This window comes from Duganella sp. AC237 (genome assembly GCF_979254035.1).
In genome coordinates, this window is the sequence record NZ_CEEDEW010000003.1 from 2,797,364 (window position 1) to 3,258,736 (window position 461,373).

At 62.9% G+C, this 461,373-nt stretch carries 378 protein-coding genes, 2 tRNA genes and 4 pseudogenes (2 of these 384 only partly in view); 213 read left to right on the plus strand and 171 right to left on the minus strand.

The features are described 5' to 3' along the window. From AC0IYS_RS12795 to AC0IYS_RS12815, 5 genes are all read left to right on the plus strand, one after another. Positions 1-1,060: the end of a hypothetical protein gene (locus tag AC0IYS_RS12795; RefSeq protein WP_471705493.1), read on the plus strand. The gene continues 1,211 nt to the left of window position 1, outside the view; only the last 1,060 of its 2,271 coding nucleotides appear in the window; its start codon lies beyond the left edge, outside the window; the stop codon is at positions 1,058-1,060. Between the two features lie 35 nt (positions 1,061-1,095). Continuing rightward, positions 1,096-3,417 carry an SUMF1/EgtB/PvdO family nonheme iron enzyme gene (locus AC0IYS_RS12800; RefSeq protein ID WP_471705494.1) on the plus strand — a complete coding sequence of 774 codons (2,322 nt, stop codon included), beginning with the start codon at positions 1,096-1,098 and terminating at the stop codon, positions 3,415-3,417. Between the two features lie 67 nt (positions 3,418-3,484). Beyond that, a complete protein-coding gene (locus AC0IYS_RS12805; RefSeq protein ID WP_471705495.1) occupies positions 3,485-3,829 on the plus strand; it encodes a zinc ribbon domain-containing protein YjdM in 345 nt (114 codons plus the stop codon). 81 nt (positions 3,830-3,910) lie between these two features. Further along, complete coding sequence (locus tag AC0IYS_RS12810; RefSeq protein ID WP_471705496.1) at positions 3,911-4,309, plus strand: OsmC family protein; 399 nt, start codon at positions 3,911-3,913, stop codon at positions 4,307-4,309. A 4-nt stretch (positions 4,310-4,313) separates the two neighbouring features. Continuing rightward, on the plus strand, positions 4,314-5,207 hold the full coding sequence (locus AC0IYS_RS12815; RefSeq protein ID WP_471705497.1) for a pirin family protein: 894 nt from the start codon (positions 4,314-4,316) through the stop codon (positions 5,205-5,207). Positions 5,208-5,236: 29 nt separating this feature from the next. Here the strand turns inward: AC0IYS_RS12815 and AC0IYS_RS12820 are convergent, their stop codons facing one another. Then, positions 5,237-6,307, minus strand: a complete 1,071-nt coding sequence (locus AC0IYS_RS12820) for an SDR family oxidoreductase (RefSeq protein WP_471705498.1) — start codon at positions 6,305-6,307, stop codon at positions 5,237-5,239. 107 nt (positions 6,308-6,414) lie between these two features. On the opposite strand from AC0IYS_RS12820, the gene AC0IYS_RS12825 reads away from it, so the two are divergent. Continuing rightward, the gene (locus tag AC0IYS_RS12825; RefSeq protein ID WP_471705499.1) at positions 6,415-7,320 is read left to right on the plus strand and encodes a LysR family transcriptional regulator; all 906 of its coding nucleotides are present in this window, start codon (positions 6,415-6,417) and stop codon (positions 7,318-7,320) included. On the opposite strand, the gene AC0IYS_RS12830 is transcribed toward AC0IYS_RS12825, so the two are convergent. The 8 genes from AC0IYS_RS12830 to AC0IYS_RS12865 form a co-directional block, all read right to left on the minus strand. Then, positions 7,317-8,828 carry an FHA domain-containing protein gene (locus AC0IYS_RS12830; RefSeq protein WP_471705500.1) on the minus strand — a complete coding sequence of 504 codons (1,512 nt, stop codon included), beginning with the start codon at positions 8,826-8,828 and terminating at the stop codon, positions 7,317-7,319. The two genes, AC0IYS_RS12825 and AC0IYS_RS12830, sit on opposite strands and share 4 nt — an antisense overlap. A gap of 137 nt (positions 8,829-8,965) precedes the next feature. Beyond that, positions 8,966-9,976: a protein phosphatase gene (locus tag AC0IYS_RS12835; protein ID WP_471705501.1), complete on the minus strand. Its 1,011-nt coding sequence runs from the start codon at positions 9,974-9,976 to the stop codon at positions 8,966-8,968. A gap of 119 nt (positions 9,977-10,095) precedes the next feature. Beyond that, the gene (locus AC0IYS_RS12840; RefSeq protein WP_471705502.1) at positions 10,096-10,578 is read right to left on the minus strand and encodes an SH3 domain-containing protein; all 483 of its coding nucleotides are present in this window, start codon (positions 10,576-10,578) and stop codon (positions 10,096-10,098) included. 11 nt (positions 10,579-10,589) lie between these two features. Further along, on the minus strand, positions 10,590-12,179 hold the full coding sequence (locus AC0IYS_RS12845) for a hypothetical protein (RefSeq protein ID WP_471705503.1): 1,590 nt from the start codon (positions 12,177-12,179) through the stop codon (positions 10,590-10,592). 3 nt (positions 12,180-12,182) lie between these two features. Continuing rightward, complete coding sequence (locus AC0IYS_RS12850) at positions 12,183-14,672, minus strand: FtsW/RodA/SpoVE family cell cycle protein (protein WP_471705504.1); 2,490 nt, start codon at positions 14,670-14,672, stop codon at positions 12,183-12,185. Further along, positions 14,672-15,709, minus strand: a complete 1,038-nt coding sequence (locus tag AC0IYS_RS12855; RefSeq protein ID WP_471705505.1) for a serine/threonine-protein kinase — start codon at positions 15,707-15,709, stop codon at positions 14,672-14,674. The genes AC0IYS_RS12850 and AC0IYS_RS12855 overlap by 1 nt, the downstream gene beginning before the upstream one ends. 105 nt (positions 15,710-15,814) lie before the next feature. After that, entirely contained in the window at positions 15,815-16,246 is a 432-nt protein-coding gene (locus AC0IYS_RS12860) for a glycine zipper 2TM domain-containing protein (protein ID WP_471705506.1), read from the minus strand. A 160-nt stretch (positions 16,247-16,406) separates the two neighbouring features. Continuing rightward, positions 16,407-16,943, minus strand: coding sequence for a GNAT family N-acetyltransferase (locus AC0IYS_RS12865; protein WP_471705507.1), 537 nt, complete (start codon positions 16,941-16,943; stop codon positions 16,407-16,409). 133 nt (positions 16,944-17,076) lie between these two features. Here AC0IYS_RS12865 and AC0IYS_RS12870 point away from each other — a divergent pair, with 133 nt between their 5' ends. Beyond that, positions 17,077-18,510: a M20/M25/M40 family metallo-hydrolase gene (locus tag AC0IYS_RS12870; RefSeq protein ID WP_471705508.1), complete on the plus strand. Its 1,434-nt coding sequence runs from the start codon at positions 17,077-17,079 to the stop codon at positions 18,508-18,510. Between the two features lie 21 nt (positions 18,511-18,531). Here the strand turns inward: AC0IYS_RS12870 and AC0IYS_RS12875 are convergent, their stop codons facing one another. Beyond that, complete coding sequence (locus tag AC0IYS_RS12875; RefSeq protein ID WP_471705509.1) at positions 18,532-19,383, minus strand: MBL fold metallo-hydrolase; 852 nt, start codon at positions 19,381-19,383, stop codon at positions 18,532-18,534. 125 nt (positions 19,384-19,508) lie between these two features. On the opposite strand from AC0IYS_RS12875, the gene AC0IYS_RS12880 reads away from it, so the two are divergent. From AC0IYS_RS12880 to AC0IYS_RS12900, 5 genes are all read left to right on the plus strand, one after another. After that, positions 19,509-19,748: a hypothetical protein gene (locus AC0IYS_RS12880; RefSeq protein WP_471705510.1), complete on the plus strand. Its 240-nt coding sequence runs from the start codon at positions 19,509-19,511 to the stop codon at positions 19,746-19,748. A 63-nt stretch (positions 19,749-19,811) separates the two neighbouring features. After that, positions 19,812-20,228: a hypothetical protein gene (locus tag AC0IYS_RS12885; protein ID WP_471705511.1), complete on the plus strand. Its 417-nt coding sequence runs from the start codon at positions 19,812-19,814 to the stop codon at positions 20,226-20,228. 68 nt (positions 20,229-20,296) lie between these two features. After that, entirely contained in the window at positions 20,297-21,688 is a 1,392-nt protein-coding gene (locus AC0IYS_RS12890) for a TolC family protein (protein ID WP_471705512.1), read from the plus strand. Continuing rightward, positions 21,685-23,049, plus strand: coding sequence for a multicopper oxidase family protein (locus AC0IYS_RS12895; RefSeq protein ID WP_471705513.1), 1,365 nt, complete (start codon positions 21,685-21,687; stop codon positions 23,047-23,049). Before AC0IYS_RS12890 ends, AC0IYS_RS12895 begins: the two co-directional genes overlap by 4 nt. Positions 23,050-23,149: 100 nt before the next feature. Next, positions 23,150-24,418 (plus strand): voltage-gated chloride channel family protein, encoded by a 1,269-nt coding sequence (locus tag AC0IYS_RS12900; RefSeq protein WP_471705514.1) that lies wholly within the window; start codon positions 23,150-23,152, stop codon positions 24,416-24,418. On the opposite strand, the gene AC0IYS_RS12905 is transcribed toward AC0IYS_RS12900, so the two are convergent. Continuing rightward, a complete protein-coding gene (locus AC0IYS_RS12905) occupies positions 24,407-25,303 on the minus strand; it encodes a DUF72 domain-containing protein (RefSeq protein ID WP_471705515.1) in 897 nt (298 codons plus the stop codon). The two genes, AC0IYS_RS12900 and AC0IYS_RS12905, sit on opposite strands and share 12 nt — an antisense overlap. Before the next feature lie 207 nt (positions 25,304-25,510). Here AC0IYS_RS12905 and AC0IYS_RS12910 point away from each other — a divergent pair, with 207 nt between their 5' ends. From AC0IYS_RS12910 to AC0IYS_RS12920, 3 genes are read left to right on the plus strand one after another with little or no spacing between them, the layout of a single operon-like run. Beyond that, positions 25,511-26,236 (plus strand): MotA/TolQ/ExbB proton channel family protein, encoded by a 726-nt coding sequence (locus AC0IYS_RS12910; RefSeq protein WP_471705516.1) that lies wholly within the window; start codon positions 25,511-25,513, stop codon positions 26,234-26,236. Beyond that, positions 26,226-26,654: an ExbD/TolR family protein gene (locus tag AC0IYS_RS12915; RefSeq protein ID WP_471705517.1), complete on the plus strand. Its 429-nt coding sequence runs from the start codon at positions 26,226-26,228 to the stop codon at positions 26,652-26,654. The genes AC0IYS_RS12910 and AC0IYS_RS12915 overlap by 11 nt, the downstream gene beginning before the upstream one ends. Then, positions 26,651-28,135: a hypothetical protein gene (locus tag AC0IYS_RS12920; protein WP_471705518.1), complete on the plus strand. Its 1,485-nt coding sequence runs from the start codon at positions 26,651-26,653 to the stop codon at positions 28,133-28,135. Before AC0IYS_RS12915 ends, AC0IYS_RS12920 begins: the two co-directional genes overlap by 4 nt. A gap of 12 nt (positions 28,136-28,147) precedes the next feature. On the opposite strand, the gene AC0IYS_RS12925 is transcribed toward AC0IYS_RS12920, so the two are convergent. The 6 genes from AC0IYS_RS12925 to AC0IYS_RS12950 all read right to left on the minus strand — a co-directional run bounded on the left by AC0IYS_RS12925 (position 28,148) and on the right by AC0IYS_RS12950 (position 32,122). Next, entirely contained in the window at positions 28,148-28,477 is a 330-nt protein-coding gene (locus AC0IYS_RS12925) for a CzcE family metal-binding protein (RefSeq protein ID WP_471705519.1), read from the minus strand. A 168-nt stretch (positions 28,478-28,645) separates the two neighbouring features. Beyond that, on the minus strand, positions 28,646-29,005 hold the full coding sequence (locus AC0IYS_RS12930; protein ID WP_471705520.1) for a hypothetical protein: 360 nt from the start codon (positions 29,003-29,005) through the stop codon (positions 28,646-28,648). A 15-nt stretch (positions 29,006-29,020) separates the two neighbouring features. Continuing rightward, on the minus strand, positions 29,021-29,254 hold the full coding sequence (locus AC0IYS_RS12935; RefSeq protein WP_471705521.1) for a hypothetical protein: 234 nt from the start codon (positions 29,252-29,254) through the stop codon (positions 29,021-29,023). A gap of 28 nt (positions 29,255-29,282) precedes the next feature. Then, a complete protein-coding gene (locus AC0IYS_RS12940) occupies positions 29,283-31,022 on the minus strand; it encodes a M6 family metalloprotease domain-containing protein (RefSeq protein ID WP_471705522.1) in 1,740 nt (579 codons plus the stop codon). Between the two features lie 155 nt (positions 31,023-31,177). After that, entirely contained in the window at positions 31,178-31,390 is a 213-nt protein-coding gene (locus tag AC0IYS_RS12945) for a hypothetical protein (protein WP_471705523.1), read from the minus strand. A gap of 33 nt (positions 31,391-31,423) precedes the next feature. Then, positions 31,424-32,122, minus strand: a complete 699-nt coding sequence (locus tag AC0IYS_RS12950) for a hypothetical protein (protein ID WP_471705524.1) — start codon at positions 32,120-32,122, stop codon at positions 31,424-31,426. A gap of 68 nt (positions 32,123-32,190) precedes the next feature. Here AC0IYS_RS12950 and AC0IYS_RS12955 point away from each other — a divergent pair, with 68 nt between their 5' ends. Continuing rightward, a complete protein-coding gene (locus AC0IYS_RS12955) occupies positions 32,191-32,874 on the plus strand; it encodes an SOS response-associated peptidase (RefSeq protein WP_471705525.1) in 684 nt (227 codons plus the stop codon). 29 nt (positions 32,875-32,903) lie between these two features. On the opposite strand, the gene AC0IYS_RS12960 is transcribed toward AC0IYS_RS12955, so the two are convergent. Together AC0IYS_RS12960 and AC0IYS_RS12965 are read right to left on the minus strand one after the other, a co-directional pair. Further along, positions 32,904-34,781: a sensor histidine kinase gene (locus AC0IYS_RS12960; protein WP_471705526.1), complete on the minus strand. Its 1,878-nt coding sequence runs from the start codon at positions 34,779-34,781 to the stop codon at positions 32,904-32,906. After that, a complete protein-coding gene (locus AC0IYS_RS12965; protein ID WP_471705527.1) occupies positions 34,778-35,443 on the minus strand; it encodes a response regulator in 666 nt (221 codons plus the stop codon). The genes AC0IYS_RS12960 and AC0IYS_RS12965 overlap by 4 nt, the downstream gene beginning before the upstream one ends. A gap of 102 nt (positions 35,444-35,545) precedes the next feature. On the opposite strand from AC0IYS_RS12965, the gene AC0IYS_RS12970 reads away from it, so the two are divergent. The 3 genes from AC0IYS_RS12970 (at position 35,546) to AC0IYS_RS12980 (ending at position 38,734) form a co-directional block, all read left to right on the plus strand. Further along, the gene (locus AC0IYS_RS12970) at positions 35,546-36,142 is read left to right on the plus strand and encodes a CHAP domain-containing protein (RefSeq protein ID WP_471705528.1); all 597 of its coding nucleotides are present in this window, start codon (positions 35,546-35,548) and stop codon (positions 36,140-36,142) included. A 364-nt stretch (positions 36,143-36,506) separates the two neighbouring features. Then, positions 36,507-37,340: a cyanobactin maturation protease PatG family protein gene (locus AC0IYS_RS12975; protein ID WP_471705529.1), complete on the plus strand. Its 834-nt coding sequence runs from the start codon at positions 36,507-36,509 to the stop codon at positions 37,338-37,340. A gap of 440 nt (positions 37,341-37,780) precedes the next feature. Beyond that, positions 37,781-38,734 (plus strand): S8 family serine peptidase, encoded by a 954-nt coding sequence (locus AC0IYS_RS12980; protein WP_471705530.1) that lies wholly within the window; start codon positions 37,781-37,783, stop codon positions 38,732-38,734. A gap of 894 nt (positions 38,735-39,628) precedes the next feature. Here the strand turns inward: AC0IYS_RS12980 and AC0IYS_RS12985 are convergent. The 4 genes from AC0IYS_RS12985 to AC0IYS_RS13000 form a co-directional block, all read right to left on the minus strand. After that, positions 39,629-39,713, minus strand: a tRNA-Leu gene (locus tag AC0IYS_RS12985). A 66-nt stretch (positions 39,714-39,779) separates the two neighbouring features. Beyond that, entirely contained in the window at positions 39,780-40,526 is a 747-nt protein-coding gene (locus AC0IYS_RS12990; protein WP_471705531.1) for a DUF4386 domain-containing protein, read from the minus strand. Between the two features lie 205 nt (positions 40,527-40,731). Then, complete coding sequence (locus AC0IYS_RS12995) at positions 40,732-42,441, minus strand: phytase (protein ID WP_471705532.1); 1,710 nt, start codon at positions 42,439-42,441, stop codon at positions 40,732-40,734. 2 nt (positions 42,442-42,443) lie between these two features. Next, a complete protein-coding gene (locus AC0IYS_RS13000; protein WP_471705533.1) occupies positions 42,444-45,026 on the minus strand; it encodes a TonB-dependent receptor in 2,583 nt (860 codons plus the stop codon). Positions 45,027-45,393: 367 nt separating this feature from the next. Between AC0IYS_RS13000 and AC0IYS_RS13005 the strand changes: the two genes are divergently transcribed. Continuing rightward, positions 45,394-46,332, plus strand: a complete 939-nt coding sequence (locus tag AC0IYS_RS13005; RefSeq protein WP_471705534.1) for a GGDEF domain-containing protein — start codon at positions 45,394-45,396, stop codon at positions 46,330-46,332. Continuing rightward, a complete protein-coding gene (locus AC0IYS_RS13010; protein WP_471708854.1) occupies positions 46,329-47,375 on the plus strand; it encodes an AraC family transcriptional regulator in 1,047 nt (348 codons plus the stop codon). The genes AC0IYS_RS13005 and AC0IYS_RS13010 overlap by 4 nt, the downstream gene beginning before the upstream one ends. A 168-nt stretch (positions 47,376-47,543) precedes the next feature. On the opposite strand, the gene AC0IYS_RS13015 is transcribed toward AC0IYS_RS13010, so the two are convergent. Beyond that, a complete protein-coding gene (locus tag AC0IYS_RS13015; RefSeq protein ID WP_471705535.1) occupies positions 47,544-49,391 on the minus strand; it encodes a rhamnogalacturonan lyase in 1,848 nt (615 codons plus the stop codon). 248 nt (positions 49,392-49,639) lie between these two features. Between AC0IYS_RS13015 and AC0IYS_RS13020 the strand changes: the two genes are divergently transcribed. Further along, complete coding sequence (locus tag AC0IYS_RS13020) at positions 49,640-50,164, plus strand: sigma-70 family RNA polymerase sigma factor (RefSeq protein ID WP_471705536.1); 525 nt, start codon at positions 49,640-49,642, stop codon at positions 50,162-50,164. Positions 50,165-50,185: 21 nt separating this feature from the next. On the opposite strand, the gene AC0IYS_RS13025 is transcribed toward AC0IYS_RS13020, so the two are convergent. After that, positions 50,186-52,330, minus strand: a complete 2,145-nt coding sequence (locus tag AC0IYS_RS13025; RefSeq protein ID WP_471705537.1) for a TonB-dependent siderophore receptor — start codon at positions 52,328-52,330, stop codon at positions 50,186-50,188. 248 nt (positions 52,331-52,578) lie between these two features. Here AC0IYS_RS13025 and AC0IYS_RS13030 point away from each other — a divergent pair, with 248 nt between their 5' ends. Then, a complete protein-coding gene (locus AC0IYS_RS13030; protein WP_471705538.1) occupies positions 52,579-53,313 on the plus strand; it encodes a hypothetical protein in 735 nt (244 codons plus the stop codon). Between the two features lie 60 nt (positions 53,314-53,373). After that, entirely contained in the window at positions 53,374-55,884 is a 2,511-nt protein-coding gene (gene galB / locus AC0IYS_RS13035) for a beta-galactosidase GalB (protein ID WP_471705539.1), read from the plus strand. A gap of 15 nt (positions 55,885-55,899) precedes the next feature. Here the strand turns inward: galB and AC0IYS_RS13040 are convergent, their stop codons facing one another. Next, entirely contained in the window at positions 55,900-56,217 is a 318-nt protein-coding gene (locus AC0IYS_RS13040; protein WP_471705540.1) for a hypothetical protein, read from the minus strand. A gap of 276 nt (positions 56,218-56,493) precedes the next feature. Here AC0IYS_RS13040 and AC0IYS_RS13045 point away from each other — a divergent pair, with 276 nt between their 5' ends. The 5 genes from AC0IYS_RS13045 (at position 56,494) to AC0IYS_RS13065 (ending at position 61,439) form a co-directional block, all read left to right on the plus strand. Continuing rightward, positions 56,494-57,081 (plus strand): hypothetical protein, encoded by a 588-nt coding sequence (locus AC0IYS_RS13045; protein ID WP_471705541.1) that lies wholly within the window; start codon positions 56,494-56,496, stop codon positions 57,079-57,081. Between the two features lie 373 nt (positions 57,082-57,454). Further along, complete coding sequence (locus AC0IYS_RS13050; RefSeq protein ID WP_471705542.1) at positions 57,455-59,023, plus strand: AAA family ATPase; 1,569 nt, start codon at positions 57,455-57,457, stop codon at positions 59,021-59,023. After that, positions 59,023-59,883: an HNH endonuclease gene (locus tag AC0IYS_RS13055; RefSeq protein ID WP_471705543.1), complete on the plus strand. Its 861-nt coding sequence runs from the start codon at positions 59,023-59,025 to the stop codon at positions 59,881-59,883. Before AC0IYS_RS13050 ends, AC0IYS_RS13055 begins: the two co-directional genes overlap by 1 nt. A gap of 485 nt (positions 59,884-60,368) precedes the next feature. After that, positions 60,369-60,794: a GNAT family N-acetyltransferase gene (locus AC0IYS_RS13060; RefSeq protein WP_471705544.1), complete on the plus strand. Its 426-nt coding sequence runs from the start codon at positions 60,369-60,371 to the stop codon at positions 60,792-60,794. Positions 60,795-60,905: 111 nt separating this feature from the next. Beyond that, positions 60,906-61,439 (plus strand): DUF488 domain-containing protein, encoded by a 534-nt coding sequence (locus AC0IYS_RS13065; protein ID WP_471705545.1) that lies wholly within the window; start codon positions 60,906-60,908, stop codon positions 61,437-61,439. A gap of 33 nt (positions 61,440-61,472) precedes the next feature. Here the strand turns inward: AC0IYS_RS13065 and AC0IYS_RS13070 are convergent, their stop codons facing one another. Continuing rightward, the gene (locus AC0IYS_RS13070; RefSeq protein WP_471705546.1) at positions 61,473-62,255 is read right to left on the minus strand and encodes a DUF2243 domain-containing protein; all 783 of its coding nucleotides are present in this window, start codon (positions 62,253-62,255) and stop codon (positions 61,473-61,475) included. A gap of 253 nt (positions 62,256-62,508) precedes the next feature. On the opposite strand from AC0IYS_RS13070, the gene AC0IYS_RS13075 reads away from it, so the two are divergent. The 11 genes from AC0IYS_RS13075 (at position 62,509) to AC0IYS_RS13125 (ending at position 77,862) form a co-directional block, all read left to right on the plus strand. Continuing rightward, a complete protein-coding gene (locus tag AC0IYS_RS13075) occupies positions 62,509-63,561 on the plus strand; it encodes a LacI family DNA-binding transcriptional regulator (RefSeq protein WP_471705547.1) in 1,053 nt (350 codons plus the stop codon). A gap of 23 nt (positions 63,562-63,584) precedes the next feature. Further along, complete coding sequence (locus AC0IYS_RS13080; RefSeq protein ID WP_471705548.1) at positions 63,585-64,829, plus strand: extracellular solute-binding protein; 1,245 nt, start codon at positions 63,585-63,587, stop codon at positions 64,827-64,829. Further along, positions 64,826-65,896: a carbohydrate ABC transporter permease gene (locus AC0IYS_RS13085; protein ID WP_471705549.1), complete on the plus strand. Its 1,071-nt coding sequence runs from the start codon at positions 64,826-64,828 to the stop codon at positions 65,894-65,896. Before AC0IYS_RS13080 ends, AC0IYS_RS13085 begins: the two co-directional genes overlap by 4 nt. 8 nt (positions 65,897-65,904) lie before the next feature. Beyond that, on the plus strand, positions 65,905-66,777 hold the full coding sequence (locus AC0IYS_RS13090) for a carbohydrate ABC transporter permease (RefSeq protein ID WP_471705550.1): 873 nt from the start codon (positions 65,905-65,907) through the stop codon (positions 66,775-66,777). A 33-nt stretch (positions 66,778-66,810) separates the two neighbouring features. Continuing rightward, the gene (locus tag AC0IYS_RS13095) at positions 66,811-67,788 is read left to right on the plus strand and encodes a family 43 glycosylhydrolase (protein ID WP_471705551.1); all 978 of its coding nucleotides are present in this window, start codon (positions 66,811-66,813) and stop codon (positions 67,786-67,788) included. A gap of 48 nt (positions 67,789-67,836) precedes the next feature. Continuing rightward, positions 67,837-70,131 carry a GH32 C-terminal domain-containing protein gene (locus AC0IYS_RS13100; RefSeq protein WP_471705552.1) on the plus strand — a complete coding sequence of 765 codons (2,295 nt, stop codon included), beginning with the start codon at positions 67,837-67,839 and terminating at the stop codon, positions 70,129-70,131. Between the two features lies 1 nt (position 70,132). Then, positions 70,133-71,251 carry an ABC transporter ATP-binding protein gene (locus AC0IYS_RS13105; protein ID WP_471705553.1) on the plus strand — a complete coding sequence of 373 codons (1,119 nt, stop codon included), beginning with the start codon at positions 70,133-70,135 and terminating at the stop codon, positions 71,249-71,251. Continuing rightward, complete coding sequence (locus tag AC0IYS_RS13110) at positions 71,248-72,183, plus strand: carbohydrate kinase family protein (protein WP_471705554.1); 936 nt, start codon at positions 71,248-71,250, stop codon at positions 72,181-72,183. Before AC0IYS_RS13105 ends, AC0IYS_RS13110 begins: the two co-directional genes overlap by 4 nt. Positions 72,184-72,272: 89 nt before the next feature. Continuing rightward, a complete protein-coding gene (locus tag AC0IYS_RS13115) occupies positions 72,273-75,134 on the plus strand; it encodes a TonB-dependent receptor (protein WP_471705555.1) in 2,862 nt (953 codons plus the stop codon). A 106-nt stretch (positions 75,135-75,240) separates the two neighbouring features. After that, a complete protein-coding gene (locus AC0IYS_RS13120) occupies positions 75,241-77,535 on the plus strand; it encodes an FdhF/YdeP family oxidoreductase (protein WP_471705556.1) in 2,295 nt (764 codons plus the stop codon). Between the two features lie 72 nt (positions 77,536-77,607). Next, complete coding sequence (locus AC0IYS_RS13125; RefSeq protein ID WP_471705557.1) at positions 77,608-77,862, plus strand: hypothetical protein; 255 nt, start codon at positions 77,608-77,610, stop codon at positions 77,860-77,862. Between the two features lie 33 nt (positions 77,863-77,895). On the opposite strand, the gene AC0IYS_RS13130 is transcribed toward AC0IYS_RS13125, so the two are convergent. Further along, positions 77,896-78,132: a hypothetical protein gene (locus tag AC0IYS_RS13130; protein WP_471705558.1), complete on the minus strand. Its 237-nt coding sequence runs from the start codon at positions 78,130-78,132 to the stop codon at positions 77,896-77,898. Positions 78,133-78,331: 199 nt separating this feature from the next. On the opposite strand from AC0IYS_RS13130, the gene AC0IYS_RS13135 reads away from it, so the two are divergent. Next, a complete protein-coding gene (locus AC0IYS_RS13135; RefSeq protein WP_471705559.1) occupies positions 78,332-78,646 on the plus strand; it encodes a hypothetical protein in 315 nt (104 codons plus the stop codon). A gap of 93 nt (positions 78,647-78,739) precedes the next feature. Beyond that, a complete protein-coding gene (locus AC0IYS_RS13140; protein ID WP_471705560.1) occupies positions 78,740-80,740 on the plus strand; it encodes a TonB-dependent receptor in 2,001 nt (666 codons plus the stop codon). A 24-nt stretch (positions 80,741-80,764) separates the two neighbouring features. On the opposite strand, the gene AC0IYS_RS13145 is transcribed toward AC0IYS_RS13140, so the two are convergent. The 8 genes and pseudogenes from AC0IYS_RS13145 to AC0IYS_RS13180 form a co-directional block, all read right to left on the minus strand. Next, positions 80,765-81,166 (minus strand): hypothetical protein, encoded by a 402-nt coding sequence (locus tag AC0IYS_RS13145; protein WP_471705561.1) that lies wholly within the window; start codon positions 81,164-81,166, stop codon positions 80,765-80,767. A 288-nt stretch (positions 81,167-81,454) separates the two neighbouring features. Then, positions 81,455-82,159 carry a carboxylesterase family protein gene (locus AC0IYS_RS13150; protein WP_471708856.1) on the minus strand — a complete coding sequence of 235 codons (705 nt, stop codon included), beginning with the start codon at positions 82,157-82,159 and terminating at the stop codon, positions 81,455-81,457. After that, positions 82,154-85,636: pseudogene (locus AC0IYS_RS13155) on the minus strand (carboxylesterase family protein); the annotation flags it as partial. The pseudogene AC0IYS_RS13155 and the gene AC0IYS_RS13150, both read right to left, overlap by 6 nt. Before the next feature lie 79 nt (positions 85,637-85,715). Next, positions 85,716-86,804, minus strand: coding sequence for a WD40/YVTN/BNR-like repeat-containing protein (locus AC0IYS_RS13160; protein ID WP_471705562.1), 1,089 nt, complete (start codon positions 86,802-86,804; stop codon positions 85,716-85,718). A 21-nt stretch (positions 86,805-86,825) separates the two neighbouring features. Next, entirely contained in the window at positions 86,826-88,193 is a 1,368-nt protein-coding gene (locus tag AC0IYS_RS13165; protein WP_471705563.1) for a DUF1329 domain-containing protein, read from the minus strand. A gap of 13 nt (positions 88,194-88,206) precedes the next feature. Further along, on the minus strand, positions 88,207-89,910 hold the full coding sequence (locus AC0IYS_RS13170; RefSeq protein WP_471705564.1) for a DUF1302 domain-containing protein: 1,704 nt from the start codon (positions 89,908-89,910) through the stop codon (positions 88,207-88,209). Between the two features lie 65 nt (positions 89,911-89,975). After that, positions 89,976-90,743, minus strand: coding sequence for a coniferyl-alcohol dehydrogenase (locus tag AC0IYS_RS13175; protein WP_471705565.1), 768 nt, complete (start codon positions 90,741-90,743; stop codon positions 89,976-89,978). Positions 90,744-90,779: 36 nt separating this feature from the next. Then, on the minus strand, positions 90,780-92,261 hold the full coding sequence (locus AC0IYS_RS13180; protein ID WP_471705566.1) for a benzaldehyde dehydrogenase: 1,482 nt from the start codon (positions 92,259-92,261) through the stop codon (positions 90,780-90,782). Between the two features lie 296 nt (positions 92,262-92,557). Between AC0IYS_RS13180 and AC0IYS_RS13185 the strand changes: the two genes are divergently transcribed. After that, positions 92,558-94,372, plus strand: a complete 1,815-nt coding sequence (locus AC0IYS_RS13185; RefSeq protein WP_471705567.1) for a sigma 54-interacting transcriptional regulator — start codon at positions 92,558-92,560, stop codon at positions 94,370-94,372. A 21-nt stretch (positions 94,373-94,393) separates the two neighbouring features. On the opposite strand, the gene AC0IYS_RS13190 is transcribed toward AC0IYS_RS13185, so the two are convergent. Beyond that, positions 94,394-95,314, minus strand: a complete 921-nt coding sequence (locus tag AC0IYS_RS13190; RefSeq protein ID WP_471705568.1) for a LysR family transcriptional regulator — start codon at positions 95,312-95,314, stop codon at positions 94,394-94,396. A 149-nt stretch (positions 95,315-95,463) separates the two neighbouring features. On the opposite strand from AC0IYS_RS13190, the gene lysA reads away from it, so the two are divergent. Beyond that, a complete protein-coding gene (lysA, locus tag AC0IYS_RS13195; protein ID WP_471705569.1) occupies positions 95,464-96,798 on the plus strand; it encodes a diaminopimelate decarboxylase in 1,335 nt (444 codons plus the stop codon). Between the two features lie 24 nt (positions 96,799-96,822). Here lysA and AC0IYS_RS13200 read toward each other — a convergent pair whose 3' ends face one another. Genes AC0IYS_RS13200 through AC0IYS_RS13210 form a run of 3 tightly spaced genes read right to left on the minus strand, consistent with a single transcriptional unit; the run spans position 96,823 to position 99,961 of the window. Beyond that, positions 96,823-97,290, minus strand: coding sequence for a response regulator (locus tag AC0IYS_RS13200; RefSeq protein WP_471705570.1), 468 nt, complete (start codon positions 97,288-97,290; stop codon positions 96,823-96,825). After that, positions 97,290-99,188, minus strand: coding sequence for a sensor histidine kinase (locus AC0IYS_RS13205; protein WP_471705571.1), 1,899 nt, complete (start codon positions 99,186-99,188; stop codon positions 97,290-97,292). Before AC0IYS_RS13205 ends, AC0IYS_RS13200 begins: the two co-directional genes overlap by 1 nt. Further along, on the minus strand, positions 99,185-99,961 hold the full coding sequence (locus AC0IYS_RS13210; RefSeq protein WP_471705572.1) for a response regulator transcription factor: 777 nt from the start codon (positions 99,959-99,961) through the stop codon (positions 99,185-99,187). The genes AC0IYS_RS13205 and AC0IYS_RS13210 overlap by 4 nt, the downstream gene beginning before the upstream one ends. A 158-nt stretch (positions 99,962-100,119) precedes the next feature. On the opposite strand from AC0IYS_RS13210, the gene AC0IYS_RS13215 reads away from it, so the two are divergent. Continuing rightward, positions 100,120-100,614 (plus strand): SgcJ/EcaC family oxidoreductase, encoded by a 495-nt coding sequence (locus AC0IYS_RS13215; protein ID WP_471705573.1) that lies wholly within the window; start codon positions 100,120-100,122, stop codon positions 100,612-100,614. 59 nt (positions 100,615-100,673) lie between these two features. Here the strand turns inward: AC0IYS_RS13215 and AC0IYS_RS13220 are convergent, their stop codons facing one another. Continuing rightward, complete coding sequence (locus tag AC0IYS_RS13220; RefSeq protein WP_471705574.1) at positions 100,674-100,988, minus strand: hypothetical protein; 315 nt, start codon at positions 100,986-100,988, stop codon at positions 100,674-100,676. 292 nt (positions 100,989-101,280) lie between these two features. On the opposite strand from AC0IYS_RS13220, the gene AC0IYS_RS13225 reads away from it, so the two are divergent. Beyond that, complete coding sequence (locus AC0IYS_RS13225) at positions 101,281-102,114, plus strand: hypothetical protein (RefSeq protein ID WP_471705575.1); 834 nt, start codon at positions 101,281-101,283, stop codon at positions 102,112-102,114. Between the two features lie 36 nt (positions 102,115-102,150). Then, positions 102,151-104,400 carry an acylase gene (locus AC0IYS_RS13230; RefSeq protein WP_471705576.1) on the plus strand — a complete coding sequence of 750 codons (2,250 nt, stop codon included), beginning with the start codon at positions 102,151-102,153 and terminating at the stop codon, positions 104,398-104,400. A gap of 91 nt (positions 104,401-104,491) precedes the next feature. On the opposite strand, the gene AC0IYS_RS13235 is transcribed toward AC0IYS_RS13230, so the two are convergent. After that, positions 104,492-106,747, minus strand: a complete 2,256-nt coding sequence (locus tag AC0IYS_RS13235) for a PhoX family protein (RefSeq protein WP_471705577.1) — start codon at positions 106,745-106,747, stop codon at positions 104,492-104,494. A 297-nt stretch (positions 106,748-107,044) separates the two neighbouring features. Between AC0IYS_RS13235 and AC0IYS_RS13240 the strand changes: the two genes are divergently transcribed. Next, positions 107,045-108,121, plus strand: coding sequence for a M23 family metallopeptidase (locus AC0IYS_RS13240; RefSeq protein ID WP_471705578.1), 1,077 nt, complete (start codon positions 107,045-107,047; stop codon positions 108,119-108,121). A gap of 12 nt (positions 108,122-108,133) precedes the next feature. Here AC0IYS_RS13240 and AC0IYS_RS13245 read toward each other — a convergent pair whose 3' ends face one another. Genes AC0IYS_RS13245 through AC0IYS_RS13255 form a run of 3 tightly spaced genes read right to left on the minus strand, consistent with a single transcriptional unit; the run spans position 108,134 to position 111,089 of the window. Next, positions 108,134-108,499, minus strand: coding sequence for an HNH endonuclease family protein (locus AC0IYS_RS13245; RefSeq protein WP_471705579.1), 366 nt, complete (start codon positions 108,497-108,499; stop codon positions 108,134-108,136). 50 nt (positions 108,500-108,549) lie between these two features. Further along, positions 108,550-109,725, minus strand: a complete 1,176-nt coding sequence (locus AC0IYS_RS13250; RefSeq protein ID WP_471705580.1) for a trans-sulfuration enzyme family protein — start codon at positions 109,723-109,725, stop codon at positions 108,550-108,552. Continuing rightward, a complete protein-coding gene (locus AC0IYS_RS13255; RefSeq protein WP_471705581.1) occupies positions 109,722-111,089 on the minus strand; it encodes a pyridoxal-phosphate dependent enzyme in 1,368 nt (455 codons plus the stop codon). The genes AC0IYS_RS13250 and AC0IYS_RS13255 overlap by 4 nt, the downstream gene beginning before the upstream one ends. A 144-nt stretch (positions 111,090-111,233) precedes the next feature. Between AC0IYS_RS13255 and AC0IYS_RS13260 the strand changes: the two genes are divergently transcribed. Beyond that, positions 111,234-111,788, plus strand: a complete 555-nt coding sequence (locus tag AC0IYS_RS13260; protein ID WP_471705582.1) for a thymidine kinase — start codon at positions 111,234-111,236, stop codon at positions 111,786-111,788. A gap of 119 nt (positions 111,789-111,907) precedes the next feature. Next, positions 111,908-113,083, plus strand: coding sequence for an acetyltransferase domain-containing protein (locus AC0IYS_RS13265; protein WP_471705583.1), 1,176 nt, complete (start codon positions 111,908-111,910; stop codon positions 113,081-113,083). Positions 113,084-113,208: 125 nt separating this feature from the next. Here the strand turns inward: AC0IYS_RS13265 and AC0IYS_RS13270 are convergent, their stop codons facing one another. Further along, positions 113,209-114,561, minus strand: a complete 1,353-nt coding sequence (locus AC0IYS_RS13270) for an MFS transporter (RefSeq protein WP_471705584.1) — start codon at positions 114,559-114,561, stop codon at positions 113,209-113,211. Between the two features lie 246 nt (positions 114,562-114,807). On the opposite strand from AC0IYS_RS13270, the gene AC0IYS_RS13275 reads away from it, so the two are divergent. Genes AC0IYS_RS13275 through AC0IYS_RS13285 form a run of 3 tightly spaced genes read left to right on the plus strand, consistent with a single transcriptional unit; the run spans position 114,808 to position 117,587 of the window. Continuing rightward, a complete protein-coding gene (locus AC0IYS_RS13275; protein WP_471705585.1) occupies positions 114,808-115,311 on the plus strand; it encodes a MarR family winged helix-turn-helix transcriptional regulator in 504 nt (167 codons plus the stop codon). Further along, complete coding sequence (locus AC0IYS_RS13280; protein WP_471705586.1) at positions 115,308-117,011, plus strand: FAD-dependent monooxygenase; 1,704 nt, start codon at positions 115,308-115,310, stop codon at positions 117,009-117,011. Before AC0IYS_RS13275 ends, AC0IYS_RS13280 begins: the two co-directional genes overlap by 4 nt. Before the next feature lie 57 nt (positions 117,012-117,068). Next, complete coding sequence (locus tag AC0IYS_RS13285; RefSeq protein WP_471705587.1) at positions 117,069-117,587, plus strand: hypothetical protein; 519 nt, start codon at positions 117,069-117,071, stop codon at positions 117,585-117,587. 40 nt (positions 117,588-117,627) lie between these two features. Here AC0IYS_RS13285 and AC0IYS_RS13290 read toward each other — a convergent pair whose 3' ends face one another. The 4 genes from AC0IYS_RS13290 to AC0IYS_RS13305 all read right to left on the minus strand — a co-directional run bounded on the left by AC0IYS_RS13290 (position 117,628) and on the right by AC0IYS_RS13305 (position 121,211). Next, entirely contained in the window at positions 117,628-118,065 is a 438-nt protein-coding gene (locus tag AC0IYS_RS13290; protein WP_471705588.1) for a copper chaperone PCu(A)C, read from the minus strand. After that, entirely contained in the window at positions 118,062-118,676 is a 615-nt protein-coding gene (locus tag AC0IYS_RS13295) for an SCO family protein (RefSeq protein WP_471705589.1), read from the minus strand. The genes AC0IYS_RS13290 and AC0IYS_RS13295 overlap by 4 nt, the downstream gene beginning before the upstream one ends. An 85-nt stretch (positions 118,677-118,761) precedes the next feature. Further along, positions 118,762-119,121: a DUF2946 family protein gene (locus AC0IYS_RS13300; RefSeq protein ID WP_471705590.1), complete on the minus strand. Its 360-nt coding sequence runs from the start codon at positions 119,119-119,121 to the stop codon at positions 118,762-118,764. A gap of 35 nt (positions 119,122-119,156) precedes the next feature. Further along, complete coding sequence (locus AC0IYS_RS13305) at positions 119,157-121,211, minus strand: TonB-dependent receptor (RefSeq protein ID WP_471705591.1); 2,055 nt, start codon at positions 121,209-121,211, stop codon at positions 119,157-119,159. Between the two features lie 491 nt (positions 121,212-121,702). Between AC0IYS_RS13305 and AC0IYS_RS13310 the strand changes: the two genes are divergently transcribed. After that, positions 121,703-122,146 (plus strand): hypothetical protein, encoded by a 444-nt coding sequence (locus tag AC0IYS_RS13310; protein WP_471705592.1) that lies wholly within the window; start codon positions 121,703-121,705, stop codon positions 122,144-122,146. A gap of 91 nt (positions 122,147-122,237) precedes the next feature. Here AC0IYS_RS13310 and AC0IYS_RS13315 read toward each other — a convergent pair whose 3' ends face one another. Next, entirely contained in the window at positions 122,238-124,265 is a 2,028-nt protein-coding gene (locus AC0IYS_RS13315; RefSeq protein WP_471705593.1) for a methyl-accepting chemotaxis protein, read from the minus strand. 503 nt (positions 124,266-124,768) lie between these two features. On the opposite strand from AC0IYS_RS13315, the gene AC0IYS_RS13320 reads away from it, so the two are divergent. Next, on the plus strand, positions 124,769-127,024 hold the full coding sequence (locus AC0IYS_RS13320) for a carboxy terminal-processing peptidase (protein WP_471705594.1): 2,256 nt from the start codon (positions 124,769-124,771) through the stop codon (positions 127,022-127,024). A 193-nt stretch (positions 127,025-127,217) separates the two neighbouring features. Next, a complete protein-coding gene (locus AC0IYS_RS13325; protein ID WP_471705595.1) occupies positions 127,218-129,347 on the plus strand; it encodes a gluconolaconase in 2,130 nt (709 codons plus the stop codon). A 4-nt stretch (positions 129,348-129,351) separates the two neighbouring features. On the opposite strand, the gene AC0IYS_RS13330 is transcribed toward AC0IYS_RS13325, so the two are convergent. Both AC0IYS_RS13330 and AC0IYS_RS13335 read right to left on the minus strand, forming a co-directional pair. Beyond that, positions 129,352-129,522, minus strand: coding sequence for a hypothetical protein (locus tag AC0IYS_RS13330; RefSeq protein ID WP_471705596.1), 171 nt, complete (start codon positions 129,520-129,522; stop codon positions 129,352-129,354). A gap of 5 nt (positions 129,523-129,527) precedes the next feature. Next, a complete protein-coding gene (locus tag AC0IYS_RS13335; protein WP_471705597.1) occupies positions 129,528-129,953 on the minus strand; it encodes a hypothetical protein in 426 nt (141 codons plus the stop codon). Between the two features lie 388 nt (positions 129,954-130,341). Between AC0IYS_RS13335 and AC0IYS_RS13340 the strand changes: the two genes are divergently transcribed. After that, positions 130,342-132,177 carry a glycoside hydrolase family 16 protein gene (locus tag AC0IYS_RS13340; RefSeq protein WP_471705598.1) on the plus strand — a complete coding sequence of 612 codons (1,836 nt, stop codon included), beginning with the start codon at positions 130,342-130,344 and terminating at the stop codon, positions 132,175-132,177. A gap of 55 nt (positions 132,178-132,232) precedes the next feature. On the opposite strand, the gene AC0IYS_RS13345 is transcribed toward AC0IYS_RS13340, so the two are convergent. Then, on the minus strand, positions 132,233-133,447 hold the full coding sequence (locus AC0IYS_RS13345) for an MFS transporter (protein WP_471705599.1): 1,215 nt from the start codon (positions 133,445-133,447) through the stop codon (positions 132,233-132,235). Between the two features lie 123 nt (positions 133,448-133,570). Between AC0IYS_RS13345 and AC0IYS_RS13350 the strand changes: the two genes are divergently transcribed. From AC0IYS_RS13350 to AC0IYS_RS13375, 6 genes are all read left to right on the plus strand, one after another. Continuing rightward, complete coding sequence (locus tag AC0IYS_RS13350) at positions 133,571-134,023, plus strand: winged helix-turn-helix transcriptional regulator (RefSeq protein WP_471705600.1); 453 nt, start codon at positions 133,571-133,573, stop codon at positions 134,021-134,023. Between the two features lie 111 nt (positions 134,024-134,134). Then, entirely contained in the window at positions 134,135-135,325 is a 1,191-nt protein-coding gene (locus tag AC0IYS_RS13355) for an acyl-CoA dehydrogenase family protein (RefSeq protein WP_471705601.1), read from the plus strand. Between the two features lie 9 nt (positions 135,326-135,334). Then, positions 135,335-136,474 carry an acyl-CoA dehydrogenase family protein gene (locus tag AC0IYS_RS13360; protein WP_471705602.1) on the plus strand — a complete coding sequence of 380 codons (1,140 nt, stop codon included), beginning with the start codon at positions 135,335-135,337 and terminating at the stop codon, positions 136,472-136,474. Then, positions 136,471-137,502: an alpha/beta fold hydrolase gene (locus AC0IYS_RS13365; protein WP_471705603.1), complete on the plus strand. Its 1,032-nt coding sequence runs from the start codon at positions 136,471-136,473 to the stop codon at positions 137,500-137,502. The genes AC0IYS_RS13360 and AC0IYS_RS13365 overlap by 4 nt, the downstream gene beginning before the upstream one ends. Positions 137,503-137,545: 43 nt before the next feature. After that, complete coding sequence (locus tag AC0IYS_RS13370; RefSeq protein ID WP_471705604.1) at positions 137,546-138,007, plus strand: cupin domain-containing protein; 462 nt, start codon at positions 137,546-137,548, stop codon at positions 138,005-138,007. 52 nt (positions 138,008-138,059) lie between these two features. After that, positions 138,060-138,434 carry a YajD family HNH nuclease gene (locus AC0IYS_RS13375; protein ID WP_471705605.1) on the plus strand — a complete coding sequence of 125 codons (375 nt, stop codon included), beginning with the start codon at positions 138,060-138,062 and terminating at the stop codon, positions 138,432-138,434. A gap of 92 nt (positions 138,435-138,526) precedes the next feature. Here AC0IYS_RS13375 and AC0IYS_RS13380 read toward each other — a convergent pair whose 3' ends face one another. Continuing rightward, a complete protein-coding gene (locus AC0IYS_RS13380; protein ID WP_471705606.1) occupies positions 138,527-139,663 on the minus strand; it encodes a GGDEF domain-containing protein in 1,137 nt (378 codons plus the stop codon). Between the two features lie 590 nt (positions 139,664-140,253). Between AC0IYS_RS13380 and AC0IYS_RS13385 the strand changes: the two genes are divergently transcribed. From AC0IYS_RS13385 to AC0IYS_RS13400, 4 genes are all read left to right on the plus strand, one after another. Next, on the plus strand, positions 140,254-140,511 hold the full coding sequence (locus AC0IYS_RS13385) for a hypothetical protein (protein WP_471705607.1): 258 nt from the start codon (positions 140,254-140,256) through the stop codon (positions 140,509-140,511). A gap of 82 nt (positions 140,512-140,593) precedes the next feature. After that, entirely contained in the window at positions 140,594-141,172 is a 579-nt protein-coding gene (locus AC0IYS_RS13390; protein ID WP_471705608.1) for a class I SAM-dependent methyltransferase, read from the plus strand. Between the two features lie 632 nt (positions 141,173-141,804). Continuing rightward, the gene (locus AC0IYS_RS13395; RefSeq protein WP_471705609.1) at positions 141,805-142,281 is read left to right on the plus strand and encodes a hypothetical protein; all 477 of its coding nucleotides are present in this window, start codon (positions 141,805-141,807) and stop codon (positions 142,279-142,281) included. 312 nt (positions 142,282-142,593) lie between these two features. Beyond that, positions 142,594-143,100, plus strand: a complete 507-nt coding sequence (locus AC0IYS_RS13400) for a lysozyme inhibitor LprI family protein (protein ID WP_471705610.1) — start codon at positions 142,594-142,596, stop codon at positions 143,098-143,100. A 108-nt stretch (positions 143,101-143,208) separates the two neighbouring features. On the opposite strand, the gene AC0IYS_RS13405 is transcribed toward AC0IYS_RS13400, so the two are convergent. The 17 genes from AC0IYS_RS13405 to AC0IYS_RS13485 all read right to left on the minus strand — a co-directional run bounded on the left by AC0IYS_RS13405 (position 143,209) and on the right by AC0IYS_RS13485 (position 164,501). Beyond that, complete coding sequence (locus AC0IYS_RS13405) at positions 143,209-144,219, minus strand: DUF4892 domain-containing protein (RefSeq protein WP_471705611.1); 1,011 nt, start codon at positions 144,217-144,219, stop codon at positions 143,209-143,211. Positions 144,220-144,313: 94 nt separating this feature from the next. Next, on the minus strand, positions 144,314-145,231 hold the full coding sequence (locus AC0IYS_RS13410) for a diguanylate cyclase domain-containing protein (protein ID WP_471705612.1): 918 nt from the start codon (positions 145,229-145,231) through the stop codon (positions 144,314-144,316). Continuing rightward, entirely contained in the window at positions 145,228-149,796 is a 4,569-nt protein-coding gene (locus AC0IYS_RS13415) for a response regulator (RefSeq protein WP_471705613.1), read from the minus strand. Before AC0IYS_RS13415 ends, AC0IYS_RS13410 begins: the two co-directional genes overlap by 4 nt. A 61-nt stretch (positions 149,797-149,857) precedes the next feature. Beyond that, the gene (locus AC0IYS_RS13420; protein WP_471705614.1) at positions 149,858-150,430 is read right to left on the minus strand and encodes a prepilin-type N-terminal cleavage/methylation domain-containing protein; all 573 of its coding nucleotides are present in this window, start codon (positions 150,428-150,430) and stop codon (positions 149,858-149,860) included. A gap of 53 nt (positions 150,431-150,483) precedes the next feature. Beyond that, positions 150,484-151,242: a hypothetical protein gene (locus AC0IYS_RS13425; RefSeq protein ID WP_471705615.1), complete on the minus strand. Its 759-nt coding sequence runs from the start codon at positions 151,240-151,242 to the stop codon at positions 150,484-150,486. After that, positions 151,239-152,012, minus strand: coding sequence for an ABC transporter permease (locus tag AC0IYS_RS13430; RefSeq protein ID WP_471705616.1), 774 nt, complete (start codon positions 152,010-152,012; stop codon positions 151,239-151,241). The genes AC0IYS_RS13425 and AC0IYS_RS13430 overlap by 4 nt, the downstream gene beginning before the upstream one ends. Then, the gene (locus tag AC0IYS_RS13435; RefSeq protein ID WP_471705617.1) at positions 152,009-152,716 is read right to left on the minus strand and encodes a type II secretion system protein; all 708 of its coding nucleotides are present in this window, start codon (positions 152,714-152,716) and stop codon (positions 152,009-152,011) included. The genes AC0IYS_RS13430 and AC0IYS_RS13435 overlap by 4 nt, the downstream gene beginning before the upstream one ends. A 40-nt stretch (positions 152,717-152,756) precedes the next feature. After that, entirely contained in the window at positions 152,757-153,512 is a 756-nt protein-coding gene (locus tag AC0IYS_RS13440) for a hypothetical protein (protein ID WP_471705618.1), read from the minus strand. Further along, positions 153,502-154,053, minus strand: a complete 552-nt coding sequence (locus tag AC0IYS_RS13445; RefSeq protein ID WP_471705619.1) for a hypothetical protein — start codon at positions 154,051-154,053, stop codon at positions 153,502-153,504. The genes AC0IYS_RS13440 and AC0IYS_RS13445 overlap by 11 nt, the downstream gene beginning before the upstream one ends. Continuing rightward, positions 154,050-154,742, minus strand: a complete 693-nt coding sequence (locus AC0IYS_RS13450) for a hypothetical protein (protein ID WP_471705620.1) — start codon at positions 154,740-154,742, stop codon at positions 154,050-154,052. The genes AC0IYS_RS13445 and AC0IYS_RS13450 overlap by 4 nt, the downstream gene beginning before the upstream one ends. Next, positions 154,739-156,322, minus strand: coding sequence for a hypothetical protein (locus tag AC0IYS_RS13455; RefSeq protein WP_471705621.1), 1,584 nt, complete (start codon positions 156,320-156,322; stop codon positions 154,739-154,741). The genes AC0IYS_RS13450 and AC0IYS_RS13455 overlap by 4 nt, the downstream gene beginning before the upstream one ends. A gap of 7 nt (positions 156,323-156,329) precedes the next feature. Next, positions 156,330-157,532, minus strand: a complete 1,203-nt coding sequence (locus tag AC0IYS_RS13460; protein ID WP_471705622.1) for a type II secretion system F family protein — start codon at positions 157,530-157,532, stop codon at positions 156,330-156,332. After that, positions 157,532-159,238, minus strand: coding sequence for a GspE/PulE family protein (locus AC0IYS_RS13465; RefSeq protein WP_471705623.1), 1,707 nt, complete (start codon positions 159,236-159,238; stop codon positions 157,532-157,534). Before AC0IYS_RS13465 ends, AC0IYS_RS13460 begins: the two co-directional genes overlap by 1 nt. A gap of 22 nt (positions 159,239-159,260) precedes the next feature. Beyond that, positions 159,261-160,910, minus strand: a complete 1,650-nt coding sequence (locus AC0IYS_RS13470; protein WP_471705624.1) for a tetratricopeptide repeat protein — start codon at positions 160,908-160,910, stop codon at positions 159,261-159,263. Continuing rightward, on the minus strand, positions 160,907-162,778 hold the full coding sequence (locus AC0IYS_RS13475; protein ID WP_471705625.1) for a type II and III secretion system protein: 1,872 nt from the start codon (positions 162,776-162,778) through the stop codon (positions 160,907-160,909). The genes AC0IYS_RS13470 and AC0IYS_RS13475 overlap by 4 nt, the downstream gene beginning before the upstream one ends. Before the next feature lie 62 nt (positions 162,779-162,840). Continuing rightward, positions 162,841-163,779: an ExeA family protein gene (locus AC0IYS_RS13480; protein ID WP_471705626.1), complete on the minus strand. Its 939-nt coding sequence runs from the start codon at positions 163,777-163,779 to the stop codon at positions 162,841-162,843. A gap of 5 nt (positions 163,780-163,784) precedes the next feature. After that, positions 163,785-164,501 (minus strand): ABC transporter ATP-binding protein, encoded by a 717-nt coding sequence (locus AC0IYS_RS13485; protein WP_471705627.1) that lies wholly within the window; start codon positions 164,499-164,501, stop codon positions 163,785-163,787. Between the two features lie 260 nt (positions 164,502-164,761). Here AC0IYS_RS13485 and AC0IYS_RS13490 point away from each other — a divergent pair, with 260 nt between their 5' ends. The 16 genes from AC0IYS_RS13490 (at position 164,762) to AC0IYS_RS13565 (ending at position 181,044) form a co-directional block, all read left to right on the plus strand. Continuing rightward, complete coding sequence (locus tag AC0IYS_RS13490; protein WP_471705628.1) at positions 164,762-166,468, plus strand: GspE/PulE family protein; 1,707 nt, start codon at positions 164,762-164,764, stop codon at positions 166,466-166,468. Position 166,469: 1 nt separating this feature from the next. Continuing rightward, positions 166,470-167,699, plus strand: a complete 1,230-nt coding sequence (locus AC0IYS_RS13495; RefSeq protein WP_471705629.1) for a type II secretion system F family protein — start codon at positions 166,470-166,472, stop codon at positions 167,697-167,699. 41 nt (positions 167,700-167,740) lie between these two features. After that, positions 167,741-168,238 (plus strand): type II secretion system protein, encoded by a 498-nt coding sequence (locus tag AC0IYS_RS13500; protein WP_471705630.1) that lies wholly within the window; start codon positions 167,741-167,743, stop codon positions 168,236-168,238. 51 nt (positions 168,239-168,289) lie between these two features. Continuing rightward, positions 168,290-168,817 carry a type II secretion system protein gene (locus AC0IYS_RS13505; protein WP_471705632.1) on the plus strand — a complete coding sequence of 176 codons (528 nt, stop codon included), beginning with the start codon at positions 168,290-168,292 and terminating at the stop codon, positions 168,815-168,817. A gap of 27 nt (positions 168,818-168,844) precedes the next feature. Next, positions 168,845-169,408 (plus strand): pilus assembly FimT family protein, encoded by a 564-nt coding sequence (locus AC0IYS_RS13510; RefSeq protein WP_471705633.1) that lies wholly within the window; start codon positions 168,845-168,847, stop codon positions 169,406-169,408. Next, positions 169,398-170,039 carry a type IV pilus modification PilV family protein gene (locus AC0IYS_RS13515; RefSeq protein WP_471705634.1) on the plus strand — a complete coding sequence of 214 codons (642 nt, stop codon included), beginning with the start codon at positions 169,398-169,400 and terminating at the stop codon, positions 170,037-170,039. Before AC0IYS_RS13510 ends, AC0IYS_RS13515 begins: the two co-directional genes overlap by 11 nt. Next, positions 170,036-170,965 (plus strand): type II secretion system protein, encoded by a 930-nt coding sequence (locus AC0IYS_RS13520; protein ID WP_471705635.1) that lies wholly within the window; start codon positions 170,036-170,038, stop codon positions 170,963-170,965. The genes AC0IYS_RS13515 and AC0IYS_RS13520 overlap by 4 nt, the downstream gene beginning before the upstream one ends. Then, positions 170,962-171,441 (plus strand): pilus assembly PilX family protein, encoded by a 480-nt coding sequence (locus AC0IYS_RS13525; protein WP_471705636.1) that lies wholly within the window; start codon positions 170,962-170,964, stop codon positions 171,439-171,441. Before AC0IYS_RS13520 ends, AC0IYS_RS13525 begins: the two co-directional genes overlap by 4 nt. A gap of 136 nt (positions 171,442-171,577) precedes the next feature. Then, positions 171,578-172,522, plus strand: a complete 945-nt coding sequence (locus AC0IYS_RS13530) for an agglutinin biogenesis protein MshI (protein WP_471705637.1) — start codon at positions 171,578-171,580, stop codon at positions 172,520-172,522. Next, positions 172,519-173,220 (plus strand): MSHA biogenesis protein MshI, encoded by a 702-nt coding sequence (locus AC0IYS_RS13535; RefSeq protein WP_471705638.1) that lies wholly within the window; start codon positions 172,519-172,521, stop codon positions 173,218-173,220. The genes AC0IYS_RS13530 and AC0IYS_RS13535 overlap by 4 nt, the downstream gene beginning before the upstream one ends. Continuing rightward, positions 173,217-173,966, plus strand: coding sequence for a hypothetical protein (locus tag AC0IYS_RS13540; RefSeq protein ID WP_471705640.1), 750 nt, complete (start codon positions 173,217-173,219; stop codon positions 173,964-173,966). Before AC0IYS_RS13535 ends, AC0IYS_RS13540 begins: the two co-directional genes overlap by 4 nt. Further along, entirely contained in the window at positions 173,951-174,340 is a 390-nt protein-coding gene (locus AC0IYS_RS13545) for an MSHA biogenesis protein MshK (RefSeq protein WP_471705641.1), read from the plus strand. Before AC0IYS_RS13540 ends, AC0IYS_RS13545 begins: the two co-directional genes overlap by 16 nt. A gap of 10 nt (positions 174,341-174,350) precedes the next feature. Next, positions 174,351-176,147 (plus strand): pilus (MSHA type) biogenesis protein MshL, encoded by a 1,797-nt coding sequence (gene mshL, locus AC0IYS_RS13550; RefSeq protein ID WP_471705642.1) that lies wholly within the window; start codon positions 174,351-174,353, stop codon positions 176,145-176,147. Between the two features lie 2 nt (positions 176,148-176,149). Further along, positions 176,150-177,052 carry an ExeA family protein gene (locus AC0IYS_RS13555; RefSeq protein WP_471705643.1) on the plus strand — a complete coding sequence of 301 codons (903 nt, stop codon included), beginning with the start codon at positions 176,150-176,152 and terminating at the stop codon, positions 177,050-177,052. Next, entirely contained in the window at positions 177,049-178,188 is a 1,140-nt protein-coding gene (locus AC0IYS_RS13560; RefSeq protein ID WP_471705644.1) for a tetratricopeptide repeat protein, read from the plus strand. The genes AC0IYS_RS13555 and AC0IYS_RS13560 overlap by 4 nt, the downstream gene beginning before the upstream one ends. A 99-nt stretch (positions 178,189-178,287) precedes the next feature. After that, a complete protein-coding gene (locus tag AC0IYS_RS13565) occupies positions 178,288-181,044 on the plus strand; it encodes a hypothetical protein (protein ID WP_471705645.1) in 2,757 nt (918 codons plus the stop codon). A gap of 77 nt (positions 181,045-181,121) precedes the next feature. Here AC0IYS_RS13565 and AC0IYS_RS13570 read toward each other — a convergent pair whose 3' ends face one another. From AC0IYS_RS13570 to AC0IYS_RS13580, 3 genes are all read right to left on the minus strand, one after another. Further along, positions 181,122-182,111: an HD-GYP domain-containing protein gene (locus AC0IYS_RS13570; protein ID WP_471705646.1), complete on the minus strand. Its 990-nt coding sequence runs from the start codon at positions 182,109-182,111 to the stop codon at positions 181,122-181,124. Positions 182,112-182,128: 17 nt separating this feature from the next. Continuing rightward, entirely contained in the window at positions 182,129-183,319 is a 1,191-nt protein-coding gene (locus AC0IYS_RS13575) for a pyridoxal phosphate-dependent aminotransferase (RefSeq protein ID WP_471705647.1), read from the minus strand. Between the two features lie 68 nt (positions 183,320-183,387). Then, on the minus strand, positions 183,388-183,837 hold the full coding sequence (locus AC0IYS_RS13580) for a putative toxin-antitoxin system toxin component, PIN family (RefSeq protein ID WP_471705648.1): 450 nt from the start codon (positions 183,835-183,837) through the stop codon (positions 183,388-183,390). 38 nt (positions 183,838-183,875) lie between these two features. On the opposite strand from AC0IYS_RS13580, the gene yaaA reads away from it, so the two are divergent. Next, the gene (gene yaaA, locus AC0IYS_RS13585) at positions 183,876-184,646 is read left to right on the plus strand and encodes a peroxide stress protein YaaA (protein ID WP_471705649.1); all 771 of its coding nucleotides are present in this window, start codon (positions 183,876-183,878) and stop codon (positions 184,644-184,646) included. Between the two features lie 57 nt (positions 184,647-184,703). On the opposite strand, the gene AC0IYS_RS13590 is transcribed toward yaaA, so the two are convergent. Further along, positions 184,704-185,504 (minus strand): outer membrane protein assembly factor BamD, encoded by an 801-nt coding sequence (locus tag AC0IYS_RS13590; RefSeq protein WP_471705650.1) that lies wholly within the window; start codon positions 185,502-185,504, stop codon positions 184,704-184,706. Positions 185,505-185,593: 89 nt separating this feature from the next. Between AC0IYS_RS13590 and AC0IYS_RS13595 the strand changes: the two genes are divergently transcribed. Next, positions 185,594-186,625 carry an RluA family pseudouridine synthase gene (locus AC0IYS_RS13595; protein ID WP_471705651.1) on the plus strand — a complete coding sequence of 344 codons (1,032 nt, stop codon included), beginning with the start codon at positions 185,594-185,596 and terminating at the stop codon, positions 186,623-186,625. Positions 186,626-186,648: 23 nt separating this feature from the next. Next, positions 186,649-187,413 carry a peptidoglycan editing factor PgeF gene (gene pgeF / locus AC0IYS_RS13600; protein ID WP_471708857.1) on the plus strand — a complete coding sequence of 255 codons (765 nt, stop codon included), beginning with the start codon at positions 186,649-186,651 and terminating at the stop codon, positions 187,411-187,413. A 17-nt stretch (positions 187,414-187,430) separates the two neighbouring features. On the opposite strand, the gene AC0IYS_RS13605 is transcribed toward pgeF, so the two are convergent. After that, positions 187,431-187,658 carry a hypothetical protein gene (locus AC0IYS_RS13605; protein WP_471705652.1) on the minus strand — a complete coding sequence of 76 codons (228 nt, stop codon included), beginning with the start codon at positions 187,656-187,658 and terminating at the stop codon, positions 187,431-187,433. Positions 187,659-187,719: 61 nt separating this feature from the next. Between AC0IYS_RS13605 and phaC the strand changes: the two genes are divergently transcribed. The 8 genes from phaC to AC0IYS_RS13645 all read left to right on the plus strand — a co-directional run bounded on the left by phaC (position 187,720) and on the right by AC0IYS_RS13645 (position 198,669). After that, the gene (phaC, locus tag AC0IYS_RS13610; protein ID WP_471705653.1) at positions 187,720-189,456 is read left to right on the plus strand and encodes a class I poly(R)-hydroxyalkanoic acid synthase; all 1,737 of its coding nucleotides are present in this window, start codon (positions 187,720-187,722) and stop codon (positions 189,454-189,456) included. Between the two features lie 201 nt (positions 189,457-189,657). Continuing rightward, positions 189,658-190,230, plus strand: coding sequence for a polyhydroxyalkanoate synthesis repressor PhaR (gene phaR, locus AC0IYS_RS13615; protein WP_471705654.1), 573 nt, complete (start codon positions 189,658-189,660; stop codon positions 190,228-190,230). A 175-nt stretch (positions 190,231-190,405) separates the two neighbouring features. After that, a complete protein-coding gene (locus AC0IYS_RS13620; RefSeq protein ID WP_471705655.1) occupies positions 190,406-191,788 on the plus strand; it encodes a GH1 family beta-glucosidase in 1,383 nt (460 codons plus the stop codon). 49 nt (positions 191,789-191,837) lie between these two features. Beyond that, positions 191,838-193,103 (plus strand): ABC transporter substrate-binding protein, encoded by a 1,266-nt coding sequence (locus AC0IYS_RS13625; RefSeq protein WP_471705656.1) that lies wholly within the window; start codon positions 191,838-191,840, stop codon positions 193,101-193,103. A 3-nt stretch (positions 193,104-193,106) separates the two neighbouring features. Then, positions 193,107-194,003: a carbohydrate ABC transporter permease gene (locus AC0IYS_RS13630; protein ID WP_471705657.1), complete on the plus strand. Its 897-nt coding sequence runs from the start codon at positions 193,107-193,109 to the stop codon at positions 194,001-194,003. 77 nt (positions 194,004-194,080) lie between these two features. Continuing rightward, positions 194,081-194,971, plus strand: coding sequence for a carbohydrate ABC transporter permease (locus AC0IYS_RS13635; protein ID WP_471708858.1), 891 nt, complete (start codon positions 194,081-194,083; stop codon positions 194,969-194,971). Between the two features lie 15 nt (positions 194,972-194,986). Continuing rightward, on the plus strand, positions 194,987-196,072 hold the full coding sequence (locus AC0IYS_RS13640; protein ID WP_471705658.1) for an ABC transporter ATP-binding protein: 1,086 nt from the start codon (positions 194,987-194,989) through the stop codon (positions 196,070-196,072). A gap of 161 nt (positions 196,073-196,233) precedes the next feature. Continuing rightward, the gene (locus tag AC0IYS_RS13645; protein WP_471705659.1) at positions 196,234-198,669 is read left to right on the plus strand and encodes a TonB-dependent receptor; all 2,436 of its coding nucleotides are present in this window, start codon (positions 196,234-196,236) and stop codon (positions 198,667-198,669) included. A 63-nt stretch (positions 198,670-198,732) separates the two neighbouring features. On the opposite strand, the gene AC0IYS_RS13650 is transcribed toward AC0IYS_RS13645, so the two are convergent. Beyond that, on the minus strand, positions 198,733-199,764 hold the full coding sequence (locus tag AC0IYS_RS13650; RefSeq protein ID WP_471705660.1) for a LacI family DNA-binding transcriptional regulator: 1,032 nt from the start codon (positions 199,762-199,764) through the stop codon (positions 198,733-198,735). 131 nt (positions 199,765-199,895) lie between these two features. Here AC0IYS_RS13650 and rimO point away from each other — a divergent pair, with 131 nt between their 5' ends. The 5 genes from rimO to AC0IYS_RS13675 all read left to right on the plus strand — a co-directional run bounded on the left by rimO (position 199,896) and on the right by AC0IYS_RS13675 (position 206,485). Continuing rightward, the gene (rimO, locus tag AC0IYS_RS13655; protein WP_471705661.1) at positions 199,896-201,305 is read left to right on the plus strand and encodes a 30S ribosomal protein S12 methylthiotransferase RimO; all 1,410 of its coding nucleotides are present in this window, start codon (positions 199,896-199,898) and stop codon (positions 201,303-201,305) included. Positions 201,306-201,369: 64 nt separating this feature from the next. After that, positions 201,370-202,539, plus strand: a complete 1,170-nt coding sequence (locus AC0IYS_RS13660; RefSeq protein WP_471705662.1) for a cystathionine beta-lyase — start codon at positions 201,370-201,372, stop codon at positions 202,537-202,539. Beyond that, positions 202,536-203,594 (plus strand): histidinol-phosphate transaminase, encoded by a 1,059-nt coding sequence (gene hisC, locus AC0IYS_RS13665; RefSeq protein ID WP_471705663.1) that lies wholly within the window; start codon positions 202,536-202,538, stop codon positions 203,592-203,594. Before AC0IYS_RS13660 ends, hisC begins: the two co-directional genes overlap by 4 nt. Positions 203,595-203,825: 231 nt before the next feature. Next, positions 203,826-205,055 carry a putative DNA modification/repair radical SAM protein gene (locus tag AC0IYS_RS13670; protein ID WP_471705664.1) on the plus strand — a complete coding sequence of 410 codons (1,230 nt, stop codon included), beginning with the start codon at positions 203,826-203,828 and terminating at the stop codon, positions 205,053-205,055. Further along, a complete protein-coding gene (locus AC0IYS_RS13675) occupies positions 205,052-206,485 on the plus strand; it encodes a UdgX family uracil-DNA binding protein (RefSeq protein WP_471708859.1) in 1,434 nt (477 codons plus the stop codon). Before AC0IYS_RS13670 ends, AC0IYS_RS13675 begins: the two co-directional genes overlap by 4 nt. Here AC0IYS_RS13675 and AC0IYS_RS13680 read toward each other — a convergent pair. Both AC0IYS_RS13680 and AC0IYS_RS13685 read right to left on the minus strand, forming a co-directional pair. Then, complete coding sequence (locus AC0IYS_RS13680) at positions 206,482-206,844, minus strand: DUF4870 family protein (protein ID WP_471705665.1); 363 nt, start codon at positions 206,842-206,844, stop codon at positions 206,482-206,484. The genes AC0IYS_RS13675 and AC0IYS_RS13680 overlap by 4 nt on opposite strands. A gap of 140 nt (positions 206,845-206,984) precedes the next feature. Beyond that, on the minus strand, positions 206,985-207,956 hold the full coding sequence (locus AC0IYS_RS13685) for an AraC family transcriptional regulator (RefSeq protein ID WP_471705666.1): 972 nt from the start codon (positions 207,954-207,956) through the stop codon (positions 206,985-206,987). 81 nt (positions 207,957-208,037) lie between these two features. Here AC0IYS_RS13685 and AC0IYS_RS13690 point away from each other — a divergent pair, with 81 nt between their 5' ends. The 3 genes and pseudogenes from AC0IYS_RS13690 to AC0IYS_RS13700 form a co-directional block, all read left to right on the plus strand. Then, positions 208,038-208,514, plus strand: a complete 477-nt coding sequence (locus tag AC0IYS_RS13690) for a low molecular weight protein-tyrosine-phosphatase (protein WP_471705667.1) — start codon at positions 208,038-208,040, stop codon at positions 208,512-208,514. A gap of 1 nt (position 208,515) precedes the next feature. Next, positions 208,516-209,049 (plus strand): GNAT family N-acetyltransferase, encoded by a 534-nt coding sequence (locus tag AC0IYS_RS13695; RefSeq protein ID WP_471705668.1) that lies wholly within the window; start codon positions 208,516-208,518, stop codon positions 209,047-209,049. A 74-nt stretch (positions 209,050-209,123) separates the two neighbouring features. Then, positions 209,124-209,990 (plus strand): annotated as a pseudogene (locus tag AC0IYS_RS13700) (NAD(P)/FAD-dependent oxidoreductase); the annotation flags it as partial. Between the two features lie 37 nt (positions 209,991-210,027). Here AC0IYS_RS13700 and serB read toward each other — a convergent pair. From serB to AC0IYS_RS13715, 3 genes are all read right to left on the minus strand, one after another. Next, a complete protein-coding gene (serB, locus tag AC0IYS_RS13705; protein WP_471708861.1) occupies positions 210,028-210,933 on the minus strand; it encodes a phosphoserine phosphatase SerB in 906 nt (301 codons plus the stop codon). Positions 210,934-211,001: 68 nt separating this feature from the next. Then, a complete protein-coding gene (mfd, locus tag AC0IYS_RS13710; RefSeq protein ID WP_471705669.1) occupies positions 211,002-214,445 on the minus strand; it encodes a transcription-repair coupling factor in 3,444 nt (1,147 codons plus the stop codon). Positions 214,446-214,584: 139 nt separating this feature from the next. Beyond that, the gene (locus AC0IYS_RS13715) at positions 214,585-215,529 is read right to left on the minus strand and encodes a 5'-nucleotidase (protein WP_471705670.1); all 945 of its coding nucleotides are present in this window, start codon (positions 215,527-215,529) and stop codon (positions 214,585-214,587) included. Between the two features lie 161 nt (positions 215,530-215,690). Here AC0IYS_RS13715 and AC0IYS_RS13720 point away from each other — a divergent pair, with 161 nt between their 5' ends. Both AC0IYS_RS13720 and AC0IYS_RS13725 read left to right on the plus strand, forming a co-directional pair. Next, the gene (locus tag AC0IYS_RS13720; RefSeq protein ID WP_471705671.1) at positions 215,691-216,824 is read left to right on the plus strand and encodes a GGDEF domain-containing protein; all 1,134 of its coding nucleotides are present in this window, start codon (positions 215,691-215,693) and stop codon (positions 216,822-216,824) included. A 241-nt stretch (positions 216,825-217,065) separates the two neighbouring features. Next, complete coding sequence (locus AC0IYS_RS13725) at positions 217,066-217,557, plus strand: hypothetical protein (RefSeq protein WP_471705672.1); 492 nt, start codon at positions 217,066-217,068, stop codon at positions 217,555-217,557. A 7-nt stretch (positions 217,558-217,564) separates the two neighbouring features. Here the strand turns inward: AC0IYS_RS13725 and AC0IYS_RS13730 are convergent, their stop codons facing one another. Then, a complete protein-coding gene (locus AC0IYS_RS13730) occupies positions 217,565-217,966 on the minus strand; it encodes a hypothetical protein (protein ID WP_471705673.1) in 402 nt (133 codons plus the stop codon). Positions 217,967-218,186: 220 nt separating this feature from the next. Between AC0IYS_RS13730 and AC0IYS_RS13735 the strand changes: the two genes are divergently transcribed. After that, positions 218,187-218,867, plus strand: coding sequence for a TetR/AcrR family transcriptional regulator (locus AC0IYS_RS13735; RefSeq protein WP_471705674.1), 681 nt, complete (start codon positions 218,187-218,189; stop codon positions 218,865-218,867). 17 nt (positions 218,868-218,884) lie between these two features. Here AC0IYS_RS13735 and AC0IYS_RS13740 read toward each other — a convergent pair whose 3' ends face one another. After that, entirely contained in the window at positions 218,885-221,227 is a 2,343-nt protein-coding gene (locus AC0IYS_RS13740) for a penicillin-binding protein 1A (protein ID WP_471705675.1), read from the minus strand. 228 nt (positions 221,228-221,455) lie between these two features. On the opposite strand from AC0IYS_RS13740, the pseudogene glpD reads away from it, so the two are divergent. Beyond that, positions 221,456-222,990 (plus strand): annotated as a pseudogene (gene glpD, locus AC0IYS_RS13745) (glycerol-3-phosphate dehydrogenase). Positions 222,991-223,008: 18 nt separating this feature from the next. Here glpD and AC0IYS_RS13750 read toward each other — a convergent pair. From AC0IYS_RS13750 to AC0IYS_RS13760, 3 genes are all read right to left on the minus strand, one after another. Next, positions 223,009-223,938: a lipase secretion chaperone gene (locus tag AC0IYS_RS13750; protein WP_471705676.1), complete on the minus strand. Its 930-nt coding sequence runs from the start codon at positions 223,936-223,938 to the stop codon at positions 223,009-223,011. Positions 223,939-223,947: 9 nt separating this feature from the next. Then, the gene (locus AC0IYS_RS13755; RefSeq protein WP_471705677.1) at positions 223,948-224,862 is read right to left on the minus strand and encodes a lipase family alpha/beta hydrolase; all 915 of its coding nucleotides are present in this window, start codon (positions 224,860-224,862) and stop codon (positions 223,948-223,950) included. Between the two features lie 214 nt (positions 224,863-225,076). Next, on the minus strand, positions 225,077-226,576 hold the full coding sequence (locus tag AC0IYS_RS13760) for a peptide MFS transporter (RefSeq protein WP_471705678.1): 1,500 nt from the start codon (positions 226,574-226,576) through the stop codon (positions 225,077-225,079). Positions 226,577-226,842: 266 nt separating this feature from the next. On the opposite strand from AC0IYS_RS13760, the gene ppnN reads away from it, so the two are divergent. Beyond that, positions 226,843-228,213: a nucleotide 5'-monophosphate nucleosidase PpnN gene (gene ppnN / locus AC0IYS_RS13765; protein ID WP_090320151.1), complete on the plus strand. Its 1,371-nt coding sequence runs from the start codon at positions 226,843-226,845 to the stop codon at positions 228,211-228,213. A 458-nt stretch (positions 228,214-228,671) separates the two neighbouring features. Here ppnN and AC0IYS_RS13770 read toward each other — a convergent pair whose 3' ends face one another. The 5 genes from AC0IYS_RS13770 to prfB form a co-directional block, all read right to left on the minus strand. Beyond that, complete coding sequence (locus tag AC0IYS_RS13770) at positions 228,672-230,528, minus strand: glycoside hydrolase family 15 protein (protein ID WP_471705679.1); 1,857 nt, start codon at positions 230,526-230,528, stop codon at positions 228,672-228,674. Then, positions 230,528-231,325: an SDR family oxidoreductase gene (locus AC0IYS_RS13775; protein WP_471705680.1), complete on the minus strand. Its 798-nt coding sequence runs from the start codon at positions 231,323-231,325 to the stop codon at positions 230,528-230,530. Before AC0IYS_RS13775 ends, AC0IYS_RS13770 begins: the two co-directional genes overlap by 1 nt. A 150-nt stretch (positions 231,326-231,475) precedes the next feature. Further along, complete coding sequence (gene lysS / locus AC0IYS_RS13780; protein WP_471705681.1) at positions 231,476-233,008, minus strand: lysine--tRNA ligase; 1,533 nt, start codon at positions 233,006-233,008, stop codon at positions 231,476-231,478. A 26-nt stretch (positions 233,009-233,034) separates the two neighbouring features. Further along, entirely contained in the window at positions 233,035-233,736 is a 702-nt protein-coding gene (locus AC0IYS_RS13785) for an HAD family hydrolase (RefSeq protein WP_471705682.1), read from the minus strand. 17 nt (positions 233,737-233,753) lie between these two features. Continuing rightward, positions 233,754-234,858, minus strand: a protein-coding gene (gene prfB / locus AC0IYS_RS13790; RefSeq protein WP_143067986.1) for a peptide chain release factor 2 whose coding sequence is annotated in 2 segments (ribosomal slippage) — positions 233,754-234,776 and positions 234,778-234,858 — 1,104 coding nt in all. Because the reading frame shifts where the segments join, the coding sequence is not laid out codon by codon here. Positions 234,859-235,138: 280 nt separating this feature from the next. On the opposite strand from prfB, the gene AC0IYS_RS13795 reads away from it, so the two are divergent. The 22 genes from AC0IYS_RS13795 to AC0IYS_RS13900 all read left to right on the plus strand — a co-directional run bounded on the left by AC0IYS_RS13795 (position 235,139) and on the right by AC0IYS_RS13900 (position 271,993). Continuing rightward, positions 235,139-237,154: a bifunctional 2',3'-cyclic-nucleotide 2'-phosphodiesterase/3'-nucleotidase gene (locus tag AC0IYS_RS13795; RefSeq protein ID WP_471705683.1), complete on the plus strand. Its 2,016-nt coding sequence runs from the start codon at positions 235,139-235,141 to the stop codon at positions 237,152-237,154. A gap of 8 nt (positions 237,155-237,162) precedes the next feature. Beyond that, a complete protein-coding gene (locus AC0IYS_RS13800; RefSeq protein WP_471705684.1) occupies positions 237,163-237,690 on the plus strand; it encodes a tetratricopeptide repeat protein in 528 nt (175 codons plus the stop codon). Positions 237,691-237,913: 223 nt separating this feature from the next. Beyond that, positions 237,914-239,071, plus strand: a complete 1,158-nt coding sequence (locus tag AC0IYS_RS13805; protein WP_471705685.1) for an ABC transporter substrate-binding protein — start codon at positions 237,914-237,916, stop codon at positions 239,069-239,071. Between the two features lie 85 nt (positions 239,072-239,156). Then, on the plus strand, positions 239,157-240,047 hold the full coding sequence (locus tag AC0IYS_RS13810; protein ID WP_471705686.1) for a branched-chain amino acid ABC transporter permease: 891 nt from the start codon (positions 239,157-239,159) through the stop codon (positions 240,045-240,047). Positions 240,048-240,050: 3 nt separating this feature from the next. Then, positions 240,051-242,000 carry a branched-chain amino acid ABC transporter ATP-binding protein/permease gene (locus tag AC0IYS_RS13815; RefSeq protein WP_471705687.1) on the plus strand — a complete coding sequence of 650 codons (1,950 nt, stop codon included), beginning with the start codon at positions 240,051-240,053 and terminating at the stop codon, positions 241,998-242,000. A gap of 12 nt (positions 242,001-242,012) precedes the next feature. Continuing rightward, the gene (locus AC0IYS_RS13820) at positions 242,013-242,735 is read left to right on the plus strand and encodes an ABC transporter ATP-binding protein (protein WP_471705688.1); all 723 of its coding nucleotides are present in this window, start codon (positions 242,013-242,015) and stop codon (positions 242,733-242,735) included. 205 nt (positions 242,736-242,940) lie between these two features. Continuing rightward, positions 242,941-244,641 carry a ShlB/FhaC/HecB family hemolysin secretion/activation protein gene (locus AC0IYS_RS13825; RefSeq protein WP_471705689.1) on the plus strand — a complete coding sequence of 567 codons (1,701 nt, stop codon included), beginning with the start codon at positions 242,941-242,943 and terminating at the stop codon, positions 244,639-244,641. A gap of 42 nt (positions 244,642-244,683) precedes the next feature. Beyond that, positions 244,684-258,210 (plus strand): hemagglutinin repeat-containing protein, encoded by a 13,527-nt coding sequence (locus AC0IYS_RS13830; protein WP_471705690.1) that lies wholly within the window; start codon positions 244,684-244,686, stop codon positions 258,208-258,210. A 188-nt stretch (positions 258,211-258,398) separates the two neighbouring features. Then, on the plus strand, positions 258,399-259,136 hold the full coding sequence (locus AC0IYS_RS13835; protein ID WP_471705691.1) for a hypothetical protein: 738 nt from the start codon (positions 258,399-258,401) through the stop codon (positions 259,134-259,136). Further along, a complete protein-coding gene (locus AC0IYS_RS13840) occupies positions 259,115-259,453 on the plus strand; it encodes a deaminase domain-containing protein (RefSeq protein ID WP_471705692.1) in 339 nt (112 codons plus the stop codon). Before AC0IYS_RS13835 ends, AC0IYS_RS13840 begins: the two co-directional genes overlap by 22 nt. Position 259,454: 1 nt before the next feature. Further along, a complete protein-coding gene (locus tag AC0IYS_RS13845; protein WP_471705693.1) occupies positions 259,455-259,808 on the plus strand; it encodes a hypothetical protein in 354 nt (117 codons plus the stop codon). Between the two features lie 143 nt (positions 259,809-259,951). After that, positions 259,952-260,737: a hypothetical protein gene (locus AC0IYS_RS13850; RefSeq protein WP_471705694.1), complete on the plus strand. Its 786-nt coding sequence runs from the start codon at positions 259,952-259,954 to the stop codon at positions 260,735-260,737. A 57-nt stretch (positions 260,738-260,794) separates the two neighbouring features. Beyond that, entirely contained in the window at positions 260,795-264,664 is a 3,870-nt protein-coding gene (locus tag AC0IYS_RS13855; protein ID WP_471705695.1) for a hemagglutinin repeat-containing protein, read from the plus strand. After that, positions 264,661-264,957 (plus strand): hypothetical protein, encoded by a 297-nt coding sequence (locus AC0IYS_RS13860; RefSeq protein WP_471705696.1) that lies wholly within the window; start codon positions 264,661-264,663, stop codon positions 264,955-264,957. Before AC0IYS_RS13855 ends, AC0IYS_RS13860 begins: the two co-directional genes overlap by 4 nt. 200 nt (positions 264,958-265,157) lie before the next feature. Beyond that, the gene (locus AC0IYS_RS13865; protein WP_471705697.1) at positions 265,158-265,313 is read left to right on the plus strand and encodes a DUF7919 family protein; all 156 of its coding nucleotides are present in this window, start codon (positions 265,158-265,160) and stop codon (positions 265,311-265,313) included. A gap of 17 nt (positions 265,314-265,330) precedes the next feature. Then, positions 265,331-265,630: a DUF7919 family protein gene (locus AC0IYS_RS13870; RefSeq protein ID WP_471708863.1), complete on the plus strand. Its 300-nt coding sequence runs from the start codon at positions 265,331-265,333 to the stop codon at positions 265,628-265,630. A 354-nt stretch (positions 265,631-265,984) separates the two neighbouring features. Then, positions 265,985-266,761, plus strand: a complete 777-nt coding sequence (locus AC0IYS_RS13875; protein ID WP_471705698.1) for a hypothetical protein — start codon at positions 265,985-265,987, stop codon at positions 266,759-266,761. A 376-nt stretch (positions 266,762-267,137) separates the two neighbouring features. Then, positions 267,138-267,506 carry a hypothetical protein gene (locus AC0IYS_RS13880; RefSeq protein ID WP_471705699.1) on the plus strand — a complete coding sequence of 123 codons (369 nt, stop codon included), beginning with the start codon at positions 267,138-267,140 and terminating at the stop codon, positions 267,504-267,506. 20 nt (positions 267,507-267,526) lie between these two features. Beyond that, positions 267,527-267,925, plus strand: coding sequence for a hypothetical protein (locus AC0IYS_RS13885; protein ID WP_471705700.1), 399 nt, complete (start codon positions 267,527-267,529; stop codon positions 267,923-267,925). Between the two features lie 50 nt (positions 267,926-267,975). Beyond that, positions 267,976-268,815 carry an aldo/keto reductase gene (locus AC0IYS_RS13890; protein WP_471705701.1) on the plus strand — a complete coding sequence of 280 codons (840 nt, stop codon included), beginning with the start codon at positions 267,976-267,978 and terminating at the stop codon, positions 268,813-268,815. 14 nt (positions 268,816-268,829) lie between these two features. After that, the gene (locus tag AC0IYS_RS13895) at positions 268,830-269,903 is read left to right on the plus strand and encodes a DUF4272 domain-containing protein (protein WP_471705702.1); all 1,074 of its coding nucleotides are present in this window, start codon (positions 268,830-268,832) and stop codon (positions 269,901-269,903) included. Between the two features lie 65 nt (positions 269,904-269,968). Beyond that, entirely contained in the window at positions 269,969-271,993 is a 2,025-nt protein-coding gene (locus tag AC0IYS_RS13900) for an alpha/beta hydrolase domain-containing protein (RefSeq protein ID WP_471705703.1), read from the plus strand. A 65-nt stretch (positions 271,994-272,058) separates the two neighbouring features. On the opposite strand, the gene AC0IYS_RS13905 is transcribed toward AC0IYS_RS13900, so the two are convergent. Both AC0IYS_RS13905 and AC0IYS_RS13910 read right to left on the minus strand, forming a co-directional pair. Beyond that, positions 272,059-272,760 carry a lipase secretion chaperone gene (locus AC0IYS_RS13905; RefSeq protein ID WP_471705704.1) on the minus strand — a complete coding sequence of 234 codons (702 nt, stop codon included), beginning with the start codon at positions 272,758-272,760 and terminating at the stop codon, positions 272,059-272,061. After that, a complete protein-coding gene (locus AC0IYS_RS13910; RefSeq protein ID WP_471705705.1) occupies positions 272,760-273,692 on the minus strand; it encodes a family 43 glycosylhydrolase in 933 nt (310 codons plus the stop codon). The genes AC0IYS_RS13905 and AC0IYS_RS13910 overlap by 1 nt, the downstream gene beginning before the upstream one ends. A 251-nt stretch (positions 273,693-273,943) precedes the next feature. Between AC0IYS_RS13910 and AC0IYS_RS13915 the strand changes: the two genes are divergently transcribed. Beyond that, positions 273,944-275,827, plus strand: coding sequence for a carbohydrate-binding module family 20 domain-containing protein (locus tag AC0IYS_RS13915; protein WP_471705706.1), 1,884 nt, complete (start codon positions 273,944-273,946; stop codon positions 275,825-275,827). A 5-nt stretch (positions 275,828-275,832) separates the two neighbouring features. Here AC0IYS_RS13915 and AC0IYS_RS13920 read toward each other — a convergent pair whose 3' ends face one another. The 5 genes from AC0IYS_RS13920 to AC0IYS_RS13940 form a co-directional block, all read right to left on the minus strand. Next, complete coding sequence (locus AC0IYS_RS13920) at positions 275,833-276,162, minus strand: DUF2288 domain-containing protein (protein ID WP_471705707.1); 330 nt, start codon at positions 276,160-276,162, stop codon at positions 275,833-275,835. A 12-nt stretch (positions 276,163-276,174) separates the two neighbouring features. Further along, complete coding sequence (locus AC0IYS_RS13925; protein ID WP_471705708.1) at positions 276,175-276,864, minus strand: RES family NAD+ phosphorylase; 690 nt, start codon at positions 276,862-276,864, stop codon at positions 276,175-276,177. Further along, positions 276,865-277,302, minus strand: coding sequence for an antitoxin Xre/MbcA/ParS toxin-binding domain-containing protein (locus AC0IYS_RS13930; RefSeq protein WP_090319512.1), 438 nt, complete (start codon positions 277,300-277,302; stop codon positions 276,865-276,867). 81 nt (positions 277,303-277,383) lie between these two features. Further along, on the minus strand, positions 277,384-279,078 hold the full coding sequence (gene recJ / locus AC0IYS_RS13935; protein ID WP_471705709.1) for a single-stranded-DNA-specific exonuclease RecJ: 1,695 nt from the start codon (positions 279,076-279,078) through the stop codon (positions 277,384-277,386). Next, positions 279,075-280,154 (minus strand): hypothetical protein, encoded by a 1,080-nt coding sequence (locus tag AC0IYS_RS13940; RefSeq protein WP_471705710.1) that lies wholly within the window; start codon positions 280,152-280,154, stop codon positions 279,075-279,077. The genes recJ and AC0IYS_RS13940 overlap by 4 nt, the downstream gene beginning before the upstream one ends. A 298-nt stretch (positions 280,155-280,452) precedes the next feature. Between AC0IYS_RS13940 and AC0IYS_RS13945 the strand changes: the two genes are divergently transcribed. From AC0IYS_RS13945 to AC0IYS_RS13995, 11 genes are all read left to right on the plus strand, one after another. Further along, positions 280,453-285,246 carry an SdrD B-like domain-containing protein gene (locus AC0IYS_RS13945; protein WP_471705711.1) on the plus strand — a complete coding sequence of 1,598 codons (4,794 nt, stop codon included), beginning with the start codon at positions 280,453-280,455 and terminating at the stop codon, positions 285,244-285,246. Between the two features lie 62 nt (positions 285,247-285,308). Further along, complete coding sequence (locus AC0IYS_RS13950) at positions 285,309-286,001, plus strand: PEP-CTERM sorting domain-containing protein (RefSeq protein ID WP_471705712.1); 693 nt, start codon at positions 285,309-285,311, stop codon at positions 285,999-286,001. A 130-nt stretch (positions 286,002-286,131) separates the two neighbouring features. Further along, positions 286,132-287,397: a lipoprotein-releasing ABC transporter permease subunit gene (locus tag AC0IYS_RS13955; protein WP_471705713.1), complete on the plus strand. Its 1,266-nt coding sequence runs from the start codon at positions 286,132-286,134 to the stop codon at positions 287,395-287,397. A gap of 94 nt (positions 287,398-287,491) precedes the next feature. Then, positions 287,492-288,757, plus strand: coding sequence for a lipoprotein-releasing ABC transporter permease subunit (locus AC0IYS_RS13960; RefSeq protein ID WP_471705714.1), 1,266 nt, complete (start codon positions 287,492-287,494; stop codon positions 288,755-288,757). Next, positions 288,750-289,457, plus strand: coding sequence for a lipoprotein-releasing ABC transporter ATP-binding protein LolD (lolD, locus tag AC0IYS_RS13965; RefSeq protein WP_471705715.1), 708 nt, complete (start codon positions 288,750-288,752; stop codon positions 289,455-289,457). The genes AC0IYS_RS13960 and lolD overlap by 8 nt, the downstream gene beginning before the upstream one ends. A 4-nt stretch (positions 289,458-289,461) precedes the next feature. Further along, on the plus strand, positions 289,462-290,256 hold the full coding sequence (locus AC0IYS_RS13970) for a TatD family hydrolase (protein ID WP_471705716.1): 795 nt from the start codon (positions 289,462-289,464) through the stop codon (positions 290,254-290,256). A 95-nt stretch (positions 290,257-290,351) separates the two neighbouring features. After that, on the plus strand, positions 290,352-291,152 hold the full coding sequence (locus AC0IYS_RS13975) for a CsgG/HfaB family protein (protein ID WP_471705717.1): 801 nt from the start codon (positions 290,352-290,354) through the stop codon (positions 291,150-291,152). A gap of 207 nt (positions 291,153-291,359) precedes the next feature. Further along, positions 291,360-293,864 (plus strand): DNA internalization-related competence protein ComEC/Rec2, encoded by a 2,505-nt coding sequence (locus AC0IYS_RS13980; protein WP_471708865.1) that lies wholly within the window; start codon positions 291,360-291,362, stop codon positions 293,862-293,864. Positions 293,865-293,939: 75 nt separating this feature from the next. Then, on the plus strand, positions 293,940-294,788 hold the full coding sequence (locus tag AC0IYS_RS13985; protein WP_471705718.1) for an alpha/beta hydrolase: 849 nt from the start codon (positions 293,940-293,942) through the stop codon (positions 294,786-294,788). Between the two features lie 54 nt (positions 294,789-294,842). Next, the gene (gene dcd, locus AC0IYS_RS13990) at positions 294,843-295,409 is read left to right on the plus strand and encodes a dCTP deaminase (protein ID WP_090319479.1); all 567 of its coding nucleotides are present in this window, start codon (positions 294,843-294,845) and stop codon (positions 295,407-295,409) included. A 134-nt stretch (positions 295,410-295,543) separates the two neighbouring features. After that, positions 295,544-296,167 carry a hypothetical protein gene (locus tag AC0IYS_RS13995; protein ID WP_471705719.1) on the plus strand — a complete coding sequence of 208 codons (624 nt, stop codon included), beginning with the start codon at positions 295,544-295,546 and terminating at the stop codon, positions 296,165-296,167. A 7-nt stretch (positions 296,168-296,174) separates the two neighbouring features. On the opposite strand, the gene AC0IYS_RS14000 is transcribed toward AC0IYS_RS13995, so the two are convergent. Continuing rightward, positions 296,175-297,698, minus strand: a complete 1,524-nt coding sequence (locus tag AC0IYS_RS14000) for a sensor histidine kinase (RefSeq protein ID WP_471705720.1) — start codon at positions 297,696-297,698, stop codon at positions 296,175-296,177. 4 nt (positions 297,699-297,702) lie between these two features. Then, positions 297,703-298,395, minus strand: a complete 693-nt coding sequence (locus AC0IYS_RS14005) for a response regulator transcription factor (RefSeq protein WP_471705721.1) — start codon at positions 298,393-298,395, stop codon at positions 297,703-297,705. A 206-nt stretch (positions 298,396-298,601) separates the two neighbouring features. Between AC0IYS_RS14005 and AC0IYS_RS14010 the strand changes: the two genes are divergently transcribed. Together AC0IYS_RS14010 and AC0IYS_RS14015 are read left to right on the plus strand one after the other, a co-directional pair. Next, positions 298,602-299,144: a periplasmic heavy metal sensor gene (locus AC0IYS_RS14010; protein WP_471705723.1), complete on the plus strand. Its 543-nt coding sequence runs from the start codon at positions 298,602-298,604 to the stop codon at positions 299,142-299,144. Between the two features lie 73 nt (positions 299,145-299,217). After that, positions 299,218-300,102, plus strand: a complete 885-nt coding sequence (locus AC0IYS_RS14015) for a dioxygenase family protein (protein ID WP_471705724.1) — start codon at positions 299,218-299,220, stop codon at positions 300,100-300,102. A 9-nt stretch (positions 300,103-300,111) separates the two neighbouring features. On the opposite strand, the gene AC0IYS_RS14020 is transcribed toward AC0IYS_RS14015, so the two are convergent. From AC0IYS_RS14020 to AC0IYS_RS14035, 4 genes are all read right to left on the minus strand, one after another. Continuing rightward, positions 300,112-300,303, minus strand: coding sequence for a YqaE/Pmp3 family membrane protein (locus AC0IYS_RS14020; RefSeq protein WP_090319459.1), 192 nt, complete (start codon positions 300,301-300,303; stop codon positions 300,112-300,114). 74 nt (positions 300,304-300,377) lie between these two features. Then, on the minus strand, positions 300,378-302,636 hold the full coding sequence (locus AC0IYS_RS14025) for an Orn/Lys/Arg family decarboxylase (protein ID WP_471705725.1): 2,259 nt from the start codon (positions 302,634-302,636) through the stop codon (positions 300,378-300,380). 211 nt (positions 302,637-302,847) lie between these two features. Further along, positions 302,848-303,414, minus strand: a complete 567-nt coding sequence (locus AC0IYS_RS14030) for a DUF4337 domain-containing protein (protein ID WP_471705726.1) — start codon at positions 303,412-303,414, stop codon at positions 302,848-302,850. A 40-nt stretch (positions 303,415-303,454) separates the two neighbouring features. Then, positions 303,455-303,940 (minus strand): dihydrofolate reductase, encoded by a 486-nt coding sequence (locus AC0IYS_RS14035; protein WP_471705727.1) that lies wholly within the window; start codon positions 303,938-303,940, stop codon positions 303,455-303,457. Between the two features lie 162 nt (positions 303,941-304,102). Between AC0IYS_RS14035 and AC0IYS_RS14040 the strand changes: the two genes are divergently transcribed. Continuing rightward, a complete protein-coding gene (locus AC0IYS_RS14040; RefSeq protein WP_471705728.1) occupies positions 304,103-306,988 on the plus strand; it encodes an insulinase family protein in 2,886 nt (961 codons plus the stop codon). A gap of 152 nt (positions 306,989-307,140) precedes the next feature. On the opposite strand, the gene AC0IYS_RS14045 is transcribed toward AC0IYS_RS14040, so the two are convergent. The 12 genes from AC0IYS_RS14045 to wrbA form a co-directional block, all read right to left on the minus strand. Continuing rightward, positions 307,141-307,851 (minus strand): alpha/beta fold hydrolase, encoded by a 711-nt coding sequence (locus tag AC0IYS_RS14045; RefSeq protein WP_471705729.1) that lies wholly within the window; start codon positions 307,849-307,851, stop codon positions 307,141-307,143. Further along, the gene (locus AC0IYS_RS14050; RefSeq protein ID WP_471705730.1) at positions 307,848-308,822 is read right to left on the minus strand and encodes a thymidylate synthase; all 975 of its coding nucleotides are present in this window, start codon (positions 308,820-308,822) and stop codon (positions 307,848-307,850) included. The genes AC0IYS_RS14045 and AC0IYS_RS14050 overlap by 4 nt, the downstream gene beginning before the upstream one ends. 85 nt (positions 308,823-308,907) lie before the next feature. Next, entirely contained in the window at positions 308,908-310,077 is a 1,170-nt protein-coding gene (locus tag AC0IYS_RS14055) for a sulfatase-like hydrolase/transferase (protein ID WP_471705731.1), read from the minus strand. A 15-nt stretch (positions 310,078-310,092) separates the two neighbouring features. Further along, complete coding sequence (locus AC0IYS_RS14060; protein ID WP_471705732.1) at positions 310,093-311,640, minus strand: DEAD/DEAH box helicase; 1,548 nt, start codon at positions 311,638-311,640, stop codon at positions 310,093-310,095. Between the two features lie 61 nt (positions 311,641-311,701). Beyond that, positions 311,702-312,787, minus strand: a complete 1,086-nt coding sequence (locus AC0IYS_RS14065; protein ID WP_471705733.1) for a threonine aldolase family protein — start codon at positions 312,785-312,787, stop codon at positions 311,702-311,704. Positions 312,788-312,820: 33 nt separating this feature from the next. Further along, on the minus strand, positions 312,821-314,656 hold the full coding sequence (locus tag AC0IYS_RS14070) for an ABC transporter transmembrane domain-containing protein (RefSeq protein ID WP_471705734.1): 1,836 nt from the start codon (positions 314,654-314,656) through the stop codon (positions 312,821-312,823). 50 nt (positions 314,657-314,706) lie between these two features. After that, the gene (locus tag AC0IYS_RS14075) at positions 314,707-315,798 is read right to left on the minus strand and encodes a lipocalin-like domain-containing protein (RefSeq protein WP_471705735.1); all 1,092 of its coding nucleotides are present in this window, start codon (positions 315,796-315,798) and stop codon (positions 314,707-314,709) included. After that, positions 315,798-318,350: an FtsX-like permease family protein gene (locus AC0IYS_RS14080; protein WP_471708866.1), complete on the minus strand. Its 2,553-nt coding sequence runs from the start codon at positions 318,348-318,350 to the stop codon at positions 315,798-315,800. The genes AC0IYS_RS14075 and AC0IYS_RS14080 overlap by 1 nt, the downstream gene beginning before the upstream one ends. A gap of 65 nt (positions 318,351-318,415) precedes the next feature. Continuing rightward, positions 318,416-318,868 (minus strand): DUF4124 domain-containing protein, encoded by a 453-nt coding sequence (locus AC0IYS_RS14085; protein WP_471705736.1) that lies wholly within the window; start codon positions 318,866-318,868, stop codon positions 318,416-318,418. A gap of 11 nt (positions 318,869-318,879) precedes the next feature. After that, complete coding sequence (locus AC0IYS_RS14090) at positions 318,880-320,286, minus strand: FAD-binding oxidoreductase (protein WP_471705737.1); 1,407 nt, start codon at positions 320,284-320,286, stop codon at positions 318,880-318,882. Continuing rightward, positions 320,283-320,690 (minus strand): DUF2069 domain-containing protein, encoded by a 408-nt coding sequence (locus tag AC0IYS_RS14095; RefSeq protein WP_471705738.1) that lies wholly within the window; start codon positions 320,688-320,690, stop codon positions 320,283-320,285. The genes AC0IYS_RS14090 and AC0IYS_RS14095 overlap by 4 nt, the downstream gene beginning before the upstream one ends. A gap of 27 nt (positions 320,691-320,717) precedes the next feature. Continuing rightward, positions 320,718-321,329, minus strand: a complete 612-nt coding sequence (gene wrbA / locus AC0IYS_RS14100) for an NAD(P)H:quinone oxidoreductase (protein WP_471705739.1) — start codon at positions 321,327-321,329, stop codon at positions 320,718-320,720. A gap of 126 nt (positions 321,330-321,455) precedes the next feature. On the opposite strand from wrbA, the gene AC0IYS_RS14105 reads away from it, so the two are divergent. Then, positions 321,456-322,763 (plus strand): YihY family inner membrane protein, encoded by a 1,308-nt coding sequence (locus AC0IYS_RS14105; protein WP_471705740.1) that lies wholly within the window; start codon positions 321,456-321,458, stop codon positions 322,761-322,763. 192 nt (positions 322,764-322,955) lie between these two features. Then, entirely contained in the window at positions 322,956-323,414 is a 459-nt protein-coding gene (locus AC0IYS_RS14110) for a CBS domain-containing protein (RefSeq protein WP_090319407.1), read from the plus strand. Positions 323,415-323,592: 178 nt separating this feature from the next. Here AC0IYS_RS14110 and AC0IYS_RS14115 read toward each other — a convergent pair whose 3' ends face one another. Then, entirely contained in the window at positions 323,593-325,860 is a 2,268-nt protein-coding gene (locus tag AC0IYS_RS14115) for an EAL domain-containing response regulator (protein WP_471705741.1), read from the minus strand. A 288-nt stretch (positions 325,861-326,148) separates the two neighbouring features. Between AC0IYS_RS14115 and aroC the strand changes: the two genes are divergently transcribed. Further along, the gene (gene aroC, locus AC0IYS_RS14120) at positions 326,149-327,246 is read left to right on the plus strand and encodes a chorismate synthase (RefSeq protein WP_363508860.1); all 1,098 of its coding nucleotides are present in this window, start codon (positions 326,149-326,151) and stop codon (positions 327,244-327,246) included. Positions 327,247-327,276: 30 nt separating this feature from the next. On the opposite strand, the gene AC0IYS_RS14125 is transcribed toward aroC, so the two are convergent. Continuing rightward, entirely contained in the window at positions 327,277-328,773 is a 1,497-nt protein-coding gene (locus tag AC0IYS_RS14125; protein ID WP_471705742.1) for an HDOD domain-containing protein, read from the minus strand. Continuing rightward, entirely contained in the window at positions 328,770-330,446 is a 1,677-nt protein-coding gene (locus AC0IYS_RS14130; protein ID WP_471708868.1) for a putative bifunctional diguanylate cyclase/phosphodiesterase, read from the minus strand. Before AC0IYS_RS14130 ends, AC0IYS_RS14125 begins: the two co-directional genes overlap by 4 nt. A 395-nt stretch (positions 330,447-330,841) precedes the next feature. Between AC0IYS_RS14130 and AC0IYS_RS14135 the strand changes: the two genes are divergently transcribed. The 4 genes from AC0IYS_RS14135 (at position 330,842) to AC0IYS_RS14150 (ending at position 334,122) form a co-directional block, all read left to right on the plus strand. Further along, on the plus strand, positions 330,842-332,569 hold the full coding sequence (locus AC0IYS_RS14135; protein ID WP_471705743.1) for an isovaleryl-CoA dehydrogenase: 1,728 nt from the start codon (positions 330,842-330,844) through the stop codon (positions 332,567-332,569). 37 nt (positions 332,570-332,606) lie between these two features. Then, entirely contained in the window at positions 332,607-333,257 is a 651-nt protein-coding gene (upp, locus tag AC0IYS_RS14140; RefSeq protein WP_090319391.1) for a uracil phosphoribosyltransferase, read from the plus strand. Positions 333,258-333,264: 7 nt separating this feature from the next. Next, positions 333,265-333,627, plus strand: coding sequence for an Hpt domain-containing protein (locus tag AC0IYS_RS14145; protein ID WP_471705744.1), 363 nt, complete (start codon positions 333,265-333,267; stop codon positions 333,625-333,627). A gap of 291 nt (positions 333,628-333,918) precedes the next feature. Continuing rightward, the gene (locus tag AC0IYS_RS14150) at positions 333,919-334,122 is read left to right on the plus strand and encodes a cold-shock protein (protein WP_008448165.1); all 204 of its coding nucleotides are present in this window, start codon (positions 333,919-333,921) and stop codon (positions 334,120-334,122) included. 112 nt (positions 334,123-334,234) lie between these two features. On the opposite strand, the gene AC0IYS_RS14155 is transcribed toward AC0IYS_RS14150, so the two are convergent. Continuing rightward, positions 334,235-335,149 (minus strand): LysR family transcriptional regulator, encoded by a 915-nt coding sequence (locus AC0IYS_RS14155; RefSeq protein ID WP_471705745.1) that lies wholly within the window; start codon positions 335,147-335,149, stop codon positions 334,235-334,237. A gap of 203 nt (positions 335,150-335,352) precedes the next feature. Here AC0IYS_RS14155 and aceB point away from each other — a divergent pair, with 203 nt between their 5' ends. Further along, positions 335,353-336,951 (plus strand): malate synthase A, encoded by a 1,599-nt coding sequence (gene aceB / locus AC0IYS_RS14160; protein WP_471705746.1) that lies wholly within the window; start codon positions 335,353-335,355, stop codon positions 336,949-336,951. A 48-nt stretch (positions 336,952-336,999) separates the two neighbouring features. On the opposite strand, the gene gloB is transcribed toward aceB, so the two are convergent. Beyond that, a complete protein-coding gene (gene gloB / locus AC0IYS_RS14165; protein WP_471705747.1) occupies positions 337,000-337,806 on the minus strand; it encodes a hydroxyacylglutathione hydrolase in 807 nt (268 codons plus the stop codon). Positions 337,807-337,826: 20 nt separating this feature from the next. On the opposite strand from gloB, the gene AC0IYS_RS14170 reads away from it, so the two are divergent. The 4 genes from AC0IYS_RS14170 to AC0IYS_RS14185 all read left to right on the plus strand — a co-directional run bounded on the left by AC0IYS_RS14170 (position 337,827) and on the right by AC0IYS_RS14185 (position 340,004). Continuing rightward, a complete protein-coding gene (locus tag AC0IYS_RS14170) occupies positions 337,827-338,630 on the plus strand; it encodes a class I SAM-dependent methyltransferase (RefSeq protein ID WP_471705748.1) in 804 nt (267 codons plus the stop codon). Between the two features lie 4 nt (positions 338,631-338,634). Continuing rightward, positions 338,635-339,075, plus strand: a complete 441-nt coding sequence (gene rnhA / locus AC0IYS_RS14175; RefSeq protein ID WP_471705749.1) for a ribonuclease HI — start codon at positions 338,635-338,637, stop codon at positions 339,073-339,075. A 56-nt stretch (positions 339,076-339,131) separates the two neighbouring features. Further along, positions 339,132-339,842: a DNA polymerase III subunit epsilon gene (gene dnaQ, locus AC0IYS_RS14180; RefSeq protein WP_471705750.1), complete on the plus strand. Its 711-nt coding sequence runs from the start codon at positions 339,132-339,134 to the stop codon at positions 339,840-339,842. A gap of 87 nt (positions 339,843-339,929) precedes the next feature. Next, positions 339,930-340,004: transfer RNA gene (locus tag AC0IYS_RS14185), tRNA-Val, on the plus strand. 17 nt (positions 340,005-340,021) lie between these two features. On the opposite strand, the gene AC0IYS_RS14190 is transcribed toward AC0IYS_RS14185, so the two are convergent. Both AC0IYS_RS14190 and AC0IYS_RS14195 read right to left on the minus strand, forming a co-directional pair. Then, the gene (locus AC0IYS_RS14190) at positions 340,022-341,428 is read right to left on the minus strand and encodes an Arm DNA-binding domain-containing protein (RefSeq protein ID WP_471705751.1); all 1,407 of its coding nucleotides are present in this window, start codon (positions 341,426-341,428) and stop codon (positions 340,022-340,024) included. A gap of 484 nt (positions 341,429-341,912) precedes the next feature. Next, positions 341,913-342,266, minus strand: coding sequence for a helix-turn-helix domain-containing protein (locus AC0IYS_RS14195; protein WP_471705752.1), 354 nt, complete (start codon positions 342,264-342,266; stop codon positions 341,913-341,915). A 94-nt stretch (positions 342,267-342,360) separates the two neighbouring features. Here AC0IYS_RS14195 and AC0IYS_RS14200 point away from each other — a divergent pair, with 94 nt between their 5' ends. From AC0IYS_RS14200 to AC0IYS_RS14215, 4 genes are all read left to right on the plus strand, one after another. Beyond that, positions 342,361-343,503, plus strand: a complete 1,143-nt coding sequence (locus AC0IYS_RS14200; RefSeq protein ID WP_471705753.1) for a CAP domain-containing protein — start codon at positions 342,361-342,363, stop codon at positions 343,501-343,503. A 37-nt stretch (positions 343,504-343,540) separates the two neighbouring features. Further along, positions 343,541-344,188 (plus strand): hypothetical protein, encoded by a 648-nt coding sequence (locus AC0IYS_RS14205; protein WP_471705754.1) that lies wholly within the window; start codon positions 343,541-343,543, stop codon positions 344,186-344,188. 1,446 nt (positions 344,189-345,634) lie between these two features. Next, complete coding sequence (locus AC0IYS_RS14210; protein ID WP_471705755.1) at positions 345,635-345,922, plus strand: H-NS histone family protein; 288 nt, start codon at positions 345,635-345,637, stop codon at positions 345,920-345,922. A gap of 177 nt (positions 345,923-346,099) precedes the next feature. After that, positions 346,100-346,249, plus strand: a complete 150-nt coding sequence (locus AC0IYS_RS14215; RefSeq protein ID WP_471705756.1) for a hypothetical protein — start codon at positions 346,100-346,102, stop codon at positions 346,247-346,249. 495 nt (positions 346,250-346,744) lie between these two features. Here AC0IYS_RS14215 and AC0IYS_RS14220 read toward each other — a convergent pair whose 3' ends face one another. Genes AC0IYS_RS14220 through AC0IYS_RS14230 form a run of 3 tightly spaced genes read right to left on the minus strand, consistent with a single transcriptional unit; the run spans position 346,745 to position 348,575 of the window. Further along, a complete protein-coding gene (locus AC0IYS_RS14220) occupies positions 346,745-347,260 on the minus strand; it encodes a substrate-binding domain-containing protein (RefSeq protein WP_307139974.1) in 516 nt (171 codons plus the stop codon). Beyond that, positions 347,260-347,517, minus strand: a complete 258-nt coding sequence (locus AC0IYS_RS14225; protein WP_229255202.1) for a substrate-binding domain-containing protein — start codon at positions 347,515-347,517, stop codon at positions 347,260-347,262. Before AC0IYS_RS14225 ends, AC0IYS_RS14220 begins: the two co-directional genes overlap by 1 nt. Before the next feature lie 47 nt (positions 347,518-347,564). Next, the gene (locus AC0IYS_RS14230; protein WP_056139903.1) at positions 347,565-348,575 is read right to left on the minus strand and encodes a YeiH family protein; all 1,011 of its coding nucleotides are present in this window, start codon (positions 348,573-348,575) and stop codon (positions 347,565-347,567) included. 100 nt (positions 348,576-348,675) lie between these two features. Here AC0IYS_RS14230 and AC0IYS_RS14235 point away from each other — a divergent pair, with 100 nt between their 5' ends. The 7 genes from AC0IYS_RS14235 to AC0IYS_RS14265 all read left to right on the plus strand — a co-directional run bounded on the left by AC0IYS_RS14235 (position 348,676) and on the right by AC0IYS_RS14265 (position 353,842). Further along, positions 348,676-349,560, plus strand: a complete 885-nt coding sequence (locus AC0IYS_RS14235) for a LysR family transcriptional regulator (RefSeq protein WP_056139900.1) — start codon at positions 348,676-348,678, stop codon at positions 349,558-349,560. A gap of 88 nt (positions 349,561-349,648) precedes the next feature. Then, complete coding sequence (locus AC0IYS_RS14240; RefSeq protein WP_056139895.1) at positions 349,649-350,080, plus strand: nuclear transport factor 2 family protein; 432 nt, start codon at positions 349,649-349,651, stop codon at positions 350,078-350,080. Positions 350,081-350,091: 11 nt separating this feature from the next. Then, on the plus strand, positions 350,092-350,610 hold the full coding sequence (locus AC0IYS_RS14245; RefSeq protein WP_056139892.1) for an RNA polymerase sigma factor: 519 nt from the start codon (positions 350,092-350,094) through the stop codon (positions 350,608-350,610). Further along, positions 350,607-351,413: an anti-sigma factor family protein gene (locus AC0IYS_RS14250; RefSeq protein WP_056139889.1), complete on the plus strand. Its 807-nt coding sequence runs from the start codon at positions 350,607-350,609 to the stop codon at positions 351,411-351,413. The genes AC0IYS_RS14245 and AC0IYS_RS14250 overlap by 4 nt, the downstream gene beginning before the upstream one ends. Next, positions 351,410-351,850: a DUF305 domain-containing protein gene (locus AC0IYS_RS14255; RefSeq protein WP_082488630.1), complete on the plus strand. Its 441-nt coding sequence runs from the start codon at positions 351,410-351,412 to the stop codon at positions 351,848-351,850. The genes AC0IYS_RS14250 and AC0IYS_RS14255 overlap by 4 nt, the downstream gene beginning before the upstream one ends. Next, positions 351,837-353,237 carry a YncE family protein gene (locus AC0IYS_RS14260; RefSeq protein WP_070245919.1) on the plus strand — a complete coding sequence of 467 codons (1,401 nt, stop codon included), beginning with the start codon at positions 351,837-351,839 and terminating at the stop codon, positions 353,235-353,237. Before AC0IYS_RS14255 ends, AC0IYS_RS14260 begins: the two co-directional genes overlap by 14 nt. A gap of 14 nt (positions 353,238-353,251) precedes the next feature. Further along, the gene (locus AC0IYS_RS14265) at positions 353,252-353,842 is read left to right on the plus strand and encodes a uracil-DNA glycosylase (protein ID WP_065306379.1); all 591 of its coding nucleotides are present in this window, start codon (positions 353,252-353,254) and stop codon (positions 353,840-353,842) included. Between the two features lie 10 nt (positions 353,843-353,852). Here the strand turns inward: AC0IYS_RS14265 and AC0IYS_RS14270 are convergent, their stop codons facing one another. Then, entirely contained in the window at positions 353,853-354,986 is a 1,134-nt protein-coding gene (locus tag AC0IYS_RS14270) for a TDT family transporter (protein WP_370660862.1), read from the minus strand. Between the two features lie 502 nt (positions 354,987-355,488). On the opposite strand from AC0IYS_RS14270, the gene AC0IYS_RS14275 reads away from it, so the two are divergent. From AC0IYS_RS14275 to AC0IYS_RS14285, 3 genes are all read left to right on the plus strand, one after another. After that, positions 355,489-356,445, plus strand: coding sequence for a retron St85 family effector protein (locus tag AC0IYS_RS14275; protein ID WP_471705757.1), 957 nt, complete (start codon positions 355,489-355,491; stop codon positions 356,443-356,445). Then, positions 356,442-357,365, plus strand: a complete 924-nt coding sequence (locus AC0IYS_RS14280; RefSeq protein WP_471705758.1) for a retron St85 family RNA-directed DNA polymerase — start codon at positions 356,442-356,444, stop codon at positions 357,363-357,365. The genes AC0IYS_RS14275 and AC0IYS_RS14280 overlap by 4 nt, the downstream gene beginning before the upstream one ends. 602 nt (positions 357,366-357,967) lie before the next feature. Further along, positions 357,968-359,503 (plus strand): recombinase family protein, encoded by a 1,536-nt coding sequence (locus AC0IYS_RS14285; RefSeq protein ID WP_471705759.1) that lies wholly within the window; start codon positions 357,968-357,970, stop codon positions 359,501-359,503. Between the two features lie 91 nt (positions 359,504-359,594). On the opposite strand, the gene AC0IYS_RS14290 is transcribed toward AC0IYS_RS14285, so the two are convergent. The 9 genes from AC0IYS_RS14290 to AC0IYS_RS14330 all read right to left on the minus strand — a co-directional run bounded on the left by AC0IYS_RS14290 (position 359,595) and on the right by AC0IYS_RS14330 (position 373,521). After that, a complete protein-coding gene (locus AC0IYS_RS14290; RefSeq protein ID WP_471705760.1) occupies positions 359,595-360,242 on the minus strand; it encodes a hypothetical protein in 648 nt (215 codons plus the stop codon). A 132-nt stretch (positions 360,243-360,374) separates the two neighbouring features. Beyond that, positions 360,375-361,157: an SOS response-associated peptidase family protein gene (locus tag AC0IYS_RS14295; RefSeq protein ID WP_471705761.1), complete on the minus strand. Its 783-nt coding sequence runs from the start codon at positions 361,155-361,157 to the stop codon at positions 360,375-360,377. Between the two features lie 62 nt (positions 361,158-361,219). Further along, complete coding sequence (locus AC0IYS_RS14300) at positions 361,220-364,360, minus strand: error-prone DNA polymerase (protein WP_471705762.1); 3,141 nt, start codon at positions 364,358-364,360, stop codon at positions 361,220-361,222. Between the two features lie 12 nt (positions 364,361-364,372). Beyond that, entirely contained in the window at positions 364,373-365,845 is a 1,473-nt protein-coding gene (locus AC0IYS_RS14305) for a Y-family DNA polymerase (RefSeq protein WP_471705763.1), read from the minus strand. Beyond that, entirely contained in the window at positions 365,772-366,518 is a 747-nt protein-coding gene (imuA, locus tag AC0IYS_RS14310) for a translesion DNA synthesis-associated protein ImuA (protein WP_471705764.1), read from the minus strand. The genes AC0IYS_RS14305 and imuA overlap by 74 nt, the downstream gene beginning before the upstream one ends. A gap of 347 nt (positions 366,519-366,865) precedes the next feature. Beyond that, on the minus strand, positions 366,866-369,187 hold the full coding sequence (locus AC0IYS_RS14315; RefSeq protein WP_471705765.1) for a relaxase/mobilization nuclease domain-containing protein: 2,322 nt from the start codon (positions 369,185-369,187) through the stop codon (positions 366,866-366,868). Further along, positions 369,187-369,582 carry a hypothetical protein gene (locus AC0IYS_RS14320; protein WP_471705766.1) on the minus strand — a complete coding sequence of 132 codons (396 nt, stop codon included), beginning with the start codon at positions 369,580-369,582 and terminating at the stop codon, positions 369,187-369,189. Before AC0IYS_RS14320 ends, AC0IYS_RS14315 begins: the two co-directional genes overlap by 1 nt. A gap of 1,203 nt (positions 369,583-370,785) precedes the next feature. Further along, positions 370,786-372,033: an AAA family ATPase gene (locus AC0IYS_RS14325; protein ID WP_471705767.1), complete on the minus strand. Its 1,248-nt coding sequence runs from the start codon at positions 372,031-372,033 to the stop codon at positions 370,786-370,788. Between the two features lie 375 nt (positions 372,034-372,408). Next, positions 372,409-373,521 (minus strand): hypothetical protein, encoded by a 1,113-nt coding sequence (locus AC0IYS_RS14330; RefSeq protein ID WP_471705768.1) that lies wholly within the window; start codon positions 373,519-373,521, stop codon positions 372,409-372,411. A gap of 203 nt (positions 373,522-373,724) precedes the next feature. On the opposite strand from AC0IYS_RS14330, the gene AC0IYS_RS14335 reads away from it, so the two are divergent. From AC0IYS_RS14335 to tnpC, 16 genes are all read left to right on the plus strand, one after another. Continuing rightward, positions 373,725-374,003 (plus strand): IS66 family transposase, encoded by a 279-nt coding sequence (locus AC0IYS_RS14335; protein WP_471705769.1) that lies wholly within the window; start codon positions 373,725-373,727, stop codon positions 374,001-374,003. A gap of 162 nt (positions 374,004-374,165) precedes the next feature. Continuing rightward, positions 374,166-374,765: a site-specific integrase gene (locus tag AC0IYS_RS14340; RefSeq protein ID WP_471705770.1), complete on the plus strand. Its 600-nt coding sequence runs from the start codon at positions 374,166-374,168 to the stop codon at positions 374,763-374,765. Positions 374,766-375,264: 499 nt separating this feature from the next. Beyond that, positions 375,265-376,317 (plus strand): hypothetical protein, encoded by a 1,053-nt coding sequence (locus AC0IYS_RS14345; RefSeq protein WP_471705771.1) that lies wholly within the window; start codon positions 375,265-375,267, stop codon positions 376,315-376,317. Positions 376,318-376,722: 405 nt separating this feature from the next. Then, a complete protein-coding gene (locus tag AC0IYS_RS14350) occupies positions 376,723-377,085 on the plus strand; it encodes a hypothetical protein (protein ID WP_471705772.1) in 363 nt (120 codons plus the stop codon). A 586-nt stretch (positions 377,086-377,671) separates the two neighbouring features. Beyond that, positions 377,672-378,460 (plus strand): hypothetical protein, encoded by a 789-nt coding sequence (locus AC0IYS_RS14355; RefSeq protein WP_471705773.1) that lies wholly within the window; start codon positions 377,672-377,674, stop codon positions 378,458-378,460. 40 nt (positions 378,461-378,500) lie between these two features. After that, positions 378,501-378,851: a hypothetical protein gene (locus AC0IYS_RS14360; protein ID WP_471705774.1), complete on the plus strand. Its 351-nt coding sequence runs from the start codon at positions 378,501-378,503 to the stop codon at positions 378,849-378,851. Positions 378,852-379,069: 218 nt separating this feature from the next. Continuing rightward, the gene (locus AC0IYS_RS14365) at positions 379,070-379,270 is read left to right on the plus strand and encodes a hypothetical protein (RefSeq protein WP_471705775.1); all 201 of its coding nucleotides are present in this window, start codon (positions 379,070-379,072) and stop codon (positions 379,268-379,270) included. Positions 379,271-379,282: 12 nt separating this feature from the next. Further along, positions 379,283-380,410, plus strand: a complete 1,128-nt coding sequence (locus AC0IYS_RS14370; RefSeq protein WP_471705776.1) for an AlbA family DNA-binding domain-containing protein — start codon at positions 379,283-379,285, stop codon at positions 380,408-380,410. Positions 380,411-380,458: 48 nt separating this feature from the next. Beyond that, complete coding sequence (locus AC0IYS_RS14375; protein WP_471705777.1) at positions 380,459-380,650, plus strand: hypothetical protein; 192 nt, start codon at positions 380,459-380,461, stop codon at positions 380,648-380,650. Positions 380,651-380,661: 11 nt separating this feature from the next. Next, positions 380,662-381,147 carry a hypothetical protein gene (locus tag AC0IYS_RS14380; protein ID WP_471705778.1) on the plus strand — a complete coding sequence of 162 codons (486 nt, stop codon included), beginning with the start codon at positions 380,662-380,664 and terminating at the stop codon, positions 381,145-381,147. A 103-nt stretch (positions 381,148-381,250) separates the two neighbouring features. After that, positions 381,251-381,514 (plus strand): hypothetical protein, encoded by a 264-nt coding sequence (locus AC0IYS_RS14385; RefSeq protein WP_471705779.1) that lies wholly within the window; start codon positions 381,251-381,253, stop codon positions 381,512-381,514. A 222-nt stretch (positions 381,515-381,736) separates the two neighbouring features. After that, positions 381,737-382,123 carry a hypothetical protein gene (locus AC0IYS_RS14390; RefSeq protein ID WP_471705780.1) on the plus strand — a complete coding sequence of 129 codons (387 nt, stop codon included), beginning with the start codon at positions 381,737-381,739 and terminating at the stop codon, positions 382,121-382,123. Between the two features lie 476 nt (positions 382,124-382,599). Further along, positions 382,600-382,872 (plus strand): hypothetical protein, encoded by a 273-nt coding sequence (locus tag AC0IYS_RS14395; protein WP_471705781.1) that lies wholly within the window; start codon positions 382,600-382,602, stop codon positions 382,870-382,872. A gap of 710 nt (positions 382,873-383,582) precedes the next feature. After that, positions 383,583-383,957 carry an IS66-like element accessory protein TnpA gene (tnpA, locus tag AC0IYS_RS14400; RefSeq protein WP_471705782.1) on the plus strand — a complete coding sequence of 125 codons (375 nt, stop codon included), beginning with the start codon at positions 383,583-383,585 and terminating at the stop codon, positions 383,955-383,957. Continuing rightward, positions 383,954-384,301: an IS66 family insertion sequence element accessory protein TnpB gene (gene tnpB / locus AC0IYS_RS14405; RefSeq protein ID WP_471705783.1), complete on the plus strand. Its 348-nt coding sequence runs from the start codon at positions 383,954-383,956 to the stop codon at positions 384,299-384,301. Before tnpA ends, tnpB begins: the two co-directional genes overlap by 4 nt. A gap of 29 nt (positions 384,302-384,330) precedes the next feature. Continuing rightward, positions 384,331-385,893: an IS66 family transposase gene (gene tnpC, locus AC0IYS_RS14410; protein WP_471705784.1), complete on the plus strand. Its 1,563-nt coding sequence runs from the start codon at positions 384,331-384,333 to the stop codon at positions 385,891-385,893. An 80-nt stretch (positions 385,894-385,973) separates the two neighbouring features. On the opposite strand, the gene AC0IYS_RS14415 is transcribed toward tnpC, so the two are convergent. The 5 genes from AC0IYS_RS14415 to AC0IYS_RS14435 form a co-directional block, all read right to left on the minus strand. Further along, positions 385,974-386,444: a nuclear transport factor 2 family protein gene (locus tag AC0IYS_RS14415; RefSeq protein WP_471705785.1), complete on the minus strand. Its 471-nt coding sequence runs from the start codon at positions 386,442-386,444 to the stop codon at positions 385,974-385,976. A 92-nt stretch (positions 386,445-386,536) separates the two neighbouring features. Further along, complete coding sequence (locus AC0IYS_RS14420) at positions 386,537-386,863, minus strand: nuclear transport factor 2 family protein (protein WP_471705786.1); 327 nt, start codon at positions 386,861-386,863, stop codon at positions 386,537-386,539. Between the two features lie 9 nt (positions 386,864-386,872). Then, positions 386,873-387,856, minus strand: coding sequence for a saccharopine dehydrogenase family protein (locus tag AC0IYS_RS14425; RefSeq protein ID WP_471705787.1), 984 nt, complete (start codon positions 387,854-387,856; stop codon positions 386,873-386,875). Position 387,857: 1 nt separating this feature from the next. After that, entirely contained in the window at positions 387,858-388,253 is a 396-nt protein-coding gene (locus AC0IYS_RS14430; RefSeq protein WP_471705788.1) for a VOC family protein, read from the minus strand. 16 nt (positions 388,254-388,269) lie between these two features. Then, positions 388,270-389,013: an SDR family NAD(P)-dependent oxidoreductase gene (locus AC0IYS_RS14435; protein ID WP_471705789.1), complete on the minus strand. Its 744-nt coding sequence runs from the start codon at positions 389,011-389,013 to the stop codon at positions 388,270-388,272. 139 nt (positions 389,014-389,152) lie between these two features. Between AC0IYS_RS14435 and AC0IYS_RS14440 the strand changes: the two genes are divergently transcribed. The 3 genes from AC0IYS_RS14440 (at position 389,153) to AC0IYS_RS14450 (ending at position 394,164) form a co-directional block, all read left to right on the plus strand. Then, on the plus strand, positions 389,153-390,040 hold the full coding sequence (locus AC0IYS_RS14440; RefSeq protein WP_471705790.1) for an AraC family transcriptional regulator: 888 nt from the start codon (positions 389,153-389,155) through the stop codon (positions 390,038-390,040). A 1,552-nt stretch (positions 390,041-391,592) separates the two neighbouring features. Then, complete coding sequence (locus AC0IYS_RS14445; RefSeq protein ID WP_471705791.1) at positions 391,593-393,320, plus strand: AAA family ATPase; 1,728 nt, start codon at positions 391,593-391,595, stop codon at positions 393,318-393,320. Next, positions 393,313-394,164, plus strand: coding sequence for a hypothetical protein (locus AC0IYS_RS14450; protein ID WP_471705792.1), 852 nt, complete (start codon positions 393,313-393,315; stop codon positions 394,162-394,164). The genes AC0IYS_RS14445 and AC0IYS_RS14450 overlap by 8 nt, the downstream gene beginning before the upstream one ends. Before the next feature lie 371 nt (positions 394,165-394,535). Here the strand turns inward: AC0IYS_RS14450 and AC0IYS_RS14455 are convergent, their stop codons facing one another. Then, on the minus strand, positions 394,536-395,072 hold the full coding sequence (locus tag AC0IYS_RS14455) for a carboxymuconolactone decarboxylase family protein (protein ID WP_471705793.1): 537 nt from the start codon (positions 395,070-395,072) through the stop codon (positions 394,536-394,538). A gap of 112 nt (positions 395,073-395,184) precedes the next feature. On the opposite strand from AC0IYS_RS14455, the gene AC0IYS_RS14460 reads away from it, so the two are divergent. Then, on the plus strand, positions 395,185-396,129 hold the full coding sequence (locus AC0IYS_RS14460) for a cupin domain-containing protein (protein WP_471705794.1): 945 nt from the start codon (positions 395,185-395,187) through the stop codon (positions 396,127-396,129). A gap of 33 nt (positions 396,130-396,162) precedes the next feature. On the opposite strand, the gene AC0IYS_RS14465 is transcribed toward AC0IYS_RS14460, so the two are convergent. The 4 genes from AC0IYS_RS14465 to AC0IYS_RS14480 form a co-directional block, all read right to left on the minus strand. Then, positions 396,163-397,353, minus strand: a complete 1,191-nt coding sequence (locus AC0IYS_RS14465; protein ID WP_471705795.1) for a sensor histidine kinase — start codon at positions 397,351-397,353, stop codon at positions 396,163-396,165. Positions 397,354-397,451: 98 nt separating this feature from the next. Then, positions 397,452-397,862 (minus strand): hypothetical protein, encoded by a 411-nt coding sequence (locus AC0IYS_RS14470; RefSeq protein WP_471705796.1) that lies wholly within the window; start codon positions 397,860-397,862, stop codon positions 397,452-397,454. A gap of 109 nt (positions 397,863-397,971) precedes the next feature. Continuing rightward, positions 397,972-399,627, minus strand: a complete 1,656-nt coding sequence (locus AC0IYS_RS14475; RefSeq protein ID WP_471705797.1) for a methyl-accepting chemotaxis protein — start codon at positions 399,625-399,627, stop codon at positions 397,972-397,974. Positions 399,628-399,836: 209 nt separating this feature from the next. Then, on the minus strand, positions 399,837-400,865 hold the full coding sequence (locus tag AC0IYS_RS14480; RefSeq protein ID WP_471705798.1) for a glycoside hydrolase family 43 protein: 1,029 nt from the start codon (positions 400,863-400,865) through the stop codon (positions 399,837-399,839). Positions 400,866-401,034: 169 nt separating this feature from the next. Here AC0IYS_RS14480 and AC0IYS_RS14485 point away from each other — a divergent pair, with 169 nt between their 5' ends. The 10 genes from AC0IYS_RS14485 (at position 401,035) to AC0IYS_RS14530 (ending at position 417,993) form a co-directional block, all read left to right on the plus strand. Continuing rightward, a complete protein-coding gene (locus tag AC0IYS_RS14485; protein ID WP_471705799.1) occupies positions 401,035-401,979 on the plus strand; it encodes an alpha/beta hydrolase in 945 nt (314 codons plus the stop codon). Positions 401,980-402,273: 294 nt separating this feature from the next. Then, positions 402,274-405,210, plus strand: a complete 2,937-nt coding sequence (locus AC0IYS_RS14490) for a TonB-dependent receptor plug domain-containing protein (RefSeq protein WP_471705800.1) — start codon at positions 402,274-402,276, stop codon at positions 405,208-405,210. Position 405,211: 1 nt separating this feature from the next. Then, positions 405,212-406,663: a glycoside hydrolase family 43 protein gene (locus tag AC0IYS_RS14495; protein ID WP_471705801.1), complete on the plus strand. Its 1,452-nt coding sequence runs from the start codon at positions 405,212-405,214 to the stop codon at positions 406,661-406,663. A 154-nt stretch (positions 406,664-406,817) separates the two neighbouring features. Beyond that, a complete protein-coding gene (locus AC0IYS_RS14500; protein ID WP_471705802.1) occupies positions 406,818-409,085 on the plus strand; it encodes a TonB-dependent receptor in 2,268 nt (755 codons plus the stop codon). Next, entirely contained in the window at positions 409,085-411,052 is a 1,968-nt protein-coding gene (locus AC0IYS_RS14505) for a serine hydrolase domain-containing protein (RefSeq protein ID WP_471705803.1), read from the plus strand. The genes AC0IYS_RS14500 and AC0IYS_RS14505 overlap by 1 nt, the downstream gene beginning before the upstream one ends. A gap of 20 nt (positions 411,053-411,072) precedes the next feature. After that, positions 411,073-413,058, plus strand: coding sequence for a serine hydrolase domain-containing protein (locus AC0IYS_RS14510; RefSeq protein ID WP_471705804.1), 1,986 nt, complete (start codon positions 411,073-411,075; stop codon positions 413,056-413,058). A 28-nt stretch (positions 413,059-413,086) separates the two neighbouring features. Continuing rightward, the gene (locus AC0IYS_RS14515) at positions 413,087-414,574 is read left to right on the plus strand and encodes a M81 family metallopeptidase (protein WP_471705805.1); all 1,488 of its coding nucleotides are present in this window, start codon (positions 413,087-413,089) and stop codon (positions 414,572-414,574) included. A 76-nt stretch (positions 414,575-414,650) separates the two neighbouring features. Further along, a complete protein-coding gene (locus tag AC0IYS_RS14520) occupies positions 414,651-415,343 on the plus strand; it encodes a helix-turn-helix domain-containing protein (RefSeq protein WP_471705806.1) in 693 nt (230 codons plus the stop codon). A 209-nt stretch (positions 415,344-415,552) separates the two neighbouring features. Beyond that, positions 415,553-416,686, plus strand: a complete 1,134-nt coding sequence (locus AC0IYS_RS14525) for an NAD(P)/FAD-dependent oxidoreductase (protein ID WP_471705807.1) — start codon at positions 415,553-415,555, stop codon at positions 416,684-416,686. After that, positions 416,680-417,993 (plus strand): peptide MFS transporter, encoded by a 1,314-nt coding sequence (locus AC0IYS_RS14530; RefSeq protein ID WP_471705808.1) that lies wholly within the window; start codon positions 416,680-416,682, stop codon positions 417,991-417,993. Before AC0IYS_RS14525 ends, AC0IYS_RS14530 begins: the two co-directional genes overlap by 7 nt. Here AC0IYS_RS14530 and AC0IYS_RS14535 read toward each other — a convergent pair. Next, positions 417,990-418,205, minus strand: a complete 216-nt coding sequence (locus AC0IYS_RS14535) for a hypothetical protein (RefSeq protein ID WP_471705810.1) — start codon at positions 418,203-418,205, stop codon at positions 417,990-417,992. The two genes, AC0IYS_RS14530 and AC0IYS_RS14535, sit on opposite strands and share 4 nt — an antisense overlap. Before the next feature lie 61 nt (positions 418,206-418,266). After that, positions 418,267-418,866, minus strand: a complete 600-nt coding sequence (locus tag AC0IYS_RS14540; protein WP_471705811.1) for an NAD(P)H-dependent oxidoreductase — start codon at positions 418,864-418,866, stop codon at positions 418,267-418,269. A gap of 188 nt (positions 418,867-419,054) precedes the next feature. Between AC0IYS_RS14540 and AC0IYS_RS14545 the strand changes: the two are divergent. Next, positions 419,055-419,918: pseudogene (locus AC0IYS_RS14545) on the plus strand (AraC family transcriptional regulator); the annotation flags it as partial. A gap of 51 nt (positions 419,919-419,969) precedes the next feature. On the opposite strand, the gene AC0IYS_RS14550 reads toward AC0IYS_RS14545, so the two are convergent. Further along, positions 419,970-420,506: a cache domain-containing protein gene (locus AC0IYS_RS14550; protein WP_471708869.1), complete on the minus strand. Its 537-nt coding sequence runs from the start codon at positions 420,504-420,506 to the stop codon at positions 419,970-419,972. Between the two features lie 240 nt (positions 420,507-420,746). Here AC0IYS_RS14550 and AC0IYS_RS14555 point away from each other — a divergent pair, with 240 nt between their 5' ends. The 3 genes from AC0IYS_RS14555 (at position 420,747) to AC0IYS_RS14565 (ending at position 425,300) form a co-directional block, all read left to right on the plus strand. After that, entirely contained in the window at positions 420,747-422,429 is a 1,683-nt protein-coding gene (locus tag AC0IYS_RS14555) for an AMP-binding protein (protein ID WP_471705812.1), read from the plus strand. 152 nt (positions 422,430-422,581) lie between these two features. Then, positions 422,582-423,055, plus strand: coding sequence for a (2Fe-2S)-binding protein (locus tag AC0IYS_RS14560; RefSeq protein WP_471705813.1), 474 nt, complete (start codon positions 422,582-422,584; stop codon positions 423,053-423,055). 10 nt (positions 423,056-423,065) lie between these two features. Then, positions 423,066-425,300 (plus strand): xanthine dehydrogenase family protein molybdopterin-binding subunit, encoded by a 2,235-nt coding sequence (locus tag AC0IYS_RS14565; RefSeq protein WP_471705814.1) that lies wholly within the window; start codon positions 423,066-423,068, stop codon positions 425,298-425,300. 74 nt (positions 425,301-425,374) lie between these two features. Here AC0IYS_RS14565 and AC0IYS_RS14570 read toward each other — a convergent pair whose 3' ends face one another. After that, complete coding sequence (locus tag AC0IYS_RS14570) at positions 425,375-426,463, minus strand: NADH:flavin oxidoreductase/NADH oxidase (protein WP_471705815.1); 1,089 nt, start codon at positions 426,461-426,463, stop codon at positions 425,375-425,377. 98 nt (positions 426,464-426,561) lie between these two features. Between AC0IYS_RS14570 and AC0IYS_RS14575 the strand changes: the two genes are divergently transcribed. Continuing rightward, the gene (locus AC0IYS_RS14575) at positions 426,562-426,870 is read left to right on the plus strand and encodes an ArsR/SmtB family transcription factor (RefSeq protein ID WP_471708871.1); all 309 of its coding nucleotides are present in this window, start codon (positions 426,562-426,564) and stop codon (positions 426,868-426,870) included. Between the two features lie 29 nt (positions 426,871-426,899). On the opposite strand, the gene AC0IYS_RS14580 is transcribed toward AC0IYS_RS14575, so the two are convergent. The 9 genes from AC0IYS_RS14580 to AC0IYS_RS14620 form a co-directional block, all read right to left on the minus strand. Further along, positions 426,900-427,400: a type III PLP-dependent enzyme domain-containing protein gene (locus AC0IYS_RS14580; protein ID WP_471705816.1), complete on the minus strand. Its 501-nt coding sequence runs from the start codon at positions 427,398-427,400 to the stop codon at positions 426,900-426,902. Between the two features lie 125 nt (positions 427,401-427,525). Then, positions 427,526-430,063 (minus strand): TonB-dependent receptor, encoded by a 2,538-nt coding sequence (locus AC0IYS_RS14585; RefSeq protein WP_471705817.1) that lies wholly within the window; start codon positions 430,061-430,063, stop codon positions 427,526-427,528. A gap of 110 nt (positions 430,064-430,173) precedes the next feature. After that, positions 430,174-431,148, minus strand: coding sequence for a FecR domain-containing protein (locus AC0IYS_RS14590; RefSeq protein WP_471708873.1), 975 nt, complete (start codon positions 431,146-431,148; stop codon positions 430,174-430,176). Positions 431,149-431,164: 16 nt separating this feature from the next. Further along, positions 431,165-431,662: a sigma-70 family RNA polymerase sigma factor gene (locus tag AC0IYS_RS14595; protein WP_471705818.1), complete on the minus strand. Its 498-nt coding sequence runs from the start codon at positions 431,660-431,662 to the stop codon at positions 431,165-431,167. Positions 431,663-431,804: 142 nt separating this feature from the next. Next, on the minus strand, positions 431,805-432,134 hold the full coding sequence (locus AC0IYS_RS14600) for a MarR family transcriptional regulator (RefSeq protein ID WP_471705819.1): 330 nt from the start codon (positions 432,132-432,134) through the stop codon (positions 431,805-431,807). Positions 432,135-432,171: 37 nt separating this feature from the next. Beyond that, positions 432,172-432,669: an REP-associated tyrosine transposase gene (locus AC0IYS_RS14605; RefSeq protein WP_471705820.1), complete on the minus strand. Its 498-nt coding sequence runs from the start codon at positions 432,667-432,669 to the stop codon at positions 432,172-432,174. 139 nt (positions 432,670-432,808) lie between these two features. Next, positions 432,809-434,032 (minus strand): Ca2+-dependent phosphoinositide-specific phospholipase C, encoded by a 1,224-nt coding sequence (locus tag AC0IYS_RS14610; RefSeq protein WP_471705821.1) that lies wholly within the window; start codon positions 434,030-434,032, stop codon positions 432,809-432,811. A 9-nt stretch (positions 434,033-434,041) separates the two neighbouring features. Then, entirely contained in the window at positions 434,042-436,306 is a 2,265-nt protein-coding gene (locus tag AC0IYS_RS14615; RefSeq protein WP_471705822.1) for a TonB-dependent receptor, read from the minus strand. A gap of 123 nt (positions 436,307-436,429) precedes the next feature. Continuing rightward, on the minus strand, positions 436,430-437,671 hold the full coding sequence (locus AC0IYS_RS14620; protein WP_471705824.1) for a TetR/AcrR family transcriptional regulator: 1,242 nt from the start codon (positions 437,669-437,671) through the stop codon (positions 436,430-436,432). A gap of 131 nt (positions 437,672-437,802) precedes the next feature. Here AC0IYS_RS14620 and AC0IYS_RS14625 point away from each other — a divergent pair, with 131 nt between their 5' ends. After that, positions 437,803-439,923, plus strand: coding sequence for a LamG-like jellyroll fold domain-containing protein (locus AC0IYS_RS14625; protein WP_471705825.1), 2,121 nt, complete (start codon positions 437,803-437,805; stop codon positions 439,921-439,923). A 130-nt stretch (positions 439,924-440,053) separates the two neighbouring features. Here the strand turns inward: AC0IYS_RS14625 and AC0IYS_RS14630 are convergent, their stop codons facing one another. Both AC0IYS_RS14630 and AC0IYS_RS14635 read right to left on the minus strand, forming a co-directional pair. Beyond that, positions 440,054-441,598 carry a cryptochrome/photolyase family protein gene (locus tag AC0IYS_RS14630; RefSeq protein ID WP_471705826.1) on the minus strand — a complete coding sequence of 515 codons (1,545 nt, stop codon included), beginning with the start codon at positions 441,596-441,598 and terminating at the stop codon, positions 440,054-440,056. Further along, positions 441,595-442,842: a DASH family cryptochrome gene (locus AC0IYS_RS14635; RefSeq protein ID WP_471705827.1), complete on the minus strand. Its 1,248-nt coding sequence runs from the start codon at positions 442,840-442,842 to the stop codon at positions 441,595-441,597. Before AC0IYS_RS14635 ends, AC0IYS_RS14630 begins: the two co-directional genes overlap by 4 nt. Before the next feature lie 164 nt (positions 442,843-443,006). On the opposite strand from AC0IYS_RS14635, the gene AC0IYS_RS14640 reads away from it, so the two are divergent. Beyond that, on the plus strand, positions 443,007-443,198 hold the full coding sequence (locus AC0IYS_RS14640) for a TIGR02450 family Trp-rich protein (RefSeq protein WP_471705828.1): 192 nt from the start codon (positions 443,007-443,009) through the stop codon (positions 443,196-443,198). A 22-nt stretch (positions 443,199-443,220) separates the two neighbouring features. On the opposite strand, the gene AC0IYS_RS14645 is transcribed toward AC0IYS_RS14640, so the two are convergent. From AC0IYS_RS14645 to AC0IYS_RS14655, 3 genes are all read right to left on the minus strand, one after another. Next, a complete protein-coding gene (locus AC0IYS_RS14645) occupies positions 443,221-443,646 on the minus strand; it encodes a BLUF domain-containing protein (protein ID WP_471705829.1) in 426 nt (141 codons plus the stop codon). 18 nt (positions 443,647-443,664) lie between these two features. Next, the gene (folE, locus tag AC0IYS_RS14650; RefSeq protein WP_471705830.1) at positions 443,665-444,372 is read right to left on the minus strand and encodes a GTP cyclohydrolase I; all 708 of its coding nucleotides are present in this window, start codon (positions 444,370-444,372) and stop codon (positions 443,665-443,667) included. A 68-nt stretch (positions 444,373-444,440) separates the two neighbouring features. Continuing rightward, positions 444,441-445,406 carry a MerR family transcriptional regulator gene (locus AC0IYS_RS14655; protein WP_471705831.1) on the minus strand — a complete coding sequence of 322 codons (966 nt, stop codon included), beginning with the start codon at positions 445,404-445,406 and terminating at the stop codon, positions 444,441-444,443. Between the two features lie 154 nt (positions 445,407-445,560). Between AC0IYS_RS14655 and AC0IYS_RS14660 the strand changes: the two genes are divergently transcribed. Next, positions 445,561-446,556, plus strand: a complete 996-nt coding sequence (locus AC0IYS_RS14660; protein WP_471705832.1) for an NAD(P)/FAD-dependent oxidoreductase — start codon at positions 445,561-445,563, stop codon at positions 446,554-446,556. Here the strand turns inward: AC0IYS_RS14660 and AC0IYS_RS14665 are convergent. The 4 genes from AC0IYS_RS14665 to AC0IYS_RS14680 form a co-directional block, all read right to left on the minus strand. Then, on the minus strand, positions 446,534-448,696 hold the full coding sequence (locus tag AC0IYS_RS14665) for a TonB-dependent receptor (RefSeq protein WP_471705833.1): 2,163 nt from the start codon (positions 448,694-448,696) through the stop codon (positions 446,534-446,536). The two genes, AC0IYS_RS14660 and AC0IYS_RS14665, sit on opposite strands and share 23 nt — an antisense overlap. A 65-nt stretch (positions 448,697-448,761) precedes the next feature. Beyond that, a complete protein-coding gene (locus tag AC0IYS_RS14670) occupies positions 448,762-450,066 on the minus strand; it encodes a M20/M25/M40 family metallo-hydrolase (protein WP_471705834.1) in 1,305 nt (434 codons plus the stop codon). 17 nt (positions 450,067-450,083) lie between these two features. Beyond that, positions 450,084-452,288: an ATP-binding protein gene (locus AC0IYS_RS14675; protein ID WP_471705835.1), complete on the minus strand. Its 2,205-nt coding sequence runs from the start codon at positions 452,286-452,288 to the stop codon at positions 450,084-450,086. A gap of 6 nt (positions 452,289-452,294) precedes the next feature. After that, positions 452,295-453,446: a pyridoxal phosphate-dependent aminotransferase gene (locus AC0IYS_RS14680; RefSeq protein ID WP_471705836.1), complete on the minus strand. Its 1,152-nt coding sequence runs from the start codon at positions 453,444-453,446 to the stop codon at positions 452,295-452,297. Positions 453,447-453,570: 124 nt separating this feature from the next. Here AC0IYS_RS14680 and AC0IYS_RS14685 point away from each other — a divergent pair, with 124 nt between their 5' ends. Further along, a complete protein-coding gene (locus AC0IYS_RS14685) occupies positions 453,571-454,749 on the plus strand; it encodes a branched-chain amino acid ABC transporter substrate-binding protein (protein ID WP_471705837.1) in 1,179 nt (392 codons plus the stop codon). Between the two features lie 49 nt (positions 454,750-454,798). Here the strand turns inward: AC0IYS_RS14685 and AC0IYS_RS14690 are convergent, their stop codons facing one another. After that, complete coding sequence (locus AC0IYS_RS14690) at positions 454,799-457,090, minus strand: TonB-dependent receptor domain-containing protein (protein ID WP_471705838.1); 2,292 nt, start codon at positions 457,088-457,090, stop codon at positions 454,799-454,801. A gap of 255 nt (positions 457,091-457,345) precedes the next feature. On the opposite strand from AC0IYS_RS14690, the gene AC0IYS_RS14695 reads away from it, so the two are divergent. From AC0IYS_RS14695 to AC0IYS_RS14710, 4 genes are all read left to right on the plus strand, one after another. Beyond that, the gene (locus AC0IYS_RS14695) at positions 457,346-457,735 is read left to right on the plus strand and encodes an OsmC family protein (protein ID WP_471705839.1); all 390 of its coding nucleotides are present in this window, start codon (positions 457,346-457,348) and stop codon (positions 457,733-457,735) included. 153 nt (positions 457,736-457,888) lie between these two features. After that, positions 457,889-458,317 (plus strand): post-PEP-CTERM-1 domain-containing protein, encoded by a 429-nt coding sequence (locus AC0IYS_RS14700; RefSeq protein ID WP_471705840.1) that lies wholly within the window; start codon positions 457,889-457,891, stop codon positions 458,315-458,317. Next, on the plus strand, positions 458,307-459,719 hold the full coding sequence (locus AC0IYS_RS14705; RefSeq protein WP_471705841.1) for a PA domain-containing protein: 1,413 nt from the start codon (positions 458,307-458,309) through the stop codon (positions 459,717-459,719). Before AC0IYS_RS14700 ends, AC0IYS_RS14705 begins: the two co-directional genes overlap by 11 nt. Before the next feature lie 125 nt (positions 459,720-459,844). After that, on the plus strand, positions 459,845-461,373 hold the 5' portion of the coding sequence (locus AC0IYS_RS14710) for a RecQ family ATP-dependent DNA helicase (RefSeq protein ID WP_471705842.1). It continues 55 nt past the right edge of the window; only the first 1,529 of its 1,584 coding nucleotides appear in the window; it begins with the start codon at positions 459,845-459,847; the stop codon falls past the right edge of the window.

A 461,373-nucleotide genomic window follows, 5' to 3' on the forward strand; every position in this document is an offset into this window, starting at 1 on the left:
GCAGGCGATCGAGAACCAGATCGCCCAGGCGCTGCTGATCGAGGACGAATCGCACCGCCGCAACGAGCTGGCGGCGTTGCGCCAGCGCGAAAAGGACGAGAAGGCGCGCGAACTGCAGGTGGAGTCGGAAGCCCACGAGGCGCGCATCCAGGGCATGACCCTGGCCGGCGCCGCCCGTCGTCGCGAGGCCGAGCGGGTGCAGGAATGGGAAGACCAGCTTGCGCTGGCGCGTCAGCGCGAGCTGCTGCGCGGCGACGCCGTCAAGGACGCCGCCAACGCCGTGCAGGTGGCCGAGATCAACCAGAAGATCGAGGAGTTGAAGCGCGCCGGCGCGCAGGCCGACTCCATCGCGCAGTACGAAAAGCTGCTGCGCACGATCGAGGCGGACGGCATCCACGCGCGGCAGAACCAGGCCAACAGCAAACAGGCCTTGCTGGACCAGTTGGCGGTCGACGAGCAGCGCCAGATCCTCAAGCAAAAGGATCAGGAGGCCGAATGGCAGCGCGAACTGAAAAAGCTGGAGCACGAGCGCGAAGAGAAGTTCGCGCGCTGGAAGGGCGAGTACGACGTGCTGCTGGCGCAGCAATCGCATGAGATCAAGCGCATCGAAACCATCGGCGGTTTGAGCGACACCGGCAAGGTAGCCACCGCCGCCGAGCCCAATGCGCAGGCGCTGTCGCAGATCATGAAAATGCAGATCCAGGGCGGCATGTCGGCCGAGCAGATACAGGCGTTGGCCAACGTGGTGGCCGCCGAACATGGCATGACGCCGGCCGAAGCGCAGCAGCAGGCCCACGAGCGGGTGCTCGAGGAACGCGCGCATCGCGACGCGGAACTGGACAAGGACCGCCGCCATCAGCTCGACCTGCTCAACGTGCAGAACGCCGCGAGCGCCAGCGCGCTGACGACCCAGAGCCAGTTGGGCATCGGCGTCGCGCGCGCAGGCGTGCCTTTGCCGGCGACGCCGAAAAGCGTGGGCTACTGCGTCAACGGCCACCCGACGCGGATAGACCACCCCCACGACAAGTTCTGCGCCCAATGCGGCGTCCCACTGACCTAAAACGCAAAACAGCAGGAACGGTTACACTTCAGTCAATGATGCAAACGGCAAGAGACAAGATCCGCGAACTGCGGGCCTTACATGATGACGGTTTGTTGAGCCTCCAAGAGTTCGACCGTCGCAAGAACGCCATCCTGGATGCGGAGTACGCGCCGCCGGGAGGCAGCGTCACGGCTGCGCCGATGCCGGTGCGCCAGGGCACGGAACTGGGTCTGATGTCTGGCCAGGAAATCGGCCCGCAAAACCGCCGCTACCGGCTCGAGCGCCTGATCGGCATGGGCGGCATGGGGCAGGTGTGGCAGGCCACCGACCTGGCCACGCACGCGGAGCTGGGCCACAGCGAGATGGTCGCGCTGAAGATCCTGCCGCCGCAGCTCACCCAAAGCGCCACCCACGCCAAGCTGCTGATCGAGGAAGCGACCCAGGCGCGCAAGCTGGCGCACGAGAACATCGTCCGCGTCTACGAATGGGCGCAGGACCCGGCCACCTCCAGCTACTTCATCATCATGGAGTACCTGGAAGGCCAGGACCTCGATGCCTACCTTGCCGCGCAAGGGCCGCTGCCGCTGGAAGCGGTCTTCAAGCTGTTGTCGCCGGTCGGCGACGCGCTGCAATACGCGTGGGAGAAGCACAAGCTGGTTCACCGCGACATTAAACCCGGCAACGTCTTCCTGACCCAGCGCAACGAAATCAAGCTGCTCGATTTCGGCATCGCCTCGCGCGCGCGCAGCGCCGGCAGCAGCCTCGGTTTGCAGACGCCGAACGCCGGCACGGTGGGTTATCGCGCGCCGGAAGCGGGCACGCATCAACGCCAGCCCGCGCCCAAGCTCGATGTGTACGCGGTGGCCGTGATGATCTACCAGCTGCTGGAAGGCCGCATGCCGTTCGACGATATGCGGCCGGCCGACTTTCATCCATCGCCGCCGCACGGCTTGAACGAGCGCCAATGGCGGGTGCTGCAAACCGGCTTCGCCTACCAGCAGGAACGGCGCCCGGCGTCGGTCAACGAGTTATTGGCGCAGCTGCTGGGGGCCACCGGCCCGACCGACGAGGAACTGGCCGCGCAGGCCGCGCAGAAGGCCGCGCAACAGGAGAAGGACCAGCAGGAACAGCTGGAGCGTGAGCGGCAGCGCAAAAAGGAGCTGGCGGCGCAGGCCGAACAAGCCCGCCTGACGGAACAGAAGCGTCAGGCGCAGGCGGTGGAAATGGCCGCGCGCCGCGAGGCCGAGGCCAAGGCGGCCGCGCTGGAAAAGGTGCGGCTCGACCAGCAACGCCGGGCGCTGGAGGCCAAGCAGCGCGCGGAAGCGGAAGCCGCCGCGCTGGCGCGCAAGCAAACCTTGCGCAAGCAATTGCAGGCGCGCCGCGACGCCGATGCCAAGAAGGCCCGCGACGAGCGCGAGGAACTGCAACGCAAGGCCGCGCAGCTGAAAGCCGAAGCAGCGTATCGCTCGGAACAGGAGCGTCACCGCAAGCAGCTGGCCGAACGCAATGCCGCCGAACTTGCGGCGTTGATGCCGACAGCGGGCAGTCCCGTCGCAGATCCAAGTGGCGTGCTGCGCGACCGCTTTATCGACGGCACCGGGGTCGGCCCCGACCTGGTGCTGATCCCCACCGGACGTTTTCAGATGGGGTCCCACGAACATGAACACGCGGTCGCGATCAAGGCGGGAGCGCAGAAAAACTGGCTTGACCGCGAGACGCCGCAGCACTGGGTCGGCATTGAGCAGCCGATCGCGATGGGTCGCTTTCCGGTGACGGTGGGGCAGTGGCGCCAGTTCGTCCGCGCCACCGGTTGGGAATCGCAATCCGACACCGATTGGCGCGCGCCGGGTTTCGCGCAGGACGACGACCATCCGGTGATCGGCGTCAGCTGGATGGACGTGCAGCTGTATTTGCGCTGGCTATCCGAAAAGACCGGCCAGACCTATCGCTTGCCCAGCGAATCGGAATGGGAGTACGCATGCCGCGCCGGCACCAAGACCGCCTTCAGCTTCGGCGACAGCATCACCCCCGAGCAGGCCAACTACGACGGCAACTACACCTACAACGGCAGCGCGCGCGGCGCCTTCCGCCAGGGGACCAGCAAGGCCGGCACCTTCCCGCCCAATCCATGGGGCCTGTTCGACATGCACGGCAACGTGTGGGAATGGACGCAGGACGTGGTCCACGACAGCTACGTGGGCGCGCCGGTCGACGGCAGCGCGTGGGAAGAGGGCGGCGATCCGGTGCGGCGGATACTGCGCGGTGGCTCATGGCTGTACAACCCGCGCTATCTGCGCTCCTCGGTGCGCAATGGTTTCTCTGCGGTGCTGGCCAACGATATCGTCGGCTTCCGCGTCGCCCGCAAACTGGTCTAGGGGTGGGGCGGGGGGCGCAGGTAGGTGTATACTGCCGCCTTTTGCAGTACAACCACCAGGACCCACGATGAGCGCTTTGCCCCCATGCCCGAAATGTAATTCCGAATTCACCTACGAAGATGGCGTCCAGCTGGTGTGCCCGGAATGCGCGCACGAGTGGAGCGCAACCGCCGCCGATGCCGCCGACGAAGGCGCGCGCGTCTACCGCGACGCGGTCGGGAACATTCTGCAGGATGGCGATACCGTCACCGTCATCAAGGATCTGAAGCTCAAGGGCGGCGGCGGCACCGTCAAAGTCGGCACCAAGGTCAAGAACATCCGCCTGGTCGACAGCGACCACGATATCGACTGCAAGATCGAAGGCTTCGGCGCCATGAGCCTGAAGACGGAATTCGTCAAGAAAGTAGTGTGACGCTTCCCCATTCAGGGGAGGCAAAACTCTGCTAAACGGTGTAAATTGTGGGTTCTGATTACCGCCCACAAGGAACACGGAATGACTATCAAAGTACTGCGCGATCAATCGCTGCCGATGCGCCACATCATCCATGTGCGCAACCACATCGTATCGACCGACGGTTCGGTGGAAGAGGGCGGCAACGACGCCGGTCCGTCGCCGCACGACCTGTACGACGCGGCGCTGAGCGCCTGCAAGGCGCTCACGGTGGTCTGGTTCGCCAAGCGCAAGAACATCCCGCTCGAACATGTGGAAGTGAGCATGGAGCGCGACGCCAGCGAAGAGCGCCAGGGCGTGTACCGCCTGGCCGCCACCTTGCACCTCACTGGTAATCTGAGCGAGACCCAACGCGCCGAGCTGCTGGCCGCCGCGCAGAAATGTCCGATCCACAAACTGATGACGTCCGTGACCACCGAAGTCACCACCGTTCTGGGATAAGCCGATGACGATCTCGAATTTGTTGAAGGGCCATGAAAAGGATCTGGGCGGCGGCTTCGTCGTGCGCCGCTATCTGCCGTCCGCCATCAAGCAGGCCGTCGGTCCGTTTATTTTCTTCGACCATTTCGGTCCGGTCGATGTGCCGCTCGATGCCGACCACGACGTGCGTCCGCATCCGCATATCGGGCTGGCGACAGTGACCTATCTGTTCGAGGGAGCGATGGATCACCGCGACAGCATCGGCACCTTCCAGCGCATCGAACCGGGTGCGATCAACTGGATGACGGCGGGGCGCGGCATCGTCCATTCCGAGCGCACGCCGAAGGATTTGGTCGGCAAGCCGCACCGCACGCACGGCCTGCAGCTGTGGGCCGCGCTGCCGGTGGCGCACGAGGAGGACGAGCCGGGTTTTTGCCACACGCCTTCCGCCGATATTCCGGAGCTGACGGTCGATGGCGCCCGGGTGCGCGTGTTGATCGGCACCGCCTTCGGCAAAACCTCGCCGGTCAAGACCTTTAGCCGCACCTTGTATCTGGATGTGATGTTGAAGGCGGGGCAGGAGCTGGCCTTGAGCGGACTGCCGGAGGAAGCGGCGATCTATCCGATTGACGGCGATCTGGAGATCGACGGCACGCCGCTGGAGAAGAACAATATGGCGCTGGTCGATACGGGCAGCACGCAGCGGGTGAAAGCGGCGTCGGAAGCGCACTTTGTGGTGATCGGCGGCGAGCCGCTGGATGGGCGGCGCTTCATGTCGTGGAATTTCGTCTCGTCGAGCAAGGAGCGCATTGTGAAGGCGGGCGAAGATTGGGAGGCGCAACGCTTCGACAAGGTGCCCGGCGAGACGGAGTGGATACCGCTGCCGGTCAAGAAGCCGGCGGGCGGGCAGTACCTGTAAGTCGAGAGCCGCGCGGAGCGTAGTCCTGGTCAACCGCCCGGAATGATACGCTCCGCCTTGAGCCGCTCGAACAAATCAAAGAACGCATCCGGCGTGCTCTGATACGCCAGGAAACCCGCCTTGCGGCTCTTGGTCATATCCGCGAGGACTTCCATCGGCCGGCCCAGATCCGCGTCGGTATGCCACCACGACGCCAGCTTGCCGATATCCGCTTCCGCCAGCCCGTGCCTGGCCGCGGTCTCCGCCCACGCGCGCGGCGCATCGTCCATCCTGCCCTCCAGCGGCTGGACAACCCCGTCGAACGGCGCCGCCTCGATACCGAAATACTCCGCCAGCTTGGGCCACAGCCACTTCCACCTGAACACATCCCCGTTGACGACGTTGAAGTCCTCGTTGGCGCCCGCCGCGCTGGTCGCCGCCCATTCCAGATGCGCCGCCAGCAGCCGCGCGTCGGTCATATCCGTCAACCCGTTCCATTGCGCCGCCGATCCGGGGAACACGAATGGAGCCCCCGATTCCTTGCACAGCGTCGCATAGGCGGCCAGCGTTAAACCCATGTTCATCGCATTGCCCACCGCGTAACCGATCACCGTATGCGGCCGATGCACGCTCCAGCTGTATCCGCCGCGCTGCGCCGACGCGAACAAACGGTCCTCCTGCTCATAATAGAAATTGTCGACCGGCTTGCGTCCTTGCTCCTCCCGGAACGGCGTCTCGGGAACCGCGCCGGTCGCATACGCCTCGAAAGGACCGAGGTAATGCTTCAAACCCGTCACCAGCGCCGCGTGCTTCAAGGTCGCCGCGTCATGCAAGGCGTCGAGCACATTGCTCACCATCGCGCCATTGACGCGGATGTTCTCTTTTTCGTTGGCCTGGCGCGCCCACGCGGTGAAGAACACATGCGTGACGGCGCGCCCGGCCAGCGCCCGCGCCACCTCATCGCGCGAGGTCAGATCCGCGCGTATCGGTTCGACGCCGTCGAGCAGCGGCGTGCGGCCGCGTGACAGGCCTAGGACCGACCAGCCATTATCCAGCAGCCGCCCGGCCAGCGCGCCACCCGTGACGCCGCTGGCGCCAACGATCAATGCGGTATTTTTCATGCGAACTCCTTCAATTAAGCGATAAGGAATGATAATCGCGAAGGGAATTCGTATTTACGATAAGATTTCAATCAATTCCTGAAATTTATTCCACCAAGCCGACCCGAATGCACGCTTCAGACCACCTCAAGGATATCGCTTATTTCGTGCAGGCCGCCGACGCCGGCAGCTTCACCTTGGCCGCCGCCCGGCTGCAACTGAGCAGCTCCGCCGTCAGCAAAAGCCTGGCGCGGCTCGAGGCGCGGCTCGGCGTCAAGCTGTTCGAGCGCAGCACCCGCAGCCTGGCCCTGACCGACGCCGGCCGTAAATACCACGAGACCTGCCGGCGCGTGCTGATGGAGCTGGGCGAGACCGAAGCAGCGCTGGCGCAGGACGCCGAGCCGGCCGGCCGTCTGGTACTCGGCTTGCCGGCCACCTTCGGCCGCATGCGCGTCATGCCCGAGCTGCTGCGCTTTTGCCGGCAGTATCCGAATCTGCGGCCGCAGGTCACCTTCACCGACCGCTTTGTCGACGTGCAGGAGGAGGGGCTGGATCTGGCGGTGCGCATCGGCGGACCAGCCCACTGGCCGGCGTCGCTGGGACACGTCCATCTGGGCGACGAACGCCTGATTTTCTGCGCCACCCCGGCCTATCTGGCGCTACGCGGCACGCCGCACGCCATCGCCGACCTCACGCAGCACGACTGCGTCGTTTACGGACGCGCCGACGGCACCGCGAGTCCATGGCTGTTCGCCTCCGCCGGCGGGCAGACCGAGCGCCGCACCATGGAGCACCGCATCATGGCCGGCGACGGCGAGGCGCAGATGACGGCGGTGCTGGCGGATATGGGCGTGGCGCAGCTGGCGACGTGGCTGGTGCGCGAGCATCTGGCGTCGGGCGCGGTGGTGGAGGTGATGGCGGAGCGGGCGATCGACGGGCTGCCGCTGCACATCGTCTGGCCGCTGGCGCGCCCGATGTCGCCCAAGGTCGCGGCGCTGCTCGATCAGATGAAGGCGACGCTGAAAATACGTTAGGCGGTATGCATGTCGCGCGCGGCGACGGTGTTGTACATGTCGGCGGCGCCGGTGCGGATGATCCAGTGCTCCGGATACGGATCGCTGGCGAAACGGCTATGGCGCGGGATGCGGCTCAGCTTATCCAGCGACACGCCCGGCGCCAGCGCGGTTTCCTTGCCGGTCAACTGGTCGAGATGCCAGAAGCCGCCGTCGCGATGCAGCAGCAGAGGCAGCGCGGCCGCGTGCGGCGCGGCGGCAAACGATTTGACCGGATAGCCAGGATGCGTTTCCGGCATCAGCACGTAGAAGCATTCGGCGTTCGCGCCCTGGTCGATGCGGTGCAGGATCACGCCGTGCGGCATGATGGCCGACACCGACAGCACGACGATGCCCTTGATGCTGGCGCTCAGTTCAATGCGCATGCCGAGGCGCAGCGTGGTCGGTTTGTGCTTGCCCGGCCAGACGCCGTCGAGCAGGATGCCGTAGCGGGACACGTCTTCGATCTCGAAGCCCTGGCCACAGCGGCGGATCACCGCGTGGCGGCCGGAGAGGCGTCGCGTCAGGCCGTTGGTGTCCTGGCCGTCGGCGGTGTAATGGGTCAGCATCACGTCGGATTCCGGATCGACCAGTTCAAAGCGTCCCAGCACGCATTCTTCCATCGCGAACAGGCGGATCTGGCGCTGCGCGCCGCTCTCCGGGGCAGCGTTGACAAAGCTGGCCGCGCGGCTGGCATGCGGATGGACGGCATTGGTGACGGGGATGTCGATCTCGATCAGATCCTCGTCCCAGGCGATGGTCGTGAAGCCCAGGTCCACTTTGCCGGCCGGCGCGTTCAGGTCCAGATGCGCGATGCCGGCGTTGCGGGCGGTGACGTCGATATCGAGGCTGTCGCCGCCTTGCGCGCTGACGCGGGCGATCGAGGCGTCGTCCGCCATCACGCGCACGTTCTTGTGGGTGCTCAGGAAGATGCGGTGGATTTCGGTCAGGGTGGCGTCGAGGCGCGGCACCAGGATGACGAAGGTGCACACCCATTTTCGTGCCGCCATGCCGGTGTGCTGGCTAAGCAGCTCGATGCTGATCTGGTATTGGCCGTGCTCCTTGCCGCGCGACGAAAACTCGACGAACACCGGGCGCCATTCGCCATTGGTGGCGCGCACGAACTGCTGGCGCGCGGCGCCGTTGGGGATCAGGTCCGATTGCAGCTGCAGCGTCAGTTGCGGCGCGCAGGCGTCGGGCATGCCGCGCAGTTCCATCTTCAGCGTTTGACGGCCGCCGGCGGCGCGCGGGTCGAAGCCGCTGATATGCAGCTGCGGGCGTTCCGATTGGGCGCGTTGCAGCGGACGGGCATATCCCGCCGGCGCGGCAGCCGGCGTCGGCGCTGGGTCACCGGCGCGGGCGCTGCGCGCAGCACTCAGCAGGTCATAGCTGAACGGCTCGGCTTGGGCGTGACCGCCTTCGCAAGCTTGTTCTCCAGACATGACCCAGTAGGTGCAATGCGGATGCTGGGCATTACTGCATTTTTTCATGGCGTACCGACCGATGGAATACCTGTCAGTTTATGCGGTTTACGCTGTCCTTGGCAATTAAACGCGCATCTGATCGGCATATTTTTGCCCCAAGGCACATGCGGCGATCAAGACGCAACACTTCCCCTCGTCAAGGCTCAAAAATGCGGTGGGATTGATGCTGCCGGTAGTGCCGTTTCGTCAAGATTGCGGGTCTCCCGCGCCGGCGCGGCTTGTGCAAATCGCATCACGATGGCGGTGACGTTGTCGATGTGGAGGTTGGCCGGTGGATGGTCGGCATAATCATTGAACAACGCGTCGAGCGCCGCGCCGGCGGAGTGGCCAGGCCGCACCATCAGCGCCGGCCAGCGCGCTGTCCATGGCAGCGGGCGGCCGCATGACCAGAAGCCGTCGCTGGCCAGTAAATAGGTGGCGTCGGCGCGGACCGTCACCGCGCGGCGGTCGGACAGGTGCCGCAGGAACGGCGGCAGGTTGGCCGCGTCCAGCGGCAGCAGACCGTCCTCCAGGACCTGTGGATTGGCGAAGGCGTTGCCGAGGATGTAGGCCTGGGAGATTTGCGGCCGGTGCTCGCCGTGCACCTGCTGCCACCATTCTTCCTCGCCCAGCAACCCGTGCATCGCGAAGCAGGTGGCCGGCACATGGTCCACCGTCAGCGGCAGGACGGCTTGCGCGGTGATCTCGTATAGCCGCGAATCGCCGACGTGATACAGCATCGGCGCCTGGCCGGGCGCGATTTCCACCAGTGTGAGCGTGGTGCCGGGACGGCGGAAGCTGTCGGTATCGCCGGGTTGGCGGAAGCGTTGCTGGAGTTCGTCGTGCAGGCGGTCCAGGTGGGCGCCCAGTTCTTCCAGCGTGCCGCATGCGGGCACGCGCAGCAGGCCGTCGGCGACCGCCTCGGCGGCCTCGCGTCCGTGACCGTGGCCGCCCATGCCGTCCATGACGGCGAGGCGCACATGGCCTTGCGGCCAATTGGGGAGCGTGGACGACTGGCCGGTTTGGTCGCGCAGGAAGACCGCGCGTCCGGTGGCGTCGACGACCAGCAGATTGTCCTGGTTTTCCGGCACTTGCAGTTTGCTGATGCTGGCGCTGCTGCGGGCCGCGATATCGAGCCCGGGGCCGAAGTCCAGCATGTCCGTGATTCTTGTCATCGTGGCGGGCGGCGCGGCGCGGAGTCCGAAAGGCCACAGCTTAGCTGAAAAACCGGCGCCTGCGGAAGCGGGCGATGAAGTGTGCGTGGACTGCGACGAGCGCTCGCTGCGCGGATGCGTCATTCGCCGCCCCGGCGCAGCCACAAGCTGCTGACCCAGCCCGTTTGTTCATGGCCGTTGGCGCTGGCGGTGACCTGCCACCAGTCGCCTTCGCGCGCGCCGGTGGGCGTGACGGTGGCGCCCACCGGCACGGTGATCAGGCGCGCAGCGTGCACCCCCGCGGCCGTGCGCAGGTTCAGGTCGCGGTGCACCTGGAAGGGGCGGCCGGCGATGAGTTCCGGCGACCGGGGCGCGGGCAACGACTCGATTGCCGATGCGTGGTTCGCGCTGTTGTCCAGCGTGCCCGCCGCAACCGGCCGCGTACCCTGGACCGCGTAGAGGATCAGGCTACCGAAACCCCAGGCGCCGACCACCATGATCAGCAGCGCGCGCGCGTTGGCGCGACGCCACCATTGATTGGGCGTCAGGTAGGCTGCCACGAACAGTGTGATCACCAGTCCCGCCGGGAACGCGCACACCGCGTAGAGTTTTGGCGTTTCCATCGCAGGCCCCCTCAGGCGTCGAAGCGCAGCACGTAGTGGCCTGCCACGAGATGATGGCCGGCCGGCAGCAGGTACGGCGCGTCCGTGCCCGTATCGCCGATGCTGGCGACGAACTCCATCTTCTCGTTCAGATGGTACAGGCCCTGGGTGGCGGTCAGTCTGCCGATCTTGTAGCCCTCCGACGTCGCTTCAAAGCTGAAAGCGTTGCGCGACAGGCCGATGCGATCGGCGCTGGCGGCGTTGATGCCGTCGGCGCGCTTGATGAAGCGGGGCGAGTCGAGCAAACGCAGGGCCGACAGCATCGGCGAGTTGCGTCCGAAGGTAAAGCGCGCGCCGCCGGCCACCGCCGCGCCGACAGGCTGGGCGAGATATAGCAGGGCGCGATAGCGGTCGGCCATTTCCGGCGCCGCCGGCAGCAGCCGGATCGCGCGCCCGTCGACCGGGGAGAATGTGGAAGGCGCGTTGATGCGCTGGCGGCCTTCGGCGGTGCAGGCATACAGTTCGTCGGCCGCATCGACCACGAAACTGATCACCGGCGCCGCGTCGGGGGACAAGGCCAGCGCGCGGTCGAAAGGCAGTTCCAGCGTCTGCGCGCCGGTGTCGCGGTAGCGGCTCAGACGGGGCAGGGCCAGCGCCACGAGGTTGACACGTTGCTGGGAGACCGGCGCGTAGGTGGCGTCGCTCTCTCCCGGCTTGTTGACCGGCTTGTGGCTGACCGGTACGGCGGTCAGCTCCAGCGGCGCGCCGTCGGCGCGGCTTTGCCATACCGCAGGCCTGGCCGGCGTGGCGTGGCCGGCAGGCGCCGGCGCCTGCATGGGCGCAGGATTGATGCCGATGCCCTCGGTGGCGGCGGACTGCATGCCAACCGGCGCGCCCGAGGCGCGGGTGATCTTGAGCATTAGACGCGGACTGCCGCCCGGCGGCTCGCGCAGGGATTTGATGGTGTGGTAGCCGCTGCGCGGATCGAAACGGCATTCGAAGGCATCCTTGGGGCGCATCTGCACCACCGGTGCGGCATCGGGACCGTCGTTGATGATCAGGATCGCGCCTTCGGGGCCGAACGGCCAGCCGCTGGCGGTCACGCTGGCCGCGCCGCCTTCGCCGCCGATCAGCGCCAGGCGCTGGTTCGGATAGATCGGGCAGACCGGATGCCAGATCGCACTGTCGCGCGAGACGCTGACGTTGAAAAGGATTTTTTCGTCGGCCGCAGGCAAATACACGGCATGGCCGAACTTGACCTCGATCTCGCCGGGCGACAGCGCCTCGGTGCCGACGACGTCGTAGCGCACCTGGTCGCCGCCGAGCAGATCGCCGAAGTCCTTTTGATGCAAAGCCGTCAAGGTCTGCGCCAGGTCGCGGGCGCGGGCGCCGCGCGTGAGGTGGTAGTCGTCGTCGACGTCTTCCTGCGGCAGCATCAGCGTCACATGGGAGAAGCAGCGGGTGGCGGCGCGGCCCTTGTGCTCACGCGGGCTGCGTTCCAGCAGATCGCGCAGCAGTGGACGGCGCGAAAACAGCGCCAGACCGGGAGCCTGCCAGATCGCCTCACCATTGAAAACGTCGGGAATACGGCCCAGGACTTCGTGTTGGACATAGATCGGCATGATTCAGTCTCCTTCTAAAGATTGCGCGCTGATGGCACTAAACGCTAGCAGGGGGCAGAGGAAAAACAGCAGATGGCTGCCGCCGGCGGACAGAAAACTCATCGGCTGCCCCATGATCGGGAAGATCGCCAGGTTGGTGCCCCACGACAGCAGGAAGTGACCGAGCACGAAGGCGCCGCCGCCGCACAATGCGAAATAGCGGAAGCGGCCGGACCAGGCCTGGCGGAAGTTGCGCGCCGTGGCGCCGGCGTGGTGGGCGCGCAGCGCGGTGAGCACGATCCCGGTCAGGAAGGCCGCCTGCACGCCCCAAAGCAGCAGCGCGCCGGCCAGGCCGTGGCGGTTGATGAAAAAGGTGGCCGCGAAGTCGTCCTGCACGGCGGGGATCTGCACCACGCCGCCGGCCGATTGACCAAGCGCGCGCATGCCTAGCCAGTGGTCCGCCCCCAGCCACCCGCCCTCGCCGATGGCGCGGGCGCCGAGCAGCAGTTGCTGGCCGGTGTGCGGATGCTCGGCGGGATTGAGCCAGACCAGGAAGCGATCGGCGTAGAAGCCCCAGCGTATCAAATCGTCCGTTCCGGCCAGGCGCAGATAAACTACCGTCCCCACGGCGATCAACGCTAAAACGATCAGCGCTATCGTCAGCACGCGATGGCCGGCCGCGAGCGCGTAGGCGAAGGCCATGGCGGTGCTCCACACCAGCAATAGTATCAACGGCGAGAAGTCGTCGATCTGCACCAGCGACAGGCCGAGTAGCGCGATGAAGAGCAGGGCCGGCGCGATCAGTTGCAGCCAGCGGGCGCGGTGGTCGGCGGGATGACGCGTCTCGCTATGCCAGCCGAAGCGCAGCGCCAGGCAGTGCGCGGTCAGCGCGGTCAGGGCAAGCTTGGCCAGTTCCACCGGTTGCAGGTCGAAGACGCCGGTTTCGTCGCCCCACAACACCTGCGCGGCCAGCGCCGCCAGCGCGACGCTGGCGAACACCGCCAGTATCCATTCGATGGTACGCTGTTGCAGATGCGCGGCACGCGCCGCCTGGTAGTACGCCCACAGGCGCAGCAGGCCGCCAAGGCCGGCGCCGATCGCCAGCATGGCGGCGCTTTTCTGGTAGTAGCGCAGCCACGAGGTTTGCGGCGCGCCCAGGCCGAGTTCCAACTGCGTCAGCAAGCCGGTGGCCAGCAGCACGACGCCGGCGGCGGTCAACAGCGTGAGACGGCCGGGGAAGGCCAGCCAAAGCAGCAGCGCGCAGGCGCCGAGCAGCATCGATAACGTGGCGCTGGGCGAAAGTCCCGCGCGTTGCGAAATCAAGGCGACGATGCCGGCAATCAGCACGATCGTCGCGCCCAGCAGCTTGGCGCCAGCCGCGGCGCGGCGCATCCACAAGCTGGCCGGCGACACCGCGCACACCGCGCACACCGCGCCGATGGCGACGCAGGCCAGGCAGCCGGCGATGGCGAACCACAGGGCGTTGGCATGGCCGCTATTCCACAGCGAACGCTGTTGCCACTGCCAATTGACGTTATCCGGCAGTTTCAGATCCGGCACGCTGAACAGGCTGACATGACGGCTTGGCGTCAATATGAGCTGGTCGCCTGCTGGCGCAAGCTGAAAACGTGTGTGGCCGACGATCATCGCGTTCACTCCGGCCAGCGACAATTCCTGGCGACGCAAATCGGTCTGCACGCCGTTGCTGCGCACCAGTACCGAGGCGCGGTCGCCATCGGGATTGCCGGCCGATACCTCCAGCCGCCCGTTGGTCCTTGCCAGTTGGGCTGCGCCGGGCGCGGTCTGCGCCAGTCCAAGGCGATTGCCGCAATGCAGATTGCCACCGAAGGACAGCGGACGGGCGATGGTGAGCATCACCGGCATGGCGCGGTTCCATAGCGACAGCGCTTGCCCGGACAGGCGCGCGTCGGGGCAGCTGGATTGCGCTTGGCCGTCGCGGTATAACACGGCGCCGTCGTAGCGCCATTCATGGCCGTCGCGGGTAAAGACGATGGTGTCCGCCTCCGAAGCGGAGACGTTGAAGACGGCACCGTCGATCTGGAAGCTTTGGCGCGCACGCAGCGCCAGGCTGCCCATGCGCTGCTCGCCGCTGTCGCGCAGCAGGATCACCTGCTTGGACGGGCTGATATTGCGCAGCATCCAGCCGTCCTGTGGATCGCGGCGTAGCGACAGGTGGCTGCGGTCGGTCTGCGGCGCGGCCAGTTCGCGCTGGCCCAGCGTGATGGTCTCTCCGGGTGTCAATGTGATGCCGATGGCAGCCGGCAGCCAGCTTGCTGGCGCGCGCAGAAGGGCCAGCGCCTGCAAGCCGAAAAGGGCGGCCAGCAGGGCGAGGGTGGCGGCCAGGCCCACGTTTTGCGCGGCGAAGCGTGCCAGCCATGCGGCGGCATCGGCGATGATCCGGCCGGAGGGCCAACCGGGCAGCCGTAACAGCGGCGATCTGGCGCCTGGGGTCCCGCGTGCCGGGGCCTTGTGCAAACGCAGTGGAGTCGCCATCACGCCCCCTGGATATGGCGCCAGCCGTTGCTGGCGCTGGGACGACGCATGGCATGAATCGGATCCGCCGGATTGAAGGCGCCCCGCGCTGGCTTCACGCCCTGGATCGCGTTGAGCATGCGGCTGATCTGGATCGCATGGCGAGGTCGTTTGGCCGGATCGATGTTCAGCAGGGCGCGTAACAGCTCCAGCGCCGGATCGCGTGCCTCAACCGGTATGGCGAGGGCGAAGCGCGCCTCCTCCTCCGGCAGCAGGGCGCCCGGAATCGCGCCGCCGTGCAGCTGGCGCAGCAGGTCGGCGCCGGCGGTGTGGTGTTCGCGGTAGGCCTGGCCGCAGTCGGCGCAAAAGCGCAACGGCAGGCCGCCGGTGACCATGAAGTAAAACATCGCGCCCAGCGAAAAATAATCGCTGCGCGGACCGGTCGCATAGCCGCCGCCATTGGCAGGGAAAAACTGTTCCGGCGCCTGCCAGTTGGCGGTGCCGGTATACGAGTGGGCTTGCAGGCTGCCGAGACGGCGATTGGTGCCGAAATCGGCCAGCTTGACCGTGTGCAGATGCCGGTCCAGCAGGACGTTGGCCGGTTTCAGGTCAAGATAACGCCAGCCATATTGGTGCACCTTGGCCAGCGCCTGATTGATTTGGGCGATCCAGCCGAGCGCCATGGGCAGCGGCACGGTGTCTTCGGCGCTCTTGAGGGCGGCCATGTGCTGGCCCAGATCCGTCGTCATCAACTCCAGCGCGAGCACCGGCAGGCCTTCATGCCAGCCGCTATCGAGCAAGCGCACGATATGACGCTCGTCCCACGGCTCCAGCGACTGCAGGAACGCGATCTCGTTGTTCGCGCAGTCCACCCAGCGGTCGCGCTGGGCGGGCAGGGCGCGCGCCATCTGCTCCCGGTTGATCAACTTGATCGCCACGTCGCCGGTGGGGCCAGGACCACTGGCGCGCCAGATGATGCCGTAGGCGGAACCGCCGATCTGCTCGCGCAAGCGGTAGTGTCCCAGTTCCAAAGCGATGATTGCGTCTGTTGTCGTCATGATTTCCCCTCGGCGCCAGCCGTTACGGTTGGCTAGCGGAGGGAGACGAAAAACAAAGGCAAAAAAAAGCCTGTCGGATGACAGGCTTTCTATATTGGCTACGAATTAACGGTCGTAGCGGTCATGGCGGTGGCCACGGTCGTAGCGGTCGCCATAGTAGTAGTCACGGCGCGATTCGCGGTAGTACGGGCGGGCCGGTTCCACATACACCACCCGTGGCGGCGGCGCGTAGTAGCGCGGTGGCGGCGCGTAGTACACCGGGGCCGGCTCGTAGTAGACCGGCGCTGGCTGCGAATACACGCGGGTTTCGACGTAACGGCCGCCGCGATCATCGCGGTAGCCGCGATGACGGTCGCCCGAGCTGATGCTGTTGCCGACCGCCGCGCCAACCAGGCCGCCGACAATGGCGCCGTCACGGCCGCCCGCGCTGTTGCCGATCGCCGCTCCCACCACAGCACCGGCCACCGTGTTGAACCCACGGTCGCTTGCGTAGACCGACGATGACACTGTCGCTGCGGCCACTAACGCTACAGCCATAAATTTTTTACTCAACATGGTGATTCCCCTTGCTGCGGCTCCGGATCGGAATGATTCGTTAGCCAGTGATCTCACTATAAACGTCCGGGAAAAAACCGCTATTTGTTATACACATCCTTACAAAGGGGGCGTTTTGGTAATGGCTTGTAACATTTAAACGCTAACCGTCAAGGCGCCGCGCTTCCCACTCGGGCCGCAACAGGCTGAATATCTGCACGTCTTGATAGCGGCCGTTGATGAAGAAGCTCTGGCGCATCATGCCTTCGGCGGTGAAGCCGCATTTTTGCGCGACCCGGATCGAGGCCACGTTCTCCGGCGTGGAGAGCAGCTCGAGCCGGTGGTACTGGTGGACGTTGAACAGATAATCGATCAGCAGCCCGCACGCCTCGGTGACATAACCGCGCCCGGACAGCTTGGCGTCGAACAGGCGGTAGCCGATTTCCCGCGTGACCGGCGTGCGGCTTTTGAAGTGCGTGATGACGCCGACGATGTGATGCAGGCTGTCCTCGATGACGAACAATTCGCTGTCGTCGGTGACGAAGCTGTTCTGCATGAACTCCTTGCGCAGCGTCTCGGGCGATTTGAAATGCAGCGAGAAATGGTCGCCGCGCGAGGGCAGGTCGTTGACCAGCGCGATGAAGGTGTTCAGATCGGTGCTGACCAGGTGGCGCACCGTACAAATTCGACCCTTGAGCATAGGCGCTTTCTGGAGGTGTGAGGGTACATGGTAGTGCAGCGTCGATGACAAATCAATATGGATGACAAGCGCGCCACGATCGGTTATCGTCTGATTCGTTCTTGCAATTCACTCACTCTTATACAGGACCCGCATGAAATCCGCCTTTCCGTTCAAACTGTCCCTGACCATCCTTGCCGGCTGCATGTTGAGCGCCGGCGCCATCGCCGCCCCCGCCAACGACCCCGCGACCCTGGCTCAGATCCGCGACAGCGCGATGAAGGAGGATTGGGCCTATGCGCGCCTGGCCGACCTGACCGATCTGGTGGGCCCGCGCCTGTCCGGTTCCGCCGGCGCGGCGGCGGCCGTCGAGCAGGTGGCCGAGGCGATGCGCAAGATCGGCGCCAAGGTGACGCTGCAGCCGGTCAAGGTGCCGCACTGGGTGCGTGGCGCGGAGACGGCGGAGCTGGTCGATTACACCGGGCGTCCGGCCGGCGTCACGCAGAAAGTGGTGCTGACGGCGCTGGGCGGATCGGGCGCCACGCCCGCCGCCGGCCTGACCGCGCCGGTGATCGTGGTGCGCGATTTCGACGAGTTGAAGGCGCGCGCGGCGCAGGTCAAGGGCAGCATCGTGCTGTTCGACGTCGCCTTCGACCAGGAGATGGCCGAGCGTGGACACGCCGGTCAGGCCTACGGGCGCGGCTCCAACTTCCGCGTCAACGGTCCCAAGGTGGCGGCGGAGATGGGCGCGGCGGCCGCGCTGGTGCGTTCTGTCGGCGGCGCCGACTACCGCATTCCGCACACCGGCGTCACAGGCCTGGTCGACGGCGCGCGCATTCCGGCGGCCGCCGTCACGGCCGAAGACGCGATGCTGATAACGCGCTTGTCGGCGCGCGGTCCGGTCAAGATGCACTTGACGTTGACGCCGCAGAATCTGCCGGATGCCGACAGCTACAACGTCATCGCCGACCTGCCGGGCAGCGACAAGGCCGACGAGGTGGTGATCGTCTCTGGCCACCTCGATTCGTGGGACCTGGCCACCGGCGCCCATGACGACGGCACCGGCGTCGCCGCCGCGATGGCGGTGATCGACACGCTGAAAAAGCTGAACCTGAAGCCGCGCCGCACGATCCGCGTGGTCGCCTGGATGAACGAGGAAAACGGCACCCGTGGCGGCAAGGGCTACTTCGAGGCCAACAAGGACAAGGTGGAACGGCACTTCGCCGCGATCGAGTCGGACAGCGGCGGTGGCCGTCCGTTCGGCGTGATCGGCAGCGTGCGGCCCTCGGTGGTGAAGTACTTCGCGCCGCTGCAAAAATCGCTGGAGCCGATCGGCGCTTCGATGTTCGACCGCCGTGATGTGACCGGGGCCGCCGATACGGGGCCGCTGGAACGCGCGGGGGTGCCGGTGTTCATGCCGCTGGTCGATTCCAGCAGCTATTTCAGCTACCACCACACGCCGGCGGACACGCTGGACAAGGTCGATCCGCTTGAGTTGAAGCGCCACGTGGCGGTGATGACGGGATTGACGTGGTATCTGGCCAATATGGATGAGAACATCGGGCGCACGCCGAAGCGCGACGATTAAAGCCGCGCCGGCATCCCGACATCAAAAGGCGTTGAGCGGTATCTTCAGATACCGCACGCCGTTCTCCTCGGCCTCGGGCAGCTGCCCGGCGCTGATATTGACCTGGATCGCCGGTAGGATCAGCATCGGCATGTCCAGGGTCGCATCGCGCCTGGTGCGCATCTCCACGAACTGTTCCTCGGTCACGCCCGCGCGGATGTGGATGTTCTTTTCGCTTTGCTCGGCCACCGTCACCTCCCAGCGCGCCTCGCGGCCGGCCGGCGGATAGTCGTGGCACATGAACAAACGCGTTTGCGGCGGCAGGTCGAGCAGCCTGCGCACGGAGCGGTACAACGTGGCCGCGCAGCCGCCGGGGAAGTCGCAGCGCGCCGTGCCCACGTCCGGCATGAACATGGTGTCGCCGACGAAGACGGCGTCGCCGATCTGGTAGGCCATGTCGGCCGGCGTGTGGCCCGGCACATGCAGCGCGCGCGCCTGCAAGGCGCCGATGGCGAACATCTCGTCGGGCTGGAACAGGTGCTCGAAGCTGCGCTCGATGCCCGGCCGCTGGGGGAAAACCCGCGCGAAGGCTTGCTGCACGACGGCGATTTCGGCGCCGATGCCGGTGCGCCCGCCCAACTGCCGCGCAAGGTAAGGCGCGGCCGACAGGTGGTCGGCGTGGGCGTGCGTCTCCAGCAGCCAGACGGCGTTGAGGCGGTGCGCGCGCACGAAGTCGACCACCAGGTCGGCGGAAGCGGTGGAGGTGCGGCCCGATTTGGGGTCGAAATCGAGCACGGAATCGATGATCGCGCAGTCGCTGCCGTCGTTTTCGTACACGACATAGGTGACGGTGCCCGTGTTTTTGTCGTGGAAGGCTTGTATAAGTGACTTCATGCGTTCATTATAATAAAAAATCATAACGACTACCCTCGCCGAATGTTTTTTCGCTGAAAGATGCGCAGGCGTGCGCGTAAGCGGTATCTCTTCATGATAGTCTGTCCGAAATCAAGGAGTCAGTCATGGATAAAATTCACTACAAAGGCTGGGAAATCATTCCAACGGCCCTGCCAACCAGCGACCAAAAATGGAGCGCCAGCTGCGACATCGAACGTGCCAACGCCAACGGCGTCGAAGTGTTCGAGGGCGCGACGATGCAGTTCGTCCGCGACAGCGAGGACGAAGCCATCGCCGCCGCCTGCGACGAGGCCATCCGGCAAATCGACAATATCATCGCCAACCCGCTGGTGCGACTGGCTTAAGGGTGGCTTAGCGGCCCCCCGGCCGCACTTAGCATCCCGGGTGGCGTGTGATACCATGGTTGCATGACCCTGTTCCGCACTCTGATCGTATGGCTGATGATGCTGGCGCTCCCTTATCAGGGATACGCGTCCGCATCGATGATGCTGTGCGCGCCCGCCGCTCCCGCGGTGTCGGCGGCAGGGCACACGGCGATGCCTTCCGGTCCGCACGACCACGCGGCGATGATGGCAGCCATGCATGATCAGGAGCGGCAAATATCGCCCGACCAGCCGGACCAGTCGAGTCATGCCGGCCACAATCACGGCGGCATCAAATGCGGCGGCGCGGCCTGCTGCGTCGTCGGCGCGCCGTTCATGGCGCAGACGATCGCCGTGCCGGTGCTGCCGGCGGTATCCTCCGCCATTCCGTTCCACTCCGAGTTCCCCCGCGCGGTCGATCTGGCCCACCCCGAACGTCCCCCTCAAGGCAATTTCGTCTGACCCCGCGACAGCTCCGTCCACGAGCTGCGCAACGCATCCCATTTCTACATTAACCTGAGGTGTTGGACATGAATTGTCTGCATAAACTCGCCGGTGGCGCCAGCATGGCGCTGCTGCTCGGCGGCTGCGCATCGCTGTCCGGCGACGGCGGCTTCGGCGCCGCCGCCGGCGTCAGCGAACAACGTACGGGCCTGAGCGCCAGCGTCGCCGGCCGCCTGCCGCGCAACGACGACGACGCCCGCGCGCTGGCCGCCGTCATCGACAAAAAACTGGGGCAGCCACTGGCTGTCGACGAGGCGGTGCATATCGCGCTGTTGAATAATCGGGGACTGCAAGCGAGTTATTGGTCGCTTGGCATCGCCGAAGCGGACCTGGTGCAGGCCGGGCACCTGCAAAATCCCGTGTTCGATTTTAAACGTAGCCACGGCGGCGGTGAGGTCAGTATCGAACGCACGCTGACCTTCAATCTTCTCAGCTTGATCACGGCGCCGCTGGCCGGCCGCATCGAAGGGCGCCGCTACGAGCAGACCAAACTGCTGGTCTCGAACGAGGCGCTGAAGGTCGCCGCCGACACCCGCCGCGCGTGGGTGGAGGCGGTGGCCGCCAACCAGAGCGCCGAATACGCCGTGCAGGTGGAGGAATCGGCGCAGGCCAGCGCCGAACTGGCCGACCGCATGCGCAAGGCCGGCAACTGGAGCGCGATGGACGTGGCGCGCGAACAGGCCTACCACGCGCAAACGGTGGCCGACGTCAGCGCCGCGCGCAAGGCGGCCGTCGCCGCGCGCGAAAAGCTGACCCGCCTGATGGGACTGAGCGGCGCGCAGACCGCGTACAAGCTGCCGGACCATTTGCCCGAGCTGCCCGCCGCCCCGCAGGAATTGGGCGACATCGAGCAGATCGCCGTCAACGAGAGATTGGACATCCAGGCCGCCAAACTCGATACCGCGCACACGGCATCCACCCTTGGCCTGACCAAGACCACGCGCTTCATCAACGTGCTCGATCTGGGTGTTGTGAGTAATAGCGAAGGCCGGACGAACGCGCGCGGCTATGAGCTGTCGCTGGAGATTCCATTGTTCGACTGGGGCTCGACGCGGGTGGCGCGGGCCGAGGCGACCTATATGCAATCGGTCAATCTGCTGGCGCAAGCGGCCATCAACGCCCGCAGCGAGGCGCGCGAAAGCTACGCCGACTATCGCGCGTCCTACGAGCTGGCGCGCCACTACCGCGACCAGGTCGTCCCGCTGCGTAAAAAGCTGGCCGACGAAACCCTGTTGCGCTACAACGGCATGCTGATGAGCGTATTCGAACTGCTGGCCGACGCCCGCGAACAATCGTCCGCCGTCAACGGCTACATCGGCGCGCTCAAGGACTACTGGACCGCGCAAGCCAATCTCGAAGCCGCATTGGGTGGCCGCCTCGGCGACCGCCAGTCAACCAACAAAGGAGTAACCCCATGACCACCCGCAGATCATTCCTCAGCGGCGCAGCCCTCATCGGCGCCGGCATGGTCACCAAGGCCGGCGCGGCCTCGCTGCCGGAGGCGCCGGTGCAATCGTCGGCCGCCACCGCGCCGCCGCTGGTGCCGCCCAACGGCCGCCCGTACAATCCCGTCGTCACGCTTAATGGCTGGACTTTGCCGTGGCGGATGAAGGACGGCGTCAAGGAGTTCCACCTGGTGGCCGAACCGGTGGTGCGCGAACTGGCGCCCGGCATGACGGCCAACCTGTGGGGCTACAACGGACAGAGTCCCGGCCCGACGATCGAGGTGGTGGAGGGCGACCGCGTGCGCATCTTCGTCACCAATAAACTGCCCGAGCACACCAGCGTGCACTGGCACGGCCAGCTTCTGCCGAACGGCATGGACGGCATCACCGGTTTGACGCAGCCCGGCATCCAGCCGGGTAAGACCTTCGTCTACGAATTCGTCGCGCGCCACGCCGGCACCTTCATGTACCACCCGCATGCCGACGAGATGGCGCAGATGGCGATGGGGATGATGGGCTTCTGGATCACGCACCCGAAGGACCCGAAGCAGCACGCGGTGGACCGCGACTTCGTCTTCCTGCTGAGCGCCTACGACATCGAACCTGGCAGCTATACGCCGAAGATCAACACGATGCTCGACTTTAATCTGTGGACGTTCAACAGCCGCGCCTTCCCCGGCATCGATCCGATGGTGGTGCGCAAGAACGACCGGGTGCGCATCCGCGCCGGCAACCTGACGATGACCAACCATCCGATCCACCTGCACGGTCACACTTTCGAAGTGACGGGGACGGACGGCGGCTGGGTGCGGCCGTCGGCGCGTTGGCCGGAGGTGACCACCGACGTCGCCGTCGGCCAGATGCGGGCCATTGAATTCGTCGCGGACGCGCCGGGCGACTGGGCCTTCCATTGCCACAAATCGCACCATACGATGAACGCGATGGGTCACAACGTGCCGACGATGATTGGCGTCGATCACACCGGCGTCGCCGGGAAAATCAACAAGCTGGTGCCGGGCTATATGGTCATGGGCGACAAGGGTGGTTCGATGGGCGACATGCAGATGCCGCTGCCGGAGAACACCCTGCCGATGATGAGCGGGGAGGGACCGTTCGGCGGACTGGAGATGGGCGGCATGTTCACCACGGTCAAAGTGCGCGAGGGGCTGGCGCGCGACGATTACAAGGACCCTGGCTGGTACCGGCATCCGAAAGGCACGGTGGCTTACGAGTGGACCGGCGAAGTGCCGCCGGCGCCACGCGCACCGGGCGTGCCGCCGTCCAAGCCGACGGAGACGATGAACGTCAAGCGCGACGCCAAGCATCACCATTGATACGGGAGGGTACGGGGAGCGAAGGTTCCGCGTACCCTCGGCGGCAGCGATGTGCTCGTGTAGAATTGGTGGACCTGACCCCGGAGTTGCCGCTGGCTGCATGAAATTCTCTCTTTATCCCGAACAAACGGCTTTGCTGGCGTACGTCGCCAAGTGGATCTGTATCGCTGGCGTGGTCGCCGCGCTCAGTGGCACCGCTTCGGCTTTCTTCCTTTTCGCACTGGACTACGCGACCCGATGGCGCGAGGCGCACGCGTGGATCATCTGGCTGCTGCCGCTGGCCGGCTTCGCCGTCGGCTGGCTGTATCTGAAAACGGGTAGCAGCGTGGAAGCCGGTAACAACCTGCTGATCGACGAGATCCACGATCCGCAGAAAGTCGTCCCGCTGCGCATGGCGCCATTGGTCTTGGTCGGCACCGTCGTCTCGCACCTGTTCGGCGCTTCGGTGGGCCGCGAGGGCACGGCCGTGCAGATGGGCGGGGCGCTGGCCGATCAGTTGACCTACGCGCTGCGCCTGCGCCATGCCGATCGCCGCATCGTGCTCATGGCCGGCATCAGCGCCGGTTTCGCCTCCGTCTTCGGCACGCCGCTGGCCGGCGCCATCTTCGGCATGGAGGTGCTGGCCGTCGGCCGCCTGCGTTACGACGCCATCTTCCCGTGCATCGTCGCCGCCGTGGCGGCCGACCAGGTGGGCATGGCCTGGGGCGTCCATCACACGCACTATCCGATGAATACGGTGGTGGCGATCGGCTTTGCCAGCGTTGCCGCCGTGCTGGCGGCGGGCGTCGTGTTCGGCCTGGCCGGCATGGCCTTCGCCAGGTCCACGCACGCGGCGTCGGCTTTTATGAAGCGTCTTATCTCGTATCCGCCGCTGCGGCCGATGATCGGCGGCGCGGTTGTCGCCGTCGCCGTCTGGCTGTTCGGCACGCGCTACATCGGCCTGGGGATTCCGGTGATCGTCGAGGCGTTCCAGCAGCCGCTGGCGCCGTGGGATTTCTTCGGCAAGTTCGCTTTCACGGTCGCTTCGCTGGGCAGCGGATTCAAAGGCGGGGAGGTGACGCCGCTGTTCTTCATCGGCGCCACGCTCGGCAACGCGCTTGCGCCTTTGCTGCATCTGCCTTTCCCTTTGCTGGCGGCGCTGGGCTTTGTCGCGGTGTTCGCGGGGGCGGCAAACACGCCGCTGGCGTCGACCATCATGGCGATCGAGCTGTTTGGCCCGCAGATCGGTCCCTTCGCCGCGATGGCATGCGTGGTGGCTTATCTGTTCTCCGGCCGTTGCGGCATCTACCGCTCGCAAAAATCGGGCATGGCCAAGTACCGCGTGCCGCCGGTGCCGCGCGACCGCCTGCCGCCGCCGTCAGCCAAATGACGCCAGGCCGCCGGCCAATCCCAATTTTTCGATCAGGCTGCGCGCGTCGAACGGCGCCCGCACTTTGATGTCGTTGTCGAAGTAGCAGTAGACGTCGCGCTTGGCGCGTGCCGGCGGCGGCTTGTCTGATATCAGTTTGGCGTCGTCCGGTTGCCCGCCCGTGCTCCAGGCGCGGATGCGCGCGGCCCAGCGCTCCAGCGCCTCGTCGTCGTAGCCGCTGGCGTAAAGTTCCTCGGCGCCGTGCAGGCGCAGATACATGAAGTCCGACGTCACATCCTCGTAGTAGGGGAATTTTCCGGCGGTGTCGGCCACCACCAGGGCCACTTTATATTTGCGCAGCAGCGCGACGAAAGCGGGATCGACGAAGCTGTCGTGGCGGATCTCGATCGCGTGACGCAGCTTGTGATTGGCGTCGATGTCCAACGCGACCTTGCCGTTCATGCGCGGCTCGTGCCGGCGCGCCAGGCGCTGCGCCTGTTCTAGGTCGCGCGGCAGCAGGCTGAAAAAACGCTCCAGCCGCTCGGCGTCGAAGCGGAAGTTGGGCGGCAGCTGCCACAGAAACGGACCCAGTTTTTCGCGCAGCGCGAACACGCCGGAGGCCATGACGTTGGCCAGCGCCTTGTCGATGCCGTCGCCCAGGCGCAGGATGTGCGTCAGGTAGCGGTTGCCCTTGTGGCTGAAGACGAAGCCCGGCGGCGTGGCCTCGTACCATGCGGTGTAGCTGGACGGGCGCTGCAGCGAGTAGAAGGAACCGTTCAATTCGATCGTCGGCAGCGCGCGCGAGGCGAATTCGAGCTCGCGCGCCTGCGCCAGCCCTTCCGGATAAAACACGCCGCGCCAGCCTTGGTAGCGCCAGCCGGAGATGCCGATGTAGATTTTTCCCATGTCTAAAATATAGCCAAATCCGCTTGCAGGCGAAGCACGGTTGCCTGCAGGCAGGACTCGGTCGCCCCGGAAATGCTCGCATTCGTCGCGGTGTTCATTTTCGGACAGTCGGTGTGCGGTAATGGTCAACCGGCCGTCGGACAATCGCCGCAAATGCGCATAAAGGCGGCGATACAGGCATGGCCCGGACCTTGCTATGTTCAGGGCATGAACAAAAATCTCTCCCTCGCACTCGTCGCCATGCTCGTCCTCCACAACGCCGCCCATGCCGCCGAGATCAATATCGTCGAACAGGCGGCCGAGGGCGGCGCGGCCATCGTCGTCACGCTCGGTTTGTCGATCCTGTTCCTGGCCGTCTCGATCGAGCGGCTCATGCACTTCCGCGCCCGCGCCATCGTGCCGGACGGGCTGGTGGAGAGGGTCAAGACGCTGTGGGCGGCGCAGGATTTCACCAGGCTGCAACAGCTGCTCGCCGAAGACGATAGCTCCCTGGCGCGCGTGATCGCCTATATCGTCGCGCACCGCCAGCATGGATACGCCGTCGTCAACAGCGGCGCCGGCGATATCGCGTCGATGGAGTTGCGGCACCATCAGCAAAAGGCGTATGCACTGGCGATCGTCGCCACGGTGGCGCCCATCGTCGGCTTGCTCGGCACCGTGGTCGGCATGATCGACGCCTTCCATGTGATCGCGTTCTCCGAAGGCATGGGCAACCCCGCGCTGCTGGCCGGCGGCATCTCGAAAGCGTTGATCAATACCGCCGCCGGCTTGTGCGTGGCGCTGCCGGCGCTGGGCATGCACCACTTCCTCAAGAACCGGCAGGCCTTCTTCGGCCTGGCACTGGAAAAAAAGATCAACAGCTTGATCGACGAATGGTTCCTGCACGGCGACGCCGCGCCGCAAAACCTGCACGTGGTGTCGCATGCGCATTAACCTGGCCGAGGACGAGCAGCCGGAAATCGGCCTGATCGCGCTGATCGACTGTATCTTTTTTCTGCTGATGTTCTTCATGGTGGCGACGTCGTTCAAGCAGCCGGACGCGCACAAGCCGCAGAAGGAGTTGCCGGTCACCCTGCCGATTTCCCAGGTCAGTCTGGAGCGCGACGAGGCCGGCCCGGCGCCGCATGTGATCGGCGTCGACAAGGACGGCAAGTTCTTCCTCGATGGCGAGCAGGTGTCGACCCAGGCGCTGCACGGACGGTTGAAAACGGAGGGCGCCCGCGATCCAGGTCGCCGCATACGCATCGATGGCGACCAGCTGGCAAAATACCAGGACATCGTGCACGTGATCGATCTGTGCCAGTTCGAGCGGCTCACCAACATCTCCATGCACACCCGTGGCGCGCGATGATGTTCGGCCGACTCGATGAATGGGAGCCGAGGGCCCGCCGCGAGGGCGTGCGGCGGTATGGCTTCGTGCTGGTCTCGCTGGCGGTGCACGCGCTGCTGATCCAGCTGCTCTATTACTTCGGCGTCTATCGGGTGGAGATGGCGCAGCAGCGCGAGCGGGAGAGCGTCAGCGCTGCCGTGGCAAGGCAGTCCAGCATCGAAAAACGCGTGATGGACATGGAGAAGATCAAGGACTTGCTGGATCAAAGCCGTCCCGGCGCGGCGCCGCGCGATGGCGCTGGCGCCGTGGACGAGCCGGACTTCCGTGCGACGTCGCTGCCGAAACCGCCGGAGCAACTGCTTGCGGAAGCCAGGGAGCTGTCGGCCGCCATCGCGGAGGTGGAGAAAGAGCTCAAAGCCACCGAGTTGGCGAGAATCGAGAAGATACCGGTGGAAAAGGCGCGGGAGCGGCTGGCGTCACCGCCGGCCGACAGCGCGGCGCCGCCGCCGGAGGCCACACCACCGTCGCGCGCCACGCCACCGCCGAACAGCGCGCCGCCGCCGGGCGCCACGCCCGGACAATTGGCGGCGGAAATCCAGCAGCTCGAGACAAAGGCACGCGCCGCGCTGGCGCAGCGCCAGCAGGATCTCGCGCGCCATCGTGACGGCGTGGCCGTCAAGAGCGGGCAGGTTGGCGCCGTTCAGGCCAACGACACCGACAGCAAGCCGGGAACGGGCATTGGCGGTGGTGGCGGCGACGATGCACAGGGTGGCGAAGGCCGCGCCGACGCCACGCCCGGAATCGGCGGGAACGGCATCGAGCAGCGCATCGCGGCCTTCATCAAACGCGATGCGGCGCTGCCGACGGGCGCCGCGCGGAACTACACCGGCGCCGGCGAGGCGATTTTCAATCCGGGCGGCGGCAATATTCCGCCGGTCGACGCGCGTTCGATGATCAAGGGCGCCGGCCGCGTGCTGGGCCGGGGCGGTGAATTTTCCAACCGGGTCTACATCAATAGCTGGTATGTGATCGGCCCTTTCGAGGGCAAGCATGGCCGCGGGCTGTTTTCCAACCATCGCTATCCGCCCGAGCAGGGCGTGGTCCTCGATGCCGTCTATGCGGGCAAGGCAAACCGGCAGTTGAAGTGGCGCTATGTGCACGCCGCCAGCTATCCGCTGGTGCCGCCGGACCCCGACGAAGACGCGGTGTATTACGGCTATACCGAAGTGATGATGGACCGCGACCAGGAATTGACGATGTGGATCGGCGCCGACGACGACGCCCAGATCTGGCTCAACGACGTGCAGGTCTGGGCTGGCGGAAACATCAACAAACAGGGGTTCTGGCCCGCGCTGTACGACGTTCCCAACACCCATGGTCGCGATTACAATATGACCGAGGCCAAGCGCACGGTGCGTTTCAGGAAGGGCCGCAACAAGATCTTCTTCAAGATGGCGAACGGCCCGACGCGGCTGTTTTTCTCGCTGGTGCTGACGAAGTAATTCGGCGTCACATCAGCCGCGATAGAGCGGATTGCTGCCGACGTAGACGGTCACCATTCCCACGTCCACGCCTTCGGGCGCGATCTTCTCCAGGCCGAATTGATCTTCCGCGTGCAGTGTCTCGAAATGCCAGGTGAAGGTTTTGCCATTGACGGTGAACGCCACGGTATCGCCATTGTTGACGTTCACCCATTTGGTGCCGGGCGTGATCGTGATCGCGCGGTCGGCGAAACCGTTGCCGGCAGCGCTGCCGTAGTTGGCGGGGGTGCCGGGAGCCGCCTGTGCCAGGCCGGCGCCGACGATGGCGGTGCAAATGATCAGGGTGCGCAGTGTCTTAAACATGATAGGTCCTTTGGGTTGTTGAGTGAAGACAGGACCAGTCTAAGGCGCGCGCACTGACAGGAACATGACGCTTGGATGACAGATTTGTAATCGGGTATGCCAGCAAGAACATGGCGTGGCACGGTGAGCGGGCCGGGCGGCGCTTGTCCGCCCGGGCGTTGATGGCGCCTAGTGTTGTACACCTGCGCCGTCATCGTCTTGCGACGGTTCCGGCGCCGGCAGATCGGCGGACGCCGGGCTTGCCATCTGTGGATCGGGCGCCGGACCGCCGTCGACACCGATGGTGTGGGCAGCGTTGTCCACTGGCGTGGGGACGTCTTCTTGCTGCGAGACGTCATGGGCCCATACCGTGCTGCCGGCGGGGGCGAGGCCGAGGGACGGCGCCGGCGCCGCCGATTGCGCTGGCCCGTGGCTGTGGGCGTCGCTGGAAAACGGCGTCGGAATACCGCCGTCCAGGGACATGCTGTGGTTGCCGGCATTGGCGCCGGCGCCGAAGTCGAGCTTGATCGTGATGGAAGAGGGAGCCATGACAATTCTTCCCGGTCAATTCAGATAGAGCGTGTACAACAGCCCGGTCGTATTGTCGTACGACCCGGACACCGTTCGGCCGCTGGCCCTGGCCGTGCACAGGATCACGAACATGTTGGTGGCGCCGTCGACGCTGATCGGCTGCACCTTTCTGTAAGGCTGCGTCGACAGCAATCCCCATGCGTTCATCGAATGTGGACTGGTGTAGGTTTGCACCACGCTGAGGTTGGAGAAGTTTACGTAAGCCATGATATTGCTCCTTAGGGAAGATCGACGGTTACACACAATAAGCCTGGTAAATCAGCGACGTGTCGGCATACACGTTCACTTTCCTGTTGTACGCCTGGGCTTCGGCCAGCAAGACAAACATGTTGGTCACGCCGTCCGGCGTCAGCGGCTGCACCTTGCGCCAGCCGAGGTCCTGCACATAGGCCCAGGCGTTCATCGAATGCGGACTGGTGTAGGTGGACAGCACCGCCTTGCTGTTTTCCCAGTTGATGGTGGCCGGGACGTTGAACGTCATGACCGCGCCCGAGGCCGAAACGGCGTTGATCCTCAGTCCCGAATTGCCGCCGTCCCACCATTTGCTGTTGGGGCTGGTGGTATCCGAAAACTCGGTCCTGGTCGGCGCGCCGAACAGGTCGTCGGCGTCGCCCGCGTTGGCGTTCTTTTCCAGGTCGAAGCGGTTGTCCGCTTGCACCAGCGAACACTCGTAGTGCTGGGCGGGCGTGCGTTGCTCGTTGCTGTTGTTGCCGTTTTCATCGACATGGAAGATGGCCAGGCCGGCATCGGGCAGGAAGGTGTCGCGGCCGGTTTTTTGCCGGTTCTCCATGATCATGTATTCCGTCGCGCTTTTGGCATAGATGTAGAAGTCGTTGTTGGCGGCCGACAGCGTCGCGGTGATGCCCGGCGTGATCGCCACGGCCTTGGTGGCCCAACCCGACTCGTTCTTCAGGTAGGCGCAGATTTGCACCGGATTTTTGTCGTTGCCGCCGTAGCACATGAGGCAGAAGTGACCCAGGCCGGCGGAGGCGCCGGCGCCGCTGTCGTAGTCGTAGAGGTCGGGGTAGTCGCAGACCATGTGTCCGTTCTCGTGGCAGAAAGTGCGCAAGGTCAATTCGCTGCCGATGTCGGTGATCTGGTAGTCGAACATTTTCTTGCCGCCGCCGGCGTCGAACGGGGCGGCGAGATTCCAGGAATGCGGCCATAGCCCCTGGGACCAGTTGTTGACGGTGGGGCCGGCGTAAAACACGTTCAGCGCATTGACGTAGCCGCTGCCGTCGCTGGTGAGCTGGCCGAAATTGAACCCTTGCGCCTTCAGCCATGTCAGCGCCTCGACGATCAGTTCCTTGGCGCGGGTGCCGTAGGCGATCGCCGGATCCGTGTAGTAGGCGCGATTGTGCGCGGCGGTGTAGTACTGCGTCACCACGTTGGTGTAGGTGAGTTTGCCCTTGGAATTGTCGAAGAAATAGTCGCGCACCGAGCCATTGTTGCCGTAGCCGGTGTAGCCGGCCTGATTGCAGAAGCTGTTGATGGCGGCCACCGGGATGGTGTCGGCCACGTCGGGAAACCGGATCAGGATGCACAGCCCGACGAAGTTGCCGACGGTGATCGTTCCTTGCGCTTGCGGCAGTTCTCCGGCGGCGCTGGGCATCATCGCGCGGCGCCGGGTCTTTTTTTCCGCGCGCCGGATCTGCCAGCGGCTCGGCGCTCCCTGCCGCAGCGGCGAGCGCTGCGCCTGCTGGCGGGCGCGCTCCGGCGGCAATTGGAGATGGGGCCGCAGGTCCAGGCTCTGCGGGTCGACCTCGCCGGCGGTGTGCCCGGTCGGCACCAGCGCGTGCCCGTCGTCGGCCAGCGTCGCGTATTGGTAGAAGCCGGTGTCGGGGTCCTGGACCACGGTGTAGCCGTCGAGGGTTTCGAACCTCGCGTGGTACTGGTTGCCCCAGCCCCTGACCTGGACGGCGCTGCCGTCCGGATTGGTGAAAGTGAATTCTTCATTGACGAACGGTGTGCTCATGATCGTATTCCCCCTTTGACGAAGCTTCGTTTCGATAAGCTGATGGGGGTAGGACACTGGCGCGACGTAGTGAAGAAAAACCCGGATCAGTGAGGACCAATATAGGCTCATCCGGAGGCCGGCGGCACGCGACCCCGGCTGTCGGTTGAGACCGGTCAAGCTTCGTGCAGGTTCGTGCTTGGGTGGTGGGCGCCATCACGCGTCCCGGTTTTTGCCTTGCCACGCAGCACGCGCTCGGCGACATGCGAGGGTATGCCGTTCGCTTCCATGTAAGCGGCCGCATCGTCCGCGCCCAGCATTTCCCTGAACACGATCGCGACGTCCACCCGTCCCGCCGTCAGTTTGTCCACTCTTCTCGATTCGATCATATCCCTCCATTGTTTGTGGGTCGGTCTTGCAATTTATCGCTCGTCACGGCGGTCCCGATAGTTGCGGGCTGGATCGAGCAATGCCAGCAAATCCCAATCCGGCTTGCACAGCCAGCCTTGCTGCAGCGTGACGGCGGGCCGCTGCGCGTGGGCCGGTACTTGTTCAAAGCCGGACAGTTCAAAGCCGTCCGCCGACATCCATTCGAGATTGGCGTCGAGCAGCGCGCCGCGACCGCAAGCCGTGGCGGAGGCCGCCGGTCCGACCTCCGCACGCACCGTCGCCCGGCCTAGCGCTGGTTCCACGATGCTGGTCACCAGCAGAGCGCCGCTCAAGGTCCTGATATGCCGGTCGGTCAGCTCGCGCCGTGCGATCTGCTCGCCGTAGCGGTACAGTGGCACAACCCTGAAGGCGTTGACGACCGCCGGCAGCTCCAGTTGGCACAGCCATGACTGGCCATAGCCTTTCAGCCCGTGCGCATGGCGTCGTTGCTGCGCGCCGCTGAGTACGAACTGCATGCCCTTGAACCAGACCAGCTTCGGCATCACCAGCTCGTCGACAATGCGCGCCGGGCCGTCGGGCGCGAGCAGGCGCGCGACCTTGGTCGGCTTGCGCTGGCCCTGGTCGGTGATCCGCATCACCAGCAACTCCAACGGCTCATGCAGCGGCGCGATCGGCACCGGCCGATCCAGCGCCGCGCCGCCATCCAGTCGGCGCTGAACCCAAACCTTCAATTTGCCACCCCGTAATATACTGTGCTTTTATACAGTATATTGCATTTTGGATCGGTTATGATAGTCCTATGTGCGGACGCCTCGACCAAAACGACATCGATAGGGTGCTCAACGATTTTAGTTGGGCCGGCGAGGTCCTGCGCCGCAGCCGCGCGGAACTGTTGTTTAATGCGGCGCCGGGGACGGTGCGGCCGATCTTGCGGGCGGAGGGCGGGGCGCTGGTCATTGACGACCGCTGGTGGATGTACAAGGCGGCCGGTTCCCCGGCGACGGTCCGGCCAACGCCCAACGCGCGGCTGGACAAGATCGCGGGCAGGTACTGGGGGCGCCTGCTCGGCACGGGCCGCATCATCGTGCCGGCCAATGGTTGGTATGAATGGACCGGCGAGAAGCCGAACAAGCAGCCCTGGCATATTCATCGGGCCGACGGCGAGATGCTCTACATGGCGGCCCTGACCGCGTGGGGTGCGGGTTCGGAGGACCGTAACGCCTCCGGCTTCGCCATCGTGACCGACGATGCGGAAGGCGGCATGATCGACGTGCACGACCGGCGCCCGGTGGTGTTCTCCGCGAGCGACGCGGCCACCTGGATGGATCCGGAGCTATCGGGCGAACAGGCGGCCGAACTGGCGCGCTCGGTGGCGCTGGGCGCCGACAAGTTCGCGTGGTACCAAGTGTCGACGGCCGTCGGCAATTCGCGCAATCAAGGGGCGGCGCTGGCGTTGCCGCTGTCTCCAGGGCTTTTCGATTAAGTGCCCTCAACGCGACGTTATATCCCCGCTCACGCCATGCGCGGGCGACCGACCCGTTCCAACTCCAGCGTCAGCGTGACGACGGTGCCCCGCTCGGGGCCCGGTTCGACGCGCAGCGTGCCGCCGAGCTGCTGGGCGCGCGCGGCCATATTGGGCAAGCCCCGTCCGCCGGACTCGGGCCTGCGCGCAAGGCCGACGCCGTCGTCGGCGACGCTCAGCACGAGCCGGCCATCGCGGGCCACCAGCGACAGCTCGACCCTGCGCGCGTCGGCGTGCTTGGCGACATTGGTGAGCGCTTCCTGCGCCGTGCGCAACACCTGGAGCGTGGCGTGCGGCCCCAGTTGCAATGTATCGTCGGGCAGCTCGACGGTCCATGCGTACCGCACCCCGATCGCTTCCAGCTCGGCAGCCCAACGGAACATGAAGTCGCCGAACGCCACCTGCAGGCCATGGTCGTCGGGCGCCAGCGCTTCGAGCGCGAGGCGCATGTCCGCGATGCAGGCCCGCAACGATGAGGCCATCTCGGTGGCGTCCATGGCGCCGCGCTCGACGCGCGACAGCGACGTAAACAGTTTGGAGCCGAGGCCGTCGTGGATCTCGCGCATGATCAGCTTGCGCTCGACGGCCGCCGCGTTTTGCCTCTCCAACTCGGCCATCCTCTCGAAGTTGACCGTCAGCGCCCGCTCGCGGTCGGCGACGCGCGATTCGAGCGTCTCGTTGAGCTCGCGCAGCGCGCGCACGCTGAGCACGAAGCGCGCGCACAGCAGCACGCCCATCGCCACCAGCACGAGGTCGGCTCCGTAGTGCAGCAGGAAATAGCGTTGTCCCACCCAGCCCGGTGCGAACTGGGCCAGCAAGCGTGGCTTCCACACCATCAGATAATCGTGGATGCCGGTCAGCGTGGCCACGGCTAGCGCGGCGGGCAATAAGAACGACAGCGGCGTGCGTTGGCGCCTGGCGGTGGCGACGGACATGACCACGATCGCGATCGCGATCGGGATCAGGCCGGCGGTCCACAGCCGGTTGACTAACTCGTCGCTGTCGATGCCGCTCGCCAGCCGCCAGGCGGGGCCGATGGCCCAGTAGGCGAGCAGCGCGCGCTCGGTCCAGCGGCTGTTCATGCCGCCGAGGCGGCCGGCGAACAGCGCCAGCACCACGATGAAGCCGCCCGTGCTCGCCAGATAGAGCAGACGCCACCACTGCCAGCGCTCCGGCGGTACCGCCTCGATCACGAAGGTCAGGGTGCGGATGCCCCACATCAAGGCCGCGATGCCGAACCAGCCGTACAGCACCTCTTCCGGCAAGCGCCACCAGATCAGCAGCATAAGCATCGCGACGACCAGGCAGCCGCCGACGGTCAACTCCGGCATCGTGTGCATCCAAAAATAGCGCCGGTCGAATTGGGGGCGCAACTGCGCCAGCGGCCCGACGCGGGGCGGCGCAACGTTCATGGCCGTTTCGCCGGCCACCGGGCTGGCGTGGATTGCCAGTTCGTGGCCTCCGGCGCCCAGGTAGGCGCGCGGCAGGACGATCAGGGCCGGCCGCTCCCAGCGCACATGCAAGGCCGCGCTGCTGACGGGCATGTCGCCGACCAGGCGGCCGTCGAGCCAGACTTGGCCGCCGCCATACAGGTAGGGCAGCAGGACGCCCCAGAAATCCGCAGGCGGGTGGGAGACGTCGAAGCGCATACGCAACCAGGCGCCGCGGGACGGTTGACCGCGCGATAGCGGCAGCGTCGTCTCCCGCCAGGCCGCCGTCTCCGGCGGTGGCGCCGTGGCGGCCGATTCGACCATCATCGCCCGCCTGATCTCGATGACGGCGTCGGTCGGCGCCGGTTCCAGCGTCAGCCACGGCAGCGCGGCGACCGCGCACGCCAGCACGGCGGCGCACAGCCGCCACCACCTCATAGCAGCCCCAGTTGCGTGGCTTCGTAGACGGCTTCGGTGCGCGAGTGCACGGCCAGCTTGCGGTAGATTTTTTTGACGTGGGCGACCACCGTGTGTGGCGAGATCCCCAGCAGTTCGCCGACCTTGTCGAAGCTCAGTCCCTTGGCGGTGAGCTTGAGCAGTTCGATTTCGCGCGGCGTCAGGATCGTCGCCGGCGCCGCCTCTCCGGCTGGCGCCGTCGCGCGCATGCGGGCCAGGACGCGGCGGGCGATGCTCGGCGAGATCGGCGCGCCGCCGCCGCGCAGCTCGTGGATGCTCGCGGCGATGCGCTCGGGGCCGACATCCTTCAACAGGTAGCCCGTCGCGCCGGCCTCGAGCGCGGCGAAGACGTGTTCATCGTCGCCGAACATCGTCACCACCAGCACATCGCAGTCGGGGCAATGGCGCATCACGTGGCGGATGACCACGATGCCATCGACGTCGGGCAAGCCGAGGTCGAGCAGCACGACGTCCGGCGTGGTGCTCGCGAGCACAGCCAGCGCGTCAGCCCCGTTCGATACCGCGGCGATCAGGTGCAGGCGCTCCTCGGCCAGCAGCGCCGCCGAGAAACGGTGCAGCAGTTCGGGTTCGTCCTCGACGATCAGCACGGATGTCGGCACGGGAGGTGGGTGCGGAAGCGCCATAAATTGATTCTAGTATAACTTTGTGGCCGCGTCGATGACGTGTTCACGCGATTGCCAGGGCGACCTCGCGCGTGCACAGTGATCGCTTTTTGGGAGTTTTTCATGACAACCACAGACCAAGTGCTCGCCCGCGCCTCCGCCGCCGCCGGCAAGGCGATCCTTTATTGGATAGGGCAGGGTGGACGCGATCCGGATGCGCCGCTGCCATCGAATCCGGTCCACGTCGCGCGCGAGTGGGACGGCCTGGACCGCGCCCACCAGCAGGCGCTGGCGCCCTTGGCCCAGGCGATGGGGATCGACGTACGCGACCCGGCGCTGGTGCGCGAGGCATGCGACTGCAGCGGCTTTGTTTGCTGGGCGCTGGGCTTCGCGCGCGTCCTTCCCGGACCCGGCGGCGACGCCTGGATCAACACGGACAGCATCTGGACCGACGCCCAAGGACCGCAGCGTCGCTTCCGCCGGATCGACCGGGCCCTGCCGGGCGCGCTGGTGGTCTACCCCAAACTGGGCAGCGGGGAGGACTACGGCCACGTCGCCATCGTCGTCGAGGCAGATGCCGAAGGGCGCGCCACCCGCATTGTCCATTGCTCGGCGGATAACATCAAAGCCGCGCCCCACGACTCCATCAAGATCACCTCGCCTGCGAAGTTCGACGCGCAACGCCGCAGCATTTATGCATGGTGCCACGACGTCGAGTGAAGTTGGCGTGCAAGGATGAGGCTGAGTGCGACAACAAGAATGAGCGCAGCTTTTTCATCTTCAACCTCTTTTTCGGCTCCCATGGTGTGCGTGTTGGCCTCGCCATCGTTTTGGTTGGCGACCACAGCGATACCGCATACGCGGTATGGGACCGGGCGCCATTTTCAGAGATACTTCATTGACTTAATCAACCCGGCTCAAGAGTAGGCGTCGGGTCTGCGCCGTCTTACCACCGTGCGCACAGCAGGATGTTATGGCGTATTCATTTCCTATCATCAATGGAGGATCGCAGTATGACGTTAGCAAACTCGTTGGAGATGCAGTCGGACACCTCACGCACTGCTGAATCGGGAGCGGGGGGACGGTGGCATTGGCTGCGGGATGCGGGTGCAGCGGAAACCCCTCCCCCAGCAGTGACGCGGCGGCGGCACAGCAATTTGTCTATGCCTTGGGGCAGATTGGCTGGCGTTTTCCCTCGCGCTCCGTGGAGAAAGAATTCGCGCAGGCCATAGGACGGACAGACACGGCCGGCCAAACCGACCGCGAGGCATTGCACGCGGCGTTGTCGCAGCGCCGCAACCGCTATCTGGTCAGGCAACTGTGCTGGGTATTTTCCATCGAAGGACTGGAAACCTATCTGCTGCTGCCCAGGGACATTTCCGATTACGAGCTCTTCGTGGACGCGGTGCGCCCGGCGCCCACCCCGCTGGATCTCGATATCGTGATTGGCACGCGTGGAGGGATCGCGCCAGCAGGCCTGTGCAATGGCCTTTCTCTACCGATGGTGACGGTTGATCAGATTTATGTGTTCGATCGGGAGACTCTCTTTGCCTCGCTGCCGCTCACGGACGGCATGGATGAAGAACTGTTTGCACGCACTTCGTCGGAGTTGCTTGACCGTATCCTCCAACTGGCAGACAACGCGGGCACCTCCGATGAACACAGGGCCATTAATTATCTGGCGGTACGCTACCCGCAACTGTACAACCAGACAATTCTGGCCCATCAGAACAATCTTTCGCTGACGGCGGTAGAGTCCAGGCAATCCCGGCTTAATGGTATGCGCCGCATCGTCGATGTCATATTGACCTATACCCACCGCATCACCGATGTGTCTGAGCGTTATTTCGTCCGCGTCGATGTGACTGAACAATTTCCGTTTTTGATTACCAAGCTGTCCCCCTATTTTGACCGTTAAAGGAGCTTGATATGAATTTCCCAGGATTTACGGCGGAGTGCTCGCTGCAGTTACGCAACAGCCTTTCTAATATTTCAGGCGCTAATTTTGCGGCGCGGCAGAGCGATCAAGTGGAGCCGGCGTTTCTAGGATGTATCACCGCATGTTTGATTTCTTGCTACAAAGCAGGCGGAAGCAGCGCAAACTGCGCTGAGACCTGCGCCTATGCTTGCAGAAGGTTTCATGGCTTGGCTGTTCAGCCTCAATTTTCTGAGTAGTCGTGAGACCTGTCTCATATTTTGGATGGTGACCTATGAAAACACATCGTGTATTAGTTTCTTCAATGCCAGGCTTCGGCGCAGAATTGGCTCTTTCGGGAATGAAAACGAGATATTCCAGCCCACTTTTGCGCTCTGAAGCTGTTGCCGAGGTAACGGCGGCATTACGTACGCAAAGCCAGGATGATTTCGATCCGCTGGACTATTGCAGCGGATTGCAAAGGTGTTGCGCAAAACGCTTTCTGGACTGTTGCATCGCTTATCGACGAGATTGCGGTTAATACTATGAATCCATTACAGACAGTCGGAATCAGCAAGCTGGCAGAGGTGACGCGTGGCCGAGGCGAAGTTAGCATAGGCCTGATCGATGGTGCGGTCGATCTCAGCGACAGCAGGCTGAAGGACGCCCACATTCGAAACGTCGGTGGCGCGGATATCGTATGCAGCGATCCTTCTGACGCGGGGTGCAGACATGCGACTTTGCTGGCGGCGACACTGTTTGGACAGCTGGATGGCGCTTGCCCAGCGTGCACTTTGCTGGTTCATCCGATTTTCGCATCGACACAGGCGTCGAGCCTGCCAGTCTCGGACGCCATGACACTGGCATCGGCAATGGTGAGTACAGTAGAGGCGGGCGCTTCCGTCATCAATTTGAGCTTGGCGGTCAACAACGTCAGCAGGCAGGCGGCGCTTGCGTTGAACGATGTGCTGAATTTCGCTTGTTCGCGCGGGGTGATCGTGGTCGCTGCAAGCGGAAATGGCGGGGAACTTGCCACCTCGCCGGTCACCGCTCATCCCTGGGTCATTCCCGTTGTCGCCTACAACGGTGGCAAGTCCCTTTTGTCGTTTTCAAATATCGGACGCTCGGTCGGCAGGAATGGCCTTGGCGCACCGGGCATTGTCACGGATAGTGACGGTGCCCCACAGATTGCCGGTACCAGTGTGGCCGCGGTATTTGTAACCGCAGCGGCAGCGCTGTTACGTTCTGCGCTTCCAGACAGCAGTGCGGACGAAGTAATCCACGCATTGCGACACGCCTCCGGAAACAGGCGAGGTGTGATCCCGCCTTTGCTCGACGCATGGACGTCTTATCTGCGACTGAAATACGCGTGCAATTCTTTGGCTTTGCCCCTATAACATCGAATGGAGAGCAGAATGAAAACACCAGGCTTTACAGCGGAGCGCGCCCTGCGTCCCGCCGATTCCCCATCTCACATGGCCGGTCGCCTTTATCTTCCCGCGCGGGAGTCACAAGTCTCATTGGCCGGAAAACAGTGCAAATCGCTTTGCGCTAGTTATTGCGCGGCAAGAGGCGGCAGTGACGATTGCTTTAATACTTGCATGGAAGTGTGTCACGTCGTCCAAGCTCCGGTGATGATGTAATAAATTTTCCAATGCCGAAGCGGTTTCCGTTTTTCGACTGTTGAAGGAGGTTGATATGAATTTCCCAGGATTCACGGCTGAGCGCTCGCTGAAGGTGAGCGATATGGTTTTCAATGTTTTCGGCGTTAATTCTGCGCCGGGGCGGAGCGATCAGGTGGAAGCGGCGGGAGTGTGCAAGTCCTTATGCATGATCGGCTGTCTGTATACCGGCTCAGGTCGGGAAGTCTGCGACGCGGCATGTAACGATTTTTGCACAAGGCGAAAATTAGTTGTTCAGCCTCAGTTTACCGACATCGCTTAACTGGGGTCTTGGCCGGCATCGGCGGTGCCGCCATGCCACTTTGTGCTGGTCACCAAGTTGTTGAGCTTGGCTCTACATTCTTGGTCGGCAACCGCCTGAATCCTCGAAGTCGAAGATCGCGCCACTGACCAATCACATCGGAAGTGACGTCGGCAAGAAGCATGTCCCCCAGGTGCTTGCCACCTACTACATGACCTGCGATGGCGGCCAGTCAGTGGCACTCCATATGATGCCCACGCTTGTGCATTTCTTAGGGCACAAGTTGGATATGGCGCAAAGCAAAAACGCCATAAACCTTGATTTTCAAGGATTTACGGCGTTTTATGATATATCGCTAAAATGGGGGCTGGTGCTCCGAGCCGGAATCGAACCGGCACGCCTTGCGGCGGGAGATTTTAAGTCTCCAGTGTCTACCAATTTCACCATCGGAGCAGCGCAGCCCGATATTATGCCATGAACATGGCATAACTGCCATATTAGAAACCGGGCGCGGCAAGATCAGACGACCGTCGATCCGCCTGCGACCCGTCGCTGCCATGCTGGCACATCGACGCCCTTGATCAGCAGGTACAGGCAAAACGCGCTCTCGCCGATGAAGCATGGCAGCAAGATTGCGGGGAACAGCACGTCCTGCAGCGGCGGATAGAGGATCATGGCGAAGCTGTTGACCAGGTAGCAGACGCCGGCCAACTGCATCAGCCAGCCAATCGCTTTGGGGAAGTAGCCGGATCGGCGGATCAGGTGGCCGACGATCAGGCATTCGACGCCGAAGAAGATCAGCGCCACGCCGAACGCGTGGGCGTGGGCGATGATCGATTGGTAGGAGATCAGGTGCAGCTGTTGGGGATCGATCGCTTTCAGGTACGCGGCGTCGGACAAGGGCGTGAGCACCGCGTGCAGGTGCAGCGCGCTGACGCTTTCGACCGCGAGCGAGACCAGGCCGAAGAAGGCTACCGCCAGCGCCCAATGCTGGTTGACGGGGCGGAGCAGTATGTACCAGAGCAGGGTGAGGCCGACGGCGCACAGTAGCAGCAGGTCCTGGGCGCCGACGCCGAGCCGCCAGAGCCATTCGGCGGCGAGGATGCTGCGGGCGGTGGCGTCGGGATCGCCGGAGACGACCAGCTTGCCCCGGATGACCGATTCGCCGAGCACGCCGATGACGATGATGATCAGATAGAGCAGGCCGGCGAGGCGGGCCGTGGCTTTGATGTTGATGGGATCGACTGGTTGGCGGTGCTCCGACATCTTTCTCCTGTGGGCGGGAGACTGCCGGTTGCGGCGCAGCCGGTCCCTCCTGAGGTGAGAAGATTATCATGTTGTTATGGTGGCAGCTTGATTCGTTCTCGCCGATTCATGGGCCGTCGGCGGAGCTTGGCGGATTACGCCTCGCTAATCCGCCCTACGTGTTTACTGATGGGAGCCTGGTTTTTTGGCCAGGCTTTGTGTTCCCTTAGTCCAGCTTCAGCGCTTTGGCCACGTCATCCCATGCCACGTACTTGAAGTTTTGCGGGCCGTCCGGCAGGCGCTTGTAGCCGTCCTGGATGACCAGCATGCCCTTGGCGTATGGGCCGCCGAAGTTGGCCGAGCTCACTTCCAGCCCGTCGGTCTCCGAGGTGCCGTCGATGCCGGCGGCCAGGTTGTAGCCGACCCGAAAGCTGCCGCGCACGCGGTAGGGCGCCTTGGCGTCGAGCACCAGATAGCTGTTGTCGCCCTGGCTGGAGACGACCAGATAGTCGCTCTTGTCGCCGTGGTACAGGCCCATGCCTTCGACGTCGGCCACCAGCTGCGGGCCGACCGGCATGATCATGCTGAGCTTGGCCGGGGCATCGCCGCGGGCCGAGGCGGTCCAGACGCCGCGCTTTTCCTCGCCGAGGAACAGGCGCTCGTTGCGGTCGTCGACGACGCAGCCCTCGGGCTGGCTGGCGACCCTGAAGCGGCGCAGCAGCTTGCCTGACATGCCTTTGCCGTCGGCGCCCGCTTCGATGCGGTATTGCAGGAAGCTGCCATCCTTGTCGTTGATGAACGCTTCCAGGCCGCCGTCCGCCGGGCGGTACAGGCACATGCCGTAGATGTCCTCCAGCCCGGTGGCGAACTCGCCGGCCGGCGTGACCTTGCCGGCGGCGTCGATGGCGAACAGCATCACGCTGTTGTCGTCGCGCTGGGTGGCGACGGCGACGTCAAGCTTTTGTCCGCCGACGGTGACGTCCTGGCGCACGTCGACGTTGTTCAGGCGGCCCACTTCCAGCAGTTGCAACTGCTTGCCGCTCAGGTCGTACACCAGCAGGCCTTGTTTCTTGTTGGTGCCGAGGATGCGCGCGGCGGCCGGGTCGGCCGGGTTGCGCCAGATGGCCGGGTCGTCGGCGGCGTCGCCCTGGCGGGCCACCGGCTCGGTCTGCGCGCGCGGCTCGATGATGGCTTTGGCGCCCAGCACCGCCGGCGTTGCGGCCTGCCACGGAATCACCCGCACTTGCCCTTTCTTGAAGCTGTCGCCGCGCTGGACCAGCTTGCGGCTCGGTCCGCCCTCGGCGTCGGCGTCATAGGCCCACACACCCATTTTTTCTTCACTGACCAGTAACTGGTGCGCGGCGTCGTCGGCGCGGCAATGCTTGACGTGCGGGGGCAGGGCCAGCCTGCGCACCAGTAGGCGCTGGTCGCCGTGCATCAGCCATTGTTCGGCCTGGCCATCCTTGCCGATCATGAACAGATGGTCGATTTGTTGGGCGTCGCGGTACAGGCACGACGATTCGATGCCGAACGGCGGCGCCGGGAACGGCGTTTGGGCCGCCAAGGTGCCGGCCTTGATGTCGACCAGGACCGGCAGCACGTGCTCGGCGTTGGCGTCGAGCACCACGGCCAGCACGCCGCCACCTTGCGTTTGTGGGCGCAGGTCGAGCTGCTTGGCGCGCACGCTCAGATGGGCGCGCTCCTTGCCGGCGGCGTCGAGCAGCCGCAGGCCCTGCTTGTCGATCGCCAGCCAGCCGCCGTCGGGCAGGGCGGCAAGTTCGCTGGCCTTGGCCGCGAGGCCGGGCAGGGCGCCCGCGCGCGCCGACTGAGCCGCCGCGGCCGCCGAGCTCGCTGCTGCCGCGTGCGCCGTCTGTGTCAGCACGCCACACGAGACCAGTGCGCCGAAGAGAATTGCGTTGAAGATCGTGGTTTTCATTATCAGAACATGCTCACTTTGAGGCTGACTTTATAGGTGCGGCCGTATTGTTCGTATTGCGCGTTTTGGGCCTTGCTGCCCAGATAAACGTAGTATTTCTCGTTGTTCAGGTTGGCCGCTTCGAAGTTCAGCTGCACCTGCTTGCTGAGCTGGTACGACAGCGAGAAGTCGACCTGCTTCTGGGCGTCGACGATGCGGTCCTGGCCGGCGTCGAGGATGTCGTCGCCCATTTCCAGCAGGTACTTCGACTTGTAGTTCAGCGCCAGGCGCGTGCTCAGCGGACCTTGCTCGTAGCCCAGCATCAGGTTCAGCACGCGGTCCGACTGGCCCGGCATGTCGATGCTGCGCGAGCGCGTGCGGCCGGCGTCGATGTCGTAGCGGGCGACGTTGGCGTCCGAGCGGGTCAGGCTGCCGTTGGCGCCGACGATCAGGCGATTGAACGGCGCCGGCAGCATGCGCAGCGGCTGGGTGTAGGCCAGTTCGATGCCCTTGACGGTGGCCTTGTCGCCGTTGGCGTAGGACACCGCCGAGCTATAGTCGGCCCACTGGCCGCTGCCGGCCAGATTGGTGGTGTAGGTGAAGTTCTTGATGTCCTTGTGGAACACATAGGCCGACATGCTGCCGTCGTCGCCCAGCACGCGCTCGATGCCCAGGTCGAGGTTGGTCGACTTCAGCGGCGCCAGGTCGGGGTTGCCGATGGTGGCTTCGGTGTCGCTGGCCAGGCTCACGCCCGGCGCCAACTGGCTGAAGTTGGCGCGCACCACCGCGTGCGTCCAGGCCGCGCGCACGCTGGTTTTCGCGTCCAGGTCGTAACGGGCCTGCAGCGACGGCAGCCAGTTGGTGTAAGAGCGCCGGCGGTTGACCGGATCGAAGGATTCCTCTTCCTCGTTGACGCGCGAGCCGGCCGCGTCGAACCTGGTGTGCTCGGCGCGCACGCCGGCCAGCAGGTGCCAGGCGTCGATGTCGACGCTGTTTTGCACGTAGGCGGCGTCGATGTCCTCGTGCATGCGGTAGTCGTCGACGGTCGAGTCGACCAGCAGGCGGGCGTCGGCGCGCTTGAGGCCGGCCACCAGGCGGCGGATCGCAGCCGGGTCGATGGCCTTGCCGATGCGGCCCAGCTTGTAATCGAGGTCGTTGCCGGTGACGTAGTCGGCCAACGCGGTGCTGGCGCCGCCGATTTGCTTGCTGCTGTACGACCAGGCTTCGGTGTCGTTGGATTTTTCGCGGCGGGCGGCCTTGGCGCCGAACTTGAGCGTCGAACTGCCTTCGCCCAGCTCGAACTTGTGGCTGAGGTCGAAGCGAATGTGGTGTTCCTTGTCGGTGGCGTCGCCTTGCTTGAGCGCGATCGAGTTCAGCTTGTAGTTGGCAGCGTCGTACAGGCTGGCCGGGCCGGTCAGGCGTGGGATGTCGGTGCCGGTGAAGCCGACGCCGGCGAAGTCCTTGCTGCCTCGGAAGCGGGCGTCGTTGATCGATTCCGGCGCTTCGTCGGTGGCGCGGCTGATGCCGCCAGCCAAATCGAGCTTCCAGCCGTTCCATTTCTGTTCGGTGCCCAGTACGACCGAGCTGATGGTCTGGGTGTACTTGCGCTGGCGCAGGCGACGTTCGCCGCGTGCGCTGGCGGTCTGGCCTTCGGCCAGGCCGTCGCCGGCGATGTTGCTGATGGTCAGGCGGTCGCGCACTTCGTCGTCGCTGAAGTCGCTGATGAAGCTGCGAACGAAATATTTGCTCAGGTTGTCGGCGTGGTAGTCGAGGTTGAGCGCGGCGGCGCGGCGCTTGCGCGTCGGCAGGTAGTCGCGCAGTTCGACGCCGGTCAGCTTGCCGTCTTCCCAGGCGCCGCCGGTTTCGACGTTGTCGGAACCGAATTCACGCTTTTCGTAGCTGATGCCGCCGGCAACGCCCAGCTTGCCGCTCAGGAAACGGTCGGCGAACAGGATGCTGCCGTTGGGGCTGGTCTTGCCGATGTTCTGGTCGCGGCTGGCGCCGACGGTGGCCGACAGCAGCTTGCCCGGCAGGTCGAAGGCCGACAGCGTTTTGACTTCGACGGTGCCGCCGAGGGAATTGGCGTCCTGGTCCGGCGTCAGGGTCTTGCTGACCGACAGCGAACGGATCAGGCCGGCCGGCAGCACGTCCAGCGCCACCGCGCGCCGGCCCGATTCAGGCGAGGGCACCAGCGCGCCGTTAATGGTGACCGAATTCAAGTCCGGGCCGAGGCCGCGCACGCTGACGTAGCGGCCTTCGCCCTGGTCGCGCTGCACCGACAGGCCCGGCAGGCGCGCCAGCGCTTCGGCCGCGTTCTTGTCCGGCAGGCCGCCGATATCGTCGCTGCTGATGACGCTAACGATGTTGTCGGCTTGTTCCTGGGCGGCGATTGCATTGCGCAGGCTGGAGCGCTGGCCCGAGATCACCACGCTGTTGGCGGTGGCGGCCACGCTGGCGGCGGCGCCGTCGGTGGCTTGATTGGTTTGCGCGCTGGCATGCGATTGGGCGGCCAGCATGGCCAGCACGCCAAGGCTGAGTACGGAGAGGCGGCAACCATGACCTTGCTGCGCGGGCTGTTTGGACGTTTTGTACTGTGTGGTTTTCATTATGTGCCGTCATATTAGTTGGAAGACGGGCGGATTCTAAGTAGTCAATGTGTCAATTGCATGACACCTTGCCGCGTTGGACGCCCAAAAGCGCGTTGGAGAGGCCAAATCCGGGCGCAATGAGCTGGATTGACCCGGCAAACAGGCTGCCTGAGCCGCAGCGCGCGCGGGAGGCGAGGAGGGGGAACACTGCGCGGGACGCGTTCCCGCACGGAGTGGCGCGGGGTTGCCCACCACCTGTGAGCCGTTTGCACCTGTTGTGGCGTCGATGAGTCTTGCCCGCCGCGATGGCGCGATGTCATGGCGTTGTCATAAATCTCCTTTATGCTGCCGCCGCACTACCGACGCCGTCATGATGAGCCCGCCCATGTTGCAACTACACCGTTCCACCCTGATCGCGGCCGGCCTGGCCCTGCTGGCCTGCCTGTTCCTGTACGCCAGCCTCGGTGTGACAAAATCTTTCGAACACTGGAAATGGACCGACATTGTCAGCGAAGGCGGCACCGCCGTCATGGCCGGCAGCTGGGTGTTGTTTACCTTGAGCAGCCGCCCCGGCGGCCTGGTCACGCGCCTGCTGGCCGGCGGCCTGGCGCTGATCATGATCGGCTCCTTCGCCGATTGCTTGGACGAATTTTTCGCCATCAGCAAGACGGCAAGGTGGGATCATTGGCTTGAGGGCATGGTGCCGGTCGGCATGCTGGTGGTCACCATCGGCATGTATTACTGGCGTCATGAGCAGTTCCGGCTCAACGACCATCTGCAAAAGCGCGAACGGCTGTTCCGCGATCACCGTGCCTTCGACCGTATCACCCAGCTGGCCAATGCCGACTATCTGCGGCGCCAGATCCGCCACGAGCAGGCGCGACGGCCGGGCCAGCCGTGCGCGTTGGTGCTGCTGGACATTGACGGCTTCCACCTGATCAACCGCGAATTCGGCCAGCCCGAGGGCGACCGCGTGTTGCAGGCCGTTGGCCACATGTTGTTGCTCAACCTGCGCAACGACGACTTGCTATGCCGCTATGCCGGCGACCGTTTCGCGCTGCTGCTGCCGGACACCACCGTGCAAGAGGCCGCGTCGCTGGCTGCGCATCTGGCGGCCATGGTCGGCCAGATGCGCCACCACGCCAAAGGCGGCCGGGTCGGCATCAGCCTGCGCCACGCGTGTTCGAACGCGGACGCGGCGCCGGACGTGCTGCTGGCCGAACTGAGCCGGGCGGTGTCGCAACCGGCGGCGGCTGCACCGGCGGCCTCGACGACCATCGCGGCGGCCGGCCCGTCCACCTTGGCCGCGACGGCGACAGCGTGATCGCCTACCGGCAAATCGGCGACAGTTTCATTCCGGCGCAGCACCAGCCGGCGCTGATACTGGACTACGCCCGCAGCCGCGAGCTCGACGAGCAGGGCGACAAAGCCTTGCGCGGCACCGGCCTGCGCGGCTGGGACATGCCCGACGCCGATGTCGTGCTCAGCCCTGCGCAATACCTGCAATTGCTGGCGAACGTCATGCGCGAACTGGACAGCCCCGACACCAGCTTCATGCTGGGCCAGCAGATGCTGCCGGGCCACTTCGGCGCGTTCAGCCACGCCTTGCTGCAGGCGCAGAATCTGCGGCAGGCGCTGGACATCCTGTGCGCCGGCGCGGTGCGTTTGTGTCCGTTGTTGACGCCGCGCCTGCGCGAGGAGGGCGGCCTTGCCGTGCTGTACTGGACCGACAGCTTCGGCGCGCCCAGCCAGTTGCCGGCGCTGGTGGAAATGCACATGACGGCGGTGACGGCAATGTGCCGCTGGCTGGCCGGCGAGCGCCTGCCGTGGCGCTACTGCCTGAACCGCAGCGCGCCCGCGCACGTCGAACAGCACGAGGTGCACCTGGGCGGCGACCTGCGCTTCAACTGCCATCTGGACGCGATGTTGATCAACCCGGCGTGGCTCGACCGGCCCTGGCCGCGCGGCAACGCGATGGCGGCGTCGGTGGCGCTGAACGGCGCGGCGGCGGAGGCGGGCGCCGACAAGCTGGCGCTGGCGCCGAGCCTGTTGTCGGCGCTGTACGACCACTTGCTGGCCCATATCCGCCTCGGCCCCACGCTGGAGTTGAGCGCGGCCGCGTTCGGCGTCAGCGCGGCCACGATGAAGCGCCATCTGGCGCGCCACGGCAGCCATTTCCAGGCCGAGCTGGACCAGGTGCGCGCGCATGTCGCGATCCACCTGTTCCAGGCGCGCGGCTACGACAACGAAGCGGTGGCGCAATACCTGGGCTTCCACGACGCCACCAACTTCCGCCGCTCGTTCAAGCGCTGGACCGGCCTCACGCCCAGCCTGTTGCGCGACGGCCTGCTCAGCGTGCCGCTGTGATGGGTTGCCGATGGCTCATCGATGGCGGATTACGGCGTTCCGCCTAATCCGCCCTACGTGTAACCGTTGTGACGCCATAGCCGCAGGTCCGTCGCGGAGACACGTAGGGCGGATTAGCGAAGCGTAATCCGCCATGGTCGCGCCGCCAACAACGCGTGCATGAACCGACTAAGGCGTATGCACCGGCTCCTGCACAAACGTCCCCATCCCCGCACCCAGATAAAAACTCGGATGCGGCGGCTGGTTATATCCCGCGTTCTGCGCCGCCACCTGCGCCCGGTACTGCGGGTTGTGCATCAACGTCGGCAAGCGCGTGGCGGTCGGCGCGGTGGTGCTGTAAATCAGCAACGCCGTGTTGGCGCTATTCCGCCACACTACCTCCTCGCGCCAGTCGCCAAGCAAATCGGCGCTCAGCACCGGCGTCGCCTTGGTGCTGTTGTTGGACGCGGCGCCGGCATCGCCCGCGTTCACCAGCACGCTCGAACTGCTGGTCGCCGGATTCCACTTGCTGATCTGCGTGCCATCCAGCGCCTCGCGCAGCAAATCCCCATCCCACCACGCCGCGAAGTTCATCTGGCTCGGCCGGTTGGCGCCGATTTGCACCCCCGTCGCGCTGCGCAGGCCGCCGCGACTGCCCCAGCACTCCTCGCCCGGATAGGCCGGATCGATATCCATGCACACGCCGCGCCCCACGTCCACGCCTTCGCCGCTGGTGCCCCACAGCAGCGCGCCGGTGGCCGCGTTATGCATGCCGGTGCCGCTGGCGCCGTAGCAACTCGGCGTCTCGTGCACCATATACACCTGCAACCCTGCCAGGTTCGGATTGAATTTTCCCACGTGTAAAGCGTCGCCGTGGCACAGGCCCGTCGTGTACAGCAACTGTCCGTAGCTGTCGATGGTGGCCGCGCCGTAGACGATGTCGTCCTTGCCGTCGCTGTTGACGTCGGCCACGCCGAACCAGTGCGCGCCCTGGCCGCGCGCGGCGCCGCCGGCGACGTCGGTGTCGAACACCCAGCGGCTGGTCAGCGCGCCGTCGCGCCAGTCCCAGGCGGCGATCACGGCGCGCGTGTAGTAGCCGCGCGAAAACACCGCGCTCGGGCGCGCGCCGTCCAGGTTGGCCACGCCGCCGAGGAAGCGGTCGACCCGGTTGCCGTAGTTGTCGCCCCAGCTCGAGACGGTGCCGCGCGCCGGCAGGTAGTTGGTGGTCTTCATCGCCTTGCCGGTCTGGCCGTTGAACACGGTCAGGAATTCCGGCCCCGTCAGGATGTAGCCGGCACTGTTGCGGTGGTCGGCCGAAGCCGAGCCGATCACCGCGCCGGTGCCGTCGACGGTGGCGTCGGCCGTCTTCATCATGACCTCGGCCTTGCCGTCGCCGTCGAAGTCGTAGGCCACCATGGTCGTGTAATGGGCGCCGGCGCGGATATTGCGCCCCAGATCGATGCGCCACAGGCGTGTGCCGTCGAGTTTATAGGCGTCCACCAAGGTGTTGCCGGTGTAGCCGGACTGCGAATTGTCCTTGGCGTTGGTCGGCTGCCACTTGACGATGATCTCGTAGGCGCCGTCGCCGTCGAGATCGGCCGGGGTGCCGTCGTTGATGTCGTAGGTGTAGGCCACGCCGTCGCTCGAGGTGCCGCCTGCCGGACGCTGCACCGGCACCGTCTTGTACGGCGCCGACCAGGTGGCGCCGGCGCCGAAGCCGCTTTGCTCGGCGCCGTTGACGACCGCGCGCACCGAATACGCGCTCGCAGCGGTGCCGCCCGCGTCGGTGTAGTTGAGCTGGGTGAGCGGCGTGCTATTGAGCTTGGTGCTGCCGCGATAGACGTTGAACGCCACGCCGGCCGCGTCGGTGGCCAGCAGGCGCCAGCTGACGAACACGCCGCCGGCGGTCTGGATGGCCACCGCGCCACGGTTGAGCAGCTCAATCTGCTTGCCGGGGGACGTGACGACGGCGCCGACCTGCGCGCAACTGGCCAGGGCCAGCGTGAAGAAGAGGGTGGGAACTTTTAAGGGCATCATGATTTCACCTTTCAGCGTGGGAAAGACCAGCTCGGCAGGCTAGGTTAAAGCAAAGACATTCAAAAAAGACATGTCCGGTATGCCATTCCATGATTACTCACGAAGATGAGTAATGCGTTGCATTCGCACCCAAGTTGGCAATCAGGTAAGAAGATACGTGGACACTTTATTAAAAATAAATGATAATGATTCGCATTCAGCAATTATCTTAAAGATAAACATGCTGATCAACTCATGCGGAGGCCGTGATGTCGGTGGAATTGCAGCAAACAGTCCTGGGGGACATCTTTATCGAGCACCGGGCGCAGTTGCGCCGCATCGCGCAAAAGATCGTCGGCACCCCGCACACGGCCGACGAGGTCATCCAGGACGCCTACCTCAAGGTGGTCGAGATGACGGGCGTGCGCGAGATCCTCAAGCCGTTTTGCTATTGCTGCCAGGTGGTGCGCAACATGGCGCTCGACCATTGCCGGCGCCAGGCGGTCGAGTCGTCGTACCGCATCTATCCGGACGACGGCGAATTGCCGCAGGTCTCCGGCGGCAGCATCCCCGACCACCAGCTGCACGGCATGCAGGTGATCGACGCCATCGACCGCATCCTGTGCGGCCTGCCGTCGCGCACGCGCCAGGTGTTCGAACTGTCGCGCCTGGGCGGCTTGACCCAGCGCGACATCGCCCAGGAGATCGGCTGCTCGGCCACCCTGGTCAACTTCATGTTGCGCGACGCCAGCAACGCCATCGCCTGCTGCCGTGAGCTGGTCGACATCGGCTAGGCGCGGCGTGGTTTTAGCGCCTTACCAGCGATAGCTGAGCGATGCCTTCACATTGCGCGATTCACCATAGAAGCAGGCGAACGGGCAGCTGGTGTAGAAGTGCTTGTCGGCCAGGTTGCCGACATTGAGCGCCAGGCGCCACGGGCCGGTGCTGTAGCTGGCCATGGCGTCGATGACGGTGTAGGCCGGCGCCACCACGTCGGTGTAGGTGCTGGTGGTCTCGCCCATGTAGCGGGCACCGGCGCCGATCTTCAGGCCGGGCACGCCGAAACCGCCGAAGCTGTAATCCCCCCACAGCGAGAACTGGTTGTACGGCACGCCGTTGGTGCGGTCGCCGACCTGCTCGGGGAACAACGGGCTGGCCCTGGTCACGCGCGCGTCCGTATAGGTGTAGGCGGCAAGCACCTGGGCGTTGCGCCCGATCCGTCCGCGCGCCTCGAGCTCGACACCACGCGAGCGCACCTCGCCCTGCTGCCGCGCGTAGCGGCGGTCCAGCGGGTCCTGGCTCAGCACGTTGCCCTGGGTGAGCTGGTAGGTAGCCGCCGACAGCATCAGCGCGCCGCCGGCGGGCTGGTAGCGCACGCCCGCTTCGAACTGCTCGCCCTCGGTCGGCTTGAAGCGGCTGCCGTTGCGGTCGGTGCCGCTGGTGGGCGCGAACGACTGGCTGAAGCCGACGAACGGCGCCAGGCCGTTGTCGGCCAGGTAGACCAGCCCGGCGCGGCCGGTGAAGGCGTCGCTCTTTTCATGGTCGGCCGAGCACAGCGACGGATTGCGGAAGTCGCATTCGGTCTGGCGCACCCAGTCCTGGCGCCCGCCCAGCAGCAGCACCCATTTGGCGTCGAACGTCATCTGGTCCTGGAAGTACAGGCCCATCTGCTTGTCGCGGGTGCGGAACCCATACGAGTAGACGGCCGGACCGAGCGTGCCGCCGTACACCGGCGCGTACAGGTCGACCGTGCCGACGGCGCGGTCGAAGCGCTCGCTGGTACGCTTGGTTTCGGTGTAGTCCAGGCCGACCAGGGTTTTGTGCGCGATGCCGGCGGCGCGCCAGTCGTATAGCAGCGAGGTGTCCGAGTTCAGGCGGTTGGTGTGCTCGTCGCGGTCTTCGGCGAAGCGCTTGATGGTGCGCTGGTCGGCTTCGTAGTCGGCGGCCGTGCCGATCGCGGCCCAGTCCTGGTCCATATGGTATTTGCGCAGGCTGTGGCGCAGCTTGAGGTTGTCGGTGAACGCGTGATCGACGATGTAGCCGGCCGAATAGCGCTTGATGCGGAAGTGGTCGTAGTCCGGTTCCCCGGTGAAGCGCTCGCGCGGGATCGTGCCGTGCACGTTCGGGCGCAAGGTGCCCGCGGCGGGCAGGTCGTCGGCGCCGTAGTTGCCGCGGTCGCGCTGGTATTCGGACAGCAAGGTCACGCTGGTGGCGGCGTTGGGGCGCCATGTGAGCGCCGGGGCCAGGTAGGTGCGGTCGTCGCGCATGTAGTCGATGAAAGCGCCGCTGTCGCGCTGCAGGCCTGTGAGGCGGTAGGTCCACACGCCGTCCTCGCTGAGCTTGCCGCCGAAGTCGCCCGAGACCTGCTTGCGGTCGAAGGAGCCGACCTCGACGTTGAGTTCGCGCAGCGTGTCGGCGGTCGGCCGCTTGCTCACGGTGTTGAGCACGCCGCCGGGCGAGGACATGCCGTACAGGATGGAGGAGGCGCCCTTGAGCACCTCGATGCGTTCGAGGCCGTAGACCTCCTGCTGGCCGTCGAAGCGGTTGACCTGGTAATTGGTGCCGTCGCGGAAGGTCGACAGCAGCTGGAAGCCGCGCAGCGTGATCTCGTCGCCGGTGCGTTCCGGGCGCAGGGTGCCGCCGACCGCGTAGCCGAGCGCCTCGGCGATGGTGCGGGCGCCGAGCGTTTCAATCTGCTCGGCGCCGATGATGGTGATCGACTGCGGCGTTTCGATGATCGGGGTGTCGGTCTTGGTGCCGCTGGCGCTGCGCCTGGCCGCGTAGCCGGCCACCACGCCGGTGGCCGTCTCCTGTGCCCCGGTCACGTAGACGGTCGGCAGGGCGCTGTCGGGTTGCGGGGGCGGCGGCGTTTCGGCCGCGCCGGCGGCGCCGGAGAAGAACAGGCCGGCCAGGCCAGCCTGGAGGGCGCGTGCGATCGGGGTCGGTTGGGTGCGAGGCATTTCTGGTTGGTGCATAAAGTGAGTCAGGCGATCGAGAAGGGTTGGATAAACAAGCCGGGTGGCATATTGCTATTTGATTACGGTACAGGCGAAGGTTCGCCTTGTTCGTAGACGTTCTGGCATCGCTTTTGTTCAGTCGCTGCCGACGGCTCGGGTCGGCGCTGAGGCAGTAAAACGATGAATGTTTCTTTGGCTGCTCTATAATTCAAACGTTTCCGTTAAGCCAAACATGGCGCCAGACCAATTCCATGACGTCCATCGCTCCGACCTTACCCTTCCGCGCCACCACCGAACAAGCCTGCGAGTGGCTAGCCCTGCAGGGCGTGGCCGACGCCCCGTGGACCCTGGCGCGCCTGATCGGGAGCGGCGTCACGCCGTACGTCTGGCTCGACTACGATGCCGCCTACCCGGAGCTGTTCGGCGACGCCAACGGCGGCTACGCGGCGCCGATCTTCTTCGAGGGTGACACCGCGCGCCTGGCCGCCGGCAGCGAGGACGTGCTGATCACCATCACCAAAGATGCCTACAAGATCGTCGCCAAGCTGCCGCCGCCCGGTTTCCGGCGCGCGCTGCACGAGCTGCGCTTCCAAAAGAAGGATCTGGAACAGCTGGCCGCGCGGCTCAAGCGCGAGGCGCAGCCGCAGCCACCGGCCAAGACCGAAGGCGTGAAGGAGTCGCAGGACGGCATCGGCCGCGACGAGATCCTGGCCGCCTTCGACGGCCTGGCCAAGCTCGATCTGGCGCAATCGCTCGACGACGGCATCGGCATCTTCGGCGACGATGGCGCCCGCGTCAAAGGCAGCGGCGGCAAAGGCAAGAAGAACAAGCACAACACGCTGTGGAATCCCGTCACCCTGGCGCTGGGCTTGAACGAGGTGTACCGCGTACCGGTTCCGCGCCTGAAGAAGGCGTTCGCCACGCATGACTTTCTGTACGCCTGGCGCGCGGACTGGGAGTTGTCGCTCACGCTGCTGAACAAATAAATCAGTTTTACCCCACCCCGGCACCACGCTTTTATCCATCGACTCTTTCAAACGGACCCTATGAGATATTTACGCTCCCTGTTGATGCTCGCCGTCGTCGCCTTCAGCCTGAACGCTCCCGCCCACGCGGACGAGCGTGCCGTGCGCGAACGGATTTCCTTCAATGCCGACTGGCGCTTTATCAAGGGCGAGCCACCGGGCACCGTGAGCGACGCGGCGTTCGACGACAGCCGCTGGCGCAAACTCGATCTGCCGCACGACTTCGGTATCGAAGGCCCGTTCAAGCAGGAGTACGAGGGCGAGACCGGCAAGCTGCCGTGGTGGGGCGTGGCGTGGTACCGCAAGCACTTCGCTGCCCCCGCCAGTGACGCCGGGCGCCGCGTCTTCATCGATATCGACGGCGCGATGTCGCACGCGACCGTTTTTCTCAACGGGCAGAAGGTCGGCGGCTGGCCTTACGGCTACTCGTCGTTCCGCCTGGAGCTCACGCCCTATCTGAAGCCTGGCGCGCAAAACGTGCTGGCGGTGCGCATCGATAATCCGGAAGATTCGTCGCGCTGGTATCCGGGCGGCGGCATTTACCGCAACGTCTGGCTGGTCAAGACGACGCCGCTGCACGTGGCCAACAACGGCATCTTCGTGCTGACGCCGACCGTGACCGCCGATGCCGCCACCGTCGAGATCCGCGCGACCCTGGACAACCAGGGCGCCGACGCCGAGGCCAAGGTCAGCACCGCCGTCTACGCGCTGGACGCGGCCGGCCGCCGCACCGGCGCCGCGCTGGCGCAGACCGCCGCATCGGCCAGCGCCAAGATCGTGGCCGGCAAGCAGGCGATCCTGACGCAGTCGCTGCAACTGGCGCGTCCGCAGCTGTGGAGCCTGCGCGCGCCCAAGCGCTATGTCGCGGTCACCACGGTGACGGCGAAAGACCAGGTGGTCGACGTGGTCGAGACGCCGTTCGGCGTGCGCACCATCGCCTTCGACGCGGCGCGCGGTTTCCTGCTCAACGGCGAGCGCGTGATGCTGCAAGGCGTCAGCCAGCACCACGACCTGGGCGCGCTCGGCGCGGCGCTGAACGTGCGCGCGCTGGAGCGCCAGTTCGAAATTCTGCAGCAGATGGGCGTCAACGCCATCCGCACCACGCACAATCCGCCGGCGCCCGAGCTGCTGGAGCTGGCCGACCGAATGGGCATGCTGATCATCGTCGAAGCGTTCGACGCCTGGCGCATTCCCAAGACGAAGAACGACTATGCCACCCTGTTCGAGGCTTGGCACGAAAAAGACCTGCGCGCGATGGTCCAGCGCGACCGCAACCATCCGAGCGTGATCGCCTGGAGCATCGGCAACGAGATCATGGAGCAGGGCCAGCCGGAAGGTTGGAAAGTCGCCGTCCACCTGGCCGACATCGTCCGCAGCGAGGACCGTTCGCGTCCGACCACGGCTGGCTTCAACAAGATCAACTCCGGCTACGACGGCTTCCAGACCGCCATCGACGTGTTCGGCTACAACTACAAGCCGGCCGAGTATGGCCGTCTGCATCAGAGCGCGCCGTACCTGCCGCTGTACGGCAGCGAGACCTCGTCCACCGTCAGCTCCCGCGGCGAATACTTCTTCCCCGTTAGCGACGACAAAACAAAGGGCGCGTTCAATTTCCAGGTCAGCAGCTACGACCTGACGGCGCCGCCCTGGGCCTGGTCGCCGGACGTCGAATTTGCCGGGATCGACAACAACCCCTTCGTCGCCGGGGAATTTGTATGGACCGGTTTCGATTATCTGGGCGAGCCGACGCCGTACAACGACGACGCCACCAATGTGTTCAACTTCACCGATCCGGCGCAGCAGCAGGCCGCCGCCAAGGAGCTGGCCGAGCTTCGCAAGATCAAGATGCCGTCTCGTAGCTCGTACTTCGGCATTGTCGACCTGGCCGGCTTCAAGAAGGACCGGTTCTATCTGTACCAGGCGCGCTGGCGGCCCGAGCTGCCGATGGCGCATCTGCTGCCGCACTGGAACTGGCCGGAGCGGGTGGGGCAGGTGACGCCGGTGCATCTGTACACGTCGGGCGACGAGGCGGAGTTGTTCCTCGATGGCCAGTCGCTGGGCCGCAAGAAGCGCGGCCCGCGCGACTATCGTCTGCGCTGGGACGATGTGGTGTACAAGCCGGGCACGTTGCGGGCGGTGGTGTACAAACAGGGCAAGCCGTGGGCCGAGGATACGGTGCGCACCACCGGCGCGGCGGCCAAGCTCAAGTTGGCCGCCGACCGCAGCGCGTTGAGCGCGGACGGCAAGGACTTGTCGTTCGTGACGCTGACGATCGCCGACAAGGACGGGCTGTCGGTGCCGCGCTCGCACAACAAGGTCAAGTTCACCGTCAGCGGTCCGGCAGAGCTGGTCGCCACCGACAATGGCGACGCGACCAGCCACGTGTCGTTCCAGTCGCCGGAGCGGCCGGCGTTTAATGGCATGGCGCTGGCGATCGTGCGTACCAGGCCCGGGCAGGGCGGCAAGATCGTCGTCACCGCCACCAGCGAAGGGCTCGGCAGCGCGAAGGTTGAGCTGAGCAGCAAGCCGTAAGACTTTTTTGGTTACTCAAGGCCAGCCGCCTTCCTTATGGAGTCGGCTGGTTTTTTTGTCGCCTTTCTTCGTGAGGTTGCCGCCCCCACCGCTGCCGCCTGTCATGCCGCTCTGCGCCAGGCCGACGTCGTGCAGGTCGCCGCCATGTTCGCCGCCCATGCCGCCGGAGTGCTGGCCACCGTGGCCGTGCTGGCCTTTGCCGGCATCTTTTGCCGCGCCTTTGTTGACGCCTTGGCCGCTATCGGCCCCCTCGGTGCCCGCGTTTTTGGTACCGCTCAAGCCGTCCGTCGCGCCGCTGCCGCCGACGGATTGCTGGTGATTGTCGTTGCTCATTACTGTCTCCTGAAAGTTGAGTGAATGGGAAATACTAACCTTGGCTGTTGCGCTGGCCTATCGGCATAGCACCGCTTTGTACGTAGGCGAAAATTTACAAAACGATTGAAAACATGCATCAGCTTTTTGCGGTAGTGATGTGCTCAGAAAGTCCTTTTGCTTGCCTTTGTAGTTACGCACGGCTTACACTGGTCCTGATGTAAGTCTTACTATCCCTGAGCGGATTTTTCAAAGTGACTTACCAACAGACACGCCGTCAATCGGTCGATAAAAACTATGGAAAAAATTAATACTTCTGAACCAGGGCCAGACTTCGATGCGGTTGTCCGCCTTCAGTCCGAGCTTCGGACGGAATCTCCTCGAGGCATCGTATTAGTTTCCGCCGCTATGCTTGAGGAAGCTCTTCAGGAACTGATGCTTGCTCGCTTCGTGCCGAACTCATCTTCCTCAGACGCACTTTTTGATGGTCCAATGTCGCCGTTTGGTTCATTCAGTGCAAAAGTGGACGGAGCCTATCGAGTGGGTTTGCTAAGTCACCAGTTCTGCCGGGATTTACACATTATTCGTCGAATCCGCAACGAGGTTGCACATCAACCTAAAGGCTTTACGTTTGACGAGGCCGGAACGAAGGCTCGCGTAAACGCGCTTTCCCAATCACATGGTATATACAGTCGGAGTCCGGAATGGCTAAAACAGCGAGGAACGCCGTCTGTAAAAGAACAGTTCCTCGAGGCCGCTACCTGGATGCTCTTTTACCTAGCCGCAGAAAGAGAACGGGTTCGTACCATTTCCCCTCATGGTCCTGAATTCGGTTATTACGCAACAATGGATAACGAATCTGGTTTGGCTACCAATGCTTCCTAGTGTTGGTTGAGAACGAAGCGCCTATTGAATAAAAAATCCGACCGATGCTGCTAACACAATGACTAAGACATAATATCTTTATGTCTGCTCCGGTCGCGTTGCGGGAGTATCCAATTTAAGGAAGTTTAAGCTACTTGATCCGGAGAGTAGAAGCGGTTAGTACAGGGCTCGGCCGATCTTGGTTCTTTATGATTTTCGTGACGGTAGAATGTCCGTGGCGACTTCCTCGACCATTACATAAGACTTGAAGTGTCGCACCATAACGTTGCAACGACAAGTTGATTTCTTGAAACTGTGCGCGTCGCTAAGATGCTATCTGATGCATAAGTTTTTCCGATGATAGTGACTCTAAACGTAAAAATTAACTATTTATATGAAATTTAAAATAGCTGGGCGATCAAAGGTTAATGAAAAAGATGTGGGTACAGTTTTTTTAGAGATGGATCATTGGAATGACTACTCGTTTGTGACAATGTTTCGGGTGATCTACATTGACCTTCTGGGTCAGAAAAACGATATCGGCGTTACAAAAATTGGATTCAAAGGGCAAACCGTAGAGAAATACACCTATTCGACCTTAGATCCTGAGTTTCTAAGTTTGGGCGATGAGTATTTTTCGCTTGGGCAAGATGTAAAGTTTTACCGCAGGCTGGGAGAGCTCTCTGGTGGCATCGGTGTTTCAATTCTAGCTGCGTTAAGGGATTTGGTGTATACACCCCAGATACTTCATGAAATTGAAGGCGAAGAGGTTCTTAGAATATCACTACTTCGTGATGTTCCTCGCAGTCTTATTTCGGGTCAGTTTTTCCGTGCACTTGTAGGGTCTGCGGAGCGCACTGACTTCAACTTTCGATTTATCAGACCTGAGACAGAGTACCTAGGTCAGATTGCTGTAGATTTTTCTATAATTGTCGATTCAACGCCTAGTACAAATATACATGCAATTATTGGGCGAAATGGAGTTGGCAAGACAACGCTTCTAAATGGAATGATAGAGGCTATCACCAAAAGGTCTAATTATTCTAAATTTATTAATCTTAGCTCGCCGGGGGAGCGCGAGATTGGTCTGGATTATTTTAGTAGTCTCATTTCGGTATCGTTTAGCGCCTTTGATCCCTTTAATCCACCTCTTGAACAACCAGACCCGTCCAAAGGAACGTGCTATTTTTACATAGGATTAAAAGATCCAAAGCAACCAGACCTTCATCGTACTATTCCAGAGTTGAGAGCTGATTGTGTGAGGGCATTGATCGGCTGTTTTAGAAATGATGGAAAACAGAAGCGATGGCTGCATGCTATCGAGAAGCTTGGCTCCGATGAGAACTTTGCTGCAATGAATCTAGCGCAACTGCGAGAGGTCTATCAACAGGTCCAGAATCGTAGGAAAGGCGAGCAATCAGATTCGAACGCAGTTTTCGAAGACTATGCTGCCGAAGTTGATAAATATCTCTCGCGCATGAGTTCTGGCCATGCCATCGTACTTTTGACGATCACACGGTTAGTGGAAACGGTTCAAGAAAAATCGCTCGTTTTATTGGACGAGCCAGAAAGTCATCTACATCCGCCATTACTTTCGGCTTTCGTCCGGGCTCTTTCCGATTTGCTTCTCGATCAAAATGGCGTGGCAATAATAGCGACACACTCGCCCGTTATTCTGCAAGAAATACCACGTTCTTGCGTATGGAAAACATATCGTATTGGGAAGGAAATTTCGTTTAAGCGCCCAAAAATCGAAACATTTGCGGAAAATCTCGGGATGCTGACCAGCGAGGTATTCAGCTTGGAGGTCGTGCGCTCTGGCTTCCACGACATGCTTGCCTCGGCAGTTCTTTCAGGCGACTCTTTCGGGCAGATAATTAAAAATTATGGTGATCAACTTGGGCTGGAAGGAAGAGCAATACTTTTAGCGTTGATAGCGGAGCGCGATGGGAGAATTGCCTAATGATGCGTCTTAGTCATCCAGTCTTGAATTTTGGCGCAACACTGGAAAAATGCATCGAAGGAATTTTAGGAAACGAGGAGTTAAAGGACAAGATAATAGACGGACGACAAGCTCTGCTGCAGGCAGGTAATGACTATGTCATTACTGGCAATAGCGGGGCGCTTTGGTCCATCCAGCCGGTCGATACCTCCGTGGATAAGAATCCGATCGTCGTGGGAAAGTTGACCAAGTCCGAGCTAATAAATCTTTATGAATACTATTTTCGTAATGAGAAGAAAGCTGCGCGTAAAATTTACGAGAAATTACTAAATTCGGCTGAGGATGATTGTCCTTTTTGTGGCGGTATTGGTAGTCCTAGAAATCTTGATCACTTTTTACCCAAGGCACATTTCCCTCAATACTCTATTTTTCCACAGAATCTTGTCCCGTCGTGCCGCGACTGCAATATGGACGGTAAGGCTGAGCGCTATGCCACTCGCGCGGATGATCAGGTCATCCAGCCGTATGTCGACCATGACCGGTTTTTTCAGGAGCAATGGATTTATGCTGACTGTACACTCAATGCAACGGGTACCCCGGTAGCCGTGCGCTACTTCGTTAATGCACCTGCGCCCTGGGATCAAGTGCACAAAAACAGAGTGCAGAGGCACTTTGATGATTTTTCGTTAGGGCGGCGGTATTCGGTTGAAGCAGCAGTACAGCTAAAAATCGTAATGGATCAAATTTCCAAGCTAAAATATGCTGGTGTTGACAATGCGAATATTCGCGACGCGCTATTGCTTCCTGGAGTCCAAAAAGCGCCGTTTATTAATCACTGGCTTCGCGGAATGTACCAAGCGCTCTCAAACCATCTCGTATGACGGAAATGGATACCATTGCGAAATTATCGTCAGTATATAGCTTTGGAGGGTCGGTTATCTATTAATCGTTAACCATCTAGTCCGTGCCGTATTAAGTTTTGGCATAAAATAAGATACTTCTTGGGTAATCTCAAATTCACATAGTGACCGAGCTGTAGGGTCATGGCGGGTGTGCCGAGCGTCGGAGTGGTTACTTGCGTATCCGAGCGCCACGCTGGCCGTTGAGTTCGCCCAAATGAGGGTAGCTATCGCTACCCATCCTTATGACATCCACACTGGTCTCGATCTTCAGCCGTTGCACAGACGCTATCGAAGATTTGATCGGACGGCTACGGCACCCTCAGCATCGTTTTCCTGATGACATCCGGATACTGTCCAGTGCAGTCAGGCCGCAGCTGTTTTTTCCAGTCCCTATCCTATGTAGATGTTCGAAATGTGCGGGTACCTCATTAAACTATATATTTGCAGAGAGAAAAGGGCGTACTTTGAAGCGGAATGTCATTATTGTCAGCGATAGCGTAGATCCTCAGTTCGAAGACGCTATTGGTAGAGGGTTGGATGAATTCAATCAGCAGGTATCGGGATTAAGTGACCGACGTCCGCTGTGCGTGATCGTGAGGGATTCCGATAGCGACGAAGCGCTGGGCGGAATCGTCGGACGGACTTCGCTCGGGCTGGCCTTTCTGGACCTGTTCCACCTGCCGGTTTCTTCACGCGGTTCAGGACTGGGCACGAAAATCCTGGCGGCCTTCGAAGATGAAGCGCGCGAGCGAGGTTGCCGATCAGCCGTGCTATACACAATCAGCTTCCAGGCGCCCGGATTCTATGAAAAAAATGGGTGGGTACGTTTCGGCGAGATTGAATCCGATCTGGAAGGTATTAGCCGAGTTTTCATGAGCAAGAAGCTGTAGCTGGTTTTGCAGGTCTGCGCCCGCGACGCGGCTAAGCGGGCGTCGGAACGGTGCGCTTCGCGGCCTAAGTCCATGCCAGAATGTACGCCCGGCTTACCGCGAAAGAGGCGTATGACACCTGAGCTCGTCTTCACAATCGGCCATTCCAACCGTACCATCGAAGACTTTATCGGACTGTTGTGGCAGAACGGGGTTGGCTGCCTGATCGACATCCGGACCATTCCCAAATCGCGCCACAATCCGCAGTTCGGCCAGGAGCAGTTGGCGGCATCGCTTGCCGACGCCGGCATCGAATACCGCTACCTGGCCGGCCTTGGCGGCCTGCGCCGTCCGCGCGCCGATTCACCGAACGCCGGCTGGCGCAACCTGTCGTTTCGCGGGTACGCCGACTATATGCAGACCGATGAGTTCGCGGCCAACGTCGATACCGTGATTGACATCGCCCGCAGCAAGCCCTGCGCGCTGATGTGCGCGGAGGCCGTGCCGTGGCGCTGCCACCGCTCGCTGGTGGCGGACGCATTGCTGCTGCGCGGCGTGCGCGTCGACGACATCATCGATGCACGCGGCCGGCGTCCGCACAAGCTGACGCCGTTCGCCAGTGTCGAGGGGCTGCAAATTATCTATCCGCCCGAGTCGCCCTCATAGATCGGTTGCACCTGGATCCGGTGCATGATGCGATCAGATTTTTGCTTGAACCCTGGTCCAGTTGACGCAGCCAACGGCGCCAACGGTGCCCCCAACGAGGGCCGCACCATGCCGATAAAACTGGTGTTTATGTTCCGGAGCGACGGCTACCACCACCACAGCCATCTCCCGGTCGGTCCATACCAGCCGGGCGTCGGTTGCCTTTAAGGCGGCGAAGACGTCACGGGGCTCGGCGCCATAGCCAAACACAACAGTGGTAAATTGGCCGTCAGGCGCTGGCTGCAACGCCCAGGTGCCAGCGCCGGCCGCGCCAGCTGTCAGCAGCACCAGCGCTACCGCAGAGTTGCGCAGGCGCGCGGCGTTGGTTCGGTAGACCCACCATGCCGCGATCATCGGTAGCACGCCGAAGGCAGCGAGCCAGATGAGATCCCACATCAAGGGGTCTCTGTCGAGCCGCACCCGGTGGATACCCATGATCCAGTGCGCCAACCCGATATCCACCCAGTTCCAGACCCCAAACCCGAGTAATACAGAACCGATCAGTGCGCTGCCCCATTCTCCATGCGTAGAGTTTCTGGAGCGCCACAGGCCCCACAGTCCAACGACGGCGATGACGTACATCAACACGTGGAAATAGCCGTCCCACAAGATTTGCAGGCGCAGGTCGTCCATACCTTCCACCAGGCTGAGGAAGTGGTGCCACTGAAGCACTTGATGCAGTAGGATGCCGTCGAAAAATCCGCCAAGGGCGAAGCCCAGCACGAATCCCCACTTCGCCCATGGCGACTTTAGAACAGAAGCAATAGTGTTATTCATGTCACCCCCCCGATTGAGATGGGCGGATTTTATCCGAACTCACCCTGCCTATTTAATCCATTACGTTAAAGAAAAAGCAAGCTGGGCGGAGGGCAACCTGCACCCGCCGATTTGCACTGATCGGGAGCTTCTCAATATTTTTGTTGACTGCAATCTCCGGAATCCATATCATTTGCAAAACAAATGACAACGTTGGACATTTTGCGGCAGACGGCAAGACTCCAGCGCTGCGGCAAATAATCAAGGAGACTGTGTGGCAACGATTCACGATGTGGCGGAGAAGGCCGGTGTGTCCATCAAGACCGTCTCGCGGGTGCTCAACGGCGGGACCGAGGTGTCGGAGAAAACCCGTACCCGTATCGAGCAGGCCATGCGCAGCCTCGAATTCACGCCCTCGGCTGCCGCGCGCATGCTGCGTGGGCGTCCGACAGGGCTGGTCGCCGTCATCGCCGAAAAGCTGACGACGACGCCGGATTCGTCCGAGATCATCAAGGGCATACAGCTGGTATGCGAGCAGCTTGGCAAGGTGATGCTGATCGGCGAGACCGGCGGCCATGCCGATGTCGCCCACCGCCTGGTGGCCGACATGCGCGAGCGGCGGGTCGAGGCGATCCTGTTCGCCACGCCGTTTCATCGCGAAGTCACTGTCGAATCGCTGCTGGGCAGCACGCCGGCGGCGCTGGCCAACTGCTTCGAGGCGCCGGGCCGCTACACGCAGGTGGTGCCGGATGACGAGGGCGGCGGCTACGCGGCCGCGCAAATCGTGCTGCAGGCCGGCCACCGCGAGATCGCCTTCCTCCAACTGATACCGGGCATGGTGGCTACCGGATTGCGCCTGCGCGGTTTCGAGCGCGCGATGCGCGAGCATGGCGTCACGCCGGATCCGGATTGGCTGATCCATGGCGCGGAGGCGGGCGACGCGGACGAGTTTTCGCACCTTGCCGATGCCGTCGACCGCCTCTTCGCCAGTGACAACCGGCCCACCGCCATCCTGTGCGGTAACGACAAGATGGCCATGCGCGTCATTTTCATTTTGCAGCGGCGCGGTTTGCGCGTGCCGGCAGACGTGTCGATTGTCGGCTTCGATGATTTTCGATTGATCTCCGAAGCGCTGGACCCGGGCCTGACCACCGTCGCGCTGCCGTACCGCGAAATCGGCGAGCTGTCCGGCCGCCATGTGCTGGAGCAGGCCTCGGCGCCCGCCGCCACCATCCGCGTGCCGTGCGTGCCGGTGATGCGCGGCACCGTCGCCGCGCCATCGGCCAGCGCGGTCAAGGCCATGCAGGCAATGAAGGCCAAGCGATGAGGCGCGGGTTGTTGGCGGCGTTAATGTTCACGACGGCGCTGCCGGTGCTGGCCGGGCCGGTGCAAATCAAGCTGTGGCGTCACGATACCGGCGACGCCGAGATGGCATCGGGCAGGGCGGCCGTGGAGCGCTTTAATCGTTCGCAGCAAAAGTGGAAGGTGGTTGTGGAGTCGATACCCCAAGGTTCGTACACCGAGTCGATCACCGCCGCCTCGCTGGTCGGTCAACTGCCGTGCATCATCGCCATGGACCAGCCGACCGTGCCGAACTTCGCCTGGGCCGGGCATGTGCGCGCGCTCGATGCGCTGCTGCCGGCAGACGCCGTGGCCAAGCTGCTCGAAGGCGGACGCGGAACCTACAAGGGCCAGCTGTATAGCGTGGGCCAGTTCGACGTGGCGCTGGCGCTGTTTTCACGCCGCTCGCAGCTGGACGCGCTGGGTGTGCGCATGGCGACGATGGAGCAGCCCTACACGGCGGCCGAATTCCACGACGTGCTGGCGAAGGTGAAGAAGAGCGGACGCTATCGCTTTCCGCTGGATTTGAACGGCCGCTTCAAAGGCGAGTGGTACAGCTATTCGTTTTCGCCATGGCTGCAAAGCGCCGGCACCGACCTGATAGACCGCGACGGTTATGTGCGCGTCGATGGTGTGTTGAACAGCGATGCGGCGGTCGCCGTCGGCCGCTATTACGGGCGCCTGTTCAAGGACAAGCTGGTCGAGCGGATTCCGGCGGACGACAAGGCTTTTGAACAAGGCCGCTCGCTGTTCCATTACACCGGCTCGTGGAAGGCGCGCGAATACAGCGAACAATTCGGCGACGATCTGGTGGTGATGCCGCCGCCGGATTTCGGCCATGGCCCCAAGATCGGCGCGGCTTCCTGGCAGTGGGGCATCACGCGCAGCTGCCGCCAGCCCGACGGCGCGGCGGCGTTCCTGGCGCACCTGATCTCGCCGGCGGAAATCGCCGCCGCGTCCCGCGACACCGGGCTGGTGCCGGTGAGCGCGGAGGGGGCGGCGCTCACCGAACATTATCGTCCGGGCGGCGACTGGCGCATCTACTTCGAGTTTGCCAAGCGCTATGCGGTGTCGCGGCCTGCCAGTCCGGCCTATCCGGCGATGTCGTCGGCGTTTGAAAAAGCGATGGCCGATATCCGCAGCGGCAAAGACGCCACCGAGGCCTTCGATGAGGCGGTGGAGGCGATGGAACATAACATCTCGCGCAACAACGGCTACGGGTTCGCCGCGCGCAAAACGGAGGGCGGCTTATGAAAACCAGACTTGGCCGCGAAAATCCGTTCGCGGTGGCAGCCTTCGCCTCGCCGGCACTGCTGTTGTTCGTGCTGTTCGTGGTGCTGCCGATGCTGCTCGCCGCCGGCGCGACGATGACCAATCACCGGTTGATGTCGCCCGAGGCGACGAAGTACGTGGGACTCGATAATTACCGGCGCCTGCTGGCGCTGAATGTCGCCGTCGTCGAGCCGGTGCGCGACGCGCAGGGCGCCGCCGTCCGTGACGAGGAGGGCGTACGCTATCCAACGTGGCGGCAGGTCCGCAAGGACAAGCCGGCGCTGGAGGGCTATCGCCCCGCGTTCCAGATCGATATCCGCGAATCACGCATTGTGCTGGCGGCCACCGATCCCTTGTTCTACCGGTCGCTGATCAACACCTTCCTGTTCGCGGCGCTGGTGCTGCCGTTGCAGTGCGGGGTGGCGCTCGGCCTGGCGATCCTGGTCAACCAGAAGATCCGTGGACGGGTATTTTTCCGCACCGTGTACTTCGCACCGGTGGTGACGTCGATGGTGGTGGCGTCCATCGTGTGGGCGTTCATGCTCAATACGGATCGCGGCATGCTCAATGAACTGCTGCGCGGCCTGCTGCATGACCCCAACGCGGGACCGGACTGGCTGGGCGACAGCCGCTATGCCTTGCCCGCCATCGCTTTGATGTCGGCCTGGCAGGGCGCCGGTTTCCAGATGCTGGTGTTCCTGGCCGGCCTGCAGTCGATCTCCCACGAGTTGTACGAGGCGGCCACGCTGATGGGTGCCAACGCGTGGCAGCGGTTTGTGCATGTCACGTTGCCGGGTCTGCGCAACACCATCATCTTCGTGCTGGTGTCGACCACCTTGCTGGCGTTCGGCCTGTTCACGCAAGTCGATGTAATGACCTCCGGTGGCCCGCTCGATTCGACGACCACGGTGGTGTACCACGCGGTGCGCAGCGGCTTCAAGGAGCAGGATGTGGGCTACGGCTCGACGATCACGCTGGTGTTCTTTGTTATCGTGCTGGCGCTGTCGGCGTTGCAGCGGATGCTGGTGTCGAAGGGAGACGCGAAATGAATGTAAAAATGAGCCGAACCTTGCGCGATATCGCGCTGTTCATCGGCATGAGCGCGATCGGCATCGTCTTCATCGCGCCGCTGCTGTTCATGTTCGTATCTTCCTTCAAGAGCGACAGCGCGATCTTCGCCGATTTGAACAAATTGTCCGCCTATCTGCCGTCGGCCGAGTGGTCGATGCGGAACTACACGTCGGTGTTCGAAAAGAGCGACCTGCCGTCCTTCCTGCTGAACTCCACGTTGATCGCTGCGCTGGTGGTTGTCGGCGGCATCATCATCAACAGCATGCTGGCGTTTTCGATCGCGCGCATGCGCTGGCGCGGACGCAATCTGGTGCTGGCGCTGGTGGTCGCGATGGTGATCGTGCCGTTCGAGGTGATCGCCATTCCGCTGCTGTCGCTGGTGGCCAAGCTGCCCTGGCCGGCCATCGAGCATGGCCAACTGGTGATGCACACCGGCTGGTTCAACAGCCTGCACGTGCAGGTGATCCCGTTCCTGGCGAACGCCTTTTGCGTCTTCCTGTTTTACCAGTTCTTCCGCGATATCCCGCCGGAGCTGGATGAGGCGGCGAAGATGGACGGCGCCGGGCCTTGGACCGTGTACGCCAGGATCATCATGCCCAACAGCGGTCCGGTGATCGCAACCGCCGCGATCGTGCTGTTCATCTCCGCCTGGAACCAGTATCTGTGGCCGATCATGGTGATTCAGGGCGAGGCGTTCCGGCCCGTGCAGCCGGGCATACAGCAATTCTTCGGACGCACCAATTCGTGGGGACAGATCATGGCCTACGCATCGGTGATTACTTTACCCGTGCTCGCGGTGTTCCTGGCGTTCCAGCGGCAGTTCGTCGCCTCGGTCGCCGGGACCGGCATTAAAGGATAACTTGGGCTAACGCGGGCTAACTTTGGACTACACATGACACTTAAACTGAACGATAAATTCATCTGGGACTTCTGGCACTTCGAGGAGGCGGGCGAGCAGCACCTGTTCTTCCTGCAGGCCAATCGATCGATCGGCAACCCGGACCTGCGCCACTGGAACGTCTCGATCGGCCACGCGGTGTCGCAGGATCTGCGCAACTGGACTTCGCTGGGTACGGCGTTCGGTCCCTCGGCCTCCCCGGCGTGGGACGATTTCACCACCTGGACCGGTTCCGTGATCAAGGCCGAAGGGTGCTACCACTTGTTCTACACCGGCACCTGCCGCGCCGAAAGCGGTATGCGCCAGCGTATCGGCCACGCCACCTCGGATAGCCTCGACGGTCCTTGGGAGCGCGTCGGCACCGGCCTGGCGCTGGATCTGGACGAGCGCTTTTACGAGGAATACGAGGAAGGGCGCTGGCACGACCGCGCCTTGCGTGACCCTTGGGTGCTGGCCGATAAAATCGACGGCCAGTATCACATGTTTTACACGGCGCGCCGCAACGACGGTCCGCTGTATGCGCGCGGCGTGATCGGCCACGCCGTGTCGCCGGATCTCGTGAACTGGACGGCGACGGAGCCGGTCTACGCCGGCGGCCATTATGGCCAGCTGGAGGTGCCGCAGGTGTTCGAGCGCGATGGCCGCTGGTACTGCGTGTTCTGTAACATCGCCGCGCATTGGACCGAAGAGATGCGCGCGCAGTACAAGGGCGGCGTCTCCGGCACCCATTATCTGGTGGCGGACAATCCGCTGGGACCATGGCAACCCGCACCGGGCTTCCTCGATGGCGATATTCCGTGCCGCCGCTACGCCGGCAAAATCCTGCACGATCCGGTGACAGGCGACGACTGCCTGATGGCGTTCGAAGACAGCGGCGCGGACGGTCAGTTCGTCGGCCAGATTTGCGATCCGATTCCGCTGCGGTTGGAGAACGGCCTGTATGTAATCGACGGTTCTTTGGCACAGAAATGACAACGATAGACAGCCGGTTGTAAAAATGAGAAAGCTGGAGGAGACAATATGAATTATCGCTACGCCGTCGCCAGTCTAGTACTGGCGGCCACGCAGGCCGTGGCGGCCGACGCCGCGCCGCCGCTCGCCCGGTGGGGGCTGGACGAGCAGGGCGGCAGCCAGACCGTCGAGCAGGTGTCCGGACGTCGCGACCAGGTCAACTATGTGTTCAACCGCGCGCGCTTCAAGCCTGACTCGTCGCCGTTGTGGCGCCCTGCCGCCAGCTGCATCCATCAAGGCTGCCTGCTGTTCGACGGCTATTCGACCGACGTAACCGCGCCGCCGCTGACCAGCGCCGCGTTGCAAGGCGGCTTTACGCTGAGCGCCTGGGTGGCGCCCCACGCCTTCGAATGGGGCGATGGCGGCCACTATTCGGCTTTCGTCAGCCAGTTCGACGCCCAGGCCAGGAAAGGTTTTTCGTTTGGCGTCTACCGCTTCGGCACCTGGGGCATCAAGATGGGCCTGGGCGGAACCATCGCCGATGTGCGCGTCACCGATCGCAAGCTGCCGCGCGACACCTGGTCGCACGTGGCGGCGAGCTACGATCCGGCCACGCGGCGGGTTGCCCTGTTCTTGAACGGTGAATTGGTGGCCGAGAAGGCGATGCCTCCGTCGGGACGGTTCGCCATGGCGGAGTTACCGCTGACAATCGGCCGCTACTCGCAGCCGGAGCAGGTCGGCGGCGTTTTCAAGCTCAATACCTTCCTTGGTTTGATGGACGAGGTGCGTATCGACGCCGGTCCTTCCGATGCAGTGGCGGTGGCGCGCATCGTCACCGGCGATCTGGCGCCGCGCGCGGGCAAGGCGCCGGCGCTGTCGCAGGCCGATATGAATGTCCCGGCGAGTACCTTCGACCGCGACCGTCACCGCCCGCAGTACCACGTGATGCCCGATGCCGGCTGGATGAACGAGCCGCACGCGCCGTTTTACTATCAGGGCCAGTACCACCTGTTCTTCCAAAAGAATCCGTTCGGCCCGTTCTGGCATCAGATTCATTGGGGGCACTGGGTCAGCGCGGACATGGTGCATTGGCGCGAGCTGCCCATCGCGCTGGCGCCGGAAGACGACGGCCTGGCGACCGATGGCATCTGGTCCGGCAGCGCCACCCACGCCGCCGACGGCACGCCGGTATTGTTCTTCACCGCCGGTAACGACAAGGCGCGTCCCAACCAGCGCACCGGCATGGCAACGCCTTGCGATGTGCGCGACCCGGACCTGGCCTGCTGGAAGAAATATCCAACACCCGTCACCTTGCAACAGCAGGGCAAGGGGAAATTCGGCGAGTTCCGCGATCCGTTCGTGTTCCGTGACGGCGACCGCCAGCACTGGTTCCAGCTGGTCGGCTCGGCGCTGCCGGGCCGCAGCGGCACGGCGCTGGTGTACGAATCGGCGGACTTGGTCAACTGGAAGCCGCGCGGTCCGCTGTTCTCGATAGACGCCAAGCCTTTCCCCGACTTCGAGAAAACCTGGGAGCTGCCGGTGCTGCTGCCGATCGGTAAAGGCGCCGATGGCCGCGAGCGGCACGTGTTCCTGAACGATGTGCGAGGCCAGGCCTACTACTGGATCGGCGTATTCGACGCCGCCGCCGCGCGTTTCAAGCCCGATAGCGACGCGCCGCGCGTGTTCGATGTCGGCCAGGGACACTTCTCCGGGCCAAGCGGGTTTGTCGACCCCAAGACCGGCCGCTCGATTGTCTTTTCAATCGCGCAGGGCGAACGCACGCTGAAGGACGAGTGGGACGCCGGCTGGGCGCACAACGGAGGCTTGCCAATCGCGCTGTCGCTGGGTGTCGATGGCGATCTGCGGCTGGCTCCCATCGGTGAGTTGGGCAGCCTGCGCGGCCGGCAATTGCTCGATTTGCGCGATGTCGGCGTGGACGACGCGGCCATGGCGCTGACGGCGCTGCGCGGCGATGGAATCGAGATCGAACTTGAGCTCGCGCCATCGTCGCAGGCCGCGAAGCGCGGTCTGAGCGTGCGGGTGGCGCCCGGCCGGGCCGAGGCGACCGATTTGTACGTCGACGGCGCCGCGCGCCGTCTGGAAATCGACCGCACCCTGTCCACCATCGGCAAGTCGTACGGGGTGCAAGGCGGCGCCTTCGACCTGGGCTCGGAGAACCTGCGCATGCGCCTTTTCCTGGACCGCTCGATGGTCGAGGCCTACGTTAATGAACGCAAGAGCCTGACCAGCCGCGCTTATCCAAGCCGCGGGGACGCGGACGGGCTGGCTTTGCTGGCGGCGCCGGGCGACCGGGTCGTCTCGCTCAAGGTGTGGGCGATGGGCGCCGCGTTGAAAGGAAAATGAGATGGCAACGATCGCATTGCAAGGGGTGGGCAAGACTTACCCCGGTAAAGAGTCGCAGTACATTCTGCGCGGCGTCGACTTCACGATCGAAGATGGCGAGTTCGTGGTGCTGGTCGGTCCTTCGGGCTGCGGCAAATCGACGTTGCTGCGCATGATCGCGGGGCTGGAGGAAATCAGTGCGGGAGAGATCCGCATCGACGGCTTGACGGTCAACGATACCCCTCCCGCCAAGCGCGGGTTGTCGATGGTGTTCCAGAGCTATGCGCTATACGCCCACATGAGCGTGTTCGAGAACATCGCCTTCGGCCTGCGGCTGGCGCGCGTGCCCAAGGCGGAGATCAAGGTCGCCGTGCACGCGGTGGCGAAGATGCTGCAAATGGAGCACCTGCTCGAACGGCATCCGCCGCAGCTGTCTGGCGGCCAGCGGCAGCGCGTCGCCATCGGCCGCGCCATCGTGCGCAAGCCGCGCGCGTTTCTGTTCGACGAGCCGCTGTCCAATCTGGACGCCGCGCTGCGCGCCGACATGCGGGTGGAGATCGCCCGCCTGCACAAGCAGTTGGCCGCCACCATAGTGTATGTGACACACGACCAGGTCGAGGCGATGACCCTGGCCGACCGCATCGTCGTCCTGGGGCCGGCTGGCGTGCAGCAGATCGGTGCGCCGATGTACCTGTACGACCATCCGGCCAACGTGTTCGTAGCAGGCTTTATCGGCAGCCCGAAGATGAACCTGGTGGCCGGTTCCCTCGATGCGGACGGCAGCTTGCGAATCGGCAGCGCGGGCCTGGACTGGCCGGCGCCGGCCGATGCGCCGGCGGGCGCCGTGACCGTCGGCATCCGGCCGGAGCATCTGGTGGCCGACCCCCAGGGCGCGATTCAGGGCGAGGTAATCCTGGTCGAAAGACTGGGCGCCGAGTCGTATGTCCATCTGGCCGTGCCCGGCCTGGCCAAGCCGCTGATGGTGGTGGTCAAAGGCGAGCCGCCGGCCGCCAACGCGGCGTGGCGCGTCAGTCCCGTGGGGGGCCGCGTGCACGTTTTCGACGAGGGTGGTTTGCGCATCGAGCCACGCATTTCAAACAACATAACGGCCGGCTTGGCCGGCGTAGTGGAGGCGGCATGATCATCGTATGTGGCGAGGCTTTGTTCGATGTGTTTTCCGACGGCGACACCGACACCGGTTTCGCGCTGTCGGCGCGGGTGGGCGGTTCGCCTTTCAACCTGGCGATCGGCCTGGCGCGGTTGGGACAGCGGCCGATGTTCTTCGGCGGGCTGTCGGCGGACCTGTTCGGCCGCAAGCTGGCCGATACGCTGGCGCGCGAAGGAGTCGACACCTCTTGTGCGCCAAGGCCGGAGGCGGCGACCGCGCTGGTCACCATCGATGTCGACGCCAATGGCGTGCCGGCCTACACCTTGTACGGCAGCCAGACCGCCGACCGGTCCGTGACCGTGGTGGACCTGGAGCGTGTGCCGCTAGAAGCGTCGGTGATTCACGTTGGCTCCTACTGCATGGCCGTCGAACCGGTCGCATCGACGTTGCGCGCCCTGGTCACGCGCCAGCATGCCCGCAGCCTGATCGCCTTCGATCCCAACGTGCGGCTGACGATCCAGCCGGATCGCCAGGTCTGGACCGACGCCATCGCGTGGATGCTGCCGCTGACGGACTTGTTGAAGATCAGCGACGAGGATATCGGCCACCTGTATCCCGGCCTGTCGCCGCGCGCCTTCATCGACATGGCGCTGGATGCCGGCGTGGCGCTGGTGGTGGTCACGCGCGGCGGCGACGGCGTGCTGGCCGCGACGTCGGCGCTGGCGCTGGAACTGCCGGCCGTGAAGATCGACGTGGTCGATACCGTCGGCGCCGGCGACACCTTCCAGGCGGCGCTGCTGTCGCATCTGGGCGAACGAGGCGTGTTGACGCGCACCGCATTGAAGCAACTGGACCTGCCGGCGCTGCAAGCGGCGCTGGGCTTCGCCGGCCGCGCCGCCGCAGTCACCTGTTCCCGGCGCGGCGCCGACATGCCACGGCTGGAGGAGGTGCGCGACCACCGATAAAGTCCCTTTCACTGCAATGACAACGTTGGACAGCTAAAACTTGGACAGGCCGTCGCAGCGCGGCTGATAATCATAAAAGGAGATGCGAAATGACTTACCCAATCAATCGTTATAACCGTTACATCGCTCGTTCGGCGGCACTGGCGATCTGCCTGGCGCCGGCGCTGGTGTTCGCGCAGCAAAACAGCACGGCCGCAGCCACTCCCACCGCCGCCGTCAGCGGGCAGCAGAACGCGGACGCCAATGGCGCCGACCCGTCGGCGGTCGTCATCGTCACCGGCGTGACCAAATCGACCACCAAGAAAAACGCGACGTTCTCGATCAACACATTGACGGCCGAGGAGATCCAGCGCCTGGCGCCGATGAGCACCGCCGACATGCTGGCGAACTTCCCCGGCATCTACTCGGAAGGCGGCAGCGCCGGCGAGGCCAGTAACAACATCACCGTGCGCGGCTTGCCGGTCACCGGCGGCTACCGCTTCGCTCCGCAACTGATCGACGGTTTGCCGGCCTTTGAAGAGCCGGAAGCCCCGTTCATGAACAACGACATCTTCATCCGCGACGACTTGATGACCGAAAGCGTGGAACTGGTCAAGGGCGGCCCTGGCGGCATCCTGTATTCGAATGGCCTGGGCGCGACCGTCAACCACGTCACCCGCACCGGCGGCGACAAACTCGCGGGCGGCTACAAGATCGAGTACGCCGACTACGGCTTCATTCGCCAAGATGCATTCGTTTCCGGTCCATTGAGCCCCAACCTGACCGGCGCCGTCGGCGGTTTCTATCGCCGCAGCGACGGCGTGCGCGACACCGGCTACACCGCCGACCGTGGCGGCCAGGTACGCGGCAATCTGGTTTACACCAGCGACGACGGCAAGACCACTTTGCGCGGCGATGCGCTGGTGATCAACGACCGCACCGCGTTCTATCAGAACCTGCCGATTTCGGTGCCTCGCTTTGCCAACCCCGGCACGCCGGCCAATCCGACCAAGATCAACCAGGACACCATCGAGCCGCTGGGCATCGACTTCGCGCACGGCACCACGGCCTCGCAGTACAACCGCAAGTTCAATATGATCGGCGAGTACGGCACGCGCACAATCGACCAGGCCGACGGCATTCACCCGGACTTCAAGATTTTCACGCTGAGCGGCTCGCACGAGTTGAAGGACGGCTGGAAGCTGTCGGCCGGACTGCGGCACACCACCGGCAGCAATGGCTTCAATGCTGTTTTCACGGGTAACGATACGGCGACGTCGACCAACTTCCTCAACGCCCGCTATCAGAACGACGTGATCTCGCCTGCGCACGGGGCGGCGCTGGCTTGTAACCTGAATAACGCCAAGCTGATTGGCTTCTTCAACGTGCCGAGCAGCCAGGCCTGCGGCGCCTTCGCTAACATCAGTCGCGAGGATTTCATCAGGCGCTACGCCAAGGCCACCGGCGTGGCCGGGCGCTACCTGAACGACGGTACTGCGGTGCCGGCATCGGCGAACCTGAATTTCATGATCCCGTTCGTCGCCGACGTCGACGCCTCCAGCACCTCGCTCGACCTGAAGACACAGAAGTCCTTCGAACTCAAAGGCGCGCATGACCTGACCTTCGGCGTGTACAAGAGCCGTTACAGCTACAAGCCCAACTTCCAGCAGGCGCTGTTGGTCAGCGACGTCTCGAACCAATCGCGTCCGGTCGATCTGATCGCGGTGGACGCGCAGGGCAACCAGGTCGGCCCGAGCCTGACGCAGGGTGGGGCGATCCTGCCGGGATGGGGCGGTTTTGTCAGCGACATCCGGGGTGACGGCAACGCCGCCTATCTGCTCGACCACTGGGAAACCATGGGCAAAAAGCTGAAGATCGATGCCGGCGTGCGCTGGCAAAACCTGAAGGCGGACGGCGTGCGGCGCGACCGCAACGTCATCACCGATCTGACGCCGGCCAATGTGGTTGTCGGTTCGACCCAGGATACGACGGCGGACAATGAAGTGAGCCTGCCGGGCGCGCCGCAGACCTTGAACAAGACGTATCACGGCTTCGGCTGGTCATTGGGCGGTAACTACAGCTTCAGCAAAGCCTTTGCCGTGTATGGGCTGGCGTCCGACTCGTTCCGCCTGCCCAGTCTCGAGGACATCAACAACCTGACCACGGCGACGGCCACCGTCGTCAATGGCAGGACGGTGGAGGTCAGCGCGGTGGAACATATCCGCCAGTACGAAATGGGCTTCAGATACCTGACGCGTGGATTCGGCGCGTCGGTGGCGGCGTTCTACAACAAGTTCTCGCCGCGCAGCGCGGTCAACATCTACAAGGACATCCAGTCGTCGCAGTGCACCAGCGCCGGCGGCGTCACGCAGATCAACTCCTGCCCGGACGTGGCGCAGCTTTATCAGCGCGGTATCCAGAACGTCGGCACTGAAGTCGAATTGTCCTGGCGCCCGGCTGCCATCCAGGGGTTGGAGTTGAAGGGCAATATGGTGATGCAAAATCCGAAGGTCAAAGGCGCCAACTACACGACCACGCAAGAGGACAAGGACGCGCAGGGTGTCATCACCGGCTACCACTACGTGCAGGTCAGCGAGGACGGACGCCGGCCGCGCCGCCTGCCCAAGGTGATGTTCAACTTCATGCCGTCGTTCGACCTCAAGCCGCTGACCGACATTCCGGTCAGCGTGTACGCGCAGTACCAGCACTACGGATCGCGCTTCTCCGAGGCGTCCGACAGCAACGTGACCTTGTTCCCCTCGTATCACATCATCAACGCGGGCGCGCAGTACCAGATCACCGAGCGTTTGAGCGCGCACCTGCATGTGGCCAACCTGACCAACCAACTGTCGTTCACGGAAGGCGATCCGCTCTTCAACGACCTGTTGTCGCCTGACGGCTCGCGCAACCGTGGCGTGGCCAGGCCGTTGTTTGGTCGGACTTTGCGGTTCAGCCTTACCTACATGTTCTAAGTTGACCCGGAACGCCGGCCTCGATGTCGCAGCTTCGTGCGCTGACATACAGAGGCCGGCCGCCCCGGCACCTAGAATGGACTGATACTTTTATCAAGGATCGTCCATGAAATCCACCACGCCCGAACGCTATCCACATCCCGCCGGCGGGTGGGGTTCGGTGAAGAAGGTCGCCACGGCCCTGCTCACCGAGCATGTGCCGTTCGAGGGCAGCAAGCTGCTGATCCACCTGAATAAGACCGACGGCGTGGCCTGCGTCAGCTGCGCCTGGGCTAAGCCGGCCAATCCCCATCCCTTCGAGTTTTGCGAAAGCGGCGCCAAGGCCACCGCGTGGGAAGTGACGGGCAAGCGCTGTGACGCCGGCTTTTTCGAGCAGCACACGGTCGGCGAGCTGCTGGGCTGGAGCGACCATCAGCTGGAGGCGGTGGGGCGGCTGACGACACCTTTGCGTTGGGACGCCGCCAGCGACCGGTATGTGCCGGTCGACTGGGACAGCGCGTTCGCCGAGATCGGGCGCGAACTGAAGGCGCTGGAGCCGAAAAGCACGGTGTTCTATTGTTCCGGCCGCGCCTCGCTGGAGGCGTCGTATATGTACCAGCTTCTGGCGCGTCTCTACGGCTGCAATAATCTGCCCGACAGCTCGAATATGTGCCACGAGAGCACCTCGGTGGCGCTGCCCAAGACCATCGGCGTGCCGATCGGCACCGTGTCGCTGGAGGACTTCGAGCAGACCGACTGCATCCTGTTCTTCGGTCAGAACGTCGGCACCAACAGCCCGAGGATGCTGCACCAGTTGCAGGAGGCGCGCCGCCGGGGCGTTCCCATCATCACGTTCAATCCGCTGCGCGAGACAGGACTGCTGCACTTCGCCAATCCGCAGTCGCCGGCCGAAATGCTGACCGGCGCCGAGACAACCATCAGCACGCGTTATTTGCAGGTGCGGGCCGGCGGCGACAGCGCGGCCATGCTGGGGCTGTGCAAGGCGCTGATCGCGGCCGACGATGCTGCGATAGCGGTGGGTACGCCGCGTGTGCTCGATACCGAATTTATCGCCGAGCATACGGCCGGGCTGGAGTCGCTGGTCGAACGCGCGCGTGAGGAAAGCTGGAGCGAGATCGAGCGCCACTCCGGCCTGGCCCGTCGCGACCTGGAGGAGGTGGCGGCCGTGTATGCCAGCGCGAGCAAGGTGATCGGCGTGTTCGGCATGGGCCTGACGCAGCACCGGCTGGGCGTGCAGAATGTGGAGATGCTGTCGAATTTACTGCTTTTGCGCGGCAATATCGGCAAGCCGGGTGCCGGCATTTGTCCGGTGCGCGGCCATTCCAATGTTCAGGGGCAACGCACGGTGGGCATCACCGAGAAGCCTGACCTGGCGCCGCTCGATCAGCTAGCGAAACAGTACGGCTTTGAGCCGCCGCGCGACAAGGGCCTGAATACGGTCGAGGCCTGCGAGGGCGTGCTCGATGGCTCGGTGCGGGCGTTTATCGGTCTGGGAGGCAATTTCGTGCGGGCCGTGCCAGATACCGCGCGCGTGGAGGCGGCCTGGTCGCGGCTGCGGCTGACCGTGCAGGTGGCAACCAAGCTGAATCGCAGCCATCTGGTGCATGGGGCCGTGTCGTACATTTTGCCCTGCCTTGGACGGCTGGAGGTGGACTGGCAAGCCGGCGGCGAGCAGGCGGTGTCGGTGGAGGACAGCACCGGTTGCATGCACGGCTCGAAGGGCAGGGCGGACCCGGCCGGCGAGCTGTTGCGCTCGGAACCGGCGATCATCGCCGGCCTGGCGAAGGCGACGTTGCCGGCGAATCCGGCGGTCGATTGGGATGCGTGGGTGGCCGACTACGCCACCATGCGCGACGCCATCGCCGTGACGTATCCGGAGATTTTCCACGACTTCAATGCGCGCATGTGGACGCCGGGCGGGTTCCGCCGGCCGGTGCCGGCCGCCGAGCGCAAGTGGAAGACGCCGAACGGGCGTGCCAACTTCATCGCGCCGACGGTGCTGGACGCCGATCCCGACCAGCTGCTGCCGCGGGGCGACGTGCTGCGGTTGTTCACGGTGCGCAGCGACAGCCAGTTCAATACGACGATTTATAACGAGAACGACAGTTTTCGCGGTATCCAGGGCGGCAGGCGGGTACTGCTGATCAACGAGGCGGATATCGCGCGGCTGGGGTTGACGGAGGGCGATCTGGTCGATGCCAGCGCGGTGACCGGCGACGGTATCGCCCGCAGCGTGTCAGGGCTGCGGCTGGTGGCGTATAACGTTCCGGCGGGATGCGTCGCCGGATATTTCCCCGAATGCAACCCTTTGATGGCGCTGGAGCATCATGCGCTGGAGAGCATGGTGCCGGCGGCCAAGTCGATCGCCATACGAATCAGCCTTGCGCAGGTGGCGGGGTGAACTGGCGAACATACGGATGACGTTGACAGGAGTAAACTGAATTCTGTTAAATATTTTTAGTGGAATTGAAAAATGCCCTTATCAGACCGCCGAAAACCCACCGCCACCGCAGCCATCATGGACGAGGCGCTGGAACTCCTTCCGCAGGAAGGTTTGCAGCCCGCAGCAGAGTACGCCATGAGCCATGGCGTGCCGCGGCATATCGTTTATAAGGTGCTGAGTGCGGCGCCGGAGAACCAGCGCAGCAATTTGTCGCGCAGGAAGCAGGATGAGGTGGGTGTTGCGGCCGGTATCGTGGCGGGCTTGAAGCAGGCGGAGGCCGCGTAGTTCGTTGCTACCTCGGTTGCGGCCTCTCCAGGATCAGTGCGATGCCGGGGTGTTCGCTTCCGGCATCGGGATGGGAGCGGGGGCTGGCGCAGCCGGCGGCGGCATTTGGTTGCCCGGTACCGGTGGGGTGATGTTGCCGGCGTCCGGCGTGGCGCCGATCTTCGTTTCGGGCGTCACCGGATCGGCGTCCTGCTTCTTGCAGCCGCTGACGGCGGCTGCGGTGAGGATCATTGCCAAGGCGAATTTGGCCGGCGCGGGGAGCTTTTTCATGGTTTTTTCCTTATAGATGAGTACGACTCATCTTATCTACTGATGAGCTCGGAAGCTGTCGGCGTGCAAGCGGCTTGCATGTAGGACTGACACCCCTTGCTTTGAGCCAAGCCCCTTTTTTTGTGCGTTGCGGTTAGAATAATGCCTTCGTTACCTCACCGGCCAACTCCGACCGATGCATCGCCGTTCGATCATTCATGTGTTTCTCGCGTTTCTGCTGCTCTTCACGCAGCAGATCGGGGCGGCGCACGTCTATTCGCACTGGATCGACGTAACGCAGTCGGACACCGCGTTCACCAGCGAAGAGCAGGCCGAAACCCGTAAACGCATCGCGGTGCACAAGGTCTGCGCCGAATGCGTCACCGTCGCCCATGTGTCGGCGGCGCTGACATCGGCGCCGGTGACGGTCGCCGTCGTCGCCATCGGCAGCGGCGTGATCGCCACGCCGGCCACCCTTACCGCCTGCGAACGCACCGTTTGCGTCTTCCAGTCCCGCGCTCCCCCTCTGGCCTGACACCCGAAATCCGTCCTGAATTTTGCGTCACCGTGGTCCGGCTTCGGCTATCCACGGTGCGACCTGTCATGTTTTTTAGCTAGAGGTTTACCCATGAATATCCCACGCACGCTGCTGGCCAGCGCGATCCTGTCCGCCTTGTCCACCCTGGCGCATGCGCAATCCGCCGCCACCAAATCCACCGACGCCGCCGTCCCGCGCGTGATCGTCACCGCCACGCCCTTCGGCGATTCCGACAGCGACCAGATCCTGACCCCGGCCAAAGTGCTGTCGGGCGACGAATTGCGCGACAAGGTAGGCAGCTCGCTCGGCGAGACGCTGTCGCAGGAACTGGGCGTGTCGGCATCGGCCTTCGGCGCCGGCGCTTCGCGTCCGATCATTCGCGGCCTGGAAGGCGCGCGCGTCAAGATGCTGGAGAACGGCATGGCCGTCTCCGACGTGTCCGGCCTGTCGAACGACCACGCGGTGGCCGGCGAGGGCGCGGTGGCGCAGCAGATCGAGATCCTGCGCGGCCCGGCTGCGCTGCTGTATGGATCGGGCGCCATCGGCGGCCTGGTAAACGTCGTCAACGAACGCATTCCGACCGTGCTGGAACCGAAGCTCACCGGTCAACTGGAGGCGCGCGGCAGCACCGTCGACGACGGCCGCAATGCATCCGGCACGTTGGACGGCTCGGTGGGCAAGATGGCGTGGCACGTGGACGGCAACGCGCGCAACACCGGCGACTATAAAATCCCCGGCAACCGCGTGCTGAACGATCCCGATTCCGCGTCCGGCCGCTTGCCGCATTCCGACACCCGCCAGCGCAACGCCGGTGTCGGCTCGTCGTATGTCGACAGCTGGGGCTTCGTCGGCGCGTCGGTGTCGCACCTGACCAACCTGTATGGCATCCCAAGCGACGAGGGGTCGAAGATCGATCAGAAGCAGACCCGCTACGACTTCGACAGCCTGGTGAAGGCACCGCTGCCGGGATTCGAATCGTTCAAGTTCAAGGCCGGCTACACCGACTATGAACACGCGGAGCTCAATGACGAGAACCAGCCGGAGGTGATCTTCAAAAACCGTTCGCTGGAAACGCGCGCCGAATTGACGCACAAACCGGTCGCCGGCTGGCATGGGACCTTCGGCGTGCAGACCGAAAACACGCACTTCTCGGCGCTGAGCGCCGAAGGCGGCGCCGATACCGTGCCGGTCACGCATTCGACGTCGACCGCCGCCTTCCTCGTCGAGGAGACCGAAGTGGGTGTGGTGCGCGTGAACGCCGGCGCCCGCGTGGAGCGCGTCAAGCGCAAGCCGGTCACCGGCGTCGATCGCTCGTTCGATCTGAAGTCGGCGTCGGTCGGCGGCATGTGGCCGTTCGTGCCGGGCTATGGCCTGGGCGCGACATTGTCGTACGCGCAGCGCGCGCCGGCGACCGAGGAACTGTATTCGGCCGGTCCGCACGACGCCACCGTCACCTTCGATATCGGTAACGCCGATTTCAAGAAGGAGACCTCGCGCAACATCGAGCTGTCGCTGCAGAAGACCACTGGCCTGGTGCGCTGGAAGGCCAATGTGTACCGCAACAAGGTGAGCGATTTCATTTACGGCCAGATCACCGGCCAGCTGGTGGACGAAGAGGGCAATCCGGGCGACGAACTGCGCCAGCGCATCTTCCTGCAGGAAGATGCCACCATCCAGGGCGCCGAGGCGGAACTGGAATACAACCCGCACGGCGCCGGCTGGTCTGGCCGCGTGTTTGCCGATACCACGCGCGGCAAGCTGGATCGGGGCGGCAGCCTGCCGCTGCAACCGGCCAACCGGATCGGCGCGAGCACCGGCTACAAGATGGGACAATGGCGCGCGGGCCTGTCGCTGGTGCACGCGCAGTCGCAGGACCGCCTGGCGAGCTTCGAGAGCACCGATACGCCTGGCTACAACCAGGTCAACGCCAACGTGTCGTACACGCAGAAAGTCGGCGCGTACGATTTGACGTGGTTCCTGCTGGCGAAAAATCTGACCAATGACGAGATCCGCGTCTCGACGTCGGTGTTGAAGGATATCTCGCCGCTGCCGGGCCGTAACGTCGTGTTCGGCGTGCGCGCGAAGTTCTAAGCGCTTGCCTGGGCGGCGTCGGCGTCAATCCCTGATGCCGATGCCGTGGTTGATCGATTCGACGATCATGTTTTCCGCCGCGTGCGTGATGTTCTCGTGGCGGAAAAAGTTGTAGACGAAGACGCCGCTCGGCGTACCCTTCAAATCGCCGTCGCAGTAGACGCGCGCGTTCCAGTCGGCGCCGTGACCGACGCTGTACGTCCCCAGATACGAAAACGTCCGTCCGTCGGTGGCGCGAATGTACGAGCCCTTGATCGGCCATTGATCGAGCCAGTAGGTGGCCAGTTGGGCCGCGTAGCGGTTGGCGTCCGGGGGCGAACCGAATTCCTCCGACGGGAATGTCTGCTCGTGGACCATTTCGCAGGCCGACGTGGTGCCGCGATAAATGCGGAAACGCGGCCTGTACTTCCCATCCTCGGACTTCACCGGCGTACAGACTATGTAGTGACCATCGCGTGCGAATGAACTTGACTCAGCCATGTGGAACCTCACTTCAAAGAAACACTGGTATGCCTGCTTGTCGCGCTGCACAAAACACCGGTGCGTTGCTCCATACCGCCTTGATAGGCACCATTTTCCGGGCCTGGGCCGGTATTTGTGCTGAAAGAGTAGCATAAGGAAGCGTCCTTATTCAATCGGGACATGACATAACTACAAAAATAATATTGCGCCGCAGCATTCCCGCGGTTATTGCTCTTACACGGCGCGGATAGCTCAGGGCCAATACGTCGGCTTCAGCATCTCCGGCTGTCCCGTGTAGCCGTGCCTGCGGGCGAAGGCCGCCAACACCGGCTGCGCCTCCCGCCCGCCGAAAATCGACCACAGGAACATGCGGCCATAGAGTTCGCTGCGCTCGCGCGGATCGTTTTGCATCGACGGGTCCTGGGCCAGCGAGGTTTTCAGCGCGGCCACGCTGCGGTCATGTGCCACCATGCGCGTGCCGCCATCCTTGCTGGTGTCGAACACCATCAGGCGCGGTTGTGCCGCATCGGCGCTCCAGCGGCGCCACTCGGGCAACGCCGCTCCGCCAGGCTCGCCATGGCGGGCGAAATGGGTCCAGTAGCCGGCCATCGCATCGGATACCTCTTTGCGTCCGGCCAGGTTGGCCGCCGTGAAGGAGCGGAACGGATCGAACTCGCCATCCAGATCGCGGAACACGAACGCCACTTCCAGCACGTGCGCCGCGCCCAGCAAGATATGCGGCTGGACCAGCGGGATCGCCGGCTGCTCGTCCCAGTCGAAGCGATAGACCCAGACATCCTGATGGCCGGAGGCGATCATCGCGCTGGCCGGGGCGAGCGCGCCGCTGGCTTGCCACAGGTCGGACATGTAGGCCGCGTGGCGCTGGTAGCGGGCGCGGTTGCGCATCACCGGCAGCTTCCCGAACAACATGCGCACATAGTCCGGATTATTGGACATGAAGGTTTTGTACTCGTCGCGGTTGGTTCCGACGATGAAGGGCACCGCGTGATAGCGGCTGCGGTCCGAGAACACTTCCGCCAGAGGCCCGGCCGGCAGCACGTAGCCGTCCTGCACGACGGTTGGCGAGTCGTAGAAGTTGAGCGCACCCGGTTTGATCGGCGCCAGCATGGCTTGTGGCGGCAGGCCCCGGACATACGCTTCGATGTCGGCCGCCGTCATCGAAGCGATCAGCGTCTTGGCGGCGGCGCGGTCGGCGGCCCGGCCGTCCCGTTGCAGCCATTCGCACAGCAGCTCGCGCGAGCTGACGGCGTGGCCCGGCTGCGCGTCGTCGGTGTAGTTGCGGGCGTGCGCAATCGTGTGGCTGGCCGTGATCGGCGACTGCGCGATCGCCTTGTGGAACAGGCCTGCCGCCAGCGGACTGGCAAGCAGCGTGTAGACATTCAAACCGCCGGCCGACTCGCCGAAGATGGTGACGTTTTGCGGATCGCCGCCGAACGATGCGATGTTTCGCCGCACCCATTCCAGCGCCGCGATCAGATCCAGCGTGCCGAAATTGCCGGAGCGGTCGGCCGGCGTGTCGTCCTCGCGCGCCAGTTCCTCGAGGCTGAACCAGCCGAAGATGCCGAGGCGGTAGTTGGCCGATACCACGATCACCTGGTCTTGCCCCGCCAGGTTGCGCAGCGTGGTGTAGGTGGCGGCGGTACCGGAGGAGTTGGCGCCGCCGTGGATCCAGAACATCACCGGCAAGGCTGCGGTTGCGAGTCGCGGCGCGAAGATGTTAAGCGACAGGCAATCCTCGGAACCGGCCGGCAGGCCCCACTGCTCCGGCGGCAGCTCCAGCGAGACGCCGCCCGGCTGCATCGCCGCCGGTCCGCAGACGGTCGCTTGGCGCACGCCGTCCCACGGCAGCGCGGGCCGGGGCGCTTTCCAGCGCAAAGGTCCGACCGGTGCCTGCGCGTACGGCAGGCCAAGCCAGGCGTGCGTGTCGTGCAGGTCTTCGCGGCCGATCACGTCGCCCGTCTCGGTGTGACGCAGCGAGTCAGGCGCCGGGGCGGGCGGCTGCGTTGGATCGGCTTTGGCGCCGGGTGGCGACGGTTGGCTGGCCGCCTTCCCCGGCATCAGGAAGTGCGCCAGCGCCGGCACCAACACCAGCGCACCGACCATATTCCACAAGAACATGAAGGCCAACAGGATGCCCATATCGGCCTGGAATTTGATCGACGAGAACAGCCAGGTCGCCACCGCCACCGCCAAAGTGACGCCGGTCAGGATGACCACGCGGCCGGTGAACTGCAGCGCGTGCAGATAGGCCGCCGACAGGCTGTCGCCGGCGCGCATGCGGCTCAACATGACGCTGAGCACATACAGCGCGTAGTCGACGCCGATGCCGACGCCCAGTGCGATCACCGGCAAGGTAGCGACCTTCACGCCCATCCCCAGCACCACCATCAGCACTTCGCACAGGATGGACGTGAGCACCAGCGGCAGCACCGCGACCAGCACCGCGCGCCAGGAGCGGAAGGTGGCGTAGCACAGCAGGATCACCGCGCCATATACCCAGAACAGCATGTCGCGCATGGCCTTCTTGACGACGATGTTGGTGGCGGCCTCGATGCCGGCGCTGCCTGCCGCCAGCTGGAACTGCACGTCCGCCGTGTTGTTGGCGGCGGCGAAGGCTTCGACCGCATCGACCACGCGGGTCAGCGTTTCGGCCTTGTGGTCTTTCAGGTAGACGTACAGCGACAGCAGCGAGCAGCTTTGGTTGAACAACTCGCGCGGCGCGCGGGTCTGCACCGCCCCCAGCGCGCCGGCATTCGGAATCAGGTCATACCATTTGAAATTGCCTTCGTTGTAGCCGGTGGTGGCCAGTTTGCTCAGCGCCGCCATCGAGTTGGTCGAGTCGACGCCTGGCAACTGCTCCAGTTTCCAGGCCAGTTCGTCCACCTTGGACAAGGTGCCGTATTGCGTGCACTGGTCGGGCGGCGTCTTGATCATGACGACGAAGATGTCCGAGCTGGCGGCGTAGTTCGAGACCAGGTAGCCGTTGTCGCGGTTATAGCGGGAGTCCGCGCGCAGCTCCGGCGCGCCGGGATCGAGATCGCCGACCTTCAGATTGAGGCTGTAGGCGAATCCCAGGCCGCCCAGCACCACGCTGGCGGCCACGGTGACGGTCGCCCAGCGCCGCTGCGTGAAGCGGTCGAGGAAGGTCCACAGCCATGGTTGTTCCTTGCTGCCGCTGTCGGCCTGCAGGCTGCGTTGGGCCGCCTGGGCGCTGACGCCGGTGTACGACAGCAGTACCGGCAGCAGCACCAGGTTAGTGAAGATCAGCACCGCCACGCCGATGCTGGCGATGACGGCGAGATCCTGGATCACTTTGATCTGAATACTAACCAGCACGAGGAAGCCGACGGCATCGCACAGCAGCGCGGTCAGCCCGGCGGCGAACAGGCGGCGGAATGTGTAGCGGGCCGCTACCACGCGGTGTGTGCCGCGTCCGACGTCCTGCATGATGCCGTTCATTTTCTGGGCGCCGTGGCTCATGCCGATGGCGAACACCAGGAACGGCACCAGGATGGAGTAGGGATCGAGCTCGTAGTGCAGGGTGGCGAGCAGGCCGCACTGCCATAGCACCGCCACCAGCGAGCAGACCACCACCAGTGTGGTGCTGCGCCAGCAGCGGGTGTACCAGAACAGCACACCGCCGCAGATGGCGATCGCCAGCACGAAGAACAGCAGCACTTGCTGCAGGCCTTCGATCAGGTCGCCGACGATCTTGGCGAAGCCGGTGATGTGGATATGGACGCCTTCCTTCTCATACTTGGCGCGGATCTTTTCCAGGCTTTCGGACAGCACCCGGTAGTCCAGCGCTTCGCCGGTCTGCGGCACCTTGTCCATCAGCGGCACGAAGACGATGCTCGATTTGAAGTTGGACGCGACCAGTTGGCCGATTTCGCCGGAACGGGCGATGTTGGCGCGCAGCTGCTCAAGGCTGGCGGCGGAGCCGTCGTAGCCGTCCGGGATGACGGTGCCGCCGTCGAGGCCATCCTCGGTCACGGCGGCCCAGCGCGTGCTCGGGGTCCACAGCGATTTCATGAAGGGCCGGTCGACGCCGGGCAGCAGGAACAATTCGTCGTTGAGGCGCTGCAGGGTGTCGAGGTAGGCGCGGTCGTAGATTGTGCCGTTCTTCGCCTCCACGGCGATGCGCACCGAGTTGCCCAGGCCATTCAGATCGCTCTTGTTGGCCAGGTAGTTCACCACGTAGGGGTGGGCGCTGGGAATCATTTTCTCGAAGCTGGCATTGAGCTTGATGCGCGTGGCCTGGAAGCCCAGCACGATCGTCGCCAGCAGGCAGAGGAAAATCACCAGGGGCCGGTAGTTGAATAGCGCGCGTTCACCCAGGTTGCCGGAGGCGGTGTCGAAGTCCTCGAGTCGCCGTATGACCGGCTGTTGTTCCAAGTCGTTATCTGTGTTCATGATGCTCCAACCATGTTCGTATAAGTAAGGGCGTTATCCCGGATACGTTGCCCGGTCATTGTTTCGCCAGCGGTTGCGGTTATGGGATCCTGCGCACCCCGCGTAACCCGGCTACCACCAAGGCGCCGTCGCCCGCCTGCGTGACGGCGGCCAGCGGCAGCGCGGTACCGCCTTGCGCGGCGAAGGTGCGGCCTTCATCACGGCTCACCAGCACGTCGCCGCCCTGGCTGACCAGCACCACGGCGCCGTCGCTCATCACCGTGCCGGCGGCAAGCGACGCCTGGACCCCGGTCGCGACCTGGCTCCACGTCGCGCCCTCGTCGGTGGAGCGGAAGGCGTTGCCTCGCAGGCCGTACGCCAGCAGCACGCCGCCGCGCGCGGAGAGCAGTCCGAAATAGCTGCCCTTGTACGGCGTCGGCAGGGCTTTGAAACTGTCACCCTTGTCGGTGGAGCGAAGCAGCAGGCCCTGTTCCCCGGCCAGGTAGATGGCGTTGGCGGTGCCGCGCATGCCGTACAGGTGCAGACCCTTGGGATTGGCGACACGGCTTTGCCACGGCTGCCAGGTCGCGCCGCCGTCGACGGTGCGGAACATCATGTTGTAGGCGCCGAGTACATAGCCGCTGGTCGGACTATCGAAGTACAGATCGAGGAAAGGCTTGTCCGGGCCGTCGTCGACCAGGCGCTGGGCGTCCGCCACCGCCTTGTCGCGCTCCGGGCCGAAGGAGGCGGCGGCGTCGCTCAACACCAGCGCGGCGGCCTGGATGCCGTCGAGCTGCTTTTGCCACGTGGCGCCGCCGTCCCTGGTGCGCAGCACCACGCCCTGATGGCCGACCGCCCACCCGTTCTTGTTGTCGACGAACTGCAGCGCCGTGAGGCTGACGCTGACCGGCACCGCCGCCTGGCGCCAGGACTTGCCGGCGTCGTCGGAGTACAGGATGATGCCCCGTTCGCCGGCCGCCACCAGCCGCGTGCCGGCTGCGCCGACCGCCAGCATCGCCCCCTGCAGCGCCTTGGGCGTGACCAGCGCGGGCTGCGCAAGGGCCGCCGGCGCCGCCACCTTGGCGGCGTTGCTGGCGTGGGTGGCGCCGGCGCTTAGCGCCAATACCGTGGCCGCTGCCAGCGGCGCAACGCGGAGGCGCGTGAAGAGTGGATTCGATCTGACCATCATTGACCTTTCAGTGGACTAGGCTTAGCGCGAACCTTGATTTGCCAACTCTTCGGGGCCGAAGTAGCTGGCCGGCAGGCGCGGAATGACTTTGTACTGGGTCGGCATTTCGTTAGATGCCTCGTTCAGCAGATAGGCGCCGGTCTGCACGTTGTACGTGCCCCACATGACATTGCCCAGCACCGCCGGAATGTCCGGTGCGAGCAAGGTCAGGGTGTAGTTGCCGCGCCAGATCTGGCCCTGGGCGTCATAGCCGTCGACCAGGATGATCTGCCAGGTGTCTTCGTCCAGGTAGTAGCGGCGCTTGGTCACCACGTGGCGCTTGCCGGGGATGAGCGTCGCTTCCACTTCCCACACGCGATGCAGTTCCCAGCGCACCAGGTCCGGATTGAGGAACTGCGGGCCGACCAGATCGGCGATCTTGGCGCTGCCGGCGCGGTTATTGTTGTACGGGATGTACATCTCTTTTTTGCCGACCAGTTTCAGCTCGTGGTGGTCGATAGGCCCGAACAGCATGAACGCCTCGTCGAACAAGCCGATGCCGGAGGTGACCGAATCCGGCGTGTCGTACGATACCGACGGCGCGCGGCGCACGCGGCGCTGGCCCACCAGGTACTGCCAGATGGCGCGCGGCTTGGCTTCGTTGATGCCGTCGTGGACCAGGATGCCTTCACCGGCCTTCGAGGCCGGCGCGCGCGTGATCAGGCGGCCAAACTGGTAGATGCCGTCGAATTTATCCAGGCCGCGGTCCTTGAAGTAGTAAGGGCGCATGAAGGTCTGTTCGGCCTCGGTGGCGGTGGCGCGCTTGCCGTCCGGGGTGACGATGACGGTCCGCAGCGGCATGATCGCCGCCTCTCCGGTCCATGCCAGGCGGTGGTTCATGATCGCCTCGTAGCCGGTCTTCGGAATCGGGAACGGGATGCCGCCGTAAGCGCCTTCGGCGCCGTAGCCGCCGTCCACCGACTTGGCGCGGGTGGCGTTCTTGAAGGTGTTTTCATACACCCAGGCCGGCGCGCCGCCGGTGCGGTGGGTTGGATAGATGTCGAGCCGGTAGTTCGGATACTTTTTCAGCATCGCCACGGTGGCGGCGGACAGCTTGGCCGCGTGCTGGTCGACGTTCTTGCCGGTGATGGCGAGCACCGGCTTTTCGGCCGCGAACGGGTCGGCGCGGAAGTCGCCTGGCTTGAAGCCTGCCGGCACCTTGGCGTAGGCGCCTTCCCAGGCCGGAATCGAGCCATCCTTGTTGGCGGCTTTTTCGGCGCCCAGCGGCGTCAGGGTGGTTTGCAGTTTGGCCGCTTCGTCGGCGGTGACGGCGGCGCCGGCGTGCATCGGCAATGCGGCGCCCAGGGTGATGGACAGCGATGCGGCGACCAGTTTCAGGGATGTCTTCATTTTAGTTATGTCCTTAGAAAGAGCGTTTGATGTTGAAGGAGATGTAGTCGCGGTCCTTCAATGACTGGGCGTAGCTCAGGATCGGCGTATTGGTGGCCGGATTGTTCTTCAGGAAGGTGCCGGTCCCGCCGAGGAACTTGACGTAGCTGATGCCGAACTTCCAGTCCTGGTGATAGGTGGCGTTGATGCCGATATTGAAGTCGCCGCCATGTTCGGCGCCGCCGTTGAAGTTGAAGATGGCGCGCGAGCGGCCGTCGATGTTGTAGCCGATGCCGATCGGGATCGTCAGGTCCAGCCCATCGATGACCTGGAAGTAGGCCGGCTCGAAGATGACGCGGGCGGCGGTGGCGTCGCGCGTGGTGTTCGGGTCGAGCGACCCCTGGAAATCCACGCTGGTGGCGCGGTTCCACGCGATTTCGCCCAGCAGCGAGGCGCCCTGGAAGAACGGGTTGGTCGGCATCACATAGATCGCCGACAGGTTGATGTGCGCCGTATTGCCGACCGCGTATGCCGGGTTGCCGCTGTTGTTGGCGATCGTGCCGATGCCGTTACGCGACAGGAAATTGGGCGTCGGGTCGCTGACCAGCGGTGTGTTGCGGCGGATCGACGCCTCGGCGGCGACGTTCACGCCCAACATCACCGTGCTGGCGCTGACGCCGAAGGTGCGGATGTTTTCCGCGTAGACCGCTTGCACGGTGGACGGGGCGCCCGGCGGGAAGGACGGCGCGAAGCCGAGGTAGAAGTAGGGCGATTTGTCGTGGTAGCGGGCGGCGTAGAAACCGTATTCGACGTCCGAGCCGGACGGCGCCCACTTGAGCTGCAGGCCGCCCTGGCCGGAGTTCTTGGCCTTCATGTCCGGTTGCGTGATGAAGGCCGGCGCGCCGCTGTTGGTGGGCGCGACCAGATAGGCGCTGGCGCCGGCGCCGGCGGCGTCGTAGGAGCTGAGGTAGCTGCCGGCGCCAGGGATCTGCGTCGGCCGCCATTCGAACTGGTAGTAGCCGCCGATGGAGACCGTCGGCGCCACCTGTAGCTGTCCCGATATCTGGTTGACGGGACGCAGGATCTCCTTGAACTGCGCGCCCGGTACGCTGAGCAGCTTGACCAGGTCGACCGGTCCCTGCGCGTTGGCGATGCCATTGGCGCCGAAGAACAGGCTCTCGCCGTATTGCAGCGTGTGGCGGCCGACGCGAATGGTGCCGGGCAGCTCGCCCAAGGTGCCCTTGGCGAAGACGAAGGCGTCCAGCAGTTCGGCGTTGCGGCCGTGGAGCACCTTGGTGCCCTTGGCGAAGCGGTTGCCGCCTTCTCCGTTCAACGTGACGGCGTTGCTGGCGGAGGAGCCGTTGTCGTTGGTGCCCATGTAGGCGTCGTCGTACCAGCCGGCGGCGCTGACGCGCATGCCCAGCGTGCGCGTGCCCATGTCGAATTCGGACAGCCAGTCGACGCGGCTCGAAACGATGCCTTTCTTGCGGAAGTTCTGGTTGCCGTCGTCGAGGTTATAGCCGGTGAAGTCGGCGGGACCCGCCGATGGATAGCCGCCTGCCAGCAGGCGCGAATCGGCGTCGTTGAGGCGGTAGGCGCCGCTGTATTTGAAGGTGTTGTTCCAGCTGATCTTCAGTTCCGGATTGGCGGTTTCGAAATCGTAGGCGTGGGCGGCGGGAAGGGCCGCCGTCACCGCCATGGCCAGTATGCTCCGGCTCAGGCTTTTTTTAGTATGCATTGCTGTCTCCTGGTTTTAGTTATATGTGGTTCTGGTTGCAGGTTCTGGGTACGGTGGCTTTGATGTCAGATGAAGGTCGAGGCCAGCCCTCCATCGACAGGGATGTTGACGCCGCTGATCCAGCGCGATTCATCGCCGCACAGGAAGCTGACGACGGAGGCGATTTCGTCGGCGTAGGCCGGACGTTTCATGCGGTGGGCATCGCGCTGCACGCGCTCCTCGCCCAGCATGGAGACGAAGTCGCCGAGGATGGGCGTAAACACCGGCCCCGGCGCGACGCTGTTCATGCGCACCGAATGCTGCATGAACCATTTCTGCGATTGGGCATAGGTCCAGACGATCAGCGCCTCCTTGAAATACTGGTAGCAGGTCTCGTCCGGCACCGGATGCTGGTCCAGCCAGGCCTGGCCGGCCGCAAAACCTTCGGTGGCCGCCAGCTGTTTGTGCAGGTCGAGGCGCGCCGGCCATTCGGCGCCGAGGATGGAGGCGACGTTGACGATGGAGGCGCCGGCCGGCATGCGCGGCAGCAGGCCGGTGGTCAGGTAGCGCAGGCCGAGGTAATTGACTTTTGCGAGCAGCGCCGGATTGGCGGTGCCCGGGACGCCGGCGATATTGCACAACGCGTCCACGCGCTGCGGCAGTTTGGCGATGGCGTCGTCGATGCTGCCGGTGCTGGCCAGGTCCACCGACACGAAACCGTCCAGCGTGAGTCCCGGATCGTTGCGGTCCATGCCGATGACGGTGGCGCCCTCGAAGCGCGCCAGCCGCGCCACTTCGGCGCCGATGCCCGAGGCGGCGCCGGTGACGACGATGGTCTTGTTACGTAACTTCATGCTGTCTCCTTGTGGTTATGAGTTTTATGCGTTGCGTCAGAACGGGTAGCGCGGTGCTTCGGTTTTGATCGTGAGCCATTGCAGTTGCGTGAATTCGTCCCAGTCGACGGTGCCGCCGTGACGGCCGCCGTTGCCCGAGGTGCCGCCGCCGCCGAACGGCGCGTGCGCCTCTGCCACCACGGTCTGGTCGTTGATGTGCACATGGCCGGACGGCACGCTGTCGGCGATGCGCATCGCGCGGGTGAGGTTGGGCGTGATGACGCCGAGCGCCAGGCAGCCGGTGGTGGCCGAGGCCAGCGCGATGCCTTCTTCATCGGTGTCGAACACGGTGATCGACGCCACAGGACCGAACAGCTCTTCCTCGAAACAGCGCATGCCGGCGCGTACGCCGGTCAGCACGGTCGGTTTGTAGAACTGGCGGTCGAAGGTGCCGCCGGCCAGCAGGGCGGCGCCGTCGGCGACGCTGTCCTCGACGATGGAATGCAGGCGCCGGACCTGGCGCTCGCTGATCAGCGGTCCGAGCGCGACGTCGCCGCCCATCGGATCGCCGACCGGCAGGTGGCGCGCCTTGTGGACCAGGCGCTCGATCACGGCGTCGGCGATGCCGCGCTGGAGCAGGATGCGGCCGGCGCACATGCAGATCTGGCCCTGGTGCAGGAAGGTCGCCCAGGCGGCGTTGGAGGCGGCGATGTCCGGATCGGCGTCGTCGAGGATGATCAGCGAGTTTTTGCCGCCCAGTTCCAGCGACATCTTCTTCAAATTGCGGCCGGCCAGCTCGCCGACGCTGTGGCCCGCCGCCGTCGATCCGGTGAAGGCGATCATGCCGATGTCCGGATGGCTGCACATGGCCTGGCCGGCGTCGGCGCCGCCTGGCAGCATGTGCAGCAAGCCTTTGGGCAGGCCGGCCGCCTCGAAGATGCGCGCGATCAGCACGCCGCCGCTGATCGGGGTTTGCAGGTCCGGCTTGTGGACCACGGCGTTGCCCGTGGCGAGGGCCGGCGCGATGGAGCGGATCGACAGGATCAGCGGGAAGTTGAATGGCGAGATCACGCCGACCACGCCGTGCGGCACGCGCCGCGCGATGCTCATCGTGCCGGTGGCGGAGGCCAGCAACTGGCCCTTGGGCTGCGTCAGCATGGCCGCCGCTTCCTGCAGGTGGGCGGTGGCTTCGCGCAGTTCTAGATCGGCCTTGGGCCGGATGGCGCCCGTTTCGCGCACGATCCATGTCGACAGTTCGTCGTGGTGTTGGGCGATCAGCGCGGCGGCACGGCGGAAGATCGCCGCGCGCTCCTTGTAGTCCGACTTGACCCAGGCTTTTTGCGCGGCGCGCGCCTGCACGCCGGCGGCCAGCACGTCGGCGGCGTTGGCCAGACCGATGCGGCCCAGCTGCTCGCCGGTGGCCGGCTCGGTGAATACCTGGGCACCGCCCTGGGAGGCGATCCATTCGCCGTTGAAGATGCGGTCGCGCCAGATGGCTGGGCTGAGGAAGGCGCCGCCGGCGCCGGGGATGTCGCTCATGTCTGTCTCCTTGGTTGATTGGACGGGGCAGGTCGGAAGTCCTGGCACGCTGGTTAGCACGCTAGTTGCATAAGGTCCGCCTGCCGCTCTTTCCTTAGCTATTACAAGTTGCGTGCCAGCGATGTGTGGTTACGGTGTAGTGCAGCGCACCATGCCCGCTTCACGGGCGCAGGAAGGAATTCACGTCGCGCGGTTGCGCGTCGCAGCAAAACCGTGGCGGCCCGGCCGCTTGATCAAATGATCAACCAGGAGAACTACCGATGTATGATTTGATAAAAAATGAAGAAGGCGGAGACATGAACAAGCGTGAGCGCGTTTCGCTGGCGGAGGTATCGCAGGCCACCGGCAAGATGCTGAACCGGGGCGACAGCGCCCATCTGAACGAAGGCGCGGCGCCGACCCTGGACGACATCACCCAAAGCCTGCATTTTTCGCCGGGCGACGGCCGCATTTGGCTGAATGGCCAGCGCATGCAGCTGGTGCACATGACGTCACTCGGCTCGCTGCGGCGCGAACTGCTCGAGAGCATAGGGGCGGAACGCACGCGCGGGCTGCTGACGCGTGTCGGTTATTCCGCCGGCGCGCGCGACGCCCAGCTGCTGCGCGAACGCTGGCCGGACGCCGATCCGGCGGCGCTGTTTTCAGCCGGTCCGCGCATGCATTCGCTCGAGGGCGCGGTCAAGGTCGAGGCGCTGCACTTCGAATTCGATGTGGAACTGGGCACCTATCGCGGCGAATTCCTGTGGCACCATTCAGGCGAGGACGAGGTGCACACCGCCGATTTCGGCATCGGCACCGAACCGGCGTGCTGGATGCAGACCGGCTATGCGATCGGCTACACCAGCGCGATGATCGGCCGCCTGACGATTTATCGCGAGATCGAATGCATGTCGATGGGGCACAAGCACTGCCGCCTGATCGGCAAGCCGGCCGACGAGTGGGACAACGTCGAGGAGGACCTGCGCTACCTGAACGCCGAGGCCTTCGTCAGCACCACCGCCTACAGCGAACCGCATGCGCACCAGAAGGCCGCGATACTGGCCGGCGACGACGAGCGGCCGTACGCGGACAAGGAAATGGTGGGCGTGTCGTCCGCCTTCAATGCGGCCTGTCATATGCTCAAGCGGGTGGCGCCGACGGCGGCCACGGTGCTGTTCACCGGCGAATCGGGCGTCGGCAAGGAACTGTTCGCGTACATGCTGCACCAGATCGGAAAGCGCAAGGAGCAGCCCTTTGTCGCCGTCAACTGCGCGGCGATACCGGAGACACTGATCGAATCCGAGTTGTTCGGCGTCGAGCGGGGCGCCTTTACAGGCGCCACGCAATCGCGGCCCGGGCGCTTCGAGCGTGCCAGCGGCGGCACCTTGTTCCTCGACGAGATCGCGACTTTAAGCCTGGTCGCGCAGGGCAAGCTGCTGCGGGCGTTGCAGGAGGGGGAGGTCGAGCGGGTCGGCGGCGTACGCAGCATCAAAGTCGACGTGCGGGTGGTGGCGGCGACCAATGTCGATCTGCGCGAGGAGATCCGGCAGGGGCGCTTCCGCGAGGATTTGTTCTTCCGCTTGAACGTGTTCCCGATCCACCTGCCGCCGCTGCGCGACCGTCGCGACGACATTCCACTGTTGATGGGCTATTTCATGCGGCACTATGGGCAGAAGCACCAGCGGCGCTTGACGGGTTTCACGGCGCGCGCGGTCGACGCCCTGCTGAATTATCACTTCCCGGGGAATATACGGGAGCTGCAAAACCTGGTCGAGCGCGGGGTGATCTACGCCAACGAGGATGGTCCGATCGATTTGCCGCATCTGTTCACCAGCGGGGAGGAATCGCAGGCGTCGTATTTTTCGTTGGCGCAGACGGGCAGGTTGACCAGCCAGGGCGCGGCGGCGGCGCCTGCGGCGACGGTCAGTTCGGAGCTGTTGGATGTGCTGCCGGGGATGCTGGGGGAGGCGGTCAACGGCAAGGCGCAGGAGTGGTCGCTGGACGCGCTGGAAAGCACGCTGATACTGGCGGCGGTCAAGCGCGCGGACGGCAATCTGTCGGCCGCCGCGCGCATGCTGGGCCTCACGCGCCCGCAGCTATCCTACCGCATGAAGAAGCTCCAGGAAGGATGAAGCCCCGGCGAAATTTGACAATCAACTCGTGGTGATCGCATCCAGCTCCTCGCTGATTTGCCGGCAGCTGTGATGCAGCGCGTCGATGAAGCGGTTGACGCTTTCCGAATCGGGCCGGAACAGCGGTGTCACCAGGTTCACAGAATACGGCACGGGATGCGAAAAACGCCGTATCTGCAGCCCGCTCCTCGCATACTCCAGCGCCGTCAGCGGATTGACGATCGCCACACCGACGCCCAAGCTCACCGTGGCGCACACCGCCGCCGCGCTGTGCGTCTCAACCACCATCCTGCGCTCCACCCCATGCTCGCGGAAGGTGTTGTCGACCATCTTCCGATACGGGTCGCCGGCCGCCAGGTACACGAAGTCGATGCCCGCGAAATCCTGTGGTGTCAGCGTGCGCTTTTCGCACAGCCGATGGCGCGGCGGCAGCACGCACACCACATCCATCGTCAGCAGCGCTTCCATTTTGGTCCCCGGTGGAATACCCGGTTCCTCGGTCAGCCCCAGGTGATAGCGCTGGCTGGTCAGCGATTCCTGCAAGGCCGGGCTCTCGAGCGGCGTCACATTCAAACTCACACCGGGGAACTTGCTGCAAAAGTGCTGGCTCGCGCGCGGCAGCAGCGTGCTTGAAAACGCCGGCAGGCACGCCACGGCGATCTGCCCGTGGCGGAAATGGCGCAGCGCCTCGATCGCGTTGCCGATCCGTTCCAGCCCCAGATAGCTGCGCTGGACCTCGTCGAACAGCATCAGCCCATGCTCGGTCGGCACCAGCTTGCCGCCGCTGCGCCTGAAGAGCGTGAGCTGCGACAGCTTCTCGAAGCGGCTCAGTTCCCGGCTGATGGTCGGTTGCGATGTGTGCAGGATTTCGGCCGCGCCGGTTGTGCTACCCGACGTCATCACCGCCCAAAACACCTCAACGTGGCGAAAAGTAAAACTCATGGCGCCCTCTTTTTTGAATCCAGATCGCCGGACTATATCAGGATTGAATAATGTGCGGACATATTGATATTATGTTTTTCTCGCCAAAACTTACATACTGAGCGCACAAATCTCCTACCGACTGCGCAGCAAAATCTCTAAGGAACCAGATGGATCACTTTAAGTATGTGAACGGCGAACTCCATGTCGAAGCCGTTCCGGCACGCGCGATCGTCGCGGCGCACGGCAGCCCGGTCTATGCCTATAGCGGGCAGACTTTCAAGGATCACTGCGCGGTGTTGCGGGATGCTTTTTCCGGAATCCAGCCGTTAATTTGCTTCTCGGTCAAAAGCTGCAGCAACCTGGGTGTGCTAAAGCTGCTGGTGGAGCAGGGCTGCGGACTCGATGTCGTCAGCGGCGGGGAGTTGTACAGGGCCTTGCAGGCCGGCGCGGCGCCGGAAAAAATCGTCTTTGCCGGCGTGGGCAAGTCGCGCGACGAGCTGACTTACGCGATCGATGCCGGCGTGTTCCTGTTCAACGCCGAATCGGAGGGCGAACTGGCGCGCATTGGCGAGGTGGCGCGGACCGCGGGCAAACGGGTCAAGGTGGCGGTGCGTGTGAATCCGGATGTCGCCGACGTCGACACCCATGAAAAAACCTCCACCGGCGGACGCCAGACCAAGTTCGGCGTGCCGCTGCTGCGCGCCGAGGCGCTGTTCGAGCGTAATCTGTACTCCCATGTCGACGTGGTCGGCATTCATGTCCATCTGGGGTCGCCGATCGCTGCCAGCGCCACCTACCTGGCGGCCATCGATAAGGTCGAACAACTGGCCCACCGCATCGAGGCTGATGGTGGCAGGATCGAGTTCATCAACATTGGCGGCGGGTTCCCCGCGCAGTACCACACCGGCGAGGCGCCGGCTTCGTGCCCGCTGGCACAGATGGGGGAGGCGATCTGCCAGCGCTTGCAGGGACTTCAACGGCGCGGCAAGCACTTCATCATTGAACCTGGCCGCTCGATCAGCGCCAACGCCGGCATCCTGCTGACGTCCGTCGAATACGTCAAGCAGGGTTGGGAGCGCAAGATCGCGATCGTCGACGCGGGCATGAACGTGCTGCTGCGACCGACGTTGTACGGCGCCAGCCACGTGATCTGGCCGGCCAGCTTCGGCGCCTTCAACGGACATTGGAGCGGCTTGCCCGCAGCGGGCGTGGCCAATGGCGATGCCGGTCCATTCGATTCCATCGACATCGTCGGACCTATCTGCGAAACCGGCGATTACTTTGCGCTGGGACGCGCCATGCCGGCGCTCGACGGCGGCGCGCTGCTGGCGATTTTTTCCTGCGGCGCTTATGGCATGAGCATGGCCAGTCAGTACAATTCGCGCGGCCGGCCGGCCGAGGTCCTGGTGGAGGGTGGGTCGCAGCGGCAGATACGTCGCCGCGAATCGTACGCCGATCTGGTGTCGCACGAGTTGTGTGGACTCTTGACGGCGCAACCTTAGCGCGGACGCCGGCTGCTTTTTACTTCAGGATGCGCGGCTGCGGTAGCTTTGCGGGGCGAGGTCCTCTTTCGGCGCCAGCGCCTGAAGGCGCTTGTACAGCACCCGCGTTTCAAGCAGGTTCCAGACGCGCAGCATCGCTTCGAGCGTATCGAACGGCTTGGTGAGAAAGTCCTTGGCGCCCAGGGCCAGCGAACGGCGCTTGGCTTCCGCGGTGGCGTCGGCGGTGATCACCAGCACCGGACGGAAGTCATACGGATCGCCGCGACGCTTCAGGCGCTCGAGCACCGCGTAGCCGTCAAGGTCCGGCATCATCAGATCGAGCACGATCAGGTCCGGGTCGAAGGCGGTGTACAGATCGAGCGCGGTCCTGGCGTCGGTGGTGCCGACGACGTGGGTCAGCCCCTCGCCGATGAACATGTCCTCAAGCAGTCGCAGATTGGCCGGCTGATCGTCGATGATCAGGATGCGCGAGGCCAGGACTTCGTTTTCCATCATTGTTTTTGCTCCGTCGTGTCGAGTAAGGCAAAGAATTCGGGGATCTTGAGCGGCTTGCCGAGATGGCGGGGCGCGCCCGCCGTGAGTTCTCCACCGGCTCCACCCAGCACCACCAGCTCCCCCGGCAGCGCGTGAACCGCGTCGTCGGCCAGGTCGCAGGCGACCAGCAGCAGGTCGGGCGGAGATTGCCGCGCCAGCGCGATGCCGCCGGCCTTGTCGGCGGCCGCCGTGATACGCCAGTTGGGCCGACGCTGCATCAGCGTGGCGATCAGCGCCCGGGTGCCGGCGTCGGCGTCGATGCAGATCATGCTGTGCGTGGTGGCCGGCGGCGCCGGCGTCGGCGCCGCCGGCGCGGCCTGGCCGATGGCGACATCGGCCGGAGCGCTGGCGACGGCGTCCGCCTTGGCCGCCGGCAGCGTCAGTGTGAAGCGGCTGCCACGGCCGGCCTTTTCCTCCAGGCCGATATCGCCTTGCATGGCCTGCATCAGCGCCTTCGATACGGCCAGGCCCAGGCCGGCGCCTTCGGTCTTGCCGCTTTCGGCGCCGAGGCGGTCGAACGGCGCGAACAGGCGTGTGCGCAGCGCCGGGGTGATGCCCGGCCCGGCGTCGTCGATGTGGATGCTGACGGTGCCGGTGACCGGATCGCTGCCGAAGCCGATATCGACATCGCCGCCTTGTTCGCCGTACTTGATGGCGTTCGATAGGAGATTGAGCATCACTTGCAGCAGGCGCTGGCGGTCGGCCATGACGGCGCCGAAGATGGCCGCGCTGTCGTGGCGCAGCCGCACCGCGCGTTTCTGCGCCATCGGCGCCATCAGCATCACCGCTTCGTCGATCAGCGGCGCCAGCGCCACCGGCTCGCATTCCAGGGTCAGTTTGCCGGCCTCGATGCGGCCGATGTCGAGCACCTCATTGATCAGCGCCAGCAGATGCTGGCCGGCCTGGCGAATATGCTCGGCGTGTTCGCGTTCGCGCGGCGCCTTCAGGCCCGCCTCCAGCAGTTGGGCGTAGCCCAGGATGGCGTTCAGCGGCGTACGCAGTTCGTGGCTGGTGCGGGCCAGGAATTGGGTCTTGGCCTGGCTGGCCGCCTGCGCCGCCGACGCCCGTCCCGCCAGCAGCACGCTGGCCTGGTGCAGCCGTTCGGCCAACTGGCCCAGTTCATCGCGCGTGTCCGGCGCCGGTATCAGCGGCAGGTCGCTGTTCAGGCGTTCGGCGTTTTCGGCCGCCAGGCGCACCCGCCGCACCAGGCCGACGGTGAAAGTCAGCGTCGCCATCGCCCCGGCCAGGCCGGCCGCGGCGACGGCGATGGTCATCCACATGTTGCGGTTGGAGGCTTGCTGCAGCGCCAGCGCGCGCTGCTCCACCAGCGCCGATTCGCGCAGGCTCATGACGCCGATTTCGGCGCGCAGCTGGTCGAGGATCCCTTTGCTGCTGCGTAGATGGCGCTGCAGTTCGACGGGGCTGGCGTTGCGCTGGCCGCGCATGATCTCCAGGCTGGCCAGTTTATCGTTCAGCAGCGGCGTGATGCGCCGCAGGCTGGCGACTTGTTCGGTGTCCCGGACCTTGGCCTGCAGGCTGGCCAGGGTGGCGGGCAGCTGCGTGACGGCGACACCGTAAGGCGTGAGGAAGTCGTCGCGGCCCGTCAGCAGATAGCCGCGCACACCGGTGGCCGCCTCGGCGATCTGCGTGTGCAGGCGCTGGATGTCGGCCTGCGCCTGCATGGCGCGCAGCATGTCGGCGGTGGCGGCGGCGGTTTTGCGCTCCAGCGTATAGCTGGTGGCGGCGGAACCGAGCAACAACGCCAGCGAAGCGGCGATGATGACGCCACCCTTGAAGCCGAGCGACCAGTGACGGGGATGGAGCGCGTTGGGGCGTCCGCCCAAGGCGCCTGTCATGTGCCCAGCCCCAGATCGGCGGCGCGCACCGCCGCCTGCGTGCGGTCGTTCAGATCGAGCTTGTGCAGGATGCGCTCGACGTGGACCTTCACGGTGCCGGCGGCGATGCCCAGATGCTCGCCCATGGCGGCGTTGGTCCAGCCGCTGGGCAGCAGCGCGAATACCTGCAGCTCGCGCGGGGTCAGCACCTTGAGCATCTCGGCCGCTTCCGGCGCCGCCACGCGCGGCGCGTGCTGCGGCACCGCCAGCACCGCCGCCAGCATCGTCGCCAGTGCCTGAAGCGTCAGCAGGTCATCCGGCGTGGGCGGCGGCGCGGCCTGGGTGCTGAGCAGGGCGAGCATGCCGCGATTTTTCCCTTCGAGGCACAGCGGCACCAGCACTTCGAGCCCGACCTGCTGTTCGCGGCCGATCCGCAGTCCGCTGGCGATGTCCTGCCGCACCAGCGGCGGGCGCGGACCCGGTTGCAGCACCGCCTGCAGGGCGGCCGCGTAAGCCAGACGGGCGCCGACCGGCGGCACCTGTCCCTGGCTGGCCAGTACTTGCAGTGCGTCGTCCTTGAGCACCATCACGGCACCGTCCTCCAGCGACAGGAAGGCCAGGGCCTTCGACAATGCCGTCGACAGCGCCGATGCGCATTGTCCCTCGCCGGCCAGCGCGCTGGCGGCGTCGGTCAGCAGGCGCCAACGGGCCGCGCTGCTTTCGATCTGGCGATAGCGGTTGCGGGCCGCGCGCGCGCTGTCGCCGGAGGGTGGCAGGTGGGTGATATTGGTCATTTTGGCCGCGGCATAGTCGAATAAATGGCGATTATATGCCACCCGGCATATGCAAATACCCCCGATCAGCAGATTTTTGAATAGCCCGCGACCATGATACTAGATTCATTGGCGGGACACAGCCCACCAAACTTCTTAAACAACGAATGGAGCATACGATGAAAAAGATTCTGATTTCCCTGGCACTGGCAGCTGCGACCACCATGGCTTACGCCGATAGCGCGCCGAAGGTCTACAAGGGTGTGGCGGCGGTGCCAAGCAACGCGCAGGAAGCGGAGATCGCGGGCCTGTTCGTCAAGTGGAACGCGGCGCTGGCGACCGGCGACTCGGCCAAGGTGACCGGCATGTACGCGCCGAACGCGGTGCTGGAACCGACGGTGTCGAACGAGGTGCGCTCCAACCCGGCCGCGATCAAGGACTACTTCGACAAGTTCCTGAAACTGAAGCCGCAAGGGACGATTAACTACCGGTACATCCACATGCTGGGCGCCGATTCGGCGCTGGACACCGGCGTGTACACCTTCCGGGTGACGCAGAACGGCCAGCAGCAGGACATCCAGGCGCGCTACACCTATGTGTACCAGAAAGTCGGCGGCGAATGGAAGATCCTGAACCACCATTCGTCGGCGATGCCGGAAATCGCGGCCAAGTAAAAGTTAGCTTAGTTTGGTTTAGCTTCATCGCCGTTGTAAAAAAAAGCCACCCGGGGTGTTCAGCCCCCGGTGGCTTTTTGCTCTTCGACTGCTTCCACCGGATTGAGGCCGCTCCACGAGACTGTGGTCGCTTCGGTCACCAGCACGGACGAACCGGCGCTGATGGTCTGGGCGAAGCGGTGGATGGCGTCGCGCACTTCGTTGATCGGCTCCACGCCGCTGTAGCAAAATTCGCCGGGCGGAAGGTAGTAGCCCTTGCCGTCGTCGGCCTTGATCGCGCCGGCGATGTTGTACTTGGCCAGTTCGACCGCCAGGTGGTGGTAGGTTTGGCTGTCCGGGTCATCGAAGGCGACGCGAATGATGTAGTTGACCATGTCTAATCCTCAAAATTGGTGGGGAATCATGGCATAAAAAAGCGCCCGTTGACTATTTTTTTGACTGTTCTGACAAAGCAAAGCCCCGAGCAAGCAGCAAACTTGTCGGGGCTTTTGGTCAATTACCGGAGAAAGCATTTGACTGGGGAGAAGCATAATGAAGAAAACTTAAAATTAACTTAGTTTCATCGCGAAACCCGGGGCTTTGGCTCGGTGGCCGGATGGTGTAGCATGTCGGACGGCGATTTGGCAGGGTGCAGTGGCCCCCGCCCGCCGGTATTCAAGGACAGATATGCAAATCAAAATTAATGAAGTGCTGCGCGCCTACATCGAACCGCTCACCGAGAGCGAGTACGCGGCGCTGGAACGCAGCATCCTGGTCGAAGGCTGCCGCGACGCGCTGGTGTTGTGGCAGGACGTGCTGGTCGACGGCCATAATCGTTATCAAATATGCCAGCAGCACGGGATTCCGTTCAAGGTCACCGAGAACACCAGCTTCCAGAACCTGGACGACGTCAAGCTGTGGATGATCGATAACAATCTGGGCCGCCGCAGCATTTCCGACTACCAGCGCGGTGTTCTGGCGCTGCGCAAGAAGGAAATCGTCGCCGCCCGCGTGGCCGAACTGATGGCGGAAGCGGCCGCGGAGGACGCGATGATCGCGCCGCCGGAAGGCGACGCGGCCAAGCCCAAGCCGGCGGCCATGCCGTTGGCGTCGCGCGAGGACATCGCCCGCGCGGCCCGTTTGAGCAGCGCGACCATCAGCCAGATCGAAAAGATCCAGAAGACGGCGACGCCGGAGCTGGTGGAGGCGGTCCGCTCCGGCACGATCTCGATCAACGCCGCCGCCACGGTGGCGTCGCTGCCGGAAGCCGACCAGGTGGCGGCGGTCGCCGGCGGTAAGAAGGAGTTGCAGAAGGCGGCAAAGGAAGTGCGCGAACTGCGCGCCGCCTCGCGTCCCGCCAAGGAGCCGAAGGAGGCCAGGGAAGGCGGCGATTATCGTCCAATGACCGAGGTGGACGAGCTGCGCGCCGAGAACGCGTCGCTCAAGGAGAAGAACGCTGCGCTGCGGGCGGAGATCACCGCGCTGCAATTGCGTATCTCGGAGTTGGTCGACGCCAGCTGATGTTGTAACCACCTTCCACCGCCCGGAGTCCAGTCCATGCCAAGTATGCGTTCCATGCTGCCGTTGATCGGTTTTGTTTCGATGGGGGCGGTGGCGGCGCCATCGCCGCTGGTTTTGTCGGCGACTTTGCCGGCGCGTGAGATGTCGGCGGTGGAGGCCAAGCGCCTGAAGGCGCAGGCGCAGCGGGTCACCATCCTGCGCGACAAATGGGGCATCCCGCACGTCTACGGCAAGACCGACGCCGACGCGGTGTTCGGTTTGATGTACGCGCAGGCGGAGGATGATTTCCGCCGCGTCGAGCGCAATTACATCAACGCCATGGGGCGGCTGGCGGAAGTGGAGGGCGAGGCCGAGCTGTATCGCGACCTGCGCATGAAGCTTTTCATCGACCCAGTCGATCTGCAGGCGCAGTACCAGCAAAGCCCGGCGTGGCTGAAAAAGCTGATGGTGGCCTTTGCCGACGGCTTGAACTACTACCTGGCCACGCATCCCGAGGTGAAGCCGGCGCTGATCACGCGCTTCGAGCCGTGGATGGCGCTCAGCTTCAGCGAGGGCAGCATCGGTGGCGACATCGAAACCATCGATTTGAAACAGCTGGAGGCGTTCTACGCGAACGGCGCCAGGTATCCGCTGGCGCCGCCGGTGCTGCTGTCGTCGGCGCCGATGGAGCGGCGCAGCGATCTCGATAAGGAGCCGGGCGGATCGAACGGTTTCGCCATCGCGCCCGCGCTGACCAAAAACGGCCGCGCGCTGCTGCTGATTAATCCGCACACGTCGTTCTATTTCCGTCCGGAGGTGCAGGTGCAAAGCCGGCAGGGGCTCAACGCCTATGGCGCTGTCACCTGGGGCCAGTTCTTTGTCTACCAGGGCTTCAACGACCGGGTGGGCTGGATGCACACGTCCGGCGGCGGCGACGTGATCGACGAGTACATGGAAACGGTCACCGAAAAAGATGGCCGCTTCTTCTACCAGTACGGCACCGAACAACGCGCACTCAAGTCGGTGGACATCACGCTGCCTTACAAGACCAAGGACGGCATGGCCAGCAAGGTGGTCAAGGTGTATTACAGCCACCATGGCCCCATCGTGCGGGCCAGGGACGGCAAGTGGATTTCCGTGCGGTTGATGAACGAGCCGCTCAAGGCGCTCACGCAATCGTTCATCCGCACCAAGGCGCGCAACTACAAGGACTTCTACAAGTCGATGGAGCTGCGCACCAATTCGTCCAACAACACGGTGTACGCGGACGCGGACGGCAATATCGCCTACTTCCACGGGAACTTTATTCCGAAGCGCGATCCGAAATTCGACTGGAAGCACCCGGTCGACGGCAGCGATCCGGCCACCGAGTGGCACGGACTGCATACGGTCAAGGAGACCATCTCGCTGTTCAATCCGAAGAACGGCTGGATACAGAACACCAACAACTGGCCGTACACGGCGGCCGGGCCGTATAGCCCCAAGGCCAAGGACTATCCCGCGTACATGTCGATGAATCCCGAGAACCCGCGCGGCATCCACGCGGTGCGGGTACTGGAGAACAAAAAGGACTTCACCATCGCCAGCTTGATCGCTGCCGCCTACGACACGCAGCTGCCGGCCTTCGAGCCGCTGTTGCCGCAGTTGTTCGCCGCCTACGACGAACTGCCGGCAGACGATGCGCTCAAGGCGTCGCTGGCACCGCAGATCGCCGCGCTGCGCGGCTGGGACATGCGCTATTCGCTGACATCGACACCGACATCGCTGGCGATCTACTGGGTCCAGGATCTGACGGCCACGTATGGACCCGTCGCCAAGACCGGGGAAGTGCTGGTGCTCGATTACATCCAGGCGGCGCTGACGCCGCGCCAGCGGCTGGAGGCGCTGGAGCGCGCCTCGGCCAAGCTGACCGCCGATTTCGGCACCTGGCAAACGCCGTGGGGCGACATCAATCGCTTCCAGCGTTTGACCGGCGACATCGTTCAGCCGTTCGACGACAGCAAACCGAGTTTGCCGGTGGCGTTCGCGTCCGCCAACTGGGGATCGCTGGCGGCGTACGGCATGACGTCCAAGCAGACGACGAAGAAGATCTACGGCGAGCGTGGCAACAGCTTCGTGGCGGCGGTGGAATTCGGGCCTCGCATCACGGCGCGCAGCGTGCTGGCCGGCGGCCAGAGCGGCGATCCGGCGTCGCCGCACTTCGCCGACCAGGCCGAGATGTATGCGCGCGGGGAATTTAAGGAAGTCTTGTTCTACAGGAGCGATGTCGAAAAAAACCTCGAGCGCCGGTATCATCCCGGGGAGTGACCCAGGAGTTGCGTCCACATCGCGTTCTACTGATAAAAAGGCCCGGCCGCATTGCACGACCGGGCCTTTTTCAATTCACTTCAGCTTAGCATCAGCTGCCGATACGGCCGCCATCGTTTTTGGTGATGACGATGGTGGCCGAGCGTGGACGCTTGCCGGCGCCGTAACCGGCGTTCGACGGCCACTGGCTGGTGTACTTGGTCGGGTCGTTGATGTTGGCCAGCGAAGTGGTCTCGCCCGGATGCTGGATGTTGATGAACATCGTCTTGCCGTCCGGCGTTTCGGTGATGCCGGTGATTTCCGAACCCGCAGGGCCGACCAGGAAACGCTTGAGCGTGTCGGCGGTCGGCTTCTTGCCGATGAAGGTGTCGACGGCCAGGGTGCCGCCGGCGGTGGTGGTGTAGTTCAGCGTGGACTTGGCGCCGTCGCCGACCTTGCCCGGTATCGCCGCCAGCATCATGCAGTTGGTGACATCGGTGTAGGCGCCATCGTCGGTCTGGATCCAGCAGATGCCGGTGTATGGGCTGAACGCCAGGCCGTCAGGGCTGGAGAAGTCCTGGTCGGCGGTGAGGCTCGACAGGTTGATCTTGCTGCTGTCAGCGCCGCTCTCGGCGCCGAACAGGTACACGTCCCACGTGAAGCTGGTGGCCGCGGCCGCGCCGGTGCCTTCCTTGAAGCGGATGATATGGCCGTTCGGATTGCCGTTTTGTGCGGTGGTGCCTTTCATGTCGGTGTAGGCGCGCGGATTGGCGCCGTCCGGGGCCAGTTGCGACGAACCGGTCGGATTGACGGTGCGGTTCGAGTTGTTCGTCAGCGTGTAATAGATCTCGCCGTTGGCCGGATTGACCGAGCACCATTCCGGACGGTCCATCCTGGTGGCGCCGACCGCATCCGCCGCCAGGCGCGTGTTGACCATGATGTCGGCCAGGTCGGCGAACTTGTAGCCGGCGTAAGCCGTGATCAGCGCGTTCGACATCGACAGCTCGATCCACTGGCCGGTGCCGTCGGCGGCCAGCTTGGCCACATACAGTTTGCCGGAGTCGAGGTATTTGTCGCCGGTCGCCATGCGGTCGGTCGGGTTGGCGTCCGCCGCCAGCCAGGTGGCGTTGGAGACGAATTTGTAGATGTATTCGTTGCGCGAGTCGTCGCCCATGTAGACGGCCAGTTGCTGGCCGACGGCCGGCACGCTGAAGGCGGCGCTTTCGTGCGCGTAGCGGCCCAGGGCCGTGCGCTTGCGGATTACCTTGGTCTTGTCGTAGGCGTCCATCTCGACGATGTAGCCCATGCCGTTCAGTTCATTGCGGTAGTCGTCGCTGCCGTCGGCCGACACGCCTTTTTTGCTGATGTCCCAGCGCGCGTACTTGTCGTCGGTGCCGGCGGTTTCCCAGCCGTGGCGCGAGGTGGAGCCCTGGTTGCGGCCATAACGCTTCAGCGCGACGACCGATTTGTCGCCGCGGGCGGCATCGTCGGTGGCGCTACGGGCGAAGTAGCCGGCCCAGTTTTCTTCGCCGCTCAGGTAGGTGCCCCATGGGGATTTGCCGGTGCCGCAGTTGTTCAAGGTGCCGCGCATCTTGGTGCCGGTCGGCGAATACTTCGTCACCACCAGCGCGTTGCCGCGCACCGGGCCGGAGATTTCGATGTCGGTGAGCGGGGTGACGCGGCGGTTGAACGCCGAGTCGTTGACGGTGGCCCAGGTGGTGCCGGTCTTCTTCACTTCGACGACGCTCAGGCCGTGGACAGCCACTTCCTTGTCCACTTCCGCGGCGGGACGCGGCAGCGAAGTGGTGCCGCCGTTCACGTGCAGGAAGTGGGACGCCAGTTTTTCGTCGGTGGTCGCTTCGTGGTTCATCGCCAGTATGCCGCGCTCTGCGCCGGATGCCAGCGGCGCGCCCGTTGCGGACAGGCCGAAGTATTCCATGCCGTCGTGGTGGTCGCCGGCGCGGTTGTCGAAGTCGGTGTCGGTGCCGTCGTTTTTGTAGGCCGGGGTGGCGGCGCGCAGCGGGTCGCCCAGCGCATAGATCGCGGTGGCGGTGTAGCCGGCAGGGACCGAGACTTGGTCGGCCAGGCTTTTCGGCACGGCGGTGAAGGCCAGCAGTTTTTCAGTCGCTACCGGCGGAGGCGCAGGCGTAGGCGGGGCGGTCGGTCCGACATTGTCGCTGCCGCCGCAGGCGCTCAAGCCCATCGATCCCATGATCGCCGTGGCGGCCGTGACGGCGCCGCCGCGCAGCATGTTGCGGCGGCTCATGCGCGCGGCCAGAATCGTGTTGAAGTGTTCGCTCGGCGAGGCGTGGCTCTCGATATCATCCGCATTGAGGGAAGTGCGGACCAGATCGTTTGGCTTGTTCATTGGGTGGGTTGTCCTGTAGTGACATGGTTAAAATGGCAAGCGCATGATAGCCAGCCTTTATGACGTGACTGTGACAAGGTGATGACAAAATAGTGACAGTCGGTTTGTTTGCATTCTGGCAGCGATATTAATAATGCTTGTCTTGAGGTAATGACTTAGAATGTTATTTTTTTGTTCATTAAGGCGAAAATGTTAATGTCAACGCGCGCGATGCATGCGCTTGTTTTGAGCGCCTTGGTGGCCATGTCGGCCCGGGCGCAGACGGCTGCGGATTTTCCCGCGCCACAAGGATGTGACGTGATCGCCAACGGCGCGGGTGGTGCGGCAGCCGAGGCGCGCGCCATGCCATTCCCGCCGACGCAGCTCGAGGTGCGCACGCCGGCGGCGCCGACGCTGTTTCCCGCAGCCGGACGAAACTACCTGCTCTACGAACTTTATCTGAGCAATTTCTCCGACGAAGCCATGACAGTGCGTGGCGTCGAGATTCTGAACGCCGACGACGACAAGATGCGGGTCGTCGCCGTGTTGAAAGAGCCGCAGGTGAAGGAACGCCTGCGGATGGTCGGTGGCGAGGAGCAGGGTGGCGCCACGCGGCTGGGCGCCGGCCAGGGCGCGATCGTTTCGCTGTGCCTTGCGTTCGACAAGACGGCGGCGCCGGCAAAGCTGCGCCACCGCGTGCTGCTCGATGGCGCCTTCGCCGACGGTCCGGTGATCGCAACCCGTTCGGCCAGGCTGCAGGTGGTGGGCCGTCCGCTGGCCGGATCGGATTGGACGGCCGATAATGGTCCGAGCCTTCATTCGCATCACCGCAAGGGTGTGTTTGTCGCGGGCGGGCTGGCGCAGAACGCGCGGCGCTACGCGATCGACTGGAAAATCTACCGGGACGGTGAGATCTACAGCGGCGACGCGCGTGACGTTCGCGCCTACCATGCATATGGTCGCGACGTCATCGCCGTGGCCGGCGGGTGGGTGGTCGGCGCCAGAAACGACATGCCGGATAATATCCCGCGCACCAAGGACGGTTTCACGCCGGCCGTGCCGCTGACGATGGATAACCTGGCCGGCAATTTCATCACCATCGATTTGGGAAATGGACAGTACGCGCAATATATGCATCTGCAGCCGGGCAGCGTGCTGGTCAAGGCGGGTTACAGGGTCCGCAAAGGGCAGTTGATCGCGCGTGTCGGCAATTCGGGCGACGCGCGCGTGCCGCATTTGCACTTCCAGGTCACCACAGGCACGGATATCCTCGATGGCGAAGGCTTACCCTATCTGTTCGACCGCTTCCGCATGCGGGTGGGCGAGGGCAAGTGGGAAGTCCGGACGCGCGAGTATCCGCTGGATGGCGCGGTGATCGATTTCGGGGCCAACTAGCCGGGCAGGCGGCTAGTTGACGAGGGCCTGCTCCTGCTGGACCCATTCCAGGTTGGCGATGGTGTTGTTGCGGACATTGCCGTCCTTGTGGCGCACGCCGGTCAGCCGCCCGGGGTTGGGCAGGTAGGCTTCGGCCACCAGTTCATGGACCCAGAACTCGCCCACGCGGCTGCCGCCGCGCAGCTTGACCTTCAGGCCCTCCGGATAGATCACCGGGCGCAGCACGTTGACCTTGGCGCCGCCGGCGACCATCACGCGGCCATCCCTGGAGACTTTATAAAAGCCGCTCCCCGGGATAGGCCGCGCGCTGGCGACGCCTATCGAATAGACACAGGCGATGACGACGACGCCGATGAGGATGAAGACGAATTCCAACATGGTTGCGATCTGGTTTCAGGCAGGGTTGTTCACGTTGCGGATACTAGCACCTAAATCGCATCGAGCGAACCGCGAATATCGGCCCTTAAATCCTCTATATCTTCGATTCCGACCGACAGCCGTATCAGGCCGTCGCCAATTCCCAACACCGCGCGCTGCGCCGGCGGGATGGTGGCGTGGGTCATCAGGGCAGGATGCTCGATCAGGCTCTCGACGCCGCCCAGGCTTTCGGCCAGCGCGAACACTTCGCAATGCTCGAGGAAGCGGCGGGCGCCGGCCATATCCGTGTTCAGATCGATCGAGATGATGCCGCCGAAGCCTTCCATCTGGCGCTTGGCCAGCGCGTGCTGCGGGTGCGATTCCAGGCCGGGGTAGTAGACGCGGCGGATTTCCGGCTGCTGCTCCAGCCAGCGCGCCAGCTCCAGCGCGCTGCGGCAGTGGCGTTCCATGCGGATCGCCAGCGTTTTCACGCCGCGCAAGGTCAGGAAGCTGTCGAAAGGCCCGGCGATGGCGCCGACCGAGTTTTGCAGGAATCCCAACTGTTCGCGCCACGCTTGCTGGTGCGCCTCGGCGCCGACGATGGCGATGCCGCCGATGACGTCCGAATGGCCGTTCAAATACTTGGTGGCCGAATGCACGACGATGTCGAAACCATGTTCCAGCGGGCGTTGCACCAGCGGGCTGGCGAAGGTGTTGTCGGCCACGGCGATGATGCCGCGCTCGCGGCAGATGGCGGCGATGGCTTTGAGGTCGGCCAGTTTGAGCATCGGATTGGTCGGCGTCTCGACCCAGACCATTCTGGTTTCCGGCTTGATCGCGGCCAGCAGGTTGTCCGGGTTGGTCAGGTCGACGTAGGTGAAATCGTGGCCGGCGCTGCGGCGGCGCACCCGTTCGAACAGGCGGTAGGTGCCGCCGTACATGTCGTCGCCGGCGATGATGTGCGAGCCGGCGTCGGCCAGTTCCAGCACCGTCGATATCGCCGCGAGGCCGGAGGCGAAGGCGAACGCCTGGGCGCCGCTTTCCAGGTCGGCGACGCAGCGCTCGAGCGCCCAGCGCGTGGGATTGTGAGAACGGCCGTAGTCCAGGCCTTTGTGCACGCCGGGGCTCTCCTGCACGTAGGTGGAGGTGGCGTAAATCGGCGGCATGATGGCGCCGGTCGACGGATCGGGCGACTGGCCGGCGTGGATCACGCGCGTCGACAGGGCTTGGGCGGCTTTTTTAGTCAAGATAGTGTCCTTCGGAGATGGTTGAGCAGGTCGAAGCGGGTGATCAGCCCATAGAAGATGTCGCCGTCGGCCACCACCGCCGTCAAGCCGCGATCGAGCACCGCGCGCAATGCATGCAGGTCGGCCGATGGATGCAGCGTCTCGAGGCGGCGCGTCATCGTCGCGCCGACCGGGTTGGCGAAACGTTCGGGTTGCGTGTCGACCGTCAGCAGCAGGTCCGATTCGTCGATGATGCCGACCAGCCGCCCGGCGGAGATCACCGGCAGCTGCGCCAGGTCGGCGGCGCGCATGCGGTTGAAGGCGATCAGCAGCGAGTCTTCCGGCGAGACGCTGACCACCTGGCCGGCGTCGTAGCGGCGTCCGATCAGGTCGCGCAGGTCGCGTTCCTGCGGGCGGCGCAGCAGTCCCTGGTCCTGCATCCAGCCGTCGTTGTAGACCTTGGACAGGTAGCGGGTGCCTGTGTCGCAGACGAAGCTGACCACTCTTTTCGGCGTGGTCTGCTCGCGGCAGTATTTGAGGGCGGCCGCCAGCAGGGTGCCGGTCGACGAGCCGCCCGGTATGCCTTCCTCGCGCAGCAGTGTGCGGGCGCTGTCGAAGCTTTGCTGGTCGGTGATGGTGTAGGCCTTGCGCACGCCGGTCATGTCGGCGATGGCGGGAATGAAGTCCTCGCCGATGCCTTCGACCGCCCACGAGCCGCTGGTGCCGGACACGCGGCCGGTTTCAATGTATTCGGTCAGGATCGAGCCTTGCGGGTCGGCCAGCACAAATTCCAGCTGCGGGGCGACGCGGCGGAAGTAGCGCGTCAACCCCGTCAACGTGCCGGACGAGCCGACGCCGACCACGATGGCGTCGACGTCATGGCCGGTCTGCTCCCATATTTCCGGCCCGGTGGTGGTTTCGTGCGCCAGCGGATTGGCCGGGTTGTTGAACTGGTCGGCAAACCAGGCGCCCGGGGTTTCGGCGGCCAGCCGCGCGGCGAAGTCCTGGTAGTACTCCGGATGGCCCTTGCCGACGTCGGAGCGGGTGGTGCGCACCTCGGCGCCCAGCGCCTTCAGGTGCAGCACTTTTTCCGTCGACATTTTGTCCGGCACGACCAGCAGCACGCGGTAGCCCTTGAGCCGGCCGACCAGCGCCAGACCGAGGCCGGTGTTGCCGGCGGTCGCTTCGATGATGGTGCCGCCGGGTTTGAGGCGGCCGTCGGCCTCCGCCGCCTCGATCATCGACATGCCGATGCGGTCCTTGATCGAGCCGCCGGGGTTTTGCGATTCCAGTTTGAGGAATAGTTGGCAGGGGCCGGTGTCGAGACGGGTAATCTCGATCAGTGGCGTGTTGCCAATCAGGGTAAACAGTGCGGGGGTGCGCATAAGGTCTCCTTGCTGCTTTTCAGGCAAGTATGCGCTTTTTTCCATCGATGGGTGCGTCTCTTAGGCGATGGCGCTGCCCAACCGGGTATTTCCCCGGTTTATAATTCCGCTCTTGAGACGGCACACATTTGAAGGCAGGCGGCAGTGGCAAAACTTTATTTTCGATACTCTGCGATGAACGCGGGCAAGTCCACGGCGATGCTGCAAGTGGCGCATAACTATGAAGAGCAGGGCCAGCAGGTGCGCCTGTTCACGGCCGCCATCGACAACCGCTATGGCGTGGGGCAGGTGACGTCTCGGCTGGGCCCGCAGCGCCAGACCGAGGTGTTCGACCTCGACACCGATTTCCTCCTCCGGATCGACCAGAAGATCGCCTGCCTGCTGATCGACGAGGCGCAGTTCCTGACGACGGCGCAGGTGCAGCAGTTGCATCAATTGGCGCAGGTGCGCGGCATCCCCGTCATCACTTATGGCCTGCGCACGGACTTCCGTGGCGAGCCGTTTCCCGGCTCGGCCTATCTGCTGGCGCTGGCCGACGATATCGAGGAACTCAAGAACATCTGCACTTGCGGCAAGAAGGCGACCATGAACATCCGCGTCGACCAGAACGGCAAGCGCATGAAAGAGGGCGAACAAATCAGCATCGGCGGCAACGAGACTTATCGGCAGGCCTGCGGACGCTGCTTCTATTCGGAATAGGCCGGCGCCAGCACTGCGGCCACCCACGCACCGGAGACCTCGCATAGGCTTTAACGCAAGTCAATTGCGTTGGCGTGTATAATGCAAGTCCATTGTTAAGCTTAGGTTCGGCGAGTGACATGAGTGTGAATGCGACTGTAAATGACAGAAGGGCGCCGGCGCTCGGCGCGCGCGTGGCGTCGATCGACGTGATGCGCGGGCTGGTGATGATGGTGATGATGCTCGATCACGTGCGCGAGCGGTTCTTCCTTCGCTGGCCGGTGCCCGATCCGATGGACATCGCAACGATCGAACCGGCGCAATTTTTCGGCCGGTTCGCGGCGCACTTCTGCGCCCCGATCTTCGTGTTCCTGACTGGTTTGTCGGCGTGGCTGTATGCGCATCCGGCAAGCGGAGCGCGTTCGGCCACCGGCTTCCTGCTCAAGCGCGGGCTGTTTCTGGTGCTACTGGAAATCCTGGTCATCAATGTCTCCTGGAGCGGGCGGTTTCCGCCAGCAACCATTTACCTGCAGGTGATTTGGGCGATCGGCTTGTCGATGATCGCGCTGGCGCTGCTGCATCGGCTGCCGCGCAAGGTGCTGGCGGCGCTGGGGTTAATCATCGTGTTCGGACATAACCTGCTCACGCCGATCTCGTTCGAGCCGGGTAGCTGGGGCTTCGTCCCCTGGACGATTTTGCACGACCGCGGCTTCCTGGTAGCGGAAGGCGCAATGAAAATCAAGGTCAGTTATCCGCTGCTGCCGTGGATCGGCGTGATTTTGCTGGGCTACGCGGCCGGCCCGTGGTACGCCAAGTCAACGCAGCCGGCGCATCGCCGCAAGACGCTGCTGATCGCCGGATGCGTATCGATGGCGTTGCTGCTGGTGCTGCGCGGCTTGAACATCTACGGCGAAACGCTGGACTGGGTGTCCGGCGAGACGGCGCTGCGCACGGTGATGTCGTTCCTGAACGTGACCAAGTATCCGCCGTCGCTGGCGTTCCTGCTGATCACGGTGGGAGGTGGATGCCTGGTGCTGGCGTGGCTGGAAGGGCGCGACAACGGCTTCTTTCGCGTGGCTGCCGTATTTGGCGGTGTGCCGATGTTCTACTATCTACTGCACCTGTTCACGCTGCTGTCCCTGCAGGAGGCGGCGCTGGCGCTGCTCGGCGCCAACTACGGCGGGCGCTACGAGTTCGACAATTATTGGGCGGTGTGGCTGATGTCGGCGGCGTTGATACCGCTGATGTACTGGCCGTGCAAAGTGTTCGGCCAATTCAAGCGCCGCACCACGATGGCCTGGGTCAAGTATCTTTAAAGCAACTCCGGGGTCAGGTCCACCATTTCTACACGAGCTGATCCGTCCGGAACATAGTCCCCGACGGGGTCGGCACCGACGCTTCAGCCCGTGTAGAATTGGTGGACCTGACCCCGGATCTGGGGTTAGGCCGCGGCCGGCAGCTTGGTGAGCACCGGCGTTTTGAACTCGAAACGCTTGATCTCGCCCACCATCAGCACGTAGCAGAGGATGGCGACGGCGGCGTTGGCGCCGACGAACACCAGCGCGCCGGCGAACGAGCCGGTCTCCTGCAAAATGTAACCGATGACGATCGGCGTGGTGATGCCCGCCGTGTTGCCGAAGGTGTTGAACAGGGCGCCGCTCAGGCCGCCCGCTTCCTTCGGCGAGGTGTCCGCCACCACGGCCCAACCCAGCGCGCCGATCCCTTTGCCGAAGAACGCCAGCGACATCACGGTGATGACCAGCCAGTCGGTTTCAACGTAGTTGCAGATGATCATGGACATCGCCAACAGCAGACCGCAGACGATCGGCGTCTTGCGCGCCACCGACAGCGAGAAGCCGCGCTTGATCAGGCGGTCCGAGATCACGCCGCCCAGCACCCCGCCGAGGAAACCGGCCACCGCCGGCAGCGCTGCCACAAAGCCGGCCTTTAAAATCGTCATGTGACGCTCGGTGACCAGGTAGACCGGGAACCAGGTCAGGAAGAAATAGGTCAAGGTGTTGATGCAGTACTGGCCGATGTAGACGCCCAGCAGCATGCGGTTGCCCAGCAGCTGGCGAATCGCCGAGCCGGTGTCGAGCTTGGTCGTGGCGACCGCCTTGTCCTTGCTTTCCAGGTCGATCAGCGCGCCGCCCTCCTTGATGTAAGCCAGCTCGGCCGCGTTGATGCGCGGGTGATCTTTCGGGCCGTACACCATCTTGAGCCAGATGAACGACATCAGGATGCCCAGGCCGCCCATGACGTAGAACACGCTTTCCCAGCCGTGGGTGTGCACCAGCCAGCCCATCAGCGGACCGAACAGCACCGTGGCGAAGTATTGCGCCGAGTTGAAGATGGCGGCGGCCGTGCCGCGCTCGGCGGTCGGGAACCACGACGAGGCCAGCCGGCTGTTGCCGGGGAAGGAGGGCGCCTCGGAGGCGCCGACCGCCAACCGCAGACAGAACAGCGCGGTCAGCGCGGCGGCCCCGGTCAGGAAGCCGACCGTGCCCATCAGCAGGGTGAACAGCGACCACATGAAGATGCTGAAGAAATAGGTGATCTTGGTGCCGAAGCGGTCGAGCAGCCAGCCGCCCGGCAATTGCGCCAGCACGTAGGACCAGGCGAACGCCGAGAACACATAGCCCATCTGCACAGGAGACAGTCCCAGCAGCTTTTTCAGCTCGGGACCGGCGATGGCGATGGTGGCGCGGTCGGCGTAATTGATGGTGGTGACTGCGAACAAAATCGCCAGGATGAGCCAGCGAACTTTCGTCGCTTTTTCGTTTTGTGGGGCCATGCTATCTCCTTACTAGTGTTGTTGCGCCAATCATAGCGTAGATATCAGACATCATACAACAAGATATCCGACTATTTTTGCACGGCGGCGCCGTGATAACCGGAGTGTAATAAAGCCATCAAAATCAACAGGTTAAACGATTTCCTAAAAATTACTCGGCATTCAATGTTGTATGACAACCCCCGGTTTGAGCACAGCACCCTCGCGCACGATTGACAGCATGTTGTCAACATGGTGAGATGCTGCATGACGAAAAATAACGATCCCTTACTGATACGCGAACTGGTCATCACGCTGTTCGCCACGAACGGGCGCCTGGTCGAAGCGGGCAACGCGCTGGTGCGCCCGATCGGCTTGACCACCGCCTGGTGGCAGGTGCTGGGCGCCCTGGGCTATTCGCCGGTGCCGCTGCCGGTGGCCCATATCGCCCGCAACATGGGGCTGACCCGCCAGGCGGTGCAACGCGTGGTGGAGTTGCTGGTGGAGCGGGGCTTTGTCAGCCTGGAAGCCAATCCGCACCATCAGCGTGCCAAGCTGGTGGTGCTGACGCCCGCTGGCAGCGCCGCGCTGCGCGCCGCCGAGGCGGCCGTGGCGCCGCTCGACCGCCTCGTCATCGACCGCATCGGCGCCGCCCGGGTCGAGACCGCGATCGCGGTGTTGCAGGAGCTCAAAGAGGGTCTGGCCGAAGCGCTCGATGCGCCAGCGGCCGCCACATCCATAACGACATCACCACCAAAGGATTTGCCATGACCACCTTTTCTCGCAAGAACGGCTTTGACGCCGACGTCATCATTATCGGCGGCGGCCCGGTCGGCCTGACGACCGCCTGCGCGTTGGCGCACCACGGCGTCGACTTTCGGATCGTTGAACAACGCCGCGAACCGAAGCCGAATTCGCGGGCGAACAACCTGTGGGCACGGCCGCAGGAGCTACTGGCCAGCATCGGCATCCGCGACGCGCTGGCGGAAAAATCGTACCGGATCACGCAGGTGAACACGATGCTCAACGGCAAAACGGTCGATCCGATCCATATCGCCGAGGTCGCAAGCCCTTATCCCCAAGTGTTGTACAGCGGCCAGGACGTGATCGAAAAAACCCTCACCGAGCAAATCGCCGTCCAGGGCTGCACGCTGGAGCGCGGGCGCAAAGTGGTTGGATTCGAGCAGGATGCGGAAGGCGTGACCGTGACCCTGGCCACGGTGGGCGCGGACGGAGAACAGACGGAAGACGGGCCTGTCGAGCAATTGCGCTGCCGCTACCTGATCGGCGCCGATGGCGGTGAAGGCTTTGTGCGCAAGCAGCTTGGTTTGGCGTTCGAGCCGGAAAAACTGCCGGACTGCATGAACCGCCAGGTCGACGCCAAGTTGAGCTGGCGGCGCTCGACCGACTTCGATCATCTGTGGTTTTTCTATTATCCACACGGCTTTTGCGGCGTGCTGCCGGTGTGGGAAGGCTATCACCGCCTGTTCTTTCTGTCGGACGACGCCGGCCTGCCCGAGCGCGATCCGACGCTCGAAGAGATGCAGGCGATCGCGCGCGAGGTGACGCAGGATGAGACGCTGACCCTGACCGATCCGATCTGGCTGACCCACAGCCGCTTCCAGCATGGCGTGGCAAAAGGCTACGCCAGGGATCGCGTGCTGCTGGTGGGCGATGCCGGTCATGTGACGCTGCCGGCGGGCGGACAGGGCATGAACGCAGGCCTGCACGACGCGGTCGGCCTCGCCTGGCGGCTGGCCATGGTCCTGGGCGGCAAGGCGCAGCCGGTGGTGCTGGAATCCTACGACGCCGAGCGCGGCGGCGAGCACCGCCGCCTTGATGCGCAACAGGAGCAGGGCTTCCGCAACAGCGTCTATCGCGGCGCCGTCAAGGACGCCGCGATGGGCGTGGCGGCCAATTTTCTGCCCAATATCGGCGCGCTGATTCAAGGCACAGACGATCTGCAGCAATTGTCGGTGGCTTACCCGGACAGTCCGCTGAACGAGGACCATCTGGGCGGCCTGCGCGAACTGCTCCATCGCCGGGCGCCGCATCCCGGCGAGCGGGCGCCGGACGCCGACGTGATCGCGGCCGATGGCAGTTCGTCGACCTTGTTCGGCCATCTGTACAATCCCGACGGATGCAGCTGGGGCTGGGCGTTGCTGGCGTTCGACGGGCAACAGGCGCAAGCCTTGCCGGCCTTGCGGATCGCGCTGGCAGGCGTGTCCGGCTGGGAGTGGGTACGGCCAAGACTGGTGCTTGGCGCGGCGGTGCCGCAGCCCGGCGAGGCGACCGTTTTGTCCGACCTCGATGGCGTCGCGCATGCGGCGTACGGGGTAGGGGGAACGCCCGCGCTGATACTGGTACGGCCGGACGGCCATATCGCCTTCCGCGGCCCCGGCGACAAGCCCGACCTGCTGTGCGCCTACTGTGAGAAAATATTCGGCGAAGCGTCAGCGAAAACCGCCTAAAAGGCTGGCATCGGGCGCGAAAATTGACGCAAGCCGCGTGCCGTGCGACGATGACGCATGATGATCACTTTCGCCAACCTGGACGCTGCCGCAGCCATTGTGCCCTCTGGATTGCTGGTGTTGAGCTGGTGGTGTGCCTTGCGCAGCGTGCGCCATTCCGGCTGGGGGATCGCGATATTGACCCTGGTCGGCACCATCAGCCACGAAGCGTTGCACGCGCTGGTCGGCTGGGTTTGCCGCGCCAAACCATCGTCTTTCTCGATCGTTCCCAAAAGGCAGAGGGACTGCTGGGTGCTCGGCTCGGTCAGTTTTAGAAACCTCAACATCTGGAATTCGGCGCCCGTGGCGTTTGCGCCATTGTTGCTGGCGTGGGTCGGGTGGCTCGCCTTCCGGCATTGGACCGGCCCGGCGTTCGACGCGGGGCATTATCTTAGCTGGGTGCTATCGGGCTATATCGTCGCGGTGTGCCTCTTCTCCTGCATCCCGTCGCACATCGATTTCCGCATGGGAGCGCTGTCGGGGCTGATGTATGCATGCTTCGCGGGACTGTTGTGGGCAGTCTTCCTGGTGAGCTAGGGATGGCGCGCTGCGTGCATCGCCATCCCTCACGCGGTGCCTAGTGCTTCATCGGCGCGCTGTTCAGCGGCCGCACGGGAGCGTCCACCACGATCTTGCTGCGCACCTTCTGCGCGTTTTCAATCTCCAAGGTCAGCGGCACGGTGGCGCCTTCCTTCAGCGGCTGCTTCAGTTCCAGCAGCATCAGGTGGTAGCCGCCGGGGCTGAGCTTGACCGGTTTGCCGGCCGGCAGGTCCAGCGCCGTGATCTGGCGCATGCTCATGACGTCGTCCACCATTTTCATCTCATGCACTTCGACCACGCCGGCGGCCGGCGAACTGACGCCGACCAGTTTGTCGCCTTGCGTCGAGGTCAGGGTCATGAAGGCGCCGGTGGCTTTTTGCGCGGCGACGGTGGCGCGCACCCACGGTTCGCCGACGGTCACCTGGGCCAGGGCGGGGAGGGCGGCGAGCAGCAGCAGGGAGAGCAGTTTTTTCATTGGAATAGTCCTTTCAGGAAGCTGGTTGGTCGTGCGGGCGCCATCAGTTTGCGCAGGTCGTCTGCGCATTGCTGGGCGGATTGGTCATGTTTGAACGCGAGCCGGATCTTGCCTTCGGCGTCGAACACGTAGGTGATGGCGGTGTGGTCCATCGTGTACGAGCTGCCGCTGGGCACCTTGCGATAGAAGATTTTGAAGTCGGCGGCGGCCTTGGCGGTCTGCGCAAGATTGCCGCGTACACCGACGAAGGTCGGATCGAAGGCGCGCATGTATTCGGCCAGCAGCGGGCCGGTGTCGCGTTCCGGATCGACGGTGGCGAAGACGATTTGCAGCTTGTTGCCGTCGGCGCCCAGCAGGCGCTTGATCTCGACGGCGCGCGACAGCGCCGTCGGGCACACGTCCGGGCATTGGGTGAAGCCGAAGAACAGCATCACGTATTTGCCCTTGAAGTCGCGCAGCGAGGCCGGTTTGCCGTCGGCGTAAAACAGCTGATAGTCCGGCCCGATGGCGGCGCCGGTGACGTCGATGCCGTTGAAGGCCGGCGCGGCCATGGCTGGCGCCGCCGCCACCAGCATGGCCGCGAGCGTGGAGATGAAATACCGTCGTTGCATAGATATCCTGTCGATGATGAAAAGGCGTGCGCACGCGCGGCACCCGACATGGGCGGGGCGGCGTATCGTGCGCGTCAAGCGAGGGTCAGGACAGCGACGGCGGGCCGCGCGGCTTGGCGCCGGACCAGGCGGCCAGCGGGGAAGGCGACAGATAACCGAGGGATGGGTAGGCATCGTGGCCGTCCAGCAGTGCGACCAGCGCCGGAATGGATGGCGGCGGCGCGGCCGGGGTGGGGTGGGTGGCGCAGAACACGCAGTGCTTCATGCCGGCGGCCGGCATGTCCTGCGTGCGCTTGGCCGGGCTGGCACTGCAAATGTCCAGCGTCAGCGGATCGCGCAGCAGCGCCGACATCGCCTGGCCGAGCGCCGGCGTCAACAGATTCAGCAAGATCGCGATGCAGACGATCAGACTGGTGCGGCGCCGGTGTTTGAAGAGGTTACCCATGTGCTAATTATAGGTTAAAACCGGTGTGCGCCCATTCACTCGATCTTTTTCACCAGGCCCACGTAGATTCGCCGCGCGACGAAATGATCGAAGCCGGCCTGGCGGAAGGTGCTCGTGTCGGTCGTGTGGGTGCGCCTGCTGCCATCGAAAATGTCGTTGGCGTTGACGGTCAGGCTGAGCGACTTGGTCATCGCGTGCTTCCAGGTCAGGTTGACACTGCTGGTCGCGCCGAACCGGCCGAGCGGGGAGATGCCCGAAGACTGGCCATGCGCATCGAGGGATAGATCGTCCGGCCCCAAGCTGTATGCCGCCCTCAGGTTGAGATAGCCCGCGATATCGTGCTGACGTACGAGACCGGAGAGGTCCGGCGTCCGCAGCATCACGCGATAGACGCCGCCATCCATGCCCAAGTGCAGCGTCGCGTCGGGCGTCCAGGTGACGGCGCCGGTAACGCCCGCCGAGCTGGCCTGCCCGCCATTCTGCTTCGACGTGAGAATCACATTGTCGGCAACACTGCGCGCATCGGTCACCGTATCGCTGCTGCTGCGATAGAAAGCGGTAAGGCTGCCGGTGAGTTGCGCCGCGCTCGCATCGGTGCCGATTTCCCAGGAGGTCAGCTGTTGCGGCTTCAGGCCGGGATTGCCACGGCTCAGGTTTTGCGCATCGACATAGGTCGTGAAGGGGTTGAGATCGCGCGGATCGGGCATTTGCAGGCTGCGGCGGTAGCTGAGGGTCACGTCGGTTTTGTCGCTCATGGCATAGCGCAGGTGGAGGCTGGGGTTGAACGCCTGCCGATGTTGTGTCGACATGCCGCTGTCCGCCGGGTTCACGCGCAGCGCCATGCGCTCGGCGCGTCCGCCCAGCAGCGCTTCCCATTTTCCATGCGTGATCTGGTCGGTCAGATAGGCTGCGGCCACAGTGGTCCTCACCGCGTAGCCGTTGGTGGTGGCGGGATCGGCAGTCTCGGCGCCTGTCGCGGGCTCGACGGATGCCTGGTAGTTGTCGATGTTGTCGACCTTGTCCTGCATATCCAGGCCCATGCCCAGTTTGCCGTATGCCGACGGGCGGCTCCAGTCGACGGTGGCCTGATTCAGGCGGCGCGTCGACCTGGTGGCGCCGCGACTGTGGTCGGTCGGGCTTAGCGGGAAGACGAACACGTCACGGTAGGATTTGTCGATCAGGCCCTTCGTTTCGCTGTGCTGGAACGCCGCCTTGAGCGCGGTGCCGCCGTCCTGGTGGCTGTAGTTGAGGCTGGCGCTGCCGTCGGACTGCTCGTTGGGGCCGGTGGAGATTCGGTGATAGATACTCTCCCCGGCGCCAGTGCGGTTCTCGTTGAGCACGTCATACACCGGACGCGAGCGGCGCTGGTTATATTTCGTCGACAGGCTGATGCTGTCGGTATCGTTAAGCGTGTAGTCGACGCCCAGGCCCGCGCTTTGGACGATGCGGCGAACGAAGACTTCCGACGTCTGGCGGGTACGCCGGGGTTCGCCGGCCAAGGGATTATTCCAGTCCACCGTCGATGCGCGGATTTTGTCGGCGCCGTCGTGGCGCAGCGCCAGGTTGCCATGCACGCCGACATCCTTGTTGGTCACGTCGCCAGACGCGCCGACGTTCCACAGGCCGTGGTCCGCCGCGCCGCCCTGGATCTGGGCGTGGGCGCCGGGCTTGCGGTTGCGCTTCAAGACGATATTCAGGATGGCGCCGCCATTGGCATTGTAGGCGGCCGAGGGATTGGTGATGACCTCCACGCTGGCGATATCGGCGCCGCTCATTGTCTGCAGCGCCGTCGCCCGCTCGTCCGCCGATCCGGACATCATCGCCGTCGGCTTGCCGTCGACCAGGACCGTGACCTGCGGGTTGCCTTTTACCGCGATTTGCCCGTCGGCCGACATCGATAGTTCGGGTGTCGATTGCAGAACATCTTGGGCGGTGCCGTTCGCCGCCCTCGGCACATTGGCCACATCGTAGACGGTCTTATCGAGTTTTTTGACGACCGGTTCTTTTTTTGCGGTGACCGGGACAGTCGCCGCAAGAGGCGATGGCTCTTCCTCTTGGGCCAGCGCTGCCATTGGAATGGTGATGAGCATGCATAGGACGAATCGGTTTTGGTGCGCAAGAGCCTTCAACATCCTGAACTGTGCAATCAAGGGGATAAGCATATTGAAATTCTGCATTGCGACGAAAATGGCAATGATGCGACAAATGTCGCATACGGTCAAGTAATCAAGCGGCCGCGCTCATAATCGAAAAAAGCCGCCACCATTCTACGGGGTCAAGTCTGACATTCGGACACGAACTGAACTATAGAGGTGAAAAAATGCCCAGAGTGAGATTGTGAGCAATTGTTATATCTGCAATCTAGTATGCTGCGTGTCCATCAATGAATACAGGCCCGGCAGTTTGACGGCTGGGAACGTGTCCGAATGTCAGACTTGACCCCAGGCCCAAGCCGTTTGACGGCTGGGAACGTGTCCGAATGTCAGACTTGACCCCAGGCCCAAGCCGTTTGACGGCTGGGAACGTGTCCGAATGTCAGACTTGACCCCAGGCCTTTGGCGGGCCTTTGGCGAGGATTTTTATGTTGAAAAAAGTAAGGCGGCTTTGTTTTTTTGTGTTTGTGGCGGCGGCAGCCGTGGCGTGCTCGCGCCTTGACCCGATCGCCAAGGCGATATTCGAGGACTTTGACGAGTCCGACCGGCGCACCGTCGATTTGGACCGCGCGCTTCCACAGCCGTGGAAAAGAGTCTGCATACTGGGCCCCTATTCGGACAACGAAATGACCCACGCGACGCTCGGCTTCAAGTGGAACAGCCAGGAGTTTTCCGAAGTCGGGAAGCATGAGGGCGTCACGCTGCTGGTCTTTGTTTCCGCCGATGAAAAGGTGGCGTTCTTCACCGACTACCCACGAGACAAGGGCGACTTTTCCAACCTGACGCGACAGTGTTTTGACCGGGCAAACGCCAGGTTCGAGCACGTCGCCAAACCATCCAAGGGGCGGCCGGGTCTGTTTCCACTCAAGTAGGTAAGGACGCGTTGGCCGACCGCACAAAAAAGCCGCCACCGTTTTCACGATGGCGGCTTTTCGCAAAGACGCTCGGAACTGCTTGAACAGCTTACTTGAGCGCGAGGTATTCCCGCTTGTCGCTGCCAAGTGCCGGCGCGGCTTTGTGGCTGCCCAGGTTGAAGATGCGCACCACCTGCTCGAGCTCGTGCGCCTGGTCCTGCAGCGCGTGCGCGGCGGCGGCCGCTTCTTCCACCAGCGCGGCGTTCTGCTGCGTGACCTGGTCCATCTGGGCGATCGCCTCGTGCACCTGGCCGATGCCGGCGCGCTGCTCTTCGCTGGCGCTGCTGATCTCGGACATGATGTCGGTCACGCGGCGCACGCTGTCGACCACTTCCTGCATCGTCGTGCCGGCCTGTTCGACCTGGCGGCTGCCGATGTCGACCTTGCTGACGGAGTCGTCGATGAGCGCCTTGATTTCCTTGGCGGCGGTGGCCGAGCGCTGCGCCAGGTTGCGCACCTCGGAGGCGACGACCGCGAAGCCGCGGCCCTGTTCGCCGGCGCGGGCCGCTTCCACGGCCGCGTTCAGCGCCAGGATGTTGGTCTGGAAGGCGATGCCGTCGATGACCGAAATAATGTCGACGATCTTGCGCGACGATTGGTTGATCGAACCCATCGTGTCGACCACTTGCGCGACCACTTCGCCACCCTTGGCGGCGATGCCGGAGGCGGCCAGCGCCATCTGGTTGGCCTGGGCGGCGTTGTCGGCGTTCTGCTTGACGGCGCTGCTGAGCTGTTCCATCGACGCGGCGGTCTCTTCCAGGCTCGATGCCTGTTCTTCGGTGCGTGACGACAGGTCCAGGTTGCCGCTGGCAATTTCGGCCGAGGCGGTGGTGATCTGTTCGGCGCCGGTGCGCACCTGGCCCACCACGTTCGACAGGTTGCTGCTGATGCCGTTCAGGGCACGCAGCACCAGGCCGATTTCATCCTTGTTGTCGATGTCCAGATGCACGTCCAGGTCGCCCTGGGCGATGCGGGTGGCCGCTTCCTCGGCGCGGGCCAGCGGACGCGAGACGACAGCGCGCACCAGCAGGAACAGCACGCCGGCGAAGATGACCAGCGCGGTCAGGCCGAGCGCGGCGTAGGTGTTGCGCAGGCTCTCGGCCTCGCGGGTGATTTCCTCGGTGTAGGTGCCGCCGACGATGAGCCAGTTCCAATCCTTGAAGGTCTTGAACTCGACCATCTTTTCGCGCGGCTCCTTGCCGTCGGCGTCGGGCCAGTCGTACGTCATGCTGCCTTGCTTGGCGGTGAGCATTTCCTGGATGAACAGGCGGCCGTCGGCGCTCTTGCGCTCGAACAGGTTTTCGCCTTCGCGCGAGCGGTGGATCAGCATCTTGCCCTGGTCCTTGCCCGGCGCCGCGTTCAGCACGTAGATGTAGCCGGTGTCGCCGATGGTGATGGCCTTGATTTTCTCCTTGAGCATCGTCATGTTCTTGGAGATGTCGAGGCCGATGAACAGCACGCCGATGACCTTGCCGCTGCCGTCCTTGATCGGATCGTACTGGGTGATGTACTGCTTGCCGAACAGGGTGGCCAGGCCGATGTAGCTGTTGCCGGCGCGCAGGGGAGCGTAGCTCAGGTGGGCGTGGTCGAGCTGGGTGCCGACGGCGCGGTCGCCGTTTTCCTTCTTCAGCGAGGTGCTCACGCGGACGAACTCGTCGCCATCGGCGGCGAAGATGGTGGCGATGACGCCGGTTTCGTTGGTGAATTTGTCCGGGATGCTGAAGTCCATGTTGAGCGGCTTGCCGTCATGGGCCAGGGTCGGGGTCGGCTTGCCGGCGATTTCGACCTTGGTGGACGGATCGAGCGAGAACTTGCCGGCACCGAAGCCGGCGGCGAACAGGCGGGCGAAGCTGGACGCCTCGTTGGTCATGGCGTTGTTGAACACCTCGACTGTGTTGCTGATGCCGTTGAGGGAATTGGCGACGTTGGACTTGGCGCGTTCCTTGAGCATGGACGAGGTGCTCATATTAATCAGGGTCAGCAGGACCGCGAGGATCACGCTGATCAGCGCGAAAGTGAAAACGGTAATCTTGGTGCCAACACCCCAGTTACGGGTATTCATAGTAAATGTGCTCATGGATCTCTTTAGAGAAAAAGTCTTGCTATTGGAATGCTCGTAGACGAGCGCGCTCCTGGGAGCGACTGGGTAAGGCGGCTACGAACTAAAGCGCCTCACCAGTGGAGGCGTGCGGGCACTGCCGAATCATTGCCTGGCAGGCCGGGTAATTAACTGTACTAGACAGCATGATAGCATAATTTTGCTGCAAAGCAATATGTTTTGATGGAATCTTTAGCGTTTTTCTTTTTGAAAACAGTAACTTAAATAAAATGTTTTGACGGCGGGACGGGGATTTTCGTGGCGGATTCCCGTCCAATTGCTGGACAGAAAACGATTTTCAGTTACTCTTAAGCTTGTACAGGGAAACTCTGGCGTCACGAGGCGGTGGCGCGGCTGCTATCCTGTAGAATAAAATCGTGTGGCGTGTTACCTCCGCACGCGCATTACCGAACCGCTGTACTGAATTGCATTACCGAATTGCGTTACCGATAAATGAGTTATTACGTTCCGGAGTAAAGCCGATGAAGAAGCAAATGCTGTTGGTGGCCATGATGTCGGCCCTGTCAGTCCAGGCCGGCGCAGCCGCGCCGGAAAAAGCGGCAGATACCCCACTCAAGCCCCAGGCGGGCCAAACCCAGGCGGCCGTTTGGGCGTCGCGGGTGCTGGGCAAGTTGCATTACAAGGCCGTGCCGCTCGACGACGCGATGTCCGAAAAGATCTTCGACCGTTATTTCAAGTCGCTCGACTCCGAAAAACTGTTCTTCACGCAAGCCGACGTCGACCAGTACGCCATCGTGCGCACCCGTCTGGACGACGCCATCAATGGCGAGAACCTCAGCGTGCCGTTCGCCATCTTCAACCTGTACCAGCAGCGCCTGACCGAGCGCATCGCCTATGCACGCGAGCTGGTCAAGACCGGCAAGTTCGAGTTCAACTCCGACGAGAGTTACCAGTACGACCGCGAAAAGGCCGAATGGACCAAGAGCGACGCCGAGGTCAAGGACCTGTGGCGCAAGCGCGTCAAGAACGAGTGGCTGCGCCTGAAGCTGGCCGGCAAGGATGACAAGAGCATCCGCGAGACGCTCGACAAGCGCTACGAGAACTACCTGATCCCGTCGCGCAAGCCGACCAACGAGGACGTGTTCCAGATCTTCATGAACGCCTACGCGATGTCGATCGAGCCGCACACCAATTACCTGGGTCCGCGCGCGGCCGAGAACTTCGACATCGCCATGCGCCTGTCGCTCGAGGGCATCGGTTGCGTGCTGCAAAGCCGCGACGACTACACCGTCGTGCGCGAAGTGGTGCCGGGCAGCCCGGCCGGCCTGTCGGGCAAGATCAAGGTCGGCGACAAGATCGTCGCCGTCTCCAAGGACGAGAAAACCCCGCTGACCGAAGTCATGGGCTGGCGCCTGGACGACGTCGTCGCGCTGATTCGCGGTCCCAAGGATTCGACCGTCAAGCTGGAGATCATCCCGGCCGACGCCGGCCCCGACGGCAAGCATTCGTTCGTCTCGCTGGTGCGCCAGAAGATCAGCATGGAAGAGCAGTCGGCCAAGAAGACCATCTACGAGGTCAAGGACGGCAACGCCAAGCGCCGCGTCGGCGTGATCTCGCTGCCGACGTTCTACCAGGACTTCGAGGCGCGCCGCAAGAACGAGAAGGACTTCAAGAGCGCCACGCGCGACGTCGCCCGCCTGCTGGCCGAGCTGAAGAAGGATAAGGTCGACAACGTGCTGATCGACCTGCGCAACAACGGCGGCGGCTCGCTCAACGAGGCGGTCGAACTGACCGGCCTGTTCATCGATAAGGGACCGGTGGTGCAGCAGCGCACCGCCGACAACAAGGTCGAGGTGGAAAGCGACACCAATGCCGGCATGGCGTGGGACGGCCCGATGGGCGTGCTGATCAACCGCGGCTCGGCCTCGGCGTCGGAGATTTTCGCGGCGGCGATCCAGGATTACGGCCGCGGCATCATCATCGGCGAGCCGAGCTTCGGCAAGGGCACGGTGCAAACCCTGTTCGGCCTGGACCGCTTCTCGCAGAGCGAAAAGGTCAAGTACGGCGAGTTGAAGTTCACCGTGGCGCAGTTCTTCCGCATCAACGGCGGCACCACGCAGCTGCGCGGCGTCACGCCGGACATCAAGCTGCCGACGATGTCGGACGCCGATTCGTTCGGCGAGTCGAGCTACGACAACGCCTTGCCGTGGACCTCGATCAAGCCGGCGGTCTACATTCCGGCCGGCGAGCTGAAGGAAATCGTGCCGATGCTGGACAAAAAGCATGACGCCCGCGTCGCCAAGGACAAGGACTTCCAGTACCTGGCCGAGGACATCGCCTTGGTCAAGAAGCAGCGCAAGGAAAACTCGATTTCGCTGAACGAAACCGTGCGCCGCAAGGAGCGCGAACAGCAGGAGGCGCGCGCCAAGCTGCGCGAAGCCCGTCTGCTGGCCAACACCCCTGGCGCCGACGATCCTATCCTGGTGCCCGATCCGAAGGACGCGCTGAACAAGGCGATCGCGGCCAAGCCGGCCAGCGGCAAGGCGGCGCCGGTGCCGAAAGTGGCCGCCGTCAAAGGCGCGCTGCGCAGCGACGACGGCCTGCAAGGCGCCGAGCGTACCCTGGCGGCCGAGCTGGAAGCGGAAAAGGCGGCCAAGGCGGCCAAGGACGTGCTGCTGAACGAAGCGGTGCACATCCTGTCTGACGAGGTTGGCCTGCTGAAGACCGATACCCGCATGGCGTCGCGCGTGTTGCCTTACGCTGCCGACTTGAAATAATACGGGGCGTATTGCCGCAAAGATATATGTTATGCCTTTGGTGAATATCCACCATTATGAAGATAAATTGGATATATATCGGACCCTCAGGCATCATTCTTCTGTCTCCTCTATTCTCCCTCCAAGGAAATAGATTTAGCCCGCTCTCGTAGCGGGCTTTTTTTTTGGGCTGCGTAACGTGTCTCCAACTCGATTGAAATTAATTTTGGCCGCGCTGGCGCTCGGTGGCGCGGCCATCGGTGGCGTCGTCGCCTACATACTGGTGCAGCCGCCTGCGGACAAGGGCGGGGCGGCTGCGCTGGCCGACAAGGGCACGCAGCGGCAGTGGAGCGCGCGCGTCACCACCATCGCCGGCGATGGCTTGCCGGGCATGAGCAACGGCAGCGGACGCCGCACCCGTTTTGCCGATCCGTTCGGTGTGGTACTCGATGCAGCGGGCAATTTGTACGTGGCCGATGGCGGCGACAACAACAGCATTCGCAAGATCGGCCTGGACGGCGTCAGCACGACATTCGCCGGCGGGGTAGAGGGGTACGCGGAGGGACTCGGCAAGGCGGCCTCGTTCAACACGCCTTCCGGCCTGGCGATCGATGGCGCCGGCAATCTGTATGTCGCCGACACCGGCAACAACGCGATCCGCAAGATCACGCCGGACGGCAAGGTCTCGACCTTGGCCGGCGGCGACGGCTTGGCGGGCGACAAGGATGGCCGTGGCGCAGCCGCCCGGTTCAACGGTCCGGTCGGCGTGGCCGTCGACGCTGATGGCGTCGTGTATGTGACCGATACCTACAACGACCGCATCCGCCGCATCGCGCGCAATGGCGACGTCACCACCATCGCCGGTGGCGGCCGCACCGGCAAGGCCGACGGTCTGGCGGCGCGGGCCTTGTTCGACCTTCCGACGGGGCTGGCGGTCGCCGCCAATGGCGACCTCTACATCGCCGACACCGGCAACCACGCGATCCGCAAGCTCGACAAGAGCGGCGTCGTCACCACCATCGCCGAGGCGAAGGACGACGAGCGCGCGTCGCTGTTGCGCTCGCCGGTCGCGCTCGCGCTGACGCGCGACGGCTATCTTTACCTGGGCAGTAATTCGCATGGCCGCCTGGCGCAGATCACGCCGGCTGGCGAGGTGGTGACGTTGATCGATGTCGATCATATGGCCGAGCCGGGCTACGGCCCCGACGGCAGCGTGCGCCTGTACGCGCCGCGCGGCATCGCGGTGGCCGGGGACGGCTCGTTGTTCGTGACGGACGGCGCCACCTATCGCTTGCATCATGTGGGCGCCGCGGTGGCGGGCCAGCCGGCGCCGCCGGACGAGCCGGCGCCGCCCGCGCCCTCGCATGGCGCCACCATGCTGTGGCCGGTCAAGCCGCAGGACAAGCGGCACGAGGTGGTCGGCTTGATGGGCGAGGTGCGCGGCGATTTCAAAGGCGAGAGCCGCCACCATTTCCACTCGGGGCTGGATGTGCAGGCGGCCATCGGCACGCCGGTGTTGGCGGTCACGGCAGGCAAGGTCACCGATCCGCGCCCGGTGTGGGGCTATGGCGAACTGTCGGAGGGCATCGCGTTCAATGGCCTGCAGTATATCCACATGCGCGTGGGGCGCGACGGGCGCGACAAGGTGATCGATCCGCGTTTCCAGGTGGTGAAGGACGAGAAGGGCGCGCCGGACGCGGTACGCGTCAAGCGCGGCACGCGGTTCCTCGTCGGCGAGACGCTCGGCAGCGTCAACCGCATGGCGCACGTGCATCTCGACTATATCCCGAACGGCGACGCGCTCAATCCGCTGAGCCTGCCGTTTATCGATCTGGAGGACACCATCGCGCCGAAAATCCAGAGCGTCACATTGAGCGATGCGGGCGGCAAGCCACTCAAGGAGATGGCCGGCGGGCGCTTGCTGGTGCGGCGCAGCCTGGGTGAGGTGCAGATTGTCGTGGATGCGTTCGATCAGATGGAAGGCGTGCAGGCGCGTCGGCGGCTGGGGTTATACAAACTTGGTTACCAGTTGCTCAATGCGGACGGGGAGCGTATTCCGGGCATGGAGCAGCCGCTGATCACGCAGTTGTACGACAGGATTCCGCGCAATCGGGAAGCGGTCAAGCTGGCGTACATGGAGGGCAGCGGCATCACCGTGCACGGCAATGCGGAGACGCGTTTTGCGTACGCGATCAACAATTCGCTCATGCACGGCAAGCTGACGCCAGGCGCGTGGAAGGTGGGTGCGCTTGCTGCGGGCAAGTACACGTTGCGCATCACCGCTGAGGACTACGCCGGCAACGCGGCGGTAAAAGGCCGCGACCTGGCCATTACGGTCGAGTAAGGCATCAGGGTTTGCCGCGCAGGCGGCGGCGCAGGCGGTAGTTGTCGGCCGCCAGCGCGATCAGCGCGATCACCGTCAGCGCACCCAGCCCTTGCTCGCCCAGATAGTGCCAGAACGCCCACGCGAAGCCGGCGCACACCAGCGCGGTCAATATCAGTAACAGATCGTCTATCATGTCGCTCACCTCTGAATGGCCGCGTACTTGTGCGTCGCCTTGCCCGCCACCTTGGACCGGTAGATCCCCGGTGAGCGATAAAGTTCCGCCGCCAGCCACGGACGGTGCAGATGGTGCGTGCGCGCATAGAGCAAAACGTCGGCCACACTGGCGCCGCCCGACATCGACCGCCCCGTGGCCACGGCCAGGCTGCCAATGCACGCGCCGGCGTAGAACGCCGCCGACAACGTACCGATCATCCCCAGCTTTTCCAGCCGCGTGCCGGCTCCGATGAGATCGGCGATGGTGGCCGTCTTGCCGAACTTGTCGATGCTCGCCAGCAGCACCGTGAGCGTGGTCAGGCTGCTCTGCAATGTGCCAAACAGGCTGTCCGGCGCGGGCAGCCCGAGGGCCTCCATATTCTCTTTGAAATACTGGTGGAAATTGGACATCGGACTCTCCGCGCTTATCAAATTGATCTCAGTCGCCAGCATAAGTGTGTGTCCGGACCGCGCGTTGACGCGCATCATGCGGCGCACGTTTGCGCTTTGGCGTTGACAAAAAAAGTTTATCGGAATATATTTTCTGCAGGAATTGGAATCGTTTCCAAATTCATTTGGAAAATAGTGTCCGGACAGCGATCCGGACCGGCAAGGGGACTGTAGTGACTAGCAAAACGCCTCGTAGCGAAGGCGCCCGTGCGTCCGCTTTTTTTGAAGATGGCGCCGCGTCCTTTCCCTCTCGCCGCAACGCAAGCGCCGACACCGACCGTGCCGGAATGGAGCGGGCCGGATCATTGTCCGGTTCGAATTTGAGGAAGTATCGATACGAGGAGTCATTGTGAATAAACAGAAATTCGTTCTGTCCGCCGTCGCCACCAGCATCGTGCTGGCGTACGGCGCGCCGGTGTCGGCCAGCGTCACCAGTCCCGTCATCGGCGCGCTGTTGTGGTCCGAGGAATTCAATGGTCCGACGCTGAACACGAGCCTGTGGAACACCTACGACGGCAACGGCTGCCAGATCGGCCTGTGCGGCTACGGCAACCAGGAGCTGGAATACTACAGCCCCAACAACCTCTCCATCGTCAACGTGCCGTTCGAGTCGGCCACGCGCGCGCTGGCGATCAAGGCGCAGAACCAGACCATCGGCAGCAACGTCTTCACCTCCGGCAAGATCGACTCGGCCAACAAGGTGCAGGTGCAGTACGGCATGATCGAGACGCGCATCGCCACGCCGCCGCTTGGCGTTGGCCTGTGGCCGGCCGCGTGGATGCTGGGCACCAGCCCGCAGGCGTGGCCGCGCAAAGGCGAGATCGACATCATGGAAATGGGGCACAAGGCCAGCAGCCGGGCCTCCGCCTCGCCGACGCCGGGCATCGACAACTTCACCGCCTCCAACGTGATCACCTGGCAGCAGGCCGCCTGCGTGCCGGGCAACGAAAGCTGCGCCGCCTCGACCGCGTGGCAGACCAAGAGCTGGTACGTGCCGGGCCAGTCGCTGGCCAACCGCTTCGTCGTCTACCGCTTCTACTGGACCGAATCGCAGATGCGCTTCACGGTGGTCGACAACGGCGTCGAACACGATATGTACAACGGCCCGCTGCCGGTCAACTCGACCGCGCTGCAGGCGCCGTTCTACCTGCTGTTCAACCTGGCCGTCGGCGGCAACTTCACCGACGCCGCCACGCCGGCGCAAGTGACCGCGCCACTGCCGGGCACGATGTACGTCGACTATGTGCGCGTCTACCAGCTGGACGGCAAGGGCTCGGTCAAGCTCGGCAACCAGACCGTGCCGGAAGTGGGCAAGTTCGGCGTGTTCACCGACAACACTGTGGTCAACAACAAGCTGGTGGCCGGCACCACGTCCGATATTTTCGTATGGAACAACGCCTCGGTCTCTGCCGGAAACTTGCCGCCGTATGAAGGCAGCAACTCCATGTCGTGGAGTTACAACACGCCTGGCCAATGGTTCGGCGGCAGCGTGCAATCGCGCGCCGTGCGCGACCTGAGCAACTTCCGCAACGGCACCGTCAAGCTGAAGATCAAGATCCCGGCCAACGTCGCCTTCACGATCGGCATCGGCGACACCTATACCAACCAGCACTCGGTCAAGTTCCCGGCCAACGCCACCACCTACGGCCTGGTGCGCAACGGCGATTGGGGCACCGCCACCATCCCGGTGGCCGACCTGGCCGGTCCGCTGGTCGCGCTGCAATCGGTGGCGGACGTGTTCCAGATCGCCAGCGACAGCACGGCCTTGCCGACCGCCGCCTTCCAGATGGCTATCGACGACATCATCTGGGATACCGGCGTGCCGACGCCGACGCCGACACCAACACCAACACCAACACCAACACCAACACCAACACCAACACCAACTCCAACACCAACTCCAACCCCGACCCCAACTCCAACGCCTACGCCTACGCCGGCCGTCACCCAGACCAGCGCGACGATGTTGAAGTTCGGTTGGAACTCGTCGTCCTGGGCCGACGTGCACTACACCGTCAACGGCGGCGGCCAGATGAATGTCCGCATGACGCAAAGTGGCGGCGCCAACAGCTACACCGCCAGCGGCCTGAAGATCGGCGACGTGGTCCGCTACAGCTTCACGTATTGGGACGCGGCCAATAACTACGCGGTCGACACGGCGCCCCAAACGTACACGATGAAGTAAATAAACCCCTGGGGTCAGTGCCGACTTTCGGACACGAGCACAACAGCAATGTCGTTCAGTTCGTGTCCGAATGTCGGCACTGACCCTGCGGGTTGCATTGCGGTTGGCGCAGAGTCGCGGCCCAGAACAGCAGGGCGGCCGCGCTGACGGCGCCACCCAGCAGGCACACGCCGGTCCAGCCGGCTGCCTCGTACATCGACGTCGCGGCGATCGCGCCGCTGCCGCTGCCCACCGCGTAGAACAGCATGTAGCAGCCCACCAGCCGGCTGTGCGCCGCCGAACTGGCGCGGAAAATCAAACTTTGATTGGTCACCTGCAGCGCCTGCACGCCAAGGTCCAGCGCCAGGATGCCGATGACCAGTGCCGCCACCGCAAGCGAGCCGCTGCTGACACCGAACAGCCAAAGCGGCAACCACGCTAGCAATAACAACAGCAGCCCGCCGCAGCTGGTCTTTTGCGCCCAGCCGCGATCCGCCCACCGTCCCGCGCGCGACGCGGCCAGCGTGCCGGCCAAGCCCACCAGCCCGAACGCGCCGATGGCCGTATGCGAGTAATTGTAGGGCGGCGCGCTGAGCGGCAGCACCAGCGCGCTCCACAGGATGCCGAACGCGGCGAACATCAGCATGGCGATCGTGCCGCGCACCTGTAGCACGCGGTTACGCCGCAACAAGGTGAACATCGAGCCGATCAACTGCGCATAGGGCAGCGGCCGCGCCGTCGCGGGCAGCACGGGCAATGTGCGCCACAGCAGCGCCGCCATCGCGATCATCGCCAGCGCGGAGCTGGCGTAGACGGCGCGCCAGCCGGCGATATCGGCAATCAGTCCGGCCAAGGCACGCGCCAGCAGCAACCCGGCCACCACGCCGCCCTGCGCGGCGCCGACCACGCGGCCGCGCTCTGATTCTGCCGAGGCGCTGGCGGCGTAAGCGATCAGGCCTTGCGTCATGGCCGTGCCCAGTAGGCCGAGCGCCAGCATACCCATCATCAGCGCCGCGGCGTTCGACGCCAGGCTGACGCCGGCGAGGGCGGCACTCAACGCCACCAGTTGCGCCAGCATCAGACGCCGTCGCGGCAGCAGATCGCCCAGCGGCACCAGCAACAACAAGGCGAGCACGCTGCCCACTTGCGTGACGGTGATGACGCCGCCGGTGGCGGCCCGGCCTATGGCGAAATCGGCGGCCAGCGCGTCGAGCAGCGGCTGGGCGTAGTAGACGTTGGCAACGCTGAGCCCGCTGGCGCAGGCGAATAGCGCGACCAACGGACGGGGCATGGAGCCTTGGATGGAACGGGATGGGGAATGCATCGTGGCCTCTAAACTGGTTGCAAAACAAAACCAGTTGAAGTCTAGTCATTCTAGTTTTAAAATGCAACCAAAGAATTCGAGGACACGCCCATGGCAAAACGTAAGTCGATGCAGGATGACGCCTGTCCGGTGGCCCGCTCGCTCGACCTGGTCGGCGACCGCTGGTCGATGCTCATCGTGCGCGACGCCTTCGATGGCATTAGCCGCTTCAGCGACTTCCAGCGCAACCTGGGCGTGGCCAAGAACATCCTGTCGGACCGGCTGAGCGCGCTGGTCGAGCAGGGTGTGCTGACAGTCCAGCCGGCGTCGGACGGCACTTCGTACCAGCAATATGTGCTCACGCCGAAAGGGGAGGGTCTGTTTCCGGTGGTGGTGGCGCTGCGCCAATGGGGCGAACGCCATCTGTTCGCCAGCGGCGAGCCGCATTCGCTGCTGGTCGAAAAAGCCAGCGGCAAGGTGGTCGCGCCGATGCTGCCGCACGATCACGCAGGCCATGTGTTAACGGCTGCCCACACGCTAGTAAAGAAAATCACGGTAAAGTGAACAAAGCCGCCGATTCTGTCGCCCTATGTAAATGGGCACGTGCGCATTGCATATTGCGGTAGAATTATTTGAACGGTCGTGCTTTTCAGCGGCGAACCACATGGAGACAGCATGGATTTGAATTACACGGCGGCGGACTTGGCTTTCCGCGACATGGTGCGGGCTTTCCTCGACGCCAACCTCCCGGCCGACTTGCAAAAGAAGGTGCGCAACCATCTCCGCCTGGGACGCCGCGATTACGTGCGCTGGCACCAGATCGTCGCCAACCAGGGCTGGGCCGCGCCGTCGTGGCCGGTCGAATATGGCGGCCCGGGCTGGACGCAGACGCAGCGCCACATCTGGGAAGAGGAGTGCGGCCGCGCCGGCACGCCGCCGATCCTGCCTTTCGGCGTCAACATGGTGGCGCCGGTCATCATGGCCTTCGGTAACGACGCGCAAAAAGCCTACTACCTGCCGCGCATCCTCAATTGCGAGGACTGGTGGTGCCAGGGCTACTCGGAACCCGGTTCCGGCTCGGACCTGGCGTCGCTCAAGACCACCGCCGAGCGCGTGGGCGACCACTACATCGTCAACGGCCAGAAGACCTGGACCACGCTGGCCCAGCACGCCGACATGATCTTCTGCCTGGTGCGCACCGACAGCACCGTGCGCAAACAGGAGGGCATCTCCTTCCTGCTGATCGACATGGACTCGCCGGGCATCACCGTGCGTCCGATCATTATGCTCGACGAGGACCACGAGGTGAACGAGGTTTTCTTCGACAACGTCAAGGTGCCGGTGCAGAACCTGATCGGCCAGGAAAACAAGGGCTGGACCTACGCCAAATACCTGCTGGGCCACGAGCGCACCGGCATCGCCGCCGTCGGCCGCTCCAAGCGCGAGCTGCTGTTCCTGAAGAAGATCGCGTCCGAGCACTTCAAGCACGGCAAGCCGCTGCTGCAGGACCCGGTGTTCGCCGCCAAGGTGGCCAACCTCGAGATCGAGCTGATGGCGCTGGAGACGACGGTGCTGCGCGCGATCACGCGCGAATCGCACACGCCGGGACCGGAGGCGTCGCTGCTGAAGGTGCGCGGCACCGAGATCCAGCAGATGCTGACCGAATTGATGGTTGAAGCCTTGGGGCCGGACGCCTTCGCCTTCGACACCGACTATCTGGAAGGCCGGTCCGACCACGCCGTCACCGGCGACGACGCCGCCGCGCCGCTGGCGGCCTACTACTTCAATTTCCGCAAAACGTCGATCTACGGCGGCAGCAACGAGATACAGAAGAACATCATCACCCAGATGATCCTGGGACTGTGAGGGAACGGCATGGATTTCAATTTTAAAGAAGAGCAGCTGCAGTTCGCCGATGCCCTGCGCCGCTGGATCGACAAGGATTACGGTTTCGATGTGCGCAAGCGCATCGTGCATTCGGCGACCGGCGTCTCGGACGTCGCCTGGAACACGCTGACCGAATTGGGCATGCTGGCCTTGCCCGTGCCGGAGGCGCAGGGGGGATTCGATGGCAACGCCGTCGACATGCTGGTGGTGATGCAGGAGTTGGGGCGCGGCCTGGTGGTCGAGCCGTACTTTTCCACCGTGTGGGGCGCGCGCTTCCTGGCGTTGGCGGGCAACCAGCACCGCCTGCTGGAGGATGTCGCCAAGGGCGAACTGAAACTGGCCTGCGCGCTGGGTGAAAAACAATCGCGCCACGACCTGGCCGACATCAAGACCATCGCCGGCATCAACGGCGAAGGCTATCGCATCGACGGCACCAAGACGGTGGTGATCCACGGCGGCCAGGCCGACGCGTTGATCGTCTCGGCCCGCAGCGCCGGCGCCCAGCGCGACGCCAACGGTATCAGCCTGTTCGTGGTGCGCGCCGACACGCCCGGCGTGACGGTGCGCGACTACCGCACCATCGACGGCCTGCGCGCGGCCACCGTGCAGTTCAGCCATGTGGCGGTGCCGGCGTCGGCGCTGTTAAGTAAGTTGGGCGGCGGTTGCGAGATGCTCGACGAGGCGGCCGATTACGGCACGACTTTGCTGTGCGCCGAGGCGCTGGGCGTGATGGACGCGCTGTTCACCGCCACCTTGGAATATATGAAGACACGCAAGCAGTTCGGCACGCCGATCGGCAGCTTCCAGGCGGTGCAGCACCGCATGGCCGACATGTACATCCACCTGGAGCAAGCGCGCTCGATGGCGATGCTGGCGGCGGCGCGCATGTCCTGCGGCGACATCGAGGAGCGGCGCCGCGTGGTGTCGGCGGCCAAGGTGCGCATCGGGCACGCGGCCAAATTCATCGGCCAGCAGTCGGTGCAACTGCACGGCGGCATGGGCGTGACCGACGAGCTGCCGGCGGCGCACCACTTCAAGCGCCTGACGACGATCGAGGCGACGCTCGGCGATGTCGATCATCACCTGGAACGGTTTATCGCGCAACGCGGGTTTGGGCAGCATTCATGATGCGCGGTTTTCGCATATTAGCGGCCGCTTGCGCCGCGCTGCTGATGCATGGCGCGGTGCATGCCGCCGAGGACTGCGTGGAGCCGACGCCGGACCCCACCAACACCTACGACGCGCAACACACCTACGAGAAACTGGCGCCCAAGTATCCGGCGATCCGCATCGCCAGCGCCGGCGTGCCGGCCGATGTGCGGGTGGTGGCCGACCAGACGTATATTCAATACGGTACGCATTGTCTGAAGTTGGATATGTATCTGCCGACGAACGCCAAGCAGGATTTGCCGGTGGTGGTATTTGTGCATGGCGGTGGCTGGCGTTCCGGTTTCCGCTCGGAGTTCGTGCCGATGGCGTTGCGGCTCGCACGCAATGGCTACGCGTCGGTCACGGTCTCCTACCGGCTGGCGGGGGAGGCGATGTATCCGGCGGCGGTGCACGACGTGCGCGCGGCGGTGCGCTGGGTGCGCGAGCACGCCGGCGAGTATGGGCTCGATCCCCGGCGCATCGCGCTGGCGGGCGGCTCGGCCGGCGGGCAGATCGCCAGCCTGGCCGGGGTGACCGGACATATGAACCAGTTCGACCCGGGGGCGGCGACCAGCGATGTGTCCAGCGCGGTGCAGGCGGTGGTCAATATCGATGGCTTGTCCGATTTTACGTCCGAGGCGGCGCGGGCTAACGAGGATGATCCGAAGAAGCCGGTGTCGGCGGCCGGGTACTGGTTCGGCGGGCGCTATGCGGAGAAGGCGGCGTTGTGGCGCGAGGCGTCGCCGATCCAGTATGTGAATTCGAGCATGCCGCCGGTGCTGTTCATCGGCAGCGCGCAGCCGCGCTTCGCGGTCGGCCGGGAGGAGATGGTCGAGAAGATGACGCAACTGCGCGTGCCGAGCAAGGTGGTGCTGCTGCCGGATACGCCGCATTCGTTCTGGCTGTTCGATCCGTGGCTGCAGCCGACCGTGGATGTGACGGTGGCGTTCTTGAACGAGCAGATGCCGTCGCGGCAGGCCAAGCGGTTTTCGCGGAAGGCGGAGTAGTGGGCAGTTATTCAAACATACGCACCATCCAGGGAGGTCACTAATGCCTGTCTTCACGACGGATCAACTGATTCGCGAGGTTAGCGCTGTAGAGGGTTCCACGGCGCCGAATCAAACGCTCTGGATTAGCGAAGCCGGCGAGCTTACGCAGTTTGGCGCATTCATCGAGGTCCTGCAGCCTGGCTGCAGGTCTTCCATCAAGCATTGGCATAGTGCGGAGGATGAGATGGTCTACGTCCTTGCAGGTGAGATCACCGTAATCGAGGGCACGTCCGAGACGCTGATGCGTGCCGGCAGCGCCGCCACCTTCCGCGCGGGAGTGCAGCTTGGGCACTATCTGGAAAATCGCAGTGCTGTTGAAACGCGTTGCCTGGTTGTTGGAACACGTGCGCCGATCGATCGAATCACGTATCCAGAGCATGACAGGGTATGCCTTCGCGATCGTTCCCTCCCGGATGACATATGGATCGACGCGGCCGGTCGGCCCGCCTCCAGTCCGTACTAGCAGCATAGCTAAGGGGGCAGTCTATGATCGTCTATTCGGGAAAGGAATAAGCATGACCGTTGGGAAAAAACCGGACGCCGCGCGGCTGGACAAAATTGTCGCTGACGCACGGCGCGCTGCCGACCAGCGCGAGCTGGGTTACCGTGAGCGCTCGCTGAAAATGTATCCATGGGTGTGTGGACGCTGCATGCGCGAATTCACGCATACCAATGTGTCACAACTTACAGTGCACCATCGCGACCACAATCACGACAACAATCCGCCTGATGGCAGCAACTGGGAATTGTTGTGCCTTTACTGCCATGATAACGAACACTCGCGTTATCTTGAGGCCGACCGGGGACCTGGTTTGAAATCGGCCGAGGTCGCGCCGGCAACGCATAATCCGTTTGCCTCATTGGCCGGTTTGATGAAAAAGAAAGAATAAGATTGGGCGGGTGCCGACGGCGCTAAGAGTCACAAGGCGTTAGAGTTTCGGCTTTTGCAATCCGCTTTCCGCCGGGCGCCGAGCCTGCGCGCTCACGCCGCCTCGCTGCGGTTGCGGCCCGCCGCCTTGGCGCGGTAGAGGGCGGCGTCAGCGCGCGCCATCAGCGCTTCCAGGCTCTCGTCTGGCGCTTGCTGGCTGGCGATGCCGATGCTGACCGTATAGTCCGGCAGGTCGCCTCCGCGCGCCGCGAACAGCAATGCCTGGATGCGTTGCGCTATCGCTTTCGCCCGATCGGCCGTGGTGCCCGGTAGCAGGACGATGAATTCCTCGCCGAAGCGCGCCACGTGGTCGATCTCGCGCAGGGCCGAGACGGTGGTGCGCGCCGCATGCACCAGCACCTGGTCGCCGACTGCGTGGCCGTACTGGTCGTTGATCGCCTTGAAGTAATCGAGGTCGATGCTGAGCACAGTCATCGGCTCGCCGTGGCGTTTCATCAGCGCCACCTCATGGCAGTAGGCGGCGAACCCGCGCCGGTTCAGCACCCCGGTCAGTGGGTCCGAGTTGGAGCGGTGCTCCATCACAACCTGCAGGCGCCGCGTGGCGACGGTCATGAAGCCGACCGCCATCATCAGCGTCATAAAATTGGCGGTCAACAGAAAAATGCCCTGTACTGTCCCATTGCTGGCGTTGCTGGTGCCGACCGCGCCGCTGAGCGCCGCGAACAACCGCAACAGCAGCACCAGCGACTGCACCAGCAACAGCGCGCCGAAGAACCGGCTGGAGAAGTGGCGTTCGCCATGGCGTACCAGCAGCACCAGTTGCGCCACGTAGAACGACAGCGTCAACAATGAAAACACCGCCACCCGCAACGCGTAGTCCTGGGTGATCACATACCAGCCGACCAGACAGACCATGCCGGCCACCCACGCCAGCGCCAGCCACCACCAGCTCGGCTTGCGGCCGTAGAATACCTGGGTGCCGATCAGCATCAGCCCGGCGGCGCCCAGCATGGTGCTATTGGCCAGGAACAGTAACAGCGCTTCCGGCATCAGTGGCCCTGCGCAGAATAGCAAGCCGCTCATCGTCAGCGACAACATCCCGAGCGACTGATGGCCCAACCCTCGCACGTCGGCAGGGAAGCTGCGGTAGGCGGAAAACAACACGATGGTCATCGCTGCCGCCATCAGGGTCGACGTCAGAACGATGGTTGTGGGGTCGAGCAATATCACAGTGGCAAGTCGGAAGATGTCGTGATCCGCAAGGATACCAGCAACTTCCACGATGCCGTGAGGCTAATCGGTGTTCCGGTCGTTCCACCACCACATTAGGACGCTCCTACCTGTTGCGGACCGTGACGATCATCCGCCCGGGTTCGCCATAAAAGTAGTCATCGTTGCACGAGGCAACGTAGGTCTTGCGGCCCGGATTGCTGGCGTTGACCTCGAAGCGCCACCACCCTCTGCTGTAGCTGAGACGACGCGTCAATTGGCGTGAAATTCCGCACCTTGCCTCGCCGGATCAGAAAGTCGGTGCCGATCGGTCCGGCAGCCCCGACGTTCTGCTGGGTCGGCTGGCACTGCGGTGCGGCTATGGTTGCTACTTCGGACTGCTGAAGCTCTCTCAATGGATTGTTCATGATAGACCTGCTGGATTGAAGCTGTACTACGGGCTTGACTTGCGGCGCTCGTATCCCAAGGCGATGTGGGAATTGGTGAGCTTTGTCTTTGAGCAACCTGGTATGCTTGCTGACAGCCCGAGCGCGGCAAGGAGCCACGGCTCGCCAATGTAAAACTGAAGAATCTATCTACTAGGGCATCGATTGGACAAAATCATTGTTTTGCGGATTTCCGATAATGACGGCGTAGACTTGAATGGCGTCAGACTACGTTCAACAACTGAGGTCACGGAAGCTCTTGAGAAAATCTCCGCCGAAAGCCCGGACATGATAGTCGCTGTCGACGCCACCGATTCCGAATGGTATGAATCTATAGGGAAGGTCGTTTACGGTAGCCACAGGGCTGGGTTTTCCGGTGAACGGTTTCGCATATTTATCGATGGCAAACCCGTGGAAACCTAACATGGAGCCAGCGTAGTTCACCGCCAGCTAGCGGCCACAAGCTGCCGCTCAGTCAGCGCATACTTGACGAGGAGAGTCATTAATGGAAGGCTCACATAGAAGCTGGGAGGCAATTGCGGAAGAGTTCATTGCCGCCCGTTCCGATATCGGTAGCGATGTGGTCAGGCAGTGGGCTAAAGGTCTGAGGCCTGGCAGTGAAGTGGTCGATATTGGTTGCGGGTCGGGCGCACCGGTTTCTCAAATATTAGTCGAAGCGGGCTTTATGGTCTTCGGAATTGATGCGTCGCCAACGCTGCTAGCGACGTTCCACCGTCGCTTTCCCGAAGCCCCGGCAACCTGCGAGACGGTACAGAGTAGCAATTTTTTTGGCCGAAATTTTGACGGTGCAGTTGCCGTGGGGCTTATGTTTCTACTTTCCGAACAAGACCAACGGAAATTGATTGAAAAGGTCGGACGAGCGCTTCGGCCGAGTGGCCGCTTTCTGTTTAGCGCGCCTCGTGCGCGATGTGATTGGAGCGACCTCCAAACTGGTCAGCCGTCATTATCGCTAGGGGCGGTTGAGTACCAACGACAGTTGGCTTGTGCGGGAATGCATCTCGAACATACGCACGTTGATGATGGGGGCAACCATTATTTTGACGCCGTGCTGCTGGCTATGTAATTCAAAGTGTTGGGAAAATGGTCCTCCTTCGAAAAAAAGCGGTTCGGAATTTTATAAGTTAATTTTTTTTAAAATCATAAAAATTTAAATGTATTCAAAGAAAAAACTATTTTCTGTTCTCCTGACGGTGTCATGAGCGGCTCCCGGTTTTTCTCAAAATCAAGTTCCTGAGCAATTGAAAAAATTTGCAGATGTCAATGATGAGACCTGCGCGCAGGTGTTCCTCAATTCGTTAGCGACCCCACCTACGAGGTCGCATTGAAGGGGCATCCGATCAGTGTCGAGAAAATTTGCCTATGTTCCAGGAAAAGCATTCTTGAGGATGAGACATTGAAGAAGCAATTTTCAGGGAAAGAGGAAGAGGTATTGCAACGGCTAAAGTTCGGCAATCTGCAACCATATCTGTTATTACGCTCCACCCAGTCGGCTTTTCAGTGCGTTGCTGAAGAGATTGATAGGTCGTTAAGGCATGTAAAACTTGAGTTATGACCGATTGAATCCGCAGCCAACAGCGGACGGTTGACTAATTTCAAGCCCTCGTACAGTCGGCGACCGCACCGTCGCTGATCGCTCCAACTTGAGTTACCCCAGCGCTCGAACTACGGCCTTTATAAACTTTCTCGGACATGGCAATGACAAATATCACAATTCGTTTTCCTAGACCAGTTGCCATCTTTTTCCTATTGGCTGGTTTGCCGGTTTTTGTTTTCCTAACATTAGTGGCTGTTTGGATGACACTATCGCTACATACTCTCGCCGGGAAGTTCCCCATTTGGGGCTTAGTCGCTGCCTACGTTATTTTTCCTGCGACGGTGGTGCTTAGTTGTGCATCTGTACTTTTTATTTTCCGCTATGGCAGAGAAACCCTATTCACAACCTTTCGTTTCATTGAGCGGGGCATTAATGTTGAAAATAGCCGCTATCGCTCTCTTATTATCCTGTGGAGCGACATTGATTCCGCCACATACAGTCGATCGCTAAAAATTATAGTTTTGCGGTCAAGGAAACTAGCGACTCCAATAGCAATTAGTCAATGGGCAAATTTTCCAGAGGCTGTTCGGTTAATTAAACAAAAAATTGGGCTGAGATGGGTGGAGAAATGGCTCTAATCGAGTCGCAAAGTGGTTGACCTTTCGGCGACGTCGGAAATCTTCTTGGGGCGTGATCGCTCACATTGAGAATTGGTGGTTTTGCAACTGAGTAAGTTGATATGCTAGGTCCGATGGCCGCGTGGGAGATGTCGCTCATGCTCCGCCACAGGATGTCATGCATAGTCGTCGGGAGTGACTGTGCGTCTGGATATGCTTCTTATATCGATGCTTGGTTTTATAAATCAAATGATGCACTTTCCAATCTACCGGCCTCCCTCCAGTTTCGAGGAAAGAGTTTATTGTGGCAACAAAGCCGGCTAAGGATTTAACATGATGGGTCCTGTGATGACGCGGTACTATTTACTCGTCTTGCTCGTGGGCCTGCCGCTATTTGCGCTGGCAAAGCCGGTCGACTGCACGGACAAGCCCGAATGCTGGCCGGAGGGTAGCGCAATGCAGATGGGGCTGCTGCTGAATCAAAAGCTGGAAAAGGCCGACAAGCAGATGGCGGCGAAGCACGCTGAACTCGTGAGCTTGGTTGTCGCGTCCTCCAGCCATTCCGCGCCCGTCGACGAGCGACTGATTAAGGCGCTGACATCACAACAAGCGGCCTGGGCACTGTATCGTCATGAAGAGTGCGAGCTGATCGGCTCCCTGACCGGTGCGGGCGGCCGTTGGCCTTCGACTTGGGCAGAACAATGTGTTGTCAACCATACCGAACTTCGGCTGCGGCGTATACGGTCGGCCATCGCGTGCATTCAGGAGATCCCCCAAGACCAACGATTTTCTGAACAAAATCGCTGCCTTCAGCAACTCGCGCCGTTGACGAATCGTTAGCTGGAGTCAGCCATGGATGCGCTGCGGGTAATGCATGCATGGCGGATTACGCGCTTTGCGCTAATCCGCCCTACGTGTCTCCACGGTGTTCAGACTGTGCTCGGCGGCTTACTGTTTTACCAGCTCGACGCGGCGGTTCTTTTCGCGGCCGGCGTCGGCGTCATTGGAGGCTACCGGCGAGTACGAGGCGACGCCTTTGGCGCTGAGGCGCTTGGCGTCGATGTTGTAGTCCGCCGCCAAGGCCTTGACCACCGAGTCGGCCCGCTTTTGCGACAGGTCGACGTTGTGCGCCAACCCTCCCTGGTTGTCGGTGTGGCCGACCACGTACACCTTCAGCTTGGGATCCTGCTGCAATAGCTTGGCCATTTCGGCCAGCGCTGCTTTCGATTCGGCTTTCACCTCGGCCTTGTCGGTGTCGAAGTAGACGCCGTACACCGCGACCTTGCCTTCGGCTGCGATGCCTTTGGCCATGTCGGCCGCGTTCAGGTTGGCCGAGACCTTGCCGCCCTCCATGGCCTTGGCTTCGACGATCTCCAGATACACGCCGCCGTTCTTGTCCTGCACCGGCGAGACCACGTACACGCCGACGTGGACCAGGGAGCCGTCCGGCCGCGTGCCCTTGGCCACCAGGTAGCGGCTGTCGTTGCGGCCGTTGAACGGTGACCAGTTCGCTTCGCCGCCTTTGATGAAGTTGTCGCCGACCCGGTTGTCGAGGAAGTATTCGCCGAAGTTGCCGCCGCAGGCTTCCTTGATGCAGGTGAACAGCACCTTCAGGCCGGCCTTGTCGAGCGCTGCCTGGTAGTTGCGCATCACTTCCAGCGACGATCGCTCTTTCGGATAGTTGTAGGCGATGCGGGTGTACTTGCCTTCGAGCTGGAGCGCGCTCTCGAACGCGGCCTTGCCGTCCTTGTTGGCGAGACGCTTGCCCGCCGGGAGCAGCACTTCGTCGAATTCCTTGAGGCCGTAACCGACCAGCTTCGATCCTTCAAAGCGCGACAGCAAAGGGTGGTCCTTGGCGCCCTTGACCGTGTCCTGCGCCGGCATCTGGCCGTGGGCGAAGGGTGCGAGACCGGCGATGCCGGTGATTAGCGTGAAGGCGAGAAGTCGAGGCGTGCGCACGTGGGTCCCTTGTCAAGAATGAATGATCAGTCCGATTCTAGGGGCGAATTGCAATAAGATCAATATATCGATCCTACCGTGCGGCACGTCATGCTCAGTCCGCGAAGTAGCGGTTGCGGCCGGCCTGCTTGGCGACGTACAGGCGGGCGTCGGCGGCGCGCACCACGGCGATGGAGTCCTGGCTGTCGAGCGGCGGCATCGCCGTCGCCAGGCCCATGCTGATCGATACATAGGGTGCCGTCGGCGAGGCCGCGTGCGCCAGGTTGAGCCTGCGCACCTCGTCAAGGATGCGGCTGGCGACCACCTGCGTGCCCTCGGGGCCTTCCTGCGGCAGCAGCAGGATGAACTCCTCGCCGCCGTAGCGGGCCAGCAAATCCTGCGGGCGCGAGGCGCATCCCTTCATCGCCGCGCTGATTTGCTGCAGGCAGGCGTCGCCGGCCTGGTGGCCGTAGTGGTCGTTGTAGAGCTTGAAGTGGTCGATGTCGATCATGATCACCGACAGCGGCAGGCCGGCGCGGGCGCAGCGGCGCCATTCGGCGTCGATGGTGTCGTTGAAGTGGCGGCGGTTGGCCACGCCGGTCAGGCCGTCGGTCAGGCTCAGCTCGCGCATGGCATCGGCCTGGCGCTTGATGGTCAGCTGGCTGCGCACGCGCGCGCGCACCACGGCGATGTTGAACGGTTTGCTGATGAAGTCGACCGCGCCGGCTTCCAACGCGCGGGTCTCGTCTTCTGGCTGGCTGAGGGCGGTGACGAAGATGATCGGGATGTCCTGCAGACGGGGCGAGGCGCGCAGCGCGCCGCAGACGGCGTAGCCGTCCATGCCGGGCATGACGGCGTCGAGCAGGATCAGGTCGGGTTGCTGGGCCAGCGCGATGTCGAGCGCCTTTTCGCCGTCGAGGGCGAACAGCACTTCCTGTTCGTCGCGCAGCGCATGGTGCAGGATCTGGATGTTCTCCATGGCGTCGTCCACCACGAGTATGCGTCCATTCCTGGCCAGATCGGTCCAACTCATGCACTTTCCTTTCGCTGCAACATAATGTCCACCAGTTTAGCCGCAGTGCTGAAATCGAGTGTGTCAACTGCTTCCGCCAGGGCGACCGCTTGCGCCGTCGCTGGCAGGGCGGGCCGCAGCTCCCGGAAGTGCTCCAAAGCTTTCAAGTTGTTATTCTGAAGCAAACCTTGAAGCTCCGCCAGCTTTTGCGGTAAATTGGACGCATCGGTGTTGCCTCTGGGCATATCGGGGTCCGCCGCCGCCATGCCGCGCACGGACGCGGTGACCACGCCGAGCGCCGTTGCCAGCTGCTCGAGCGCGGTGTCGAGTGCGCCATCGCTGGCCTCGTTTCCGTGGTGCAGGGCGTTTTCGGCGACAGAACTCAGTCGGGAGACGTCGCCCGCGCCCAGGTTGGAGGCCACGCCGCGCAGCCGGTGCAGCGCCTGCGCTGCCTGCTGGCGCCGTCCGTCCGCCAGCAGCGCGCGCACCTCGTCCACTGTGCCGCCCTGGGATTGCTCGAAGCGGCGCAGCAGCGCGTCCAGGGCGCTGCGGTCGCCGCCCAGGCGTGCCAGCGCGGCGTCGACGTCGATGCCGGGCAGGGCGGTGGCGGGCGCTCCGGCGGCCGTGGCCGGCGCCGGGAGCGCCTCGGCCGGGGACCGGGGCGCCGTGGCGGCCGGGACCGGCGGCGCCGAGCGCACCACCCCGGTCAGCACGGCGATCAGGTCTTCGACGTCGATCGGCTTGGCGACGTGGGCGTCCATGCCGGCAGCCCGGGCGCGGCGGCGGTCGTCCTCCATGACGTTGGCGGTCATCGCCACAACCGGCAACGTCAGGCCGGCCGCGCGCAACGCCGCCGTGGCGTCATAGCCGTTGAGCACCGGCATCTGCACATCCATCAGCACCACGTCATAGCGCGCCGGTTCGGCCGTCAGCAGGTCCACCGCCAGTTGGCCGTTGGCGCGCACGTCCACGGTGGCGCCGGCGTGCAGCAGGATGTATTGCGCCACTTCCTGGTTGATCTCGTTGTCCTCGACCAGCAGGATGCGCATGCCGGCCAGCCGGCCATGCAGCGGTGAGACCGGCGCCGCCGCGTCGCCGTCCTCGCCGTCGCCGCCGTCGGCAGTGCCGCCGGCCATCAGCGTGGCGACGCGTTCGAGCAGCCGCGCCGGGGTGACCGGCTTGGACAGGATGCCGGCCAGTCCCAGGCTGCCGGCGTGCTGGGCCTCGGCCGCCGCCAGGTGCTCGGTGACCATCATCAGCACCGGCGGCAGCGGCAGCGCCATGCTGGCGTGGATGTTTTGCAGCAGCGCCGGCCCGTCCATGCCGGGCATGTCGCGGTCAAGCAGCAACAGGTCGTAGGGGTGTCCCGATTGATGGCTCTCGTGCAGCATGGCCAGCGCCGCCTGGGCGTCGGCGGCGACCGCGGCGCGCCAGCCCAGGTGGGCGCAGGCCTGTTGCAGCGCGGCGCGCACGCTGGCGCTGTCGTCGACGATCAGCAGCGACAACGCGGCGGCCGCCGGCGGGATGGCCGGCGCCGCCGGCGCGGCCAGGCATTCGAACGGGCAGGCGAACAGGAACTCGGCGCCGTGGCCGGCCTCGCTGCGCACCTCGATCGCGCCGCCCATCATGTCGGCCAGCTGGCGGCAGATCGCCAGCCCCAGCCCAACGCCGCCGAACTTGCGGCTGGTGCTGCTGTCGGCCTGCGAGAAGGCGTCGAAAATGTGGGCCTGCTGCTCGGCGGGAATGCCGACGCCGGTGTCGCGCACGCGGAACTCGATGAGCAGCGCGCGCTCGTCCGGGCGCGCCGTGGCGGCCCGCCGCACCGACAGCACCACCTCGCCCTCGGCGGTGAACTTGACGGCGTTGCTCAGCAGATTGAGCAGCACCTGTTGCAGCCGCATCGGGTCGCCCGCCAGTTCGTTGGGCAGGCTCGGGTCGATGTCGAACACCAGTTCGACGCCCTTGTCGGAGGCGCTGCCGCTGATGAGCACGCTGATGCTGTCGAGGATCTGTTCGAGCTGGAAGTTCGCGTGCTCGAGCGCGAGCTGGCCGGCCTCGACCCGCGAGAAGTCGAGCACGTCGTTCACCAGGCTCAGCAGTGAGTGCGTGGCCAGCTGGATCTTGTCCAGGTAGCCGCGCTCGCGCGGCCCCAGCCCGGCCTCCTGTAACAGCCGCGCCAGGCCGATGATGGCGTTCATCGGCGTGCGGATCTCGTGGCTCATATTGGCCAGGAACTCGCTCTTGGCGCGGCTGGCGGCCTCGGCGCGGTCGCGCGCCTGCACCAGTTCGACGTTCAATTCCTGCAGGTGCAGTTCGGTCTCCTTCAGTTCGGTCACATCCGACACCAGCACGAAGAAACCGCGCACCTCGCCGTACTGGCCGACGTCGGGAATGTAGTTGACCCAGGTGTGGCTCAGCTGGCCGGACGGCCAGGCCAGCTCGCTGGCGAAGCCCTGCGGCTCGCCGTTGAGCGCGGCCTGCACGTACGGCGCGTTGTCGGCGTATTGCCGCTCGCCGAGCACGTCGGCCATGCGCGCGCCCATCATTTGCTCGGGGCTCATCTGGTGCCACTCGAGGAAGTAGCGGTTGGCGAAGCGGCAGCACAGGCCGGCGTCCCAGTAGGCCACCATGCCCGGCAGGTTGTCGGTCACGGTGCGCACGAATTGTTCGCTCTCGCCCAGGCGCTCGACGGTGGCGCGCAGCGCCTCCTTGGCCTGCTTGCGCTCGGTGATGTCGAGCGCGATGCCCAGCACGTGGGTGGCCACGCCGTGTTCGTCGCGCAGCGCCACCTTGCGGGTGGTCAGGTAGCGCGTCTGGCCGGCGCTGTTGGTGATCGGCTCCTCGGCGATCTCGGTGATCTCGCCGGGGTTCGAGGCCAGCACGCCGCGGTCGCCAATGGCGTAGAGCTCGGCCTGCTCGGCCGGCACGAAATCGTAGTCGTTCTTGCCGATCAGCGGCTCGCCACTGGTGTGGCCGAGCAACAGGGCGCCGTAGCGGTTGAACATGTCGTAGCGCAGGTCGGCGGCGCGCTTGAGGAAGATCATCGCCGGCATGTGCTCGACGACCGAGCTGAACAGCTGGCGCGACTGCAGCAGCTCGGCGGCGACGCGCTTCTGGTCGGTCACGTCCAGCAGCAGGCTGGTGATGGCGCTGACCTTGCCGTCCTGGTCGAACTGCGGGTAGTAGCTCAGCACCCAGTGCGACAGCTGTGTGGGGTTGGCCGCCGTGTAGCCGGAGCGCTCGATGCCGGTCAGCGGCCGGCCCGTGTCGAGCACGGTGCGGTAATCGGCCAGCACTCCTTGCCGCACGCCGGTGTCGGTGATCATGTCGCTGAGGTGGCGGCCAAGATGCGCCACCACTTTTTGGCCGTTCAACGCGGCCATGTAGTCGTTGATGCGGATCACCCGCAATTCGCTGTCGACGTAGCTCAGGCCTACCGGCGCGGTGGCGTACAGGGTTTCGAGCTGGGCGCGCGATTTTTCCAGCTGCGCGGTGCGCTCGTCGACCAGCTTTTCCAGCTCGTGGCGGTGGGCCCGCAGGTCGCCCTCGAGCGCGTGGAAGGCGTCGGCGACCGCCTGGGCCTCGCGAAAACTCATCGGTTGCAGCGTGAACGGCGCGCCGCTGGCGAGCGCCTCGGCCGGGCCGACCAGGTCGCGCACCGAGCGCGCGATGCGCCCGCCGACCATCCATGCCAGCGAAAAGCCGGCCAGCAGCACCAGGCCCATCGCCAGCGAGATGGTGGTGACGGCGCGCAGCAATTCCTCCAGCGCCTTGGCCTGCGGCGTGGCGATGGCGACGGTGGCGCCGCTGGCGGGCGAGCGGCTATAGCTGAGATAGACCGGCGTGCCCTCGGTGTCCTCGGTCACCAGCAGCGCGTCGGACGCTTGCAGCAGGCGGGCGCGCAAGGCGGCGTCGGCCGGCTGTCCCAGCACCTGGCGCGGCCCACCGGCCTGGGCCACGATGGTGCCATCGCCGTCGTACAGGATCATCGACTGGTACGGCTTGATCTTCTCGTCGCGCAGGATGGCCGACAGCCGGTCCGGCTTGAGCAGCACGGTCATGGCGTAGGCCACGTGGGTGTCGATGAAGACCGGCACGTCGACCGCCAACAAGGCGCTGCCGGCCACGTAGATGATCGACAACTGCGGGCGGGCGGTGTGGAACAGCGGCATCAGCCGCTTGCTGTTGTTGACCTGGTTGAAGGTTTCCGGCAGCGGCGCGCCGACGTGCATGGCCACGCCGCCGGTTTCGTCGCTCAATAAGATTTGCGACGCGGGAAACTGCGGCCCCAGCAGGCCGCCGGCCTGGACCCGCAGCGCGCCCTTGTCGATTTCGCGGATGCTGGGCGAGGTCGCCAGCGCCATGGCCGCGCCCTCGCTCTGGATCAGGTCGCGGTCGATGGCGGCCGCCACCATGCGCGCCGCCTGGCGCGTGTCCTCCATCAGGGTGGCGCGTTCGCGGCTGTAGAACTGCCGCACCACGGCGCCGAAACCGACCGCCGCCGGCAACGCGCACGCCAACACCAGCAGTGCGATTTGCGCGCGGATCGACGGCAGGGGGGAACTGGGTTTGTCTGGCGCTGGCACGTGGAGGGCTCCCGGTGACCGGTGGATCAGGCTGGCAGGAGCATAGTAACCCGGCTTGACGTTAGAAGAACAACGCCGTGCGCTGGATCACGCTGCCGTCGTTGGTATATGGCCCGGTCGCGCGCACCGAGCCGGTGTTGAACTTGCCGTCATCGAGCTTGCTGTCGACCTGCTCGGCGAACGAATCGGGCAGATTGTCGAGCCGCACGCCGTTGCCGCCGCGCCCGCCGACCACGTCGTTGTAGATATAGACCGCGCCGCCCTGGGCGCTGGTCATGAAGTCGGTGGTGCCGTTGAACGAGCCGGTGATGAAGCCCGACAGCGCCAAATGCTGCGGCGCCAGCTGGTATTCGGCGATCTGGCCGTCGCCGTTGCCGTTGCCGGTGGCGCCGGGCGCATGGCTGGTGCCTTGCACGTCGTCGCCCGGCAGCGCGCGGAACTTGTCCTGGTAGGCGTTGACGGCCGCCGTCAGCGACGTCGATTGCTGGATGATATTCTTGACGCGGGCGCTGTCGATCAAGCCCTGTCCCTTCAGCACGCCGCCCAGCAGCAGACCGATGATGACGAGCACGATGGCGATTTCAACCAGGGTAAAGCCGCGTTGGCGCAACAGGGTCGGGGGGGGCGTACGCATGGGGTGTTTCCTTTCTTGGGTGTTGCTATGTGGATGCTATATTACAGCAAGGTTTATGGCTTGGGACCGCCGTCCCGCCGGTTCGTACCGTTTGATCGATCCAGTGGATGATTCAGTTGATCGAGCCGGTCCGATAAAAACTTCAGCTCGTGCGGATCGGTGATCAAACCGTCCCGCAACAGGCCGCCGATCAGCGCGCGGGCGCTGTCGAGCTCATTCATGTCTTCCAGGATGAACACTTCCATTTCACGCGCCCACGCGGGCACTTGCGGGCCGGTCGCGCGCAGCCGGATCGCCTGTGCGTAGCGGCGCGCCAGCGGCAAGTCGTGCAGCCGGTGCCTGGCGACCAGCGCCGCGTGCGCCATCCATGGCCAACGCCGGTTCGGGTCCTCGGCGAAACGGGCATAAACGAAGTCGAGCATGACGCGCGCGCGCGCCGGATCGGCCACCGCGCCGTACACCTCGCTGGCCGCCAGCAGCGGATATTGGCCGCGCGGATCGAGTTCCAGCACGCGTTGCAGCCACAGCGCCACCTTGCCGTAGTCGAGGTCGCGCCAGGCGATGCTCATGCCGGCCTGCTCGTCGAAACCCTGCACGTATAGCATCGTCAGTTTCGACAGCGCCACCGGCTCGCCGAGCGCCGCCAGCCGCAGCGCCGCCAGCGCCGGCGCCGGCGGCAAATCCCTGGCCCGCGCGCGCGGCGGCGTTGCGCCGGCCTGCCATAGTATTTGCAGCACCAGGGTCAGCGCCAGCAGCGCCAGGACCGCGCGCGGCACCGCGCCCACCGGCTTGACCTGTGCGCGCATGCTCATATCTGCTTGCGGTACAAATCGAACAACCCGGCGGCCGCCATCAGCGCCACGTAAATGACGGTTTGCGCGGCGATGGCCACCAGCTCGGCGGCGCCGCCGTCGTGGTAGACCAGCCAGTCGCTGCGGGTGAAGCGGTCCAGGTGCGGCAGCAGCAGCGCCAGGGCGTCGAGGGCGGCGCCCAGCGCTTGTTGGCCGGCGCTGTGCGCGGCGCCGGCGCCGTGGCCGAGCAATTGCAGCGTGCCGACGGCGCGCGCCAGCACATAAAAAGCGAAGGCGGCGGCCAGCGCCGGCAGCACCTGGTTCAGGGTCAGCATGCACAGCAGGCTGAAGGCGGCGACGATCCAGCATTCGCACAGCAGCGACACGGCCCACAGCGCCGCCTGCGCCGGCGGCGCGAAAAACAGCGCCAGCGCGCCGAACAGCGCGGCCGGCAGCACCGCCAGCGCGGCGAAGCCGGCCAGCTTGCCTAGCAAATACACGGCGCGCGGCAGCGGCAGCGCCATCAGCAGTTCCAGTCCCTTGTCGTTGGCTTCGCGCACCATGCTGGTAACGACAAAAGTGGCGATCAAGAACACCGCCGCCAGCCGCAGCACCGCGCCAAGCAGCGCCGCCTGCAGTTGCCGGCTCTCGGTTAGCGCCAGTTCATTCAGGAAGCCGCTGACGCCGACCGCGCCCAGCGCCATGACGAGCAGCAACCACAGCAGCCGGTTGCGCAGCGCTTCGAGCAGGGTGTAGCGGGCGATGGTGAGGGCGGCCAGGGTGCGCATCATGGCAACTTTTGCGCCGCCACCATGCGGTTGTACAGGATGTTGGGCGAGATCCAGGTGACGATGTCGTCGAACTCGCCGCCGGCGCCGCGCGGGTCGGTGCTGGCCGGACGGCTGATCAGCGCCACGCCGCCGCTTTGCAGGTTGGTTTTTTCGTCGACGTTGTTGTTGCCGGCGTCGAGGATGCGGGTGTTTTGGTCGCTGGTGCCGCCGTAACCGTTGCGGCCGAACGACATGATCGCGGCCGGAATATCGTCGACGTCGGTGGCGGGCACGAGGTCGCCGCCGCCGGCGTTGCGCGTGGCGATGGTGATGTCGCGCCTGGTCAGGAGCGTGAAAAAGGCGATGCTGTCGGCGAACGCCGGCGTGACGCTGTAGGCCAGCACGCGGCCCCAGCCGTCGAGCCGGCCCACGCCCAGGGTTGCCCACGGCAGGTAGCCGAAGCGTTTGTTGCAGACCGCGCCGGCGCGGTCCTCGCGGCCGTCGGTGGCCGAGATGGCCGGGCAGGGCAGGTAGCCGTTGCGCAAGGAAAAGCCCAACAGCGCCTCCTTGGCCTCGTCCATGGCGCGTACCGTCTCGCTCACGCGGCGCTGTTCCAGTTGCGACGACAGCGGCGCCACCAGACCGCCGATCATCAGGCCGACGACCAGCAGGACGATGGCGATTTCGACGATGGTAAAACCGGCTTGTCGGTGGCGTGAATGCATGTAAGGATAAGAAATCATGTTGGTCGATTCGGGGGCGCGCTCAGCGTTTGGGCGTGGTGGAGGCGCGCACGCGCTTGCGTATCAGCGGCAGCGGTATCCAGCTGACCTCGTTGCTGAAGCTGCCGCCGATGCTGCGCGGCTCGCCGGTGGCGGCGCGCGCCATGAACTCGCGCACGGCCACTTCGTTGGCCTGCTCGTCGAGGTTGTCCGTGACGCCGCTCAGTTGCGGGATGCCGTCGACGCTGACGCCCAGATGCTTGCCGCTGGAGTAGATGACCGCCGGCGAGCAGCGGTCGTCGACGCGGCAATTGGCCGTGCCAACGCGGTAAAACACGGCGCCGTCGTCGGTGCGGTCGAACACGGTCTTGTCCGCCTCCACAGGCTCGTCGAGATTGCCGTTGGCGAAGTCGCGTGAGACGCTGTAGCGCAGCAGCTTGTTCCAGCCGTCGCCCGGCACCAGGCCCAGGGTTATCCACGGCAAAAAGCCGGTGCAATCGGCGTCGCTGGTGCAGGGGCGTGGACTTTCGCGGCCGTCGGTGGCCGACAGCGCCGGGCGCGGCAGGCGCCGGTGCACGATGGCATAGCCCAGCAGCGCCTCGCGCGCCTGCGCCAGCGACTCGCGCGTGAGCGCCTGGGGACGCAACTCGCCGGATGGCGGACTGAATAAACTCATCAACAACGACGCCGCGCCCAGCCCCAGCACCACCAGCAACAGCAGCAACGCGGCGCCACGCTGGCGACGCGGCAAGGCCGGACGGCGGCGCCGCCGCAAGGGCTGAAGGCGTTCACGGTTCATTGACATCCTTGACGCGGCCATCGGCCAGGTCGTAGCGCTGGCCGGGCCGCAGCAGGATTTTTCTGCCGGAGGGCAGGGTGACCGTCAGCGCCTTGTTGTGACGGTTGCTGAATTGGTTCTGCGGACCGCTCTGCGGCGTGTTGTTCAGCCAAACCGTGCTGCGCCCGCTGCTGCTGCGGACGACACCGTTCATCTCCAGCTGCGCCGGCGCGGGCGGCGCCGGCGGCGCGGCGCCATCGATGCCGGCCGCCGTGCCGGGCTTGGCCAGTCCCGGCTGCACGCCGTCGGGGCCGGAAGGGGGCGCCGTGTTGGGTTCCCTGGGCGGCGGAGCGTCCGGCCGGGTCGGCGCTTGCGCCTGCGCGCCGACGCCGTCCTTGACCACTTTGCCGCGACTGGCCTCCAGTACCGAGCGCTCGGCGGGCGTATTGAACAAGCGCCCCGGTGTGGCGTAAGCGCCGTGACACGCGGTCGATAAAATCAGTGCGGCGGCCAGCGCATGCCAACGCGCGCCGTAGTGCTCGCCCATATTGGCGCTCGTCATGCCTTGCCCTTCTTGCGCTCAACAGCAGGCGCCACTTTCGGCGCCGGCGCCATCGTAATCCAGTTCAGCGTGCAATCCGCCCCCAAGGTCGGTCCGGCCACCGCCCCGGCCTCCCCGGCCGCCACTGCCAGACGCTTGATCGAACAATCCTGCACCGCAAAGAAACCGCGCTCGCGCAAATCCCCCAGGAAATCGAACAAATCCATTTCGTGCAACAACTCCATGTGCAAGCGCATGCGGCTGCCTTGCAACTGGTACTCGCCCAGATCGAGCGCCGACTCCAGCCTGACCGGCTGTTGCGGATCGATCTCATAGCTCAGCGGCAGCAACCTGCGCTGTTCCTGGGTCTGCCGGATCGCGTCGACCCACTCCAGGCGCTTCTCTTCGCCGATCAGCCCGCGCTCGCGCAACTCGATATAGCGCTGCTGGAAGTTGCGGATGTCGCGCTTCTCGTTGTCCACATGCGCATAGCGCGAATAGGCGGCGTCGCGCACGCGCTGCACCCGTTGCAGCTCGGCTTCGGCGTCCTGCTGGCGCCAGCCGGTGACGAGCACGCAGGTCATGCCGATCGTCACGGCGGCGACGGCGGTCAGCACGGACGTGCGGATCAGATCGAACTCGTTGATCCAGTAGGGCAGCGCGACCTTGGCGCGCGCCGGCTTTTTGCCGGTGACGGGATGAGTGCTCATGGCTGCCACACGAGGTTCAGGGAGAATTTGGCGCGCGTCTCGACCGCCTGCACGCCGGCCTTGCCATTGAGCTTGACGGAGGAGCGCGTGTCGAGCGGCGGCTTGTCGACCTCGACGATCAGGCGCGGATGGCTGGCGAGCTGCTGCGCGAACAGGTTCATCGTATTGACGGCGTTGCGGTAGTCGTCCTGGTCGGTCATGATTTCCGCCTCCAGCAGCAGCGCCTGCGGCGGCCGCCCGGGTATGCCCGCCAGCAGCGACGACATGGGCGCCACCTGGCCGGCGCCGCCCATGTCGGCCGCGCCGGCCTGGCCGCTGACGTGCGTGGCCGGCAGATTGACCTTCCAGTCCAGCTGCAACAGCCGGACCTGCGGCGCCTGTTCGAGCGCGGCGCTGACGATGCCCATCAATTGTTCCGGCCCCGGCCCCTGCGTCACCAGCATGCGTTCGACGTTGACGGCCGCGCGCATGTTGGCGGTGGTGGTCACGCGTGGCGGCATCGCTGCCATGACGGCGCTGTAGCGCTGGTCGTACGAGGACGCCTCGGCGGACAGCCGCGCGGTGTCGCTGCGGGCGTCGCCCGATTGCCACAGGTTGATCCCGGCCAGCACCGCGCAGCCCGCCGCCAGCACGCCGCTGAACAGATACAGGTTGACGCGCGCGCGCCACAGCTTGAAGTAGCGTTGCAACGGCCCCAAGGTGTAGTGGCTGGGCGGACGCGTGCGCGCCAGGAAGGCCAGCATCAGCGGATCGGTCAGCGTGAGGGCCATGTCGGCGACGTCGCCGTCGCCGGTTTTGATGCCGAGCCGGTCGCTTACGCCCTCCAGCGGGACGAAGCGGAAAGCCGTCTCGGCGCCTTCCTCGCATTGCGCTTCCAATGCGGGAATGGCGGCGGCGGGGGCGATCACCGCCGTCTCCAGCACATTGCCGCGCGCCATCAGCCGCACGCTGGTCAGGAATTGCTGGGTCTTGCCGGTCTCGGTGCCGATGTTGACGGCGTCGCCGTCGCGGTCGATGGCAGGCGTCAGCCGCGAGAATTTCAGCTGGCCGTTCTGGAAGTAGCTCTGGCGCCAGCCGGCCGATTGCTGTGTCACCAGCAGCAGGTGCTCGTCGCGCATGGCCAGCTTGCGCACCAGCGCCTCGCTCAGCAAGGTGGTCGAGTACAGCCCGGCCAGCGGTATTTTCAGTTGCTCGAGCGCCTCGGCCCACGGCTGCACCGACGACGGGTTGGTCAGCGCCGACAGCAGCACGATGTCGTCGCGCCGGCCCAATGCCTCGCGGCCCTGCACCTCGTGGTGGCGGAATGGCGTCTCGCGGTATTGCTGCAGCAGGCGCCGCTGCATCAGCTTGGCGCCGGCCCGGCCACCCACGTGCGGCACGTGGATGCGCTGGAAATCCTCCTCGATCAGGTCGGCCAGCAGGTAGACCGGCGCGTGGTTGCCATGGTCGATGTAGTCCATGAAATCGTCGACGCCGGCGCGGTCGTTGTTGAAGCGCACGCCGCCCGTCAGGCGGCCGTTGCGCCACTGGTAGGCGTGCAGCTGTTCGCTGCTGAGATAGAGTAGGTGTTTGCTCGTCACGGCAGCCTCAGGTTCTGATCTTGCTGATCGTGTCGTAAATCGGACCCATCACCGACAGCATGATCCAGCCGACCATCACGCCGAGGATCACGGTCATGGCCGGCTCTATCATCGCCTGCACCTTCTCGATCATCTCCTTGACTTCGCGGTTGTAGAAGTAGCTGACGTTGCGCAGCGCGCCGTCGAGCGCGCCGGTGGTCTCGCCGACCTTGAGCATGCGGATCACCAGCGGCGGGAAAATGCCGGTGTGCTGGAACGCCGCCGTGATGCCCTGGCCCTCGGAGATCAGCTGGCCGGCGCGGCGCAGGCCGGCCGCGACCACGCGGTTGCCGACGATGCCTTCGGACAGGCGGATGCATTCGAGGATGGTGATGCCGGAGCCGTACATCATCGCGAAGAAGGTCGCGAAGCGGGCCAGGATGATCTTGTGCAGCACCGGGCCGATCATCCAGACGCGCAGCTTGAAGCCGTCGGCGGCGTAGCGCGCCTGCTCGCTGCGCGCCAGCCAGGCGCGGCCGACGAAGAAGGCGATCAGCGGCACCGCCACCAGCACGTACCAGTAATCGATGAAGATGTTGGAGACGAAAATCAGCGCCTTGGTGTGCAGCGGCAGGGTGTTGCCCATGTTTTTGACGAAGGACGTCAGCTGCGGCACCAGGTAGATCATCAGGAAGAAGGTGACGGCGGTGACGAACACGCCCACGGCGGCGGGGTACATGACGATTTTCTTGGTCTGCGAGGCCAGCTCGTCCTGCCACTTCAGGCTTTCGGACAGGTTCTTGAAGACCTCGGCCAGCTTGCCGCTTTGCTCGCCTGCGGTGATCAGGCTGGTGAAGGTGAGGTCGAACACCTCCGGATAGGCGGCCAGGGCGGCCGACAATTGCTGGCCGCCCTCGATGTTTTCGATCAGGCCGGTGATCATTTCGCGGAAGCGCGGATGGTCGATGCTCTCGCGCAGATCGTTCAAGCCTTCGAGGATGGGCACGCCGGCGCCGGTCAGCTGCTCCATGTGGAAGCAGAAGTTGATCAGGTCGCGGCGGGTGATGACGCGTTTCAGCGCCACGACCTTGGCGCGCGAGACGCGGCAATCGATCAGGTCCAGCCCCATGCGGTGCAGGCGCAGCTCCAGGTCCGGCTCGTTGGCGGCGTCCATGTTGCCGGGCGAGATCTGGCCGCCGGCGTCCATCGCGCGGTAGAAGTATTGGGGCATCAGTTGGCCAGCCTTTCGGTGAGGTCCACTACGCGTCCAACTTCTTCCAATGTGGTCACGCCTTCGAGCACGCGGCGCACGCCGTCGTCGATCAGGCTGTGGAAGCCGCTGTTGGCGGCCGCCGTCTTCAGCTCGCGCGAGGAGGCGCGGCGCGCCACCATTTCGTCGAGCGCCGGCGTCATCTTCAGCAGTTCGATGATGGCGATGCGGCCCTTGTAGCCCTGGTGCGCGCAATGGTCGCAGCCGACCGCGCGGTACAAGGTTTGCGGACCGGCCGTCTCCGGCAGTCCCAGCAGGCGCCGTTCGACATCGTCGGCGATGTGCGGCTCGCGGCAGGCGGTGCACAGCTTGCGCACCAGGCGCTGGGCGATGATGCCGATGATGTTGCCGGCCATGATGTCGGGCACGACGCCGATGTCGAGCAGGCGCGGGATCGAGCCGATCGCCGAGTTGGTGTGCAGGGTCGAATAGACCTGGTGGCCGGTCATGGCCGCCGAGAAGGCCATCTCGGCGGTTTCCTTGTCGCGGATCTCGCCGACCAGGATGATGTCCGGGTCTTGCCGCATCATCGAGCGGATGCCCTCGGCAAAGCCCATCTTGGCCGATTCGTTGACCGACGTCTGGCGGATCATGTTCATCGGATATTCGACCGGGTCTTCCAGCGTCATGATGTTGACGCTCTCGGTATTGATGTGGTTCAGGATCGAATACAGGGTGGTGGTCTTGCCGGAACCGGTCGGGCCGGTCACCAGGATCACGCCGTCGGGGCGGGCGATCATCAGCTTCAGCAGGCTCAGTTCGGCCTCGCCCAAGCCCAGGCCGTCGAGCGGCACCAGGCCCTTTTGACGGTCGAGCACGCGCAGCACGAAGTTCTCGCCGTGCGTGGTCGGCTGGGCCGAGGCGCGGAAGTCGATCTGCCGGCCCGAGAATTTAATCGAGATGCGGCCGTCCTGCGGCGCGCGCGTCTCGGCGATGTTCATGTTCGACATGACTTTAAGGCGCACGGCCATCGCCGGCCAGTATGATTTGTGCAGGCTGCGGATCTGGCGCAGGATGCCGTCGATGCGGTAGCGGATGCGCAGGAACGATTGCTCCGGCTCGAAGTGGATGTCGGAGGCGCTGTTTTGCACGGCGTCGGCCAGGATGGCGTCCATCAGGCGCACCATCGGCTGGCTGTACTCGTCGGAGGTGGTGCCCAGGCTGGCGTAATTCACCTCGCCCGTTTCGATTTCGTGCAGGATGCCGTCGATCGACAGCTCGAAGCCGTAGTACTGGTCGATGGCGCGCGAGATGTCCGATTCGTTCACCAGCAGCGGGCTGATGGTGATGCCTTTGACCAGCATGGCGCTGATCTGGTCGAGCGCGACGATGTTGCTGGTGTCGGACATGGCCAGGATCAGGTTGTCGGTCTGGCGCTCGTAGACGATCGGGAACACGCGGTAGCGCTTGGCCACTTCCTTGGGGATCAGCTTAAGGGCGATGGCGTCGACCACCAGACTGGTGAGGTCGGCGCTTTGCTGGTTCAGGTTTTCCGACAGCGCCATGCGCACCGTGGCCTCGGTGACGAAGCCCAGCGTGATCAACAGTTTCCCCAGCGGCTCGTTGCTGCGTTTTTGCTCGATCAGCGCGATGCGCAGCTGGTCTTCGCTGATGACGCCTTTTTGGATCAGCAGTTTGCCGAGCGGGAGTTTTGCGTGTTCTGCCATCGATAGTGGTGGGTGATGTTTCTTATGGCTGCGCCGGAGCGCCCAGCTCGTGCATGCGCAGGCGCAGCGCCTTCTGGTCGAAGGCAGCCGCCTTGTCCTGCGACAGCACCAGCGCGCGCTGATAGTAGGTCAGCGCGAGCCGGCCCTGGTTCAGACGGTCCAGGCCGATGGCCAGGTTGTAGGCGTAGTCCGGATTGTCGGGCGAGGCGCTGTAGGCGCGGAAGAAGGTTTGCTGGGCGTCGGACCAGCGGTTCTGCTGCGCGTACAGGTTGCCCAGCGCGAACAGCGCCGGACCGGCCTCCGGGTTGGTGGCCAGGATGGCCTTGAGGCGGCCTTCGCTTTGGGCGGCGTCGCCCGAGCGCATGCTTACCAGGCCGGCGACTGCGGTGGAGTCGTTCGGATCGAGTTCAAGCATGCGCAGGTAATACGACGCCGCTTGCGCGCCCTGGTTCTGGCGGGTATGCACCATCGCCAGGCCCAGCAGCGCATCGCGGCTGGTCGGTTCCTGGCGCAGTGCGGACTCGTACTGCTTTTGCGCGTTGGGCAGGTCGCCGTTGCTGAAGGATTGATAAGCGGTTTCCACGGCCGGCGCGATCCTGGCCGGCTGCACGGCGCGGGCGACGCGGATCTCGGCATTGTTGTCGGGCGCGGCGACGGGCGGCAGTCGTTCCGCGCGCGGCGTCGATGCTGCCAGCTGGGTTTGGATCGCCTGCTGGGCGGCGGCCAGTTCCTGTTCGGTACGTGCCAGGCGCAGCTCCAGGTCGTCGCGGCCGCCGCGGTTGACCGACGGCGCCAGCATGGCGCTGCCGCTCGGATCGACCGCCATCGGGTCGGCGAAGCCGCCGGGGGTGCCGGTGGCTGGCTGGCCGCCTGGATCAGGTTGACCGGCGGCGGCGCCGATCACCTGCACCGGCGTGGCGCCGGTAGCGCCCGGTGGCGGCATCGGCACCGGCGGCAGGCGTGAACCGGCGCCGGGTGCGACCACCGCCTGCCAATAGTAATAGCCGAAGCCGAGGACGATCAGCGCCAGTATCGTAAGCAGACCGATCAGGCGCAGGCGTTCCGGATCCATGCCGACCGGCTCGTCTGTCGTGGCGGCCGCCGCGCGGGCGCGCGCCGCGCCGCGCGGCTTGCCTGCGGCCTTGTCGCTGGACTGCGGTTTGGCCGGGGCGGATGCTCTGGCGCCCGCCGTGGGCCTGGCGGCGTTGGTGCTGTCGGTGCTCTGGGCGTTGGTCCGGGTACTTTGCCCGGCGGCGGCGCTGGCGGTCGGTGCGGAGGCCGTGGCCGACAGCGGCGCTTGCGGCTGCGCGCGCTGCGGCGCCGCCGCGGCCGGTGTTGGCGCCACCGGCGCGGAGGGATCGGGCGTCAGGTCGAACGTCAGGCCGGCGTCCAGATGATCGCTGGGCGGTGGCAACGGGCTTGGCGAGGGACGCGGCGTCAGGCTGGCGGCCGGCGCTTCGGGCGCCAGCGGTTCCAGGCTGAATTCGGCCATCGGCTCCAGGTCCAGACTGAGCTCGCGCCTGGCTGGCGGCACGGCGGCGTGCGGCGCCGGCTCGGGCGTGAGCGCCAGCACCGCATCGAATTCCTCCGACGGCTTGTCCACCTCGTCCTCGACCGCCGAGCTTTGTTTGGCGCGCTCGGCCTTCTTTAGCGCCTGCATCAGTAAGCTCATGATCCGTTCCCGTTGGTGGTGGGGGCAGGGGGGGCTGTCGGCACGGGGTAGGGTTCGTTGTCCGGCTTTTCGCCCGGCAGCAGGTAGCGGTAATCCTTGTAGTCGCCGTTGACGCTGGCGTCCTTGACCACGATCGGGCGCATGAAGATCACCAATTCGGTCTTGGTGCTTTTCTCGTTACGGAACGAGAACAGGTCACCGATCACCGGCATGCTGCCCAGCAACGGCACCGAATCCTTGGCGTTGTCGACCGAGTCCTGCATCAGCCCGCCCATGACGGCGATCTGTCCGCTCGGTACTTTCATCAGCGATTCCAGCTCCCGCGCCTGGATCACCGGCACGAGGCTGTGCACGTTGGCGGCGGCCAGCGCCGGATTCGGATCCTCGACGGTGCCGACTATGCGCGTGATGGTCGGGCGCACGTTGATGGTGACGTCGTCATTGTCGGCGATCTGCGGCGTCACGCTCATGACAAAGCCGACCGGCACCGTCTCCAGCTTCGATTCGTAGGTGGCCGGCGAGGTCGGCGTGCCGTTCAGGCCCAGCACGGCCGGCGTGACCTTGATCGAGAAGAAGACATTGTTGTCGACCACCTTGAGCAGCGCCGTCTGGTTGTTCATCACGCTGATTTTTGGACTCGATAGTACTTTGACCTTGCCGAACGATTCCAGCAGCTCCAGCGTCGCGGCGATGCTGCCCAGGCTGGTGACGGGATTGTTATATTTCAGCAGGAAAATGCCCTGGCTGCTGCCGGGATTGACAGCGCTCGGCAGCGTGGTGGTGCCGACCTGGCCCTGGGTCATGCCCAGGCGACCCGAACGCGACAAGGTCGACCAGTTGATGCCCTGCTGGTAATTGTTGTTGAGGCGGACCTCGATCACAGTCGCCTCGATCAGCACCTGGCGTTTGGCGGCGCCCAGCACGATATCGACGAACTCGCGGATTTTCTCGTGCTGGCGGCTGGTCGCGCGCACCGCGATCAAGCCGCCCTCGGCGTTGACGATGACGGAGTTGGTACGGGTGTTATTGGCGCGCGACTGGCCGAAGGCGCCGCCGTCAAGAACCGCCGGCGTCTGCTGGCCACGGCCGGGTTGTTGCGAGCCGTCCGCCGTGCTTTGCTGGATGTTCGGCTGGATGCCGGCCAGTGGATCGACCGGGTTGTCGGCCAGGTTGGAGTTGCGCAGCATGTCGCGGATGTTCTTTTCCAGCGTGAACCAGAAATTGTTGTCGGAACGGTTGTTCACCACCGTCGTCGAGTTGTTGCTGCCGTTGGCGGTGCCACTGTTGCTGTTCGACGATTGGGTGTTGCCGCCCGTGTTGCCGCCGCCCGACGCGGTCGCGCCGACCGGGTTGGAGGCGCCGCTGCCGCCGCCGGTGGTAGAGATCTGCGTCGCGATATTGACGCTGCTGCTGGTGCTGCGCGCAATGTTGACGTAGTCGATCTTGTAGTTGCGCCACTCCGGCGTATCCGGCAGCACCGATAAAATGCCGTTGTTGATTTCATAACGCATATCGACCTGGCGCTGAATGCGGCTCAGCAGCTGCGGCAGGGTCTGGTCCAGCGCGTTGAGCGTGACCATGCCCTCGATGCTGGGATGGACGTCCACGTTCAGGCCGGCGTCGCGCGCCAGCGCGAACAGCAGCGACTGCACCGGCACCTTGTGCACGGTGACGCTGTAGGTCTCGACCTTGGCGGCCGGCTTGGGCGGCGGCAGCACCGCGCTTTGCCGCACCGGCTCCGGAATCGAGCCGCCCGGGCGCGGTGCTTCGCTAACGTGGGCGGGCGAGGTCGGCAGCGTACGCGTGGCGCAGGCGCCGAGTAACACACTGCAAGCCACGGGGACGATGGTCAAGGCGAATTTATTCATTGTTTCTTCCGGCCCGGGGGGAACGCAGGATGTTGTGCATATGCAATATAGCTAGCATGATCTTACAAATTCGGTGCCACCGCAAGGACGCTCAAGCATATTGCTCCAATTAAAAGCCCCAGCAAACACCCGATTGCAACAGTCCGATTAAAGAAGCGGCCCGCGCGCCGATTTAACAATGTGTCCGCGCAGCCACGGCCAAAAGGCGATTCGCTGATCGCCGCGCGCACATGACGCTTGTCGACCACGCCGGCGTCGTCGGCGAAGGCTGCCAGCAGCGCCTTGTCGGCCAGGATGTTGATGCGGCGGACGATGCCCTCCGAACTGTCGCCGATCATTTTGGCGGCAGCCGCGCTGAAGACGGCCGGACCGTCGTGGCCGGCCGCGCGCAGGCGAAAGTCGAGGAACTCGGCCACCAGCGCCGCTTCCATGGCCGGCACGTGGAAGCTGTGCGTGATGCGCTCGCGCAGCTGGCGCATGCTCGACAGTTCCAGATGCTGGTCAAGCTCCGGCTGGCCGAACAGCACGATCTGCAGCAGCTTGCTGCGCGCCGTTTCCAGATTGGTCAGCAGGCGAATCGCTTCCAGCGTTTCGAGCGGCATCGCCTGCGCCTCCTCGACCAGCAGCACGACCTGCTGGCCCTGGCTGTGGCGCGCGATCAAATGCGCGTGCAGGCCGCGCTGGACCTCGTCAACCCGGAAGCCGCGCGTCGGCAGGCCCAGTTCGGCGGCGATCGCGAACTGGACATCGACCGGGTTCAGATTGGGGTTGACCAGATAGATGACCTCGATATGCGGCGGCAGCCGGCTCTCCAGCATGCGGCACAACATGGTCTTGCCGGCGCCCACCTCGCCGGTCACCTTGATGATGCCTTCGCCGTGGCACACCGCATACAGCAACGCTTCGAGGATTTCGCCGCGCGTGTTGCCGGAATAGAAAAAGGCCGGGTTCGGCGTGATGCCGAACGGCGATTCGCGCAACTGGAAATGGGATTGGTACATGCTGCTCACGCGATGCAGGCCAGGAAGGCTTGCTCCAGGCTCGCGGCGCCGTATTGCTCGCGGCATTCCGCCGGCGTGCCGCTAAAACGGATCCGGCCGTCATGCAGGATGGCCATGCGGTCGCACAGCTCGTCCACATCGGCCAGCGCGTGCGAGGTCAGGAACAGCGTGCTGCCGGCGCGGTGAAGGCTGCGCAGTTGTTCTTTTAATAGCGCGCGGGCCTTTGGATCGAGGCCGCTCATCGGCTCGTCCAATATATAGAGGGGCTTGCGCGCGAGCAGGCAGGCGGCCAGGCCCAGCTTTTGCGTCATGCCTTTGGAATAGCCGCGCACGGTGCGCTTGAGCGCGTCCGGGTCGAGGTCGAGCGCGCGCATCATCGCGGCGATTTCCCCGGCATCGTAGCGCAGGCCTTGCAGGGTCAGCAGATAGCGTATGAAGTCGGCCCCGGTCAGGTAGTACGGCGGCGTGAAGCGTTCCGGCAGAAAGCCGAGTGGCTGGCGGCTGGCGGGGCGGTGGTGCGGCTGGCCGAAGATGTCGATGCTGCCGTCGTCGAGCGCGCAAAAATCAAGCACGCATTTGATCAGGCTGGTCTTGCCGGCGCCGTTGACGCCCACCAGGCCGAAGCATTCTCCCGGTTGCAGTTCCAGATTCACGCCGCGCAGCACGCTGGTGTGGCCATAGCGTTGAACAACTTGTTGCAGGCGCAGCGCGGGTACGGTCATGAAAGGGAATAGTGGCCACAGGAAACGAACCACAACTGTAGCGCATTCGTGCGAAGAAAGCGACATCCTGTGCAGATAGGCGAGCTTGGCATTGGGGAAGTGGGGTAATCTGCACTAGAATGGCCGCAAGTTGTCGTGTGGCATCATGAGTAAGCTCCAACCCCAAGCCAACCCGGGGTCGGACCCCATGGGGTCCGACCCCACGTAAATGGGGTGCGGGTTGAACGGTTCAAATGGGTTTTTGAAGATCAGGAGCGGGTATGGCAAGGCCGGAAAAAGTCAGGCTGGGGGAAATTCTCGTACAGCAAAAGCTGCTGTCGGAAGAACAACTGGGGCTGGCGCTGGCCGACCAAAAGCGCAGCGGCCGCAAGCTCGGCCGCGTGTTCATCGAGAACGGCTACGTCACCGAGGAGCAGATCGCCAATGCGCTGGCGCGCCAGCTCAGCATCCCATACCTGAACCTGAAGTTCTTCAACGTCAATCCCGAGATCGTCCGCATGCTGCCGGAGACGCAGGCGCGCCGCTTCCGCGCGCTGGTGCTCGAGGACCGGCGCGGCGTGCTGCTCGTCGGCATGTCCGACCCGACCGACCTGTTCGCGTATGACGAGATCGCCCGCATCGTCAAACAGAACATCGAACTGGCCGTCGTCAACGAGACCGAGGTGCTTGGCGTCATCGACCGCATCTACCGCCGCACCGAGGATATCTCCGACCTGGCGCGCGAGCTGGAGCAGGATCTGGGCGACGTCTCGGTCGACTTCGGCGCGCTCGCGGCCGCCAATCCGAACCTGGAAGAGGCGCCCATCGTCAAGCTGTTGCAGTCGGTGTTCGACGACGCCGCCCAGGTGCGCGCCTCCGACATCCACATCGAACCGCAGGAAGGGCGGCTGCAAATCCGCTTCCGCATCGACGGCGTGCTGCACCTGCAGACCGAAACCGATATCAAGATCGCACCATCGCTGGCGCTGCGCCTCAAGCTGATGTCCGACCTCGATATTTCCGAGAAGCGCCTGCCGCAGGATGGCCGCTTCGCCGTGCGGGTGCGCAACCAGCGCATCGACGTGCGTATCTCGACCATGCCGACCCAGTACGGCGAATCGGTCGTCATGCGTCTGCTGAGCCAGGGCGGGGCCCAGCTGCGGCTGGACGCCATCGGCATGCCGCGCGCGCTGGTGGAAAAGTTCCGCGCCATCATCCAGCGTCCGAACGGCCTGGTGCTGGTCACCGGCCCGACCGGTAGCGGCAAGACCACCACCTTGTACTGCGCGCTGTCGGAGCTCAATTCCGTCGAGAAGAAACTGATCACCGTCGAGGACCCGGTCGAATACCGGCTGGCCGGCATTAATCAAGTGCAAGTCAACGACAAGATCGACCTGAATTTCGCGCGCGTGCTGCGTTCGGCGCTGCGGCAAGATCCGGACATCGTGCTCGTCGGCGAGATGCGCGACCAGGAAACGGCGCAAATTGGCCTGCGGGCCGCCATGACCGGTCACTTGGTGTTGTCGACCTTGCACACGAATGATGCGATGAGCACGCCGCTGCGCCTGATGGACATGGGCGTGCCGCGCTACATGGTCGGCAGTTCGCTGCAGGCGGTGCTGGCCCAGCGGCTGGTGCGCATGATCTGTGAAAGCTGCACCACGCCGTACGAGTTGACGCCGACCGAGCGCGAGTGGCTGAGCATGGAACTCAACGACAAGGTCGACAAGGCGCGCTATTTCCACGGCAAGGGTTGCTCGCATTGCAACGGCATGGGCTATCGCGGCCGTACCGGCGTCTACGAGCTGCTGGAGATGACGCGGGCGGTGGTCGATGCCGCCAACGATCCCGATCCGGCCCACTTCCTGAAGGTGGCGGCCGCGCAGATGGCCGGCGAAACCTTGCGCCGGCACGCGGTGCAGCTGGTGGTGCAGGGCCGTACGACGGTGTCCGAAGCGATGCGCATCAGTAACCAGACCGAGGATTGACGTGCCGTTCTTCGCCTACAAAGCCCGCAACGCGCGCGGCGTACTGATGCAGGGCGTGCTGGAGGGCCCGGACAGCGGCGCCGTCGCCGATCAACTGTTCAATACCGGCGTGACGCCGATCGAGATCACCGTCACGCAAAAAGCGGTCGCCGCCAGTGGCGAGAGCTGGCTGTCGCGGCTGCTGGAGAAGAAGGTCACGTCGATGGACGTGCAATTGTTCAGCCGCCAGTTGTATACCTTGCTCAAGTCCGGCGTGCCCATCATGCGCGGGTTGGCGGGCTTGCAGGAGTCGGCGGTCAGCAAGTCTTTCGGCAAGGTCATCAAGGATTTGCGCGAGTCGCTCGACTCGGGACGCGAGCTGTCGGCCGCCATGCGACGCCATCCGGACGTGTTTTCGCCGTTTTACCTGTCCATGGTGCGGGTGGGCGAGATGACCGGGCGGCTGGAGGAGGTATTCCTGCGCTTGTTCGATCACCTGGAGTTCGACCGCGACATGCGCGAGCGCGTCAAGACGGCAACCCGTTATCCAAGTTTCGTGCTGATGGCCATGGTCGCGGCGATGGTGGTCGTCAATATGTTTGTGATACCGGCGTTTGTCGGCGTGTTCAAATCGCTGCACGCCGAGTTGCCGTTGATGACCAGGATACTGATTGGCACCTCCAATTTCACCGTGCGTTACTGGCCGATGATGGCGGTTGCTGTCGTGGCCGGCGTGTTCGGCTTCCGCGCCTGGGTTGGCACGGAGCGCGGCTTGTATCAGTGGGACAAGTTCAAGCTGAAGATTCCGGTCGCCGGCAAAATCATCCTCAAGGCCACGATGGCGCGCTTTGCCCGCAGCTTTGCGCTGTCCAACCGCAGCGGCGTGCCGATTGTGCAAGGGTTGACGGTGGTGTCGCAGACGGTGGACAACGCCTACCTGTGCGCCCGCGTCGAGCAGATGCGCGACGGCGTCGAGCGCGGCGACAGCATATTGCGGACGGCGGCGGCGGCCGGCGTGTTCACACCCGTAGTGCTGCAAATGATCGCGGTGGGCGAGGAGAGCGGTTCGATCGACGATTTGATGGACGAGATCGCGCAGATGTACGAACGCGAGGTCGATTACGAGCTCAAGACGCTGTCGGCGCAGATCGAACCGATCCTGATTGTCTTCCTGGGCATGATGGTGTTGGTGTTGGCGCTGGGCATCTTCCTGCCGATTTGGGATCTGGGCAAAGCCGCCTTGCATAAGTGATGCCGAAAACGAGGCGGTTACTGATTTTCTTGCCAACATTTGTGACGCAGAAACAACGGGGCGCAAGTTTGCTGGAGTTTGCCCTGGTCATCGTCATTGTGGGCATATTGACCACGGTTTTGCTGCAACGGATTTGGCATTATCAAGGACAGGCCGAGGTGGCCGCGATGCGAACGACGGTGGCGAACTTGCGAACCGCCTTAGAAATTAAGGTTGCGCAGGGGAAATTGCCCGGTGGAACGGAAGATTTAACGATCTTGGCCGAACAAAATCCGTTTGATTGGCTGAAAGATAAGCCCGTCAATTACGCCGGCGCGTACTTTTCCCCTAGCGACGACGACATCGGCGAGGGGAATTGGGCGTTTGATCGAACTGATAAATCGGTGATTTATTTGTTAAATATCAGCAGTGGCTTTTTAGATGCTCCCACGAAACGTTTGAAATTCAAGGTAAAATTACTTCGCTTGCCCCATCGCCCCGCCAAGCCGCCAGGCGCACCCGCCCCCCTCGGTGTGGCCTTTGAGCAAGTGAAGGACTGACGCAATCCGCGCCGTCTTTCTTCAACTTAATGGACGACTTGGAGAAGTGTAATGAACAAGGCAGCGACGAGCGCATTCCGTAAACCAGCAGCCCAGTCGGGCTTCACGCTGATCGAATTGATCGTCGTGATTGTTATTCTTGGCATCCTGGCGGCGACGGCGCTGCCACGTTTCTCAAATCTTGGCGCCGATGCGCGTGTCGCTTCCCTGAACGCCGCGCGAGGTTCGCTGTCGTCGACCTCCGCGATGATTCGTGGCCAGTTTTTGGCAAGTGGGAATCCGCTGCTGCAGACAACTCCGGTGGAAGGTTTGGTGGTTAATCTGACGTTCGGTTATCCAACCGGTGACGCCACTACGGCAGCGGCCGCAGGCTTGACCGCGCAGGATTATGCCATCACCACAGCTGCTGCTGGCGCCGGTGCCAACAGCCCGGCAGTCGTGGCGGGTGACATACTGATCCAGCCTCGCAGCATCGTCGGAACGCCAGTTGGGTTAACCTGCTTTGTGCGCTACAGGCAATCGGCCGTCGCTGGCGCAGCCCCTACCATTAGCGCGCCGCCGGCGGCGACCGACTGCTGATCGCCTGAATTGTTGTCTGGCACGGGGATGAGGCGTGACTTCGAAAAGCGGCGCCTATCCGGCAATTCTTTTCGCGTGCCTGCGACCGGCTTCACCATGGTGGAGCTGGTCACCGTTATGGTCGTTATCGGGATCTTGGGCGCCATCGGCGCCGCGCGCTTTTTCGATAACAACACTTTCGCCGGCCGTGCTTATTCCGATCAGGTCAAGTCTGTGATCCGCTCTGCTCAAAAGCTTGCCATCGCCCAGAACCGTCCGGTTTTTGTGCAGGCGTCGCCGGCCAGGTTTGCAGTCTGTTTCAACACCGCCAATTGCAACAACGCCGCCGACTTGGCTTTCGCGCCGGGCAGCTCTAATACTGGCAATTCTGCAACCCGCGCTGTCTGCACGCTTGGCAACAACTACGTCGCCAACTGGATGTGCGAGGGTACGCCGGCTAGCGTGGCGGTAGGCGGTGTCGCGCCCGGGTATGCATTTTCCTTCGACCGCATGGGCCGTCCGAGCTTCGCTGCACCGTTGACGCTGACCTTTACCAGCGGCGCCAGCGTTTACCGGTTCACCGTGGAAGCCGAGACCGGTTATGTCCATTAATCGCCAAGACGGCCTTACCATCGTCGAGCTCGTTCTGTTCATGGTGATCATGGGCGTCGCCGCTGCGGGCATTCTTGGCGTGCTCAACCTCAGCGCAAAATCCAGCGCCGATCCGCTGCGCCGCAAGCAGGCCATGCTGATCGCGGAAGCGTATATGGAAGAAGTGCAATTAGCGGGGCTGACCTTTTGCGGTCCGAACGACCCCGCCTATGGCACTGCGGTCAAAGTGGACGAGTGCGGCACCCGCGCCAAAGTGGGGCAGCGCGCGCCTGGCAGTCCGCGCCCGTACGCCAGCGTTGCCGATTATGGGACCAGCCTCAATACACCTGAACGCACCTTTGGTCCGAACGGCGTTGATCAGGATGTGAATGGACGTGCGCTTGGCGTGGATAAGGATTCCAAAACGATGGGAAACAGCTCGCTCGCCGGCATCACGACCACCGTCACCTTGAATTTGCTCGGTCCCGGCGCCGAGCTCGGTCCTGCCGGCGCGAGCCCCTTCGGTAACGACGGCTTCCGTGTTGGTTCCGTGGCAGACAATCTCGAGGCTTTGCAGATCACAGTCATCACCCAGTATGGCCCGAACGAGTTCATTCGGCTGGACGGCTACCGCACGCGTTACGCGCCATGATGACCGTCCACCGCATCACACGCGCTATCGCCCGTCATCAGCGCGGCTTCACGCTGGTGGAGGCGGTCGTCGTCATGGTGATCACCGGTATCGTCGCCGGCACCATGGTGCTGTTCATCCGCCGCCCCGTGCAAAACTATACTGATGCGGCTGCCCGGGCCGACCTGAGTGACGCCGCCGATCTGGCCTTGCGCCGCATGGCCCGCGAATTGCGCACTGCCTTGCCCAACAGCGTACGCCTGACTGCCACGGCAGCAGGGCAATGGTGGCTGGAGTTCATTCCGACCAAGGCGGGCGGCCTATATCTGGCTGTGGAGAATGCACCCGACCCCAATGCGGATCCCCTCGTGGGCAAACCTTTGAGCTTTACCAACCAGACGGTGGCGCCATTCAATGTGATTGGGCCGATGCCGCCGGTCGCCGTGGGCGATTTTTTTGCCATCTACAACTTGGGAACCGGTTTCGATGGTGCGGACGCCTACGCCCGCACGAATCTGGCAGTGATCACTGGTTTTGATAATAATAAAAGGTCAATTTCCTACGACAGCACGCTTGCTGGCCAGTCAGGTAAAAATCCGTTTCGCCCCGCTTCCGGAAATGTACCGAATACCTCGCCACGTCAACGCTTCCAGGTCGTAACTCGGCCCGTGATTTACCGCTGTGAGGGGAACGCGAATGGCAAGGGGACATTGACCCGTTCGGTTGCCGCCGACTTTCTCGTGCAGCCGCCGCTACCGCTGGCATCGGACGGAAGCTTGTTGGCAAATAATGTGGTCGCGTGCGACTTCACCATCGGCACCTCGGCTAGCCAGCAGAGTGGCTTGATCGGCTTGAATCTGTCCCTCGGGCGCGCCAGTCTTGAGGGCGGCAATGCCGTGGAAACCATCACGCTGTCCCATCAGATTCACGTGGACAATACGCCATGACGCCACGAATGATACGTAAATCGTCCGGCGTCGCGCTGGTGACGGCCATCTTCCTATTAGTGGTACTGGCCGGATTGGGCGTGGCGGTGGTTTCTTTGACGACATCGCAGCAGTCGAGTGCGACGCAGGACGAGCAGGGCGCGCGCGCCTATCAAGCCGCCAAGGCGGGCTTGGAGTGGGCTCTATACATCCAACTCGAGCGGGCACGAAACGCAAACATCGCTAACCCGCTCGGTTGCCCGGCGATCCGCAGTTTCGCCCTGTCGGCGCCAACTTTGGCGGCTTATACCGTCACGGTGCAATGCAGCCAGCCGGAAGCTGGCTACCACACTCCGGCACCGCCCGAGCTCGTCGATCCGACGTTCGGCGGCATCAGGATCACAGTCACCGCTTGCAACCAGCCCGCAAACAATACCTGCCCCAACAACGCGCCAGGCCCCGATTATGTACAGCGCGTCATTGAGGCGCAGCTATAAAGAAACAAGCCACATGACAATGTGTGTGTTTTTGTGGCATTACTATTAATTTTTGGCAAACGAGCGGTGTAACTTGAATATAATCAACCAACTAGCGCGTAAACCTCGTGTGCTGGTAATCATCTAGGTTGCTGGTATGGGATTCCTCAAAAGAAGCAAAAAGAAGGATGGCTGGCTGACCGTCTCGTTCCAGCGCGACGGTATTTGCGCTGGCCGCGTGCAGCGCGTGCGCGACGCCAAGGCGGTGGTCGAGCTGTCGTCGTTCTATCCGTCCACTGCCAGCCTGTCGGCCGAATCGCTGGAAAAAGTGAGCAAGGATTTGAAGGCCGCCAATTTCCTCTTCGGCACCATGCTGAGCGGCGGCGAATACCAGATGCTGACCGTCGATGCACCCAACGTTCCGAAAGATGAATTGAAAACGGCGGTGCGCTGGCGCTTGAAGGATATGCTCGATTTCCATGTCGACGACGCCACCATCGACGTGCTCGATATCCCGGTCGATCCGAACGCGCCGTCGCGCGCCCATTCGATGTTCGCCATCGCCGCCCGCAACGCGCTGATCCAGTCGCGCCAAGGCTTGTTCGCCGAGGCCAAGATAGAACTGAACGTCATCGACATTCCGGAAATGGCGCAGCGGAACATCTCGGTGCTGCTGGAAACCGAAGGCCGTGGCCTGGCGATGCTGTCGTTCGACGGCGACGGCGGCCTGCTGACGATCACCTTCAAGGGCGAGCTGTACCTGTCGCGCCGCATCGACGTGACCTTGCCGCAGTTGCTGGAACCGGACACCGACAAGCAGCAAACCTTATTCGACAAGATTACCCTGGAGCTGCAACGCTCGCTGGATCACTTCGACCGCCAGTTCAACTATGTCAACGTGATCAAGCTGCTGCTGGCGCCGACCGGCGCGCAGGGCTTGCACGAATATCTGGCGGCCAATCTCTACATGCCGGTCGAGGCGATGGGCCTGGAGGATGTGTTCGACCTGAGCAAGGCGCCGGCGCTGCTCGACGTCGAGCAGCAACAGCGTTTCTTCCTGACCCTGGGCGCGGCCCTGCGGCACGAGGAGGTGGTGCTGTGAGTCAGCAGATCAACCTGTTCAACCCCATCTTCCTCAAGCAGAAGAAAGTATTCACGGCCTTGCCGATGGCGGAGGCGCTGGGCGTGATCGTCGCCGGCGCGCTGCTGCTGACGTGGTACGCCGGCCAGCGTGTGGCCGACCTGGAAACATCCGCCGCGTCCGGCAAAACCTTGCTGGCCGACCGCGAGCGACGTCTGGCGGAGGCCAGCAAGCAATTCGCGCCACGGCAGAAAAGCGCCACCATCGCAAGCGAGGTCGCCCAGGCCGAGGCGGAGCTGAAGTCGCTGCAACAAGTGGAATCGGTGCTGCGCGACGGCACGCTTGGCAACGCGGCCGGCTATGCCGAATATTTCCGCGCGTTTTCGCGACAGAACGTCAGTGGGCTGTGGTTGACAGGCGTGTCGATCGTCGGCGCGGGCAACGATATCGGCGTGCAGGGACGTGCCATGCAGCCGACCTTGATACCCGCCTATATCGCGCGCTTGAAGTCGGAGCGGGTTATGCACGGCAAGAGCTTCGCCAGCCTGGATATTTCACGGCCGGACGCGCAACTGACGCCGGTCGCCGCGCCGGCGACCATCGAAGGTGTAGCCGTGCCGACCGCCGCTCCGGCAGCCGTGCCCGCACCGGTGGCGACGACGGCGCCGTTCGTGCAATTCAGCCTGCAATCGACCGCTGCGGCGAGGACCGAACAATGAAGCAGCAACTGCAACAGCAATGGCTCAAGCTGAGCACCAAGCTGGACGCGATGACCTTGCGCGAGCGCGCCATGGTGTTCGTGGCGGTGACGGCGGCGCTCCTGTTCCTCATATATACGATCGCGGTTGAACCGATGCTGGCCAGGCAAAAGCTGCTGCTGGCGCAGATCAAGCAGCAGCAAAACCAGATCGCCGGCATCGACATGGAAATCACGGGCAAGGCCCAAGGCTTCAATATCGATCCGGATGCGCAGGAACGGGCCAAATTGCAGGCGGCACGCGCCGAAATCGACCGTATCAGCGCCAGCTTGCTGGCCGTGCAAAAGGGACTGGTGGCACCGGAGAAGATCGCGCCGTTGCTGGAAAACCTGCTGAGTGGCCACGGAAAACTGCGCTTGATGGCGATGAAGACCCTGCCGGTGGCGGGCATGAACGAGCGCTTCGCGGAATCCACGCCGCCTGTGGCCGCAGGCACACCGCCGCTTGCCGCCGCAGCCCAGCCAAATCCGTCAATCCAGCCGGCGGTCGCCGCGCAAAAGCCGCGCGAGCTGCTGTATCGGCACGGCGTGGAGATCGTCTTGCAGGGCAGCTATCTGGACATGGTCAGCTACATGGCCGCGCTGGAGGCATTGCCGGTGCAACTGTTCTGGGGCAAGGCCAGCCTGGATGCGCAGCAGTATCCGAATTCGCGCCTGACCTTGACGCTTTATACGCTGAGCCTGGATCAGAAATGGATGAAACTATGAGCGCCCCGGTGCGATATGCCTGCTTGGCCGGCGTGCTGTCGGCGCTGGTGCTGGCCGCGTCGCCGGTGCAAGCGCAGACCCTGGTCGATCCGACCCAGCCGCCGCCGGAATCGCGCCTGCTGGCGCCGGGCGCCGCCGATACGCCGGTGGTCAGCGCCGGCCCGCGCTTGCAGTCGATCCTGATCGGCACGAGCGGACGCGAGGTGGCGGTCATCGACGGCCAGACGCTGCGCAGGGGCGACAAGATCAATGGCGCCGTGCTGGTCCAGATCGGCAAGAACCAAGTGGTGTTGCAACACGGACGGGCGAAGCAGGTGCTGACCCTGTTCCCCGACACCGGAACGGGCGGGAAGACGCCCGTTCATCAACGTTAAACGAATGCATATGCAAAAAATACTGACCATCGCCATCCTGACGACGCTGCTGCTGAACGGCTGCTCGACGCCGCCCAAGCGCGATACCTATAACAAGATCAACGCCGAGGTCGATGCCGCGCTCAAGGCCAAACCGCCCGCCGCCGCGCAGGCCGACGCCGTTGCCAGCGCCTTGCTGCCGCCGGTGTCGCAATTGGCCGAGCAGTTGCCGAAGGCGCGCGCCGTGCTGGAGGAACGCTTCAATGTGTCGTTCAACAACGTGCCGGTGCAACAGTTCTTCAATTCCATCGTGGCCGGCACGCGCTACAACATGCTGATCAACCCTGAGGTGACGGGCAACATTACCGCCAACCTGAAGGATGTGACCCTGGTCGAGGCGCTCGACGCGGTGCGCGAGTTGTACGGTTACGACTACAAGATCGAAGGCACGCGCATCTACATCCGTCCGCTGACGATGCAGACCAAGATGTTCAAGGTCAATTACCTGACCGCGATCCGCAAGGGCGTGTCGAGCCTGCGCGTGTCGTCGACGTCGGTGGCCAGCGCCGGCACCAGCAACAGCGGTTCGCAAAACAATTCCGGCAACAACAATAACTCGAGCAATAACAGCGACAACTCGGGCAACAACGGTAACAACGGCAACAATGGCAACAACTCCGGCGGCAACCAGAGCCAGCGGGACGCGGCCAACGTGCAAACCACGTCCGCCAGCGATTTCTGGCTGGAACTCAAGACGGCGCTGGAGGCGATCATCGAAACGGGCAAGGACGGCCGCAGCGTGACCATCAGCCCGCAGTCGGGCGTGATCGTGATCCGCGCCATGCCCGACGAGCTGCGCAACGTCGACCAGTATCTGCGGGCGACCCAGTTGTCGGTCGACCGCCAGGTGATTTTGGAGGCCAAGATCCTCGAGGTGGAGTTGAACAGCAACTTCCAGAGCGGCATCAACTGGGCCGCCTTCGGCAAGCTCAGCACCAACAGCCGCATCTCGGCCGGCCTGGTGCAGCCGGGCACGTCGCTGACGCCGCTGGGCCTGAGCGCGTCGGGGTCGCTGTCGAGCAACGGCGCCGCCGGCGCGGTGGGCGTGCCGGGCGCGTCGATCGGCGCCGTGTCCGACGCGGTCGGCTCGCTGTTCGGCCTGGCGTTCCAGACCAGCAATTTCGCGGCGCTGATTTCCTTCCTCGAAGGGCAGGGTACCGTGCATGTTCTGTCGAGCCCGCGCATCGCGACCCTGAACAACCAGAAGGCGCTGCTCAAGATCGGCACCGACGAGTTTTTCGTCACCGGCATCAGCACCACGACGACGACCAGCGGCACCGGCACCGGCGTCACCACGCCGACGCTGACCTTGCAACCGTTCTTCTCCGGCGTGGTGCTGGACGTGACGCCGCAGATCGACGATCACGGCAACATCATCTTGCATGTGCACCCGTCGGTGAGCCAGGTCTCGACCGTCAACAAGGGCGTCAACTTGGGTGCCTTGGGTAACTTCAGCCTGCCGCTGGCGGCGTCGTCGACTTCCGAGATGGACAGCATGGTGCGCGGCCAGGACGGCCAGGTGGTCGCCATCGGCGGCCTGATGCGCCAGGCGACGACGTCGGACCGTTCCGGCGTGCCGGGCGCGAGCGACATTCCCGTGGTCGGCGCATTGTTCCGCGCCTCCGGCGAAGTGATCCAGAAACGCGAATTGGTGGTGCTGATCAAGCCGACCATCGTCGAGTCCAGCTCCGACTGGAACCAGGACTTGCTCGACAGTGGGCGCCGCATCAAGGAGCTCGATCCGCGCCGCGCCAGGGAGCGCAACTGACCATGTACAGCAAACACTTCGGCCTGCGCGAGGCGCCGTTCAGCATCACGCCGGATACCAGCTATTTCTTCACCAGCCCGCATTCCCAGGAAGCGCTGAACACCTTGCTGGTGGCCGCCAAGAGCGGCGAAGGCTTCATCAAGATCACCGGCGAGGTCGGCATCGGCAAAACGCTGCTGTGCCGCAAGTTCATCGCCACGGTCGGGCCGGAGTTCGTCACCGCCTATATTCCCAATCCCTACCTGGAGCCGCGCACGTTGATGCTGGCCCTGGCCGACGAGCTGGAGGTGACCCTGGCGCGCGATGTCGACCAGCACCAGATGCTCAAGTCGATCACCTACCGCCTGATCGAACTGGCGCACGCCGGCAAGCAGGTCATGTTGTTGCTCGACGAGGCGCAGGCGATCCCGGTGGAGAGCCTGGAAGCGTTGCGGCTGCTGAGCAATCTGGAGACCGAAAAGCGCAAATTGCTGCAAATCGTGCTGTTCGGCCAGCCCGAGCTGAACCAGCATTTGCAGGCCAACTCGATCCGCCAGCTGGCGCAGCGCATCACCTTCCATTACCACCTCGGCCCGCTGAGCCGGGACGACATCGAATACTATCTGGCCCACCGTTTGCGCGTGGCCGGCTACGCGGGCGGACGCCTGTTCAGCCGGGGCGCGATCGGCAAGCTGTTCCGCGCCAGCGGCGGCATTCCGCGGTTGGTCAACATCATGGCCAACAAGTCGCTGATGCTGTGCTTTGGCGAGGGCAGGCAGCAGGTCACGCGCCGCCACGTCAAGCTGGCGGCGCACGACACCAACGGCGTCGTCGGCGCGCGCGCCGGCCTGCGCTGGCCGTGGCTGGCCGCCGGTGTCGGCGTGCTGGTCGCGGCGTGCGGTTTGACGTGGGCGCTGACCAAATGAGCCTGATCAATAAAATGCTGCAGGATCTGGACAAGCGTGGCGGCGCCGGCGACGACGCGGTCCACCCCCAGGAATTGAAGGCGGTGCCGGCGCCGGAACGCGATCGCCGGCCGTTGATGCTGGCAGGCGCCGGTGTGGCGGCAGCCGCCGTGCTGGCCGCTGGCGGCTGGTATGGCTGGCAGTATTGGCAGAGCCACCGCGCGCCGCCGGCGCCGGTGCCGAAGGTGGTGCTCAACCAGCTTCCGCCGGGCGCCGTGAGCGTGCCGCCGCCAGCCGAGCCGGTGATCGAAGCCGCCAAGCCGGTGACGCCGGAACGGGCATCCGCGCCGGCCGCCGAAGCGCTTGCCGAGCCGGCGCGGAAACCTGCCCAGCCGGCCCAACTGGACACCCCGCCGGCCAAATCCGCGTCGGCCCGCGCGGCGACAACGCCGACGCTGCCGTCCGGCAGCATGCCCGTATCCGATGAAGCCATCGCGTCCAGGCCACGCCGCTCCGTGCCCGACGGCGAGGCGCACCGTCCCGAGCGCAAGGCCGCTCAAACGGAGGGCGTGAGCCGGCGCGAACTGACGCCCAAGCTCGAATCCGACGGCGCCTACCGCCGCGCGCTGGTGGCCTTGCAGGAAGGCCGCCTGAGCGTGGCGATGGCCGATCTGGACCGGGCGCTGGAGATCGATCCGCGCAACGAGGCGGCGCGCCAGACCTACGTCAGTCTGCTGCTGGAAAATAAGCGAACCGACGAAGCGATCCGCCAGCTGCGCCTGTCCCTCGGCATCGATCCGCGCCAGCCGGGGCTGGCGATGGTGCTGGCGCGGCTGCAACTGGAACGCGGCGGGCCGGCGCTGGAGACGCTGATGGCGACCCTGCCATACGCCGGCAACAGCGCCGATTACCTGGCCTTCCTGGCCGGCGTGCTGCAGCGCGAGCAGCGGCACGCCGAGGCGGCGCGCTACTACCGCGACGCGCTGCAACTGGCGCCGGGCAACGGCGTCTGGTGGATGGGGTTGGCCATTTCGCTGCAGGCCGACCAGCATCTGCCCGAGGCGCGCGACGCCTACGCGCGCGCCCGCGGGGCGGCCGGCATGACGCCGGAATTGCTGGCCTTCATCGACCGCAAGCTGGAGCAGTTGGCGCGCTAATTCAAGTCGCTCACCGGGGTGTTTTTTTAGCATTATAAATATGCTAATCGTGATAATATAATTGAAATTTCCAACAATCAATTATCGGATCCCTCCCCCATGACAACTACGCTGCCGTTGCACCTGAAGAAAAAACTGATCCCGTTGTTGCTGGCGCTTGCCGTCAGCCAAGCCTACGCGGCCGATGTCATCTACACCGGCGTGGACGGCGCGTCCGGCCTGATCGGCGCGGCGCCCGGGCAGCACGGCGGCGCCGGCGGCGCCGGCGGCCCGTTGTCGGCCACCCTCGGACAGGCACAGGCGGCGCTGACGTTGACGCTGTACGGCGGCGCCGGTGGCGCCGGTGGCGCCGGCGGCGCGCGTTCCGAGACTGTCTTCGCCGGCGACGGCGGCGCCGGCGCCTCGGGCGGATCGGCCAGCGGCGCCATCGCCACCAGCACGTCGGCCGCGCTCGACACGGTGGTGGCGACGCTGGTGTACGGCGGCCGGGGCGGCATGGGCGGCGCGCCCGGCGGGCAGGCGGAAATGGTCGACAATGGCGATGTCTTTGGGCCGTTCAACCCGATCTACGGCGCGTCCGGCGTCGGCGGCCACGGTGGCGCCGCCACCAGTTCGGCCTCGGCGATCGTCGGCGGCGCCGCCTCGGTGAGCGTCACGGCACTGGCCATCGGCGGCGCCGGCGGCGGCTTCGGCGGCGCGCGGGGCTGGTCCGGCGCCGGCGGCGGCGCCAGCGCCACCGCCTACGGGCAATCGGACACCGGCAAGGTCGGCGTCACGGCCGAAGCGCGCGGCGGCGACGCCGCCGAAATGCCCAGCGTGCTACAGGGCAGCGCTGGCGTCGCGGCCGACGTCGAGCAGGTCAACGCGGTATCGGGGCGCACGCGAGGCGACCTGACATTGGTCCAGCGCGCCGTCGCCGGCCGTGCCGGCGCCAGCGGCGTGGACGATCCTTATAACCCGGTGCCGCCCGATGGCGTGCGCAGCGCCAGCGCCCGCTCGGCGCTCACCTTGAGCGACGCCACCGCCGCCAGCCTGACCGCGCGCGTGTCGGCGGTCGGCGGCGATGGTGCCCAGGCATTGAACTTCAGCTATGCCGGCGGCGCCGGCTCGGCCTTGCTGGACCTGACATCGAGCGCGGCCGGCGCCGCCGTCGACGGCACGGTCGAGGCGTTCGGCGGCAGCGGCAGCATTTACGTCAGCGGCGGCAGGGGCGGCATGGCCGACGCGGTCGCCGTGCTGACCGGACTGGCCGACGTGCGCGGCAGCGTTGCGGCCTACGGCGGCAGCGCCGGGTCCTCCGTATTCGGCGGCAACGGTGGCGACGCGACTGCCTCCTTGACGATCTCCGCGCAGGGGATGGCGCGCGGCAACGCGTCGGCCACCGGCGGCCAGACCGGCGCCCAGAGCAATTACTATCTGCCGACTATCGGCTCGGCCGAGGCCGTCGTGGTGCTGGTCGGCGCCGGTGCGCAGGGCGCCGCCACGGCCCAAGGCGGCGGCGCGACCAGCCGCCTGACCGCGCGCACCAGCGGTGCGCAGGGCGTCGATGTGGCCGCCGTCGCGCGCGGCTACGCCGACGCCGCTGTGGTGGTTGAATCGGGCGTCGGTCCGGGGGCGGCAGGCACGGCCAGCGTCAAGGCGCGGGTCGACACGTCGAGCGATGATTCGAGCGGTAGCGCGCCGACCAGCGCCACGCTCGACATCACCGCCTCGGGCGACATCGACGGCGTCAGCCAGGCGCGCTCGGGCGACGCGCTGTGGGGCTGGTACGGTTCCCCGCCGTCGGCCGGCGTGGTCGCCAGCAGCGCGCGCGGCGTCACCAGCGGCAACCACGCGGTGGCGATCAGCGCCATCGCGCGCGCCGGCGAGACCGGCTTCATCCTCGGCATCCCGCTCAGCAGCGCCGCCGCCAGCGCCACCGCCTTCGGCCAGTCCGGCAGCGGCGCGGTCAACGTCTCGGCCGAGGCGCGCGCCAGCGGCGGCACCCGGGTCGATCCGTGGAACGCCTACGGCGCGGCGAACGCGTCGGCCACGGCGGTCAACCTCGCGCGCGGCGGCCGCGGCAGCGCCCGCGCCATCGCCTGGGGCGGCGACGCCCAGGCGATGGCGTCGGCCAGCGGCGTCGGCGCGCGGGGCGCGGTGCGGGTCAGCGGCGGCGCCGGTCCGGTGCTCGGCGACTGGCGGGCCAGCGCCCAGTTCAGCGTGACCAGCAACGCGTTTGGCGCCAACTATTATGACGCCGACGGCTTCCGGCTGGCCGGCCACGGTGGCGCCGGGCAGGTGGTGGTATCGAACGTGAGCGCCGGTCCGGACGCGGTCGGCGACATCGCCGGACTCGGGCCGGTGGTGACGGCGGCCATGACCTCGGTGGCCGGGGTCGGCATGCAGGCGTTCAGTTCCGACACGGCAGCGCTGGTTCTGGATCCGTGGATGCCGGCGCCGGCGCTGCTGACAGCCAGCGGCCAGTTCGCATTCGATGGCGTCGCCGGCCAGCACCTGCTGCTCGGTTTCGTGTCGGCCTCGTTTGCAGGCGGCTTCGACACGCTCGAGCTGTCGATCACCAACAACGGCGTCGGCCTGTTCTCGCGGCTGTTCACGTCGGCCGACGACGCCATGCTGTTCTTTAACGACAAAGTGCTCGACCTCGGCCTGTTCGGCGGCGGCGCGCAGGACGTGCGGGTGTCGTCGACCTACTCGTACTTCCAGCCGGGCGCGTTCGCCTTCAACTACGTGGTCGGTTCCGGCGCCGCCGTCTCGGCCGTTCCCGAAGAGTCGAGCTGGATGATGATGATGATCGGTCTGAGCGGACTGGTGATCGTGGCGCGCCGCCGCAAGTCGGCCGCCGCGCGCGCGTGATGTAGCGCATCGCAGGTTTCGTGAAGTGAGCGTTTCAGGCCGGCACCTTTTCGGGCCGGCCTGTTTTACGTTGGCCGTTACAGGCTGGCCTGCGGGCCCCAGATCTGCTTCATGCTGAAGCGGATCGCTGCCTGGTCTTCGCTGAGCGCCTCGGCGATCGCGTGGCGGTCGCCGGCGGCCAGGCGTTGCTCGGCAGGCGGCAGCGGCTGGCCGGTGGCGTCGCGCAGGCAGTGGATGTGCAGCGCGGCGCCGCCGGCCAGCCGGTGGCTGACGACGCCGACTTCGCCGGTGGCCAGCCGCACCAGGCAGCCGGGCGGGAAGTCGCCCAGCTCGCGCTGGAAGTGCAGGGCCAGCGCCGGATCGACCGGCGAGCCCTTGTCGTCCATCAGGTTGCGCAGCGCCTGGTCGGGCAACACCGAACGCCGGTAGTTGCGCGCCGACACTTGCGCGCAATAGCGGTCGGCCAGACTGAGCAGCTTGGCGTTGAACGTCACCTGCGGACTGGCGACGCCGGCCGGATAGCCGCTGCCTTCATCGTTTTCGTGGTGCAGCAGCACGCACGAAATCCATTCCTCGTCCTCGATACCGGCGCACTTGAGCAGGTCGGCGCTGTCCGACGGATGGCGCCGCACGATGGCCATCTCTTCCTTGCTCAGGCTGTGCTTGTTCTGGAAGCTCTCGTGGTCGCGCAGCATGCCGACGTTCATCGTCAATGCGGCGGCCGTGAGGGTTTCGGTGTCGGCGTCGGTCTTGCCGAGGCTGCGCGACATGACGACAATCACCACCGCCGTCTCGATGCAATGGCGCACCGCGTAGCTGCCGGCGATCTGGCACAGGAAAATGCAGGCGAGGGCGATGTCGGGATTCAGATCGACCGCGCGCACCACCTCGCGGGCGATGTCGCGCAGCTCGCTTTCAGCGTCGTGTTCGTTGCGCAGGTTTTGCAGCAGCCGTTCCAGCCGCCGGTTCGACACGTTGAGCTGGTGCAGCACCGACGGCGGCGCCGGGTGGGGCGCCAGCGCCGCCGAGGCGACGCCCGGCAGGTCCAGGTGTTTGGTATCGGCCATGATGAAGGTCCCCGATTTTATACTTTGGCCAGCCGCTCCAGCGCGAGCGCCAAGGTCTCGTCTTTTTTGGCGAAGCAGAAGCGCACGATGCCGGACTCCTTGCCTTGCTGGTAAAACGCCGACACCGGTATCGCCGCGACCTTGATCTCGGTGGTCAGCCACTCGGCGAACTCGGCCTCGGTCTGGGTCGAGATCTTGTCGTAGCGCACGCACTGGAAATAGGTGCCGTCGGCCGGCAGCAGCTCGAAGCGGGTGCCGGCCAGGCCGTCGCGGAACAGGTCGCGCTTGCGCTGGTAGAACGCCGGCAAGGTCAGGTAGGGCGCCGGATCGGCCATGTAGCTGGCCACGCCATGCTGCATCGGCGTGTTGACGCTGAAGACGTTGTACTGGTGGACCTTGCGGAACTCGGCCGTCAGGCCCGGCGGCGCCGCCACGTAGCCCAGCTTCCAGCCGGTGACGTGGTAGGTCTTGCCGAAGCTGGAGACGACGAAGGCGCGCGCGGCCAGCTCGGGGTGGCGGCACACGGATTCGTGGCGCTGGCCGTCGTAGACCATGTGTTCGTAGACTTCGTCCGACAGGATCAGGATATTGGTGCCGCGCACGATGTCGGCCAGCGCGTGCATGTCGGCGCCGCGCAGCACGCTGCCGGTCGGGTTGTGCGGCGTGTTGATGACGATCATCCGTGTCTTGCCGCTGACGGCGGCGGCCACCTTGGCCCACGGCACCGTGTAGCCGGTCGTGGCCATTTCCATTTGCACGCCCACGGCCACGCCGCCGGCAAGATTGATCGCCGGCACGTAGCTGTCGTACACCGGCTCAATGACGATCACCTCGTCGCCCGGATGCACGCTGCACAGGATGGCCGTGGTCAGCGCCTGCGTGGCGCCGGCGGTGACGGTGATGTCGGTGTCGACGTCGTATGCGTGGCCGTACAGGGCCGCTATCTTGGCAGCGATGGCGTTGCGCAACGCCGGCGCGCCGCTCATCATCGGATACTGGTTGAAATCGGCCAGCATCGCGTCGTTGACGGCCTGCAGCAGGCTGCGCTCGCACGAAAAATCGGGGAAGCCCTGGCCCAGGTTGACGGCGCCGGACTGCGCGGCCAGGGTCGACATGCGCGTGAAAACTGTGGTGCCGACGGCCGGCAGGCGGCTGGTCAATGTCGGCGTCAACGGAATGTCGGTATGGAGATCGTTGCGGCTATTCATGGCGGCTGGTGAGTGAACGGATGACCTATTCTAGCTCAGCGAGCGCGCTTTGGTGTTGCGTAAAAAATCTATCGTTCCAGCCGCCACGCCTCCGGCACCACGACCTTGAACATGCCGGCCTTGGCCAGCCGGCGCGCCAGTTTGAGCAGCGCCTTGTCCTTGGTGATGAGCACCTCGGCGCCGGCGTCGCGCGCCACTTCCAGGAACTTTTGATCGTCCTTGTCGGTGCAGACGGGCAGGCGAATGCCGGACTCGGCCGGTGCGACCACCTTGATCAGCGCGTCGAAGCGGGCCGCCGCCAGCGGCCGGCTGGCCTCGTCGAGCGGCAGGTGGGCATAGTGCAGCACGATGTTGTATTCGTCGCGGCAATCGGCGCGGGTGACGGCCTCGACCGCGCCGCTTTCGAGCGCGGCCAGCAGGTCGGCCCAGCGCGGATCTTTGAACACGAACAGGTCGAGGCAGACGTTGGTGTCGATGACGATGCGGGCCGGTGCGGAATTTGGTGGAACAGGTATCATGTCGGAAGTATGTTTATTTGAAATTGAGTTTAAATCTTATGCTGATAGTGCTTTCGCCCGCCAAAAGTCTCGACCTGGAGACGCCCCCGACCACCAAGCTGCACTCCCAACCCGCTTTCCTCGACCACTCGGCGCAACTGATCGAGCGCCTGCGCGAATTTTCGCCGGTGCAGATCGGCGAGCTGATGGATCTGTCCGACAACCTGTCGGCGCTCAACGTTGCCCGCTACGCATCGTGGACGCAAGACACCGCCGAGGGCCGCCAGGCCGTCATGGCCTTCAACGGCGACGTCTACGGCGGGCTGGAGGCGCGCACCCTGACGCCCAAGCAGCTGGACTACGCGCAATCGCATATCCGCATCCTGTCCGGGCTGTACGGCATGTTGCGTCCGCTCGACCTGATCCATCCGCACCGGCTCGAGATGGGCACGCGCCTGAGCAACCCGCGCGGCAAGAACCTGTACGACTTTTGGGGCGACACCATCACCAAGGCGCTCAACCAGACCGCCGGGGAGCAGGGCGCCGAGAGCCTGGTCAACCTGGCGTCCGAGGAATACTTCAAATCGGTCAAGCCAAAACTGCTCGACGTGCCGGTGATCACGCCGCAGTTCGAGGACTGGAAAAACGGCAAGTATAAAATCATTTCCTTCTACGCCAAGCGGGCGCGCGGGCTGATGGCGCGCTACGCCGCCGTCAAAGGCATCACCGATCCGCAGAAGCTGAAGAAGTTCGATGTCGACGGTTATGCGTTCGACAAGAAGGATTCGACCGACGGCACCTGGATTTTCCGCCGCAAGGTCGCCGCGTAAAAAAGTGTAAAGGGGTCGGGCGCCAACAAAAAACCGGGATCGCGTCCCGGTTTTTTGTTAATTCCAGAGTTTCCACCAGTGACGTTCGGCCTTTTTGCCTTCGTCGAGGAAGGTGCTGGTCGGGTAGTTCAGCTTGAACACGCGCATCGTATCGTCGCGCAACTCCGTCATGCCCAGCTTGTCGTAGCTGCGGATCATGATGAACAGCGCCTCTTCGATCGCCGGCGAGTCGCGGTAGTCGCTCATGATGCCCATGGCGCGGTTGGCCGCGGCCAGGTAGGCGCCGCGACGGTAATAGTAGCGCGCCACGTGCACCTCGTACGACGCCATGGCGTTGGTCAGATAGCGCATGCGGTCCAGCGCGTCCGGGGTATACTTGCTGTTCGGGAACTTATCCACCAGCTGCTTGAACGCCGCGTAGGCTTCGCGCGTCGCCTTCGGGTCGCGCTCGGTCGTATCCTGGGCGTAGATGAAGTTCAGGAAGCCGATCTGGTCGTTGAAGTTGATCAGCCCGCGCAGGTAGTACATGTAGTCGACATTGTTGTGGTTCGGGTGCAGCTTGATGAAGCGCTCCACGGCCGCCAGCGCCTGCGCCTGGTCCTGCGCCTTGTAGTAGGCGTAGGCGATCTGCATCTGCGCCTGTTGGGCGTAGGTACCGAACGGATAGCTCGATTCCAGGCGCTCGTACAGCTGAATCGCGCGCTCGTAGTGGGCACCTTCCAGTTCTTCAGTCGCCTCCGAGTATAATTTCGAAGCTGTCCAACCTTTTGTCTCGTCAACTTTATCCGAGAAAATGCCGCAAGCGGACAAACTAAGCAGAACCAACGTTGCTGCGACTACCGATAATTTTTTTTGCATATGTTTTGCAAGAAGCTGTTTAACCAAAGTTTTACAATAGGCTGATTATAGCCGATGGGAATGCCGTGATATTAACTCCAAAGCCGAATTTGGCCGAATCCTCCTCCGATCAAGAATCCGACGCCGACCTGCCCGCAGAGCTCGAAGTCCAGGATGGCGACTACGGCGACGACGATGACGGCCTGGCTCCGATCGAACTGGAACTGACCCCGGAAGCGTGCGGCCAGCGCCTGGACAAAGTCATTTCCAGGCTGGTGCCGCAGTTTTCGCGCGGCCGCCTGCAAATGTGGATCGACGACGGCTTCGTCACGGTCGACGGCAAAGTAGCCAAAAGCAACAAGGACACGGTCTACGGCGACGAGAAGATCGTCATTCTGCCCCAACCGGCGCCGGAAGACGAGGCTTTTAAACCGGAAGCGATGGAACTTAACATCGTTTATGAAGATGAGCACCTGATCGTCATCAACAAACCGGCCGGCCTGGTGGTCCATCCGGGCGCCGGCAACTGGTCCGGCACCTTGCTCAACGGCCTGCTGCACCATTGCCCGCAACTGGCCGGCGTGCCGCGCGCCGGCATCGTCCACCGCCTCGACAAGGACACCAGCGGCCTGATGGTGGTGGGCAAGACGCTGCCGGCGCAGACCGATCTGGTGCGCCAGCTGGCCGCGCGCACCGTCAAGCGCGAGTATTTCGCTTTGGTGTGGGGCACGCCGCGCGTTAGCGGTACTATTGACGCATCGATGGGACGCCACCCGAAGGACCGCATCAAGATGGCGGTCTCGAACAACTTCTCCGCCAAGCCGGCCATTACGCACTACGCGTTGCTGGCCAGCGGCGATCTGGACCGTCGCCCCGTCAGTCTGATGCAGTGCCGCCTGGAGACGGGCCGCACGCACCAGATCCGCGTCCACATGATGTCGATCGGTTTTTCGCTGGTCGGCGATGTGATGTATGGCAAGCAGCATCTGGCCAGTGTCTTCCCGCGTCAGGCCTTGCAGGCCCGGCGCCTGGGCCTGGTGCACCCGGCCACGGGCGAGCAGTGCGAGTGGCTGGTGCCGCTTGCCGAGGATTTCGCCGAGCTGATCGCCAAGGCCGGCATTGAGGAACCGGAACAAATTTGAACGCAATCCATCAGCAATGGTTGATGCCGAAATGGCCGGGCCTGCCCGCCAACGTCGGCACCTTGTCGACCACCCGCCGTGGCGGCGTCAGCCCGCCGCCATATGACGACGGCATGGGGCAGGGCGGCATGAACCTGGGCACCCATGTCGGCGACCAGCCGCACAACGTCGCGCGCAACCGGGAAATCCTGCGCGCGATGCTGCCGTCCGATCCGGCCTGGCTGACGCAGGTGCACGGCACCGCCGTGGTCGATCTGGCCACGCTGGCGCCGCAGCAGGTGCCTGAGGCCGACGCCAGCGTCAGCAACGTGCCCGGCAAGGTGTGCGCCATCATGACGGCCGATTGTCTGCCGGTGCTGCTGTGCGACGCCGAGGGCAAGGTGGTCGGCGCCGCCCATGGCGGCTGGCGCGGCCTGGCCTCCGGCGTGCTGGAAAATACGGTCGAGTCGATGCGCGCGGCCGGCGCCGGCGAAATGATGGCGTGGATGGGGCCGGCAATCGGCGCCTACCAGTTCGAGGTCGGTCCGGACGTGATGCAGGCCTTCCTCAACGGCGCGCTGGACGACTCCGGCGTGCGCCATGTGACGGCGGCGTTTTCTCCCATCGAGGGCAAGCCGGGCAAGTATCTGGGCGACCTCTACGCGCTGGCGCGCTACCTGCTGCACCGGGCCGGCGTCATGCAGGTGCATGGCGGCGAGTACTGCACCGTCTCCAATTCGGGCCGGTTCTATTCCTATCGGCGCGATGGCGTCACGGGCCGTCAGGCCTCTTTGATCTGGCTCAAATGAAGCGACGCGGCGCGGCCTTAGTCTTCGCCCCTGGCGTCCGCCTCGCTGGCGGCGCGCGCGTCCCTGGCAGCCTGTTCTTCGGCGCGGCGGCGCGCCTTGCGCTGGCCGGTGCCGGCGATATACATCAATGTGCCCAGCGGAAGCACGCAGTAGAACAAAAACGTTACAATTCCCGCAACGACGGTGGGCTCGGTGAGCGCCATCAGTCCCACGACGTAAATCCAAGCAATCGCAACGATCAGCATAACGAGTTCAGCATAGAGCAGTCCAGGTAAAGATATTTAAACTATTTTTAGGGAACCAACCATGAATGTGCCCGATCCTCAAGCCATTGCCAACGCCTGGATGTCGCAGATGAGCGACCCATCGCAGTGGGAATCCTGGTTCAGCAAGCTCCCCGCCCCCGACGCCAACCCGCTGGCCGCCATCATGCAGGACGCCGGCGCCACCGTGCAACCCCAGGCGATGGAACAGCTGAAGAACCAATATCTGCATGACTTCGGTGTGTTGTGGCAAGATTTTTTGTCCGGCAAAACCCCGGCGTTGCAAGACCGCCGTTTCAGTTCGCCCGCCTGGCAGGGCAATCCGATGTCGTCGTTTAATGCGGCATCATACCTGCTCAACGCCAAATTCCTGACCGCCATGGTCGATACCGTCGAGACCAACCGCCATCAAAAGCAGAAGATCCGTTTCGCCGTGCAGCAGATCGTCGACGCCATGTCGCCGGCCAATTTCCTTGCCACCAATCCGGAAGCGCAGGAAATGCTGATCGAGACCAAGGGCGAGAGCCTGACCAAGGGCCTTGCCAACATGCTGGCCGACATGAACAAGGGCCATATTTCGCTATCCGACGAATCGGCCTTCGAGGTCGGCCGCAACCTGGCGATGACGCCGGGCACGGTGATCTACGAGAACCCGCTGTTCCAGCTGATCCAGTACACGCCCGCCTCGGCGACCGTGCACCAACGGCCGCTGCTCATGGTGCCGCCGTGCATCAACAAGTTCTACATCCTCGACCTGCAGCCGGAAAACTCGCTGGTGCGTTACGCGGTCGAGCAGGGCAACACCGTGTTCATGATTTCCTGGGTCAACGCCGACAAGTCGCTCGAATCCACCACCTGGGACGATTACATCGAAAAAGGCGTGCTCGAAGCGATCCGCGTGACGCGCGAGGTCAGCGGGCAGGATAAGCTGAATCTCTTCGGTTTCTGCATCGGCGGCACGCTGGTGTCGACGGCGCTGTCGGTGCTGGCCGCGCGCGGCGACAATCCGGCCGCCAGCCTGACCTTGTTGACGTCGCTGCTGGACTTCAGCGACACCGGCGTGCTCGACGTCTTCATCGACGAGACCCAGGTGTCGATGCGCGAGCAGCAGATCAAGGAGGGCGGCCTGATGCTGGGGCGCGACCTGGCCAGCACCTTCTCGAGCCTGCGTCCGAACGACCTGGTGTGGAATTATGTGCAGTCGAACTATTTGAAGGGCAACGAGCCGCCGCCGTTCGACCTGCTGTACTGGAACTCCGACAGCACCAATCTGCCAGGCCCGATGTTCTGCTATTACCTGCGCAATATGTACCTGGAGAACCGCCTGCGCGAGCCCGGCAGGCTGAAGGTGGGTAGCGCCACGGTCGACCTGTCCGTGATCGACGCGCCCGTGTTCGTCTACGGTTCGCGCGAGGACCATATCGTGCCGTGGACGTCGGCGTTCGAGTCGATGAACCTGCTCAACCCGGGCAAGCCCAAGGCCAACCGCTTTGTGCTGGGCGCCTCGGGCCACATCGCCGGCGTGATCAATTCGCCGGCCAAAAACAAGCGCAGCTACTGGATCAACGACAAGCCGGTCGGCCGCGCGGTCGCCAAACCGCACGATCCAGAGGCGTGGATGGCGGGCGCGACCGAGACGAAGGGCAGCTGGTGGCCGGAATGGGCCGCCTTCCTCGCAGAGCACGGCGGCAAGGACGTCAAGCCCAAGGCCAAGCCGGGCAACGCTACTTATCAAGCCATTGAGGCGGCGCCGGGACGCTACGTCAAGGCCAAGGGTTGACGCACCGGAGGGGAAGGGGCTTGCTTTCCAGCTTATAAAATTAGTTGCGTTGCAATAAAAGCCAAAAGTTATATCAGTTCGTGCAGGATATGCTTTTTCCCCTCTATAATAGGTGTGGTAGCTTAGTGGGAAAGCGGACCGACGTTCGCTTTTTTTTCGAATTGTTAGAGGACGCGCTGCGGCGCAATAAACGGACTTGTGATGAGTAGTGCGAAAAAAAATGCTGAACGCTTGATCAAGAAGTACCCGAATCGCCGTCTGTACGATACGCAGACCAGTTCGTACATCACGCTGACGGACGTCAAGCAGCTGGTGCTGGACAACGAGGAATTCACGGTCGTCGATGCCAAGAGCAACGAGGACTTGAGCCGCAGCATCCTGCTGCAGATTATTCTGGAAGAAGAGGCGAGTGGCGCGCCGATGTTCTCCAGCGACGTGCTGGCGCAGATCATCCGCTTCTACGGCCACGCCATGCAGGGCATGATGGGTTCCTATCTGGAGAAGAACGTCCAGGCGTTCACCGACATCCAGCGCAAATTCACCGGCACCACGGTCGGCGGCCTCGAAGGCAAGCCCTTCAGCCCGGAGATGTGGACCCAGTTCATGAACGTCCAGGGCCCGATGATGCAGGGCATGATGAACAACTACATCGACCAGAGCAAGAGCTTGTTTGTGCAGATGCAGGAGCAGATGCAGAATCAGAGTAAGAATATCTTTGGCACGTTCCCCTTCGTGCCAGGCGTTCCGGGCGTTCCGCCGACGGACAAGAAGTAATTGCCTTACGACGTTTCCCGCCGCTCGGTGGGAAACGTGGCGTTGTCAAGATCGCAGCTCTGTAGCAAAGCTACAAAAATCCCAGATTCCCGTTGACACCCGAATTTCATCGGTAGTACTATCGACAACATCTTGTGGAAGCGCTTCCACTCATAACGAAAACAAGGGAGTCGCTGTGGTCCTGGATGCATCCGTCGTACTGGAAGAAAGTTTTTCGCCACCGGCCGACTCGGTCCTCTGGCGTCCCGATTTCCTACTGGGCGCGGCTACCGCCGCCTACCAGATCGAAGGCGCGATCGCCGAAGACGGGCGCATCCCGTCGATCTGGGACACCTTCTCGGCCACACCCGGCAAGACCCTGGCCGGCGACACTGGCGACGTCGCCTGCGACCACTACCACCGCTGGCAATCGGACGTCGAGCTGCTCGCCAACCTGAACGTGGACGCCTACCGCCTGTCGATCTCCTGGCCGCGCGTGATGACACAAGAGGGCCAGCCGAACCGGAAAGGCATCGCCTTCTACCGCGACCTGCTGACGGCGCTGCGCGCCAAAGGCCTGAAAACCTACGTAACGCTGTACCACTGGGACTTGCCGCAGCATCTGGAGGACAAGGGCGGCTGGGTCGACCGCGACACCGCCTACGGCTTCGCCGAATACGCCGACATGATCAGCCGCGAACTGGCCGGCCTGGTGGACGCCTGGGCCACGCTCAACGAGCCATGGTGCTCGGCGATGCACGGCTACGGCACCGGCCACCACGCGCCCGGCAAGACCGACGTGGTGTTCGCCACGCAGGCGATGCACCATCTGCTGCTCGGCCACGGCCTGGCGGTGGCGCACTTGCGGGCCAACGATCCGGCCGCGCAGGTGGGCATCGTCGCCAACGTCGGCCGCGGCACGACCACCGGCGACAGCGCCGCCGACCAGCGCGCGGCCTGGCTGTTCGAACTTCAGCATAACAACTGGATCCTCGATCCGCTGTTGAAGAAATCCTATCCGTCGGCGCTGTGGGAGCTGTGGCCTGGCGCCCAGCCCATGACGTTGGACGGCGACATGGACATCATCGGCGCGCCGCTCGATTTCCTGGGTATTAACTACTACTTCCGCACCAACGTCGTCAGCGACGGCAAAAACGGTTACAAGGAAGTGGACCTGGAAGGCGTGGAGCGTACGCAGATGGGTTGGGAGGTGCACCCGGACGGTCTGCGCCACCTGCTGGTCGGCTTCCACCGCGACTATCCGAACCTGCCGCCGATTTACATCACCGAGAACGGCATGGCCTCGGACGATAAAGTGGTGGACGGCGAAGTCGATGACCGCGCCCGCATCTCGTTCCTGAACCGCCATCTGGCGGCGGTCGACCACGCGGCGAAGGCGGGCGTCGACATCCGTGGTTATTTTATCTGGTCGTTGATGGACAATTTTGAATGGGCCTTCGGTTATGAGCGCCGATTCGGTATCATCCACGTGGATTACGCCACCCAGCAACGCACGCTGAAGCGCAGCGCGAAGCTGGTGGCGCAATTCCTGGCGCAAAGGGCGGCAACCACCGCGTAGCTCTCAGCCATCCAATAAAAATGGGCGCACGACACCCACAGGAGACAGAATGAAGAAGGCGATAAAAATGGCCGGCGCCACCGCGCTTGCCCTGGCAGGATGCGGCGCGTTCGCGCAGGGCGCACCGGCGGCCGCACCGGCAGCCGCGCCGCTCAAGGCGACCGTGATCCATTGGTGGACCTCGGGTGGCGAATCGCAGGCCGTCAAGCAGTTCGCCGACGCCTACAATAAGGCCGGGGGCCAGTGGGTCGACCTGGCGGTCGCCGGCGCCGAGCAGTCGCGCGCCACCACCATCAACCGCATCGTCGGCGGCAACGCGCCGACGGCCGCGCAGTTCAACACCTCCAGGCAGTTCCGCGATTTCGTCGAGCAGGGGCTGCTCAACAACGTCGACGATGTCGCCATCGCCGGCAAGTGGGACCAGGTCATGCCGGCGTCCATCCTCGACGCCATCAAGATCAACGGCCATTTCTATGCCGCGCCGGTGGATATCCATATGCCGGCCTGGTTCTTCTACTCCAAGGCCGCCTATAAAAAGGCCGGCATCACCGCCGAGCCGCAAACCTGGGACGAGTTCCTCGCACAGCTGGCCAAGCTGAAGGCGGCCGGCCTGGTGCCGCTGGCCTTCGGCGGCCAGGTATGGCAGGAGAAAATCACCTTCGACGCCATCTTCGCAATGGTCGGCGGCGCCGACCTGTATCTTAAGGTGTACCGCGACCGCGACCAGAAGGCGGTGATGTCGCCGGCTTTCAGGCAGGTGCTGGTCGACTTCAAAAAGCTGAAGGCCTTCGTCGATGCCGGCTCGCCGGGGCGCAACTGGAACGACGCCACCGCCATGGTCGTCAGCGGCAAGGCCGGCGTGCAGATCATGGGCGACTGGGCCAAGGGCGAGTTCTCGTCGGCCAAACAGGTCGCGGGCAAGGACTTCGGCTGCTTTCCCGGCTTCGGCCCCAAGGCGCCGTACATCGTCGCCGGCGACGCCTTCGTCTTCCCCAAGACCAGCAACGCCGCCGCCATCAAGGCGCAAAAGCTGCTCGCCACGGTCGTGACTTCGCCGGCCGCACAGGTGGCCTTCAACTCGCGCAAGGGCGCGATTCCGATCCGTGGCGACGTCGATGAATCGACGCTCGACATCTGCGCGCGCCAGGGCCTGGCGATCATCCGCGACAAGAGCCGCCAGCTGCCCAATTCCGAAATGCTGGCCACGCCGGACACCACCGGCGCGCTGCAGGATGTGCTGACCAATTACTGGAACAAGAACCAGTCGGCCGACGACGCCCAAAAAGCCTTCGCCCGCGCGCTGAAGGATGAATAGGCCATGACCGCCGCCCTTGTGAAAAAACGTCAAAGCGTCTCGGTCGCCGCCTACATCGCGCTGATCCCGATGGCATTGACCGTGTTGCTGGCCTATCTGGGCACGATGCTGTGGACGGCCCGCGTATCGGTCAGCAGCTCGCGCACCTTCCCCAACAGCGATTTCGTCGGCGCCTCGCAGTACATCCGTCTGTTTAACAACGAGCGCTGGCTGCTGTCGCTGCAAAACGTCGCCGTCTACGGCTTGCTGTTCATCGCCGCCTGCCTGATCATCGGCTTCCTGCTGGCGGTGTTCATCGACCAGAAGGTGATGGCCGAGGGCGCGCTGCGCACCATTTTCCTGTACCCGTACGCGATGTCGTTCGTGGCGACGGGCCTGATCTGGCAGTGGATACTCAACCCCGAACTGGGCATCCAGGAGGTGCTGCGCAAGCTGGGGTTCACCGAGGCGAAGTTCGACTGGATCGTCGACCAGGACATGGCGATCTACACCATCGTCATCGCCACCGTGTGGCAGGCGTCCGGCCTGGTGATGGCGCTGATGCTTTCCGGCCTGCGCGGCATCGACGAGGAATTGTGGAAGGCGGCGCGCATCGACGGCATTCCGCGCTGGCGCGTGTACTTGAGCATCGTGCTGCCGATGCTCGGGCCGTCGGTGTCGACCGCGTTCGTGCTGCTGTTCGTGATGGTGGTGAAGGTGTTCGACTCGGTCGTCGCGATGACGCAGGGCGGTCCCGGCACGGCCAGCGAGGTGCCGGCCAAGTTCATCATGGATTATCTGTTCGGCCGCGCCAATATCGGGCTGGCCTCCGCCGCATCGATCGTGCTGCTCGCCACCGTGCTGGCCATTGTCGCGCCGCTGTATTACGTGCGCACCCGCCGCGCCGACAAGGGGATGTGATGGGATATGTCGTGAAACAGGAGAAAGCCGTCATCGCGGTGGCCGAAGCGTCCCGCGCCGCCGCCAATGACAGCGGTATCGCCACCGCAAAACCGCCGGCAGGCAGGCGCAGGTCGCTGGCCTGGACTCCGGCGCGCGCCGGAGTCTACGCTTTCTTGATCGTGGCGGCGCTGTTCTTCCTGCTGCCGCTATACGTGATGCTGGTGACCTCGGTCAAGCCGATGGAGGAGATACGACTCGGCACGCTGTTCGCGCTGCCGGTCAAGCTCACGCTGGAACCGTGGGTGCAGGCCTGGCAGTCCGCCTGCACCGGTTTGGAGTGCGAGGGCATACGCGGCGGCTTCTGGAATTCGGTCGCCATCGTCGTGCCGAGCACCATCCTGTCGATCGCGATCGGCGCGGTGAACGGCTACGCGCTGTCGTTCTGGCGTCCGCGCGGAGCCGGGGTGCTGTTCGCGATCCTGATGATGGGCGCCTTCATCCCGGTCCAGGTGATGGTGTATCCGCTGGTGCGGGTGCTGGCGGCGGTCGATCTGTTCAGCTCCTTGCCCGGCATCGTCTTGATCCACACAATATTCGGCATGCCGGTCATGACGCTGCTGTTCCGTAACTACTATGCGGCGTTGCCGATGGAGCTGTTCAAGGCGGCGCGCATCGACGGCGGCGGTTTCTGGCGCATCTTCCTGCAACTGATGCTGCCGATGTCGACGCCGGTGATCGTGGTGGCCGTCATCATGCAGGTCACCGGCATCTGGAACGATTTCCTGCTTGGACTGGTGTTTGCCGGTTCCGAGCATTTGCCGATGACGGTCCAGCTGAATAACATCATCAACACCACCACCGGCGAGCGGCTGTACAACGTCAACATGGCGGCGACGATACTGACTTCGGTCGTGCCGCTGGCGCTGTACTTTATTTCGGGCCGCTGGTTTGTGCGCGGCATCGCCTCCGGCGCGGTCAAAGGTTAAAGGTCAGGGATCATCATGTCTAATGTAGCGATACGCAATCTGCAAATTGAACTGGGCGGCACCAAGGTCATTGAGTCGCTCAACCTCGACGTCAAGGCCGGCGAGTTCGTGGTGCTGCTCGGGCCTTCGGGCTGCGGCAAGTCGACGCTGTTGCACAGCATCGCGGGCCTGATCGATACCACCTCGGGCCAGATCGAAATCGGCGGCAAGGATATGACGTGGGCCGATCCAAAGGATCGCGGCATCGCGCTGGTGTTCCAGTCCTACGCGCTGTACCCGACCATGAACGTCGAGAACAATATGTCGTTCGGCCTGCGCATCAGCGGCACGCCCAAGGCGGAAATCGCGCGGCGCGTCTCGCGCGCCTCCGACATGCTGCAGCTCGGGCCTCTGCTCAAACGCAAGCCGGCCAACCTGTCCGGCGGACAGCGGCAGCGCGTGGCCATCGGCCGCGCCATCGTGCGCGAGGCCGATGTGATGCTGTTCGACGAGCCCTTGTCCAATCTGGACGCCAAGCTGCGCACCGAGCTGCGGCGCGAGCTCAAACAGCTGCACAAGCAGCTGGGCGCGACGATGATCTACGTGACCCACGACCAGGTCGAGGCAATGACCCTGGCGCAGCGCATGGCGGTGATGAAGGGCGGGGTGGTGCAGCAGTTCGACACGCCCGCCAATATCTACAACGCGCCGGCCAACCTGTTCGTCGCCACCTTCCTCGGGTCGCCCGGCATGAATCTGTTCCGGGGCCGGTTGGAGCAGCATGGCGGCCGTACCCTGTTCCGCAACGAGCACCTGGCCGTCGACGTGACGGACTATCCGTTCGGCCAGCCGCCGATCGGCACGCGCGAATGCGTGCTGGGCGTGCGGCCGGAGGACATCGATGTCGGCAACAGCGACGGCGCAGACTCCGTGGTCAGCGCCACGGTGTCGCTGGTGGAGGCGATGGGCGCGCACCGCGTGTTGTGGCTGGACTTCCATGGCACCCAGATCGCCGGCATCGTGCAGGACCAGCAGACGATCGACAGCGACAAGGACATCAGCTTCTCGATCCGCACCAAACGACTTTCCCTGTTTGACGGAGCCAGCGAACAGCGGCTCTAAGACGGCAATCGCCGCGTAGCGTAGTGACGTAGTTATCCGGGCCGCCACAGCATGGCCTGCCGCATCCCTGCGTCCTGCGGTGGTACCGGTTCCACTCGTGCGTATTCGCCGCCAGAGCGATGCACGATCACACTAACGATGGAAGAAGTGAGGAAGACAAAATGAAGAAAACGATCCTGGCGCTGAGCATCGCGCAAATAGCGCAACTGGCATTCACGGGCGGCGCGGCGATGGCGCAGCAGGCCGCGTCCACCGCCCAAGCTCCGGCAGCAAACAATGGCGACATGGAGAAAATCATCGTCACCGCCACCCGCCGCGATACGCTGGTGCAGGACACGCCGCTGGCCATCACCGCGTACACGCAAGACACGCTGGCCAACAACCAGGTCAAGGACCTGGCGTCGATGACGGCGATGGTGCCCAGCCTCGTGGTCGAGCCGCACAGCGACTCGGGCGGCGTGCATGTGTACATGCGCGGCGTCGGCTCGGCCAACCACACGGAGTTGGGCGATCCGGCGGTGGCCTTCTACGTCGACGGCATCTACGTGGCGCGTCCACAGGGCGCGACGGCGCTGATGTATGACCTGAGCCACGTCGAAGTGGCGCGCGGTCCGCAAGGCACGCTCAATGGCCGCAATTCGACCGCCGGCGCGGTCAATCTGGTGTCGGGCGCACCCAATCCGGGCAAAATGTTCGGCTCGGCCAGCATCACGGTGGGCGACTACCACCGCATCCAGACCCAGGGCATGATCAACATTCCGCTCAGCGACGATATCGCCCTGCGCATCGCCGCCATCCAGGACCGGCGCGACGGCTACGTCGATTTCCGCAAGGGCTCCAACGTGGCGCCGGGCACGCGCAAATACGGCGCCGGCGATCAGAAGGGCGCGCGCGCCTCGCTGCTGTGGCGCTTCACGCCGGAGCTGAAGGCGACCTTCATCGCCGACTATTACAGCGACACCGGCGCCGGCAACATCTACCTGGCGGCCGAACCGGCGCCGGGGCAGGACCGGCGCTCGGCGCTGATCGACACCCCCGGCGCGCTCGATCAATCCATCCTCACCGGCAAGGCCAAGGTGCAATGGCGGCCGTTCGATGGCATCGAGACGCAGTACCTGGGTTCGTGGAGCCGTTTGAAGCGCACCAACGCCAGCGACGCAGACGCCGGCTTGTATCCCGGCTTCAAGGCCGAGAACCGCACCGAATGGGGCCAGTTCGACAGCCTGTCCAACGAGCTGCAGGTGCGCTCCGATTCGGAATCGGCGCTGCAGTGGGTCGGCGGCCTGTTCTTCTTCAAGGAGAAGAACAAGGTCCGCTTCGACATCGACCGCAGCCAGATTTCGCAGGCGATGCTGGAACAGGATATCGCCAACGGCAACGTGATTTTCGTGCAGCCGACCGTGGGCCAGTACGCGTCGGCCATGTCCTTCATCCAGGGCGACCGCCAGCTGCACTCGAAGGCCGCCTTCGCGCAGGCCAGCTACGACATCGATCCGCTGTGGAAGCTGACCGCCGGCGCGCGCTACACCAAGGACCACAAGTACGATATCGGCGGCCAGAACTGGGCCTGCCCGAACTGGCCGGACAATCCACCGCGCGGCACCGTCAACCTGACGCCGGGCCAGATCGCGCAGCTGGTCACGCCGGGCACGGGCACCATCAACACCCACAACATAGGGCCGGGCGGGGTGGTCAACCAGGCCACTTGCGGCAACACCTACGGCGACAACACGGCCGACCTGGCGTACGGCCAGGCGACGTGGCTGGGCCGCGTGGAATACAAGGTCACCAAGGACATCCTGACCTTCGCGTCTGTGACGACCGGTTTCCACTCGCCGGCCATCGGCGACGGCGGCGCCACGACCAAGCCGGAAAAACTGACCAGCTACGAGATCGGCTTCAAGTCCGACCTGTTCGACCGCAAGCTGACGCTCAATCTCGACGCGTTCTGGATGACCTACAAGGACAAGCTGGAATCGCAGGTGGTCAACAACACGCTGCAGAACTTCAACGCGGCCGGGGCGTCGGTCAAAGGCATCGAGGCGGAGTGGAACTTCCGTCCGACCAGCGTCGATCGTTTCAGCGGCAACGCCACCTGGCTCAAGGCGCGCTACGACGACTTCCTGTCGTGCGACGTCGACGCCGCGCGCGCCAACGGCCAGTCCTGCGGCACCACCGCGCCCACCGTCAACGTCGGCGGCAGTGTGCTGAAACACGCCCCGACCTTCGCCACCACGCTGATGTACGAGCGCGATTTCGACATCGGGAAGGGACGGCTGACGCCGCGCGTGTCGGCCCATTACGAGACCGAGTCGTTCGTCGGTTCCGGCGCCTTCAACAACGATGTTCCGGGCCATCCTGGCGTCAAGCAGCAGCAGGCCTACACCACGCTGGATTTGAGCTTGCGCTTCGAACCGCGCAACAAGGCTTACACGGCCGAGCTGTTCGTCAACAACGCCACCGACAAGGAAGTCAAATACGACGCGGTGGAGGTCTGCACCCAGGTCGGCGCGCCGTGCCAGCCCACCCAGCAAATCTGGGCGGCCTACTACAACAATCCGCGCACGATAGGCGCGCGGGTGTCGATGAAGTTTTAACGCAGCGCACCTGACACAGGGGAGTCTCCGTGGTCTTGGGCCGGCAGCGATGCCGGCCTTTTTTTATGACCGCGAAAGCTGCGCGACCGAGCCGCGCTTCGACACCGTGACCGGAAAATCGCGCGCGATGGCATGCTCGGTGCCATAGCATTGATTGAGCAGCCAGCGCACGGCGTTCTGGGTCAGCTGCTGCATCGGTATGTGCACCGACGTCAGGCCCGGGGACGAGTATTCGGCGGAGTAATCGTCATCGTAGCCGACGACGGACACCTCGTCCGGGACGTTGACGCCGGCGCGGTGGAAGGCCGCCATCGCGCCGACCGCCATTTCATCGTTGGCGCAAAACAGGCCGGTGAACCGATGGCCTTCCTCGCCCGCGTTGCGCGCTTCGATCAGGCGGCGCGTGGCGCTGAAACCGCCTTCACGGGAGAAGTCCGATTCGATCAGCTGCACGGCGAAGCGCCCGATGCCTTGGCGCTCCAGCTCCTCGAAGAAGCCTTCCATGCGCGCCTGGTTGTCCGAGGTCCCGGCCGGGCCGGAGATGACGGCCAGTCGGCGGTGTCCCGCTTCGAGCAGGGTTTGCGCCGCCAGCGCGCCGCCGTGGCGGTGGTCGGGGCAGAACGAGGCTTCCTCCAGCTGCGCGCTGTGGCGATTGAGGAAGGCCAGCTTGGGATGCATTTTGCGCAGCGCCAGCATGTCCTCGTCGTGCAGGTCGTGGCCCAGCACGACGATGCCGTCGCAATCGCGCCCGATCAGGAATTTGACCGCTTCGATCGCCTCGTCGCGCGGCGTGCCGTCGCCGCAGCCGGTGGCCACCACCACGTGGCGGCGCACGGCGCGCAGTTCGATGTCGGTTTGTTTGAGGATGGTACCGTAGTACGCGCCGAAGAACGACGGCACGTAGATGCCGATGATGCCGAGCGACTGGGCCGACAGCGAGCGGCCGATCGAGGAAGGGCGGAAGTTGAGCTGCTCGATGGCCGCCTGGACCTTTTTCATCGACTCGGCGGACACGGGGCCGGCGCCCGAGATGGCGCGCGATGCCGTCGACATGCCCACACCGGCCAGCATTGCGACGTCTTTCAGCGTTGCCACGTGTTCTCCCGAGCTTGGTGAATCTATATTGGTGAAGCGCTATCCTAGCATGATCTCCCTATGAGAATAGGGTATAATCGTCGATTGCTCGTAATTTTCATGGCGTATTTCGCAACCCCAGGCAACCTATCATGCAATCGCAACCACTCTCCCGTATCACCAAGCCCGCCGCCGCCAGCACCTCCGTGACGGGTGCCGCACCGAAGGTCGGCTTCGTCTCGCTCGGCTGCCCCAAGGCGCTGGTCGACTCCGAACAGATCCTCACCCAGCTGCGCGCCGAAGGCTACGAGACGGCCAAGTCGTATGATGGCGCCGATCTGGTGATCGTCAACACCTGCGGCTTCATCGACGCCGCCGTGCAGGAATCGCTCGACGCGATCGGCGAAGCGCTGGCCGAAAACGGCCGGGTGATCGTGACCGGCTGCCTGGGCGCGAAAAAAGACGCCGCCGGCGACGACATCATCATGAAGGTGCACCCGAAGGTGCTGGCCGTGACCGGCCCGCACGCGCTGGCCGAGGTGATGGACTCGGTCCACTTCCACCTGCCGAAACCGCACGAGCCGTTCATCGACCTGGTGCCGGCGCAGGGCATCAAGCTGACGCCGAAGCACTACGCCTACCTGAAAATCTCGGAAGGCTGTAACCACCGCTGCAGCTTTTGCATCATCCCGTCGATGCGCGGCGACCTGGTGTCGCGTCCCATCGCGGACCTGATGCTGGAGGCGGAAAACCTGTTCAAGTCGGGCGTGAAGGAACTGCTGGTGATCTCGCAGGACACGTCCGCCTACGGCGTCGACGTCAAGTTCCGCACCGGCTTCTGGAACGGCCGTCCGATCAAAACGCACATGACGCAACTGACCGAGGCGCTGGGCGAGCTGGCCAAGTCCTACGGCGCCTGGGTGCGTCTGCACTACGTCTATCCGTATCCGCACGTCGACCAAATCATCCCGATGATGGGCGACGGCCATATTCTGCCTTACCTGGACATCCCGATGCAGCACGCGCATCCGGACGTGTTGAAGCGCATGAAGCGCCCGGCCAGCGGCGAAAAAAACCTCGACCGCATCCAGGCATGGCGCAAGATGAATCCGGACCTGACGATCCGCTCGACCTTCATCGCCGGCTTCCCGGGCGAGACCGACGCCGAATTCGAGTACCTGCTGGACTTCCTGAAAGAAGCGCAGATCGACCGCCTGGGTTGCTTCGCCTACTCGCCGGTCGAAGGCGCGACCGCCAATGAGCTGGCCAATCCGGTTCCGGAAGAACTGCGCGAAGAGCGTCGCGGCCGCGTGATGTTGCTGCAGGAAGAGATTTCGAAGAACCGCCTGAAGGCCAAGGTCGGCAAGACCGTGCGCGTGCTGATCGATGAAGTCAACCGCAGCGGCGGCGTCGGCCGCTCCAGCGCCGATGCGCCGGAAATCGACGGCGTTGTGTATGTCAAACCGCCGTACGAGCCGCACAAGAAGCTGGTCGTCGGCCAGTTCATCGACGTCAAGATCACCACCTCCGACGCCCACGACCTGTGGGGCGAGGCGCAGTAATCAGCATGAAGGCGGACCCGCTGTGGTCCGCCTTTTTTTTCACCTGGCTTAATGTGTTTAGGACATGACGATTAAAAAATCCCCGCAAACGGCACTGATCCATTCCGACTACCAGGCGCCGGAAGGTTTCGCCGCCTTCCCCAGCGCGATCCACCACGCGTCGACGGTACTGTTCAAGAACGTCGCGGCCATGCGCTCGGGCGACTGGAAAGAGAAGAACGCCTATACCTACGGCCTGCATGGCACCCCGACCACCTTCACCCTGGAGGGGCGGCTGGCAGAAATCGAAGACGGCAAGCACTGCCTGCTGGCGCCGAGCGGCCTGGCTGCCATCGCGATGGTCGATTTCGCGCTGCTCAAGGCCGGCGACGACGTGCTGCTGCCCGATAACGTCTACAACCCGAATCGGGAACTGGGGCGCTGGCTGTCGGCCGATTTCGGCATCACCGCGCGCTACTACGATCCGTTGATCGGCGCCGGCATCGCCGCGCTGATCCAGCCCAACACAAAGCTGATCTGGACCGAGGCGCCGGGATCGGTGTCGATGGAGGTCCCGGACCTGCCCGCCATTTGCGCGGCGGCGCACGCGCGCGGCGTGCTGGTCGCGCTGGATAACACCTGGTCGGCCGGCCTGGCGCTGCGCGGTTTCGATCTGGGCGTCGACATCATCATGCAGGCGCTGACCAAGTACCAGTCCGGCGGCTCGGATGTGCTGATGGGCGCCGTGATCACGCGCGACGCCGCGCTCAATGAGCGACTGAGCATGGCGCACATGCGGCTCGGCATGGGCGTCGGCGCGGACGACGCCTATCTGGTGCTGCGCGGCCTGCCGACGATGCGACTGCGCTTCGACGCGCACGACGCCGCCGCCCGCAAGCTGGCGTCGTGGCTGCAAGCCCGTCCCGAGATCACCAGGGTGCTGCATCCGGCCTTTGCCGATTGTCCGGGCCACGACATCTGGAAGCGCGATTTCAGCGGCGCGGGCGGCTTGTTCTCGGTGCTGTTCGATTCGCGCTTCACCGAAGAACAGACCGACCGCTTCGTCGATGCGCTGGAACTGTTCAAGATCGGTTACAGCTGGGGAGGCGCCAACAGCCTGGTGATGCCGTACCGGATACAGCACATGCGCAAGGACTGGAACGACCAGGGCATTCTGGTGCGCTTCAACGTCGGCCTGGAAGACGTCAACGATTTGATCGCGGATATCGAACGCGCGATGGGAGCAATGCAGTGAGCCGTTTTTGGAGTGACATCGTTCACGAACTGACGCCGTACACGCCGGGCGAGCAGGTTCGCATGCCCAACCTGATCAAACTGAACACCAACGAGAACCCATACGGGCCGTCGCCAAAGGCGGTGGCGGCGATGCAGGCCGCCGTTGGCGATTCGCTGCGGCTGTACTCCGATCCCGCCAGCACAGCGGTCAAGGAGGCGGTGGCGAGGCGCTTCGGCCTGACGCGGGCGCAGGTCTTCGTCGGCAACAGCTCGGACGAAGTACTGGCCCATACCTTCCACGCGCTGCTCAAGCACGACAAGCCGCTGCTTTGCCCGGACATCAGCTACAGCTTTTATCCGACCTATTGCAGCCTGTATGGCATCGAGGCGCGCCAAGTGCCGCTGAACGCGCAGTTCGAGATCGATGTCGCCGATTACGCGCAGCCGTGTGGCGCCATCATCATCGCCAATCCGAACGCGCCGACCGGCATCGCGCTGCCGCTCGACCGGATCGAAGCGCTGCTGGCCGCGCATCCGGACCAGGTGGTGGTGATCGACGAAGCCTATGTGGACTTCGGCGCCGACAGCGCCATCGCGCTGCTGGACCGTTACGACAATCTGCTGGTCGTGCAGACCTTGTCCAAATCCCGTTCGCTGGCCGGCCTGCGGGTCGGTTTCGCGGTTGGCGATCCGGACCTGATCGCGGGGCTGGAGCGGGTGAAGAACAGCTTTAACTGCTATCCGCTGGGGCAGGTGGCGCAGGCGGGCGCCGTTGCGGCAATCGAGGACACGGCGTATATGGAGCAGACGTCGCAAGCGATCATCGCCACGCGCGCGTGGCTGACGGCGCGGATGCTGGAGCTGGGCTTCGAGGTGCTGCCGTCGCGGGCGAACTTAATTTTCGCCCGTCATCCGGGGCACGACGGCGCGGCCATCGCGGCGGCGCTGCGCGAGCGGGCCATCCTGGTGCGGCATTTTAAACAGCCGCGCATCGACCAGTTCCTGCGGATTTCAATCGGTACGGATGCGGAATGCGCGGCGCTGATTGAGGCGTTAACAGCGATAGTTTTCTAAATCACGTGGGGCGGATTAGCGTAGCGTAATCCGCCATGTATGCGCCGTCGGCGGTTCAAAGATGGCGGATTACGGCGTTCCGCCTAATCCGCCCTACGTGGAACCGTGGCGGAATTGCGGCCGCCGGCAAAATACCGGGTCAAAGGTCGGACAACGCACACTCTCGATTCCCTATTGCGCTGGATCATTGCTATACTGTGTTTTTATACAGTATCAAGCATCGGGGCGAGCATGGAGTTGACGGACAAGCTGGAGATCCTGGCCGATGCGGCCAAGTATGACGCTTCTTGCGCCAGCAGCGGAGCGCCGAAGCGCAACTCGATCGGCAAGGACGGTTTCGGCGCGACTACCGGCATGGGCATTTGCCACAGCTATACGCCGGACGGCCGCTGCGTGTCGCTGCTGAAAATCCTGCTCACCAATTACTGCCTGTACGATTGCCAATACTGCGTCAACCGCCGCACCTCGAACGTGCCGCGCGCCCGCTTTACTGTGGCTGAAGTGGTTAAATTAACCACCGATTTCTATCTCCGCAATTACATCGACGGGCTGTTTCTCAGTTCCGGCATCATCCAGTCGGCCGATTACACGATGGAGCAGCTGGTGCAGGTGGCGCGCGAACTGCGCGAGGTGCACCAGTTTCGCGGCTACATACACCTGAAGACGATTCCGGACGCCGATCCGGCGCTGATCGCTGCCGCCGGCCGCTACGCGGACCGCTTGAGCGTCAATATCGAGCTGCCGACGCAGGACAGCGTGCAAAAGCTGGCGCCGGAAAAAAGCGTCCACACGATCAAACTGGCGATGGGCTCCATCCGCCGCAAGCTCGATGAAAAGGCAGAGGAGCCCAAGTCGCCGCGTTTCGCGCCGGCCGGGCAGAGCACGCAAATGATCGTCGGCGCCGACGCCAGCGATGACCAGCAGATCCTGACGACCGCGGAGACGCTGTACGGCAGCTACAAGCTCAAACGCGTGTACTACTCGGCCTTCAGCCCGATCCCGCAAAGTCCGAAAAGCGTGCCGCTGGCGCCGCCGCCGATGCTGCGCGAGCACCGGTTGTACCAGGCCGATTTCCTGCTGCGCAGCTACGGCTTCCAGGTGAAAGAGCTGCTGCCGGCGACCGGCAATCTGGCGCTCGACATCGATCCCAAGCTGGCGTGGGCACTGGAGCACCGCGAGCATTTTCCGATGGACCTTAATCGCGCCGAGCCGCACATGATCGCGCGCATCCCCGGCATCGGCTTGCGCAACGCCCAGCGCCTGATCGATCTGCGGCGGCTGCGGCAAATCCGTTACGCCGATCTGTCGCGGCTGCGCTGCAGTATGAAGAAGATTTCGCCTTTCATCATCACGGCCGACTACTTCCCGTCCAACGATGCCGGTCCGTCCGAGCATTTGCGCCGCGCCATGGCCGACGCGCCCCAGCAGATGAACCTGTGGCCGGAGCTGCAGGCGGCATGATGCGGCGGGTGGTCCAGTCGTTCGACGAATGGCGCGACGCGGCACGCGAGCTAATCGCGCGCCACGTCGCGCCCGAATTCGTAGAATGGTTATCGCAGCCGGAGGATGGCGATTTGTTCTCCGCCGCGCCGCTGGAAGAAGCCGGCGGCGCGCCCGACGCCAATGCGACAACGACGACCACCCTGCGGCTGCCGCGCCAGTTGATGGAGCTACTCGTCAGCGCCGCCTGCTTCAGCGCCCCCGACCGCTGGTCCTTTCTGTACAAGGTGGTCTGGCGCTGGCACTTGGGCGAGCGTGATGTGATTTCGCCGGCCGATGCCGATGGCGCGCGGCTGCACGGGATGGTCAAGGCTGTTCATCGGGAGGAGCATGACATGCACGCGTATGTACGTTTTCGCGAACGCAAGGAAGAGGATGGCGCGCCGCGCTTCGTCGCCTGGTTCGAACCCACGCACGAAGTGCTGCCGCAGGTGGCGCGGCATTTCGCCCGCCGCATGGGCAATGTCACGTGGATGATCGCCACGCCGGCGGCGGCCGTGCTGTGGGATGGCGAACATCTGCACGAGGCGCCGTCGCTGATGCGCAGCGCGGCCGATATCGAGGACGCCGGCGAGGCGCTGTGGCTGACCTACTACCGCAGCATCTTCAACCCCGCGCGCCTGAACGCCGACCTGCTGCGCAGCCATATCCCGTCGCGTTTCTGGAAGAATTTGCCGGAAGGGGCGATCGTGCCGGCGATGGTCAGCGCGGCGGCCAATGGCGAGCGGCGCACCGGCCAGACCGGCACCGTGGGCCGGCGCGGCGGCGCCACCACCATCCCGATCGCCCCGGAACGCGCGCAGCCGCAGCGCGAGCAGCCTACCACGCTCGACCAATGCCGCCGCTGCGACCTGTGGGAGAACGCAACGCAAGCGGTGCCCGGCGTCGGGCCGAAGCGGGCGCGCATCATGCTCGTCGGCGAGCAGCCGGGCGATCAGGAGGATTTACAGGGACTGCCGTTCGTCGGCCCGGCCGGCGCGGTGCTGGAGAAGGCCATGGCGCAGGCGGGCATGGAGCGCGACAGCATCTACCTGACCAACGCCGTCAAGCACTTCAAGTGGGAGCTGCGCGGCAAACGCCGGCTGCACAAGACGCCGGCGCAGAAGGAGATCTCCGCCTGCCACCTTTGGCTGGAGGAGGAGTTGGCGCGCGTGCGTCCGGACGTGGTGGTGGCGCTCGGCAGCACGGCGCTGAAATCGGTGCTGCAGGACGGCAGCGTGACGATGAAGTCGGTGATGGACGCGCCGGTCCAGCACGACGGACGCTGGGTGGTGACGGTGTACCATCCGTCGTACGTGCTGCGGGCGCCGGACGAGGCCACGCGCCGGCAGGCCTACGAGGTGATCGTCGAAGGCCTGCGAGAGGCGAAGCGCTTGCTCGGCGACGATTAGATTGGCGCGGCCGAGTTTTCGTTGAGGCGGATAAAACCGATGATTAAGCGATAGGCTTTCCAGATCCAGGCGCCGACCCACACCAGCCAGGCGACCGGAATGCCGATGATGGTGGCCGCCAGCAGGCCGCCAACGGCCATCCAGACCACGTACCACCAGAATGAGCGGATCATCCACGTGTGATGGCTGTGCACGAACGTGCCCTCCGTGCCCGGGCGCTGCACGTAATTGACGATCAGCGGTATCACCGAGAACAAGCCCAGCGAAAAAACGAAACTCACGCCGTGGACCACGTAGAGCCACCATGCGGTGGTCTTAGCAGAGCCGACCCGGCTATCCAGAACCAATTCCTGCGACATGGTATTTCCTTTAAAGTTGATGGATCTGATACGCAGTATAGCAACGTGATTTCGGCTTGGGCGTACAAATTGCGCCAAAAAGTCCCGGCGAGGCCGGCAAAGGTGCGATGCCGCACGCCGGCCGGCCTCCGTTCCGGGTGCTACAGCGGCCGCACCGGAATGCAGATGTCGCATACCATCTGGCCGTTTTGCGGATTGGTCACGGTGTCCGGCCCGAACATTTCGAAGCAGGGCCGGTCGTCGCATTGCAAGCCGCTTTCCGGCAGCCAGTTGCGCGTGAGCCAAGTCCAGGCGTCGGCGATGGCGGCGGGCGGGCCCTCGAAGCGGGCAACGGCATAGCGGCCGCCGGGCAGGGTGGCGATGTCGGCCAAACCGCCGGCGTCGAAGCTGGCCGGGACCACGACGCAGGCGTCGTAGCGGCACTTGTCTGGCGGGGTGATGCTGGGATCGTCGAGGCCGACGCCGTAGCACGTCTGCTGGCCGAGGCCGTGCGACTGTATCCAAGGCGCAACCGTCGCGCGCCAAAAGGTGCCGATACTGGGGCCGTACGGCCCGATGTAACGGTGGTACGCCACGCGCGCGGCGGGCAGGTCGATGATGCTCACGTTCATACGGAAATCTCCTTGGTCGTTGTTGGAGACGTCATCGTCGTCGATGCCGCGTTGCGGGGTCTGATCGAACTTGCTCAGTACCTGATCCAGATTGCTGTCGGTGTGACGGCCGCCGGTCGGCAGCGCTTGCGCGGCCAGGCGCTGGCGGGTGTCCAGGCGCCATTCGGTCGGCGTGCAGCCGAACTTGAGCTTGAAGGCGCGCGAGAAGGCCTCGCCCGAGCCGAAGCCGGTCGCGAGCGCCGTCTCCAGCACGGATACCGCCGGCTTGCAGCTGAGCCGAAAGGCCGCCTTCTCCAGCCGCCTGCGGCGCGCGTAGTCGCCCAGCGTTTCGCCCATCCAGGCGGCGAACACGCGGTGAAAATGGTAGGGCGAGAAATTCGCCACCTCGGCCAGCTGCCGCAGGTCGAGCGGCTGGTCCAGATGCTGGTCGATATAGTTGAGCACGCGGTTCATTCGCCGCGTGTATTCGGCGCGCGGCGAGGGGTGGGAAGTGTTGGTCATATGCTAATTATAGCAATGCGATGGCATTCCCTTGGCGGCTGGCGTAAAGTAGCCGCTTCTGTGTTCTTTCCGAGTGTCGTCATGAGCAAAGCTGTTTCGGTGCTGTTCGTTTGCATGGGTAATATCTGCCGTTCGCCCACCGCGGAAGGCGTGTTCCGCCATCGCGTGGAGGCCGCCGGCCTGGGCGGGCGTTTCGTCATCGACTCCGCCGGCACCCACGGTTACCACGTCGGCGAACCGCCGGACACGCGCTCGATGGAGTTCGCCGCCAGGCGCGGTTACGACCTGTCGGCCCAGCGCTCGCGCAAGGTGGCGGCTGCGGACTTCGAAGCCTTCGACCATGTGCTGGCGATGGACCACGACAATTTGCGCCTGCTGGAGGCGGCCTGTCCGCCGCAGCACCGGCATAAACTGGGCCTGTTCATGGCGCACGCCAGCCGTAGCGGGTCGGAGGTGGTGCCCGATCCCTACTACGGCGGCGGGCGCGGTTTCGATCTGGTGCTCGACTATATCGAGGACGCCTCGGACGGTCTGATCGCATTGTTGCTGGCGAAATAGCATGGCGATCCTGACCGGCGACGGCCTGTGTCTGCGTCCGCTGCTGCTGGCGGACGCGCCGGCGTTGACGCGCGCCGCGCTGGAATCGGTATCGACCGTCGGCGTGTGGCTGCCGTGGTGCGATGCTGACTTCACGCTCGACGACGCCGAGCACTGGGTGCACACCTGCGACGCCGATCGCGCCGAGGGCAGCGCCTTCAGCGTGGGCATCTTCGACGCCGACGGCGGGGACTACCTCGGCGGCATCGGCATCAACCACATCAATCGCGAACATGACTTTGCCAATTTGGGTTTCTGGGTGCGGCAATCGCGCCAGGGCGAGAGGATCGCGCCGCGCGCGGCCCGGCTGATGGCCGCCTATGGTTTCGCCAAACTTGGCTTGACGCGGCTGGAGATCGTCGCGGCCGAGCAGAATGAGCGCAGCCGCAAGGTGGCCGAGAAGGCCGGCGCGCGTTTCGAAGGCATTTTGCACAATCGCCTGGTCATACGCGGCGTGGCGGTGCCGGCCGCGATGTATTCGCTGCTGCCGGCGTGATGTCGGTTAAATCCCACGCCGATGTGGGCCGCGCGCTGATTTGACGCCCGGCCGGTCCGTTGGATACTGGCGCCATGAATGCGATCAGCCCCAATGGCACATTTTCCTGCGATGTCCTGATTATCGGCGGCGGCCCTGGCGGGCTGCAGGCCGCGATCTATCTGCGTCGTTTCCAGCGCAACGTCGTGATTATCGACAAGGGCCACAGCCGCCTGTCGCTGATACCGGTGACGCACAACTACGGCGGCTTCCCGGAAGGCATACCGGGACATCAGCTGCAGCAGCGCTTGCGCGATCAGTTGGCGCGCTACGATACCCACGTCACCTCGGGCGAGGTGACCCGCCTCGTCGAAGAGGATGATGGTTTTGGCGCCGATTTTAACGACACGCGGGTACACGCGCGCATGGTGATCCTGGCCAGCGGCGTGGCCGACGCCGGACTGCCGATCGAAAACTGGCGCGAGGCGGTGCGCAGCGGCGCCGTGCGTCTGTGCCCCGTTTGCGACGGCTACGACGTGTTGGACAAGAAGATCGCGGTGATCACGTCGCCCGCCAACCCGGTAGGCCATGCGGTTTTCATGCGGACCTTTTCGGCCGATGTGACGTTGTTCGAGCGAGACGACGCCGCGCCGCTGGACGCCGAACAGCGGATTCGCCTGCAGCAGGCGGGCGTGCGCTATGTCCAATCGCCGGTCAAGGGCGTGGGCATGACGACGGAGATGACCCCCGTGCTCCACACCGGCGACGGTGCCGAGCACCACTTCGATGTTCTGTATCCGATGCTGGGTGAAACGGCGCGTTCGGAGCTGGCGACTGCATTGGGCGCGCAAATGGAGCCCGAGTGCGGCGAACTGCTGGTCGATGAATATCAGCGCACCAGCGTGCCGGGACTGTATGCGGTCGGCGACGTGGTGAAAGGTTTGAATCAAATCAGCGTGGCGATGGGGCAGGGCGCTGTGGCGGCGACCAACATCCACGCTAATTTAACGCCGCAATGGCGCCCCGCCCCGGAGGATGCCGGAGTGGTGGCGCGCCACCGGTCAGGTTCAACAGGGGCAGGATGCCGTCCAGGCCGACAAAGTTCAGCGCGACATTGGCTTGTTCGCGCACCACCGGCTTGGCGCGGAAGGCCACCGACATGCCCGAGATGCCCATCATTTTCAGGTCGTTGGCGCCGTCGCCCATGACGATCGCCTCCGACGGCGCGATGCCCAGTTCCGCGCATACGCGTTCCACCGTGCGCTTCTTTTCCTCGGCGTCGACGATGGTGCCGATCACCCTGCCCGTCAACCTGCCGTCGACCACTTCCAGTTCGTTGGCGTTGGTATAGTCCAGGTCCAGGCGCTTTTTCAGGCGTTCGGTGAAGAAGGTGAAGCCGCCCGACACCAGCAGCGTTTTCAGGCCGGCCTGGCGTACGGCGGTGAGCATGTTCTCGGCGCCCGGCGACAACTGCAGGCGCTCGTCGTAGACGCGCTCCAGCGCCGAGGCGTCCAACCCTTCAAGCAGCGCCACGCGGCGCTTGAGGCTTTCGGCGAAATCGAGTTCGCCGCGCATGGCCGCTTCGGTGATCTCGGACACTTGCGGCTTTAAACCCTGCATGTCGGCGATTTCGTCGATGCACTCGATGGTGATCAGGGTCGAATCCATGTCCATGGCGACGAGCTTGAATTCGCTCATCTTGTGCATGCCGATCGAGTACGTGGCGTCCAGTTGCGCCGCCTGGGCGGCCACCTCGATGGTCTGGCGCAGCGCCGGCGAGAAGGTGATGCCTTCGCAGCGCAGCGCGCGCTCGTTGATCCAGCTGACGGTTTTCGGTGCGGTGAGGGCGGCGATGCGTTCAAGTCGGGCTTTACAATCGTCGAGCCCCTGTAAAACCAGGTTCATGGTGTCTTTGGCGTTTTTCATAAAATTTAGCGTTGTTTGGGCTAATGCATCAAGGTACGACGCCAGCCTCAGGCGGTCAACTGTTTGATGGCGCCTTTGATCTGCGCGACACGCGCGGCGAGATCCGGCATGTTGGCGGTGATCTTGAGTTTGTCTTGGCCATTGAGCTTGATCTGGCGGTTTTTTTGTATCAGTTCGATAATGCGCATCGGATCGATCGGCGGCTTGGCCATGAACTGCAGGGTGGCTGCTTCGCCATGCGCGTCGATCTTGATGATGCCGACCTTCTTGGCGGCGATGCGCAGACGGTGCGTTTCGATCAGCGCCTTGACGGCGTCCGGCAGCTTGCCGAAGCGGTCGATCATCTCTTCCTGCATGTCGTCGATCTTGTCCTGGACCGTGCAGTTGGCCATGCGTTTATAAATCGACAAGCGCTCGTGCACATCGCCGCAGAAGTCGGCTGGCAGCAGCGCCGGCACGTGCAGGTTGATCTCGGTGGTGGTGGCCAGCGGCGCGGCCAGGTCGGGCTCCTTGCCCGCCTTGAGCGAGCGCACCGCTTCGTTGAGCATGTCCGAATACAGCTGGAAGCCGATTTCGGTCATCTCGCCGGACTGGCTGTCGCCGAGCACCTCGCCGGCGCCGCGGATCTCCAGGTCGTGCATCGCCAGATAGAAGCCGCTGCCCAGTTCTTCCATCTGCTGGATGGCGTCGAGGCGGCGCTGCGCCTGTTTGGTCAGCGACTGCACGTCCGTCACCAGCAGGTAGGCGTAGGCCTGGTGATGCGAGCGGCCCACGCGCCCGCGCAGCTGGTGCAGCTGCGCCAGGCCGAACTTGTCGGCGCGGTGCATGATGATGGTGTTCGCGGTCGGCACGTCGATGCCGGTTTCGATAATCGTGGTGCACAGCAGGATGTTGAAGCGCTGCGCCACGAAGTCGCGCATCACCTTTTCCAGGTCGCGCTCGTGCATCTGGCCGTGGGCGACGGCGATGCGCGCCTCCGGCAGCAGCTCGGTGAGCATCGCCATGCGGTTCTGGATGGTCTCGACCTCGTTGTGCAGGAAATACACCTGGCCGCCGCGTTTGAGTTCGCGCAGGCAGGCTTCGCGGATGATCGATTCGCCCTCGCTGCGCACGAAGGTCTTGATCGCCAGCCGCTTTTGCGGCGCCGTGGCGATGACGGAGAAATCGCGCAGGCCTTCGAGCGCCATGCCCAAGGTGCGCGGAATCGGCGTGGCGGTCAGCGTCAGCACGTCCACTTCGGCGCGCAGGGACTTGAGCGCCTCCTTCTGGCGCACGCCGAAGCGGTGTTCCTCGTCGATGATGACCAGGCCCAGTCGGGTGAACTTGACGTCGTCCGACAGCAGCTTGTGGGTGCCGATGACGATGTCCAGCGTGCCGTCGGCCATGCCCTTGATCGCCTGCGTGATCTCCTTGCCGGTGCGGAAACGCGACATTTCGGCGATGCGCACCGGCCAGTCGGCGAAGCGGTCGGCGAAGGTTTGCGCATGTTGTTCCGCCAGCAGCGTGGTCGGCGCCAGGATGGCGACCTGGCGGCCGCCCATGACGGCGATGAAAGCGGCGCGCAGGGCGACCTCGGTCTTGCCGAAGCCGACGTCGCCGCACACCAGCCGGTCCATCGGCTTGCCCGAGGTCATATCCTTGATGACGTTGTTGATCGCTTCCTGCTGGTCCGGCGTTTCGTCGAAGCCGAAGCTGTCGGCGAAGCGCTCGTAGTCGTGCGCCGAATATTCGAACGCGTGGCCTTCGCGCAGCGCGCGGCGGGCGTACAGGTTCAGTAGCTCGGCGGCGGTGTCGCGCACCTGCTCGGCGGCCTTGCGCTTGGCCTTTTCCCACTGGCCCGAGCCGAGCGAGTGCAGCGGCGCGTCCTCCGGCGAGGCGCCTGAGTAGCGCGAGATCACGTGCAACTGCGACACCGGCACATACAGCTTGGTGTCCTTGGCGTATTCCAGGTGCAGGAATTCGGTTTCGCCTTCGCCCAGGTCCATGCTGGTCAGGCCCATGTAGCGCCCGATGCCGTGGTTGATGTGGACCACCGGATCGCCGATTTTCAGCTCCGACAGGTCGCGCACCATCGACTCAACCTGGGTGACGGCTTCCTGCTTCTTCTTGCCGACGCGGCGGCCCGAACCCGCATACAGCTCGGTCTCGGTGATGAAAATCAGGTTTTCGTTCGGCGTCGAGAGCTCGAAGCCGGCGTGCAGCGGCGCCACGCCCAGGGCCAGTTTGGCGCTCGAGGTGGCGAAGCCTTCGAAGCCCTCGACCGGGGTCAGTGCGAGATCGTATTCGGCGAAGTACTGCTGCAGCGTTTCGCGGCGGCCGTTCGATTCGGCGCAGATCATCACGCGGCGGCCCGCTTGCAGCAGGTAGGCGCGCAGGTTGGTCAACGGGTCGTCGTTGTGGCGGTTGACGGCGATGTTGGGCACCGGGGCGGACAGCTCGGAGGCGCCACTGTCGGCATCCTTGGAGATCGCCAGCCGCGCGTAGGGCTTGGCTAATGTGAAGAACTGCTCGTCCGACAGGAACAGCGCTTCCGGCGACAGGATCGGGCGCTCGCGGTCGGCCTTCAGGAAGCGGTAGCGAGAGCCGGTGTCGGTCCAGAAGCGTTTGATGGCGGCATCGATGTCGCCCACCAGTGCCAGCGCGGCGCCTTGCGGCAGGTAGTCGAACAAGGTGGCCGTGTCTTCGAAGAACAGCGGCAGGTAGTATTCGATACCGGCCGATGCGATGCCGCTGGAGATATCCTTGTAGACCACCGAGCGCGAAGGATCGCCTTCGAACTGTTCGCGCCAGCGGCTGCGGAAGGTGGTGCGCGCCGCTTCGTCCATCGGGAATTCGCGGCCCGGCAGCAGGCGCACCTCGTTGACCGGGTACAGCGAGCGCTGGGTGTCGGCGTCGAAGGTGCGGATGGTTTCGATGGTGTCGCCGAACAGGTCGAGGCGGTAGGGCAGCGCTGAGCCCATCGGGAACAGGTCGATCAAGCCGCCGCGCACCGAGTATTCGCCGGGCGACATCACCTGCGTCACGTGCGTGTAGCCGGCCAGGGTCAGTTGCGCTTTCAGGCGCGCCTCGTCGAGCGATTCGCCTTTTTTGAAGAAGAAGGTGTACCCCGCCAGGAACGACGGCGGCGCCATGCGCACCAGCGCCGTGGTGGCCGGCACCAGCATCACGTCGCACTGGCCGCTGGAGATCTCGTGCAGGGTGGCCAGGCGCTCGGACACCAGGTCCTGGTGCGGCGAGAAGGCGTCGTAGGGCAGCGTTTCCCAATCCGGCAGCAAATGGCAGCGCAGCTTGTCGCCGCCGAACCATGGAATCTCGTCGAGCAGGCGTTGGGCGTCGCTGGCGTTGGCGACGATCACGGCCAGCATCTGGCCCTGCGATTTCAGTTCGAGCGCGGTGAGCGCGAGCGCGTAGGCATCCGACGAGCCGTGCAAGGTGGGCAGGGCGAAGCGGTTACCTGGTTTGGGAATCGATTTGGCTAAGACTAAGGGCACAATAAGGGCGACGCAGATTTAACGGTTACGGGTGGTTAGTCAACGGTCAGGCGGCGCCGCAATGGCAGCGCCGATGCCGACATTATAGACGATGCCCGCCAGCGCCGTGGTCCGGCCTGACCCGGTGTCGGACGGCCAATCAGATGGCCAGCTTGGGCGGCCGGTTGGCCACGCCGAACGGCACGTGCACCATCGGGATGTTGCCGCCGACCGACTTCAAATGACTCAGCTGGTCGTCGAAGAAGATGTGCGGCTTGAAGATGGCCAGCACCCGCGATTTCTCCATGCCGCCGAGGAAAAACGTCTCGTTGGCCGATACGCCCCAGCTTTTGAGCGTGGTGACGACGCGCTCGTGCGAGGGCGCGCTGCGCGCCGTGATGATGGCGATGCGCAGGATCTTTTTATAGCCGGGATCGCGCCGCTGCGCCCGTTCCTCCAGCCGCTGCATCAGCGACAGCTTCTGGAACAGGTCGGCCAGCGGTCCCGGCTGGTGCGGGATCGCCACCCGCTCGCGCTCGTGGGCGTGGAATTCGTCGACGTCGTTGTTGCGCTTGAAGACGGTTTCGGATTCGTCGTCGGCGATCACGCCGTCGAAGTCGAAGGCCACGCGCAGCTCGGTATCGTCATCGTCGTCCTGGGTGCGCGAGGGCAGCACCAGCCCGGCCGGATAATTGGCCTCGAGCGCGTTGCGCACGTCTTCCTCGTTGGCGCTGAGAAACAGCGAGGTGTTAAAGGCGGGCAAGTAGGTGTAAGGCGACTTGCCGGTGACGAAGCAGGCGCGCGAGATGTCGAGGTTGTAGTGGGCGATCGAATTCATCACGCGCAGGCCGGTCTCGGGCGAGTTGCGCGACAGCAGGACGACCTCGACAGGCGACGATTGCGCATAGTGTTTGTTGATGCCGAGAAAGCGCCGGATGAACGGAAAAGCCACACCCTTGCCCAGTATTACATCTATATGCTGCTCCTGATACTTTCGGTATTCCTCGGCGCCGCCCTCCAGGTAGATCTTGTGGGATTCGGTGAGGTCGAACAGCGCGCTGGAAGCGATGCCGATGACCAGTTTGTGCTCAATTGGGTAAGCCATGGTTACAGTGCGCAGGTTGCTGTGCCGGGTTGCTAGAAGTGCCACTCTACCCGATTCACACGGACAACGGCGGGCATATCAGAAATTTCATCGCGGCAACTGTCGATTGGTTCTATACTGCGCTGTTTTCGACCAACCCTTGCTCATCGCGGACATCCGGCGTGCTTCATCTCGAAACCCTGTTACTGGTCCATTTGTGCGTAACCCTGCTGACCACGGCGTTGGTTGCCGCGTCCGCCAACTACGCGGACAGCCCGCCCGAGTTGCGCTGGTGGGCGGCGGGCAATGTCTGCGTGTCGGCGGGCGTGGTCGTGACGCTGCTGGAGACGTTGCCGGCGCTGCTCACCAGCGTGGCCGGCTACGGCATCATCGCCTTCGGGCTGGCGTTGGTGCTGCGCGGCCTGCGCGTGTACGGCGCGGCCACCTTGTCGTGGCCGATGATCGCGCTCATCACCGGCCTGGCGCTGCTGTTTCCTGGTTACTACACCTTGGTCGAACCCAGCCGTTGCGCGCGGCTGGTGTTCAGCGGCTTCTATTTCGGCCTGCTCAATTTATGGTGCGCCGCCGCCATCGCGCGCCATGGCGGCTGGCGTGTCGATTGCATCGGCGTGACCGGCTTTGTCGCGCTCGGCTGTGCGCTGCTGCTGCGCGGTACGCACATGCTGCTGGATACCAATTTGTCCGATCCGACCAACGCGCTGATGATGGGGGTGACGGCCCTGGTGATTCCGCTAGCGCAGATCTGCATCTCGTTCGGGCTGATCGTGATGGTGATGCGGCGTTACGCCGAGCGCCTGCGCCGGCTGTCGACGCTCGACACCTTGACCGGCACGCTCAACCGCGCCGGCCTGGAGCTGCAGGGCAAGCGGGTGGCGCTGCGCGCCCAGCGCGGCGGGCGGAGCCTGGCGGTGGTCATGATCGATGCCGATCATTTCAAGGCGATCAACGATAGCCACGGCCACCTGGTCGGCGACGAGGTGTTGCGCCATTTGTCGGCCTTGCTGAGGATGGAGTTGCGGCCACATGATGTGCTGGCGCGCTTCGGCGGCGAGGAGTTCGTGCTGGTGCTCGATGATTTGAACCTGGCCGACGCGTTGCGGCTGGCCGAGCGTTTGCGGGCGGGCATCGAGCTGACCGTGGTGTCGACCGGCGAAGTGACGGTGCGCTTCACCGCCAGCCTTGGCGTGGCTTGCTCGGATCAGCATGGCTACGACCTGATCCGGCTGATCTCGGCCGGCGACGCAGCCTTGTACGAGGCCAAGCGGGCCGGGCGCAATCGCGTGACCGCCGGTTAAATTGTCACGCTGATGCGCAGGTGGCGATTGTCCCCGGCGCGCCACACTGTGTGCGATAACTGTTGACGTGAAATCCGCCGACCCGCATATTGTGTGTGATTCGAACAATAAGCAAGCCACCTCGTGGCGTAGCGGTACAGTGAAGCAGCCCCCTGGCTGCTTTTTTTGTCTGATACGCCTCAATCGAAGCGCGGGTAGCGTGTGTTAACTTGGTCATTCCGCCGTGCCCCGAGGAGCGATCATGCCTGCCAACAACGAAGAAAATCCGATTGAAAACGCGTCTCGTGGCGCATATGATGGACGTGTCGAAGTACGTCTCGCAGTGGTCGAGAAACGCATGTCGGCTGTGGAGGTGGATGTGGCTGTGATACGAACCAGCTTTGCGACCAAGGAAGATGTGCAGTCGCTGCGCAATGAGATTCACGCGTCCACCGAGCGAATTATCGGGCTGCTGCACGAGCATAAGCTGGAGTTCAATAATGCGCTGGCCAAACAGCGCGAGGAATTCAAGGACGCGCTGGCCAAACAGCGCGAGGACTTTTTCGCGGCCCTGTCCGCTCAACGCGAGGAATTCAAGGACGCTCTGGCCAACCAGCGCGACGAGTTCAAGGATGCGCTGGTGGAACAGCGCATCACTTTGTATAACATGCAGATTTCCCACATGTGGAAGCTGTACGGCTTTGCCTCACTGCTCATGACGGGCGTTTACTTCATCGCCCGCTACGTCCATTGAACCGCGGTCACACCGCGCTGACGATGATCGTCACGCGGCGGTTCTGGGCACGCCCGGCTTCGGTGGTATTGTCAAACCCGAATGTCACCCGTCCGCCGACGTCGCCGCCACCGTCGGTGCTCAGGCTCTTTTCCCAGCCGCGCGTGGTCGGCTTGAATCCCAGCGACTGCTGCGCCGCCTGGCGCGCCGTAATGACGGGCGCGGCCGGCTCGACCGGTTTGGTGGCGGCGCAAGCGCCCAGCAGGCCGGCGGTCAGCGAATGTCGATGAACAGCACGGCGGCGCGTTCCTCCAGGCGGCGGCAGCGCGCCCGGCCAACGCGTGTATTGGACGATGCCCAGCACCAGATCGGCCAGTTCGTCGATGCTGGCGGTGGTTTGCGCCAGCGTAGCCCCCGGCACCGCCGACATGACCGCGATCAGTAAGCGCCAGACGGGAAGAGGTCGGAGGAGTTGCAGGGAGCCGATGTTCGGGGTGGAATGAAGGTGGAATGAAGGTGGAATTTTGCTGTTATTGTGTCCGAAAAACAAGTGGAATATAGGTAAAACACTCATTTTTAGAGCGGGGGCGCGGGAGCCCTGTGCTAAGATGAACGGAGACGTTATTAATAAAACCACATCAGAGACCATCTTGCGGGCACAATTCGACTTGGAACAATTCCAGAGCATGACGCCGCTGGACGGCGTCAATATCTGGTCTTATCTGCTGGACCGCAATGCCGAGCGCATCACGGTCAAACGCCGCAAGCCGGCGCTGGAAAACCTCGAACGCATCTTCAACGCCACCTTCAAGCTGGCCAACGAGGTCGGCTTCCGCGCGATGAATTTGCGCGACCTGTGCCACGAGACCGGCCTGTCGATGGGCGGCCTGTACGGTTATATCAGCAACAAGGATCAACTGGCCGAGATGATCGAGGACGTGGTGCGCCACGCGACCCACGAGATGCCGCGCCTGTTCGACGACCTGGCCGAGCCGCTCGACAAGCTGGAGGCGCTGATCCGCGCATCGATCTACGTGTCCGAGATTTTGCAGCCGTGGTTTTATTTCGTTTTCATGGACTCGCGCGTGCTGCAGGCGCAGCACCGGCACACCGCCAAGGCGTCGGAGCTGTACGTGCAGTCGCTGTTCGCCGACGTCATCGCGCAGATTCCGGGCCGCCCGCCGGGCAGCGCGGACCTCGTCGCGGCGCATATCATGGCCACCTTCCAGGACTGGTACGTCAAGCGCTGGAAGTACCGCGCCGCCAATGTCACGCCCGACATGTTCGCCGACAGCGCCGTGCGGATGATGCGCGGCTATCTGTCGGCCTGAGCATTCCGGTAGCGCGGTTACTGGCTGCGCGGGGCCGGCGCCGGCGCTGGCACCGGTACCGGCGCGATGTTCTCCGCGCCGGTCGCCATCGGCACCATGTTCTCGGCGCCCGGCGGCGTCTCCTCGATGTCCAGCGTGGTACGCGCCGCGTCGCCGGTGAATTCGTCGTACAGCCACTCGCCGCCAACCTGCGTCATGCCCGCCGGGACCGGCCGGTCCTGCGGCGGACGGCCCTTCATCGCCACCTTCATGTAATCGATCCAGATTGGCAGCGCCACGGTGGCGCCGAACTCCTTGCCGCCCAACGATTTCGAATCGTCGTAACCCATCCACGATACCGCCACGATGCCGCCGCCGTAGCCGGCGAACCAGCCGTCGACCGCTTCGCTGGAGGTGCCGGTTTTGCCGGCCATGTCGTGACGGCCCAGGCGCGCCACGGCGCCGCCGGTGCCGGTGCGCGTCACTTCGCGCATCATGCTGTCGGTGACAAAGGCGTTGCGCGGATCGATCACGCGGGCCTCGTCGGGCAGGGTGGTGCGGGGCTTGGCCTCGCTAATGATCTTGCCCTCGCCATCGACGATTTTGGCGATCAGATACGGCTCGACCGCGTAGCCGCCATTGGCGAACACCGAGTAGGCGCCGGCCATCTGCGCCGGCGTGACCGAGCCTGTGCCCAGCGCCATGGTCAGGTTCTTCGGATGCTTGGCCAGGTCGAAACCGAACTTGCCCAGGTAGTTGTGCGCGTAAGGCACGGTGATCGAACGCAGGATGCGCACCGACACCACGTTCTTCGATTCGGCCAGCGCGTAGCGCATGGTGATCGGGCCGTCGAACTTGCCGTCGTCGTTGCGCGGGCTCCATGGCTCGTTGCCCGTTTCGGCGCTGGTCAGGTCGAGCGGCGCGTCGTTCAGCAGTGTCGCCGGCGAAAAGCCCTTTTCCAGCGAGGCCGAATAGACGAAAGGCTTGATCGCGGAACCGGGCTGGCGCCAGGCCTGAGTGACGTGGTTGAACTTCTGCAGGTTGTAATCGAAACCGCCGACCAGCGCGTGGTAGCCGCCGCTGACGGCGTCGATGGAGACGAAGGCCGCCGCCACCAGCGGCACCTGCGAGATCGACCAGGCGTCCTTATTACCCTGCATGATGCGGATCACCGCCCCGGGCCGCAGGCGCACGGCGTCCTTTGCCTTGTCGGTGAGGGCGCCGGCGGCCAAGCGCAGGCCGTCGCCGGTGATGGTGATCTCCTCGCCGGCCGGGTTTTGCACCTTGACCGCTTTCGGACCCGCTTCCAGCACCACGGCCGGAATCAGGCGGTCGCTGCTCGGGCGCTTCTGCAGCGCTTCCTCGATGGCGTCGTCGCGCTCCTCCTCGCCGGCCGGCAAGGTGATGAAGGCCTCCGGGCCGCGATAGCCGTGGCGCTGGTCGTAGTTGAGCACATTGCGGCGCACCGATTCATACGCCGCGTCCTGGTCCGCCTTGAGGATGGTGGTGTAGACGCTGATCCCCTTGGTGTACGAGTCCTCCTTGAACTGGGCGTAGACGACCTGGCGCGCCAGTTCGGCCACGTATTCGGCATGGGTCTCGAACTGCTGCCCGCGGGTACTCACGCGCAAGGTCTGGTGCAGCGCCTTCTGGTACTGCTCTTCGGTGATGTAATCGAGGTCGCGCATCGACGCCAGCACCACGCGCTGGCGTTGTTTGGCGCGTTTCGGATTGACCGCCGGGTTGTGGCGGGCCGGGTTTTGCGGCAGGCCGGCCAGCATGGCCATTTCGGCGACATCGAGCTCCTTGATCGATTTGCCGAAATAGGTCTGCGCCGCGCTGCCAAAGCCGTACGAGCGCTGGCCCAGGTAGATCTGGTTCATGTACAGCTCCAGGATCTCGTCCTTGCTCAGCGCCGCCTCGATCTTCAGTGCCAGCATGACCTCATTGAGCTTGCGGCCGTAGAATTTGTCGCGGGTCAGGAAAAAATTGCGCGCCACCTGCATGGTGATGGTGGAACCGCCCTGGCGGCGCGACCCGCCGCCCACATTGGCGCGCGCCGCACCCAGCGCGCGGCGCCAGTCGATGCCATTATGGTCATAAAAACGCTTGTCCTCGATGGCCAGCACCGCTTTTTTCATCAGCTCCGGCATGTCCTTGATCGGGACGAAGTCGCGGTGTTCCTCGCCGAATTCGCCGATCAGGGCGTTATCGGCGGTGTAGACGCGCAGCGGAATCTTGGGTCGGTAGTCGGTCACGGCGTCGAGCGCCGGCAGATTGGGCGCCACGATAAGCAGCAGGTAGGCCAGCAGCAGGCCGCCGGCGATCAGGGCGGCCGCGCCGGCCACGATGAAGCCCCGGATGGCGTTACGGCGGGTCATCCACTTGGGTAGTGCGGTAGGGGAAGCGGTCAAAGCTCGGTCTCACGATGGTCACAGGTGGGCCGATTATAGACCATCAAAATTTCGTTCCGAATTTGATCTTCCTTAACGGAACGTGGCTTTTTGGGCTGGAATAGGTGCCGCACACTATGAGGAATGGCAAATTTCACGTAACGTAGAGTAACTTAGAGGGTTACACGTTAATTTGGCGATACAACCGGGGAAGACATGGCGGAACCGCAGCACACACTCGATTGCGATGTCCTGATAGTGGGAGGCGGCATCAACGGCGCCGGCATCGCGCGCGACGCGGCGGGGCGGGGGCTATCGGTGGTCTTGTGCGAAAAGGACGACCTGGCGTCGCACACGTCGTCGGCGTCGACCAAGCTGATACATGGCGGCCTGCGTTATCTGGAATACTACGAATTCAACCTGGTGCGCAAGGCGCTGATCGAGCGCGAAACGCTGCTGCGCGCGGCCCCGCACATCATGTGGCCAATGCGCTTCGTGATGCCGCACGCGAAAGGACAGCGTCCGGCGCTGCTGATCCGGGCCGGCTTGATGCTCTACGACCTGCTGGCCAAGCGCGAGCTGTTGCCCGCGTCGTCCGGCGTCAACCTGCGCTGCCACGCGGCCGGCAAGCCGCTCAAGCCCGAGTTCCAGCGCGGCTTTATCTATTCGGACGGCTGGGTCGACGATTCGCGGCTGGTGGTGCTGAACGCCATCGACGCTTGCGAAAAGGGCGCCACCATCCTGACGCAGGCGGTCTGCAATGCGCTGGTGCGCAAGGCGGCCGGCTGGGAGGCGACCCTGTACAAGCCCAGTTGCGGCAATATCCGCGTCAACGCCCGTTACGTGGTCAACGCCGCCGGTCCCTGGACCGCCGACCTGCTGCACGCGGCGTTGCCGAAGGAGGGGGCGGCCACCTGCGCCTGATCAAAGGCAGCCATATTGTCGTCAAGCGCATCTTCGAGCATGACAACGCCTATATCTTCCAGCATCCGGACGGGCGCATCGTCTTCGCCATTCCCTACGAGCGCGATTTCACACTGATCGGCACCACCGACCTCGATTACCACGGCGACGCCAACCAGGTCGCCATCGGCGAGGACGAAATCGCCTACCTGTGCCAGTTGGCTAGCCAGTACTTCGTCAAGCCGATCGTGCCGGCGGACGTGGTGTGGACCTATTCCGGCGTGCGTCCGCTGGTCGAGGATGGCGCCGACGCCAAGGCCGTCACCCGCGATTACCGGCTGGAGGTCGACAGCGACGGGCCGCCGATGCTCAGTGTTTTCGGCGGCAAGATCACCACCTTCCGCAAGCTCGCCGAGGAGGCGGTGGATTTGATCGCCAAGTCGCTGGACAACCGCCACGGCGCATGGACGCATAAAGCCTGCCTGCCGGGAGGAGACGTCTACGGCGCCGAGCCGCAGAATAAATCGGTGCTGCAGTTCGACGCGTGGGTGCGCACCATGCAGGCGCGCTATGCGTGGCTGCCGCCGCTGCTGGTGCTGCGCTATGCGCGCGCATATGGCACGCGGATTCATACGCTGCTGTGCGACCGCACCGATGTGGCGGACATGGGCGAGCAGATCGCGCCGGGGTTGTTCGCGACGGAGGTGGAGTATCTGCGCCGCTACGAGTGGGCGCGGACGGCGCAGGATATTTTGTGGCGGCGTTCCAAACTGGGCTTGCATCTGCCGGCCGATACCGCCGACAAGCTGCAGGATTGGTTGAACGCCAATCCGATGCAGCGTACGTGATGGTGGATCGGCGCCTGGTTATTCGTAGGCGCCTAGGCGGCGCTGTTCCTCTGGGGTGAAGCTTGCATCGCGCAGGCGTTGTAGCGCGGCGTCTTTCTGTTGCGCCGGTTGCGCCAGCAATGTCGCACGCTGCGTTTGATAGGCGCCGATGCGGGCTTTCCACGCCGCCTCGTCGCGGTCGACGTCGGCCAGGCGCGCTGCCGCCTCCGGCGAAAACGCCGCCGCGCGCACGCTGTAGACCTCATTGTCGCCCGCACCGCCGGCCCGCAGCCGCGCCACGGATTCCTCCAGACGGATGATTTTTGCGGGCGCCTCGCGCTCCTCGCGCAAGGCCGGCGGCATGCGCCGGTCCAGCTCCGCCACTTTGGCCTGTTTCTGTTCCGCGCTCAAGGTCTTGTCGACGTCCACCTCCAGCCGCGCCACCGCGTCGTCGTCCGCGATATCGGTCGCGCCGAACAGGCCTGCGCTTTGCTCGGGCGTGAAATACGTCGAACGCAGGGCGCGCATCGCCGCCAGCCGCGCGCGCACCGAGCGCGCCACGTCGCCCGACGGCGCCAGCGTCGATTCGACGCCCGCCAGCGCCTGTTTATAGGCCAGGTAACTTGACAGCAGCTGTTTGGCCTGCCGCGCCGGTCCGGGCTTGAGGCGCCGATCGAGCTCCCGCTCGATCTCCGTCCGGATCGCGTCCAGGCCCTTCTCGCCGAGCCCCGCCAGATAATAGTCGAACAGATGCCCGAGTTCCGCGTCGACCACCAGCTGGTCGCCGGCCAGCGTCTTGATGTCGCCGTCCGGGCGCGTGCCTTCCATCGACGGCACGAACGCGAAGGGGGCGGAACCTGGCTCTCGCATCTGCGGCGGGGCGGGCGTCGCCTCGTCGCGGCTGAAATACAGCACGCAGCCGGCCAGCAGCAGGGCGGCGATCCCGGCTCTCTTCACGTTCGTGTGCATGCCGCGCTCCTAGAGGCCCAGGCCCTGCAGGCGGTTGGCCTGCTGGCGGAACACCGTCACCGGACTGGTTTCGAACAGGCTGACCAAGCCGGCCGTCTGGTTGATTTCGTCGAGGTGGTTCATTGCGTAGTCGTCGCGGATCACGCGGCCGAGATGACTTGAGCAGCTGGCGACCAGGCCATCGTTTTTCTCGCCGTTGAAGGCCAGCGCCGTCAGCGCGAGCGGCGCGTCGAGCGGATCGAGCACGTTGGTGAGCTGTTTGCCGCCGCTCCAGGAGAAGTAGTAGACGCCGCGCTCTTGATACGCGCCTTCGCCGCAGGCCGACAACGGCACGCCCTCCGGATGGCGGGCGTTGAACGCCAGCGAGCCGGCGGTGGTGAGCGACGTCATGGCCGCCCTGGCGTCCTGCGGCTTGCCGGTGTTGTTCGACACGATGCTCATCAGATTGGCGACCGCACCGAGCACCACGGTGCTGGCGCCGGGAGCGTTGTCCATCAGGATATCGGCCACCTTCGAGCCCTTGTTCACGCCGCCCACGCTGGTGACCGAGGCCACCAGGTCGGGCCTGACCGAGGCCACGTAGCGGGCCGTCGGACCGCCGTGGCTATGTCCGATCAGGTTGACCTTGGCCGCGCCGGTGACCGCCAGGATTTGCTTGACCTGGGTGAGCATCTGCTCGCCGCGCACCTCGGTGCTGTTGGCGGCGGAGACGGTCGTTACGTAGACCTTGGCGCCCCCGCTGCGCAGGGCGGAGGTGATACCGTAAAAATATTCAAGCGGTCCGACGCTCTCGAAGCCCAAAAAGCCGTGCACCATCACGATCGGATACTTGGTTTGGGTGTAGCCGGCGGCCCAGGACGGCGCGGGCAGGGCGGTGATGGCGATGAGGGCTATTGATACGTATTTCCAGAAGCGATTCTTCATTTTGTCTCCGTTAGTTATTTTTTAGGAAATGAGAAGCTGTCGCCGGCGCCATGATCGAAAACAAAGCAAGCGCTCGGTGATGGAATGTAGCACCCTTATTTGGAGAAAGCATGACGCGGCGCAATAACGTGGTAAAAACAATGAAGCAAAAAAAATGCCGTCCGGTACGAACCGGACGGCATTTGCCTGTGTAAGCGCTTGGCTAAGCGGGCGGTTACTTCACGCCGTGCATCAGCTTTTGAATCAACGGCGCGATGAGGAACAGCAGCACGCCGCCTGCCATCAGCGAGTAGAAGCCGAAGGTGTAGCCGGACAGCGCCGACGTCACCGACATGCCGCTTTCGCCGGACACCGCCGAGGCGAAGATGCCCGACAGGTTGTTGCCGATACCGGTCGACAGGAACCAGCCGCCCATGCCCAGGCCGACCAAGCGCGTCGGCGCCAGCTTGGTCACCATCGACAGGCCGATCGGCGACAGGCACAGCTCACCGATCGATTGCAGGACGTAGACCATGAACAGGGTCCAGAACGGGATTTTGTTGTCGATATTGACCAGCATCGACAGCGCGTACATCAGCAGGCCGAAGGCGGCGCCATTGAACAGCAGGCCCAGGCCGAACTTGCGCGGGATCGACGGGTTCTTGTTGCGCATGGCGACCCAGATGAAGGCGATCAACGGCGCGAAGGTGATGATCGCCAGCGAGTTCACGGTCTGGAACCACGCCACCGGGAAGGTCCAGTTGAACATTTCGCGGTCGACGATTTTCTCGGCCAGGAAGGTGAACGAGCTGCCGGCCTGTTCGAAGAACATCCAGAACATGATATTAAAGAAGAAGATCAGCAGCATGGCGATGACGCGGTCGCGCGCGACCTTGCCGTTCTTGATCCCCTCGACCATCAGCATGATCGCCAGCAGGATGAATAGCACCGTCAACACGGCCTGCAGGCTCTTGGCGCCGGCGGCGAGCAGCATGTAGACCACCGGGATCACGCACAGCGAGCCGAGGACCACGTACACCAAGCGTTTCGGATCGCTGGTCTGCGCGTCCGGGGCGCCGATGCCTTGCAGCTTGCGGCGGCCGATGAAGAACCACACAAGGCTGATCAACATGCCGACGCCGGCCGACATGAACACCACTTTGTACGCGGGCATGCCGTTGGTGCCGAAGACCGCAGTGGCGAGCCACTCGGTCAGTACCGGGGCGACCATCGCGCCGGAGTTGATGCCCATGTAGAAAATGGTGAAGCCGGAGTCGCGGCGGGTGTCGCCGGTGGAGTACAGCTTGCCGACCATGGTCGAGATGTTCGGCTTGAACATGCCGTTACCGACGATGATGGTGGCCAGGCCAAGCTTGAACACCGTCTGGTCGGGGAAGGCGATCATGAACAGGCCGGCGGCCATGAAGGCCGCGCCGACCAGGATGGAGCGCTGGTATCCCAGCACGCGGTCGGCGACATAGCCGCCGAACAGCGCGGCGGCGTAGACCAGCGCCAGGTAGGAGCCGTAGACCAGGTTGGCGGCCGATTCGCCGGACGAATCGCCGTTATAGAATTGCGCGACGACGTAGAGCACGAGCGCCCAACGGATGCCGTAGAAAGCGAAACGCTCCCAGAATTCGGTCATGAACAACATCCAGAGCGGGGCCGGGTGGCCCATGATCTGTTTGAACTCGGGAATGGCAACTTCCGTGTTGGTGGTGGTAGCACCGCTCATGCGGCTTCTCCTAATTTATGATCGATGAAAAGTGTCTCCGGCTCCCTTGTGGGGGGCCAAATTGGGCGCCATTTTAATCTACAAACGCGACGTGACGCACTTTTTGAGGCAACCGCTGCAAGATTGTGTCATTTGTGATAATAAATCCCGAATCGGCCGGGAATAATTGCAGCGCACAATCTCCGCCCCGAAGATTGCCGAGTTGTCGTATATTGGCATTGCAGGCCTACTACGTGACATCGAATCTGAATAAGGATTTACGCAACATGGAACATGACGTTATCGATACTTTGATTTCGCCCGAAGGACAGCTGGAGATCCTGTCGAAGGCGGAAGTGAACAAGCTGCTCGACACTAGCCAGGGCGGCCTATATAACGTCTTCCGCAATTGCGCACTGGCCGTGCTCAATTGCGGCAGCACCATCGACGACGGCAAGGAGCTGCTGGAGCGTTACGAGTCCTTCTCGATCAGCATCGTGCAGCGCGAGCGCGGCATCAAGCTCGACATCAAGGGCGCGCCGGCGATCGCCTTCGTCGACGGCAAAATGATCAAGGGCATCCACGAACACCTGTTCGCGGTGCTGCGCGATATCGTCTTCGTCAGCAACGAGGTGACCGATACGCAGAAGTTCGACATGAACCGCACCGAGGACATCACCGACGCGGTCTTCCACATCCTGCGCAACGCGGGCGTGCTCAAGCCGATGCTGAACCCGAACCTGGTGGTGTGCTGGGGCGGACACTCGATCAACCGCGCCGAGTATAACTACTCGAAGGAAGTGGGCTATCAAATGGGCCTGCGTGATCTGGACATCTGCACCGGCTGCGGTCCGGGCGCGATGAAAGGCCCGATGAAGGGCGCCACCATCGGCCACGCCAAGCAGCGCCTGTCGCATGGCCGCTACCTGGGCATCACGGAACCGGGCATCATCGCCGCCGAATCGCCGAACCCGATCGTCAATGAACTGGTGATCATGCCGGATATCGAGAAGCGTCTGGAGGCGTTCGTGCGCACCGGTCATGGCATCGTCGTGTTCCCGGGCGGCGCCGGCACGGCCGAGGAGATCCTGTACATCCTGGGTATCCTGCTGCATCCGGATAACGCGGAGATTCCGTTCCCGCTGGTGTTCACCGGACCGGAGACGTCGCGCGAGTACTTCGTGCAGATTAACCAGTTTATCCTCGATACCTTGGGACCCGAGGCGCAGCAGCGCTACAAGATCATCATCGACGATCCGGAACTGGTGGCGCGCGAGATGCAGGCCGGGATCAAGCAGGTGCGCGAATTCCGCAAGAGCCGTAGCGACGCCTATTACTACAACTGGGGCCTGAAAATCGACCGCGAGTTCCAGAAGCCGTTCGCGCCGACGCACGAGAACATGCGCAATCTGAGCCTGCACAAGAACCAGGAAGTGCATCTGCTGGCGGCGAATCTGCGCCGGGCGTTTTCCGGTGTGGTGGCGGGTAACGTCAAGGACGAGGGCATCCGCGCGATCGAAAAATTCGGCCACTTCGAGATCCATGGCGACAAGGAGATCATGGGGCCAATGGACGCGTTGCTGGCGTCGTTCGTGGAGCAAAGCCGGATGAAGTTGGCGGGCAAGGCTTACACGCCGTGCTACCGGGTGATCCAGTAAAAAGGAGCGAAAATTGACAACTATAGATTGGGAAAGTCGCGGGAAGTCAGTATCCCAGTTGATCAAGGAATTGCAGTCTTTCGACGATCAGGGCATGGAGGTCCGCATTTCCATAAATGGTGGCGAATCTTCCGTTCCTATTTCGTTGGTGACGAAACGCAGCGGTAAATTCGCCGTATTGGAGAATCGTGAAGTAACCGCTAGTGTCCAGGTTCACAGGAGTGGCGTCGAGTCTGACATTTAGACACATCGTGAGCAGATGATCATAGTCTGGTAACGGGGCCAAGTCTTGACACCCGCTTCACAACGGCCGTGTTCGGTGAGGGCGGCCCTCGTGTCTCAAAAATGTGAGGCACTGTTCTTGGTATTCGTGATCTCGCCGATCGGCATTGCTTGGCGTGCCGAGTCGGCGAGGGCATTTCATCAGCAGGCGTAGGCCGCAAACAGCTGATAGCCGATCACGCCGGCCAGTCCCGATGGCCACGCCCCTCCATCTCCCGATCGATATAGAACGCCGCACTGACTAGCGCCAAGTGCGTGAACCCCTGCGGGAAATTGCCGATCAATTTCGCGCGCTCGTCGAATTCCTCGGCATATAGCTGCAGGTGATTCGCATACCGCAGCAGCTTTTCGAAGATCATCCGCGCCTCGTCCATGCGTCCGGCGCGCGCCAGGCATTCCACATACCAGAACGAACACGCCGAGAACGCGCCTTCCTTGCCCGGCAAGCCGTCGTCGCGCTTGTAGCGGTACACCATGCCGTCATCGGTGAGCCGTTTGCCGATAGCGTCCAACGTTGCGAGCCAGCGCGGATCGGTGGCGCCGACGAAGCGCACCAAAGGCATCAGCAACAAGGCCGCGTCCAGATCCTTGCCGCCGCGCTCCTCGACGAAATGCCCCAACTTCTCGTTCCAGAAATTGGACCAGATGTCATCGTGGATGGCGTTGCGCACTTTGATCCAGCGCGTGAACGGCGCCGCCAGCGAGCGTTTGCTGGCCAACCGTATCGCCCGGTCAATCGCCACCCAGCACATCAGCCGAGAATGCAAATGATGGCTCGGCGGGCCGCGCACTTCCCAAATGCCCGCGTCGGCCTCATTCCAGTGCCGGCACACATAGTCGATCACCCGGCAGGCTCCCTGCCAGCGGTCATGCGAAATCGCTTCACCGTACTTGTTACTGAGGTAGATCGAGTCCATTAACTCGCCGTAGATGTCGAGCTGCAGTTGCGTGACGGCGTCATTGCCGATGCGGACCGGCGCCGCGCCGCCATAGCCGGACAAGTGATCCAGCGAGCGTTCCGGCGCGATCTCTCCGCCGTCCAGCGCATACATCACCTGCAGCTGCCCGCCCTTGCTGGAGTGGAGCGCGCGGTCGCCCAGCCAGCGGTAGAAGTCCTTGGCTTCGTTGTGATAACCGAGCCGCATCAGCGCGTAGATCGAGAACGACGAGTCGCGTATCCACGCGGCGCGGTAGTCCCAGTTGCGCACACCGCCTTTGGCCTCCGGCAGCGCGAAGGTCGCGGCGGCGGCAATGGAACCATGGCGGCGCGACGTCAACAGCTTGAGCACCAGCGCCGAACGGGTGACGGCGTCGCGCCAACGCCCCTTGTAGGTCGATTGTGCCGCCCACGCGCGCCAGCGGACGATGGTGGCGTCGATCAGCTGGCCGATGGTGTCGGCGTCGGCCAAGTCTTCGTCCGGTTCGTCGAGCATGAAGGTGACACTCTGGCCGGCGCGCAGCACCACGTTGGCGCTCGCCTCGCCGTCAGCCTTAATAAAATCGGCGTCGCCGCTTAGGCGAATCGATGGATTGCCTTTGCCGGAAAAGATCACACTACCTTTTTTGATCGCTACAGACGGCACCACGCGCGCGTAGTCGTAGCGCGGCGCGCATCGCATGCGGATGGTGACGGTGCCGCGGGTGGCGGTCACCCGCCGCACCAGCCGCGTAGGGGTCTCGCCGACATCGGCCGTGTCGATCATCAGGTCGGTGATTTCGGCGCTGGCGTCGCTGCCCATCCAGCGGGTCAGCAGGACGTTGGTGTCCGGCAGGTACATTTGCACGATGCGCGGATCGTCGATTTCCGGCGTCAGTTCGAACACGCCGCCTTTTTCCGCATCGAGGAGCGATGCGAAGATGCTGGGACTGTCGAGGTTCGGCCAGCACATGTAGTCGATGGCGCCGTCGCAGGCCACCAGGGCGATGGTGCCAAGGTTGCCGATCACGCCGTGGTCGGCGATGTCACGTTCGGCGCGTTCCCGGGCCTTCGGGTTGATTTTGGCTGCCGATTTGCCTTTGGCGCCGGCGGCCATCAGCCGTTGTCCTCGAAGCCCGGATACAGCGACATGCCGCCATCGACGAACAGTGTGCTGCCGACCACGTAGTCCGCCAGGTCGGAGGCCAGGAACAACGCCGCGTTGGCGACATCCTCCGGCTTGCCCACGCGGCCATAGGGGATCAGCTTAAGCAGTTCCGGACTGCCGCCATCAGCGGTGACCTCCGCGTTGATCGGCGTCTTGATCGCGCCCGGCGCGATGGCGTTGATGCGGATTTTCTCGGGCGCGACCTCCTGCGCCATGGTTTCCATCAGCAGGTGCACGCCGCCCTTTGACGCCGCGTAGTTGACATGGCCTGCCCACGGAATGCGCTGGTGGACGGAACTCATGCAGATGATCTTGCCGAGCGCGCGGGAGACTTCGCGCTGGCCCTGTTTGCGGAACAGGCGCACCGCCTCGCGCATGCACAGGAATTGGCCGGTCAGATTGGTTTTGAGGACGCCTTCCCACTGGGCCAGGGTCATGTCGGCGCTGGGCGCGTCGTCCTGGCGGCCGGAGTTTGCCACCACGATATCGACGGTGCCGAAACGCTTGACGGCCGCGTCGAACAGGGCCAGCACGTCGGGTTCTTCGCCGACGTCGGCCTGCACCGCGATGGCCTGTCCGCCGTCGGCGGCGATCAGCGCGACCACTTCGTCGGCCTGGTCCTGGTGGCTGTGATAATTGACGACGACGTTGGCGCCGGCTTTGGCGAATGCCAGCGCGATGCCGCGTCCGAGTCCGGAATTGGCGCCGGTGACGATGGCGGTTTGATTTTGCAGCGTGAGTTGCATGGTGGGCTCATGGGTAGGGAAGTTAACCCATTCTAGGCCTGCCCGCAGATTCCTGCAGCGCGCCTATCATTTAGTAACGCTCCCACCGCACGCAAGCGGCAAATTCGCGGGCGAAAAAAAACCGCTCCGGGGAGCGGTTTTGCGGAGCGATTACTCTTCGCGGCGCAGGTGCGGGAACAGCAGCACGTCGCGGATATTCGGCGAGTCGGTGATGATCATCATCAGGCGATCGATGCCGATGCCGCAACCGCCGGCCGGCGGCATGCCGTATTCCAGCGCGCGGATGTAGTCGGCGTCGTAGAACATCGCCTCTTCATCGCCGGCGTCCTTGGCGGCCACCTGGGCCAGGAAGCGGGCCGACTGGTCTTCGGCGTCGTTCAGCTCCGAGAAGCCGTTGGCGATCTCGCGGCCAACCATGAACAGCTCGAAGCGCTCGGTGATGCCCGCTTCCGTGTCGGAGGCGCGCGCCAGCGGCGACACTTCGGCCGGGTAGTCGATGATGAAGGTCGGTTCCCACAGCTGCGCTTCGGCGGTTTCCTCGAACAGCGCCAGTTGCAGCGCGCCCAGGCCTGCGGTGGCGAACGGCTTGACGCCGAACTTCAGCAGTTCCTGCTTGATGAACTCAGCGTCCTTCAGCTGTTCCGGCGTGTAGCCCGGCGCGTACTTGTTGATCGCTTCGACGATGGTCAGGCGGTGGAAGGCCTTGGCCAGGTCCAGTTCCTTGCCGCCGTAGGTCAGGGTCGCGGTGCCGTGGGCGTCGATGGCGGCCTGGCGGATGATCTCCTCGGTGAAGTTCATGATCCACTTGTAGTCGGTGTAGGCCGCGTAGAACTCCATCATCGTGAATTCAGGATTGTGACGGATCGATACGCCTTCGTTGCGGAAGTTGCGGTTGATCTCGAACACGCGGTCGAAGCCGCCCACCACCAGGCGCTTCAGATACAGCTCGGGCGCGATACGCAGGAACATCTGCATGTCCAGCGCGTTGTGGTGGGTGATGAAAGGCTTGGCCGCCGCGCCGCCAGGGATGGCGTGCAGCATCGGCGTTTCCACTTCCATGAATTCGTTCTTTTCCATGAAACGGCGCATCGACGAAATCGCGGCGGTGCGCGCCTTGAAGGTGCGGCGCGTTTCCTCGTTCATGATCAGATCGACGTAGCGCTGGCGGTACTTGGTCTCCTGGTCGGCCAGCCCGTGGAATTTGTCCGGCAGCGGGCGCAGCGACTTGGTGATCAGACGCAGTTCGCTGACCTTGATGGTCAGTTCGTCGGTCTTGGTCTTGAACAGCGTGCCGACCACGCCCAGGATGTCACCCAGGTCGTAGTGGTGCAGCGCGGCCATCGCGGCTTCGCCGGTCAGGTCCAGCGTGGCGTAGATCTGGATGCGGCCATCGGCTTTGGCGCCGGACGAATCCTGCAAGGTGGCGAAAGCGGCCTTCTTGCCGGCTTCGCGCTTGAGCATCATGCGGCCCGCCAGTACCACGTTGACCGGATTGGCTTCCAGCTCTTCGCGGGACTTCTCGCCATACTGCGCGTGCAGGTCGGCCGCCTTGTGCTCCGGTTTGAAGTCGTTCGGGAAGGCGATGCCGTGTTCGCGGATGGCTGCCAGCTTGGCGCGGCGCTCGGCGATGATCTTGTTCTCGTCCGGCGGGGTGGCTGCTTGTTCTTGAAGATCCGTAGTCATGGTCTGTTTCTAGGTTGAGGTAATGATTAGTTGGTGGTCGCGTCGTCGAGCACATAGGGCTCGGAGGCGAACAGCGCCTCGATATCGAGCTCGCTGAAGTCGCGCGCCACGGCGATGACGTTGTCGTATTCGGCGAAGGCTTCGGCCGGCAGGGTGGTGGTCAGCACCACCGCGCGCATGCCGGCGCGGCGGGCCGCCTCCACGCCCAGCGGCGCGTCTTCGAAGACGATGCTGTTGGCGGGCAGGGCGCCGGCGCGCTCGGCGGCGAGCAGGAACACGTCCGGATTCGGCTTGCCGCGCGCCACATCGGCCGCGCCGGCGATGGCGTCGAACTGCTTGCGCAGATCCAGGCCGTCCAGCGTGAAGGCGATGTTCTCGTTCGGCGCGGCGGTGGCCACGGCCAGCTTGATGCCGGCGTTTTTGGCGGCGGCGATGAACAGGTCGAAGCCCTTGGTCACCGCCAGGTGCGGCGCGTAGAGCTCGCGGTACAGCGATTCCTTCTCAAAATCGAGCGCCGCGCTTTCTTCCCTGGTCAGGTGGTCGCCCAGGTAGGTGCGCATGATTTCATGGCCCTGGCGGCCGGCCGTGTCGCGGAAGAACGCGTCCGGGTCCAGCGTCTGGCCGCGACGCTCGAAGAAGGCCAGCCACGACTTGGTGTGGAAGGCCATGTTGTCGACGATGGTGCCGTCCATGTCGAAGATGAACGCGCGCTGTGATGAAGAAGTCATTGGAGCTGTCATTAAAATCAAACGCCTTGTTTGAGCGAAGCGGAGATGAAGTCGTCCAGGTCGCCGTCCAGCACGCCCTTGGTGTTACCGGTCTCGAAGTTGGTGCGCAAATCCTTGATGCGCGACTGATCGAGCACGTAGGAACGAATCTGGTGGCCCCAGCCGACGTCGGTCTTGGAGTCTTCCAGTTTCTGCTGCTCGCTCATGCGCTTGCGCAGCTCCATCTCGTACAGCTTCGCCTTCAGCATTTCCATCGCCTCGGCCTTGTTGCGGTGCTGCGAGCGGTCGTTCTGGCACTGCACCACGATACCCGACGGGCCGTGCGTCAGACGGACGGCGGAATCGGTCTTGTTAATGTGCTGACCACCGGCGCCGGACGCGCGGTAGGTATCGATGCGCAGGTCGGCCGGGTTGATCTCGATATCGATCGAGTCATCCACTTCGGGATAGACGAACAAGGACGTGAACGACGTGTGGCGGCCGTTGGCCGAGTCGAACGGCGACTTGCGCACCAGGCGGTGCACGCCGGTCTCGGTGCGCAGGAAGCCATAGGCGTAGTCGCCTTCGACCTTGATGGTGGCGGTCTTGATGCCGGCCACCTCGCCGTCGGACTGCTCCATGATCTCGACCTTGAAGCCTTTGCGTTCGGAGTAGCGCAGGTACTGGCGCAGCAGCATCGAGGCCCAGTCCTGGGCTTCGGTGCCGCCGGCGCCGGCCTGGATGTCGATGAAGCAGTTGTTCGGGTCCATCGGATTGTTGAACATCCGGCGGAATTCCATGCCTTCGATGACCTTGCGCACTTCCTCGGCGTCGGCGATCAGCGCTTCGAGCGTGTCGTCGTCGCCTTCTTCCTTGGCCATGGCGAACAGGTCGCTCATGTCTTTGAGGTCGGTGTCGGCCTTGGTCAGCGCGCTGACGATCGCCTCCAGCGATTTTTTCTCTTTACCGAGGTCCTGGGCCTTTTTCGGGTCGTTCCAGACCGTCGGGTCTTCGAGTTCTTCGTTTACTTGTTCGAGTTTCTCTGACTTTTTATCGAAGTCAAAGATACCTCCGTAGTTCGGCTTCGCGCGTGGTCAGATCGGCGAGCAGGGCGGAGAGGGCGTTGATGCGTTCGGCTTCCATGTTTTCTTCTTCTCTAGGCTGAAATCAAACCTTGGATTATACCGGATGAGGGGTCTTGCCGGGCGCTTGTCTGTCGGCGCCGGGAAAAAGCGCCCCGCGAAATGCCCGGCGGGCACGGCTCTTGCATACCGGCAGTTACGGTCAAGTTGTAAAATACTGACATTTCAGTCATAGGCGGTATAAAATATGCACCCATTCGGTGGTGTGTATTGATTTAGAGAAATACTCCACGCCTCCCGTTCTCCGGCCCAAAACATTGCCAGTTCATATATCGACATCTATGCGCGCGTCCATCGTCCTGCCTCTTTTGCTGATCGGCTGCGGCAGCCTGCCACCGCACGGCCCGACGCCGGTCGGCACCGAGGCCACGCTGGCGCTGCTGGAGACGACGGACCTGCACGCGAACGTGCTCGGTTACGACTACTACAAACTCAAGGCCGATCCGTCGATAGGGCTGGAGCGCACCGCTACCCTGATCAAGCAGGCGCGCGCCGAATTCCCCAACAACCTGCTGCTCGATAACGGCGATGCGCTGCAAGGCACGGCGCTGGCCGACTACCAGGCGCTGGTCGCCCCGGTCGGCTGCGACCAGCCGCCGGCGATCTACAAGGCCATGAATCTGCTCGGTGTCGACGGCGCCGGCATCGGCAACCACGAATTCAATTATGGCCTGGCGTACCTGAACCAGGTCACCGGCAGCCATTTCGATGTCGACGGTGTCGCCCCCGACGCGCCGCGCTGCGCCGGTCCCGCGTTCCCGATCGTGCTGGCGAATATCTACAGCGCCCGCACCCGGCAGCCGCTGTTCGCGCCCTACAGCATTCTCACGCGCCAGATCGCCGCCACCGGCCCGGATGGGAAGCCGGTGACGGCCACCATCAAGGTCGGCATCATCGGCTTCGCACCGCCGGGCATCCTGTCGTGGGACAAGCACTGGCTGGACGGTAAAGTCTATGCCGAAGGCGTGCGCGAAACGGCGTTGAAGTACATTCCGCAGATGCGCGCGCAGGGCGCCAATCTGGTGGTGGCGATCTCGCACGGCGGGCTCGATGGCGCTCCGTACACGCCGGAGATGGAAAACGCCAATTACTATCTGGCGCAGGTGCCGGGTGTCGACGCGATGCTGATCGGCCACGCGCACCAGCAGTTCCCCAACGCGGCCAGCACCGTCGACTCTTTCAACTTGCCCGGCGTGGACACGGCCAAGGGCACCGTGCAAGGCGTGCCCGCCGTGATGGCCAGCTTGTGGGGCAAGCACCTGGGCGTGATCGGCCTGCGCCTGAAGTATGACGGCAAGGCCTGGGTGGTCGACAAAAGCCGCACCACGGTCGAAGCGCTCGGCACGCGCAACGCCGACCGCACTTACGTCGCCGCCGATCCGGCGGTCGGCGCGCTGATCGCCGACGAGCACGAGGCGACCATCCGCTATGTGAAGGCGCCGATCGGCACCAGCGACTTCCGCATGTCGTCGTATTTCGCCGATGCCGGCGACGTCAGCGCCATCCAGCTGGTGAACCAGGCACAGACCGACTACGTGGTGAACTACGTCAAGGCCAACCTGCCCAGGTACGCGGCCTTGCCGGTGCTGTCGATGGCGTCGCCGTTCAAGGCCGGCGCGGCGGGCGTGGGCGACTACACCGACGTCAAGGCCGGCGGCGTGGCGCTCAACAACGCGGCCGACCTGTATTTGTATCCGAACGCGCTGCACGCCGTGAAGCTGGACGGCGCCGGGCTCAAAGCCTGGCTGGAGAAGTCGGCCGAGCGCTTCAACCGCATCGATCCCGCCAGCGGCGCGCAGCAGGAGCTGGTCAATTCGTCCTTCTCCAGCTTTAACTTCGATATGCTGACCAGCGCCGACGTCAGTTACCGGATCGACGTGACCAAGCCGGCCGGCCAGCGCATCGTCGCATTGCACTATAAAGGTGCGCCGATCGCACCGTCGCAGGAGTTCCTGGTCGCGACCAATAACTACCGCGCCAGCGGCGGCGGCAATTTCCCCGGCCTCGATGGCGGCAAGACGGTGCTCGAGGCGCCGGACAGCAGCCGCGATGTGCTGATTTCCTATATCAAGCAGGCCAAGACCCTGACCCGCGCGCGCAATGGATCGACCCGGAGCTGGCGTTTCGTCCCCGTGACGACCAAGGGCGCGGTGGTGTTCCACGCGCCGCCCAATATGATCGAACTGGCCAGGGAGGCGCGGCTGACAGGGGTCTCGCAGATCAAACCGGATGATGGCGGCGGCAAGGGATTCGCCCTGTACGCCATCGACTTGTCGAAGCAAGTGGAGGACCGATGATGTCTGGCATGCGAAAAATATGTGCGGTACTGGCGTTGCTGGCGGCGGCTACGGGTACAGGCTCCGGCCCGGCCAGCGCCGCTCCGGTGGACGAGGCACGCCTTTACCTGCGCGGCGGGCAGGGCGCCAGTGTCGATTTGCCGAAGGCGTTCTCGCTGTTCTCCGGCGCGGCCAAGGCCGGCGATCCTCAAGCCGCTTATTATCTAGGAATGATGTACCAGAACGGCATGTCCGTTCCGCGCGACGCCAAGGCGGCCGCGTACTGGCTGCAGTTCGCCGCCAACCGCCAGATGCCGGCGGCGATGTTCGCGCTGGCGAATCTGTATCTGAGCGGCGACGGCGTCAAACGCGACGAGCAGGCCGCGCGCCGCCTGATCGAAAAGGCCGCCGATCTTGAGTATCCGGATGCGGTGATGGCGATGGCCATCGGCCTGCGCGACGGCTCCATGGGTTTCGAGCGTAACGAGGCGCTGGCCGAGACGCAGATGCGGTTCGCCAACCGCGCCCTGAAGCAGAAGTCCACCGGCGGCATGTAGCATCCGGCGGCGCGGCGCATCGTCAACCTTCGCCGCCATCTTCTCCCCGTCGTTCCTTACTGCTTGCTTACACGCGGCGGGCCGCGCGCGTGCTGCAATGCCGCACATGTATCTGTTGCTGGCCCCCGTTGTCTCCCCTACAATGCCCCATCGATGGGGGCAACTTTCCAGCCCGTTTTCCAGCGTACGACTACTATAAAAACGTTGTAACAGGAGATGACAAATGGATTTCAAACTGAATTTGCTGGCCGCTGCATTGGTACTCGGTTTTTCTTCTTCCGCCATGGCGGCGGACCCCATCAAGATCGGCGTGGCCGGTCCGTTCACCGGCGGCTCGGCGCCGATGGGCGTGTCCATGCGCGACGGCGTCAAGCTGGCCGTGGCCGACATCAACGCCAAGGGCGGAGTGCTGGGCCGCCAGTTGCAGATCGTCGAGCGCGACGACGAAGCCAAACCGGAACGCGGCGTGCAGATCGCCCAGGAATTGATCAACAAGGAGAAGGTGGTCGCCACCGTCGGCTACATCAACACCGGCGTCGCGCTGGCGTCGCAGCGCTTCTACCAGGAAGCCAGGATCCCGGTCATGAACAACGTCGCCACCGGCTCGATCATCACCAAACAGTTCGCCGACAAGCCGGAGAACTACATCTTCCGCAACGCCGCCAACGACCAAATCCAGTCGCAGATGATCATCCAGGAGGCGGTCGACAGCCGCAAGTTCAAGAAGGTCGCCATCCTGGCCGACTCCACCAACTACGGCCAGCTGGGCCGCGAGGATCTGGAGAAGGCGCTCGATAAAAAGGGCATGAAGGCCGTCGCCACCGAAAAATACAATATCAAGGACGTCGACATGACGGCCCAGCTGCTCAAGGCTAAGCAGGCCGGCGCCGAAGTGGTGCTCACCTACGGCATCGGCCCGGAGCTGGCGCAGATCGCCAACGGCATGGAAAAGCTGAACTGGAAAGTGCCGATGATCGGCAGCTGGACGCTGTCGATGGGGAACTTCATCGACAACGCCGGCAAGAACGGCAACGGCACCCGCATGCCGCAAACCTTCATCCAGGAGGCCACCACGCCCAAGCGCAAAGCCTTCATCGACGCCTACGTGAAGGCCTACAATCCACCGGGCGGGCGCATGCCGTCGCCGGTGTCGGCCGCCCAGGGCTACGATTCGATCTTCCTGCTGGCCGCCGCCATCAAGCAGGCCAATTCCACCGAGGGACCGAAGATCAAGGCCGCGCTGGAAAACCTCAGCGAGAAGATCGACGGCGTCGTCACGTCGTACAACAAGCCATTCAGCAAGGATAACCACGAGGCCATCACCGCCGACATCACCGTCTTCGGTGAAGTCAAGGACGGTAAAGTCATTCCGGTCAAGTGAGGTAATTAAGGCGACGCATCGTCACCGGCCAGTCTTGAGCGTTCAAGGCTGGCCTTTTTCTCGTGTTCTCACCGTGGTGGACATCATGGAAATCCTGTTACAACTCGTCTTCAGCGGCATCGCGCTCGGCATGATCTACGCCGTCATCGCGTTCGGCTACCAGCTCACGTTCGCCACCTCCGGCACGCTCAACTTCGGCCAGGGCGAATCGCTGATGCTCGGCGCGCTGGTGGGCCTCAGCCTGGTCGGCACCATCCACGGCGGTCCTTACATGAGTTATCTGTTGATGGTCCCCCTGGTGATCATCTTCGGCGCTCTGCAAGGCATGTTCGTCGAATGGATAGGCGTGCGGCCGGCGATTAAGATCAAGTCGGAATTCGGCTGGATCATGTCGACCATCGCGCTGGCCATCATCTTCAAGAACGTGGCCGAGAATATCTGGGGCAAGGACGACCTCACGTTCCCGTCGCCGCTCAGCTCCACGCCGTTCCAGATCTTCGGCGCCAACGTGCAGCCGATGCAGGTGGCGGTCATCGTCGGGGCGCTCGCCATCATGGCGGCGGTCGAAATCTTCAACCGCAAATCGATCTACGGCAAGGCCGTCGTCGCCACCTCCAACGACCGTGACGCGGCGGGACTGATGGGCATCAACACCAGTATGGTGATCACGTTCTCGTACGCGCTGTCGTCGGCCACCGCCGCTTTCGCCGGCGTGCTGGTGGCGCCGCTGACCCTGACCGGCGCCACCATGGGCGCCTCGCTCGGCCTCAAGGCCTTCGCCGTCGCCATCATCGGCGGCCTGACCTCCGGTGTCGGCGCCATCGTCGGCGGCCTGCTGTTGGGGATCACCGAAACCACCGCCGGCTACTACATCTCGACCGGCTACAAGGACGTGCCGGGATTGTTGTTGCTGCTGCTGGTACTCGCCATCAAGCCGTCCGGCCTGTTCGGCAAAGCCGCCATCAAAAAGGTCTGACCCATGAACAAGACGATCGTCGCGGCAAGCGTGGTGGGCCTGGCGGTGCTGGCGCTGTATCCGGTGCTGATACCCAACCCGTACTACATTCATCTTTTCGAAACCATACTGATATACGCGATCCTGCTGTTCGGGCTCGATATCGTGGTCGGCTACACCGGGCAGGTGTCGCTCGGCCACGCCGGCTTGTTCGGCATCGGCTCCTATGTCACCGGGGTGCTGGTGTTCAAACTGGGCGCGCCGTTCTGGATCGCGATGCCAGGCAGCGTGCTGGGGGCGGCGTTGTTCGGCGCGGTGCTGGCGCTGCCGGCCCTGCGCGTGACGGGCCCGTACCTGGCGATGGTGACGCTGGCATTCGGCACCATCATCCAGATCCTGATCAACGAGATGACCTTCCTGACCGAAGGGCCGATGGGACTGAAGTTGTCCAAACCGGAGATCCTCGGCCACAAGCTGGATGAAGTCGAGTACTACTACATGTGCGCCGCGCTGATGGTGGTCTCGCTGGTGGTCGTGCACCGGATATTGAAGTCCAACCTGGGCCGCGCCTTCGAAGCGCTGCGCGACAGCCCGATCGCCTCCGACTGCATGGGCGTTTCGGTGTACCGCTACAAGGTTTATGCCTTCATCATCAGCGCCGGTTTCGCCGGGCTGGCGGGCAGCCTTTACGCGTATTCGGAGGAATACATCTCGCCCAACACCTACAACTTCGAACTGACCATCCTGTTCCTGCTGGCCGTGATCATGGGCGGCCGCAAGACCCGGTCGGGGGCGCTGATCGGGGCGCTGATCGTGGTCATGCTGCCCAGCCTTCTGGCGGATATCGAGTTGTTCCGCAAGATCGCCGTCATTGCGGCGGTGCTGGGCGTGATCGGTTCGGCGTTCATGCTGGCGAAGAAGCGCGCCACCCTGCGCGGCGTGCTGGTGCCGCTGGTGGCGACGATCGGCATGGCCGCCTTCTCGTTCAAGCTGGAGAACATCGTCGACTGGCGCCTGACCATCTTCGGTTTGATGACGCTGTTCGTCGTCTACTATCTGCAGGATGGCATCGTCGGCTTCCTGAAAAGCTTGCTGGGCAAGGGAGCGGTGCACGCCAAGGCGGTGCAGGCCAGCGGCGCGGAGGCGTTCGCGCGTGCCGAGGGTGGCAACGCCGGCGAAACGCTGCTCGATGTGAACCAGATCCTGATGCAGTTCGGCGGTTTGAAGGCGCTCAACCAGGTCGACATGCACGTGATCCAGGGCTCGGTGCACGGTTTGATCGGCCCCAATGGCTCGGGCAAGAGCACGATGATGAACGTGCTGACCGGGATCTACAAGCCGACCGCCGGCCAGGTCAGGTTCTCCGGCGCGGTGATCTCGGGCCGCACGCCGTCGCAGATCGCGCTGGGCGGCGTCGCCCGCACGTTCCAGAACGTGCAGCTGTTCGGCGAGATGACTGCCACCGAAAATGTGCTGGTCGGCCTGCACAACACCTTCAAGTCGAATGTGCTGGACGTGATGCTGCAAACGCCGCGCTACAAACGAGAGGAGCGCGCCGCGCGCGACCGCGCAGCCAGCATATTGGAGTTCGTCGGGCTGACGGCGATGGCCAACGAGGAGGCGCGCAACCTCCCGTACGGCAAACAGCGGCTGCTGGAGATCGGCCGCGCGCTCGGACTCAGTCCGCGCCTGCTGCTGCTGGACGAACCGGCGGCCGGCCTGACCGCGCCGGACATCAAGGAGCTGATGGCGATCATCCGCAAGATCCGCGACCACGGCATCACCATCATCCTGATCGAGCATCACATGGACGTGGTGATGGCGCTGTCCGACACCGTCACGGTGCTGGACTTCGGCCAGAAGATCGCCGAGGGGGCGCCGGCGGCGGTGCAAAGCGATCCGAAAGTGATCGAAGCCTACCTCGGTGGGAGCAGCGAAGAACATGGCGGCCCGGCGGCGCCGGTCGTACACTAATCGAGGACAGACATGCTATCGATCTCCAATCTGCACGCCGCCTACGGCAAAGTCGAAGTCCTGCACGGCATTTCGCTGGACGTCCCCAAGGGCAAGCTGGTGACCCTGATCGGTTCCAACGGCGCCGGCAAAACCACCACCATGCGCGCCATCTCCGGCATGATCAAGCCGAAAGGCGGCAAGGTTACCTTGGACGGCAAGGACATCACCGGCTTCGACTCGCACCGGATCGCCCGCGCCGGCCTGGCGCATTCGCCTGAGGGGCGGCGGGTGTTTGCCTCGATGACGGTGACGGACAACCTGCTGCTCGGCGCTTTTCCGCGCTTCACGCGCGCGCGGCCCAAGGGCGACATCAAGCACGACCTGGAAAAGGCGCTGGAGCTGTTCCCGCGCCTGAAGGAGCGGCAGGGGCAACTGGCCGGCACCTTGTCCGGCGGCGAGCAGCAAATGCTGGCGATGGCGCGCGCCATCATGCTCAACCCGGACGTGGTGCTGCTGGACGAACCGTCGATGGGGCTGGCGCCGATCCTGGTCGAGGAGGTGTTCCGCATCATCCTGCGCCTGAAGTCGGAAGGGGTAACGATGCTGCTGGTCGAGCAGTTCGCCGCCGCCGCGCTGAACGTGGCCGATTACGGCTATGTGCTGGAGAACGGCAGTATCTCGGTGCACGGCCCGGCCGAGAGCCTGAAGACCGATCCGAAGGTCATCGCCGCTTACCTGGGCGGCGGCCATTGAGTCGATATTCTAACGGAAGTGAATCTGGGTATTATTACGTATATTTCAGTGATAATGTGAGATTTGGTGAGAATTAATATAAATACACCATCCTTAAAATACGGTGTTATTTAGCTTGTTACAGGAAATTTTTAATTAATTAATATATTGCCCTATAGAAATTGCGAAGATATAATTCGCAATCACAATTTCCTTAGGGCAACAAATGCAACAGCAATCCAGGTTGCTCCGCAGTGCGATCCTGTTGAGCTGCATCATGTGCGGCGCCGCGCAGGCGCAAAACCAGGCCGACATCGCGGCCCAGCAACTGCTGCGCCAGCAACAGCGTGACAGGGCGCTTACCGACCAGGCCGAGGAGGCGCGTCCGGACGTGCGCCTGCCGCGCACGCCAGCGCGGACCGACGCCTATCCCGCCGGCGAAACGACGTGCTTCCCGATCAACACCATCGTCCTGACGGGCGAGGGCGCGCTGCAATTCGCCTGGGCGCTCAAGGCGGCGGACGACGCCATCGGGCTATGCCTTGGCAGCGCCGGCATCAATGCCGTCCTCGGCAAGGTGCAAAACGCGCTGGTCGGCGCCGGCTACGTGACCTCGCGCGTGCTGGCCGCGCCACAGGATCTGCTGGCCGGCAGGCTGGAACTGGCGCTGGTGACCGGCCGCGTGCGCGACGTGCGCTTTGCCGCCCCGGCCGACCGGAACGGACCCACGTGGCGCACCGCCGTGCCGGCCCGGCCGGGCGACATCCTCAACCTGCGCGACATCGAACAGGCCTTGGAAAACCTCAAACGCGTACCGACCGCCGAGGCCGATATCGACATCGTGCCGGGCGAGCTGCCGGGCGAAAGCGACCTCGTGATCAAATGGCGCCAGGCCGCGCCGGTGCGCCTGAGCTTGTCCGCCGACGACAGCGGCAGCGATTCGACCGGCAAGTACCAGGGCGGCGCCACCGTGTCGCTGGACAATCTGATGGGCTGGCACGAGCTGGCCTATGTCACCGTCGGCCGCGACTTGCCGGCCGGCGGCAATGCCGGCGCCGCCGGCGACCACGGCACGCGCAACTACGCCGCGCATTATTCGATGCCCGCCGGCTACTGGCTGCTCTCACTTAACGCCAGCCACTACCGCTACCACCAATCGATCGCCGGAGCCAATCAAAGCTATATCTATAGCGGCACCAGCGACAACGTCGACGTCAAACTGGCCCGCGTGCTCTACCGCGATGCCGCCCGCAAGAGCACGGCGGCGTTGCGCCTGTACCAGCGCCGCAGCAACAACTACATCGACGATACCGAAGTGCAGGTGCAGCGGCGCCGGATGGGCGGCTTCGAGCTGAGCCTGGCGCACAAGGAGTTCATCGGCGAGGCCACGCTCGACGCCAGCCTGGCGTACAAGCGGGGCACGCACATGTTCGGCACGCTGCCGGCGCCGGAAGAGGAATTCGACGAGGGCACCGCGCGCCCGGCCATCGTCAACGCCGAGCTCGGCTTTGGGCTGCCGTTCGCCGTGGGCGGCGCCAAGCTGCAATACCAGGCCAGCGCGCGCGCGCAATGGGCCCGCGCGCCCCTGATTCCCCAAGACCGGTTCGCCATCGGCGGCCGCTACACCGTGCGCGGCTTCGACGGCGAATCGAGCCTGTCGGCCGACGCCGGCTGGCTGCTGCGCAACGATCTCAGCTTGGCGGTGGGCCAGGCCGCGCAGATCTACCTGGGCCTCGACTACGCCAAGGTCGGCGGCGCGCACTCGGCGCTGTTGCTCGGCGACAGCCTGGCCGGCGCTGCGCTGGGCTTTCGCGGCCAGCAGGGCGGCCTGCAGCTCGACATCTTCGCCGCCAAGCCGGTCCACCGGCCCGCATTTTTCCGTACCGCCTCGACCACCAGCGGTTTCAGCCTGAATTACCAGTATTAACCCCGTACGCCGGCTCAACCCCCGCCGGCAGAAAGCCTCACCATGAACAAGCTCTGCTATCGCATCGTCTTCAACAAACGCCGTGGCCTTTGCATGGCCGTGCAGGAAAACGCCAGCAGCCACGGCAAGGGCCGCGGCCAGAGCGGGCCGGCTGCGGGCGGGGCGCCCACCGGCTGGTCGGGCGGCATGGCGATGCGCCTGCGCACGCTGGCGCTGGCGCTGCTCGGGGCGTTCGGAGCTTACGGCGCGGGGCTCAATCCGGCGACTGCGCAGATCGTCGCCGATCCGAACGCGGCCGGCCGCCAGCAGGCGACGGTGCTCAACACCGCCAACGGCGTGTTGCAGGTCAATGTGCAGACGCCAAGCGCGGCCGGCGTGTCGCGCAACGTGTACAGCCGCTTCGACGTGCCCGCTTCCGGCGCGGTGCTGAACAACTCGCGCACGCAAGTGCAGACGCAGCTTGGCGGCTGGATCGACGGCAATCCGTGGATGGCCAAGGGGACGGCGCGGGTGATCCTGAACGAGGTCAACTCCAATACGCCGAGCCAGTTGCGCGGCTACATGGAAGTGGCCGGCACGCGCGCCGAAATGGTGATCGCCAACCCGGCCGGCATCGTCGTCGATGGCGCCGGCTTCATCAACGTCAGCCGCGCCACCTTGACCACCGGCGCGCCACTGATGAATGGCACCGATGGCGGCTTGACCGGCTACACGGTGCAGCGCGGGCTGATCAGCATCGAAGGCCAGGGCCTGGACGGGCGTCAAACCGACTACACGGTGTTGATCGCGCGTTCGCTGCAATTGAACGCCGGCGTCTGGGCCCAGAGGCTGGAGGTGGTGACCGGCGCCAACGCGGTGACGACGGCCGCCGCCGACGCCGCCGAGGCCACAGCCACCGTGGCGCCGATCGCCGGCGGCGGCGAGGCGCCGCGCTATGGCATCGATGCGGCGCTGCTGGGCGGCATGTATGCGAACAAGATCACGCTGATCGGCACCGAGGCCGGCGTCGGCGTGCGCAACGCCGGCAGCATCGGCGCGACGGCCGGCGAGCTGGTGGTCACTTCCGAGGGACGCCTGGAAAATACCGGCAGTATCGCCGCCAAACAGGCGTTGCTGCTGAAGGCGCGCGGCGGCGTCGGCAACAGCGGCAGCGTGTACGGCGAGGCGGCGGTGTCGATCTCGGCCGGCGCCCCGATCGAGAACAGCGCAACGGTCTATGCAGGCGCGGCGCTCGCGCTCGAGACGCCCGCCGCGCTGGTCAACAGCGGCACCATCGGCGCTACCGCCGGCTTGCAGATCGCGGCGGGCAGCCTGCGCAACAGCGGCATGCTCAGCAGCGGGACGCGCGCCAGCGTGACGGCGCAGGGCGACATCGACAACAGCCATGGCGTGCTACAGGCGCAAAGCCTGGCGCTGACCAGCGTCACCGGCGCGCTGGACAATCAGTCGGGCAAGATCGTGCAGAGCGGCGTCGCGGCGCTGGACATCGCTGCGGATTCGTTGCGCAATACGAATGGCGGCCAGGTGGGGGCGGCGCCGGTCGCCGCCGCTGGCGGCGGCAACGCCACGGACACCGGCGGCCCGGCCGGCGGGGCGGACACGGGCGCGGGTCCGGTCCCGACGCCAACGCCTGGCGCTGGCGCCAGCACCGATACCGCCGCCGGCAACGGCACAGGCGGCGCCGGCGCTCCCGCTCCCGCTCCCGCTCCCGCTCCAGCAACGATTCCAGACGGCTACCTGCGCGTCGCCAACGCCATCAACAACGATGCCGGTCAAATCATGTCCGGCGGCGATATCGGCCTGGCCGTTCGCGCGCTGGACAACCTCGGCGGCCAGCTCAACCTGTCGTCGCTGTCGGTCGATGGCGGCGCGTTCAGCAACCGCTCGGGCACCATCAGCGTGCTGCGCGATTTCACGCTGCGCACCGGCGCGTTCGACAATCACGGCGGCAAGTTGCTCGTCGGCGGCAGGTTCGACGGCAAGTCGCAAGCCTTCGACAACGGCGGCGGCGTGCTGTCCGCCGGTCGCGATCTGCTGCTCGACAGCGGCGCCATCGCCAATGTCGGCGGCAAGATCGTCGCCGCCGGGCGCGCCGGCATCCGTGCCGGCGGCGGGGTTGACAATCAAAACGGCTATATCCAGGCCGCAACCGGGCTCGAACTGCGCGCCACCGGCAAGCTCGCCAACCTGCGCGGCACGCTGGAGGCGATCGGCGGCGCCGGCGACTTGCGCGTCGAGGCCGCCGACATCGACAACAGCGCAGGGCGCATCGTCAACGCCGGTGGCGGCGACAGCCGCATCGCCAGCGCGGCCAACGTGCTGAACGCGGGCGTCATCGGCGCCAATGGCGCGCTGAGCATCGCGGCGTCGACCATGCAAAACCAGGCCGGCGCGACGGTGCAAGCGGGTGACGGCCTGGAACTGGCCATCCGCCAGCAACTGGACAACCTCGGCGCCATCAGCAGCGGCGGCGCGCTGACGTTCGCGCAGGCGGCGGCCACGCTGAACAACACGGGCCGGATCGCCGCCGGCGGCGACATCGGCATCGCGATTTTGCATGCCAACAATGATGGCGGCCAGATCGGCACCGCCGCCGGTTCCGGCGCGGACGTCGGGCTGAGCGCGGCGGACATCAGCAACCGCGGCGGCAGGCTGATCGCCGACCGCGACCTCGGTCTCGCCGCGCGCACGGCCGGGCTGGACAACTCTGGCGGCTTGCTCCACGCCGGGCGCGACGCAGCGGTCGATGTCGCGCAAACCTTGCTCAACAGCGGGGGCGCCATCGAAACGGTGGGCGCCAACAGCAAACTTGGCGTCGAGAGCGACGCGATCCAGAACTTGAACGGCAGCATCGTCAACAGCGGCAACGGCGACACCTTCCTGCGCGGGCGCGACATGATCGCCAACAGCGGCGTCATCGCCGGCAACGGCCAGTTGGGCATGGAAGCGGCCACACTGGTCAACAGCGGCTCGGTGACCAGCGGCGCGGCCATGCGCCTGAAGGTGGACCAGCTGCTGAACAACACCAGCCTGATCAGTTCGGGCGGCAAGCTCGACATCAGCGCCCGTAGCGCCGACATCAACAATTCCGGCCAAATTTATGCCAACGGCGATATGACGGTGCTCGGCGGCCACATCACCAACGACGGCACGATCGCCTCGACGCTCCCTTCCGGCGGCGCGGTGTCGATCGAGGGCACCAGCCTGAACAACGACGAGGGCCGCATCATGGCCGCCGGCGAGGCCAGCCTGCATCTAGCCGGCGTCCTCAGCAACCGGGCGGGCGTGGTGCAAGCCGGCGGCAATCTGAGCGTGTCGGCCGGCGACGCCCTCGACAACACCAACGGCGTCATCGAAGCCCTTGGCGCCGACGGCGCGCTGCAGGTGCGCGCCTTCGCCATCGACAACAGCCACGGGCGCATCGTCAATGTCGGCGGCGGCGCCACCGATGTCGGCGCTGTGACCGGCATTTTCAACAGCGGCTCGATCGCCGGCAACGGCGCGCTGGCCGTCTACGCGCGCACGCTGACCAACACCGCCGCCGGCAGCGTAGCCGCCGGCGGGGACATGTCGCTGGCGCTGAGCGATCAACTGCACAACGACGGCGCGATCCGGGGCGGGCGCAAGCTGACCTTTGTCGAGGCAACGCGCGACGTCACCAATACCGGCGATATCGTCTCCACCGGTAGCATGCTGGTCAACGCGGGCCAGTTGAACAACGATGACGGGCGGATCGCCACCACCGCCGGGTCCGGCGTCAACCTGGCGATCGTCAGCGCGGGCCTGAGCAACCGCAACGGCAGCATCCTGTCCGACGGCGCGGCCGATGTCGCGGTGGCCGGCCTGTTCGACAACCGCGCCGGCGTGGTGCAGAGCCAAGGCGATCAGAAAATCAGCGCCGGCGGCCTACTGGATAACCGTGCCGGCGCCATCGAAACCCTGGGCGCGGCCAGCGCGCTGGCGGTGCAAGCGGGCGCCATCGACAACACCGACGGCCGCATCGTCAACGCCGGCACGGGCGGCGCGGTTATCGGCTCGGCCAGCTATATTCAAAACAACGGCCTGATCGCCGCCAACGGCAGCCTGGCCGTCAACGCGCTAACCGTCAACAACGCCAGCGGTGGCACCATCTCGTCCGGCGCCAACCTCACCTTGGGCGTGCGCGACGTTCTGAACAACCACGGCGTCATCAGCAGCGTCGGCCAGCTGTCCTCCGAACTGAAGACGGCATCGGTGGTCAACGCCGGGCAAATCGTCGCCGGCAGCCATTTGCAGCTGGCCGCAGGCGTGCTCGACAACGATGGCGGCCAGATCGCCACCTTGAAGCAATCGCGCGCGGACGTGACCGTCACCGCCGACAGCGCCAGCAACCGGGCCGGCGTGATCCAGTCCGACCGCAATGCCATCTTTGCGATCAACGGCGCGCTCAACAACGCGCAGGGCATGATACAGGCGGGGCAGAATTTGCAAGTGTCGGCCTTGGGCGCCATCAACAACGCCGGCGGCGCGATGGAGGCGGTCGCCGCCGACAGCACGTTGACGGTGCACGGCGGCGCGGTGGACAACACCGCCGGCCGCATCGTCAATGTTGGCGCCGGCGCCAGCCATGTCGGCGCCGACGGCTTGTTGCTGAATGGCGGTCTGGTGGCCGGCAACGGTTCGCTGGATGTCACCGCGCACACGCTGACCAATATGGCCGCCGCGACCATCGCCGCCGGCGCCAACCTGACGGTGGGCGTGGGCCAGGAGCTGGCGAACCAGGGCGCGATCAACAGCATCGGCACGCTGGACTTCACGCAGGTCACGGCGGTCGTGCACAACGCCGGCCAGATCACCTCCGGCGGCAAGGCCACGCTGACCGCCGGGGTGTTCGACAACAATGGCGGCCAACTGGCCACCGTCAAGGGCGGTGGCGGGGACATCGCGCTGAGCAGCGACAGCCTGAGCAACCGGGGCGGCGTGATCCTGGCCGACCACGACGCGCTGCTCACCACCGCCGACGGCATGGACAACGCCGGCGGCATCATCCAGGCACGGCAGGACATGCAGCTGACGGCCGGCGGCGCGTTGAACAACACCAGCGGCGTGATCGAGACGATCAATGCCGACAGCGTCCTGCAATTGCAGGCCGGATCGATCGACAATACGGCCGGGCGCATCGTTAACGTCGGCGCCAACGCCACCACGGTCACGGCGCAGGGCGCCATCGTCAGCACCGGCCTGATCGCAGGCAACGGCACGCTGGACCTGAACGCGGCGGTCCTGCGCAACCTGGTCGGCGGCAACGTCACCTCGGGCCAGGCGATGACGCTGGGCGTGACGCAACAGCTCGATAATGGCGGCGCCATCAACAGCGCCGGCACGTTGACGTTCGGCCGGAAGACGGCAACGCTGAACAACAGCGGCCAGATCGTCTCGGCGGGACAGGCCACGATCCTGGCCGGCCATCTGAACAACGATGGCGGCGTGATCGCCACGTTGCAAAACACCGGGGCCGGCGTCGCCATCACCGGCGACAGCATGCGCAACCACGGCGGTCGCGTGCAGGCGAGCGGGGATGCGGTGCTCGACTTCGGCGGCGCGCTGGACAACGCGCAGGGCGCGATCCAGGCCGGCCGCGACATGCTGCTGAGTGCGGATGGCGAGTTAAGCAACAACGCCGGCGTGATCGAGGCCGTCGCCGCCGGCAGCGCGATGCAGGTGCAGGCGGGCGCCATCAGCAATGGCAGCGGCCGCATCGTCAACACCGGCACCGCCGCCACCAGCGTGCTGGCGCAAACGGCGATCGTCAGCGCCGGCACCATCGCCGGCAACGGTACGCTGACCATGACCGCGCAGAGCTTGCGGAACGATGTCGGCGGCGTGTTGTTGTCGGGCCAGCAAATGGCGCTGTCGCTGAGCCAGCGCCTGGAAAACCATGGTGCGATCAACAGCGGCGGTACGCTCGATTTCTTGCAGGCTACAGCGCAGGTGAGCAATAACGGCGCGATCACCTCGGCCGGCAAGGCCACCATCCTGGCGGGAAATCTGAACAACGATGGCGGCCAGATCGCCACGCTGAGCAATTCCAATGCCGACATCAGCATCGACAGCCTGAGCATGAGCAACCGCGGCGGCCGTGTGCTGGCCAACGGCGATGCGGATGTGCGGGTCGCCGGCGCGCTCGATAACGCCCAAGGCACGCTGCAGGCGTCCCGGAATATGCTGGTGGACGCGGGCGGCGTGCTGGGCAACGTCGGCGGCGTCATCGAGGCGGCCGCCGCCGGCAGCAGCATGACCGTGAACGGCGGCGCCATCGACAACGCCGGCGGGCGCATCGTCAATGTTGGCAATGGCGACACCCGTGTCACCAGCGGCTCAAGCCTGGTCAGCAGCGGCATGATCGCCGGCAACGGCGACCTGTTCCTGTCCGCGTCGACGGCGCAGAACAACGCCGGCGGCACGATCGCGGCCGGCGGCGACCTTGATCTGGGCGTGCGCCAGCAGATGCGGAACGCCGGCACCGTCAGCAGCGCCGGGAGATTGAACTTCACGCAAACGGGCGCAAGTTTCAGTAACAGCGGCCAAATGATCGCCGGCGCCGCCGCCGTGTTCAACGCGGCCAGCTTCAACAATGATGGCGGCCAGATCGCCACCGCCGGCGCGTCCGGCGCGGCCATCACCGTCGATAGCGGCAGCATCAGCAATCAGGGCGGCAAGATCCTGGCCAGCGGCGACGCCAGCCTGACCAGTGGCGCGGCGGTCAACAACAACGGCGGCACCTTGCAGGCCGGCGGCAACCTGAAGCTCGACGCCAACGGCGCCCTGAGCAACAACGCCGGCGCCATCGAGGCGGCCGGCGCGTCCAGCACGCTGGAGGTGCATGCCGCGTCCATCGATAGCACCGCCGGCCGCATCGTCAACATCGGCGCCGGCGACACCACCGTCGGCAGCGATGGCGGCATTGTCAACAGCGGCGTTATTGCCGGCAACGGCGACCTGAAACTGGCGGCGCTGACGCTGACCAACAACAGCGACGGGGCCATTGGCGCCGGCGGCGACCTGGAACTGGCCGTCACCCGGCAAGTGGACAACCACGCCGCCATCAGCAGCAAGGGCGCGCTGAACTTCGACCAGTCGGCGGCCGGCCTGGTCAACGACGGCCAGATCGTCGCCGGCGGCAAGGCGACGATCGTCGCCAAAACCGTGGTCAACGACAACGGCCAGATCGCCACGGTCAAAGGCGGTACCGGAGACCTGACCGTGACCACGGGCAGCTTGAGCAATGTGAAAGGGCAGATCCTGTCGGACGGCAAGGCGGCGCTGAAGGTAGCCGGCGCCCTGAACAACGCGCAGGGCATAATCCAGTCGGTGGGCGACTTGCGCATCGATGCCGCCGGGGCGCTGGGTAACGACGCCGGCGCCATCGAAGCGACCGGCACGGCCGCCAGCCTCACGTTGACGGCGCAGTCCATCGACAACGGCAGCGGCCGCATCGTCAACATCGGCGCCGGCGACACCAACGTGACCAGCCAGGGCGCGCTGAAGAACAACGGTGTCATCGCCGGCAACGGCAATTTGCTGATCAAATCGACCACCCTGCAGAGCGGCGCCAATGGCAATATCGCTTCCGGCAAGGACATGGTGCTGCAGGTGACGCAGCAACTGGACAACCAGGGCAAGATCAACAGTTCCGGCACGCTGACGTTCAACCAGGCCGCCGCCATGCTGAACAACAGCGGCTCGATCGTCTCGGCCGGCAACGCGCTGATCACTGCCAAGCAGGTCGACAATAGTGGCGGACGGATGGGCACTGGCGTAGGGTCGGAGGGTGACCTGGCGCTGACGACGGACCACTTGAACAACGAAGCGGGGCACATCACCACCGGGCGCGACCTGGCCGTCGTCACCCACGCGATGCTGGGCAATGGCGAATTGCAGGGCGGACGCGACTTGGCGCTGACGATGGATGGCGACTACACGCAAAACACCGGCACGCAACAATTCCATTCCAACCGCGACCTCAGCCTGACGGTGACGGGCAATATCACCAATAATGCCACCTTCGAGGCGGTGCGCAACCTGACATTGAGCGGTAATAACATCGTCAACAACGCCGGCGCGGTCATCCAGGGCCAGGGCGTGGCGGTGAAAGCGGCGGGCGATGTGAGCAACGCCGGCGAGATCAACGGCGAAACCTCGCTCGAGATCAGCAGCGGCGGCACGGTCAACAATAGCAATGCCATTGTCGGCGGCGACTTGACGCTGACGGCGCAAAACCTGAACAATACCGGCGCCAGCACCTTGCTCGGCGCCACCAATTCGATGCGCCTGGGCGTGGCGGGAACGGTGAACAATACCGGCGGCGCGACCATCTACAGCTCGGGCGACCTGTCCATCGCCGGTGCGCTGGCGGGCGGCCAGAGCGGCGTCGTCAACAACAATTCGTCGACCATCGAGGCGGGCGGCGATCTGTCCCTGAACGCGGGCACGCTCAACAACATCCGCGAGAACGTCTCGCTGGTGAAAGTGGAAACCGTCGACGAGACCAAGCAGATGGCACTGCCGAGCTGGGATCATAACGGCGACAACCATAATAATTACGACCCCAACTCCGCCAATTACGTTCCATACGAAGTCTACTTCGTCAATCCGGCGGACATTATCGAGAACGCGACGTTTGTCGCTCCCGACGGCAATACCTACGGCCGGGCGGTGATCCGCACGCACGCCAACGACTCCGCGTTCTTTGGTGCGAGAAGCGGCGCCTACAGTGCTTGGGGCAAGCGGGCACGCATCACGATGAGCGAAGGCACGCGTGTCTTGTTCTACCTGACCAGCTCGGCAAATCAGGCCAATCCCGACCAGGGAGGCCCGGTCGGCAACGCTTACCAATATGTGGGTGATGTGACCAACTGGACGGATGCCGGCCCAACCTTTTCCAGCAGTTACGGTAGTTGCACGACAACGTGCATGCGTTTCGTCACCCAGCCGGACTACAACGATCCGACCACCACGATCATCCGCGATACCGCGCGGGCGCTGCAATCGAAGGCTGGAAAGCTGGAAAAGTCGCGGCTGGCGCACCACACCGCGATTGAAGACCAGATCGCTCCGGGTTCCGGCCCGTTGGCGCAGATTCTGTCGGGTGGCAATATGCACATGACCGTCGGACAAACGCTGATGAATCAGTACGGCAATATCATGGCCAACGGCGCGCTGACGGTCGACGGCGGCGCCGCCATCACCAACGAAGGCGCGACGCTGTATCGTACCCATACCTTCGATGGCACCTGGAAGACCTACGACGGCGACACCACCAGTTACACCATGCCGACCATCAACGAGGTGATCGGCACGGCGGCGGGCACCATCTCCGGCGGCAAGGGCGTGAGCATCACCGGGCGCAGCTTCACCAACGTCGATGTCACCGCCGGCACCGCCGGCAACATCCGCGACAGCGTCACCGTGCTCCCCACCGGCAACAACTCCGCCACGGGCGTCAGCAAGGTGTCCGGCAGCGGCCTTGGCGGCGGCAGCGCCGCCGGCCACGTGGGTGGCAGCGGCGTCGGCAACAACGCCTCGGGCGCCGGCCATGTCGGCGGCAGCGGCGGCGCGAACGTCGCGCTGAACGGCCAGGCCGGCGGCAGCGGCACGCTCAACCAGGCGGCGAATGGCGCGCTGGCCGCCGGCAGCGGCGCCGGCAACGATGCCCAGACCGTACTCGACACCAGTGGCAGCGGCCTGGTCAACGGCACCCGCGACGTCGGCCGGTTCAACGGCAGCGGCCACGCCAACACCGCCCAGTCCGCTGGCGCGGCCCAGGGCAGCGGCGCCAATGGCGGCGCACTGGGCGACCTCGGCACCGCGCGCGGCGCCAGCCAAACGCAGGGCGCCTCGCAAGTGGGCGGCAACGCCAACGCTGTCAAGGTCGCGCCGAATGGCTTGTCCACGGTCAACCCGGACGGCAACGGCAAATACCTGTTCGAGACGCGCTCGCAGTTCGCCAATCACGGCAACTGGGTCAGCAGCGACTACCTGCTGAACCAGTTGGCGATGGATCCGGCCACGACCCAGAAGCGTCTGGGTGACGGCTTCTATGAACAACGCCTGGTGCGCGACCAACTGAACCAGCTGACCGGCCGCGCGCCGAACGACGGCCTGAACGACGACAGCCGCTACAAGGCGCTGCTGACCAGCGGCGTCAGTTTCGCCGAGCAATTCAACCTGCGCCCGGGCATCGCGCTGACGGCGGACCAGATCGGTCATCTGACCAGCGACATCGTCTGGATGGAAACCGAAACCGTCATGCTGCCGGACGGCACGGTCGAGCAGGTGCTGGTGCCCAAGGTATATCTGGCGCACGCCGGCAATGACGCCGTCAAGGCCAGTGGCGCGCTGGTCACCGGCGCCGGGGTCGTCATCAATACCACCGACAACATCGTCAACCGTGGCGGCCTGATCGACGGCGGAAACGGCCGTACCGCGCTGATCGCCAAGGGGGATGTCGTCAACCAGGGCGGCGCCATCAAGGGCGGCGACGTTGACCTGAAGGCTGGCGGCGACATCATCAACCAGTCGCTCAGCGTCAAGCAAGAGTACGCCAGCGTCAACACCAGCGGCAGCTACACGTCGCTGTCGAACCAGGCCAGCATCACGGCCACGGGCGCGCTCGGCATCTCGGCCGGCCGCGACGTCATCGACACCGGCGGCACCATCGCCGCCGCCAGCGCCGTCATCCAGGCCGGGCGCGACATCGCCTTTAACGCCCTGCAGACCGGCAGCGCCTATGTCGCCAACGTCAACGGCCACACGCAGAACGACAGCAGCATCACCAACAAGGTCGGCCAGGTCAGCGCGACGGGCGACCTGTCGCTCAAGGCCGGGCAGGATATCAAGCTGAGCGGCACGCAAGTGAACCTGGGCGCCACCGGCAATGGTTCGGTGGTGGCCGGGCGCGATATCTCCATCGCGGCCGTCGTCGACGAGGTCAAGACGCACCAGGAAAACGATCCGAAGAGCAAGAGCTACGACAAGATCATCCACGAGAACCAGACCCTCGTGGGCGCCACGGTGGCCGCCGGCGGCAACCTGACCATCAAGGCGGGCGACGCCGGCGCGGGCGGCCTGGCCATTGCCGGCAGCAACATCGCCGGCGGCGGCAACGTGTCGCTGGCGGCCAGCGGCGACGTCAGCATCACGCAGGTGCAGGAAAACCACCTGTCCGACCTGGCCCACCACAACGAATCGAAGAGCACGTTCAAGAAGAGCAGCGACACGACTGCCGACTACAGCAGTGTGAGCAATGTGGTCGGTAGCAACGTCAGCGGTGGCTCGGTCACGGTGAAATCGGGCAACGACATCGTCATCGGCGGCAGCCAGCTGACGGCGGAGAACGCCTTGACCTTGAACGCCGGGCGCGACCTGCTGGTGTCGAGCGCCGCGCAGGCGGGCAGCGAAAACCATAGCGCCGAACACAAGAAGAGCGGCTTCTCGCTCGACATCACCGAAGGCGTGGGCTACAGCAAGAGCCAGGACAACAAGAGCGGCAGCAGCAACACGGTCACGCAGGTGGGCAGCGTGCTCAGCGGCGGCAGCGTGAGCGCCACGAGCGGGCGCGACACGATCATCACCGGCAGCACGGTGGTGGCCGACAAGGACATCGTCATCGACGCCAAGCGCGACCTGAGCATCGTCAGCGCCGAGAACAGCGTCGACAGCGAATCGGCCAGCAGCAGCAAGAAGTCCGGCTCGATCGGCACACGCTTCCAGGCGGCGATCGGCACCGTCAAGACCAGCAACGACGGCACGGCCGACAGCGTGACGCAGGTGGGCAGCCAGATCGCCAGCCTGGGCGGCAATGTGACGTTGAAGGCCAGCGGGCAGTACACGCAGACGTCGAGCGAAGTGACCACGCCGGAAGGCGACATCAAGATCGTCGCCAAGGACGTGCTGATCAACGCGGCCAACAACATCAACAACAGCACCGATCACACGACCTACAACAAGACGGCGATCGGCGGCACGATCACGTCGCCGGTGGTGGAAGCGCTTAAGAGCGTGGGCAGCATGGTCAAGGCCGCCGAGGGCACCGGCAGCAGCCGCATGCAGGCGCTGGCGGCGCTCAACGCGGCGGCCAACTTGAAGGATGCTGCCACTTCGCTGATGACGGCGACGAACGCCGGCTTGCGCGTGAGCATCAGCTTGGGTAACTCCAAGAGCGAGAACAATGTCGTCTCGACCAGTAGTACCGTGGCGGGTTCCACCATTGCAGCGGGCGGCAACGTCAGCATCACCGCCACCGGCGCAGGCAAGGACAGCAACCTGACGGCGATCGGCAGCGATATCACGGCTGGGGGCAACGTTGCGCTGTCGGCCGACAACGACGTGAGCCTGCTGGCGGCCGAAAACACGGTCAGCCAGCACAGCACCAACAAATCCAGCGGGGCCAGCATCGGCATCGGGTTTGGCATCGGCGGCACCTCCAACGGCTTCACCATTGACCTGGCCGTCAGTCAGGCGCGCGGCAAGGCTGACGGGGACGACATCGGCTACACCAACACGCACGTCAAGGCCGGCAACAACGTGACCGTGACCAGCGGTGGCGATACGACGTTGAAGGGCGGCGTTATCTCCGCTGACAGCGTGGTCGCCGACATTGGCGGCGATCTGAACATCGAAAGCCTCCAGGACAGCAGTCACTTCGACAGCAAGCAAAGCAGTTCCGGCCTCAATGCCAGCTTGTGCATACCGCCGTTCTGCTACGGCGCTAGTACGGTCGGCGGCAGCATCAGCAAATCGAAGGTGAACGGTGAGTTCCTGTCGGTGCTCGAGCAAAGCGGCATCAAGGCCGGCGATGGCGGCTTCCAGGTGACGGTTGGCGGTAACACGGACTTGAAGGGAGGCTTGCTGAGCAGCAGCCAGGTGGCCGTTGACGAAGGCAACAACATACTGATGACTGGAAGCCTGACCGCCAGCGACCTGCAGAACAAGGATGAGTTCAGCGCCAGTGGCTTCTCGATGTCCGGCTCGGTAAGTGGAACGTTTGGCAACCAGACGCTGCCGCCGGGTAAAACCTTAACGAAAGAGCAGCAAAAGGCAGCTAACGCGGGAGGTACGCCAACTGCCAGTGCCGGTATTGGTTCGGCCAGCGGCAGCCAGAGCAGTACTACATTCAGTGGTATTAGCGGCGGTTTGGTCATTATTACCGATCAGAAGAAGCAGGACGCGACCGGCAAGGATGCGGATGCGGTGCTGGCAACTATCGATCAGACGGTGACGACAGAAAGTGCTGCGGCTAATGCAAGTGCGCTCACCAAAGGCTGGGACGGTCAGCAGTTGCAAAAAGAGGTGGATGCGCAGGTCGCGATTACGAAAGAGTTCAGTAGGCAGGCACCAAAGGCAATTGCTGATTTTGCTGAAAAGCAAAAAAAGGAATTAATTGAAAAGGGCGCCGATCCAGTTGAGATCGCTAAGTGGGCAGAGGGAGGCATTTACAGAACGGCCTTGCATACTGTTAGCGGCGCTTTGTCGGGTGGCTTGGGGGGGCTGTTGGATCGGCGGCAGTCGCCAATTCTGCGCAATTGCTAAACCAATTACAGGAAAAAACGGTTGCAGCACTAGTCGCGGAGGGTTTGAGTCCCGGTGCCGCAGGAGCGCTAGCACAAGGTCTAGCAGAAGTAACGTCGTTAAGCATCGGAGCTCTGGGAGGCGGAACCGCAGGCGCTGCGACAGCGCTTGGTACGGATACCAATAATCGGCAGTTGCATCAGAGCGAAGTGAAATGGATTAAAGAGAATGCCGCAAAGTTCGCAGAGCAAAACGGTATCAGCCTAGGTGAAGCGGAGCGTCGGCTTGCAAGCCAAGCTTACAGACAAGTGCAATACGGTGTGGCGGGTGAGCAAGATAGGCAGGCGATGGTATTTCTCGGACAAGCACATGTCATGCTTCCCACTGACGCGAACTGCCCAACGTGCGGGCCTGGTTATATGTTTTATGCAACTCCAGAACAAAAGTCGAATTCTGGTATGTATGCGACTACGCAGCAACAAATGGAAGCTTTTTACCAGAAAAACAAACTAAATCAGCCGACTATAAAGGAGATTCTAGACTCGGCTGTAAAGGACGGACAAAAGCGTGATGTTGTAATGCAACGAACTGTTTTAGCCGCTTTTACAGCTGGGACCTTGACTATCGCCCCTTACTTTGCCGGATTTGCGGCGGAAACAGCCGCATTTTTGAAGAACCCAGTTGGGTACTGCCTGAACAATCCGGTTGGGTGCACAGTTGCTGCCGAAGCCATAGGATATTCAGTCGCAGGGGTTCCCCAGCCTAGTACACTTGTGCCTGTTGGGCCTGGGGCCGCGTCTCTGGATGAGGCGAAAGCCTTACTCGTAGAAGAAATTAGCGTGCTGCGGGCCGCTATGTCGGGGAGCGCAAAGAAGGGGGGAATGTCGGAATTGCGCAGATTGAGATCCCCGGCGTACAGTCTAAGATGGTTGCCTCTAGCCGTATAGATCTTCCAACAGAAGCTCAGCAGAAGCTCAATTTTGTTTCGAGAGGGCCCGAAATTTTCCCTAGTTCAAGTGTGCCAAGTGCTAGTGGCGTTCTGATCGATCGCAGTATTGATTCAGAGGCGAAAATTCTTAATAATATCGCGGCGCAGTTAGGAGATAATACGAAAGCGACTGGATCGATCATTCTTCTTACAGAGCGCGCGCCATGTGCAAGCTGCTCGTCTGTAATTGATCAGTTTAAAAATAGATACCCTAACATAAAAATCAACATATTGGATAATGGTGGGGTAATCCCGCCACGTAAAAAAGGTCAATAAAATGTCGGAAATTGAAGATAGGGATGATTATTTCACCATTAGATCGGAACTACTGGAAACATATTATGATTTTTGCAGAGATCGCGGTATCGTAATGGGTGTCACTCATCTTGAGGTGATGGGATACATTGACTACGAATACGAAAATGCTTTTGTGCACCCGCTGGAGCAACTTATGTACCGTGTTATTGAATTGGTCCTAATCGGAGGTTGGCATAAAGATATTGATAAATTTGTTCGGCAAAAAATCAGCGATCAACTATCCAGATCCAATTTGGAAAATTTATTGATTGGGGCGGATGCGCTCGAAGTCGAAATGCTAAAGCGGGATTTGTCTGCACTCGGCCTAATATGAATAGAATCCACGGGGGTAGCAAAATTGCATAAATGGAAATTCTTTAGTTGGCTAATTTTGCTACCAATACTGTTGGGGCTGGGAAAGTTAAAAATTCTGTTGTTGCTAGATATTGCAATAGAAAGAAATGTTAAAGGAAATATATGATTTTTGACCCTGTTAAAGTACGTAGAATTGCAGAGCAGGAGACCCTTCCTCGACTTTGCCGCACAGAGTTTGATGAGAAGCGGCCGATGGGAAATGTGGCTATGATGCAATTAGGGGACGTCATACGTTTGTGGTTAGTGGGCTTAAGCGCCGAAACGCAAGATGTTCTGATGAGATTGCATGCATGGATTGAAGGGGCAATTGCGAAGGGAGAAGATTTTGGTGAGAGCTACAATTTTCATCATATGAATCTCCATCAGGCGGCTGCTATCTCTCATTGGATGATTTCTGGTAGGGAGGATTTGGAACATTGGAATCAAGCTAGTATTCTTAATGGGGCAATCTCTGCGCACGATAATGTTTATGATGAAAAGGGCTTTTTAACGCGCAAGTTAGATGAGTATCTGGCGTATGCATATTTTTCTGGTCAGTATGAAAAAGGTATAGTTGAGTTTGAGAAATATAGTGGTTTAACGAACATCGATTCGCGGGTGTTGACGCCGCGTGAGTTTGGTTATGTGTCGTGCATATGTAAAAGCCGATCCGCTTTTGTAGATGCTGATGTTTTTAAAGTCGGCAAGAAGTTTTTGAAAAAATATATGCAAGAGCAATGGTTGGGCACCGGTCAATTTATTGTTGCAGTTATGTGGCTAAAAATTGTTCATGAGTTTGGAGGCGAAAATTCTTTGTCGCCGTCGCAAACGATTTTAAAGGCATACGAAAATATGCCTGATGTTTCTACTCCTTTATTTTTACATAATATATCCGCTAAGGTTTCATAGCCCTAATATGACGTGCCTAAGGGTACTCTTGGCTCTGTGCTGATGGTTTTCCGGTGATTGCAGGGGCGCGATATCTCCATCGCGGCCGTCGTCGACGAGGTCAAGACGCACCAAGAAAACGATCCGAAGAGCAAGAGCTACGACAAGATCATCCACGAGAACCAGACTGTCGTGGGCGCCACGGTGGCCGCCGGCGGCAACCTGACCATCAAGGCGGGCGACGCCGGCGCGGGCGGGCTGGCCATCGCAGGCAGCAATATCGCCGGCGGCGGCACCGTGTCGCTGGCGGCCAGCGGCGACGTCAGCATCACGCAGGTGCAGGAAAACCACCTGTCCGACCTGGCCCACCACAACGAATCGAAGAGCACCTTCAAGAAAAGCAGCGACACGACGGCCGACTACAGCAGCGTGAGCAACGTGGTCGGCAGTAATGTCAGCGGTGGCTCGGTCACGGTGAAATCGGGCAACGACATCGTCATCGACGGTAGCCAGCTGACGGCGGAGAACGCCTTGACCTTGAACGCCGGACGCGACCTGCTGGTGTCGAGCGCCGCGCAGGCGGGTAGCGAAAACCACAGCGCAGAACACAAGAAGAGCGGCTTCTCGCTCGACATCACCGAAGGCGTGGGCTACAGCAAGAGCCAGGACAACAAGAGCGGCAGCAGCAACACGGTCACGCAGGTGGGCAGCGTGCTCAGCGGCGGCAGCGTGAGCGCCACGAGCGGGCGCGACACGATCATCACCGGCAGCACGGTGGTGGCCGACAAGGACATCGTCATCGACGCCAAGCGCGACCTGAGCATCGTCAGCGCCGAGAACCGCGTTGACAGCGAATCGGCCAGCAGCAGCAAGAAGTCCGGCTCGATCGGCACACGCTTCCAGGCGGCGATCGGCACCGTCAAGACCACCAACGACGGCACGGCCGACAGCGTGACGCAGGTGGGCAGCCAGATCGCCAGCCTGGGCGGCAATGTGACGTTGAAGGCGGGCGGGCAGTACACGCAGACGTCGAGCGAAGTGACCACGCCGGAAGGCGACATCAAGATCGTCGCCAAGGACGTGCTGATCAACGCGGCCAACAACATCAACAACAGCACCGATCATACGACCTACAACAAGACGGCGATCGGCGGCACGATCACCTCGCCGGTAGTGGAAGCGCTCAAGAGTGTGGGCAGCATGGTCAAGGCCGCCGAGGGCACCGGCAGCAGCCGCATGCAGGCGCTGGCAGCACTCAACGCGGCGGCCAGCTTGAAGGATGCTGCCACTTCGCTGATGACGGCGACGAACGCCGGCCTGCGCGTCAGCATCAGCCTGGGTAACTCCAAGAGCGAGAACAATGTCGTCTCGACCAGCAGCACCGTGGCGGGTTCCACCATTGCAGCTGGCGGCAACGTCAGCATCACGGCCACCGGTGGCGGCAAGGACAGCAACCTGACGGCGATCGGCAGCGATATCACGGCCGGCGGCAACGTTTTGCTGTCGGCCGACAACGACGTCAGCCTGCTGGCGGCCGAAAACACGGTCAGCCAGCACAGCACTAACAAGTCTAGCGGGGCCAGCATCGGTATCGGGTTTGGGATCGGCGGCACCTCCAATGGCTTCACCATTGACCTGGCCGTCAGTCAGGCGCGCGGCAAGGCTGACGGGGACGATATCGGCTACACGAATACGCATGTCAATGCGGGCAACAACATGACCGTCATCAGCGGTGGCGATACGACGTTGAAGGGCGGGGTGATCTCTGCTGACAGCGTGGTCGCCGACATCGGCGGCGATCTGAATATCGAAAGCCTTCAGGACAGCAGTCACTTCGACAGCAAGCAGAGTAGTTCTGGCCTGAATGCCAGCTTGTGCATACCGCCGTTCTGCTACGGCGCTAGTACCGTGGGTGGCAGCATTAGTAAATCGAAGGTGAATGGTGAGTTCTTGTCGGTGCTTGAGCAAAGCGGCATCAAGGCTGGCGATGGGGGCTTCCAGGTGACGGTTGGCGGTAACACGGACTTGAAGGGAGGCTTGCTGAGCAGCAGCCAGGTGGCCGTTGACGAAGGCAGCAACATACTGATGACTGGCAGCCTGACCGCCAGCGACCTGCAGAACAAGGATGAGTTCAGCGCCAGTGGCTTCTCCATGTCCGGCTCGGTAAGTGGAACGTTTGGCAAGCAAGACATTCCGCCGGAGAAAAAATTATCGGACGAACAGAAAGCGGCTGCTGGTGCAGGAGGTAAGCCAAGCGCCAGTGGCGGTATTGGTTCGGCTAGCGGTAGCCAAAGCAGTACTACATTCAGCGGTATTAGCGCCGGCTTAGTCGTCATCACCGATCAGGAGAAGCAGGGCGCCACCGGGAAAAGTGCTGAAGCCGCATTAGCGGATATAGACAAGAACGTAACGACCGAGAGCGCGACCGCAAACGCGGGGGCTTTGACGAAAGCTTGGGATGCCGGACAACTTCAGCAAGAGATCGATGCGCAGGTCGCGATTACGCAGGAGTTTAGTAAGCAGGCGCCGAAGGCCATTGCGAACTATGCGGATAAACAAGTAGCGGCTATCCTTGCGGCAGGCGGGAGCTTAGAAGATGCCCAGAAATGGGGGGAGGGTGGCATCTATAGGGTCGCGCTTCACACTGTTAGCGGCGCGTTGACTGGTGGTGTAGGTGGTGCATTAGGCGCCGGAACTGTTGCAAGCGCGGCAAATTTGTTGGAAGACTTGCAGAGTAGGGCTCGTAATATGTTGATTGAGCAGGGCATGAACGCTGAATTGGCGAAGATGCTTGCGCAGGGACTTGCAGAGGCAACCGCAGCCGGAATCGGTGCGGTTGTTGGCGGCGGCGCCGGTGGTACTTCAGCGTTAGCAACGGATACTAACAATCGCCAACTACATATGAGCGAAATTGAGTTGATTAAGAAGCGTGCTAGAGACTTTGCAAAGTCACTTAACAATGGGGTTGAACCAAGTCAAGAGCAAATTGCTGCGGCACAAAGTCGTTTGATGGCCCAGGGGCAGCGTTTGGTGGATGCTAAACTTAATGATTATAAAGTTGACCAAGAGGCTATTAACTTCCTGCGTAATGTCGTAGTGCGAGACGCCGTAGTTTCGAATGGTGGAACTGATCCTTTATTTAATTCAAAAGATGGAAACTGGAACACTCTGTTCACAGCTAATCCCAACGATTTCTTTAACTCGAATGTCTATTCTGAGCAAGGTGATTCTGGCAAACGCCAGATTGCGATGCCGGAAATTGCTAGAGCGTTTGATAAAGCAGATTCGCCCGGCGTTTCAAATCCGCAAGCTTATCTTGGCCAGTACTTGGACTACGCAACAATGAGCGCAGCAGCGGACCAAGTTGGGAAGGACGGTGCGTTATGTCTAACCGGGTTAGGTTGTATGTATGTGAACGCGAAGAGCTTTATTGATGGAGTTAATGCCGTTAAGAATGGCAATGAGAAAATAGGCTGGGCGATGATTGGATTATCGCTCGTAGGGGGCGGGGCAAGTGCTGTTGTTCTTAAGCAAGAGATTGCTACCGTTCAAAATGCAGCTGCGAAGGCAATTATGACTGCCCAGTTGCGGGCGCAAGGGGTAAAATTTACTGATGAAAATATAGTTGCAATGGCAAGAATGCCGGATGGAAAGATCGTTTTTCTGGAAAAAGGACAGGTAGATGCTCCCAACATGAAAGATGCCGGAATGGCTCATATTATAAAGGAACATGGCGCTGAGTTCGAAATGGCAGGCGTGGGCGCAGATAAGATTCCCAAATTTTTAATTGATACGTTGGAATCGGGTAAACTTCTGGGGTATCAGGGGAAAGGCCAGGGGAGGCCTATATTTGAAACAGTTGTTAATGGTGTTCCTGTTAAAGTTGCAATTACCGTTTCTAATAATGGATATATTGTTGGGGCAAATTATCTGGGGAAGATGAAATGAAATTATTGAGATTGGCGCCGGACTATTCTTGTTATCCCATCTGGCACGATGACTCGGCGGTTACTGAGGACTATGGTGATATTGATCCCCGATCTCTCCCGATTACTGATTCGCTTGCGGATGATCTAATCTCGTGGTCGAATTGGTTCGATAAAGGGGTGACTGGAGCCGGCATCGAAAATTTTGCTTGGGAAGAAGGGGAAAAAGATAGGTTCGTATCATCAGGATTGCATCTTCTCAAGCGGCTGCGCGAGGAGTTGGGACATGAGTTTATCGTACGCAGAGGATTTTAGTGCTTCATCAGCACATGATATGACACGATGAAAACTAAACCGTCGTGTGTCCTGGCTCCTTGGATGTGGCTGTATCCGACACATGCCGGACGGTTTGGCTACCGCGCCTGCTCAACTTTCTGTGTTCCTGAAACCAGATATGGATTGTGTCTTTTGGTCCGCTTGCACGCAGGCAGTGCCATATATTCCAAAATATCCAAATGACCGAAAAAACCAACTTCGACGACTTGACAAACTACACCCACCAGATCGCGCCATTCGTTTTGGATGGCGTGAAAAACGTAGGTTGGATAGATCCATCAAAAGAATTTCCTGTTGGAAGTGTGTCGTCGTCGATAGTTCATAAACTGAGGTAATTGCTGGTGCTACTGGCATATTTCAACCCCTTGTTGAACCTCTACGAGCGTCGCCAATATGCCAGGTTTGCGGTGCGTTAAATTTATTGGATGTCGACGGGAATTTACTACCAAACGCCGAGCTTTGGATTCCCTCAGATAAATACATTTATGCTTCGCCTATCGCAATATCGCATTTTATTGAATTTCATGAATATTGCCCGCCTGTGGAGTATATTGCTGCGATTGAGGCTTTAGACCTAAGTGTTGCTTTTTCTGCTGATTCAATTTATAGGAATAAGCTTTTGGAGAGCGGTTGGTTTCATAGAGTCAGATAAGATGGGTAATAGCCGCTTATATCCAGCAAAAGCCTGGACTTCAGATCGCATAAAAGTAAAGCTGCCGAGGCTTCTAAAAATAAGATGATCGTTGATAAATAATGCTAAGTCGACCAGCGAAAATACAATCAAAATTAGAAAGCAATATAAATGTTAAATTGTGGATAGGGAGGAAGGCGTGTTTATTTTGGGTGATCATTTCCCGGAGTTTTAGGATTTCTATAAAAATTTCATCAACCGTAGGTAGTGGCATTTTAGCTAGTCTGACCAAATTAAAACTTGTTGTGGATAGCTCGGAATTCTCATGTAACAATTGAATTGATTTTATTTTTGATGCTGCTTGATGGTGTAAATATGATTACTGAAAAAGCAAAGAACCGTTTGGCACATATTAGGAATCACCTGAAATCAGATCTCAATATCGATGGAAAAATCAACAACATTATTAATAATGAAGGCAATCTCTCAGCTTGCGCGTCTGGTTTGTCATCCCATGCGTTTGCGACTGGGATTTTCTCTTGGTTTGAATATGGCAATTTAAATGATTTTAAGAAATGGATGTACGTTTCTTCAAGATTGGAAAAATTATATTATAAATATCAGGAAGGTTCTCCGGATTGGGGGCGGGGATTTCCAAATTTATTTAAGCCGCTTTTTTCCGATAATGAGGAAATAATTTCTTGGATTTCAAACTATGAGTTAGCTTATGATTCCACTAGGATTAATGATCCAGCGACATTGGATTTTTTAGCATACCAGTCTATAGTTGCCATTCGCGGAGACTGGGGGAATCTTATTTCCCGTTGTAAGCTTGTTATTGAGAATCCAAGTGCTCTTGTTCTAAAAGAGAACAAGCTTGTTGATTATCAATTTTTTTTAGCCCTTGGGGAAGGTGATGTTGCTGGGATGGAGGAAGTGATAGCTTTGATGATTTCGAATGAAAAAAAGAGAGCGGATAAAAATGGTAGTGGGTATACAAAGGATTTGATAGTTCCAGATGCGGCGATTTATTCAAAGATTGCGTGGCGCAGTGGTTATTTTGTTGATGTAAGATCGCCCTACGTGCCTTATGACTGGTTGCCTGTCAAGCCTCTCGATATGTATGAATTGGTATATGACTTCCTGAATTGATTTGCGCTATCCGAAGGATAAATTGGCTTCGGCGCTTTCGACAAATAAAATTGGAGACAGGCAGAAAGTAGTCTGTATTTAACGACATTGGCGTCATGGCGCCTCACTTTCATGACCATGCGCGAAAGCCTCCACCTCTATCTGATCCGTTACTAGCACGGTGTTTTCAAGACGATGTAAAATACTTCACAAATCCGCTATTGCGATCCAATGCTCGACTTTTGGTGTGAGCGCTGGCTATGATCTGCTTAAGTTTGTCAGGCGGTTATCTTGTTCTACTTGAGAACGCTGTCCCGCTGCCAGCCCTTGTGCTTGCACATGTCTGTGGAATATTTGAATGATGAATTAGATCTGATTGGGATTGGCGATGGGAATAATGATGATATTTGAGTCAAATCCAGAGATTGATCTGCATATTTTGCGGGATATTTTGGCTGAGTGTGGCGCTGTGCCCTTTGATGATGAGAGTTTTAACTTTGAAAATTCAAATGTGTATTGTGTCATTGCGAATCCATCCAAGCTCGTTGAGGTTGACTTTTTGGGGCTGAATTATTCTCCTTGGATTGTGAAGTGCAGGTTAATTTTCCATTATGCAAGATTTGGTTTTGCTGAATGCAGTGCCCAATTGCATGATTTTATAGAAAAAGTTGGATTGTTAAAGGGGAAGTTCTTCCTGGCTTTGCAAAATGAAACGCCTTGTGCAGTGAAGAATGGGAATGAAATTTTGATTTTGTATGAGTTTTAGTTGGAAAGTGGGGGCTTAGAATGAAGAAGGCAGGTTTTGCAACGATATTGGTTATAGCTGCCTCGTCGGCAATAGCGGCGCCAACCCAGCAGTGCAGGCATCAGAAGGTCGAACAGTCCGACATAGAAATCTGCCTGGTTCCTGGCGCGGCGCTCCAGCACGACATGTACACCCTCAAGGCCGACAAGGTACTGATCGCGGCCTTTGTCGATGATTACGTCGAAAAGGTGGAGTTGACGCATACTATCCCCGAAGGCTTGACGATTGAGCTGCCGTTGTCGAAGCAGGGCGAGAAGGTGGTCAAGATCAGCGGGGGTTGCCTCCCCGAAAGCAAGGACGGTGCTGAGGTGGCCAGAGTTTGTAATTTCTTCTGGGGCAAGCACCAGATCGTGAAAGACGTTCGATTCCAGTTCGACTGAGCCCGGCATGGCGTGCGGCGAGTCTGGTTTCTTCAAAAAGGAATTCCGCAATGAAGACAGTCAGTTTCCCATCAGGCCGTGCAGTGCCAGTACTCGGCCAAGGCACTTGGAACATGGGCGAAGACCCGTCCCGCAAGGGCGATGAGGTCAGTGCGCTGCAAATGGGCTTCGATCTCGGCATGACGTTGATCGATACCGCTGAAATGTACGGCGAGGGCGGCGCGGAGCTGGTCGTCGGCGAGGCGATCGCCAGCCGTCGGTCCGAGGTCTACCTGGTCACCAAAGTCTATCCGCACAACGCCAATTTGGAAGGCACGCAAGCGGCCTGCGAGCGTAGCCTTAAACGGTTGAAGGTCGATTGCATCGATCTCTATCTGCTGCATTGGCCCGGATGCTTCGCGCTGGACGAGACCTTCGACGCCTTCGAGGCGCTGAAGAAGGCCGGCAAGATCAAGGAGTACGGCGTGAGTAACTTCGACCTGGAGGGCATGCAGGACGCCGTCGATTGCGGCGCCGTGGCGACCGACCAAGTGCTCTACAACCTGATGAAGCGCGGGATCGAGTTCGATCTGCTGCCGTGGTGTCGCCAGCAGGGCATGCCGGTGATGGCCTACTCGCCGCTGGAGTCGACCGGCGGCGAACAAGCCGCGCTGCTTGGCAATCCGGGCCTGCTCGCCGTCGCCGAGGCGCATGGCGTCACGCCCGCGCAGGTGGCGTTGGCGTGGGTACTGCATCAGGAAGGCGTGATCGCCATCCCCAAGGCCGTCGATACTGTACACTTGCGCGCTAATCGCGCCGCCGCCGATATCCGCCTCTCCGCGGAAGACATGGCGGCGCTGGACCGAGCGTTTCCACCGCCGCGCCGTCGCCGTGCGCTGGATATGCGTTAAATGACGAATCAGTTATGCTAAACCGAATCAAACAATTCTTCGCTGCGAAAGACATTAGTAACCACATTCTGCTTAATGCCTACTGCACGGTGGCCGATGCACCCAAGCCCGGCTTCGCGCATGTGCTGAACGCGCGCCGCGATCTGTCCGATCCTGAATTGCAGCCGCATCTCAATGGTTTCATGAACTTCGTGGCGGACGCCGGTCATGGAAACATGACGCGCGTGCGCTATCACGTGATCCGCCACCTCCAGCGCGTGCGCGAGCACGTCAGCCTGGCCGTGGAGGAGGGCGAGATGGCTCGTTTCTCCGAATGGGCGAAGGCGGCTAACGCCATCGTGTTCATGGCAGATGGCAGCGTGCGCGATCCACAGGGACGCATTCTTTTACCCGCTTCCGGCGAAGATGGCGAGCCGCAGGCTGTGGTGCCGTATCCGCAGCAGGCCTGGCAGCGCAAGGCGCGCAGCGACGAGCTGCTCGCCGCCCGCAAGGTCACCGTGCCGGCGGATCTGCCGCCGCTGGTGTCCGAGCCGGAACTGCGCTTGCGCGCGCCCGAAGATGTGCTGCGAAGGATGCTGGCCTTGTTCGTGGTGGCGATACGCGCCGAGTCTTTGAACGGCGAGACGCCGATTACGGCCGCCGATCTTCAACAACGCTTTCCACCGGCGTTTGCCGGCCTGTCCGACGCTGAGCGTGCATTCCTGGCGCAGGAAAAGCCTACCCAGCAGGATATCACGCAGTACTTGTGGCGCTATGAGGCGATTCTGGTACTGCAGTGGGCCTTGGGGTTGCAGGATGCGCTGCCTTTCGCGGATGCGATCTGTGACGTGTCTTCGATCTCCCGCACCGCCATCGAGCGTGGAACCGAAGGCTTGCGCAAGCAGCCGGCGATGCGTTCGGCGACGGAGATTCTGGACGCGTTGGATTTGCACTACCGTTTGCATTGGGCCACTCGCCAGGCGCTGTTGAAGAAGTATCCTGCGCCAGCAGGTTTGAACGATGGCGTGCTGCAGGAGCGTCATCACGCGTTGAACTGGTTGGTCCGGTTCGAAGACCGTGATTGGGACGAAGTCGATACGCCTACATAACGCCGGTCTCGCCTGCGCGCCACGTCTGCTAGGATAGACGTTTTGCAAACGGATAGAGGCTCGGGATGATCTACAGGCACCGGCTGGCACTGCTGGCCACCACGACCGCGATGGCGGCACTCTGTATGCCAGCGCGGGCGGCGGTGGAGCGTATCGAAGTGATCGAGCGAACGCCGTTCGCGGACGGGATGACCTTCGGCGACGCCGGTGCGTATGAAAAGATACGCGGCGTCGCTTATTACGCGTTGGATCCCAAGTCGAAGTCCAATGCTGTCATCGTGGATTTGAAGCACGCGCCACGCGATGGGCGCGGCCTCGTGATTTTCTCCAGCGAGTTCGTACTGCTGCGACCAACCGGCGCCCAGCCTTCCAGTTTGATCTATGACGTCAACAACCGTGGCGGCATCGCGATCATGGGGCAGGTCAATGGCCGCAGCCCGGTCAACAACGATCCCACCACCGCCGCCGACGCGGGCGACGGTTTCCTGATGCGTCACGGTTACTCGCTGCTGTTCTCCGCCTGGACGTGGGACGTCGCGCCGCAGGCTGCCGGCGCTCGTCCGCTGGTGTTCGCGCCGCCTGTCGCCAAGGGTATCAAGGGCAAGGTGCAGAACGAATTCACCGTCAATACGCCGGTCGATATCGCTGTCTACGCCGGCCAGCGTGGCCTTACCTACGAACCGGCCAAGTCTGGGGATCCCAAAGCGCAGCTGACCCAACGCGCGCGGCCCGCCGATAAGCGCAAGCCTGTCCCGCGCAGCAGCTGGAGTTTCGTCGCGCCGGAGAAGAAGGGCGGGCCTGGCCGCGTGCGGTTTGACGGTGGCTTCAAGCCCGATACCATTTACGAATTGACCTACGTGGCGAAAGATCCTTACGTCACCGGCGCCGGGCTGGCCGGCATACGCGATCTGCTGGCCTACTTCCGTGACACGCCGTTTGAGGGGGCTCCGGTGCCAAAGGCTGTGCTCATGTTTGGCATCAGCCAGTCCGGCCGTGTGATCGGCCGTATGCTGCACGACGGCCTGAATGTGGACGAATCCGGCCGGCTGGCGTTCAGCGGCGCCTACTTGCAAGTGCCGGGCGCCGGCGGTTCGGCGGGATTCAATAGCCGCTTCGCACAGCCTACGCGTCACCCGTCGATGATGGAGGAGCATGAGTATCCGGCGGACGCGTTCCCGTTCACCACGGCGCCGTCGCGCGATCCTGTCAGCGGTAGGACGGCGTCCACGCTGGATCGGGCGCGGGACAAGCAGGGGAATTTACCGAAGCTGATTTACGCGAATACGTCGACCGAGTACTGGAATCGCGGTGCGTCGCTGATCACCACCACCACGGATGGCGCGCGCGACGTCGCGCCGGCGGATAACGCGCGGGTCTATGGCTTCATGGGTGCGCAGCATTATGTTGGGCGCTCGCGCGTACGCGCGCCGTTCACCGCTTGCGTCTCCACCAGCAACCATTATTTGCCGATGCGGGCGTTGATCGTGGGGCTGGAGGCGTGGGTGGTTAACGGCAAGCAGCCGCCGGACAGCGCTTATCCGCAACTAGCCGACGGTTCGTTGACGACGGTTGCTGATTATCGCGCGATCTTCCCCAAGGGTTTAGGTTTGACGCCGCCGGCGCAGAATCTACGCGAGCCGAGGTTGATCGGTAGCGGAGTGCCGGTTAAACGTGGCGAGGAATTCGAGACGCGCGTGCCGACGCCGGATGCCGATGGCAATGACAGGGGCGGGGTGCGGCTGGTGGAGTTGCAGGCGCCTTTGGGCACGCATACGGGTTGGAACTTGCGGGCGCCGGAGACGGGATTTGCTTGGGCGACGTCGCGCTTCGATGGTAGTTTTGTGCCGTTTGCGAGGACGGAGGCGGAGCGGGTTGCGGCTGGCGATCCTCGGCCCAGTTTGGAGGTGCGGTATCCGACGCGGGGTGATTTTGTGGCGGCTGTTCAGGCGGCGGCGGAGCGGCAGATGGCGGCCGGGTTGCTGCTGCCGGAGGATGTGGCGCGGACGCTGTCGGAGAATTCGGGGTTGTATGATCGGATGCTGGCGCGCGATCCTTCTGATCAGGGTTGCGAGTATTTGTTCGCGCCTTGAGCTGTATTGCGTGTGTCGTTGGCGGATCATGCATTGGCGGATTACGGCGTTCCGCCTAATCCGCCCTACGTGTCTCTGTGGAAGTGAATTGCGTCCCTTAGCACTTGCTGCATATGCTGGTCGTGCTTCGCCTGGTCTTCGTCGGCGCTGTTTGGGGGCGGCGCGGTGCCGTCGCGGCGCTGGCCCAGTTCTTCCAGCGCTTGTGTGAGGTAGGCTTCTTCGTTGCCGAACCATTCGAGCGTGACTTTTTCGCCCAGCATGCGGTTGCGCAGCTGCTCCCGCTGCCGCTGCCAGCCGATCAGCCGATTGAGGTCGGGTGTGGTTCCGAAATTTTGCGCCGCCAGCAGTTGGTCGTGCGCGCTCAAATATGCGTTGTAGCTGTTTGCAAGCTGTCCGGCCTCGCGCGCCGCGCTGGCGGGCAGGTAGCGATTCAGATAGTCCAGCAGTGCCTGTAGACGTCCCTGGTCGCCGCGTCCCAACAAGTAGGAATCCATCACCTTGCGCAGCGCGCTGTCGGCGATCAGCTCCTGATTGTCGGTCAACGCGATATCCGAGGATAGAACGTCGGGTTCGCGGAGCGGCAACGTACCGCGAGGCGGCGCGGCGCCCGCTGTCGCTGGCGCCGCCATCGCCGGCGGAGGTGTGGGCGCGGCAGCCGGTTCGTCGCCCGGCCACCGCGCCCACAGCAGCGCCGACGCGCCGAGTATTCCGCCGACGACAGCCGACAGCATCACCGGCCAGCGCCGTTTCTCCTCATGGTACGTCATCAGAAAGTCGGCCAGCCGTTGGTGAAGAACAGGTCGCTGATGAACAGCACGCCGTTGTAGTTGTTCTGGCTGTCGAGACGATGGCGCACCATCGCGCCGTTGCTGATCGATTCGCCGCCCGGTGCGATGAAGCGCGCGCCACCCGAATCGAGCACGGTGCCGCCGCCGTTGCGCATGTCGACCCCGTTCTTGTCCAGGTAAGGCCCGGTGATGCTGGTGGAGCGGCCGTAGGAGATGTGGTAAGTACTCGCGGCCTTCGCGCAGCAGGTGCCCTTGGAGACGAACAGGTAGTAGTACGAGCCGTTGGCGATGATGAAGGGGTTTTCGATCCCGATCGCATCGTCGGCCAGGCGGTATTTGGTGCCGATAGGTTTGAGCGTGCTGGCGTCGACCCGCGTCAGGAAGATGCCGTCCCAGAAGGAGCCGTAGCTTAGCCAGGGCTGCCCCGATTTGTCGACCACGAAGTTGGGATCGATCGCGTTGAAATTGTCGCCCGGCGCCGACGTGATGACGACACCCTTGTCCACCCAGTTACCCTGGGCGATGCTGCTGGCCGTGGCAAGGCCGATCGCCGATTTCTGGTTGCCGAACGTGGACACCGCGTAGTACAGGATCGCCTTGCCGTTCCAGACATGGATGTCCGGCGCCCACACGGTTTTGGAGTTGCCGTTGTATTGGCCCCACCACGACAGGCCGCCGCCGAAGATGCTGCCGCCCTGCGTCCACGCGCGACCGTCCGGGGAGTATTTGACGCCGATGCCGGTGTCGCTGGTCTCCGTGATCCACCAGGTATTGCCTTCCTTGTAGATGCTTGGGTCGTGCGTGACGACCGAGCCGGTTAGCGTCCATGTGGTGGCGCCGGCGTTGAAGGACGAGGCTAGCGCGAGGCAGCCGACCGCCGCCCACTTTTTCAGGTGCGTGAATTTACTCATGTTTGTCTCCGTTTTTATAGGTGTGTACTGCCACCCCATGCTGTGCCACACCGTAGCGTCCGTCTAATGACTTTTTTCGCGCAGCTGATATTCCGATCTGTATCGCGACTACATATGTATATGTAGTCGCGATACATATGCAAGGGTGATATAGGAGAAAATTTTTCAAATTCCAGTTGATGTTTACTGTAGTTCTGCTACATTTTGTCCGGGAGACAGTATTTCCCTAAACATAACGATAAGGACACATGATGATCAATTCGACACAACGCAGCCTGATGAAATCCCTTTGCGCGGCGGGCTTGTTGAGCGGCCTGATGGCGATTCCGGCGCATGCCGCGCTCAACGCGCCCGATACCTCGGTGCAGATGTTCCGCTGGAAGTGGAACGACATCGCCAGGGAGTGCACCAACTGGCTGGGCCCACAGGGTTACGGCGCGGTGCAGGTGTCGCCCCCAACGGCGGCGGCCAGCCTGGGTACGTGGTGGGACGTGTACCAGCGAGTCAACTTCAATTCACTCAAGAGCAATATGGGCACCGAGGCCGAGTTCCAGGCCATGGTCAACACCTGCCATGCGGCCAAGGTGCGCATCTACGCGGACGTGGTGGTGAACCACGTGGCGGCGGGCGCCGGCACCGCGACCGACGGTTCGACCTGGAATTCGACGTCGCTGACGTATCCCTTCTTCAGCGGCAGCGACTTCCATCCGGCCTGCGATATCGCCGGCGGCGACTACGGCTCGCCGGGTAATCGCAACAATGTGATGTTTTGCCGCCTGAGCGGCCTGCCGGATCTGAAGACGGAGGGCGCGTATGTACAAGGCCAGGTGAAAACCTATCTGAACAAACTGGTCTCCATGGGCGTGGACGGGTTGCGCTTCGACGCGGCCAAGCACATGCAGCCGTCCGATATCCAGGCCATCATGAGCGGCGTGACGCAGACCACCACGTCGGGCGAGCCGCTGTGGGTGACGCAGGAGGTTATCCCGGACAGCAACGTGGTGAGATCGAGTTATTTCGCGGGCGGCACGCTGAATGAGTTCCAGTACACCTATGCGATCAAGGCCGTGTTCCGCAACGAGAATGGCGCCAACCTGTCGCAGATCCGCACCATCATGGGAACGCCGGGCAATTGGGGCGGGACCTGGGGTTTCATCCCGAGCGAGAAAGCGACGGTCTTCGTCAACAACTGGGACACGGAGCGTAACAACAGCTCCCTGGTGGCCAGCAATTACGTCTCCGGATCGCCCAACGACACGCAGGGCACCAAACGCTACGACCTGGCCAACATCTTCATGCTGGCGTGGCCGTACGGCGCGGCGCAGCTGCATTCGGGCTTCCGCTTCACCAGCTACGATCAGGGTCCGCCGAGCGCCAGCCCGTTCGACGCCAGTGGCGCGCCGCTGATCAACCAGCAGTGGGACTTTATCCATCGCTGGAGCGATATCTCGAACATGGTCGCATTCCGCGCGGTGACGTCCGGTCAGGGTGTCGACAACTTCACCAACGGCACCGGCAACCAGATCGCCTTCGGCCGTGGCGCCAAAGGCTACGTCGCCATCAATAACGATAGCGCGGCCTGGAACGCGTCGCTGCAGACGCAGCTGCCGGCGGGGACTTACTGCAACGTCGTGCATGGACAGCTGAACGCGGCGGGCACCGCCTGCACCAGCGACAGCGTGACCGTCGGCAGCAATGGCGTGATCAGCGTGAGCATTCCGGGGAATGGCGGTTCGGTCGTGCCGGCGGTGGCGCTGCATATCAACCAGAAGGTGGGTGGCGGCGGTGGAGGCGGTGGAGGTGGCGCTTGCACCACGGTGCCGGTGACCTTCCGCGTGGCGAATGCCAATACGGTGGTCGGGCAGAACGTTTATGTGGTTGGTAACCGCGCGGAACTGGGTAATTGGGTGCAGGGCGCCAGCAACCAGCTGGCGATTGAGGGCAGTGGCGCCAACGTGCCGTGGTCGCGCACCTTCCAGCTGCCACCGGCGACCGCGATCCAGTACAAGTTCATGAAGTACGGCGTGAGCACCGTGTGGGAGAGTAACCAGTCCACCGCCAGCGGCAATCGTGAGGCGACGACACCGGCGTGCGGCGGCTCGCTGACCCTGGACGCGGGCAGCTTCAAGTTCTAAGTAGTTCAGTGCACGCTGGCTGGAACCGCTTTTTCCTGCTGCACGAGGATGAACGGGCTGACGACGACCGCCCACAGGGCGGCGTTGGCTTCCAGCCAGCCCTGCGCCTGCTCGTCGCTGACGCGCGCGAGCAGGCCGGCGTTCATCCATTGGCTGATGTTGGCCTTGTCGTCGTGCGAGATGCGCACGGCGACATCGACCAGGTCGAGCGAGTTGGCCACCCACACCACGTTGCCGGCGGCGAAATGCTTGAGCAGTTCGGTCCACGGCAGGCGGGCGGTCTCGCGGTTGACTTTGAGGCGCAGTTCAGTGTCGTTTTCAGGTTTGGTTTGCATGGTAAAAATGAATCAGATAATGTCGATGGTCGGTTCCGGGCTGCCTTGCCAGGTCAGGCGATAGGCGGCGCCTTTGCGCACGTTGCCCACCAGCGCGGGACGGAAGCAAGCCAGGTTGGTGCCGCTCGGACGCCGCACGCTAGGGTAGATGATGCCGAGCGAGCCGCCGTCGAGCAGGCGTTCGGCCAGTGTCTGCGATTCGATGTAGCTGTCCGGCGACAGGCAGCCTTCGTAGCGCGGCTGGTTGCGCAGGTCGTGGAAGGTGGCGGTGAAGTCGGCCAGCATGCATTGATACTGCACGCTGTCGTCGAAGCGGTTGATTTCGGCGTATTCCACCGCCTTGTGAAAGCTGATTTCCGCCAGCGCGGTTTCCACGTCGAAGGCGCAGTACCAGGCGCCGCGCCGGCCGTCGTTGAAGCGGCTGCCTTGCGGGTGCGCGTAGGTGAAGGCGGCGTTTACGATGCGGAAGTTCGGCACCCCGAACACCAGTTCATCGACGTTGATGCCGGTAGAGCCGCCATTTTGCGTGCGCAGGCGCGCGTTGGTGGCGTTGTCAAGGTCGAACAGGTCGCGCAGCATGTCGTCGCTGTCGGCCAGCGGCGACAGCACGGAATCCTCCAGGTCGGCGAACCGGGATGGCAGCAAACGGCAAGTGTCGAACTGGCGCAGCGTGGTAAGGGGTGGAATCAGGCTGACCGGCACTTACAGTCCTCCGCGGCGCGCATCTAATAATTGACGCACGGTTTGCATCGCCAGCAGGCCGCCGCCCAGCATGTACGCCAGCGGCGTGCGGCCTTCAAAAATCTGGTTGTTGTTGGGCAGGTTGACCCATTCGTCGGCGAGCTTGTCGCCGTAGATGATGTGCAGCGCCTTGTAGATGCCCAGCAGGTAGGAGATGCGGGTGATGCAGTCCACCTCCAGCGTGCGCTCCGGGTTCTTTTTCCATTCGTACAGGGCGCTGCTCGACAGCCCGCCCAGCAGCTGGCGGGCGTCCTCGTCGCGCACGTGCCACGTGGCGGCGAGCTTGAAAAAGCCCTTGAGGGCCGACTTCGATAACCGCTCGCGCTCGGCCTTGGCGTTCAGATCCACCAAGACGGTCGGCTCGAAGCGGCTGCGAGGGTAAGCATAGGTCAGATTCATAGATCCTCCGGTAATGGAGTACTTATACTCCTTTTTCGGATGAATAGCAATCGGGGAGTGAATCTGGCCGCGCTCCGGGCCTCAGGCTGGTTCGGCGTGCTCCACCAGGAGTTGTACTTTTGTTACGCCGTTGTATTCATTGGCGTCCAGACGGAAGGCGACTTTGGCCCGCTCGCCCAGCGAATCGACATGGCCGAACCAGATGGCGTCGTAGCGGGCGCCGTTCTTTTCCAGCAGCAGTTTGAGGTGGCGCTCTTTTAATATGCGCTGGCTGACCACGCGGAACTCGTCGCAGAACACCGGCGGCGCGAAGCCCTGGCCCCATACCTGGCCGGCCATCAGGTCGATGAAGGAGGTGGTGTAGTAGGCGTCTTCCAGCGGGCCGTCGGTTTCGACAATCCGTTCCAGTTGCTGCTTGCTCAGCCACGCCTGGCCGACCTCCTCGAAGGCGGCGGAGAAGGCGTCGAAGGCGTCGGCGCGCAGGGTCAGCCCGGCCGCCATCGCGTGGCCGCCGAACTTGTCGATCAGGCTGGGCGCCTTCTTGTAGACCAGGTCGAGCGCGTCGCGCAGGTGGAAGCCGGGGATGGAGCGGCCCGACCCCTTGATCCAGCCGTCGGCGCCGGGCGCGAAGGTGATCGTCGGGCGGAAGAACTTTTCCTTGAGCCGCGAGGCGACGATGCCGATCACGCCCTGGTGCCACGATGCGTCGAACACGCAGATGGTGCTGCTGTTGGCCGGCTCGAAGGCATCGAGGTGCAGCAGCGCCGTGTCCTGCATCTCGGCCTCGATCTCGCGCCGTTTCAGGTTGATCTCGTTGAGCCGCTGCGCCAGCTCCCAGGCGCGGCCCTCGTCGTCGGTGATCAGGCATTCGATCCCGAGCGACATGTCTTCCAGCCGGCCGGCCGCGTTCAGGCGCGGACCGAGCGCGAAACCGAGGTCGAACGGGCTGGCGGTGCGCGGCTCGCGGCCGGCCACGCGGAACAGCGCGGCCACGCCGGCGTGCATGCGGCCGGCGCGCATGCGCTTGAGCCCCTGCGCCACCAGGATGCGGTTGTTCGGGTCCAGCCGCACCACGTCGGCGACGGTGCCCAGCGCCACCAGGTCGAGCAGGTTGTCCAATTTGGGCTGCGGCTGCGTCTCATAGGCGCCGCGCTTGCGGAATTCGGCGCGCAACGCCAGCAGCACGTAGAACACCACGCCGACGCCGGCGATATGCTTGCTCGGGAAGCCGCATTCGGGCTGGTTCGGGTTGACGATCACGCGCGCGGCCGGCAGGGTATCCGACGGCAGGTGGTGGTCGGTGACCACCACCTCGATGCCGCGCCGGTTGGCCTCGGCCACGCCGTCGATGCTGGCGATGCCGTTGTCGACGGTGATGATGATGTCGGGCTGCTTCTCGCGCGCCGTCAGCTCCACGATCTCCGGCGTCAGGCCGTAGCCGTACTCGAAGCGGTTGGGGACGATGAAATCGATATTGGCGCCCATGGCGCGCAGGCCGCGCAGCGCGACCGCGCAGGCGGTGGCGCCGTCGCAGTCGTAGTCGGCCACGATGACCATGCGCTTGCCGGCGGCGATGGCGTCGGCCAGGAACACGGCGGCGGCGCCGATGTGCAGCAGGCCCGAAGGCGGGATCATGGCCGCCAGTTCGCTCGACAAATCCTTGATGTCGGTCAGGCCGCGCGCCGCGTACAGGCGCGCCAGCACCGGGTGGATGCCTCCCTGGCGCAGCATTTCGGATTCGCGGTAAGGGTAGGGACGGGTGGCGATACGGGTCATGTGCGGACGGTGCTCGATAAAGTGTTCAGGTTCTGCTTGCGCCAGAATTTGCGCTGGGCGAGTTTGGTGCTCGATACGGTCGTCCAGCTTTGGCGGTGGCTGAGGACCAGGTTGACGCGGCCGACGCGACCCTCCTTGAGCGCGGCCAGCAGCGGCGCGAACCACGCCTGTTCCAGGCGCTGCATGCGCGCCAGCCAGTCGGCCCAGTCACCGGTTTGCGCCGCCGGAATCAGCTCCGCCAGCACGGCGGTGACACCGCCGTCGCCGTTGCCCGCGTCGGCGATCAGCCGCGCGGCCTCCGGCGCGCGCCGCTCGGGCGCGGCCAGCGCCTGCATCCACGAAGGCGCGCCGGCGCCGGCCACCCACAGCGGCAGCGCCGCCGGCGTCACCGGACCGCACCCGCCCCACAGCCAGAACGAATTGACCTGCTGCAGGCCGCGCTCATGGCGCGCCTCGTTGACCGGGTGTTCGTGCCAAAGCATCTGGATCTCGTTTTGCAGCTTGCGGTAGTCGCGCGCGCGTTCGCCCTCCGGCACCCAGTCGCTGATGTATTGCGTGGTGGCGGCATCCGGCGAGGCGGTGCGCAGGCCGGACCAGTCGTCCGCGCGGGCGAACCACAATCCCGGCGTGGCGTACAGCAGCGGCTTGCCCAGCTCCTCGAAGTAGGGGCGGGCGATGTCGTACAGGGCGCGCGATTCGTCCTCGGTCAATTGCAGCGCGCGCGGATCCGACAGCAGCGAGTGGGTGCGCGAGATCTGGATGTTGGCCGGCTGGACGATGAACCAGTGGCCGCTGGCCGCGGCGGCGGCCAACTCCGGGCCGCAACCGCGCATGGCGGCGGTGGCCACCGGGGCGCCGGTATCCGGATGATCGGGCGCCGGCGCCAGGCCAAGCGCGTGGCTCAGCCACGCCTCATGCGGCAGCACGCGACTGTTGTTGTCGAAAGTAATGGTTTTGGCATCGCTGTGGCGCGAGACCAGCGCCGCCAGGGCGGGTGTTTGCAGGGCGCGGATCAGGTCGCGCGCCATCTCCGGCGGGGGCAGCGCGTAGGGCAGAACAAGGGTGATTTCAGTCATTCCGAGATTGTAGGGCATTGCGGCGTGGACCGAAAAAATCTTTCAAGCAAAGTCACGTCGAAGTTGTCAAGTTTAAAATACAACATTCCAAGCAGATATTGAAAATAAAATCACTAACGTAGATAAATATCAATTGTCCAAAATCAAATTCATATGTAATATGAGCAACTTAGATGATTTGCAGGCATCACTTAGCGTCCGTGAATGCCTCCGCGTGCCGCGCCGCTGACCACCCTGACCCCGTGACAGCAGCCGTTCAGCTCCCCAACTCTTAAAAAGAATACGAAGGCTTTACGACATGAGTTCGATCAACCTTGCTACCTCTATTCACATTTGCGAAGATACCGAAGGTACCTACGATGTGCGCGACATCCTGAGCGCGGCCGGCTACGCCGCCAGCTCTTCGCTCAACGTAAGCGCCATGTATGTCGTACTGCCGGACGGCACCACGTCCACCAAGAACACCCCGTTGTTCGGCAAAGTCGATGCCGACACCGTCTACATCCGTCCGGGCCAGTGGCACGCCGACTACAACGGCCAGTTCACCACGATCGAATTCGTCGTGGACCAGGGCGGCGGCAACACCGTGACCATGACCCTGCAAGTGATTGTCGATCCGGTCAACGACGCACCGACCGCCGCCAACAAAACCTTCAATCTGGACAACGGCAACGCCGTGGTGCTGTCGCAAAACGATTTCGGCTTCGTCGACGCGGTCGAGCACGACGCGTTCCAGTCCGTCATCATCACCTCGCTGCCGACCGCCGGCAAACTGCTGCTCAACGGCGTGGCCATCACCGCCAACACCGAGGTATCGGCCGCCGACATCGCCGCCGGCAAGCTGGCCTTCGAGCCTAGCCAGACGACCTCGGGCAACTTCGACATCGGCTTCAAGGTCCGCGACGCCGGTGGCCTGGTCGGCTGCAACGCCGCCGACACCAGCGCCACGCCGAACTACCTGACCTTCAACGTGCCGAAGGCCCATCTGGGCGACTTCGTCTGGGAAGACGGCAACGGCAACGGCGTGCAGGACGCCGGCGAGGCGGGCATCGGCAACGTCGTGGTCGAACTCAAGGACGGCGCCGGCAAAGTGGTCGCCAGCACCACCACCGACGCGAGCGGCAAGTACCACTTCGACGTCGATCCGGGCACCTATTCGGTGTCGGTGAAGGCGCCGGCCGGCTTCAAACCGGTCGGCCAGGACCTGGGCGGCGACGACGCCACCGACAGCGACATCGATGCCTCCGGCAACACCGGTCCGATCACGCTGGCACCGGGCGAGACCAACAACAAGGCCGATGCCGGCCTGTACCGCGCAGCGTCGCTGGGTGACACCGTCTGGCTCGACACCAACCGCAACGGCGTGCAGGATGCCGGCGAGGCGGGCGTGGCCGGCGTGCGCGTCACCTTGCTCGACGCTAACGGCAACCCGGTCGGCGCCGCCGTCACCACGGACGCCAACGGCCATTACCAGTTCAGCGACCTCAAGCCGGGCAGCTACAGCGTGCAGTTCGACCAGACCAGCCTGCCGGCGCACCACTTGTTCACCGCGCAGGGCCAGGGCGCCGACGCGGCCCTCGATTCGAACGCCGACGCCGCCGGCCGCACCACCCAGGTGACGCTGGCCTCCGGCGAGAACAACCAGACCGTGGACGCTGGCATCGTCGCCGAGCGCGCCACCCTGGGCGACCGCGTGTGGGAAGACAGCAACGCCAACGGCGTGCAGGACGCCGGCGAAGCGGGCCTGGTCGGTGTCAACGTCGAATTGCGCGACGCCACCGGCAACCTGGTCGCCACCACCACCACCGGCGCCGACGGCAACTACAGCTTCACCGTCGATGCCGGCCAGTACAAGATCGCCGTCACCGCGCCAACCGGCATGACCGTCACCGGCCAGAACGCCGGCGGAAACACCGCCACCGACAGCAATATCGACGCGACCGGCCAGAGCGGTCTGATCACCCTGACCCCGGGCCAGGTCGACAACACCATCGACGCCGGCTTGTACCGCGCCGCCTCGCTGGGCGACCGCGTCTGGCTCGACAGCAACCGCAACGGCGTGCAGGATGCCGGCGAAGCGGGCGTGGCCGGCGTCAAGGTCACCTTGCTCGACGCCAGCGGCAAGGCGATGGGGGCGGCCGTCACCACCGACGCCAACGGCGGCTACAGCTTCACCAACCTCAAGCCGGGCACCTACAGCGTGCAGTTCGACAAGGCGACCCTGCCGGCCGGCCACGTCTTCACCACCGCCGACCAGGGCGGCAACGATGCGGCCGACTCGGACGCCAACGCCGGCACCGGCGCCACCGCGCAGGTGACTTTGGTCTCCGGCGCCAACAACGCCGACCTCGACGCCGGCGTGGTTGTGGTCCAGGCCAAGCTGGGCGACACCGTCTGGGAAGACAAGAACGCCAATGGCGTGCAGGACAGCGGCGAGGCGGGCATCGGCAACGTGACCGTCGAGCTCAAGGACGCCAGCGGCAAGGTAGTGCAAACCACCAGCACCGACGCGGCCGGCCGTTACAACTTCACCGCCGATCCGGGCAGCTACACGGTGTCGGTCAAGGCTCCGGCCGGTTATCAGTTCACCGGCAAGGATGCCGGCACGGACGACGCCAGGGACAGCGATGTCGGCGCCACCGGCCAGAGCGGCACCATCGTGCTGCAGCCGGGCGAGGTCAACAACACCATCGATGCCGGCCTGTACAAAAACGCCGCCGTCGGCGACCGTGTGTGGCTCGACACCAACAAGAATGGCGTGCAGGACAGCGGCGAAGCCGGCGTCGGCAACGTCAAGGTCAGCCTGTTCGACGCCGCTGGCAAGCAGGTCGGCGCCAGCGTGACCACCGACGCCAACGGCAACTACCAGTTCTCGGACCTCAAGCCGGGTAGCTACAGTGTCGTGTTCGACAAGGCGAGCTTGCCAGAGGGCATGGCCTTTACCAGCGCCAACCAGGGCAGCAACGACGCCGCCGATTCCGACGTCAACGCCGCCGGCCAGTCGCACACCTTCACGCTGACCTCGGGCCAGGTCGACAAGACCGTCGACGCAGGCGTTTTGGCTGCCGCCACCATCGGCGACCGCGTCTGGATCGACAACAACGGCAACGGCCTGCAGGACAGCGGCGAAGTGGGCAAAGCCGGTGTGACCGTCGAGTTGCGCGACACCGCCGGCAAGGTCCTCAAGACCACCACCACCGACAACGCCGGCAACTACAAGTTCAGCGTCGAGGCGGGCACCTACGCGGTCGCCATCAAGACCCCGACCGGCTACACCGTCACCACGCAAGACGTCGGCAGCAACAACGACATCGACAGCGACGCCAACGCCAGCGGCAACCTGGGCAGCGTGACCGTCACGGCCGGCCAGAACGTCACCAACATGGACGCCGGTATTTATCAGAAGGGCAGCATCGGCGACAAGGTCTGGTTCGACAGCAATGGCGACGGCATCCAGCAAAGCGGCGAAACCGGCGTCAAGGGCGTGGGCGTGACCTTGTTCAACGAGAAAAACGTGGCCGTCGGCACCACCACCACCGACGCCAGCGGTTTGTATTCGTTCAACGACCTGGGCCCGGGCAAATATTCGGTCAAGTTTGCACCGGTGGACGGCTATGTCTTCACCAAGCAGAACCAGGGTAGCAACGATAGTGTCGACTCTGACGTGGACGCCGCTGGAAAGAGCGGCCAGATCACGCTGGCCTCCGGCGTCAACGACAAGACCCATGACGCCGGCCTGGTCAAGGCCGCCAGCATCGGCGACACCATCTGGGAAGACGCCAATTACAACGGCGTGCAGGACGCGGGCGAAAAGGGCGTCGACGGCGTCACCGTCAAATTGTACGACGGCAATAACGTGCTTAAGCAAACGGTGGTCACGGCCAACGGCGGCAAGTACCTGTTCGACGGCCTGCAGTCGGGCAGCTATCAGGTCGAAGTGGTCAAAAGCACGGGCTGGTTCTTCACCAAGGCCGACGCCGGCGACTACACCAAGGATTCGGATGTCACCAAGGCCACCGGCAACACCGGCCGCACCGACACCATCGACCTGTCCACCGGCGAACAACTGCGCACGGTCGACGCTGGTATCTACCGCAAGGCCAGCCTCGGCGACAAGGTCTGGCGCGACGCCAACCACAACGGCGTGCAGGACAGTGGCGAGGAAGGCATCGGCGGCATTACCGTGTCGCTGTACGACACCGCCAACAACAAGCTGGGCACGGTCAAGACCGACGTCAACGGCAACTACAAGTTCGCGGATTTGACTCCAGGTAAGTATTACCTGATGTTCGACAAATCCAACGTCATCTTCAAGACCTACAACATGAACGACTGGAAGTGGGGCGTGAAGAATACCGGCAGCAACGACGCCATCGATTCGGACGTCAATGGCGACATGGTCAACAAAGTCAACGTTACCAAGACCGACACCATCGACCTGAGCTCGGGCGAGAACGATATGAGCTGGGACGCCGGCATCACGCCGATCGCCATCGATCTGAACGGCGACGGCATCCACACCATCGCCCGTGGCGACATGAAAGGCAGCTTCGACCTGCTGGGCACCGGCAAGGCGATCCAGTCGGGCTGGTTGTCCAAGTCCGACGGCTTCCTGGCGGTCGACGCCAACGGCAACGGCAGCATCGACAGCGTGAGCGAACTGTTCGGCGGCACTTCCAAGGGTTCGGGCTTCGCCAAGCTCGCCAGCTACGACAGCAACGGCGACGGCGTGGTCAACGCCACCGACGCGCAATTCGCCAGCCTGCTGATCTGGCAGGACGCCAACAGCAACGGTAAGACCGACGCCGGCGAGCTGGTGTCGCTGAAGGCGGCCGGCGTGGCCAGCCTGAACGTGGGCTACACCGAACTGCCTTTCCTTGACGCTAACAACAACCTGCACCTGGAGCGCAGCAGCGTCACCATGAGCAACGGCAAATCGGCCGACATGACCGACGTCTACTTCAATGTGGCGGCGGCAGACGCTGCGGCTGCCGGCGTCACCCTGCCGACGATGGCCGACCTGATGGGCGATGGCGCGCAGGCGGTTCAGCTGGTGGGGCAGAGCCAGCAGTGCCAGATTGAATTCGCCTAATTTTGTATTCGTTTCTCCCTAAGCTGTACAACGACATTTACTTTTATAGAAGAAAAAATATCATGCAAACCAAATTCAACGCAATCAAAGCCGCCGTCCTCGCCGTCTCCCTGGCCTTCTCGGGCGCCGCCTTCGCCGGCCAGACCTACAACTCGCAAGCCATCGTCGATGCGGGCGGCCTGGTGGTCAACTTCGACGGCCAGAACTTCAATGGCACGCCAGTGGTCGGTATCCCGGTGATGGAACTGACCAATACGGTCAATGCGCAGGACAGCTTCCTGGCCTTCTGCATCCAGCCGAAGGTCGATCTGCAGCAACACACCGTCTACACCGGCGCCACCGCAACGGTGAGCAACAGCGTCAAGGCGCTGTATGAAACCTCGTACGACAACGCCATCAAAAACGCCGACGGCCAAAAAGCGTTCCAGCTGGCGCTGTGGGAATTGGTGGCCGACGACGGCAAGATTTACGACAACACCGGCGCTCAATATTTCATCAGCGGCTCCGATTCGAGCGCCGATGCCGCCTTCCAGATGCTGAATCTGGCGTCCCAGCACACGGTTCTGAGCAATATGTACACCTACACCAGCTTCACCGGCACCGGCAGCAACGGCCTGGCGTCGCAGCAACTGCTGGGCGTTTCGATGGCCGCCGCCGTGCCGGAAGCGAGCACCTGGGCCATGCTGGGTCTGGGTCTGGGCATGATCGGCTTCATGGGCCGCCGCAAGTCGAGCCAGGGCCAGAAGTTCGCCTGATCGCTTGACCGTCGCGCCGCCGTCCCCCGGCGGCGCGGCGATTTGTCGCTGCGCCAACGGCGTTTCGCCCATGAAATGCTATTTGTATGGCAAACTTCGGGCTCACTTCCGTTGATCGCCCCGTTAGCCCATGAGCATAGTCAAGAATTTACCGTTTGAATGGCTGGTCGGCCTGCGTTACACGCGCGCCGGCAAGCGCAGCGGCCGCAATAGTTTCATCTCCTTCATCTCGCTGATTTCGATGGCAGGCATCGGCCTGGGCACGGCCGCGCTGATCGTGGTGCTGTCCGTGATGAACGGCTTCGAAAAGGAAGTGACCACCCGCATGTTGTCGGTGCTGGCGCACGTTGAGGTATTCGACCTGCGTGGTTCGATGCCGGACTGGCAACAGCGCGCGCGGGAGGCCTTCGCCAACCCGCAGGTGCGGGGTGCCGCGCCCTTCGTCGAAACCGAGGGCATGCTGATCCGCGACGATATCCTGCGCCCGTCGGTGGTGCGCGGCGTGTTGCCCGAGGCCGAGAAGAACGTCTCCGAGGTCGGCGAGCGCATGCGTGCGGGCAGCCTCGACACGCTCAAACCGGGCCAATTCAATATCGTGCTGGGCGCCGAGCTGGCCCGGGCGCTGAAAGTCAAGGTCGGCCAGACCGTGACCCTGGCGCGCGCCCAGGGGCCGGGCGCGGGCGGCGCCATGCAGCCGCGCGTACGGTCCCTGACCGTGACCGGCATCTTCGAGGTGGGCCACAACCAGTTCGACTCCGGTCTGGCGCTCATCAATATCACCGATGCCGAGCAGCTGGCGGGAGTGGCCGCGCCGTCCGGCCTGCGCCTGCGCCTGGCCGACATGCAGCGCGCCCCAGAGGTGGCGCGCCAATTGAAGCAGACGATGCCGGGCGATTTGTTCATGCGCGACTGGACCAGCGCCAACTCGACCTGGTTCGCCGCCGTGAAAAGCCAGAAGAACATGATGTTCATTATCCTGACCATGATTATCGCGGTCGCCGCCTTCAACCTGGTCGCCACCCTGGTGATGACGGTGACCGACAAGCAGGCCGACATCGCCATCCTGCGCACCCTGGGCGCCTCGCCGGCGTCGATCATGAAGATTTTCATGATCCAGGGCGGGCTGACCGGGGTGCTGGGCACCGGCTTCGGCATCGCGCTCGGTTCCGTGCTCGCGGTAAATATCCACATCATCGTGCCGTTCATCGAGGGTTTGTTCGGGATGCACTTCCTGTCCAAGGACATTTATCTGATCAGCTCGGTGCCTTCGGACCTGCGGCTGTCGGACGTTACCAACATCGGGGTGATCTCGGTGCTGCTGGCGTTCGTGGCGACAATCTATCCGAGCTGGCGCGGCGCCCGCGTCAAGCCGGCGCAGGCTTTGCGCTACGAGTGAGGCGCGTCGACGTATGCTGTGTGCCGCGTCGCACGCAGCCAACACCATTTATATGGCAAACTGCTGACTTCGCCGATTTTGTCCGCTGGAACACATGAGTATCATTAAGAATCTACCGTTTGAATGGCTGGTCGGCCTGCGCTACACGCGCGCCGGCAAGCGCAGCGGGCGCAACAGCTTTATCTCGTTCATCTCCCTCATTTCGATGGCCGGCATCGGCTTGGGCGTGGCTGCGCTGATCGTCGTGCTGTCCGTGATGAACGGCTTCCAGAAGGATGTCACCGGGCGCATGCTGTCGGTGCTGGCCCACGTGGAGGTGTTCGACGCGCGCGGCTCGATGCCGAACTGGCAGACCGCCGCCGCCGAGGCGCGCAAAAATCCCGAGGTGATCGGGACCGCGCCGTTCGCGGAGACGCAGGGCATGCTGGTGCGCGACGATATCCTGCGTCCAGCCATCATCCGCGGCGTGCTGCCGGAGCAGGAGCCGAACGTTTCCGATGTGGCGAAGCAGACCCGCAGGGGCAGTTTCGCTGCGCTGCAGCCGGGCGCCTACAACATCGTGCTCGGGATCGACCTCGCGCGCGCGTTGCGCGTGAACCTGGGCGAAAAGGTGACCCTCGCGCTGGCCCAGGGCCAGGCCACGCCGGCGGGGGTGCTGCCGCGCATGCGCTCCTTTAACGTGGTCGGCATCTTCGAGGCGGGCCATAATGAATTCGATTCCGCGCTCGCCTTCGTGCACCTGACCGACGCCGAAAAGCTGCTGCGCCTGGACGCGCCGGCAGGCTTGCGCCTGCGCCTGTCCGACATGAACCGCGCGCCGCAAGTGGCGCTGGACCTCAAGCGCACCATGTCCGGCGACCTGACCATGCGTGACTGGTCCAAACTCAATGCCAACTGGTTCGCCGCCGTGCAGACCGAAAAGCGCATGATGTTTATCATCCTGACGTTGATCATCGCGGTCGCCGCCTTCAACCTTGTCTCCACCCTGGTGATGACGGTGACCGACAAGCAGGCCGACATCGCCATCCTGCGCACCCTGGGCGCCTCGCCGCGATCGATCATGAAGATCTTCATGATCCAGGGAGCGCTGGTCGGCATCCTCGGCACCATACTGGGCGTGGCCGGCGGCGTGCTGGTGGCGCTGAACATCGACGTCATCGTGCCGTTTATCGAACATTTATTAGGAGTGCAGTTCTTGTCCAAGGATATTTACTACATCAGCGTCGTGCCATCGGACCTGCGCTGGCCGGACGTTTTCAAGATCGGCGGCGTGGCCGTGGTGCTGGCGTTCGTCGCCACGATCTACCCAAGCTGGTGGGCCGCCCGCGTCAAACCTGCGGAGGCATTGCGCTATGAGTGATCCAACGACCAACCCGGCACCGGTGGTCCTGTCCTGCCGTAACCTGGGCAAAACCTTCACGCAGGGCAGCTACTCGGTCAAGGTGCTGGCCGGGATCGACATCGACGTGCGGCGCGGCGAACGTGTCGCCATCGTCGGCGCCTCCGGCTCGGGCAAATCGACCTTGCTGCATCTGCTGGGCGGCCTCGATACGCCGACCACTGGCAGCGTGACCCTGCTGGGCAAGGACTTCGCCAGCTTGAACGAGTCGGCGCGCGGCGATCTGCGCAACGCCTCGCTGGGCTTCGTCTACCAGTTCCATCACCTGCTGCCGGAGTTCTCCGCGCTGGACAACGTCGGCATGCCGCTCATGATACGGCGCGTCAAGCGCAGCGACGCCACCAGCGCGGCGCAGCAAATCCTCGCCCGCGTGAACCTGGCCAAGCGCGTCACCCACGTTCCGGGCGAACTGTCCGGTGGCGAACGTCAGCGCGTGGCGCTGGCGCGCGCGCTCGTCACGCAGCCCGCCTGCGTGCTGGCCGACGAACCGACCGGCAACCTGGATCACGCCACCGCGCAGCAGATTTTCGACCTGATGCTGGAGCTGTCCCGCACCCTGGGCACGGCCTTCGTCATCGTCACCCACGACATCGAACTGGCGCGCCGCTGCGACCGCGTGCTGCGCCTGACCGACGAAGGCTTGAAACCCTACCAGGACTGACACCATGTGGATCGACACCCACTGCCACCTCGACGCCCACGAATTCGGCGGCGAATCCGCCGAACAGGCGCGGAAGGCGAGGGCGCAGGGTGTCGGCATGATCGTGATCCCGGCGGTGGAAACGGCCAATTTTTCCATCGTCGCCGAGTTGGCGGCCAGCGTCGATAACGGCTGTTATGCGCTCGGCATCCACCCCATCTATGTTCCGAACGCGCAGGAAGACGACTTGCGCGTGCTGCGCGGACAGGTTGAGGCGGCGCTGGCCGACCCGCGCTTCGTGGCGCTGGGCGAGATCGGCCTGGACTTCTTCATTCCCATGTTGACCGAGCCAGCGATGCGCGAGAAGCAGATATTCTTCTTCCGCGAGCAGCTCAAGATTGCCCGTGACTTCGAGCTGCCGGTGTTGATGCACGTGCGCCGCTCGCAGGACGTGGTGCTCAAGCACGCGCGCCAGATTCGTCCGGCAGGCGGCATCGCGCATGCCTTCAATGGCAGCTTCCAGCAGGCGCAGGGCTATATCGACCTGGGATTCAAGCTCGGTTTCGGCGGCGCCATGACGTTTACGCGCGCTTTGCAGATACGCCGCATGGCGGCCGAGCTGCCGCTGGAGGCGATCGTGCTGGAGACCGACGCGCCGGATATTTCGCCCAGCTGGATCCACCCGGGACGTAACAGCCCCGATCAGATTCCCCGCATCGGCGCCGTGCTGGCCGAGCTGCGTGGCATTTCCTTGGAAGAGGTCGCCAGCGCGACCACCGCCAATGCGCACGCAGCGTTGTTGCGGATGAAAGTTTCTTAGGTGATAAGTGATTTTGTGACATTTGGATAGAATTGCTCGTGAGTTGGCAGTGCATAATCGCCAATATTTGCCTGTACTAACTCACGGATATCCATATGACACCAGACGTTCGCCTCGCCGCCGCCCTCCTGTTTGTTCCCGCCATGTGCTTCGCCGATACGAGCGAAGTCTCCGAGCGCCAGATCAACGTGCCGAAGTGCACAACGCCTGCGGCCAAGGTCGTGTTTACCGAATTCAAATGCAAATCCGCCGATTGCTCGTCCGGCGCCGGCCAGCAGGATCCACGCCAATACCGCTGGTGGGAGCGGTCGGGCACCGTCGCGCAACCGAGCTACACGGGAGTGGGCACCGGCATGACCGAGATGCTGGCCACCGCGCTTACCCAGACCGGCTGCTTCGACGTGCAGGAGCGCGCCGAAATGGAGGAAATCAACAAGGAGCTGGCGCTGATCGGCAAAAAAGTCGAAGCCGAAGCGGCCGACTACATGATTACCGGCTCGATCACGTCGCTGGGCTTCGAGCAAAGCTCGACCGGCCTGGGTGGGCTGAGCTTCCTCAAGGGGCCGCTGAGCATGCTGGCGGGCGCGGTCGATTACAAAAAGTCCAAGGTGCACATGAACATGGACATCCGCGTGGTGGACGTGCGCCGCGCCAAGATCATCGCCTCCAAGACCTTCCAGGCCAACAACGAGAAGACCGGCTTCGGCATCTCGGCCATGGGCTGGGGCGGCGGCACCGGGCTGGGCGGCAACCACGCCAGCATCAGCGGCTCGCCGCTGGAAGAAGTGGCGCGCGATTTGCTGGTGAAATCGACGTCTTTCCTGACCGAGACCATCGCCGCGAAAAACATCAACGAGCGCATCGCGGTGAAGGCGACTGACGTTTCGCCGAAGTAAGCATTACCTCGTTCGCGGGGTATAGAGCGCCGGCAGGGTGATCCCTGCCGGCGCTTTTTGTTTGTTTGCAGAAAAGTTATGTTGATGCGGATCAAAAGCCGCGTCGTCCCCGTGAATTGCTCACGCGAGCTTGCATAGTATCGCTGTGTCGGACGGGCGGGCTGACCGAATGCTCCACTGCGAGAGCGACCCATTGGCGGAGTGACGATGCGATTGGCGATAATCGGCTTTGCTGCGGGCGCGGCGTTCTTGCAGACGCAGGCGGTGCTGCCGGTCGTTTCAGTTATGATTTCGGTCGCCGCACTTTCGATGGCCTGGCTCGCGCTATGGCACACGGTGGTCAAGCGCAGATTGTCAGTGAGCGGCATGCTTCGGCATCGGATTTCGCGCCCGGCAAACGCTTTGCTGGTGGGCGCCATCATCGGCTTCTATTGGGCGGCCTGGCTTGCGCATGTGGCGTTGTCCTCGCAGCTGGCAAGCGCGGACGAGGGGCGGGACTTCACGGTAATCGGCACCATCGATAACTTGCCATATCGTTTTTCGCAAGGCGCGCGGTTCAATTTTGCGGTGGAACGTGTTCTGGATGGGCGGGGCGGGGAGCAGACGACAACATCGGTGCCGACTCCGGTCCCGCCACGTATCGCGTTGTCCTGGTATGCGGGTTTCCGGAATCAGGTGATTAACGTGGGTGACGTGCAGCCGGGCGAGCGCTGGCAACTGACGGTGCGCCTTCAGCGGCCTCACGGCAACGCCAACGAATACGGCTTCGATTACGAAGCTTGGTTATTGGAGCAGCGCGTGCGCGCGACCGGCTACGTGCGGCCACATAACACCAACCGGCGTCTGGACAATTTTGTCTTCGGTGCCCGCAACGTCATCGAGCATTGCCGCGCCGCGCTGCGGGCGCGCATCCTGGCGGCGCTTCCCGACAAACCCTACGCAGGCGTGATCGTCGCCTTGGTCGTCGGCGACCAGCGCGGGATCGATCAATCGGACTGGAAGGTCTTTACCAATACCGGTATCGGTCACCTCGTCAGCATCAGCGGATTGCACATCACGATGGTGGCGGGATTGTTCGCACTGATCGCCTTCACGTTGTGGCGGCACTCGTTTTTCACGCGCGCGCAATTGCCTTTGATGATGCCGGCGCAAAAAGTCGCGGCGCTGGTCGGCGCGGCGGTCGCCTTGTTCTATGTGCTGCTGGCAGGCTTCGGCGTGCCGGCGCAGCGTACGCTGTACATGTTGATCGTCGTCGCCATCGCGCTGTGGCTGAACCGGATCGCCAGCGTTTCGCATGTGCTGTGCACGGCGCTTGGCGTCGTGGTGCTGCTAGACCCTTGGGCGGTGCTGTGGCCGGGTTTTTGGTTGTCGTTCGGTGCCGTGGCGGTCATCTTGTATTCCACTGTCGGCCGCACCACGTTGCGGCCCGACCGGCGCGCGCCTGGCGTCGATGAAGCGCCGCAGGGGGCGCATTCCGCGCCAACGCTCGGTGCACGATGCTGGCAGGCCTTGCGCGTTGGCGCGCACACCCAGTACGCCGTCACGCTTGGACTGGTGCCGCTGACGATGCTGCTGTTTGCGCAAGTGTCCGTCATCAGCCCTTTGGCGAACGCGGTAGCGATACCGTTGATTAGTCTTGTCGTCACGCCGCTGGCGCTGGTGGGCAGCATGCTGCCGATGTCCTTGGCGGCGTGGGTGCTCGGCCTGGCGCATCTGCTGGTCGAGTGGTTGACCATTTGCCTGCAATGGTTCAGCGGCTTGCGCTATGCCGTTTGGCGCGCGCCGACACCGCCGTTCTGGCTTTTCGGTTGGGCCATGTTCGGCACTCTGTGGCTGCTGGCGCCACGCGGTTGGCCGGCGCGCTGGCTCGGGTTGGCGACGTGGATCCCGTTGCTGGCGGCCGAGCCATCGCATCCGGAACCGGGCCGCATGACCGTAACCGCCTTCGATGTGGGGCAGGGCATGGCCCTGCTGATCGAAACCAGCCATCATCGTATGCTTTACGATACCGGTCCAAGCTACGGCACCGAAATCAACGCCGGCAACCGCGTCATCCTGCCGTATTTGCGGGCGCGCGGCATCGCGTCGCTGGATGGGATGATCGTCAGCCACAGCGACGTCGATCATTCCGGCGGCGCCTTGACCGTGCTGGATGGCTTGCCGGTCGGTTGGGTGCTTGGATCGCTGCTGCCCAATCATCCGATCGTGGCGGCGGGCCGGCGGCACGTGCAATGCGCCGCCGGACAGGCGTGGACGTGGGACGGCGTGCGCTTCGAGATACTGCATCCGTTGGCCGCCAGCTATGCCGACGTCACGCTGAAGCCCAATGCGCGCGGCTGCACCCTGAAGATCACCGCCGGAGGGAAGTCGATGCTGCTGGCCGGCGATATCGAGGCCTTGCAAGAGTCGCAACTCGTGGCGCGTGATCGGGAACGGTTGCGCGCCGATGTCCTGCTGGTTCCACATCATGGGAGCGGCACCAGTTCGACACCGGATTTTTTAAAAGCGGTGAATCCGCAGGCGGCCGTGTTCCAGGTCGGCTACCGCAACCGCTATCAACATCCCAAAAAGGAAGTCTACGACCGCTATGGAGAACTGCAGATCCAACGCTTGCGGACCGACCAATCGGGCGCCTTGACCCTTGATTTCGGCCAAACGATCGACATAGCCAGCTATCGCGAAACGCACGCCCGCTACTGGTACGGCCGCTGAATTAGAGCGTTCCCACCAGCCGCAGGCGGGAACTGCCGTTACAATTGGCCCACAATAACCATACGGAGACCGCTTGTGAGCAAGCCCAAGCTGCATTTCGCCCATGCCAACAGCTATCCGGCGGGCGTTTACCGCCAGTTCTTCGAGCGCTTGAACGACCAATTCGACATCCAGGCGCTCGATATGCACGCGCATAACCCGAAATATCCAGTGACCGACTGCTGGCCGCATCTGGTGGAAGAATACATCGCCGAACTGACCGCGCGCTATACGGAACCGGTGATCCTTGTCGGTCACTCCTTGGGCGGCATGCTGAGTTTATTGGTCGCCCACGCGCGGCCGGACCTGGTGCGCTGCGTCGTCATGCTCGACGCGCCGGTGGTCGCTGGCTGGCGCGCGCTGGTCTGGCGCACCATCAAATTGATCGGCAAGGCGTATGACGTCCCGCCGGCCAAGTTCTCCAAACGCCGCCGCAACGTGTGGCCCAGCGTCGCCGCCGCGTATGAGCACTTCGCCAGCAAGGATATCTTCGCCGCCTGGGCGCCGGGCGTGCTGACAGATTACATCGACAACGGCATGAAACCGCATCCGGAAGGCGTTCAGTTGCGCTTTACGAGGGAGATCGAGACGGCGGTCTACGCCAGCTTGCCCCATCATCTGCCCAAAATCGTGCGCGGACAATTCCCGGTGCCGATTGGCTTCATCGGCGGCACCGATTCGTGGGAAACCAGCCAGTCCGGCCATGAACACACGCAGGCGCTGGTGGGCCGCCACTTCCGACTGATCCCCGGCGGCCACCTGTTCCCGATGGAGACGCCGGCGGCGGCGGCCGACGCCACGGCCGACATGATCGCCGGTCTGCTGGACGAACAATCCACCGCCGGCGGCGCTAAAAAAGTTCTTAAATACAGGGCTTTCGCGTAAAATCTCGTCCATTCGGCGCTTAGCGCCTCCCGGCAATTTTAGGAATACCTTGCGATGACGATTAAAAGCGATAAATGGATACGCCGCATGGCGGAGCAGCATGGGATGATCGAGCCGTTCTTCCCGGACCAGGTGCGCGAGCAGGATGGCCGCAAAGTCATCTCCTACGGCACCTCGTCGTACGGCTACGATATCCGCTGCGCCGACGAATTCAAGATCTTCACGAACATCAACAGCACCATCGTCGATCCGAAGAACTTCGATTCGAACTCCTTTGTCGACGTCAAGAGCGATGTCTGCATCATCCCGCCGAACTCCTTCGCGCTGGCCCGTACGATGGAGTACTTCCGTATTCCGCGCAGCGTGCTGACCGTCTGCCTGGGTAAATCGACGTACGCGCGTTGCGGCATCATCGTCAACGTGACCCCGTTCGAGCCGGAATGGGAAGGCTACGTGACCCTGGAATTTTCCAACACCACGCCGCTGCCAGCGAAAATCTACGCCGGCGAGGGCTGCGCCCAGGTGCTGTTCTTCGAAAGCGATGAAGTGTGCGAAGTGTCGTACAAGGATCGCAATGGCAAATATCAAGGCCAGCGTGGCGTGACCTTGCCAAAAGCCTAAGGGCGCTCGCAACCGTAATGAAGTCAATTATCTTTTGTACGAGCTATATCAGGGACTCCCGGGCGTGGGAGACGCGATATAAGCGCTGGCTCGATTATTATCGGGATTTTCCGCTTGATGTGGTCAAAAGACTGATGATCGACGATGGCTCGCCGTATCTGCCGCCGGCGGATATCATCAAGACGGTTTCCCATACCGCCCCCCTGGCATCGTTGGAAGATAAGGATTTAATCATTCGATTCGACGATAACCTGGGGCGGCAGAGTATCAAGGACTATCCCGGTTGGTGGCGCAGTTTTCTTCACTCGGTGGAGGTGGCGAGAGAACTGGGCGTCGATAAAATCATCCATATCGAGTCGGACGCGTATATCTTGAGCCCACGGCTGCGCGATTTCATCGAGCAGGCCAGCAGCGGGTGGCATGTCCTGTGGACGCAGCATAACAACTTCCCGGAAACGGCGATCCAGGTCATTTGCCGCGATCAGTTCGAGATCTTCGAAGACTTCAAGCGGAAAAATCCAACGTTGCACTTCCCGGATATGGCCGAGCATATGCTGCCATTCACCTCGGTGAACCGGGAATTCATCGGCGACCGTTACAGCGAGCTCAAGCGCAATCGCGGGGTATTCAAGTCGAAGAAATTCAATTCTCTGCCGATATTCAAGCTGGACTTCTTTAACGTTCAGATTCCGGCGGACGCGGACTTCGTGACCCAGGGCGTGAGCAGCCAGCGACTGGAATTCCGGCGCAACGGATAACGCTTTTTTACAGCTTCACCGGCAGTATCATCTTCACGCACAAGCCACCACCCGCCCGGTTGGTGGCTTTTATACTTCCGCCGTGCGCTTCGATCACATGCTGGGCGATCGCCAGACCCAGGCCGTGGCCCTCGGTGCCGGCGTTGGACGACCGGAAGAAGGGCTGGAAAATGGTCTCCAGATCGGCCGGCGTCACGCCCGGCCCCCGATCCAGCACGCGGATGCATAGCTGGCGCGCCTCGGGCAGGGACCGCACCTGCAACTGCACTTCGCCCCCTTCGGCACTGTGCTTGATGGCGTTGCGTACCACGTTCTCAATCGCCCGCCCCAGCAAATCGGCCTGGCCGACCACCAGCACGTCGGCATCGCCCTCGCGCACCACGGTGCGCTGCTGGCTGGCCGCCTCGTAACTGGCATCGTCGGCGATTTGCTCCAGCAGATCGGCCATGCTGATTTCTTCCTGGCTGGCCTTGATCGCGCCGGCCTCCAAGCGCGCCAACGTCAGCAGCTCGCCCACCAGTTTGTCCATGCGCACGCTCTCGCGTTCGATCCGCTCCATCGAGGCGGCGATTTTGTCCGGCTGCTGGTGCGCCAGGCCGATCGCCGCCTGCAGCCGCGCCAGTGGCGAGCGCAGTTCGTGCGACACGTCGTGCAGCAGACGCGTTTGACCGTCGATCAGATTTCGCAGGCGCGCCGTCATGCGGTCGAAATCGCGACCGAGGTCGTTCAGTTCCGCGAGGCTTTTGCCGGAGGCGCTGACGAAGCGCGGTGCCAGGTCGCCTCCGGCGGCGGCATCGAAGGCCGCCCGCAAGGCGCGGATCGGCCGCGAAAAATACCAGGCCAGGATCACGGAGAACAACAGGCTGGCGAAGATTGCTGCGACGATCGGCACCCACGGCTTGAGCGGCTCGAATCGTGGGCCCATCGGCCCGCGCGGGCCTTGCATGCCCGGCGCGCCATTGGCGCCTTGCGCCTGGCCGGGAGGCGGACCGCCGGCGGCCGCGCCATCGGGCGGCGGACCGCCAGGCCCGCCAAAGCCGCCGCCCATGCGCCGTTCCTCGAACAGCATTTGCTGGCTTTTCAACCCGGCGAGCAGTTGCCGCGACTCGCTGTCGAAGCCGCGCTGGCGCTCGGCCCACGGCAGGAACAGCAGATAGCGATTGCCCTGCGGGTCGTACACCTGTCGCACCACGCGGCGCTTGCCGTCGTCCTTGAGCAGGGCGCGCGACTCGCGCAGCATGGCCGGACTGACGATGCGGCCCAACATTTCGCGACCCTCGTCATCGACCGCGTAGACGCGCCGCCTGTCCATATTATCGAGCATGCGCCGCAGGGCGTTGGTGCCGCCGTATTCCAGCGTGGCGGCGGCCGCGTTGATGGCGATTTCCGCCGGCGGACTGGTGTCGATGTCGGCCGGGGTGGCCTTTTGCTGGCTGCGGTCCTTGAGCCAAATGCCGCCGACGACGCCGACGGTTGCCGTCATCTGTGCCAGCAGTATGCACACGAAGAACTTCCAGAACAGACGTCCCACGGGCTTACTCCTTGATCAGCTGATAGCCAAGGCGGTAGACCGTTTGCAGGCAGGAGCGGCCGTCGGCGATGGTGCCGAGTTTGTGGCGCAAGCTGCTCAGATGGACGTCGATATTGCGGTCGAAGCGCGCCAGCGGGCGGCCGAGTCCCTGTTCGGAGAGGGTGTTTTTGCTGACCGGGCGTCCGGCGTTGCGCGCCAGGACTTCGAGCAGGTTGAATTCGGTGCTGGTCAGTTCCAGCTTGGCGCCGGCCCAGGCGGCGCGGCGCTGCTCCGGCCACATGGTCAGCTGGCCGACGTTGAGCGCGGCGGGCGTGCCGTTGTCGGTCGGCGCGCTCTGCGCCCGGCGCAGGATGGCGCGGATGCGGGCCGTCAGTTCGCGCGGCGTGCAGGGCTTGGTGACGTAGTCGTCGGCGCCGAGCTCGAGGCCGACGATGCGGTCGGTGTCGTCGCCGCGTCCGGTGAGCATCAGGATCGGCAGCTGGCTGTTGGTGCGGATGCGGCGCAGCGTCTCCAGACCGTTCATGCGCGGCATCATCACGTCGAGGATGGCGATGGCGTACTGCCCGGTGGCCGCCTCGGAGGTGCCGGCTTCGCCGTCGTGCACGGCTTTGACGTCGAAGCCTTCTTGCTCCAGATACTCCTGGAACATGCCCACCAGCTCGATGTCGTCGTCGATCAACAGTACTTTGCTCTTCATTGCTGCGCGATTCTTTCTATAAGGATCGGCAATCATACCAGCCGGAAAGGGCATGTCAGCTCACTTTTACGCCGATTTACAACGGCTTGCCCATGCGCAACTCGGCCGGGAATCAGGCTTTTACGCCGATTTACGTTGTCCTTACGCTACTTAACATGGGGCAACTAGAAAATGGCGTTTCCCAGTTGAGATGAGGATGGACTTAAATGAAAAATAACAAAACAGGCGTACGGAAGTTCTTGCTCGCCATGGCCGTGGCGCTGCCGTTGTGCGCCGGCGCCACCGGCGCCAACGAGATCGAAGACCACCGCTCGGCCACGCCGCATGGCGGGCCCGACCGCGATGGACTCGAAGCCGGTCCGCGCATGCAGGGCGGCCTGCCGCCGTTCGGTCCGCCGGGCATGGCCGGCATGGTGGGGCGCCCGCTGTTTTTGCGCTCCGTCGCGTTGAGCGAAGCGCAGGACGACAAGGTGTTCGCGATCCTGCATGAGGAGAAGCCGTATCTGCGCGAACAGGCCAAAGCCGCCGCCAAGGCGCAGGAAGCGCTGCGCGAGATGGCCGGCGCCGAGAAGTACGACGACGCCAAAGCCGCAGCGCTGGCGCAGGCCGCCGCCACCGCGATGGCCAACATCTCCTTACAGCGCGTGCGTACCGAACAAAAGCTGTTGGCGGTGCTGACGCCCGAGCAGCGCAAGAAGCTGGACGGGGACAAGGATGGCAGGGACAAGCCGGGCCGTCCGCGTCCTTAGATATTACCGAAGCACCAACCGACCATCCCGGCGGACGCGGGGTGGCGGTTCAACCAAAAAAAGGGGAGCAAGCATGGAACATCATGACGATAACGAACACAGCCTGGCCGCCGATCTGGCCGCGATGCTCAATCTGAACAGCGACCGTCGCCAGACGTTGCGCTGGCTGTTGGCGGGCGCTTCGGCCCTGCCGATGATGGGTTGCGGCGGCGGTTCGGACAGCGCCACCGATACCAGCAGCACGACCGCGACGGTCACGACGCCAGCCACCACAACCACTACCACCACGCCGACCACCACCACCACCGGTTCCTGCTCGGTGATACCGGAGGAGACCGGCGGCCCGTATCCGGCCGACGGCACCAACAGCAATTCCAGCGGCGTGGTCAATGTGCTGACGCAGTCGGGCGTTGTGCGCAGCGACATTCGCGGCAGCTTCAATGGACCCACGGGCGTGGCCGCCGGCGTGCCGCTGACCGTCAAGCTACAGATCGTCAACACCAACGGCAGCTGCGCGACGCTTGAGGGTTTCGCGGTATACCTGTGGCACTGCGACCGCGACGGCAATTACTCGCTGTATTCGAGCGGCGTGACGACGCAAAACTATCTGCGCGGTGTGCAGGCGACCGATAGCAGCGGCAATGTGTCGTTTACAACCATCTTCCCCGGCTGCTACTCGGGACGCGTGCCGCATGTGCACTTCGAGGTGTACCGGTCGCTGTCGGCGGCGACGAGCGCGTCGAATCGCCTCAAAACGTCGCAGTTCAGCTTCCCGGTGGCGACCTGCAACGAGGTGTACGCCACCACCGGCTACAGCGCCAGCGTGCGCAATATGGCCGCGATCAGCCTGGCGACCGACAACGTGTTCAGTGATGGGTATTCGCTGCAAATGACCACGGTGACGGGCAATGCCACCGATGGTTATGTCGCCACGTTGACAGTGGGCGTGGCCGCTTGACGCTGGGCGTTACCGGCCGCCCATGGCGTCGCGGATCTTTTGGTCGGTCTTGTACTGGCTCAGCGCGTACACCGCCCAGATCGCCGCTGGCAGCCAGCCGATCAGGGTAATTTGCAAAATCAGGCAGATGATGCCGGCGAACGGACGGCCGATCGTGAAGAAGGTCAGCCACGGCAGGATCAGGGCAATAATAAGGCGCATAAGTGTCTTGTCTTTAGTTGATAACTACGGGGCGGGCAGGATGCCCGCGCCCGCAATTTACCATACTCACCGCATCAAGCGTCCAGCTTGACGCAATCGACGAAGTAACCACGCTTGCCGTCGACCTCGCGCTTGACCAGGCCGTGCACGTCCGTCTCGAAGCCCGGGAAGCGCTCGTTGAAGTCGCGCGCGAAGCGCAGGTAGTCGACGATGGTCTTGTTGAAGCGCTCGCCCGGAATCAGCAGCGGGATGCCCGGCGGGTAAGGCGTCAGCAGGATCGACGTGATGCGGCCTTCCAGCTCCTCGATCGCCACGCGCTCGATTTCGCGGTGCGCCATCTTGGCGAATGCGTCCGACGGCTTCATCGCCGGGATCATGTCCGACAGGTACATCTCGGTCGTCAGGCGCGCCACATCATAGGCCTTGTAGAAATCGTGGATCTGCTGGCACAGGTCGCGCAGGCCCATTTTTTCGTAGGTCGGGTTGGCTGCCGCGAACTCCGGCAGGATGCGCCACATCGGCTGGTTCTTGTCGTAGTCGTCCTTGAACTGCTGCAACGCGGTCAGCAGGGTGTTCCAGCGGCCCTTGGTGATGCCGATGGTGAACATGATGAAGAACGAGTACAGCCCGCACTTCTCGATGATCACGCCGTGCTCGGCCAGGTACTTGGTGACGATCGACGCCGGAATGCCGCTGTCGGCAAACTGGCCGTCAAGCGACAGGCCCGGATTGACGATGGTGGCCTTGATCGGGTCGAGCATGTTGAAGTTCGGCGCCAGGTTGCCGAAGCCGTGCCAGTCGTCCTCTGCGCGGATGACCCAGTCTTCGCGCGAGCCGATGCCTTCTTCGGCGAAGTTTTGCGGACCCCACACCTGGAACCACCAGTCCTTGCCCCATTCCTGGTCGATCTTTTGCATCGCCCGGCGGAAGTCCAGCGCTTCCAGGATCGATTCCTCGACCAGCGCGGTGCCGCCCGGCGCTTCCATCATGGCGGCGGCGACGTCGCACGAGGCGATGATCGAATACTGCGGCGAGGTCGATGTGTGCATCAGGTACGCTTCGTTGAAAGCGTCGCGGTCCAGCTTGACCGTTTCCGATTCGCGCACCAGCACTTGCGAGGCCTGCGACAGGCCGGCGAGCAGCTTGTGGGTCGACTGGGTCGAGAAGATCATCGACTCTTTCGCGCGCGGACGGTCCTTGCCGATCGCGTGCATATCCTTGTAGAAATCGTGGAAGGTGGCGTGCGGCAGCCACGCTTCGTCGAAGTGCAGGGTGTCGATCTTGCCATCCAACAGCTCGCGCAGGGTCTCGACGTTGTAGACCACGCCGTCGTAGGTCGACTGGGTGATGGTCAGGATGCGCGGCTTCTTGTTCTTGGCTTCGCGGGCGAACGGATTCGCCTCGATCTTGCGCATGATGCTTTCCATCGAGAACTCTTCCAGCGGAATCGGACCGATGATGCCCAGGTGGTTACGCGTCGGCATCAGGAACACCGGAATCGCGCCGCACATGATGATCGAGTGCAGGATCGACTTGTGGCAGTTGCGGTCGACGACGACGATGTCGCCGGGCGCCACGGTCGAGTGCCAGACCATCTTGTTCGATGTCGACGTGCCGTTGGTGACGAAGTAGCAGTGGTCGGCGTTGAAGATGCGCGCGGCGTTGCGCTCGGACGCGGCCACCGGGCCGGTGTGGTCGAGCAGCTGGCCGAGTTCCTCGACGGCGTTGCAGACGTCGGCGCGCAGCATGTTCTCGCCGAAGAACTGGTGGAACATCTGGCCGATCGGCGACTTCAGGAAGGCCACGCCGCCCGAGTGGCCGGGGCAGTGCCACGAATACGAACCGTCGTTGGCGTAGTGCACCAGCGCGCGGAAGAACGGCGGCGACAGGCCGTCCAGGTAGGACTTGGCTTCGCGGATGATGTGGCGGGCGACGAATTCCGGCGTGTCCTCGAACATGTGGATGAAGCCGTGCAGCTCGCGCAGGATATCGTTGGGGATATGGCGCGAGGTGCGCGTTTCGCCATACAGGTAGATCGGGATGTCGGCGTTCTTGTAGCGGATTTCTTCGACGAAGGCGCGCAGCGACTTCAAAGCCGTGTCGGTCTCTTCGACCGAGCCGGCGCCGAATTCCTCGTCATCGATCGACAGCACGAAGGCCGACGCGCGCGATTGCTGCTGGGCGAACTGGGACAGGTCGCCGTAGCTGGTCACGCCCACCACTTCCATGCCTTCTTTTTCCATTGCATCGGCCAGGGCGCGAATGCCCAGGCCGGACGTGTTCTCGGAACGGAAATCCTCGTCGATGATGACGATGGGGAAACGAAATTTCATGCATGTCTCCAAAAAAGCAAGCCGCCCCTGACAAATGTGAAGGGGCGGACAGGGCGCGACACTATTGCTAGGGATCGCAGAAAAAAAATAAGAACGGGATTCTCGCAGAAATGCGCCCGCTGCGGGAAAAAAATATCATATAGAAAAAATGACCAAACCGCGCAGTAGAGTGCCTCAGCGGTGTGACGGGCGTATTACAGCCCGCCCGACCTTAGTGGAGCCAGGCAAAGATGCCCATCACGATGCCGACGCCGGCCACGCCGTACGCCAGGCCCATCATCCATTTCTTCCGCGTCAACAACGTAATAGCTGCCAGCGAAATAGCGATTTGCTCGGCGGTGGTCGCCAGCGCCCATTGGTGATGGTGGTGCATCGCCTCGTCGGACTTGTGATTCCATTCCTTCGACGATTCTTCCCATTTTTCCGCTTCCTTGCGGATATCGTCCTTTTCGGCCTTGTAGCGGGCGACCTCGGCCTCATATTTCTTGGGATCGACGCCGGGCAAAGTCATGGCGAGCTCGGCCAGATTTTGCTTGCTGGACTTGGCCTGGTAGTAGTTCCAGCTGTTGGCGGCTTGCGTCTTGTCGATCGCAGCGTTGTTCTTGAACATGGCCGCGTCGTTCTGTGTCGCCCCGCCCAGATAGCCGAATGCGGCGCCGACGGTCGCCAGGATCGCCGTCATGACGGCAATATTGTTTGAAAAGCCATCGTTTCCGTGGGCTGCGTGTTCCACCGCGTGATCGTGCGGTCCGTGTACGTGAAAACCTTGGCCTGACATGATTGTTGGATCCTTGAAGAGAGTTAAAACTTTATGGCGGTTAGACTTTGCGGCGATAGGTGACCAACGCGTACGGCAAGCCGGAGGTTTCGGAGGTGTGCTGCTCGCGGGCCGTTTCTTCCCACTCGGTGTGGTCGATTGCGGGGAAGAAGGCGTCGCAGTCGAAGGTTAGCCCGACTTCGGTGACGATCAAACGGTCGGTCAGGGCCATCGACTGCTTGTAGATCTCGGCGCCGCCGATGACATAGCCTTCGGCGCCTTCCAGCAGCGCGATCGCCGCGTCGACCGAGTCGACCGCCTCGACGCCGTCGTGGCGCCAGCCGGCGTTGCGGGTGATGACGATGTTGCGGCGGTTGGGCAGCGGACGGCCGATCGAATCGAAGGTTTTACGGCCCATGATGATCGGATGGCCGGTGGTCAGGCGCTTGAAATGGGCCAGATCCTCCGGCAATTTCCACGGCAAAGTGTTGTTGATGCCGATGCCGCCTTGCTGGTCGGTGGCGACGATGATGGTCAGTGTGCTCATGGATACTCTGTAAGGTTGGGTGAGAATTCCCGGTGGCTGGTATTATCGTTGAAATTGCGGTCCGCTTCCATGACCGTTGAGTAATTTGCCAGAGCGCGTAGCAAGCGCGAACGCTGGCGCGAACACCTTATGAATCCGGCCTGATGGCCATACCGAGTACCTATGACGAATTTCGAAAAAACCGGCAGCCGTTCCATCCCGTCCCTGCAAGCGACCGTTGAAGAATATATCGAGCCGCGCAGCGGCGCGCGCCACATCCACCTGGCCAGCGACCAGCAGGAGCTGGTGTTCCTGGTCGCCTTCCCGACGGTGCCGGACGTCAGCGACGGCCGCGCCCACATTCTGGAGCACCTGTCGCTGTGCGGCTCCGAGCGTTATCCCGTGCGCGATCCGTTTTTCTCGATGCTGCGCCGCTCCACCGCCACCTTCATGAACGCGTTCACGTACGCCGATCGTACCGTCTATCCGTTCGCCAGCACCGACCGCAAGGACTTCTTCAACCTGCTCGACGTATACCTGGACGCGACCTTCTTCCCGAACCTGGACTACCTGAACTTCCGTCAGGAAGGCTGGCGCCATGTCATCAAGGACGGCAAGCTGGCCTACCAGGGCGTAGTGTTCAACGAGATGAAGGGCGCCTTCAACGATCCGATGCGCGCGCTGTACAGCGGCATCGAAGGCACGCTGCTCAAAGGGACGACCTATGAAGTGGAATCCGGCGGCGATCCATTGGTGATCCCGGAACTGACGCACGAAATGCTCAAGGAATTCCACGCCAGTCATTACCATCCGTCGCAAGCGGTGTTCATGACGGCGGGCGCCATCAGCGCCGAGGAAATCCAGGAGCAGATCAAGCTGCGCGTGCTGTCCAAATTGCCGGCCGCCGCGCAGGAGCGCATGCTGCCGCAGTTGGCGGAATACTGGACCGAGCCGCGCGTCAACGAGGTGCGCATCCCGTCGCAACAGGCCAAGGCCGACGAATTCGGCCTGCAGTTCTCCTGGCTACTGGGCGAATCGACCGACCCGATGGCCTATTACAACGCCTATCTGCTCGACGCCGGCCTGCTGGGCGACGCCTCCTCGCCGCTGATGAAGGCGATGGAATCGGCAGGTTACGGTCGTCCATCGCGCCTGAACGGCCATGACGACGGCCCGCGCCAGCTGATTTTCCACGTCGGCATGGAAGGTTTGACCGAGCCGCAGATCGAAAAAGCGCGCGTGCGCATCTGGTCCGCGCTGGAGCGCGCGGCGAAGCAGGGCGTCCCGACCGACGCGCTGCAGGCCGCGTTGCGCGACATCCGCTACAGCCAGCGCGACACCGCCAACTCCCACATGCCGAACGCCTTGAGCCGCCTGCTGCACGCGCTGCCGGTTGCAATGCGCAACGGCGACGTGTTCGATGCGCTGGATGGCGAGGCCCACCTGGCCAAGCTGGAAGAGGCTATCCAGGACCCGGACTACTTCAAATCGCTGGTACGCTCGCTGCTGGAAAGCCCGACCCGCCTGACCACCAGCGTCATCCCGGACGCCACCTACTTTACGGCCCGCGACGCGATGGAGGAAGCGCAACTGGCGATACGCGAGGCCGCGCTGACCGACGACGAGCGCGCCCGCATCGAAGCCGAAACGGTGGCGCTGGACAAGCACCAGCAATTGCCGTCCAATTCCGAGGTGCTGCCGCGCATCCGTCCGTCGGATGTCAGCATCCATCCGGCGCCTGCGCTGCCTTTGCCCGAGCCGCTCGCCGGCCAGGGTGGCCGCGTGCTGCCGTTCACCATTGCCTCCAACGGTTTGTCGTATGCGCGCGTGAACTATGACGTGTCGCATTTTGAAGCCGCCGACTGGCCTTGGCTGCGTCTTTACGCGGACGTGGTCACCGAGATCGGTGTCGGCGACATGGACTACGAGGATGCCGACGCCTGGCGCCAGCTGATGGCGCCATCGTTCGACGTCGGCCTGGATGCGACCCAGCAGCCTGGCGGCGCGTTGAACCTGGAGTTGTGGTTCGGCGCCAGCGGATTGCGCGAAGATCACGAGGGCATCGCGGAACTGATTTCGCGCACCCTGTCGGAAACGCGCTTCGACGAGCATGAACGCCTGGCATTCCTGATCGACAGCGAGGCGCAGGATCGCCTGACCGGTTTGGCGCAGGCGGGCAACCGTTACGCCATGCTGGCGGCAACCGCGCCGCTGTCGCCGCTGCGCCGTTTCGACGACGTGGTCGGCGGCGCGGCGTCGCTGCCGTTCTACGGCAAGCTGCTCGAGAAGAGCAAAACACCGGAAGGCATCGCCGCCATCGCCGAGCGTCTGAGCGCGCTGCACAAGCGTGTGACCGGCGTGACGCCGATCATGCTGTCGGCCGGTTCCGGCGACGACAGCGCCGATCTCGCGCGCATGGTCAAGCTGCCGGCATCGCAGGCCGAGGCGCCTGGTACGTCGGCCGCGCCGGAGAGTTTGCCGCTGGCGGATGCGGCGTTGCATGCGGTCAGCCAGATCAACCACTGCGTGGTGGCGTGGCGCGCGCCGATGGTGCATGAAGAAGGCGCTGCGGCGCTGGCCGTGGCTGCGGAGCTGATGACCAACCAGTTGCTGCATGCGGCCTTGCGCGAAAAGGGCGGGGCGTATGGCGGTAGCGCGGGTTATGGCGGCGGCAGTGGTACGTTCGTCATGGCCTCGTACCGCGATCCGCGCCTGGCCGAGACCTACGCCGACTTCGACGTGGCGATCGATCAGATGCTGGAGAACGACTTCTCGCAGGAGGAGTTGGAAGAGGCAATCATCTGCGTAATCAAAGGGCTGGATAAGCCGAATTCTCCGCATGAGCAGGTCACGCACGCGTGGAGTTTGTACCGTCGCGGGATCAGCGAGGAATTGCGTCAGCAGTTCCGTAGCGGGGTGCTGAATTGCACGCTGGACGATATCCGCTCGGCGGTACGCACGTGGATCAAGGATGGCAAGGCCAGTCGCGCCGCGTTCGTCGGCGATCTGTCGCAGGACTTGTCGGGATTGAAGACGGTGGATCTGGTGGAGTTGGCCAACGCCGCTTAAATGGGCCTAATGGCTTACGCTAACGTGAATTATTTCTAAAACACGTAGGGCGGATTAGGCGGAACGCCGTAATCCGCCATCTATGAGCCGTTGGCGGCGCATGCATCGGCGGATTACGCTTCGCTAATCCGCCCTACGTGGTTTAGAAGATATTAGAATCCGTGGCCGGCGCTTTGGTGGAAGGCCAGCATATGCCGCGCCAACGCCTCCGGCGCCTCCAACGGAATCATATGTCCGGTATCACCGGCCAGCATCTGCAAGCTGGCGTTGGGGAAGCGCGCAGCCATCTGCCGCAGATCCTCCGATGGCACCAGATTATCCTCCTCCGCGCCAACGATCAGCACCGGAAAACTCAGCTCCGCCAACCGGTCCATCAAATCCGGCCGGTCGATGGTCGTGGCAAACTGCGTCAGTAAAACTTCCTTCCCAAGATCCAGCGCCATCTGCTGGATCGGTCCGGCAATCGCCTCAACCTCCAGATGCGATGGATGCAGCAATTCGCGCAACCGCTGCCGCGACATCCCCGCATACGCGTTCCGCTCCAACATCGCCACGATGCGTTCGCGCGCCAGCACCTCCGCCGGCTTCAAGCCCTTGGCTGAATTGGCGATCAATATCAACGATTTCACCCGCTCGGGATGGGCCACCGCGTGTTCGATCGCCAGGTAAGCGCCAAGTGAAAACGCCACCAGATGCGCCGCCGGCGCACTGTGCGTGGCAATCAGCTCCTGCATCTGCCGCCGCGTGCGGGCCTCGTGCAGCGGTACGAAATTGAACTCGAACCCGTCACCCAACAACGGCGTCAGCCTGGACCACATCCGCTCGTCGCACAACGTGCCCGGAATGAAGTCCAGCCGCGTCATACCGCCATCGGCGCCGTGATCGGCGCGTGGTGCTGGTAGCCTTCCAGCGAGAAGTCGGACGGTTCGATCTTCTCCAGCCATTCCGGCTCGTACTTGCCGGTCTTGGCGAAGTCCGGCACGCGGTCCGAGATGCGCAACTGCGGCGCGGCGAACGGCGTGCGGGTCAACTGTTCCTTCACCATGTCCATATGGTTTTCGTAGATATGCGCATCGCCGATGAAGTAGCTGAACCAGCGCGGCGTGTAGCCAGTGAGGCGGCCGACGAGGTGCATCAGTGCCGCGCCTTCCGCCAGATTGAACGGCGTGCCCAGACCCAGGTCGTTCGAGCGCACGTAAAGGCACATCGACAGCTCGCGCGTGGTCGGATTGGGAATGAATTGATACAGCAGGTGACAGGCCGGCAGGGCGACGGCGTCCAGCACCGCCGGATTCCAGCCGTGGAACAGGATGCGGCGGCTGCCCGGATTGTTGACGATGGTGTCGAGGCACTCGCGCAGCTGGTCGATCGATTTGTGCAGCAGGACCTTGGGCACGCCGGCGTCGTCGAACTGGGAGATCAGGCGGAAGCCGTTCTTCTGCGCGTCGGCGATTTGCGCGGGCTGGTCAACGTCGATCAGCTTGAAGCCGGGCCACTGGCGCCACTGCACGCCGTAGACCGGGCCAAGGTCGTCCTCACCGAGGCGATAGGGATTGTCCAGCCATTGCTTGTTTTCGTTGGCATTCTGGTCCCAGACCTTGCAACCCAGCGCGCGGAAGTCGGCGGCGCTGCGGGAGGCGCGCAGGAAGGCGCACAGTTCGCCGACCACGGATTTGAAGGCCAGGCGCTTGGTCGTCACGGCGGGGAAGCCGTCGTTCAGCAGGTCGAAACGCATCATCGCGCCCGGCACGCTCAGGGTGCGGATACCGGTGCGATTGTCTTGCCAGCTGCCGGTGTCGAGGACGGTCTGGATCAGTTCCTGGTATTGCTGCATATGTTCTCCAACGTGAGCGTTGCGGCTCTAAAGTCGGCTATTTTATCAGAGACGTGCATGGCCGATTACGCTGGGCTAATCCGCGCTATGTCTCTCTGTTATGACGCGTTAGCTGCTTGTCCAGGCGTGCGAGGACCGCTTTCATCGCTGGATCGGCGGCCAGATTATTGAGCTGGTAAGGGTCCGTACGCACGTCGTACAGCTCCGCCGCCGGGCGCTTGCCGGTCGCAAGATCTAGCAGCCGGTCCATGGCGGAATCGCCACGGCCGACAATCATCGCCGTTTTCGTGGCGCTCGGGACGATGTGGGCGAAGGCCGAGCTGATAACGCTGTCCAACTGCGCCGGCGTCACCGCTTGCTGCGCCGGAGCGCCGGCCGGCCAGCGCTCCGGGTGCAGGTTCCGGATGTAGAGGTAGTGAGGGGTTCTGATCGCGCGGGCAGGATAGCTTTCGCTGCTGGTTAGCACAACAGACTGCCCGCCTGTCGTCATTGGCTTGGCCGCGGCGGCGACATCAAGGACTGTCGCGGCGAGATCGGCGCTGCTGAACAGTGCTTTCGATACGCGGCCGCCATCCAATTTGCCGGGGTACATGACGACCAGTGGCACGTGGGTTCCAGCGTCGTACAGCGTTCCCGCGCCGCGAGGGAAGGGCCAGCCGCCTTTGCCGGTCATGACAACCAGGATATTGGACAACTGACCCGCGCGTTCCAGCCGGTCGAGCAGCAAGCCCGCTTCATGGTCGAAGCGCTCGATCTCCGAACGGTAGGCCGCGATATCGCCACGCACCGCCGGCGTGTCGGGCAGGTAGGACGGCACGATGAGGTTTGCGCTATCCACGGACGCTTTGGAGCGACGGGGTAAAGTTTTCGATTCAAGGCAGAACAAAAGAGGTTTGCCAGCGGGACGATTACCCAGGAACGCGTCGAAATTGTCGCTGACGACCACGTAGCCAGTGTTTTCGAGCAGGTCTATGTACGGGAGTTGCGCGCCCGGCGACTCGATAAAGGCGTTGTCAAAGCTGACACCTTCACGCTGAAGGCGGGCGAACGTCGGCATGCGCATGCCAAGTCTGTCGATCGCCTCGGCGCCTTGCCAACTCCAGCCGTCGGCAATGAGCAGCAGGATGTTGGGACGTTGCGCCGACTTTGCGCCGGCCGGTGCGGCCAGCGCCGGGGCCAGGCCACTCAGTAACGCGCCGCCAAGCGCTATCGATGTTCGCGTGATCGCCTGGCGTCGCGTTATCTTTTTGATCATGCCGGTCGGGTCCTGTTAGCGGCTGCCCGACTTGGGCTTGCGGCCGCCCGGTTGCGCGGTTACTTTGCCGGCGGCGCGGGCGAGCGATTTGGCGCCACGCCCGCCGGTGACGACGACAGCACCCTTCGGCGCAGCCGGTTTGCCGCCACCGCCATAGATGCGGCCCGTGCCGGCTTTGCCGCCAGCGGAGCGAGCGCCACCGGCTCCTTTGCCGGCGGCCGGCACGGGTGGCGTCCAGGTGCCGAGGGAGGCGTCGCCGCCAGCCGGACGCGCGGTCGCTTTGCCGGCCGCCGCTCCGCCAGGGGCCTTGCCGGCCGCCGTTCCACCGGCCGGGCCGGTGAACGGACGTTTTTTCTTGGCCGGCGCTTCGGCCGCCGCCTTCTTTGCCAGCGCAGCCGCCACGCCTTTCGGGCCGGTTTCCGGCACGCGGTGATCGGCCTCGAAGCCCGGTTCCTCTTCGCGCCGGATCACTTGACCGGTCAGCGTTTCGATCGCCTTCAGGATCTCGACTTCGTCGGCGCACACCAGCGAGACCGCTTCGCCTTCCATGCCCGCGCGGCCGGTGCGACCGATGCGGTGGATGTAGTCTTCCGCCACGGTCGGCAAATCGAAGTTGACCACCTGCGGCAGCGCCTCGATATCCAGCCCGCGCGCGGCGACGTCGGTCGCCACCAGCAGCTGCACTTCGGCCTTTTTGAAGCGCGCCAGCGCCTTCAGGCGCGCCGGCTGGGTCTTGTCGCCGTGGATGGAGTCGGCGGAGATGCCGTGCTCCTGCAAGGTCTTGACCAGCGTTTCGACACCTTTGCGTGTCTTGACGAACACCAGCACCTGGCCCCACTTAAGCTTCTTCAAGAGATGCAGCAGCAGTTCTGGCTTGCGGCGCTTGTCGGTGGGGATCAGCCATTGTTTGACGCTTTTGACGGCCGTGTTACTGGCGCTGACCTGGATCGATACCGGGTCCTTCAACATACCTTTGGCCAGTTTGCGGATCTCGTCGGAGAAGGTCGCCGAGAACAGCAAGGTCTGGCGCTTTTTCGGCAGGGCCGCCAGCAGGATGTCCAGATCGCGCTCGAAGCCCAGGTCCAGCATGCGGTCCGCCTCGTCCAGCACCAGCGTTTGCAGCATCGTAAAGCTGATCGCGCCCTGATCGTGCAGGTCCTTCAGACGCCCGGGCGTCGCCACCAGCACGTCCAGGCCTTTGCGCAGCTTGGTGATCTGCGGCTCGATCGGCACGCCGCCGTAGGCCACGGCGGAGCGCAGCGGCAGATTGCCGCCGTAGGTGCGAAAGCTTTCGTAGACTTGCTCGGCCAGTTCGCGGGTCGGCACCAGCACCAGGCACCGTACAGCTTTCGGTGCCGTCACGCCGTCCATCGTCAGGCGCTGCAGGATGGGCAGCGCGAAGCCGGCCGTCTTGCCGGTGCCGGTTTGGGCGGCGGCCATCAGGTCGCGGCCTGCCAGGACGACGGGAATGCCTTGCTTTTGGACGGGCGTCGGCTGTTTGTAGCCCAGGGTGTCCAGCGTACGCTGGATTGGATCGATCAGGCCGAGTGCTTGGAAGGTCATTGTATGTGCAGTAAAACGAAAAGAGGGCGCAGTGTAGCCGGTTGTCCCGGCTTGTGCGAAATTAGTTGGCCAGTGCGGCGGACCACAGCGACAGTATCTCGCGCACGCGGTCGTCCGGCATGTTGAGCAGGTTGTCGCCGATGTACAGCTCCACCGAGCTGCGGTCCTGCAGCGCGCCGTGGCTGGCGCCATTGAACAGCCATACGCTGTGCCGTTCGGCGATCAGGTTGCGGATGTTCAAAGCGCGATCGCGGCTCACCGGCAGATGCAGGTGCAGCATGCTGGCTTGCGGGCGTGCCGGATTGGGCGTCAGCAGCGGATAGTCGCGCAGCGTTTCATAGAGCCACAGCGTGCGGCGGAAGTAATCCGGCATTGCCGCCAGCCGTGCATCGAACTGCATCGCGGCGGCCACCACATACGGCGTGCGCTGGTAGACATTGCCGCCCTGGCGGCGGTACCACTCCTGCGCCTTGGCGACAAATGAGGAGGAGCCAAGCAGCATGGCGCCGCCCATGCCGCCTATGCCTTTATACAGCGACACGTAGACCGTGTCGAAGCCGGCGGCGATTTCGCCTGCCGTCCGTCCGTACGCCGCGGCGGTTTCCCACAGGCGGGCGCCATCCAGGTGCAAATGAATGGCTTGCTCGCGGCAGTAAGCCTTGATGGCGGTGAGATCGTCCCATTCCGGGCATTGGCCGCCGATCTCGCGCATCGGCAATTCCAGCGTCGCCGCGCCCAGTTTGTCGGGAATGCCCTGGAGTTCTTCCAGCGTCCACGGACGGTTCTGGTCACCGATCTGCAAGGCGTGGAAGTGGTCGAATAGCTGATGGTTGCCGCGTTCATGGCGCAGGATGTGCGACGTCGGGTGCAGCGCAACCAGTTTGCTGCCGCGTTCCTCGCAGGCGATGCGCAGCGCGGTGGCTTGCGTCATGGTACCGGTGATGCAGAACAGCGCCGCCTCGAACCCCAGCAGTTTTGCGATCTTTTGCTCGAAGTCCTGGATCAGGGTGCCGTTGCCGTAGGTGTCGTGCTCCACGCCGTTGGCTTCGCACCACGCCGCCATCGCCGCGAACAGCTGCGCGGGCGAGGGCTGGCGGTGGCCGGGAAGGTGGGTGCGGCAGCGGAGGCGCAGTTCGGCGTCGGTCAATTCATTCTCCTGAAAGAACGAATGATACCCCGATCAATGCGCGGTGTGGACGTTGTGGAACTGGAGTGCGGCCAGGTTGGCGTAGATGCCGCCCAGCGCCACCAGCGAGGTGTGGGTGCCGGTTTCGACGATTTTGCCGTCTTCCATGACGATGATGCGGTCCGCGCGCTGCACCGTTGCCAAGCGGTGGGCGATGATGACCGTCGTGCGGCCGACCATCGCCGCCTCCAGCGCCTTTTGCACCAGGCGCTCCGATTCGGCGTCCAGCGCGCTGGTGGCTTCGTCGAGCAGCAGCAGCGGTGGGTTTTTCAGCAAAGCGCGGGCGATGGCGATGCGTTGCCGCTGTCCGCCGGACAGGCGCACACCGCGCTCGCCCAGGAACGATTTGTACCCTTGCGGCAGGCGTTCGATAAATTCGTGGGCGGCGGCCAGTTTGGCGGCCTGGATCACTTCCTCGTCGGTGGCGCCGGCGCGGCCGTAGCGGATGTTTTCCATGGCGTCGGCCGAGAAGATCACCGTATCCTGCGGCACGATGCCGATGGCGTCGCGCAGCGTGTGCAGGTCGAGCTGCGTGATGTCCACGCCATCGAGCTTGATGCTGCCGCTTTGCGGATCGTAGAAGCGCAAGAACAGCTGGAACAGCGTGGTCTTGCCGGCGCCGGAAGGGCCGACTACGGCCACCGTCTCGCCGGGTTTGATGTCCAGCCACAGGTGGCCCAGCGCCGCCGTCTCGGGCCGCGACGGATATGAGAAGGTGACATCGTTGAGGGTCAGGGCCGCGCCGTTGGCGGCGCGCGGCGGCAGCGCCAGCGGCTTGGCCGGCGACTGGATGTTCGATTTGACGGCCATCAGTTCCAGCAGTCGCTCGGTGGCGCCGGCGGCGCGCTGCGCCTCGCCCATCACTTCGGACAGGGCGCCGATGGCGCCGGCCACGATCGAGGCGTACAGGATGAACTGACCCAGGTCGCCGCCGGTCATGTCGCCCGACAGCACGGCGTGGGCGCCCAGCCACAGCACGAAGACGATGGTGCCGAACACCAGCACGATGGCGATCATCGTCAGCAGCGCGCGGGCGCGGATGCGGCGCATCGCGGTCTTGAATGCGCCTTCGACCGAGGCGCCGAAGCGGTTCGATTCGATCGTCTCGTGCGTGAAGGCCTGCACGGTCGGCATGGCGTTGAGGATTTCGCCGGCCATGGCCGAGGCGTCGGCCACGCGGTCCTGCGAGTCGCGCGACAGCTCGCGCACGCGGCGGCCGAACATCACGATTGGCAGCACCGTTAGCACCAGCAGGCCGATGATGATGGCCGACAGTTTAACGCTGGTCACGAACAGCATCACCAAGCCGCCGATGAACAGCAGCACATTACGCAGCGCCATCGAGATACTGGTGCCGACAACCGCTTGTATCAGCGTGGTGTCGGTGGTGATGCGCGACAGGACTTCGCCGGTCTGCGTGGTCTCGAAAAACTCGGGGCTCTGGGTGACCACATGCCGGTAGACGGCGCTGCGGATGTCGGCCGTGACCCGCTCGCCCAGCCAGGAGACGGTGTAGAAACGCGCCGCCGTGGCCAGCGCCAGCACGGTGGCGACGCCGAACAACGCCAGGAAGACCAGATCGACATGCTTGATGCTCTTGTCGCCGGTGCCGCCGAAACCGAGGTCGATCATCTGTTTGAAGGCGGCTGGAATGGCCAGGGTGGCGCAGGCGGCGACCACCAGCGCGATACCGGCCATGACGAATTGACGCTTGTACGGCGCCAGGAACGGCAGCAAGCCGCGCAAGGTGGACAGGCTGCCTTTCTTTTGTTCCCGGGTGACGTTGGGCGCGACTGCGGACGGGGTGCTGGCGGTGGTGCTGTTGGTCATCGTGTGGCTGCGGTTTCGGTAAATATGCTTTGGGTTGTTCTGATATTCTTCTACAGTTTCATCGGGCTGACATACCCTGTCAGTTCCAGGTAGGCGCGACCGGCCGGCTTGCCGTCCCGCGTGAGCGTCACCGCGCCTTCCCAGTACACCGCGCCGGTCGAGCGGCGCGAATCCAGTTCCTGGTCGTCCTGCAAGGGGACGATCCGCCATTCCACATTGCCGGTGGTGAGCCGGCTTTCGACCGGATACTCGGCATTGGTGCGGGGCGAGCGCCAGCGCCGTTGCGCCGCAAAACCGACCTGCTCCGGTGAGAATTGCGTGATCTTACCGGATGCGTCGCGCCATGTCGCGTGCGACCATAGTTTAGCACCTGTCTTGTCGCGGAGTTGGAAAGCCATCAGGGCGCCGCCGTCATCGAGGTTGGCGCCTATCCAATCCCAGCCGACCGCGCCCGAATCGCCGCCCATGATGTCGCTGGACCACTCGTGATCGAGCCAGCTGGCGCCGGTGACGGCGGCCGCCTTGCCGCCGCGCGTGACGGTGCCGGTGGTGGTGAGTTGCGGCTCGCTGTAGTAGTAGCTGGCCTGCTCGGGGCGCGGGCCCTTGCGCGAATAGCCACGCTGGCCCTGGAGCAGCACCGGCTGCGATGGCGCCAGCTTCAGGTTCAGCGCGAAGTTGGCGGCGTCCACGCGGATGGCGTAGCTGCCGTCGGCGTTGCGCGTCATGCGCCAGTCGTCGAGCTTCACATCGGCGTCGCCGACCTTGGCGTAGGCGATGCCGAAGCCCTCGCGCGCGCTGCGCTGGTCGTGCAGCAGCTTGCCGTTGGCCGGGTCGGAGACGGCGGCGTGGCCGATGATCAGCTGCTTGGGCGCGAATTTGCTGGGGTTGGCCCGGTCATGCCCGGTCCCGCTGCGGAAGAAGGTGACCTGGAATCCCAACGGCTTGCCATCGGACGTATTGAGCCAGCCGGTGACATACCACCATTCGATTTTATAGTCCAAATGGGCGCCGTAATCGGCGGGGAAGCGCAGCGAAGCGCCGTCCGGCAGTGGCGCGACCGGGGCAAATCCGGGCGCCGCCGCCCGCGAGGACACGCCGCACAACAGCATCAGGAACACCACGCAGCAGCGTATCAATTGCATCACCAGTCCTCCCTGACCGCGCGTATCGGCCCGCCGGACAGCGATTGCCGGCCCGCCAGCAGGGCAGTCAGCGCGGATGCGGCCAGCAGTAGTCCGGCGACCGACGCCAACAAACCCCAGGGCAAGTGCAGCTGCATGGTCCAGTGGAACGACTGCGGGTTGACGACGAAAACCAAAACGAGGCTGGTCACCCACCCGAGGACAAAGCCGGTGGCGATGCCCAGGCCGGTCAGGGCGCCGCCCTCGATGGCCAGGATCGACAGGATCTGGCCGCGCGTGACGCCGACGTGGCGCAGCATGCCGAATTCCTTCGACCGCGCCAAGGTCTGCGCCGAGAAGGTGGCGGCCACGCCGAACAGGCCGATGACGATGGCGATCGCCTCCAGCAGGTAGGTGATGGCGAAGCTGCGGTCGAACACCTTCATGCTCATGTCGCGAATCTCCGACGGCGCGCTGGTTTCCAGCGCGGCGGCGAACGGCAGCCGCTTTAAAGCTTGCACGGTGTCCTCGGGTTTAGCGCCGGGTTGGAGCCAGAGTGCTGCGCTGCTGGCTTGCTGGTCGCCGGTGATGGCGCGGTAGTCGCTCAGCCGCATCTGGATCGAGCCGGTCGGACGGGCGTAGTCGCGCCACACGCCAGCAACCTGGAAGGAATGCAGTTTGCCATTGAGGGGAATTTCCACCTGTTTGCCGACTGTCATATCGTACAAATCGACCATCGCCTCCGAGACCCAGACCGGTGGCGGTCCGCCCGGCGCCAGCGGCTTCGTCGCGCCCACGAGGGCCAGCGATTGGGCGGGATCCTGCTCGTTGACGACGCTCGCCAGCAGCGCCACAGGCGGGCGGCCCGGCGCCAGCGAAATGCCCCGCACACGCAGGAAACTGGCTTTTTGCACGCCTGGCAGGGTGGCGATGGCCGCCTGTTCCTGCGGCCGCAGGCCAGCCGTGGTGCCCGCGCCGATGGTGCTGACGTAGACGTCCGCCGGTAGGACCTGGCGCAGCCAGTCGTCGAGCGACACGCGGAAGCTGGCGACCATGATGGCCATGGCGACCATCAGGCTAAAGCTCGACAGCACGCCGCCGAGCGCGATGCCTGCCTGGCTGGAGGCGTTGGCCAGGCGCGATAACGTCAGCGTTAATACGGGCGAGGCGCCGGGCCGGGTGGTGGTGGCGGCGCTCCAGCGTTTGTGCGCGAAGCGGAACACGATGGCGGCCAGGCGCGGCATCAGTGCGATCACCCCGACCAGCAGCAGCGCGATTGACAGGTAGCCGAAGATCGGCAATTCGAACACCGGCGGCGCCTGCGACAGCAGCGCGGCCAGTGCGATGCAGGCGAGGGCCGGCCAAGCCGTCGCCAGGCGCGACATGGCCGCCTCCTCGGTGCCGGATTTAAGCGCCACCGCCGGTTTGGCGCGGGCGGCGTCGAACGCCGGCGCGGCGCAGCCCAGCAGCGATACGGCGACGCCCAGCGCGAAGTAGACGGCGGCGGCCACGGGCGTGAAGTGCACCGTCGGCTGCACGCCGGAGAAGAAGCCGGCGCCCAGGTCCGCGCCCATGAAGTGCAGCGCGGCGGCGGCCAGCCCGTAGCCTGCGGCGATGCCGATGGCCGATCCGGCGATGCCCAGGCCCAGGCCTTCGAGCAGGATCTGGCGCAGCAGGTGGCGGCGGTCCATGCCCAGCACCCGCAGCAGCGCGAACTGGCTGCGGCGGCGTATCACCGACAGCGCCTGCGTGGAAAACACCAGAAAGGCGCCGGTGAACAAGGCCACCAGCGCCAGCACCGTCAGGTTGACGCGGTAAGCGCGGCTCATACCCTCGTTGCGGCTGTTTTGTTCCTGGTCGTTCGGTTGGTTGACGCGGAAGCGGCCGGGATATTCGCGTTGCAGGTCCTGCTCCAGTTGCGCCTTGAAGGCGTCGCGATTGACGCCGTCGCGCAGTTTCAGGTCGACGCGCGACAGCTGGCCCAGTTTGTCGAAGCGCCATTGCGCCGCGCCCAGGTCCATCACGCCGATGCGCTGGCCGGCGCGCGCGCTTTGCAGCGACCCCGCCACGCGCAGTTGCAGCTTGTCGACGCCGACTTGCAGGGTTATTTGATTCGCCGTGGGATGGAGCCACTGCTGCGCGGCGGGCGACAGGAAAATCGTATCGTCTGCCAGAGTGGAGCTCGGATCGCCGTCGGCCGGCACGCCGATCAGGTCCGGCGCGACGAAACCGGCGCGGAACACATCGATGCCGATGATTTTCAATGCAGTGCGCTGTCCGGGAACCGAGGCGTCGAATTCCAGCACCGGCGAGGCCACGGTGACCCCGTCGCGCGCCGCCAGGATCGGATAGATCGCCTCGTCGAAAGCCGGTTCCGTGCCGCGCACCTGCACATCGGCCACGCCGGACAAGCCCTTGATCGCCGACGAAAACTCGTTGAAGGCGGCAGCGTTGATCAGGTGGATCGCGAAGCCGAGCGAGATGCCGACAGCGATGGCGGCGATGGCGACCAGCGCGCGCATCGGGTGCGCGCGCCATTCGCCCAGCAGCAGCCAGCGTGACAGCCGGCGCATCGACGCCGCCTCGCCTTTGGATGCGATGGCGCCCCTTCCGCCTGCCGCGCGCAACGGATCGGACATCAGTGCGCGCACTCCAGCGAAAGCGATTCACCGGCGCGCTTGGCGCGCAGCCTGGCCTTGGCCGCATTGGCGTTGGTGGCGCTGCGCGCATCTTCGTCGGCCCACTGTTTGGTCAGCGCGAGTTTGGCGCAGCGCTTGCGTTGGGACATGGCGGTCCGCGCGGCCCGCCCGGATTCGCGGGCTTCGCGCTCCTCGATCTTCTGGCGGGACTTTTGCAGCGCCGCGGATTCCTTTTGCATGCGCTGCAGGTCGGCCGCCGCCGCAGCGTCGGCGGGCGCCTTCGGCACCGCCAACATCGACGATGCGCGCGCGCCGGGCGGGCAGGGCATGTCGCTATAGCTGATCTTGCCGTCCACGGTGCATTTATAGACGCTTTGCGCGGCGCTGTTGTTGCCCGCCAGCGCGGCCGCGCACAGCACGGCGGCGCAAGGCGCGCGGAGATGGTGGTTCATGGCGGTCCCGTTCACAGAATTTTCCCGGGATTCATGATACCCAGCGGGTCCAGCGCCGCTTTGATGGCCCGCATCATGTTGAGTTCCACCGCCGATTTGTAATGCGCCAATTCGTCGCGTTTCAGCGCGCCGATGCCGTGCTCGGCGGAAATGGACCCACCGAATCCGACCACGCTGTCGTGCACCACGCGGTTGACCTTGTCTTGATTGGCCAGGAAATCCTCGTTGGAAATGCCCTCGGGCGGCGCGACGTTGAAATGCAGGTTGCCGTCGCCCAAATGTCCGAAGCACACCAGTTGGCAGCCGGGGAAGGCCGCCTGCAATTGCGGCGCGGTGACGTCGATGAAGTCGGCGATGCGCGACACCGGCAGCGAGATATCGTGCTTGATGTTTTTGCCGGCCTTGGCCTGCGCCAGCGGAATATGCTCGCGCAGCTGCCACAAACCGGCCGATTGCGTCGTCGACGTCGCCACCACGGCGTCCGTGACGACGTCGCGTTCCAGCGCCGCGCCGATGGCGCGCTCCAGCAGGTCGACCGCGTGCTGTTCCGATTCGCTGCTCGACAGCTCCAGCAGCACGTAATGCGGGTGGGCGTCGGCAAAGGGCTTCGGCAGTTGCGGGAACTGCGCCGCGACCAGCTCCAGGCAGTAGCGCGACATCAGCTCGAAACCGGTCAGGCTGGAGCCGCAGTGGTCCTGCATCAGCACCAGCAGCCGCAGCGCGTGGGCCGGCGAGGGCAGCGCGGCCAGCGCGGTGATGCTGGCCTTGGGCTGCGGGTACAGCTTGAGCACCGCGCCGGTGATGACGCCCAACGTGCCTTCGGCGCCGATGAACAGGTCGCGTAGGTCGTAGCCGGTATTATCCTTGCGCAGGCCGCGCAAGCCGCTCCAGATCTCGCCCTGCGGCGTGACCACCTCCAGCCCGAGACACAGCTCGCGCGTATTGCCGTAGCGGAGGACCGCCGTGCCGCCGGCGTTGGTGGACAGGTTGCCGCCGATGGTGCAGCTGCCCTCGGCCGCCAGCGACAGCGGGAACAGGCAGCCCTCGGCGGCGGCGGCTTCCTGCGCCTGTTGCAGGATGCAGCCGGCATCGACGGTCATGGTGCGGTTGACGGTGTCGATCTGGCGGATGGTGTTGAGCCGCGCCAGCGACAGCACGACGGCGGTGCCGCTGGCGTCGGGAATGCTGCCCAGTACCAGGCCCGTATTGCCGCCCTGTGGCACCAGCGGCACGCGGTGGCGCGCGCAGGCCTTCACCAGCGCCGCCACCTGTTCCACCGAGCCGGGACGCAGCACGGCGGCGGCCTTGCCGGTGAAGCGCCCGCGCCAGTCGGTGAGGAAGGGCGCCATGTCGGCGTCGGTGTCGAGCACATAGGCCTCGCCCAGCAGCGAACGGCACTCCAGTAAAAACTCCGTCATTTGACCGTGGTGCCCTTCACCTTGTCGAGCAATTCCTTGGACAGCTTCTTGGCCGCTTTTTTATACGGCCGCAGATACATCACCGCGCAGGCGAAGTAGACGCAGACGATCGCCGCCTCGCCCCAGGCCAGCCGCGAGGACAGTTCGTCCGTGTCGCTCCAGCCGCGCACCACGCCCTCGGTGAAGTACAGCAGTATCATCATCGAGGTCCACTGCAGGGTGTAGATGTCGCGCTTCCACACGCCGTACAGCGGCAGCAGCAGCGGCGCGGCCTTGAGCACCAGCCACGAGCCGCCCGGCTTGAGCGGCGCCAGCACCATCTCCCACAGCACGCACCAGACAATCAGCAGACCGAGGCTGCCGATGGCGCCCCAGTGAAAATACTTGTGCATCGCGTTTTGCATTTTGCATCCCCGTCTTGCAGCTTAAAATTAAGCGGCGGCGCGCAGCTTCATCGCCGTTTCGGCCAGTCGCTTGCCCAGCGCGATCGCCAGGCGTTTCTCGTCTTCCGTGATGACCTTTTTGCCATCGAGGCCGGACCAGTGGCTGGCGCCGTAGGGCGTGCCGCCGCTGGAGGTGGTCATCAGTTCCGGATTGGTGTAGGGCAGGCCCATTACCATCAAGCCGTGGTGGAACAAGGGTATCATCATCGACAGCAAAGTCGATTCCTGGCCGCCGTGCAGGCTGCCGGTGGAGGTGAACACGCATGCCGGCTTGCCCGCCAGGGTCCCGGCCAGCCAATCGGTGGCGGTCCCGTCCCAAAAGTACTTCATCGCCGCCGCCATGTTGCCGAAGCGGGTGGGCGAGCCCACGGCCAGGCCGGCGCATTCCTTCAAATCGTCCAACTCGACGTAGGGCGCGCCCTCGGCCGGCACGTCGGCCTCGGTGGCCTCGGCCACCGTCGAGACGGCGGGCACGGTGCGCAGGCGCGCATCACAACCGTGCACGCTTTCGACTCCCTGCGCGATCAGCTCCGCCAATTTGCGGGTGGCGCCATGGCGCGAATAAAACAATACAAGAATAATCAGATTAGGTTGGTTCATCGGCGGTATTATAGGGCGCTTTTCACTGGGGCTAACACTGCCGTCTGATTATCGCTCATGTACGCAAAATATATTCACCCGATTCTTCTTTATGTATTCAGCACCTGCCGCAACGGGATCGCGACCATGCGATCGCTGTCCTGGCAGGAGGTGCGCGACCTGGTGCTGTTCGCCCATCGCCGCCTGCGCGAGGAAAGCCTGCCGCAAGTCGCCGGCAGCCTCACTTTTACCACCGTGTTCGCGCTGGTGCCGCTGCTGACCATCGCGCTGGCGATCTTCACCACTTTCCCGCTGTTTAACACCTTCCGCATGTCGCTGGAGGCGTATTTCGTCCAGAGCGTGATGCCGAAGTCGATCTCGACGACGATCCTCAATTACCTGACCATGTTCGCCTCCAAGGCCACGCGGCTGTCGGCGGTGGGCGCGGTGGCGCTGATCATGACGTCGATCGCGATGATGAATCTGATCGAGCGCGTATTCAACCGCATCTGGCGGGTGCGCGGGGAGCGCAGCTGGACGCGCCGCATCCTGGTCTACTGGGCCATCATCACGCTCGGGCCGCTGCTGATCGGCGTGTCGCTGACGTTGTCGTCGCAGGTGTTCATGGCCACCGTCGACTTGTTCGGGCGGGTGCCGGTGCTGGGCGCGATCATCTACACGATGGCGTCGCTGGCGCTGACCACGGCCGGTTTCACCTTGCTGTACCTGGCGGTGCCCAACCGCGACGTCGACTGGCAGGACGCGGCCTGGGGCGGCCTGGTGGCCGGCCTGGCGTTCGAACTGGCCAAGCGCGGCTTCGCCATCTTCATCACGCAGTTTCCTACTTATTCGAAGATTTACGGCGCGCTGGCGGCACTGCCGCTGTTCCTGCTGTGGGTGTACGTGTCGTGGGTGATCACGCTGGTCGGCGCGCTGCTGGTGGCGGCGCTGCCGGTGGTGAAGTACGAGCGCTGGTGGCACGAGGCCCAGCCGGGCGGCGAGTTTGTCGACGCCATGGCCATCATCAAGGTGCTCTACGTCGCCTGTAAATGCGGCGACACGGCGCTGGTGGGCGCCGGCGCGATCCGGCTGCGCACCCGGCTCGGTTTCGACGAGATGGACAATCTGCTGGAAAAAATGATGGCCGAGGGCTGGGTGGGGCGGGTCAAGGTGGAGGCGCCGCCACGGGTTCAATGGGGCAAGCGGGTCAGCGATGGCACCGATCACTGGGTCTTGCTCGCCAACGTGGAAAAACTGACCCTGGCCGAGGTCTATCGCCTGTTCGTCTTCGGCGGCATGGCCGTCAACGCTGGCGTGGTGGCCGATGGCGACGACGAGCGCGATCTGCAGGCCGCGCGCGAAGCGGCCAGCCTGGCGCGCGAGGTGGAAAACGCCGTCGAAACGGGGCTGGGCAAAACCCTGGCCGAGCATTTCGGACCGCTCGATTGCCGGTGATATCGGCGCCACCATCTGCCGGTCGCTTTAGCGCGCTGCATCACACCCAGACAACATAAGAACAAGAATGTTGTGATTTGCTTATCCGCAGCGCTGGATTTTTTGCCGGGCATAGGCTACATTCGCTATAAGGCTAGAACAACTACAAACCCCATTCACACAGCCTATATCTCAGCGGACAGGACGGCCAAAATGAAAGTCTCCGAAATTCTTCAGGTAAAAGGTAGCATTCTTTATACCATCTCTCCTGACCAGCCTTTGGCGGACGCCGCCAACACGATGGCTGAGAAGGACATCGGCTCGCTGGTCGTCATGGAGTTCGGCGACCTGGTCGGCATGCTGACCTTCCGCGAAGTGCTGCGGGCGCTGCACGACAACGCCGGCACGGTGGGCGGCGGCACGGTGCGCAAGCACATGGACGACCACCCGATCACCGTGACCCCGGACACCGAGGTCAACGAAGTGCGCCGCATCATGCTGGAAAAGCACGCGCGCTACCTGCCGGTGATGAACGCCAAGACGATCCTTGGCGTGATCTCGTTCTACGACGTCGCGCGCGCGGTGCTGGAGGCGCAAAGCTTCGAGAACCGCATGCTCAAGGCGTATATCCGCGACTGGCCGGCCGAGACGGCTGATCAGCATCCAGACTAAAGCGCAACAGCAAGCAAAAAAACGCCATCGGCCCGCGCCCATGGCGTTTTTTGCATTTGGACATCCAGGGTCAGGTCCACTATTTCTACACGAACGCGGCGCTAGGGGCGCCAATCCGGCTCTACGGATCAGCCCGTGTAGAATTGGTGGACCTGACCCCGGAGTTGCCGGAGTTGCTTCAGGCGGCGCCTTGGAGGGCGTCGTTGCTGAGCCAGCCGTCCAGGGCGGCGGCCGTCATCGGCCGCGCGAACAGGAAGCCCTGCGCCAGCGGGCAGCCCAGCGCCTGCAGAATCTGCGCCTGGCGCTCGTCCTCGACACCTTCGGCGATGACCGACAGGCCCAGGTTGCGGCCCAGCTGGATCACCATCTCGGCGATGCTGCTGCCGCGCGCGGAACCGGTGATCTCGGTGACGAAGGCGCGGTCGATCTTCAGGCGGTCGATCTGCAGCCGCTGCAAATACGATAGCGACGAGAAGCCGGTGCCGAAATCGTCGATGGCGATGCTGACGCCCGTTTGCTTGATCTGGCCCAGCATCTTGATCAGCATGTCGGGCTCCTCCATCGCCATCGATTCGGTGATCTCCAGTTCGATGTATTGCGGCGGCGCCTGCGTGTCCTCGAGCGCCTTGCGCAGCATCTCCAGGAAGTGCGGATGGCGGAATTGCACCTGCGAGACGTTGATCGACATCATGAAGTCGTGGTGTCCGGCCTTGCGCAGGGCGACCAGCTCGCGGCAGGCGGTGCGCATGACCCATTCGCCCAAATCGATGATCAGGCCGGAATACTCGGCGATCGGGATAAAGCGGTCCGGCGAGATGAATTTGCCGTCCGGCGTTTGCCAGCGCAGCAGCGCCTCGGCGCCCACCGGCCGGCGCGTGGCCAGGTCGATCTGCGGCTGGTAGACGACGAACAGCTGGTTCTGGCCGAAGGCGGTGCGCAGCGCGTGCATCATGCGCACGCGCTCGCGGATTTCGACGCCCATGCTGCGCGAGAAGTAGAAGTGGCCGGCGCGTTGCTGCGATTTGGCGCGCTTGAGGGCGATGTCGGCATCCTTCAGGGCGTCGGCGCCGCTGCCTTCGTGCTCCGACAGCCGCACCAGGCCCAGGGTGGCCGACAGTTGCACGTCCTGGCCGTCGATGCTGAACGGGCGCTGGAACAGCGGCAGGATCCTGGCCGGGTTGACCTGCGACGAGTCGCCCACCAGGCAGAAGATGTCGCCGCCGATGCGCGCCACCGTCAACTGGCCGCCCAGCTCGAACTGCAAGCGGCCGGCGACGGCGACCAGCAGCAGGTCGCCGAACTGGTGGCCGAGCGCGTCGTTGGTCTCGGCGAAGTGGTCGAGGTCGACCAGCGACAGCGTGGACGCGTCGCGCGACGGGCCGGCGAGGGTGGCGTCGAGCATTTCGACCAGGCGGGTGCGGTTGGGCAGCTTCGACAGCTGGTCATAGAAGGCGGCGTTGTGCAGGTGCGAGACCAGTTCGACGTTGTCGAGGCCGACCGCGACGTTGCTGCAAAAGACGTCCAGCAGCCGCTCGTTGATCTCGCCCGGCTCGCGGCAGACGTCGATGTGGGCGACGAAGTCACGGCTGGCCTTCCCGGCGAAATACAGGGTGACGCCATCGGGGCGGTAGACGTTGCGGCGCTCCAGCAGCGCCAGCTCCATGGCCGCGTGCGCGCGCTGGCCCTTGCCGGCCGTCAGGAAGGTGTTGTCGAGGTGGCCGTAGGCGCCTGACGCGGCCATCACAACCAGCTCATGGCCGCCGTCGTCCCCGACTTCCTTCACGCACAGCACACCGCTGTTGTCCTGGCACAGCAGCGCGCCGATTTGCGCCAGCACGCCGGCCGCGAAGTTCTTCACGCCGTGCAGGCTCATCAGTTCGGTGCTGCCCTGGACGATCTGGTTGAGGCCGCGCCGGCTGTCGTTGATCTTGCGGATTTGTTCGTACGAGCGGATGGCCGAGGTCACCGTCGTAAACAGCTTGATGCGGGTGAGCTCGGACTTGGTCTTGTAATCGTTGATGTCGAAATCGCGGATGGCGTCGATCTCGGGCGCGTAGCCGGGCTGCCCGGTGCGCAGGATGATGCGCACGTCGGCCAGCTTGAGGGTCTCGCGGATGTAGCGCACCAGGTGCAGGCCAGCGTCGTCCTGTTCCATCACGACGTCGAGCAGGATGACGGCGATTTCGTGCTCGTGCTCGAGCATTTCGCGCGCCTGGCTGGCCGAATACGCGTGCACGAATTCGAGCGGCCGGTGCTGCATGTCGAGGTTGCCGAGCGCGAAGGTGGTGGTCGAATGGACGTCCTCGTCATCGTCGATGATCATGACCCGCCATACGTTGCGCGCGCCCGCGGTGTCGGGCGTGGCCGGATGCTCTTCCAAGAATACCAGATCGTCTTGATCATCCTTGGCCGTGGACGGCTCAAGTGGCGTGATCGGTGGGGGCATGTGTCGCTTCTCCAGGATTGCTCGGTGTTCTTGTAATCAAGTATATAGCGGAATATCAAAAACAACGCGGATTTCCCGGGGTTTGGACGTAACGTTGCATACCTGTATGCAACTTGCCGCATAGTTGTCGCATAGTTGTCTGTTACTTGTCACAACTAGATAACATCTTTATAAGTATTGTGCCAAGCAATACTTGTTCATATGCAAATTATTGTCGTGCCCGGCCGCTGCGGGCGGCTGGCTGGTAGAATGAGGAACTTTCCACCTTTTTCCGAAGATTCTCTTCCTATGTCCGGCAATACATTTGGCAAATTGTTTTCTGTTACAACTTTTGGTGAGTCGCACGGCCCGGCGATCGGCTGTGTGATCGATGGATGCCCACCGGGTTTGCCGTTGTCGGAAGCCGATATCCAGCCGGAACTGGACCGCCGCAAGCCGGGCACGTCGCGCCACGTCACCCAGCGCAAGGAGCCCGACACGGTAGAGATCCTGTCCGGCGTCTACCAGGGCGTGACCACCGGCACGCCGATCGCGCTGCTGATCCGCAACGAGGACCAGCGCAGCAAGGATTACGGCAATATCGTCGACAGTTTCCGTCCCGGCCACGCCGACTATACCTACTGGCATAAATACGGCGTACGCGATCCGCGCGGCGGCGGCCGTTCGTCGGCGCGCCTGACCGCGCCGGTGGTGGGCGCGGCGGCCGTGGCCAAGAAGTGGCTGAAGCAGCAATACGGCACCGAGTTCCTCGGTTGCATGAGCCAGCTGGGCGACATCCCGGTGCCGTTCCAGGACTGGTCGCACGTGCATGACAACCCGTTCTTCGCCGCCAGCGGCGACGCCGACCTGATCGCCCGCATGGAGGCGGCGATGGACGAGCTGCGCAAGGCCGGCGACTCGATCGGCGCGCGCATCGACGTCATCGCGCGCAATGTGCCGGTGGGCCTGGGCCAGCCGATCTACGACAAGCTCGACGCCGACATCGCCTACGCGATGATGGGCATTAACGCCGTCAAGGGCGTGGAGATCGGCGCCGGCTTCAAGTCGGTGGTGCAAAAGGGCACCGAGCACGGCGACTCGCTGACGCCGCAGGGCTTCATCGGCAACAACGCCGGCGGCGTGCTGGGCGGCATCTCGACCGGCCAGGACATCACCGTGTCGATCGCCATCAAGCCGACCTCGTCCATCCGCTCGCCGCGCGACTCGATCGACAAGGACGGCAACCCGGTGGTGGTCGAGACGTTCGGGCGCCACGATCCGTGCGTCGGCATCCGCGCCACGCCGATCGCCGAGGCCATGCTGGCCCTGGTGCTGATCGACCACGCGCTGATGCACCGCGCCCAATGCGGCGACGTCAAGGTATCCACTCCCGATATCACGCTGTAAGCGAAGCGGCCGGCGCCATCGCCGGCGTGCTTACACGCGGCTGCTGACGATTTCCTGCGCGTGGCGCCGTTCCACCGCGCGCACCACCAGCGTGCGCATGTCGTTGAGCAGCGAGAATTCGGTCTGGCTTAATTGGATCGGCGGGAACGAGTCGTCCCAGTCGCCGTACAGGAAGCCGGCCGGCTGGCCGTTGGCCGACAGCGGCAGGATCACAAAGCTGCGCGCCTCGGCCAGCGAACTTTTCCACCACAGCGGCAGCTTGGCGGCGAACTTGGCGTCGCGCGCGTTTTCGATGAAGATCACGCGGTCGCTATTGAGGGCGGCGTGGAACACGTTCGGTTCGTAGGCGTCGTCGAACGTCATCGCCGCCAGGATCTCCCTGGTGCCTTCGCCGAAGGAGATCTTGGCCGAATAATGGCTCTCCTTGCGGTTGCGCACGAACGCCACCGCGCGCGAAAAATCCAGTCCCTTGTAGACGGTTTCCAGCGCGATCTGCACCATCTGTCCCGGACTGGCCGTGTCGAGCATGTCGCGCATGTCGGCCAGGCCGCTGAGCAGGATCTTGTTGCCGGCGGCGCGCTGACGCGTCTTGGCCAGCGCCTTGGCGCGCCGCTCGGCGGGACGCGACAGCGGGGCGATGGTCAGGTCGTTTGCCGCCACCACCTTGGCCTGTTCGATGGCGTGCATCAGATTGGCCGGCTCCACGCCCAGCATCACCGCATAGCTCTCGGTCAGCTGGCGGACGATGGCCGCGCCTGCGGGGTCGTCGTGCCACAACGATTCAGCGCACATGGCCGACATCGTCGACAGGCCGGCGATCCAGTCGGACGCGCTGACTTCCGCGCCGTCCTCGCTCGGCGCCAATTTGCGCATGCCCTTGACCAGGTTGGCCGGTAGTCCCCAGTGCAGGGCGGCGGCGTGGCCGATTTCCTCCATGCTCAGGCCCAGCGTTTCCGGCGCGACGTCGTCGATGGAACGGCCGTCCCGGTCGGCCAGGCGCTGCAGCTCGTTCCAGCGCTCCGGCATATAGAAGGTGACCATCATGCGGCCCAGCGTGTGCAGCATCGAGCACACCACGGCCGCTTCGCCATGCTGGCTTTCGGCCGTGTAGGCGATTTGCTGGGCGACGATCCCCGCCAGCACGGCCTTTTCCATTTCGATGTGGGCGACGGTGGTGTCGGTGGACGTGGTGGACAGCTCCTCGATCAGCTTCAGTCCCAGCGCCAGGTGGCCGATCGCCTCGGTGCCCAGCACCAGCACCGCCTTGGAGACGGTGCTGACGTGTTGGCCGAAAGCGGAGTACATGCCGCTGTTGGCCAGCCGCAGCACCTTTTGCGTGAGCACCGGGTCGGACAGCACGGTGCGCGTCATGTTGAATTCCTGCTCGTCCTCGCCGCGCATGGCGCTCAGGATGGCGGTGATGGCCTTGGCGAAGCCCGGCATGTCGCCGCGGCGGCGCGTGCAGTCCCACAGCTGGCCCAGCGTCTGGTCGCCCAACGGCGTGCTGGCTTTGAAGACGTCCGTCATTGCGCCACCTGACGCAGTTCGGCCGGCACCACCTTGACGTGGATGCTTTCGCGCAGGGCGGCCAGGGCGACGTTGGCGGCCATCGGCTTGCCGGTCAGGTAGCCCTGGATGTACTGGCAGCCGCGCCGCTCGAGGAAGTGCAGCTGTTCTTCGGTTTCGACGCCTTCGGCGACCACCGACAGGTCCAGGTGCTTGGCCAGATCGAGCACGGCGTTGCAGATGGCGCCGTCCTTTTGCGATTCCGGCAGGTCGCGGATGAAGGCGCGGTCGATCTTGAGCACCGAAATCGGGAAGCGTTTGAGGTAGGCGAGCGACGAGTAGCCGGTGCCGAAATCGTCGATGGCGATGCGGGCCTTGCGCTCCGCCATTTTGGACAGGATCGATTCGGCGTGGACCGGATCGACCATCAATGTGCCTTCTGTGATTTCTAACACCAATTGCTCACCAAGTAGGCCCGAGAACGCGATGGCGTCGTCGAGCACGTCGAGAAACTTATCATTACGGAATTGCCGTGGGCTAATATTAACAGAGATGTAGAGGGGGCGTTTCGCCACCTCCTCGAACTGTTTGAGCTGCACGCACGCGGCCTTGAGCGCCCACGCGCCCAGCAGGTTGATCAAACCGTTGGTCTCGGCGATGGGAATGAAGCGGGCCGGCGGCACCATGCCCAGGGTCGGATGCTTCCAGCGCATCAGCGTCTCGAAGCCCTGGATCTCGCGCGTTTTGGCGTCGACGATGGGCTGGTAGTAGAGCAGGAACTCGCCTTCGCGCACCGCCTGGAACATCGCCGCTTCGAGCGAGATGTCGTGGGATGGCGGGCCGGCCTCGGACGGGCTGTAGACGACGCAGCGCGCCTTGCCGGTTTCCTTGGCGCGCGACATGGCGGCATCGGCCAGGGCGACCAGGCGCACCTCGTCCTCGGCGTGGGTCGGGTACACGGCGACGCCGACCGAGGCGCCGACATAGATCGTGTGGCCGTCGATCTCGAACGGCGACTGCAAGGTGGCGATCAGGCGGCCGGTGACCAGTTTGATCTGCGCGTCGGTGGCGGTGCCCGGCAGGATGGCGACGAATTCGTCGCCGCCCACGCGGGCCAGCGTGTCGCTGTCGCGCAGGGTTTTGCGCAGGCGGGCGGCGGCCATGCGCAGCATCGCGTCGCCGATAGGGTGGCCCAGGCCATCGTTGACCTTCTTGAAGCCATCGAGGCCGATGGTGGCGACGGCAAAGCCTTGTCCGGAGCGGCGCGCGTTGGCGATGACCATGCGCATGCGGTCCGACAGCAGCAGGCGGTTGGGCAGTTCGGTCAACGCGTCGTGCGTGGCCATGTGGCGCAGGCGTTCCTCGGTGGCGTGCTGGATCGACATGTCGCGGCCGACGACCAGCAGCCCGGCGACCGCGTTTTGGCGGTTGATGTGGCAGGAAATGCGCAGTTCGTGCCAGACTTCGGCGTCCGGGGTTTTGATGCGCGCTTCGACCAGGCGCGTGGCGCGCGAGTCGGCGACTTCGGCCAGGGCGGCCGCCAGCGGCGCCTGGTCCGCTTCGCATATCAGTTTGGTCAGCGTGCCGCCGGCGATCGCGCCCGGGCGGGCCAGCAACGCGGTCGCGCGGCGGCTGGCGAAAACGATGTCACCAAGCGCGTCGAGACGGAAAACGACATCGCCAGCCTCCTCCATGAGGTGGTCCACGAGGTGGTCCGCCAGATCTTCCGGTGGGAGGCTCGGATCGCGGTCGGGCTGTGATGGATGAGTAGGGCGCATCGCGTTGTTCAATACTTTCAAGTTGTTCATGTAACAATTGGGTTGCTTTTATCTTGCAAAACCAGAACGAAATGTATCACTGATGAGTTTGGATTTACATGAAAATAGACAACATTCCGTCGAGTTTTACTCATTTCTATTGAGAAACATCTAAAAAAGCGGTGTCGGAGCCGGGCGGCGACCGCCGGGAGGGTTTTTCGCCGCCGCGTGGCACCCTGCCGCAGTGCCGATGCGCGTGCTTGCGTGGCACTTTCGTTTGCGCTAGTCTGGCCTGTCAACGTAGCCCGGCACCGGCCGGGAGGAGACCCGCCGTGACCGCCTTCGACAACGCTTTCGATAACCCTTTCGATACCCATCGGGTGCGCAATACCGTCGCGCCGCTGGAGAACTTCAACCTGTTTGCGTCGGACCCCGCGTTGCGGGAGGCGCTGCTGCGCGAGGGCGGCGGCGCGCACGCCGACGCGCTGCAGACGCTGGGCCAGCAACTGGGCCGCGCCGAAATCCTGGACCTTGCGCGCCTGGCCAACGACCACCCGCCGACGCTGCACAACTTCGACCGGGCCGGCCATCGCATCGACGAGGTGGAATTCCATCCGGCCTGGCATCGCCTGATGACGCTACTGATAGAGAACGGCGCCCACGCTTCGCCGTGGCTGGGCGGCGAGGGCGCCCAGGTGGCGCGGGCGGCAAAGTATCTGATGTTCGGCCAGGTGGAGAACGGGTCGCAATGCCCGGTGACGATGACCTACGCTTGCGTGCCCGCGCTGCGCCAGGCGCCGGCGATCGCCGCCAAATGGCTGCCGAAGATACTGTCGCTGGAATACGATCCGCGTTCCTTGCCGGTCGAGCAAAAACGCGGCGCCATCATCGGCATGGGCATGACGGAAAAGCAGGGCGGTTCCGACGTGCGCGCCAATACCACCCGCGCCGAGCCGCTGCCACCCGGCGAAGCGCGGGCGCTATATGGCGACGAAGGCGTCGACGCGTACCGCATCGTCGGCCACAAATGGTTTTTCTCGGCGCCGCAGAGCGATGCGCACCTGATCCTGGCGCAAACCGACGATGGCGGCACTGCGGGGCTGTCGTGCTTTTTCCTGCCTCGCTATCTGCCGGACGGCAGCCGCAATCAGATCCGCGTGCAGCGGCTCAAGGACAAGGTGGGCAACCGCTCGAACGCCTCGTCGGAGGTCGAATTCACCGGCGCCCACGGCTGGTTGGTCGGCAAGCCGGGACGCGGCATCCCGACGATACTGGAGATGGGCGGCCACACGCGGCTCGATTGCGTGCTCGGTAGCGCCGGCGCCATGCGGGCCGCGTTGACGCACGCGCTGCACCATGCGCGCGGCCGTTCGGCGTTCGGCCGGCCGCTGTCGGAACAGCCGTTGATGCGCAACGTGCTGGCCGACCTGGCGCTGGAATCGGAAGCCGCCACCGCGTTCGCGATGCGGCTGGCGCGCTGCTTCGACCAGGCTGGCGATCCGGCGCAACAGCAGCTGGCGCGCATCCTGACGCCGGCCGGCAAATACTGGATCTGCAAGCGCGGTCCGGCTTTTGGCGCCGAGGCGATGGAAGTCATCGGCGGCAGCGGTTACGTGGAGGACGGCCCGCTGGCGCGCCTGTACCGCGAGCTGCCGGTCAATTCGATCTGGGAGGGTTCCGGCAACGTGATGTGCCTGGACCTGTTGCGGGCCTTCGGCAAAACCCCGGCCGCGCGCGAGGCGCTGGCGGCGGAGCTGGAGCTGGCCGGCGCCGGAGAAGGCGCCGGGGAAGTGCCCGGGCAGGGCGACTACCAGCGCTACACCCAATCGCTGCTCGCGGACCTGGACCAGCCGCAGGCCGGCGAATTCGGCGCGCGGCTGCTGGCCGAGCGCGTGGTGCTGGCGGTGCAGGCCGGCCTGCTGCTGCGCCACGCGCCTTTATATGTGTCGTCGGCGTTCATCGCCTCGCGGCTGGCGCGCGAGCCGGGAGGGGCCTTCGGACGGCTGCCGGCGGGCGTGGATTGCGAGGCGATTCTTGATCGGGCGCTGGTGCTTGCCTAGTATAATGGCGCGATAACCCGTAAAAAAAGAGCAAACAATGAAACAAGATCCGCGCTTCCCCAATCTGTTCATCACCGACCACCCACTGATCCAACACAAACTGAGTCACATGCGCGAGAAGGATACGTCGACCCGTACCTTCCGCGAACTGCTCAAGGAAATCACGCTGTTGATGGGCTACGAGATCACCCGCGACCTGCCACTGACCACCCGCACCATCGAAACCCCGCTGATGACGATCGACGCACCCGTCATCGCCGGTAAAAAGCTGGCGATCGTGCCGATCCTGCGCGCCGGCATCGGCATGAGCGACGGCCTGCTGAACCTCGTGCCGTCGGCGCGCGTGGGCCACATCGGCGTGTTCCGCGACCCCGACACCCACCAGCCGGTGGAATATCTGGTGCGTCTGCCGGATCTGGCCGAGCGCACCTTCATCCTGTGCGACCCGATGGTCGCCACCGGCAATTCGGCGGTGCACGCGGTGGACGTGCTGAAATCGCGCGGCGTGACCGACGAACAGATCATCTTCCTGTCGCTGGTGGCGGCGCCGGAAGGGATCACGGTGTTCCAGAAGTCGCATCCGGGCGTGAAGATTTATTGCGCCTCGCTCGATTCGCACCTGGACGACCACGCCTACATCGTGCCTGGCCTGGGCGACGCCGGCGACCGCATTTTCGGCACCAAGTAAAAGCGCCATGGCCACTCCAGTCGATCCTGATTACCGCGCGCGCCTGGCGGCGCTGAACGAAAAATTCGCCGCGACCGTGCCGGTGACGATGGAGAAAATCACCTCGGCGCTGGCCGACTGCGTCGCTGAAAGCGGCGAGAGCGGCGCGCCGGCGGAAGCGTCGATGCGCCAGCTCCACGAGCTGCTGCACGGCGTGGCCGGATCGGCCGGCACCTTCGGCTTTGGCACCTTGGGTCAGGAGGCGCGGCGTATCGAGCACATGCTGCGCGAGGCGATGGCCTCCGGTTCCGGCTGGGAATCAGTGCAGCCCGAGGTGGAAAAGCTGCTGCGCTGGGCCGCGCGTGACGCCCGCGCAACACTTTTCGATTGAGACGTGCGCTTGATGTAAATCAAACCAGTTATCATTTACTTGTCTATAGTGACAGTTACACCACTCACGAAAGAGGGCAGGAAGGACCGGCGGGAACCCCGAACAACTCGGTTTTTCTACCAAAAAAAGCGGCGGTTTGCATTTATTTTCGTGAACACGTGCTTTTCTCTCGTAAATGGGTATAATGCGGGATCGTTTAGATTCAAGAGTAGTGCAGTTAGTCTGTCATTTCTTTCTTGCCTCAAACGATATCACGGGCGCAAGCCCAACTTAACTGAAATAGGAATTGTAATGGCAACTGGTATCGTAAAATGGTTCAATGATTCGAAGGGCTTCGGCTTTATCACCCCTGACGAAGGCGGCGAAGATCTGTTCGCTCACTTCTCGGCGATTCAGTCCGCAGGCTTCAAGTCGCTGCAAGAGAACCAACGTGTTTCTTTTGAAGTGACTGCTGGTCCTAAGGGCAAGCAAGCTTCGAACATTCAGCCTCTGTAATACGCTGAATCAAACGAAATAAAGAAATCCTCGGTACCCGAGGATTTTTTTTCGTCTATCGTTTTGTAGTTGCTGCTTTATAAGCGTTATTGCCCACCTTCATTGCTTCCCTTCATTGCTTGCCTGATTTGCGCCAGTAATCCCCCTGCGCATAGGTGTGCCGCAGAAAGTCGACAAAGGCGCGTATGCGCAACGGCAAATGACGGCGCTGCGCGAACACCGCGTAGATATCGTTGCCGGGCGCGGCGTGCTGATCGAGCACCGTCTGCAGCTTGCCCGCCTCGATCTCGCTGCCCACCTCCCACATCGACCGCCACGCCAGCCCCTTGCCGGCCAGCGCCCAGTCGTGCAGCACCTGGCCGTCGTTGCAGCCCATGTTGCCGTTCACCTTCAACACCACGTTCTTGCCGTTATCGCGAAAGGTCCAGCCGCGCTGGCTGCCTTCGCTGCTGATGGCCAGGCAATTGTGTTTGGCCAGGTCGGCCAGGGTCTTGGGTTCGCCGTAGCGTTTGAGGTAGGAGGGCGCCGCCACCACCACGCGTTCGTTGTCGGCCAGCTTGACGCTGACCAGGTTGGAATCGGCCAGGCTGGCGATGCGGATCGCGACGTCGATGCCTTCGCCTACGATGTCGACCACGCGGTCGCTCATGTTCAACGTCGCGGTGACGTCACGGTGCTCGGTGAGGAAGGAGGGCAGCAGCGGCGCCACGTGCTGGCGGCCGAAACCGGCCGGCGCCGAGATCATCAGGTGCCCGGTGGCGTGCGCGCTGCGCTCCGCCACCGCCGACTCGGCTTCCTCCAGCTCCGCCAGGATGCGCTGGCAATCCTCCAGGAAGGCCGCGCCTTCGTCGGTCAGTGCCAGCTTGCGGGTAGTGCGCTGCAGCAGTTTCACGCCCAAGCGGCTCTCCAGCGCGTCGAGACGGCGCCCGATCATGGCCGGCGCGATGCCCTCGGCGCGGGCGGCGGCCGACAGGCTGCCCCTGGCGACAACCTCAACGAAAGTGGATATCTGTCTGAACTGGCCCATGTAGCGGCGTGCCTCTCACTTGTGATAAAAACGCATAGATGAAGTGATTTTTAGTCTCGTTTGCATAACTTATGAGTGAATATACTGTAAAACAGAACGCCGCGTAACCGAGCAGCCACACTAAAAGATTCAGGCGCGCAGCCGCAGCATCAGTGCTTATAATTTGGTATGGAAGTTAATATTTTCTTACGGAGACCTATCCCATGACGCAGTCCACCATCACTTTGCCGGCAGGCATGCAAATCACCGGCGAGATCAAGCCCGGCTACGAAAACATCCTCACCGCCGAGGCGCTGTCGCTGGTGGTCAAGCTGACGCGCGAGTTCGAGGCGCGCCGCCAACAGCTGCTGGCCGTGCGCGTCGAGCGCGCCAAGCGCCTCGACGCGGGCGAGCGCCCCGACTTCCTGCCTGAGACCGCGCACATCCGCGCCGGCGACTGGAAAATCGCGCCGATTCCGAAAGCGCTGGAATGCCGCCGGGTCGAGATCACCGGTCCGGTCGAGCGCAAAATGGTCATCAACGCCTTCAATTCGGGCGCGGACAGCTACATGACCGACTTCGAGGATTCCAACACGCCGAACTGGGACAACCAGATCACCGGCCAGATCAACATGTTCGACGCCGTGCGCCGCACCATTGCGCTCGAGCAGAACGGCAAATCCTACAAGCTCAACGACAAGATCGCCACCCTGGTCGTGCGTCCGCGCGGCTGGCATCTGGATGAAAAACACGTGCTGGTCGACGGCAAGCGTATCTCCGGCGGCATCTTCGACTTCGCGCTGTTCATGTTCCACAACGCCAAGGAGCAGTTGGCGCGCGGCGCCGGCCCGTACTTCTACCTGCCGAAAATGGAATCGCACCTGGAAGCGCGCCTGTGGAACGACATCTTCGTGATGACGCAAAACGAGCTGGGCCTGCCGCAGGGCACGATCAAGGCCACCGTGCTGATCGAGACCATCCTGGCCGCCTTCGAGATGGACGAGATCCTGTACGAGCTGCGCGAACACAGCTCCGGCCTGAACGCCGGCCGCTGGGATTACATCTTCTCGTGCATCAAGAAGTTCAAGCTCGACAAGGATTTCTGCCTGGCCGACCGCGCCAAGGTGACGATGACGGCGCCGTTCATGCGCGCCTACGCGCTGCTGCTGCTCAAGACCTGCCACAAGCGCAACGCGCCTGCCATCGGCGGCATGGCCGCGCTGATCCCGATCAAAAACGATCCGGAAAAGAACGAAGTGGCCATGGGCGGCGTGCGCAACGACAAGGCGCGCGACGCCACCGACGGCTACGACGGCGGCTGGGTCGCCCACCCGGACCTGGTCGAACTGGCGATGACCGAATTCACCAAGGTGCTGGGCGATAAGCCGAATCAAATCGACAAGCAGCGTCCGGACATCGACGTCAGCGCCGAACAACTGCTGGACTTCAAGCCGGAAGCGCCGATCACCGAAGCGGGCCTGCGTTACAACATCAACGTCGGCATCCATTACCTGGGTAGCTGGCTGGCCGGCAACGGCTGCGTGCCGATCCACAACCTGATGGAAGACGCGGCCACGGCCGAAATCAGCCGCTCGCAGGTGTGGCAGTGGATCCGTTCGGACAAGGGCGTGCTGGACGACGGCCGCAAAGTGACCGCCGACATGGTGCGCGCGATGATTCCGGAGGAGTTGGCCAAGGTGCAGCGCGACGCGCCGGGCGGCGACGGTCCGACCTATGTGCGCGCGGGCCAGATCTTCGAACAGATGTCGACATCGACGGAGTTCGCCGAGTTCCTGACCTTGCCGCTGTATGAAGAGATTTAAGTTCTAAAACCAGTGCCGGCGGATGACGTTCATCCGCCGGTCTTCACATCAGAAATCATTTTTCCACAAACGCAGCGCCGTGAAGGTCGCCAGCGCCGTATCGATACGATCAAGCCGTCCGGCCTTGACCAACTGCTCCGCGATGGCCGGCTCCCGGTAGCGCAGGAAAGGATTGGTCGCCTTCTCGACGCCGATGGTGCTCGGCACCGTCGGCAGGTTGTGCTCGCGCTTGTCGGTCTCCACTTTCACACGCTCCTGCAGCGCCACATTGTCCGGTTCCACCACGCGCGCGAAGCGCAGGTTGGACAGCGTATATTCGTGGGCGCAATACACCTTGGTATCATCCGGTAGCGCGGCCAGTTTGCCCAGTGAACTGATCATCTGCGCCGGCGTGCCCTCGAACAGGCGTCCGCAGCCGCCCGCGAACAAGGTGTCGCCGCAGAACAGCCAGGTCGGCTCCCCGGCCGATGGCTCGCGCACGTAGGCGATGTGGCCCATCGTGTGGCCGGGCACGTCGAGCACGGACAGGCGCAGCGCCAGGCCCGGCACGTCGAACTGCTTGCCTTCGCCAACCGGCAAGGTGACGGCGGCGATGGTCTCGTTGCGCGGGCCGAAAACGGGAACCTGATAATGCTGTAATAATTCGGGAACGCCGCCGATGTGGTCAGCGTGGTGATGGGTGAGTAGAATGGCGGTGAGCTTGAGTCCGTTTGCTTTGAGCGCTGCCAGAATTGGTTTGGCGTCGCCCGGGTCGACGACGGCGGCATGGACACCATCGTGTATCAGCCACAGGTAATTGTCGTGGAATGCTGGAACCGTCAGAACACAGAGAGCTTGGTTAGAAGATATGGTCATTGGATCACAAAAGGCTAGACATGGATAAAGCGGGATCGGAGCAATCCATTATAGCGCTGGAAGGCTGGCTGCAAACGCCCGCAGGCGTGTACTTGCGTGCGTGGGAACAAACATGTCTCGATAATTTAACAGCCGATATCTTCGGGTTCAACGCGGTGCAGATCGGCATGCCTCAAATCGATGCGCTCGCGGCCAATCGCATGCCGTACAAATGGCTGGCCGACCGCAAGGTGCGGCCGCCCGTTACGCCGGTTCTATCGCCGCCGCAGCAGCATGCGCCTGCACCACCGCCGCGCCCGGTCGCGCTCACGCTCGATTACACCGAGTTGCCGTTCGCCTCGCAAAGCATGGACCTCGTCGTGCTGCCGCATGTGCTGGAATTTTCCACCGATCCGCACCAGGTGCTGCGCGAAGTGGAACGCGTGCTGATCCCGGAAGGCCAGGTGATCATCTGCGGCTTCAACCCGGCCAGCCTGTGGGGCGCGCGCCATGTGATGCGGCGCGTCGGCGGCACGTCGTTTCTGCCGCGCACCGAGGAGCTGATCACGATGCCGCGCATGAAAGACTGGCTAAAATTATTGAATATGAGCGCCAGCCAAAGCCATTTCGGCTGTTACGCGCCGGCCTGCCGCACAGAAAAATGGCTGAACCGTTACGCATTCATGGATAATGCCGGGCCGCGCTGGTGGCCGTTCTTTGGCGGCGTCTACATCGTACAAGCGATCAAGCGGGTCAAGGGCATGCATCTGATCGGTCCGGCTTGGACCAAAAAATCGGCGACGGCCCAGGTGGTCGTCCCTGCAACAAACAAAAGGCGGGAATAGCAGTATGGATAAGGTGGAAATTTTTACCGACGGCGCGTGCAAGGGCAATCCAGGCCTGGGCGGCTGGGGCGCGTTGCTGGTGGCCGAGGGCGCCGAGAAGGAAATCTGCGGTGGCGCGCGCGACACCACCAACAATCGCATGGAATTGCAGGCGGTGATCGAAGCGCTGAGCGCGCTCAAGCGCCCGTGCACGGTGGTGCTGCACACCGACAGCCAGTATGTTCAAAAAGGCATCAGCGAATGGATCCACGGCTGGAAAGCGCGCGGCTGGAAAACCGCCGCCAAGGAGCCGGTCAAGAACGAGGATTTGTGGAAGGCGCTGGACGCCGCGCAAACCATGCACACGGTCGAATGGCGCTGGGTGCGCGGCCACAACGGCCACCCGGGCAACGAGCGCGCCGACATGCTGGCCAACCGCGGCGTCGAACTGGCCCGGGGCCGCTAGGCCACTGACCGGCCTGTTATACTTCTCCGCTTGACCGTAGCAACCACAGAGTACTTATGCGCCAAATCGTTCTCGATACCGAAACCACCGGTATCAACCCCAAGCTGGGCAACCGCATCATCGAAATCGGCTGCGTCGAACTGCACAACCGCATGCTGACCGGGAATAACTTCCACGTCTACATCAATCCGGAACGCGAATCGGAAGAGGGCGCGCTCAACGTCCACGGTCTGACCACCGAGTTCTTGCGCGACAAGCCGAAATTCCACGAGATCGTCGACCAGCTGCGCGCATACATCCAGGGCGCCGAAGTCATCATCCACAACGCGCCGTTCGACCTGGGGTTCCTGAACCACGAATTCCGGTTGTTGAAACTGCCGGACTTCTCGACCCACATCGGCGGCGTGATCGATACGCTGGTGCACGCCAAGGAACTCCATCCGGGCAAGCGCAACTCGCTCGACGCGCTGTGCGATCGCTACGGCGTGTCGAACTCGCACCGCAAGCTGCACGGCGCGCTGCTCGATGCCGAGCTGCTGGCCGACGTCTACCTGTCGATGACGCGCGGGCAAAACAGCCTGGGCATGGATGTGGAGGAAGAGGTTGTCGTCGGCAGCGCCTTGCTCGAACCGGTGCCGCTGGCCGACATCATCTTCCTGCCGGCCTCGGACGATGAGCTTGCCGCGCATGCGGCCACGCTGGCAGGCCTCGACAAGGCCGTCAAAGGGCAGTGCATCTGGACCGCCAGCCTGGCGCCGGCGGCCTGATCGGGGCGAATCGGCGGGCCGGATGCAGAATTTTCACGCCGGCCCTTCCATTTCCCCTGGGATGTATGCGATAATTCGCCCCGCTTCGGGAGGTTAGCTCAGGGGTAGAGCACTGCATTCACACTGCAGGGGTCGCAAGTTCGAAACTTGCACTTCCCACCAGAATTCTTCTAGTGATATCAATCGCTTAGCTCGAATACCGGAAATTCGTTTCGGCGTTTGGGATCAATTTGGGAATAAAGCGCTAGTAGCTGCCGGCGCTTATTCCCATCCAGTCCTCCTACAATCCACCTGCCGTAGTGCCTTTCTATCATTGCTGTGTTTTCGTGTCCGAGCTGCGAGGCGACATAGAGCGGATTTGCACCCAACATCAGTAAATTGCTAGCGAATGTGTGGCGCGTCTGGTAAGGATTTCGGTACCTGACGCCAGCGTTCTTTAAGATCCGCCCCCAGCGTTGCCTAATGGCCTTGTCGCCCGTCCATCGCACGTTGTATCTTGCATCAGGAAAGATTAACCCTGTGGAGGTATAGATTTCTTGGTCCTGGAGCGCGGCAAATGCCATAGTGCGCAGATCAATGCCTCGGTTGCTCCTCGCGGTTTTTCCCTTCTTCTGTTCCACCCCGTCTACGTAGTTACCAATCACGTTTAACCTTAGTGCGTTTGGATCGTACCACGTCCAGTTTGCATGAATGTACTCACAGATACGAAGTCCAGTCCCGAAAGCGAACTGGACCATATTTCGCTCCTCTGGCCGGCACGCGTTGAGAATCGCAGCTATTTCATCCACAGAAAATGGATCGACTACGCCGCCATCATTATCCTCGTCATCAGTCCTCTGCTGAAGCTCACGGACCTTTATGAGGTCAAATGGATTATATTCAATGACTTCGTCGATCGCTGCGAGTTGTAATGCTCCTTTCAACGGTGCTGTTAGGTTATTTATACGGCTCCTACTAATGGCTAGCTCGATTATCCAGTTCCTTATAAGTTTTACATTGAAATCTTTTATCGGCCTGTCTTTCCCCCAAATTTTCTTTAGCTGAAATACAACTTGCCGGTACTCATTTTGCGAGCTATTTTTCCATCGTATTAAACCGAGCCTAAAGTATTCATCTAAATATTGCCCGAGAGTTGGGACCCGATTCTCAAGTGCTTTCAGTTCATTTTCTAGCGCAGCCTCTCGTTGCTTAGCTAGGGTTCGAGCTGTAATTGATTCAGGAAAATATTTTTCGTAGTCAAACTGACGATTGCCGATCTCATGGAGGATGGCCGCCCGCATTTGTTTAGCCTTTTTGATGTTCCGGGGCGAATGATCGAGTTCCAAGGTTTCTCGACACAATTTTCCTTGAAAACGGAAAAGAATCCGGATGGTTTGCTTAGTTTTCCCTTGCCTTAGCTGTATTCCTTCATTGGATCCCTCCTTGGCACTTCGTTTCTCTTCTTGCGTTATTGCTGACATTAACTCCCTTTCAATAATTTTTGCTCGACCGGATTGATTGCGGGCCCCATTTTTCCACCCAGTCCTCCGCTGCTTCCAAGTTAACCCAAAGATTTCGATCCTCAAGAACCTTGCAGTGGATCCCATCTATCCACTTCCCGTCTCTTCTTCTGGAGTGAACCGCCCCCTCTGTATCACCTGTTAATTCCGCATACTTTTTTACTTTCACCCATTTCAACTTAATGCCCATGCTATCCTCATTTTAGTTAATAGAGGGAAAGTTGATTTATGTTATCAATCGAAGCTTAACCCTGCAATTGTTTTTTTGTCTGTATTCACCATGCCGGCGAACTTGCAATGGCAAGATTAGCAGGCCCAGGAACAGCAATTTTCAATTCAGAGCTGTCAACTCAAAGTTTTTGCCATTTTCGATGAATTTTTTCGAAGAAGATGAGGTTAGGGCTTGAGTAGTGAAAGTAGGTGAAGATTTGATGTGATTTAAATATTTCCACTTTATGTGATCAATAGATCACATGAGTCTCGGGAAAGATAGGACGACGGTCTGCTCTGATAAGTAGACCGATGCGTTGCAGAGGAAGAGAAATGCAGAAGGGTAGAAAAAAGTGGGGAGCTATTTACGGCCGTGTAGATGAACGTAGACCCGTAAGAATTCGACAGCACAGGCTTGCTGCTCCGGGTTAAGCTGACGTAGCAGATTGAGCGCAATTGCTTCACCGCTGTCAGGCTCGGTTTCGAACTCATCGAAGAATCTTGATGCGGGTACTTTGAATAGACTGGCCAGCTTCTCCAAGTGCTCTAAAGTAGGTGAACGCTCGCCGCGTTCCATTCGTGAAATGGTAATCGGATCCATCTGGCACGCTTCAGCTAACGACACTTGCGTGTATCCGGCGGCCTTGCGTAATTCTCTTATCCGTGCGCCGATTCGCTCGCTCGTATTAGCGGATGCTCGCTGTTTTTTTACCATGCTCGACCTTCAAATGTGAGGCTGCATGGTTGAACATACGCGGATAATCGTACATATCCGTATAGCTAAATTTACTTGACTAAACGGACTAGTTATGAGAAAGTTGCCACATGACAATCATTGTCTCGCCATCTGCTGTCGGGTATTTGGCATCGCCGTCATGGAGTCTACCTTGAGTATTTCGTTTCCCCGCCAGCTTCATTTCCCCGTCAAACGTCTTTCCATCATCATGCTCGCTTCTGCGCTGGTAGCCTGCGGTGGAGGTAGTGGCAGTGGCAGTACCGCAAGCGTCCCGGCCGGGCCGGTAACACCGACGCCGCCGGGTCTGCCAATCGTCACACCCGGCGACACCCAAACTAGCGTGCCGACGCTAACCTATTTGACTACCTCGGAAGAGTACAAGTTCGTGACTGCGCTTAATGCCTTCCGCAGCCAAGTTGGTTTGGGCCTGCTGGCGCAAAATGCCAAGCTCGATACTGCTTCTGCAAACCATCTACAGTATCTGATTACCAACGATCGGAATAACGGCGGTACGGTTGACTTCAACACGTATGATTCGGCGACCGGTCGCTCGATGCTGCACCTTGAAAACAGCGTCTTGGCAAGGTTTACTGGTGCGCAAGAAGGCGATCGGGCTAAATTTGCGAGCTATGAAGGTTCCTATGTCGGCGAGGAAGTGGCCTTCGGCGGTGGACAGGGCGGCGGTGTGGCGCTGGGTACGTTGGTGCAGACGGTTTACCACCGTGCTGGCTTAATGCTGCAAAACGTGCGTGAAATCGGCGTCGCAGTCGGTACCGATCGTTCGCAAACCGTAGTTATGGAGATGGGTTTGAGGACGAATCAGTCGGTGGCCTCGGACTACGTTGGCGTGTACCCAGCGAACGGTCAGACTGGCGTGGCGCTGCATGCTTATGTGGAGGCGCCGAATCCGTTCCCTGAGTTGTCCACAAACACCGATGACTTTCCCAAAAAAACTTCGTTTCCCATCAGCATTTCGGTGGTGTCAGGTAACACAATCGCTGTTACCAGCTTCACCGTCTCCGAGGCGGGCCAGACAGCGCCGCTCGATGCCCGCCTGATGACCCGCGCCAACGATCCGAACAACTATCTTGGCTCGAATGTCGCTTTCCTGACCGCGAAGGCAGCGTTCAAACAAGCTACGTCTTATAACATAAATTTCGTCGGGACAAACAATGGCGTTGCCTTCACCAGGCAATGGACGTTCACGACTAAATAAGCAAGCAACGGATCTAGCGCGAGATTGGAGGTCTAAGATGATGCAAGAAATTGGGAGCGCGATGACCATCGCGGGACGTGTCGGTTACCAAGTGGGATACCAGCTGCAGGTTGATCGCGTAATCGACGAGTGGGCTCAGCACGCGAATAGTTACATGGTTCAACGTGACGAGGCATGGCGTCAAATCGAATCGGCAAATGCGCACATAGCAGAATTGAAGAAAGAAAATGCACGCCTTTTGGAAGAGTTACAACACGCGACCAGTAAGTTAAAGATCACCAATAAGGCACTTGAGGTTTGCGGCAGTGAGCTAAAAGATGCAAAACGGTCTGCTTCGGCTAGTGGTCGGCGTGCAACGGCGGCGATGCAGCAAGTAAATGAACTCAAGCTCAGCCAGGTCGAACGTCGAGATCGATACGTTCAACATCTTGAATCCGTAAAATCTTGGGGAATTGCTGGTATCGCGAGGTCTCGCGCTTGCTACAGTCTCGCGCAAGCACTAGGTTCGGCAGAACGCCGGATTCTCCTCCTGTTGACAAGGGAAATTGAACGAGCATGTCCGAGTTTGCAGCTGGCATACCTCGATCCAGACGAGCGTAAAAAAATACGCATGCGAGCGTGGGTCGAGGGGGGAGGCCCAGGACTTGGAGGGAAGGTGCCTACAGATTCGTATTTGATGAGTTAGGAGAGAAGATGAAGCATGCAGGTAGTAGGCTCACAGCTGAAGAGATTGCCGAGTTGCTCGAGATCGTTGCTAGGAATGATCGCCAGCTTATAGCTTTGATGAAGGAGCGGGCTGGCCGGTGCGCCGGAGTAGACGAACCTCCGCCGGCATTGATTTATTCTGACGCGCGTGGGTCGGTGCTCAATGCGGACGAGCAATCAGATGAGGACTCGTCGATCGCCGAGTCGGAGCATTCAGCGCGGGGCTCGTTGAACTTTCGGAAGAAGATAGATTAGATTAGCCAGCAAATTGCTGCGCGTCGCACGTATTACTCGAGCTACTTTTGTTGCGACCGCATTCACTCAGCCTCTGCCCACATATTACGTGGGGCCCCAGCTAGGAGTCAGTCGATAATTGGCTAAACCGGCGTAACGAACTCTTGGGTAGCCGCAGCGCCACTGGGATCCCGTGGCAATTGCCGTCTTGGTGTCCTGCAGCGGTTTGCCGCGCGCACTTGCACGACGACACCGCTCGTCGCCAAAAGCGGTAAGTCGAATTGTGTGGCGACCGACATCACTGCATTGTCATGCTGTTCGTCGCGTGATCGGAGGCGCAGCGTCAACGCAATGCGCCCGCGACCGGCCACACTGCAGCGGCCACGCTGCCTGCCGCGCGACGATATCGATGGCCACACCGTAGCGTGGCTCAGGACCAACTGACAGTCTGGAACGTCCCGCAGCGCGACCAAATCCTGAGGCGCCGCTGCGATGTCGCATCGACAACCCATAAATTCGCCATTCTTGTTCGCCGGTCTGCGCGCGACCGTGATCAGCTAGCACCGATTATCGTGCCATTTTTGTTCATCGCCGTATCAGAAGAGGGAAGGGCGGTGTGCCATCGTCAGGAATGACCTGCATCAGACTGCTGATGATCAGTTTTAAGCGGGCTTCCTGTCGGCCGTGTGTGCGCTGATTACGCCTGCAAGCGCTCACTCGTCGGCGATCGCCAATGCGCGATCAACCAGACTGACTGCGCGCTGTACAAGCTGCTCGCACGCAAAGGAGAACGCTGAATCCTACCTGAACGATGGAAACCGCTTTAATCCGGCGATTCTTAACTAAGCATGTTTAAGCAGATCATATTGTTCCTGAAAACGGAAGTCGCCCAAGACCTGCTTCGACGACGGATAACTCGCGGACGGAAGTCGATCGCTGAAATTCTGTCTCACAAACTCGACACGGGTCGTGCGTCATGCGCGAAAGGGATGCTTCGGGCCACGCGTGATCGCGTCAATGCCCAGCGGCAGTCAATCGCCGCGCGATCTAAATCGGGAATTAAATCTGTCAGGCATTGGTAGTGACTATACAATGCGCTAGGAGTATTCATAAAACGGAGCTAAGGGCAAAAGAGAAATGTGCCGTTGTTACAGATGCAATTTTTTTTGAAATAGAACAAAGGATTAATACCATGACGAATTCTTACGCCGCGTTGAAGGCCCAAATTGTTGAACTTGAAAAGCAAGCTGCGAAGGTGCGGGAAACCGAGATTTTGGCTGCGAAGAGCCAGGTTCGCCAGATTATGCAGACGTACGGCTTGACCATTGCTGATCTGGGTGGCATTACAAACGCACCGAAGCATCGCAAAACAGTGGCAGCAAAATACCGGGACTTCTTGACTGGTGCTGAGTGGTCGGGCCGAGGTCGTGCCCCTACATGGCTTAACGGGAAAAATAAAGAGGATTACCTGATCAAATAAGTTCATTGCCTTAGAACGCGTCACAAACCCTCTCGTTGCGCTGCTGACAAAAGCCGCGAACGCTGGCAGTAGTGACCGTCTGCAATCGGCCAAAAGCGGACTGTCGCTGTCCGGCAAGCCCGTAGTAGCGAACCTGTGGGCCAGTTGGTGCCCGTCGGCCGTCGAGAGACGACGGTCTTGGCCAAAGCGCAGGCAGGGCGTGGCGATGTCGTCTTCATCTTTGCTAATCAGGGTGGTTTTGCCCCGGCATTCAAATGCTGTCTTTCCCAAAAAAGCATGGTCCTGCAAAATGTTCTGATCGACCATATTGGCGCCATGGCGCGCTAATCAGGGGCGCGCGGCTTGCCGACAACACTTTTTTTCAATGCCAAGGGGACCAGCCAGTCAAACGCCGCAGGGGCGAGCTATCGCCGGCGACCTTGGCCAAGCATCTCGACAAGCTAGCCGTTCGGCGACAGCGCTGTCGGCCATCAGCATCGCGATGCCGTGGCCAAACGCAACGACCTCGATCCTCACGTTGTCGGCGCCTAGGTCATCCTGCGCATTACAAGTATTGTTGAGCGTCAGATTCCGTTTCATGGGGTTGGCGTCGCTCCCCTGGAAGACGACCCGCCATGCGGTGGCAGTCCCTGCGGCTGCAGCTCCAGAAAGGGTTCCAAGTGCACCGGGCGCTGCCAGGGCAAGCGATTGGGTCACGACCGCCCCGCGCGATGGTGCGTTATTGTCCATTTTGTCTAGGAATCGTTACCGCCGCCGTGCGACGCGCTGCACGCGGTACCTGAATATACTGAAACCCGCCGCAGGCCCACAATCCGGCGCTCATTATTTCTGCCAGCCCCACCTGGCAAAGATCGCGCTGCCTTGCGGCGATTGCAGGAATGCGATGAACTGCTTCGCTTGCGGGTTGGCAGCGCCATGCTCAGTCAACGCCACGCCGGTATCGCGGTAAATCGCATAATCAGGTTCGATTGGCACGACGTCGGCCAGGCGCGGGTTCGACACCTGCCAGATATTCCAGATAAGCCACGCGTCGATGTCGGTGCGCGCGGTCCAGGTACCGCGCGCGCTCGCGCTGTTGGGTGCGTAACTGGCAATATTTGCGCGTACCTTGCGCACCGACTCCATGCTGCCTTTGCGGCCAGCCATGTCTTCCCAGACGCCGTTCTGGCCGGCACCGTTGACCACCAACAGGCGCACGCCGGGCTGCATCAGGTCGGCCACGCCGCGCAGGTGCTTGGGATTGCCGGGACGCACCAGGATCGCCAGGGGACGCATATATAGCGGGGTAATGCTTGCCTCCTGTATCTTGCCGCCCATCGCTAACGTAAAGTCCGTCATCATCGTTTCCGAACCGCTGTAGATGATGTCCGCATCCTGTTTTGCGTGGTCGACCAGCTCGGCGTGGGGCCAGCCGTGACGGTGACTTTGATGCCGTTCGCGTGCTCGAATGCCGCCGCCGCCTCTTTCATCGCAGGAGCCGGTCCACCCGGGCCGTACACCAGCAACGGCTGCTGGGCACACGCGATACCAGCGGTGAGCGAGACTGCAACAACAAGGCTGCAGCGCGCCGCGGTCAAATAGTGATGTGATGTCATGGCGTTTTCTTTCGTTTTTGGAAAATGGATGGCGTACTTCTACGTCCTTAAACACCCAGAAATTTGATCAGGGCGAAACTGATGACACCAAGGCCGAGCAGCGAAAAAATGACAACCCCGGCAACCTTGCCGCCGGCACGCAGGACAGCGCGGGCATCGACGCCGAGGCCGAGCGCGGCCATCGACATAATGGTGAAGAAATTGGCGGCAACGTGCGCTGGCGCCAGCGCTGCCTGCGGAATCCAGCCCAGCGAGCGCAAGCCCAGCAATGCAAGGAAGCCGACGATAAACCACGGCACCAGGTGCGCGACGTTCAGGCGGGCGCCTCCCCGTCCGCGCCCTGTCAAGGACAACACCAGCACGACCGGGCCCAGCATCAACACGCGCACCAGCTTGACCAGGGTGCCAATGTGCACGCTGGCTGCGGACACCGAACTCGTTGCCGCCAGTACCTGTGGCACGGCATACACGGTCAGCCCGGCAAACACGCCGTATTGAACCGGCGTGAATGACAACAGCCCGACTAGCAACGGCAACCCGAGCACCACCACCACACCCAGCACCGCCGTAAAGGCGATGGAGGCGGCCACGTCCTTGCCATCTGCGTCGATCACTGGGGCCACCGCCGCAATCGCCGAGTTGCCGCAAATTGAATTGCCGCAAGCAATCAGGATCGCCATCTTTTTCGGCAGACCGGCGCTGCGGCCCAGGAAATAACTGAACAGAATTGCCAGCACGACTACCCCGGCAATGCCGCCGACCAGTCCCATGCCGTTTTCGAGCAGCGCGCCGGCGCTGACGGATGCGCCCAGCAGCACCACGGCAATTTCAAGCAGCAGCTTGGCGCCCATATGGATGCCTGGCTCGAACCGCTGATCGAGACGGTGCACGGTGCGCAGTCCGGTTCCGAGCAAGATCGCCAGGACCAGGCTTTCAAGCCACGCGCGTCCGAACAGATGGGCTTCTACAGCTTCCAGCCCATACGCGGCCAGCGTGACGGCGCCGCACAGTAACAGGCCGGGTACAAATGGAGCGCATTTTTGATAGTGGGATGTCATGGTCGACTCTCGTTCAGATATTTAGTGCATGCATTATTGAACGGCGATTTCGTTCGGTCCATCGTATAATTAATGACAAATCATTAGATTGGATCGAACGATGACATTGGACCAGCTACGCATTTTTGTTGAAGTCGCACAACGCCAGCACCTTACTCAGGCGGCTTCCGCGCTGTTTCTATCCCCGTCTGCCGTCAGCTCATCGATCAAGGCCCTGGAAGAGCGCTATGGCACGGCACTGTTCCATCGGATAGGACGGCGCATCGAACTCTCCGACGCCGGTTTGATTTTCTTGATAGAAGCGCAACGCACGCTGGCCAGCGCGCGTGCAGCGGAAAACACGTTGTCGGAGCTGGGCCAGATGCGGCGCGGCACGCTGGCAATCCACGCCAGCCAGACCATCGCGAGTTACTGGCTACCGCGCTTGCTCGTGCAATTCAGTCAAACCTACCCGGCCATCGACCTCACCCTGGAAGTGGGCAATACCGACAGCGTGGCGCAGGCCATCCTGCTGGGTGGCGCCGATCTCGGTTTCATCGAAGGCGATATCGACGAACCCTCCCTGGCCATCGAAGCTGTGGGGGAGGATCAGCTCGTTGTCGTGGTAGCACCCGATCATCCATGGTCCGCCGGGGTGCCGCTGGCGGCTGCCGACCTGGTGCAGGCGCAATGGATTTTGCGCGAAACCGGTTCCGGCACGCGTTCGGCGTTTGAGAAAGCGCTGTCGGACATGGGCGTGCCGGTCGCCGCAATGCAGGTTGCTCTCAGCCTGCCGTCCAACGAGGCGGTGCGCAGCGCGGTGATGGCCGGTCCCTTTGCCACCGCGATTTCCGAACTGGTCGTGGCATCGCATGTTCAGGCGGGCCTGCTGGCGCGCGCGGCGCTGGTCCTGCCGGCGCGTGGGTTCTCGATGCTGCGTCATCCTGAACGCCATCGCAGCCGTGCGGCGCTGGCATTTGAAGAATTGATGAACACAAAAAAATAAATACAAATACATGGAATAAAAACAGGGCAATGACGTTTGCACCTGTAGCAAGCCCGTTTTTCAACCTGACCTGTACTGGACCGCACCCATGAAAACCACCCACCTGATGTTCCTGTTGGCCAGCACCATCGGCATCGCCACCACGGCTGTTGCCGGGCCTGCGCTGGATATGGCGCAAGCCCACTTCGCCGCCATTGGCGCCGGTGAACACGCCGCCATCGTGCATGATTACGCCGACAATGCGCGGCTGACCTGGGTTGGTGGACCGCTTGACGGCAGCTACGACGGTGCAGCCGCCATCGGCGCCGTATGGAGCAAGTTCGGCGCGATGGGCCCGCTGCGCGTCACCGTTATGGGCGCGTCCGAGTCGGTCAATCCGAAGGGTGCGACCGTCACGGCGGCAGTGCAATTCGACGGCAAGGCCTCCATCAAGGTGCGCTACGTGCTGACCTACCGCGACGGCAAACTGGTCAATGAAACCTGGCAGATCGATCCGAAGCTGGCCGCCAGCGCGATGTAATCACTGGTTCCATGAGCGTCCTGCCCCTTCTTCCCGGCGCGGAGTTGCTGGCGTGTGTCCCGCGGCTGCGGCGCTACGCGCGCGCGCTCGTGGGCGAGCGCGCCGCGGCCGATGACCTGGTGCAGGACACGCTCGAACGCGGCTGGGCCCAGCGCGCCGCGCTACAACCCGGCACGGACGCGCGCGCCTGGCTGTTTGCGATCATGCACAATATGCGTATCGATCAGATACGGCGCGGCGCACTGGTCACCGAGCCGCTCGACGATGATACGCCGATGCCGGCCCTGGCGGATCGCAGCACGGTCGGCATCCAGGTGCGCGAGATGGATGCCGCGCTGCGCCTGCTGAGCGAAGAACAGCGCGCGATCCTGCTGATGGTCGGGCTGGAAGACATGCGTTATGAAGAAGTGGCGTCGACGCTCGGCATCCCGGTCGGGACCGTCATGTCGCGGCTCGCGCGCGCCCGCGAAAAGCTGCGCAGCCTGATGGACGGCGGCGCCCGCGTGAACTCGTTGAAAGTCGTGAAATGAACCTGCCCGTGACTGAAGCCGATCTGCACGCGTACGTCGACGGCGTGCTGCCGGCAGCACGCGCTGCCGAGGTCGCCGCCTACCTGGCAGAGCGCCCCGAGGAAGCTGCGCGCGTGCGCGCCTACGCGGCCCAGAACGACGCCATGCATCGCCTGTTCGATCCGGTGCTGGGCGAACCGGTCCCGGCGCCCATGGCAGCGGCCACCACGCCGCAGCGCAACCGGCACTGGCAATGGCAGGCGCTGGCGGCGGGCCTGGCAATCGCGTTGGTGAGCGGTGGCGCCGGCTGGGGCTTGCGCGGCGCGGCAACTGGCCAGTCCCTGGCGCGTATGGAGCAGCAAGCGCCCGCGTATCAGCAGGCAGCGTGGTCCGGCCTGGCACACCAGGCCGCAATAGCCCATGCCGTGTACAGCCCGGATGTGCGCCGGCCAGTGGAAATTCGCGCCGACCAGGAAGACCAGTTGGTGACCTGGCTGTCGAAGCGCATGGGCAGCAAGATCCGTCCGCCGCATTTGGGCAAGCTGGGCTATGAACTGATCGGCGGGCGCCTGCTGCCCGGGGCCAGCGGGCCGGTAGCGCAATTCATGTACCACGACGGCGCTGGCCAGCGCCTGACGCTGTACGTGTCGACGGAGCAGGCGCGCAACAAGGACACCGGCTTTCGGTTCGCCAAAGAGGGCGACGTCAACGTGTTTTACTGGATCGACGGGAAGTTCGGCTATGCGCTGTCCGCAGCCGTCGACAAGGGCGAACTGGCACGGGTTGCCAGCGCCGTCTATGAACAACTGGAGGGACCGGTTTGAAATTTTCACTTTTTTTGGGCGCCATGCTCTGGTGCTGCACCGCCACAGTCTCGGCGCAGCATGCTGGCCACCATGGCGCGACTGCGCCGCCTGCCTCGTTTATCGCCAGTAGCGACAGGCCCTATGCGTCTCTCGCGGATGATGCCATGGCGATCATGGATGACGGCATGCGACGCGCGCCGACAACCGGGGACCCCGCGCATGACTTCATGAGCATGATGATTCCTCACCATCAAGGCGCGATCGATATGGCCAAGGCCATCCTGGTGCACAGTAACGACCGCGAACTGCGCAACCTGGCACAAGGCATCATCGTCGAACAACAGAACGAAATCAATGTAATGCGCGCCTGGTTGCAACGCTACCAGGCAGCCCACGGCGCAAGAGCCGATTCCACCAACGCAGACACCAGGAAAGACTCTCATGCAACTCACTGAATTGAATAAGCTCACCTTCGCCATGACGCTTGCGGTCGCTGCCATGGGTACTGCGCAGGCTGCGCCAGGCACACAGGACCGCGTCTATACAGCTGACCAGAACAGCAACACCGTTTCGGTGATCGATCCATCCACCAATCAGTTGCTGGGACAAATCCGGTTGGGTAATCAGCGGCCCGACATCCTGTCTCCTTTGTACAAGGGGCAAGTGAATGTTCATGGACTGGGTTTTTCGCCGGACCATAAAACCTTGATTGCGATATCGAATGGCTCCAATTCGGTGACCTTCATCGACACGGCCACCAATAAGGTCAAGGGCGTTACCTATATCGGGCGGTCGCCTCACGAAGGATTTTTCACCGCGGACGGTCGCGAAGTCTGGGTCGTGGTACGCGGCGAAGATTACGTCTCGGTCATCGATCCTGTCACCTTCAAGGAAAAACGCCGGATCCAGACAACAGGTGGTCCGGGCATGGTGATGTTCCATCCCGATGGCAAACTGGCGTTCGTGGTATCGAGCTTTAATCCTGTCGTCGATGTCATCGACATGAAAACATCCAAAGTGATCAAGCATATTTCTGTCACTAGCCCGTTCTCGCCGTTCTTGCAGTTCACGCCTGATTTCAAGGAAGTCTGGATGACGCACAAGGACGTTGGCAAGGTCACCCGCATCGACGTGGCGACGCTGACAGTCAAAGGCGTCATCGACACCGGTTTTATTACCAACCACCTGGCGTTCGGGAAGAACGCTGGCGGCGCAAGAGCCTACGTGACAGTGGGCGGAGAAAATGTCGTCAAGGTCTATTCCACCGGTGATCAGCCACAACTGATGGCGACGATACCGACCGGGGCCTTGCCGCATGGCGCATGGGCGTCGGACGACGGCAGCAAAGTGTACGTTGGTCTCGAAAACGGCGATGGTGTCGACGTGATCGACACCGCAAGCAACAAGGTCGTCGCGCATGTGGCGGCCGGCCAGGCGCCGCAAGCGCTTGTCTACGTGTCCCATGCCGTGCCCACCGGTGCTGGTACCAGCAACCTGGTGCCGCGTGTGAACGGCGAGTCGAGCAATATCGCTCTCAAGTCCCGCGGCGACGCCAAAGGATTCGTGGTCGTGCGCAGCCTGGGCGTGACCGATGCACTGGAAGTGTTCTTGTACAAACTGAAACCGGAGACTGTTTACAACGTCTACGCCGGTGGTCAGCGCGCGCCGGTGGGTCGCTTCAAGACTGACGGCAAAGGCATGGCGAACGGTACTGCCATTGGGCCCATGCGCGACGTGCGGCCGGGCCTGGCGCAGCAGCCGGCTGGCGCCAGCCGGATCCTGGTGATGGAGGGCGACACGCCAGCCGGAGCGGAGCAGGCAGCGCTGGCGAGCAGCGAGTGACGTCTGGCGTGCCGGTGGCTCCCTTGCTGGACGATGTAGCCGAACTGGCACGCCGCGTCGAACTGCTGTCTCTTCCCCATGTGGTCGCGCTCAACCAGTGGGTCGACACGCACGCAGCCGTCCGCGCGCTGCCGTACTTCGATCCGCTGGACGGCGGCGCCGATGCGTCCATTCTCATCTTGCTGGAAGCGCCGGCGCGCCATGCGATGCGCCCGCGCTTCGTCTCGCGCGACAATCCTGGTCCTGCGCAGCGCAATCTTCAACGTTTCCTGGCGCAAGCCGCCGTCGCGCGTGCGCGTACCGTGCTGTGGAATACCGTGCCCTGGCTGGCCGACGAGCAAGCTCCGCCGGCGCGCCTGGGTGTGGCGGCGGTACGCGCAGGCATCGCCATGCTAGGCGATGTGCTGGACCTCCTGCCATGCCTGCGGGTGGTCGTGCTGGCCGGACGCACGGCCCGCCAGGCCCACGCTGCCATCGAGGCCAGGCGGCCGGGCTTGATCGTACTGGAAATGCCTCATCCGAGTCCGCTATCTGTTTGTACGTCGCCAACTGTGGCCCCGCAAATCGTCGCGACACTGGCGCGCGCGGCGCAACTGGCGCGCTGAACGTTGGCCTTCAGGGCCGGTTCATCGACGCAATACAGGGAGAGACGAACAGGTTGCCACGGTAAGCGCCGAGCGCGGTGCGCCATGCGACAACCAGCCACAGGCTTGCCAGTACCACTACCAGCGCGCTGCCGAAGACCTCGAAGAACAGCGAATCGAGCACCTTCGCCAGACGCAGCGTGGTGACCGCGAATACGCCGAGCGGAAAGGTATAGCCCCACCAGCCCAGGTTGAATGGAACGGCTGCCCTGAAGTAGCGCAGCGTAATCAGGGTTGCCAGCATCATCCACCACAGGCCGAGTCCCCAAAGCAGCAGGCCGCTCACCACGCCCATCCCGTTGGCCACGTGGCCAACCTCGGCCAGGCCAAACGGCGCCAGCGTCGCCGGCGCGGCGGCGCCGAGCACCAGCATGCCGAGCGCGCCGGTGCCCACTGGCCCGAGCGCCAGCCAGCTTGATGCCGCCATGCTTTCGTGCGGCAGTTTGTGCAGGGCCATGCGTAATAACAGAATCGCGAGAATGCTGAGCGCCACTGGCACCGAGTATGCCCACAGCACGTAGCCGGTGATCAGGACTGTGAAGCGCGCGCCACCATCCTGCAGGTGCGGCACAAGCAGCCCGGCGCTCGCCGCTGCAACCTCGGCAGCGACGACCGGCAGCAGCCAGACCGCCGTCATTTGGTCGATGCTGTGCTGCTGGCGCGTGAACATCAGGTAAGGAATGAGGACGCCGCAAGCAAGTGCCATGGCCACATCGATCCACCACAAAGCTTCGGCCACCGCGACGGCGGCGGCGCCCCAGCGCGACACGCCAAAGCTGAGAAATCCATTGATAATTGTAGCTAAGCCCATGGGAATGGTACCGAAGAACATGGAGACGGTCGCATGGCCGAACACCTGTTTCGCTTCGTCGAAAAACATGACCCAGCGCGCGCTGTACAGCGCGGCAAACAATACGAACAGCGCAATGTTAAAAAGCCAAAGTCCCTCGGCCAGGCGGGCCATTCCCGGGAGCGCGCCTGGAAGTTGGGCGAGCGCGAGCGACAAGATGCCGGTGCCCATCGTTGCCGCAAATGTGACTTTCCGAAATAGATGCGACGTTTTGGAAATTACTGCGACGACAGGGCATGAAGTAGCGAAATCCACCGCTTCTTGCTGAGTTACACTGGCGACGACGAACTTCTGCTTTCGGCCAATAGCGGTCCTGCAACGATCTAAGCATTCTGCTTGTAGACGAAGTCATCAGTATTGTAGACATCCGAGACGCCTTGCATTTGGCAATGCCAATGTCTGTCGAGGTATTAAAGCCTGAAATGCCAACTTGAGGCGCATCTTAATTTGAAAAAATAGTTGCAATTTTTATCGTTATCGGTGTGCAATTAGGCACGATGTACAATTGCAACAGTATTTGCAAGAAGGCTTACTATGGTGTATCCTGAAAATCCTTACGCGTAGAACAACAAATGTTTGTTCTTGTCGGGCGCTTAGCCAGACACAAATTTATTGAGGAGATTTAGGTTGCGTTAAAGCCTCACCTAACGCTCCTTCGAAACCCCACCTCAGGAACGTTAGGCAAGTCTTTAACGCATCCTTTAGGTAAGGAACCCCTAACGGCCTCCCACGAGGCCGTTTTTTTTGAATATTATCCATGAAGAAGTTTGAAGACAAGCTAATCACGGAGTTCGAAAATTTCGAAACCAGTAGATTTGGCGTAAACTATATGCCACCAAAAGTATTTTTGTGCGGGGGCGAAGTCGATGTAAAGTCAGCTATTCCCAAGAGTTTACGTGACCGCCTTATCGGTTATTTCGCTGAACAGGAAGAGGAAATTTCCAAGTCCTGCATACAAGCTGAAAATTTCAAAGACTATTTTCGAGAAGGTGCGTATCAAGATCTTTTGGAATTTGAAAGTGATATTGCCAATATTGCCACTTTGATTATTGTTTGCCTTGAAAGTCCTGGTTCGATGGTGGAGCTAGGTATGTTTTGTATGGATCCAGTAATAATTCGGAAGCTACTCGTTGTTGCGCCTTCCGAACAGACTCAAGATGAAGATTCCTTTATTTTTCTAGGACCGTTGAAATATATAAAGCGACTAGACAAAGGTTCTGTTCTAACTTATCCGTGGCCCGAAAAGAATGTTGCAAAATACGAGCATCTACCTATGCTGGTGACCGACATCAAAAATCGACTTCGAGATATGCAAAAAAGTCAAAAATTCCAGGTGCAGAATTCCTCACACATTGCTTTTTTGATACATGACGTCGTCATGCTGACCAGTCCAATAACATTAGACGAAATCGAATATGCGCTACTAGCATTGCGTTTGACTGTTGATGTAAAAACAATAACTCGTCTCTTGTACCTTCTAGAAAAAATTGGTCTAGTGGCACATACTTTGTATGGGAATGTTATTTATTATTTTGATCCACCTGGCAGCACAAGGCGTCTGAAGTTTGGCTTGGATATAAAAGGCCGAATACGAGATAGTCAAAGTATCTCATTAGCGTTTCGCGGGGTTTATATTGCCAACGATGATGATTTGTCCAAACGTCGCTATCTGGCGGCTCAGCACGTGAAAAAAATTAGAGAACAGATGAAATGAATTTTCTTTCCTCAGTTGCTGACAGGTTGTTAATGACCGAAGATGAATTATTAAAATTCTCGTTGACGATGCCAAGAAGATATAAAACTTATTATATCTTGAAACGCAACGGCATTGATGTGCGATTGATCGCTCACCCATCTAGAGAGTCCAAATTAATTCAACGCGTCGTGGTTGAGGAACTGCGCCCAATATTTCCCATTAGTAAGTGCGCCGCAGCCTACGAGAAGGGAACCAGCATACGGTTAAATGCCCTTCGACACGTTAATAGTCGATACATGTTAAAAATGGATTGCAAAAATTTCTTTCCAAGCATAACCCCGGATTTGCTTTTTTTTGCTGCTGAAAATACCGGAATTGCAATTTCGGAAATCGATAAATTGTTTCTTGAAAACGTGCTCTTCTATAAATCAACTAGAAGGGCAAAATTGCGTATGAGTATTGGTGCGCCGAGTTCTCCTTTCATTTCTAATTTTGTGATGAAAAACTTCGATGACGCGATAGAGAGCGCGTGTTTCGACCAAGGTATAACTTATACACGTTACGCAGATGACATGACTTTCACAACTAACAAAAAACAGATTTTATTCGACATACCAAATATCGTAAAAGATCTTTTAAGTGTTCACTGCAATAAAAAAATAAGAATTAATTCTGAAAAAACGGTATTTTCATCCAAGCGGTTTAACAGACACGTTACTGGGATCGTTCTTACTAATAGCAACGAATTATCAATTGGACGCACGAGAAAAAGGGAAATATTTTCCCTTATGAATTCTTGCAAGTATAATAAACTGGATGGCGATCAAAGACAAAGGCTAAAAGGTCTTATAAATTTTGCGCAGAGTATTGAGGCTAATTTTATATCAAGGTTAAAGGCAAAATATGGCGACTGGTATGTTGATGATGCAATGAGATGATATACAAGATTTCGCTCGGGAATTCTTGCTGAGGTCGTTTATCTGACCATTTAAATGGCTGCTTTGGGGCGAAAACTGCCTCTACACGTTTCTAAGGAAAACCGCCGTTGTGGCAAACTTCATTGTTGCTAATGATTACTTCGAAAGATTTGATTAGCGTCTGGAGTGGCAAGCTGAGAGGGTATGGCCCAACAACAGCTGCACCGCTTGCAAATTTTTTGTGCGCCGGCAGCGCGTTCGGTTCATACCTACGAATAGGCGCTCTGCAATGTGATCTTCTATTCTTGAGAAATTGGACAGGCTGGAACCGATCCAGCAGCTCATCTTGCTTTAAACTTGTACCGGATTGCTTTAGATTAATCAAAATTCTGATCTAGATCAAACGTGGACTCTGAGCAAGCGCTAGTCTGGATGCATGCACTCGATCGAGATCCGTCTCTGTCTCGCAGCGAGACAACTGGCACAAACCCACGGCACTTACTATGCCGCGTCGTTTCTGTGCGAGCAGGCCATTCCGCTCCACTTGGCCAGAATATTTTTGACCTATTCCGAAGAAGCCCTATCCTGTAGTCATGTAGCTCTGTTAGGCGAGGACGAAAAAAATGGGGTCAACCGTAAAGAAACCTCTTGCTAGCCCTTGTGAGCGCACGCAAGCTGTTGCCTATGTCCGAATGTCGACGGACAAACAGGTGTACTCAACTGCAAACCAGCTTGATCGAATCCACGACTACGCCCAAGCTCAAGCTCTCGATATAGTTCGAGTCTATGAAGACGCTGGAAAGAGCGGCTTGACGATTAACGGCCGACCTGGCTTGAGCAAGCTGATGAGGGACGTGCAAAGCGGCCCCGACTTCAGCACAATACTTGTGTTCGACGTGAGCCGCTGGGGCCGCTTTCAGGACATTGATGAGAGCGCTTATTACGAGCACCACTGCCGAAGAAACGGCGTGACTGTGACCTACTGCGCTGAGCTTTTTGAAAACGACGGCTCACCGTTTAGCTCAATCATGAAGATGCTCAAGCGGGCAGCAGCGGCCGAGTTTAGTCGTGAACTCTCAGCGAAAGTGTTTGCGGGTCAATGCCGACTCATTCGCATGGGTTACAAAACCGGGGGCGGGGCGATCTATGGTCTGCGCCGGCTCCTCTTGAGCAGCGATGGCGTTCCCGTAGGCTTGCTCGAACATGGCGAATGGAAAGCTATACATAACCAACGCGTGATTCTGGCGCCTGGCCCAGAGCACGAAATCGCTGTCGTGAATTTGATCTTCAAGTGGTATGCCGAGGACGGGATTGGAGACCGGCGAATCGCTCGGCTTCTGAATTCTCAGAACGAGCCTTCTAATTATCCCGGCGGGTGGACGCCGGACATTATCAGATCCATGCTCAAGAATGAAAAGTACATAGGCAACTTAATATTCAACAAGGCTTCGTTCAAGCTCCGACATACCGCCGTTCGAAACCCGGTCGAGGAATGGGTCCGATGTGACGGCGCTTTCCCCGGCATTGTTCCTTTGGCCCTTTTTCGCTCGGCCCAACTCGAGCGATCTGCGCGACACAGGCGCTACACCAAGGCAGAACTCGCGACTATTCTTGCTCGAATCTTCGAACGGCATGGCCGCATCTCAAGCTCTCTCATAGATCAGGATGAGAATGCGCCGACGGCTCGACTGATCGCTCGGCGCTTCGGGACATTGTCGAACGCTTACGAACACGCACGGGTACCTCATGCGTTGAGCAACGACTGGTTGATCGTCCGCAGAGGAACGTATTCGATCAAGAACGCGCTACAGGAAGAAACAGAGTCCTTGATTAAATTGGCGGGTGGCACTTGCGAACGGCAGGCCATTCCATATCGCCTCCGATTGAACGGAGTGTTCACCGTCGCTATCCGTACCATCAATTGTAGGCATGAGCGCGAGTACGACTACTATCGATGGCGAACTGAGACGCCGAATGCGCTTGGAGTGGACTTCGTGGTGGCAGCTCAGCTAGACCGTACAAACACGAAGATCGTAAGATACTTTCTATTCAGCGCACTAGACTTCGAAGGCAAGCACATCGCATTCACCGAAATGACTGTCGTTGGCTTCGCCAAGCACGCCAAAAAACGATTATCTGAGTTCTTCGGATTAGTGTGATCGCGGTGTTGACTGGTCGAATGGTGGCGTGGCGACGGGTTTTGTATTCAATTACAACGTAGTGTTTAGGGGGATCGGTAGGCTCTATTGCTCATGCAAGGTATGTTCCCAACTCATGTTGCGCTGCGCGTAGGACCGCCTCTTCATCATCAAGAACCGACATAGGTGGAAGCGCCTTCCAAGCTTCAGGAGTGTGAGAAGACAACCAGTCGTTCGGAAATGCAAACCAGCTTGCAATGGCCCAATCGTCCTCAGATCCAAGCAGCTGCAGAATTTTTTCGATCACCTGACGCGGGCTATACACATCGTTAAATTGGAACTTTGCAAGGAGCTCAACGCCGCCGCTTTCGACTGCAAAAATTTTCCGTTCTTTGATCCAATCGTCGATGAGCTCGGTGCGTTCGCCTTGATGGCGCTTCAGTCGAGTCAGATCCGCACGAGTAAACCAAATCGGCATAGCGAGTAATTTCCTGATTGTACGTTCACGCCCTTCTCGGAGTTGGTCCTCACTCGAGCAGCTTTCATACTTTCGCAGGCGCGAAAAAATGGCTACCTTTTGACCACTGGTTGGAGCACTGGTAACGTCAGTGTGCCAATCTACTGTTTGTAGATCACTTGCGCAAACGCCGTTTATCCACAGTAACCCGGCTAGTGCCTCGGCGTCAGAATTCTTTAGCTCACGCCCATCCTCAAGAAGTGCTACGAGCTCTTGATTTACCAAACGTACGGTTGCCCTCATCAGTCTTTCTCCAATCTCGCTACAGCGGTTACATATGCGTAGACTATCACCCGTCGTTTTCGCGTGTCGACAAGTAAATCGTGGACAACGGTAGCGCTTTGACCCTGATCGACGAGCGTATTGACTTGGCAACTAAAACAGATCTGGTTGCCTGACATCCGTTTGAGCGGACTGCGCTCCTTTTGCTACCTCCGCTTTCGCCTGAGGTTTGGGGGCAGGGTGGGCCTGTAGTTGATCAGCGGGGTACAGCTGGACGAGTGCTCTCGAAAATTCCGGATTCGTCGACGCGAGCCAGTCATCGTAGTCCTCGGGGCGCAAAATGGCAACGCCACGTTTTTCTTTGTCGGAGTGGAACCGACACAACAGCGGATGTTCGTCCGCGTTGAGTGTGAAGTGGGTGAACGTATGTTGGACGCTGCCATCGTTTTCCTCCCATGTGCGCCACATACCGGGCAATGCGAACGGCTCGCCGCTAGCCAGTTCTATAGCCCATCTTTCATGTTTCCCGGTTTCCCAGTTAGGCTCATACACTGCAGTCGCGGGCACGATGCACAGCTGTTGTTGTAGCCAAAAGCGCTTGTAATTTATCTTGCCGGTGACTTCCTCAAAACGCGCATTCATGGTATCCATCGGGATGCGCGGCGGCGCAGGCGGTTCTTTCCCTTGCGCCTTTGCCTTGTCTACCGCGCGGAGGTACTTGCCTTGTTCTTCCTCGTTGAGCCTCTTGAACGGACGATGGTTTTGAGGCACGAAGCCATATGTGCCGACCAAGCCTTTTCGTCTGCCTTGGTCATCGTGGACGATAAACGGGGCACTGTGGTCGCGGTAAATTTCATCCCGCCAGTCATCGCCAGCTTCTATCGGCGTACGGAACCAATCGAAGGCCAGTTGGCGGCTGACGGTGATGTAGTTCACGCACATACGATTTCCTTGGGTTGGTTGGTTCGAAGCGCTAGTTTACTCTGGGTTTGGTTCCGTTAGTGGAAGTTGCGGCTACGCGTGTCGAGCTCTCCCAGCAGGTGCGACAGGTCAACCAGCCGCTTCGCCACCAGGTGCCGCACGTTGTTCGCGCACTGCCATTGTCCATAGACGCCCAGCAGGCGTGCGCTCATCACTTCGCGACGTTGCTGCTCCAGCAGGCTCGGCCAGACGATGACGTTGACGTTGCCCGTCTCGTCTTCGATGGTCAGGAAGACGACGCCCTTGGCCGTCTCGGGACGCTGTCGCACCGTCACGAGGCCGCAGCCGCGCGCCAGCCTTGCGTCGTCATACAGGTTCAGCACTTCAGCAGTCATGAAGCGCATGGCATGCAATCGTTCCCGCAGTAGTGTCAGCGGATGGCGGCCCAGCGTCAGACCCATATGGCGAAAGTCCGCCACCAGTTCCTGGCCCTCGGAGGGCGCCTCGAGTATCAGTTCCTCCTCGACGATATGCGCCTGCCGCAGCAGATCCTTGTCAGGCGTGCTGCCAGCCGCGTTCCACATCGCCTGGCGGCGGTTGCCGCTGATCTCAGCCAAGGCGTTGGCGCTCGCCAGTAACTTGAGCTGCGCGGCGTCGATATTTGCCCGTACGCCAAGGTCGTGCAGCCCGCTGAACGGGCGCACGGCGCGGGCTTCCTCAATACGCCACGCCGCGTCGCGCTCCATGCCACGGATGATGTTAAGCCCGAGACGTACCGCCGGCTGCGCGCCCGAAGACGGTTCCAGCGTCGCCTCCCACTGGCTAATGTTAATGTCCAGGCCCCGGACCTCGACGCCATGCCGCACCGCGTCCTGCACCAGCTGGGAAGGGCTGTAAAACCCCATCGGCTGGCTATTGAGCAGCGCGGCAAGGAAGGCGGCCGGCTCATGGCATTTCATCCAGCTAGACGCATAGGCGAGCAGGGCGAAGCTGGCTGCGTGCGATTCGGGGAAACCGTATTCCGCGAATCCGCGTATCTGTCCGATGATGCCGATGGCGAAATCATCGCTGTAGCCACGGGCGGCCATGCCCAGTTTGAGTTTGTCCTCGAATTGTTCCAAGCCGCCTTTGCGCTTCCAGGCCGCCATTGCGCGGCGCAGCTGGTCCGCTTCGCCGGCGGTGAAGCCAGCGGCCACCATCGCGATCTGCATGACCTGCTCCTGAAAAATCGGGATGCCAAGCGTTCGCGATAACACCGCCTCCATGTCTGGACTGGGGTAGCTAACCGGATCGGCGCCTTCCCGTCGGCGCAGGTACGGATGGATCATTCCGCCCTGGATCGGGCCCGGACGGATGATCGCCACCTCGATCACCAGGTCGTAGAACACCCGAGGTTTGAGACGGGGCAGCATCGACATCTGCGCCCGGCTCTCGATCTGGAACACGCCGACGGTGTCGGCACGGCAGATCATGTCGTAGGTCGCCGTATCTTCCTTCGGGATGTCCGCCAGTTCGAAGCGTTCGCCCCGCTGTTCTGAGACCAGATCCAGCGTGCGCCGCATGGCGCTCAGCATGCCCAGCGCCAGGATATCGATTTTGAGCAGACCCACCGCGTCCAGGTCGTCCTTGTCCCACTGGACGATCGTGCGGTCTTCCATGCTGGCGTTTTCCACCGGGACGAGGCGCGACAGCTTGCTGTGCGAGATGACGAAGCCGCCGGGGTGCTGCGACATGTGGCGCGGGAAGCGCATCATGTGCTCGGACAGGAAGGCCCACTTGTGCCCGACGTCGGAATCGGGATCAAGACCGCAGCTGTGCATACGCTCGGCCAGCTCGGCGCGTCCGCCCCAGCCATGACTGGCCTTGGCCACCTTGTCGACAATCGACAGGTCGACGCCAAGCGCGGTGCCGACGTCGCGCAGCACGCTCTTGGGCCGGTAACTGATAACCACGGCGGTCAATGCCGCGCGAGTGCGGCCGTATTTGCGGTAGATGTACTGGATGACTTCCTCGCGCCGCTGGTGCTCGAAATCGACATCGATGTCGGGCGGCTCGTTGCGCTCTTTCGAGATGAATCGTTCGAAGAGAAGCGTGCCGCGCGAGGGATCGACTTCGGTCACGCCAAGGCAGTAGCACACAGCGCTGTTGGCGGCGGACCCGCGCCCCTGGCAGAGGATCTTGTTGGCGCGCGCGAAGCGGACGATGTCGTACACCGTCAGGAAGTAGCTTTCGTAGGACATCTCGGCGATCAGTTCCAGCTCCTTTTCGATCACTTCCTGCACCTTGGCCGGAATGCCGGCGGGATAGCGCCAGTGGGCGCCGAGGTAGGCTTCGTGGCGAAGGTAGTCCGAAGGCGTCATTCCCTCCGGGACGATCTCCACCGGGTATTCGTAACGCAGCTCGTCCAGCGAAAAGGTGCACAGGTCAGCCACGCGCACCGTTTCATCGAGCGCCGCGCGCGAGTACAGATTGCCAAGTCTGACGCGCGAGCGCAGGTGCTGCTCCGCGTTCGAGGCGAGCCGGTAGCCGCAGCGCGCCACTGGAATGCCGTGGCGTATGGCGGTCATCGTGTCCTGCAGCGGTTTGGCCGAGCGTATGTGCATGACCACATCGCCCGTCGCCACCACCGGCAAGCCGAATTGCGCGGCGACAGAGTTGACAGCGTTGCGATGCTGTTCATCGCGCGAGCGGAAGTGCAGCGTCAATGCGATACGCGCTCGACCGGCCGCACACTGCAGTAGCCACGCCGCCTGCCGCTCCAGTACATCGAGGGCCACGCCGTAGCGCGGCAGCAGGATCAGCTGACAATCGGGTAGGCCGCGCAGCGCTACCAAGTCGGCGGGCGGGGCAGCGATGTCACGCGGACGAACCAGATACTCGCCTTTCTTCGCCCGCCTGCGCGCGACGGTGATCAACTCGCACAAATTGCCGTAACCGTTTTTGTTCATCGCGAGGATCAGCAACGTGAAGGCCGGAGTGCCGTCTTCGGGCGTGACCAGCATCTGGCTGCCGACGATCAATTTTAAGCCCGCTTCCTTGGCCGCCACATGCGCTTTGACGACGCCGGCCACCGTGCATTCGTCAGCGATCGCCAGCGCGTGATAACCGAGGCTAGTGGCGCGCTGCACCAGCTGCTCCGGCGCAGAGGAGCCATGCAGGAACGTATAGTGGCTGACGCATTGCAGCTCGGCGTACGATGGGAGGAGGGAAGCGTTCATGACAGCCGGAGGTCAGGCGTAAAGCCCGTGCAGAAACCAACGCGCGTTCTGCGTGCGTTCCAGGTAAATCCAATAACAGGTCGCGTCCCTGCCCTGTGCGACGTAGTAGTCGCGCGCCACGGTTTGATCGTCCCACCAACCGGCCTCCAGGCGCTCTGGCCCACGTATCAACTTGAGTGGGCTACCGTAGAACGGGCGCTCCTGCCGCATCAGCAGCGGTATCGGTTTGGGCAGCACGAGCGAAGGTCGTTCGAGCGGTTCCTCGTCCTCCGCTGATTTCCGGACATTGGCCGTGGCGGGCCCCCAAGTGTTGCACTGTTCCGGACGATGATCCGGAGAGATAACCGGTGCGAGCACGTTTTCGGGTCCGAGTCTGGCCGACAGCAGTTCAAGCAGTCGTGCGAAGTCGGCGGGAGAGCCGCCCGGCTCCGGGAACAGTTGATCCGTCGGCACCTGCATTGGCTGGAGCTGTCCAGCTTCAAGCCGCAATCCGATAACCGGCGCGGTCAACTCGATCTTCGCCAGGCGCTCCTTCAATAGTCGCAGCAGGTGCGGCTCTTTCCATGCCGGTTCGGCCAAGGTGATATCGAGCGGCGTCGGCGCCACCGCAGCGCGGCCACGTTCGTGCTCCATCAGCAACCTGAAGCTACCCACCGCGAGCTGTCGCGCGTTCAGCCATCCGGTCAGTTGCAGGATCAAGGTCGTCGCGCCATGTATCAGCGCCTCTGCATGCTCGATGCGGTCGAACGTTTCGACATGCGCGGAGAAATGCTCGGGCACCGCCATCCATCGTTGCATCTCTTCAAGATCACCGTAGGCGTGATCGAGCACACGTATAAGCTGGTTGCTCGTTCGCCGCAGCAGGCCGGTACGCGGAAGCCGTCGCAGGGCGCCTAAGTCGACCGCGCCGATACCGTCGAACCAGCCGAGGAAGGGCTGGGCCGCTGGCATGATCCCGCACGGTAGACGATCCAGGCGGGGCGCCATCGTCGCTAGTTGCAAGCAACGCCGGTGAGGCGGCCTGCGCTGATGTGGCGCGTGCGCGAGCAGCCATGCGCCTTGTGCCGTCGGCGCCGCGCCGAGGGATGCGGTGAAGCCGAGCCGTCGTATGCTGCTGCGGACCAGATGGCACAGCGCCAGCGGCCCGCCGAACAGGCGCAGGCTTGGTCCCACATCGAGCAGCACGGTGAAGTTTTCCGTGAATGCCACGTCGGGAGTGAACTGCAACATCGCCAGGGCGATGGCGTCCAGCGCGCGCGCCTCTTTCTCGGGCTCGCGGTCGAGCATGATGGTGCCGGGTGCGATCGTCGCCACGCCGCCGCAGCGCATGCCGGAGCGCACGCCAGCTTGCATCGCTTGCTCCGAGGCGACCAGCACCTGTTCACTATCCATCACAGCGTAAGGCCCCGGTTCAGACCAGGACGGGCGCAGCGTTTCGAGCGGTAACAACGGCAGGTAAAAACTTAACAGCAGGGGCGTTTTCATGATGCAGGGGATGATGGCCGGCAGGCATATCGGGAAGCGGTATAAACAGGGTTTTGTCGGACGCCGGGCCACGGCGCTTTAAGACGTCGACGGCGACGCCGCCCAACGCCGGCCGCAGACCGAGCCGCAACGGGGCAGGGGAGGCTTCGCTGGCGCACGCCATCGGCCGCATCAGCCAGAACCAGATCTCCGAACCTTGCGCAGCGAGATTCAAGCGGCGCAGGGATTCCGACCGGATCTGGTTCTGCCAGAAGACGACGCCGCCGCAACTTCCGTTTTTAAGGATCTGCTCCGTGGTCCATAATGCGTCCCCCGTGTTGGAGGAGCGTATCCATAGCAATCGGCTGGTGTCGATGCCCCATGTCTTAAACGCTTGTGCGTGCGGGATGTAGGGCGGTTGCACGAGCGCGATACGCTGTTTTCTTGCAAGATTGGCCAGCAACGGTTTTAGTAGCTGCAGCTCGCCTATGCCTGATTGTTGCAGCATGAGCTCCACCAACGACGATCTTGGCCAGCCACGGTTGGGCAATTCCAAGTCGAGTTCCGAGTGCCCTGTAGGGGCCGTCGCAGCGCGGGATACCGCCAGCTCGCTCGCCCGCCAGACGTCGGCGAACAAAGCCGGATCCGTAGCGTTGGGTATGGCGTGCTGCTGTTGGAGAGTGGCGCAAAGCATGGTTAGATCGAGCCGTTGTCAACTTAATACTGTATGAATGTACAGTGTAATTCGGAAAATGAGATTTCGCAAGTGCGCTCGCATTGATCCGTTGCCGGCGTCAACTAAAGAGAATTGCGCGGGGCGGCAAACGTCGTGCTGTCCGATAGCAACGGATCGAACCGCCACCTCCTTTGCAGTGGTCCAAGGCGCTCGAGACCGGAGTCCACCGAAGTGGACTACTCGACGTCCACGCTGCAGTGGCTGCAGCGCATGCCGCATTGCCCAGCCATACGCACCGATAGCGCTGATGCGCATCGTAGATCCTTGTAGCCAGACTCTTCCAGGCGGAATCACTCGCGCATTTATTACTTAGGCCGCCTACCTTGCACCGTTGAATTGGCACGCGGGGAGTCATCAAAAGTAGATTGATCGCTAATTGCCATCTCGTCCTCGCTTAGCACTTTCGAGCGAGTTCTCATTAATCCTTGGGCCAGTTCTGGTTTGCTTGACGCGAGATTCATCGCGATGACCTGCTGTTCCCGCTGCCCATCGATACCATATCTTTTCCACTTCTTGTTCGCCAGCCTGAACGCAGCCTCAATTGCGGGCATGCCTGCGGCAGCGTTTACAACCATGCGCGCGCCTTCATCTCTAACGTATTCGATGCCATTTCGTTCATAAATGGCGTCACCATTCTCCTTGACGGTCACCGTGAGCCTAAGGGCCGCAGCAAGTGTAACCCCCACTGCTACCTCGTCCATGTTACCTATGAGATACAGAGAGTCGCCATGTATAGGACGTGCGGCCGAGTGCTTGCGAAGTTCTTCCAAGTGGGTCGGCGCAGCGATAGCATTTTTGTGCAGAAAGGATAAGTATAGGGACCAATTAGAGAGCCGGATATTAAAGCCGTCAGCATCCTCCATGACCTTCTTTGATGAAGTGGTCTGTGGGCGCCGTTCTAGATAGCCAACATCGATCAGATTCAGCAACAATTTACGGACGTAATCGGGCATCTTGATCTGGAACATTGTAAAACGATCAAAACTCCGTTGTAACGCCGCGTCGACATAAGCCCCCTTTGTCGTCTGTTTTAATTTCGTTATGAATTGCACATATTCTGCATTCAGGCTGATCTTTGTTTGCCCAAGTTCAGCACGAAATTGCCTCCAAATGGTGTTGTCTGGATTGCCACAACTAGGATTGAGGTTTGCGAAGTGCGTTTTTTGCTTTGCACAGATATGTTTCATGTAGGCAAATGCCTCCGGAAAACTCATCCGCATTTGACGAGTAAGAAAATCAACTACTCGTAAATTATGCTTGCCGCATCGGATTCTCTGCCCTTCAATTGGCGGTTCGTGAGGTAGTTCGTCCCCACGGATCTTGTATTTTTTTCGGACGAGCCCGCGAGAAAAACTCAGATCCGCCAACATAAAAGCGATATCAATTTCGTCATTCCAAATCTTGACGAATTCTTTTGCTTCAAGCGCATTTTTGCTGTTCAGTGCGGTTTCGTCTCGCACTAGCTGAGCAATAAGTGTGTCATTGCGGCGCCCAGTACGAGAAGATGGCTCCGGTTGAACCAGAATGTGCAACCTCCGAGTTTCCTTTAGTTCTACCAACGGTGGCAGATCTGGTTCTTCTCGAGGTAAAGCGTCAAGCTTTCGATAGTACTCTAATTCCATATTTTTCAGGAATTCTATTTTTTCATTTTTTTCTAACATCTTATAGGCGGTGGGAACATTTTTATCGATATATTTTATCTGCTTGCTCCGAAGGTGATGCCATTCGATCAGAGTTTTTTCTATTTCTTCCGGGACGGACTGCGGGTCTCCAAGCGATAGAAATCGTTCATCTTCCTCAGAGCATAAGAATTGCTTCTTTTGTGTGCCTGTCAATTTAAGGAATTCTTTCGAAAAAACAAAGTGGCGGAGATGAGCAAATTTCTGTTCCCCAACCGGTTTGACGGCCTCATATTCATTATCTTTGCCTCTGTTGACTGTCTTGCTTTCCCCAAATGTTAGTAGCACCTCGCGTAGAGCTTCGATCGAGGATACACCATCGTTGATGATTTTATCGAGAATCGACTGCTTTAAAGCTACATTGTTACCGGCGAATACATCATCTTTGTCCTTTTCGTAGATCGTGGATCTCATATCGAAATTTGGCCGGCGGCTTTGAGACGGGGAAACTGAGCCGGTTATCATGCTTACTCCCTCTTGGATGGCGTTGTGAAATCGCTCGTGATGCATATAAACGCCACCCCAAGGATTCAGAGACTTCCCCGTTCTCAAGTTCACGTTTGGAACTACGATATGAATGTGAGGCTTGTTGTACTTCAAGTCCCCGCTTTCAGTCAATAGACTATTTCGTTTGGGCATATGGGCCTCGGCATATAAATAATATTCATCCGACCTGAAAGCGCGAAAAATGTTTTTTTCGTAATAATCGACTGCTTTTCGCATCATGGCCGGGGTTATGTCGTCCTCCTTGAAACTAATCGTTATATGTGTATATTTTTTACGCTGAGAACTAATGGCATTAATTATGTTGTCTAAAAGATCGATATCACCTTTCAATGGTATTCGCTCATCTAGCTCGTCTCTTCCCTGCGTTCGTCCGGATTTTATTCCGCTTTTTAAATAGACCACTATTCCTTCGTAATTTCCTCGTACTCTAATAAATGCCATCAATGTTCTCCTAAAGTGAAAAGCTGAAGATTTTGTAGCAGGGCAAGGATCACCCGATATATCTCAGGTTCATCATGGCCGCACCTGTCGGAAAAAATGTAGTCCGCTATCTCATCCAAACGCCGGGAAATCAGAACGAGAATTTCTAAACGGTATAATTCTTCGGGGCTTTGTTCGCGTGCAAGCACCCTCGTCTTTATAATGGTTTCCGCTGCCTTGACCTTTCTTTCAAGATCGTTAGCTGATGGGTGCTTAGATGAAAGCAACTCCGCTTCAACACCTAGGAGTTTTGCCCGGAAATATTGCGAGGCGTCCATATTGTGCATCAGCGCAATAGCATGAAAGCGCGAATACTGCTCTTGTGTAAGTCGAATGTTGAGTTGTCTTGTTTTCATGTTTTGAGGTGCGTTAGCACCGGCAGTTATAAAGGCGAAGCCTTTGCAAGCACTGTATAGCAGGACGGAGTTCTGCTATACAGTTGGCGTGCCTGAGGTTGTGAAATTTTACTTTTTTGGATAGTCGCTATACACGTAATTTATTTTACCTCTTAGAAGTGCGATGATTTTCCAAATGCGCCTGTGAAACCTGTTTTTCGTTCTTAATGAGCAAATCTTTATTAAAGAATTGAAGTTTGGGAAATCTTTTGCCTATTTGGCAAAACGAAAAAAGCTGGAATAGCAATGTGAATCGAGGTGTGTCTGTACCTGAGCGGTTCTTACCGGGAAAAGAGAGCCTCCTGAGTGCCTCGAGGATGACTCCGGGATGACTCCGCGGTGCCTCCAGGATGCCTCAGGAGTGCCTCAAGGATGCCTCGAGGATGCCTCAAGGATGCCTCAAGGATGCCTCGAGGATGCCTCGAGGACGCCTCAAGGATGCCTCGAGGACGCCTCAAGGATGCCTCGAGGACGCCTCAAGGATGCCTCGATGGCGCCTCAAGGACGCCTCAAGGATGCCTCAAGGGTGCCTCGGGAGTGCATCGAGAATGCCTCCTGAGCGCCTCCAGAGCGCGACCAGCGCCTCGAGAGTGCTTCGGGAAAACCCGAATCGCCGATGACACGGCTGGACCTATAGACTGTCCTGAAATCAAGCGTCTAACGATTGGACTGCATACGGTTGGGAGGACGCTGCCGAGGGCCATCAGGCTAGGCTGCTAACCGAGATCGCTAGGCGATATGCTCGTTAGCCCTAGGGTGGCCGATCGGATACATACGCTGCTGCTGACAACCTCGTTAGAGGGTTGGCGAATTCAACACCTGTATGAGGAAGCGTAATTGGCAACCCAGACCGTCGGTTGGGCTTGTGTGGACAAAAATCCTGTCGATGGCAAAAAGGGTCGCGAGCGACCAAGCGTGGAGGGACCGAAATTTTTCTGGTCCATGCGGTTGTTCGAGAACTATCTGGGCTCGCTTTGATTGTTAGTCAGGGAGAGCTAATTCCGCTGCATATTGATGGAGGAGATGAGGGCAGGTGCAATTGGCATTTGGGGGACGGCCCGAACGCACCTGCGCAAGCACATCAAATATTTTTCTTGCAAGAATCAGGAGCCCTAGAGCTCGTGGTAAACCGCGCGGCTAATTCGAAGGGGGGGGGCTATTGACCTATAAGAACCCGATGATATTCTGATCTTCTTTCAGAACCCCGACGTCATTTGGCGATACGACCTCTCGCTGCGCAAGTAGGGCGCGCCCGATGGCCTCGAAACAGCGCTGACGCATCGATCGAGCTGAAGCCAGCTTGGAAAGTGACGTGATGCTCAGAGCATGGAAAATCAGATCTGGATCCCCAATCTCTTCCAAAACGTCATTAACGACACTTTTCGCGATCGCTTCAGCCTGGTCAGATGTAATCGTGATTTTAAATTCCCGGAATCGGCTATAGAGCGGAGCTGATAAAGGACTAGAACTGTTGGCTGTCGCGATGTAAGTGCATGCAGACAGATCCAGCGGGATGTCGATGAAGGAATCGCTGAACTGGCGCGAGGATTGAGGTTCCAATAGTGAGTATAGAGGGGCAGTAGGGTCGTACTGCATGTTGGCGGACGCCTGTGCAGCTTTATCGACCTCGTCCAAGATGATGAGTACATTGCCGTATGATTTACCGCTGCCGATGTCGCCTCGAGCCATAAACGCGAAAAGTTTGCCTGGTCGAGCGTTTGAAAAGAATGACGAGGTTCCTATCAGTTCGCTGTTGTTCTGACTTGAAGCCATGTCGATCTTGAGCACTGATGTGCCGATCACACGCGCCAAAGCATTGCTGAAGGCGGTCTTGCCTACGCCGGGATGCCCCGTAAGCAAAATTGGAGTTAGACGTAACACTCGATCGCCAGACCGCATGGCGATCATGGCAGCTCCAGCGACGTATTCGATTACCTCACAAAATTGCGGAAACTTGGAGCGTAAAAGGTGAAGTTGTTCGAGAAAGTCGTGGCTCAGTTGGGCGAGTTCGCGACGATTGCCTAACCTGAGCAGGTCATTAACTGCAATAGCGGCGCGATTGCTGACTTCTGACTCGCTATATACAAATGTGTCGACAAATGCTAGGACATCTTCTTTACGGTATAAAAGCAGGCTTGGAACAGTGGACGATTCTGCCTCAGCCCAGTCTTCCGACAGACGTTCGGCAATCTGTTGCTCCGCCGTGAATTTCTTCTGATTTTCCTCTGGCTGTGATGGTGCCTGAACTGAAACTGATTTGTAGGGCGCCCAATCAGGAAGCCCACCTTGGATCACAGGGGCGTCGCACGACTGTGGGCGGGCCCCGCACAGCTGAGTGGAAGATTGTTGCGTCACGCTAAAGTGCAAAAATTCAAGCTGCTCTTGGGTCGTTGCTGATGCTGATTTCAACATGCTATTGGTTTCCACTATGTAAGTGGTAGACAATCATAGCGAGATTTCTTTCTGATACAAGTTCTTTGTTAAGTTTATCTTCCGGTAGACACCTAAATCTCTTGAATTTTTTCTCTCCTTCTGGTAGGTCTTGCCAGCGCAGCATTTGGAGATGGGTGAGGTTAGACCTGCCTCATTACATGTTTTATTTGTATCACTCAGTGAACTATTCTCCTCGTCAGAAAAATCGCAAAAATCTCGTTAGCTTATTTATTAGATGTAAAAATTATCTCTTTCTTTCTTTTTCGCTTACTACCTTAAACTCTTTATATAGCAAAAAGCTGCGGAACCCCGCATTATTTGGTAGGGGCAATTTTCCGAAAAAAAGAAATGACGTTAATGCATTATCAGATCGCCATCAAGCGCGCACTCAATTATGTTGCTCCAATTGCTACATAGGTGACGCAGCTCGGCTGAAATTTCAATCAGATCTTCATTCTTTGGAACGTGGGTAGGCTCAATAGTCGTTCTGACAACATTAATCGTTCCCCTGATAGTTGCAAATTCAACATTTTCGGGTGTGAAAGTAGGGCGAAGTGTGATGCCGTCTTGATTGTTCAGATGCTCTGACAGGTCTTGGACTAATTTTTTAAGGGATGACACACCTAATGGTTCAGGAGTACCGGCCAAGTCAGAATCTAGAATATAAGACAATTCATGGCTATCTTCGATACGGTTTCTGATCGATTTCTTTGTCAATCTCGACACCGAAGTTAAACTATAGGCAAGGCCAGCCTTCGTTAAGTTTTCGATCGCCAGAGTGATTCGCGGTAAGATTTGATCGCTCTGACAGGTGTTGCCAAATGCTCTTTGAACCGCGTCGGGATCGAACTGCATTCCTTCTCTGGTTGCGGCGAGTACACGTAGCTCGCGCTTATCCGGCGTTGTAATTGACCGGGCCTTTCCTTTTGGATAAAGAGTCTCCCAATGCCACCAAACCAAATTTTGCCTCGCCTTGCCATCTTGATGTTGCTTATAAAGCGCGACGAGCACCAGTAATGCATCAAGGCGTGCTTGATCGGTTGAAATCTTGCTCCAAGGATCTGTGTAGATGTTTGCCATCAGTTGACCTAGAGAACCTCCTTGCTTTCCCCCAGCCAAGCTGTCTACAAGCAAGTTCGGCAGGTAGATCCTACCGCCCGTCTCCGGTAGGGCACGAAACGGATGAACGTCATCTTTGCGTTTGCCTTCTTTGAAAAATTTATTCTCCAGCAACCAATCGATTGCTTTCACGGCGCGAGAGTGGGGCAACTTCATGTGTTTCTTGATAGCGTTGCGACCCCATCCGGTATTCTTTTTTCCGCCCTGGCCCCGACGTAGTGCAATCATTGAAAGTATGCAGTCTGCGTTGCCTGACTTCTCTGCGATCGCGTGGATTTCCTCAAGCGAAACGTAGAAATAAGATCCTGTTGGTATGTTTTTTAACATGTGACTAATGATGCTATGCATCTACTCGTTCTCTATAGTAATATACTAACAGCGTTTACAACCTCCCCAGTAGGCTACGGATGCGTTTTGGGTAAGTTTCATGCAAACTGGGCTTCATTAGTGCGAAAGGCTGCGAAGTCACCATAGGGATAGCGGCCTGCAAATATCTCGGCCATTTGCTGCGTTAGCAAATCGAGCAGATCGCCGATCGCCGGGGCTTGCCGGTGGAGCGCTGCACCCTGGCCGAGTGGATCGGACGCATCGGTGTTGCGGTGCAGCCGCTGGCCGACTGGTTCGTTGAAGTGATGCGACAACGGGCGTGCCTGCAACTCGATGAGACACCGGTGCGCCAGCTCGCTGCGGGCAGCGGGAAAGCCAAGCACGTCTGTGGGCCTTCCGCTCCGGCGTGCATGACGACTCCCCCCCAACTGTTGTTCGGCGACAAGAAGAGCCGGCGGGCGCTAACGCGCGCGCCTTCCGGCACAGCTGGTGCGGCTATCTGATAAAAAAGCACTGACATTATTGCTTAAGAATTCCAGCTCGACGCCGGAGCGCACACTGGCTTTTCCGAGGACGCGAGGAAATATGCGGTGGTACACTGAAAAAATAGCCTGACCGATTCTCACTCTGAATGAAATCACTTCACTCCTATTCAGAGGACCACCATGCCGCAAGCCGCAGTCCTAAAAACGGGCCAGTATCGGCACCTTCTCCGCGTCACCAGAGCCACCAGCCGCGATCCGGAGCGCGATATTCTTGTCCTAATGCTGGGCATCCACACAGGGATGCGTGTGTCCGAAATCGCTCAGATCGAGGTCGGCGACGTGATGTTTCCGTCCGGGGCGATCCGGTCAGAGGTATCGCTCTGGGCAAGCATCACGAAGGGGCTGCGGCAGCGCTGCATCTATCCGACAAACTGCGACCTGGTTGCTGCGATAGATAACTACCTCGCGCTGCGCGTCTCGCGGCGCTGGCGTATGAGCGATGATCCGAAGCGATATTGTGGTCTGCGGCTAGATAGCGCGCTGGTGCTCACCTTCAAGGACTATCGCTACTCCATGAACACCAAGCTCCGAATCAATGAGGCTGGCGAGCAGGTCGATTACGCGGCCTGCGATGCCCTGCAAGCGCACGTGACGAAGTTGTACCGGGGTGCCGGGATCAAGGGCGGTACTTCGCACAGTGGTCGGCGCATTATGGCGTCTAGGCTTTTAGCCAACGGCGTCGAGCTGAGCACCGTGCACTTGATGATGGGGCACGCATAATTGGACCACGTCGAACCGTGCCTGGAGTTATCTCCCGCGCAAATTCGTCGAGCATTCGCCGAGGTGTTGTGATATTTGGAGAGATTCAATACGCCATAAATGATATAAAATACTTATTTCCTTGGTGAAATATCTTATTGGCAAGGCACTAACCAGCTTAGAAAATTTCGCCGGCGCATGCGCCGCGTATCCCGGCCGACTGGCGGTTTGCCGCTTTCGTAGGGTCGGGGCCTTCGTCGCTGTGGCGCCGGTAATTACCGTATAAACGGTTTATAAGGAAAATCATGACCATCGTTACCTTGCCGTTTCTGGCTCGGCCGCTCCCGCGTGGGCACACCCAAGACGCACGAGCGGCGGGGACTCGTTGCTTGACCTTCCTTTCGCAGCTGGCCATGCCGCGACCGAGTCCGACATGAGAGGGGGCATCGAATGGTTCGAACGCAAAAGCGGCCTGGCATGTAGTGGCGTGGTCACACACTGCTACCGCAACGGCGATTGTATGTACATCATTCATACCTGTGAAGGCTATGGAGTCGGTGAACTGGCGATCGCTTTGAAAAGCGGACCGCAGCATGTCACTTGTAACTATTTGTCCGATTACGGGCCATCCGAACCGCTGGTCGGAGGCACGTTATCCTGGCAACCGCATGGCGCAGTCTTCACGGGCACCTGGTTCGACATCAATTTTGAAGTCGAAGCGTCCGATGTTGTTGTGACGATCGAGGGATGTGACCTGACCGTTTCAGTGCCCGCTCCGCTGCCGCCGGTGCGGCTGATCGGTGAGCAGGTCGGCGAGGTCGACATGATTGCCAAGCAGTTGGGCGGACGCCTCTGGACTTCGTGGAAAACTTGCGCCGAGCCTCCCCAACAGCCTGGAGTGTATGGACTCCGGTGGCTCGCTGACGAAGCGCGCGCATCTCAGGTATTTTATGCCCTCTGGGATGGAGCCGGCTGGTATGGGGCGAAAGAGACGATTGCCGATCTGCGCCAAGTGCACCTCGCCTGGAAGCTCATTGATGAAGATGTCTCGCGACAGTGGAGGGGATTGACGAAGAAAGCCAGCAGCACCGTGGCGTCCCGCCTCGAACGTCTTCAGCGCATACACTGCGAGCGCGAGATCCCAGGTTTGATCACAGGCGCCGAGCAGGCGCGCAGTACCCTCGCGCTCTGCTGGCGCGATGCGCAGGCAATCTATCTAAGCTTGCGGGAGGCCGCGTCGGTGGCGCACCTGTTCGACGCTAGTTCACGCCGCATACTGCACGCTTTAGACTTCGGCACGCTGGCAAAGGATTTCGCACACGACCCGAGCCTGGCTTTTCCGATTGCACCATCCCGACCGTCAGAGGAATTGCACCGGTATTTGACACGTGTTCAAGTTGTGTGCAACGAGCAGATCGGGCCCTGGCGCGATTATTGGAAGGAGCATCTCAAGCTGCTCGATGAAGCCGGCGACAGCGGCTCTTCCGTGGTCGACTGGGGCGCATGGTTAAATCGGTTTCATAGCGGTACCTGGCGCCGGCTGCCTGGCAGCTACGGCACGGGAAAAGCCTAGCGCCTTCAAGAAAGGCACCACGATAGCAGAGCTCGAGGCCCACTCGGCGAAGATCTCCGAGGAAAACTATGGGAGACCGCCCGCCTATGTCGTCGGTCTCATTCTTCATCGGCTTTTTGGTCATGCTGGGATGGGATGGGATGGGATGGGATGGGCCACTTGCTATGTACCTTGGCCTCTCGAACGGCTCGATGGCTGAGTTTGGTTTCGGTCTAGCGGTCACAGTGTTTTTCTGGAGCGCGTTCGGATGGTGGTCCCTGGTGGACACCATAAAAATGGTCTCACAAAACTTGGAAATAGTTCGAGGAAAATGCCATAGCTTGAAGTTTCTGGTTGGTACCTCAAAGATTTGCGAACGAATTACCGCATCGGCCGGCCGCCGAACAACTTTGAATGGAGAAACACATGATCAAAGCAAGCGATGTCATTGTGGTGTCAGCCGGACAGACTTTCGAAAATAGCGGCAAACGTAAGCCAGTAGCGCTTACGACGGTATCGATCAAGTTCAGCGATGAGTCTAACTTGAAAAAGTGTGTATCTGCCCTTCAAGCATCAGATATCGCACTGGCAGCTAAACCGGACGGACCTTATACGTGGACTCTGGTTTCTGTCGTGGGCGACACAGTTTACTTTGGTGTTGCATGGTATGACTTGGCGTTCTTCACCGAAAAAAAGACTGTGTACACGGACGTCAACCACTTCCACATGTTCTCTCAGTTTGGCACTAGTCCTGCTGACTTCGAGGTTCAGCACTTTGTTGGCGAATAAATGAAACAGCAGGTCTGTATTGCAGACCTTCTATATCAAGGAAAATTCATGGACGATGAAGGCTAAAAGCCATCAAGGGATGACAACCTGGCGGCTTGTTACGAGGCGTTGGGCAACATGTCGAACGAAGCACGTGATGCGGTTATTGAGGTTATAAATTGGATGGCATCGGAACGTCCGAAAGACGCGGAGCCAGCATCACCGTTGATGATGAAAACTTGGGTGAAAGAAGTGATGGATAGCAATCGAAGTCGCAGAAGCATTCATCGGCCTTCCGCTTCTGTCCTTCCATTCCGGCCCCCGAAGTAAAGGAGAATGTCATCGACGTCGTTGAACAGTATCGCTACCAATACCTCGAAGGCGAGCATGCCGCGTTCGACGAGGAGCAGAATTCGTGCGGCTATGCCTTCGGATCGGAAGAGGCTTATTTGGGGAATCGCGGTTACGAGGACGGCGATGCTCTAAACGAGCAACTGCCGCGATAACGGCTGAGGAAACGGTATCCGAGCAGAGGTCTTGGGATAGTATGCAAGACTACCATCGGCTGGAAGAGTTCTTGATTTGATTCTACACACCCTTGCAAAGAATGAATCCTACAGAAATTTCAATAGCTCAGCAGTTAATCGAGATCGGCCGCCAGATCGCCGAGAGCCGCGTACAACAGAGCTTCATGCTATATGCAGCTTCGTTCGTCCTTGCAATTGCTATAGCGATGCTCGTAGCGCTTTTGAAGGGGTATGCTGATGCAAGAGGCAGGATTAGGGTTGCGAACGCTAACTTTGAGAGCGCAGTCGAACAACTCCGCCGCACGACAGAGGAAGCAGAAAGCATAAAGGTCAGAATAGCGCATCAAGATTGGGCAACCAAAGAGTACCGTTCTGTCAAGCGAGGGAAGTTGGAAGAGTTGATGAAGGCGGCATACATGGCGATTCACTCGTTAAATCCGGACATCCGGTTCAGCGTAACTGATCGAATCGAGGTTCACACGCAATCAAGGGATGCGATGGGTACAGTAGAAATGATAGCGGCGCTCTACTTTGATGAACTGCGCGCTCCTGTGCAACGTTTAGTCACGACGATGGGAGATTTTCACAAGGCCCGCATCAAAGGGCAATCTTCTATTCAGAATGCGCTCGCTGTCATAGAGCATACAAAGAGGAAGGTGGAGCAAGCCAATACCGACAGACTCCGAGATGAACTTAAAGCTCGTATCCCCGACTTGCAGTCCATTCACCACCACGAGATAGAGAACTATGTTGCTGACTTTGAGAAGCGCTATCCGCAATGTGTCGAAGCGGTTACTGCATTGGAAGACGCAGCGGGACCAATCATGCGCGAGTTATTGACAAAAGAAATGAGAAATTACCTCGCTTAAGCGCTATTTGTTCCAACAACTAACTACGAAAGTTATCAAAATGCGCAAAATAATGGCCGCCGGATTTATGATCGTAGCAGCTGCTTCGAGCGCCCCAGCACTCGCTGCAGAAATCCAGATTCCGCGCACCATGGCAGACAAAGGTAAGTACTATCTGCTGGACGTGAAGACCAAAGGTGGCCTGGCTACTTCTCTACACAAGCGCGTCGGCGTCAACGAGACTGGCTACTCGAAAACGGAGATCAACTGCAAGTCCATGCAATATCGTGACGTGGGCTATAGCGAAGATGGACCGGACAAAATCGCGGTTTCGCGTGGCAAATGGACCGATGTTCTTGCAGGTTCGAGCAAATCCGATCTGGTGAATTTTGTATGTAGCGGCAAACCGTAATCAGCGTAGGGAAAAAGCGCAGCGTGCGCACGACAGCCTGCCGGCCGCAGGAGGAATTCGAGAAAGATAATGATGAGGAATCTGATTTGCGCCTCGGCCGTTTTGGCTCTCGCTGCGGGATGCGGCAACGACGGAGGCAAAGACTTCCTGGGAAAAATGGGTAAACGTGCAGAGTGAGAAACGCACAGTCGAGATCGTGGAGAACGGCGACGGGCTACATGGTTCGTGATACCGGCCCAAGCTGCGGCCGGCTCGGCGGCCGCTTCCGGATTAGGTACCGCAAGGAAGCGCTAAAAGCGATCCAGCGCGCCCGCGAGTTGAGCGAGCGGGCCGGATATGGGATCCTGGTCGTCGGCTCGCTGGTGGACGCGCAGCGCGAGGCGCAATATGCTCTAGATACGGCCTTGGGCCGGAACTAAGGAAATCTACTGATGATCCGTAAGCCTCTAGCAGAAATTTTGGAAAGTGACCTATCCGACCTCGTCGCCAACGAAGTGGCCGAAGGCCGGACAATCGAGTACAAACGAGATCTACCCGCTGACAGCCGCGAAGGTCGATCGGAATTCATGAGCGATGTGCTTTCGTTTGCAAACACCTCTGGTGGCGACCTCATTTTCGGCATTGTTGAGTCTTCCGGAGTACCTGTAGAGATCGCGGGCATCGAGATTGTCGACCCTGACGCTGTCGGCCTTAGGTTCGAGAACATCTGTCGGGACAACATCGAACCTAGGATCCAGCCCTTGCAATGCAAAGCGCTCGGCCTTGCAAACGGACGTTCGATCGTCATCGTACGTGTAGCGCGAAGCTGGCAGGCACCGCACCGTAACCGTCAATCAGGCGCTTTCCCTGCACGCAACTCGAGAGGTAAATATCCCATGGACGTTGCTGAACTACGATCCGCATTTCTCAACGGCGCAAATCTGGAGCAACGGGTCAGACAATTTCGTGAAGAACGAGCGGGTGTAATCGATAGTAACCTAGCCCCACGGTTACTGACCGCAGGGATCGCTGTTTGCTTACACATTGTTCCCGTCGAATCGATGTTGGGTGAGAGACGACTTGACCTCAACGCAAGCAGCGATCTACTCTACAAATTTAGGCCGATGGGTAATTTCTCGGGCTTCGACATCGGCGTCAATCTTGAAGGTGGACTTGCTTACACGAGTTCGGATAAAGCGTACACGCAACTGTTTAGAACAGGTGAAGTTGAAGCGGTGTTTGTTTATCCTGAGCGCGATGGCCACGAGAAGGCGCTCTATGGTGAATTCGAAAGGCACGTACGGCTCGCGGCATCGACCTACCTCGACGAATTGCGGATGCTTGAATTTACGGGGCCTGTTGCGCTTATGTTGTCGATCTATCGTGCAGAAGGCAGTCACCTCAGTATCAACTCGATGTCGGTGTTCGCTCCATTTGCACTCAAGGCGCGCGTGCTGCACACCCCGGAAGTTGTAGTGCAAGAGAGGAGTGAGCTGGACAACCAGCTCACCAGCCTATTTGAAATTATTTGGAACGCGTATGGCCAGATCCGGCCTAAGGGGTGGCAACCCAAGCATTGAAGGAAAATATTGTGAACGGACAAACTCTTAAGTGCGGACTTCGTGCGCGTGAAACCGACAGGTGACTTTCGGCCCGGCCAAGACGGCATGGTAGTCGATGCGGGCGACGGTACCGACGTCGGATTGATGTTCGGGTGTGACCGGTTCAACCGATCCCTTGGCCAACTCGGCATCGCGTTCACCGGTCTTACCGAGGCGTGGACCGTGGCCGAGCTGGACCTGGCGGATATCGCCCACTAATCGAGGAAAACATGAACCGATACGACAATTTATGTCTGCGCCGGATGCCCACATTACTTTTGTTGGTCATGGCCTCAGCTGGAATGCTTAAGTTGGGGATGATGCAACTTGATGACATGCCGAAGATAGGAGCAGGCTTGATTACCTTTCTATTCGCCTTTGCGTCACTTCTTTACGGCCGAGCCAGAGCAGCAGTGTCACTTCCTGAAAAGGCTGTACAGGCCGCTGATGAAAGCCTGAAAGCCTGTGTGATCGGAGCAATGGGGGTGGCAGTTACGTCTTGGATTTTTATGGTACTGGCTGGCAGTTATTGCCCTTATATAGGTGACCCTTTTCATCCTACCCCTGGCAACTCGCCGCCATTTGTGCCGCTGGTCTTCGCGTTCGGCTGCATCGCCTTTTTCGGTTTGCCTGTCTTTATGAAGTTGAAAATCGCCGTGCGGCTGACTCTAGAAAGCATGGAAGCAGGGCTGCAACATGTGGCGAAACCGTTATAGGAAAATCACTGCGTCCTGAGTGGCGCCCGCAAGCCGGCCGGCCGCCAGCGTTATGGAAATTATGCAGCTTGAACCACGAGGACAACTAACATGCACCGGATGCATGCGGTCCATTGTGATCGGTGGTAGCTGGCTGGCGGCCGCAGCTAAAGCTAGCGATGATGTCCTGACCGTATTGGATCTTCACAGGCTCATTTGCATGAAATGCGGAGCACGCGCACCGAAATATGATGAACCTCAAAACTGGCTGACAACTTCTGATGACAGCTACGACGCTGGCGATCAAAGATTGCGCTCGGAGGTTGAGGAACGCGAAAGTCCGTTTGACTTTTCTTACTACAATGAGCTTCGGGCCGAAGATTTCTAGCGGACCCGAGGATGTGACGTAGAGGAAAACCGGCGCGCCTAGCGCCCCGCATCGGCCGGCACCCGTTAGGAAAGCTAATGAAACATTTTGCTAAGTGCCTGGGCTTGATTTCCGTTGTGGCGGTCACTGCTGGGCTAACTTCTGGGTGCGGTACCGTCCAAGACGCTTACAAGACCGAGCTACAACCCGGATGTACATGGCAGCTTGCACCAATAGGAAAATATGACAGCGATCTTTTTTCGACTTTCAGTTGTACTGGCTTTTCTAGTGGCTTTGGTTCCACTGAGCTTTGGTATAGAAGCCCATTACAACGCTCATCAAGAAGCAAAGAAATTGGAGAACGAAATTGCCGGACGTCCGATGCCAAACGGTTGCAAGGGTTTAAAGCCTTGGGAACTTGCGGCCAAGAACGAGTGTGCTTATCTATTACATTCAAATCCTTTTGACGATTTGGAGTCCAAAGCCATAGTCGAGAAACGTACGCACGCAACCCAATTGATCTTGTGGGCATTAGTCGCTGGTGCCGGCGTTATGGGCATCTATTACATTCTGCGGTGGATAATCACTGGCAAAATACGCCCTTTGGTTCCCCAGGCTAACAAATTCTAGGAAAACAGCTCATGAAACCCACGAAGCGGTTGACCACATGTCCGCATTTTGAAAAACAGGTACCGCGCCGACCCAGCAAAGGATTCAACATGGTGATGTTGGGGATCGCGCTATGCGCGGGTGGTGGGTGTTATGGAAGCTATCCAGCATGACGAATGATCGTTGCAGGCGAGCTCGTGGTCCTAGCGACGTGTAGTGTAATGGTGCTTCGCGGGCTGGTGCGGAGCAAGGCAAGTTGAACAAGGAAATCAAGATGGCTACATACGAGCAGATTCGCAGCGATGTGCGAAGTTCCACTGGCAAAATCATGCAGAACTACTGGATTGCGCACGTCAAAGATTGAATGGTTTAGCACCTAGAGCCGCGCCGAACCGCAAGTTTCTCAAGGAGCGCGTGAAGCCGTGTCCGGACAATATGCGGCAACTGATTGGGGCGTCGATGCGGCGCCTTGGCTTGCTTAATAAATAGGAGATCGGGTGCATACCGAAAGCATCATCTGCATGATTTGCCAATGCCCGGCAACTGCCGTGCGCATCGATCATGGCAACCGCAAATATGTCGCCTGTTCCAATGATAAGTGCGGTGACTATGAAATATCCAATCGCGCCGCTGAAAAGATCGCCGGCAACGCTGGTCAAAAGGCGACCTTCCAAGAAATGGTCTGGCGTTCGAATGACGCCGGTGAAATTCTCGATATCTCGATCGCATCTGATGGCCACCTCCAGGCGACCAGCGTGAAGCGTGGCTAAAGGAAAATCAGCATGGTCACAACGGACGAATCGACGGCGCAAGAGGCCATCAGGGACGCGCTAAAAGCTCTCCAGCGCGCACGTGAGTTGAGCGATCGTGTTGGGCATGGAAGCTGGTCGTCGGCCCGCTGGTGAACGCGCAGCGCAAGCTGCAATATGCTCTCGATACGGCCTTGGGTCGGAACTAAAGAATCACATGGTTTTCAAAGGCATCTACTTTATCGTGTTTGATCACCCCAGATACGAACTGCTCGCAGGTGCGGGCAGCTGTAAGTTTGCAAAGCCGTTCAGGTAGCATCTGCTCCAATCACTGATCGGCAGCGGTCTAGCGATCGCGTTGGCCGTTGTCATTGCGGGGGTAGCTGGACGCATCGAAAGGTCTAGTCCGGTCGAATGGAGCAAGGTGTTCGCTACGCTTGGAAGGCCAAGCCTGTCGGGCGCAGTGGACTGAGCCAGTTCTCCCGCCAAGACTCCAAAAAGACCATTCCCATTAAGCCTGCGACTCGGTTCGTGTCGCTAACGAAGGATTTGATTACCATCTGACGAAGCCAGTTTCAATTGGACGAGTGATAGTGATAATTTCAGAGGCGCGCCATCAGATTCAGTTAGCGTAACCCCGTATTCAAGGTAAGCGTCGGCCCTGCACCGTCTGTTCGTAGCGAGTAGCGTCTGTCAAAGTAGTTCCCGTTACTTTTTTGACGGGAACTATTGTGGACATTGAAGTGGAGTTAGGCAATCGTAGAGGGCGACCAAACTACTCTTCCGAGTTTAAACGTCGGCTGGCAGTGGCGGCCTGCGATCCCGGTGCCTCAGTATCGAGGCTGGCCCAGGATCACGGCATCAACACAAACATGCTGTTCAAATGGCGTCGCGACCTGCGAGCTGGTTTGCTCACTGGACCAGCCATGGATGACACTAAGTTGCTCCCGGTGGTGCTGAAACCGTCCGCGCCTGCAGCAAAGCTGCCAGGCAGCACATCGCGCGCGGTCGCTATCGAAATCACTATTGCCGACGCCACTGTGCGTGTCTGTGCCGGTACGGACGCGGCGTTGCTGCGGCTGGTGCTTCAAAGCCTGCGCGCATGATTGGCCTTCCTGCTGGCGCCCGGATTTGGCTTGCCGCCGGCATCACCGATATGCGCGCCGGCATGAACGGGCTTGCGGCAAGAGTGGAGACTGTGCTGGCCGAAGATCCATACAGCGGCCATGTCTTCGTGTTTCGTGGGCGGCGCGGCGACATGCTTAAAGTGCTGTGGTGGACCGGCGACGGCCTGTGCTTGCTGGCTAAACGTCTTGAACGGGGACGCTTCGTCTGGCCGCAAGCCGACAACGGCAGCGTGGCGCTGACGCAAGCCCAGCTTTCCATGCTGTTGGAGGGAATCGATTGGCGTCGCCCGGAGCGAACCTGGCGACCGACGTCGGCCTTGTAAACGTCATCGGCCTCGCGTAAACTCGCCTCATGCTGACCGCCGCCGACCTCCCTGACGATATCGCCGCCCTGAAGACATTGCTATTGGCAAGTGAGCGTCGCGTTCAAGAACGCGATGACCAGGTCGCAGGACTGGAGGCACAGTTGAACACGCGCGCCGCCGAGATCGAGCATCTCAAGCTGTGGATCGCCAAGCTACGGCGCATGCAGTTTGGCCGCAAGTCCGAAAAACTCGACCACCAGATCGAGCAGCTCGAACTGCAACTGGAAGACCTGCAGGCCGATGAAGGCGAGGTGGCCAAGGCAATGCCTGAAACTGGCCGTGCACCGCGCAACAAGCCCGTGCGCAAGCCGCTGCCTGAACACCTGGCGCGCGATGAAAAGGTACACCTACCCGTCGCCGATGCGTGCCCGTCTTGCGGTGGTGGACTGCGCTTACTTGGTGAGGACGTGGCCGAACAGCTTGAGTATGTGCCTGCCAGCTTCCGTGTGATTCGACATGTACGCCCCAAGCTCGCTTGCAGCTGCTGTGACGCCATCGTGCAGGCGCCAGCGCCGAGCCGGCCGATCGAACGCGGCATCGCCGGCCCCGGTTTGCTGGCACATGTCCTGGTGGCGAAATTTGCCGACCACTTGCCGCTCTACCGCCAGAGCGTGATCTATGCACGCGAGGGCGTGGACCTGGATCGCGCACTGCTGGCAAGCTGGATTGGTGCCGCCAGCGCCTTGTTGCGCCCGTTGGTCGATGCCATCCGGCGCCACGTGCTGGCCGCCACCAAATTGCATGCCGATGACACGCCGATCCCGGTGCTCGCTCCGGGCAATGGCAAAACTAAAACTGCGCGGCTGTGGACATACGTGCGCGATGACCGGCCAAGCGGCAACACGGCACCGGCCGCCGTCTGGTTCGCCTATTCGCCGGATCGCAAGGGCATCCATCCGCAAACCCACCTGGCTTTTTTCAGCGGCGTGCTGCAGGCCGACGCCTATGCTGGCTTCAACGCGCTCTACGAAAACGGCGCGATCCAGGAGGCCGCATGTTGGGCCCATGCCCGGCGCAAATTCTATGACCTGCACGAAGCGCGGCCATCAGCGCTGACGACGGTAGCGCTGCGCCGGATCGCCGAACTGTATGTTATCGAGGCCGATATCCGAGGCAAGCCGCCAGATCAACGGCGACAAGCCAGGCAAACCAGGGCCAGACCCTTGCTCGACGACCTTGAACGCTGGCTACGCGCCGCGCTTGAGAAGCTGTCGCGCAAATCCGATGCCTCGGCAGCCATCCTGTACTCGCTCAATCTGTGGCCGGCACTGACACGCTACTGCGATGATGGCGCCATCGAGATCGACAACTCGGCAGCCGAACGGGCGCTACGCGGCATTGCCATCGGCCGCCGCAACTACCTGTTCGCCGGCGCCGACAGTGGCGGCGAGCGGGCCGCAGCGGTTTACTCGCTGATCGGCACCGCCAAGCTGAACGGGGTTGACCCCGAAGCCTGGCTGCGCCACGTGCTAGAGCGCATCGCAGAGCATCCCGTCAACCGGGTGCACGACTTTCTACCTTGGAACTGTGCCACCAAGCTCGCCGGCTAAATTCCGCTTCCCAGCGTTGTGCGAGCATCATCTGGCTTTTCGCTCGGCCGATCAAGACAGCGCTGGGAGTACGGCTACGTCTATATGGCAGAAAGAACAGAAATATCCCCAGAACGCCAGACGTTGTCGACCGTGTTACGCGTGATGACCCAGCCGTCGCCCATCCTTACAAGCTCGACATCGTAACGGTTCTTCATGAGATAGCTGAGGGTATGATCATCCCGGGAGACATGCTGGGCTTCCACAAGTGCGTCCAAGCGCGCCGTGTCACCGTTGATAGTGACACGCGGATTCGTCACAGAGTGCGTCGTATCCAATTTCGAGAGAGACGCTGTAAGGGCCGCAACAATAATATCCCGGCCCTCGATAACCGGATATTCAAACCCGGCTTTGGCCGCAGCCGGACGAAAGTCCGATACAGCGTTTTCTGCAAGAGCGGACGACAGAAGGCTCTTGTCGCGAAGATCGATGCCAGCGGCAAAACGATAGAGGGCGTCGACGACCGCAAGCTTGTCTGCGGCCTCGTTGGTGAGAGATGGTGATATGGTCATAAGTATTCCCTTGGTGTTCCGGGGGCTTGCAAAGTGAAGCCATCTCCGGCATAAGCGCTCTTGCAAGCGCAATTTGGTGTTTTCTGTGGTCGTTAGTCGAGATTTGCCTTGATGCGTTCGATTAGACCGCTAGAGCTAATCTGGATCCTCAGAGACCCGGTCTCGTGACCAAAGTCGCCGGTGAAATCGACGCGAACAATTGCTGCGAAATCGTCTAGCTGCTCCAGCGACAGAAGCTTGCTGACGGTTTTATAGCCAACGAAGAACTTCTCAAGGTAAAGGCGAATCCCATCGGTGCCGACGAAGGCGCGCCCAACCGAAACGTCGTCGATGACTGCATCGGACTTAAAGACGGCCAACGCGCCTTCGACGTCGAAGGCGTTGATGGTTTGTATGAATGTAGCAACGAGCTTCTCCATGGTTGCTCCTCACAAGTCGACGATGGTGGTGTCAGCGATTGTCTCGGCAAAGCCGTTGCCGAACAGCATCGCAGGGGTCTGGAAGCCCGGACGATTCTCGCCGGCGAGAACGCGGCGGCCTGCCTCCGCCGCAGCGCTTGCCGTGAACGTGTAGCCGTTGACCGTATCGAGAACCGATCGCACGACATTGCCGTCGGAACTGGTGACCTCGACAACGGCCTGATACCGATTGGCCAACCGTTCCTGCTCACTCGGTCCATCGGGAAGCGCCAAGAGATCACCTTGCGGAAATCCGATACCTGACACATGGACGAACGCTTCAATGTTAGGAACGTTTGTAGAGCGCCAGATCGTGATGAGATCGGGAAGCGTCACCTGGAAGCAGTCGACGGGCCCCTTGCCGAAGTCGAGTTTCCGGATCGTTCCGGCAGTTTGGGCAACGAGCGTGCCATCGGCGCGTGCTAGCGTTTCGGCGGTGACGCTTCCCATTGCGCTGACGGCGGAGCCTCTCGATAGACCACCCGCGACATACATGGCCACGCTGAGGCTCAATGGATTACTCGCTCTCGCAACGGTGTGCCCGGCAAGGCAACCAAGCATTGCAACGCTGCCACCGCTGCCAGGCAGAAGCATCACACCTGCAGCTCTGGCCTTGACGTCGAGCACTTCGGCCAGTCGATAGTCGTCAAGTTCCGCAGCGACGTCCAGATAATGCACGCCATTGCGAATGCCGGCTCTCATCAGGACATCGGCGGTCCTGACGAATGGCCCCGCGCAGTTGAGGAGGACACCGACGCCGCGCAGTGATCGATCAATCGCGGCAATGTCTTCGAGCGGGAAGTGCCGATATTCGACATCGAGGCTTGTGGCGAGCGATACGAGCGCAGCCTCGTTGCGTCCTGCCAGAATAAGCGGCGTGCCCGCTGCCGAGGCGCGTTCCGCCGCCATGCGACCGGTGTAGCCCGTCGCGCCATAAATCATCAGTTTCTTCATATTAATGCTGCCATTCCTTGTAGACGAATTCCAGGCTGTAGCCGTCCGGGTCGCGAACCTGAGCCGCGTAATAGCGCGGGTCATAGTGAAGCTGCGGTCCGGGCGGATGGATTTCCGCAGCACCTGCAGCCATTGCCGCCGCGAAGGCCGCATCGACCGCGCTCTTGTCATTCGCGATGAAACCCACATGCGCGGCGCGGCCCTCTACCGTACCTTCTCGCAGCCAGAAGAACACGCGACCGTTCGCGCCGAACCCCTTGAGATCGGGGTGGCCGGCGGGGCCTTGCCTGCCGTCGTAGTCAACCGCATGGGCGATCCCAAGCGGTGCGAGTGCCTTTTCATAGAAGGCAATCGAGCGATCGATATCGCTGATGGATATGAAGACGTGGTCGAGCATGATGACTTCTCCTCATTCAAATGATGTAGCCGCCCGCTACTTCGATATTTTGGGCGTTGATCCAGCGGTTCTCTTCGGATAGTAAGGCGGCGATGACGCCACCGACCTCTTGCGGCTCACCGACCCTGCCGAGCGCCGTCTGATCGGCAAGTATCGCCTCGAAATCCTCGTTCAATCCACCGCCAAGCTCTGTGCGGATCGCGCCCGGCGCGATCGAGTTCGCCCTAATTCGGCGCTCGCCGAATTCCTTGGCCATGTAGCGCGTTAGAACCTGAAGACCGCCTTTGAAGGCAGCGTAAGGCGCTACGCCCGCAGTGGCAACGCGGCTGGTCGCGCTGGTGACGTTGATCACGTGGCCCCCGGCTTCGATGAGCGGCAGGAGCGTCTGAGTCAGGAAGAACGGCCCCTTGAGGTGGACGTTAAACAAGCCATCGAACTGCTCCTCGGTTACGTCAGAGATCGGAGCATAAAGCCCGTACCCGGCGTTGTTGACAAGGAAGTCGAATGTCTCCCTGTTCCACACGGCGTTGAGCTGTGCAGAAACCGCTTTGCGGAAATCGGGAAACGATCGACTGTCACCAACGTCGAGCTTCAGAGCGACCGCCTTCCCACCGATCCCCGCGATCCCCTTCACTACCTCTTCCGCCTTTCCTGGATTGCTGTTGTAGGTGACGATCACGCCCATCCCGCGCGTGGCGCATTCGAGTGCTGTGCTGGCTCCAAGGCCCCGGCTACTCCCGGTCACGATGACAATCTTCATTACGACTCTCCTGTGTGTCTGTCTGGTGAGAGCAATGATACGAGTGCCGACTACGCTGCACTCACCCGATCTTCCTCCAAGCTTGCCTATTTCTGCTTTCGCATTGCATGTCTAGGGGGGGATCTGTTAATGTCGGACCATGGAACAGCAATTGCAAGAACTTAGAGCGCTGGCCTCTCGGGCCGAGAACAAGCGCACGGAAACCGGCATCCCGCGTGTCGCAATGGTCCAAGGTGAAATCCCGGAGCATCTGCTCGCTGCCGTCTACGCTCCAATGGTTAACCTGATTCTCACGGGATCCAAGACAATGACCGTCGGTGACCGGACGTTTCACTATGATCCGGCGACCTACTTCGTCATGTCCGTGGATCTTCCAGCCGTCGGGTCGGTTCATCCGGCCGCCACGGGCGAGCCGTATCTTGCAGTCAGCCTGACTCTCGACTCCGCTATCGTCGCGGCGCTAATCCGCGACTTGCCGGCTGAGGTCTGCGGCACGCTGTTCGGATCAGGATTCTCGGTTGCGCCGGTCAGTGGCGAGCTTCTCGATGCCTGGATTCGAATGCTCCGGCTAATCGAACGACCTGACGAGATCACGGTGCTCGCTCCTTGTTATGAGCGGGAAATATTATTCCGCGTGCTTCAGGGGCCGCTCGGCTGGATGCTGCGAGACATCGCATCGCCGGACACGGCGCTCGCGCGTATCGGTGTCGCCATCAATTGGATACGTCGCAACTTTACCGAACAGATAAGGGTGGACGCACTGGCCGAGATGGCGGCATTAAGCGTTTCAGCATTCCATCGTCATTTCAAAGCGGTGACATCGTTGAGCCCGCTGCAATATCAGAAGCGAATCCGTTTGTTACACGCGCGGTCACAACTGATCGCCGGCCAAGGCAGCGCGACGTCGATAGCATTCAGCGTCGGTTACGAAAGCCCGAACCAGTTCAGCCGGGAGTATGCGCGCCTGTTCGGCCTTCCGCCTTCGAGAGACCTTCTAAAAGCCATGCAGGAACTCCGGGGTGGATAACAACGGTGCTGACCACTGTGGACGGGGCGAACGCTTCATCGATCCGGCGACTTAAGAAAATTTCCCTAGAAGTTTCGCATCAAGAAGTTTTACGGTCGCATCAAGACGGTGCATGGATGACGCTTACTATTCAAGCCGATCACGGTGGAGCTTCTTAAGGCTTAAGGCGGTACCATACTCATCAAACTTGCCGTTTCCGTGGGCCATTTCACCGTTTCGTGGCGCTTGTGATAGGAAACTGGTCGCGAGGGAAGCAGTTGAAATGAGCACAAAACGCGAGGATGGGAGCGGCAGGAATCTTTCAACTGATGAAATTGAACGAATAGTTGAAAGTCCAGTCGATGAGGTTGACGAAGGCGTAGTCATTGCTGCGGTCGACGGCGTGGGCCCTGACATCGACCATATGTCTAAGGCCGTAGTGAGCAGCCCGCCGCTTGAGAGTCTTATAGAGTCCGGACTGTCACCGCAAAGTAAAAGACGTGACCTGATGAAAGTGTTGAGTCTTGTCCGAATTCGGCGACCGATTCGCAAGTAATCATGCACGCAATAGTGTTCCCCCTCCCATCGACTGGTCATCGCGTTTATGCGGCAACGATAATGATGTCCGCCATGCCCGCTTCGGGAGTCCAAGAACGCGGGCAGTTTCTGCGGGTGCAACGGTTCAGGCTGCTAACGACGGCTTGTTTGATTGATAGTTTCTGTCGCCGCAAGCACGGGCCAAACGTCTACGGCATCGTCTCGGTATCCCTTGGCAAAATCTGGTGGCGCTAGATTACATATATCGCCGACTAGGGATGTTATCGGACAGTAGCGGCGTAGGGATCGCTGGCAGCAAGTTCAACGCAGGGGACAGAATCGTCACCACCAACAAACCGCAGGCTTGGATCAAGCAGCTTTAAGAAGGTATATCGCGCGACATGGAGGAGCTTGAATGTGCTGACCTTGATCCCGCACAACTTTCTGGCAGCAGTGATCGTAGCGAGATTAGTCTGATGGCTTTGCTGCACGTAGTTAGGCTAACAGCGACGTGCGGAGGCGTCCGTGGATGCATCCAGCTGCAGGGCGCGATCTGGGGCAGCTGTGTAGCGATGCAAGTAAGCGCACAAGGAGTTCGGTCAACTGTGCACCGCACCGTTGCCACGGCGGCCCGTTTGCATTTATCCTGAAGGCAATTCAACTATTTGCCCATTCGCCCATGATTTTCGTCGATCGCAACGAAGTCGCACCGCCTGAAGTCCTGCTAGGATACCATGCAAAAGAACTACGGCGCTTGCGCGACTGGTATGCCCAGCCGGAAGAGCTGAGGTCGCAAACGGACGCGCGTCTGGCCATGCCTCCAAAGGTCCGGGCAGCTACCCGTCACAGCTTGGTTGAGCTGTTCCACGGCAGGTGTGCATACTGCGAACGTCGCGCTAGCACCATTGAGCAATTCCGCCCCAAGCGGCGTGCACACCGCTTAGGCAGTATCGATCGTGACCACTATTGGTGGCTTGCTAGCGACTGGAATAATCTGTACCTATGCTGCCACGAGTGCAACATGAGGAAAGCGAACATGTTTCCGATCGACGGTACGGTGGCTTCAATGGGGGCCACGGGGGATGCCTTGCAGAGCGAAGAGCCTCTTCTGCTCGATCCATGTCGTGACCGTCCCGAGCGACATTTGCATTTTTTCGCGGATGGTAAGGTAGCTCCGCTCACGCGGCGTGGTGCGGCGACGATCAAGGTCTTTGAGCTGGACAGCCCATTCTTGGTCGAGGATCGGCGTGTGGCCTCTGACTGGGTAAGGTTCGCCTGCGAACAGCTCTGGGAGCGACGCATCGAGCTGCAAGGGAATGAAACCACGTTCGTATATGCCGCGAATCTTGAAATTCCGCAAGGGAATCCACATCGTGCGGTAGTGACAGCTGCGGCCGTTGATTTCTTCCGGGCACGCACTGTGCTGCCCTCAGCACCACCGATCATACCGCCGCCTGCGCCACCGGTCTCCGTTATGGAGGCGGTCGCGGCGCTGCCGGTCAGCGTCTGGTTGGATCGCATTGAGATTGAGAACTTCAAATCAGTTACCAAGCTCGACCTAGCGTTTCCGAGCATAAAGGAAGGCGAGGAAGACGAGGGCCAGCCATGGTTAATGCTTCTTGGCGATAATGGTGTCGGCAAGAGTAGCGTAATGCAGGCGATCGCACTGGCCTTAATGCCCGATGCACAACGCAAGAACTACGAATCTGCCGACCACTGGCTGAGCAAAGGCACGTCCAGCGGCTATGTGCGATTGACCTTCACGAACCGCCAGATCCGTGAACTGGGCTTCGAAAGAGACCACGCCCAGTTTAGGGTTACGGGTCCGGTGCCGATCACCGTGCTGGCCTATGGGGCGACGCGCCTGTTGCCCGATCCGCTGCGCCCCGCTGAGCGTACGATCGACGCCGTCAGCGTGCGCAACCTGTTCGACCAAACTTTCCCCCTAATGAACGCGGAAAATTATCTTTGCGACAAGCACAAGATTACAAAGGACAGGTTCGATCTGTTGATCACCGACCTGAAGAAACTTTTGCCTCTGCGCGGGCTCGGCGAATTCTTCCGTACCCAGTCCGGTCTGCGTACCACAGTGGCCGGCCACAGGGTGCCGTTAACGGAACTGAGCGACGGGTACAAGTCGATCCTTGCACTTGTCATGGACGTCATGTTGCACCTGACCCGGAGTTCGTTTGACATGGAATCGGCCGAGGGACTGGTCATGATTGACGAACTCGAGCTGCACCTTCATCCGCGCTGGAAGATCCGCATCGTCGAGCAGTTACGCACGCTGTTCCCGCGCGTACGCTTCATTGCGAGTACCCATGACCCGCTATGTGTACACGGTCTGCGTAGCAAGGAATTGCAGCTTCTTGGCTGGGATCCTGTGCGTAAAGAGTTGGTGTACGAATCCTTTGACGTTCCGCCGGGTACCCGTGCCGACGAAGTGTTGACTGGCCCATGGTTCGGCTTGCCCACGACGATGGATGCCGACACGATGGAACTGATGACCGAGCATTCCCAGTTGCTGCAGCGGCAGGAGCGCAACGATGTCCAGGAACAGCGTCTGCGGCTGCTGTACAACATTCTCGCTCAGCGAATGAGCAATTTTCGCGATGCGCCCGCACAGCGCGCCGCTATAGCTGCTGCTGCTGCTGCTCCAGAACGGGCTATAAATGACGAAGAGGTCGATGAGATGCTGCAGGCTTATCTCGGTGAGGTGCTGGGGGATGGACCGACCGACAGTGCCAAGGACGATCGTGCGTAGCCTCAATCGGCCGGAGGTGCCGGGACGGTTTGCCGATACTGTCGAAGGCGCCAAACGGGCGGTTGCCGATGCCGTCGCCTCCGACACCGATCCCGTGTTCTTGGCAGCGTGGTCGGAGTTCAAGACGATCCTGGCCGACGCCCAGTCAGGATTGTGTGGGTTCTGCGAGGGGCCGGTGAATGGACATCAGTACGGCGACGTGGAGCATTTCCGGCCCAAGGCCGAAGTGCACGAACTGGTCGATGATCCGGACCAGTGGGGATGGGAACCAATGTGGAATTCGAGTGCACGAGAGCGAAACGTCAAGAAACCGCCGATCCGTCCCGGTTACTGGTGGCTCGCATACGAGTGGAATAACTACGTGTACAGCTGCCAGACCTGCAATCAGCAATGGAAAGGAAATCTGTTCCCAGTGCGGGGTGCGCGGGCCCGATTCCCAGGCGAAATCGGGGAAACAGCGCTGCTCCTGTCGCCGTTCGATAGCTTCGACCCGGCCGTCCATTTCGAGTATGGTCGGCTCGGCGAAATCCGGGGCAGGAGCCTTGAAGGCCATGGGACGATCGTTACCTGCGGGCTGGATCGTCCCAGCTTGCGCTTGGCACGCTACCAACTCGCCTGCGCCACTCACCGCCAGCTCGACGTTCTTGCAAGCAGGCCGCCCCTACAGTCGACGCTGGACAGCTTGTGTCGCATGCAGTGGCGGGGCGAGTTCGGGAAACCTTATAGCGGCATGGTACAGACGATATTCAAGCAGCGCACCGGGCGTTGCTGGGACGACCTCGAGCGCCTGATCCGGACATTGCTCGAAAATCCGATACTCCGACGTCCTGAGCGGGAGTGCTGAGCGTTATTATGCTGAGTGTTCGCGTTGCTGGAACCATTTACTGCCGCGGAATTCGCGGCTGTTTCATAAGCTTACGTGACACTTTCCTGACTAGATGTTGGAGCTGGGCGTGACCCAGATTTTGGAGCCCAAATTTTGGGAACATTTTTGGGAACACGCCAGCTCAGCTAGGCATATCTCAGCACATCAATTTCCGTTAATATCGACGAAAAGCAGGCTGTAAGCGGGCTTGAAGCCCTGGTGGGGCAAGTTCGAAACTTGCACTTCCCACCAAGAATTCGTATCGATATCCGATACTTAAAAATGATCCAGCCTTACAGGCTGGATTTTTTTTGCCTGTCAGGCTGCGGGCGAAAGCGCCCGCGCCAGGATTAGTCCGCCGCAGGGAAGTCCAGCGCGGTCGCGTTGACCCGGTTGAACAAGTTGGTGAACGTGATGGAGGAGACCGCCAGCAGCGCATCGACGATTTGCGTATCGCTGTAGCCGGCGGCCTTCACGGCCGCCACAACGTCGGCGGGCACCTCGCCACGCGCGCCGACCACGGCGTGCACGAACCCTGTGAGCGCGTCCAGCCGTGCCTCGCCGGTGGGCAGGTTATGGCGTACCCGTCCGACGGTTTCCCGGCTCAATCCCAACTTGCCCGCGAACAGCGTGTGGGCGGCGAGGCAGTAATCACAGCCGCCGATTTCGCTCACCGCCAGTTTGATCACCTCCAGTTCCTTGGCCGACAGGCTGGCTTTGCGCAGGGCCGCGTCGAGATTGAGCGCAGCTTCCAGCGCCAGCGGGCTGTTGTTGCCGATCGCGGCATAGGCGTTCGGCACCATGCCTGCCGCGGTTTTGATCGCGGTGAACAGTTGTGCGGCTTTGCCGGTGGCCTCGGCGACGGGTTGGTTGAACAGGCGTTCCATGATGTTTCCTTTCGAATGGGGTTGGTATGAGAAGCAGTGTAGACCGCGTCCATGCGATTGTTAATGCTGGGAAGGCGCTATAATTTGTCCATTCGTCTCATTGCTTCCTTATATGGATACCCTCAGCCGGCTGCTTGCCCTTTATCCCGTGCGCACTGCGCTCGACGTCCGTTGCCACTTCGGCGCGCCCTGGCTGCTCGACCATCCGCAAGCGGAACCTGGCGTAGCCCCCTATCACCTGATTACGCGCGGCACGGCAACGATCGATGGCGCAGACGGGCGGGTGGTGCACGCCGGCGACGTCATCGTGTTCCCGCACGGCGCCTCGCATCGCCTCTACGCCGGTGATCCGGCGCGCGCCACGCCGCCGACGACAAGCGGCGCCGGATTGCTGCGCTACAAAGGCAACGAAGGCGAGGGTGCGCCGACCGATATCCTGTGCGGTGAATTCCGGTTTGATGTCGACGCTGCGGGCGGCGGCCTGCTGGCGGCGCTGCCGGACGTGCTGGTGGTGCACACCGATGAGCGTGCCGAGGCGCGGGGATTGCGCCAGGTGATGCAAGTGCTGCAGGCAGAGGCGGAAGCGCCGCGCGATGGCTCCGATGCGATCGTCCGGCAACTGGCGTCGGCGCTGTTCGCCCTGTTGATCCGCGGTTGGCTGGCGCAGGCGCCGGGCGTGCCGGGATTGTTCGCGGTGCTGGCCGAGCGGCGCCTGCAGCCGGCGTTACACGCCATGCTGGATGCGCCGCAACAGCCATGGACCCTGGCGACGCTGGCCGCGCTATGTCACATGTCGCGCGCCACGTTCGCGCGCGTGTTCGGCCGGGCCGCCGGCGCGGCGCCGGCCGAAGTGCTGACCCGCCTGCGCATGGCGCGGGCGGCGCGGTGGCTCGAAGCGGGCGGCCACGCGGCCGGGGCGGTCGCCGAAATGGTGGGATACCAGTCGGAAGCAGCGTTTCACCGCGCCTTCAAACGTCAGTACGGGGTGGGGCCGGGCGCGTGGCGGCGCGGCGGCCGGACGACGGCAGAATTCACCGCGCCCGCGGCGTACAAATAAAAGTACCGCCGGCCACCACCGCCTAACGAGGCCCTAAGGCAGCTCTGCGGCGACGAACGGGCGGCAATCGATCGGCAGGTCGATCAAAAACGTCGTGCCCTGTTCCGGTGAGCTATCGACCGCCACGCTGCCGCCGTGGCTTTCCGCCACCGACTGCACGAACGGCAGGCCGATGCCCCATCCCCTTTGGTCCCGGGCGCTATCTTGACGCCACAGGTACTGGAAAATCCGCGTTCGATTTTCCGCCGGGATCGGATTGCCCGTGTTGTGCACGGACAGCATCATGCGGTCGTGGGCGCCATCGACCTTGATCGCCACCTCCGCGCCGTCGCCATATTTGATCGCGTTGGCGACGAGATTTTCCAGCGCTCTGCGCAACGATTTCTCGCACCAGTAGCCCACCAGGGACGAGCCGCCCACCGAACATTTCGCGTCACTGACATTGGCGTCCGCGCACACCTGCCTGGCCAGTTCAAGGAGATCGAAACGGGACAGGTCGAGCGGAACGGTCTCCCCCTTGTGAAAACTTAACACGTCCAGTAATTCTTCGATCATTGCGCTCAGGCGCCGGCCGTTGTCGCGTATTTTTCCCGCCAGGCCTTGGGTTTTCTCCGCCGGCGGCCCCAGCGTCAGCAAGTGGGCGCCGTTGACGATCACCGAGAGCGGATTGCGCATATCGTGCGACAGGGACGCGGCGACACGCTGGCGCATCGAGTCGTGCATCGCCGTGAATTTCTTGACCGCCTCGCGGACGGCGCAGTCTATCGACGCATTCACGATGCCCCACTCGGCGCGGTTCAGCGAGACACCCTGGGCGTCCGCCACCCGCGAAAAAACGTCACGAAAAATCTGATACTCGTGGATGATCTGATCAGGCCCGTACGACGTCATCCTGGCACGCTCGTTGCCGTGTGCCGCCGCGATGTCGTTGTTGCTGGTGGCGTGCTGACGTGGATGGTCGGGGCTGAGCGCCTCTGCAATATTGTCGTAAAATACAGGCAAGGTATTGATGAGAATAGGGTGCAAGATGTGCTTGGCGCCGGCAACCAGGCGCCGAACCTCGCTTTCCCATTCCGCGAAGACGAGATCCCGCATCCCCAGGATTTGCCGCGACAATCGAGATAAATCGTCTTCGCTTGTGGCTTGATCCGACGCTTGCATTAGTGATACCTTTTTTTGTTGGGTGTCGCGGAGATCGAGCGCTGCCGTATGGCGTGCAAGCATCCATTTCCGTATGATACGATAAAACGGAGTTGCCGAGGCTGGTTGCCGAGGCTGGGGAGGCTGGCCGACGCCCGATCATCGTGGCCAGCCAGGTCAGGCTAGTTGGTGAACAGCTTGATGACGGAAGGCAGCAACTGCGAAATGAAGATCGCCCCGACCACCCATAGGATGATCGCGGTCTTCGCTTCGGCAATTTCGGCCTTGGTGGCGGCCCGTGATTCCGCAATGTCGGCCTTGGTGAGGGCCCGTAACTCTGCAATCTCAGCCTTGGTGACGGCCCGTAATTCTGCAATCTCAGCCTTGGTGGCGTAGCTTAACTCTGCCATATCCGTCTTGGTGGCACCGTTAGCCACAATCAAAGCGACATCAATTTTGATCGCAGTGAGGTCGGCTTCGATTTTTTCGACGCGCTTTTCCATATCTCCATCATAGGGCGGCTCACCGCCGCCCGCAACTTCGCCGGCCTTCGGTTCGTTCGCTCGTTTGTTGGGCAAGGGATGGCTACTCATTTCCGAACCTCCGGCTAGATGAGTATTCGATCGTTTTGATCGAAAAAAATTCCTTCAATCCGCAAGGAAGGCGGACGTCGTCAATCTCTCCCACCAGCGCTTGTTTGTCTTACGCCTTGGCGCCGCCCAGGCGCAGGGCAGGCCGGCGTGCCGGCTTCGCGGCGCGCGGGTGCGCGGGTGCGGCGCCGCGGCCCGTGCTGTCGAGCTTGAACACGCCGACCACCCGTTCCAGGTGCTTGGCCTGGTCCTGCATCGATTCGGAGGCGGCGGCCGCTTCCTCCACCAGCGCAGCGTTTTGCTGGGTCACGCCGTCCATTTCGCTGATCGCCTGGTTGACCTGCATGATGCCGGCCTCCTGCTCGCTGCTGGCGGCGCTGATCTCGCTCGTGATGTCGGTGACGCGCCGGACACTGGCGACGATCTCGCTCATCGTGTTGCCGGCGTCTCCCACCAGCCGGGTGCCGGTTGCCACCTTCTCGACGGAATCGTTGATCAGGGTTTTGATCTCCTTGGCGGCGGTGGCCGAGCGGTGCGCCAAATTGCGTACCTCGGTGGCCACCACCGCGAAGCCGCGGCCCTGTTCGCCTGCGCGGGCCGCTTCGACGGCCGCGTTCAGCGCCAGGATGTTGGTCTGGAAAGCGATGCCGTCGATCACGCCGATGATGTCGGCAATTTTCTTGGCCGAGTCGTTAATGGCCGTCATCGTCGTCACCACTTCGGACACCACGTCGCTGCCGCGCACGGCCACCTCGGCGGCACTGGCGGCCAGGCCGGTGGCTTGGCGGGCGTTGTCGGCGTTTTGCTTGACGGTCGAGGTCAGTTCCTCCATCGACGAGGCGGTCTCTTCGAGCGAGCTGGCCTGTTGCTCGGTGCGCGACGACAAGTCCAGGTTGCCGGTGGCGATTTCCTCGCTGGCCGAGGCGATGGTCAACGTGCCGTTGCGCACATCGGTGATGATGTCATGCAGTTTTTGGATGAAGCCGTTGAGCGAGGTCGCCACCTGGCCGAATTCGGCGCTCTGTGGCGGCAGCCTGTAGGTCAGGTCGCCGTCGCCGCTGCGCAAATCTTCGGTGGCGCGCAAGATCGCCCGCAGCGGCACCAGCACCATGCGCGCCAACAACACCGCCAGCAGGACCGACAGGCCGATTGCCAGCGCGCCGCCGCCGATCAGGGTAAAGTTAGTGGCGCTTTGCAGCGAGGAGGCATCCTCCGCGCGCTTGACCAGCAGCACCTGCTCCGCACCGGCCAGCTCCTGGAGCACGGCGCGGATCTGGTCCATCAAGGCTTTGCCCTTGGCCGCCTGTTCGAACTCGATCACCGCCGCCATCTGCGCGGGGTCGCCGTTGGCGGCCTTGCGCAGCGCGATGACCGGTTCGGCCCCGCTCGCGCGCCACTGGCGCTCCAGGTCCTCGATTGTTTTCAGCCGGCTCTGCTGCTGCGCGTTGTCGGCGGTGAGGGACCTTATCTTGGTCAAGTGGCTTTGAAAGGCGGCCTTGCCGGCGTTGTAGGGGTCCAGCGACGCGTCCCTGCCCGTTAATGCATAGCCGCGCTCGCCAGTCTCCATGTTGATCATGCTCTCCAGGAGGTCCTGGCTTTCGCGCAGCACCTCATAGGTGTGTACGTTCCAACCATTGGCCTGGTTCAGTTTTGTGACGTTGTTATACGCGACCGACAGCAAAACCAGCAATATGACCACGATCAGTCCGAATCCAAGATTCAAGCGCGTGGCGATGCCCATGGTGTTGCCCGGGAGGGTGGTTTTCATAATTTTTTCCGTTCGTCCAAGGGTCGAGCGCGGGACCGATCACTCCGGCCCGGTCCCGCGCAAGTGAGCGCCGCCGCAGCGCAAATCACGTTGTCCTGGACGAGTGTGGACGCGACTATGCCTTTAGGCAACTAATTACTGGAAAAGCAGCTGAGATTGTGGCGGATGCGTTGTGTTTGGCGCGTTTCTGGTCCTTGCGGACAACTCACTCAGCGCGGGGGCGCGATGGTGATGCCGGCGTCGGTCTGCACCACCGGCTTCATGGTGCCGTCGGCGTTGTATTCCAAATGTTCGACGGTGACCGCGCGGCGTCCGATCGCGCCGTTCATGTCGCCGATCGCCAAGCTGGCGTTGTGCAGGAACAGATACCAGTTGTCCTTGAACTGGACGATGCCGGGGTGGATCGTGAAGCTGTACTTGCCGGAACCTGTCAGCAGGCCGCGATAGGTCCACGGGCCGGCGATCGAAGGCGCCGTCGAATACGACACATGCTCGTCGCGTTGCGTGCTGCGGTCGAGCGAGGCGTAAGTCAGGTAGTAAAGCTTGCCGCGCTTGTGCAGCCACGGGCCTTCCTCGAAGTGCGGCGGCGTGATCTCCTGGATCGGGCCGTCGATCTCCACCATGTTGGGTTTGAGCTTGGCGATGTAGCACTGGCGGTTGCCCCACGCCAGCCAGGTGGTGCCGTCGTCGTCGGTGAACACGGTCGGATCGATGTCTTCCCAGCTGTGCGTGCCCTTGGGCGTCATCTTGTTGGTGACGAGGGCCGAGCCGCGCGCATCGACGAACGGACCGGTCGGCTTGTCCGATACCGCCACCGCGATCGCCTTGCCCGGATTGGTGGCGTCGTGCTCGACGGCGGCATAGAAGTAAAACTTGCCGTTCTTCTCGATGGTTTGCGAGGCCCAGGCGTCGGCCTTTGCCCACTTGAAATCCTTCACGTTCATGATGGGCGCGTGGCTGGTCCACGTGCGCATATCCTTGGTCGAGTAAACCAGCCATTCGCGCATATTGAACATCTCGTCGCGCTGCGCCTCGTCATGGCCGACGTACAAATACAAGGTATCGCCCACCACCAGCGGGGCGGGATCGGCGGTGAATTTGTCGCGGATGATGGGATTCGACCCGGCGGCCGCGCCGGACGCCGCTTGCGCCGCCAATGCCGCCAACGCCGCTGAGACGACGCACAGCGCGATCCAGGCCCGGCTTCTTTGCGGACGTACTTTTTCTTTCTGTTGCATCGTTGTCTCCACTATTTTTGTTTGGCGCAGCCGCCGCAATCATTCCCTAACATCAAATGATATGCGCTAACATTGGCATGCTTTTATGGTAACTGTGGTGCTGTACGAAGTCCAACAATATTTCCCGCATCGCCGATAGCGCTGCCGGGAATCCATACGGAGACGACAAATGATCTTGGTAAAACAACTGAAAATTCGGGCAAACGCGGGCGCGGCGGTGGCGGCGATGCTGGCCTGTGCGCTGGCCGGGACTGCACTGGCGGGCGAGGACGGCATGACGCCCATCCCGGTGCCGGCCCAGCCCGATGCGATCACGCTCGACACGGGCGTCCTTTCCGGCGCGACCGCGCCGGAAAGCTGGCACCGCCAGTACGGCAGCGTGTTCGTCCGCAACGTCACGGTCGCCACGCTGACGCCGGTGCTGCCGGCGGCCGCGAAGGCCACCGGCGCCGCCGTCATCGTCGCGCCCGGCGGCGGCTTCCGCACGCTGTCGATGGATAACGAGGGCTGGGCGGTCGCCAGGGCGCTGGCCGACAGGGGTGTGGCGGCGTTCGTGCTGAAGTACCGCCTGAACCAGACGCCGGCCGACATGGCCGGCTTCGAGCGCTCGATGGCGGAAATGTTTTCGGCCACGGCCAAGCGGCCGCCCGCGCCGCAAGACCCCGCCGTCGCCTATGCGCCGCAGATCGCCGACGCCCGCGCCGCGTTCGCGCTGGTGCGCGCGCGCGCCAAGGGATGGCATGTGGACCCCGACCGCGTCGGCATGCTCGGTTTCTCCGCCGGCGCGATGCTGACCATGTCGACCGCGTTGCATGGGCAGGACGCCAAGCCGGCGTTCATCGCCAACATCTACGGGCCGCTGTCGGCGGTGGCGGCGGTGCCGGCCGACGCGCCGCCGCTGTTTGTCGCGCTGGCGGCCGACGACCCGTTCTTCGCCAACGCCGGTTACGGGCTGATCGACAGCTGGCGCGCCGCCAAGCGCCCGGTGGAGTTCCACCTGTACGAGCAGGGCGGCCATGGATTCGGCATGTACCAGAAGACCACCACCAGCACCGGATGGTTCGACGGGTTCACGCGCTGGCTGGGCATGCATGGCTACCTGAAGCCGCGTTGAACACTCCCAATCGTGGCCGCCTGACCACAGTCGGCCCCGCCGTGATGCACGCGCGACGCGATGTTAGCGCTTGTCATTTTATCGATAACGCTCTATGGGAGTCGCGCGGCGTCATACCGTTTTGGATATCGGAAGCGGATAAAAAGTTATTGGTTATTCGATAATGAGCTGGCTACATTCAAATTGTTAGTAAGTTGAATTTATGTTTTACTAAACGATAACCTGCCAAGGAGGTGACCAACGACGACACCAGCAGTACCACCACGACACACTAAAAAAATAGATGGAGACCAAATGAAATCACCATGTCAACGCAGCTTGATGAACCTCGCCGTCGCCGGAGCCTGTGCGATGTTTGCCGTGCCCGGCCACGCCCAGCAGGCGCCTAACGAAACGGAAGCTCCTGTTAGCGCTATCACTCCAGAGCCAGCGGCCGCCACGCCGGAAAACACCGTGGTCGTGTCCGGCTCGCGGATCGCCGCGCGCGGTTTCAACCAACCGACCCCGACGACCAGCCTGACCAGCGCCGACCTCGACAAGGCGGCCAAACCGAACCTCTTCGAAACGCTGACCGAGCTGCCGGCGCTGCAGGGCAGCACCGGCCGCACGGTCAACACCTTCAGCACCTCCAGCGGCCTGCAGGGCCTGTCGTCGCTGTCGCTGCGCGGCCTCGGCACCAACCGCACCCTGACCCTGCTCGACGGCCAGCGTGTGGTCGGCGCCAACGTCACCGGCGTGACCGACGTCAGCCAGTTCCCGCAACTGCTGGTCAAGCGCGTCGACGTGGTCACCGGCGGCGCCTCGGCGTCCTATGGTTCGGACGCCATCGGCGGCGTGGTCAACTTCATCACCGACAAGAAATTCAACGGCTTCAAAGCCCATCTGGGCGGCGGCATGACCACCTACGGCGACGACAGGAACGGCACCGTGCAGGCGGCCTGGGGCAAGGGCTTCGCCGACGACCGGCTGCACGTGACCGTCAGCGGCGAGTACACCAAGCAGGGCGGCATCGATTCGCCCGGCTTCGGCGAGGTCGGCCCGAACGGACGCGACTGGTACAAGAATCCGGCCCTGCAGGAATCGACCAAGGACATGCAGGCCGCCGGCTTGCCGCGCTACACCAGCATCCTGCACGCCCAGCACCAGCAGTACGCCAAATACGGCCTGATCACCGGCGGCGCGCTGCGCGGCACGGCGTTCGCGGCCAACGGCTCGCCTTATCCGTTCCAGTACGGCACCAATTGCGTCGGCAACTTCTGCGTCGGCGGCGATCTGTCCGGCAGCGTCGGCGCCGGCACCAACCTGGCGATGAACTTCAAGCGCAAGGTGGCCTACACCCGCGTGTCGTGGGACCTGGACGCCGACAACGAAATCTACGTCACCGGCAACTGGGCCGAGGTGACGTCGGTGTTCTCGCCGAGCCCGGGCGCGGCCAAGCAGGGCAACCTGGCCATCAAGTGCGACAACGCCTTCCTGCCGGCCTCGGTGGCGGCCGGTTGCGCCTCGGGCTATCCGGGCGGCACCATGCCGGTGGGCACCGCCAATGCGCAGTTCCCCGAGTTCATCAACGTCCATCCGACCCGCACCCAGCGCCGCGTCGTGGTCGGCGCCAACGGCAAGTTCGGCCTGTTCGGCAAGGACTGGTCGTACGACGCCTACGCCGAGCACGGCGAGAACACCACCGTGCTGGAGGTGCATGACATTACGCTCAACCCGCGCTACAACTTCGCCATCGACGGCGTGCGCGACGCCGCCACCGGCCAGATCGTCTGCCGCAGCGCGGCGGCGCGGGCGGCCGGCTGCATGCCGATCAACATCTTCGGCAACAACCCGATCGATGCCGCGACCTGGAACTACCTCGCGCCGTCGAACGGGCCGCGTCAACACACCGATTCCAGCCAAAATGTTGTTAGCGCTAACATCAACGGCACGGTGGCCGAGGGCTGGGCCGGTCCGATTTCGCTGGCGTTCGGCGCCGAATGGCGGCGCGAGAAATACTCGGTCTACGGCGACCCGTACGGCGCCGGTGTGGCGGCGGAGTCGCCGTACAGCGCCAGCTACCCGCAGGATCCGACCTTGTCCGCCACCGGCGATAACTGGTTCGCGGGCAACTACCACAACGGCAAGGGTTCGTTCAACGTCAGGGAAGCGTATGTCGAGTTCAACATTCCATTCCTGAAATCGGCCACCTGGGGCGAGGCCAACCTGAACCTGGCCGACCGCGAGGAGAAGTACAGCACGGCTGGCAAGGCGCGCGCCTGGAAGCTCGGCGCCACCTGGCAAACGCCGATCGACGGCCTGCGCCTGCGCGCGGTGAGTTCGGCCGACGTGCGCGCGCCCAACCTGAGCGAACTGTTCGCCGCCACCACGGTCACCAACCAGGCGGTCAACAACAACCAGGGCCAGTCGATCCAGGTGCAGCAGCGCAACGTCGGCAACCCCGACCTGAAACCGGAAAACGCCCGCAACAACTCGTTCGGCGTGGTCCTCAGCCAGCCAAGCTGGGCGCGTAACTTCAACCTGTCGATCGATTACTACGACATCAAGGTCAAGAACGTGATCAGCTCGCTGGGGCCGCAACAGGAGGTCGATCTGTGCTACGCCGGTTTCCAGCAGGTGTGCGGCGCGGTGTCGATCAACGGTCCGGCCGGCACCAACTTCGTGTTGGCGCAAGCGTTCAACTTCGCCTCGCTGCACACGCGCGGGATCGACTTCGAAGCCGCCTACCGCGCCAACCTGAACGACTACGGCGTGCCCGGCACGGTCACCTTGCGCGGGCTGGCCAGCCGCATGATCCATTCGCTCTCGGATCCTGGCCTGCCGGGAACAATACCGAGCGAGGGCGCCGGCAACATGTTCGGCAGCACGCCGAAGTGGAAGGCGCTGCTGCAGCAGTCGTGGGACTACGGCAAGATCGGCCTTACCTTGTCGCAGCGCTGGATCGGCGCCGGCGTGTACAACAACGAGTACATCGAGTGCCGCAGCAACTGCCCGCTGCCGACGGCGGCGCACCCGACCATCGCCGACAACCACATCCCCGGCGCGGTCTACTTCGATTTCGGCGCGACCTACAAGTTCTCGCCGCAAATCACCGCCTACGCCAAGATCGACAACCTGGCCGACCGCGACCCGGTGCTGCTGCCGCAGACCAACCTGAGCTACGGCATCAACCCGGCGATTTATGACGTGGTGGGCCGCACCTATCGCGCCGGCGTGCGGATGGCGTTCTAACATGGATCGAACCCGGCAAACCAGGGCCCGCACGCCGGGCCGGAGGTACGCGCTCGACCAATCGTGGCGGGCGGCATTGCTCATGGCGCTGGCCGTGGCGCTGCCGCCCGCCACGGCCGCCAACCCCATCGTCCAGACGCGCTTCACCGCCGATCCGGCGCCGCTGGTGCATGACGGCGTGGTCTACCTGTACACCAGCCACGACGAGGACGACGCCAGCGATTTCAAGATGCGCGACTGGCTGCTGTACTCGTCCACCGACATGGTCAACTGGACCGACCACGGCGCGGTCGCCTCGCTGGCAACGTTCCCGTGGGCGTCGCAGGACAACGACGCCTGGGCGCCGCAGGTGATCGCGCGCAACGGCAAGTTCTACCTGTACGCGCCGGTCAGCGTGGCCGGCTGGCCCAAGAACGTCATCGCCGTGGCGGTGGCGGACAACCCGGCCGGCCCGTTCAAGGACGCGCTGGGCAAGCCGCTGATCGACAAGGCCGAGGGCTACATCGACCCTACGGTGGCCATCGACGACGACGGCCAGGCCTATCTGTACTGGGGCAATCCGCATCTGTGGTACGTCAAGCTCAACGAGGACATGGTGTCGTACTCCGGCCCCATCGTCAAAAGCGACAGCAAGCCGGCCGACTACCAGGAGGGGCCGTGGTTCTACAAGCGGGGCAAGCATTACTACATGGCCTACGCGTCGACCTGCTGCCCGGAGGGCATCGGCTACGCCATGAGCATCTCGCCGACCGGTCCGTGGCAATACAAGGGGGCGGTCATGCGGGCGAACGCCGCGTCCACCGGCAACCATCCCGGCATCGTCGACTACAAGGGCAATTCCTACGTGTTCGGCTTTAACTACGAGCTGAACTTCGCGCAGTCGCCGGTGCACCGCGAGCGGCGTTCGGTCACCGTCGCCAAATTCAGCTACAACGCCGATGGCACCATCCCGGCGCTGCCTTGGTGGGACAAGGACGGCGTCGAACAGCTCGGACGGCTCGACCCGTATCGCCGGATCGAGGCGGAGACGATCGCCTGGACCTCGCGCATCAAGCAAGACGTCGACCGGCCGTTCGACTGGGCCCCGGGCGTGCGCACCGCCAAGGGGCCGGGCGCCGGCATGCACGTGGCCGACATCGTCGACGGCATCTACATCAAGGTGGCCGGCGTCGATTTCGGTAAGGCCGGGCCGTCGCGCTTCGCCGCCAGCGTGGCCAGCGGCGGCAGGGGCGGACAGATCGAGATCCGGCTCGGCAACGTGCAGGGCCCGTTGCTGGGCACCCTCACGGTGCCGAACACCGGCGGCTGGCAGAACTGGCGCACCGTCGAGACACCCGTCGGCGGCGCCACCGGCGTGCATGACGTGTTCTTCGTCTTCAAGGGCAAGTACCGGGCGCCGCTGTTCAATGTCGATCACTGGAGGTTCTTCGGCGCCGACGCGCCAGCCGGCTAGCCGACAAGCTCCAGCCCTGGAGCATGGCGTTGGGCCGCGTGTCAGTTTTCCACAATAGAAAAAAATATTCATATTTTCCATTTGTTCAAATTATGGAAAATAATGTAATATTTGGAAAACGGATTGACCGCGGTCCCATCTCCAGGAGTGCATCATGTACCCAAGCGTATCGAAGTTGTCGAAGTCCTCCCCACACGACGTTGCGCAAAGGAATGCCCCGGCAGACGGTCCGCCGCGCCGCCGCGCGCTCTCCCTGGCCATGGCTTCGGTGTTCTCGCTGGGATGCGCGCAAGCGCTGGCCCAGGCCGGTGCGGCCGCCGAGCCGGAGCCGGCCGCCGCCGCCAACGCGGGCGCCAGGATGGACGTCGTCACCGTCAGCGCGACGCGCCGCCGCGAGCCGGTGCGCGACGTGCCGCTGCGGGTCGAAACGCTGGGCGCCGAGACGCTGGAGCGCTCCGGCGCCGCCTCGCTGACCGATTACGTCGGCTCGCTGCCGGGCGTGTTCGTCGCCAGCGACGGCGGCCCCGGGCGCGGCCAGGTCAACATTCGGGGCGTGTCGGTCGGCAGCATGGGCGCGCCGACGGTGGGCATCTATGTCGACGAGGTGGCCTTCGGTTCCAGCACCAGTTTCGTCGGCGAGGCGGTGTCCGCGCTGGACCTGTCGCTGCTCGACCTGCACCATGTCGAACTGCTGCGTGGCCCGCAGGGCACCTTGTACGGCGCCGGCGCCATGGGCGGACTGCTCAAGTATGTGACCAATGAGCCGGACGCGACGGGCTTTTCCGGCAAGGCCGGCCTGGCGCTGCGCGAGAGCAAGGGCGGCGGACTCGGTCACACGGAAAACGCCGTGCTCAATATTCCGCTCAGCGAAGGCGTGGCGGCGCTGCGCGTGGCCGCCTTCAACCAGCGCGACGGCGGCTACGTGCGCGCGACCGGCCGCGTCACGGGCGAGCACGTCAACGACGGCACCACGCGCGGCGCGCGCGCCTCGCTGCAATTCGACCCGAGCCGGGCGCTGCGTGTGCGCCTGACCGCGACGCAGCAAAACATCGAGCGCAACGGCACCAATCTGGTCCAGTACGACGCCGCCACCGGCCAGCCGCTGCACGGCGACCTGACGCACCGGCTCTACCGGCCGGAACCCTACACCATCAAGACCGGCCTGTTCTCCGGCGACATCGAGTACGACCTTGGCTGGGCCAGGCTCAATGTGATCGGATCGAGCCAGCGCTTCAAGGCCGACACCGCGCTGGACGCCACCGAGATCCTCGGCGCCGAGGGCCTGAACTTCGGTGCGCTCGACAACGCCATCAAGCTGCGCAAGCGCACCGCCGAAGTGCGGCTGACGTCGGCGCGCGGGCCGCTGGAATGGCTGCTGGGCTACTACCACAACAAGGAAACCGGCAACCGCGAGCAACGGCTGTGGGCGCAGACCGAGGACGGTGCCGAGTCGACCCTGGTGACGTCCGGCCAGCCGTCGAATTTCATCGAGAATGCCGTCTACGGCGACCTGACATGGAATCCGACGCCGGCCTGGTCGCTCACCGTCGGCGCGCGCGCCGCCCGCAACCGCCAGGTCTACGGCACCGTCACCAACGGCGTGAAAGACTTCGAGTCGCCCGGCAAGGACAGCTCCAAAACCTATCTGGCCACCGCGCGCTATTCGCTCGACAAGGTCAGCAGCGTGTACGCGCGCGCCGCCAGCGGCTACCGTCCCGGTGGGCCGAATCCGCCCGCGATCGACCAGAACGGCACAGTGGTGCCGGGCGCGCCGCTGTCGTTCGCCGCCGACACCTTGTGGAGCTACGAGCTGGGCTACAAGGCCGATCTGCTCGACAAGCGCCTGTCGGTCGAGTTGGCGCTGTTCGACATCCGCTGGAACAAGCTGCAGCAACCGATCGCCGTCGGCGCCACCACGCTCACCGGCAACGCCGGCAAGGCCGAGTCGCGCGGGCTGGAACTGGCGCTGCGCTACAAGGTCGACGAGCGCTTCAGCATCGACGGCAGCCTGGCCTACACCGACGCCAAGCTCAAGGAGGACGCCCCGGCGCTGGGCGCCTCGGGCGAGCGGCTGCCGAACTCGGCCCGGCTGTCGACGATGCTGGGTGGGCGCTACGATTTCGCGTCGGCCGGCAAGCCGGCCTATGTCGGCGTGACACTGCGCCAGGTCGGCTCGCGCAACGCCGGCTTCGACACGCCCACCACGTCGATCCCGAATTTCCGCATGGCCGGCTACACCTTGGTCGATCTGCAAGCTGGCGTGGATCTGGACGGTTGGGAGCTTGGCGCCTATGTCCGCAACCTGGCCGACAAGCGCGCGCTGAGCGGCGCCGACACCGCGCTGACGTCGTTCGGCGGGCCGCTGCGCGCCTTCCCGGTGCAGCCGCGCACCTTCGGCCTGAACCTGTCGAGGGCTTTCTGATGGCCGGCCCGTCGATGGTGAAATGGCTGGCCGCGCTGGCCGCGCTGACCCTGGCCGCCTGCTGCGTGACGGCGCTGGCGCAAACGCCGCCGACCACGCCGGCGACGGCGGTGGCGCTTTCCGCGCCGGCGCAGGCGACACCGATGCCGGCGCCGCCCAGGGCACGGGCGCTGACGGCGGCCGAGGTCGAAACCTGGCTCGATGGCATGATGCCGACCGCCTTGCGCATCGCCGGCGTGCCCGGCGCGGTGGTGGTGCTGGTCAAGGACGGCAAGCCGCTGCTGCAAAAAGGCTACGGCTACGCCGACCGCGACAAATCGGTGCCGGTCGACCCGGCCGCCACGCTGTTCCGGCCCGGCTCGATCTCCAAACTGTTCACGTGGACGGCGGTGATGCAACTGGTGGAGCAGGGCAAGCTCGACCTGGACGCCGACCTGAACCGCTACCTCGACTTCAAGGTGCCTTCGCGCAATGGCAAGGCGCTCACCCTGCGCCACGTGATGACCCACACCACCGGCCTGGAGGAGGCGGGCCGCGCGCTGATCGTCTACGACGCGCCCCCGCCCGACACCGGCAAGGTGCTCAAGGATTACATCCCGCCTTACCTGTACGACCCCGGCACCACCGCCGGCTATTCGAACTGGGCCACGTCGCTGGCCGGCTACATCGTCCAGCGCGTCTCCGGCAAGCCGTTCGACGATTACATCGAACAGCACATCTTCGCGCCGCTCGGGATGCGCCACGCGACGTTCCGCCAGCCGCTGCCGGCTGCCCTGGAAAAGATGATGTCGCACGGCTATCCCAGCGCCGACGACGAGCCCAAGGGCTTCGAAGTGGTCAACATGCCGCCGGCAGGCAGTCTTGCGGCCACCGGCGCCGACATGTCGCGCTTCATGCTGGCCTACCTCGGCCAGGGCGAGCTTGACGGCAAGCGCATCCTGCGCCCGGAAACGGTCGCCCTGATGCAGACCAACATCACGCGCGCCATGCCGGATCTCAACGGCATCGGCCTCGGTTTCTACCAGCAGGACATGAACGGCCACCGCGCGGTGGGTCACGGCGGCGACACCAATATGTTCCATTCCGACCTGATCTTGCTGCCGGACGACGGCCTCGGCCTGTATGTGTCGGTCAACTCGCCCGGCCGCCACGACCAGGGCAAGTGGCTGCGCGAGCACTTGTACCGCGAGTTCGCCGACCGCTACCTGCCCGACACGCGTCCGGCGCCCGGACCGGGTGTCGACCTGGCCACGGCCGAGGCCCACGCCGCCATGCTGGCCGGCGCTTACCGCACCACCCGGCGCGAGGACTCGACTTTCCTGTCGCTGTTGCAACTGCTCAGTCCGTTGCGGGTGGCGGCAATCGAGCAGGGCCGCGTGGCGATCGAAATCGGCGGCAGCCGTGGCGTGTTCCGCGAGGTGCGCCCGTTCCTGTGGCAGGAGGAGCACGGCAAGCGGCGCCTGCAGGCCATCGTCAAGGATGGCAAGGTCGTGCGCTGGGGGCTGGAGCCTTATGCGTTCGCCTTCGTGTTCGAACCGGTGCCGTTCATGGCCGGCACCACCGCGTTGATCCTGCTGCTGGGCGCGCTCGGCGTGGCCGCCTTGACGGCGCTGGCGTGGCCGGTCGCCGCCTTGCAGCGGCGCCGCCACGCCGGGCCGCCACCGCCGCGCGCGGCGACCTGGGTACGGGTCGCCAGCTGGCTGGTGTTCGTCAGTATCGGCTTGTGGACGGCCACGGTCGCCATGACCGAGGAACTCGACCCCAGCGTGTTGTTGCTATTGGCGCAGGCTTGCACCTTCCTGGCCTTCGTCGGCGGCCTGCTGGCGGCGCTGTGGCATGCCCGCGCCGTCTTCCCCGGCGGCGCCAGGGCGGCGAAGGCATTGGCCGTCATGTGGGTGCTGTCGTTCGCCGTGCTGGTGGCGATCGGCTGGTATCACCACCTGCTGAGCTTTAATCCACACTACTGATCCGCGCGAAGGACCATCCGATGAAATTACGCAGAATTTTCTCCGCCGCACTCTTGCTGAGCCTGGCGCTGGGCGCGGCGGCGCAAGCCCCGGCCATCGATCCGCAAGTGCCGCCCATGCCGCCAACGGCGTCGGCGCCGGGCGGCGGCGGGGCGGTCGCCGCCCCCGGCAAGCCGCTGGACGCGACCGACCTGTCGGCCTGGCTCGACGGCAGGGTACCCTACGCGCTCAAAAGCGGCGAGATCGCCGGCATGGTGATCAGCGTCGTCAAGGACGGCAAGGTGCTGCTGGAGAAGGGCTACGGCCTGGCCGACGTCGCCGCCGCCGTGCCGATGGACCCGGCCACCTCGCTGGTGCGGCCCGGCTCGACGTCCAAGCTGTTCACCTGGACCGCCGTCATGCAGCTGGTGCGGCAGGGCAAGATCGATCTCGACCGCAGCGTCAACGATTACCTCGACTTCAAGATCGACGAGCGCTTCGGCAAACCGGTGACGATGCGCCACTTGATGAACCACCGCGCCGGCTTCGAGGAGGGCATCAAGGACTTGCTCGGCTTCGATCCGGCGCAGGCGCAGACCACCGAGCGCTATTTAAAAGAGCATCCGCGCCCCATGCTGTTCGCGCCGGGCACGGTGCCGGCGTATTCGAACTACGGCGTCGCGCTGGCCGGCTATATCGTCCAGCGCGTCTCGGGCGAACCGTTCGAGGCTTACGTCGAGCACCACATCTTCCGCCCGCTCGGCATGCTGCATTCGACCTTCGTCCAGCCGCTGCCCAAGGGTTTCCCGGGGCGGCTGTCGAAGGGCTACCGCACCACCGGCGAGCCGCCGTCCGAATTCGAACTGGTCATCACGGCGCCGGCCGGCTCGGTGACCACCACCGCCGCCGACATGTCCCGCTTCATGCTGGCCCACCTGGGCCAGGGCGCGGTCGATGGCGTTCGCATCCTCGACGCCGCCACCACGGCGCGCATGCACAGTCCCAGCGAATCGGCCCCGCCCGGTTTCGGCGTGATGGCGCACGGCTTTTTCCGTGGCACGCAGAACGGCCGCGAGGTGATCGGCCATGGCGGCGACACCATCGTCTACCACACGGAGATGAACCTGTTGCCGGGGGAGGGCGTGGGCATCTTCTTCACCTTCAACAGCCGGGGCAAGAATGACGCCGTGTACGGCGCGCGCAAGGAGCTGTTCGACGGCTTCATGGACCGCTACTTCCCCGCAGCGCCGGCCGCCATCGAGCCCGCGCTCGCCTCGGCCGTGGCCGACGCGCAGCGCATCGCCGGCAGCTACCAGAGTTCGCGCCGGGTCGAACACGGTTTCCTGAGCCTGCTCTATCTGCTGCAGCAGAGCACCATCACGGCTAATCCGGACGGCACCATCACGGCACCGGAAGCGACCGGCGGCATCGCCACCTACCGCGAAATCGGCCCGCAGCGCTGGCGCAAGGTTGGTGGTCAGCAGATGCTGATGCTGACCGAGGTGGACGGCGTCAAGACCGTCATCGACAGCGAAAATCCGGTATCAGTGCTGCAAGAGGGTTCGGTGACGCGGTCGTCGGCGCTCAACCTCGGCGTGCTGGTAATTTCCGTGGCGATGTTGTTGGGCGCGCTGCTCGTATGGCCGCTGGGCGCGATGTTGCGCCGCGCCGACCGCGCCACCAGCGGCGCCACGCCTCAGGTGCGCAGGCTGCGCGCGCTGCAACGGGGCGCGGTCGCCGTGTCCTTGCTGTACCTGGGCGCGTGGTTCTTGCTGATCATGCCTTTGCTCAGTACCGACGTCGGCGTCTACCGCACGGCGATCGACTGGGTGGTGGGCCTGCTGGAAGTCAGCGGCCTGCTGGCTGTGGGCGCGGCCGCTGTCGGCGCCTGGGTGGCGTGGCGCATGCCGCGCGCCGGCGCCACCCGCCTGACGCGCGTGTGGGCCGTGCTGGTGGCGCTGGCCTTGCTGGGCGTGGTCTGGATCGGCGTGGTCGGCCAATTGATGACGTGGAACCTCAACTATTAAATCCAGACGACAGCTACCGGAGCAGCGCATGAAATTTTTCATTGCCCATTTCGCCACCGAGACCAACACCTTCGCCGCCGCGCCGACGGGCTTGGGCGATTTCGAGGGCATCGGCATCTTCCACGGCGACGCCAGCCGTCGCGACCCGGAGGGCACGGGATCGTTCATGCGCTTCCTGCGCGGCCTGATCGAGGCCGACGGCGGCGAGGTCGTCGAAAGCCTGTGCACCTTGGCGCAGCCGGGCGGGCGCACGGTGCGCCATGTGTACGAAGCTTTGCGCGACGAGATCCTGGCCGACTTGCGCGCGGCGTTGCCGGTCGACGCCGTGCAACTGCTGCTGCATGGCGCCATGGTCGCCGAGGGCTATGATAATTGCGAGGGCGACTTGACGGCGCGCATCCGCGACATCGTCGGCCCGGACGTGGCGGTCGGCGTCGAGCTCGACCTGCATTGCCATTTCACGCGGCAGCTGCACGCGGCGGCCGACGTGGTCATCGCCTTCAAGGAATATCCGCACACCGACACCGAGGAGCGCGGGCTCGAGTTGTACCGGCTGCTGCTGGACACGGCGCTGCGGCGCGTGCGTCCCGTCACCGCCGTGTTCGACTGCAAGATGATGGGCCTGTGGCACACCACGAAGGAGCCGATGCGCGGCTTCGTCGCGCGCATGGGCGAGGCCGAGCGCGAGCCGGGCGTGCTGTCCGTGTCGCTCGGGCACAGCTTTCCGTGGGGCGACGTGCCGGAGGCGGGCGCCAAGCTGTGGGTGGTGACCGACAACGATCCGGCGCTGGCGCGCGCGGTGGCCGAGCGGCTCGGGCGCGAGTTCTGGTCGCTGCGCGAACGCAGCGGGCCGGAGGTGGTCGGCATCGATGCGGCGCTCGACCACGCGCTAGAAGGCGTGGGCGATTTTGCGCCGGCAGCCGGTCCGGTGGTGCTGGCCGACATTTCGGATAATCCTGGCGGCGGCGCGGCAGGCGACAGCACCTTCATCCTGCGCCGGCTGATCGAACGCGGCATTGCCAACGTCGCCCTCGGCGCGATCTGGGACTTGGGCGCGGTGCACATTTGCAGGAGCGCGGGTGTGGGCGCGCAGCTGGACCTGCGCGTCGGCGGCAAGTGCGGACCGGCCTCCGGCCAGCCGGTTGACTTGCGCGTGACCGTGCGCGCGGCTGTCGCCAATCACAGCCAGGGCGCGCTGGGTGCGCGCGAGCGGCTGGGCGACTGCGTCTGGGTCGAGGCGGCCAACGGCCTGCACCTGCTGCTGTCGTCGATCCGCACCCAAACCTACGGCACCGACGCCTTTACCGGCATCGGCATCGGGCTCGCCGACAAGGCTTTCGTCGTGGTCAAATCGACGCAGCACTTTTACGCCGATTTCGCGCCGCTGGCGCGGAAGGTGTACTACGTCAGCACGCCCGGCGCGATGGATTTCGACTTCGCGGCCATTCCGTACCGGCTGTTCCCGCTCGACCATTGGCCTCGGATGGCGAACCCGCATGGCGCGGCAGCAATTTAGCATTCTGGAAAACGGCGCGCCGAGTTTTCAATCCGGGCAAGGGCGTCTATAATAAGCGCTCTTACAGGGAATACGCATGGCCACTAAACGCGCGAGCACGCACGGCACGGAACGGGACGGCGACCTGGGCGAGTCGCTCAGGCGCATCCGCAAGGAGCGCGGCTTGACCCTGATCGAGGCGGGCGCCCGCAGCGGCATGCCGATGTCGACCATCTCCAAGATCGAGAACAACAAGATGTCGCTGAGCTACGACAAGCTGCTGCGCATTTGCAATGCGCTCGAAGTCGATATTTCGCAGTTGTTCAGCGGTGCGGCGGCGGTCGGCAAGTCGGCGGCGCCGGCGGCCAGCGGGCGGCGCAGCATCAACCGGCGCGGCACCGGCTACGCCATCAACACGCCGAATTATTCGCATCTGTATCCGGCGGCGGATCTGCTCAACAAGCGCGCCGTGCCCATCATCGCCGAGATCCACACCCGTTCGCTTGCGGAGTTCGGCGAGATGATCAGCCATCCCGGCGAGGAGTTCGCCATGGTCCTCGAGGGCACTGTCGACCTGTACACGGACCTGTACGCGCCGGCGCGGCTGGAGACGGGCGACTCGATCTATTTCGACAGCGGCATGGCGCACGCCTACATCGCCGTCGGCGAAGGATGCTGCCGCGTGCTGTCGGTGTGCACCTCGGACGAGCCGAACCAGGAAGCCATGTACACCGCGCTGATGGAAGCGCCGCCGGCCCAGCCGCCGGTCGTCAAAAAAGCCAGGAAGTAGCCCTGTCCGGGTGCGGCGCCGTGTGCGCGCGTCCGAAATTTCCACTCCTGAAATACGATTTCCGCAGCATTCTACTGGCGGCAGGCGGCGTCATGCCGGCCAATCGGCAACGCTCGCGCGTCAATTCAAAAAACGCTTGCGCGCTTCTCCATACTCACCTATCTTTCGTATATAGAAAATTTTCTTATTTCGAAAATATAGGGAGTCGTATGAGTCAGGAAACCGCGGACTTCATCGTGATCGGCGCCGGCATCGGCGGCGCCTCGGTCGCCTACTGGCTGTCGCGCCAGGCGCGCGTGATCGTGCTGGAGGCCGAAACGCAGCCGGGCTATCACAGCACGGGACGCTCGGCGGCGCTGTTCATGGAAAGCTACGGGCCGGAGCAGGTTCGCGCGCTGAGCCGCGCCGGCATCGACTTCTTCAGGAACCCGCCGGCCGGCTTTTGCGAACACCCGCTGCTGACGCCACGGGGCGCCTTCGTGTTCGCCGGGCCCGGCCAGGAGGCCGAGCTTGACGCCCACGAGGCTGCGGTGCGCGCCACCTCGTCGGTGGCGCGGCGGCTGGACGCGCGCGAGGCGCTGGAATTTCTGCCGGTGCTGCGTGCGGACCATGTCATCGGCGGCGTGCTCGAACAGGACGCCTCGGACATCGACGTCGATGCGCTGTTGCAGGGCTTCCTGCGCGGCACGCGCCAGCACGGCGGACGCACCGTCTACGACGCCGCCGTCACCGGCCTGCGCCGCGCCGACGGCCAGTGGACCGTCACCACCGCGCGCAGCGTCTTCCAGGCTCCGGTGATCGTCAACGCCGCCGGCGCCTGGGCCGACACCGTCGCCCGGATGGCGGGCGCCGACCCGGTCGGCCTGGTGCCCAAACGCCGTTCGGCCTTCCTGTTCGCGCCGCCCGAGGGCATCGCCTCGTCGCACTGGCCGCTGTTCCTGGATGTACAGGAATCGTTCTACATCAAGCCGGACGCGGGCATGCTGCTGGGCTCGCCATGCAACGCCGACCCGGTCGCCCCGCACGACGTGCAGGCCGAGGAGCTCGACATCGCCATCGCCATCGACAACATCGAACGCATGACGACCCTGCGCATCCGCCGCCCGGCGCACGTGTGGGCAGGCCTGCGCACCTTCGTCGCCGACGGCGAACTGGTGGGCGGATACGACCCCAAGGTCCCCGACTTTTTCTGGGCGGCGGGCCAGGGCGGCTACGGCATCCAGTCGGCGCCCGGCGCCGGCCGCTATTACGCATCGGTGTTGTTGGGCGAAGGCGCCGGCGTCTTGCCGGCCTTGTCCGGCTTCGATCCGGCCCGTATCAGCCCGGCGCGCTTCCCATGCTGACGTCCGGTATGCGTGACAACGGCACCTGGTTCGGCCAGCCCAAGGGGTTGACGATTCTGTTCCTGACCGAGATGTGGGAGAAGTTTTCGTTCTTCGGCATGCGCGCGCTGCAGATCTACTACATGACCAAGGAGCTGCACTACACGCAGGCATTCTCCTCAATCGTGTTCGGCGCCTACGCGGCAGGCGTCTACCTGACGCCGATTTTCGGCGGCCTGATCGCCGACCGCTGGCTGGGTCGCAGGACGGCCGTCGTCGCCGGCGGCGCGCTGATGGCCGTCGGCCACTTCATGATGGCGTTCGAAGCCCTGTTTTTCCCGGCCATGGTCGTCATCGCGATCGGCAACGGGCTGTTCCTGCCCAATCTGCCCAGCCAGGTGCCGCTGCTGTACCCCAAGGGCGATCCGCTCGCCGGCGCCGCGTTCAACGTCTACTATATGGGCGTCAACCTCGGCGGCTTGCTCGCACCGCTCATCTGCGGCACGCTCGGCGAGGTGTACGGCTGGCACTACGGTTTCGGCGCGGCCGGCATCGGCATGTGCCTCGGGCTGGCGATCTACATTTTGGGTGGCAAGCATCTGCCCGCCGAGGTCTCCAGAACGGCCGACCGGCAGGCGCCGGTGGCGGAGGGCGACGGCGGCGGCAGCATCCGCATGCTGGTCGGCGTCGCGCTTGCCGTCATGCTGTTCCGCATCGCCTACGAGCAGACCGGCAACACCTTTGCGGTCTGGGCCGACACGGCGGTAGAGCGCCAGGCGTTCGGGATGACGATACCCGTCACCTGGTTCCAATCGCTTAATCCGATGTTCGTCATTTTGCTCAGTCCGCTATTGGTGCGGGTCTGGAACCGCCGCGCGGCCAGTGGCAGGGCAACGCCGGCGCTCGAACGCATGAGCATGGGCGCCCTCGGCGTCGGCGCCGCCTATGCCATGCTGGCCGCGTTGATCGTCGTCGGCGGCGTCGGCGGCTTTGCCATCAGCTGGCTGTGGCTGGTGGCCTTTTTCGGCCTCTTCACGCTGGCCGAGTTGTACATCCTTCCGGTCGGGCTTGGTCTGTTCGCCAGCCTGGCGCCGAAGCGCTTCGCCGCCACCACCATTGCCGCCTGGTTCTTCTGTTCGTTCACCGGCAACCTGCTGTCCGGCTTTGCCGGCGCGCTGTGGGAGCTGGTCACGCCTCAAGGTTTCTTCATGCTGATGGCCGGTATCTGCATCGTGTCGGGTCTGGCGCTGTACGCGATCCACCGCGCGCACCGGTCAAGCGAGGTGGCGTTGCCGGCGGCCGGGATACGCCTCGATAAGCCAGCTTAAGGGCCACTTTTGCGTCGGAGAGCTGCCCGCAGGGCGACCAATGGTACGCCTTGAGCTACTGCAATATGGCGCAGCGCTGCCAGCAGCGCTTGGCGACCGCCATTCTCATTTGCTTCATCGATCGCTACGGCGAGGTACTCTTCGACAAAGTCGGGGTCCTCGCGCAACATCTCCGCTACCGTCTCGTCGTGTGGTCGAGATGATTTTTTCATGATGCGTTCCCCCGGCTAGTTTTTCGCTACGACATTAAATCGACCACAGTTCTAATGCAAGTTACCAGTCTAACCCGAGCCCGGCGAGGTGTTTGCGCAGCCGCGCGACATCGCGCTCGACATCTGCCTGCTTCACCACGTCAAAACAGGAGAAGGAGGGCAGGATCTCGGCGCCGCAGAACTTGTAGTTGGCGGTGTTGGCGACAAAAACATCGTCCACGCTTTTTCCATCGAACAGCGATTGGCGAGGGTCGCCGAAGGCCGCCGCAGGGGCGTTCCACGTCAGCGACAGCATGTACTTTTTGCGCTGCATCTTGCCGCCGCTACCGTACTGCTTGCTCGGATCGTCGCGGGTGCGTCCGTCGTCGGTCAGCAAACTCTGCTGCACCAGGCCAGCGGTGAACACCTCGTCGACATATTTCTTGTAGATCCACGGCGTGCCGAACCAGTAGACCGGCGTTTGCAAGACGATCAGGTCGGCATCGACGTGTTTTTGCACTTCCCCGGCGATATCGTAGCCTTCCTGTATCGACGTTTCCACGACTTCGTAACCCCGTTGCGCCATTTCTTCCTTGATGACGCCGGCCATCTTCTGGTTCAACCTGCCCGGGGCGAAGCCTTCGTAAAACTGGTGCGCATTAATAATTAGTACTTTTTTCATTGTTGATCCTGTCGGTAGCCGTGGCGGTGATTGTTGCTGAGTGCCGACATTGTGGCGCCGCGCCGGTGAAAACCGGTTGCCGGATCCGATGGGCTTTTTGCCTGATTTGACGAGTCGTCGCGCAGGCCGGAAAACCGGCCCGCAAGCCGTGCTACGCTCCGGGAGGTTGGCTTGAACGCGAGGATGCGATGAATGTTGGAGTGGAAAAGCCGTCGGCGGCGGAAGACGATTTGGCCGAACTGATCAGTGAGATTGCCCAAACCGATGGCGACTACGCCACTGCGGTGCCCGAGCTCACGGTGTACCGGCGCAGCGCCGCGACCGACCCGATGCCCTGCATTTTAGGCATGGGCCTGGGCATGGCGGTGCGGGGTGAAAAGCGGGTGACACTGGGGACCGACATCTACGACTTCAAGCCGGGGCAAACCCTGGTGACCTCGGTCGACCTGCCGGTGGTTACTTATGTCACGAGCGCCAGCCTGGCCGAGCCGTATCTGGGCCTATGGCTGCAACTCGATGCCCGCGTGATCGGGCAGGTGGCCGCCACCATGGATTTCCCCACGCCGGCGACGACCGGCCCGTCCTTGGGGCTGACGGTCGCCACGCCGGACGCCGGCCTGCGGCGCGCGTTGATTCAGCTGCTGCGCCTGCTGCGCGAACCGGCGCTGGCACCGCTGGTGGCACCGCTGGTGCAGCAGGAGATTGCCGTCCGCCTGCTCACGGGCGAACACGGCCCGACCTTGCGCCGCCTGGTCATGGCCGGCTCGCCGAGCCAGCAGATCGCCAGAGTGATCGCCTGGCTGAAACAGCATTTCACGAAGAATTTTCCGATGGACGACCTGGCCACGCAGGCGCACATGAGCCCGTCCACTTTCCGCCAGCACTTCCGCGAGGTGGCGGGCATGAGCCCGCTGCAATACCTGAAACAGCTGCGCTTGCAGGACGCGCGGCAATTGATGCTGAACGAGGATATCGACGCCGGCAGCGCCGCCGTGCGGGTGGGCTACGAGAGCGCCTCCCAGTTCAGCCGCGAGTACACGCGGCTGTTCGGCGCGCCGCCGCTGAGGGACATCCGGCGCCCTGCAGGAGTCATGACGGCCCGTTTATTGTTTATAGATGCCGCAGCCGATCACCAGCTCGTCGACCTTCTCGACATAGGTCGATTTCGGTTCGATCGCCTTGGTGACCGGATGCGGCCATTTGTAGTCGACCCAGCCTTTGCCCTTGGTCTTGGCGACGTCGAGCATCATCTTGATGAAGAGCTTGTCGTCCGAATCCTTCAGGGCGGTCAAGTCCTTGCCGATCAGCTTGGCGTTAGCGCCGTGCGAGAGCATCTTGCCGTTCATGTCCATGACGAACACGTACAAGTCGCGGTCCTTGAACGGGCCTGCCGTGTCGTTGAAGGCGGCGTAGGATTTCGCCGGACCGTTGGCCTTCAGATATTCGGCGGCGCGTTGCACCAGCGCGGTGGCCTCGGCCGCCGTGCCCCGGTCGTCTGCCGCCAGCACCGGAATGTGCAGGGCCAGCACGCAGGCCGCGACCGACATCGACTTCAGCAGTTGTTTCATACTCGTCTCCTTGAGGTTGTCTTTATGGTCTTTGCGTCTGCACGGCGACCGTTTTTTGAGCGTGTGTCCCATCGTAGTCGCTACATCGGCCCGGAAATGTAACGGCCTCGACAATTAACGTCCTAGAAGTTCAAACGTTGCACTAAAACAACTACCAAACCACCGTCCGATTGTCGCCGCACTGGCAATGCGGTCAAAACTTCTGTGCTACGCTGATTGTTGACTTACGTTTACGTAAACGTAAAAATCGACCAGCAATCATTGCAAGCGCAGTTCACAAAATGACTGGTACCTGGCCACGAGGAGATTTTTATGCAGCAAAATTTGAGCTACGTTCACGGCGCCCACGACGTGCCGCTCATCGGTGTGACGATCGGCCCGTATCTGGCCTCGGTCGCCGCGCGCCACGGCGACAGCGACGCCGTGGTGGTGCCGCATCAAAACGTACGCTGGACCTACCGCGAGTTCGACCAACGGGTGACCCGCGTCGCCGCCGGCTTGCTCAGGCTGGGCCTGCGGCCGGGCGACCGCGTCGGCATCTGGTCGCAGAACTGCGCCGAGTGGGTACTGGTGCAGTTCGCCACTGCCAGGGCCGGTCTCATCATGGTGAACATCAATCCATCGTACCGGCGTTCGGAGCTGGAATACGTGCTCGACAAAGTCCAATGCAGCGCGCTGATCCTTGCGCCGGCGTTCAAGTCCAGCGACTACATCGCCATCGTGCGCGACCTCGTGCCGGCCATCCACCACGCCAAGCCCGGCGCGCTGCAATCCGACCGGCTGCCGCACCTGCGGCATGTGATCCGGCTGGGCGATGAGCTCACTGAGGGCATGTTCAACTTCAGCGCGTTGCTGGCGCCGCCCACCGACGAACAGCTCGCGCACCTGGCGCGGGTGGATGAGGGGCTGCAGTTCGACGACCCGGTCAACATCCAGTTCACCTCCGGCACCACCGGCGCGCCCAAGGGCGCTACCCTGACCCACCACAACATCCTCAACAACGGCTTCTTCATCGGCGAGGCGATGCGCCTGGACGCCGACGACCGGCTGTGTATCCCGGTGCCGCTGTACCACTGCTTCGGCATGGTGCTGGGCAACCTGGCCTGCGTCACGCACGGCGCCGCCATGGTGTTTCCCGGCGAGGGTTTCGATCCCAAGGCGGTGCTGGAGACGGTGCAGGCCGAACGCTGCACGGCCTTGCACGGCGTGCCGACGATGTTCATCGCCATCCTCGACCATCCGGAGTTCGGCCACTATGACTTGTCGACCTTGCGCACCGGCATCATGGCCGGCTCGCCTTGCCCGACCGAGGTGATGAACCGGGTCATCGGCACCATGCACATGAGCGAGATCACCATCGCCTACGGCATGACCGAGACGTCGCCGGTCAGCTTCCAAAGTTCGACCGACGACCCGGTTGCGCTGCGCGTGGCCACCATCGGCCGGGTGCATCCGCATCTGGAGGTCAAGATCGTCGACGGCTCCGGCCGCATCGTGCCGCGCGGCGTCAAGGGCGAGCTGCTCACGCGCGGCTACTCGGTGATGCTCGGTTATTGGGGCGACGACGAAAAGACCCGCGAAACCATCGACGCGGCGCGCTGGATGCATACCGGCGACCTGGCCGTCATCGACGAAGAGGGTTATGCCACCATCGTCGGCCGCTCCAAGGACATGGTCATTCGCGGCGGCGAGAATATCTATCCGCGCGAGGTCGAGGAGTTCCTGTACCGGCACCCCAAAATCCAGGACGTGCAGTGCGTCGGCGTGCCCGATAAAAAATACGGCGAGGAGCTGTGCGCCTGCGTTATCCTGCGGCCGGGCATGCAGGCCGACGCCGACGAGATCCGCGCCTTCTGCGAAGGGCAGATCGCCTACTACAAGGTGCCGCGCTATATCGTGTTCGTCGACGCCTTCCCGATGACGGTGACCGGAAAGATACAAAAGTTCGTGCTGCGCGAACAGGTCGCCGACGGCCTTGGGCTCGCCATGCCATGATCAGCTTGCCGCTGGTTTTTGATTGAACAGGAACGGCAGGCGAATGGAAAACCATCGCTTTAGGCAAGATATCGGTCGGATTCGGCAACCGGTTTCAGGACCGCCAAAGTCATACTTCCAGTGGATAAAATTTCACTGGAGATACGCTTACCATGACCACCCTCAATGTCAACGGCAACGCGCGCGCCATCGATGTCGACGCCGACACGCCCATCCTGTGGGCGCTGCGTGACACGCTCGGCCTGATCGGCACCAAGTTCGGCTGTGGCGCGGCGCTGTGCGGCGCCTGCACCGTGCACCTCGACGGCCAGGCGATCCGCTCGTGCGTCACGCCCGTCTCCGCCGCCGACGGCAAGAAGATCACCACCATCGAAGCGGCCACCGACGGCAGCGACCGCGTCGGCAAGGCCGTGCACGCGGCTTGGGTCAAGCACGATGTCGCGCAGTGCGGCTACTGCCAGAGCGGCCAGATCATGAGCGCGATCGCCTTCCTCAAAACGCTGCCGCGCGGCAAGCAGCCGAGCGTCGCCGAGATCGAGTCCGCCATGGCCGGCAATATTTGCCGTTGCGGCACCTACGCCCGCATCCGCGCCGCCGTCGCCGACGCCGCCCGCACCCTCGCCTAAAGGAACCATCATGCTGACCAACTTCAATCCCAAGGAATTGCCGCGCGCGCTGCAAAACATGATCGAGCGCGAGCAGGGCACCGTCTTGGCATCGGCCAGTCCTCCGCGCCGCGCCTTCCTCAAGGTGATGGGCTTGTCCGGCCTGGCGCTGGGGACATTCCCGGGCATGACGCTGGCGCAGGAGGCCACCGGCCTCAAACCGACCGAGCAGCCGCTGGCCTTCGTCCGGATCGCGCCGGACGGCGTTGTCACCGTCACCATCAACCGGCTCGAATTCGGCCAGGGCGTGCAGACCGGGCTGCCGATGATCCTGGCGGAGGAACTCGACGCCGACTGGTCGCTCGTCACCGCACGGATGGGCACCGACGATCCGGCGTATGTCGATCCGGTGTTCGGCATGCACATGACCGGCGGCTCCGGCGCCATCAAGCACAGTTATACCCAGTACCGCGAACTGGGCGCGCGCGCCCGCGCGATGCTGCTGACGGCCGCCGCGCAACGCTGGAACGTCGACGTGGCGACCTTGCAAACCCGCGCCGGCAAGGTGCTGGGGCCGGGCGGGCGTCAAATAGGCTATGGCGAGCTGGCGCAGGCCGCCGCCGCGCTGCCGGTGCCGCAAAAGGTGGTGCTGAAGGACCCCAAGGACTTCCGCATCATCGGGCGCGCCACCGGCCGCATCGACGCCAAGGCCAAGAGCAGCGGCAAGCAGGCGTTCGGCATCGATACCCATCTTGATGGCCAGTTGACGGCGGTGGTGGCGCGGCCGCCGGTGTTCGGCGCCCGCATCAAATCGGTCGACGACAGCGCCGCGCGCGCCATCAAGGGTGTGCGCGCGGTGCTGCGCGTGCCGCTCGACCGTGGCGCGGAAGGCGTGGCCGTGGTGGCCGATGGCTACTGGAACGCCAAGCGCGGGCGCGACGCCCTGAAACTGGAGTGGAACACCGACGATGTCGAAAAGGTCGACAGCGAAAAGCAGCTCGCCCAGTACCGCGCGCTGGCCGGCCAGCCCGGCAACCGCAAGTTCGACGCCGACATGGCGCCGCAGGCCGGCGCGCCGCTGAGCATCAAGGCGGACTTCGTGTTCCCGTATCTCGCCCACGCGCCGATGGAGCCGCTCAATTGCACCGTCAAGTTGGACGACGGCGCCGCCGAATCATGGACCGGCACCCAGATGCCGGGCCTCGACGCGGCCGCCGCCGCGCGCGTGCTGGGCCTCAAGCAGGACAAGGTCAAGATGAACGTGGCGGTGGCCGGCGGTGGTTTCGGCCGCCGCGCCGTGCCCACCAACGACTTCGTGGTGGAGGCGTGCGAGATCGCCAAGGCCGCCCGGGCGGCCGGCGTGGTCGCGTCGATCCGCACCGTGTGGAGCCGCGAGGACGACATCCGCGGCGGCTACTACCGCCCGATGCACCTGCACCGCGCCCACATCGGCTTCGACGCCAGCGGCAACGTGCTGGCGTGGGACCACGCCATCGTCGGCCAGTCGATCACGGCCGGCTCGCCGTTCGAGCCGTTCCAGGTCAAGAACGGCATCGACGGCACCGCCACCGAAGGCATGCGCGATCCGTATCCGTTCCCGATGCGCCTGACCGTGCATCATCCGAAGCAGAACGTGCCGGTCCTGTGGTGGCGCAGCGTCGGTTCCAACCACACCGCCTTCGTCATGGAGACGCTGATCGACGAGATCGCGCGCATGACCAAACAGGACCCGGTGGCGTACCGCATGCGTCTTCTCAGCCCGAAGCAGGCGCGCCACCGCGCTGCGCTGCAGCTGGCGGTCGACAAGAGCGGCTATGGCAAGCGTCGCCTGGCGGCGGGACGCGCCTGGGGGGTGGCGGTGCACGAGTCGTTCGACAGCGTGGTGGCGTATGTGGTGGAGGCGTCGGTCAAGCAGGGCGAGCCGGTGCTGCACCGCGTCACCGCCGGCGTGCACTGCAACCTGGCGGTCAACCCGCGCAGCATCGAGGCGCAGGTGCAGGGCGGGGCGCTGATGGGCTTGTCGATGTGCCTGCCCGGCGCGGCGATCACGCTCAAGGATGGCGTGGTCGAGCAAAGCAATTTCGGCGATTTCGCGGTGCCCCGCATGCCCAGCATGCCGGCCGTCGACGTGCATATCGTGCCGAGCGCCGAACCGCCGACCGGCATCGGCGAACCGGGCTTGCCGCCGCTGGCGCCGGCCTTCGCCAACGCGCTGGCGCGCGTGACCGGCAAGCCGTTGCGCGACATGCCGTTCAAGTTGGCGTGAGGGCGCGGGGCGGCTGTCCGCGCAGGCCGGTGAATGGCCTGCGTCGCCTGCGCGTCAACTGCCGCTTGGCCCGATCAGTAGCGTTCGAGCCAGTGCGCGTACGGCGCCGGCAGCGTCCACGACGCCCGCTCGACGCCAAGTTCCTTGGCGGCGAAGTAGGCCCAGTGCGGATTGGCCAGATGCGCGCGGCCGACCATCACCAGGTCGAGCTGCTGGTCGCGCACCACCTGCTCGGCGATGGCCGGCGTGCCGAAGCCCCACGCCGACGACACCGGCACGCCGGCTTCGCGCCGCACGCGCTCGGCCACCGGCCCCATGAAGGCCGGTCCCCACGGGATCGACGTGTCCGGAATCGTGAAGCCGACGCTGACGCTGATCATATCCATGCCGGAGGCCTTGAACTGGCGCACCAGTTCGATCGACTCCAGCATCGTCTGCTCGTCGCGGCCGTCGTATTCGATCACGCCGAAACGCACCGTCAACGGCAGGTTTTCGGGCCACACCTCACGCACGGCCCTGAGCGTCTCGAGCAGGAAGCGGGCGCGGTTGGCGGCGCTGCCGCCGTAGAGGTCGTCGCGCTGGTTCGAGTGTTCGGAGAAGAAGGTCTGCGCAAGGTAGCCGTGCGCGAAGTGCAGCTCCAGCCATTCGAAGCCGGCCTCGACGGCGCGGCGCGCGGTGTCGACGAAGTTCTGGCGTACGCGCGCGATGTCGTCGAGCGTCATCGCCTTGGGCACCTTCGGCAGGTTGGCGCCAAAGGCGATGGCGGACGGCGCGATCGTTTGCCAGCCGCGCGCGTCGCTGTCGGCGATATGGTCGTCGCCTTCCCATGGCCGGTTGGCGCTGGCCTTGCGGCCGGCATGGGCGATCTGGATGCCCGGCACGGCGCCGGCGGCCTTGATGGCGCGCACGATCGGCACGAACGCCTGTGCCTGTTCGTCGTTCCACAGTCCGGTGCAGCCCGGCGTGATGCGTCCCTCGGGCGCGACGGCGGTGGCCTCGACGATCACCAGTCCGGCGCCGCCGCGCGCGATGCTGGCGTAGTGCGACAGGTGCCAGTCGGTGGGAATGCCGTCAATGGCGGAATACTGGCACATCGGCGGCACCGCGATACGGTTGCGCAGGGTGACGTCTTTCAGGCTGTAGGGCTGGAATAGGGCGGACATGGTTTCCTTTTTTAAAAAAGTGGCTCAGTGAGAAGATCGATATTTCGAAAATATACGAACAATGGAAGAAGTATAGCGCAAGGTGTATGATTCTGCTCATGCGTCCCTACAAACATCCCACCCCCGACGAATTCGTGCTTGAACGCGTGCTGTACGCGCTCAGTGACTCGATACGCCTGGAAATCGTCCGGCATCTGGCGCAAGTGGACGGCGCCACCTGCGGCGAGCTCGACGGCGGCCGCCCTAAATCGACCGTATCGCACCATTTCAAGGTGCTGCGCGACGCCGGGCTGGTGCACACGGAAACGGCGGGCACCGCCCACATGAACACGCTGCGCCGCGCCGACATCGACGGCCGCTTTCCCGGCCTGCTGGCGGCGGTGCTGGCGCAGCCGCCGCTAAGCTGATCCAATCTCGCTCATTTTAATCCGATGGTTCACGCCCCGACCAGGCAGTCGCCGGCGCGCAGCCGGTCGACGTGGACATCCTGCGCCAGCACGTCCTTCGGCGGGCATAGCTCGCCGCAAATTGTCACCACGTCGCCGGCAAGGGCCGGACGGGCGAATGGATAGGGCCACCGCTCGCGCGGCACGATCGAGAACGCATGATTGTGTTGCCACGATACGGGCAGGCGGAAGTGGTGGGAGCCGCCGCGCAGGATGGCAAAGTTTTTGCCGTGCGTGGTCTTGATGTCGATCACCTCGCTGACGTACACGCCACAATCGGCGCTGATAAAGCGGCCGCACTCGAAGATCAGCTGGAAGCCGGGCTTGAACTGGTCCATCAATCCCGCCAAGCCGGTGCAGAACAGCGGCCAGTCGAACTGGCGCGCCGGCTCGGCGTAGGTGACGCCGATGCCGCCGCCGACGTTAAGCCACGCGAAGTCGATCCGATAGGTATCCTGCCACGCCTGCGCCAGTGCGAGATTGTGCCGCACTGATAATGATTCGCATTCACTGTTGAGCGGATTGCGCCCGTTGCATGTGATGCGCGGAGACCGCATCTTTGTGGGATGCGGCGCCGCGCGGCTACTGACATGTTTTTTTTACAGATGGCGCCGGCTTACCACCGGCGGTTATAGCTGACACTCAACGCCGCGCCGGTGGCCGGCAAACGGCTGGTATTGTTGCTGTTGCGCATAAGCTGGCTGTAGGCGGGCAGATAGTAGCGGTCCAACAGGTTTTCGATGCCGACCGTGACGGTGTCGCGGGTCGTCCATTGCAGGCGCGCGATCAGGTCGACCGTGGTGTAGCTCGACACATCGCGCCGGCCAAAGCTGGTCAGGCCGTTCAGGCGCGAATCGCGGGCGCCGAAGTGGGTCGCCTGCAGGCGGGCGCTCCAGAGGCCGCCGGGCTTGTACTGCGCATAGGCGGTGACCTTGGTCGGCGGAATGCGGTAGCCGGTCATGGTCTGGTCCGAGCTGCCGCCCTGCGGCGTCTCGCGGCCCGACATCGCCGTCAACGTCGCGCCGCCGCCCCACGGGCTGGACTGCGGCAGGTAGTCGACGCTCGCTTCCAGGCCGCGAATCTTCTCGGCGGTGCGGGTCAGTATCAGGCCGTTGTTAAAGCTTTGCACGTCGCCCAGCTTGGAGGTCGTGTAGAACACCGCCAGCGCGCCGCTGACCTCGCCGACGCCGCCGCGCCAGCCCAGCTCGTAGTTATTGGTCTTGACCGGCTCCAGCGAGGACGACGCCAGGTTGAACGCCGGCGTGGCGTTGCGGATTTGCAGGCCCATGTCCGGTAGTTGGAAGCCCTGGCTGAACGAGGCGTACAGTTCCTGGCCGGCGACCGGTTTGAAGACGGCGCCGAGATTGCTCATCCAGGCGTCGTACGACAGTTTTCCGCCGCGCACCTGCTGCGGGTTGGCGAAGCGGATTTGCGACAGCGGCACGAAGTCGTCGAAGCGTGCGCGCGCATGTTCGTAGCGCAGGCCGCCCTCGAACGACCATTCCTGGTTGAGTTTGTACTGCGCCTGGCCGAAGCCGCCGATGCTGCGCGTCGTCAGCGGCGGCATGTACAGCATCGTTCGGCTCGGCTGGAACACCTTGCCGCCGCTGGCGTCGTAGGCGGCGGCGTTGAAAAAGTCGTCCGGCATGTCGCTGCGCTCCTGGTTGAAGTCCAGGCCCCACAGCAGTTTCAGGTTGGCCGCCAGCGGGGTGTCGACGGTGGCGCGGCCGCCCCAGACTTCCGAGTTTTGCATTACCTGGTCGACGTTGTTGCCGCGCGTCGACACGGCGCGGGCGTCGAACGGGGTGAAGCGGGTGAAGTAATCGCGGTAGTACAGCTGGGTCGACAGCGCGCTGCCGGCGACATCCTGGTGTTGGTAGCTCGCGCTGAGCAAGGTGTTGCGCAACTGGTTCTGGTCGTCCAGGCGCAGGCCGTCGACCGGGCGCGCCACGGCGCTGCCGGCCGGCAGGCGCGCCACCGACGGATCGGAGCCGTAGTCGCTGTCCTGCTCGGCGACATAGCGGCTGGCGGCAAACTGCACGCGCTGGTCGCGGTCGATGCGGAAACCGACCTTGCCGCCGAAGGTGTAGTTGTCGCTGTCGAACAGGTCGCCCTGGCTCGGTTCGGGCGCGATGCGCTTGCCCTTGCCGTCGTACGAGGCGCCGATGTGCTGCAGGCCGACATTGACGGCGTAATCGACCGCGCCGCTGGCGCCCGACATGTAGTGGCTGACCTCGCCGCCCAGGCCGTCGCTGCCGAGGCGCGACAGCGGCGAGCGCAGCGAGAAGGCGGTTTCGGCGTACGGCGCGCCCCCGGCCGGGCGCGTGGTGATGGCGATGATGCCGCCGCTGGCGCCGGACCCGTAGATCGCGCTGCTGCCGCGCAGCACTTCGACCTTGTCGATGCTGGCCAGGTTCAGCGCCGCCATGTTGCGCGCCGAATCGCGGTTGGTGTTGAGGGGGATGCCGTCGACCAGGACCAGCGAGTTGCGCCCGCGCAGGGTCTGGCCGTAGTCGGTGATGGTGCGGCTCGAATCGGCCATGCCGGGGACGGCCTTGCTGAGCACGGTGGCCAGGCTGTCGGAGGCCTGGCGCAGCTCGTCGAGCTCGTCGCGTTCGATGACGGTGCTTTGGCGGGTCGGACGGATCAAGGTGCTGTTGGTGCGCTGCGCGCTCACTTCGACGGCGGGCATTTCGACCACGGCAATGTCGGTGCGGGCAGTCCGGCCAGCGGGGGCGGACGCAGCCGCCGCCGGTGCGGCTACGGCGGCCGATGCGACGGCGGCCGGTTTGAGCGTAAAGCCGCCGCCGGTAAGGCGCTGCGCCTGCAGGCCGCTGCCTTTCAGCAACTGCGAAAAACCGTCGTCGACCGATACGGTCGCGCGCAGGCCGCTACTGGTCTTGCCGTCCAACAGCGCGGCATCGAACGACAGCGCCACGCCCGCGCGGGCGGCAAAGCGCGACAGCGCCGGACCCAGCGGGCCGGCGGCAATATCGTAGGACTGGACGGCGTCGGCCGGCGCCTGTGCCTGGGCAAGCGGCGCCAACGCGGCCGCCGACAACACGGCGGCGGCATAGGTGATTGCCACCGACAACGCGGTGCGCCGGAAGACGGCCTTGCCGGCGGTTCGCGAGGTTTGCTGCTGATGACTCATTACTGGCCTTTCGCTGATCAAATGTGGTGTTCTTATTTGATATGTCGAACGAGATCGCGGAAAGGCTCAATTATTTTTGGATTTTTTTAAATATTTTTCAGGCCGGCCCATCAGGCCGGCCCGACGGTTGCCCAGAAACGGGTCACATAGCGCAGCTTGACCGGCTGGGTTTGCTCGAGGAGCGACAAGGTCAGGTCGGTGTCCGTCAGCGAGAACGCGCCCGACACCGCAAGTCCGGCGACGGCCGGCGCGCAGCGCAGCGTGCCGGGTCGGTAGCGGTTCAGCTCGGCGACGAAGCGCGCCAACGGCATGCGGTCGGCGATCAGCATGCCGTGCTGCCAGGCGATCGCGGCCTCGTCGGCCTCCGAGGACGGCTCGACGCGCGCGCGGGAAAACACCGACTGGCGGCCGGCCGCAATGACGGCGGCGGCCGCTGGTGCGTCGCGCGGCCGCAGCTCGACCGCGCCCTCGAACACCGACACCTGGCTGCGCTGGTCGAGCTGGCGCACGACGAAGCGGGTGCCGAGCGCGCGGATCGCCCCTTCGCCGACGCCGACCAGGAACGGGCGTGGCGGGCGGGCGCCGTCCCTGGCGGTGGTGATGAGAATCTCGCCGCGGCGCAAGTGGACCATGCGGCGCGCGCGATCGTAAGCGACGTCGATGTGGGTATCGGTGTTCAGCGTGATCCGGGTGCCGTCGTCGAGCACGATGTCGCGGCGTCCGCCGGTCGCCGTGCGGAAGCCGCCGGCGTCGGGCCAGGGGGCGTTGCGGTAGGCCATCCAGCCGATCGGCCCGGCCACCAGCAGCGCCGCCACCAGCTTGACGGCGCCGCGCCGCTCGCGCGTCGACATGGTCTTGAGCGCAGTGGCGCCGGAGGGCGGCAAGGCGCCGAACTTGCCCATCAACGCGGTCGCTTTTTCCCACGCCAGCTCGTGCTCGGTACTACGCTGGCGCCATGCGTCGAGCTGCGCGCGTTCTTGCTGGCTCAGCGGACCGTCGTGCAATTCCATCAGCCAGGTGGCCGCCTCGGTCAGGATCTGTTTTGAAATCGCCGCCCGGTCGGGCGGGGCGGGCCGCAAGCCCACCTTCACGCGACGCCCGTCACAATGCTGCCAGGCAGCGACGGAAGGCCAGCACCATGTGGCGCTTGACCGTGCTCAGCGACAAGTTCAGCAGCGCGCAGATCTCGGCGTAGCTCAGGCCGTCGAGCTGGGCCAGCAGGAACACCTGCCGGGCTTTGTTAGGCAGGCGGTCGAGGATGTTATCGATTTCGGTCAGCGTCTCAAGCACGGCCAGACGATCCTCCGGCGACGGCTGGACGGCCTCGGGCTGCGTGGCCAGCGCCTCCAGATAGGCGTTTTCAAGTTTCCTGCGGCGCAGATGGCTGACCATCAGTCCCTTGGCGACGGCGGTCAGATAGGCGCGCGGCTCGCGCAAATCCTGCGGCAGGCGCGCCGTCAGCAGCCGCACAAAGGTATCCTGGGCCAACTCGGCGCCCAGATTGCGGCAATTGAGCTTATGGCCCAGCCAAGTGGCAAGCCAGCCGTGATGCTCGTTATAGAGCGTGCCTATTTGTCGATGCGCGTCAGCGTTGGACATGCTTGTTTCCGTTCAGCGGAGGGCCAGACATCAAAATCTTAATGAGAATTATTCTCACTATAACGTGAGTTGTCTGGTTTAGCAACTTTCCGCCGCACGCCAGCGCGCTAGCTGGGGTCAAGTCTAACATTCGTGCACGATCTCATCCTAAGCGCCGTCGACGCCCCCATTTTTTTTCCAGCGCGGCGACTGCACGGCTCACGGTCTGGGCAGATACGCCAAAATGGGCGGCAATTTGATTCATAGAAAAGGCCGTCGACCGATACGCCTGCGCCATGGCCATATCGCGAGGCGAAAATCTCAGCTGATACTCATCAAGCGACATCGCCAGCGCACGCCTTTGCGTTCTGACAACCTCTTCCGACACGAGCTCCTCGACCGATTTCCGATGCTCTGCGATAAACGCCTCGTCGCCAAGAATACATTGAAACGAAACATTCTCTAACGGGTTTGCCGCGCCAATTCCCGCCATCACGAAGTTTCGATAGGCATCGATGGCCGTTGGGTGGTCAGGGCCAAAGCCGGCCAGCAGCCAGTCTTGCGTGAGCCAGGAGGGGGGGCGGCCGCTTGCTCAACATGGCGCGGTAGCTGCTCCATTCCCAGTTCTCTGGCGAATCGACAATGCCGGCGCGGACGGGATTCAAGACGATGTAGCGCGCCAGCTCGTGTAGATAGCTCTCCTTCTGCACGAGGACGGCGTGGTAGCGGCCTTGCATCACATGCCCGGCCAAGTCGTGGCGGCGATTGAAACGTTGGGAATACGCGCTGTTTAGTTGACGCATGCCTTGCCCGAGATTGCCTTCGGGCGTCTCGATGAGTAAATGGAAGTGGTTCGTCATGAGGCAAAACGCATGGACCATAAAATGAAACCGTTTGCACATCCGTTCAGCTTCCTCAAGCCATGCGCGACGATCTGTCCGGTCGCGAAAGATGCTCTCACGTCGGTTGCCACGGCAAGTGACGTGATAGAGTGCGCCGGGAAATTCTAGTCTAAGTGGTCGGGCCATCGCCTCAATCTAGCAGGCGAGCATCGAGCGTTGCTGATCGAACGCAAAAGTAGTTCGCGCCCGGTCCAGTAATGTCACATCGCGAACATGAGAGGCTGAGGTCGTGTACGAATGTTAGACTTGACCCCCGTGTGGGTAGTTAGCGGCCAGCCGGGTTGCAGGTGTCCGGAGAATGCGGTCGGCAGCGGGCCGTCCCGCCGCCGGGCAGCCGCACGACATAGCTGGTGCCGTAGCCGTTGCCCGGCACCTCGAAATCGGTGGAGACCATTTGCGCGCCGCTGGCGAAGGCGGCGTTGGCGCGCTCCAGGCTGTTGATCTTGGCCTCGTGGGTTTCGATGTCGGTGCGGGTGCGGATCAGGTAGCCTTCCTGCACATAGCGTTTGATCTCGGCTGACCTTAGCAGGGCGTTGTCGTACATCAGAAAGGCGGCGTGCTCCTCGCCGGGCTGCGCGCGCAGGAAGGCCATGCGGCCGCGCAAGGATGGGTGGCCCTTCAGATAGTCGGCGGTCGTGCCCGGGCCGTTGGCGGTTAGTATCATGAACACCACCTTGCCGCGCGCGTCGCCCAAGGTCGGCCAGTTGCCGGCGCGGACCGCCTGGTTCAGCGTCGGGTAGTCGCCCCGCACGTCGTCCGGCGTGATGATGCGCTCCCGGCCCATCACCTCGACCAGCTCGCGGTCGAGATCGTCAAATAGCGCCGGCGTGAACGGCACGGTGCGCGTGGCGCCCGGCAGGATGGGCATGTCCTGGTTCTTCGCTTCGATCAGAAGGAACAGCGGCACGTGGCGCGGATGCGCCTCCGACCACGCGCGCACTTGTTGCAAACAGAGCCGCAGCGTGGGACAGCTGCTGCGGAAATCGATGTCCGGAATGTGCAGCACCTTGAAGCCGGGCTTGTCGAGGCCGGTATCGTCGAACGGCAGCAGATCGGTGACACCGCGTTCGCGCAGCATCCGATAGGCGACCGGGGAAGAGTACAGGCCGCCCGCGGGATCGGGATTGATGTCGATCTCGAGGCTGCGCACGCCCATGTCGAGCTGTGCTGCCAGGCCGGGATGCGCATACTTCAACATCTCGCCGGGGATCATCGGATTCGGATGCTCCTCCGTGAACAGCGCGCGCGCGGCCGGCGACATGCGGTCGATGACGGTGTCCAGGGTCTTGCCCAGCTTTTCCTCGAACAGCGCCGAGACGTGCGGGTCCAGTCCCTGGCTGTAGCTGTTGTGGGTGCCCAGCACCTGGACCTGGTTGATGCGCAGCGTGTCCGGCAGGTCGGGCGCGTCGACGGGTGCGACGGCTGCGGCGACCACACCCCCGCTTAGCAAGCACAGCAGCGCGGCCAGTATCAATAGTTTCGTATTCATGCCCGCTCCCTAGAAATTGTATTTGGCGAATACGCCAACCGTGCGGTAGGCGTTCGGCGTGGTGTAGTGCAGCAGCCCGAGCGGGCCGTATTGCTGCCAGCCGGTCGAGTAGTAGCGGTTGAACAGATTGCGCCCGTAAACGCCGTATTCGATGGCGCTGTCGTCCGGCGACAGCGTGACGCGCGCATTGGCCAACGCATAGCCCGGCACGCGGGAATAGGCCGGTTGGCCCACGACGGTCCACAGCTCGCTGCGGACGGACAAGTCCATGTGCGCCTTGAGCAGCAGCCTGGCGCCGACGGAAGTCTGGTAGTCGAGCCCGAGGTTGCCGGCCCAGCGCGGCGCGTTGCTTAGACGGCTGCCGGTGTAGCTGGTCTTGGCGTCGTAGACGTAGTCGGTGTATTTTCCGTTGGTGTAGTTCAGCGAGCCGCTCAAGGTCAGCGCCGGCGCCGCGCGCCACGTCACGCCGACTTCCGCGCCGGTGCTGCGCAGCGCGCCGGCGTTGCCGATCACCGCCTGCAAGGTCGGATTGCCCGGAATCATGGTCATCAACGTGGTCTGGAAATCCGTGAACTTTTCGGCGAACACATTGGCGTTGAGCCTGAGCGTACGGCCCAACAGCTCCGATTTGACGCCCAGCTCGAAGCTCTTCACCGTTTCGTCGCGGTAGGGATTGTATTTATTGCCGACGAACGCCACGCCGCCCGGTTTGTAGCCCGTGGTGTAGTTGGCGTAGACCATCACGTCCTTGGACAGCTTGTACTGCGGCGACAGGCGGTACGAGAAATTGTTCCCACTGACCGTGCCTGCCGGATAAAGCGGTGGCGCGCTGGTTGCCGCGAAGGTGTTTTTGACGCCGGTGATCGGTTCGCTCGGCAGGTCGATATAGCTCAGGGATTGGCTGTTGCGGTCGCGCGTGTAGCGCGCGCCCACGCCGATGCTGGCCTGGGGCGTGAGGTTGAACTTCAACTGGCCGAAGGCCGCCGTGGTGACATTACGGGCGTCGAACAGCGAGGCGTTGCCGTTGCGGCCGATGGCGCCGGTCAGCGTGTACAGCTGGGTCAGCGGCACGCCGGAAGGGGAGATCAGTGGTGCGCCGAGCGTCGCCCATTGCAACTGCGTCTGCTCGGCGTCGAGCTTGTTGTAGAACAGGCCGCCGACGTACTCGATGAAGCGCTCGCCGCCCGACGCCACGCGGATCTCCTGGCTGTACTTGGACGTGTCGAGCGCGCCCCGGTTGTAGGGGACGTAGGCATAGATATTGTGCGGCACCAGATTGGCCGGGGTATCGCTGTCGAAGGTCGAGCCGCGATAGGCGGTGATCGAGGTTAGCGTCGCGTCGCCCAGCTTGTAGCGCAGGCGCAGCGACGTGCCCCATTCCTCGGTGGTCAGCTGGCCAAACGAGGCGTCGGCGTTGTCGGCGTTTTGCGGACCGGGCGTGACGCCGGCGGCAAGCTGCGCGGCGGTGACGGCGGCCGGCGCGCCGGAGACGGCGGTGCGGATGTTGCTGTCCCAGTGACGTTGGTAGTCGTTCGACAGGATCACTTCCAGATCGCTGCCCGGGTTGAACAGCAGGCGCGCCCGGTAGCCGTGCTCCTTGACCTCGCCCAGCTTGCGGCGCAAGGTGGTGTAGGTGCCATAACCGTCCTGGCCCTGGTCGAAGGCCGAGATGCGCAACGCGGCGCTGTCGCCCAGCGGCGCGTTGACGGTGGCGTTGACAAGGTGGTCGCGGCGCTGGCCGTAGCTGACGCCGGCGTTGGCGGACCAGCGTTTGAGCTCGGGTTTTTCGGTCGTCACCGAGATCACGCCGGAGGTGGCGTTTTTGCCGAACAAGGTGCCTTGCGGCCCCATCAACACGTCGACGCGCTGGATGTCCACCAGGCCGATCAGGCCGTTGGCGCGCTGCGCGTCCATCACCACATCGTCGACCACCACGCTCACCGACTTGGCGTTGGAAAAATCGAACGATTGGCTGCCCACGCCACGAATTTGGAACGCCGCGCCCTGGGTCGGGTCGTACTGCAGGCCGGGCACCAGATATTGCAGGTCGGTCACGGACTGGTAGCCGGAGTCCTCCAGCGCCTTGCCGCTGACGGCGGTCACGGCGATCGGCACGGTTTGCAGGTTTTCGCTGCGGCGCTGCGCGGTGACGATCACCGGCGCCAACTCGGCGGACGGGGCGGCGCGGTTGGCGTCGGTTTCGGCCGCGTAGGCGCTGCCGCAGGCGGCGGCGCACAGCAGCATCGCGCCGCGATAAGAGGAGGTCGTAGTCATGCTTTCCCTGGAGGTATAGGTGTGTGAAAGCCATGACTGTAACAGCCGATTGTGACCACTAAATTACAAATGGTCGATAAATATCAACTTCAAAACTATATAAAAATACGATTGGTCGAACTCTCATCGATCTCCGAGGTAGCCGAGGAGCCGTCGGTACACGGGCACGAACCCGTCTTTTTGCGCGAGGGGAAGGGTGCAGGTATAGCCGATCAAGCCGACCGAGGCAATCTGCGCCGCCAGCATATCGATGCCGGGAAGCGTGGGCGACACGCGGCGCAGGATCTTGACCAGGTTGATGCCCCGGCGGCGGCGCATGTCTGCCGCGCTCGGGGCAAGCCTGGGCATGCGCGCCGCCGCGATGGCCAGCGCAAAGGTCGCGCGGCCGACATCGAGGCCATGGTCGCCAAGATTGTTCATGCGGTCTGGGGCGGCGGTCAGATCGCCCGACAGCGCGCCTTCGTCGACCGCGCGCAGCACGTGCGAAATGATGAATTCCAGTCCGGCGACGACCAGATCCTGCTGGGTCGCGAAGCGGTAAATCAGCGTTGTATGCGGCACGCCGGCCTCGGCCGCGATGGCGCGGTGGGTCAGGGCCCCCACGCCGCGCTCGGTGAGCGCGATGGCGCAGGCGCGCGCGGCCTTGCCCGGCCAGTCGGCGGGCACGTCGACCCCGTGGCCGACGGCGACCTCGCCTTCGCGGTAATCCAGTTCATCGAACAAGGCTGCGAAGATGGCGTCGTCTTCGGCGGTGGTCGCTGCCGACGCGGAAACGCCGGAGAACAGCCGACGCAGACACAGGCGCCGCAGCATCCGGTAGGCCGGCTGTTGGTCGAGGCTGATGCTGAAGGCGAGTTCGTCGACAAAGTATCCGCCCAGCCAGCCGCTGTCGGTCAAGGCTGTCGACAGGCCCGCGCGGGCGCCGAGCTGGGCCCAGAAGCCCATGCGCTCGTCCAGCCATGGCGAGAACGCGGCGCGCAGTGGTTCGTCCCAGCCGCCACTCTGGAGTATCTCCAGGAACAGCAGCGAGAAGTCGCGGTGGCGCACCGCCAGTTCCTGCAAGATGGTATCGGCCAGATCGGCCGCCAATGCGGGGCTCAAAGTATCCAGCTTTGCCAGCGTGGCGCGCCAGCCGGCGAAGACGCCCTGTTCCTTGGCGTGGGCGGTGCGGCACACGGCCGCGACGACATCGGCGCGCGTCCCGTAGTGGTTGCTCAGCACGGTGACCGAGACGTTCAGGCTTTCCGCCAGCGGCCGCAGCGCGAGTCCCGCCCAGCCGTCTTGCGCGACGATGCCGCAGGCGGCGGCCAGTAAATCGCTATCCTTTGGCGCCTTGCCGCGCTTACCTGCAGTTGGTGCTGTCAATTTATTTCCCGGGTGTTGAACGCGACGAGTAAGTGTCGATCATAACTGATCGGGAGCGCGCGCTTGGTCATCAGGCCGTCATTCTTCCACCCTAGACTTAGCGCTCCACAATTTTTTTGAGCACCAGTCAAATGAAGAAACCAGGCGAAATCACTTCCCCGACAACCTCCGTCGAACCGGCCGCCGCGCCAAAGCCGCAGCGCCGCGCCTTGCTGAAAATGGGCCTGGCGTCGGCGTCGGGCCTGTCCGTCGGCGGCTTGCTGGCGGGTTGCGGCGGAGGCAATAGCGACATCGGCAACACCGGCAACGGCGGTGGCACCGCGCCCGTCGTCGTGCCGCCGAGCACGCAGATTTCCAGTTTCGCCCTGGCCGTCTTGCCGGACACCCAGTTCTATTCGCGTTACGCGACCTCGTCGGAAAGCAATCAATATCAGCGCCACTATGGCAACGAGCCGTTCGCCGCGCAGACCAACTGGGTGGCGCGCAACGCCGCCGCGTTGAACATCCCGTTCCTGATCCACTTGGGCGACGTGGTCGACCAGGTCGGCAAGCCGGAGCAGTGGAAGGTGGCCGACAGCGCCATGCAGGTGCTGGAAGTGGCCAAGCTGCCGTACTCCATCCTGGCCGGCAACCACGACGTCGTGAACGACCTGGACTACAACGGCGACCAGACCAAGGGCACCGACACCCAGCGCGTGCTGGCCAACGAGCCGTATCTGCAATGGTTCGGCACCCGCCGCGCGCAACGCCAGGCCACCTTTGGCGGTCGCGACAGCACCGGCTTCCACGAGTACCACATCTTCACCGCGCAGGAGCAAAAGTTCATGGTGCTGTCGCTGTCGTGGCGCATCTCGGACGCCGGCATCGCCTGGGCGCGCAAGGTGATGGCCGACAATCCGACCTTGCCGGTGATCCTGGTCAACCACCAACTGCTGAACATCGCGGCCGACGCGCTCAGCCCGCTGGAGACCGACTACGGCAAGATGCTGTGGGAAAAACTGATCCGCGACAACGATCAGATCTTCATGACATTGAACGGCCACCACCACGGCGCCGCGCGCCTGACCAAGACCAATAACTTCGGTAACGCGGTCGAGGAAATGGTGGTCGACTACCAGATGGACTACCAGGGCGGCAACGGCTTGATGCGCCTGTACGAATTCGACCTGACCAACAACCAGATCAAGGTGCTGTCGTTCTCGCCGTGGGTGCCGATGAAGCCGGCCGACACGCTCAACGCCTTCGACCGCGCCGTGCTCACCGAGCCGAACGAAGCGTTCACCATCAACCTCAACTTCGCCAAGCGCTTTGCGCGCTTCAACGCCACCTTCGGCACCGGCAAGGCGACGGTGGCGTCGTCGCTGGTGGAGCAGGCCAAGGCGCTGGTGCTCAAGGGTTATACGGAACCGGCCGTGGTGGTGGCGGCCGCGCCGAAAGACGCGGACGATTATCCAAAAGTGGCGTCGACCGTGGCGCACTGGCGCTTCTACGGCGGCGCCGAAGGCGCGGCGGTGGCGCCCGGCACCCGCATCGCCGACGTCACCGGCGCCAACCCGTTGACGCGCGACGCGCTCAACAAGGGCGGCATCGTCGGCGCCGAGGCCGGCGATATCGTCTGGAGCAGCGACCGCCACCGCCTGTCGTCGGCGCCCGGGTCGGTCAGCTTCATCAACACCGACAAGAACACGCCGCGCCTGAGCTATTTCGTCACCGACCCGACGGCCGCGATCAACGCCCAGACCTTCGCCAAGACCGGCTACACGATCGAAGCCTTCGTCAAGATCAACCAGGCGTGGGACAAGACCAGGCATGCGTGGATGAACATCATGACGCGCGACGGCAAGCGCGGCAGCCTGGCCGGCTTCGACGGCGGCGATCCGGAATCGCCGCCGCTGCTGTTCGCCATCTCCAGCCTGCGCGAAGTGCAATGGGAAGTGGTGCCGGACGTGGTGGGCGCGCGTGGCGGCCTGGCCAGCTGGTCGGGCGAGATCATCGCCGGCACGTGGGTGCACATCGCCATCGTCAACGATCCGGTCACGCACGACACGGTGATGTATGTGGAAGGCGCGCCGGTGCTGCGTAACAGCAGCAATGTCGTCGGCCTGGCGACGCTGTCGGCGACGTCGCAATGGGTGGTGGGCGGCGGCTCGTGGGATGGCGCGCGCGCCGACGGCTTCTTCGGCAACATCGGCGAGGTGCGGGTGGCGGCGGCCGCGCTGCCGGCCGCGCAGTGGCTGACGGCGCGACGGTAATGAGTTGAACCAGGCAATCGTCTAAAACACGTAGGGCGGATTAGCGAAGCGTAATCCGCCATGCCTGCGCCGTCGGCGGCGCATAGATGGCGGATTACGGCGTTCCGCCTAATCCGCACTACGTGTTTTCTCACAAATCCGCCAATGTGGCGCGCGTGTGCGCGGCCTGCTTCTTCAGCGCCTCCAGTGCTGGTTTGTCCATGCGTTTGAGTTGCAGATACACCATGTTAAGCCGGTTGTTTTTGCCCAGCGACGCCCGATTGCGCTCAAAAAAATCCCAGTACATCGCGTTGTAGGGGCAGGCCTTCTCGCCGACGCGCGCCTTCTTGTCGTAATGGCAGCCCTTGCAATAATCGCTCATGCGGTCGATATACGCCGCGCTCGATACATACGGCTTGGTGGCCAGCAAACCGCCATCCGCATACTGGCTCATGCCCAGCGTATTCGGCAACTCCACCCACTCGAAGGCGTCGATGTAGACCCCCAGATACCACTGATGCAGTTCGTATGGCGACAGCCCGGCCAGCAAGGCGAAATTACCGATGACCATCAGCCGGTTGATATGGTGGCTGTGCGCGTGCTCCAGCGACTGGCCGATCGCGGTTGCCATGCAGCGCATGCGCGTCTCGCCGGACCAGAACCAGTGCGGCAGCGGCGTCGTGTGGTCGAAGGCGTTGAGCCGGTCGTAACCCGGCATGCGGTGCCAGTAGACGCCGCGCACGTATTCGCGCCAGCCCAGTATCTGGCGGATGTAGCCCTCGGCCGATGCCAGCGGCACGGCGCCATCGCGCCACGCCGCCTCGACCCGTTCGATCACGGTGCGCGGATCGAGCATCTTGCTGTTCATCGCGAACGACAGCAGCGAGTGGAACAGGCGCCAGGCCTTGAAGCTCATCGCGTCCTGGAACTGGCCGAAATGCGGCAACGCGTGTTTGACGAAACGCTCCAGCTGTTCGAGCGCCTCGTCGCGGTTCAGCGGCCAACCGAAACCGCCGGCGTTCGGCTGGCCGAAGCTGCGCGCGCCGGCGGCCTGTATCGTGTTCCATAATTCGCTGTGGTCGTGGCGGCCGCGCAGGTCGGCCGGCTCCCACGGCATGCCTTTCCAGGCTTCGCGGTTGTCGTGGTCGAAGTTCCACTGGCCGCCTGCGGGCTTGCCGGTTTCCGATACCAGTACTTTATGGCGCAGCCGCATGTGGCGGTAGAAGCGCTCCATCAGCCAGTTGTCGTGGCCTTCGAACAGTGCCGCCGCCTCGTCGCGGGCGGTGTAGAAATGCTCGGTGTCGTCCATCGCGGCCGGAATGGCCAGGCCGGCCGCGTAGTCGGCCAGCTGGCGGTCAAGCCGGTACTCGTCCGGCGCCTGCCAGCGGAACGCCGCCGCGCCGTAGTGCGCGATCAGATGATCGAGATTGGCGGGAAAGGATTGACGGTTGTCGGGATCGTCGATCGCCAGGTAGTGGACGCGGTGGCCGTCGTCCCGCAGCCGCCGCGCCAAATCGCGCATGGCGGCAAAGATGGCGATGATCTTTTGCGCGTGGTGCAGCACGTAGTCGGTTTCCTGGCGCACTTCCATCATCACGAAGACCACGTCGTCGCTTGGCTGCGAGAACCAGCTGTGCCGGCAGTTGAGCTGGTCGCCCAGAATCAGCTTCAGCGTTGGTTGATCTGGCGTCGTCATGCGTCGCTCCACAGGCGTTGATAAGTGCCGTCCGGGTCGTGGACGCGCGCCTGCCGCTCCGGGTCGAAGCGCCGGCCGCCGCGCGGGTCGGTGCCGCGGCCGGCGATGTAAAGCCAGTTGCCCTGATTCGAATAGACATCGTAGTCGATCAACTGCGCTTCGAACCAGGCCGCGCCGGCGCGCCAGTCGCATTCCAGTTCGTAGATCAGGTAGCTGGCGACGATCTGGCGCATCCGGTTCGACAGGAAGCCGGTGGCCGCCAGTTCGCGCATGCCGGCGTCGACCAATGGCTGGCCGGTTCGGCCTTCACGCCAACGCAGCATCTTTTCATCGTCGTGCGCCGGCTGTGCGGGTAGCGTCGCCAGCAAGCCGCGTTTGCGGTACAGCGCCGCTCCATGCTTCAGATGAAGGAAGCGGAAGTGATCGCGCCACAGTAGCTCGAATCGTATCCAGTAGCTGCTGTCGGTTGCCCCGTTTTGCTCCTCGTAGGCGCGTAACCTGGTGTCGATGGTGCGTGCCGAGACGGCGCCGCTCCAGAGCCAGCGCGAAAATCCGGTTGAAAAGTCGGCGCCGTTGAGTTGGTCGCGGGTGGTCTTGTAAGTGTGGGGCAGGTTGCCGCTGAAGTAGCGGGCGAGGTGCGCGGTCGCCGAGGCCTCGCCACCGCCGGTGCCTGCCTCGCCCAACGCGGCGCCGGTTGGCGCGTGGTCCGGTGGTGGCGGGATGATGGCCGGAGCGGACAACGGTGCGACCGGGCGCGCAGGCGATTTTTCGACCGCGCGGCGAAATTCCGTAAACTGGTTCGGCATGTCGGCGGGTGCGAAGGGCAAACCAGCCGGGTCGAGCATGGTGGATTGCCAGTGCGTCCGGACGTCGATGCCGGCCTTGCGCAGCGCTGCCACCTCGGCCATTTCCTCGGGGGCGGCGATGTCTTCGCAGATGATGGCGGTGGCGCCGGTCTCACGGACCAGCCGGGGCAAGGCGTCGGCCGGCGGGCCGTCGAGCGCCAGCAGGCGGCTGCCGGCCTTGGACAGTGTTTGCTGTAGCTCCTGTAATGCCGAGGCGAGGAGCACCCGTCGGTGCGCTCCGACGCGCTCGAAGCCCCACGCGGTGCCGGTCGCAGGTGGCATGCAGAACACCGGCAGCAGCCGCGTCGCCCGCGCGCATGCCTGTCGCAGGGCTGGATTGTCGGACAGGCGCAGGTCGTTGCGGAACCAGTAGAGCAGGGTGTTTGGCGGGGAGATCATGGTGCGAGCCACATTAGAGGAAGACTATCCGGTCGTCCAGTGCGCACGTTGCGGTCCGCGTGCAAAAATGGTTCAATGGCGGTTCAGTGAATCTAGTTGGAGTAACAGCGATGTTGGAAACCCCGAGCAAACCGGCAATTCGGCTGAGTTCTCAAAAACTCAGGTTGAGCAAATGGACGGCCGTTACGCCAGCCGATAAAGAAAAGCACTTTATGGTGGTGGAGGTGGTCGAGCCTTCCGAAGAGGGCGGCGCGGTGGTCGATATCGTGCTGGAGGCAGTGCACTCGCGCCGCCGGCAAACCATGCCGTGGCGCGAACTGGCCGATGGCGCCAAATGGCGCCAGGGCTGGCTTTAAGATGGATGATGACTGTGAAAGTTCAGGCGCGGCCCAATACCGCCGCTGCCGCCATCAACTCATCGATCAGTGCCAAGGAGCTTTTCCCCGACAGCGAATGCGGGTCGAATTCCGCCGTCGCCGAGTAGCGCAGCAACGTGCCCGGATTGAGCTTGTTCAAATTGGTCTGCCCCATGGTCCAGCCGGAGTAGCGCCGTTCGCAGATTTCCTCGTAATGCAGCAGCACCACGTCGGTATGCCGCGTGTCGCGCAAGATCTCGCCGTACAGGCGGTTGACCTGGTCGCGCCCACCCTCGATCACCTGCAGGTAGGCGCGTTCGCTATGGCACAGCACACCGGTGATGCCGTGCTTCGGATTATAGGCATGCGAGTGCTGCATGATGGCCGTGACGGCGCCCGTTTGGGTGTCGGCGGCCGCGCGGCTGGCGTATAAAAGTCGGACGAGCATTCGTATTCTCCCGTGATATCAGCGTTTGATCAGCGACAGGAACTCGCGCCGCAGGGCCGGGTCCTTCAGGAACGAGCCGTGCATGACGCTATTGATCATGCGCGCATCCATGTCCTTGACGCCGCGCCACTGCATGCAAAAGTGGTCCGCCTCCATGATAACGGCCAGGCCGTCCGGCTGCATTTTCTCTTGCAGCAGATCGGCCAATTGGACCACCGCCTCTTCCTGGATTTGCGGCCGGCTCATGATCCAGCTGGCCAGGCGCGCGTACTTCGACAGGCCGATCAGGGCCGAGTGCTGGTTCGGCATGACGCCGATCCACACCTTGCCGATCACCGGGCACAGATGGTGCGAGCAGGCGCTGCGCACCGTGATCGGGCCGATGATCATCAACTCGTTCAGGTTGGCGGCGTTGGGGAATTCGGTCACCGGCGGCATGTCGACGTAGCGGCCGCCGAACACCTCGTTCATGTACATCTTGGCGACGCGGCGCGCCGTATCCTGCGTGTTATGGTCGCTGACGGTGTCGATGACCAGGCTTTCCAGCACCTTCTGCATATGGCCGCTGACTTCGTCCAGCAGCTGGTCCAGTTCACCCGGTTCGATGTAGGCGGCGATATTGTCGTTGGCGTGAAAGCGCGTGTTGCTGGCGATCAGGCGTGCGCGGATCCGCTCGGAGGCGGTGGTGGTGGCAGGGCGATATGCCGGAAGCTGCTCGGTGGTCATGCGGTAGTCCAATCAGAAATTCAAATAATGAGTACAACTGCGGTTACAGCTACGGGTGCGGCGGGGTTTCACTGCTTGTCGGGCAGGGGCAGGCCTTCGGCGTACGCCAATCGTTCCAGCGCCTGCTCCATCATCACGCGCGCGTGGCCGGCGCTGCGGCCCAGGTCCTCGTGCAGCGCCGCGTCGCCGGCATTGCGATTTTGGCACTGGTAGCTATAGCGCTCGAAACTGGCCAGCATCATCAGTATATCCGCCAGATGGCGCGGGCACTCACAATTGATGCTGGAGGAGGCCGACGACAGCGCGGCCAGCGCCTGGTCGTCGAGGCGGCGCGGCGGCGGCGCCGTGAGCGGACCTGGCGGCGGACGCGCCGCGCCGGTCAGCGCCGTGCTGCATAAAACCGCCACCTCGGCGGCGTCGGACGGCGCGCGCGCCACCAGGCAGCCATGTTCGCGCAGGCGGCGCACGGTGGCGCTGTCGCAGAAGCGGTACAGCACCACCACCGTGCGCACCTGCATCGCGCGGCGCGCGGCCTGGATTTGCGGCAGCGCGTCGGCGCTCATCTCGGACGATTCGATCAGCAGCACGTCGGCCGACACGCCGGCCATCGCCTCGGCCGCGCCTTCGAGCTGGAAGCAGCTCGCGACGATATCGAGTTCCGGCGAGGTGCGGATGGCGCCAAGGCGGCGCGCCAGCGCGGCGCCGGCGACGGCGATCTTGAGCGTTTGCGTGATCGCGCCCGGGCCGGCGGGCGAGGGCGCGGCGCCGGCCAGCGCGATCAATTCGTCGGCCGCAAGCCGGGCCACGGTGCCGATCGCGTGTCCCTGGTCGACCACGCGTTTAAGGAGGCCCAGCCGGCGGACCTGGTCGGCCGAGTACAGGCGCTGGCCATGCGGGGAGCGGTCGACGTCGGAGACGCCATAGCGGCGCTCCCATACGCGCAGGGTTTCCACGGGCAGGCCCGCCAGCCGCGCGGCCACGCCGCTGCGATAGCCGGTGGGCTTCGATTCTGTTTTTTGTTCCGCTTTCGACATGCTGCTCCTCTTTCGTCTATTTTGCGCATTCTAGCATTTTGCGGGTCATCGCGTCGCATGAACCGAAATTGAACCGCCAAAAGGCCGCCAAGCCTTCTTCCGCCGCATTCTTCTCTCTATACTTGCGACTTTATAACGAAGAGGATTCATCGCCATGTCTGAAACACGTCTTAATGTGGCGGTGGTCGGGGCCGGGCTGGCCGGCCTGGCCTGCGGACGGCATTTGCAGGACGCGGGTTGCCGCGTCACCGTGTTCGAGAAGGCGCGCGGACCGGGCGGTCGCATGAGCACCCGGCGTGCCGACGGCTGGCAGTGCGACCACGGCGCCCAATACTTCACGGTGCGGGACAACGCCTTCCGCGAGGAGGTCGCCCGCTGGGAGGCGGCCGGCGTGGCGGCGCTGTGGGAACCGAAGATCGCCGTCATCGGCGGCGGCGGCCGGGCGGAGCCGGACAGCGTGGCGCGCTTCGTCGGCGTGCCGCGCATGAGCGCTCCGGCGGCGTGGCTCGCCGCCAGCCTGCAGGTGCACAGCGGCGTCACCATCGACGATATGCGGCATGAGGCGGAGGGGTGGCGCCTGCATTCGAAGGAGCAGGGACTGCACGCAGAGCGCTACGACGCGCTGGTACTTGCGGTGCCGGCGCCGCAGGCGGCCGTGCTGCTGGAACCGTTGCTGCCATTGACGGCGATGCAGTCGAACGCGGTCGCCATGCTCCCGAGTTGGACCTTGATGCTGCGTTTCGCGCAGCCCCACACGCCGGGCTACGACGCCGCCTTCATCAACGACGGGCCGCTGCGCTGGATCGCGCGCGACAGTTCAAAACCGGGGCGCGCCGGCAGCGAGGTCTGGGTGCTTCAGGCCAGCGCGGAGTGGAGCGCCGCCCATATCGAGGACGACGAGGCGGTTGTGACGGCGCTGCTGCTGGAGGCCTTCGCAAAGCTGGGCGGTCCGGCGCCGCTAGGCGTCACCGCGCACCGCTGGCGCTACGCCAAGGCCGGCGCGGCGTCCTCGCGCCAGGCCGTGTGGCTGCCGGCGGTGCAGGTCGGCCTGTGCGGCGACTGGCTCGGCGGCGGCCGCGTGGAAGACGCCTGGCTGAGCGGCCTGGCGCTGGCCGCCAAGGTGCTGGCTAGAACTCCGTGCTTGCCGTGAGCGCGAAGCTGCGCGGCGCGCCCAGCACCAGATAGCCGGTGCCCTGCGAGCCGCCGGCCGAGGCCCAGTAACTCTTGTCGGTCAGGTTGTCGACGCGGACGCGCAGCGTGTAGGTTCGGCCGTCCAGATCGAGCTGGAAGCGCGCGCTGGCGTCGAGCCGGTTCCACGACGGGAGTTCCTGCGTGTTGGCCGCGTTGACCGCTTGCGATGCCGTGTGCAGCGCGCGCGCCGACAGGCTCAGGCCAGGCATGCCCGGCACATCCCAATCGACGCCGAGATTGACCTGCGATTTCGGTACGCCGATAACGTCCTTGCCGTCGGTCGTGCCGCCGGCCGTGCGCTCCTGGGTCGCGTCGAGCAGGGTCACGCCGCCCAGCACCCGCAGGCCGCGCAGCGGTTCGCCGAAGGCCGAGAATTCGGCGCCACGGTTACGCTGTTCGCCGTCGATGCCGAACACCTTGCTGGCCGGGTTCAGCACGCCCTGCGGCTGGCTGGTGGTGAACAGCGCGACGTTGGCGCCGAAGCGGCCGCCGTCGTACTTCGCGCCCACTTCCTTCTGACGCGATTTGTACGGCGCGAAGATCTGGCCGACGTTGACGGCGGTCGATCCGGCCACCGCCCCTTGCTGCAGGCTCTCGATATAGTTCGCGTACAGCGACACCTGTTTCGACGCCTTGTAGACCAGCGCCGCGATCGGCGTGTTGGCGCTTTCGCTGTAATCGGCGTTCTGCCTGCCCGTATTGTAGGCGTAGCCGGTCTGCCGAATTCTTTGATGGCGCACGCCGACCGTCAGCAGCACGCTGTCGTCGAGGAAGCCCATGCTGTCGGCCACCGCGCCGCTGACCAGCTTCACCTTGTTGGTGGTGCGCGGATCGGACATGGCGTTGCCGAACGTGGTCAGGACCGGCAAGGCCATCGCCGGCGGGTTGTACAGCGACGTCGCCTGGTAGGCCGATGTCGCGTAGGCGTTGCGCGAATCGAGATCGAAGCCGGTCGTCGTCACCGCCAGTTTGTGGCTTATGGGACGGCTGCGCAGCGCGGCGCGCAATCCCAGTTCGCCGGTTTTGATATGGTCTTCGCGGGCGTTGTCGAAGCGGCGCATGTTGCCGGCGCCGGAGCTCGATGTCAGGTTCAGGGTGCTGGCCAGCCGATTCAGTTCATGGCCGCGCCGCGCGCCGAACGAGGCCCACGCCACCACGTCCCTGGCCACATCCCACTCGCCGCGCAGGGTGCCGAAGACATCGCGCTCGCTGGAGTAGTCCCACGGCTGGCCGAAATTGGCGCCGCCGTCCGGCGCCGCTGGAATCGGCAGCGCGGCGGCGACGTTGACCGCGGGCCGGGCGTTGCTTAGCTTACTGTCCTGCCAGCCCAGATCCGCCGACAGCCGGAAGCCGCGTCCGCGATAGTCGGCGCCCAGCGCGGCCAGTTGCAACTCGCGGTGTTCGTCGTCGATGGCGGTGCCGCCCTTGCGCTGCACGGCGTTGAAGCGCAGGCCGACGCGGTTCTCGTCGCCGAAGCGGCGCGCGATGTCGGTGGCCAGGTGGGTTTGCCGACCCGATTGCAGGCCGGCGCTGATTTCGGTTAGCGCAACGTTCGGCGCGCGCTTGGGCAGCAGGTTGATCGCGCCGCCGATCCCGCCGCCGGACGGCGAGGCGCCGTTGAGGAAGGTATTGGCGCCCCTGAACACTTCGACGCGCTCCAGCAGTTCGGCGGCGATGTACTGGCGCGGCAGCACGCCGTACAAGCCGTTGTAGGCCAGATCGTCCGAAGCGACCGGGAAGCCGCGAATGATGTACATCTCCTGGTAATTGCCGAACCCGCGCGCCACCCGCACCGACGGATCGCTTTGCAGCACGTCGGCCACGCTGCGCGCCTGCTGGTCCTGGATGAACTGCTGCGTGTAGTTGGTGCTGTTGAACGGCGTGTCCATGTTGTCCATGTTGCCAAGCAGCCCGATGCGCCCGCCCTTGGCGACCTGGCCGCCGGCGAAAGCCTTCGACAGGCCGGCGGCCGAGGCGTCGGCGCTGGCGCTGATGACGACCGTTTGCAGTTCAGGTTCGGTTTGCGCGCGCGCGGACGGCGCGAGCACGGAGAGGGCGGACAAAACGCAGGCGGTGGTGGTGTTCAATGCAAGGGGCATGGGAATGAAAATAAATGGGAATGATTCCCATTATCACTGCCATGCACCGCACTGTACAGTCTAACTTAAGGCATAGCCGGCGGCGCGGTGCCCTGGACCCCGGCCAGCCCGAGCAGGGTCAGCATGACATTTTGCGGCGCCGCGAACGCGTTGGTCGGCGCCCACCACTCGTTCTTTTCCGAGTGGTAGCCGCCGGAGCTGCCGCCGGCCGGCATGGTGATGGCCGGGATGCCCAGGCTCATCGGCAGGTTGGCGTCGGTCGAATGGGGGCTGTCGAGCAGCGCGGGCCGGCCTTGCGCGCTTGCCGCCGCCAGCGCCAGCTTGACGATCTTTGCGTCCTTGGTCATCTGGCCGGCCGGGCGGTCGCCGATCAACACGATGTCGGCGACGATCGCCTTGCTGTTCCAGCGCTGGTTGGTCTCGTCCACGCCCTGCTGGATCGCCGCCTTGATGCGCCGCTCGGTCTCGGCCAGCGACGCCGCGTCGGCCGAGCGGATGTCGACCAGCATGCTCGCTTCGGCGGCGATGCTGTTGATCGATTGCCCGCCCTGGATCACGCCGACGTTGAATGTCACCTTGGGTTCGGCCGGCACGCGCAGATCGTCGATGCGGGCGATCGCGCGGCCGGCGGCATGCACCGCCGACGGCAGGCCGAAGCCCTCGTAGCTATGCCCGCCGGGTCCGCGCACGGTCACCTTGAAGCGGCGGCTGCCGGTGCCGATGTGGGTCACCGGATCGCCGTCCGCGCCCAGCGCCGGCTCGAGGCCGACGAAGGCCTTGATGTCCTGGCGTTGGCTGAACAGGTGCTTGACCCCTTTCAGGTCGCCCAGGCCTTCCTCGCCGACGTTGGCGACCACCAGGATGTCGCCCACGGGCGCCACGCGGGCGTCACGCATGGCGCAGACGATGACCAGCACCGCCGCCAGCGATCGGGCGTTGTCGGCGATGCCGGGCGAGTAGAAGCGGCCATCTTTCTCGCGCACCGTCAGGTCGGTGCCGGCCGGATAGACGGTGTCGAGATGCGCGGCCAGCACGATGGTCGGACCCTTGCCCGCGCCGCGATAGGTGCCCAGCACATTGCCCGCTTCGTCCAGGTGAACGTCGTGCAGCCCGGCAGCCTTCATGCGCGCCGCGTAGTCTGCGGCGCGGGCCGACTCCGCGAATGTCGGCGCCGGGATGGCGTTGATCGCCAGCGTGTTGGCGGTGGTCGTCGGCTCGTTCTTTTCGATGTAGGCGAGCGCCCGTTTCACCGCCGGTTGCGCGGCGATGCGCGCCATGGTGCGTTGCTCATCCTGGGCATGGGCGAGGGCAGGAAAGGCCGAAAGGCCCAAGGCCAGCATGGTGCAGACGGTGAGGCGGAGTCGGGGCATGGAATTCCTGTGGAGGTTCAACGGAGTGTGGCGATCACCGAGAGCAAGCCATCGACATCGACCGGTTTGACGAAATAGTGATCGAAGCCGGCGTCCTTGGCCAGCTCGCGGTCCTCGCGGCGTCCGTAGCCGGTCACCGCCACCAGGGTGGCGTTGGCGGTCTGCGGCAGCTTGCGCAGCCCGCGCGCCAGATCGTTGCCGCTCAAATCGGGCAGGCCGATGTCGAGCAGGCACAGTTGCGGCCCGACCGCCTGGGCGATCTCCAGCCCCGCATGGGCGGTGTGCGCCAGGAAGACCTCGTGACCGACGGTCTCCAGCAGCAGCTGCAAGGTTTGCGCGGCGTCGATGTTATCGTCGACCACCAGCACGCGCAGCTTCGTTTGCGGCGCGGCCACCGGCTTGGCCGCCACCGGCGCCTGCGCGCCCGCCGCGCCGGGCAGCTTGATGGTGAAGGTGCTGCCTTTCTGGTCGCCGCCGCTGTCGACGACCACCGTGCCGCCATGCAGTTCGACCAGCGTCTTGACCAGCGCCAGTCCCAGTCCCAGGCCGCCCTGCGAGCGGTCGGAGTTGCGGTCGGCCTGCGCGAACAGTTCGAACACGCGCCCGCGCAATTCGTCCGACATGCCGATGCCGTTGTCGCTGACGACCATCTTGACTTCGCCCGCCTCGGCGCGCACCAGCAGGCGGATGGCGCCGCCGGCCGGCGTGTACTTGGCCGCGTTGTTGAGCACATTGACCAGCACCTGCACCAGCCGTTTATGGTCGCCCATGACCTGCAGCGGCGTCTCCGGCAGCACCAGGTCGAAGCGGTGCTGCTTGGCGCGCATCATCGGGTCGGCCTGTTCGATGGCGTCGGCGACGACGTCGGCGACGTTCAGCGGTACCCGCGTCAACGTCACCAGGCCACGCGTGACGCGCGAGACGTCGAGCAGGTCGTCGACCAGCCGCGTCATGTGCGTCACCTGGCGCACGATGATGCCGGCGGTGCGTTCGACCGACTGCGGGCTGGCGTTGCCGCTCTGGAGCAGCTGGGCGCCGGCGCTGATCGGCGCCAGCGGATTACGCAGCTCGTGCGCCAGCATCGCCAAAAATTCGTCCTTGCGCTGGTCGGCCTGGCGCAGCTGCGTTTCGGCCAGCAGGTGCTGCCGCTCCTTTTCCTGCAGCGCGGCGGCCATGGCGTCGAGTGCGCGCGCCAGTTCGCTGATCTCCTCGTTGCCGTAGGTGATGCCGCTGCGCGCGGCCAGCGTGCCGGAGGCGATGCTGTTGGCGGTGGTGGCCAGCCGCTTCACCCGGCGCAGCACCAGCACGTCGCCGACGAACCACGCCGCCAGCAGCGCCAGGATCAGGGTGGCCGTCAACGCCAGCAAGTCGAGCTTCTGGTCGCGGCGGGCGACGGCGGTGATGTCGTCGGCCGGAATGCCGATCGTGACCGTGTAGTCGGACAGCCCGTTGTTGCCGACCCGGGCGAAGCGGTGCAGCCGCTCGATGCCGTCCGGCCCTGTCAGCAGCACCGGTTTTCCCGGCTCGCCGGCCATGGCCGCGCGCATCGCCGGCCACACCTGTTTGCCGTACCATTGCTCGGGGTGCGGCTTGCGGGCGATAATGTTGCCTTCGGAATCGGCGGTCATCAGCAGGGACCCGGGCGGCAGCTGGATGTCGGCGACGAAGCGATCGAGTTTCGTCAGGTCCAGCGCGGCGAACACTACGGCCTGGACCTGCTGGCCCTCGTCGAGCAGCGGATAGGTAAGGTTGACGGTGTGCTTCTGGATCACCCGGCCGAAGACGTAGCCGCCGGCGACGAAGCGGCGCAAATGGACGGCGCGGCGGAAATGCGTGCGGTCGCCCAGGTTGACCACCGTTTTAGAGGGGATGGCGGTGCAGGTGACATCGCCGTTCAGCTGAATCAAGCCGAAGTTGGCGTAGTCCGGATTCTGCTTGTGGATGTTCGCCAGCAGGCGGCTGCAGTGGGCCTGGTCGCCCATCAAATCGGGCACGCTGGCCAGGTCGCGCAGGATCTGGCGCGCGCTTTCGATCGACTGAGCTTCGTTGGCGGCGGCCAGGTTGGTCAGCTGCTGCAGGTTTTCCTCGGCCACGCGGATGGCGTGTTGGCGTTCGCGCACCCCGCTGACGACCGTCATCACGGCGATCGGCGCGATCGCCAGCGCCACCAGTAAAATCAGCCGGCTGCGCAGGCTATTGAGTTGGAAGAGGAGAAAGGCCACAGCGGGTCAGTGCGCGCGGTACAGTGCGTTGCCGAAGTCGACGATGGCTTTGACGCCGCGCCGCAGCGTGGCCACATCGTCCGAGATGTAGCCAATGCGGATGTGGCCCGGCACGCCCAACGCCTCGCCGGGCATCACCGCCACCGAGCGCTCGGCCAGCAGCCGCTCGGACAGCGCGGTGGTGTCCATCGTCAGCGGCGAGACGTCGGCCCACAGATACGGCCCGGAGGCCGGGCAGCGCATCGTCAGCCACGGCAGGCCGGCGCTCAGGTCGAGCACCAGGTCGCGGCGCGCGCGGTAGTCGGCCAGCATCGCGCGCGGCTCGCCCGATTCGAAGGCCGCCGCCAGCGCCAGCTGGATCAGCATCGGCGCGGCGGCGGTGATCGGGCCTTGCAGCGTTTCCATCGCCGACACCAATTCAGGCGGCGCCACCGCGAAGCCGGCGCGCCAGCCCATCATGGCGTAGCTTTGCGACGCCGAAAACAGCGTAACGACACCGATCTCGCGCCAGTCCGGACGCGAGGCCAGGCTGATATGCGCGCCGTCGAAGATCAGTTTCTCGTAGCTCTCGTCGACGATGGCGTGGGTGCCGGTGCGTTTGAGCCAGGCGCCGATGCAGTCGATTTCGGCGGCCGTCAGTACCGCGCCGGTGGGGTTGTGCGGGTTGTTGACGATCAGGACCTTGGCCGGCGGCAGGCTATCGAGCAGTTCGGCCGTGATCACGTCCGGCAGGTCGACCAGCACCGGTTCGAGTCCGAGCAGTTTGCTGGTCGCCACGTAGGCCGGCCAGTGCGGCCTGAAGATGATCACGCGGTCGCCCGGATCGGCCATCACATATAAAGCCTGGTACAGCGCCTGCTTGGCGCCGTTGGTCACCAGGATGTCGGCCGGCGTGGCGCCGATGCCGTTTTCCTTGACAACCTTGTCGGCGAGCCGGGCGCGGATCGCGGCGTCGCCGACGACGGCGGTGTAGGCCAGCGATGGCTGGCGCAGGCCCGCGCGCGTCGCTTCGAGCACCGCTTCGGGGGCCTGGAAATGCGAGATCGCGATGGAAAAATCGATCACATCCTCGCCGCGCGCCTTCATGGCGTCGACCCGGCCGTGCATGGCCGTGGTGGCCAACGGCTTGATACGCGCGATGCGTTGGGAAATTTCCATATTGATATCCCTGAAGCAAATGTTACGGTGAATTATTTTACTTCAGTTATACCAGCAGCAACGCACGGAATGCAGAGTCTGGTGTCGGATGGTATCCTTGCCAAGTTTAACCCACGAGGATTGTATGAAGTTCCCAACAAAAGCAACTGTATTAAAGACAACGACGATCACGGGCGCCGTCGCGCTGGCACTGGCCGCCGGCGCGCCCGCCGCGCAGGCTGAAGACATCATTAAAATCGGTCATGTGGCGGCCACTTCCGGCCCGATCGCCCACCTGGGCAAGGACAACGAAAACGGCGCCCGCATGGCGGTCGATGAGCTCAACGCCAAGGGGGTGGTCATCGGCGGCAAAAAATACAAGATCGTGCTGCAGGCGGAGGACGACGCCGCCGATCCGAAGCAGGCCACGGCCGCCGCGCAGAAACTGGTGGACGCCAAAGTGCAGGGCGTGATCGGACACGAGACGTCCGGCACCTCGATCCCGGCCTCGCGGATCTACTACGACGCCGGCATTCCGCAGATATCGCCGTCGGCCAGCAACCCGCAGTACACGCGCCAGCGCTACAACACCACCTTCCGCAACGTCGCCAACGACGAGCAGTTGGGCGCCGCGCTTGCCCGCTACGCCATGCAGCAGGTCAAGGCCAAGCGCATCGCCGTCATCGACGACCGCACCGCCTACGGCAAGGGCCTGGCCGATGAATTCATCAAGAACGTCAAGCGCGGCGGCGCGGCATCCGGATCGAGCATCGTGTCGACCCAGTTCACCAACGACAAGGCGACCGACTTCAGCGCCATCCTGACGGCGGTCAAAGCGACCAGGCCGGATATGATTTTCTTCGGCGGCATGGACGCCGTGGCCGGCCCGATGCTGCGCCAGATGAAGCAACTGGCGATCCCGATCAAGTTCATGGGCGGCGACGGCATGTGCTCGGATTCGGTGCCGCGTTTGGCGGGCAACGCGATGAGCGACGGGCAGGTGATCTGCGCGGAGGCTGGCGGGGTGGAGCCGTCGCAGGAAAAAGGCATGGCCGATTTCCGCGTCGCGTATAAAAAGCGCTATGGGATCGAGGTGCAGACGTACGCGCCTTATACCTACGACGCGCTGATGACGATGGTGGCGGCGATGCGCAAGGCCGGCTCGCCCGATCCGGCCAGGTATCTGCCGGAGCTGGCGAAGATCCAGTACAAGGGCGTCACCGGCAATATCGCGTTCGATGCGCGCGGCGACGTGAAGGATGGCGTGCTGACCATCTACACGTTCAAGAACGCCACCCGCGAGAAGCTGGCGGTGGTGAAGTAAATCGGCACCGTGTCGCCCGTCGGCGACACGTATCGGCGGTCCCCCGGCATCACGCGCCCGGCGGGCCGCCGCCGGGGCCAGGGCCGCCCGGCCCCCCCGGCCCCATGCGCGGTCCGAAGCCGCCGCCTTCGCGCTCCGTCGACGAGCCTCCCGGCCCACCAAAGCGGTACGACAATCCCACATAAAACACGCGTCCATCGAAGCGCCTGGTGCTTGTCTCGCGCAAGGTGCTGCTGTTGATGACCGTCTCCATCTTGTTCTTATCCAGCACGTCGGTGACGTTGGCCACCAGGCTCAGTTGCGGCGTCAGCGCGTGGCGCGCGCTGAGATTAAGCGTGCGGTTCGGCGAACGGTAGCCCTGGCCCGACAAGGTCTTGCCCATCATCTGCAACGCCATCTGCATCTGCGTGGCTGCGCTGTACTGGTAGTTCAGCCGCAAACGGCCGCTCAGCGAATTGGCGGTGCGCGTGCTATACACGCCGGTGTCGTCCTGCGACCGCTGCTGGCTGCGCGCCAGGTTGCCGCTGGTGTTGATCGTCAAATTGGGCAGCAGCTTGCCGCTGACGGTGAATTCCAGTCCGCTCGAGTGACTGCCTTCGCCGTTTTGTTTGGTCGTCAGCAGCACGTTGTTGGCGATGAAATAGCGGTAGTCGACGATGGCGTCCGAATCCTCGCGGTAGTAGGCGCGCAGGTTGGTCTCCAAACCGGCGACCTTGGTCTCGTAGCCCACTTCGAACGAATCGGTCTTGGTCGGCATCAGCTGCGGATTGCCGGCCGAGACGTTGAATTCATCGCGGTAGACCTGGTAGGGATTGAGGTCGCTGGCGCCGGGGCGGCGGATGCGGCGCGCGTAGGCGAAGCGCATATTGGCCGTCTCGTTGACCTTGTAGGTCGCGAACAGGCTTGGAATGAAGTTGACGTAGCTGTTCTTGTCCTGCGTGCCGCTGGTAATCTGGCGGATGTCCATGTCGGTGTACTCGGTGCGCAGGCCGGCCAGCGCGCCCCAGTTCTCGCTCAGGCGCATCTGGTAGGAGGCGTACAAGGCCAATACTTTTTCGTCGACCTCGAAGCGGTTGGTGCGCGCCGGGTTGACGATGGCGACCGACGTCAGTGGATCGATGTCCGTGTACAGCGTGTCGAAGGTGCTTTTGGTGCTGGCCGCCTTGTAGCCGGCCTTGGCCGAGCCGCCCCACAGCGGGCGCTCGTAGTCGCCGGTGAAGTCGACCACCTTGATGGTGGTGTCGCTGTGCTGGAAGGCGCGCGTGTCGATGAAGCCCGGGGTGGCGTAATCGTTGGCGTAGTTGCTGTCGTTCTCATTGTCCGACGAGGACACGCGCAGGTCGATCTTCAGCGATTCGCCCGGCAGTTCGCCCTTGTGGTCGTAGCGCCCGCCCCAGCTGTAGTTGCGGCTGTCGCCTTCGCGCGCGGTCGTGCGCACGTAGTCGCGCTCCGGGCTGAACGACGTGGCGCCGTTGAGGTAGCGGTCGGTGCCGCGCTGGTCGTTGGTGCGGCCGTTGTAGGAGGCGCTGCCGGTGAGCGTGTCGGTCTGGTTCAGGTTGTAGCTGACGGTGCCGTTGGCGCCGACCATGTCGTTGAGGCCCTTGCCGACCGACGACTGGCTGCTGTGGACGAACGCGCCGGTCGCCGGATCGAGGCGGTCGCGGCTGACCTCGGCGGTGGAATCGCGGCCGTCGTGACGCACGTTGAGGCCGCCCTGGAAGCCCCAGGCGCCTTCGTTGTAGCTGCCGTTGACGGCGCTGTTGTAGCGGCCGTCCTTGCCGGCGTTGGCGTTGACGGTGCCGAAACCGCCCGGCTTGCGGTTGCGGCGCATCACCAGATTGAGGATGGGGCCGCCGCCGCCCTCGTTACCGAACTGCGCGCCGGGGTTGTTGATCACTTCCACCGACTCGATATCGTCGGCACCCATCGCTTGCAGCGCGGCGCCACGGTTCTCGCCTTGCAGCATGGCCGACGGCTTGCCGTCGACCAGGATCTGCACATTGCTGCTGCCGCGCAGGGTGACGGTGCCGTCCGGATCGACGGCGACCGACGGCACGTTGTTGAGGGCGTCGGCGGCGGTGCCGTTGGTGCTCGAGACGTCGGATTTGACGTCGTACACCTGGCGGTCGATGCGGTTGGTCGGACGCTCGCCGGCGACGGTGACGGACGGCACCACGGCGGCATCCTTCGCGGGCGCGGCCGTGGTGCTGGCTGGTGCCGGTTTTGCGGCGGGTTTTTCAACCGTGGTTTGGGCCAGGGCGCCGAGCGGGGCGGCCAGCAGCACGCCGAGCGAGCCGCCGGTGAGGCACTGGGACAGGAGTTTCTTTTGCTTCTTTTGCATGAGGCTGGCGGGCCGCCGGGCGGCGCCGTCTTATTTAATGTCGGAAGCCTGCTATTTTACAGAAGGCCCATGCCAATTATTGCCATTTACAAATCTTTACCAATATGAAGCTTGCGGAAACAAGGAAAGCGCACGCAAAGCGTTGTTTCCAAGCGTTGCCGCCGAAACACCATGCGCGCTTCTGGCTTTTGGCGGAGGCGAATCGTGCTTCCGGCGCGGGTCGGGCGCGATAAAATGGCGCCAAGGAGAATGACCATGGCACAAGGCGTCGCACGCATCGGCAGGGATATTTATAAGACATCGATCGAGGTCGGCGGCCACGCGCTGACCGGCGACGAGCCGCCGCGCAACGGCGGCGCCAATAAAGGTCCGGCGCCGTATGACTTCATCCTTGCCGGGCTGGGTTCCTGCACGGCGATCACCTTGCGCATGTACGCCGACCGCAAGCAGTGGCCCATGGAGGCGGTCGATGTGGCGCTGCACCTGGCGCCCGCCGCCGACGGCGCCTTGCTGATCAAGCGCGTGCTGACCTTCCACGGCGCGCTCGACGCCGATCAGAAGGCCCGCATGGCCGAAATCGCCGAGAAAACGCCGGTGACGCTGACGCTCAAGGGCGGCGTGCGCATCGAGACCAGCGTCGCCTGACATCCTTCAAATCGCCTTTCCCGTCTTGAACTGGATCAGGAATCCGTCCGGCCTGAAGTGGAACCAAATCGAACCGTGCCTCGTCTAACTTGGGCAAGTTGAACCATACCCATGGTTTTTGTTCGATTCGATGTTCTTACCAAAGGGCTTGATATGAACCTGACTAAACTTCTGGCGGGACTGCTTGGCGCCGCCGCCGGTTGCAGCGCCACCGCCTCGCCGCCAGCCGCCAACGGCGTCATGGAATTTCCCAACGTTAGTGTTGTCGCGCAGCCACCGCCGCAGCACGGGCGGGCGGAGCCGCCGCCGCACGCCGGCATGATGGGCTTCAAGGACCCGGCCACCGGCAAGCTGACCGGGCCGACGGCCCGGCAGGCGGCGGCGTTGGCCGTCCCGCCCAAGGGCGCCTCGACCACTGGCGCCACTTCCAAACCCACGCTGACCCGGCCACCGCACGGCGGCGTCGCCTTGATGCTCGACGAGCGCAACGAACGGTTTGCGCTGGCGCGCAAGGATGCCGCCGGCAAGGTCACCGAGACGTGCGAAGCGGACAGCGGGCCGGGAGAACATCATGAGAAATAAACTGATCGCCATCTGCGGCGCGTTGGCCATGCTGTGCTCGTCGGGCAGCTGGGCCGCCGCCGCCATTGCCATCGTCAACGGCGACCCGGCCGGCGTCGGCTTCAACGACCCGACGCCGGTGACGCCGGTGGGCGGCAACAGCGGCACCACCCTGGGCGCGCAGCGCATCAACGCTTTCCAACAAGCGGCGAGCATCTGGGGCGCGACGCTCGACAGCAGCGTGCCGATCCGCGTGCTGGCGACGTGGGAGGCCTTGCCCTGCAACGACACCGGCGCCGTGCTCGGGTCCGCCGGAGCCTTGCAAGTGTTCGCCAACTTTACCGGCGCACCGCTGGCCAACGCCTGGTACGGCGAGGCCGAGACCAACAAGCTGCTCGGCATCGACGCCGATCCCGACATGCCCGAGATCCGCGCCCGGTTCAACGTCAATCTGGGCCAGCCCGGCTGCTTCAGCGGCTCGCCGTTCTATCTGGGACTGGACAACAACCACGGGCCGCAGATCGACCTGGTGGCCGTGCTGCTGCACGAGTTCGCGCACGGCCTGGGCTTCCAGACCTACACCGACGACGCCACCGGCGAGCTGTTGGCCGGCATTCCCAGCATCTGGGATTATTTCTTATTGGATACGGCAACCAACAAGTTATGGAAGGACATGAGCGACGCCGAACGGGCCACCTCGGCCAGGCGCGCCGGGCGGCTGGTGTGGAACGGCCCCATCGTCACCGAGGCGGCGCGCATCGTGCTGCGGCCGGGCACGCCGTTGCTGACGATTCTGTCGCCCTCGCGCGTGGCCGGGGTGCAGCGGGTCGGCGTCGCGCAATTCGGTCCGCCACTGGGCAGTCCGGGCCTGACCGGCGAGGTCATGCCGGTCATCGATACGCCGCCCAACACCGGACTGGCGTGCACGCCGTTGGCGGAACCTAACGCCCGGGCCGTCCAGGGCAAGATCGCGCTGATCGACCGTGGCGGTTGCACTTTCGTCGAAAAGGTCAAGAACGTGCAGAACGCGGGGGCCATCGGCGCCATTATCGTCGACAACGCGGCAGGCACGCCGCCACCGGACCTGGCCGGCGACGATCCAACCATCGTCATCCCCGCGGTGCGGATTTCGCTGGAGGACGGCACCGCGCTGAAGGAGGTGCTGGCCACGCGCTCGCGCACCAAGTCCGGCCTGTTCGCCAACCTCGGCGTCAACCTGGCGGTGCGCGCCGGCACCGATCCGTCGGGGAGGGTGTTGATGTACGCGACCGATCCCAACCTGCCCGGATCGTCCGTGTCGCACTACGACATCAGCGCCATCCCCAACCAGCTGATGGAACCGTCGATCAACGACGACCTGTCGCACGAGGTCAAGCCGCCGCGCGATTTGACGTATCCGTTACTCAGGGACATAGGTTGGTAGCCGGAGGCGCGCTACGCACCTGACCGCCGCCCGGCCGAACACGCCCGGGCGGTGTGCTGGCGTACATACCGCAACGGCGTCCTTGTCTACTCTTTCTCCAGTCCCGCTGAATAGAAAGAGTGTCCATGGCAGCCCTAAAGAACAAGCAAATCAACGACCTTCTGCGCAAGGTCTTCGGCATCGAATCCTTGCGCGACGGCCAGCGCCACGTCATCGACAGCGTGCTGGCCGGCCAGGACACGCTGGCGGTCATGCCCACCGGCAGCGGCAAGTCGCTGTGCTACCAGCTGCCGGCGCGCCTGCTGAAGGGCGTGACGGTGGTGGTGTCGCCGCTGATTTCGCTGATGAAGGACCAGGCCGAAAAGCTGGAGGAGGCGGGCATCGCCAGCGCCGCGCAGATCAACAGCAGCCTGTCGCGCGTCGACGAGCTGGCCGCGCTGGAGGGTATCGAAAGCGCCGACAAGGATATCGTTTTCTGCACGCCGGAACGGCTGGTGACGCCGGAATTCCTGGCGCTGCTCAAGAGCAGCGAGATCGCACTGGTGGTTATCGACGAGGCCCACTGCATCTCGCAGTGGGGCCACGATTTCCGGCCGGCGTACCTGGAAATCGGCGCGGCGCTCAACGCCCTGGGGCGTCCACCGGTCCTGGCGCTGACCGCGACCGCCACCGACGGGGTGATCGCCGATATCCGCGCCCAGCTGGGCAGGCCGCGCATGGCGGTCGTCAACACCGGCATCTATCGCCCCAATCTGCATTACCGCGTACGCCAGGTGACCAATCCCGGCGAAAAGGACGCGCAGGCGCTGCAGCTGGTGCGCGAGACCGCAGGCGTCGGCATCATCTACGCCGCCACCGTCAAGGCGGCCGAGGAGATGTACGACATGCTGCGCAACGCCGGCGAGAGCGTGACGCTCTATCACGGCAAGTTGAAAGCGGCCGAGCGCAGCGAAAACCAGAACCTGTTCATGAGCGGGGAGCGCCGCGTAATGGTGGCGACCAACGCCTTCGGCATGGGCATCGACAAGAGCGACACGCGCTTCGTCATCCACTTGCAAGTGCCAGCCAATCTGGAAGCCTACTACCAGGAGTCCGGCCGCGCCGGGCGCGACGGCCTCGATGCCGAGTGCACGCTGTTGTACTACCATGCCGACAAGCGCCTGCAGCAATTTTTCCTGATCAAACACTACCCATCGGCCGAGGAATTGCGGGCCGTGTACGAGGCGGCTGTCGCATCGGAGCAGATGACCTTCACCGAGGCCGATCTGAAACCGCGCCTGGAGCAGCTGCCCGCCAGCCAGTTGAAAATCTGCCTGAAGATGCTCAAGGACGGCAAACTGTTGAAGCGCAACAGCAAGCTGGCCTACCTGGTGGCCAAACAGCCGAAAGGCCCGCCGAAGATGGCGGAGTTCGAGCGCATGGCGCAGGTCTACGTGGACAAGCATGAGCGCGACCGCGAAGGGCTGGAGCAGATGGTGGGCTACGCGCAGAGCGGCTACTGCCGCTGGAAGCTGCTGCTGGATTACTTCGGCGACCTGTCGCCGGGCTTCGAGCGCTGCTGCAAATGCGACAACTGCCTGTCGCCGCCGTCGATACAGGAAAGCGGGCCGCTGCTGGCTGCCGCCGACCCTTCGCCGACAGCGCCGCCGCCGGC

Bases quoted from the DNA above. Each gene is read 5' to 3' on its own strand.
- AC0IYS_RS12835 (WP_471705501.1), bottom strand. From the start codon at position 9,976: ATGACAAGAATCACGGACATGCTGGACTTCGGCCCCGGGCTCGATATC.
- AC0IYS_RS13390 (WP_471705608.1), top strand. From the start codon at position 140,594: ATGGAAGGCTCACATAGAAGCTGGGAGGCAATTGCGGAAGAGTTCATT.
- AC0IYS_RS13885 (WP_471705700.1), top strand. From the start codon at position 267,527: ATGAAGAAGGCAGGTTTTGCAACGATATTGGTTATAGCTGCCTCGTCG.
- AC0IYS_RS14480 (WP_471705798.1), bottom strand. From the start codon at position 400,865: ATGCAACAGAAAGAAAAAGTACGTCCGCAAAGAAGCCGGGCCTGGATC.
- AC0IYS_RS14625 (WP_471705825.1), top strand. From the start codon at position 437,803: ATGAAGAAACCAGGCGAAATCACTTCCCCGACAACCTCCGTCGAACCG.
- AC0IYS_RS13560 (WP_471705644.1), top strand. From the start codon at position 177,049: ATGAGCCTGATCAATAAAATGCTGCAGGATCTGGACAAGCGTGGCGGC.
- AC0IYS_RS13395 (WP_471705609.1), top strand. From the start codon at position 141,805: ATGACAAATATCACAATTCGTTTTCCTAGACCAGTTGCCATCTTTTTC.
- AC0IYS_RS14125 (WP_471705742.1), bottom strand. From the start codon at position 328,773: ATGACGGACGTCTTCAAAGCCAGCACGCCGTTGGGCGACCAGACGCTG.
- AC0IYS_RS13840 (WP_471705692.1), top strand. From the start codon at position 259,115: ATGGTTGCCTCTAGCCGTATAGATCTTCCAACAGAAGCTCAGCAGAAG.
- AC0IYS_RS13175 (WP_471705565.1), bottom strand. From the start codon at position 90,743: ATGAAGTTACGTAACAAGACCATCGTCGTCACCGGCGCCGCCTCGGGC.
- AC0IYS_RS13275 (WP_471705585.1), top strand. From the start codon at position 114,808: ATGACGAAAAATAACGATCCCTTACTGATACGCGAACTGGTCATCACG.
- AC0IYS_RS13105 (WP_471705553.1), top strand. From the start codon at position 70,133: ATGGCAACGATCGCATTGCAAGGGGTGGGCAAGACTTACCCCGGTAAA.
- AC0IYS_RS13305 (WP_471705591.1), bottom strand. From the start codon at position 121,211: ATGCTCATCACCATTCCAATGGCAGCGCTGGCCCAAGAGGAAGAGCCA.
- AC0IYS_RS12865 (WP_471705507.1), bottom strand. From the start codon at position 16,943: ATGCTCAAGGGTCGAATTTGTACGGTGCGCCACCTGGTCAGCACCGAT.
- AC0IYS_RS13350 (WP_471705600.1), top strand. From the start codon at position 133,571: ATGGCAAAACGTAAGTCGATGCAGGATGACGCCTGTCCGGTGGCCCGC.
- AC0IYS_RS12910 (WP_471705516.1), top strand. From the start codon at position 25,511: ATGAACAAAAATCTCTCCCTCGCACTCGTCGCCATGCTCGTCCTCCAC.
- AC0IYS_RS13055 (WP_471705543.1), top strand. From the start codon at position 59,023: ATGATGCGTCTTAGTCATCCAGTCTTGAATTTTGGCGCAACACTGGAA.
- AC0IYS_RS14055 (WP_471705731.1), bottom strand. From the start codon at position 310,077: ATGATCAAAAAGATAACGCGACGCCAGGCGATCACGCGAACATCGATA.
- AC0IYS_RS13180 (WP_471705566.1), bottom strand. From the start codon at position 92,261: ATGAGCGACATCCCCGGCGCCGGCGGCGCCTTCCTCAGCCCAGCCATC.
- AC0IYS_RS13740 (WP_471705675.1), bottom strand. From the start codon at position 221,227: ATGACCCGCCGTAACGCCATCCGGGGCTTCATCGTGGCCGGCGCGGCC.
- AC0IYS_RS12990 (WP_471705531.1), bottom strand. From the start codon at position 40,526: ATGTCGGAGCACCGCCAACCAGTCGATCCCATCAACATCAAAGCCACG.
- AC0IYS_RS13570 (WP_471705646.1), bottom strand. From the start codon at position 182,111: ATGGCCGATACCAAACACCTGGACCTGCCGGGCGTCGCCTCGGCGGCG.
- AC0IYS_RS13255 (WP_471705581.1), bottom strand. From the start codon at position 111,089: ATGCGCACCCCCGCACTGTTTACCCTGATTGGCAACACGCCACTGATC.
- AC0IYS_RS14610 (WP_471705821.1), bottom strand. From the start codon at position 434,032: ATGAATACGAAACTATTGATACTGGCCGCGCTGCTGTGCTTGCTAAGC.
- AC0IYS_RS13090 (WP_471705550.1), top strand. From the start codon at position 65,905: ATGAGCCGAACCTTGCGCGATATCGCGCTGTTCATCGGCATGAGCGCG.
- AC0IYS_RS13185 (WP_471705567.1), top strand. From the start codon at position 92,558: ATGAACAAGCGTGAGCGCGTTTCGCTGGCGGAGGTATCGCAGGCCACC.
- AC0IYS_RS13980 (WP_471708865.1), top strand. From the start codon at position 291,360: ATGCGATTGGCGATAATCGGCTTTGCTGCGGGCGCGGCGTTCTTGCAG.
- AC0IYS_RS13295 (WP_471705589.1), bottom strand. From the start codon at position 118,676: ATGCAACGACGGTATTTCATCTCCACGCTCGCGGCCATGCTGGTGGCG.
- AC0IYS_RS12860 (WP_471705506.1), bottom strand. From the start codon at position 16,246: ATGGCTGTAGCGTTAGTGGCCGCAGCGACAGTGTCATCGTCGGTCTAC.
- AC0IYS_RS13910 (WP_471705705.1), bottom strand. From the start codon at position 273,692: ATGAGTAAATTCACGCACCTGAAAAAGTGGGCGGCGGTCGGCTGCCTC.
- AC0IYS_RS12825 (WP_471705499.1), top strand. From the start codon at position 6,415: ATGCACGCTTCAGACCACCTCAAGGATATCGCTTATTTCGTGCAGGCC.
- AC0IYS_RS13590 (WP_471705650.1), bottom strand. From the start codon at position 185,504: ATGCAAAAAAAATTATCGGTAGTCGCAGCAACGTTGGTTCTGCTTAGT.
- AC0IYS_RS12845 (WP_471705503.1), bottom strand. From the start codon at position 12,179: ATGCCGATCTATGTCCAACACGAAGTCCTGGGCCGTATTCCCGACGTT.
- AC0IYS_RS13215 (WP_471705573.1), top strand. From the start codon at position 100,120: ATGAAAAAGATTCTGATTTCCCTGGCACTGGCAGCTGCGACCACCATG.
- AC0IYS_RS13465 (WP_471705623.1), bottom strand. From the start codon at position 159,238: ATGGCAGAACACGCAAAACTCCCGCTCGGCAAACTGCTGATCCAAAAA.
- dnaQ (WP_471705750.1), top strand. From the start codon at position 339,132: ATGCGCCAAATCGTTCTCGATACCGAAACCACCGGTATCAACCCCAAG.
- wrbA (WP_471705739.1), bottom strand. From the start codon at position 321,329: ATGAACCAACCTAATCTGATTATTCTTGTATTGTTTTATTCGCGCCAT.
- AC0IYS_RS13995 (WP_471705719.1), top strand. From the start codon at position 295,544: ATGATCGACGATGGCTCGCCGTATCTGCCGCCGGCGGATATCATCAAG.
- AC0IYS_RS12940 (WP_471705522.1), bottom strand. From the start codon at position 31,022: ATGAGCACACCGTTCGTCAATGAAGAATTCACTTTCACCAATCCGGAC.
- AC0IYS_RS14150 (WP_008448165.1), top strand. From the start codon at position 333,919: ATGGCAACTGGTATCGTAAAATGGTTCAATGATTCGAAGGGCTTCGGC.
- AC0IYS_RS14305 (WP_471705763.1), bottom strand. From the start codon at position 365,845: ATGAAAACGCCCCTGCTGTTAAGTTTTTACCTGCCGTTGTTACCGCTC.
- AC0IYS_RS13235 (WP_471705577.1), bottom strand. From the start codon at position 106,747: ATGAACAAGCCAAACGATCTGGTCCGCACTTCCCTCAATGCGGATGAT.
- AC0IYS_RS14470 (WP_471705796.1), bottom strand. From the start codon at position 397,862: ATGAGTAGCCATCCCTTGCCCAACAAACGAGCGAACGAACCGAAGGCC.
- AC0IYS_RS14015 (WP_471705724.1), top strand. From the start codon at position 299,218: ATGGAACATCATGACGATAACGAACACAGCCTGGCCGCCGATCTGGCC.
- AC0IYS_RS13170 (WP_471705564.1), bottom strand. From the start codon at position 89,910: ATGCATACTAAAAAAAGCCTGAGCCGGAGCATACTGGCCATGGCGGTG.
- AC0IYS_RS13360 (WP_471705602.1), top strand. From the start codon at position 135,335: ATGGATTTCAATTTTAAAGAAGAGCAGCTGCAGTTCGCCGATGCCCTG.
- AC0IYS_RS14555 (WP_471705812.1), top strand. From the start codon at position 420,747: ATGCAGCAAAATTTGAGCTACGTTCACGGCGCCCACGACGTGCCGCTC.
- AC0IYS_RS14585 (WP_471705817.1), bottom strand. From the start codon at position 430,063: ATGAGTCATCAGCAGCAAACCTCGCGAACCGCCGGCAAGGCCGTCTTC.
- AC0IYS_RS14300 (WP_471705762.1), bottom strand. From the start codon at position 364,360: ATGAACGCTTCCCTCCTCCCATCGTACGCCGAGCTGCAATGCGTCAGC.
- AC0IYS_RS14560 (WP_471705813.1), top strand. From the start codon at position 422,582: ATGACCACCCTCAATGTCAACGGCAACGCGCGCGCCATCGATGTCGAC.
- AC0IYS_RS14455 (WP_471705793.1), bottom strand. From the start codon at position 395,072: ATGGAACGCCTGTTCAACCAACCCGTCGCCGAGGCCACCGGCAAAGCC.
- AC0IYS_RS13545 (WP_471705641.1), top strand. From the start codon at position 173,951: ATGGATGAAACTATGAGCGCCCCGGTGCGATATGCCTGCTTGGCCGGC.
- AC0IYS_RS14525 (WP_471705807.1), top strand. From the start codon at position 415,553: ATGAGTCAGGAAACCGCGGACTTCATCGTGATCGGCGCCGGCATCGGC.
- AC0IYS_RS13860 (WP_471705696.1), top strand. From the start codon at position 264,661: ATGAAATTATTGAGATTGGCGCCGGACTATTCTTGTTATCCCATCTGG.
- AC0IYS_RS14250 (WP_056139889.1), top strand. From the start codon at position 350,607: ATGAACCTGCCCGTGACTGAAGCCGATCTGCACGCGTACGTCGACGGC.
- AC0IYS_RS14385 (WP_471705779.1), top strand. From the start codon at position 381,251: ATGCGGTCCATTGTGATCGGTGGTAGCTGGCTGGCGGCCGCAGCTAAA.
- upp (WP_090319391.1), top strand. From the start codon at position 332,607: ATGAAACAAGATCCGCGCTTCCCCAATCTGTTCATCACCGACCACCCA.
- AC0IYS_RS14210 (WP_471705755.1), top strand. From the start codon at position 345,635: ATGACGAATTCTTACGCCGCGTTGAAGGCCCAAATTGTTGAACTTGAA.
- AC0IYS_RS13895 (WP_471705702.1), top strand. From the start codon at position 268,830: ATGCTAAACCGAATCAAACAATTCTTCGCTGCGAAAGACATTAGTAAC.
- AC0IYS_RS13785 (WP_471705682.1), bottom strand. From the start codon at position 233,736: ATGACTTCTTCATCACAGCGCGCGTTCATCTTCGACATGGACGGCACC.
- AC0IYS_RS14285 (WP_471705759.1), top strand. From the start codon at position 357,968: ATGGGGTCAACCGTAAAGAAACCTCTTGCTAGCCCTTGTGAGCGCACG.
- tnpC (WP_471705784.1), top strand. From the start codon at position 384,331: ATGCTGACCGCCGCCGACCTCCCTGACGATATCGCCGCCCTGAAGACA.
- AC0IYS_RS13945 (WP_471705711.1), top strand. From the start codon at position 280,453: ATGAGTTCGATCAACCTTGCTACCTCTATTCACATTTGCGAAGATACC.
- AC0IYS_RS13905 (WP_471705704.1), bottom strand. From the start codon at position 272,760: ATGACGTACCATGAGGAGAAACGGCGCTGGCCGGTGATGCTGTCGGCT.
- AC0IYS_RS14415 (WP_471705785.1), bottom strand. From the start codon at position 386,444: ATGACCATATCACCATCTCTCACCAACGAGGCCGCAGACAAGCTTGCG.
- AC0IYS_RS14075 (WP_471705735.1), bottom strand. From the start codon at position 315,798: ATGCAATTGATACGCTGCTGCGTGGTGTTCCTGATGCTGTTGTGCGGC.
- AC0IYS_RS14245 (WP_056139892.1), top strand. From the start codon at position 350,092: ATGAGCGTCCTGCCCCTTCTTCCCGGCGCGGAGTTGCTGGCGTGTGTC.
- AC0IYS_RS13520 (WP_471705635.1), top strand. From the start codon at position 170,036: ATGATGACCGTCCACCGCATCACACGCGCTATCGCCCGTCATCAGCGC.
- rnhA (WP_471705749.1), top strand. From the start codon at position 338,635: ATGGATAAGGTGGAAATTTTTACCGACGGCGCGTGCAAGGGCAATCCA.
- AC0IYS_RS14060 (WP_471705732.1), bottom strand. From the start codon at position 311,640: ATGACCTTCCAAGCACTCGGCCTGATCGATCCAATCCAGCGTACGCTG.
- AC0IYS_RS13245 (WP_471705579.1), bottom strand. From the start codon at position 108,499: ATGTTGGAATTCGTCTTCATCCTCATCGGCGTCGTCGTCATCGCCTGT.
- AC0IYS_RS13365 (WP_471705603.1), top strand. From the start codon at position 136,471: ATGATGCGCGGTTTTCGCATATTAGCGGCCGCTTGCGCCGCGCTGCTG.
- AC0IYS_RS13400 (WP_471705610.1), top strand. From the start codon at position 142,594: ATGATGGGTCCTGTGATGACGCGGTACTATTTACTCGTCTTGCTCGTG.
- AC0IYS_RS13875 (WP_471705698.1), top strand. From the start codon at position 265,985: ATGATTACTGAAAAAGCAAAGAACCGTTTGGCACATATTAGGAATCAC.
- AC0IYS_RS13280 (WP_471705586.1), top strand. From the start codon at position 115,308: ATGACCACCTTTTCTCGCAAGAACGGCTTTGACGCCGACGTCATCATT.
- AC0IYS_RS14020 (WP_090319459.1), bottom strand. From the start codon at position 300,303: ATGCGCCTTATTATTGCCCTGATCCTGCCGTGGCTGACCTTCTTCACG.
- AC0IYS_RS13950 (WP_471705712.1), top strand. From the start codon at position 285,309: ATGCAAACCAAATTCAACGCAATCAAAGCCGCCGTCCTCGCCGTCTCC.
- AC0IYS_RS13165 (WP_471705563.1), bottom strand. From the start codon at position 88,193: ATGAAGACATCCCTGAAACTGGTCGCCGCATCGCTGTCCATCACCCTG.
- AC0IYS_RS14445 (WP_471705791.1), top strand. From the start codon at position 391,593: ATGTTTCCGATCGACGGTACGGTGGCTTCAATGGGGGCCACGGGGGAT.
- tnpB (WP_471705783.1), top strand. From the start codon at position 383,954: ATGATTGGCCTTCCTGCTGGCGCCCGGATTTGGCTTGCCGCCGGCATC.
- AC0IYS_RS13045 (WP_471705541.1), top strand. From the start codon at position 56,494: ATGGAAAAAATTAATACTTCTGAACCAGGGCCAGACTTCGATGCGGTT.
- AC0IYS_RS13310 (WP_471705592.1), top strand. From the start codon at position 121,703: ATGTTGAAAAAAGTAAGGCGGCTTTGTTTTTTTGTGTTTGTGGCGGCG.
- AC0IYS_RS12855 (WP_471705505.1), bottom strand. From the start codon at position 15,709: ATGACGACAACAGACGCAATCATCGCTTTGGAACTGGGACACTACCGC.
- AC0IYS_RS13960 (WP_471705714.1), top strand. From the start codon at position 287,492: ATGAGTATCATTAAGAATCTACCGTTTGAATGGCTGGTCGGCCTGCGC.
- AC0IYS_RS13375 (WP_471705605.1), top strand. From the start codon at position 138,060: ATGACCGTTGGGAAAAAACCGGACGCCGCGCGGCTGGACAAAATTGTC.
- AC0IYS_RS12840 (WP_471705502.1), bottom strand. From the start codon at position 10,578: ATGGAAACGCCAAAACTCTACGCGGTGTGCGCGTTCCCGGCGGGACTG.
- AC0IYS_RS13690 (WP_471705667.1), top strand. From the start codon at position 208,038: ATGAGCAAAGCTGTTTCGGTGCTGTTCGTTTGCATGGGTAATATCTGC.
- AC0IYS_RS13920 (WP_471705707.1), bottom strand. From the start codon at position 276,162: ATGCAAACCAAACCTGAAAACGACACTGAACTGCGCCTCAAAGTCAAC.
- AC0IYS_RS13525 (WP_471705636.1), top strand. From the start codon at position 170,962: ATGACGCCACGAATGATACGTAAATCGTCCGGCGTCGCGCTGGTGACG.
- AC0IYS_RS13830 (WP_471705690.1), top strand. From the start codon at position 244,684: ATGAACAAGCTCTGCTATCGCATCGTCTTCAACAAACGCCGTGGCCTT.
- AC0IYS_RS13510 (WP_471705633.1), top strand. From the start codon at position 168,845: ATGAGGCGTGACTTCGAAAAGCGGCGCCTATCCGGCAATTCTTTTCGC.
- aroC (WP_363508860.1), top strand. From the start codon at position 326,149: ATGTCCGGCAATACATTTGGCAAATTGTTTTCTGTTACAACTTTTGGT.
- AC0IYS_RS14500 (WP_471705802.1), top strand. From the start codon at position 406,818: ATGTACCCAAGCGTATCGAAGTTGTCGAAGTCCTCCCCACACGACGTT.
- AC0IYS_RS13050 (WP_471705542.1), top strand. From the start codon at position 57,455: ATGAAATTTAAAATAGCTGGGCGATCAAAGGTTAATGAAAAAGATGTG.
- AC0IYS_RS14380 (WP_471705778.1), top strand. From the start codon at position 380,662: ATGAACCGATACGACAATTTATGTCTGCGCCGGATGCCCACATTACTT.
- AC0IYS_RS14355 (WP_471705773.1), top strand. From the start codon at position 377,672: ATGAATCCTACAGAAATTTCAATAGCTCAGCAGTTAATCGAGATCGGC.
- phaR (WP_471705654.1), top strand. From the start codon at position 189,658: ATGAGTAGTGCGAAAAAAAATGCTGAACGCTTGATCAAGAAGTACCCG.
- AC0IYS_RS12805 (WP_471705495.1), top strand. From the start codon at position 3,485: ATGAGCGCTTTGCCCCCATGCCCGAAATGTAATTCCGAATTCACCTAC.
- AC0IYS_RS14280 (WP_471705758.1), top strand. From the start codon at position 356,442: ATGAATTTTCTTTCCTCAGTTGCTGACAGGTTGTTAATGACCGAAGAT.
- AC0IYS_RS13725 (WP_471705672.1), top strand. From the start codon at position 217,066: ATGCCTGCCAACAACGAAGAAAATCCGATTGAAAACGCGTCTCGTGGC.
- AC0IYS_RS13915 (WP_471705706.1), top strand. From the start codon at position 273,944: ATGATCAATTCGACACAACGCAGCCTGATGAAATCCCTTTGCGCGGCG.
- AC0IYS_RS14680 (WP_471705836.1), bottom strand. From the start codon at position 453,446: ATGGAAATTTCCCAACGCATCGCGCGTATCAAGCCGTTGGCCACCACG.
- folE (WP_471705830.1), bottom strand. From the start codon at position 444,372: ATGACCACCGAGCAGCTTCCGGCATATCGCCCTGCCACCACCACCGCC.
- AC0IYS_RS13150 (WP_471708856.1), bottom strand. From the start codon at position 82,159: ATGTCCAATAATCCGGACTATGTGCGCATGTTGTTCGGGAAGCTGCCG.
- aceB (WP_471705746.1), top strand. From the start codon at position 335,353: ATGACGCAGTCCACCATCACTTTGCCGGCAGGCATGCAAATCACCGGC.
- AC0IYS_RS12890 (WP_471705512.1), top strand. From the start codon at position 20,297: ATGAATTGTCTGCATAAACTCGCCGGTGGCGCCAGCATGGCGCTGCTG.
- AC0IYS_RS13795 (WP_471705683.1), top strand. From the start codon at position 235,139: ATGCGCGCGTCCATCGTCCTGCCTCTTTTGCTGATCGGCTGCGGCAGC.
- AC0IYS_RS13000 (WP_471705533.1), bottom strand. From the start codon at position 45,026: ATGAAAACCACACAGTACAAAACGTCCAAACAGCCCGCGCAGCAAGGT.
- AC0IYS_RS14600 (WP_471705819.1), bottom strand. From the start codon at position 432,134: ATGGCGGGAATTGGCGCGGCAAACCCGTTAGAGAATGTTTCGTTTCAA.
- AC0IYS_RS13330 (WP_471705596.1), bottom strand. From the start codon at position 129,522: ATGATAGACGATCTGTTACTGATATTGACCGCGCTGGTGTGCGCCGGC.
- AC0IYS_RS13290 (WP_471705588.1), bottom strand. From the start codon at position 118,065: ATGAAAAAACTGCTCTCCCTGCTGCTGCTCGCCGCCCTCCCCGCCCTG.
- AC0IYS_RS13760 (WP_471705678.1), bottom strand. From the start codon at position 226,576: ATGAGCGGTGCTACCACCACCAACACGGAAGTTGCCATTCCCGAGTTC.
- AC0IYS_RS13335 (WP_471705597.1), bottom strand. From the start codon at position 129,953: ATGTCCAATTTCCACCAGTATTTCAAAGAGAATATGGAGGCCCTCGGG.
- AC0IYS_RS14205 (WP_471705754.1), top strand. From the start codon at position 343,541: ATGATGCAAGAAATTGGGAGCGCGATGACCATCGCGGGACGTGTCGGT.
- AC0IYS_RS14315 (WP_471705765.1), bottom strand. From the start codon at position 369,187: ATGGCATTTATTAGAGTACGAGGAAATTACGAAGGAATAGTGGTCTAT.
- AC0IYS_RS13430 (WP_471705616.1), bottom strand. From the start codon at position 152,012: ATGATGCGCACCCTGGCCGCCCTCACCATCGCCCGCTACACCCTGCTC.
- AC0IYS_RS13070 (WP_471705546.1), bottom strand. From the start codon at position 62,255: ATGAATAACACTATTGCTTCTGTTCTAAAGTCGCCATGGGCGAAGTGG.
- AC0IYS_RS12875 (WP_471705509.1), bottom strand. From the start codon at position 19,383: ATGAAGTCACTTATACAAGCCTTCCACGACAAAAACACGGGCACCGTC.
- AC0IYS_RS14290 (WP_471705760.1), bottom strand. From the start codon at position 360,242: ATGAGGGCAACCGTACGTTTGGTAAATCAAGAGCTCGTAGCACTTCTT.
- AC0IYS_RS13265 (WP_471705583.1), top strand. From the start codon at position 111,908: ATGAGTGTGAATGCGACTGTAAATGACAGAAGGGCGCCGGCGCTCGGC.
- AC0IYS_RS13975 (WP_471705717.1), top strand. From the start codon at position 290,352: ATGACACCAGACGTTCGCCTCGCCGCCGCCCTCCTGTTTGTTCCCGCC.
- AC0IYS_RS12885 (WP_471705511.1), top strand. From the start codon at position 19,812: ATGACCCTGTTCCGCACTCTGATCGTATGGCTGATGATGCTGGCGCTC.
- AC0IYS_RS14690 (WP_471705838.1), bottom strand. From the start codon at position 457,090: ATGCAAAAGAAGCAAAAGAAACTCCTGTCCCAGTGCCTCACCGGCGGC.
- AC0IYS_RS13750 (WP_471705676.1), bottom strand. From the start codon at position 223,938: ATGCACACGAACGTGAAGAGAGCCGGGATCGCCGCCCTGCTGCTGGCC.
- AC0IYS_RS12880 (WP_471705510.1), top strand. From the start codon at position 19,509: ATGGATAAAATTCACTACAAAGGCTGGGAAATCATTCCAACGGCCCTG.
- AC0IYS_RS12960 (WP_471705526.1), bottom strand. From the start codon at position 34,781: ATGAGGTGGTGGCGGCTGTGCGCCGCCGTGCTGGCGTGCGCGGTCGCC.
- AC0IYS_RS13850 (WP_471705694.1), top strand. From the start codon at position 259,952: ATGATTTTTGACCCTGTTAAAGTACGTAGAATTGCAGAGCAGGAGACC.
- AC0IYS_RS14630 (WP_471705826.1), bottom strand. From the start codon at position 441,598: ATGACGACGCCAGATCAACCAACGCTGAAGCTGATTCTGGGCGACCAG.
- AC0IYS_RS13025 (WP_471705537.1), bottom strand. From the start codon at position 52,330: ATGCCTCGCACCCAACCGACCCCGATCGCACGCGCCCTCCAGGCTGGC.
- AC0IYS_RS13040 (WP_471705540.1), bottom strand. From the start codon at position 56,217: ATGAGCAACGACAATCACCAGCAATCCGTCGGCGGCAGCGGCGCGACG.
- lysA (WP_471705569.1), top strand. From the start codon at position 95,464: ATGGATCACTTTAAGTATGTGAACGGCGAACTCCATGTCGAAGCCGTT.
- AC0IYS_RS13100 (WP_471705552.1), top strand. From the start codon at position 67,837: ATGAATTATCGCTACGCCGTCGCCAGTCTAGTACTGGCGGCCACGCAG.
- AC0IYS_RS13130 (WP_471705558.1), bottom strand. From the start codon at position 78,132: ATGAAAAAGCTCCCCGCGCCGGCCAAATTCGCCTTGGCAATGATCCTC.
- AC0IYS_RS14520 (WP_471705806.1), top strand. From the start codon at position 414,651: ATGGCCACTAAACGCGCGAGCACGCACGGCACGGAACGGGACGGCGAC.
- AC0IYS_RS14325 (WP_471705767.1), bottom strand. From the start codon at position 372,033: ATGTTGAAATCAGCATCAGCAACGACCCAAGAGCAGCTTGAATTTTTG.
- AC0IYS_RS12905 (WP_471705515.1), bottom strand. From the start codon at position 25,303: ATGGGAAAAATCTACATCGGCATCTCCGGCTGGCGCTACCAAGGCTGG.
- AC0IYS_RS13110 (WP_471705554.1), top strand. From the start codon at position 71,248: ATGATCATCGTATGTGGCGAGGCTTTGTTCGATGTGTTTTCCGACGGC.
- AC0IYS_RS14565 (WP_471705814.1), top strand. From the start codon at position 423,066: ATGCTGACCAACTTCAATCCCAAGGAATTGCCGCGCGCGCTGCAAAAC.
- AC0IYS_RS13205 (WP_471705571.1), bottom strand. From the start codon at position 99,188: ATGACAGGCGCCTTGGGCGGACGCCCCAACGCGCTCCATCCCCGTCAC.
- AC0IYS_RS14530 (WP_471705808.1), top strand. From the start codon at position 416,680: ATGCTGACGTCCGGTATGCGTGACAACGGCACCTGGTTCGGCCAGCCC.
- AC0IYS_RS13435 (WP_471705617.1), bottom strand. From the start codon at position 152,716: ATGCATTCACGCCACCGACAAGCCGGTTTTACCATCGTCGAAATCGCC.
- AC0IYS_RS14425 (WP_471705787.1), bottom strand. From the start codon at position 387,856: ATGAAGAAACTGATGATTTATGGCGCGACGGGCTACACCGGTCGCATG.
- AC0IYS_RS14040 (WP_471705728.1), top strand. From the start codon at position 304,103: ATGACGAATTTCGAAAAAACCGGCAGCCGTTCCATCCCGTCCCTGCAA.
- AC0IYS_RS14235 (WP_056139900.1), top strand. From the start codon at position 348,676: ATGACATTGGACCAGCTACGCATTTTTGTTGAAGTCGCACAACGCCAG.
- AC0IYS_RS13580 (WP_471705648.1), bottom strand. From the start codon at position 183,837: ATGATACCTGTTCCACCAAATTCCGCACCGGCCCGCATCGTCATCGAC.
- AC0IYS_RS14070 (WP_471705734.1), bottom strand. From the start codon at position 314,656: ATGACCAACAGCACCACCGCCAGCACCCCGTCCGCAGTCGCGCCCAAC.
- AC0IYS_RS13540 (WP_471705640.1), top strand. From the start codon at position 173,217: ATGAAGCAGCAACTGCAACAGCAATGGCTCAAGCTGAGCACCAAGCTG.
- AC0IYS_RS14005 (WP_471705721.1), bottom strand. From the start codon at position 298,395: ATGAAGAGCAAAGTACTGTTGATCGACGACGACATCGAGCTGGTGGGC.
- AC0IYS_RS14635 (WP_471705827.1), bottom strand. From the start codon at position 442,842: ATGATCTCCCCGCCAAACACCCTGCTCTACTGGTTCCGCAACGACCTG.
- AC0IYS_RS12915 (WP_471705517.1), top strand. From the start codon at position 26,226: ATGCGCATTAACCTGGCCGAGGACGAGCAGCCGGAAATCGGCCTGATC.
- AC0IYS_RS13080 (WP_471705548.1), top strand. From the start codon at position 63,585: ATGTTCACGACGGCGCTGCCGGTGCTGGCCGGGCCGGTGCAAATCAAG.
- AC0IYS_RS14200 (WP_471705753.1), top strand. From the start codon at position 342,361: ATGAGAAAGTTGCCACATGACAATCATTGTCTCGCCATCTGCTGTCGG.
- AC0IYS_RS14695 (WP_471705839.1), top strand. From the start codon at position 457,346: ATGGCACAAGGCGTCGCACGCATCGGCAGGGATATTTATAAGACATCG.
- AC0IYS_RS13810 (WP_471705686.1), top strand. From the start codon at position 239,157: ATGGAAATCCTGTTACAACTCGTCTTCAGCGGCATCGCGCTCGGCATG.
- AC0IYS_RS13575 (WP_471705647.1), bottom strand. From the start codon at position 183,319: ATGAATAGCCGCAACGATCTCCATACCGACATTCCGTTGACGCCGACA.
- lysS (WP_471705681.1), bottom strand. From the start codon at position 233,008: ATGACTACGGATCTTCAAGAACAAGCAGCCACCCCGCCGGACGAGAAC.
- AC0IYS_RS12800 (WP_471705494.1), top strand. From the start codon at position 1,096: ATGATGCAAACGGCAAGAGACAAGATCCGCGAACTGCGGGCCTTACAT.
- AC0IYS_RS14220 (WP_307139974.1), bottom strand. From the start codon at position 347,260: ATGACGGACTTTACGTTAGCGATGGGCGGCAAGATACAGGAGGCAAGC.
- AC0IYS_RS14225 (WP_229255202.1), bottom strand. From the start codon at position 347,517: ATGACATCACATCACTATTTGACCGCGGCGCGCTGCAGCCTTGTTGTT.
- AC0IYS_RS14645 (WP_471705829.1), bottom strand. From the start codon at position 443,646: ATGCTCGTCCGACTTTTATACGCCAGCCGCGCGGCCGCCGACACCCAA.
- AC0IYS_RS12895 (WP_471705513.1), top strand. From the start codon at position 21,685: ATGACCACCCGCAGATCATTCCTCAGCGGCGCAGCCCTCATCGGCGCC.
- AC0IYS_RS13695 (WP_471705668.1), top strand. From the start codon at position 208,516: ATGGCGATCCTGACCGGCGACGGCCTGTGTCTGCGTCCGCTGCTGCTG.
- AC0IYS_RS14360 (WP_471705774.1), top strand. From the start codon at position 378,501: ATGCGCAAAATAATGGCCGCCGGATTTATGATCGTAGCAGCTGCTTCG.
- AC0IYS_RS14095 (WP_471705738.1), bottom strand. From the start codon at position 320,690: ATGCAAAACGCGATGCACAAGTATTTTCACTGGGGCGCCATCGGCAGC.
- AC0IYS_RS14155 (WP_471705745.1), bottom strand. From the start codon at position 335,149: ATGGGCCAGTTCAGACAGATATCCACTTTCGTTGAGGTTGTCGCCAGG.
- AC0IYS_RS13190 (WP_471705568.1), bottom strand. From the start codon at position 95,314: ATGAGTTTTACTTTTCGCCACGTTGAGGTGTTTTGGGCGGTGATGACG.
- AC0IYS_RS13445 (WP_471705619.1), bottom strand. From the start codon at position 154,053: ATGACGAGCGCCAATATGGGCGAGCACTACGGCGCGCGTTGGCATGCG.
- AC0IYS_RS13675 (WP_471708859.1), top strand. From the start codon at position 205,052: ATGATGCGGCGGGTGGTCCAGTCGTTCGACGAATGGCGCGACGCGGCA.
- AC0IYS_RS14115 (WP_471705741.1), bottom strand. From the start codon at position 325,860: ATGCCCCCACCGATCACGCCACTTGAGCCGTCCACGGCCAAGGATGAT.
- AC0IYS_RS13685 (WP_471705666.1), bottom strand. From the start codon at position 207,956: ATGACCAACACTTCCCACCCCTCGCCGCGCGCCGAATACACGCGGCGA.
- AC0IYS_RS13475 (WP_471705625.1), bottom strand. From the start codon at position 162,778: ATGAATAAATTCGCCTTGACCATCGTCCCCGTGGCTTGCAGTGTGTTA.
- AC0IYS_RS12980 (WP_471705530.1), top strand. From the start codon at position 37,781: ATGATTTCGATCCGCTGGACTATTGCAGCGGATTGCAAAGGTGTTGCG.
- AC0IYS_RS12970 (WP_471705528.1), top strand. From the start codon at position 35,546: ATGACAACCACAGACCAAGTGCTCGCCCGCGCCTCCGCCGCCGCCGGC.
- AC0IYS_RS13775 (WP_471705680.1), bottom strand. From the start codon at position 231,325: ATGCAACTCACGCTGCAAAATCAAACCGCCATCGTCACCGGCGCCAAT.
- AC0IYS_RS14700 (WP_471705840.1), top strand. From the start codon at position 457,889: ATGAACCTGACTAAACTTCTGGCGGGACTGCTTGGCGCCGCCGCCGGT.
- AC0IYS_RS14540 (WP_471705811.1), bottom strand. From the start codon at position 418,866: ATGAAAAAAGTACTAATTATTAATGCGCACCAGTTTTACGAAGGCTTC.
- AC0IYS_RS12965 (WP_471705527.1), bottom strand. From the start codon at position 35,443: ATGGCGCTTCCGCACCCACCTCCCGTGCCGACATCCGTGCTGATCGTC.
- AC0IYS_RS14145 (WP_471705744.1), top strand. From the start codon at position 333,265: ATGGCCACTCCAGTCGATCCTGATTACCGCGCGCGCCTGGCGGCGCTG.
- AC0IYS_RS14570 (WP_471705815.1), bottom strand. From the start codon at position 426,463: ATGTCCGCCCTATTCCAGCCCTACAGCCTGAAAGACGTCACCCTGCGC.
- AC0IYS_RS13440 (WP_471705618.1), bottom strand. From the start codon at position 153,512: ATGAACCGTGAACGCCTTCAGCCCTTGCGGCGGCGCCGCCGTCCGGCC.
- AC0IYS_RS14440 (WP_471705790.1), top strand. From the start codon at position 389,153: ATGGAACAGCAATTGCAAGAACTTAGAGCGCTGGCCTCTCGGGCCGAG.
- dcd (WP_090319479.1), top strand. From the start codon at position 294,843: ATGACGATTAAAAGCGATAAATGGATACGCCGCATGGCGGAGCAGCAT.
- AC0IYS_RS13505 (WP_471705632.1), top strand. From the start codon at position 168,290: ATGAACAAGGCAGCGACGAGCGCATTCCGTAAACCAGCAGCCCAGTCG.
- AC0IYS_RS13300 (WP_471705590.1), bottom strand. From the start codon at position 119,121: ATGGGTAACCTCTTCAAACACCGGCGCCGCACCAGTCTGATCGTCTGC.
- AC0IYS_RS13845 (WP_471705693.1), top strand. From the start codon at position 259,455: ATGTCGGAAATTGAAGATAGGGATGATTATTTCACCATTAGATCGGAA.
- AC0IYS_RS14195 (WP_471705752.1), bottom strand. From the start codon at position 342,266: ATGGTAAAAAAACAGCGAGCATCCGCTAATACGAGCGAGCGAATCGGC.
- AC0IYS_RS12900 (WP_471705514.1), top strand. From the start codon at position 23,150: ATGAAATTCTCTCTTTATCCCGAACAAACGGCTTTGCTGGCGTACGTC.
- AC0IYS_RS14515 (WP_471705805.1), top strand. From the start codon at position 413,087: ATGAAATTTTTCATTGCCCATTTCGCCACCGAGACCAACACCTTCGCC.
- AC0IYS_RS14665 (WP_471705833.1), bottom strand. From the start codon at position 448,696: ATGCCCCTTGCATTGAACACCACCACCGCCTGCGTTTTGTCCGCCCTC.
- AC0IYS_RS14045 (WP_471705729.1), bottom strand. From the start codon at position 307,851: ATGACGCGGCTGGACTTCATTCCGGGCACGTTGTGCGACGAGCGGATG.
- AC0IYS_RS14460 (WP_471705794.1), top strand. From the start codon at position 395,185: ATGGATACCCTCAGCCGGCTGCTTGCCCTTTATCCCGTGCGCACTGCG.
- AC0IYS_RS12810 (WP_471705496.1), top strand. From the start codon at position 3,911: ATGACTATCAAAGTACTGCGCGATCAATCGCTGCCGATGCGCCACATC.
- AC0IYS_RS13470 (WP_471705624.1), bottom strand. From the start codon at position 160,910: ATGAGCTTACTGATGCAGGCGCTAAAGAAGGCCGAGCGCGCCAAACAA.
- lolD (WP_471705715.1), top strand. From the start codon at position 288,750: ATGAGTGATCCAACGACCAACCCGGCACCGGTGGTCCTGTCCTGCCGT.
- AC0IYS_RS14050 (WP_471705730.1), bottom strand. From the start codon at position 308,822: ATGCAGCAATACCAGGAACTGATCCAGACCGTCCTCGACACCGGCAGC.
- ppnN (WP_090320151.1), top strand. From the start codon at position 226,843: ATGGAACATGACGTTATCGATACTTTGATTTCGCCCGAAGGACAGCTG.
- AC0IYS_RS13515 (WP_471705634.1), top strand. From the start codon at position 169,398: ATGTCCATTAATCGCCAAGACGGCCTTACCATCGTCGAGCTCGTTCTG.
- AC0IYS_RS13815 (WP_471705687.1), top strand. From the start codon at position 240,051: ATGAACAAGACGATCGTCGCGGCAAGCGTGGTGGGCCTGGCGGTGCTG.
- AC0IYS_RS13345 (WP_471705599.1), bottom strand. From the start codon at position 133,447: ATGCCCCGTCCGTTGGTCGCGCTATTCGCCTGCGCCAGCGGGCTCAGC.
- AC0IYS_RS12945 (WP_471705523.1), bottom strand. From the start codon at position 31,390: ATGATCGAATCGAGAAGAGTGGACAAACTGACGGCGGGACGGGTGGAC.
- AC0IYS_RS13820 (WP_471705688.1), top strand. From the start codon at position 242,013: ATGCTATCGATCTCCAATCTGCACGCCGCCTACGGCAAAGTCGAAGTC.
- AC0IYS_RS14025 (WP_471705725.1), bottom strand. From the start codon at position 302,636: ATGAAATTTCGTTTCCCCATCGTCATCATCGACGAGGATTTCCGTTCC.
- recJ (WP_471705709.1), bottom strand. From the start codon at position 279,078: ATGACCCGTATCGCCACCCGTCCCTACCCTTACCGCGAATCCGAAATG.
- AC0IYS_RS12995 (WP_471705532.1), bottom strand. From the start codon at position 42,441: ATGAAAACCACGATCTTCAACGCAATTCTCTTCGGCGCACTGGTCTCG.
- AC0IYS_RS14420 (WP_471705786.1), bottom strand. From the start codon at position 386,863: ATGGAGAAGCTCGTTGCTACATTCATACAAACCATCAACGCCTTCGAC.
- AC0IYS_RS13005 (WP_471705534.1), top strand. From the start codon at position 45,394: ATGTTGCAACTACACCGTTCCACCCTGATCGCGGCCGGCCTGGCCCTG.
- AC0IYS_RS14170 (WP_471705748.1), top strand. From the start codon at position 337,827: ATGGATAAAGCGGGATCGGAGCAATCCATTATAGCGCTGGAAGGCTGG.
- AC0IYS_RS14430 (WP_471705788.1), bottom strand. From the start codon at position 388,253: ATGCTCGACCACGTCTTCATATCCATCAGCGATATCGATCGCTCGATT.
- imuA (WP_471705764.1), bottom strand. From the start codon at position 366,518: ATGCTTTGCGCCACTCTCCAACAGCAGCACGCCATACCCAACGCTACG.
- AC0IYS_RS13410 (WP_471705612.1), bottom strand. From the start codon at position 145,231: ATGAGTTGGACCGATCTGGCCAGGAATGGACGCATACTCGTGGTGGAC.
- AC0IYS_RS13095 (WP_471705551.1), top strand. From the start codon at position 66,811: ATGACACTTAAACTGAACGATAAATTCATCTGGGACTTCTGGCACTTC.
- AC0IYS_RS13270 (WP_471705584.1), bottom strand. From the start codon at position 114,561: ATGGCCCCACAAAACGAAAAAGCGACGAAAGTTCGCTGGCTCATCCTG.
- AC0IYS_RS14105 (WP_471705740.1), top strand. From the start codon at position 321,456: ATGCGATCGCTGTCCTGGCAGGAGGTGCGCGACCTGGTGCTGTTCGCC.
- AC0IYS_RS13355 (WP_471705601.1), top strand. From the start codon at position 134,135: ATGGATTTGAATTACACGGCGGCGGACTTGGCTTTCCGCGACATGGTG.
- AC0IYS_RS14615 (WP_471705822.1), bottom strand. From the start codon at position 436,306: ATGACTACGACCTCCTCTTATCGCGGCGCGATGCTGCTGTGCGCCGCC.
- mshL (WP_471705642.1), top strand. From the start codon at position 174,351: ATGCAAAAAATACTGACCATCGCCATCCTGACGACGCTGCTGCTGAAC.
- AC0IYS_RS13420 (WP_471705614.1), bottom strand. From the start codon at position 150,430: ATGCGTACGCCCCCCCCGACCCTGTTGCGCCAACGCGGCTTTACCCTG.
- AC0IYS_RS14240 (WP_056139895.1), top strand. From the start codon at position 349,649: ATGAAAACCACCCACCTGATGTTCCTGTTGGCCAGCACCATCGGCATC.
- AC0IYS_RS13890 (WP_471705701.1), top strand. From the start codon at position 267,976: ATGAAGACAGTCAGTTTCCCATCAGGCCGTGCAGTGCCAGTACTCGGC.
- AC0IYS_RS13200 (WP_471705570.1), bottom strand. From the start codon at position 97,290: ATGGAAAACGAAGTCCTGGCCTCGCGCATCCTGATCATCGACGATCAG.
- AC0IYS_RS13630 (WP_471705657.1), top strand. From the start codon at position 193,107: ATGACCGCCGCCCTTGTGAAAAAACGTCAAAGCGTCTCGGTCGCCGCC.
- AC0IYS_RS13210 (WP_471705572.1), bottom strand. From the start codon at position 99,961: ATGACCAATATCACCCACCTGCCACCCTCCGGCGACAGCGCGCGCGCG.
- AC0IYS_RS12930 (WP_471705520.1), bottom strand. From the start codon at position 29,005: ATGGCTCCCTCTTCCATCACGATCAAGCTCGACTTCGGCGCCGGCGCC.
- AC0IYS_RS12815 (WP_471705497.1), top strand. From the start codon at position 4,314: ATGACGATCTCGAATTTGTTGAAGGGCCATGAAAAGGATCTGGGCGGC.
- AC0IYS_RS14275 (WP_471705757.1), top strand. From the start codon at position 355,489: ATGAAGAAGTTTGAAGACAAGCTAATCACGGAGTTCGAAAATTTCGAA.
- AC0IYS_RS13755 (WP_471705677.1), bottom strand. From the start codon at position 224,862: ATGAAGAATCGCTTCTGGAAATACGTATCAATAGCCCTCATCGCCATC.
- AC0IYS_RS13970 (WP_471705716.1), top strand. From the start codon at position 289,462: ATGTGGATCGACACCCACTGCCACCTCGACGCCCACGAATTCGGCGGC.
- AC0IYS_RS13460 (WP_471705622.1), bottom strand. From the start codon at position 157,532: ATGCCCCAATACTTCTACCGCGCGATGGACGCCGGCGGCCAGATCTCG.
- AC0IYS_RS12830 (WP_471705500.1), bottom strand. From the start codon at position 8,828: ATGAAAAAATGCAGTAATGCCCAGCATCCGCATTGCACCTACTGGGTC.
- AC0IYS_RS13065 (WP_471705545.1), top strand. From the start codon at position 60,906: ATGACACCTGAGCTCGTCTTCACAATCGGCCATTCCAACCGTACCATC.
- AC0IYS_RS13285 (WP_471705587.1), top strand. From the start codon at position 117,069: ATGATGATCACTTTCGCCAACCTGGACGCTGCCGCAGCCATTGTGCCC.
- AC0IYS_RS13315 (WP_471705593.1), bottom strand. From the start codon at position 124,265: ATGAGCACATTTACTATGAATACCCGTAACTGGGGTGTTGGCACCAAG.
- AC0IYS_RS13900 (WP_471705703.1), top strand. From the start codon at position 269,969: ATGATCTACAGGCACCGGCTGGCACTGCTGGCCACCACGACCGCGATG.
- AC0IYS_RS14535 (WP_471705810.1), bottom strand. From the start codon at position 418,205: ATGAAAAAATCATCTCGACCACACGACGAGACGGTAGCGGAGATGTTG.
- AC0IYS_RS14130 (WP_471708868.1), bottom strand. From the start codon at position 330,446: ATGGAGGAGGCTGGCGATGTCGTTTTCCGTCTCGACGCGCTTGGTGAC.
- AC0IYS_RS12955 (WP_471705525.1), top strand. From the start codon at position 32,191: ATGTGCGGACGCCTCGACCAAAACGACATCGATAGGGTGCTCAACGAT.
- AC0IYS_RS13015 (WP_471705535.1), bottom strand. From the start codon at position 49,391: ATGATGCCCTTAAAAGTTCCCACCCTCTTCTTCACGCTGGCCCTGGCC.
- AC0IYS_RS14030 (WP_471705726.1), bottom strand. From the start codon at position 303,414: ATGTCAGGCCAAGGTTTTCACGTACACGGACCGCACGATCACGCGGTG.
- AC0IYS_RS13425 (WP_471705615.1), bottom strand. From the start codon at position 151,242: ATGAGCATGCGCGCACAGGTCAAGCCGGTGGGCGCGGTGCCGCGCGCG.
- AC0IYS_RS12850 (WP_471705504.1), bottom strand. From the start codon at position 14,672: ATGGCGACTCCACTGCGTTTGCACAAGGCCCCGGCACGCGGGACCCCA.
- AC0IYS_RS13085 (WP_471705549.1), top strand. From the start codon at position 64,826: ATGAAAACCAGACTTGGCCGCGAAAATCCGTTCGCGGTGGCAGCCTTC.
- AC0IYS_RS13530 (WP_471705637.1), top strand. From the start codon at position 171,578: ATGGGATTCCTCAAAAGAAGCAAAAAGAAGGATGGCTGGCTGACCGTC.
- AC0IYS_RS13450 (WP_471705620.1), bottom strand. From the start codon at position 154,742: ATGAGCACTCATCCCGTCACCGGCAAAAAGCCGGCGCGCGCCAAGGTC.
- AC0IYS_RS14550 (WP_471708869.1), bottom strand. From the start codon at position 420,506: ATGGGACACACGCTCAAAAAACGGTCGCCGTGCAGACGCAAAGACCAT.
- rimO (WP_471705661.1), top strand. From the start codon at position 199,896: ATGCAATCGCAACCACTCTCCCGTATCACCAAGCCCGCCGCCGCCAGC.
- AC0IYS_RS13605 (WP_471705652.1), bottom strand. From the start codon at position 187,658: ATGCTGATCGTTGCGATTGCTTGGATTTACGTCGTGGGACTGATGGCG.
- AC0IYS_RS14605 (WP_471705820.1), bottom strand. From the start codon at position 432,669: ATGGCCCGACCACTTAGACTAGAATTTCCCGGCGCACTCTATCACGTC.
- AC0IYS_RS13020 (WP_471705536.1), top strand. From the start codon at position 49,640: ATGTCGGTGGAATTGCAGCAAACAGTCCTGGGGGACATCTTTATCGAG.
- AC0IYS_RS14345 (WP_471705771.1), top strand. From the start codon at position 375,265: ATGTACATCATTCATACCTGTGAAGGCTATGGAGTCGGTGAACTGGCG.
- AC0IYS_RS14110 (WP_090319407.1), top strand. From the start codon at position 322,956: ATGAAAGTCTCCGAAATTCTTCAGGTAAAAGGTAGCATTCTTTATACC.
- AC0IYS_RS14655 (WP_471705831.1), bottom strand. From the start codon at position 445,406: ATGTCGAAAGCGGAACAAAAAACAGAATCGAAGCCCACCGGCTATCGC.
- yaaA (WP_471705649.1), top strand. From the start codon at position 183,876: ATGCTGATAGTGCTTTCGCCCGCCAAAAGTCTCGACCTGGAGACGCCC.
- AC0IYS_RS12820 (WP_471705498.1), bottom strand. From the start codon at position 6,307: ATGAAAAATACCGCATTGATCGTTGGCGCCAGCGGCGTCACGGGTGGC.
- AC0IYS_RS14080 (WP_471708866.1), bottom strand. From the start codon at position 318,350: ATGCGCCGGCTGTCACGCTGGCTGCTGCTGGGCGAATGGCGCGCGCAC.
- AC0IYS_RS13160 (WP_471705562.1), bottom strand. From the start codon at position 86,804: ATGATGGTCAGATCGAATCCACTCTTCACGCGCCTCCGCGTTGCGCCG.
- AC0IYS_RS14505 (WP_471705803.1), top strand. From the start codon at position 409,085: ATGGCCGGCCCGTCGATGGTGAAATGGCTGGCCGCGCTGGCCGCGCTG.
- AC0IYS_RS14190 (WP_471705751.1), bottom strand. From the start codon at position 341,428: ATGGGATCCACTGCAAGGTTCTTGAGGATCGAAATCTTTGGGTTAACT.
- AC0IYS_RS14485 (WP_471705799.1), top strand. From the start codon at position 401,035: ATGATCTTGGTAAAACAACTGAAAATTCGGGCAAACGCGGGCGCGGCG.
- AC0IYS_RS13230 (WP_471705576.1), top strand. From the start codon at position 102,151: ATGCCAAGTATGCGTTCCATGCTGCCGTTGATCGGTTTTGTTTCGATG.
- AC0IYS_RS13225 (WP_471705575.1), top strand. From the start codon at position 101,281: ATGCAAATCAAAATTAATGAAGTGCTGCGCGCCTACATCGAACCGCTC.
- serB (WP_471708861.1), bottom strand. From the start codon at position 210,933: ATGAACCTGGTTTTACAGGGGCTCGACGATTGTAAAGCCCGACTTGAA.
- AC0IYS_RS14365 (WP_471705775.1), top strand. From the start codon at position 379,070: ATGGTTCGTGATACCGGCCCAAGCTGCGGCCGGCTCGGCGGCCGCTTC.
- AC0IYS_RS13800 (WP_471705684.1), top strand. From the start codon at position 237,163: ATGCGAAAAATATGTGCGGTACTGGCGTTGCTGGCGGCGGCTACGGGT.
- AC0IYS_RS14490 (WP_471705800.1), top strand. From the start codon at position 402,274: ATGAAATCACCATGTCAACGCAGCTTGATGAACCTCGCCGTCGCCGGA.
- AC0IYS_RS14340 (WP_471705770.1), top strand. From the start codon at position 374,166: ATGCCGCAAGCCGCAGTCCTAAAAACGGGCCAGTATCGGCACCTTCTC.
- AC0IYS_RS13880 (WP_471705699.1), top strand. From the start codon at position 267,138: ATGATGATATTTGAGTCAAATCCAGAGATTGATCTGCATATTTTGCGG.
- AC0IYS_RS14660 (WP_471705832.1), top strand. From the start codon at position 445,561: ATGTCTGAAACACGTCTTAATGTGGCGGTGGTCGGGGCCGGGCTGGCC.
- AC0IYS_RS13555 (WP_471705643.1), top strand. From the start codon at position 176,150: ATGTACAGCAAACACTTCGGCCTGCGCGAGGCGCCGTTCAGCATCACG.
- AC0IYS_RS14230 (WP_056139903.1), bottom strand. From the start codon at position 348,575: ATGACATCCCACTATCAAAAATGCGCTCCATTTGTACCCGGCCTGTTA.
- AC0IYS_RS13940 (WP_471705710.1), bottom strand. From the start codon at position 280,154: ATGACTGAAATCACCCTTGTTCTGCCCTACGCGCTGCCCCCGCCGGAG.
- AC0IYS_RS14350 (WP_471705772.1), top strand. From the start codon at position 376,723: ATGATCAAAGCAAGCGATGTCATTGTGGTGTCAGCCGGACAGACTTTC.
- AC0IYS_RS13140 (WP_471705560.1), top strand. From the start codon at position 78,740: ATGAATATCCCACGCACGCTGCTGGCCAGCGCGATCCTGTCCGCCTTG.
- AC0IYS_RS14085 (WP_471705736.1), bottom strand. From the start codon at position 318,868: ATGAACCACCATCTCCGCGCGCCTTGCGCCGCCGTGCTGTGCGCGGCC.
- AC0IYS_RS14320 (WP_471705766.1), bottom strand. From the start codon at position 369,582: ATGAAAACAAGACAACTCAACATTCGACTTACACAAGAGCAGTATTCG.
- AC0IYS_RS14575 (WP_471708871.1), top strand. From the start codon at position 426,562: ATGCGTCCCTACAAACATCCCACCCCCGACGAATTCGTGCTTGAACGC.
- AC0IYS_RS13125 (WP_471705557.1), top strand. From the start codon at position 77,608: ATGCCCTTATCAGACCGCCGAAAACCCACCGCCACCGCAGCCATCATG.
- AC0IYS_RS14510 (WP_471705804.1), top strand. From the start codon at position 411,073: ATGAAATTACGCAGAATTTTCTCCGCCGCACTCTTGCTGAGCCTGGCG.
- AC0IYS_RS14595 (WP_471705818.1), bottom strand. From the start codon at position 431,662: ATGTCCAACGCTGACGCGCATCGACAAATAGGCACGCTCTATAACGAG.
- AC0IYS_RS14465 (WP_471705795.1), bottom strand. From the start codon at position 397,353: ATGCTTGCACGCCATACGGCAGCGCTCGATCTCCGCGACACCCAACAA.
- AC0IYS_RS13115 (WP_471705555.1), top strand. From the start codon at position 72,273: ATGACTTACCCAATCAATCGTTATAACCGTTACATCGCTCGTTCGGCG.
- AC0IYS_RS12935 (WP_471705521.1), bottom strand. From the start codon at position 29,254: ATGGCTTACGTAAACTTCTCCAACCTCAGCGTGGTGCAAACCTACACC.
- AC0IYS_RS13480 (WP_471705626.1), bottom strand. From the start codon at position 163,779: ATGTACCAATCCCATTTCCAGTTGCGCGAATCGCCGTTCGGCATCACG.
- AC0IYS_RS13670 (WP_471705664.1), top strand. From the start codon at position 203,826: ATGGAGTTGACGGACAAGCTGGAGATCCTGGCCGATGCGGCCAAGTAT.
- AC0IYS_RS13640 (WP_471705658.1), top strand. From the start codon at position 194,987: ATGTCTAATGTAGCGATACGCAATCTGCAAATTGAACTGGGCGGCACC.
- AC0IYS_RS12870 (WP_471705508.1), top strand. From the start codon at position 17,077: ATGAAATCCGCCTTTCCGTTCAAACTGTCCCTGACCATCCTTGCCGGC.
- AC0IYS_RS14390 (WP_471705780.1), top strand. From the start codon at position 381,737: ATGACAGCGATCTTTTTTCGACTTTCAGTTGTACTGGCTTTTCTAGTG.
- AC0IYS_RS14010 (WP_471705723.1), top strand. From the start codon at position 298,602: ATGAAAAATAACAAAACAGGCGTACGGAAGTTCTTGCTCGCCATGGCC.
- AC0IYS_RS13220 (WP_471705574.1), bottom strand. From the start codon at position 100,988: ATGGTCAACTACATCATTCGCGTCGCCTTCGATGACCCGGACAGCCAA.
- AC0IYS_RS13645 (WP_471705659.1), top strand. From the start codon at position 196,234: ATGAAGAAAACGATCCTGGCGCTGAGCATCGCGCAAATAGCGCAACTG.
- AC0IYS_RS13370 (WP_471705604.1), top strand. From the start codon at position 137,546: ATGCCTGTCTTCACGACGGATCAACTGATTCGCGAGGTTAGCGCTGTA.
- AC0IYS_RS14705 (WP_471705841.1), top strand. From the start codon at position 458,307: ATGAGAAATAAACTGATCGCCATCTGCGGCGCGTTGGCCATGCTGTGC.
- AC0IYS_RS13320 (WP_471705594.1), top strand. From the start codon at position 124,769: ATGAAGAAGCAAATGCTGTTGGTGGCCATGATGTCGGCCCTGTCAGTC.
- AC0IYS_RS14090 (WP_471705737.1), bottom strand. From the start codon at position 320,286: ATGACGGAGTTTTTACTGGAGTGCCGTTCGCTGCTGGGCGAGGCCTAT.
- AC0IYS_RS14260 (WP_070245919.1), top strand. From the start codon at position 351,837: ATGCAACTCACTGAATTGAATAAGCTCACCTTCGCCATGACGCTTGCG.
- AC0IYS_RS13805 (WP_471705685.1), top strand. From the start codon at position 237,914: ATGGATTTCAAACTGAATTTGCTGGCCGCTGCATTGGTACTCGGTTTT.
- AC0IYS_RS13565 (WP_471705645.1), top strand. From the start codon at position 178,288: ATGACAACTACGCTGCCGTTGCACCTGAAGAAAAAACTGATCCCGTTG.
- AC0IYS_RS14330 (WP_471705768.1), bottom strand. From the start codon at position 373,521: ATGCATAGCATCATTAGTCACATGTTAAAAAACATACCAACAGGATCT.
- gloB (WP_471705747.1), bottom strand. From the start codon at position 337,806: ATGACCATATCTTCTAACCAAGCTCTCTGTGTTCTGACGGTTCCAGCA.
- AC0IYS_RS13490 (WP_471705628.1), top strand. From the start codon at position 164,762: ATGGCAAGGCCGGAAAAAGTCAGGCTGGGGGAAATTCTCGTACAGCAA.
- AC0IYS_RS14035 (WP_471705727.1), bottom strand. From the start codon at position 303,940: ATGAGCACACTGACCATCATCGTCGCCACCGACCAGCAAGGCGGCATC.
- AC0IYS_RS13730 (WP_471705673.1), bottom strand. From the start codon at position 217,966: ATGTCGGCGGTGCCGGGGGCTACGCTGGCGCAAACCACCGCCAGCATC.
- AC0IYS_RS13625 (WP_471705656.1), top strand. From the start codon at position 191,838: ATGAAGAAGGCGATAAAAATGGCCGGCGCCACCGCGCTTGCCCTGGCA.
- AC0IYS_RS13680 (WP_471705665.1), bottom strand. From the start codon at position 206,844: ATGTCGCAGGAATTGGTTCTGGATAGCCGGGTCGGCTCTGCTAAGACC.
- AC0IYS_RS13930 (WP_090319512.1), bottom strand. From the start codon at position 277,302: ATGAATCTGACCTATGCTTACCCTCGCAGCCGCTTCGAGCCGACCGTC.
- AC0IYS_RS13865 (WP_471705697.1), top strand. From the start codon at position 265,158: ATGACCGAAAAAACCAACTTCGACGACTTGACAAACTACACCCACCAG.
- AC0IYS_RS12925 (WP_471705519.1), bottom strand. From the start codon at position 28,477: ATGTTTAAGACACTGCGCACCCTGATCATTTGCACCGCCATCGTCGGC.
- AC0IYS_RS13770 (WP_471705679.1), bottom strand. From the start codon at position 230,528: ATGGCCGCCGGCGCCAAAGGCAAATCGGCAGCCAAAATCAACCCGAAG.
- AC0IYS_RS14495 (WP_471705801.1), top strand. From the start codon at position 405,212: ATGGATCGAACCCGGCAAACCAGGGCCCGCACGCCGGGCCGGAGGTAC.
- AC0IYS_RS12920 (WP_471705518.1), top strand. From the start codon at position 26,651: ATGATGTTCGGCCGACTCGATGAATGGGAGCCGAGGGCCCGCCGCGAG.
- AC0IYS_RS13120 (WP_471705556.1), top strand. From the start codon at position 75,241: ATGAAATCCACCACGCCCGAACGCTATCCACATCCCGCCGGCGGGTGG.
- phaC (WP_471705653.1), top strand. From the start codon at position 187,720: ATGAATGTGCCCGATCCTCAAGCCATTGCCAACGCCTGGATGTCGCAG.
- AC0IYS_RS13030 (WP_471705538.1), top strand. From the start codon at position 52,579: ATGACGTCCATCGCTCCGACCTTACCCTTCCGCGCCACCACCGAACAA.
- AC0IYS_RS14370 (WP_471705776.1), top strand. From the start codon at position 379,283: ATGATCCGTAAGCCTCTAGCAGAAATTTTGGAAAGTGACCTATCCGAC.
- AC0IYS_RS13660 (WP_471705662.1), top strand. From the start codon at position 201,370: ATGACGATTAAAAAATCCCCGCAAACGGCACTGATCCATTCCGACTAC.
- galB (WP_471705539.1), top strand. From the start codon at position 53,374: ATGAGATATTTACGCTCCCTGTTGATGCTCGCCGTCGTCGCCTTCAGC.
- AC0IYS_RS14685 (WP_471705837.1), top strand. From the start codon at position 453,571: ATGAAGTTCCCAACAAAAGCAACTGTATTAAAGACAACGACGATCACG.
- AC0IYS_RS13485 (WP_471705627.1), bottom strand. From the start codon at position 164,501: ATGACCGTACCCGCGCTGCGCCTGCAACAAGTTGTTCAACGCTATGGC.
- AC0IYS_RS13955 (WP_471705713.1), top strand. From the start codon at position 286,132: ATGAGCATAGTCAAGAATTTACCGTTTGAATGGCTGGTCGGCCTGCGT.
- AC0IYS_RS14435 (WP_471705789.1), bottom strand. From the start codon at position 389,013: ATGAAGATTGTCATCGTGACCGGGAGTAGCCGGGGCCTTGGAGCCAGC.
- AC0IYS_RS14670 (WP_471705834.1), bottom strand. From the start codon at position 450,066: ATGCCCCGACTCCGCCTCACCGTCTGCACCATGCTGGCCTTGGGCCTT.
- pgeF (WP_471708857.1), top strand. From the start codon at position 186,649: ATGCCGAAATGGCCGGGCCTGCCCGCCAACGTCGGCACCTTGTCGACC.
- AC0IYS_RS13715 (WP_471705670.1), bottom strand. From the start codon at position 215,529: ATGGCTTACCCAATTGAGCACAAACTGGTCATCGGCATCGCTTCCAGC.
- AC0IYS_RS14475 (WP_471705797.1), bottom strand. From the start codon at position 399,627: ATGAAAACCACCCTCCCGGGCAACACCATGGGCATCGCCACGCGCTTG.
- AC0IYS_RS13825 (WP_471705689.1), top strand. From the start codon at position 242,941: ATGCAACAGCAATCCAGGTTGCTCCGCAGTGCGATCCTGTTGAGCTGC.